428 protein-coding genes, 4 tRNA genes and 7 pseudogenes are annotated in these 461373 nt (G+C 62.5%); 233 read left to right on the top strand and 206 right to left on the bottom strand.

Going from position 1 to position 461373, the window contains the following annotated elements:
* Nucleotides 1-381: 381 nt before the first annotated feature.
* Both PU133_RS16510 and PU133_RS16505 read right to left on the bottom strand, forming a co-directional pair.
* The gene (locus tag PU133_RS16510) at nt 382-939 is read right to left on the bottom strand and encodes an SDR family NAD(P)-dependent oxidoreductase (RefSeq protein ID WP_404864571.1); all 558 of its coding nucleotides are present in this window, start codon (nt 937-939) and stop codon (nt 382-384) included.
* A complete protein-coding gene (locus PU133_RS16505; RefSeq protein WP_404862562.1) occupies nt 911-1060 on the bottom strand; it encodes a hypothetical protein in 150 nt (49 codons plus the stop codon). Before PU133_RS16505 ends, PU133_RS16510 begins: the two co-directional genes overlap by 29 nt.
* Nucleotides 1061-1279: 219 nt before the next feature.
* On the opposite strand from PU133_RS16505, the gene PU133_RS16500 reads away from it, so the two are divergent.
* Nucleotides 1280-1552, top strand: a complete 273-nt coding sequence (locus PU133_RS16500) for a hypothetical protein (RefSeq protein ID WP_404862561.1) — start codon at nt 1280-1282, stop codon at nt 1550-1552.
* Nucleotides 1553-1690: 138 nt separating this feature from the next.
* Here the strand turns inward: PU133_RS16500 and PU133_RS16495 are convergent, their stop codons facing one another.
* From PU133_RS16495 to PU133_RS16470, 6 genes are all read right to left on the bottom strand, one after another.
* Nucleotides 1691-3046 carry a four-carbon acid sugar kinase family protein gene (locus PU133_RS16495; RefSeq protein WP_404862560.1) on the bottom strand — a complete coding sequence of 452 codons (1356 nt, stop codon included), beginning with the start codon at nt 3044-3046 and terminating at the stop codon, nt 1691-1693.
* Complete coding sequence (locus PU133_RS16490; protein ID WP_404864570.1) at nt 3043-4302, bottom strand: ribulose-bisphosphate carboxylase large subunit family protein; 1260 nt, start codon at nt 4300-4302, stop codon at nt 3043-3045. Before PU133_RS16490 ends, PU133_RS16495 begins: the two co-directional genes overlap by 4 nt.
* Nucleotides 4299-5261 (bottom strand): NAD-dependent epimerase/dehydratase family protein, encoded by a 963-nt coding sequence (locus tag PU133_RS16485; protein ID WP_404862559.1) that lies wholly within the window; start codon nt 5259-5261, stop codon nt 4299-4301. The genes PU133_RS16490 and PU133_RS16485 overlap by 4 nt, the downstream gene beginning before the upstream one ends.
* Before the next feature lie 33 nt (nt 5262-5294).
* A complete protein-coding gene (locus PU133_RS16480; RefSeq protein ID WP_404862558.1) occupies nt 5295-6587 on the bottom strand; it encodes a TRAP transporter large permease in 1293 nt (430 codons plus the stop codon).
* Complete coding sequence (locus PU133_RS16475; RefSeq protein ID WP_404862557.1) at nt 6584-7099, bottom strand: TRAP transporter small permease; 516 nt, start codon at nt 7097-7099, stop codon at nt 6584-6586. Before PU133_RS16475 ends, PU133_RS16480 begins: the two co-directional genes overlap by 4 nt.
* A gap of 62 nt (nt 7100-7161) precedes the next feature.
* Complete coding sequence (locus PU133_RS16470) at nt 7162-8124, bottom strand: TRAP transporter substrate-binding protein (RefSeq protein ID WP_404862556.1); 963 nt, start codon at nt 8122-8124, stop codon at nt 7162-7164.
* A 150-nt stretch (nt 8125-8274) separates the two neighbouring features.
* Between PU133_RS16470 and PU133_RS16465 the strand changes: the two genes are divergently transcribed.
* A complete protein-coding gene (locus PU133_RS16465) occupies nt 8275-9087 on the top strand; it encodes an FCD domain-containing protein (RefSeq protein ID WP_404862555.1) in 813 nt (270 codons plus the stop codon).
* 691 nt (nt 9088-9778) lie between these two features.
* Here the strand turns inward: PU133_RS16465 and PU133_RS16460 are convergent.
* The 7 genes from PU133_RS16460 to PU133_RS16430 all read right to left on the bottom strand — a co-directional run bounded on the left by PU133_RS16460 (nt 9779) and on the right by PU133_RS16430 (nt 18301).
* The gene (locus tag PU133_RS16460; RefSeq protein WP_404862554.1) at nt 9779-10624 is read right to left on the bottom strand and encodes an alpha/beta hydrolase; all 846 of its coding nucleotides are present in this window, start codon (nt 10622-10624) and stop codon (nt 9779-9781) included.
* A 1242-nt stretch (nt 10625-11866) separates the two neighbouring features.
* The gene (locus PU133_RS16455; RefSeq protein ID WP_404862553.1) at nt 11867-13210 is read right to left on the bottom strand and encodes a sensor histidine kinase; all 1344 of its coding nucleotides are present in this window, start codon (nt 13208-13210) and stop codon (nt 11867-11869) included.
* Nucleotides 13207-13881 (bottom strand): response regulator, encoded by a 675-nt coding sequence (locus PU133_RS16450; protein WP_404862552.1) that lies wholly within the window; start codon nt 13879-13881, stop codon nt 13207-13209. The genes PU133_RS16455 and PU133_RS16450 overlap by 4 nt, the downstream gene beginning before the upstream one ends.
* Before the next feature lie 211 nt (nt 13882-14092).
* On the bottom strand, nt 14093-16321 hold the full coding sequence (locus tag PU133_RS16445) for a prolyl oligopeptidase family protein (RefSeq protein ID WP_404862551.1): 2229 nt from the start codon (nt 16319-16321) through the stop codon (nt 14093-14095).
* A 56-nt stretch (nt 16322-16377) separates the two neighbouring features.
* Complete coding sequence (locus tag PU133_RS16440) at nt 16378-16995, bottom strand: TetR/AcrR family transcriptional regulator (protein WP_404862550.1); 618 nt, start codon at nt 16993-16995, stop codon at nt 16378-16380.
* A gap of 272 nt (nt 16996-17267) precedes the next feature.
* Complete coding sequence (locus tag PU133_RS16435) at nt 17268-17555, bottom strand: Atu4866 domain-containing protein (protein WP_404864569.1); 288 nt, start codon at nt 17553-17555, stop codon at nt 17268-17270.
* Nucleotides 17556-17578: 23 nt separating this feature from the next.
* Nucleotides 17579-18301 carry an SDR family oxidoreductase gene (locus PU133_RS16430; RefSeq protein WP_126011260.1) on the bottom strand — a complete coding sequence of 241 codons (723 nt, stop codon included), beginning with the start codon at nt 18299-18301 and terminating at the stop codon, nt 17579-17581.
* 115 nt (nt 18302-18416) lie between these two features.
* Between PU133_RS16430 and PU133_RS16425 the strand changes: the two genes are divergently transcribed.
* Nucleotides 18417-19295, top strand: a complete 879-nt coding sequence (locus PU133_RS16425) for a LysR substrate-binding domain-containing protein (RefSeq protein ID WP_404862549.1) — start codon at nt 18417-18419, stop codon at nt 19293-19295.
* 157 nt (nt 19296-19452) lie between these two features.
* Here the strand turns inward: PU133_RS16425 and PU133_RS16420 are convergent, their stop codons facing one another.
* Complete coding sequence (locus PU133_RS16420; protein WP_404862548.1) at nt 19453-19872, bottom strand: DUF6220 domain-containing protein; 420 nt, start codon at nt 19870-19872, stop codon at nt 19453-19455.
* 3 nt (nt 19873-19875) lie between these two features.
* Nucleotides 19876-20460 carry an NAD(P)H-dependent oxidoreductase gene (locus PU133_RS16415; RefSeq protein WP_404862547.1) on the bottom strand — a complete coding sequence of 195 codons (585 nt, stop codon included), beginning with the start codon at nt 20458-20460 and terminating at the stop codon, nt 19876-19878.
* Nucleotides 20461-20599: 139 nt separating this feature from the next.
* Here PU133_RS16415 and PU133_RS16410 point away from each other — a divergent pair, with 139 nt between their 5' ends.
* Nucleotides 20600-21457: a LysR family transcriptional regulator gene (locus tag PU133_RS16410; RefSeq protein ID WP_404862546.1), complete on the top strand. Its 858-nt coding sequence runs from the start codon at nt 20600-20602 to the stop codon at nt 21455-21457.
* A 370-nt stretch (nt 21458-21827) separates the two neighbouring features.
* Here the strand turns inward: PU133_RS16410 and PU133_RS16405 are convergent, their stop codons facing one another.
* Complete coding sequence (locus PU133_RS16405) at nt 21828-22772, bottom strand: alpha/beta hydrolase family protein (protein WP_404862545.1); 945 nt, start codon at nt 22770-22772, stop codon at nt 21828-21830.
* A 65-nt stretch (nt 22773-22837) separates the two neighbouring features.
* Nucleotides 22838-23596: an SDR family oxidoreductase gene (locus PU133_RS16400; protein ID WP_404862544.1), complete on the bottom strand. Its 759-nt coding sequence runs from the start codon at nt 23594-23596 to the stop codon at nt 22838-22840.
* A 95-nt stretch (nt 23597-23691) separates the two neighbouring features.
* Here PU133_RS16400 and PU133_RS16395 point away from each other — a divergent pair, with 95 nt between their 5' ends.
* Nucleotides 23692-24606 carry an AraC family transcriptional regulator gene (locus tag PU133_RS16395; RefSeq protein ID WP_404862543.1) on the top strand — a complete coding sequence of 305 codons (915 nt, stop codon included), beginning with the start codon at nt 23692-23694 and terminating at the stop codon, nt 24604-24606.
* 118 nt (nt 24607-24724) lie between these two features.
* Here PU133_RS16395 and PU133_RS16390 read toward each other — a convergent pair whose 3' ends face one another.
* On the bottom strand, nt 24725-25279 hold the full coding sequence (locus PU133_RS16390) for a TetR-like C-terminal domain-containing protein (RefSeq protein ID WP_404862542.1): 555 nt from the start codon (nt 25277-25279) through the stop codon (nt 24725-24727).
* Between the two features lie 122 nt (nt 25280-25401).
* Here PU133_RS16390 and PU133_RS16385 point away from each other — a divergent pair, with 122 nt between their 5' ends.
* From PU133_RS16385 to PU133_RS16370, 4 genes and pseudogenes are all read left to right on the top strand, one after another.
* Nucleotides 25402-25845, top strand: a complete 444-nt coding sequence (locus PU133_RS16385) for a nuclear transport factor 2 family protein (RefSeq protein WP_245451341.1) — start codon at nt 25402-25404, stop codon at nt 25843-25845.
* The gene (locus tag PU133_RS16380; RefSeq protein ID WP_404862541.1) at nt 25845-26675 is read left to right on the top strand and encodes an NAD(P)H-binding protein; all 831 of its coding nucleotides are present in this window, start codon (nt 25845-25847) and stop codon (nt 26673-26675) included. Before PU133_RS16385 ends, PU133_RS16380 begins: the two co-directional genes overlap by 1 nt.
* A gap of 389 nt (nt 26676-27064) precedes the next feature.
* Nucleotides 27065-27472, top strand: coding sequence for an iron chaperone (locus PU133_RS16375; protein ID WP_404862540.1), 408 nt, complete (start codon nt 27065-27067; stop codon nt 27470-27472).
* Nucleotides 27447-27542: pseudogene (locus PU133_RS16370) on the top strand (hypothetical protein); the annotation flags it as partial. The gene PU133_RS16375 and the pseudogene PU133_RS16370, both read left to right, overlap by 26 nt.
* Nucleotides 27543-27629: 87 nt before the next feature.
* Here PU133_RS16370 and PU133_RS16365 read toward each other — a convergent pair.
* The gene (locus tag PU133_RS16365; RefSeq protein WP_404862539.1) at nt 27630-31274 is read right to left on the bottom strand and encodes a hydantoinase B/oxoprolinase family protein; all 3645 of its coding nucleotides are present in this window, start codon (nt 31272-31274) and stop codon (nt 27630-27632) included.
* Nucleotides 31275-31444: 170 nt separating this feature from the next.
* Here PU133_RS16365 and PU133_RS16360 point away from each other — a divergent pair, with 170 nt between their 5' ends.
* From PU133_RS16360 to PU133_RS16335, 6 genes and pseudogenes are all read left to right on the top strand, one after another.
* The gene (locus tag PU133_RS16360; protein WP_404862538.1) at nt 31445-32425 is read left to right on the top strand and encodes a TRAP transporter substrate-binding protein; all 981 of its coding nucleotides are present in this window, start codon (nt 31445-31447) and stop codon (nt 32423-32425) included.
* A gap of 57 nt (nt 32426-32482) precedes the next feature.
* Nucleotides 32483-33043, top strand: a complete 561-nt coding sequence (locus PU133_RS16355; RefSeq protein WP_126011236.1) for a TRAP transporter small permease — start codon at nt 32483-32485, stop codon at nt 33041-33043.
* Entirely contained in the window at nt 33043-34347 is a 1305-nt protein-coding gene (locus PU133_RS16350) for a TRAP transporter large permease (RefSeq protein WP_404862537.1), read from the top strand. The genes PU133_RS16355 and PU133_RS16350 overlap by 1 nt, the downstream gene beginning before the upstream one ends.
* Entirely contained in the window at nt 34317-34859 is a 543-nt protein-coding gene (locus PU133_RS16345) for a winged helix DNA-binding protein (RefSeq protein WP_126011232.1), read from the top strand. Before PU133_RS16350 ends, PU133_RS16345 begins: the two co-directional genes overlap by 31 nt.
* Nucleotides 34840-35790 (top strand): hypothetical protein, encoded by a 951-nt coding sequence (locus PU133_RS16340; RefSeq protein ID WP_404862536.1) that lies wholly within the window; start codon nt 34840-34842, stop codon nt 35788-35790. Before PU133_RS16345 ends, PU133_RS16340 begins: the two co-directional genes overlap by 20 nt.
* Nucleotides 35791-36066: 276 nt before the next feature.
* Nucleotides 36067-37176, top strand: a pseudogene (locus PU133_RS16335) (IS3 family transposase).
* A gap of 271 nt (nt 37177-37447) precedes the next feature.
* Here PU133_RS16335 and PU133_RS16330 read toward each other — a convergent pair.
* The 5 genes and pseudogenes from PU133_RS16330 to PU133_RS16310 form a co-directional block, all read right to left on the bottom strand.
* Nucleotides 37448-37804, bottom strand: coding sequence for an iron chaperone (locus PU133_RS16330; protein WP_126011230.1), 357 nt, complete (start codon nt 37802-37804; stop codon nt 37448-37450).
* Nucleotides 37805-37970: 166 nt separating this feature from the next.
* A pseudogene (locus PU133_RS16325) lies at nt 37971-38081 on the bottom strand (integrase); the annotation flags it as partial.
* Between the two features lie 56 nt (nt 38082-38137).
* Nucleotides 38138-38962, bottom strand: a complete 825-nt coding sequence (locus PU133_RS16320; RefSeq protein WP_404862535.1) for an alpha/beta fold hydrolase — start codon at nt 38960-38962, stop codon at nt 38138-38140.
* 440 nt (nt 38963-39402) lie between these two features.
* Nucleotides 39403-41931 (bottom strand): PAS domain S-box protein, encoded by a 2529-nt coding sequence (locus tag PU133_RS16315; RefSeq protein ID WP_404862534.1) that lies wholly within the window; start codon nt 41929-41931, stop codon nt 39403-39405.
* 568 nt (nt 41932-42499) lie between these two features.
* Nucleotides 42500-43294, bottom strand: coding sequence for a GGDEF domain-containing protein (locus PU133_RS16310; RefSeq protein WP_404862533.1), 795 nt, complete (start codon nt 43292-43294; stop codon nt 42500-42502).
* Between the two features lie 1103 nt (nt 43295-44397).
* Between PU133_RS16310 and PU133_RS16305 the strand changes: the two are divergent.
* A pseudogene (locus tag PU133_RS16305) lies at nt 44398-44694 on the top strand (alpha/beta family hydrolase); the annotation flags it as partial.
* A gap of 71 nt (nt 44695-44765) precedes the next feature.
* Here the strand turns inward: PU133_RS16305 and PU133_RS16300 are convergent.
* From PU133_RS16300 to PU133_RS16290, 3 genes are all read right to left on the bottom strand, one after another.
* Nucleotides 44766-46862 (bottom strand): ATP-dependent helicase, encoded by a 2097-nt coding sequence (locus PU133_RS16300; RefSeq protein WP_404862532.1) that lies wholly within the window; start codon nt 46860-46862, stop codon nt 44766-44768.
* A gap of 59 nt (nt 46863-46921) precedes the next feature.
* Complete coding sequence (locus tag PU133_RS16295; protein WP_404862531.1) at nt 46922-48799, bottom strand: integrase; 1878 nt, start codon at nt 48797-48799, stop codon at nt 46922-46924.
* Between the two features lie 409 nt (nt 48800-49208).
* Nucleotides 49209-49282: transfer RNA gene (locus PU133_RS16290), tRNA-Gln, on the bottom strand.
* Nucleotides 49283-49888: 606 nt separating this feature from the next.
* Here PU133_RS16290 and PU133_RS16285 point away from each other — a divergent pair.
* From PU133_RS16285 to PU133_RS16220, 14 genes are all read left to right on the top strand, one after another.
* The gene (locus PU133_RS16285) at nt 49889-51634 is read left to right on the top strand and encodes a Ppx/GppA phosphatase family protein (RefSeq protein ID WP_404862530.1); all 1746 of its coding nucleotides are present in this window, start codon (nt 49889-49891) and stop codon (nt 51632-51634) included.
* The gene (locus PU133_RS16280; protein ID WP_404862529.1) at nt 51631-52347 is read left to right on the top strand and encodes an RlmE family RNA methyltransferase; all 717 of its coding nucleotides are present in this window, start codon (nt 51631-51633) and stop codon (nt 52345-52347) included. Before PU133_RS16285 ends, PU133_RS16280 begins: the two co-directional genes overlap by 4 nt.
* A gap of 147 nt (nt 52348-52494) precedes the next feature.
* Nucleotides 52495-53502, top strand: coding sequence for an MBL fold metallo-hydrolase (locus PU133_RS16275; protein ID WP_404862528.1), 1008 nt, complete (start codon nt 52495-52497; stop codon nt 53500-53502).
* 240 nt (nt 53503-53742) lie between these two features.
* Nucleotides 53743-55248 carry an IMP dehydrogenase gene (gene guaB, locus PU133_RS16270; RefSeq protein ID WP_404862527.1) on the top strand — a complete coding sequence of 502 codons (1506 nt, stop codon included), beginning with the start codon at nt 53743-53745 and terminating at the stop codon, nt 55246-55248.
* 3 nt (nt 55249-55251) lie between these two features.
* Nucleotides 55252-55668 carry an MAPEG family protein gene (locus PU133_RS16265; protein ID WP_404862526.1) on the top strand — a complete coding sequence of 139 codons (417 nt, stop codon included), beginning with the start codon at nt 55252-55254 and terminating at the stop codon, nt 55666-55668.
* Between the two features lie 50 nt (nt 55669-55718).
* A complete protein-coding gene (locus PU133_RS16260) occupies nt 55719-57005 on the top strand; it encodes an RsmB/NOP family class I SAM-dependent RNA methyltransferase (protein ID WP_404862525.1) in 1287 nt (428 codons plus the stop codon).
* A gap of 68 nt (nt 57006-57073) precedes the next feature.
* Nucleotides 57074-57529: a TspO/MBR family protein gene (locus PU133_RS16255; RefSeq protein ID WP_404862524.1), complete on the top strand. Its 456-nt coding sequence runs from the start codon at nt 57074-57076 to the stop codon at nt 57527-57529.
* A gap of 86 nt (nt 57530-57615) precedes the next feature.
* Complete coding sequence (locus PU133_RS16250) at nt 57616-58071, top strand: PaaI family thioesterase (protein WP_404862523.1); 456 nt, start codon at nt 57616-57618, stop codon at nt 58069-58071.
* A complete protein-coding gene (locus PU133_RS16245; RefSeq protein ID WP_404862522.1) occupies nt 58068-58769 on the top strand; it encodes a 5'-methylthioadenosine/S-adenosylhomocysteine nucleosidase in 702 nt (233 codons plus the stop codon). The genes PU133_RS16250 and PU133_RS16245 overlap by 4 nt, the downstream gene beginning before the upstream one ends.
* A gap of 41 nt (nt 58770-58810) precedes the next feature.
* On the top strand, nt 58811-60379 hold the full coding sequence (gene guaA, locus PU133_RS16240) for a glutamine-hydrolyzing GMP synthase (protein WP_404862521.1): 1569 nt from the start codon (nt 58811-58813) through the stop codon (nt 60377-60379).
* Nucleotides 60380-60501: 122 nt separating this feature from the next.
* On the top strand, nt 60502-61680 hold the full coding sequence (locus PU133_RS16235; RefSeq protein WP_404862520.1) for a nitrogen regulation protein NR(II): 1179 nt from the start codon (nt 60502-60504) through the stop codon (nt 61678-61680).
* Nucleotides 61673-62284, top strand: a complete 612-nt coding sequence (locus PU133_RS16230; RefSeq protein WP_404862519.1) for a response regulator transcription factor — start codon at nt 61673-61675, stop codon at nt 62282-62284. The genes PU133_RS16235 and PU133_RS16230 overlap by 8 nt, the downstream gene beginning before the upstream one ends.
* 78 nt (nt 62285-62362) lie before the next feature.
* Nucleotides 62363-62716 (top strand): response regulator transcription factor, encoded by a 354-nt coding sequence (locus tag PU133_RS16225; RefSeq protein ID WP_164527930.1) that lies wholly within the window; start codon nt 62363-62365, stop codon nt 62714-62716.
* Between the two features lie 269 nt (nt 62717-62985).
* Complete coding sequence (locus PU133_RS16220; protein ID WP_404862518.1) at nt 62986-63579, top strand: helix-turn-helix domain-containing protein; 594 nt, start codon at nt 62986-62988, stop codon at nt 63577-63579.
* A 27-nt stretch (nt 63580-63606) separates the two neighbouring features.
* Here the strand turns inward: PU133_RS16220 and cueR are convergent, their stop codons facing one another.
* The 3 genes from cueR to PU133_RS16205 are packed head-to-tail and all read right to left on the bottom strand — an operon-like array spanning nt 63607 to nt 64713.
* Entirely contained in the window at nt 63607-64005 is a 399-nt protein-coding gene (gene cueR, locus PU133_RS16215; RefSeq protein ID WP_126011193.1) for a Cu(I)-responsive transcriptional regulator, read from the bottom strand.
* 24 nt (nt 64006-64029) lie between these two features.
* Nucleotides 64030-64506 (bottom strand): DUF305 domain-containing protein, encoded by a 477-nt coding sequence (locus tag PU133_RS16210; RefSeq protein WP_126011191.1) that lies wholly within the window; start codon nt 64504-64506, stop codon nt 64030-64032.
* A gap of 9 nt (nt 64507-64515) precedes the next feature.
* Nucleotides 64516-64713 (bottom strand): heavy-metal-associated domain-containing protein, encoded by a 198-nt coding sequence (locus PU133_RS16205; protein ID WP_404862517.1) that lies wholly within the window; start codon nt 64711-64713, stop codon nt 64516-64518.
* 174 nt (nt 64714-64887) lie between these two features.
* On the opposite strand from PU133_RS16205, the gene PU133_RS16200 reads away from it, so the two are divergent.
* Complete coding sequence (locus PU133_RS16200; protein ID WP_404864568.1) at nt 64888-67374, top strand: heavy metal translocating P-type ATPase; 2487 nt, start codon at nt 64888-64890, stop codon at nt 67372-67374.
* Between the two features lie 66 nt (nt 67375-67440).
* Here the strand turns inward: PU133_RS16200 and PU133_RS16195 are convergent, their stop codons facing one another.
* A complete protein-coding gene (locus PU133_RS16195) occupies nt 67441-68469 on the bottom strand; it encodes a TerC family protein (RefSeq protein ID WP_404862516.1) in 1029 nt (342 codons plus the stop codon).
* A 268-nt stretch (nt 68470-68737) separates the two neighbouring features.
* Here PU133_RS16195 and PU133_RS16190 point away from each other — a divergent pair, with 268 nt between their 5' ends.
* From PU133_RS16190 to PU133_RS16130, 13 genes and pseudogenes are all read left to right on the top strand, one after another.
* Nucleotides 68738-69868: a glycosyltransferase gene (locus PU133_RS16190; RefSeq protein WP_404862515.1), complete on the top strand. Its 1131-nt coding sequence runs from the start codon at nt 68738-68740 to the stop codon at nt 69866-69868.
* 1 nt (nt 69869) lies between these two features.
* Nucleotides 69870-70829, top strand: coding sequence for a UDP-glucuronic acid decarboxylase family protein (locus tag PU133_RS16185; protein ID WP_404862514.1), 960 nt, complete (start codon nt 69870-69872; stop codon nt 70827-70829).
* 12 nt (nt 70830-70841) lie between these two features.
* Nucleotides 70842-72002, top strand: coding sequence for a YbfB/YjiJ family MFS transporter (locus tag PU133_RS16180; protein WP_404862513.1), 1161 nt, complete (start codon nt 70842-70844; stop codon nt 72000-72002).
* 154 nt (nt 72003-72156) lie between these two features.
* Nucleotides 72157-73446: a peptide antibiotic transporter SbmA gene (gene sbmA / locus PU133_RS16175; protein ID WP_404862512.1), complete on the top strand. Its 1290-nt coding sequence runs from the start codon at nt 72157-72159 to the stop codon at nt 73444-73446.
* Nucleotides 73447-73467: 21 nt separating this feature from the next.
* Nucleotides 73468-74049, top strand: a complete 582-nt coding sequence (locus tag PU133_RS16170) for an NnrU family protein (protein WP_126011179.1) — start codon at nt 73468-73470, stop codon at nt 74047-74049.
* Nucleotides 74050-74239: 190 nt separating this feature from the next.
* Nucleotides 74240-74890, top strand: a pseudogene (locus PU133_RS16165) (tetratricopeptide repeat protein); the annotation flags it as partial.
* Nucleotides 74891-75227: 337 nt separating this feature from the next.
* Nucleotides 75228-76667: a ribosome biogenesis GTPase Der gene (gene der, locus PU133_RS16160; protein ID WP_404862511.1), complete on the top strand. Its 1440-nt coding sequence runs from the start codon at nt 75228-75230 to the stop codon at nt 76665-76667.
* A 323-nt stretch (nt 76668-76990) separates the two neighbouring features.
* On the top strand, nt 76991-78058 hold the full coding sequence (locus PU133_RS16155) for a cell wall hydrolase (protein ID WP_404862510.1): 1068 nt from the start codon (nt 76991-76993) through the stop codon (nt 78056-78058).
* 262 nt (nt 78059-78320) lie between these two features.
* Nucleotides 78321-78686 carry an AtpZ/AtpI family protein gene (locus tag PU133_RS16150; protein ID WP_126011176.1) on the top strand — a complete coding sequence of 122 codons (366 nt, stop codon included), beginning with the start codon at nt 78321-78323 and terminating at the stop codon, nt 78684-78686.
* Between the two features lie 68 nt (nt 78687-78754).
* Nucleotides 78755-79504 (top strand): F0F1 ATP synthase subunit A, encoded by a 750-nt coding sequence (locus PU133_RS16145; RefSeq protein ID WP_126011175.1) that lies wholly within the window; start codon nt 78755-78757, stop codon nt 79502-79504.
* 79 nt (nt 79505-79583) lie between these two features.
* A complete protein-coding gene (locus PU133_RS16140; protein WP_126013498.1) occupies nt 79584-79811 on the top strand; it encodes a F0F1 ATP synthase subunit C in 228 nt (75 codons plus the stop codon).
* A gap of 82 nt (nt 79812-79893) precedes the next feature.
* Entirely contained in the window at nt 79894-80487 is a 594-nt protein-coding gene (locus PU133_RS16135; RefSeq protein WP_404862509.1) for a F0F1 ATP synthase subunit B, read from the top strand.
* 10 nt (nt 80488-80497) lie between these two features.
* Nucleotides 80498-80977, top strand: a complete 480-nt coding sequence (locus tag PU133_RS16130; RefSeq protein ID WP_404862508.1) for a F0F1 ATP synthase subunit B — start codon at nt 80498-80500, stop codon at nt 80975-80977.
* A gap of 65 nt (nt 80978-81042) precedes the next feature.
* Here the strand turns inward: PU133_RS16130 and PU133_RS16125 are convergent, their stop codons facing one another.
* Nucleotides 81043-81708 (bottom strand): ribonuclease HII, encoded by a 666-nt coding sequence (locus PU133_RS16125; RefSeq protein WP_126011172.1) that lies wholly within the window; start codon nt 81706-81708, stop codon nt 81043-81045.
* A 267-nt stretch (nt 81709-81975) separates the two neighbouring features.
* Complete coding sequence (locus PU133_RS16120; RefSeq protein WP_404862507.1) at nt 81976-83133, bottom strand: PA0069 family radical SAM protein; 1158 nt, start codon at nt 83131-83133, stop codon at nt 81976-81978.
* Between the two features lie 129 nt (nt 83134-83262).
* Here PU133_RS16120 and PU133_RS16115 point away from each other — a divergent pair, with 129 nt between their 5' ends.
* Complete coding sequence (locus PU133_RS16115) at nt 83263-83769, top strand: glycosyl transferase (protein ID WP_404862506.1); 507 nt, start codon at nt 83263-83265, stop codon at nt 83767-83769.
* On the opposite strand, the gene moaB is transcribed toward PU133_RS16115, so the two are convergent.
* The 4 genes from moaB to PU133_RS16095 all read right to left on the bottom strand — a co-directional run bounded on the left by moaB (nt 83732) and on the right by PU133_RS16095 (nt 88329).
* On the bottom strand, nt 83732-84298 hold the full coding sequence (gene moaB / locus PU133_RS16110) for a molybdenum cofactor biosynthesis protein B (protein WP_404862505.1): 567 nt from the start codon (nt 84296-84298) through the stop codon (nt 83732-83734). The two genes, PU133_RS16115 and moaB, sit on opposite strands and share 38 nt — an antisense overlap.
* Nucleotides 84295-85194 carry a 4-(cytidine 5'-diphospho)-2-C-methyl-D-erythritol kinase gene (locus PU133_RS16105; RefSeq protein ID WP_404864567.1) on the bottom strand — a complete coding sequence of 300 codons (900 nt, stop codon included), beginning with the start codon at nt 85192-85194 and terminating at the stop codon, nt 84295-84297. Before PU133_RS16105 ends, moaB begins: the two co-directional genes overlap by 4 nt.
* Nucleotides 85195-85263: 69 nt before the next feature.
* Entirely contained in the window at nt 85264-87165 is a 1902-nt protein-coding gene (locus PU133_RS16100) for a tetratricopeptide repeat protein (protein ID WP_404862504.1), read from the bottom strand.
* A gap of 147 nt (nt 87166-87312) precedes the next feature.
* Nucleotides 87313-88329, bottom strand: a complete 1017-nt coding sequence (locus PU133_RS16095) for a polyprenyl synthetase family protein (RefSeq protein ID WP_404862503.1) — start codon at nt 88327-88329, stop codon at nt 87313-87315.
* Nucleotides 88330-88439: 110 nt separating this feature from the next.
* On the opposite strand from PU133_RS16095, the gene PU133_RS16090 reads away from it, so the two are divergent.
* From PU133_RS16090 to PU133_RS16060, 7 genes are all read left to right on the top strand, one after another.
* Nucleotides 88440-88667 carry a DUF2007 domain-containing protein gene (locus PU133_RS16090; RefSeq protein ID WP_404862502.1) on the top strand — a complete coding sequence of 76 codons (228 nt, stop codon included), beginning with the start codon at nt 88440-88442 and terminating at the stop codon, nt 88665-88667.
* Between the two features lie 7 nt (nt 88668-88674).
* Nucleotides 88675-89469, top strand: a complete 795-nt coding sequence (locus PU133_RS16085) for a tRNA1(Val) (adenine(37)-N6)-methyltransferase (RefSeq protein ID WP_404862501.1) — start codon at nt 88675-88677, stop codon at nt 89467-89469.
* 112 nt (nt 89470-89581) lie between these two features.
* A complete protein-coding gene (locus tag PU133_RS16080) occupies nt 89582-90448 on the top strand; it encodes a S49 family peptidase (RefSeq protein ID WP_404862500.1) in 867 nt (288 codons plus the stop codon).
* A gap of 23 nt (nt 90449-90471) precedes the next feature.
* Complete coding sequence (locus PU133_RS16075) at nt 90472-90669, top strand: hypothetical protein (protein WP_126011164.1); 198 nt, start codon at nt 90472-90474, stop codon at nt 90667-90669.
* Nucleotides 90670-90784: 115 nt separating this feature from the next.
* On the top strand, nt 90785-91732 hold the full coding sequence (locus PU133_RS16070; RefSeq protein WP_126011163.1) for a glycine--tRNA ligase subunit alpha: 948 nt from the start codon (nt 90785-90787) through the stop codon (nt 91730-91732).
* A 36-nt stretch (nt 91733-91768) separates the two neighbouring features.
* A complete protein-coding gene (gene glyS, locus PU133_RS16065; protein ID WP_404862499.1) occupies nt 91769-94009 on the top strand; it encodes a glycine--tRNA ligase subunit beta in 2241 nt (746 codons plus the stop codon).
* A gap of 64 nt (nt 94010-94073) precedes the next feature.
* Nucleotides 94074-94451, top strand: coding sequence for a PH domain-containing protein (locus PU133_RS16060; protein ID WP_404862498.1), 378 nt, complete (start codon nt 94074-94076; stop codon nt 94449-94451).
* Between the two features lie 19 nt (nt 94452-94470).
* Here the strand turns inward: PU133_RS16060 and PU133_RS16055 are convergent, their stop codons facing one another.
* Nucleotides 94471-94956, bottom strand: coding sequence for a hypothetical protein (locus tag PU133_RS16055; RefSeq protein ID WP_404862497.1), 486 nt, complete (start codon nt 94954-94956; stop codon nt 94471-94473).
* Between the two features lie 113 nt (nt 94957-95069).
* Complete coding sequence (gene purD, locus PU133_RS16050) at nt 95070-96338, bottom strand: phosphoribosylamine--glycine ligase (RefSeq protein WP_404862496.1); 1269 nt, start codon at nt 96336-96338, stop codon at nt 95070-95072.
* A gap of 156 nt (nt 96339-96494) precedes the next feature.
* Here purD and ubiA point away from each other — a divergent pair, with 156 nt between their 5' ends.
* Nucleotides 96495-97460 (top strand): 4-hydroxybenzoate octaprenyltransferase, encoded by a 966-nt coding sequence (ubiA, locus tag PU133_RS16045; RefSeq protein ID WP_404862495.1) that lies wholly within the window; start codon nt 96495-96497, stop codon nt 97458-97460.
* Nucleotides 97461-97528: 68 nt separating this feature from the next.
* Here ubiA and PU133_RS16040 read toward each other — a convergent pair whose 3' ends face one another.
* From PU133_RS16040 to PU133_RS16025, 4 genes are all read right to left on the bottom strand, one after another.
* Nucleotides 97529-97930, bottom strand: coding sequence for a hypothetical protein (locus tag PU133_RS16040; protein WP_404862494.1), 402 nt, complete (start codon nt 97928-97930; stop codon nt 97529-97531).
* Between the two features lie 218 nt (nt 97931-98148).
* Nucleotides 98149-98730 (bottom strand): DUF6101 family protein, encoded by a 582-nt coding sequence (locus PU133_RS16035; RefSeq protein ID WP_404862493.1) that lies wholly within the window; start codon nt 98728-98730, stop codon nt 98149-98151.
* A gap of 167 nt (nt 98731-98897) precedes the next feature.
* Nucleotides 98898-100337 (bottom strand): FAD-binding oxidoreductase, encoded by a 1440-nt coding sequence (locus PU133_RS16030; protein ID WP_404862492.1) that lies wholly within the window; start codon nt 100335-100337, stop codon nt 98898-98900.
* Nucleotides 100338-100357: 20 nt separating this feature from the next.
* Nucleotides 100358-101359: an L-threonylcarbamoyladenylate synthase gene (locus PU133_RS16025; RefSeq protein ID WP_404862491.1), complete on the bottom strand. Its 1002-nt coding sequence runs from the start codon at nt 101357-101359 to the stop codon at nt 100358-100360.
* 246 nt (nt 101360-101605) lie between these two features.
* Here PU133_RS16025 and PU133_RS16020 point away from each other — a divergent pair, with 246 nt between their 5' ends.
* Together PU133_RS16020 and PU133_RS16015 are read left to right on the top strand one after the other, a co-directional pair.
* The gene (locus PU133_RS16020; protein WP_404862490.1) at nt 101606-103381 is read left to right on the top strand and encodes an acyl-CoA dehydrogenase; all 1776 of its coding nucleotides are present in this window, start codon (nt 101606-101608) and stop codon (nt 103379-103381) included.
* 11 nt (nt 103382-103392) lie between these two features.
* Complete coding sequence (locus tag PU133_RS16015) at nt 103393-104154, top strand: crotonase/enoyl-CoA hydratase family protein (protein WP_404862489.1); 762 nt, start codon at nt 103393-103395, stop codon at nt 104152-104154.
* An 18-nt stretch (nt 104155-104172) separates the two neighbouring features.
* On the opposite strand, the gene PU133_RS16010 is transcribed toward PU133_RS16015, so the two are convergent.
* Both PU133_RS16010 and PU133_RS16005 read right to left on the bottom strand, forming a co-directional pair.
* The gene (locus tag PU133_RS16010) at nt 104173-105429 is read right to left on the bottom strand and encodes a class I SAM-dependent RNA methyltransferase (protein ID WP_404862488.1); all 1257 of its coding nucleotides are present in this window, start codon (nt 105427-105429) and stop codon (nt 104173-104175) included.
* Nucleotides 105426-106217, bottom strand: a complete 792-nt coding sequence (locus PU133_RS16005) for a TlyA family RNA methyltransferase (protein WP_404862487.1) — start codon at nt 106215-106217, stop codon at nt 105426-105428. The genes PU133_RS16010 and PU133_RS16005 overlap by 4 nt, the downstream gene beginning before the upstream one ends.
* A 279-nt stretch (nt 106218-106496) precedes the next feature.
* On the opposite strand from PU133_RS16005, the gene PU133_RS16000 reads away from it, so the two are divergent.
* Nucleotides 106497-107453 (top strand): sensor histidine kinase, encoded by a 957-nt coding sequence (locus PU133_RS16000; RefSeq protein WP_404862486.1) that lies wholly within the window; start codon nt 106497-106499, stop codon nt 107451-107453.
* 22 nt (nt 107454-107475) lie between these two features.
* On the opposite strand, the gene dxs is transcribed toward PU133_RS16000, so the two are convergent.
* On the bottom strand, nt 107476-109410 hold the full coding sequence (dxs, locus tag PU133_RS15995) for a 1-deoxy-D-xylulose-5-phosphate synthase (RefSeq protein ID WP_126011148.1): 1935 nt from the start codon (nt 109408-109410) through the stop codon (nt 107476-107478).
* A gap of 399 nt (nt 109411-109809) precedes the next feature.
* Between dxs and PU133_RS15990 the strand changes: the two genes are divergently transcribed.
* Complete coding sequence (locus PU133_RS15990; protein WP_404862485.1) at nt 109810-111327, top strand: putative bifunctional diguanylate cyclase/phosphodiesterase; 1518 nt, start codon at nt 109810-109812, stop codon at nt 111325-111327.
* Nucleotides 111328-111347: 20 nt separating this feature from the next.
* On the opposite strand, the gene PU133_RS15985 is transcribed toward PU133_RS15990, so the two are convergent.
* From PU133_RS15985 to PU133_RS15950, 8 genes are all read right to left on the bottom strand, one after another.
* Nucleotides 111348-111611, bottom strand: a complete 264-nt coding sequence (locus PU133_RS15985; protein WP_126011146.1) for an exodeoxyribonuclease VII small subunit — start codon at nt 111609-111611, stop codon at nt 111348-111350.
* Complete coding sequence (locus PU133_RS15980) at nt 111608-112537, bottom strand: histone deacetylase family protein (RefSeq protein WP_126011145.1); 930 nt, start codon at nt 112535-112537, stop codon at nt 111608-111610. Before PU133_RS15980 ends, PU133_RS15985 begins: the two co-directional genes overlap by 4 nt.
* A gap of 22 nt (nt 112538-112559) precedes the next feature.
* On the bottom strand, nt 112560-113657 hold the full coding sequence (gene ribB / locus PU133_RS15975; RefSeq protein ID WP_404862484.1) for a 3,4-dihydroxy-2-butanone-4-phosphate synthase: 1098 nt from the start codon (nt 113655-113657) through the stop codon (nt 112560-112562).
* 49 nt (nt 113658-113706) lie between these two features.
* The gene (gene aroC, locus PU133_RS15970; protein WP_126011143.1) at nt 113707-114819 is read right to left on the bottom strand and encodes a chorismate synthase; all 1113 of its coding nucleotides are present in this window, start codon (nt 114817-114819) and stop codon (nt 113707-113709) included.
* 110 nt (nt 114820-114929) lie between these two features.
* Entirely contained in the window at nt 114930-115529 is a 600-nt protein-coding gene (locus PU133_RS15965; RefSeq protein WP_126011142.1) for a histidine phosphatase family protein, read from the bottom strand.
* A 25-nt stretch (nt 115530-115554) separates the two neighbouring features.
* Complete coding sequence (gene fabI / locus PU133_RS15960) at nt 115555-116373, bottom strand: enoyl-ACP reductase FabI (RefSeq protein ID WP_404862483.1); 819 nt, start codon at nt 116371-116373, stop codon at nt 115555-115557.
* 97 nt (nt 116374-116470) lie between these two features.
* Nucleotides 116471-117538 (bottom strand): DnaJ C-terminal domain-containing protein, encoded by a 1068-nt coding sequence (locus tag PU133_RS15955; protein ID WP_404862482.1) that lies wholly within the window; start codon nt 117536-117538, stop codon nt 116471-116473.
* A gap of 70 nt (nt 117539-117608) precedes the next feature.
* Nucleotides 117609-117935: an RT0821/Lpp0805 family surface protein gene (locus tag PU133_RS15950; protein WP_404862481.1), complete on the bottom strand. Its 327-nt coding sequence runs from the start codon at nt 117933-117935 to the stop codon at nt 117609-117611.
* A 163-nt stretch (nt 117936-118098) separates the two neighbouring features.
* On the opposite strand from PU133_RS15950, the gene pdxH reads away from it, so the two are divergent.
* The gene (gene pdxH, locus PU133_RS15945) at nt 118099-118719 is read left to right on the top strand and encodes a pyridoxamine 5'-phosphate oxidase (RefSeq protein WP_404862480.1); all 621 of its coding nucleotides are present in this window, start codon (nt 118099-118101) and stop codon (nt 118717-118719) included.
* Here pdxH and PU133_RS15940 read toward each other — a convergent pair.
* The 4 genes from PU133_RS15940 to PU133_RS15925 all read right to left on the bottom strand — a co-directional run bounded on the left by PU133_RS15940 (nt 118702) and on the right by PU133_RS15925 (nt 122753).
* Nucleotides 118702-119811 carry a polysaccharide deacetylase family protein gene (locus tag PU133_RS15940; RefSeq protein WP_404862479.1) on the bottom strand — a complete coding sequence of 370 codons (1110 nt, stop codon included), beginning with the start codon at nt 119809-119811 and terminating at the stop codon, nt 118702-118704. The two genes, pdxH and PU133_RS15940, sit on opposite strands and share 18 nt — an antisense overlap.
* A gap of 27 nt (nt 119812-119838) precedes the next feature.
* Complete coding sequence (locus tag PU133_RS15935) at nt 119839-120564, bottom strand: NAD-dependent deacylase (protein ID WP_404862478.1); 726 nt, start codon at nt 120562-120564, stop codon at nt 119839-119841.
* 16 nt (nt 120565-120580) lie between these two features.
* Nucleotides 120581-121996: a metalloprotease TldD gene (tldD, locus tag PU133_RS15930; RefSeq protein WP_404862477.1), complete on the bottom strand. Its 1416-nt coding sequence runs from the start codon at nt 121994-121996 to the stop codon at nt 120581-120583.
* 127 nt (nt 121997-122123) lie between these two features.
* Nucleotides 122124-122753, bottom strand: a complete 630-nt coding sequence (locus PU133_RS15925; protein WP_404862476.1) for an invasion associated locus B family protein — start codon at nt 122751-122753, stop codon at nt 122124-122126.
* A gap of 357 nt (nt 122754-123110) precedes the next feature.
* On the opposite strand from PU133_RS15925, the gene coxB reads away from it, so the two are divergent.
* The 11 genes from coxB to rnhA all read left to right on the top strand — a co-directional run bounded on the left by coxB (nt 123111) and on the right by rnhA (nt 132160).
* Nucleotides 123111-123977, top strand: a complete 867-nt coding sequence (gene coxB, locus PU133_RS15920) for a cytochrome c oxidase subunit II (protein WP_404864566.1) — start codon at nt 123111-123113, stop codon at nt 123975-123977.
* A gap of 18 nt (nt 123978-123995) precedes the next feature.
* Entirely contained in the window at nt 123996-125654 is a 1659-nt protein-coding gene (gene ctaD / locus PU133_RS15915) for a cytochrome c oxidase subunit I (protein WP_126011132.1), read from the top strand.
* A 108-nt stretch (nt 125655-125762) separates the two neighbouring features.
* The gene (gene cyoE / locus PU133_RS15910) at nt 125763-126725 is read left to right on the top strand and encodes a heme o synthase (RefSeq protein ID WP_404862475.1); all 963 of its coding nucleotides are present in this window, start codon (nt 125763-125765) and stop codon (nt 126723-126725) included.
* 11 nt (nt 126726-126736) lie between these two features.
* Nucleotides 126737-126889 carry a hypothetical protein gene (locus PU133_RS15905; RefSeq protein ID WP_164527743.1) on the top strand — a complete coding sequence of 51 codons (153 nt, stop codon included), beginning with the start codon at nt 126737-126739 and terminating at the stop codon, nt 126887-126889.
* Between the two features lie 11 nt (nt 126890-126900).
* On the top strand, nt 126901-127515 hold the full coding sequence (locus PU133_RS15900) for a cytochrome c oxidase assembly protein (protein WP_404862474.1): 615 nt from the start codon (nt 126901-126903) through the stop codon (nt 127513-127515).
* A 59-nt stretch (nt 127516-127574) separates the two neighbouring features.
* Complete coding sequence (locus PU133_RS15895) at nt 127575-128453, top strand: cytochrome c oxidase subunit 3 (protein ID WP_126011129.1); 879 nt, start codon at nt 127575-127577, stop codon at nt 128451-128453.
* Nucleotides 128454-128556: 103 nt separating this feature from the next.
* On the top strand, nt 128557-128946 hold the full coding sequence (locus PU133_RS15890) for a DUF983 domain-containing protein (protein WP_404862473.1): 390 nt from the start codon (nt 128557-128559) through the stop codon (nt 128944-128946).
* Nucleotides 128930-129703: an SURF1 family protein gene (locus PU133_RS15885; protein ID WP_404862472.1), complete on the top strand. Its 774-nt coding sequence runs from the start codon at nt 128930-128932 to the stop codon at nt 129701-129703. The genes PU133_RS15890 and PU133_RS15885 overlap by 17 nt, the downstream gene beginning before the upstream one ends.
* Nucleotides 129703-130737 (top strand): 4-hydroxy-3-methylbut-2-enyl diphosphate reductase, encoded by a 1035-nt coding sequence (gene ispH, locus PU133_RS15880; protein ID WP_404864565.1) that lies wholly within the window; start codon nt 129703-129705, stop codon nt 130735-130737. Before PU133_RS15885 ends, ispH begins: the two co-directional genes overlap by 1 nt.
* A 2-nt stretch (nt 130738-130739) precedes the next feature.
* Nucleotides 130740-131711 carry a homoserine kinase gene (locus PU133_RS15875; RefSeq protein WP_404862471.1) on the top strand — a complete coding sequence of 324 codons (972 nt, stop codon included), beginning with the start codon at nt 130740-130742 and terminating at the stop codon, nt 131709-131711.
* Nucleotides 131708-132160: a ribonuclease HI gene (gene rnhA, locus PU133_RS15870; protein ID WP_404862470.1), complete on the top strand. Its 453-nt coding sequence runs from the start codon at nt 131708-131710 to the stop codon at nt 132158-132160. The genes PU133_RS15875 and rnhA overlap by 4 nt, the downstream gene beginning before the upstream one ends.
* A 7-nt stretch (nt 132161-132167) precedes the next feature.
* Here rnhA and PU133_RS15865 read toward each other — a convergent pair whose 3' ends face one another.
* Complete coding sequence (locus PU133_RS15865) at nt 132168-132653, bottom strand: peroxiredoxin (RefSeq protein WP_126011124.1); 486 nt, start codon at nt 132651-132653, stop codon at nt 132168-132170.
* 138 nt (nt 132654-132791) lie between these two features.
* Entirely contained in the window at nt 132792-133655 is an 864-nt protein-coding gene (locus PU133_RS15860) for a protein-disulfide reductase DsbD domain-containing protein (protein ID WP_404862469.1), read from the bottom strand.
* A 163-nt stretch (nt 133656-133818) separates the two neighbouring features.
* Here PU133_RS15860 and PU133_RS15855 point away from each other — a divergent pair, with 163 nt between their 5' ends.
* A complete protein-coding gene (locus tag PU133_RS15855; RefSeq protein ID WP_404864564.1) occupies nt 133819-134427 on the top strand; it encodes a YqgE/AlgH family protein in 609 nt (202 codons plus the stop codon).
* 8 nt (nt 134428-134435) lie between these two features.
* Here PU133_RS15855 and PU133_RS15850 read toward each other — a convergent pair whose 3' ends face one another.
* From PU133_RS15850 to thrC, 4 genes are all read right to left on the bottom strand, one after another.
* Nucleotides 134436-137288, bottom strand: a complete 2853-nt coding sequence (locus tag PU133_RS15850) for an EAL domain-containing protein (protein ID WP_245451335.1) — start codon at nt 137286-137288, stop codon at nt 134436-134438.
* A gap of 53 nt (nt 137289-137341) precedes the next feature.
* Entirely contained in the window at nt 137342-137929 is a 588-nt protein-coding gene (locus tag PU133_RS15845; protein ID WP_404864563.1) for a GNAT family N-acetyltransferase, read from the bottom strand.
* A gap of 83 nt (nt 137930-138012) precedes the next feature.
* Nucleotides 138013-139320 carry a M16 family metallopeptidase gene (locus tag PU133_RS15840; protein ID WP_404862468.1) on the bottom strand — a complete coding sequence of 436 codons (1308 nt, stop codon included), beginning with the start codon at nt 139318-139320 and terminating at the stop codon, nt 138013-138015.
* A gap of 6 nt (nt 139321-139326) precedes the next feature.
* Nucleotides 139327-140742, bottom strand: coding sequence for a threonine synthase (gene thrC / locus PU133_RS15835; protein WP_404862467.1), 1416 nt, complete (start codon nt 140740-140742; stop codon nt 139327-139329).
* Between the two features lie 205 nt (nt 140743-140947).
* Between thrC and PU133_RS15830 the strand changes: the two genes are divergently transcribed.
* Complete coding sequence (locus PU133_RS15830; RefSeq protein WP_404864562.1) at nt 140948-141502, top strand: hypothetical protein; 555 nt, start codon at nt 140948-140950, stop codon at nt 141500-141502.
* Nucleotides 141503-141526: 24 nt separating this feature from the next.
* Here PU133_RS15830 and PU133_RS15825 read toward each other — a convergent pair whose 3' ends face one another.
* Complete coding sequence (locus PU133_RS15825; RefSeq protein ID WP_404862466.1) at nt 141527-142216, bottom strand: HAD family hydrolase; 690 nt, start codon at nt 142214-142216, stop codon at nt 141527-141529.
* Nucleotides 142217-142412: 196 nt separating this feature from the next.
* Between PU133_RS15825 and PU133_RS15820 the strand changes: the two genes are divergently transcribed.
* Nucleotides 142413-143561 carry a site-specific DNA-methyltransferase gene (locus PU133_RS15820; protein WP_404862465.1) on the top strand — a complete coding sequence of 383 codons (1149 nt, stop codon included), beginning with the start codon at nt 142413-142415 and terminating at the stop codon, nt 143559-143561.
* A 73-nt stretch (nt 143562-143634) separates the two neighbouring features.
* Here the strand turns inward: PU133_RS15820 and PU133_RS15815 are convergent, their stop codons facing one another.
* Together PU133_RS15815 and mutY are read right to left on the bottom strand one after the other, a co-directional pair.
* On the bottom strand, nt 143635-144249 hold the full coding sequence (locus tag PU133_RS15815) for an HAD family hydrolase (RefSeq protein ID WP_404862464.1): 615 nt from the start codon (nt 144247-144249) through the stop codon (nt 143635-143637).
* Nucleotides 144250-144273: 24 nt separating this feature from the next.
* Nucleotides 144274-145362 (bottom strand): A/G-specific adenine glycosylase, encoded by a 1089-nt coding sequence (gene mutY, locus PU133_RS15810; RefSeq protein WP_404862463.1) that lies wholly within the window; start codon nt 145360-145362, stop codon nt 144274-144276.
* Between the two features lie 114 nt (nt 145363-145476).
* Between mutY and PU133_RS15805 the strand changes: the two genes are divergently transcribed.
* From PU133_RS15805 to ppdK, 5 genes are all read left to right on the top strand, one after another.
* Nucleotides 145477-145974, top strand: a complete 498-nt coding sequence (locus tag PU133_RS15805) for a DUF721 domain-containing protein (RefSeq protein ID WP_126011114.1) — start codon at nt 145477-145479, stop codon at nt 145972-145974.
* Between the two features lie 118 nt (nt 145975-146092).
* Nucleotides 146093-146836 carry a DsbA family protein gene (locus PU133_RS15800; protein WP_245451334.1) on the top strand — a complete coding sequence of 248 codons (744 nt, stop codon included), beginning with the start codon at nt 146093-146095 and terminating at the stop codon, nt 146834-146836.
* A 90-nt stretch (nt 146837-146926) separates the two neighbouring features.
* Nucleotides 146927-150388: a chromosome segregation protein SMC gene (gene smc / locus PU133_RS15795; protein ID WP_404862462.1), complete on the top strand. Its 3462-nt coding sequence runs from the start codon at nt 146927-146929 to the stop codon at nt 150386-150388.
* An 87-nt stretch (nt 150389-150475) separates the two neighbouring features.
* Nucleotides 150476-150787, top strand: coding sequence for a PilZ domain-containing protein (locus PU133_RS15790; protein ID WP_126011112.1), 312 nt, complete (start codon nt 150476-150478; stop codon nt 150785-150787).
* Between the two features lie 125 nt (nt 150788-150912).
* Nucleotides 150913-153585: a pyruvate, phosphate dikinase gene (ppdK, locus tag PU133_RS15785; protein WP_404862461.1), complete on the top strand. Its 2673-nt coding sequence runs from the start codon at nt 150913-150915 to the stop codon at nt 153583-153585.
* Between the two features lie 71 nt (nt 153586-153656).
* On the opposite strand, the gene PU133_RS15780 is transcribed toward ppdK, so the two are convergent.
* Nucleotides 153657-154469 carry a hypothetical protein gene (locus PU133_RS15780; protein WP_404862460.1) on the bottom strand — a complete coding sequence of 271 codons (813 nt, stop codon included), beginning with the start codon at nt 154467-154469 and terminating at the stop codon, nt 153657-153659.
* Nucleotides 154470-154666: 197 nt separating this feature from the next.
* A complete protein-coding gene (locus PU133_RS15775; protein WP_404862459.1) occupies nt 154667-155002 on the bottom strand; it encodes a hypothetical protein in 336 nt (111 codons plus the stop codon).
* Nucleotides 155003-155288: 286 nt separating this feature from the next.
* On the opposite strand from PU133_RS15775, the gene PU133_RS15770 reads away from it, so the two are divergent.
* Nucleotides 155289-156161, top strand: coding sequence for a DUF1499 domain-containing protein (locus PU133_RS15770; protein ID WP_126011108.1), 873 nt, complete (start codon nt 155289-155291; stop codon nt 156159-156161).
* A 62-nt stretch (nt 156162-156223) separates the two neighbouring features.
* A complete protein-coding gene (locus tag PU133_RS15765; protein ID WP_404862458.1) occupies nt 156224-156613 on the top strand; it encodes a GFA family protein in 390 nt (129 codons plus the stop codon).
* A gap of 159 nt (nt 156614-156772) precedes the next feature.
* On the opposite strand, the gene PU133_RS15760 is transcribed toward PU133_RS15765, so the two are convergent.
* Nucleotides 156773-157675 carry an MBL fold metallo-hydrolase gene (locus PU133_RS15760; protein WP_404862457.1) on the bottom strand — a complete coding sequence of 301 codons (903 nt, stop codon included), beginning with the start codon at nt 157673-157675 and terminating at the stop codon, nt 156773-156775.
* A 119-nt stretch (nt 157676-157794) separates the two neighbouring features.
* Here PU133_RS15760 and PU133_RS15755 point away from each other — a divergent pair, with 119 nt between their 5' ends.
* From PU133_RS15755 to PU133_RS15725, 7 genes are all read left to right on the top strand, one after another.
* Nucleotides 157795-158391 (top strand): biotin transporter BioY, encoded by a 597-nt coding sequence (locus tag PU133_RS15755; RefSeq protein ID WP_404862456.1) that lies wholly within the window; start codon nt 157795-157797, stop codon nt 158389-158391.
* Between the two features lie 216 nt (nt 158392-158607).
* On the top strand, nt 158608-159513 hold the full coding sequence (gene cysD / locus PU133_RS15750; protein ID WP_404862455.1) for a sulfate adenylyltransferase subunit CysD: 906 nt from the start codon (nt 158608-158610) through the stop codon (nt 159511-159513).
* Nucleotides 159513-161453, top strand: coding sequence for a sulfate adenylyltransferase subunit CysN (cysN, locus tag PU133_RS15745; RefSeq protein WP_126011103.1), 1941 nt, complete (start codon nt 159513-159515; stop codon nt 161451-161453). The genes cysD and cysN overlap by 1 nt, the downstream gene beginning before the upstream one ends.
* A gap of 128 nt (nt 161454-161581) precedes the next feature.
* A complete protein-coding gene (locus PU133_RS15740; RefSeq protein WP_126011102.1) occupies nt 161582-162202 on the top strand; it encodes a L,D-transpeptidase in 621 nt (206 codons plus the stop codon).
* Nucleotides 162203-162340: 138 nt separating this feature from the next.
* A tRNA-Gln gene (locus tag PU133_RS15735) sits at nt 162341-162415 on the top strand.
* A gap of 77 nt (nt 162416-162492) precedes the next feature.
* Nucleotides 162493-162951 (top strand): MaoC family dehydratase, encoded by a 459-nt coding sequence (locus PU133_RS15730; RefSeq protein WP_126011101.1) that lies wholly within the window; start codon nt 162493-162495, stop codon nt 162949-162951.
* A 93-nt stretch (nt 162952-163044) separates the two neighbouring features.
* Nucleotides 163045-163121: transfer RNA gene (locus PU133_RS15725), tRNA-Pro, on the top strand.
* A 468-nt stretch (nt 163122-163589) separates the two neighbouring features.
* On the opposite strand, the gene PU133_RS15720 is transcribed toward PU133_RS15725, so the two are convergent.
* The 3 genes from PU133_RS15720 to PU133_RS15710 form a co-directional block, all read right to left on the bottom strand.
* Nucleotides 163590-164228 carry a hypothetical protein gene (locus PU133_RS15720; protein WP_404862454.1) on the bottom strand — a complete coding sequence of 213 codons (639 nt, stop codon included), beginning with the start codon at nt 164226-164228 and terminating at the stop codon, nt 163590-163592.
* Nucleotides 164229-164304: 76 nt separating this feature from the next.
* Entirely contained in the window at nt 164305-164802 is a 498-nt protein-coding gene (locus PU133_RS15715) for a hypothetical protein (RefSeq protein ID WP_404862453.1), read from the bottom strand.
* A 165-nt stretch (nt 164803-164967) separates the two neighbouring features.
* Complete coding sequence (locus PU133_RS15710) at nt 164968-167247, bottom strand: MHYT domain-containing protein (protein WP_404862452.1); 2280 nt, start codon at nt 167245-167247, stop codon at nt 164968-164970.
* A gap of 270 nt (nt 167248-167517) precedes the next feature.
* Here PU133_RS15710 and PU133_RS15705 point away from each other — a divergent pair, with 270 nt between their 5' ends.
* The 6 genes from PU133_RS15705 (at nt 167518) to PU133_RS15680 (ending at nt 173570) form a co-directional block, all read left to right on the top strand.
* The gene (locus PU133_RS15705; RefSeq protein ID WP_404862451.1) at nt 167518-168645 is read left to right on the top strand and encodes an extracellular solute-binding protein; all 1128 of its coding nucleotides are present in this window, start codon (nt 167518-167520) and stop codon (nt 168643-168645) included.
* A 77-nt stretch (nt 168646-168722) separates the two neighbouring features.
* Nucleotides 168723-169787, top strand: a complete 1065-nt coding sequence (locus PU133_RS15700) for an ABC transporter ATP-binding protein (RefSeq protein ID WP_404862450.1) — start codon at nt 168723-168725, stop codon at nt 169785-169787.
* A complete protein-coding gene (locus PU133_RS15695; RefSeq protein WP_404862449.1) occupies nt 169780-170661 on the top strand; it encodes an ABC transporter permease in 882 nt (293 codons plus the stop codon). The genes PU133_RS15700 and PU133_RS15695 overlap by 8 nt, the downstream gene beginning before the upstream one ends.
* Nucleotides 170658-171467 (top strand): ABC transporter permease, encoded by an 810-nt coding sequence (locus PU133_RS15690; RefSeq protein ID WP_404862448.1) that lies wholly within the window; start codon nt 170658-170660, stop codon nt 171465-171467. Before PU133_RS15695 ends, PU133_RS15690 begins: the two co-directional genes overlap by 4 nt.
* 89 nt (nt 171468-171556) lie before the next feature.
* The gene (locus PU133_RS15685) at nt 171557-172693 is read left to right on the top strand and encodes an Mrp/NBP35 family ATP-binding protein (RefSeq protein ID WP_404862447.1); all 1137 of its coding nucleotides are present in this window, start codon (nt 171557-171559) and stop codon (nt 172691-172693) included.
* 121 nt (nt 172694-172814) lie between these two features.
* Nucleotides 172815-173570, top strand: coding sequence for an SDR family NAD(P)-dependent oxidoreductase (locus tag PU133_RS15680; RefSeq protein ID WP_404862446.1), 756 nt, complete (start codon nt 172815-172817; stop codon nt 173568-173570).
* Here the strand turns inward: PU133_RS15680 and PU133_RS15675 are convergent.
* On the bottom strand, nt 173567-174301 hold the full coding sequence (locus tag PU133_RS15675; protein WP_404862445.1) for a DUF3750 domain-containing protein: 735 nt from the start codon (nt 174299-174301) through the stop codon (nt 173567-173569). The two genes, PU133_RS15680 and PU133_RS15675, sit on opposite strands and share 4 nt — an antisense overlap.
* Nucleotides 174302-174408: 107 nt before the next feature.
* Between PU133_RS15675 and PU133_RS15670 the strand changes: the two genes are divergently transcribed.
* Entirely contained in the window at nt 174409-175416 is a 1008-nt protein-coding gene (locus PU133_RS15670; protein ID WP_404862444.1) for an asparaginase, read from the top strand.
* A gap of 22 nt (nt 175417-175438) precedes the next feature.
* Here PU133_RS15670 and PU133_RS15665 read toward each other — a convergent pair whose 3' ends face one another.
* A complete protein-coding gene (locus PU133_RS15665; RefSeq protein ID WP_404862443.1) occupies nt 175439-176812 on the bottom strand; it encodes a TIGR03808 family TAT-translocated repetitive protein in 1374 nt (457 codons plus the stop codon).
* A 189-nt stretch (nt 176813-177001) separates the two neighbouring features.
* On the opposite strand from PU133_RS15665, the gene PU133_RS15660 reads away from it, so the two are divergent.
* The gene (locus tag PU133_RS15660; RefSeq protein ID WP_404862442.1) at nt 177002-177505 is read left to right on the top strand and encodes a ferritin-like domain-containing protein; all 504 of its coding nucleotides are present in this window, start codon (nt 177002-177004) and stop codon (nt 177503-177505) included.
* 57 nt (nt 177506-177562) lie between these two features.
* Here the strand turns inward: PU133_RS15660 and PU133_RS15655 are convergent, their stop codons facing one another.
* The 5 genes from PU133_RS15655 to PU133_RS15635 form a co-directional block, all read right to left on the bottom strand.
* Nucleotides 177563-177952, bottom strand: a complete 390-nt coding sequence (locus PU133_RS15655; protein ID WP_404862441.1) for a type II toxin-antitoxin system death-on-curing family toxin — start codon at nt 177950-177952, stop codon at nt 177563-177565.
* Nucleotides 177949-178170: an AbrB/MazE/SpoVT family DNA-binding domain-containing protein gene (locus PU133_RS15650; protein ID WP_126011033.1), complete on the bottom strand. Its 222-nt coding sequence runs from the start codon at nt 178168-178170 to the stop codon at nt 177949-177951. The genes PU133_RS15655 and PU133_RS15650 overlap by 4 nt, the downstream gene beginning before the upstream one ends.
* A 54-nt stretch (nt 178171-178224) precedes the next feature.
* Nucleotides 178225-180372 (bottom strand): methylmalonyl-CoA mutase, encoded by a 2148-nt coding sequence (gene scpA, locus PU133_RS15645; protein ID WP_404862440.1) that lies wholly within the window; start codon nt 180370-180372, stop codon nt 178225-178227.
* On the bottom strand, nt 180369-181733 hold the full coding sequence (locus PU133_RS15640; protein ID WP_404862439.1) for a methylmalonyl-CoA mutase family protein: 1365 nt from the start codon (nt 181731-181733) through the stop codon (nt 180369-180371). The genes scpA and PU133_RS15640 overlap by 4 nt, the downstream gene beginning before the upstream one ends.
* 172 nt (nt 181734-181905) lie before the next feature.
* Complete coding sequence (locus PU133_RS15635) at nt 181906-182256, bottom strand: hypothetical protein (RefSeq protein ID WP_126011030.1); 351 nt, start codon at nt 182254-182256, stop codon at nt 181906-181908.
* Nucleotides 182257-182420: 164 nt separating this feature from the next.
* Here PU133_RS15635 and PU133_RS15630 point away from each other — a divergent pair, with 164 nt between their 5' ends.
* Nucleotides 182421-184007, top strand: coding sequence for a helicase HerA-like C-terminal domain-containing protein (locus PU133_RS15630; protein WP_404862438.1), 1587 nt, complete (start codon nt 182421-182423; stop codon nt 184005-184007).
* A gap of 61 nt (nt 184008-184068) precedes the next feature.
* On the opposite strand, the gene PU133_RS15625 is transcribed toward PU133_RS15630, so the two are convergent.
* Nucleotides 184069-184854, bottom strand: coding sequence for a L,D-transpeptidase (locus PU133_RS15625; RefSeq protein ID WP_404862437.1), 786 nt, complete (start codon nt 184852-184854; stop codon nt 184069-184071).
* Nucleotides 184855-184991: 137 nt separating this feature from the next.
* Nucleotides 184992-185642 (bottom strand): haloacid dehalogenase type II, encoded by a 651-nt coding sequence (locus PU133_RS15620; protein WP_404862436.1) that lies wholly within the window; start codon nt 185640-185642, stop codon nt 184992-184994.
* A 170-nt stretch (nt 185643-185812) separates the two neighbouring features.
* Between PU133_RS15620 and PU133_RS15615 the strand changes: the two genes are divergently transcribed.
* The 4 genes from PU133_RS15615 (at nt 185813) to PU133_RS15600 (ending at nt 189003) form a co-directional block, all read left to right on the top strand.
* Complete coding sequence (locus tag PU133_RS15615) at nt 185813-186688, top strand: branched-chain amino acid aminotransferase (protein ID WP_404862435.1); 876 nt, start codon at nt 185813-185815, stop codon at nt 186686-186688.
* A 127-nt stretch (nt 186689-186815) separates the two neighbouring features.
* A complete protein-coding gene (locus PU133_RS15610; protein ID WP_404862434.1) occupies nt 186816-187418 on the top strand; it encodes a superoxide dismutase in 603 nt (200 codons plus the stop codon).
* 150 nt (nt 187419-187568) lie between these two features.
* Entirely contained in the window at nt 187569-188024 is a 456-nt protein-coding gene (locus PU133_RS15605; protein WP_404862433.1) for a c-type cytochrome, read from the top strand.
* Nucleotides 188025-188097: 73 nt separating this feature from the next.
* Entirely contained in the window at nt 188098-189003 is a 906-nt protein-coding gene (locus tag PU133_RS15600) for a c-type cytochrome (RefSeq protein ID WP_404862432.1), read from the top strand.
* A 27-nt stretch (nt 189004-189030) separates the two neighbouring features.
* On the opposite strand, the gene PU133_RS15595 is transcribed toward PU133_RS15600, so the two are convergent.
* Together PU133_RS15595 and PU133_RS15590 are read right to left on the bottom strand one after the other, a co-directional pair.
* Nucleotides 189031-189375, bottom strand: a complete 345-nt coding sequence (locus PU133_RS15595; protein ID WP_404862431.1) for a hypothetical protein — start codon at nt 189373-189375, stop codon at nt 189031-189033.
* A gap of 101 nt (nt 189376-189476) precedes the next feature.
* Entirely contained in the window at nt 189477-191573 is a 2097-nt protein-coding gene (locus PU133_RS15590; protein ID WP_404862430.1) for a S9 family peptidase, read from the bottom strand.
* A gap of 163 nt (nt 191574-191736) precedes the next feature.
* Here PU133_RS15590 and PU133_RS15585 point away from each other — a divergent pair, with 163 nt between their 5' ends.
* Nucleotides 191737-191904, top strand: coding sequence for a hypothetical protein (locus tag PU133_RS15585; protein ID WP_404862429.1), 168 nt, complete (start codon nt 191737-191739; stop codon nt 191902-191904).
* Between the two features lie 16 nt (nt 191905-191920).
* On the opposite strand, the gene msrB is transcribed toward PU133_RS15585, so the two are convergent.
* A complete protein-coding gene (gene msrB, locus PU133_RS15580) occupies nt 191921-192334 on the bottom strand; it encodes a peptide-methionine (R)-S-oxide reductase MsrB (RefSeq protein WP_126011020.1) in 414 nt (137 codons plus the stop codon).
* Nucleotides 192335-192559: 225 nt separating this feature from the next.
* Here msrB and PU133_RS15575 point away from each other — a divergent pair, with 225 nt between their 5' ends.
* From PU133_RS15575 to PU133_RS15530, 10 genes are all read left to right on the top strand, one after another.
* Entirely contained in the window at nt 192560-194938 is a 2379-nt protein-coding gene (locus tag PU133_RS15575; protein ID WP_404862428.1) for a putative monovalent cation/H+ antiporter subunit A, read from the top strand.
* 1 nt (nt 194939) lies between these two features.
* A complete protein-coding gene (locus tag PU133_RS15570) occupies nt 194940-195359 on the top strand; it encodes a Na(+)/H(+) antiporter subunit B (RefSeq protein WP_126011019.1) in 420 nt (139 codons plus the stop codon).
* Nucleotides 195359-195736 (top strand): Na+/H+ antiporter subunit C, encoded by a 378-nt coding sequence (locus tag PU133_RS15565; protein WP_126011018.1) that lies wholly within the window; start codon nt 195359-195361, stop codon nt 195734-195736. The genes PU133_RS15570 and PU133_RS15565 overlap by 1 nt, the downstream gene beginning before the upstream one ends.
* Before the next feature lie 18 nt (nt 195737-195754).
* A complete protein-coding gene (locus PU133_RS15560; protein WP_404862427.1) occupies nt 195755-197323 on the top strand; it encodes a Na+/H+ antiporter subunit D in 1569 nt (522 codons plus the stop codon).
* Nucleotides 197320-197793 (top strand): Na+/H+ antiporter subunit E, encoded by a 474-nt coding sequence (locus PU133_RS15555; protein WP_404862426.1) that lies wholly within the window; start codon nt 197320-197322, stop codon nt 197791-197793. The genes PU133_RS15560 and PU133_RS15555 overlap by 4 nt, the downstream gene beginning before the upstream one ends.
* Nucleotides 197790-198137, top strand: a complete 348-nt coding sequence (locus tag PU133_RS15550; protein ID WP_404862425.1) for a cation:proton antiporter — start codon at nt 197790-197792, stop codon at nt 198135-198137. The genes PU133_RS15555 and PU133_RS15550 overlap by 4 nt, the downstream gene beginning before the upstream one ends.
* The gene (gene mnhG, locus PU133_RS15545) at nt 198134-198499 is read left to right on the top strand and encodes a monovalent cation/H(+) antiporter subunit G (RefSeq protein ID WP_404862424.1); all 366 of its coding nucleotides are present in this window, start codon (nt 198134-198136) and stop codon (nt 198497-198499) included. The genes PU133_RS15550 and mnhG overlap by 4 nt, the downstream gene beginning before the upstream one ends.
* Before the next feature lie 311 nt (nt 198500-198810).
* Nucleotides 198811-199239, top strand: coding sequence for a MucR family transcriptional regulator (locus PU133_RS15540; RefSeq protein ID WP_126011014.1), 429 nt, complete (start codon nt 198811-198813; stop codon nt 199237-199239).
* A gap of 208 nt (nt 199240-199447) precedes the next feature.
* Nucleotides 199448-199879: a helix-turn-helix domain-containing protein gene (locus PU133_RS15535; protein ID WP_404862423.1), complete on the top strand. Its 432-nt coding sequence runs from the start codon at nt 199448-199450 to the stop codon at nt 199877-199879.
* A 100-nt stretch (nt 199880-199979) separates the two neighbouring features.
* Nucleotides 199980-200633, top strand: coding sequence for a DUF6456 domain-containing protein (locus PU133_RS15530; RefSeq protein WP_404862422.1), 654 nt, complete (start codon nt 199980-199982; stop codon nt 200631-200633).
* A gap of 6 nt (nt 200634-200639) precedes the next feature.
* Here PU133_RS15530 and PU133_RS15525 read toward each other — a convergent pair whose 3' ends face one another.
* Nucleotides 200640-201059 carry a SufE family protein gene (locus tag PU133_RS15525; protein ID WP_126011012.1) on the bottom strand — a complete coding sequence of 140 codons (420 nt, stop codon included), beginning with the start codon at nt 201057-201059 and terminating at the stop codon, nt 200640-200642.
* Nucleotides 201060-201140: 81 nt separating this feature from the next.
* Entirely contained in the window at nt 201141-201566 is a 426-nt protein-coding gene (locus PU133_RS15520) for a DUF5330 domain-containing protein (protein ID WP_404862421.1), read from the bottom strand.
* Nucleotides 201567-202037: 471 nt separating this feature from the next.
* Here PU133_RS15520 and PU133_RS15515 point away from each other — a divergent pair, with 471 nt between their 5' ends.
* Genes PU133_RS15515 through PU133_RS15505 form a run of 3 tightly spaced genes read left to right on the top strand, consistent with a single transcriptional unit; the run spans nt 202038 to nt 205062 of the window.
* A complete protein-coding gene (locus tag PU133_RS15515) occupies nt 202038-203672 on the top strand; it encodes a sensor histidine kinase (protein WP_404862420.1) in 1635 nt (544 codons plus the stop codon).
* Nucleotides 203632-204708, top strand: a complete 1077-nt coding sequence (locus PU133_RS15510; protein WP_404862419.1) for a peptidoglycan-binding protein — start codon at nt 203632-203634, stop codon at nt 204706-204708. The genes PU133_RS15515 and PU133_RS15510 overlap by 41 nt, the downstream gene beginning before the upstream one ends.
* Nucleotides 204709-204717: 9 nt before the next feature.
* Nucleotides 204718-205062, top strand: a complete 345-nt coding sequence (locus PU133_RS15505) for a DUF1491 family protein (RefSeq protein ID WP_404864561.1) — start codon at nt 204718-204720, stop codon at nt 205060-205062.
* On the opposite strand, the gene PU133_RS15500 is transcribed toward PU133_RS15505, so the two are convergent.
* Entirely contained in the window at nt 205049-206077 is a 1029-nt protein-coding gene (locus PU133_RS15500) for a hypothetical protein (protein WP_404862418.1), read from the bottom strand. The two genes, PU133_RS15505 and PU133_RS15500, sit on opposite strands and share 14 nt — an antisense overlap.
* A 205-nt stretch (nt 206078-206282) precedes the next feature.
* Between PU133_RS15500 and PU133_RS15495 the strand changes: the two genes are divergently transcribed.
* Entirely contained in the window at nt 206283-206465 is a 183-nt protein-coding gene (locus PU133_RS15495) for a hypothetical protein (protein ID WP_404862417.1), read from the top strand.
* 3 nt (nt 206466-206468) lie between these two features.
* Here the strand turns inward: PU133_RS15495 and PU133_RS15490 are convergent, their stop codons facing one another.
* The 3 genes from PU133_RS15490 to PU133_RS15480 form a co-directional block, all read right to left on the bottom strand.
* Nucleotides 206469-207029, bottom strand: coding sequence for a DUF1254 domain-containing protein (locus PU133_RS15490; RefSeq protein ID WP_404862416.1), 561 nt, complete (start codon nt 207027-207029; stop codon nt 206469-206471).
* Nucleotides 207022-207618, bottom strand: a complete 597-nt coding sequence (locus PU133_RS15485) for a DUF1214 domain-containing protein (protein WP_126011005.1) — start codon at nt 207616-207618, stop codon at nt 207022-207024. Before PU133_RS15485 ends, PU133_RS15490 begins: the two co-directional genes overlap by 8 nt.
* Nucleotides 207619-207722: 104 nt before the next feature.
* A complete protein-coding gene (locus PU133_RS15480; RefSeq protein ID WP_404862415.1) occupies nt 207723-209879 on the bottom strand; it encodes a transglycosylase domain-containing protein in 2157 nt (718 codons plus the stop codon).
* Nucleotides 209880-210049: 170 nt separating this feature from the next.
* On the opposite strand from PU133_RS15480, the gene PU133_RS15475 reads away from it, so the two are divergent.
* From PU133_RS15475 to PU133_RS15315, 33 genes and pseudogenes are all read left to right on the top strand, one after another.
* Nucleotides 210050-210514, top strand: coding sequence for a YcgN family cysteine cluster protein (locus tag PU133_RS15475; RefSeq protein ID WP_126011003.1), 465 nt, complete (start codon nt 210050-210052; stop codon nt 210512-210514).
* A 178-nt stretch (nt 210515-210692) separates the two neighbouring features.
* On the top strand, nt 210693-210860 hold the full coding sequence (locus tag PU133_RS15470; RefSeq protein WP_164527916.1) for a hypothetical protein: 168 nt from the start codon (nt 210693-210695) through the stop codon (nt 210858-210860).
* Nucleotides 210861-211026: 166 nt separating this feature from the next.
* Nucleotides 211027-211482 (top strand): hypothetical protein, encoded by a 456-nt coding sequence (locus PU133_RS15465; protein WP_404862414.1) that lies wholly within the window; start codon nt 211027-211029, stop codon nt 211480-211482.
* The gene (locus PU133_RS15460) at nt 211469-212767 is read left to right on the top strand and encodes a DNA-packaging protein (RefSeq protein WP_404862413.1); all 1299 of its coding nucleotides are present in this window, start codon (nt 211469-211471) and stop codon (nt 212765-212767) included. Before PU133_RS15465 ends, PU133_RS15460 begins: the two co-directional genes overlap by 14 nt.
* Nucleotides 212768-212786: 19 nt before the next feature.
* The gene (locus PU133_RS15455) at nt 212787-213974 is read left to right on the top strand and encodes a phage portal protein (protein ID WP_404862412.1); all 1188 of its coding nucleotides are present in this window, start codon (nt 212787-212789) and stop codon (nt 213972-213974) included.
* A gap of 73 nt (nt 213975-214047) precedes the next feature.
* Nucleotides 214048-214353, top strand: a complete 306-nt coding sequence (locus tag PU133_RS15450) for a DUF6107 family protein (protein ID WP_404862411.1) — start codon at nt 214048-214050, stop codon at nt 214351-214353.
* Nucleotides 214354-214408: 55 nt separating this feature from the next.
* Nucleotides 214409-214978: an HK97 family phage prohead protease gene (locus tag PU133_RS15445; protein ID WP_404862410.1), complete on the top strand. Its 570-nt coding sequence runs from the start codon at nt 214409-214411 to the stop codon at nt 214976-214978.
* Entirely contained in the window at nt 214968-216215 is a 1248-nt protein-coding gene (locus PU133_RS15440) for a phage major capsid protein (RefSeq protein ID WP_404864560.1), read from the top strand. Before PU133_RS15445 ends, PU133_RS15440 begins: the two co-directional genes overlap by 11 nt.
* 71 nt (nt 216216-216286) lie before the next feature.
* Complete coding sequence (locus tag PU133_RS15435; protein WP_404862409.1) at nt 216287-216856, top strand: head-tail connector protein; 570 nt, start codon at nt 216287-216289, stop codon at nt 216854-216856.
* Nucleotides 216857-216891: 35 nt separating this feature from the next.
* Nucleotides 216892-217188 (top strand): phage head closure protein, encoded by a 297-nt coding sequence (locus PU133_RS15430; RefSeq protein ID WP_404862408.1) that lies wholly within the window; start codon nt 216892-216894, stop codon nt 217186-217188.
* A complete protein-coding gene (locus PU133_RS15425) occupies nt 217185-217589 on the top strand; it encodes a DUF3168 domain-containing protein (RefSeq protein ID WP_404862407.1) in 405 nt (134 codons plus the stop codon). Before PU133_RS15430 ends, PU133_RS15425 begins: the two co-directional genes overlap by 4 nt.
* An 85-nt stretch (nt 217590-217674) precedes the next feature.
* Entirely contained in the window at nt 217675-218085 is a 411-nt protein-coding gene (locus tag PU133_RS15420; protein WP_404862406.1) for a phage major tail protein, TP901-1 family, read from the top strand.
* The gene (locus tag PU133_RS15415; protein ID WP_404862405.1) at nt 218082-218432 is read left to right on the top strand and encodes a gene transfer agent family protein; all 351 of its coding nucleotides are present in this window, start codon (nt 218082-218084) and stop codon (nt 218430-218432) included. The genes PU133_RS15420 and PU133_RS15415 overlap by 4 nt, the downstream gene beginning before the upstream one ends.
* A gap of 59 nt (nt 218433-218491) precedes the next feature.
* Complete coding sequence (locus tag PU133_RS15410) at nt 218492-218659, top strand: rcc01693 family protein (RefSeq protein ID WP_404862404.1); 168 nt, start codon at nt 218492-218494, stop codon at nt 218657-218659.
* Nucleotides 218656-219201, top strand: coding sequence for a phage tail tape measure protein (locus PU133_RS15405; protein WP_404862403.1), 546 nt, complete (start codon nt 218656-218658; stop codon nt 219199-219201). The genes PU133_RS15410 and PU133_RS15405 overlap by 4 nt, the downstream gene beginning before the upstream one ends.
* Nucleotide 219202: 1 nt before the next feature.
* Complete coding sequence (locus PU133_RS15400) at nt 219203-219841, top strand: TIGR02217 family protein (RefSeq protein ID WP_404862402.1); 639 nt, start codon at nt 219203-219205, stop codon at nt 219839-219841.
* A pseudogene (locus PU133_RS15395) lies at nt 219838-220731 on the top strand (DUF2163 domain-containing protein). The gene PU133_RS15400 and the pseudogene PU133_RS15395 overlap by 4 nt, the downstream one beginning before the upstream one ends.
* Nucleotides 220728-221177 carry an NlpC/P60 family protein gene (locus PU133_RS15390; RefSeq protein WP_404862401.1) on the top strand — a complete coding sequence of 150 codons (450 nt, stop codon included), beginning with the start codon at nt 220728-220730 and terminating at the stop codon, nt 221175-221177. Before PU133_RS15395 ends, PU133_RS15390 begins: the two are co-directional and overlap by 4 nt.
* 65 nt (nt 221178-221242) lie before the next feature.
* A pseudogene (locus tag PU133_RS15385) lies at nt 221243-224481 on the top strand (glycoside hydrolase/phage tail family protein).
* A gap of 28 nt (nt 224482-224509) precedes the next feature.
* On the top strand, nt 224510-224716 hold the full coding sequence (locus tag PU133_RS15380) for a hypothetical protein (RefSeq protein WP_404862400.1): 207 nt from the start codon (nt 224510-224512) through the stop codon (nt 224714-224716).
* Between the two features lie 126 nt (nt 224717-224842).
* Nucleotides 224843-225100 (top strand): hypothetical protein, encoded by a 258-nt coding sequence (locus PU133_RS15375; RefSeq protein ID WP_404862399.1) that lies wholly within the window; start codon nt 224843-224845, stop codon nt 225098-225100.
* A gap of 57 nt (nt 225101-225157) precedes the next feature.
* Nucleotides 225158-225847, top strand: coding sequence for a response regulator transcription factor (locus tag PU133_RS15370; RefSeq protein WP_404862398.1), 690 nt, complete (start codon nt 225158-225160; stop codon nt 225845-225847).
* Nucleotides 225819-227258, top strand: coding sequence for an ATP-binding protein (locus PU133_RS15365; RefSeq protein WP_404862397.1), 1440 nt, complete (start codon nt 225819-225821; stop codon nt 227256-227258). The genes PU133_RS15370 and PU133_RS15365 overlap by 29 nt, the downstream gene beginning before the upstream one ends.
* Nucleotides 227259-227475: 217 nt before the next feature.
* Nucleotides 227476-227832 (top strand): RT0821/Lpp0805 family surface protein, encoded by a 357-nt coding sequence (locus PU133_RS15360; RefSeq protein WP_404862396.1) that lies wholly within the window; start codon nt 227476-227478, stop codon nt 227830-227832.
* 125 nt (nt 227833-227957) lie between these two features.
* Nucleotides 227958-229193 (top strand): c-type cytochrome biogenesis protein CcmI, encoded by a 1236-nt coding sequence (gene ccmI / locus PU133_RS15355; protein ID WP_404862395.1) that lies wholly within the window; start codon nt 227958-227960, stop codon nt 229191-229193.
* Nucleotides 229190-229639 carry a cytochrome c maturation protein CcmE gene (gene ccmE / locus PU133_RS15350; protein WP_404862394.1) on the top strand — a complete coding sequence of 150 codons (450 nt, stop codon included), beginning with the start codon at nt 229190-229192 and terminating at the stop codon, nt 229637-229639. Before ccmI ends, ccmE begins: the two co-directional genes overlap by 4 nt.
* 40 nt (nt 229640-229679) lie before the next feature.
* Nucleotides 229680-231692 (top strand): heme lyase CcmF/NrfE family subunit, encoded by a 2013-nt coding sequence (locus PU133_RS15345; protein ID WP_404862393.1) that lies wholly within the window; start codon nt 229680-229682, stop codon nt 231690-231692.
* On the top strand, nt 231689-232168 hold the full coding sequence (locus PU133_RS15340; RefSeq protein ID WP_126010990.1) for a cytochrome c-type biogenesis protein: 480 nt from the start codon (nt 231689-231691) through the stop codon (nt 232166-232168). The genes PU133_RS15345 and PU133_RS15340 overlap by 4 nt, the downstream gene beginning before the upstream one ends.
* 129 nt (nt 232169-232297) lie before the next feature.
* Nucleotides 232298-233833 carry a Do family serine endopeptidase gene (locus PU133_RS15335; RefSeq protein WP_126010989.1) on the top strand — a complete coding sequence of 512 codons (1536 nt, stop codon included), beginning with the start codon at nt 232298-232300 and terminating at the stop codon, nt 233831-233833.
* A 222-nt stretch (nt 233834-234055) separates the two neighbouring features.
* Nucleotides 234056-234736: a response regulator transcription factor gene (locus PU133_RS15330; protein WP_404862392.1), complete on the top strand. Its 681-nt coding sequence runs from the start codon at nt 234056-234058 to the stop codon at nt 234734-234736.
* A 4-nt stretch (nt 234737-234740) separates the two neighbouring features.
* Nucleotides 234741-236153 carry a sensor histidine kinase gene (locus PU133_RS15325; RefSeq protein ID WP_404862391.1) on the top strand — a complete coding sequence of 471 codons (1413 nt, stop codon included), beginning with the start codon at nt 234741-234743 and terminating at the stop codon, nt 236151-236153.
* A gap of 25 nt (nt 236154-236178) precedes the next feature.
* Nucleotides 236179-239178, top strand: coding sequence for a bifunctional [glutamine synthetase] adenylyltransferase/[glutamine synthetase]-adenylyl-L-tyrosine phosphorylase (locus PU133_RS15320; protein ID WP_404862390.1), 3000 nt, complete (start codon nt 236179-236181; stop codon nt 239176-239178).
* Nucleotides 239179-239377: 199 nt separating this feature from the next.
* Nucleotides 239378-240010 carry an EF-hand domain-containing protein gene (locus tag PU133_RS15315; protein ID WP_404862389.1) on the top strand — a complete coding sequence of 211 codons (633 nt, stop codon included), beginning with the start codon at nt 239378-239380 and terminating at the stop codon, nt 240008-240010.
* 255 nt (nt 240011-240265) lie between these two features.
* Here the strand turns inward: PU133_RS15315 and PU133_RS15310 are convergent, their stop codons facing one another.
* Both PU133_RS15310 and pepN read right to left on the bottom strand, forming a co-directional pair.
* Nucleotides 240266-242647 (bottom strand): PAS domain-containing sensor histidine kinase, encoded by a 2382-nt coding sequence (locus tag PU133_RS15310; RefSeq protein ID WP_404862388.1) that lies wholly within the window; start codon nt 242645-242647, stop codon nt 240266-240268.
* 135 nt (nt 242648-242782) lie between these two features.
* The gene (gene pepN, locus PU133_RS15305) at nt 242783-245428 is read right to left on the bottom strand and encodes an aminopeptidase N (protein WP_404862387.1); all 2646 of its coding nucleotides are present in this window, start codon (nt 245426-245428) and stop codon (nt 242783-242785) included.
* Between the two features lie 254 nt (nt 245429-245682).
* Here pepN and PU133_RS15300 point away from each other — a divergent pair, with 254 nt between their 5' ends.
* Nucleotides 245683-247989, top strand: coding sequence for a xanthine dehydrogenase family protein molybdopterin-binding subunit (locus tag PU133_RS15300; RefSeq protein ID WP_404862386.1), 2307 nt, complete (start codon nt 245683-245685; stop codon nt 247987-247989).
* Nucleotides 247990-248275: 286 nt separating this feature from the next.
* The gene (locus PU133_RS15295; RefSeq protein ID WP_404864559.1) at nt 248276-249142 is read left to right on the top strand and encodes a DMT family transporter; all 867 of its coding nucleotides are present in this window, start codon (nt 248276-248278) and stop codon (nt 249140-249142) included.
* A gap of 3 nt (nt 249143-249145) precedes the next feature.
* Here PU133_RS15295 and PU133_RS15290 read toward each other — a convergent pair whose 3' ends face one another.
* Entirely contained in the window at nt 249146-249655 is a 510-nt protein-coding gene (locus tag PU133_RS15290; RefSeq protein ID WP_404862385.1) for a cyclic nucleotide-binding/CBS domain-containing protein, read from the bottom strand.
* A gap of 260 nt (nt 249656-249915) precedes the next feature.
* On the opposite strand from PU133_RS15290, the gene PU133_RS15285 reads away from it, so the two are divergent.
* A complete protein-coding gene (locus tag PU133_RS15285) occupies nt 249916-251118 on the top strand; it encodes a sensor histidine kinase (protein ID WP_404862384.1) in 1203 nt (400 codons plus the stop codon).
* A gap of 18 nt (nt 251119-251136) precedes the next feature.
* On the opposite strand, the gene PU133_RS15280 is transcribed toward PU133_RS15285, so the two are convergent.
* Together PU133_RS15280 and PU133_RS15275 are read right to left on the bottom strand one after the other, a co-directional pair.
* A complete protein-coding gene (locus PU133_RS15280) occupies nt 251137-252408 on the bottom strand; it encodes an MFS transporter (RefSeq protein ID WP_404862383.1) in 1272 nt (423 codons plus the stop codon).
* Nucleotides 252409-252578: 170 nt separating this feature from the next.
* The gene (locus PU133_RS15275) at nt 252579-253478 is read right to left on the bottom strand and encodes a uracil-DNA glycosylase family protein (RefSeq protein WP_404864558.1); all 900 of its coding nucleotides are present in this window, start codon (nt 253476-253478) and stop codon (nt 252579-252581) included.
* 167 nt (nt 253479-253645) lie between these two features.
* Between PU133_RS15275 and PU133_RS15270 the strand changes: the two genes are divergently transcribed.
* The 4 genes from PU133_RS15270 to PU133_RS15255 all read left to right on the top strand — a co-directional run bounded on the left by PU133_RS15270 (nt 253646) and on the right by PU133_RS15255 (nt 258010).
* Nucleotides 253646-255316 (top strand): electron transfer flavoprotein-ubiquinone oxidoreductase, encoded by a 1671-nt coding sequence (locus PU133_RS15270; RefSeq protein WP_404862382.1) that lies wholly within the window; start codon nt 253646-253648, stop codon nt 255314-255316.
* A gap of 12 nt (nt 255317-255328) precedes the next feature.
* Complete coding sequence (locus PU133_RS15265; RefSeq protein WP_404862381.1) at nt 255329-256201, top strand: endonuclease/exonuclease/phosphatase family protein; 873 nt, start codon at nt 255329-255331, stop codon at nt 256199-256201.
* Between the two features lie 77 nt (nt 256202-256278).
* Nucleotides 256279-256893 (top strand): LysE family translocator, encoded by a 615-nt coding sequence (locus PU133_RS15260; RefSeq protein WP_404862380.1) that lies wholly within the window; start codon nt 256279-256281, stop codon nt 256891-256893.
* A gap of 163 nt (nt 256894-257056) precedes the next feature.
* A complete protein-coding gene (locus PU133_RS15255; protein ID WP_126010975.1) occupies nt 257057-258010 on the top strand; it encodes a diacylglycerol kinase family protein in 954 nt (317 codons plus the stop codon).
* Here the strand turns inward: PU133_RS15255 and PU133_RS15250 are convergent.
* Nucleotides 257979-259481, bottom strand: a complete 1503-nt coding sequence (locus PU133_RS15250; protein WP_404862379.1) for an AMP nucleosidase — start codon at nt 259479-259481, stop codon at nt 257979-257981. The genes PU133_RS15255 and PU133_RS15250 overlap by 32 nt on opposite strands.
* A gap of 310 nt (nt 259482-259791) precedes the next feature.
* On the opposite strand from PU133_RS15250, the gene PU133_RS15245 reads away from it, so the two are divergent.
* Nucleotides 259792-261759, top strand: coding sequence for a methyl-accepting chemotaxis protein (locus PU133_RS15245; RefSeq protein WP_404862378.1), 1968 nt, complete (start codon nt 259792-259794; stop codon nt 261757-261759).
* 158 nt (nt 261760-261917) lie between these two features.
* The gene (locus tag PU133_RS15240) at nt 261918-263921 is read left to right on the top strand and encodes an AI-2E family transporter (RefSeq protein WP_404862377.1); all 2004 of its coding nucleotides are present in this window, start codon (nt 261918-261920) and stop codon (nt 263919-263921) included.
* 15 nt (nt 263922-263936) lie between these two features.
* On the opposite strand, the gene PU133_RS15235 is transcribed toward PU133_RS15240, so the two are convergent.
* On the bottom strand, nt 263937-264104 hold the full coding sequence (locus PU133_RS15235; protein WP_164527742.1) for a hypothetical protein: 168 nt from the start codon (nt 264102-264104) through the stop codon (nt 263937-263939).
* 178 nt (nt 264105-264282) lie between these two features.
* Between PU133_RS15235 and PU133_RS15230 the strand changes: the two genes are divergently transcribed.
* The gene (locus tag PU133_RS15230; protein WP_404862376.1) at nt 264283-264978 is read left to right on the top strand and encodes a glutathione S-transferase N-terminal domain-containing protein; all 696 of its coding nucleotides are present in this window, start codon (nt 264283-264285) and stop codon (nt 264976-264978) included.
* A gap of 5 nt (nt 264979-264983) precedes the next feature.
* Here PU133_RS15230 and PU133_RS15225 read toward each other — a convergent pair whose 3' ends face one another.
* Nucleotides 264984-265334, bottom strand: coding sequence for a DMT family protein (locus PU133_RS15225; protein ID WP_126010970.1), 351 nt, complete (start codon nt 265332-265334; stop codon nt 264984-264986).
* Nucleotides 265335-265534: 200 nt separating this feature from the next.
* A complete protein-coding gene (locus PU133_RS15220) occupies nt 265535-265882 on the bottom strand; it encodes a DUF2147 domain-containing protein (RefSeq protein WP_245451326.1) in 348 nt (115 codons plus the stop codon).
* Nucleotides 265883-266388: 506 nt separating this feature from the next.
* Here PU133_RS15220 and PU133_RS15215 point away from each other — a divergent pair.
* Nucleotides 266389-266655, top strand: coding sequence for a sel1 repeat family protein (locus PU133_RS15215; protein ID WP_126010969.1), 267 nt, complete (start codon nt 266389-266391; stop codon nt 266653-266655).
* Between the two features lie 58 nt (nt 266656-266713).
* Here PU133_RS15215 and PU133_RS15210 read toward each other — a convergent pair whose 3' ends face one another.
* On the bottom strand, nt 266714-267826 hold the full coding sequence (locus tag PU133_RS15210; protein ID WP_404862375.1) for a pyridoxal phosphate-dependent aminotransferase: 1113 nt from the start codon (nt 267824-267826) through the stop codon (nt 266714-266716).
* Nucleotides 267827-267848: 22 nt separating this feature from the next.
* Nucleotides 267849-268280: a YqaA family protein gene (locus PU133_RS15205; RefSeq protein WP_404862374.1), complete on the bottom strand. Its 432-nt coding sequence runs from the start codon at nt 268278-268280 to the stop codon at nt 267849-267851.
* 222 nt (nt 268281-268502) lie between these two features.
* Here PU133_RS15205 and PU133_RS15200 point away from each other — a divergent pair, with 222 nt between their 5' ends.
* The 5 genes from PU133_RS15200 (at nt 268503) to fhuB (ending at nt 275429) form a co-directional block, all read left to right on the top strand.
* Nucleotides 268503-269465 (top strand): AEC family transporter, encoded by a 963-nt coding sequence (locus PU133_RS15200; RefSeq protein ID WP_404862373.1) that lies wholly within the window; start codon nt 268503-268505, stop codon nt 269463-269465.
* Nucleotides 269466-269635: 170 nt separating this feature from the next.
* Nucleotides 269636-271735, top strand: coding sequence for a TonB-dependent siderophore receptor (locus PU133_RS15195; protein ID WP_404862372.1), 2100 nt, complete (start codon nt 269636-269638; stop codon nt 271733-271735).
* A 7-nt stretch (nt 271736-271742) separates the two neighbouring features.
* Nucleotides 271743-272567, top strand: a complete 825-nt coding sequence (locus tag PU133_RS15190; protein ID WP_404862371.1) for an ABC transporter ATP-binding protein — start codon at nt 271743-271745, stop codon at nt 272565-272567.
* Nucleotides 272564-273451: an iron-siderophore ABC transporter substrate-binding protein gene (locus tag PU133_RS15185; RefSeq protein WP_404862370.1), complete on the top strand. Its 888-nt coding sequence runs from the start codon at nt 272564-272566 to the stop codon at nt 273449-273451. Before PU133_RS15190 ends, PU133_RS15185 begins: the two co-directional genes overlap by 4 nt.
* Entirely contained in the window at nt 273441-275429 is a 1989-nt protein-coding gene (gene fhuB, locus PU133_RS15180) for a Fe(3+)-hydroxamate ABC transporter permease FhuB (protein ID WP_404862369.1), read from the top strand. Before PU133_RS15185 ends, fhuB begins: the two co-directional genes overlap by 11 nt.
* A 30-nt stretch (nt 275430-275459) precedes the next feature.
* On the opposite strand, the gene PU133_RS15175 is transcribed toward fhuB, so the two are convergent.
* Complete coding sequence (locus PU133_RS15175; RefSeq protein ID WP_404862368.1) at nt 275460-276641, bottom strand: diguanylate cyclase; 1182 nt, start codon at nt 276639-276641, stop codon at nt 275460-275462.
* A 223-nt stretch (nt 276642-276864) separates the two neighbouring features.
* On the opposite strand from PU133_RS15175, the gene PU133_RS15170 reads away from it, so the two are divergent.
* Complete coding sequence (locus tag PU133_RS15170) at nt 276865-277116, top strand: hypothetical protein (protein ID WP_404862367.1); 252 nt, start codon at nt 276865-276867, stop codon at nt 277114-277116.
* A gap of 60 nt (nt 277117-277176) precedes the next feature.
* Here the strand turns inward: PU133_RS15170 and PU133_RS15165 are convergent, their stop codons facing one another.
* A complete protein-coding gene (locus PU133_RS15165; protein WP_404862366.1) occupies nt 277177-277965 on the bottom strand; it encodes a PRC-barrel domain-containing protein in 789 nt (262 codons plus the stop codon).
* Nucleotides 277966-278160: 195 nt separating this feature from the next.
* On the opposite strand from PU133_RS15165, the gene PU133_RS15160 reads away from it, so the two are divergent.
* A complete protein-coding gene (locus PU133_RS15160) occupies nt 278161-278838 on the top strand; it encodes an HAD-IA family hydrolase (RefSeq protein ID WP_404862365.1) in 678 nt (225 codons plus the stop codon).
* Between the two features lie 36 nt (nt 278839-278874).
* On the opposite strand, the gene PU133_RS15155 is transcribed toward PU133_RS15160, so the two are convergent.
* The 7 genes from PU133_RS15155 to PU133_RS15125 all read right to left on the bottom strand — a co-directional run bounded on the left by PU133_RS15155 (nt 278875) and on the right by PU133_RS15125 (nt 289600).
* Entirely contained in the window at nt 278875-279267 is a 393-nt protein-coding gene (locus PU133_RS15155) for a DUF983 domain-containing protein (RefSeq protein WP_404862364.1), read from the bottom strand.
* 226 nt (nt 279268-279493) lie between these two features.
* Nucleotides 279494-281728 (bottom strand): cellulose synthase, encoded by a 2235-nt coding sequence (locus PU133_RS15150; protein WP_404862363.1) that lies wholly within the window; start codon nt 281726-281728, stop codon nt 279494-279496.
* Nucleotides 281725-282714: a glycosyl hydrolase family 8 gene (locus PU133_RS15145; RefSeq protein ID WP_404864557.1), complete on the bottom strand. Its 990-nt coding sequence runs from the start codon at nt 282712-282714 to the stop codon at nt 281725-281727. The genes PU133_RS15150 and PU133_RS15145 overlap by 4 nt, the downstream gene beginning before the upstream one ends.
* Nucleotides 282715-282764: 50 nt before the next feature.
* On the bottom strand, nt 282765-285215 hold the full coding sequence (locus tag PU133_RS15140) for a cellulose biosynthesis cyclic di-GMP-binding regulatory protein BcsB (RefSeq protein WP_404862362.1): 2451 nt from the start codon (nt 285213-285215) through the stop codon (nt 282765-282767).
* Nucleotides 285212-287401 carry a UDP-forming cellulose synthase catalytic subunit gene (bcsA, locus tag PU133_RS15135; protein WP_126010954.1) on the bottom strand — a complete coding sequence of 730 codons (2190 nt, stop codon included), beginning with the start codon at nt 287399-287401 and terminating at the stop codon, nt 285212-285214. Before bcsA ends, PU133_RS15140 begins: the two co-directional genes overlap by 4 nt.
* A 181-nt stretch (nt 287402-287582) precedes the next feature.
* The gene (bcsN, locus tag PU133_RS15130; protein WP_404862361.1) at nt 287583-288536 is read right to left on the bottom strand and encodes a cellulose biosynthesis protein BcsN; all 954 of its coding nucleotides are present in this window, start codon (nt 288534-288536) and stop codon (nt 287583-287585) included.
* Between the two features lie 161 nt (nt 288537-288697).
* Nucleotides 288698-289600, bottom strand: a complete 903-nt coding sequence (locus tag PU133_RS15125) for a LysR family transcriptional regulator (RefSeq protein ID WP_404862360.1) — start codon at nt 289598-289600, stop codon at nt 288698-288700.
* 102 nt (nt 289601-289702) lie between these two features.
* Here PU133_RS15125 and PU133_RS15120 point away from each other — a divergent pair, with 102 nt between their 5' ends.
* The 3 genes from PU133_RS15120 to PU133_RS15110 all read left to right on the top strand — a co-directional run bounded on the left by PU133_RS15120 (nt 289703) and on the right by PU133_RS15110 (nt 291315).
* Entirely contained in the window at nt 289703-290032 is a 330-nt protein-coding gene (locus tag PU133_RS15120) for a nuclear transport factor 2 family protein (protein WP_404862359.1), read from the top strand.
* Nucleotides 290029-290811, top strand: coding sequence for an SDR family oxidoreductase (locus PU133_RS15115; protein WP_404862358.1), 783 nt, complete (start codon nt 290029-290031; stop codon nt 290809-290811). Before PU133_RS15120 ends, PU133_RS15115 begins: the two co-directional genes overlap by 4 nt.
* Nucleotides 290812-290997: 186 nt before the next feature.
* Entirely contained in the window at nt 290998-291315 is a 318-nt protein-coding gene (locus PU133_RS15110) for a hypothetical protein (RefSeq protein ID WP_404862357.1), read from the top strand.
* 88 nt (nt 291316-291403) lie between these two features.
* Here PU133_RS15110 and PU133_RS15105 read toward each other — a convergent pair whose 3' ends face one another.
* Complete coding sequence (locus PU133_RS15105; RefSeq protein ID WP_126010949.1) at nt 291404-291691, bottom strand: hypothetical protein; 288 nt, start codon at nt 291689-291691, stop codon at nt 291404-291406.
* A 162-nt stretch (nt 291692-291853) separates the two neighbouring features.
* On the opposite strand from PU133_RS15105, the gene PU133_RS15100 reads away from it, so the two are divergent.
* Nucleotides 291854-292537, top strand: a complete 684-nt coding sequence (locus PU133_RS15100; RefSeq protein WP_404862356.1) for a hypothetical protein — start codon at nt 291854-291856, stop codon at nt 292535-292537.
* Here the strand turns inward: PU133_RS15100 and PU133_RS15095 are convergent.
* The 4 genes from PU133_RS15095 to PU133_RS15080 form a co-directional block, all read right to left on the bottom strand.
* Nucleotides 292513-292857 (bottom strand): hypothetical protein, encoded by a 345-nt coding sequence (locus PU133_RS15095; RefSeq protein WP_404862355.1) that lies wholly within the window; start codon nt 292855-292857, stop codon nt 292513-292515. The two genes, PU133_RS15100 and PU133_RS15095, sit on opposite strands and share 25 nt — an antisense overlap.
* Nucleotides 292858-292939: 82 nt before the next feature.
* Entirely contained in the window at nt 292940-294229 is a 1290-nt protein-coding gene (locus PU133_RS15090) for an O-antigen ligase family protein (RefSeq protein ID WP_404862354.1), read from the bottom strand.
* Between the two features lie 12 nt (nt 294230-294241).
* A complete protein-coding gene (locus PU133_RS15085) occupies nt 294242-295495 on the bottom strand; it encodes a polysaccharide biosynthesis/export family protein (RefSeq protein ID WP_404862353.1) in 1254 nt (417 codons plus the stop codon).
* Between the two features lie 44 nt (nt 295496-295539).
* The gene (locus PU133_RS15080; RefSeq protein ID WP_404862352.1) at nt 295540-296220 is read right to left on the bottom strand and encodes a sugar transferase; all 681 of its coding nucleotides are present in this window, start codon (nt 296218-296220) and stop codon (nt 295540-295542) included.
* A 540-nt stretch (nt 296221-296760) separates the two neighbouring features.
* Between PU133_RS15080 and PU133_RS15075 the strand changes: the two genes are divergently transcribed.
* Both PU133_RS15075 and PU133_RS15070 read left to right on the top strand, forming a co-directional pair.
* Entirely contained in the window at nt 296761-297060 is a 300-nt protein-coding gene (locus PU133_RS15075; RefSeq protein ID WP_404862351.1) for an exopolysaccharide production repressor protein, read from the top strand.
* A gap of 107 nt (nt 297061-297167) precedes the next feature.
* Complete coding sequence (locus PU133_RS15070) at nt 297168-298190, top strand: glycosyltransferase family 2 protein (RefSeq protein ID WP_404862350.1); 1023 nt, start codon at nt 297168-297170, stop codon at nt 298188-298190.
* Between the two features lie 18 nt (nt 298191-298208).
* Here PU133_RS15070 and PU133_RS15065 read toward each other — a convergent pair whose 3' ends face one another.
* A complete protein-coding gene (locus tag PU133_RS15065; protein WP_404862349.1) occupies nt 298209-299162 on the bottom strand; it encodes a polysaccharide pyruvyl transferase family protein in 954 nt (317 codons plus the stop codon).
* Nucleotides 299159-300133: a glycosyltransferase family 2 protein gene (locus PU133_RS15060; protein WP_404862348.1), complete on the bottom strand. Its 975-nt coding sequence runs from the start codon at nt 300131-300133 to the stop codon at nt 299159-299161. Before PU133_RS15060 ends, PU133_RS15065 begins: the two co-directional genes overlap by 4 nt.
* Nucleotides 300134-300240: 107 nt before the next feature.
* Between PU133_RS15060 and PU133_RS15055 the strand changes: the two genes are divergently transcribed.
* The 8 genes from PU133_RS15055 (at nt 300241) to PU133_RS15020 (ending at nt 310083) form a co-directional block, all read left to right on the top strand.
* Nucleotides 300241-301707: a lipopolysaccharide biosynthesis protein gene (locus PU133_RS15055; RefSeq protein ID WP_404862347.1), complete on the top strand. Its 1467-nt coding sequence runs from the start codon at nt 300241-300243 to the stop codon at nt 301705-301707.
* Nucleotides 301708-301873: 166 nt separating this feature from the next.
* Entirely contained in the window at nt 301874-302674 is an 801-nt protein-coding gene (locus PU133_RS15050) for a glycoside hydrolase family 16 protein (protein WP_404862346.1), read from the top strand.
* Between the two features lie 8 nt (nt 302675-302682).
* Complete coding sequence (locus tag PU133_RS15045; RefSeq protein WP_404862345.1) at nt 302683-303840, top strand: glycosyltransferase; 1158 nt, start codon at nt 302683-302685, stop codon at nt 303838-303840.
* Nucleotides 303837-304865, top strand: a complete 1029-nt coding sequence (locus tag PU133_RS15040; protein ID WP_404862344.1) for a glycosyltransferase family 2 protein — start codon at nt 303837-303839, stop codon at nt 304863-304865. The genes PU133_RS15045 and PU133_RS15040 overlap by 4 nt, the downstream gene beginning before the upstream one ends.
* Nucleotides 304862-305779 (top strand): glycosyltransferase, encoded by a 918-nt coding sequence (locus PU133_RS15035; protein WP_404862343.1) that lies wholly within the window; start codon nt 304862-304864, stop codon nt 305777-305779. Before PU133_RS15040 ends, PU133_RS15035 begins: the two co-directional genes overlap by 4 nt.
* Nucleotides 305769-306719: a glycosyltransferase family 2 protein gene (locus tag PU133_RS15030; RefSeq protein WP_404862342.1), complete on the top strand. Its 951-nt coding sequence runs from the start codon at nt 305769-305771 to the stop codon at nt 306717-306719. The genes PU133_RS15035 and PU133_RS15030 overlap by 11 nt, the downstream gene beginning before the upstream one ends.
* Nucleotides 306720-306777: 58 nt before the next feature.
* The gene (locus tag PU133_RS15025; protein ID WP_404862341.1) at nt 306778-307683 is read left to right on the top strand and encodes a UTP--glucose-1-phosphate uridylyltransferase; all 906 of its coding nucleotides are present in this window, start codon (nt 306778-306780) and stop codon (nt 307681-307683) included.
* An 87-nt stretch (nt 307684-307770) separates the two neighbouring features.
* Complete coding sequence (locus tag PU133_RS15020) at nt 307771-310083, top strand: Wzz/FepE/Etk N-terminal domain-containing protein (RefSeq protein ID WP_404862340.1); 2313 nt, start codon at nt 307771-307773, stop codon at nt 310081-310083.
* Between the two features lie 19 nt (nt 310084-310102).
* Here PU133_RS15020 and PU133_RS15015 read toward each other — a convergent pair whose 3' ends face one another.
* Nucleotides 310103-310837 (bottom strand): metallophosphoesterase family protein, encoded by a 735-nt coding sequence (locus PU133_RS15015; protein ID WP_404862339.1) that lies wholly within the window; start codon nt 310835-310837, stop codon nt 310103-310105.
* A 150-nt stretch (nt 310838-310987) separates the two neighbouring features.
* Between PU133_RS15015 and PU133_RS15010 the strand changes: the two genes are divergently transcribed.
* Entirely contained in the window at nt 310988-312100 is a 1113-nt protein-coding gene (locus tag PU133_RS15010; RefSeq protein WP_126010932.1) for an acyltransferase, read from the top strand.
* A gap of 50 nt (nt 312101-312150) precedes the next feature.
* On the opposite strand, the gene PU133_RS15005 is transcribed toward PU133_RS15010, so the two are convergent.
* From PU133_RS15005 to PU133_RS14975, 7 genes are all read right to left on the bottom strand, one after another.
* The gene (locus tag PU133_RS15005; protein WP_404862338.1) at nt 312151-313533 is read right to left on the bottom strand and encodes an FAD/NAD(P)-binding protein; all 1383 of its coding nucleotides are present in this window, start codon (nt 313531-313533) and stop codon (nt 312151-312153) included.
* Nucleotides 313534-313543: 10 nt separating this feature from the next.
* Nucleotides 313544-313990, bottom strand: a complete 447-nt coding sequence (locus tag PU133_RS15000; RefSeq protein WP_404864556.1) for an RrF2 family transcriptional regulator — start codon at nt 313988-313990, stop codon at nt 313544-313546.
* A gap of 161 nt (nt 313991-314151) precedes the next feature.
* Nucleotides 314152-314784, bottom strand: a complete 633-nt coding sequence (locus PU133_RS14995) for an NAD(P)H-dependent oxidoreductase (protein ID WP_404862337.1) — start codon at nt 314782-314784, stop codon at nt 314152-314154.
* Complete coding sequence (locus PU133_RS14990; protein WP_404862336.1) at nt 314781-315608, bottom strand: ABC transporter permease; 828 nt, start codon at nt 315606-315608, stop codon at nt 314781-314783. The genes PU133_RS14995 and PU133_RS14990 overlap by 4 nt, the downstream gene beginning before the upstream one ends.
* Nucleotides 315601-316428, bottom strand: coding sequence for an ABC transporter ATP-binding protein (locus tag PU133_RS14985; RefSeq protein WP_404862335.1), 828 nt, complete (start codon nt 316426-316428; stop codon nt 315601-315603). Before PU133_RS14985 ends, PU133_RS14990 begins: the two co-directional genes overlap by 8 nt.
* Nucleotide 316429: 1 nt before the next feature.
* Nucleotides 316430-317449 carry an ABC transporter substrate-binding protein gene (locus tag PU133_RS14980; RefSeq protein WP_404862334.1) on the bottom strand — a complete coding sequence of 340 codons (1020 nt, stop codon included), beginning with the start codon at nt 317447-317449 and terminating at the stop codon, nt 316430-316432.
* Between the two features lie 33 nt (nt 317450-317482).
* Nucleotides 317483-318847, bottom strand: a complete 1365-nt coding sequence (locus PU133_RS14975; RefSeq protein WP_404862333.1) for an LLM class flavin-dependent oxidoreductase — start codon at nt 318845-318847, stop codon at nt 317483-317485.
* Between the two features lie 280 nt (nt 318848-319127).
* On the opposite strand from PU133_RS14975, the gene PU133_RS14970 reads away from it, so the two are divergent.
* The gene (locus PU133_RS14970; protein WP_404862332.1) at nt 319128-319715 is read left to right on the top strand and encodes an RBBP9/YdeN family alpha/beta hydrolase; all 588 of its coding nucleotides are present in this window, start codon (nt 319128-319130) and stop codon (nt 319713-319715) included.
* A gap of 6 nt (nt 319716-319721) precedes the next feature.
* Here the strand turns inward: PU133_RS14970 and PU133_RS14965 are convergent, their stop codons facing one another.
* The 11 genes from PU133_RS14965 to PU133_RS14915 form a co-directional block, all read right to left on the bottom strand.
* On the bottom strand, nt 319722-320297 hold the full coding sequence (locus PU133_RS14965; protein ID WP_404862331.1) for an NADPH-dependent FMN reductase: 576 nt from the start codon (nt 320295-320297) through the stop codon (nt 319722-319724).
* A gap of 149 nt (nt 320298-320446) precedes the next feature.
* Nucleotides 320447-321232: a MetQ/NlpA family ABC transporter substrate-binding protein gene (locus PU133_RS14960; protein ID WP_404862330.1), complete on the bottom strand. Its 786-nt coding sequence runs from the start codon at nt 321230-321232 to the stop codon at nt 320447-320449.
* Between the two features lie 40 nt (nt 321233-321272).
* Nucleotides 321273-321950, bottom strand: a complete 678-nt coding sequence (locus PU133_RS14955) for a methionine ABC transporter permease (protein WP_404862329.1) — start codon at nt 321948-321950, stop codon at nt 321273-321275.
* A complete protein-coding gene (locus PU133_RS14950; RefSeq protein WP_404864555.1) occupies nt 321940-322977 on the bottom strand; it encodes a methionine ABC transporter ATP-binding protein in 1038 nt (345 codons plus the stop codon). The genes PU133_RS14955 and PU133_RS14950 overlap by 11 nt, the downstream gene beginning before the upstream one ends.
* A 289-nt stretch (nt 322978-323266) precedes the next feature.
* The gene (locus PU133_RS14945; RefSeq protein WP_404862328.1) at nt 323267-324310 is read right to left on the bottom strand and encodes an ABC transporter substrate-binding protein; all 1044 of its coding nucleotides are present in this window, start codon (nt 324308-324310) and stop codon (nt 323267-323269) included.
* Between the two features lie 44 nt (nt 324311-324354).
* Nucleotides 324355-325077: an ABC transporter ATP-binding protein gene (locus tag PU133_RS14940; RefSeq protein WP_404862327.1), complete on the bottom strand. Its 723-nt coding sequence runs from the start codon at nt 325075-325077 to the stop codon at nt 324355-324357.
* Nucleotides 325053-325901 (bottom strand): ABC transporter permease, encoded by an 849-nt coding sequence (locus tag PU133_RS14935; protein WP_404862326.1) that lies wholly within the window; start codon nt 325899-325901, stop codon nt 325053-325055. The genes PU133_RS14940 and PU133_RS14935 overlap by 25 nt, the downstream gene beginning before the upstream one ends.
* A 43-nt stretch (nt 325902-325944) precedes the next feature.
* Entirely contained in the window at nt 325945-327288 is a 1344-nt protein-coding gene (locus tag PU133_RS14930; protein WP_404862325.1) for an LLM class flavin-dependent oxidoreductase, read from the bottom strand.
* Between the two features lie 416 nt (nt 327289-327704).
* Nucleotides 327705-327794, bottom strand: a tRNA-Ser gene (locus tag PU133_RS14925).
* 89 nt (nt 327795-327883) lie between these two features.
* The gene (locus tag PU133_RS14920) at nt 327884-329083 is read right to left on the bottom strand and encodes a polysaccharide biosynthesis/export family protein (RefSeq protein ID WP_404862324.1); all 1200 of its coding nucleotides are present in this window, start codon (nt 329081-329083) and stop codon (nt 327884-327886) included.
* Between the two features lie 263 nt (nt 329084-329346).
* Complete coding sequence (locus PU133_RS14915; protein ID WP_164527911.1) at nt 329347-330459, bottom strand: capsular biosynthesis protein; 1113 nt, start codon at nt 330457-330459, stop codon at nt 329347-329349.
* A gap of 206 nt (nt 330460-330665) precedes the next feature.
* On the opposite strand from PU133_RS14915, the gene PU133_RS14910 reads away from it, so the two are divergent.
* The 3 genes from PU133_RS14910 to PU133_RS14900 all read left to right on the top strand — a co-directional run bounded on the left by PU133_RS14910 (nt 330666) and on the right by PU133_RS14900 (nt 333625).
* On the top strand, nt 330666-331925 hold the full coding sequence (locus PU133_RS14910; RefSeq protein ID WP_404862323.1) for a capsule biosynthesis protein: 1260 nt from the start codon (nt 330666-330668) through the stop codon (nt 331923-331925).
* A gap of 79 nt (nt 331926-332004) precedes the next feature.
* The gene (locus tag PU133_RS14905; RefSeq protein ID WP_126010861.1) at nt 332005-332793 is read left to right on the top strand and encodes an SDR family oxidoreductase; all 789 of its coding nucleotides are present in this window, start codon (nt 332005-332007) and stop codon (nt 332791-332793) included.
* A gap of 76 nt (nt 332794-332869) precedes the next feature.
* A complete protein-coding gene (locus tag PU133_RS14900) occupies nt 332870-333625 on the top strand; it encodes a DUF6030 family protein (protein ID WP_404862322.1) in 756 nt (251 codons plus the stop codon).
* 1 nt (nt 333626) lies between these two features.
* Here the strand turns inward: PU133_RS14900 and PU133_RS14895 are convergent, their stop codons facing one another.
* From PU133_RS14895 to rfbA, 12 genes are all read right to left on the bottom strand, one after another.
* The gene (locus tag PU133_RS14895; protein WP_404862321.1) at nt 333627-335807 is read right to left on the bottom strand and encodes a glycosyltransferase family 2 protein; all 2181 of its coding nucleotides are present in this window, start codon (nt 335805-335807) and stop codon (nt 333627-333629) included.
* A gap of 93 nt (nt 335808-335900) precedes the next feature.
* Entirely contained in the window at nt 335901-337028 is a 1128-nt protein-coding gene (locus PU133_RS14890) for a hypothetical protein (RefSeq protein ID WP_404862320.1), read from the bottom strand.
* Nucleotides 337021-338289 (bottom strand): capsule biosynthesis protein, encoded by a 1269-nt coding sequence (locus PU133_RS14885; protein ID WP_404862319.1) that lies wholly within the window; start codon nt 338287-338289, stop codon nt 337021-337023. The genes PU133_RS14890 and PU133_RS14885 overlap by 8 nt, the downstream gene beginning before the upstream one ends.
* Nucleotides 338290-338305: 16 nt before the next feature.
* On the bottom strand, nt 338306-338968 hold the full coding sequence (locus PU133_RS14880) for an ABC transporter ATP-binding protein (protein WP_126010857.1): 663 nt from the start codon (nt 338966-338968) through the stop codon (nt 338306-338308).
* Nucleotides 338969-338978: 10 nt separating this feature from the next.
* Nucleotides 338979-340256, bottom strand: a complete 1278-nt coding sequence (locus PU133_RS14875; protein ID WP_404862318.1) for a capsule biosynthesis protein — start codon at nt 340254-340256, stop codon at nt 338979-338981.
* Nucleotides 340257-340289: 33 nt separating this feature from the next.
* Complete coding sequence (locus PU133_RS14870) at nt 340290-341345, bottom strand: hypothetical protein (protein WP_404862317.1); 1056 nt, start codon at nt 341343-341345, stop codon at nt 340290-340292.
* A 25-nt stretch (nt 341346-341370) separates the two neighbouring features.
* Nucleotides 341371-342195: a class I SAM-dependent methyltransferase gene (locus tag PU133_RS14865; protein ID WP_404862316.1), complete on the bottom strand. Its 825-nt coding sequence runs from the start codon at nt 342193-342195 to the stop codon at nt 341371-341373.
* A gap of 190 nt (nt 342196-342385) precedes the next feature.
* Complete coding sequence (locus tag PU133_RS14860; protein WP_404862315.1) at nt 342386-343285, bottom strand: sulfotransferase family protein; 900 nt, start codon at nt 343283-343285, stop codon at nt 342386-342388.
* Nucleotides 343286-343344: 59 nt separating this feature from the next.
* Nucleotides 343345-344247: a dTDP-4-dehydrorhamnose reductase gene (rfbD, locus tag PU133_RS14855; RefSeq protein WP_404862314.1), complete on the bottom strand. Its 903-nt coding sequence runs from the start codon at nt 344245-344247 to the stop codon at nt 343345-343347.
* Nucleotides 344244-345296 (bottom strand): dTDP-glucose 4,6-dehydratase, encoded by a 1053-nt coding sequence (rfbB, locus tag PU133_RS14850; RefSeq protein WP_404862313.1) that lies wholly within the window; start codon nt 345294-345296, stop codon nt 344244-344246. Before rfbB ends, rfbD begins: the two co-directional genes overlap by 4 nt.
* A gap of 61 nt (nt 345297-345357) precedes the next feature.
* Entirely contained in the window at nt 345358-345909 is a 552-nt protein-coding gene (rfbC, locus tag PU133_RS14845; RefSeq protein ID WP_126010851.1) for a dTDP-4-dehydrorhamnose 3,5-epimerase, read from the bottom strand.
* Nucleotides 345906-346784, bottom strand: a complete 879-nt coding sequence (rfbA, locus tag PU133_RS14840; RefSeq protein ID WP_404862312.1) for a glucose-1-phosphate thymidylyltransferase RfbA — start codon at nt 346782-346784, stop codon at nt 345906-345908. Before rfbA ends, rfbC begins: the two co-directional genes overlap by 4 nt.
* Nucleotides 346785-347363: 579 nt before the next feature.
* Here rfbA and PU133_RS14835 point away from each other — a divergent pair.
* Nucleotides 347364-354857 carry an SDR family NAD(P)-dependent oxidoreductase gene (locus tag PU133_RS14835; RefSeq protein ID WP_404862311.1) on the top strand — a complete coding sequence of 2498 codons (7494 nt, stop codon included), beginning with the start codon at nt 347364-347366 and terminating at the stop codon, nt 354855-354857.
* Nucleotides 354858-354859: 2 nt separating this feature from the next.
* Nucleotides 354860-356275, top strand: coding sequence for an aminotransferase class I/II-fold pyridoxal phosphate-dependent enzyme (locus PU133_RS14830; protein ID WP_404862310.1), 1416 nt, complete (start codon nt 354860-354862; stop codon nt 356273-356275).
* Nucleotides 356276-356355: 80 nt separating this feature from the next.
* On the opposite strand, the gene PU133_RS14825 is transcribed toward PU133_RS14830, so the two are convergent.
* From PU133_RS14825 to PU133_RS14770, 12 genes are all read right to left on the bottom strand, one after another.
* Nucleotides 356356-357432 carry a DUF475 domain-containing protein gene (locus tag PU133_RS14825; protein ID WP_404862309.1) on the bottom strand — a complete coding sequence of 359 codons (1077 nt, stop codon included), beginning with the start codon at nt 357430-357432 and terminating at the stop codon, nt 356356-356358.
* A gap of 96 nt (nt 357433-357528) precedes the next feature.
* On the bottom strand, nt 357529-359034 hold the full coding sequence (locus tag PU133_RS14820) for a tripartite tricarboxylate transporter permease (RefSeq protein WP_404862308.1): 1506 nt from the start codon (nt 359032-359034) through the stop codon (nt 357529-357531).
* A gap of 10 nt (nt 359035-359044) precedes the next feature.
* Nucleotides 359045-359545, bottom strand: coding sequence for a tripartite tricarboxylate transporter TctB family protein (locus tag PU133_RS14815; RefSeq protein ID WP_404862307.1), 501 nt, complete (start codon nt 359543-359545; stop codon nt 359045-359047).
* A 102-nt stretch (nt 359546-359647) separates the two neighbouring features.
* Nucleotides 359648-360631: a tripartite tricarboxylate transporter substrate-binding protein gene (locus tag PU133_RS14810; protein ID WP_404862306.1), complete on the bottom strand. Its 984-nt coding sequence runs from the start codon at nt 360629-360631 to the stop codon at nt 359648-359650.
* Nucleotides 360632-360819: 188 nt separating this feature from the next.
* Complete coding sequence (locus PU133_RS14805) at nt 360820-362157, bottom strand: sigma-54-dependent transcriptional regulator (RefSeq protein ID WP_404862305.1); 1338 nt, start codon at nt 362155-362157, stop codon at nt 360820-360822.
* Nucleotides 362154-363998, bottom strand: coding sequence for an ATP-binding protein (locus tag PU133_RS14800; protein ID WP_404862304.1), 1845 nt, complete (start codon nt 363996-363998; stop codon nt 362154-362156). Before PU133_RS14800 ends, PU133_RS14805 begins: the two co-directional genes overlap by 4 nt.
* 115 nt (nt 363999-364113) lie before the next feature.
* Nucleotides 364114-365961 (bottom strand): ABC transporter ATP-binding protein, encoded by a 1848-nt coding sequence (locus PU133_RS14795; protein ID WP_404862303.1) that lies wholly within the window; start codon nt 365959-365961, stop codon nt 364114-364116.
* A 71-nt stretch (nt 365962-366032) separates the two neighbouring features.
* Nucleotides 366033-367241 (bottom strand): TonB family protein, encoded by a 1209-nt coding sequence (locus PU133_RS14790; protein ID WP_404862302.1) that lies wholly within the window; start codon nt 367239-367241, stop codon nt 366033-366035.
* Nucleotides 367238-367633: a biopolymer transporter ExbD gene (locus PU133_RS14785; RefSeq protein WP_404862301.1), complete on the bottom strand. Its 396-nt coding sequence runs from the start codon at nt 367631-367633 to the stop codon at nt 367238-367240. The genes PU133_RS14790 and PU133_RS14785 overlap by 4 nt, the downstream gene beginning before the upstream one ends.
* A 22-nt stretch (nt 367634-367655) precedes the next feature.
* The gene (locus PU133_RS14780) at nt 367656-368039 is read right to left on the bottom strand and encodes a biopolymer transporter ExbD (RefSeq protein WP_404862300.1); all 384 of its coding nucleotides are present in this window, start codon (nt 368037-368039) and stop codon (nt 367656-367658) included.
* Nucleotides 368039-368749 carry a MotA/TolQ/ExbB proton channel family protein gene (locus tag PU133_RS14775; protein WP_404862299.1) on the bottom strand — a complete coding sequence of 237 codons (711 nt, stop codon included), beginning with the start codon at nt 368747-368749 and terminating at the stop codon, nt 368039-368041. Before PU133_RS14775 ends, PU133_RS14780 begins: the two co-directional genes overlap by 1 nt.
* 16 nt (nt 368750-368765) lie before the next feature.
* The gene (locus tag PU133_RS14770) at nt 368766-369101 is read right to left on the bottom strand and encodes a hypothetical protein (protein ID WP_404862298.1); all 336 of its coding nucleotides are present in this window, start codon (nt 369099-369101) and stop codon (nt 368766-368768) included.
* Nucleotides 369102-369390: 289 nt separating this feature from the next.
* Between PU133_RS14770 and PU133_RS14765 the strand changes: the two genes are divergently transcribed.
* Nucleotides 369391-369744 carry a PRC-barrel domain-containing protein gene (locus PU133_RS14765; RefSeq protein WP_126013397.1) on the top strand — a complete coding sequence of 118 codons (354 nt, stop codon included), beginning with the start codon at nt 369391-369393 and terminating at the stop codon, nt 369742-369744.
* Between the two features lie 109 nt (nt 369745-369853).
* Here PU133_RS14765 and PU133_RS14760 read toward each other — a convergent pair whose 3' ends face one another.
* Nucleotides 369854-371377, bottom strand: a complete 1524-nt coding sequence (locus tag PU133_RS14760) for a helicase HerA domain-containing protein (protein WP_404862297.1) — start codon at nt 371375-371377, stop codon at nt 369854-369856.
* Nucleotides 371378-371689: 312 nt separating this feature from the next.
* Here PU133_RS14760 and PU133_RS14755 point away from each other — a divergent pair, with 312 nt between their 5' ends.
* The 4 genes from PU133_RS14755 (at nt 371690) to PU133_RS14740 (ending at nt 377625) form a co-directional block, all read left to right on the top strand.
* Nucleotides 371690-372850, top strand: coding sequence for a DegT/DnrJ/EryC1/StrS family aminotransferase (locus PU133_RS14755; protein ID WP_404862296.1), 1161 nt, complete (start codon nt 371690-371692; stop codon nt 372848-372850).
* A gap of 127 nt (nt 372851-372977) precedes the next feature.
* Nucleotides 372978-374336 carry a bifunctional UDP-N-acetylglucosamine diphosphorylase/glucosamine-1-phosphate N-acetyltransferase GlmU gene (gene glmU, locus PU133_RS14750; RefSeq protein ID WP_404862295.1) on the top strand — a complete coding sequence of 453 codons (1359 nt, stop codon included), beginning with the start codon at nt 372978-372980 and terminating at the stop codon, nt 374334-374336.
* A 51-nt stretch (nt 374337-374387) separates the two neighbouring features.
* Nucleotides 374388-376214, top strand: a complete 1827-nt coding sequence (gene glmS, locus PU133_RS14745) for a glutamine--fructose-6-phosphate transaminase (isomerizing) (protein ID WP_404862294.1) — start codon at nt 374388-374390, stop codon at nt 376212-376214.
* A 358-nt stretch (nt 376215-376572) separates the two neighbouring features.
* Nucleotides 376573-377625, top strand: a complete 1053-nt coding sequence (locus tag PU133_RS14740; protein WP_126010836.1) for a porin — start codon at nt 376573-376575, stop codon at nt 377623-377625.
* 212 nt (nt 377626-377837) lie between these two features.
* Here the strand turns inward: PU133_RS14740 and PU133_RS14735 are convergent, their stop codons facing one another.
* Together PU133_RS14735 and PU133_RS14730 are read right to left on the bottom strand one after the other, a co-directional pair.
* Nucleotides 377838-378770, bottom strand: coding sequence for an alpha/beta fold hydrolase (locus PU133_RS14735; RefSeq protein ID WP_404862293.1), 933 nt, complete (start codon nt 378768-378770; stop codon nt 377838-377840).
* Nucleotides 378767-380866 carry a transglycosylase SLT domain-containing protein gene (locus PU133_RS14730; protein ID WP_404862292.1) on the bottom strand — a complete coding sequence of 700 codons (2100 nt, stop codon included), beginning with the start codon at nt 380864-380866 and terminating at the stop codon, nt 378767-378769. The genes PU133_RS14735 and PU133_RS14730 overlap by 4 nt, the downstream gene beginning before the upstream one ends.
* A 329-nt stretch (nt 380867-381195) precedes the next feature.
* Here PU133_RS14730 and dapA point away from each other — a divergent pair, with 329 nt between their 5' ends.
* Both dapA and smpB read left to right on the top strand, forming a co-directional pair.
* Nucleotides 381196-382077, top strand: a complete 882-nt coding sequence (gene dapA / locus PU133_RS14725) for a 4-hydroxy-tetrahydrodipicolinate synthase (RefSeq protein ID WP_404862291.1) — start codon at nt 381196-381198, stop codon at nt 382075-382077.
* Nucleotides 382078-382089: 12 nt separating this feature from the next.
* A complete protein-coding gene (smpB, locus tag PU133_RS14720) occupies nt 382090-382563 on the top strand; it encodes an SsrA-binding protein SmpB (protein ID WP_126010834.1) in 474 nt (157 codons plus the stop codon).
* Nucleotides 382564-382571: 8 nt separating this feature from the next.
* On the opposite strand, the gene PU133_RS14715 is transcribed toward smpB, so the two are convergent.
* The 4 genes from PU133_RS14715 to PU133_RS14700 all read right to left on the bottom strand — a co-directional run bounded on the left by PU133_RS14715 (nt 382572) and on the right by PU133_RS14700 (nt 385888).
* Complete coding sequence (locus PU133_RS14715) at nt 382572-383462, bottom strand: GNAT family N-acetyltransferase (RefSeq protein WP_404862290.1); 891 nt, start codon at nt 383460-383462, stop codon at nt 382572-382574.
* A 119-nt stretch (nt 383463-383581) separates the two neighbouring features.
* Nucleotides 383582-384430 (bottom strand): hypothetical protein, encoded by an 849-nt coding sequence (locus tag PU133_RS14710; protein WP_404862289.1) that lies wholly within the window; start codon nt 384428-384430, stop codon nt 383582-383584.
* Nucleotides 384431-384590: 160 nt separating this feature from the next.
* Nucleotides 384591-385310: a uracil-DNA glycosylase gene (locus PU133_RS14705; protein ID WP_404862288.1), complete on the bottom strand. Its 720-nt coding sequence runs from the start codon at nt 385308-385310 to the stop codon at nt 384591-384593.
* Nucleotides 385307-385888: an NYN domain-containing protein gene (locus PU133_RS14700; protein WP_404862287.1), complete on the bottom strand. Its 582-nt coding sequence runs from the start codon at nt 385886-385888 to the stop codon at nt 385307-385309. The genes PU133_RS14705 and PU133_RS14700 overlap by 4 nt, the downstream gene beginning before the upstream one ends.
* Nucleotides 385889-386073: 185 nt before the next feature.
* Here PU133_RS14700 and rpoZ point away from each other — a divergent pair, with 185 nt between their 5' ends.
* The 10 genes from rpoZ to PU133_RS14650 all read left to right on the top strand — a co-directional run bounded on the left by rpoZ (nt 386074) and on the right by PU133_RS14650 (nt 395274).
* Nucleotides 386074-386490: a DNA-directed RNA polymerase subunit omega gene (gene rpoZ, locus PU133_RS14695; RefSeq protein WP_126010830.1), complete on the top strand. Its 417-nt coding sequence runs from the start codon at nt 386074-386076 to the stop codon at nt 386488-386490.
* Nucleotides 386491-386603: 113 nt separating this feature from the next.
* Complete coding sequence (locus tag PU133_RS14690; protein WP_404862286.1) at nt 386604-388853, top strand: RelA/SpoT family protein; 2250 nt, start codon at nt 386604-386606, stop codon at nt 388851-388853.
* A gap of 96 nt (nt 388854-388949) precedes the next feature.
* The gene (locus PU133_RS14685; RefSeq protein WP_404862285.1) at nt 388950-389540 is read left to right on the top strand and encodes a DUF2062 domain-containing protein; all 591 of its coding nucleotides are present in this window, start codon (nt 388950-388952) and stop codon (nt 389538-389540) included.
* Nucleotides 389537-389941 (top strand): holo-ACP synthase, encoded by a 405-nt coding sequence (acpS, locus tag PU133_RS14680; protein ID WP_404862284.1) that lies wholly within the window; start codon nt 389537-389539, stop codon nt 389939-389941. The genes PU133_RS14685 and acpS overlap by 4 nt, the downstream gene beginning before the upstream one ends.
* Before the next feature lie 200 nt (nt 389942-390141).
* Nucleotides 390142-390897: a signal peptidase I gene (gene lepB, locus PU133_RS14675; RefSeq protein ID WP_404862283.1), complete on the top strand. Its 756-nt coding sequence runs from the start codon at nt 390142-390144 to the stop codon at nt 390895-390897.
* 16 nt (nt 390898-390913) lie between these two features.
* Nucleotides 390914-391630 (top strand): ribonuclease III, encoded by a 717-nt coding sequence (rnc, locus tag PU133_RS14670; RefSeq protein ID WP_404862282.1) that lies wholly within the window; start codon nt 390914-390916, stop codon nt 391628-391630.
* 13 nt (nt 391631-391643) lie between these two features.
* Nucleotides 391644-392585 carry a GTPase Era gene (gene era / locus PU133_RS14665; protein ID WP_126010824.1) on the top strand — a complete coding sequence of 314 codons (942 nt, stop codon included), beginning with the start codon at nt 391644-391646 and terminating at the stop codon, nt 392583-392585.
* A 67-nt stretch (nt 392586-392652) separates the two neighbouring features.
* Entirely contained in the window at nt 392653-393399 is a 747-nt protein-coding gene (gene recO / locus PU133_RS14660; protein ID WP_404862281.1) for a DNA repair protein RecO, read from the top strand.
* Between the two features lie 189 nt (nt 393400-393588).
* Nucleotides 393589-393963: a hypothetical protein gene (locus tag PU133_RS14655; RefSeq protein ID WP_404862280.1), complete on the top strand. Its 375-nt coding sequence runs from the start codon at nt 393589-393591 to the stop codon at nt 393961-393963.
* A gap of 84 nt (nt 393964-394047) precedes the next feature.
* Nucleotides 394048-395274 carry a PqqD family peptide modification chaperone gene (locus PU133_RS14650; protein ID WP_404862279.1) on the top strand — a complete coding sequence of 409 codons (1227 nt, stop codon included), beginning with the start codon at nt 394048-394050 and terminating at the stop codon, nt 395272-395274.
* 6 nt (nt 395275-395280) lie between these two features.
* Here PU133_RS14650 and PU133_RS14645 read toward each other — a convergent pair whose 3' ends face one another.
* Complete coding sequence (locus tag PU133_RS14645; protein WP_404862278.1) at nt 395281-396522, bottom strand: MFS transporter; 1242 nt, start codon at nt 396520-396522, stop codon at nt 395281-395283.
* 282 nt (nt 396523-396804) lie between these two features.
* Between PU133_RS14645 and nadA the strand changes: the two genes are divergently transcribed.
* Nucleotides 396805-397878 (top strand): quinolinate synthase NadA, encoded by a 1074-nt coding sequence (gene nadA, locus PU133_RS14640; protein WP_404862277.1) that lies wholly within the window; start codon nt 396805-396807, stop codon nt 397876-397878.
* Between the two features lie 67 nt (nt 397879-397945).
* On the opposite strand, the gene PU133_RS14635 is transcribed toward nadA, so the two are convergent.
* A complete protein-coding gene (locus PU133_RS14635) occupies nt 397946-398518 on the bottom strand; it encodes a LysM peptidoglycan-binding domain-containing protein (protein WP_404862276.1) in 573 nt (190 codons plus the stop codon).
* Nucleotides 398519-398595: 77 nt separating this feature from the next.
* Between PU133_RS14635 and PU133_RS14630 the strand changes: the two genes are divergently transcribed.
* Both PU133_RS14630 and nadC read left to right on the top strand, forming a co-directional pair.
* A complete protein-coding gene (locus PU133_RS14630; protein ID WP_404862275.1) occupies nt 398596-400146 on the top strand; it encodes an L-aspartate oxidase in 1551 nt (516 codons plus the stop codon).
* A 12-nt stretch (nt 400147-400158) separates the two neighbouring features.
* A complete protein-coding gene (nadC, locus tag PU133_RS14625) occupies nt 400159-401037 on the top strand; it encodes a carboxylating nicotinate-nucleotide diphosphorylase (RefSeq protein ID WP_404862274.1) in 879 nt (292 codons plus the stop codon).
* A 108-nt stretch (nt 401038-401145) separates the two neighbouring features.
* On the opposite strand, the gene PU133_RS14620 is transcribed toward nadC, so the two are convergent.
* Entirely contained in the window at nt 401146-401937 is a 792-nt protein-coding gene (locus PU133_RS14620; protein ID WP_126010815.1) for a DUF4394 domain-containing protein, read from the bottom strand.
* Between the two features lie 238 nt (nt 401938-402175).
* Between PU133_RS14620 and PU133_RS14615 the strand changes: the two genes are divergently transcribed.
* Together PU133_RS14615 and PU133_RS14610 are read left to right on the top strand one after the other, a co-directional pair.
* Nucleotides 402176-402718, top strand: coding sequence for a sigma-70 family RNA polymerase sigma factor (locus tag PU133_RS14615; RefSeq protein WP_245451312.1), 543 nt, complete (start codon nt 402176-402178; stop codon nt 402716-402718).
* On the top strand, nt 402715-403437 hold the full coding sequence (locus tag PU133_RS14610; protein WP_404862273.1) for an anti-sigma factor domain-containing protein: 723 nt from the start codon (nt 402715-402717) through the stop codon (nt 403435-403437). Before PU133_RS14615 ends, PU133_RS14610 begins: the two co-directional genes overlap by 4 nt.
* Before the next feature lie 19 nt (nt 403438-403456).
* Here PU133_RS14610 and PU133_RS14605 read toward each other — a convergent pair whose 3' ends face one another.
* From PU133_RS14605 to PU133_RS14575, 7 genes are all read right to left on the bottom strand, one after another.
* A complete protein-coding gene (locus PU133_RS14605) occupies nt 403457-404431 on the bottom strand; it encodes an NrtR DNA-binding winged helix domain-containing protein (RefSeq protein ID WP_404862272.1) in 975 nt (324 codons plus the stop codon).
* Entirely contained in the window at nt 404428-404961 is a 534-nt protein-coding gene (locus PU133_RS14600; RefSeq protein WP_404862271.1) for a tyrosine phosphatase family protein, read from the bottom strand. The genes PU133_RS14605 and PU133_RS14600 overlap by 4 nt, the downstream gene beginning before the upstream one ends.
* Nucleotide 404962: 1 nt before the next feature.
* Nucleotides 404963-405541 (bottom strand): YfbR-like 5'-deoxynucleotidase, encoded by a 579-nt coding sequence (locus PU133_RS14595; protein ID WP_404864554.1) that lies wholly within the window; start codon nt 405539-405541, stop codon nt 404963-404965.
* 41 nt (nt 405542-405582) lie between these two features.
* On the bottom strand, nt 405583-406434 hold the full coding sequence (locus PU133_RS14590; protein ID WP_404862270.1) for a YgfZ/GcvT domain-containing protein: 852 nt from the start codon (nt 406432-406434) through the stop codon (nt 405583-405585).
* Between the two features lie 102 nt (nt 406435-406536).
* Entirely contained in the window at nt 406537-406806 is a 270-nt protein-coding gene (locus PU133_RS14585) for a hypothetical protein (RefSeq protein WP_126010810.1), read from the bottom strand.
* A gap of 90 nt (nt 406807-406896) precedes the next feature.
* Nucleotides 406897-407430 carry a TIGR02301 family protein gene (locus PU133_RS14580; RefSeq protein ID WP_404862269.1) on the bottom strand — a complete coding sequence of 178 codons (534 nt, stop codon included), beginning with the start codon at nt 407428-407430 and terminating at the stop codon, nt 406897-406899.
* A 46-nt stretch (nt 407431-407476) separates the two neighbouring features.
* Nucleotides 407477-407935, bottom strand: coding sequence for an NUDIX hydrolase (locus tag PU133_RS14575; RefSeq protein WP_404862268.1), 459 nt, complete (start codon nt 407933-407935; stop codon nt 407477-407479).
* 64 nt (nt 407936-407999) lie between these two features.
* On the opposite strand from PU133_RS14575, the gene PU133_RS14570 reads away from it, so the two are divergent.
* From PU133_RS14570 to PU133_RS14560, 3 genes are read left to right on the top strand one after another with little or no spacing between them, the layout of a single operon-like run.
* On the top strand, nt 408000-408683 hold the full coding sequence (locus PU133_RS14570; RefSeq protein ID WP_404862267.1) for a DUF2799 domain-containing protein: 684 nt from the start codon (nt 408000-408002) through the stop codon (nt 408681-408683).
* A gap of 52 nt (nt 408684-408735) precedes the next feature.
* Nucleotides 408736-409512: an SOS response-associated peptidase gene (locus PU133_RS14565; RefSeq protein ID WP_404862266.1), complete on the top strand. Its 777-nt coding sequence runs from the start codon at nt 408736-408738 to the stop codon at nt 409510-409512.
* Between the two features lie 11 nt (nt 409513-409523).
* Entirely contained in the window at nt 409524-410138 is a 615-nt protein-coding gene (locus PU133_RS14560; protein WP_404862265.1) for a LysE/ArgO family amino acid transporter, read from the top strand.
* Between the two features lie 27 nt (nt 410139-410165).
* Here PU133_RS14560 and PU133_RS14555 read toward each other — a convergent pair whose 3' ends face one another.
* Nucleotides 410166-410351: a hypothetical protein gene (locus PU133_RS14555; protein ID WP_404862264.1), complete on the bottom strand. Its 186-nt coding sequence runs from the start codon at nt 410349-410351 to the stop codon at nt 410166-410168.
* A gap of 437 nt (nt 410352-410788) precedes the next feature.
* Here PU133_RS14555 and cysS point away from each other — a divergent pair, with 437 nt between their 5' ends.
* From cysS to rarD, 5 genes are all read left to right on the top strand, one after another.
* Complete coding sequence (gene cysS / locus PU133_RS14550; protein ID WP_404862263.1) at nt 410789-412201, top strand: cysteine--tRNA ligase; 1413 nt, start codon at nt 410789-410791, stop codon at nt 412199-412201.
* The gene (locus tag PU133_RS14545; protein WP_404862262.1) at nt 412198-412692 is read left to right on the top strand and encodes a GFA family protein; all 495 of its coding nucleotides are present in this window, start codon (nt 412198-412200) and stop codon (nt 412690-412692) included. Before cysS ends, PU133_RS14545 begins: the two co-directional genes overlap by 4 nt.
* Entirely contained in the window at nt 412689-413648 is a 960-nt protein-coding gene (gene pip, locus PU133_RS14540) for a prolyl aminopeptidase (protein ID WP_404862261.1), read from the top strand. Before PU133_RS14545 ends, pip begins: the two co-directional genes overlap by 4 nt.
* A 133-nt stretch (nt 413649-413781) precedes the next feature.
* On the top strand, nt 413782-415398 hold the full coding sequence (gene cimA / locus PU133_RS14535; RefSeq protein WP_404862260.1) for a citramalate synthase: 1617 nt from the start codon (nt 413782-413784) through the stop codon (nt 415396-415398).
* 12 nt (nt 415399-415410) lie between these two features.
* A complete protein-coding gene (rarD, locus tag PU133_RS14530) occupies nt 415411-416358 on the top strand; it encodes an EamA family transporter RarD (RefSeq protein ID WP_404862259.1) in 948 nt (315 codons plus the stop codon).
* A gap of 15 nt (nt 416359-416373) precedes the next feature.
* Here the strand turns inward: rarD and PU133_RS14525 are convergent, their stop codons facing one another.
* From PU133_RS14525 to PU133_RS14515, 3 genes are all read right to left on the bottom strand, one after another.
* Nucleotides 416374-417615 (bottom strand): glycerophosphodiester phosphodiesterase family protein, encoded by a 1242-nt coding sequence (locus PU133_RS14525; RefSeq protein WP_404862258.1) that lies wholly within the window; start codon nt 417613-417615, stop codon nt 416374-416376.
* Between the two features lie 71 nt (nt 417616-417686).
* The gene (locus PU133_RS14520; protein ID WP_404862257.1) at nt 417687-419234 is read right to left on the bottom strand and encodes a GNAT family N-acetyltransferase; all 1548 of its coding nucleotides are present in this window, start codon (nt 419232-419234) and stop codon (nt 417687-417689) included.
* Nucleotides 419235-419330: 96 nt separating this feature from the next.
* Entirely contained in the window at nt 419331-419951 is a 621-nt protein-coding gene (locus tag PU133_RS14515) for a TIGR00730 family Rossman fold protein (protein ID WP_404862256.1), read from the bottom strand.
* Between the two features lie 168 nt (nt 419952-420119).
* Here PU133_RS14515 and PU133_RS14510 point away from each other — a divergent pair, with 168 nt between their 5' ends.
* The 5 genes from PU133_RS14510 to pssA all read left to right on the top strand — a co-directional run bounded on the left by PU133_RS14510 (nt 420120) and on the right by pssA (nt 426163).
* Nucleotides 420120-422030, top strand: coding sequence for a LysM peptidoglycan-binding domain-containing protein (locus PU133_RS14510; RefSeq protein WP_404862255.1), 1911 nt, complete (start codon nt 420120-420122; stop codon nt 422028-422030).
* Between the two features lie 159 nt (nt 422031-422189).
* Nucleotides 422190-422507: an ArsR/SmtB family transcription factor gene (locus tag PU133_RS14505; protein ID WP_404862254.1), complete on the top strand. Its 318-nt coding sequence runs from the start codon at nt 422190-422192 to the stop codon at nt 422505-422507.
* A gap of 3 nt (nt 422508-422510) precedes the next feature.
* The gene (locus PU133_RS14500; protein ID WP_126010792.1) at nt 422511-424406 is read left to right on the top strand and encodes an ABC transporter ATP-binding protein/permease; all 1896 of its coding nucleotides are present in this window, start codon (nt 422511-422513) and stop codon (nt 424404-424406) included.
* Between the two features lie 130 nt (nt 424407-424536).
* Nucleotides 424537-425235, top strand: a complete 699-nt coding sequence (locus PU133_RS14495; protein WP_126010791.1) for a phosphatidylserine decarboxylase — start codon at nt 424537-424539, stop codon at nt 425233-425235.
* A gap of 43 nt (nt 425236-425278) precedes the next feature.
* The gene (pssA, locus tag PU133_RS14490; RefSeq protein WP_404862253.1) at nt 425279-426163 is read left to right on the top strand and encodes a CDP-diacylglycerol--serine O-phosphatidyltransferase; all 885 of its coding nucleotides are present in this window, start codon (nt 425279-425281) and stop codon (nt 426161-426163) included.
* 6 nt (nt 426164-426169) lie between these two features.
* Here pssA and PU133_RS14485 read toward each other — a convergent pair whose 3' ends face one another.
* The 4 genes from PU133_RS14485 to radA all read right to left on the bottom strand — a co-directional run bounded on the left by PU133_RS14485 (nt 426170) and on the right by radA (nt 430551).
* Nucleotides 426170-426907, bottom strand: coding sequence for an SDR family NAD(P)-dependent oxidoreductase (locus PU133_RS14485; protein WP_404862252.1), 738 nt, complete (start codon nt 426905-426907; stop codon nt 426170-426172).
* A 9-nt stretch (nt 426908-426916) separates the two neighbouring features.
* Complete coding sequence (gene purF / locus PU133_RS14480; protein ID WP_126010788.1) at nt 426917-428392, bottom strand: amidophosphoribosyltransferase; 1476 nt, start codon at nt 428390-428392, stop codon at nt 426917-426919.
* A 100-nt stretch (nt 428393-428492) separates the two neighbouring features.
* The gene (locus PU133_RS14475; protein WP_404862251.1) at nt 428493-429065 is read right to left on the bottom strand and encodes a CvpA family protein; all 573 of its coding nucleotides are present in this window, start codon (nt 429063-429065) and stop codon (nt 428493-428495) included.
* 76 nt (nt 429066-429141) lie between these two features.
* Complete coding sequence (gene radA, locus PU133_RS14470; protein WP_404862250.1) at nt 429142-430551, bottom strand: DNA repair protein RadA; 1410 nt, start codon at nt 430549-430551, stop codon at nt 429142-429144.
* 106 nt (nt 430552-430657) lie between these two features.
* Between radA and PU133_RS14465 the strand changes: the two genes are divergently transcribed.
* Complete coding sequence (locus PU133_RS14465; protein ID WP_404862249.1) at nt 430658-431245, top strand: intradiol ring-cleavage dioxygenase; 588 nt, start codon at nt 430658-430660, stop codon at nt 431243-431245.
* Here PU133_RS14465 and PU133_RS14460 read toward each other — a convergent pair.
* From PU133_RS14460 to rpsF, 11 genes are all read right to left on the bottom strand, one after another.
* Entirely contained in the window at nt 431242-431373 is a 132-nt protein-coding gene (locus tag PU133_RS14460; RefSeq protein ID WP_404862248.1) for a type II toxin-antitoxin system RelE/ParE family toxin, read from the bottom strand. The two genes, PU133_RS14465 and PU133_RS14460, sit on opposite strands and share 4 nt — an antisense overlap.
* Before the next feature lie 181 nt (nt 431374-431554).
* Nucleotides 431555-431821, bottom strand: coding sequence for a type II toxin-antitoxin system ParD family antitoxin (locus PU133_RS14455; RefSeq protein ID WP_404862247.1), 267 nt, complete (start codon nt 431819-431821; stop codon nt 431555-431557).
* Nucleotides 431822-431911: 90 nt separating this feature from the next.
* Nucleotides 431912-432871, bottom strand: a complete 960-nt coding sequence (locus PU133_RS14450; protein ID WP_404862246.1) for a cupin-like domain-containing protein — start codon at nt 432869-432871, stop codon at nt 431912-431914.
* Nucleotides 432871-434049, bottom strand: coding sequence for a GNAT family N-acetyltransferase (locus PU133_RS14445; protein ID WP_404862245.1), 1179 nt, complete (start codon nt 434047-434049; stop codon nt 432871-432873). Before PU133_RS14445 ends, PU133_RS14450 begins: the two co-directional genes overlap by 1 nt.
* 131 nt (nt 434050-434180) lie before the next feature.
* A complete protein-coding gene (alr, locus tag PU133_RS14440; protein ID WP_404862244.1) occupies nt 434181-435317 on the bottom strand; it encodes an alanine racemase in 1137 nt (378 codons plus the stop codon).
* Complete coding sequence (locus PU133_RS14435) at nt 435314-436846, bottom strand: replicative DNA helicase (RefSeq protein WP_126010781.1); 1533 nt, start codon at nt 436844-436846, stop codon at nt 435314-435316. Before PU133_RS14435 ends, alr begins: the two co-directional genes overlap by 4 nt.
* A gap of 208 nt (nt 436847-437054) precedes the next feature.
* Nucleotides 437055-438299, bottom strand: coding sequence for a class I SAM-dependent methyltransferase (locus tag PU133_RS14430; protein WP_404862243.1), 1245 nt, complete (start codon nt 438297-438299; stop codon nt 437055-437057).
* A gap of 131 nt (nt 438300-438430) precedes the next feature.
* Nucleotides 438431-439054 (bottom strand): 50S ribosomal protein L9, encoded by a 624-nt coding sequence (rplI, locus tag PU133_RS14425; protein ID WP_404862242.1) that lies wholly within the window; start codon nt 439052-439054, stop codon nt 438431-438433.
* A 29-nt stretch (nt 439055-439083) separates the two neighbouring features.
* Nucleotides 439084-440064 (bottom strand): DUF2232 domain-containing protein, encoded by a 981-nt coding sequence (locus PU133_RS14420; protein WP_404862241.1) that lies wholly within the window; start codon nt 440062-440064, stop codon nt 439084-439086.
* Between the two features lie 189 nt (nt 440065-440253).
* Nucleotides 440254-440502 (bottom strand): 30S ribosomal protein S18, encoded by a 249-nt coding sequence (gene rpsR, locus PU133_RS14415; RefSeq protein WP_007196805.1) that lies wholly within the window; start codon nt 440500-440502, stop codon nt 440254-440256.
* Between the two features lie 12 nt (nt 440503-440514).
* The gene (rpsF, locus tag PU133_RS14410) at nt 440515-440973 is read right to left on the bottom strand and encodes a 30S ribosomal protein S6 (protein ID WP_404864553.1); all 459 of its coding nucleotides are present in this window, start codon (nt 440971-440973) and stop codon (nt 440515-440517) included.
* 373 nt (nt 440974-441346) lie between these two features.
* On the opposite strand from rpsF, the gene fabD reads away from it, so the two are divergent.
* From fabD to gmk, 7 genes are all read left to right on the top strand, one after another.
* Entirely contained in the window at nt 441347-442336 is a 990-nt protein-coding gene (gene fabD / locus PU133_RS14405) for an ACP S-malonyltransferase (protein WP_404862240.1), read from the top strand.
* Between the two features lie 44 nt (nt 442337-442380).
* Entirely contained in the window at nt 442381-443118 is a 738-nt protein-coding gene (fabG, locus tag PU133_RS14400; RefSeq protein WP_404862239.1) for a 3-oxoacyl-[acyl-carrier-protein] reductase, read from the top strand.
* A 272-nt stretch (nt 443119-443390) separates the two neighbouring features.
* Nucleotides 443391-443627: an acyl carrier protein gene (locus tag PU133_RS14395; RefSeq protein WP_126010775.1), complete on the top strand. Its 237-nt coding sequence runs from the start codon at nt 443391-443393 to the stop codon at nt 443625-443627.
* Between the two features lie 115 nt (nt 443628-443742).
* Entirely contained in the window at nt 443743-445005 is a 1263-nt protein-coding gene (fabF, locus tag PU133_RS14390; protein WP_404862238.1) for a beta-ketoacyl-ACP synthase II, read from the top strand.
* Between the two features lie 182 nt (nt 445006-445187).
* Nucleotides 445188-446420 (top strand): endolytic transglycosylase MltG, encoded by a 1233-nt coding sequence (mltG, locus tag PU133_RS14385; protein WP_404862237.1) that lies wholly within the window; start codon nt 445188-445190, stop codon nt 446418-446420.
* A 58-nt stretch (nt 446421-446478) separates the two neighbouring features.
* Complete coding sequence (locus PU133_RS14380) at nt 446479-447363, top strand: YicC/YloC family endoribonuclease (RefSeq protein WP_404862236.1); 885 nt, start codon at nt 446479-446481, stop codon at nt 447361-447363.
* A gap of 13 nt (nt 447364-447376) precedes the next feature.
* Nucleotides 447377-448036, top strand: a complete 660-nt coding sequence (gene gmk, locus PU133_RS14375) for a guanylate kinase (RefSeq protein WP_126010771.1) — start codon at nt 447377-447379, stop codon at nt 448034-448036.
* Nucleotides 448037-448118: 82 nt separating this feature from the next.
* Here gmk and rsmA read toward each other — a convergent pair whose 3' ends face one another.
* The 6 genes from rsmA to lptF form a co-directional block, all read right to left on the bottom strand.
* Complete coding sequence (gene rsmA, locus PU133_RS14370) at nt 448119-448952, bottom strand: 16S rRNA (adenine(1518)-N(6)/adenine(1519)-N(6))-dimethyltransferase RsmA (protein WP_404862235.1); 834 nt, start codon at nt 448950-448952, stop codon at nt 448119-448121.
* On the bottom strand, nt 448949-449929 hold the full coding sequence (gene pdxA, locus PU133_RS14365; RefSeq protein WP_404864552.1) for a 4-hydroxythreonine-4-phosphate dehydrogenase PdxA: 981 nt from the start codon (nt 449927-449929) through the stop codon (nt 448949-448951). Before pdxA ends, rsmA begins: the two co-directional genes overlap by 4 nt.
* Nucleotides 449930-449975: 46 nt before the next feature.
* On the bottom strand, nt 449976-450935 hold the full coding sequence (locus PU133_RS14360) for a SurA N-terminal domain-containing protein (protein WP_404862234.1): 960 nt from the start codon (nt 450933-450935) through the stop codon (nt 449976-449978).
* 130 nt (nt 450936-451065) lie between these two features.
* Nucleotides 451066-453399: an LPS-assembly protein LptD gene (locus PU133_RS14355; protein WP_404864551.1), complete on the bottom strand. Its 2334-nt coding sequence runs from the start codon at nt 453397-453399 to the stop codon at nt 451066-451068.
* Nucleotides 453400-453422: 23 nt separating this feature from the next.
* On the bottom strand, nt 453423-454508 hold the full coding sequence (gene lptG / locus PU133_RS14350) for an LPS export ABC transporter permease LptG (protein ID WP_404862233.1): 1086 nt from the start codon (nt 454506-454508) through the stop codon (nt 453423-453425).
* A gap of 1 nt (nt 454509) precedes the next feature.
* Nucleotides 454510-455706, bottom strand: a complete 1197-nt coding sequence (gene lptF, locus PU133_RS14345) for an LPS export ABC transporter permease LptF (protein ID WP_404862232.1) — start codon at nt 455704-455706, stop codon at nt 454510-454512.
* 343 nt (nt 455707-456049) lie between these two features.
* On the opposite strand from lptF, the gene PU133_RS14340 reads away from it, so the two are divergent.
* From PU133_RS14340 to PU133_RS14325, 4 genes are all read left to right on the top strand, one after another.
* On the top strand, nt 456050-457540 hold the full coding sequence (locus tag PU133_RS14340; RefSeq protein ID WP_404862231.1) for a leucyl aminopeptidase: 1491 nt from the start codon (nt 456050-456052) through the stop codon (nt 457538-457540).
* A gap of 7 nt (nt 457541-457547) precedes the next feature.
* On the top strand, nt 457548-458000 hold the full coding sequence (locus tag PU133_RS14335; protein ID WP_404862230.1) for a DNA polymerase III subunit chi: 453 nt from the start codon (nt 457548-457550) through the stop codon (nt 457998-458000).
* A 31-nt stretch (nt 458001-458031) separates the two neighbouring features.
* Nucleotides 458032-459021, top strand: coding sequence for a magnesium transporter CorA family protein (locus PU133_RS14330; RefSeq protein ID WP_404862229.1), 990 nt, complete (start codon nt 458032-458034; stop codon nt 459019-459021).
* Nucleotides 459022-459124: 103 nt separating this feature from the next.
* Nucleotides 459125-459346, top strand: coding sequence for a hypothetical protein (locus PU133_RS14325; protein WP_404862228.1), 222 nt, complete (start codon nt 459125-459127; stop codon nt 459344-459346).
* A 46-nt stretch (nt 459347-459392) separates the two neighbouring features.
* On the opposite strand, the gene PU133_RS14320 is transcribed toward PU133_RS14325, so the two are convergent.
* The gene (locus PU133_RS14320; RefSeq protein ID WP_404864550.1) at nt 459393-461291 is read right to left on the bottom strand and encodes an ABC-F family ATP-binding cassette domain-containing protein; all 1899 of its coding nucleotides are present in this window, start codon (nt 461289-461291) and stop codon (nt 459393-459395) included.
* Between the last annotated feature and the right edge of the window lie 82 nt (nt 461292-461373).

The raw sequence follows: 461373 nt of genomic DNA, 5'->3' as shown, positions 1-461373 counted from the left end.
GCTCTCGCAGTTAAAGCGTGAACGGCGGCGAGGCATTGATCCAAATCAAATTCGCGACAGAGCGCTGTGAGATCCCTCACCGTCTCTCAGCTCTCCGCGCGCTAGATGATCTTCAGAGTATCATCGGGGAGCAGTCGTTGGAGCGAAGTCGTTAACGGCCATTGCCGCCTCGCGCTGAACGGGTCGCGAAAAGGGCCAGGGCGGCGTCTGCACCAGCTGCGGCCAATAGGCCAAGCGTCGTCTTCTGGTGGATTTGGCCTGTCGTCGTCATGCTGTATCTCCGACCGTGACCATATGTGGAGCGTTCTTCTCCTTCGTCCGGCGTCTCATGCAGGGAGTCCGCATCTGGCAAATGGCCGAAGTCGACGAGATCGGAAAGCTTCATGACGATTGCTGCTTGTCGACAAATTCCGGCGCCACCTGTTCCGCCGCTGCCGTGAAAACGGCGGTCGCACCGACGGGGAAATCGCGTTTCTGATGCTGCGCGGCGTTTATTATCGCGGCTGCCACGACTTCCGGCGCATAGTGAGGACCCGGTGCTTTGCCCATGCCGCCCATCTCGGTCTTGGCGTGATCGAAGAACCGGGTATCGATGGCGCTGGGCTTGATCAGCGTAACGGATATCGGCAGCTCTTCCTGCATCAACTCATTGCGCAGACCGTCGGTAAAACCCTTGATCGCGTGCTTGGTGGCGGAATAGGCAACCGAAAGTGGAATCGGCATGTCGGAAACGACCGAGCCGAAATTGATTAGGGCAGCGGGTTCTCGTTTGCGTCGAAAATACCTCACAGCGGCGATCGAGCCATGGACCACCCCGAAATAGTTCGTCTGGAAAATCTGCTGATGGTCCTCGGTCGACGTTTTGTCGACGGTTGCGATCAACCCGACCCCGGCATCGTTGACCCATGTGTCAAAGCCGGCTCTCGATAGCTCTGTCAGCCAAGGCTTGGACCTGCTCTTCTTCGCCGACGTCCGTCTTCATGAAGTCAACATCCCCGCCCGTCGACTTGAGGTCGTTGCAGATCCTTTCCAGCGCAAGTTCATTCCGAACAGCCAACATCACCTTGGCACCAGCGGCAGCCGCTGCCTTGGCAGTGGCAAGCCCGATCCCGAACTGGCGCCGGTGATGACGATCACCTGCCTGTCGATTGGCTTCAAGTCATAATTCAAGGCGATCACTCCATCTGACGAGATGAAAGCGAACCCACCAAGTGAAACGATGTTCCGTGATCTTCGCGACCACCGCCGTCGTCGCAGCCCCGACCATCGGCGGCAATCGATGAGCCTCGTCGTTGGCGGCAAGACCCCAATCATGGATCTGGCCGAACTAGATGCGATGGGGTTCTCGCTGGTCTTGTACGCTAATGTCGCGCTTCAGGGCGCAGTCCACGGCATGCAAGCCGCACTCGGCGCATTGAAACGCGACAACCGCCTTGATGAAAGCGGCCCCGTCGCGTCGTTCGCCGAACGGCAGCGTCTCGTCCGGAAAGATGAATTCGATGCAATGGAGCAGCGTTACGCAAGTGGTGTGGGCTCGGCTGGAAAGCGTTGATCTGATGCGGCTCAGGGGCTTGTCGCGACGCCGCTGAGCCGCATTGATGGATTAGCATCGCACAAGATAGGTCTTGCGGACATTCGGAGCTGCACTGGCTTGCGCCGGCGTCCGTGTCCATCGCCATAGTCGACGTGGCTAGCCCAAAGCATCGATGAACAAAGTTTCCTGTCCGAGCTGTCCGCCTTTCAGCACGAGCTCGAGCCCATTGAAGGCTTCTTCGTGGCTGTGCGAGGCGCATATCGGTGCACCCCGGCCCAAAGGATATTTCAATTCCAGCGCGTGGATCGGCAATGCTTCGAGGACGCGTCCCGATGTATCTCCACCAGCGACCACGAGTCGGGTCAAATTAAAACGGGACACGCAGGCGTGGGCCAGCGATCCCAAAGCGCGACCGATGCTGTCCTGAGCCTCGTCGAACGTCATCGCGCTTTGCGCAGCGCGCTCTTTGAGCCTGCTGAAGTTGGGATCATCCACCGTCCGGGCGGCGTATACGATCACGCCCCGAGATTTTGCGAACCCTTCAGCAATCGCTTCTTCGACACGGGTCAGTTCGGCGACGGCAGTTTTGCGATCGCTGGTCGCGATCACATCGAGCCGGATAGAGGCGAAGCCAGCGGCCTCGGCCGCTGCAATCTGTGCGGCAGTGACTGGTGAACAACTGCCCGAGAGGACAAGCAACCGATCGACTGGTGGAGGTGAGGCGAATTCAGGCGGCTGAGCAGCGAGCAACCCTGCTTCGCGCCAATGCGCGACCAAGGCGTATTGCAACCCGGAAGATGATGCCGAGAACAAGCTCCGCTCGCTGTTTTCCCAAACGAGGCGACCGGCGATTGCCTGTGTTTGCGCGTCGGCGACGTCGATGAACGTCACTTGGTTGGCGTCACGCGCAGCCATGACCTTTGAGGCAGCCAGGCTCGATTGCATTTCACCAATGTCGATCGAACCAACGGGTGCGTCCGTCTGCTGGGAGAGATGCAAACGCAGATCAGCTTCGTGCATCGGTGTGACCGGATGGCGCGACATGGTCGGATGACGGTCGATGCGATGGGCGGTTCCGGCGGCGACGGCAAAAAGGTTGGAAAAGATCTGCCACCTTCCGAGCTGCGGTGCCCCCACGATGCAGGGCGACCAATCTGGCTCGAGAACATCTCGGCCGATGTCGATCGCCTTGCCGATCGAGCCGATGCGCGCTGAGGAATCGAAGGTCGAGCAGACTTTGTATTGCAGGATACGCGGGTGGCGTGCCGCCAACGCGGCGAGTGCAGGGCGCAGATTGGCTTCCATCCAGGCTGGATCTTTCGAGCGAGCAACGCCGGCGATGCCAATGACGGGATAATCTGCGAATTCGGCAAGCGTACCAGCGCTCGGCGTCCCGGCGAAAAGCACCGTCTTCAGGCCTGCAAGGGCAGTCACTTCCATGGCATCCGTGGAGCCGGTGAAGTCGTCGCCGTAAAATGCCAACAAAGTCCCCTTTGGAAATGTTGGGGTCATTGGAATGTCTCCAGGGCCTGAGCAAGCGAGGGCGATGATCGCGCCGCAGTTTCTAGCGAAATTCCCGAGCGGGCCGCATCCCAAGCGAAGCGCAGCGCTTCGACGCCGGCACTTACGCCGCCTGGATGAGCAACGATGCCTCCGCCCGCACAGTGGATGAGGTCTGCCGATCCGAGAAGGCGCCACGTATCATGGGCCTGATGAACCGTTTGGCCAGAGCTGAATACGGGCATCACGGTCAGAGGCCGATCTTGGTACATGGGCGTCAAACAAGCCCGTGCAGAAGCAATGACGCTGTCGTCATCCTCCCAGAATTTGTTGCGAATGCCGTTGACGTGCATGTGATCAACGCCGGCAATCCGCCAGAACTTCTGCCAGGCGAGATAGGAGAACCCATTGTCGGATGAGCGACCGAGATAGCCCCAGCCATTTCGATGTGCGTGGATGGGCAGGCTGCAGTGCTTGCGAAATGCCGAGAAGCCGGTGAGGCCTACACTGTTCAGGCTCAGCATGACGCAGTTTCCGCCGAGAGCCTGGACCAAATCGTGCCGGCGACGCATCTCATCCAACTCACCCGTCAGATTGGCAGCATACATCACCTGCCGACCCGTGCGCTGGGCATGACGGTCGATGACCTCAAGCACCGCGCGCGCCCGTTCGTCAAATGGGCATGACGGTCCGTCGGCCTGCAATTCATCGTCTTTGATGAAATCGATGCCCCCCGCACAGAGCTCTTCTACGAGTTCAGCAGTCTCTTCGACACTTAGGCCAACCGAAGGTTTGATGATGGTGCCGATCAGTGGACCCTCGGCGACGCCGGATAGGCGGCGAGTGCCAGCCACGCCAAATCCGGGTCCCGGATAGGCGTCGGCAAACGCGCGTGGAACCGAGAAGTCGAGGAGCTTGAGGCCGGCAACCTGCCTGAGTTCGAACAGGTTTCCGGCGACGGTGGCCAGCAGATTGGGCAGCGACGCGCCGACATTGGCCAGCGGCCAGGACACAGTCAGCCGGTACGCCTTGGGGCTGCCTTCTCCTGCCGAGCCGGGCAGGGGGTGGTTCCCCTCGTCAGGAGCTTCGGCAATCTCTTCGACGCGAGCTGCGGAACGCTCGCGCAGTGCAACGCTCTCATTGGGCAGAGCGATGAACGTACCACTTGATTGCTCGCCTGCGATCGCTTCTGCGACGGCCTGAACGTTGCCCATGGTGCGCAGCCAATAGCTCGCCCTTATGCACTCCCGGCTTTGAGCGGGGATCATGCTGCCCGACCGGCTGTGGCCAGCCAAGCGTGGTAATCTTTCAGACCATCTCGAATGTCTGTAAAGCGCGGCTCGAACTGAAGCTGCTGCTTGGCTTTCGAAATATCGAGCGGTGCCCCGCGCTGGAAGAAGAGGCCGTCGCCCAGTCGCATGTCGGTCGGCCGGCCAACGATCTCGGCGACGTGCGCGACGATGTCACGATGGCTGACGGCAACCCCGGATGAAATGTTGAATGCGCCGTCCGCATCTTCAGGATTGGCATCGAGAAGCGCCACGATGCCGGCGGCCGTATCCCGCACGTGCGTCCAGTCCAGAGACTGATCCCCACCGGTCGGCACTTCGATCCCATAGAGCCCTTCCAGACCGCCGAACATCGCCTGGTAAAGCGTGTGCATACGAGAAGGGAGTTTGCCGGGGCCGTAGACGAAATAGAGCCGCGCCTGGCGCACGTCGATGCCGTAGGTCTCGCCATACTGATCTGCCAGCACTTCATTGGCGACCTTCGTGGCGCCGTAGAGATCGCTCGCCATGAACGGCAGTTGCTCAGTCTGGCCGCCAGCTTGGGTTCCGTAAACGGCCCCCGAGCTGAGATTGATGAACTTTGGAACGCCGAGGATGCGACATGCATCCAGGACATTCAGCATTCCCATGGTGTTGATCTGGATGTTGCGGAAGGGGCGAAGCTGAAACGTGGGGCCGGCGATCACCGCGACACCGAAGATGACCGCATCGATGCGGCCCTCGTAGGCCCGCATGCGTTCGAACACGGTGTGCGTATCGAGAACATCCACGTTCTCGAAGGTCAGGCGCTCGGATACCGCTTCGAGATAATCAAGCCCGAGGCCATCCAGACCCCGCGCACCCAGGTCAAAGATGACCACGTCTTCGCCGCGCTGCGCGAGGTCGTGCGCAACCCACGATCCGACATGGCCGAGACCGCCAAACACCAAAATTGCCATTGTTAAAGTCTCCGGAAGTAGGTCCTCCCGCTGCTATCGCAGCAGGAGATTGGGCAGGAACATGACCAGCCCGGGAATGAAGGTAATTGCGAGGAGCATCCCGAACAGCGGGATATAGAAGGGCATGATCTCGCGCACGAGTTCGCCATACGGGATGTTCGCCACTTTCTGCACTGTGAACAACACCGTTCCGACGGGTGGCGTGACCAATCCGATCATAAGATTGAAGATCATTGCGACACCGAAATGGACCGGATCAATGCCGTAACTGACGACCAGTGGGACCAAAATCGGCGTGAGCAGGAACAGCGCGGGGACAGAGTCGATGAAGCAACCGATGACCAGCACGAATATCATCAACAGGAAGAGCAAAAGGTACTTGCTCTCGATCGCACCGGACAGGAAGTCGATGATCTGGCTAGTCACCTGATAACGCGCCAGAACCCAGGCATAAAGCGCCGAGCCGGCGATGATGACCAGAAGGGCCGCAGTGTCGACAGCCGTATCCCGGCAGATCACCCAGAATTCCCGGAGTGAGATCGTGCGGTACACCAGGAATGCGATGATCATGCAGTAACCGACGGCGATCACCGACGCCTCTGTCGGCGTGAAAATGCCCGAGAGGATGCCCACGATGATGATCACCGGCGTCATCATCGGCAGGAAGCCCGCGCCGATCGCGGCAATGATCTCTGACAGTCTGGCTCGCTTGGACACGGGATAACCCCGACGGTGCGACATGATGAAAACGAGCGCCATCAACGACAGTCCCATCAGGATCCCTGGAATGATCGATCCAAGGAAGACGGCGGCGATCGATGTGTTGGCGAGCGCGCCATAGATGACGGCCGGTATCGACGGTGGGATGATCGGACCGATTGTTGCCGAGCTGGCAGTCACCGCAGCACTGAAGCCGCGATCGTAACCGTCTTTCTCCATGGCGCGCATCTGCACCGGGCCGAGCCCGCCAGCATCGGCAACGGCAGACCCCGACATGCCCGCAAAGATCATGCTGGAGAGAACATTTACGTGCCCAAGCCCGCCGCGCAGATGACCCACGAGTGAGCGGGCTACGTTGAAGACACGGTCGGATATGCCCGAGGCATTCATCAACCGGCCTATGAGAAGAAAGGCCGGAATAGCCAAAAGCGTGAAGCTGTTGACACCGTAAAGCGTGCGCTGCGCAAGCATCTCGTAGGGGATGTTGTCGAAGCCGCGGTTGGACAAGAGCACCGCGACTGAGGCGCCGATCATGGCGAGGCCGACGGGAACACCGACGATCATCAGCACGATCAGTGTGCCAAACAATGCGAGAAGGATGATCATGACGCGTGCGCCTCCGAAGATGTGCGAAGGAAGGTTGCTACGACGTCTTTCGCAAGCAGCAGGATATAGAGAGCCAGCCCGAGAGCCTGAACGCCGTAGAGCCAGGCCATTGTCACTGGAAGCGTGCTGGCAGCGACATTTCCGGTTTGGCTGATCATGCGCATCGCACCGAAAAGAACTGCGATGGCAATGGCGATGGTCAGCAGATAGCCGATTGCCTCAATTACGCTTCTGATGCGGGTGGACAGCATATCGAGCACCAGCGTGACGCGGATGTTCATCCCATAGCGCTCTGCTACGGCCAGACCCAGAAAGATTTGGGTGATATAGAGATAGCGTGACGCTTCGTCCGTCCACGGCACCCCAATCGCGAGAGCGTAGCGTGAGACCACTTGAATGAGCATCACGGCCAGCATGCCGATGAACGCCAAGATCATGGCCGTCTCGACGACAGTCCAGAATGCACTTTTCGGAGGCGGCGCTGGATCCAACAGCGCATCCAAGTCAGACATCGGTCCCATCCTTTGATTGAGCAAGGGAGCGCGCCGCTCAGTCAGAGCGGCGCGCACAGCCGTTAGTCGATCTGAGACAGAACGTAGTCACGCACTTCCGGTGCGAATGTATCGGCAACACGACGGATAGCCGGCTCGGCTTTCGCGCGGAAAGCATCGACATCAGGCTCGGTCAGTTCCATGCCTGCTTCGACGAGTTGGTCGTAGACCTTGGCTTCATTGCCCTGGACAAGCTCATCGCCCCAAGCAATGGCTTCATCGATGGCTGCCTGAATCAGAACCCGATCGTCTTCTGACAGTCCCTCATAGAAGCCATTGTTCATGAGCCAGTGGAAGAACGAATAGACGTGTTCCGTCTGGTTCACATGGCTCTGAACTTCAAAGAGCTTGCCGTTGTAGATGAAGTCGACGGGGTTTTCCTGCATTTCGATCACGCCCGTCTGCAAGGACGTGTAAACTTCCGGCCAGGCGATCGGGCTCGGCAGCGCGCCGATCTCGCTCCAGATTTCTACCCAAGGGGTGATCTCCGGGATGCGCAAGCGAGCACCAGAAACATCGTCCGGGCTGAGCACCGGAACCTTGGAGGTCAGGTTGCGGGGATTGCGGATCGACAAACCGACGAGGCGAAGATTGCCGTTTGTTACGAGCGATTCCTGAACGGCGTCGCCGATCTCGCCTTCGTACACGCGTCTTGCGTCCGCGCTCGAGTTGAACACGAAAGGAAGATCGGAAGCTGCGTAGGGTGCTGCGTAGAGAGACATCGGCATCGAGCCGCCAAGTGCGATTTGGTACTCGCCGATGCTCGCGCCCTCAAGATGATCGCGCTCACCACCAACTTCCGTTCCAAGAAGAGTGACCGTGAACCGACCCTCCATACGCTCTTCGATTGTTTCCTTTAGCCGCTCTCCCACTTGAAACATTTCATGCCCAGGATCGACGTGAAGCGCGATCGCGATGTCTTCCGCGAATGCAGGCGTCGTGAAAGCAGTGCCGACCAGCAGTGCGGCCATGATGTGACGGGTCATTGTTCAACTCCTCCCAAAGTTCATGCGTCGGGGACGACGCATTGCCGTGCTGTGCAAGGCTGTTGAATGCGCCTCAATCGCGGCTCCCCACCTCCCGCGAAACTGGTCTGACCATCAGACCATCTGAACGGTTGCATTTGTTCTTCGGAAATGGTGGTGTTGTCAACAGAGGTCGGTCACGCCGATCAAAAGTCTCAGGAGAATTCCGTGGCAACTGATCAGTTGGAGACGGGACGCAAAGACGTGGATCGAACGATCAAGCGCCGCCGAATGCACGAAGACCTCGTGGACATGCTTGCAGCGGATATTCAGGAAGGCGTGTATGCACCTGGCGACTCGCTGCCATCCGAGCGGGCGCTCATGGATGAGTATGGCGTATCGCGTCTCACCGTTCGCGAGGCGACTGCTGCTCTGGAGGCGATGGGACTTATCGAAACGCGTCCGGGTACCCGCGCGCGTGTCTGCGCGCCGCAGCCGGAATTCTTGCTCGGCATGCTGTCGCAGGCTGCGACGTTCTATCTCCAGCAACCCGGCGGGCTCAGATCCTTCAGCGAGGTCCGTCAAATCGTCGAAGCAGGCGTCGCACGTCTGGCTGCGCCCACAGCGACCGACGCCCAGATAAGAGCTCTCGAGGAGGCTCTATACGCCAATCGAGAGGCTATCGGAGACGCAGATTTGTTCGGACGAACCGATATCGCGTTCCATCAAAAGATCGCCGATATCGTCGATAACCCCATCATCAACGCATTTTTCACGGCGATCGACCGCTGGCTCCATGAAGTACGACACACGAGTCTGAAGATTGAGGGGCAAATGGACACCGCCTTTGCGGCCCATGAGCGCATCTTCAGGGCGATCAAGGAGCGTGACCCCGAAGCGGCCGAGCGTGAAATGTTGAACCATCTCCGCCAGCTTGCCAGCATATACCCGCCTGCGCCGGCGTCCGGGAAGAGCAGTTTGTAATCGGAAGGGTATTCCCCAACATGGCTGGTCGTTCGGTCTCGCTGCGGCCGTTCGACTTTAGGATCAAACCGGCGCCGAAGAACAATCGCTTTAGTCGGTTTTGAGACCGATACCGAGAGTAGATCTGCGGCATTCATTTCGCCCGGAAGAACTAGGATTATCAGCCCCCGGCGTCTTCTGGCCGCCTATTAACGTCAGCGGTAGCTATCGGCAATCGGCGTGAATAGCGACGTTCTCGCTTCGCTGGGACGGCGGAGCAGTGCGGCGACTGTTCAACCAATCCAAACCGAAGGCTGGAGTGCTTTGCCTTGACATCGGCTGGCCCAGTTGAGCATCCGTCCACCAGCGTCTGCTTTTGGGCTCATACTTCGAAGTGCCTCTCGACCGGGATGGGGCGCAAAGCTAACGCTTAGGCGTTGGCACCGAACAGCTTGGGAAATGATTTCCCGTCCACCCCGTCAACGTCAGCTTTGCGCCCCTTTTTGGACGCTAAAAGGAAGCTCTCCTTCACCCAAAAGCGGACCTACCATTCTGAACTCAACGAAGAGCCAGGTTCTTCAACTCGGCAGATTCGTCTGAATGCCGGATCGGCTGACCGGGAGGCGAGCCATCTCGCCGGTCTCGGCGTCAGTGTCAGACTCGCTCGAAAGTAAGCCTTGCTCAGCGTCGTTGTTAAACGCCATTCGCAGCTTTATTTACCAGCGATCGTGGCAGCGAAATGCGCAACTACATCAACAACATCGGGCGCGATGGGAAGGTCAGGGTCTGCATATGTTGCAACGTTAGCTGCGACGTCTTCGGACGCTACAGTCTTGAGCACGTGATTGACGTCCGGAAGCAGAGAGAGCTTTGCGTCAGTCGCCGCGTGCGCCAGCATCCGTGCATCCTGTAAGCTAACCTGCAGGTCGCGTGTGCCTTGCAAAACCAGTATCGGAACTTGGACTTGTGCTGCAAGTTTCAGCGGGTCGTACGAGATCGCATCGATCAGGTAGCCCTGAACCTCAAGCCGAAAAAGTGGCTGAAGTTCGGAACTGAGCGCGCTCGGATCGATCCGTCTGCCGCGTTTCAGTTCCGCGAGTGCCAATTCCGCCTCCATCAGGAAAGGTGCATTGGCGGCGTTGGCGCGCAACTGCTCAAGAAGCACCGCATCCAATGGCCTGCCGATGCTTACGATCAAAATCAGCCCACAGGCGTCTGTGAGACGTGTCATGGCAGCTAGGGCGACGAGTCCGCCTTCGCTGTGCCCAATCGGGATGACGCAGCGCGCACCAGAATTTGCGGGCAGCCGCTCTTGAATGGCTTCAATCCACGCTCGGAGGTCGTCGCCATAGGCTGCGATCGTCACATTGTTTGGGTCTTGGGCGGCACCTATGGATCCGAACATGCCACGCTTGTCGATGCGCACTGAAGCATACCCCTTAGCAGCTAGCTCCTCTGCAAGCAGTCTGTAGGGCGCCGCAGTAATACCGAGAGGCGAGTTGCCGTCACGATCGGTCGGACCCGATCCTGGCACGATCAAAAACACCGGCAGGTCCATGGAAAGCGGCACTTCGCCGGACGGGAGAGTCAAGGTCCCAGCGAGTGGCCCAGTTGGACCCGCCGCAGTCAGTTCTTCGTGTACAGACATTCTCATTCCCGCGTTCATACCGTCATTTGCTTGAGAGATGGCAAGAGCGGTCGCTGCGATGCAAACCAACAAAATGGACAACCGTGTGATCATCGTGACAGTGGATCGCTTGTGTTTATCCTCGCCATACTCTCGCCTACCGCAATATCGAAGTCGGTTCTTGCGCACCTTGAGGCTGCCAAAAACTTGCGTAGCGATGCTGCTGTCGACACCACACCGGATCTCGCTCAGCTAGCCGTTGCCGTCCTCAAGGTGGCGATCCTTGAGCACGAGTGTCAGGCCAACTGAGCAAGAGAGGTGTGTCACTTCCTAACGGGGAAGCTGGCCCGAATCTTTCCCCATCAACGGTGCGGACTGTTTAGCCGCAGAGAAAGGCGAAACAGTGCCATTGTTAGCCAATATCAGTCGACGGTCTGCCTCATGGCCGGCACTCGCGCCGATCAGGATCACGCCTGCAACGGTCCAAGCGCGCACGATCAGTCATCTCCTGAGCGTTCCTCGCAACCTCCTGCGTCAGTCGCATCCGCTCAAGCGAATCCCGCTGTGCGTTGTCCCGCCGTGCCTGTTGTTCCAGCATGCAGTTTGTATAAGCGCGAGACCCAAAGGGAGCCCCAAAGCTTTCGCAGGTGCCCGCGTCCCTGTACTGCCCTTCTTGCGCGGACACGCAGCCCGTTACAGCGAGGCCGATCAGGGCGATGGAGAAGATGGTTATCGCAGACCCACGATGTTTGGCGGAAGGGTGTCTAAGCATTCTGTTAATCTCCTTGTAAATTGAGGTTGGACGTTTTCTCGGCGGCACAAAGAGGGCGAAGCGGTGCCCCGAAAATCCGTCATCACGGCGCCAAGAAGCAGGCACACATTGCGGCAACATTGTCTGAGATCGAAAAATGCGCGCTGAACAGCCGAGTATGCTTTTTCAGCCATCACTACGCGCGCCATTCCTGCATCGCTGCGAGGCCGAGCGCCGACGCGATGACGATCATCCCGGTATGGAGGCAGTGCAGGGCGGCGCGGGGGTCAGACCGACCCTTCTTGTTGTTGGCGGAAAGAGAACACGACGAGAAGGCTGACCATGATCGAGACGGGCAGGGTCATGCGGACGTCATGCCCGTGCCCGAGTACCATCTCGCTCGAATAGACGCAGGAGTTGCATCAACAATTTCCGGGCGGCCAGTCCTTGATCGAGGGGAAATCCAACCGGACGATCGTGCCTCCGGCGGGCGCCGCTGTGATGGTGACGCGGCCGCAATGGTGGTCCAAGACCTGCTTCACCAGATTGAGCCCAAGACCAGTACCTGAGGCCCGCGGCCTTAGCCGATAGAAGGGTTCAAGCACCCGTTCGTGTTCCTCTCCAGGTATGCCGGGTCCGTTGTCCTCCACTTCCACGGAGGAACCGTCGACCCGCACGATCACCTCGTCCCCGCCATGCTCGACAGCATTCTGAATGAGATTTGCGAGCGCGCGCTCTATCGAGCTCGGATTGCCCAGTATCACCCCAGGCTGCTCTACGACCACTCCGATTGCCTTGTTCACAGCGATCAGCAAAGGTGCCTGATCCGCAGCGACGCTGCGGGCAAGCGCAACCAGGTCGATCCGGTCCCTTGGCGCGTCATTCTCCAGCCGATGAAGATCGAGCAATTGCTCCGACAGCGTTCCAAGCCGGGAGAGGTCGAGCGAGAGCGCCCGCAGACTTTTGTCGCTCGTGGCATCGATCTTCATTCTCAAAATTGCGATTGGCGTGCGCAGCTCATGTGCGGCCGACGCGATGAAGCGGTTCTGACGATCATATCCGGCATCGAGGCGATCAAAAGCTTCATTGACAGCTCGGACGAGCGGGCCAATCTCCCGTGGAACTCTGTCCTCCGAAAGGCGGATGCCGCGACGCCCGACGTCGATCCGCGCTGCTTCTTCCGCAGTCTTGGTGATGCCGGCCAAAGCTCGTCTGACGATCATTGGCGTCGCGACGATGGAGACCAGAGCCAGTGCGAGGAAAATCGCGGCTGCCACCATATTGGATGCCATTGTGATGAGCGCTGTGAAGGGGGTGACCCGACCATGCGCAATAATCTTCATGTCGCCTAAGGGACCAGCTACCTGGCGGACGACGGCGGAAAGGGTAAAGGGCTCGAACTGCCCACGTATGTCTGCCGAGGACAGTTTGTCGAGATGGGGGATAAGGGGGGCGTACTCAGCAGGTACTTGCCCGAAGGTAACCAAATTGGTGTCGCTCAGCCTGGCAGCGAACCAAAGGTCGGGCGACTCCTCTTGAAGTTTCGCCAACTCGGGTGTCACTTTCACCATCGGAGCTCCAGCCGCATCCCAAACGATCGAGTTTGCGGCGACCTTTACAACGGCCTCCTCGACATACATCCCATCGGGAGCCGAACTCACGATGAAGACAATGAAGCCGAGGGCGGCAGCCACGACCGTCAGGAACTGGAGGATCAGTTGCCTGCTGATTAGGCGAAACTTCAATGATGGCTGACGGTGCTTCAATCCATTTCTTTGAGCAGATAGCCCACTCCTCTTACTGTGTGGATCTCGACGCCGGCGCCTGAATCGCTGAGTTTTCGACGCAGGCGGGAGACGTGAGAATCGAGTATGTTCGACTGGATCGTATCGTCGAAGCCGTAGACCACTTCCTCAATGGACTCGCGGAGGACAGCACGCCCGCGGCGGCGAAGCAGTGCTGTAAGCACCCTCACTTCTCGTCTCCGCAGATTCAACCGCGTTCCGCGCACTATCGCTTCGCCATGAGCCATATCGAATACGAGGTCACCGACAACAATCTCGTCTGGTGCAAGTTCATTCGGGCGGCGCCGCACGGCCCGAATGCGAGCGAGCATTTCCTCTAGGTCGAAGGGTTTCACCAGGTAATCGTCGGCACCATCGTCTAGCCCGGCCACCCGGTCGCTCAGTTCGCCGCGCGCGCTTAACACGATGATCGGGACGCCCGGAGTGTCGATACGCAGTTGTGGAATCAGGCTCAGGCCATCGCCGTCGGGCAGCGTGCGATCGAGCAGAACGAGATCGTGGACGCCAGACCGTGATGCTTCGCTGGCGAGAGACAATCCTGCCACCCAGTCGACGACGAACTGGTCGCGTTCAAGCGCGCCGCGCAAGGCCTTGGCGAATTCGGCCTCGTCTTCAACGAGAAGTACTCTCATTTTACGTCCTAGATTGCTTACGTCCTCGCTGCACTACGCGCCTGTGTCGATGCACGTGCTCCTTTGCGGAGGTGCCTAGCTCCGTTCGTCTCGGGCGCGGACACATTATGCAGATGGAAGAGGCGAAGATCTTTCCGAGCGAGCCTCGATCAGTCCATCCCACCGATCAGGATGATGTGAAGCCTGAGACAGCCGTTGCAGGTTTGATGCCTCAGTCGCCTTCTACAATCGCGAGCCCGGTCCAGTGGGCGGCAAAGGTCCACATGTCAGCGTACTCTGCTATGACCATATCTGTCGGTTTGCCGGCACCGTGGCCTGCTCGGGTTTCTACTCGCAAAAGGTGCGGTCGTTCCCCAATGTCTGCGGCCTGCAGAGTGGCCGCGTACTTGAACGAATGAGCTGGAACCACCCTGTTATCGGTGTCTGCCGTGGTGACGAGGATTGCCGGGTAGGGCTCACTCTCGCCAATGGTGTGCAAGGGCGAATAGGAGAGCAAGGTGTGGAACTCGCGCTCCACATGGGGGCTGCCGAATTCCTCGGCCCAGGCTGCGCCACTCGTGAAGCGGTCAAAGCGCAGCATGTCGAGGACACCCACTCCGGGCAGGGCTGCCGCGAACAGATCAGGACGTTGGTTGACGACCGCTCCGATCAGCAATCCGCCATTGGATTCTCCCTGTATCGCCAGCCCGTCAGTCGGCGTGATGCCTTGATCGATCAGATGCTCACCGGCGGCAATAAAGTCGTCGAACGCGTTCGGTTTGTTCGCGCGTCGCCCGGCATGATGCCACGCCTGACCGTATTCACCACCACCACGGATGTTCGCTACGGCATAGACGCCGCCCTGCTCGACCCAAGCCAGCGCGGTGGGCGAGAAATGTGGCACCATGCTGATCCCGAAACCACCATACGCGCTGAGCATAGTCGGTGCCGGACCGTTGAGCTCTTTGCGCCTGACGACAAACAGGGGTATCCGAGTGCCGTCCCTCGAAGTGTAGAATTGTGGTTCGACGACGATATCGTCGAGATCCACCGCAATCTTGGGTTCTGACCAGACTGTGGTGCTGTTAGCTTCTACGTCAAGGCGGAGCACGGTCAGCGGCGCATCATAGCTGGTGAAGGCGAAGAATGCCTCGTTCTCGCCGGGACGACCTTGGACGATCCCGGTGCTGCCAGGACCAGGTAACGACACATTGCCATCGAATGTCCCGTCAAGCCGATAGCGCTCGACGCGGGACTGGACGTCGATCGTATACGACAGGACAATCCGGTCGCCAAGAAGCGCAGATCCGCCCTCTCGTAGAACCGCATCGGTCCGTTCTCGGATCAGTTCGGAAAACTCGGGCCGCGCCTCTGACAGGTCCATCGTCACGATACGACCACGAGGAGCATCCTCTTGGGTCGCGAAGAAGAGTTTTGTGCCGACGTTCCCCAACAGCACCCAACGATCATCGTAGCTTTTAACAATTATTCTTGGTTGCTGGGTTTCGGATGTGAGGTCCGTTACAGTCACCGCGACCCCGCCCGTAAGCGCCGACGAGTAAACGATGAGATACCGGCCATCCGGTGTGACATCGGCCGTGTGCAACAGTGAGCGCCCCGGTATTGGCGCATGTATGAGCCGATCTTCCGACTGGTCCGAACCAAGCCGATGGAAATAGACGGCGTGGCCTTCAATGCTGGTGCTGAAGGCTGCACCCTCCTCAGGCTCAGGAAACCGGGAGTAGTAGAACCCAGAACCATCCGGATGCCAGGCGATGGTGGTGAACCGCGCCCATTCGACCTTGTCGTCCAGCATCTCTCCTGTCGATGTATCCATCACGTAAATGGTCCGCCAGTCTGACCCACCATCCTGCAAGGCAAAAGCCACAAACGCGCCATCGCTGGAGGTCGCCCATTCGGCCAGTGCTAGGGTGCCGTCTCTGGACCAAATATTGGGGTCGATCAGGATGCGGTTCGCGCCGTCCGCGCCTTGCCGCATCAAGAGTTGCGGCTGGTTATCGAGGCCGCCGTTGCGGATAAGGAAATACTTTCCCGCGCGCTCGACAGGGGGAAGCAAGGTTTCATGGTCGAACATCGCCGTCAGTCGGCGCTTGAAAACCTGCTGTCCAGGCAGAGCCTCGAGATAGGGCCTCGAGAGCGCATTTTGCGCCTCAAGCCACCGTGCCACCTCTGCATCCTGACGTGGGTCATTCTCCAGCCAGCGGAATGGGTCCGCGATCGTGACGCCAAAATGCACCTCTGCCGTGTCCGCCTGGCGGGTTTCCGGATAGATCATCGGCACATTCTCCTCTGCAGCGGCTTGGACGATAGGAAAAAGCAGCGCGGTCACTGCGCCTCGGAGAGGCCTTGTCATCGAAGGCCAGCTGATCCGTTCAGGCATCTTTCGGCACGATGCGCGTGTTGGCGTGCGCCCGGCGATCCGGGTCACTCTTGCTGTCATGATGTCGTATCCTTGTCGTCGGTGGGAGCGCCGTGTGGCTCTGCCTACGCAGCCCGTCAGACGACGGGGTCGCAGATGGGTAGTATCGCGGCCGCCCGGATTGCCGAGACGATGCGGGCAGTTGCTTCTTCTGAACTCACACGAATTCCGCCGTTGATGACGGCCGAGCTGATTTCTTCGTCCACGAGACGCACGGCTGATGTGATGGCCGCCGCACAGAGTTTGACCTCGAAGTTGTCTTTGCTCAGTGACGCCCGCTCCGCGACGATACCGACAAGCTCCATCTCAGACTCGTGACATGCCATTAGCCAAGCCGAGCGGAGGGCTGGCTCACGATGCAGGATCGAGAGAATCCGGATGGCAGCGATCGCGTCCTGAACGAAGGCATCCTCGGATATGAATGCATCCATTGACCGTGCTAGAAACGTGTCAATGCTCTCAGCTTTTGGCCACTGCTTGAGCATTGCCGCAAAGCGAAGTTCGCCGACTTTCAGCACCGGCTCAACACAGGCTTCCTTAGACCGGAAGTATCGCCAAACAGTTCGCTTTGAAATGCCGGCTGCTGCAGCGATTTCATCGCCGCTCGTCGCATCAAAGCCCTTCTCCCAGAACAACCTTGCTGCATGCCGGGATACCTCAAGCCGGGCCTGTTCCAGTTTCGATCCATCCGTCAATCTAAGGCTCCATTCGCTCGTCGCTTCGCTGAACTGGACGATTCGCAGCGCTCTTCTTGGGAGAGTGCTCTTCTTACATCTTCAGAGAGCCGGGCACTTTCATGGGCAATTTTTCCGTATTTGGTTGAATGACGGCGACCGGGAAGATCGGTCGAGTCACTAAGTGACTGAGAGAATATGTCACTTAGTGACACGTTGCACAAGAGGGTAGGGACCCCCTTTAGAACGCCATCGGCCGCTGGCATGACGATCAGCGATCGCTGCAATAGTGATCACTTGCGATAGAGCACCATGCCGGCATGATGCAGCACGTCCGGCTCCACAAAGTCGCCGTCGGCAGTGAAGCCGGTGTCGTCCCAGTATTCGATATGTGTGCCTGTTACCTCGTAGCGCCCTTCGTAGGCGCGTTCCCGCTCACCGCGAGCCTCAACGTATCGGCCGTTGGGTAGCAGTTCGTGTCGGATGCGATTGTCGGCGGTGACCCAAATACCGACATAGGAATTGGAGGTATCCGCTCGTGCGAACTCAGCGCCAATTGTCAGCAGCGCAGCGCTGAGCATGGTCGATCTCGTCATTGGGGACCTCAATTCGCTGATGCGGTGGGACGGATGGTGATCTCGGTCGTGTCGACGCTCGACGGGGCTTCGATGATCTGGCGCACGGCGCGGGCGATGTCAGCCGGCTTCAACGCGATGGAGCGATAATCGTCGATGAGCGTCCGGGTCTCCTTGTGGGTGATGGTCGATGCGAGTTCGCTTTCCACGACGCCCGGGTTCACGCAGGTGACACGGATGGCGCTGCTTTCCTGGCGCAGCCCGTCCGAAATCGCGCGAACGGCGAATTTGGTGCCGCAATAAACGGCGGCTGTGGGTACGGCCTGCAGTGCGCCAATGGAGCCGATATTGATGATCTGGCCTTCGCCCTGACGCTCCATTACCGGCAGGACGGCACCGATCCCCCACAGCACACCCTTGATGTTCACGTCCACCATTCGCTCCCACTCGTCGAACTTGACGGCGGACATGGGGGACAGCGGCATGACGCCGGCATTGTTCACCAACACGTCGATGCGTCCCCATAGGTCGAGTGCTATCTGTGCAAACTCTTGCATGGAGGCAATGTCGGTGACATCGAGCGCGTATGTCGCGACTACGCCGCCCCCGCCCCTTATGTCTTCGGCGATCTGATCCAGACGCTCCTTGCGTCGTGCACCCATAAGAACCTTCGCGCCAAACGCTGCAAGCTCGCGCGCGACCCCTTCGCCGATGCCGCTCGAAGCGCCGGTGATGAGAATGACCTTGTCCATGGCTTTCTCCTGTTCAGCCTGTTTCACGAAGGAAGATGGACGCTACGCTCTGTCCACGGTATTGCGCATTTACTGGACTGAGCGGTTAACAACGCTGGACAATGGAGGCCCTTGGATGGACCTGAACCTTCTGCCGCTGCTCCTTGCCGTGGCCGAGGAACCCAACTTTCGCGCTGCCGCCGACCGGCTCGGCCTGACGCGTTCCGCCGTCAGCCAAGGCGTGCGGCGGCTGGAGGATGCTCTGGGCGTCCACCTGGTAATGCGCACGACTCGTTCGGTCCGACTGACGGAAGCCGGGGAACGGCTGGTCGAGAACCTGCGTGCGCCGATGGCCGCAGTGCAGACTGCGCTGGAGACCCGCGAGAACATCCCGCGTGGCCGGCTGCGGTTGGCCGTCACCTCGATTGCGGAAGATTTCTTGGCGGGACCGCTGCTCGCGCGCTTTGCGGAGGCGCACCCACAGGTCACACTTGACGTGACCGTGACGGACGACGAGTTCGACATCGTGGCGCGTGGCTACGACGCGGGCATTCGGCTTGGCGAAGTCATCGAACAGGACATGATCGCCGTGCCCGTCAGCAGCCCGCAACGCGAGGTAGCGGCGGCCACGCCCGCCTACCTCGCTCGGCATGGCGTCCCCTCGCATCCACGCGACCTGCTTCTTCACCGCTGCATCGGCTGGCGGCCGGCCCCCAATACCGCACCATGGCGGTGGGAGTTCGAAGAGCATGGCAAACCCTTCGATGTGATGGTGAATCCGCAGGTGACGACCAACGACCTGCGTTTGATGTTGCGCACGGCGCTGGCGGGTGGCGGCATTACCTTTGCGCCATGGGATTGTATGAGGGATCATTTCGCCAGCGGCCGGTTGGTCCCTTTGCTCGAGGACTACCTGCCGCCTTTCGCAGGCTTCTACCTCTATTTTCCGCAGCGACAGAACATGGCGCCGAAGCTCCGGGCGCTGATCGACCACGTTCGCCATTGGGATCGTTGAGGAATGAGCACCGCGGCATTCACCGGCCGGAAATGGCCGGTGAGAAAGCCCGGCACCCCCGCACTCTCGGCAAGCGAGCGGAATGTGGTGAGCGAGCTGGCGACGGTCGCGGCTGCAAGTCCGCTAGCCATGCGCAGGATCTGGCGTCTCGATAGGGTCATTTCGGGTTTCTTGGGATGTCAGCGGTGATGCGTCGGCGGCGCTCGACCTTGGCGAGCATAACGATCGCCGAGGTCAGCAGAAGCGCACCATTAAAGGGATGAAAGGCAAGTGCTCCGGTGTCTGCCATGGCAAGCCCGACCTGCGCGACGTAAAGGATCAGCGTCAGCCCGGCCCACCAGCCAAAACCTCGCAGTCGCGGCAGTGCAATCGCACCGCCGGCAAGGACAAGGACGGGCAGCCCGACAATCGCGCCGACAAGGCCGTGGAGATCCCAGGACATCTCACCGAAGAGGGCTTGTCCGGCAAGAAAAAATTGTGCGCCGAGCAATGCAGGTAAGGCACGGGCGGACCAGATGAACAGGGCGGGTGTGCCGTGCTCGAGGTCATGAAGCGTATCGTGTTTCAGCGTTTCCATTTCTTAGACAATCCCATGTGTGGGGTTCTTGGATGAAGTTGCGGCGATGAAGCCTGCAAGTGCCCGGCGATAGTCGTCGGCGGCTCTGGAAAGCGCCTCATCCGAGAGCCGGTCGGCGGTGAAGACAAGATGCGGTGGGTGCCAAGGCAGGTCGCAGCGATACGCGGTTGCCTTGAGGGGGGTGAGGATCTCGTCGATCGTGAAGTGGTTCTGTCCGCTACGTGCGTAGGCGGCCGGGATGTTCCCGGCAGTCGCTGCGATCATCATCGGCGTTCCGGCCAGCCGGTCACCCTCGGCCTCGCGCTCGAGGTAGTACATGCGGGTCAGGACCGCATCCTGCCAGGATTTTAGCAGGGACGGTGTGGAATACCACTGGATCGGGAACTGCAGCACGATCCGGTCGGCGTCGAGCAGCATCTGAGCATCCCGTGCCGCGTCGGTTTCGAGGTCAATCCGAGCTTCGGGGTATCGCGCCTGCATATCGACGATCTCGACACGCGGCAGGGTGCGGGCTGCAGCGGCGAGGGCGGAATTGGCCCTCGAAGCGGCAAGGTCGCGGTGAAAGACAAGAATGAGTGTTCCGGGCATCGCGGTCTCCTGTGCATCCGGGCTGTGGAACAAAAGCTAGAAGGTCACGGAAAATCATTCCAATCGATATGCATTCTATTCTATTATCGTCGTCATGAATTTACGGGCCGTCGATCTCAACCTTCTCGTCATTCTCGACGTGCTGCTGGACGAAGCGCATGTCAGCCGCGCGGCGCGGAGGCTGAACCTGTCGCAGCCGGCGGTTTCGTCTGCGTTGCAGCGTTGCCGGCACCTTCTGGGGGACGAGCTCCTAGACCGCGGACGCGGCACCATGCATCGCACTCCGCGTGCCGATGCCTTGCGTGGTCCACTAAAATCGCTGCTTGCGGGGGTTCAGGATCTGATCGATCCGGCGGAGGTTCCACTTGCTGAACTGCAGCGCGTCCTTAGGGTCACTGCGGCAGACCTGCCGATCGCTATGATCGCAGAACCGCTTCTGGAGAATCTTGAGCGGATGGCGCCGCACGTCTCTGTCGTTTTCCAGCCGTGGCACGGCGCGGCTGCAGCAGCTTCGGCGTTGCGAAACGGCGATACGGACATTGCGATTTCGGTTTTCGGTCGGGTCGAGGAGGAAATCGAGCGACGCACACTGCTGGAAGAAACCTATGTCGTTGCGATGCGACGAGATCATCCTGCAGCCAGAGGCTTCGACCTCGATGCTTGGCTCGCCTGGCCTCATGTGGTCGTTTCCGGCCAAGGCGAGATGCGCACACCGCTTGATGCGCAACTGGCTGCCATAGGTTGTCAACGTCAGGTCGGGTTAGTGGTGCCAGCGTTTCAACTTGTTCCCGGCTTACTTGCGCGCACCTCTCTTCTTGCGCTCCTGCCGGCGCACAGCCTCCGCTGGCATCAACACGATGCTCTTCTTGCGGTGACGCCGCCAATCCCCATTACGGGATTTCCTCTGCAGATCGCTTGGCATAGCCGGCAATCTGCCGACCGTGGATTGCGACACGTGATCTCGATGATTGAGACGTTGTTCGTGGAGATGGTTTGAGGCTGCTGTGGACAGCTAGGTTGCCGCAGCTGTAGCGCCAGACGCACAGCATACCTCGCATAACGAACGCGGTCACCACGCAAGCGTTTCTTGGTTGCCCGAGCCTCACCACCTTCATCTACGGCCGGTCACTTGAAGATCGGAGTAGGGGGGGCCATTCCCCATCGAAATCCGCTGCTGGCAATCGGGGCGGGAGGGCCAACCGTTCAATTCTGAGTGGCGAATTCAAGCCAGCGCCGATTCATCTGGCCGAATACATTCAAATGGGGGCCGTGCGCCCGTTGGAGTACTGGACAAATATCCGCGATTTCCGAGAGCCGCCGATGGATATGGATAGGTCGGCCGCAATCGTGAGAGATTGGGGCTGCGACTATCTTACTTTTTCAATAAGAGCTGCCAGTCTCGAAGCATCACCACCCAGAGCCGCTCGGCCCTTTTCCCAAAGCTCCGTGTTGATGCCCATGCGCTTGGACAACCAAGCGAATGTGAGGCGTCGCACTGTTTCGAGCGCATCGGGTACTTCAGCCTCGGTCTCCTTGGCATCAAGGCCGGCAATACCTCCGAGGCCGTGGCCCACCCCAGCGATGGTTAATAGGGCTTCCGCCCCGGGGGCGTCGGTAAAAGCGTCGGCATGCCATTCGGGACCGCGCGGCGTGAAGTGTGGGTTGTCGTCTGCCCCGCAGACCACAATGAGTGGCTTTCGAATCGTGCCTAAATCCACGTCGAAGAAGGGAAAACGAGCGGCGCTTTCGGCCGTGAGGTCGTCTCCACCCCGGCCCGGTGCGGCCAGCAGGACGCCTGCGCCGATGCGCGGGTCCGAGAAATCCTCATCCTGGAGTCGCGCGCCAAGCAAAAGAGCCGAGGTATGGCCTCCAAAAGAGTGCCCGGCCACGGCGATCCGGCTACGGTCCAAGCGTCCCGCCACGGCCGGTGCCTGTCGCTCCACCTCGTCAAGGCGGTCAAGGACCGCTTGCATTTCAGCCACCCGTTCGCGCCAGTAGAATGGTGCTTCTGGCTGCCCGGGACCGAGCCCGCCAAGCCGAGAGCTTGCATGGGTCGGCTGGATGATTGCCAGTCCTCGTTCTGCCCAGAACTGGATCAACGGTGCGTAACCGTCCTTGGAGGGGATATACTGCGACGGCCCGTATCCGTGAGAAAATAGCACGAGAGGACGGTCCCGGCCTGAAGCCGGCGCGGTCAGCCGGAGCTCTAAGGCCGGACGGTTTGGCAGGCTCAACCGGATCGGCGTGTAAGCGACGGTCAATGCTGGTTCGGGTGTCGGTAGATGCAAAGCGAGGTCGATCAATCGGTTCATTGCGTCTCCTTGAGCAGCCACGGCGGGCGACGGCTTCCGCCACGGCCACCTTTGGGCAGCAGGCGTTAAGCTGCTGCGCTACCCGCATTCTGGAACAATGCATGCGCGTCGGGCCCGGCAGGCAGCATCATCGGGGAGTCGACATCGGTAACGGCGCGCCAGACGGCATTCGACACATCAAGAGCCGTCGTCTTGTCCGTCGCATGCCGCATCACCTGAAAATAGGCTTGCACGAAGGTGCCGTAAGCCGCGGGCACATCCATACCCATCCGCGCCACGGCGTTCCGGCCGAATGAAGTCTCTGGCGCGCTGCCAGGCAGCACGAGGCGAGCGCGCACGCCGAATTCGGCGGCTTCAAGGGCGAAGCTTCTTGTGAAGGCGTTCACCGCCGCCTTGCTTGCCGAGTAGATCGACAGGGCCGGCAGCGGGCGCAACGTCACGCTGGAGCTAATGTTCACGATGACACCGCTTCGGCGCTGGCGCATTCCCGGCATGACTGCCCGTGACATCGCCATGGTGCCGAGCACGTTGATCTCGAAAAGCTCGCGTGCCCTGTCGATGTCCGCGCCTTCCAGCACGTTTAACATACCAACGCCGGCATTGTTGACCAGCGCATCGATGTGGTCCGCTTCGGCCAGCGCTGCCTCGATGCTGTGCGGCTTGGTCACGTCGAGCGGGACGATGCGGAGACGGTCAGAGAGAGGCAATCCCTCGGCTGATGGCGATCGCATCGTCGCTATGACCTCCCAGCCTTCGTCGAGGAACCGCGTGGCGATGGCCCGTCCGAAGCCTGACGAACAGCCTGTGATGAGGATTCGGGGCATTGGTCTCTCCTTGTTTGTGAAACCGCGAGATAGACCTCAATGCTTGGACTTGCCATGTTGTGCAGTCCGTTATGATTCATCGAAAGTCCGAATGCATGCCCGAAGTCGCACCAGACCCGCTGGCCAGCGTTGTTGCCCTTCTCAAACCTCGACCGGACATCTCCAAGATGGTCGTGGCCGGAGGGCGCTGGCAGGTCGAACGCACCGACATGGCGAGCCCGTTCTATGCCGCCATTGTCGATGGGTGCGCACGACTAATCGTTGAGCGGCAAAAGCCGATCCTGCTGAGGGCAGGGGACTTCGTGATTGTACCGGAGCTCAACAGCTTCACGATGACCAGCGAAGTCCCGCCGCCACCTGGCGTGGCCAGGCTTCCGCTCGAGACCGGACCGGGCATGTTCCGCCTTGGGCCGCCCGATAGCCCCGTCGAGATGCGAGCCCTTGTCGGCCATTGCCGGTTCGACGCGCCCGACAAGGCACTTCTTCTCTCCGTGCTGCCGCAGATGATCCACGTGCGTGGGCAAGACCGGTTCACGGCACTTGTGATGATGATTTACGATGAGACAAGCGCCGAACGGCCCGCCCGTGCCATGATTCTTGATCGACTGCTGGAAGTCCTGATGATCGAGGCCCTGCGGTCGAGCGCCAGTCATGATCTTCCGCCTGGTCTCGTGCGTGGCTTGTCAGACCCCAGGCTTGGCGCCGCGCTGAATCGGATCCACAACACGAGAGACAGCTCCCTGAATGTGAGGGGGCTGGCACAGGAAGCCGGAATGTCACGTTCGGCCTTCTTCGAACGATTCAAGGCCACGCTTGGCTGCACGCCCATGGAGTATGCAGTACGCTGGCGAATGGCGGTTGCGCGCGACCTCCTGCTGCGCGGTGAACTGACCAACGCTGAAATTGCGCATCGGGTCGGCTATGGATCGGCCAGCGCGTTCGGCATGGCGTTCGTTCGCCATTGGGGCATGTCGCCTAGGGCGTTCATCGAAAGTCACGCCAAGGAGTAAGGCGTTCCAACAATCTCTGCTGCCGCCCGCCGGATCGGACGGCTTCTGCAGTTCCATTGCAGCCCGTTGCTCCCTGTAGGGCGGATGCATTCGCAGCGATGACGCGCAATGAGTTTGGTCAACGCCGGCGAGCGGAACCCTTTAGTGCAGCCACAATTGCGACGGCTTCGCTGGCGAGTTGATCGCGCGTGGGGGTTACCCCCAGGACCACCATGCGCCAGTACAACGGGGCCGGAAGCAAGTCGAGCGCTAGGTCCCGATCGACGCCAGCATCCAACTCGCCCCGCTTGATCGCGCGGTCCAGAATGACCTGAGCTTGCTCTCGGCGAGCATGCGCTACCTGAGTGTTTAATTCCCGCATCGGAGCAGACCGCGCAGCTTCGGCATGAAGATCCGGCAGGATGCGCCGGATTATTGGGTGGCGAAAGACCACTCGCAGGCGGATTAGGAAAGCCAAAACGTCAGCTTCGAGACTTCCGTGGTCTTCTGGCATGGCTAGCTTCAGCCCGAGTGATGACACGGCCGCCGCTGCGAATTCGTGGTGCGACGAGAAACGGCGATAGATTGCCGCTTTGCCTGCCCCGGCTCTGGCAGCCACGCGTTCAAGACTTATGGCAGCAAAGCCACGTTGCGCCCATTCTTCGAAGAATGCGCGGTAAAGAGTATCGGTCAATGCAGCGCTCTTCACAGCCGCTCCAGACGGCCTTCTTCTGGTTTTTAGGACGGAACGGTTGCGTTCCAACGAAGCGCCTCCTATATCGTCGATACGTTACCGTTCCGTCCATATGAGGTTTCATGATGTCTGACAAGTTCGATAGCTTCTCCGACCTGCTTCGCGCAGCACTGGGTGAACGGCTCGCCCCTGCGGACAGCTTGCTCGACATGTTCACCGATGATGTTCTCTTCGAGTTTCCCTATGCGCCCGATGGGCTGCCCGGCCGACTGGAAGGGACACCGGCCCTTGCGGCTCATCTCGAGAAACTCGGTCCATTGCTCACCTTTGGGCCGATGCACCTGGGCAATGTTCATGCCGTCGGCGAAACAGTGATCTTCGAGTTTTCCTGCACCGGTCAGGGTGTGAAAACGGGCGCTCCATACGACCAAGTGTATATTTCGGTCGTCACTTTGCGCGAAGGGCGCATCGCGCGCTATCGCGACTATTGGAACCCGCTCATCGTGCTGACGGCTTTGGGGGGCACGGAAGCCGCCGCCGCGGCATATGCTGGGGCAGCCCAGTGATGGTCGAGCGGGTCCTCATTATCGGTGGCAAAGGCAAGACTGGACGTCGCGTGGCGTCTCGCTTGAGTGCCGCTGGCATCAACGTCGCAATCGGCACACGCACGCCGGACGGTCGCCAAGACAGGCGTTTCGATTGGTCAGATCCAACTTCTGCATCCGCCGTCGAGGGATGCGATGCGGTATACCTTGTAGCGCCGACCGATCGCACGGACCACTTGGCGGTCATGCAACCTTTACTGGAGGCGGCGATGGCACGCGGCGTCCGGCGCTTCGTTCTGCTCAGCTCGTCGCTTTTGGAACCCGGCGGTCCCATGATGGGTGAGGTTCATGAATGGTTGGCAAAGAGCGCGCCGGATTGGGCGGTCCTGCGCCCGTCTTGGTTCATGCAGAACTTCTCGGAAGGGCCCCACGCCGGGACGATCCGGGAAGAAGGGGCCATTTACACAGCGACCGGCGCCGGACGTGTCGGCTTCATCGACGCCGAAGACATCGCCGCCACGGCCGCCGCGTGCTTGACTGCCGCAGCGCCCCTCAACTCTGACGTTCTACTGACGGGACCGGACGCATTGAGCTACGACGATGCCGCGGCAATCATCGCTGCGGCTCTTGGTCGGCCAGTTCACCATGTATCTCTTGACCCAGCCTCTCTGACAGCGCGCCTGGTGTCGCAGGGCCTGCCGGCCAACTATGCTAAAACGCTCACGGCTTTGGACGCACACATCGCAGCAGGCGCTGAAGATTGCACCACGTCGGGCGTTGAACAGGTAACAGGGCAACGACCCACGTCATTTCGCGCCTTTGTGCAGCGCGTCCTTGATCGATGGAAGTGACGCGCGAGGCCCCGGATCAAACCTTTGAGGTGATCGGGTCTTTGCCCTCCGATGCAGGCCGCAGCAGCCCGCCTCATTCATCTGTCTGTTGCGGGTGGCACGTTGCGAGCACCAGGCAAACGAGTTTCAATGACCGAAAAAGGATCGCAAGCGGTCGTTAAGAACAGCCTCAGCTTAATGGCAGCTATTCGGCCTCGGCGCCCAAAATCAGACCGTCCGGAATCGGCCCCGAATACGTCTTAGGAAATCATTTCCCAAGCGCAGTTGCTGGACGGGACGCCAGTGACTGAGATGGGGAGGGTTGCGGACGGGCAGCTTTTGGGCGGTCGTTGCACCGAAGCCGTCATAGCTCTGCTTGCGCGAGCACATTCAATGGTCGATGATCTAGCATGACCGAGTTACTTGACCATGCTGCATACATAGCTGCGGCGCCGGAAGCGCTTCGGCCACAACTTGCCGTCGTTCGTGACCGTTTGAAGCAAGCGCCTCCCGACGCGGAAGAGGTCATGCAGTACGGCATGCCGGGTTTCACTTCCGGAGGCGTGATGATCGCGGGCTACGGAGCGTTCAGCAAACAGTGCGGTCTCTATGTTAGCAAAGGCGCGATCAAGGCGCATGCTGACGATATCGCTGCAGCCAGCTTAAAGCATCCAAGACTGGTGTCGCCTTCTCACCAACAAAACCGATACCTCACGAACTCATCACGGCGCTCGCTGTGGCGTCGCGCAAAGACGCGGCGGTCTGACCGCCAATGTCCGCTGAGGCAGCGATATGATCCGCTGGTGGCAGGATGGTGACGATGCACGCTCAACTAAAGCTGCCGAACAAACCTGCGTTTCTTGTAACTTTTCCTTCACTTTTGAGAAGAAGTGGGAGCGCGATCTGGGAAGGGTGAACTGCTGCTCCAGTCGCGCCGCCGAACGGGAAGGGCTGAACGGCGGCAGGAGGTCGAGATCAGACTTGGCCGTAGCCGCCGGGTGTCGGCGTGATCACGGTGACCGCTTCGCCAGCCTGAAGCACCGTCTGGTCGCAGCCTTTCAGAACCTCGACCGTTCCGTCGAGGCGGCGAACCTCGGTGCGGCCGAGCTCGCCTTCGCCGCCGCCTGCAATGCCCTGCGGGTGGACGTGTCGGTGCGACGACAGGATCGCGCAGTCCATGGTCTGGAGGAAGCGCAGCGTACGTGTCGTGCCGTTGCCGGCCGCGAATGCGCCAATACCGCCCGAGCCGTCTCGCAGCGTGAAGTTCTCCAGCATCACGGGGAAACGCATCTCCAGGATCTCCGGGTCCGTCAGGCGTGAGTTTGTCATGTGGACGTGCACGCCCGACGTTCCGGCAAAGCCGCGGCCGTCATTCATGCGGCCGGCCGGCGAGCCCGAGCAGATCGTCTCGTAATATTGGTACTCGTTGTTGCCGAAGGTCAGGTTGTTCATCGTGCCCTGGCTGTTGGCGATCGCCCCTAGGGCGCCGAAAATAGCGTTGGTCACATGCTGCGAAGTCTCGACGTTACCGGCGACGACGGCGCGAGGGTAGGCCGGCTTCAGCATGCAGCCCTCGGGGATGACGATGCGGATCGGCCGCAGACAGCCGGCGTTCATCGGTATCGGCGCTTCTACCATGACGCGGAAGCAGTAGAGAACGGCTGCGCGTGCGACCGGCTCCGGCGCATTGAAGTTGTTGGCGATCGCGCCCGAGGTGCCGGTGAAGTCGACCGTGACGGTGCGCGCGTCGCGATCGACCGTGATCTTCACCTTGATCATCTGGCCTGTGTCGGTCGGATACTCGTAGGAGCAATCCTCCAGGCGCCCGATAAGCCGCGCTACTTCCTCGGCCGCGTTGTCCTGTACGTGGCCCATATAGGCCTGCACGACCTCCAGCCCGAACTCCTCGACCATCTTGCGAAGCTCGGCCGCGCCGCGCTCGTTGGCGGCGATCTGCGCCTTGAGGTCGGCGATGTTCTGAACCGGGTTGCGAACCGGATAGGGGTGGTTGGTCAGGAGCTCGTGGAGCTCCTTTTCCCGAAACTGTCCTTCAGCGACCAATTGGAAATTGTCGATGAGAACGCCTTCTTCGTCGACAGTCGTCGCAAGCGGAGTCATCGAACCCGGTGCGGTGCCGCCGACATCGGCATGGTGACCGCGAGAGGCGACCCAGAACAGGATCTCCTTGCGGTCGTCGCTGAAGACCGGGCTTACCACCGTGATGTCGGGCAGGTGCGTGCCGCCATTATAAGGGGCGTTAAGCGCAAAGACGTCGCCGGGGCGGATGTTGCCCTCGTTCAGGCGGATCACGGTCTTGACCGAGCGATCCATGGAGCCTAGGTGCACCGGCATATGCGGCGCATTGGCGACCAGCGCACCGGAAGCGTCGAAGACGGCGCAGGAGAAGTCGAGCCGCTCCTTGATGTTAACTGAATGCGCCGTGTTCTGGAGCGCGACGCCCATCTGCTCGGCGATGTTCATGAAGAGGTTGTTGAACACCTCTAGCAGGATCGGATCGGCCTGCTTCGTGCCGATCGCCTGGTTGCGGGCGAGCTTCTCGTGGCGGGCCAGCACGATGTTGTCGGCAGCCGTCAGCCTGGCGGTCCAGCCCGGCTCGACAACGATCGTCTGGTTGGCCTCGATGATAAGGGCGGGACCCTTGATGCGGTCGCCTGCCTGGATGCCCTCGCGGCGGAACACGCCTGCCTGACGCCACTCGCCGCCGGAGAAGGTGCGGCCGGTGACGTCTGACGAAGCGTCGCGGCCGGTGCCGTCATCCTTCACGCCCTCGATCGTCTCGTCGCCGGCCTGCCAGCCTTCGACCTCGACGGCTTCGACCGTGATTGGCTTGTCGGGCGTGATGAAGCCGAATTGCGCCTGGTGCATCGCCTCGAAACTGCTTTGCGCCTTGGCAAGGTCGCCGTCGAAGGCAACATCGAGCGTGTTGTCGGTGCCGGCGTAGCGTAGATGTAGTTTCGTGCGCGTGGTGACCGTATCGACTGCGATGCCCTGTTCGGCAAGTTCGGTGGCGACGGCGCCGGCAAGGTCCGCCTCGAGGCCGGAGATTGCGGCGCGGCTGGCTTCGGCGAGCGGCTGCATCAGCCCCTGTTGGCGGCTCGCCGTGACGGTGGCGAGGCCCATTCCGTATGCTGAGAGCAGGCCCGACAGCGGGTGTATCAGGATCGATTCCATGCCGAGCGAATCGGCGACGAGGCAGGCGTGCTGGCCGCCGGCTCCGCCGAACGAGTTCAACGCGTAGCGCGTTACGTCGTAGCCGCGTTGGACGGAGATCTTCTTGATGGCATTCGCCATGTTTTCGACGGCGATCTTCAGGAAGCCTTCCGCAATCTCCTCCGGCGAGCGACCTTCGCCGACGCTCTCCGCGATCTCGGCGAACTTCGTCGCAACCGTGGCGCGGTCGAGCGGCTTATCTTGGTCGGGGCCGAAGATCGCTGGGAAGAAGTCCGGGTTGAGCTTGCCCAGCATGACGTTCGCATCCGTCACTGTGAGCGGCCCGCCGCGGCGGTAGCAGGCGGGGCCGGGATCGGCACCGGCCGAATCCGGGCCGACGCGGAAGCGACCGGGATCGGCATGTAGGATCGACCCGCCGCCAGCGGCAACGGTGTGGATGCGCATCATCGGCGCGCGGATGCGCACGCCGGCGACTTCCGTGTCGAAGGCACGCTCATATTCGCCTGCCGCATGTGCAACGTCCGTGGAGGTGCCGCCCATATCGAAGCCGATGACGCGGGGAAAGCCTGCCTGTTCGGCAGTCTTGACCATGCCGACGACGCCGCCTGCCGGGCCGGACAGGATCGCATCCTTGCCCCGAAAACGGTCGGCAGCGGTGAGGCCGCCGGACGACATCATGAACTGAAGCGTCGGGCCGGGCTCGCCGGGCGGCGTAGCGCCGAGGATACGAGCGACGCGCGAGACATAGCGGCCGAGGATGGGCGAGAGATAGGCGTCGACGACGGTCGTATCGCCGCGACCGACGAGCTTGATCAGCGGCGAGACTTCGTGGCTGACGGAAACCTGCTCGAAGCCCAGACCTCGGACCAGTTCGGCCAGCGCCGCCTCATGGACCGGGTTCTGCCAGGCATGCATCAGCACAATCGCAACGGCGCCGATGCCGTCGGCCTTCGCCTCCTCGAGGTCCGCACGGATCGGGTCGAGCTCGATCGCGCGCTCAACCGACCCGTCGGCCATCAAGCGTTCAGGCACCTCGATGACGCGCTCGTAGAGCTGTTCGGGGAGGATGATTTCTTTGGCGAAGATGTCCGGCCGCGCTTGGTAGGCGATGCGCAGCTGGTCGCGGAAGCCTTCGGTGATGAGGAGCAGCGTGCGTTCGCCCTTGCGTTCGAGCAGCGCGTTGGTGGCGACCGTCGTTCCCATACGGATGGTGCCGATGGCAGCGGAGGGCAGATCGGCTTGGGTGGCAGCGCCGACCAGGCGTCGGATGCCTTCGATCGCCGCGTCCTCATAGGCTTCCGGATTTTCCGACAGAAGTTTCATCGGCTGCAGCGATCCGTCGGGTGCGCGGCCGATGACGTCGGTGAACGTGCCGCCGCGATCGATCCAGAAATCCCACTGACCCGTGCCGTCGATGCGGTCCGCCATGATGCAGTCCTCCGTCAATGTTCCCGAGTTCGACCGGTCTTCCGCCGGACGCTGACAAATCGTTGACAAATTGCGAATGAGCCGTCAACCTCTCATTTCGACGCCCGATACGGCGCCGCAAGCGTCCTGCCGGAACCAGGTCGCACTGCCAAAAAAAGGGGAATACGATCATGACGCAGCATTTTCGCGCCGGTCTTCTAGCCGCAGCCTTCGCCACTCTTCTCTCCGCTCCCGCCATGGGGCAGAACGCCTGGGACATGCCGACGCCCTATGGCGATGGCATCTTTCACACGCAGAACATCATGCAGTTCGCCGACGACGTTCGGGAGGCAACGGGCGGCAGCGTCGACCTCACCGTGCATTCCGCAAACTCGCTTTTTGGCCATGCTGAGATCAAGGATGCGGTGCGTGACGGTCTCGTGCCAATTGGCGAGTTCCTGCTCTCGCGTCTTGCGAACGAAGACCCGGTCTTTGCGCTGGATTCTATCCCGTTCCTGGCTTCTTCCTATGAAGAGGGCGAGCAGCTCTGGGCTGCCTCACGAGACGCGGTCTCCGAAAAGCTCGCCGAGCAGGGCCTAACGGTGCTTTATGCGGTCGCCTGGCCGGGTCAGAGCCTCTACCTCAACCAGGAAGTCACCGATCCGGCACAGATGGAAGGGTTGAACTTCCGGGCATACAACGTCGCCACGGAGCGCCTTGCGACGCTGCTCGGCGCCACGCCGACGCAGGTCGAAGAGACCGATATTCCAACCGCGTTCTCGACCGGCCGCGTCGAGGCGATGATCACCTCGCCATCGACTGGCGCCAACGCCAAGGCTTGGGATTTCACCTCGCACTACATCGACGTACAGGCCTGGCTCCCGAAGAACATCATCGTCGTCAACACGGAAGCCTTCGAAGCGCTTTCGGAAGACGAGCGCAACGCGATCCTAGAAGCGGCTGCTGCCGCTGAAGAGCGCGGCTGGCAGATGTCGCGCGAGGAGACCGACGCCAAGATCACTGAGCTGGAGGCTGGCGGCATGACCATCATGCAGCCGTCCGAGGCGCTTTCCGCCAAGCTGCAGGAGATCGGCGCGACGATGACCGAGGAGTGGCAGGCCTCGGCCGGTGAGGCAGGCACCGCGGTCATCGAAGCCTACCGCAACCAGTAAGCCTTCAAGAACGGGCGGGTCATCGACCCGCCCGTTCCACTTACAGGGACTGCTCCCATGCGCAAGGCACTCGATGCCCTCTACGGCGCTGCTCTGTTCGGCGCTTGCTCCGCGATGGTCGTGATCGCGACCCTCGTCTTCATCCAGGTGGTGGCACGGCTGATCGACCGCTTGTCTACGCTCGCTGGCTTCGGCCGCTTCGGCTTTGCCATCCCGTCGCTGGCAGAGATCGGCGGCTTTCTCTTTATCGCCTCGGCCTTTCTCGCTCTGCCGGCGACCTTGAGGGCAGCGGGTCATGTGCGCGTGACGCTCTTCGTCGGCTGGGCCGGGCCCCGCCTGGAACGCGCCATGACCGCATTCGTCCTCATCGTCGCTCTGGCGCTTGCCGCCTATGCGAGCTGGGTGGTCGGAGGGCAGGCCTATGCGTCCTTCGAGCGCGCATCCGTATCCTACGGCCTGATCGCGATCCCGCTCTGGATCCCGCAAGCGGTCATGACAAGCGGGCTCGCCATCCTCGCCGTTGCGATCCTGGACGAACTCGCAGCCGTGCTTTCCGGTGGCGAAGCGAAGTTTCGCGAGATCGAGCGCACGCGCGGCGTCGACGAGGGAGGCCACTGATGGATATCGGCATTCTGTCCCTGATCCTGATTGCTGTCCTCTTCGGCTTCCTTTTCTCCGGCCTTTGGGTCGGCTTTGCCCTCATGGCTGTCGGCTTTGTCGCCATGGAACTGGCGTCATCGGCGCCGGCCGGACTCGTCTTCGCACGTCGGGTCTGGGGGGCAATGAACAGCTGGGACCTGACGGCGCTTCCCATGTTCATCTGGATGGGCGAGCTTCTGTTCCGCTCCCGCATTTCGTCGGACATGTTTTCGGGCCTTGCTCCCTTCACGCGAAGGCTGCCCGGGCGTCTCCTGCACGTCAACGTGTTCGGGTGCGCGCTGTTTGCAGCCGTGTCCGGTTCGTCGGCTGCAACGACTGCGACGGTCGGCAAGATGTCGCTGCCGGAACTGCAGCGGCGCGGCTACGACCCGCGCATGGCGATCGGCACGCTCGCCGGTTCGGGCACATTCGGCTTCCTTATCCCGCCCTCGATTATCATGATCGTTTATGGCGCGGCGACCGAGCAATCGATCGCGCGCCTGTTTCTCGCCGGCATCCTGCCAGGCGTCATGCTGGCGGTGATGTTTTCGTCCTACGTCATGCTCTGGGCCTGGATGAACAAGGACAGGATGCCGGAGCCCGAGCCGAAGCCCACTTGGGGCGAACGGTTCGAGGCGCTGACGCTGCTCCTGCCGACAGTTGTCCTGATCGTGACGGTCATCGGCTCGATCTATGGCGGCTTCGCATCGCCGACCGAAGCGGCCGTGGTTGGCGTCTTTGGAGCCCTTGCGATCTCCTTCTTTTCCGGTGGGCTGTCGCGGGAAAGCTTCGTAACCTCGCTCAAAGGATCGGCGATCACGAGCTGCATGATCGCGCTGATTCTGGCAGGCGCGTCGTTCCTCACCGTCGCCATGGGCTATACCGGCATCCCGCGCACGCTTGCCGCCTGGATCGGTGAGCAGGGCTTTTCGCAGTTCGCGCTGCTGGCCGTCCTCCTCGTGTTCTTTATCATTCTCGGCTGCTTCATCGACGGCATATCAATGGTCGTGCTGACAACGTCCGTCATCCTGCCGATGGTGCTTGCCGCCGGCATTGATCCGATCTGGTTCGGCGTCTTCCTCGTTCTCGTGGTCGAGATGAGCCAGATTACCCCGCCCGTTGGCTTTAACCTGTTCGTCATCCAGTCGATCACGGGACGAGGGATTTTCGAGATCGCGCTCTATGCGCTGCCCTTCTTCTTGATCCTTGTCCTAGCGACTGCACTTCTCGCCGCTTTTCCGGAGATCGCCCTATGGCTGCCGAGCACTATGATGAACAACTGAAGGATCTAGCGATCGGGCCGGTGGTTTCATCGGCGCATCTCGCCAATTCGAGCCTGCCGGCGCTCTCGGAAGTCGAGTTTGCCTTGACCATGGCAAATCATGCCTTCCAGCGGTGGATCGTGCGCTGCACGGCGGCAGCCGGTGGGCCGTCGCTCTCGCCTATGGAAGTGCTGATCGTGCACCTCGTCAACCATCGGGCAAGGCCGAAAACGCTCGCGGATATCTGTCTCGTGCTCAATGTTGAGGATACGCATCTCGTCAACTACGCGATCAAGAAGCTGGTCGAGCAAGGTTTGGTGGAGCCGGGCCGCAAGGGCAAGGAGAAGACGATTACGGTAACAGAAGCAGGACGCCAACTCTGCAAGCGTTATGGCGATGTTCGAGAGGCGCTAGTGGTGCAGTCGGTTCTACAATTCGGTCACGACCCGGCTGAGCTCTCGCGTCTCGCCAGCCTCTTACGTGCGGTCTCTGGTGCCTACGACCAGGCGGCGCGTGCTGCCGCCTCCCTTTAGGCTGGTGCCAGTCTTCGCCTTCCTCGCCCGCCATGGGCGGATGCTGCTCGTCGCGGGGCTCTTGCTCGGCGCATTCCTGCCGGAACTCGCAGTTGCGCTGAGGCCCGGCATCGCGCCGATGATCGTGGCGCTGCTGTTCCTTGCGGTTCTCCGCTTGGGACCAGATGGCATCAGAGCAGGGCTTAAGGGCGTCCACCGCGCGGCGGGACTGGCGCTCGTGCTCCAGGTTGTGCTGCCGCTCACGGCGGCGTTCGCCTTTTGGCTCACGGGCGCCCTCGGCTCTACCATCGCCATGGGCATCGTGCTGGTGCTGGCAGCAGCGCCCATCACTGGCAGCCCGAACATCACCCTCATGGCCGGCGGCGATCCAGCGCCGGCCTTACGCCAGCTCGTCATCGGAACCGCGCTCTTGCCGTTGACGGTCTTGCCGGTGTTTCTCGTCATGCCCGCCTTCGGCAGCCCGCTTGCGGTTGCGCGGGCTGCACTCGAGCTTCTGATGCTGATCACACTAGCCGGCGGCGTCGCCTACGCCTTACGGGCGCTCGACGTCGTGTCGGGCAGCGATCGGTCGGTGTTGGCCATGGATGGGCTTGCCGCACTTCTGCTCGGTCTGGTGGTCATCGGCCTTATGTCGGCCATCGGTCCGGCGGTTCTCAACGAGCGTGGTGCATTCTTCGCGGCACTGGCCGCTGTCTTCCTGCTTAACTTTCCGATTCAGCTCTGCGCCAGTGCGCTTGCCGCGCGTAAGGACCCGGCCGCGGCACCGGCGATGGGGATCACCGCCGGCAATCGCAACGCAGCTTTGTTTCTTTCGGTGTTGCCAGAGGCAACGGCCGACGAGCTTCTACTATTCATCGGCTGCTTTCAGATCCCGATGTACCTCACACCATTTCTACTGGCGCGGTGGTACCGAAAGCTCGCAAAAAGTTAGCTTTTTCGTTGTGGGTCAGATCCCGGGGATTGCAGAGCTCATCGTATAGAGTGCGATCTTCATTCTGCCTCTTTGCCTCACTACCTCGCCTCCCGATGACACTGGAACGACGTCTGAAGCGACATGCATACCTGCATGGAGCGCTGGCGACGATCTTGATAAACCGCTCAAAGCCCGGCAAACCAGAATATGGATTCTAGCCGAAATGGGTTGACCTGCTCCCCTGAGACGTTCCCGCTTTTGGGTTAGCCTGTTCTTTGATGAAGGAGACGGGCAATGAAGCGATCGCGGTTCTCGGACGAACAGATCATTGTATTCTCAATGAGCATCAGGCGGGCATGACGGCCAGCGAGCTTTGCCGCAAGCATAGCATTTCGGACGCGACCTTCTACGCTTGGCGAAAGAAGTTTGGCGGCCTGGAGGTGTCGGAGGCCAAACGGCTGAAGGCTTTGGAGAAGGAGAATGCCCGCCTGAAGAGGCTTCTGGCAGAGTCGATGATGGATGCATCGACGCTGCGCGAGATGCTGGCAAAAAACTTCTGACGCCCGGCTCAAGGAGAAATGCCGTGAGTTGGGCAGTCGAAAAGAAGAGCTACTCTCAGCCGGGGCCTGTGCCCTGGTCGGCATTGCGCCGCGTGTCTACCGATACATATCCAGCCGGTCGGACGATGCTGCTTTGCGAGCACGTTTGCGGGAACTGTCATCGCAGCGACGGCGGTTCGGCTACCGCCGCCTGCACCTGCTGTTGAAGCGGGAGGGTGTCTCGGTGAACTGGAAGAAGCTCTACCGGATTTACAAGGAAGAGCGCCTGACGGTCCGAAAACGTAGCGGGCGCAAACGGGCTCTGGGCACGAGAGCGCCGATGGCCATTCCGCAGGATCCAAACCAGAGATGGTCACTCGACTTCGTGTCGGACGCGTTGGTCGACGGCCGTCGCTTCCGCATCCTTTGCGTGATCGACGACTTCAGCCGGGAGTGCCTGGCGACGGTGGTCGACAACTCGATCTCGGGCGAACGTGTCGCTCGTGAACTGGATGCGATCGCCGAACGGCACGGCTACCTCTGCATGATTGTCAGCGACAACGGCAAGGAGCTGACGTTAAACGCCATGCTGACTTGGCAGCAGGATCGCGGCGTCGAGTGGCACTACATCGCACCCGGCAAACCCATGCAAAATGGCTTCGTGGAGTCATTCAATGGCAGGCTCAGGGAGGAATGCCTCAACGAGCACCTGTTCCGAAGCTACCCCCATGCACGAGAGATCATCGAGACATGGAGAATAGACTAAAACCTGCACCGGCCCCATACGAGCCTTGACGGGCTCACACCGAACGAGTTTGCAACCCGGTCCCAAATGGACCACAACGTGAACAGAGCTAGCCTATGAATGGGGACATTCAGGGGAGCAGGTCACCCCAAAAGCGCCGGTAGGAAATCATTTCCCGAGTGCGATAGTCGGGCTGGCGTCATGTCTACTTTGGGGTGGGAAGCCGCCTGTCAGCTTTTCTGAGGACTTCGGAGAAAGCGGACATTGTTTGTTGGGCACAGTTTGGGCCGTTTCCGGGCGATCCGGTTTTGGGCGCCGCGGGCCGAATAGCTGCCGCTAAGATTCAGCTGATCTCTACAACTGCTTGCGACCCCATCTCGCACATTGGCGGTCAGACCGCCGCATCGTTGCGCGATGCCAAGGCGAGCGCCGTGATCAGTTCGTCAGGTATCGGTTTTGTTGGTGAAAAGGTGACACCAGTCTTGGATGCTTTAAGCTCGGCTGCAGCGATATCGTCAGCATGCGCGTTGATCGCACCTTTGCTGACATAGAGGCCGCACTGTTTGCTGAACGCTCCGTAACCCGCGATCATCACGCCTCCGGAAGTGAAGCCTGGCATGCCGTACTGCATGACCTCTTCCGCATCAGGAAGAGCTTGCTTGAGGAGGTCACGAACGTTGGCAAGTTGTGGCCGAAGGGCTTCCGGCGCCGCAGCTATGTATGCATTATGGTCGAGCAATTCGGTCATGCTGGATCATCGACCATAGAATGTGCTCGCGCAAGCAGAGCTATGACTGCTTGGGTGCCACGACCGCCCAAAAGCTGCCCGTCCGCAATCCACCCCACGATGGTCGGAGCAACCTAGTGTGTCGCGTGTCAAAAGCGGCCGTCCACGTTGCATCGGCCGCTCAATGTCAGATCTCGGTTCGCTCATCCAGGAGGAGCGCGTCCTCCACGTCGACGCCAAGATAGCGCAATGTGCTCTCGATCATGGAGTGATCAAGCAAGTTTTCGATGGCGCGGACCAATGGCGGCGGGGTGCTAGTCGTCTCACGCCGACCGGCGGCATTGCGTTAAGACGTCATCGAGTCGCGGCAAGAATGACGGCAATAGTCTCCTCGGGCATGTCCCACATAGGAAAGTGGCCGCTGGACTCGAACCAATGTAGATCCGCGGAAGGAAAAGCCGCTTTTGCCCGCGCCGCCTGCCTTGGCAGACATAAGCGATCATGCCGGCCCCACCCAATCACGATGCGACCAGTGGCATCGGCGGCAGGACCGGTCTGCTCACGACCACTCGCAAGGTCATGGACCAGTGCGTCGAATGTCGATGTTGTGCTGAGACTTGCCAATTCCGTCGCAACGACCTGCGGATCGAGCGCCCAAGGATGCGCGGATAATTGTGCCAGCAGCGCAGTGCGCGACGCCGCATTCCCGCTCAGCATTGGCAGGCTGGGCCGGATTGCCCGGAGCAATCGCCCGGAAACTCCTATGGTGATCTTGAAGAAGGTTCGTTCCCAACTCCGCCAGAAACCACCCGGATCAAGCGCCACCACGTTGCCGATATTGCCGCGTCGAGCGAGTTCGAGCACGATCCGTGCCCCCATCGAGCTCCCGACAACGTCAATCCCTGCCAGTCCGTTGTCCGCTATATAGCGCTCGACGCTGCCGACAAGACCATCGAACGTCCCGCTGTCGTGTTCGGCCGGGGTGGCGCCATGCCCAGGAAGGTCAATCGCGATCACCGTTCGATTGGCGCTAAGTGCATCCAGGATAGTGCTCCATGATTGCCAGCTTCCCCCGAGCCCGTGGACTAGAAGCAGCTTCCGACCCGTGCCACGGGTAATCTGATTAATCATACTGTTTCTCTTGTTACCTTTGGTGCGCTGAACGATCGCGAACGGCATTCGAGGTCAGTGACCAGCACTTCTCCGCGCGGCGCTTTGCCGGTGTTCCGATAACTGACTTCCTGCACAAGCCGGTAAGAGCAGTAACGTTCCTGGTCTGCTTCCTAGCACGGTCGAAATAAACCTGAGCGTCTATATGCGGCGCGCTGCTACCAAAGCTCGGTGTTAGGTGAAAAGCAGTTTCACCGAGTAACCGCCCGAAACCTGCCGGTCCGCTTCCCACCCCGGTCCGGAGGGCGTCAGCGGGGTGGGACGCTGGGAAATGTTTTCCTACCGACGCCTTCGGGGTGGTTTCCGGAGGTGAAGTCTTTGGCGCCGTGGGCCAAATAGCTGCCACTAGGCTTGAGCTAGTCTGTGCGACGGCATACGGCCCCTTCAAGAGGTTCAAGCCCATCTTTCAAACCACCACCGAAAGCGGCCGTTCGGAAACCGCGTGAGCGTCAGTCGTCGAACATGCCCTGGATCCGGTTAGATAGGACGGTCATGTCGAACGGCTTCGTGACCACCTGCATGCCGGGATCGAGATGACCATGGCTTAGAACGGCGTTCTCGGCATAACCCGTCACGAACAGCACCTTTAGGTTGGCACGTAGCTCCCGAGCGGCGTCGGCCACTTGCCGCCCGTTCATGCCATTGGGCAGACCCACGTCGGTGATGAGGAGGTCGACGAATGCGTCCGAGCGCAGGACTTTCAGCGCCTGCGGGCCATCGCCCGCCTCGATCGTGCTGAATCCAAGATCTTCGACAGCGTCCACCACGAGCATTCGCACCAGTGGCTCGTCGTCCACCACGAGGACTGTCTTGCCTCTTGAGTCGACCCGCGGGAGCGTCGGAACAACCTCGGGTTCGCAAACCTCCTCCTCGTGGTGGCGGGGAAGGTAGACGCAGACCATCGTCCCGTTGCCGACCTCGGAGTAGATGCGGACTTGCCCGCCCGACTGGCGGGCGAACCCATAGATCATCGAGAGGCCGAGCCCTGTGCCGACGCCGATCGGCTTGGTGGTGAAGAAGGGATCGAAGGCGCGCTCGATGATGTCCGGGGACATGCCCGTTCCATTGTCCGACACACACATGGAAAGGTACTGGCCGGGCGGCAGGTCGCGCTCGCGCGCGGCCCGATCGTCGAGCCAGCGATTCGCGGTCTCGATTGTGATGCTGCCGCCGTTGGGCATGGCGTCCCGCGCGTTGATGCAAAGGTTCAAGAGCGCGTTCTCGAGCTGGTTGGGGTCGACCAGCGCCGACCACAAGCCCGCCTTCGCCACTGTCTCGACAGCGATCTGCGGACCGACCGTCCGCCGGATGAGGTCTTCCATTCCGGCAACGAGGCGGTTCACGTCCGTCGGCTTGGGGTCCAACGTCTGACGTCGCGAGAACGCGAGAAGGCGATGCGTTAGCGCCGAGGCGCGTTTGGCCGCGCCTTGCGCGCCAACCATGTAGCGGTCGAGGTCACCGACGCGCCCCTGCTGGAGACGGGTCTGCATCATGTCGAGCGAGCCCGAGATGCCCGCCAGGAGGTTGTTGAAGTCGTGCGCGATGCCGCCAGTGAGTTGGCCGACGGCTTCCATTTTCTGACTTTGGCGTAGCGCCTCGTGCGCCTGCTCCAGCTCCGCGGTGCGCTCGAAAACGCGTTGCTCAAGCGTCTCGTTAAGTTCGCGCAGCTGCTCTTCAGCCATTTTCAGATCGTGTATATCGGTGCAGGAGCCATACCAGCGAGCGATCTGTCCATTTTGGTCACGTACGCACTGCGCGCGGCCGATAACCCAGCGGTATTGGCCTGAACGATGCCGCAAGCGGTACTCGATATGATAAGGCTCCCCGGTCTTGAGGCAGTGCTGCCATAAGGCCCAGGATCGCTCCTGATCATCGGGGTGGAATAGGCCGTTCCACGCCTCGCCGTCCGTCGAGCCATAGGGCGCGCCGGTAAATTCGTACCAGCGGTCGTTATAGTAGTCATGAAAGCCGTCAGGACGCGTCAACCAGATCATCTGGTCGACTGAATTGGCGACGGCATGATATTTCGCCTCCGACTCTCGCAGCCGGCTTTCGGCGCTGACGCGCTCGACATGTGCCCAGCAGCGCTCGACCACCGCCTCGACCAGCGAAATCTCGTCGGCGCGCCAGTCCCGCGGGGTATCCTGGTGAACGGCCATCATCGCCGCGAGCCTGCCGCCGCTGACGAGTGGGCAACAGACGATTGCGTCGATACCGATCGATTGGAAGGTCTCGCGTCCTTCGCCGAGGGCGAGCTCGCCCGCGACGTCGCGAATAACGAGCGTCTGTCCGCCGCGCATGTCGACGGCGGCGCGCGGACCGAAGAGATCGAGACTGTAGGTCCCGGCCGAACTCGCGATCCCCGGCGCTGTATAGTCGCGGTGGATGATGAAGGCATCGCTGTCGACGTCAACGGCGGCGTAGGCGGTTCGGGAGGCGCCGAGGCGCCGCCCCAGCAACTGCGCAGCCGCGGACATCGCGGCGACCGCGTCCCCCGAACTGCGCAGCGCCTCATCGAGCTCGTTCATGAAGCGCAGGCGCGCCTCGTTCTCGCGCAGCGCCTTTTCGGCGCGGTATTGCTCAGTCACGTCGTTGGCGTTGTGGATGATCGCCTCCACCTCGCCGTTTTCGTCGAGCACCGGCGAGTTGACCGGACTCCACCACCGTTCCTCAAACGTACCGTCCGGCCGAGCGACGTCGTATTTGAGACCCGGTAGCGTGTCCGGCTGCTTGGAGGCGAGCACATGCTCGATTGACGCACGCAGGGTGCGCACGCCCGCGATGGCCGGGTCGTCGGGGTTGTCAGGATATGCCTCGAAGATGCCCAGTCCGACCACATCTTCGCGCGTCCGCATCGTGGCCGCCAGATACGCCTCGTTTACCTCGATGATGGTGAACCGCGGCGCGTCGGGTTTAAGAACAAGAAATGGCGCCGGCGAGGCCTGAAATAGACGCGCGAAACTCTGGTTTCCCATCATGGTCGTATCACTTGCTGGCACCAAAGCCTCTTGATCTCCCCGCCTTCATCGAAAATACGGAGCCGCCTGACAAGACGCACCAACCTGCCATTTTCGCGCAGAACGGACCTGTTCTTGTCGCCGATAGTCCGCCTAATCGCATGGCGAACCTGCGTCCTCTCGCCGAACCAAACTTTAATTGTGGACCCAATTCGGTTAGAATCCATTTTCTGGTTTGCCGGGCTTCTCACGATTTATCAAGATCGTCGCCAGCGCTCCATGCAGGTGTGCATGTCGCTTCAGACGTCGTTCCAGTTTCATAAGGAGGCGAGGTAGTGGGGCACAGAGGCAGAACGAAGATTGCAACCTGAGGGCTCAAATCGGCTTTCGAACTAATCGAAGACATTGTCCGCTTTCAAGCGAAAGCAGAGTTTATAGCGACGGCAGAAATGGCGGCGCGAAGCGGGAGGTCCTCTACGAAATAGCGGTTCGTTGTAACTCGCCGTACTGGTATGATTCGATCAAGTGAAAGTTTGCACAGTAAGCCAGCCAAGCGCGCCGCGACAGCAAGAGCCAGTTTTAAGAGTGTTCAGTGCAGACTTGCAGACGCCGCGGTCAAGGCAGCCTGCGATGAATTGCAGATCATTTCGATCCGGTTACGTCCGCCGTTTTTGGCGATGTACAGTTGCTCATCGGCAAGTCGGAATAGGTTGGCAAACGTCGCGCTGTGCGCGCAGGCGGCACCACCGATACTCACCGACAATTTGTATTGCTCGCCATTTACCTTGAAGTCGATGTCATTAACTGCCTTGCGTATGCGTTCGGCCACAAGCGAGGCCTCGGCCATGTTGGCGTGCTGAAGAAAAACAGCAAACTCTTCGCCCCCAAGCCTGCCCAGCTCATCGTTCTTGCGTAAGGACCCAGTGATTGCTTTTGCAAGAAGCGTGAGAGCTTCATCTCCACGATGATGTCCGAAGCGATCGTTAATCGCCTTGAAGTGGTCAGCGTCAATTACGAGCAGTGCACCGATCGGATTGTGAGTGACGCTATGGAAGTTCAGGCAGTTCTCAACTGACTTGGTGAAGGCACGTCGATTCAAACATCCCGTAAGGCTGTCTGTCGCAGCGAGATAAGCCAAGCGATGGTTGGCTATCGCCAGTTCCCTTAGTTTCAAGGACAAGAAAAAGAACAAGGACCCGGCAAGCATAATCGGCAGTAAAGTGGAGCTTATCAGTGCTTTACTTAATATTACAGCAGGATCACTTCGGAACATAACATAGTTGATGCTAATGCAGATTGTGACGCAACCCAACGTACCGAAGACAGTCCATTGAGCTAGCTTCCCCCAGTTCCGCATCGACATATCTGCGCGCGCACCTAACATGGCAGCTCCTCCACGCGAGCAAGAGTAGGCCAAAAGTGTTAAGCGTGGGTAATTAGACAAGGTTCTAGTAGGAGGAACAATTGACCGCAGGCTGGATCGTATCTAGCGCAGTTCGATAGCGAGCGCGGGGGAATCAGTCTAGCTGAACGACGCGTATATTAGGAATATTACTTCCGCTTGTCACAATATGCCTAGCGTCGGCTTTTAGTCACGGCGAACTGCGTCTCAACCACCGAATGGCGGGCGCGAAGTCGACATTCGAGTGTCGCCTTGCACGAGGCTGGGAAATGATTTCCCAACAGTTTCTGAAACGTCAGCTTTGCGCCCCATTCCAGTCGCTCACAGGATATCGGGCCAACCCAAAAGCAGTCGCTAACCGGACTGCTGCGCATCGAAATATTGCACTCGAATGTTCAAGTTGTTGTGTAGCGCCTACTTTTAGGTCCGACTGGTAAGATTATGGTGCCTGCATCGATCGCATCGGTAAAGCGTCAACGCAAAGTCGGCCACTTGCGACAATAGCGACCGCCTCAGCCTCAAATTCTGAACCGTTCCGCGCACAAACGCTAAGTCTCGTACGCATCTGAATAGGACGCTTCGGTAGCGGTCGTGCAGTCTTGCCAGCACAACCATCCTTCATCTGCCTGATCAAGCATATCAACCCAATGGCGCGGTAAAGGCGGAAATGAATGCGATGGTGCCTACGCCTATAAGCTGTGGTCGACAGAGCTAGGCACATATTCGGGCCTGGCGATCTCAATGCGCTGCTGCGCAAATATCCGGAGATCGAGAAAGCTCATCAGAAGCCCTAGAGACGGCCGGCTGGTGTCGGCGACGGATCGCCTTGTTGAAGCCCTGACCGCGGACCCTGGCCAGGGCAGGGGCACGGCAACGGCATTGACCCTTGGCGTCGGCAACGCGGGGCAGATCGACGTGACCCAACGCGTGATGAAGTGCCCGCACGTCATCTCGATTTGCGGTCATCGGATTCAGAGATAGGGGGAAGCGATCCAAGGTTCTGAGCGGGAAAGGTCTGCTTCGGTAGCTAGGTAACCATTTCCTAAAACCGAAGCCTTGCTGTTTTGAAGAGCGGGAAGAGGCAGATGTCGTTCCTGATCGACGGCCGAGAAGACGCCGTTCCGACGATCCTGTTCGTCCATGACGTGGGCGTGCCAATGAAGCCAGTGGCGATGAGCCCGGTGGCCGACGCCTTGCGAGAAGTCGGCTTCAGGGCGGCGCGGTTCGAGTTAACCGATATGGTTGCCTGCCGAGGCGGTGTCCGCACGCCAGCGCCCAAGACGAGGCGTCTGGTAGGCTACGCCGAGGCCGTGGCGGCGATTGCTTGCGATTGCCCGATGTTCAATGGCGGTAAGTCCATGGAGGGGCGCGTGGCGTCGATAGGGCGGACGAGCATGATGCAGAGATGGAGCATCGCTGGCCTGCTCTGCCTCGACTATCCTCGCCCTGAAACCTATCGCCACATGCCGCGCATCTTCGCCTTGAGGTCGACGCGGATATTGGGTTGCGGCGAGCGCCCGCTCGCACCTTGCGATGGCGGGGGCCATGCGGTATGCGCGAAGCGTTCCAGCATGGGCTCGGTGATGAAGCGGGTGCGCGAGGCGTAAACGTGGCGGTCGCCGCGCGCGGCTTGGCCGTGCACGAAGAAGCGCTGCGGCGTGATAAGGTGCAGACTGTCCTTTGCGCGCGTCATCGCGACGTAAAGCAGGCGGCGCTCCTCCTCGATCTCGTCGCGCTCTCCCACCGCAAGGTCGCTCGGGATGCAGCCGTCGACGGCGTTGAGCACGAAAACCTTCGTCCATTCCTGGCCCTTGGCGGAATGGATGGTCGAGAGGATCAGATAGTCCTCGTCGAGATGCGGCGGCCCTGCTTCATCGCTGGTGGCGTCGGGCGGATCAAGCGTGAGGTCGGTTAGAAACCGCTCGCGTGAGGAATAGCCGGCGGCGATCTGTTCGAGCTGCAGGAGATCGGCGCGCCGCGTACCGGCATCCTCGTGTATGCGCTCCAGATGTGGCTCGTACCACAGCCGCACGCGCTCGAGGTCGGCAGGCCAGGAAGACTTTGTGCGCAAGCCGGAGTAGAGCTCCACAAAGCCGGGCCAGTCAGCCTCGGCACGAGCGGGCGCCTTGAAGAACTGCAACCCCAGTGCCGGATCGAGCGCGCGTTCCATCGCTTCCAGCGCGTGACCGGCGGCCGACGGGCCGATGCCGGGGATGAGCTGCATGACGCGGAAGGCGGCAACGCGATCCTTCGGGTTCTCGGCAAAACGCAGGACTGCCAGCACATCCTTCACATGGGCGGCATCCAGGAACTTCAGTCCGCCGAACTTCACGAAGGGGATGTTGCGGCGGGTCAGCTCGATCTCCAGCGGCCCGGAGTGATGCGCGGCGCGGAAGAGGACGGCCTGCGTCTTCAGCGCGACGCCTTCCTCGCGAGCCTCCAGAACCTGATCGGCGACATAATTTGCTTGCTCAGCCTCGTCGCGCACGGTGACGAGCCGAGGCAGATCGCGCGAGCTACGCTCGGTCCACAGGTTCTTGGTGAAGCGCTCGGACGCCTCGCCAATCACCGCATTGGCGGCTGCGAGGATCACGTCGGTCGAGCGGTAGTTGCGGTCGAGCGTGACAACGCGCGCCAGCTCGGCGAAGTGGCCAGGAAAATCGAGGATGTTGCGGACCTCGGCCGCCCGGAAAGAATAGATCGACTGGGCGTCGTCGCCCACGACGGTCAGCCCGGCGCCATCCGGCTTCAGCGCCAAGAGGATCGACGCCTGAAGGCGGTTGGTGTCCTGGTATTCATCAACAAGGATATGGTCGAAGCGCCCGCCAAGATGCTCCACGATCGCTGCCTCGCCGCACATCTGCGCCCACCAGAGCAGCAGGTCGTCATAGTCGAGCACGTTCTGCGCCTGCTTGGCGTCGACGTAAGCGGCAAAGAGCTGCTTTAATTCCTCGGCCCAGCCCATGCACCAGGGAAAGCTCTTCGCCAGGATCGGCTCCAACTCATCCTGCGCATTGACGACGCGCGAGTAAATCGCAAGGCAGGTGCCCTTGGCCGGAAAGCGGCTTTCGGTCTTCGACAGGCCAAGCTCGTGCCGCACGAGGTTCATGAGGTCGGCGGAATCCTCGCGGTCGTGGATGGTGAACGCGGGGTCGAGCCCGATCTCCAGCGCATAGTCTCGCAGGAGCCGTGCGCCTACGGCATGGAACGTGCCTGCCCAGGTGAGGCCCTCCGTCAGCGCTGCGGCCTTGTCCCCCAGCACCCGCGCGGCGATCCGCTCCACCCGGCTTCTCATTTCCGACGCTGCCCGGCGCGAGAAAGTCATCAGCAGGATGCGGCGCGGATCAGCGCCCTTAACGATCAGATGCGCGACGCGATGGGCAAGCGTATTGGTCTTGCCCGACCCGGCCCCTGCGATGACCAGCAGGGGTCCAGCCACAGCGCCCTCACCATGCTCCACCGCCGCCCGCTGCTCGGCGTTCAGCGAAGAGAGATAGTCCTCGGTCTCGGCGGGCGCTGGCAGGGTCGAATCGCGAAGGGCAATGTTCATGTCGCTGACAGAACCCTGTTTCTGATTTGTTCGCAACCTGTGCGACGCGCTCGCGCCAGCTATGCCTTTTTCTTCGGGCGCCGTCCCCGCTTGTCGCCGAAGCGGTCACCGCTCTTCTTGCCAGCACATGGCGGCAGATCGTTCTGCTCGACCCAAGGAAGCAGTCTGATGGGCTGGGGTTCCAGGTGGCCGGTGATGATGGGGTATCGGGAAATGATGAGCTTCAGCAGGGAGAGGCCTGCGGGGTTTGTATAACGTGACGCTGTCTCGGAGCTGCCTAGCCGTCCGGCGACGTCCTCGATGACGCCTTCAGAAACGTTGGCCTGCTTGAGCGTGTCGGACAGACCGTGCCGCAGCGCGTGGATTGGTCTCGCCCAAAGCTCGGTCTTCATGCATCGCTTCACCACCGGGATGAAGTCTTTGTAAAAGCGATCTCCTGGATCGTTTTTCTTTAGCAGAGGAGAGAACAATTCCGGGAACAGACGTTCATGGCCGATGTCTTTTAGGCGCTCCACGTATTCAGCGAAATTCAGTCGAAGCAGTTCGTCGGGCACCGGAAGCAGGCGGTCTGACTGCGCATTCTTGATGCGTCTGACTTCATTGGCCCTGATCCGGATCGCCCAGATGCCTTCCCGCTGCTCGACGTCCTCCACCAGCAGACCCGCGAACTCGTTTCGCCGCGGACCCAGATAGGTGTAAAGCATCGGCAGGAAATAATTGGCCGAATGGAACACCAAGCTGCCTGGAAGCTCGGGTTGTTCCGCGCTCGCTTGGCCTGTGAAAAATGGCAAGTCGAAAATCGGCCGGACCTCATCAGGGCCGGGCTTTGCCTGCTGCGATCTGACCTCGCCCCTCTTTGGTTTCTTGGGCCGCAGGCCTTCGAAAGTCCATTCGGGAACCGAATAATGGTGCGAGCGAAGGTGTTTTAGGAAGTGGGTCAAATTTCCGAGATGTCTTCGGATCGTGGCGGGCTTCAAGCCCAGCCGCACGGCTTTTTCACCTTTCTCGCGGGTTGCATCGGCCCGCCTCAGGCTCTCGGCGCGCAATTCTTCCGGCGACAGAGCACGAAGCCTTGAGCTTCTGCCATAGCTGGGGAGAATGTGGTTGAAGTGCTGGCGGAGCGCGGCAATGTGCTCTTGCGTAATTTCTCCGGAGTGGGTGACCCCGTGCTCCTCAAGGATGCCACGGAAAATGCGAACCAGGACACGAACATCCGACGCGGTGTCATCTTCCCATTGATCCTGATGATTTGCGATGAGGTTGTCCGTTTCCCGGTCGAACTCTGACAGGAGCAGTTCTTTCGGCGCCTTCTTCGGGGGCTTGGTGCTGGCAGGCAGTGGCTGCTGCTCAGCGACGGTCGTCTGCTTGGCGACAATGGGCAAAGCAGGAAGGTCGGGCATAGCCGGATCCGTCGGAAGGGCACGCGGTTCATCCGCCCATTGAGTCGCTGGTTTCTGCGGCGGTGGCAATTTGGCCACGTCAATGATCGGACGGTCTTCACGAGGCTTAGCGACAAGCGTCGGCTTTCTGGGGTCAGCCGCTGATGCGAGCAGCGCATCGGCCCGTGCTCGGAAAACCTCCTCGGTAGCTGCGTCCCGGTTGAGCGGCGTGTCCTCCAGTTCAACCTGCCCCATGCGGAAGAGCACGTCGCGCAGGAATGGGCTGCGCGTCCTGCCTTCGCGGTCGGAGAGGATCGCTTTGCGCTCGGCGCGGTAGGTGGCTTTGATGAAGGGGATGTCTTCAGGCTCCGCGCCAGCCCCGTACAGCGCCTCACGGACGTCGCCCGCCTCCTCGAAAGAGAGCGTCTCGCCTGTCCCACAAGCATGGAGCAGTCGGTAGGCGAGGCCGACCTGACGATCCGCTGCCCGCTGCTCGGGCTCACGGATCGTCCCGGTACGCTTGGCGGCGCGGTCGAGCGCCTCGATCTCGGCCCGCATGGCGTCCGCCTCGAGGGCGAAGATTTACGCGAGCTGTTCTCGTGTCGCCATGCGCGTCTTCGGTACCAGTTCCATTTCAAGCAGGAGCGCGTTCAGCCACCGTGCGACGGCCGACGCCTTCTTACGGTCCGAGAGCCTAAGGCTCAATGAAGCCGGGCATTTCTTCCCGAGGCCCGAAAGCCGACGGGAATGCGTGCCCGCCAATAAAAAATCGGTCCTCTGAGAACAAGATTCTCGACCTGGTGTCTGCGCAGTCCCATCCGCCCCTGCTCCGTCGGCCCAAGGCGGCTGGACAACACCTGTGGGCATCAGTTGTGGGCACCAGTCGTGGCGGGCCATTTGGACGCACAAGCGCGTTAAGGCCGAAAGGCCGGAATCCTGCGGTTTCAAAGGGACTGGAGGGAGCAAATGGCTGGGGAACCTGGATTCGAACCAGGACTAACGGAGTCAGAGTCCGTGGGTCTACCGTTAACCTATTCCCCATAGCCGAGGGGGCGCAAGCGCCTTCGAAACGGCGGGTGCATACTTGCGAAGATCGGTCCGGTAAGGCCGTTCGCCGCTGTTTCGAGGCCGCCTTGTAGCATATTCGACCTGTCGATCAAGACCCCGTTGCACGGCTACGGGCATAAATTGGCGGGCAGCGTGGTGGAGTGGCACCGTCTTGGCCATCGACCGCGATGGCATGGCGAGACGGGAGAACTCGCGCGCACGGAAGAGGCGGGCGTGGGCGGGTCCCAAAAAGCATTTTGTCAAATGCGTTCCGGCTGATAGGCTTTGCCCAACGATGATAGACGAGCGCTTTTCGCGGTGCGCATTCTTGCTGCCGCCCGCGACGCGCCGACAGGAACTGACGTGAAGAACCCCGAAAGCGGCACTGACGTGCCGACAAGAGGGGCGCCAGATGAGGATCACGGACAACGTCATGCGCCAACCGGCCAACCCTCCAACCGCAACGGAAAGAACCGCTCAAGAAGCGCCCGTTCCGATCGCGGCAGGACAGGTGCGGCATCGGCAGGCCCGGCGTCGACAGGTGATGCTCTAGCGTCCGGCCAGGCCCCGCGCCTGGACGGCGAAGCGCGCCCGCATACGATGGTTGCCGACCCACTCGGCGACGCCGCTCGCGCCAAGGATGGGAAGAGGCGGCGCAGGCGGCGCCGCAGGGGCGGAAACACGACCGCAACGTCCCAGGCGGCGCATGTTGCAGCTGGCAGCGGCGGCGACGCCGCGTCGATTGCGGCTGAGCGGTCGAAGGGCGACGCTGGACATCGCGCGGTGGGCCGACATCCGGTCACAGATGCGCTGACCAACAACGACACCCATGGAGGCGGCGCCGGCAAAGCGGGCGCTGCATTGCGCGGCACCGAAGGTCTTGCGGACGGTGGCCGTGACCAGGGACGCCAGCATTCCGAGGACCAGAAGTCGGGAAACCTGCGTGCAGGTAACCAGCGTGCGGGCGAAGAGCGCCGGGGAGACCATCGGCCGGGAGACCATCACCCCGGTGCGACACGCTCGAAATCGCGCAAGCGCCGTCAACGCGCAAAGCGCGCCAAGACGATGCGCCCGGGAGGCATGATCGGCGGGCCTGCCGGTGCTGTTGTGGCCGAGGGCAACGCCCCGGCCGGTGCCGCCGGCAACACTGCCACGGCTTCCGCCCGCGCAGAGGCAGCCCAGCCTTCCTCTGCGTCGGCGCAGGCTGGTGGAAACGGCGCCAGCGCAGCCCCTGCGAAAGCCGATGCCGACGATCGGCGCAACAGTGCCGCCGCGCCGCTTTATGCTGCGCTCGATCTCGGCACGAACAATTGCCGGCTTCTGGTCGCTTCGCCGACCCGGCCGGGCCAGTTCCGCGTGGTTGATGCCTTCTCGCGTATCGTGCGGCTCGGCGAAGGTCTTGCCGCGTCGGGCCGCCTGTCGGACCGGGCGATGGACCGGGCGGTGGATGCCCTGAAAGTCTGCGCATCGAAACTGGCGGACAAGCCCATCCGCAAGGCGCGCCTGATCGCAACGGAAGCCTGTCGGGCTGCCGAGAACGGCGCTGAGTTTCTCGAGCGGGTCCAGCGCGAGACGGGCCTCGAACTGGAAATCGTCGACCGCGAGACCGAAGCGCGGCTTGCCGTCTCCGGCTGCTCGTCGCTGGTCGAGCAGGGGACGGACTCCGTCGTGCTGTTCGATATCGGCGGCGGCTCCTCCGAAATCGCGGTGATCGATCTGCCGCGCGAGCGCTCGGGCCGTCTCGCCAACCACATTCGTGCCTGGACGTCGCTGCCGGTCGGCGTGGTCACCTTGTCGGAACGCTTCGGCGGCCGCGACGTGACGCCGGATACGTTCCAGGCGATGGTTGCCGATGTCGAGGTGATGCTGTCGTCGTTCCTGGCCCCGGATCTGCCCGGCATGGGCGGTGACACGGGCGGAAATTTCCATCTGATCGGCACGTCAGGAACCGTAACGACGCTGGCCGGTGTCCATCTCGGCCTGCCGCGTTATGATCGGCGGCGCGTCGACGGACTTTGGCTGACCAGCGAAGAGGTCGATCGCATGCTCGACCGGATCCTCTCCTGGGATTTCGACCAGCGCTCGGCAAATCCGTGCATCGGCGCCGACCGCGCCGATCTGGTGCTGGCGGGTTGCGCGATCCTGCAGGGCATTCGCCGTCGCTGGCCGGCTGAGCGCCTGCGCGTGGCCGATCGCGGCCTGCGGGAAGGGCTTTTGACCGACATGATGGCGGCCGATGGCGTCTGGCGACGGCGCCGGTCGCGCTTTCCGGCCACCGATCGCAACCGATCGCGCTTCGATGGGCGCAACGAACAAGGCCGCAAGGGCGGGGAGGGCACGAGTTGACGGGGCCGATCAAGAGCGGGCGCAAGCTCGGTCAGAAAGTCAAGAAGGGCAAGCTCAAGGCATCGTCCAGGCGATGGATCGAGCGACACATCAACGATCCCTATGTGCAGCGGGCGCAGCTCGAAGGCTATCGCTCGCGCGCGGCCTACAAGCTTCTGGAGATCGACGAGAAGCACAAGATCCTGAAGGGCGCCCATCGCATCATCGATCTCGGGGCTGCGCCGGGTGGCTGGTCGCAGATCGCGGCCAAGGTCACCGGTTCGGCAGATGAGGCGCCCCGCGTCGCTGCCATCGACTTCCTGGAAATGGACACGATCCCCGGCGTTCACATCCTGCTGATGGATTTTCTGGATGACGACGCACCTGCCAAACTGGTCGAGGCCTGCGGCGGCCAGCCGGATGTCGTTATTTCCGACATGGCGGCGCCGACAACCGGCCACAAGCGGACGGACCATCTGCGCACCATGCATCTGAGTGAGGCTGCCGCCCATTTCGCGGTGGATGTCCTGCGCCCCGGCGGGCATTTCCTGGCCAAGACCTTCCAGGGCGGCACCGGCCACGATCTGCTGACTATGCTGAAGAAGAATTTTCGCAGCGTCATCCACATCAAGCCGCCATCGTCCAGGCAGGAATCGGTCGAGATGTTCGTGCTGGCCAAGGGCTTCAAGGGCCGCGCGGAGGAAGCGACGGACGACGCCCCGGCTGAAGGCTGATCTTCACGATCCTGTGAAACCGGGGGCTTTGCCACAGTTCATGATTGCCTTCACGGCGTTTGGTCCCACTTCAGGCGCTGTCGACACTTGCCATGAAACGTGCCGGGCGGTTGAAGTCCGGCCCACCAAAATCCCGGGAGATTTTGCATGACACTTCGCCAGAAATCGGTGATCGGTGCTTCGCGCCGCGATATGTTCAAAGCTGCAGGACTGGTTGCGGCCGGCCTCGCAGCGCCTCAGATCATGACGCGCGCGGCGTTCGCGCAAGATACATCGACACCGGAGCCACCCATGGGGCAGTTCAACCGTTTTCAACTCGGCAGCTTCGAGATCACGACGCTGAGCGATGGTGGCCGGATCACGGACGATCCGCACACGATCTTCGGCGCTAACCAGCCGCAGGAAGACGTTGCAGCACTGTTGGAGGAAAATTTCCTGCCGACCGCGCGGATGCGCAACAGCTTCACGCCCACCCTGGTCAAGGCCGGGTCCGACCTTGTGCTCTTCGATACCGGCAATGGCGAGGCCGCGCGGGAAGCCGGTGCCGGCCAGATGCTGGCCTCATTGCGCGCATCGGGCTACCAGCCGGAAGACGTGACGGTTGTCGTCCTGACCCATCTTCACGGCGATCACATCAACGGCCTGATGGAGGGCGGAGCGCCGACCTTCGCCAATGCCCGCTACGTCACGGGCCAGCAGGAATTCGATTTCTGGACGGATGATGCCCGTGTCGGAACGCCGGCCGAGGGCAATCATGGCGCCGTGATGAGCCGCGTCGCACCGCTGGCCGAACAGATGACGTTCATCGGCGATGGTGACGAGGTCGTTTCCGGCGTGACCGGCCTGGCTGCGTTCGGCCATACCCCCGGCCACATGATCTACATGGTCGAATCGGACGACCAGCGCGTCGTGCTCACCGCCGACACGGCCAATCATTTCGTCCTGTCGCTGCAGCGCCCGGATTGGGAGGTCGTCTACGACATGGATAAGGCGGCCGCCGCCGAAACGCGCAAGCGTGTGTTCGACATGCTGGCAACCGATCGCACGGCCTTCATCGGCTATCACATGCCGTTCCCGGGCGTAGGGTTCGTCGAGAAGCTCGATACCGGCTATCGCTTCGTGCCGAAGAGCTACCAGTTCGACGTCGACGCCTGATCGTCGCACAGGGGCGGTCCATGGCTTTTCATTGGCGGCGGGCCATGGTACCAGCCCTCGCCAATCATAAAGCGTTTCCCGGTGAAGTGGATGCCGGTTTGCCGTCCGGAAACGCGACACAGCAAATTTCAGGGTGATTGGGCGTTCACGCGAAAAGCGAAATCATCCTGAGGATTGAACGATCACATCCCGCTTCGCCCGGCGAAGCGGGATGGTTCATATCAGAGACGAAGGTTGGCCATGGCGAAGATCATTGATTCCTCAACCGGCGCCATGGCGCTGACATTCGACGACGTGCTGTTGCAGCCCGGACATTCGGAGGTCATGCCGGGGCAAACGATGATCGCCACGCGCATTGCCGACGGCATCGATCTCAACCTGCCGATCCTCTCCTCCGCCATGGACACGGTGACCGAATGGCGTCTAGCGATTGCGATGGCGCAGTCCGGCGGCATCGGCGTTATCCACCGCAATCTCTCGCCGATCGAGCAGGCCGAACAGGTTCGCCAGGTCAAGAAGTTCGAAAGCGGCATGGTCGTGAATCCGGTGACGATCGGGCCGGACGCAACGCTTGGTGACGCCCAGGCCCTGATGAAGGCGCACGGCATCTCAGGTATTCCGGTGGTCGAAAACGGCGGCAATGGCGGCCAGACCACGGGCAAGCTGGTGGGTATCCTCACCAACCGCGACGTGCGCTTTGCATCAGATCCGGCGCAGAAGATCCACGAGCTGATGACGAAGGACAACCTGATCACGGTTCAGGAAAGCGTCAGCCAGGACGAAGCTAAGCGGCTCTTGCATCATCACCGCATCGAGAAGCTCCTGGTGGTCGATGCCGATCGCAATTGCGTCGGCCTCATCACCGTGAAGGATATCGAGAAGTCGCAGCTCAACCCGAACGCCTCGAAGGATGCGCAAGGGCGCCTGCGCGTTGCGGCCGCGACCAGCGTCGGCGACGACGGCTTCGAGCGTGCCGAGCGCCTGATCGATGCCGGCGTCGACCTGATCGTCGTCGATACGGCACACGGTCATTCGCAGCGCGTTCTGGATGCGGTCGCGCGGGTCAAGCGCCTGTCGAACTCGGTCCGCGTCATGGCCGGCAATGTGGCGACGGGCGACGGCACCAAGGCGCTGATGGATGCGGGCGCCGATGCGATCAAAGTGGGCATCGGGCCCGGCTCGATCTGCACCACGCGCATCGTAGCCGGTGTTGGCGTGCCGCAGCTTTCGGCAATCATGAACGCCGTGGAAGTGGCGCGTGGCGCCGGCATCCCGGTCATCGCCGATGGCGGCATCAAGTTTTCCGGCGACCTCGCCAAGGCGATGGCGGCCGGTGCCGATGCGGTGATGATCGGTTCGCTGCTGGCCGGCACGGACGAGAGCCCCGGCGAAGTCTATCTGCACCAGGGCCGCTCTTTCAAAGCCTATCGTGGCATGGGCTCGGTCGGTGCCATGGCGCGCGGCTCGGCCGACCGCTATTTCCAGGCCGAAGTGCGCGATACGCTGAAGCTCGTGCCCGAAGGCATCGAGGGGCAGGTGCCGTACAAGGGACCGGTCTCCGGCGTCCTGCACCAGCTGGCTGGCGGTCTGCGCGCCGCCATGGGCTATGTCGGTGCGGCCGATCTCAAGCAGTTCCACGATCGGGCAACCTTCGTGCGCATCTCGAATGCGGGCCTGCGCGAAAGCCATGCGCATGACGTGACGATCACACGCGAGAGCCCGAATTACCCGGGCGGCGGGAACTGAGCGATGAATTCGATCTCCATCTTCTGGCCCGTCATCGTTCAGGTCGCGCTGATCTATGTGATCTACCTCATCGCATCGAACCGCCGCGTCGGCGCGGTGAAGCGTGGCGAGGTGAAATCGCGTGAATTCCTGGTTCCAATCAACGAGCCGGCACAGAGCGCAACGGCAATCCGGAGCCTGGTGAACCAGTTCGAACTGCCGATGCTGTTCATCTTCGTCTGCATCGCGTTCTACCTCATCTCGGCTGTCAACATCGTTGTGCTGGTGCTCGCATGGGCCTTCGTCATCAGCCGCATCGTGCATGCGGCCATCCACGTGACGACAAACGCCCTGATGCAGCGCCGTGCGGCGTTCATCGTCGGCTTCTTCATCAACGGTCTGCTCTGGCTCTATTTCGCCTATCGGCTGGCGATCGCCTGACGATCCGCTGAAGCTTGCTCAATTTCGTCGTTCCCGCGAAGGACCCCGCCATGAGACTTGGTGGAAGGCTCTCGGCAGCCATCGACATTCTCTCAGACATCGAAACGCGCCATCGCCCCGTCGCCGAGGCGTTGAAGGATTGGGGTCTGTCCCACCGGTTTGCGGGCTCGGGTGATCGCGCTGCCATCGGCAACATCGTCTATGACGCGCTCAGGCTGAAGCTCAGCCATCAGTGGCTGATGCAAAGCGAGGAGCCGGCGGCGCTGGGATTTGCCGTGCTTTTGCGCCAATGGGGTTACACGGTGGAAGGCCTGACGGCGGAACTCGAGGGCGACACTTTCGCACCCGCCGCACCGGGTTCCGATGTGTTCGAGACGTTCGCAGCGCGCAATCTCAGCGAGGCGCCGCCGCATGTGCAGGCCGATCTGCCGGAATGGCTGCAGAGCGAATTCGAAAAGGCCTTCGGCGCGCGCTGGATTCCCGAGGCGCAAGGGCTGAATGGCCGTCCGCCGCTTGATCTGCGCGTCAACCGGCTGAAGGCGAACCGCGAAAAGGTCCTGAAGGCGCTCGCCCGCACCGGTGCCGTACCAACCGAAGTCGCTCCGGACGGCATCCGCGTTGCACCGGTCGAGGGAGCCGGGCGCCACCCGAACGTCACGGCCGAGCTTTCCTTTGCTAAAGGCTGGTTCGAAGTGCAGGACGAAGGCAGCCAGATCGCCGCGTTGCTGACCGGAGCATCCGGTGGTCAGGTTCTCGATTATTGCGCGGGCGGAGGTGGCAAGACCTTGGCGCTCGCCGCAAGCATGGGCAACAAGGGCCAGATCCACGCTTATGACGCCGATCGCCACCGGCTTGCACCCATCGTGGAGCGCCTGAAGCGCGCGGGCACGCGCAACGTCCAGGTGCACGATCAGGCAGCCCAATTGGAGCCGTTCCAGGGGCGGTGCGACCACGTTCTTATCGATGCGCCATGCACGGGAACAGGAACATGGCGCCGCCGGCCCGATACCAAATGGCGCCTCACGCCCGAAACGCTGGCGCAGCGTATGGCTGAGCAGGAATCCGTGCTCGAAGCGGCCCATCGCTTCGTGAAACCTGGCGGCGAACTTGTCTACGTGACGTGCTCTCTGCTGCCGTCGGAGAATGCCGGACAGGTTGCCCGCTTCCGCGAGCGCCATCCGCAGTTCAAGCCGGTCGAGATTGCGGCGCGCTGGGAAAGCACCTTCGGAACAGCGCTGCCTGCCCATGCGGATCCTGATAACGGAATGGTGACACTCACCCCGGCCACCACGGCAACGGACGGCTTTTTCATCGCCGTCATGCGCCGATTGTCCTGATCGGTTCGCAACCCTGGAAAGCCTGGCGCGTTGCGTCATGTCTGATCCCATCCACGACAAGGCTTCCCATGCGCAACCTTCGCCTGCTCATTCTGTTCGTCGCGCTTTCGCTTGGGGGCGGAATTCTCATCGGCCTCTCCAACGCGCCAGGGCCGTGGTACGAAAGCCTGGCAAAGCCGCCGTTCAATCCACCGAACTGGGTCTTCGGACCGGTCTGGAGCGTGCTTTACGTCATGATCGGCATCGCCGGCGCGCGCACCTTCGCACGCGGTGCGCGGTCTGCTGCGATGATCGTCTGGTTCGTTCAAATGGCGCTCAACTTCGCCTGGACGCCGGCGTTTTTCACGGCGCAGCGGCCTGATCTTGCGCTGGTGGTGATCGTTCCCCTGCTGCTTTCGATCCTTGCGTTCATCGCGCTCACCTTCCGGCGGGATCGACTGTCGAGCCTCCTCTTCGTTCCCTACGCTGCATGGGTCGGTTTCGCGACTGCGCTGAATTTCGAGATCTGGCGGCTGAACGCCTGAGCCTGATAACCACGTTGCGGCGCGGCCTCTTGCCGCGGCCATGACCGCATGCTTATTTCGCAGATGCGAAAAGAGAGGTTTCGGCCATGAACGCCGAACAGATCAATCCTGATTTCAAAACCCGCGTGCGCGACAGCTTCGCCCGCCAGAAGGCGATGACGACGATCGGCGCCGAGCTTATCACCGTCGAGCACGGCACGATCGAGATCGAAGTGCCGTTTGACGAGAAGCTGACGCAGCAGCACGGCTTTCTGCATGCCGGCATCATATCGACAGCGCTGGATTCCGCGTGTGGCTATGCTGCCTATTCGATCATGCCGGCCGATGCCGCCGTGCTGACCATCGAGTTCAAGATCAATCTCCTGTCGCCCGGCCGTGGCGAGCGCTTCATTTTTCGTGGCGAAGTCACCAAGCCCGGTTCGACCATCATCGTGTCCGACGGTCGCGCCTACGCCATCGGTGGCGCCGAGCCGCCGAAGCTGATTGCCTCCATGACCGGCACGATGATGGTGGTGCAGGGCAGGGACGGTTTGACCGGATGAAGAGCAGCGGGCACCTGGGCAGGCATTTGCGTGATCCCGCGCCGCTGACTGACGTCGCCGGTCATTCTGTGCTGTTCGTGATGGCCGCGTCTGCGGAATATGGTCGCCATCTGCAACTGCGCTTCGAACCTCTGATGACAGGCGTCGGGCCGGTCGAAGCCGGCGTGGTGATGGGTGCCACACTCTCGATCTGCGCAGCTGCCGGAAGTCTGCCTGATCTCGTTGTTTCTTTGGGCTCCGCAGGCTCCCGCACGTTGGAGCAGACCGGCATCTACCAGGCGACAACCGTTTCCTATCGCGACATGGATGCGTCGCCGCTCGGTTTCGCCAAAGGCGTCACGCCTTTTCTCGGTGAGCCAGCGGATATCGCATTGCCGCACCTCATCCCGGGTATTCAGACTGCGCGCCTGTCCACCGGCGCGAACATCGTTTCGGGCGCGGCCTATGACGCGATCGACGCCGACATGGTGGATATGGAAAGTTATGCCATTGCGCGTGCCTGCCGTTTGTTTGCTATCCCGCTGATCGTGTTGCGCGGAATTTCCGATGGCGCGGCCGAACTGACCCATGTCGACAACTGGACCGAGTATCTGCACGTCATCGATGAAAAGATGGCTGCCTCGGTCGACATGCTCGCGGAGGCGCTCGAGGCGCAGGCGCTGACCGGCATCCGTTCAAAAGCAACGGCAAACCTCTGAACGCCGTTGCAACGCCGTCGCGTTTTGACTAGAGCCTCGCCATGACACAATCCATCGCCGCTCACCCCGATACCGTCCTCATTGTCGATTTCGGCAGTCAGGTCACGCAGCTCATCGCAAGGCGCGTCCGCGAGGCCGGGGTCTACTCGGAAATCGTGCCGTTTCAGCTCGCCGAAGATGCGTTTCACAGGCTGTCGCCGAAGGCGGTCATCCTGTCCGGCGGCCCCGCATCGACCACCGATCTCGGCAGCCCGCGCGCGCCTCAGGTGATCTTCGAAAGCGGGCTGCCCGTGCTCGGCATCTGCTACGGCGAGCAACTGATGTGCGCCCAGCTCGGCGGCGCCGTCGAAGGTGGCCATCACCGGGAATTCGGCCGGGCCTTCCTGGATATCCGCAAGGACAGCGCACTGTTCGACGGGATCTGGGAAGTCGGCAGCCGCCACCAGGTCTGGATGAGCCACGGCGACCGCGTGACGGCGCTGCCGGAAGGCTTCGAGGTGATCGGCACGTCCACCGGAGCGCCCTTTGCGGCGATTGCCGACGAGAAGCGCCGCTTCTATGCCGTGCAGTTCCACCCGGAAGTTGTGCACACGCCCGACGGCGCCAAGCTGCTTTCCAATTTCGTGCACAAAATTGCAGGTCTTTCCGGCGACTGGACCATGGCGGCCTATCGCGAGCAGGCTGTCCAGACAATTCGCGACCAGGTTGGTGACGGCAAGGTCATCTGCGCGCTTTCCGGCGGCGTCGACAGTTCCGTTGCCGCATTGCTCATCCACGAGGCGGTCGGTGACCAGCTCACCTGCATTCTCGTCGATCACGGCCTGATGCGGAAGAACGAAGCCGCGGAAGTGGTCGCAATGTTCCGCGAGCACTACAATCTGTCGCTGATGCTCGTCGACGCATCGGACCGGTTCATTGGCGCGCTGGAAGGCGAGAGCGACCCGGAGAAGAAGCGCAAGACCATCGGGCGCCTCTTCATCGAGATCTTCGAGGAAGAAGCCGGCAAGCTCGGCGGCGCCGATTTCCTCGCGCAGGGAACGCTCTATCCGGACGTCATCGAAAGCGTCTCGTTCACGGGCGGGCCGTCGGTCACCATCAAATCGCACCACAATGTGGGCGGATTGCCCGAGCGCATGAACATGAAGCTCGTCGAGCCGCTGCGCGAGCTCTTCAAGGACGAGGTCCGCGTTCTCGGCAAGGAACTGGGCCTGCCGGACAGCTTCATCGGCCGCCATCCTTTCCCGGGACCAGGCCTTGCGATCCGTTGCCCGGGTGGCATCACGCGCGAAAAGCTGGAGATCCTGCGCGAAGCCGACGCGATCTATCTCGACGAAATCCGCAAGGCCGGCCTCTACGACGCCATCTGGCAGGCCTTTGCCGTGCTCCTTCCAGTCCAGACGGTCGGCGTCATGGGCGATGGTCGCACCTACGAATTCGTCTGCGCGCTGCGCGCCGTCACCTCGGTCGACGGCATGACCGCCGATTTCTACCCCTACGACATGGACTTCCTCGGCCGCGCCGCGACTCGCATCATCAACGAGGTCAAGGGCATCAACCGCGTCGTCTACGACATCACCTCGAAGCCCCCCGGCACGATCGAGTGGGAATGATTGGTAGGTTGCGCGCCTAAGAGAGGGCGCGGGCGCTCCAGGGTTGCATTGAACGGCGTTTACGCGCTTCCTCATAACGCGCTATTGCTTCCTTTGACGACGGAGACGGAGCAAGAGAGGCGTTGAAGGAGTTTGAGCAGAAGGCCGGCCACTTGGCGCAGCCATCGCCAGGCCTCGGATCCGTATCCGAAGCGCGGCTGGCCAGCATGCTCGATACGGCTGTCGACGGCATCGTCGTCATTGACGAGCGCGGGACCATTCTTGCCTTCAACAAGGCCTGCGAAAAGCTTTTCGGCTATTCGGCTGCCGAGATGGTTGGCCGCAACGTCAAATCCCTGATGCCACGCCGCTACGCCGACGAGCATGACGGCTATCTGACCCACTACCGCGACACCGGCGAGCGGCGCATCATCGGCATCGGCCGCGAGGTCGAAGGCATGCACAGCGATGGCACCATCATGCCGGTCGAGCTGTCGGTTGGAGAAGCAAAGACCCCGGACGGGCGGCAGTTCATCGGCATCCTTCGCGATCTGCGCGCTCGGCGCGAGACGGAGGACCGCATGCGCGATCTCCAAAGCCAGTTGATCCACATGGCGCGCGCCTCCGCGATCGACGAGATGGGCTCGGCGCTTGCCCACGAACTGAACCAGCCTCTGACGGCGCTGATGCTCTATCTCGATGCTGTCCAGCGCGCCGCAGCGAAAGAATGGAAGGCTGGCGACATGCGCGCGCAGGCTCTGTCGAATGCCGTGCGCGAGGCGCAGCGTGCAGCCGGTATCGTGCAGCGCATGCGTGGCTTTCTCGACCGAGGCGATCAGCGCCGTCGCCTCGTCGACCTGCGCAAACTACTGGACGAGGCGCTGGATTTGACCCGGATGGGACGCCGGTCGGCCCGCGTCGCGATCAAACGCCATGACGATCCCGACCTGCCACAGGTCGAGGCCGATCCGATCCAGATGCAGCAGATTTTTGTCAACCTGCTGCGCAACGCGTTCGAAGCGGTCCAGGGTGTCGACAAGGCAACGATCGACATTGAAACTCGCCGTGACGGGTCCTGGGTCCAGGTGGTTATCGGCGACAATGGCAAGGGCATCCCGGCTGCCGCCATGGATGATTTGTTCAAGGTGTTCTCCTCGAGCAAGCGCAAGGGCATGGGGCTCGGCCTCGCCATCTCTCGATCGATTGCCCAGAGCCACGGCGGGGATTTGAGCGTCGACCCGGGAGGCCAGGGGCGGGGCGCGCGCTTCCAGCTGACATTGCCGCTTGGCGAAGGCATTGCGGGAGATGGCGCCGATGACTGATGGCAAGGGCGCCAAGCGCATTCACGTGGTGGATGACGACGCAGCCGTTCTCGATGCGCTCGGCGTCATTCTGCGCATGGAAGGCTACGAGGTCGAAGGGTTTGCCTCCGGCGACGCCTTCGTACGCTCGATCGCATCGCGTGCACCCGATTGCGTGATTCTTGACGTGCACATGCCCGGCCGATCGGGCCTCGATATTCTCCGCATCCTCGACAAGAGCCGCTATCCGGCACCGGTCATCGTCATCACCGGCCAGGGTGATATCCCAATGGCGGTCCAGGCGGTCAAATCGGGCGCGGTCGACTTTCTCGAGAAACCCTTCGATGTCGATGTTCTGCTGGAGCGGGTGAAGCAGGCGATGGAAACTCCGGCTCCGCCGGCGAGGGGCGGCGAGGGGTTCAATGGCCGTGACAAACTGACCGGCAGGGAAATCGAAGTTCTTGACCAGGTCGTCGCGGGCGCCCGCGACAAGGAGGCGGCGCTGGCACTGGGGATCAGCCCCCGCACGGTGGAGGCGCACCGCAAAGCGATCATGGCCAAACTTGGTGCCAGAACGCTTGCCGATCTGTTGCGGATCGTGTTGTCAGACCGCAGTGAGCGCTGATCGTTTGAGCCACCTCAATATTTGGCGCGCGGGATGTGGGACGATCAACGTCAGCATCACCGCGAAAGATCTCGCTTCATGAGCCTGCATGTCGTCGTTCGGGATACCGGGCTGGGAGATTCTCTCATGCTCGTGTTGAAGCAGCAGGGCTTTGCTGCCCGCCTTCACGTCGAAACGGCCAGTCTTTGTCGGCAGGAGGCATTGTCGCCCGAGGATACGGTCATCCTCGACCTCGATCTTCCGAACGGGCAGGCCGCGGGATTGGTCGACAGGATGGAGCGCGAGCAGACGCCCTGTCGTTTGATCGTGCTGGCTGGCGTGACGAGCCGTGCGGCACGGGCGCGGCTGGGAACCGCAGGTCCCATGGCTGTGCTGACGAAGCCCTTCGCCGCATCCGACCTTCTCGCCCTGCTCGGGACGCCGCTGCATTAGAGCGTTTCCAGGTGAAGTGGACACAGGTTTACCGTTCGGAAACGCGTTAAATCAGAAACTTATAGCCGTTGAGCGGTTCGAAGAAACGCGAAACTGCTCTAGCGCGCTTGCCTTAGGGGATTTCCCTGAGCGATGGGCCGAATTTTTCTGATGAGCAGGGTCGATTAAACTGCTTTGGATCAAAATTCCGGAGCAGGACCATGACCATTGCGGAACGCAGTTTCACCACGACCGAAAGACCGCAGGCACGGGGCAAATGACGCAGCTTCATGTCGCGCGAGATCGTCTGCCATCAGGATGATCCCGTCACCGATATCTACCGGGTCGAGACAGGCGCGGTGATGCTCTACCAGATCCTGCGCGATGGGCGCCGACAGATCGTCGACGTGCTCTATCCCGGCGACTATTTCGGCTTCGGCGACGGCACCATCCAGGATTGCTTTGCCGAAACCTTGATGGCCTGTGACGTGATCGCCTGGCGCCGCGACGATGCGTTTTCCACGGTGGAATGGTGTCATGCCTTTACCGCCGCGATGCAACGAAAGCTCGGCGCCATGCATGATCACGTGACGCTGCTTGGCAAGAAAACCGCGCTTGAACGCGTTGCGAGCTTTCTGATGCGCTTCGTGCCGGAGTGCAGCGGACGCCTTTGCAACGGGGCGCCGCCTGCGGACTATGGAAGGGTCAGGCACGACGTTTACATGTCGCGCCGGGAGATCGCCGATTACCTCGGTCTGACGCTTGAAACCGTCAGCCGAGCCATTTCGCAATTGAAGCGGGAGGGCATGATCGAGGCGCCGCGGCCAACGCAGATCGCCATCAAGGAGATCTGCCGCATGTGCAAGGTTGCCGCGCTGCACTGATCCCGCGCGGCCGCCGATCCCGCCAGTTCAATGACTGGCGGGTTTGCCGGACAAGCCGTCGATGATCGGGCATTCGGGACGGCTGTCGCCGTGGCACGTCTCCACGAGGTGGCCGAGCGTTTGCCGTAGTGCAGTCAGCTCAGCGATCTTGCGGTCGATTTCGCCGAGCTTCTCCAGCGCGATGGCCTTGACGTCGGCGCTGGCCCGCTCTCGATCGGAATAGAGCGACAGCAACTGGCGGCATTCGTCGACGGAAAAGCCGAGGCTGCGCGCGCGCTGGACGAAGCGCAGCCGGTGGATGTCATCCTCGGAATAGTCCCGGTAGCCGTTTGCGGCGCGGTCGGCCTTGAGAAGACCGATCTCTTCATAGTAGCGGATCGTCTTCGTTGGCAGTTTGGATTGCCTGGCAGCGGCACCGATGTTCATGGATGTGTCTCCCGCAGATTGCGTTCAATCGGCGTTTTCGGCCAGCCACGCGGTCATCTCGGCGATCTCGGCTTCCTGCGCGGCGATGATGGTTTCGGCAAGCGCGCGCATCTCGGCGTCTTCGCCGTTCTCGAGCAGCACCTCGGCCATGTCGATCGCGCCCTGGTGATGGGCGATCATCCCGCAGGCAAAGGCAACATCCGCGTCCTCGTTCATCATGCCCTGGTGCATGGCCGGCATCGTGATCGCCATGCGCCGCATGTTTTCCTGCACATGGTCCGGCATGCCTTCGAGTGACTGAGCATCCATGCCGCCCATGTCCATGGCGCCCATATCCATGTCATGGCCCGCGCCGTGGTTCCCGCCGTGGCCCATCTGGGAATGATCCTGCGCGGCCACGCACTGTGATGGCAGCTGGAACTCGCTGTCCTGCGCCAGCGCAGGCACGGATCCGGCAAGCGTCAGTAACAGGGTCGCGGTAAATGTGGATGTGAAGCGCATGTCTATTCCTCAGTCCAGTTGTCTAGGCGGAAAGCCAGCTGCATCGAGCTTGGCCATGATAGCTTCGGGCGAGGCGTCGGAACCGACCGTGACCTGCCGATTGGGGAGATCGACAGCGACGGCAGCTTCCGGATCGATCGATTGGATCGCCTTTGTGACGCCCCTGGCGCAACCGCCGCAATGCATGGCCTCGATTTCGAATTTCATGATCTGCCTCCGTCAGCGATCAGACGAGTTTGCACGATGCAGCTTCCAGCAGGTGGAAGGTCAAGCCCGTTCATCGGTCGAGTATTTCGGCTTGGGCTTATTGACCTTCCATCGACTGGAAACCCCACATAGGAGGCATTCGAGTTTCCGAAAGGAGCAGTCATCATGACCGCGATGCAGAACTCACGCGAAATTGGCGTCACACCTGCGGCGTTGGCGCGGAAATTGACGATCCCTGTTGTCGGCATGACCTGTGCCTCCTGTGTGGGCCGCGTTGAAAAAGCGCTGACGCGGGTCGAAGGCGTGACCGCAGCCCATGTGAACTTGGCGACGGAGCGGGCCGATATAGCGCTGCAGGGCCCGGTCGATCGCAGGGCTTTGGTCGCAGCCATCGAGGATGCAGGCTACGAGGTGCCGGCCGCACGGCACGAACTCGCAGTCGACGGCATGACCTGCGCCTCCTGCGTGGGGCGGGTCGAACGGGCTCTTGCCGCCGTGCCCGGCGTACGAACTGCGTCCGTCAACCTCGCCAGCGAACGGGCGGCGGTGACGGCCGATCCGACCATAAGCAACGCGGATTTGATCGCCGCCATTAACGGCGCCGGTTACGAGGCGCACATGCTGCAGGGCGATCGGAACGCGGAAGACCACGCGGCACGGCGCGATGCCGAGCGGCTCCTTCTGAGGCGCGACTTGATGATCGCAGGAGGGCTGACACTTCCCGTCTTCGCTCTTGAGATGGGGTCCCACACGGTGCCCGCGATCCATGATTGGGTCATGGGGACGATCGGCATGCAGACCAGCTGGCTGATCCAGCTTGTTCTGACCGCCATCGTGCTCTTCTGGCCCGGCCTGCGCTTCTATCGCATCGGCCTGCCTGCGCTTCTTAAGGGAGCGCCGGACATGAACTCGCTGGTCGCCGTCGGCACGCTTGCCGCCTTCTCCTATTCACTGGTGGCGACGCTCGCGCCGCAGCTCTTACCGGCCGGCACCGTCAACGTTTATTTCGAGGCTGCTGCCGTCATCGTCGCGCTGGTCCTTTCAGGCCGCTATCTGGAAGCGCGGGCAAAGGGCCGGACGTCGGATGCCATCAAGCGGCTCGTCGGCCTCCAGCCGAAGACAGCGCGGATCCGTCGCGACGGCAAGACGCTCGAATTAAATGCCTCCGAAATTCGCCTGGGTGACATCGTGGATGTGCGGCCCGGCGAAAGGCTCGCAGCCGATGGCGAGGTGGTCGAAGGCAGCTCCTTCGTCGACGAAGCGATGCTGACCGGCGAGCCCGTGCCGGTCGAGAAGCGACCGGGAAGCGCCGTGGTTGGCGGGACCATCAACCAGAAAGGCGCTCTCACGGTGCGCGCCACGGCGATCGGTCGCGACACGATGCTGGCGCAGATCATCCGCATGGTAGAGGAGGCGCAAGGCTCCAAGCTGCCGATCCAGGCGCTGGTCGACCGGGTCACGCTCTGGTTCGTGCCGGCGGTGATGCTGGCTGCCGCGCTGACCTTCCTTATCTGGCTGATCTTCGGGCCGCAGCCGGCCATGAGCTTCGCGCTGGTCAATGCGGTTGCGGTGCTCATCATCGCATGTCCCTGTGCCATGGGCCTGGCGACGCCGACATCGATCATGGTCGGCACGGGCAGGGGAGCGGAACTCGGTGTGCTGTTCAGGCAGGGCGAGGCACTGCAGAGCCTGAAGGATGCCCGAGTGGTCGCGCTCGACAAGACCGGCACGCTGACCGAGGGCAAGCCTGCACTCACCGATCTTCACGCTGCCGATGGCTTCGCGCGCAGCGAAATCCTGTCCCTCATCGCCGCCGTCGAGGAGCGGTCGGAGCACCCGATCGGGCGTGCCATCGTCGAGGCCGCCGAAGAAGACGGGCTCCAGCTGCCGGCGGTCACGTCATTCGAAAGCGTTACCGGTTTCGGCATTCGCGGTGTAGCAGAAGGGCGCCGAGTCGAGATCGGCGCCGATCGGTTCATGGCGAGCCTTGGGCTCGAAACGAGCCAGTATGCCGAGATCGCGATGCGGCTTGCCGGCGAAGGAAAGAGCCCTCTTTATGCCGCAGTTGATGGGCGGCTTGCGGCCATCGTGGCGGTGGCCGATCCGATCAAGCCGTCCACGCCCGGTGCGATCCACGCCATGCACGCTCTGGGGCTCAAGGTCGTCATGATCACCGGCGACAACCGCCAAACCGCCGAGGCGATCGCGCGTCAGCTTGGCATCGACGAGGTGGTTGCCGAAGTCCTGCCGGATGGCAAGGTGGAAACGATCCGCAGGCTAAAAGCCGATGGCTCAGGGGTCGCCTATGTCGGCGACGGCATCAACGACGCGCCGGCGCTTGCCGAGGCGGATGTGGGCATCGCGATCGGCACGGGCACGGACATCGCGATCGAGGCAGCTGATGTCGTTCTGGTCTCGGGGAAGCTGACCGGTGTTCCGACCGCGATCGCCCTGTCGCGGGCGACGATGCGCAACATCCGCGAGAACCTGTTCTGGGCGTTTGCCTACAATGCAGCGCTGATCCCCGTTGCCGCGGGCGTGCTCTACCCGGCCTTCGGGATATTGCTTTCGCCGATCCTGGCAGCCGGCGCCATGGCGCTTTCGAGCGTCTTCGTGCTTGCCAACGCGCTTCGGCTTCGTCGCTTCAGCATCAGCGCCTGACCGGCAACGAAAAAAAGGGCGCAGCCGCAAGGCCGCGCCCTTTCTGTTCAATGATCGCGTATCCGCTTAGCGGCCGAAATTCTCGGCCGGATTGGCTTCAGGCGAATCCGCTGCAGGTGCCGCTTCGCGCTCTTCCTTGCGGGTCACCCAGAGCGATGCGAAGATACCCGTCAGCAGGATGCCGAGCGTAATCGAGAGCGATACGGCCGGCGGGATTTTTGCAAGACCCAGCATGTCAGCCAGGAAGACCTTCGAGCCAATGAAGATCAGCACGATCGAGAGCGCATATTTCAGGTACACGAAGCGGTGGATCATCGCCGAAAGCGCAAAATAAAGCGCTCGCAGGCCAAGGATCGCGAAGATGTTTGACGTGTAAACGATATATGGGTCGGTCGTGATCGCGAAGATGGCCGGGATCGAGTCGACGGCGAAGATCACGTCGGCGATTTCGACCAGAACCAGCGCCAAAAGGAGTGGCGTGGCAAAGGTCTTCAGCTTGCCGGTCTTCGGATCTTCTTGCTTCACGACGAAGTTGTGGCCGTGCAGCTGATCCGTGACGCGGAAGCGCTTGCGCATGAACTTGAGCACGGGATTGTTCGCGACATCATAGCCGTGATCGGACGCAAAGAGCATCTTAACGCCGGTGAAGACCAGGAACGCGGCGAAGAGGTAAAGCACCCACTCGAAGTTTTCGACGATAGCGGCACCCGCAGCAATCATGATGCCGCGCAGGATGATCACGCCGAGAATACCATAGAGAAGCACCCGGTGCTGGTACTGACGGGGGATCGCGAAATAGGAGAAGATCATCGCGATGACGAAGATATTGTCCATCGCGAGGCTCTTTTCGACCACGAAGCCCGTGAGATACTCCATGCCCGACTGTGGCCCGAGCTGGTACCAGACGAAACCGCCGAAGAGCAGGCCGAGGGTGATGTAGAAGCCCGAAAGAAGCAGGCTTTCCTTCATTTCGATCTCACGCGTGTCCTTGTGGAGAACGCCGAGGTCGAAAACGAGAAGGACGATAACGAGCGCGATGAAGCCAAGCCACATCCAGAGTGGCTGGCCGAGAAAGCCGTAGAAGAGAAAGTCCATGAATATAACGCCGCCGACCCAAAGGTTGGTGTTTGCAGCCCGACATCACGAAGTGGGTCGGAAGCTTTCGCCAGAGGGGCCCGGAGCTGCGTTACGGGGCCGCAGATAAAGCCAGGCCTTCCGACGATCAAGAGGCCTTGGCCAAATTTTTCGTGAATGGTTGCGCAACCGTTGCGCGACAAGCAGTGGTGACGACGGGGAGCGATTTCACCATCGCCTTGACGCCTTCGATCCGATAGAAGAGCGCCGCTGCGATCGGAGAGGCCAGGTGCCGGAATTGGACGTCGACAAAGGGGGGGGTGCCCCTTCAAAGCGGGATATCCTCGAGATCGGCGAGACCGGCCTTTTTCATTGGGCCATGCCGGAGAGGACGGAGGCGTTTTACGCGAGCTACCGCGCCGATCTGCGCCAGGGTCGCCCTTATCTCGGACTGCGCGATGTTCTGGCGATCCGCCGGGCGATGCGGAGCAACCGGTATCGTCTGGTCGTCGTCCACCCGCCCTTTTATTCCGGCTGGCAGCCGCGATCGTTTTTGGCGGCGCTTAAATTCTCGCTGTTTCGCGGCAATATCCGCGAGACTTGGGGGGCACTGACCAGCCCGCTCTTTTTCGAACTCCTGCGCTTCGTTGCGCTGAAGCCGCTCATCGCGATCGAGCGATCCGACAGTTTCGGCATCCCGGCCCACCACTTCGCCTGGATCGACAAGGCAGATGCCTATTACAAGCGCGAACTGCCGGTGGATCATTGGCAGGTGTTCTACGGCTCCGGCCATCGGCGACTTCCCGGCGCAAGCTTTCGCCGCAAACCGCGCTGGCTGAAGCGGCTCGCAAAGCTGAAGCCGATCGGCCTCGGCCTCAACAGGCAGCAGACCCAAGCGGCGGATCGAGCGTTCGGCGCTGACAAGACGGCGGATGTGTTCTTCGCCGGCGGGATCGACGGCAACAGCCATGTCCGCTCGCGCATGCCTGCCTTGATCGCGGCGCTGCGCGCCGCCGGTGTGACGGTCGATGTTCCTGAAGGTCGCTTGCCGCTCGATGCCTTCATGGCGCGTTGCGCCAAGGCCTGGATCACGCTGTCGCCGGAAGGGCTCGGCTGGGATTGCTACCGCCACATGGAGGCGGCAATTGCAGGCTCCGTTCCGCTCGTCAACGCGCCGACCATCGATCGATACCGACCGCTGGAGGTCGATCGCCATTGTCTCGTCTATTACCCGGACGAGGAAGCGCGCGCGGTCGAGAGCGTCGTGGCTGCGCTTGCGGACAAACCGCGGCTGCGGGACATGGCGCATGCCGCCCGCGCGCATGCCTTGTCGAACCTGACGGAACGAGCGATCACCGAAGCATTGCTTGCCGAATGGGCGGGCGGGCCACCTGATGAATTGAAGAAGAAAGAGCAATGACATGCCGAGACTGATGGACAGCCGCAAGCGTATTCTCATCACCGGTGGCGCCGGCTTCCTCGGCTCGCACCTGACGGACCGGCTGCTTGCCGAGGGTCATGAAGTCCTGTGCCTGGACAATCTCTTCACCGGCTCGAAGCGCAACATAGACCATCTGCACGCCAATCCGCGGTTCGAGTTCCTGCGCCACGACGTGACGTTCCCGCTCTATGTCGAGGTCGACGAGATTTATAATCTTGCCTGTCCCGCGTCGCCGATCCACTATCAGCACGATCCCGTCCAGACGACGAAGACCTCGGTGCATGGCGCGATCAACATGCTCGGGCTCGCCAAGCGGCTGAAGTGCAAGATCCTTCAGGCATCGACCAGCGAAGTCTATGGCGATCCGAGCGTCCATCCGCAGACGGAGGATTACTGGGGCAACGTCAACCCGATCGGCCCGCGCTCCTGCTATGACGAGGGCAAGCGCTGCGCCGAAACGCTGTTTTTCGACTATCACCGCCAGATGGGCCTCGCCATCAAGGTCGCGCGCATCTTCAACACCTATGGTCCGCGCATGCATCCCGCCGACGGCCGCGTCGTGTCCAATTTCATCATCCAGGCGCTTCGGGGCAAGCCGATCACGCTCTATGGCGATGGCTCGCAGACCCGCTCGTTCTGTTATGTCGACGACCTCATCGACGGCCTCGTCCGCTTGATGAACACCGACGACACGGTGACGGGCCCGATCAATATCGGCAATCCCCGCGAGATGACGATCCGCGATCTCGCCGAGCGGGCAGTCGCCATGTCGGGCTCCTCGTCCAGCATCGTTTACAAGCCGCTTCCGACAGACGATCCGAAGCAGCGCCAGCCGGACATCACCCGCGCGCGCACGACGCTCGGCTGGGAACCGAAGGTGACGCTGGAGGAGGGCATGCAGCGCACGATCGATTATTTCCGGCAGCTGGAAGCCGCATAGACGGGTACGGTGATGACAAGCGCCACCGCAAAGCCACTCTGGACGGTTGCGCTTGCCGGCATGGTGACGATGGCCGTCGGCATGGGGATCGGCCGCTTTGCCTTCACACCGATCCTGCCGCAGATGATGGCGGAACTGGGCATCGATGCAGCCCAGGCCGGTCTCATCGCATCCGCCAATTACGCCGGCTATCTGGTCGGCGCGGTCCTCGCCGCCTTTGGCTGGGCCTCGGGGCATGAGCGGCGCATCGCAATCGGTGCGATTGCCGCAAACACGGTGCTGCTTGCTGCAATGGCCGTCGCAGACGACGTTGCCGCCTTTGCGCTGCTGCGCTTTGCCGCCGGCGTGGCCAGCGCGTTTCTGATGATCTTTTCCGCCGGCATCGTGCTTGGCTATGGCGCGCGCGCCGGCAGGCCCATCGTGCAGTCGGTGCATTTCGGCGGGGTCGGCATCGGCATGGCGCTGTCGGCGGTGCTGGTGGGAGCGCTCGGTTTCGCGGGGCAGGGCTCCGTGCAGTCCTGGCTCGCGATGGCTGCTTTGTCAGCTTGCGGCCTGCTGTTCGCCATCGCCTTCCTGCCTGCGCCTGTTCCGGCCGTGAGCGGCGCAAGCGGATGGGAACAGCCCCTGACATGGTCGCCGCGTCTTGTCGCGCTGACAGCGGGCTACGGCATCTTCGGCTTCGGCTACATCGTCACCGCGACGTTCCTGATCGCGATCATCCGTTCGGATGGCGGCAGTGTCGGCTTTGAAGCGCTCGTGTGGCTTTTGACAGGGCTTGCGGCGGCCGTGTCGGTGGCGGCCGCCCAGCCCCTGGTCAAACGGTTCGGCGTAGCGAAGGTGATGGCGGCGGGTTGCCTTGTCGAGGCACTCGGCGTGGCAGCGAGCGTCCTCTTGCCATCCCCCTTTGGACCGCTCGTTGGCGGCTTTCTTCTTGGCGCGACATTCGTGGTGATCACCGCCTACGGGCTGCAGTTTGCGCGATCGCTTGCGCCCGACAGTCAGCGGCGTAGCCTCTCCTTCATGACCGCGGCCTTCGGCATCGGGCAGATCGTCGGGCCGGTGGTCGCAGGCTATCTCGCGGAACGGTCGGGCAGTTATCTCATTGCCAGCCTTCTCGCCGCCTTCGCTCTCATCCTGTCGGCTGCCCTGGTCGTTCGCTCCGCTCGCGCTTGAGAGACACCCCGCATTTTCCTGCCATCTTCGCGGGGGAAGACAAGATTAAACCTTTGTCATGGTTGGGGTTGTCCGTTGCGGTGGGCAGGCAAGTGTCCTAGCGTCGCCACCGGCCACTGAAGCCCCCGTACAATCTGAGACAGTTCGAGGTCACGTGTTCGAATCCTTCTTCCCGAAGCCGAAACCCTTCTTCCTGTCAGCACTTCTCTGGACCGCCTGCGTCGTAGCCTTCTGGTACACGATCGGCGACAGCGTCGCTCAGGCAATCGGCTTCCAGTTCTCGCCGCCTGGCAGCGCTCCGATCATCGGGCTCGGATATTTCGTCACCCCCGAATTCATGTGGTTTTATCTGGTCTTCGCGGTGGCGACGGCCATGTTCGCCGGCTTCTGGGCATGGTACGCGCCGCATCCGTGGCAGACATGGTCGGTGCTGGGCTCCGCCCTCATCATCTTCACCACTTATTTCTCGGTGCAGATCAGCGTCGCGCTCAACAATTGGCGCCGACCGTTCTTCGACCTGTTCCAGACCGCGCTCAGCGGTGAAGGAGATGTCCAGGAGGCGGATTTCTACATCCTCATCCTGCAATTCGCGCAGATCGCCTTCCTGTCCATGGCGATCTTCGTGGCTGTCCGCTTCTTCGTTAGCCACTACATCTTCCGCTGGCGCCAGGCGATGAACGATTTCTACATGTCGTTCTGGACCCGCGTGCGCCACATCGAAGGTGCCTCGCAGCGTGTTCAGGAAGACACGATGCGCTTCGCCGCGATCATGGAGGGTCTCGGCGTCGCCCTGATCGACGCCATCATGACCCTGTTCGCGTTCTTGCCAGTGTTGTGGGTGCTTTCCGACTACATCACCGAAGTGCCGCTGCTCGGGCAGATCCCGAAGCCACTCTTCACCGCGCTTCTGTTCTGGTCGATCTTCGGGACCGTGCTCCTCGCGGCAGTCGGCATCAAGCTGCCGGGTCTCGAATTTCGCAACCAGCGCGTCGAGGCGGCTTACCGCAAGGAACTTGTCTATGGCGAAGACCACGCCGAGCGCGCGCAGCCGCCGACAGTGCGCGAACTCTTCAACAATGTGCGCCGCAACTATTTCCGGCTCTATTTCCACTACATGTATTTCAACATCGCCCGTGGATTCTACATCCAGGCGGATGCGATCTATCTGAACATCATCCTCGTCCCGACGGTCGTCGCCGGCGCCATCACGCTTGGCATCTGGCAGCAGATCCTGACGGCGTTCGGCCAGGTTTCGTCCTCGTTCCAGTTCCTGATCAACTCCTGGACGACGATCGTCGAGCTGTTGTCGATCCACAAACGTCTGGCCGCATTCGAAGCTGCTATCTTCGGTGGTAAACTGCCTTCGATCGACGAGAAATATCTCGCTGAACATGGCCCGAACCCCGCAGCGGAGCCGCCGGCTCCGCTGACACCGTCGGCTTAGATCGAAGAGGACTGATCCATCGTGTTGCTGTTGATCCTCGGAATCGTCATCTTCCTCGGCATTCACTCGACGCGCATCGTCGCGCCGGATTTCCGGCGCAATTTCATAGCGCGCCGGGGGGAGGGGGCCTGGAAAGGCCTCTACACGATTGTGGCCCTCATCGGGTTCGTGATCCTCGTCTGGGGTTACGGCCAGGCCCGGATGACCGCGCCGATCTTTTACGATCCGCCCGTCTGGACCCGGCATATCGCATTGCTCTTGATGCTGCCGGCGATGATCCTGCTTGTCGCATCTCAGGGGCCGACCGGTCGCATCAAGGCGGCGGTGAAGCATCCCATGCTGCTTGCGGTGAAGATCTGGGCGCTCGCGCATCTGCTTGCCAATGGCGATCTCGCGTCCTTCATCCTGTTCGCGAGCTTTCTGGCATGGGCCGTGGCCGATCGCATCTCGGAGAAGCGACGGCTGCGTGCCGGTGAGACCCGGCTGCCGGTTGCCGTTTCCTCGCGTGGCGACATCATCGCGCTGGTCGCGGGGATCGTGCTCTATCTCCTGTTCGTGTGGCGCTTGCACCTCTGGCTGATCGGCGTTTCACCGATAGGCTGAGAAGCCAGTCGATCTCTTCCGGCGCTAAAACAGGCACCGCCCCCTTACACGACGCGCAAAATCGTCTAGAAGGCCGGCTTGTGCGAATTTGAGTGCTTTCGAACGAAGCCTGCAAATCGGCAGGCGGCGAAAGTGAATGCCAAGGGCAGTTGCCGGTTGAGCGCTGCGCGGCTGCATGACGGGATTTGGAATGGCCGACGACAGTTTCTTCCGTGAAGTAAACGAGGATGTGCGCTCCGAGCGGCTGCGCTCCTTCTGGAGCCGTTTCGGCTGGATGATCATCACGGCCGTCATCGTCATCATCGCTGCGACCGCTGCCTGGGGTGGGTACACCTATTGGCGCGCGCAGCAGGCCTCGCAGGCCGGCGATGCTTTTCTCGAAGCGTTGACCCACGCCCGCGAAGGCCGCACCGAGGAAGCACTGGCCGCGTTGAACGCGCTGGAAGCGGACGGCTTCGGCTCCTATCCCGTGCTGGCGCGCATGCGTGCCGCGACGCTGAAGGCCGAGGCCGGCGACGTCGACGCGGCCGTAGCCGATTTCCGGGCGATCGGTGATGACACGTCGGTTCCCATCGCCATCCGCGAAGCTGCCCGCATCAGGGCCGCCTATCTCCTTGTCGACCATGGCTCCTACGATGACGTCGTGGCTGTCGTGAATGATATCGCCGAAAACGATGATCACGCCATGCGCCATTCGGCGCGCGAAGCGCTTGGTCTTGCGGCCTGGCGTGCCGAAGACATCGAAACTGCGCAAGGCTGGTTCGACCGGATCGCGTCCGATGGTCAGGCGACGCCGGCCTCGGCCGAGCGCGCGGAGATCATGCTCGAAGTGATCGCCGCCTATGATCCCGACGCTTCGACGGCGCCGCCGAGCCAGCCGCCTGCTGCCCCTCCCGCTGCGCCGCTGTCGCTCGAGGACCTGGCGCCCGGCCTCATGCCGGGCAATGCACCAGATGCCGCTTCCGATGAGCCTGCAAACGATGCTATTGCTCCGGCCGAAGGCAATGGCGAATTGAATACGGCACCGGAAACGGTTCCTCTGGAATCGTTGGAAGCCGAAGACCCGTCCTGACGCCCGCCAAGGGCAGCGATGACGGCAACACCTCTTTCTCGGGCCCGCTACGGGCCCGAAGCGCGTCTTTAACAGGTCATGGGCGCGCCCACGGCAGGATAACAACATGAGTTTCACCGTCGCCATCGTTGGACGGCCGAATGTCGGCAAATCGACGCTCTTCAATCGCCTTGTGGGTAAGAAGCTGGCGCTCGTCGACGATACGCCCGGCGTCACGCGCGACCGCCGGCCGGGCGATGCGCGGCTGATCGACCTCGAATTCACCATCATCGACACGGCTGGTCTGGAAGAAAGCGGCGCCGAAACGCTCGAAGGGCGCATGCGCGGCATGACCGAGGCCGCCATCGACGAGGCCGACCTGACGCTGTTCCTGATCGACGCCAAGGTCGGCGTCACCCCAGTCGATGCTGCCTTCGGCGAAATTCTGCGCCGCAAGGCCAAGCCTGTCGTTCTGGTGGCCAACAAGTCCGAAGCGCGTGGCTCGGACGCTGGTTTCCTCGATGCCTACAATCTCGGCCTCGGCGATCCGTGCCCCATTTCGGCGGAGCACGGCGAGGGCATGCTCGATCTGCGCGACGCGATCGTCGAGAAGATCGGCGAGGACCGCGCTTTTCCGGAGGACGTCGAGGACGAGGACGACCAGGCGATCGCCAATGTCGACGTACCGCTCGACACGGACGACGACGAGGACGCGCCCGAGCCCGCCTATGACGAGACGAAGTCGCTGCGCGTCGCCGTTGTCGGCCGTCCCAACGCCGGCAAGTCGACCATGATCAACCGCTTCGTGGGCTATGAGCGGCTGCTTACCGGCCCCGAAGCCGGCATCACGCGTGATTCGATCTCCGTCGAATGGGACTGGCGCGGCCGTCGCATCAAGATGTTCGATACGGCAGGCATGCGTCGAAAGGCCCGCGTTCAGGAAAAGCTCGAAAAGCTCTCCGTTGCGGATGCGCTGCGTGCCATCCGATTCGCCGAAGTCGTCATCGTCGTCCTCGATGCGGCCATCCCCTTCGAAAAGCAGGATCTGCAGATCGCCGATCTCGTGCTTCGTGAAGGCCGGGCGCTGGTGCTTGCCTTCAACAAGTGGGATGCCATCGAGGATCGCCAGGAAACCTTGGCGAAACTGCGCGAAATGACCGAGCGGCTCCTGCCGCAGGCCCGTGGCATCCGTGCCGTGCCCGTTGCCGGCAAGACCGGCGAAGGCCTCGACAAGCTCATGCAGGCCGTGGTTGACACCCACAAGGTGTGGAACGTCCGCATCTCGACCGCCAAGCTGAACCGCTGGCTGGAACAGGTGACGGCGCAGCATCCGCCACCGGCAGTGGCCGGCCGACGCCTCAAGCTCAAATACATGACGCAGATCAAGGCGCGTCCGCCGGGCTTCATCGTGTCCTGCACGCGGCCCGATGCGCTGCCGGCGTCCTACACGCGCTATTTGACGAACCAGTTGCGGGTCGACTTCAACCTGCCTGGCGTTCCGATTCGCTTGAGCTTCCGGAAGTCCGACAATCCGTTCGCACCGAAGAAGACGCGCAAGATCTACTAAAGCGATTGATCGTCTCGGCGAATCGCCGAGTTGCGTGTGGCGATCTGTCTTGCCGCGTTCTGAACGACGGATCGTCCCATTCTGACCTCGAATCGCCCCTAGGTGCCGCATCCGCACGCCTGTCCCGCCGCGGTTAACCTCCCATCAAGGTTAATCAATCATTCTCAGCGCATAGGGATCAGGACGAGTTCGGGTGTTGGAGTGTGCAAGTGGCGGGGCGTAATCGTGGATCGAAGCGACAGACACGCAAACTGAAGACCGGACGCGCTGCATGGGCGGCGCCGCTTCTTTTTGCCTGGGTAGGCCTCCTTGCGAGCCCATCCATGACGGCGTTTTCCGACATGGCGAGCATGGTCGGCCAGACGGACACGTCGGCCCGGTGGCGGGCTCACATGATCGCCACACCGGCGGGCTCGCTCCACACAGCCGAATTCAGGTTCGCCGACGCGATGACGACCGGCACAGTTGGTGCGGGCGTCGAGCTTCAGGACGGCGAGCGCATCGCCTTTCGCGGCGCCGACGACAAGAACGGCGTGACGGCGGACGAGGATCGCGTGAACCGCTCGTCCAAGCGCGGGCGCATCCTGTCCATCGCCCCGATCCAGCCGCCCAAGGCCTTTTCGGCCGGCTCCATTCTGGAGCGCACATCCAGTCTCTTTCGTCCCGAAGCGCTGGACGACAGCAGCCTGATGGCCTTCGTCGCCCCGGAATTCGACGGCAAGGAAATCCAGATCGCGCAGACCTTCTACCCGCATGAACAGCCATCGGTGAACGGCGTATCCTCGATGCTTGCCGATCTGGTGACGAACGACCGGCCGGATGTGCTCGCTACGGCCTATGCGCCGACCGGCCCGAATTATGCGACAGAATCACCCTTTGCGTCCGTCCTTCGGGAGAAGGAAGAAACCGGCCGTTTCATTCCGCCGGTGCTCGACAACGACCATTATTGGGCATCCACGCCGCTGCCGCCGCGCGTTTTTACCGCAGCAGAGCAGAAGTGCCTCGCGGAAGGCATCTATTTCGAAGCGCGTGGCGAAAGCGTGAAGGGGCAGGCGGCCGTCGCCCAGGTGATTCTCAACAGGGTGCGCAATCCTGCTTATCCGAACACGATCTGCGGCGTCGTCTACCAGAACAAGAATTGGCGCAATCGCTGCCAGTTCTCGTTCGCCTGCGATCGCATCCCCGATGTCGTGCGCTCGCCGCGTCACTGGGACATTGCCGAGGAGATCGCCATGGCGACGACGGCCGGCAAGATCTGGCTGTCTGAAGTCGGGTCTTCGACGCACTACCACGCCACCTACGTCAATCCGCGCTGGGCCCGTTCCATGTCCAGGATGGGCAAGATCGGTCTTCACATCTTCTACCGCACCCACGGCGGCGGCTGGAGCTGACCGCTCCGGCCTATCGAGCGTGGAGGCGCCAACGATCGGCTGATGCCGGCGTTGCGCGGACCCGGACATATTGGCGCATCCCGAGATGTAGCGCCGGAATCAAGCTAAGTCATTGATCTAAAATATCAAACGGCGAAGCTGAATAGGCATGTCGTCGCCTTGACTATAAAACACCCTAAAACTATGGTGCGCCCGACTTCAGGGCAGCCTTTCGGCCGCTCGGCAAGGCCTTACAGGTCGAACATTCTCGAAAGAGTTCGGTATGCGCGAGACATTGCCAGAAAACGGCAAGGACGACGCGAACAACCGGTCGCAGCCGTTCGACGATGCCGAGTTGGCCAGACGCCGCGATGCCTTGGCCGCATCGATCGGCAAGCAGCGTGAGAAGTCCGCGCTCCAGGCGGAGAAGGACCGGGATGGTTCGGATACGGGCTGGGGTGTCGCCGTCAAGGTGTCGAGCGAGTTCATCGCCGGTATCGCTGTCGGCGCCATCCTTGGGTACGGTTTCGACAGTTATTTCGAAACATCGCCCTGGGGATTGATCGTTTTATTGATGCTTGGCTTCGCCGCCGGCGTTTTGAATGTGCTTAGGTCCGTCGGCAAGGTTGCCGACCGGCCAAAACTATGACAATCGGTCGTCGCGTCGACGGCAAGTAGAAATTCCGCTCACAATCGAGCGATGGACGGGGCAGGAAATTGGCAGACGATCCAATCTCACAGTTTCAGATTTCACGACTGGTCCCAATCGAGATCGGGAATCTGGACTTCTCCTTCACCAACTCCTCGCTGTTCATGGTTGCGACGGTTGCCGCTGCCGGCGGGTTCCTGTTCCTGACGACGGCCAATCGTGGTCTGGTCCCGGGCCGGATGCAGTCGATCTCCGAAATGTCCTACGAGTTCATCGCGAACATGTTGCGCGAAGGGGCTGGGACGCAGGGGATGCGGTTCTTCCCGCTCGTCTTCTCGCTGTTCATGTTCGTTCTCGTGGCGAACCTGATGGGCATGGTGCCGTATTTCTTCACGGTGACCAGCCACATCATCGTGACATTCGCGCTTGCCATGCTCGTGATCGGAACCGTCATCGTTTACGGTTTCATGAAGCACGGTATCGGCTTCCTCAAATTGTTCGTGCCCCATGGGGTGCCGCCTTTGATCGTGCCGCTCGTTTCGGCCATCGAAGTCATTTCGTTCCTGTCGCGTCCGATCAGCCTTTCCGTCCGTCTTTTCGCGAACATGCTGGCCGGTCACATCACGCTCAAGGTCTTCGCCGGCTTCGTCACCTCCATGAGCGCGCTCGGTGCGCTCGGTGTCGTCGGCTCGATCCTGCCGCTCCTGATGACGATCGCGCTGACGGGTCTCGAGTTTCTTGTGTCCTTCCTGCAGGCCTACGTCTTTGCCGTTCTGACCTGCATGTACCTCAACGACGCCCTGCATCCTGGACACTAGACGCAGGGTTCGCACGACATCGCCGGCATCCGTCCGCCGGTATCCTTAAACCGCACCAATCTTGATGAAGGAGTTCACTATGGAAGCGGAAGCAGCACGTTACATCGGCGCCGGTCTGGCTTGTCTCGGCATGGCGGGCACCGCCCTCGGCCTCGGCAACATCTTCGGCAGCTACCTCTCGGGCGCTCTGCGCAACCCGTCGGCTGCAGACGGCCAGTTCGGCCGCCTCGTATTCGGCTTCGCCGTTACGGAAGCTCTCGGCATCTTCTCGCTGCTCGTCGCTCTGCTGCTCCTCTTCGCAGTCTGATACGAACGCAGTGCATGCCTTTCGGCCACGCCCTTCCGCCTGAAGCGGCAGGCGTGGCCGATCCCCATATGCGGAGAGGATAATGCTCGTTACCCCGTCATTCGCCCAGGATGCGGAACCGGTCCCGACCGAGAACCTCAACACCGAGACCGGTGTGGAAGATCATGGTGCCGAAGGGTCTGGCCTGTTCCCGCCTTTCGACTCCTCGACCTTTGCGTCGCAGCTTCTTTGGCTCGCGATCACTTTCGGGCTGTTCTATCTCTTCATGCAGCGGGTCATCGTCCCGCGCATCGGCGGCATTCTCGAAAACCGCCGCGACCGCATTGCGTCGGACTTCGATGAGGCCGAGCGGCTGAAAAGCGAAGCCGATGAGGCCATCGCTGCCTATGAGCAGGAACTTGCCGAAGCAAAGTCCAAGGCAAGCCTGATCGGTCAGCGGGCACGCGACGATGCCAAGGCCGAGGCCGACATCGAACGCACGCAGATCGAATCCGATCTCGCCGCCAAGATGGCCGATGCCGAAAAGCGCATCACCGAGATCAAGGCGCGCGCACTTGGCGAAGTCGATGTCATCGCCGAAGATGCGACCGTCGCCATCGTCGAACAATTGACCGGTTCTACGGTTACTCCGGCAACCGCAAGCGCAGCCGTCAAGGCTGCCGCCAACGAAGAATAGGGAGCGCCCGATGGACTCGACATTTTGGGCATTTGTATCCCTGATCCTCTTCCTCGGCCTGATCGCCTATCTGAAGGTTCCGGGCATGATGGCAAAGGCGCTCGACAAGCGCGCCGATGCCATCCGCAACGAACTCGACGAAGCGCGGCGCATGCGTGAAGAAGCCCAGCAGCTGCTGGCCGAGTATCAGCGCCGCCGTAAGGATGCTGAGCAGGAAGCCTCCGAGATCGTCCAGTCTGCAGAGCGCGAGGCTCAGGCCATCGTGCGTGAAGCCAAGGCGAAGACCGAGGAATATGTGACGCGTCGCACGGCCATGGCCGAAGAAAAGATCGCTCAGGCGGAAGCCGATGCGGTCAGCGAAGTGAAGGCCTCGGCCGTCAACCTCGCAATCGCCGCCGCAGAGCGCATCATTGTGGAGCGCAGCGATGCCAGCGTGCAGAAGGCGCTGTTCGACAAGTCGATCGGCGAAGTGAAGCAGCGTCTGAACTAAGCTTCGATTGATATCGGACTGAATTTGAGGCCGGGCGAAAACGTCCGGCCTTTTTCCGTTTCAGATCAACCGATCTGTCCGTCAACCTTGATCGGGCGGAAGCTCAGGCGGTGCAGCGGGCAGGGTCCGACGAGCGCCAAGGCTTTGCGGTGCATCTCTGTCGGATAGCCGGCATGGAGCTGGAAGCCGTAATCGGGATAGCTGTGATGGAGCCTGGCCATCATGCGATCGCGCACCACCTTGGCGACGATCGAGGCGGCTGCGATGGACAGCGAGCGCGCATCACCCTTGACGATGGCATCACCCCCGCAGGCAAGACCTGGCGGAACGTCGCGACCGTCGATCAGCGCATGGCAGGGCATCTCCGGGAGACCTGCAAGCGCGCGGCGCATGGCGTCAAGGCTCGCCTTGCGAATGTCGATCGCGTCGATTCGCCTCGGGCATGACGAGGCGATCGACACATCACCGCTCGCAAGGATCTGATCGAAGAGCTCTTCGCGGCGTTTCGCCGTCAGCTTCTTGGAATCATCGAGCCCTTCCGGCACGGCACCGGCGCGGAACACCACCGCTGCTGCGACGACCGGCCCAGCCAGCGGGCCGCGCCCGGCCTCGTCGAGCCCGGCGATGAGACGGAGCCCCCGGCTGATCGCCGCCAGCTCCAGCGAAAAATCGGGACCTTGCGGAAACTCGAACAGAAGCTCGGGTTCGGGCTTTTTCTTGGTGCGACTCATGCCACCGGTTTTCGCACCGTGCCGCGGCACCGGCAAGACTGGCGCGAGGCCAAAGCTGTGACTTGCGCTTGAACAAGTCATATGGAAGCGGGTGGCGTGCTCAACAAAAGCGAGGGCGGGCCGCCACATCCATCGGATGCGACGGCCCGTCCATCGGGGTCTCGAAACGGGCGACGGATGGGGCAGGGCCGGCCGTTTTGCTCGAGACCATGACAGGCGCCGCGTTTGCGGCGGACGGCGTCTGTCAAAGCGAAATGCGCGTCAAGCTCAAAGCAGCGCCAATTGAACCCCATTGCCGAGCGGCGGGACGAAGAGGTCGGTGCGCAGCTGCCTCCGGCTCGTGTTCAGGCCAACCCGCTTGGCGGCAAGCGTGAAGCGGCGCCCAAGCTGCCAGGCATAGGGACCGGCCCCACGCATCCGCTTGCCGAACTCCGCATCGTAATCCTTCCCATCCCGCATCGACCGGATGAGCGACATCACATGCCGGTAGCGGTCCGGATAGTTGCGCAGCAGCCAGTCGCGAAAGAGAGGGCTCACCTCATGCGGCAACCGCAAAAGCACGTAGCCTGCTTCCTTGGCGCCTGCCGCCGCCGCAGAGTCGAGAAGCCGCTCGATCTCGTGATCGTTGAGCCCCGGAATGATCGGCGCCGTCATTACCGAAACCGGTATGCCGGCTTCGCTCAGTGTGCGCACGGCTTCCAGGCGTTTCGCTGGTGTCGATGCACGCGGCTCCATGCTGCGGGCGAGCTTGCGGTCGAGCGTGGTGATCGACAGAGCCACCTTGGCAAGACCCTTCTCCGCCATCGGGCCGAGGATATCGATGTCGCGTGTCACCAATGCCGACTTGGTGACAATGCCGACAGGATGGTTGGCGGCAGACAGCACTTCCAGGACCTGCCGCATGATGCGCCATTCGCGCTCGATCGGCTGGTAGGGGTCGGTGTTGGTGCCGATCGCGATGGAGCGCGGCACGTAGCCCGGCTTCGCCAACTCGCGCTCCAGAAGCTTTGCCGCATCGGGTTTGGCGAAGAGCTGTGATTCGAAATCCAGACCGGCGGAGAGGCCCATATAGCTGTGGGTCGGCCGGGCGAAACAATAGATGCAACCATGCTCGCACCCACGATAGGGATTGATCGACCGATCGAAGGAAATGTCGGGTGACTGGTTGCGCGTGATGATCGTCCGCGGCTTCTCGACCTGCACCTTGGTCTGGAACGGCGGCAAGTCTTCCAGACTTTCCCAGCCATCGTCGAACACATGACGGCTCTCGGTCTCGAACCTGCCTGCAGGATTGAGACCCGCACCACGGCCGCGCCGACGCTCGTCGCTGACCCGCAGTTCCGATTGCCGGACCAGGAAGTCCGCAATATCCGGCCGATGCAGTTCCGAAAACGCTGTGTTCTTCAGGTTGGTCAGGGCCGTCATCTGCGCCTCCATCGGGAATCGCGTGTTGATGACTTTATTCCTATACGACCAAGTGAAACAAAACAAGAACATTTAGCGGCATTGGCATTGTGCGCTGCAATAGTCTAAATCGAGAGGATGATCTCCGTTTTGATAGAAGCAGGCCAGGATGACGAAGCGCTGGCGATGACGCTCGCCATGCTCGTGCCCGGTGCGGTCGAAGGCGTCATCAGCGATGTCACCATCATCGATCGTGGCATGAACGAAGCGTCCCGCACCGTCGCGGATGCCGCCGGTTGCCGGATACGCCCGTCTTCGGAGGTCCATGAGGCGCTGCTGAGGGCGCGCTCGGACTGGTTGATGATGATCGAGCCGGGGGCGCGGATGCTGCCTGGCTGGATCGACCGTCTGGCATCGCATCTTGCCTATGATGGTCGCCCGGCGCGTTTCAAGCGCGCGCAACAGGTGCGGGCGTCGGTACTGGAACGCTTCCGCCAGCAGCGCTCGGCGCTCGCTTTCGGGCTTGTCGTCAAGAAAAGCGCCATCGCGCCGAGGCTCGAAGGGACCGTTGGCCTTCGCGACGTGGCGAAGCTGGTCAAGCCGGTGACGCTGGATTGCGCTATTGTGCCGGCCGGGCGGTCGCCGCGCCGCGCTTGAGGTGCTCGTCGAGCCGCGGCATGATTTCCACGAAATTGCACGGCATGTGCCGGTAGTCGAGCTGCAGCTTCAGGATGCCGTCCCAGGCATCCTTGCAGGCTCCGGGGGAGCCGGGCAGCACGAAGACGAAGGTCGCGTTCACCACGCCGCCGGTCGCCCGCGACTGGATGGTGGAGGTGCCGATCTTGTCATAGGAAATTCGGTGGAAGACTTCGGAAAATCCGTCCATCCGCTTCTCGAAGATCGGCTCGAGAGCATCGGGCGTGACGTCGCGACCGGTAAATCCCGTCCCGCCGGTCGAGATGATCACGTCGATGTCCGCCCGCTTGCTCCATTTGAGCACCTGTTCGCGAATGGCCGGAATATCGTCGGTGACGATCGCCCGCTCTTTCAGCACATGCCCGGCCTCCTCGATGCGTGCGACCAGCGTGTCGCCGGAACGGTCCTCTGCGATCGAACGCGTGTCGGAGACCGTCAGCACCGCGATACCGACGGGAACGAAGGAACGGGTTTCGTCGATACGGCTCATCGGCTCTTCTCCGTGGCGAAGCTGCGGGTTGCTTTCACATACCAGTGCGGCGCGTGTTCTGCGATTTGGGCGGCCGCGCGTGCCGCCTGATGTGGATCGGCATAGAGGCCGAAACATGTCGCGCCCGATCCCGACATGCGAGCGAAGAGGCCGCCGCTCGCCTCCAGGGCGTCGAGCGCCTGTTCGATTTCCGGCGCTAATTCGATCGCGGCAGGCTGCAGGTCGTTGCGCGTCTCGCGCAGATAGTGGATCACGCTGCTCGGCGTCGAGAGACCTGACACAGAGGGCAGCGGCGGATTGTCCTTGCGGCTAAGCGCGGCGAACACCGCCGGCGTCGACACATGCACGCCCGGATTGACGAGCACGAGATCGAGGGCCGGAAACCCTTCGATCGCCTTCGTCTGCTCGCCGATGCCGCTGGCCAGTTGAGGCTGGCGGGACAGGCACATCGGGACATCGGCCCCGAGATCGCGCGCCAACGCTCTGAGATCGATATCTTCTGCATGCCACATCGCCTGAAGCGCGCGCAGCGCAGCCGCCGCATCTGCGGAACCTCCGCCTATGCCGGAAGCGATCGGAAGATGCTTGTCGAGATGGATCGCTACCGGCGGTGCACTCCGGCCATCTGCCGCAAGCGCCGACCGCAAGCGGTCGCGGGCGCGGCTGACGAGGTTGTCTTCATGTTGTGAGAGCTTGTCGCTGAACGGCCCCGAAAGCACCAGACTGTGCGATGCCGCTGGTTCGATCGTCAGGGTGTCGCCGGCTTCGGTGAACACGACCAGCGTTTCGAGCAGATGATACCCGTCTGAACGCCGACCGGTCACATGAAGCGCGAGATTGATCTTGGCGGCCGCATGCTGCGTGACGAGCGAGGTGACAGCACCATCCCGCGTCATCGCACGAAGGTCACCTGCAGCCGAACCGGCCGAAGGGGTGGCATCCCGATCGATTGTGGCTGCCATGGCTTAGCAGGCAACGACATCCCGTGTGAAGGTGCGGTGCAACTCAGGCAGATCGGAGCGCTCGTCGGGATCGGCGACAGCCGGGGGCGTCCGGCCCTCTTCAGGTCCACCATTGGCCGTTGCGGGCGGCGGCGTGTCGTCCAAACCGTCCTCGATCTTCGCCTGGATCAACGGGATCTGATCGTCTTCTGGCTCGAGCGTCAAAGCGCGGTTCCATTGGAACACAGCTTCGAGCCTGCGGCCCACCCGCCAATAGGCATCGCCAAGATGATCGTTGATCGTCGGATCTGCCGGGCGCAGTTCCACAGCGCGCTCCAGCTCCTGAACCGCGGCTTCGTAGTCGCCGAGGCGGTAATGGGCCCAGCCCAGCGAATCGACGATGTAACCATCGTTCGGGCGCAGCGCGACCGCCTGCTCGATCATCTCCATGCCCTCGTCGAGGTTCATGTTCATGTCGACCCAGGAATAACCGAGATAGTTCAGCACCTGCGGCTGGTTAGGGAAGAGCTCCAGCGACTTCAGGAAGTTCGGCTCGGCCTGCTCCCATTCTTTCAGGCGCTCGTAAGCGATACCGCGCTGGAAGAAGATGTTCCAATGCCGGCGCTCCGCACCGTCACCAATCACCTCGGCGGCGCGGTCGTAATTGGCGGCCATCTCGTCATATTGCTCGGCCGAGGAAAGCACGCTGCCATAGGCGAGGTAGGAGCGCATGTCGTTCGGATCGGCTTCGATCAGCGACTGCAGATAGGCCTTCGCTTCATCCGTCCGGCCAAGATCGGCGAGGTTAAGCCCAAGTTGCAGTTCTGCGATGCGGCGCATCGGCGAATCTTCCGGAATGCTCTCGTAGATCGCGATTGCCTGTTCAGACCGCTCCATGTTTTCGGCAAGCCCGCCGAGAAGAATGAGTGTCGCGGCATTTTCCGGATCCAGAACGCGCGCCAGCTGAAGATAGAGCGTCACGATCTCTTCGGCGCCTTCGCGGTTCAACGCTGCGGCCACGGTATGAAGCACCGAGGCGGCACCATCCTGCGCGGTGTCGATGTCCGAAGGCGGATTCTCGCCGCCTTCGATCGACTGGCGCAATGCGGTCAGAGGCGCGTAGTCGGGCGAGAAGGTCTCGCCCGTGGAAATCACGTCGAGGGCGGCCTGCTGGTTGCCCTCACGCGCTTCCAGCGCCGCAAGCGCCATGACGGCGCGCATATAAGTGTCAGGTGCCGCACCGCCGCCAGCCTGGTCGGTGATCGCAGCATTCAGCCGGCTGCGCGCCTCGGCGACGTTGCCGCCGGCAGCCGCGATCGATCCGCCATGGAAGTTGAGGAAGATGCCGTACCACTCCGGCCCTTGAAGCTCGTCGATCATCGTCAACGCTTCGTCGGTCTCGCCCTGGCCAAGCCGTGCCCAGGAGCGCAGCAAACCGGAAAGCAGCCGGTCGAGCTCGTTCACGCCATCATAGTCGAGCAAGGTTTCGACCGTGTTGAATTCCCGGTTGCGGAGTGCTTCGACGGCGCGGATCAGATCCGTTGCCCGCTCGATCGAGGCATCGTCCTTCAGTTCTTCGGCAAGAATCAGCCCTTCATCGAACTGACCCTCGGCGATGTGGGCAAGCATCAGCCGCTGCTTGATCTCGTTGTTGCCCGGATCGAAGGCGAGCGCACGGGCATAGAAACCGATGGCCGATGCCGTATCCCGATCCACATCCGCGGTGCGCGCTGCCAGGAATGCGCCGGCGAAGCTACCGATCGATTCGGCATCCAATGGGATGGCGGGGACGTCTTCCGCTGCTTCCGCGGAAGGCGGTGAAGCCTCCTGTGCATTTGCCGACATCGGAGCGGAAACGCCGACAAGCGCGGCAATCAAGCCGATCGCCGCCGATCCAGCCAGCCGCTCGATCCATCCCTTCAGCATTCGCAAGCCCTTCCAGTCTTAGGCACGGTAGCGCCCGTTGGGCCACCGTCTGACAGCACAGCATGGCTTTTTTTGGTGGCTTGGCAATAAGCGCCAGGTCACGCCTTTGTGTGCGCGGCAAAGCGCGCCTTGGCCGATGTTGCGCCCTCAGGTCACGCGGCTGATGCAGAAATCGATCACTTCGAGCAACGCTGCCTTGTGTTCTGATTCGGGCATCGGGGCGAGCGCGTCGCGCGCCATGTCGCCATAATGGTTGGCGCGTGCGATCGTGTCCGACAAGGCGTTGTATTTGGTCATCAGGCCGAGCGCCTTTTCTAGCGCGACATCGTCGTTTTCGCCTGTTTCGATCGCCGAGCGCCAGAAGGCGCGCTCGTCTTCCGTGCCACGACGGTAGGACAGCACGATCGGCAGCGTGACCTTGCCTTCGCGGAAATCGTCGCCGACATTCTTGCCGAGATCGGCAGCCTTGCCGCCATAGTCGAGAACGTCGTCGACGAGCTGGAAGGCGAGACCGAGATTGGTGCCGTAGGACGAAAGCGCCTTGCGGGTCGCCTTGTCGGACCCGGCGACGATCGGCCCCACTTCGGCAGCCGCGGCAAAGAGCGCGGCCGTCTTGGCGCGGATGACGGCGAGATAGTCGTCTTCCGTCGTTTCCATGTTCTTGGCGACGGACAATTGCAGCACTTCGCCTTCGGCAATTACGGCTGCCGCGCTTGACAGCACGTCGAGCGCATCCAGCGAACCGACCTCGACCATCATCTTGAACGCTTGGCCGAGCAGAAAGTCGCCGACGAGCACGCTTGCCTGGTTGCCCCAGATGATGCGCGCGGTGGAGGATCCGCGACGCATGTCGCTTTCATCCACCACGTCGTCATGCAGGAGCGTCGCCGTATGCATGAACTCGACAGAGGTCGCGAGCTTGATGTGATGATCGCCGGAATAGCCGCACATCTGCGCGGCCGCGAGCGTCAGCATGGGGCGCAGTCGCTTGCCGCCGGATGCGATCAGATGCCGCGCGATTTCCGGGATCATCTCCACATGGGAGCCGGCCTTAGCCAGGATCAGTTGATTGACGCGCTCCATGTCGGCTTTCGTCAAATCCTGCAAAGGTTTGACAGACGCTGCCTGATTCTTTTTCTCGTCCAGCGGGATGACGACGCCCACGCGCTCACACTCCTGTTCAAATTCTGGTTGAAAGCATAGAAAGGGGCGGGTTGCCCGGCAAGTGGCGAATTGGCGCGCTCACAGCGACGCGCAGGATGAAAGGAACGGCCATGGAGGAATTGATCAGGACGAACGATCCGGTGATCATCTCCTTTGCCGAAAGTCTTCTGAAGGAAGCGGAGATCGGCTATTTCATCGCCGACCAGAACATGAGCATCGCGGAGGGGTCGATCGGCGTGCTTGCCAAGCGCATTCTCGTCGATTCCGATCGGGCCATCGAGGCGCGCCGGCTGATGATCGATGCCGGTATCGGCCAGGAACTGCGCGAACAGCGGTGAGGGTTCGGTGACCGGATCTTCTGCCCGCGAAGACGATCAATTTGTCGAGACGATCGACGCCTTCCATCGCGGCGGCTTCGCGCTCGTGCAGCCCAAGGGCAGGGGCCACCGTGCCGGCATGGACGCCATGCTTCTTGCCGCGATGGTGCCCGGATCGGCCAAAGGCCATCTCGCCGATCTCGGCGCAGGTGCTGGCGCAGCCGGCTTGGCCGCTGCCTCGCGCGTTGGCACACTGAGAGTCACCCTATTCGAACGCTCGGCAATGATGGCGGACTTTGCCCGCCGATCGCTTATTCTCGAGCAGAACCGGCATTTGCAGGATCGCATCGATATCGTCGAGGCGGACGTGACGCTGACGGGGCGGGCGCGTGTCGCTGTGGGCCTCAAGGACGATGCCTTCGAGCATGTGATCATGAATCCGCCGTTCAATCCGGAAGCCGACCGCCAGACGCCGGACCGGATCAAGGCCGAAGCTCATGCCATGCCGACGGGCCTGTTCGAGAACTGGATCCGCACGGCATGCGCGATCGCAAAGCCCGGCGGGCAGTTATCCCTCATCGCGAGGCCCGTCTCGATCGGCGACATCATCGCCGCATGTGGGCGCCGCTTCGGTGGCCTTCAGATCACGCCCGTCCATCCGCGCGTGGGCGAACCGGCGATCCGTATTCTCGTCACCGCGATCAAAGGCAGCAGGGCATCCCTGATCCTGCGCTCCCCGCTGGTGATGCACGAGGGGGAAAGCCATGCTTTTTCGCCGGCCGTGGACGCCCTGAATAACGGCCTTTGCGACTATCCCCGCTGAACTTGCGCCACGTTCATGCACGATCGCTGCAACTGACTGAGCGCCATTGCGTTTGGCAGGACGGCACATACATCTCCCAAGACAAGAACCTTCAAACAGGCAAGGCGGCGCAATGGCTTTCTATGACGCACTTCTCCCCCGGCGGATGAAGAAGGACCTCACGATCATCCCAGTCGTCCGCCTGCAGGGAACGATCATGACCGGCGGAAGCCAGTTTCGTCCGGCCCTGAACCTGGCAAGCGTCGCCGGTAGCCTGGACAAGGCCTTTTCGATGAAGCGCTCGCCTGCCGTCGCGATCATCGTCAATTCGCCAGGCGGGTCACCCGTGCAGTCGCGGCTTATCTTCAAGCGCATTCGCGATCTGGCCGAGGAGAAGCAGAAGCGCGTCCACATCTTCGTGGAGGACGTCGCTGCGTCCGGCGGCTATATGATCGCGCTTGCCGGCGACGAGATCATCGCCGACCCGTCCTCCATCGTTGGATCGATCGGCGTTGTCTCGGCCTCGTTCGGTTTCCCCGAACTGCTGAAAAAGATCGGCGTGGAGCGCCGCGTCTACACCGCCGGCCAGAGCAAAGTGTCGCTCGACCCGTTCCAGCCGGAGAAGGAAACCGACGTGGAGCACCTGAAGTCGCTGCAGCGCGATGTGCATGCCACGTTCATCGATCTCGTCAAAGCGCGCCGTCAGGGCAAGCTTGCGGCGGACGATGACACGCTTTTCAACGGATTGTTCTGGTCCGGCGTAAAGGGCCGCGAGCTTGGGCTCGTCGATGAGCTCGGCGACATGCACGGTTTTCTCAAGGCCCGCTATGGCGAAAAGATGCGCACACGCCTGATCGCGCCTCGGCGCGGCCTCTTTGGCGGCCGGATCCCGGCTTCCATCGGCGGCGACGATTTCGCTCAAACTATTGCCGCAAGTGCGACGCAGGGTGTTGCGGATGCATTGAAAAACAAGGCAATCTGGGGCCGTTACGGCTTGTGAAGACTGATCTCCCGGAGACAAGAATGCCGCAGATCCTGCTTTTGGCAGCGGTGGGGGCGATTGCCTGGTATGGCTATCGCCGCCTGCTGAAGGAGGCCGAGCGCGTGAATGCCCGTGTCCGCCAGGCCGAAAAGGAAGCGGAAAACCGCTCGACCGGAACGCTGGTCAAGGATCCGGTGACGGGCGAGTACCGGCTGGAAAAACGCGACAAGACGGACTAACCGGCGTTGCTTCGGCTGCCGCCGCCGCTTGACCGGCGATAGCCTGCGTGGCACCTGTCCCGCGACCTTTGAGGCGGATGCCGCCACACCAAGCTTGACCGGACCGGGACATGTCATGACCACCGACCACATGAACCCCACGCGCTCGTTTCAGGGCCTGATCCTGACGCTTCACAATTATTGGGCAAGCTATGGCTGCGTCGTGCTGCAGCCCTACGACATGGAAGTTGGCGCCGGTACATTCCATCCGGCAACGACGCTGCGGGCGCTCGGGCCGAAGCCCTGGAACGCTGCCTATGTGCAGCCCTCGCGCCGCCCAACCGACGGTCGCTACGGCGAAAACCCGAACCGGTTGCAGCACTATTACCAGTACCAGGTCATCCTGAAGCCATCGCCGCCGAACCTGCAGGAGCTCTATCTCGGCTCGCTGAAGGCGATCGGACTCGACCCGATGCTGCATGACATCCGCTTCGTGGAAGACGATTGGGAAAGCCCGACGCTCGGTGCCTGGGGGCTCGGCTGGGAATGCTGGTGCGACGGCATGGAAGTGTCGCAGTTCACCTATTTCCAGCAGGTCTGCGGCATCGAATGCGCGCCCGTCGCCGGCGAGCTGACCTACGGCCTGGAACGCCTGGCCATGTATGTGCAGGGCGTCGACAGCGTCTACGACCTAAATTTCAACGGCCGCGAGGGCGACGAGAAGGTCACCTATGGCGACATCTTCCTGCAGGCAGAGCAGGAATATTCGAGGCACAATTTCGAATTCGCCAACACGAAGATGCTGCTCAAGCACTTCGAGGACGCCGAAGCGGAATGCCAGGCTTTGCTGCAAGCGGGCGCGCCTGGCGACAATGCCAATCAGCGCCTGCACAAATGCGTGTTGCCCGCCTACGACCAGTGCATCAAGGCAAGCCACGTCTTCAATCTGCTGGACGCGCGCGGCGTGATCTCCGTCACGGAGCGCCAGAGCTACATCCTGCGGGTCCGCAACCTGTCGAAGGCGTGCGGCGAAGCGTTCCTCCTGACCGATGCCGGCGGAGCATCGATCGCCGCCGCAGCCTGACGGCTGGCTCGCCTGCCATTCATTTCGGATACACCCATGCCCGATCTTCTGCTTGAACTTCGTTCCGAGGAAATCCCCGCTCGCATGCAGCGCAAGGCCGCAGGCGATCTGCGCAAGCTCGTGACCGATGCGCTGGTCGACGCAGGGCTCACCTATGAAGGCGCGCAGGAATACTGGACGCCGCGCCGGCTGACGCTCGACATTCGCGGCCTGACGGCGAAGTCGGCCGATCTCAAGGAAGAGCGCAAAGGCCCGCGCACCGACGCGCCGGAAAAGGCGATCGAGGGGTTTTTGCGCGGCGCAGGGCTCGCCTCCATCGACCAGGCGAAGATCGTCGCCGATCCGAAGAAGGGTGAGTTCTACGTTGCTGTGATTGAAAAGCCGGGCCGCGCTGCCGAGGCGATCATTGCCGATGTGATGCCCGGCATCATCCGCGATTTCCCGTGGCCGAAATCCATGCGCTGGGGCAAGGCATCGGCAAAGCCCGGATCGCTGCGCTGGGTGCGCCCTCTTCAGTCCATTCTCTGCACCTTCGGGCCGGAAACGGAAGAGCCAGTCGTGGTCGATTTCGAGATCGACGGCATCCGCGCCGGCAACGTCACCTACGGCCATCGCTTTCATGCGCCCGACGCGATTACCGTGCGCCGCTTTGATGACTACGCCGACAAGCTGATGAAGGCGCATGTCGTGCTCGACCCCGCGCGCCGCAAGGAAATCATTGCCACCGACGCCAAGAACCTCGCTTTTGCGTCTGGTCTCGAACTGGTCGAGGACGAGGCGCTGCTCGAAGAGGTCTCCGGTCTCGTCGAATGGCCGGTCGTTCTCATGGGCAGTTTCGACGAGGCCTTCCTGTCGATCCCGCCGGAAGTCATCCGGCTGACGATCAAGGCCAACCAGAAGTGCTTCGTGCTCCGTCCGCAGTCGGGCGAGGGGCTGTCCAACCGCTTCATCCTCGTGGCCAACATCGAGGCGAGCGATGGCGGCAAGGAAATCATTCACGGCAACGGCAAGGTCGTGCGCGCGCGCCTCTCCGACGCGCTCTATTTCTGGCAGTCCGACCAGGGCGATCTGCCCGACCTCGACACGCTGACGGCGTCTGCCGAGAAGTTCGGTCTAGACCTGAAAAAGCCGCTCGACCAGCGCATGGCGAAGCTCGACCATTTGGGCGTGACGTTCCATGCCAAGCTCGGCACGCAAGGGGAGCGCGTCGACCGGATTCGGCGCCTGGCGCGTGAAATGGCTCCGATCGTCGGCGCCGATCCCGATCTTGCCGACCGCGCCGCCGTGCTCGCCAAGGCGGATCTGACCACCGATGCCGTCGGCGAGTTCCCCGAACTGCAAGGCCTCATGGGCCGCCGCTATGCCGAGCTGCAGGGCGAAAATCCCGCCGTCGCCGCCGCCATCGAAGATCACTACAAGCCGCTCGGTCCCACGGATACGGTGCCTCGCGACCCGGTCACCATCGCCGTGGCGCTTGCCGACAAGCTCGATCTGCTCGTTGGTTTCTGGGCGATCGACGAGAAGCCAACGGGCAGCAAAGACCCATACGCGCTGCGGCGTGCAGCGCTCGGGGTTATCCGGCTGGTGCTGGAGAATGGCGTGAGGCTCCCCCTTCGTCTCGTTGAGGAGCGTATGTGGGATCAGTTCAAGCGGAATATCGACGGAATGTCTCGAGCTGAGCGTGCGCTCATGCGTGCGCAATTGGACGAGGCTGTACAAGTTAAAGCCAGCGAGATCGATGACGGTCAGTCAACGTTCGAAAACCTCCTCTCTTTCTTCCACGATCGCCTCAAGGTCTACCTGCGCGACCAGGGTGCCCGGCACGATCTGATCGACGCTGTTATCACGCCTGAGGCCGACGACCTCCTGGCCGTCTCCCAGCGTGTTCAGGCGCTTGGTCAACTGCTTGAGACGGAAGAGGGAAAGAACCTTCTCGCCGGCACCAAGCGGGCGGCGAATATTCTGGCGGCGGAGGAGAAGAAGGGCACTGCGGTTGCCGATGAAGTCGATCCCGCGCTTCTTCGCACGGAGGAAGAGAAGCATCTCTTCAACGCGGTGATTCAAACCGAGAGCGAAGCCGGCCAAGCGATTCAGAATGAAGACTATTCGGCCGCCATGCGCGCGCTTGCGGCATTGCGTGAGCCGATTGATTCATTCTTCGAACATGTCCTCGTAAACGACGAGGATGACAGCGTTCGTGCCAACCGCCTGGCGCTTTTGGCGCGTATTCGTTCCGCCACCGCGCAGGTTGCCGATTTCTCACGCATCGTGGGCTGAAACCAATAACAGTCCCTGACGTTTCTCCTGCGAAATTTCGCAGGGGCAATCTGGAGACAAGCGCATGGGACTGTTCAGCGGCCTGCTCGGCCACGCGTCCGACCTCGACATTGCAGGCGTGACGGAGGAATTGCGGCCGATCCTGGCAGATGGCGAGGAAGTCGAACTCGGTTTCCAGATCATCCGCGACCAGATGATCTTCACCGACCGTCGCATCATCCTGATCGACAAGCAGGGCATGACCGGGCGCAAGCGCGAGTATCTGTCGATCCCGTATAAGTCGATCACGATGTTCTCGGTCGAGAACAACGGTTCGTTTGACATGGACGCCGAGATGAAGGTCTGGATTTCAGGCCAAGGCGCGCCGATCGCGAAGACGCTCGACCGCAAGTCGAACGTCGCCGGTATCCAGAGCGCGCTGGCGAAGGGCGTCTGCCGTTAAACGTCGGCGGATGCTCGGATCAGTTCAGGCGAAGCTCGAAGCTGGTCGCGCTCATCGATCCGGAAAGCGATGACGTCTGCGCCTCCATGTCGATGCCCTGTGCCGGGATATCGAGCGTGGCGCTCGATGCCGGCATGGCGGGAGCGATGATCTCGACTGCTTCGTCGCCCGCCGGCTCGGTCGAAGCCGCTGCAGCCACGGGACGTTGTTTACCATAAAGCAGGTCTGCGCTCGTGATCGTGACGACGGGTGTGCCACCCAGCATGTTGTCGCTGCGCGCCACCTTTTCTACGCCATTCTCCTGGAATGTGCGTGCGCCTTGCGCTTGAAGCGCCATCAGGTCGATCTCGGCCTGGGTCTGCCGCTTCTCAGGGCAGGTGGTGCAGGTGATCACATCCACACTGGAAAAGCCCGGCTCGCGCGGCTGCCAGGTTTCGACAGACTGCGCTGCCGCCGGCAAGCTTGCCACAGAAACCAAGGAGACTGCGAAAAGAACGCGCAACATGATCGACCCTCGATAAGCCTGGCCGCCTCAAATTAGAGGCGGAGTTGACCGCGATGGTAGCTGCTTCACCTTTCGATCCGGTGTCGGAAAGTGCTTAATGATACCTTAGCGGCTCAGCGATCGAGCGCCCGCCAGCCGATGTCACGCCGACAGAACCCGTCGGGCCAGACGATGCGGTCGACGGCCTGGTAAGCGCGGTCTCGGGCGCCAGCGACATCCTTTGCCGTCGCCGACACGTTGAGCACGCGTCCGCCATTGGCCGTCAGCTGTCCGTCACTCAGCGCCGTTCCGGCATGGAACACCTTCGCGCCTTCAACCGCGTCAGCTTCGGCAATGCCCTTAATCGGCGTGCCCTTCGTGTAAGCGCCGGGATAGCCATTGGCGGCCATCACCACGGTCAGCGCCACATCGTCGTGCCAGCGCGCGCTCATGGTCGCAAGCGTTCCGTCGGCAGTTGCCTTCATCAGAAGCAGGATGTCGTCCTTCAGCCGCATCATCATCACCTGGCACTCCGGATCGCCGAACCGCACATTGTATTCGATGAGCTCGGGGCCTTTCTCGGTGATCATCAGGCCGGCATAGAGCACCCCCTTGAAGGGCATGCCGCGCGCCTTCATCCCACGCAGCGTCGGTTCGATGATCTCGCGCATGGTGCGCTCAACCAGCTCGGGCGTCATCACGGGAGCGGGCGAATAGGCGCCCATGCCGCCGGTGTTGGGGCCCGTGTCGCCATCGCCGACGCGCTTGTGGTCCTGAGCGCTGGTGAGCGGCAGAGCGGTCTCGCCGTCGCAGAGACAGAAGAAGCTCGCTTCCTCGCCATCGAGAAAGGCTTCGACCACCACTTCGGCTCCGGCATCGCCAAAGGCACCCTCGAAACAATCGTCGATGGCGGCCAGCGCCTCGTCGAGCGTCATGGCGACGGTCACGCCTTTACCGGCGGCCAGCCCATCGGCCTTGATGACGATCGGCGCGCCCTGCGCGCGGACATAGGCCTTGGCCTTGGGCGCATTGTTGAAGCGCTGATAGGCGCCGGTCGGAATGGAATAGTCCGCGCACAGATCCTTGGTGAAGCCCTTGGAGCCTTCGAGCTGCGCGGCAGCGGCCGTCGGACCGAAAGCGGCGATGCCGGCTGCATCGAGCGCATCAACGAGGCCGGCGACCAAGGGGGCTTCCGGCCCGACCACGACGAGGTCGACGCTGTTTTCGCGGCTGAACGCCACCACGGCATCGTTGTCGGCGGTGGTCAGCGCGACGATCTCGGCTTCTTCCGCGATGCCCGGATTGCCGGGCGCAGCATAAAGGCGACCGAGCAACGGGGAGGCGGCGATCTTCCAGGCAAGCGCATGTTCGCGGCCACCCGATCCGATGAGAAGAACGTTCATGAAGCTCAAGTCCCCGGCAGGTCAGTGTTGCGGGTGGGTAAAGCCTGCGAGGGCAACTGGGTCAAGAGGGTGGGCCAACAGAGCGGGTCAGGAGGACGCTCGACAGCCGGGCGCGTGAGCCTTGACCGCGCAAGGTCCCGCTGCCACTGATCCGGCATGAACGACACATCCCATATAGGCGACCGCGTCGCCGACGCACCATCCGGAAACTTCGTCTACAAGGTGCTGCCGCGCACCCTGTGGCCCTATGCGCAGCTTGCCCGCTGGGACCGGCCGATCGGCTGGCAGCTGCTCCTGTGGCCATGCCTCTGGTCGGCGGCGCTCGCCGGCAACATGCCCGGTGTGCTCGAAGCGGGGTACACGCTTGGCGATCTGGTGCGCCACTGCGTGCTCTTTACCATCGGTGCGATCGCCATGCGGGGTGCCGGGTGCACCTATAACGATCTCGTCGATCACAAGATCGATGCCAAAGTGGCGCGAACACGATCGCGTCCGCTGCCGTCCGGTCGGGTGAGCCGCGGCCAGGCGCAGATCTTCATCCTGCTGCAGTCGCTTGTCGGGCTTCTCGTCCTTCTGTCATTCAACGGCTTCGCGATCGTCCTCGGCTTCGCCTCGCTCGCCTTTGTCGCCATCTATCCATTTGCAAAGCGCTTCACCGACTGGCCGCAATTCTTTCTTGGCCTCGCCTTTTCCTGGGGCGCGCTCATGGGATGGGCGACGGCTTTCGGCACACTGTCAGTGGCGCCCGTCATCCTCTATGTAGGGGCGATCCTTTGGACGATCGGCTACGACACGATCTATGCGCATCAGGACAAGGAAGATGACGCGCTGGTTGGTGTGCGTTCCACCGCTTTGCTCTTCGGGGATCGAACGAAGGTGTGGCTCGATCGTCTCTATGGGGCTGCCGTGCTCTGCATGCTGGCGTCTTTCGTGCTGACCGGTGTGCATGTGGTGGCCTATCTCGGCCTCGCAGCAGCAGCAGCGCATTTCGTCTTCCAAACGCGAAAGCTCGACATCGACAATCCCGACGAGTGCCTGAAACTGTTCAAATCGAACACCGTCGTCGGCGCGCTGCTCTTCGCCGGCCTGCTGGCGGGCGCCATCATCCGGCTCAGCGCCTAGTCCAAAACCGAAAAAGGCCGAGCATTGCTGCTCGGCCTTCGTCGTAGAAATGCGATCAGTTCGATCGATTACTGTACAGGCTGTTCTGCAGCCGGACCGCGCGGGGTAGCGCCGGAGTCCATGTCCTCAGCGGCCTGCGATGCGTCGGGGCCAGTCGTTACGCCCGAAGCGTTTTCATCGATCAGTTCTTCTTCATCGACGACTGCTGCCGAAGGCGATTCACCATCATCGCCGTCATTGTCGGCCTGCTCTTCGTCGGGGCCCGTCGTAGTGCCCATGACTTCAGTGTCTTCTTCTTCGATGATCGGGCCATCCGGCGATTCGCCGGCGTCGGCGTTGTTGCTGGCGGCCTGTGCAAGGATGATCGGCGCTTCTGCGCGATCGGTTGCGCTGTGATCGCCGACCATCGGGGCGGCAATCGCTGCGGAAGACATCAGCGTAGCGGTAAGAAGTGCGATAACCTTGGTCAAAGTCGTTCTCCTGAGAATCTCGGTAACAGATTTATTTCTGTCTTATTGATCGTTCAGCTTCGGAATCACGACGCCTAGCCTTGTTTGAACAGTCATAAGACTATCGAAGGGCGCGTCGTGCAGTGCCGATGCTGTAAGAACGATGACTGAACTTTATCGTTCCACGAGATATCAGATATTTGTATTTAAGATATCGCTATATTAGAGAGCTTTGGATATCAGCGACGCGCTATGATCTCTTCACCGTCGATGACGAGGCAGGATATTCCGAGCGAGCCGGTCTTGCGGCGCACCAGAAAGCGCGGCCGGCGATCGGCAAAGAAAGAATGATGGCGCCGCGGGCGCGTACGACCCACGGTCAACGGACCGATGGCATTTTCGAGCGGGCGTGCCACGCCGTCTGCCTCGACCATGAGCATGGGCAGGTTGAAGACGCTGGCCCAACTGCGCCAGTCGGCTGCGATATCGCCGAGATCGTGTGAGACGAGCAGCGGAACGCACAGCTCGGGATCGGTGTGGTGCAATTCCAGCGTGACAGTGATCTGGCCATCGCCATGATCGATGGCCCGGGCAGCGACGCCTGCGAAGATGCGCGAGGGGAGTGCGACGGACAGCGGCAGGCCGCTTCCCGGCAGCTTGCGACGCATCACCGCGCCGCGTTTGTCTATCGTGATCGTGACAGCTTCGGCCTGGCTGCGCGCGCAGTAAGTGACGTGCTGCGGCAGATGGCCGGGATCCAGCCGGAGTTCGTGACCTGCCCAGACGGGCTTGCTTAGCGACTTCAGAACCGTGTTCGACATTGACCACACCCTTGTTGACACTCTCGAGAGCCGGTTTTCCGGTCTTCCCGCCGGAGCGCTTGGTCGCGCCCTCTGTTGTGTCTGACTTTAGGGTGCCGGGGTTCCGGCCCACTTAAAAATCGCAGTTAAAAAACCTTGACCTTTCCGATGGTTACCAAATCGGAAGCTCAGCTCGTCCGCAGTACCTTTCCGGGATTCATGATGCCGGCCGGATCGAAGGCCGCCTTGATGCGCTGCATGAGGTCGATCTCGATGGGCGCGCGGATGGCGGCGAGTTCGTCCCGCTTCATCTGGCCGATGCCGTGCTCGGCGGAGATCGACCCGCCGAAGGAAAGCGCCAGAGCGTGAACCTTCGCGCTGACCGCGTCCCAGTGGGCCAGAAAGGCCTCACGGTCGGCGCCGACCGGCTGGGAGATATTGTAGTGAATGTTGCCGTCGCCGAGATGGCCGAAGGCGACGATCCGCGCGCCGGGCACCACTTCCTGCACGAGCGGCTCGGCCTGCGCGAGGAACGTGGGAATGGCGGCGACAGGCACGGAGATGTCGTGCTTGATCGATCCGCCCTCGGGCTTCTGCGCCCAAGAGAGCGCTTCGCGCATGTGCCAGAAGTCGCGCGCCTGTGTCTCGTTTTGCGCCAGGACCGCGTCTTCGGCGATGCCGTCTTCAAGCGCCGCACTTAAGAGATGCTCCATCTGATCCCGCGCGGCCTCCTCGGAGAGGTTCGACGAGATCTCGATCAGCGCGTACCAGCCATGAGGCTCAGCAAAAGGATCGCGAACGCCATCGATGTGCCGGGCTGTAAATTCGACGCCGATGCGCGCCATGAGCTCGAAGGCTGTCAAAGCGCCCCCGGCAAGCGTCTCGGCCCGGCGGAAGAGCTCGAGCGTCGCTTCCGGTGATTTCAGCCCGGCGATCGCGACCTGCCGGCCGGCAGGCATGGGAAAGAGCTTCAAAACAGCCGCGGTGATCACGCCGAGCGTCCCCTCCGCGCCGATGAAGAGATCGCGCAGATCGTAGCCGGTGTTGTCCTTCTTCAGCTTGCGCAGCGCCGTCCAGACCTCGCCGGTAGGCAACACGACCTCGAGCCCCAGGCAAAGCTGGCGCGTATTGCCATAGGCAAGCACCGCCGTGCCGCCGGCATTGGTGGAGAGGTTGCCGCCGATCTGGCAGGAGCCTTCTGCTCCGAGCGAAAGCGGAAAGAGCTTGCCCACATCCGCCGCCGCTTCCTGGATCGTCTGCAAAACGACGCCCGCTTCCACCGTCATCGTGCCACCGACAGCGTCGATGTCGAGGATCCGGTTCATGCGGGTGAGCGACAGGATGATTGCCGGTGGTCCATCCGCAAGCGGCACCTGGCCGCCAGTCAACCCCGTGTTGCCGCCCTGGGGGATGATCGCGATCCCGGTTTCGGTGGCAACCTTCAGGATCTCGGCGACCTCCTGCGTCGTGCCGGGTCGCAGCACGAGCGGGGTCGAGGCGTGATAGAGCTCGCGATGCTCCTGGGTGAAGCCTTGCGTGTCCGAGGGCTCGGTCAACGCATTGCCGGGCCCGACGATGGCAGCAAAGCGCTCGATGAGGGATGCTGTGAGGGAAGGGGAGAAGCTCATTTGAGACGATCTAGGGCAAATCAACCGAATTGGGTACCGGCGTCAGGCTCGACACCACGCGGTGCGGCGGCGCGCTGCAGCCGATCATTGATGGCTTCCCCAAGACCGGTGGTCGGGATCGGCGCGAAGACGATCGCCGATCCGCCGAGCCGGTCCGCACGCTGCATAGCGTCGAATAGCTTCGCCGCCGCTTCCGTAAGGCGCCCGGACGCGCTAAGTTCGATGACAGCGCGGGCCTGTTCCTTGCCGACGATGGGCTGGTCGGCAAAATCGATCAGCACTTCCGAAGGCGCGACCGAAGTCACGTTCAATCGCACCGGTGCGTCCGGAGCGTAATGCGAGGCCATCATGCCCGGGGCCTCCAGCGCGCCCGGGGTCTCATGGCGAAGCAAGCAATGTCCGGTGACCGCCTCGATCTCGTCACGCGACAGACCGCCGGGGCGCAACAGGATCGCGCGGCCGCTTTCGACCTTCACGATTGTCGACTCCAGCCCGACGGCGCAGGGGCCCGCATCGAGCACGAGTGACACTGCCTCACCGAGATCGTGGGCGACATGCTCGGCGCGTGTCGGGCTGATGCGGCCCGAGCGGTTGGCGCTTGGCGCTGCGATCGGCCTGCCGAATCTCCGGATGATGTCGCCGGCGATCCCACGCGGGACCCGCACCGCCAATGTGTCGAGCCCTGCGGTGACCAGCGAGGCCACCGGCGATTGTTTAAGACGCGGCAGGACAAGGGTCAGCGGTCCCGGCCAGAAGGCATCGGCGAGTTTCTCCGCAAGCGGCTCGAAGCGCACATGCATCTCGGCCATGCCGCGGTCGCTCATATGGCAGATCAGCGGATTGAACCGCGGCCGACCCTTGGCGGCGTAGATGTGAGCAACCGCCTCGCCATTGGTGGCATCGGCGGCAAGCCCGTAGACGGTTTCTGTCGGCAGGCCGAGCAGATCGCCGCGCGCAAGCACCGAGCAGGCCGCGTCGATGGCGCGTTCCGGTGCATCTGCAATGGAGAGAATGTCGGCCAATTGAAGCTCCGCGCGTCCGCCGGTCCGCATGAAGGCTCGGGAAACCACCGTTTCCGAAGCTGAGATCGTTCATTCGATGGCCATACAGCATCATTGCGCAAAGACAACATCCCTTGCCGTATCTCTTACCTTTACGTAAAAAGCAGAAAGTGCGTCCCGTTTATCTGAAACTAGATTACGAGCAGGGTCGCAATCGATCGATGTTCCCGGCTATGACAGGGGCCGGCTATGACAAGGGAGAGTGTCATGTACCGCGCACCCGTTTCCGAAATCGCATTTTCGCTGAAGCATGTGGCAGGTCTGAAAGAGGCGCTGGACGGCGAACGTCTCGGCGATCTCTCTGAAGATCTCGTCGATGCGATCCTGGAAGAGGCGGGCCGCTTCGCGACCGACCAACTCGCACCGACCGCCGAAATCGGCGACAAGCACGGCACGCCCTTGAAGGACGGCGTCGTCACCATGCCGCCCGGCTGGAAAGACGTTTATCACCGCTGGATCGAGGGCGGCTGGAACGCACTCTCCGGTCCCGAAGCCTATGGCGGCCAGCAGCTGCCGACCATGCTGTCCGTCGCGGCATCCGAAATGTGGGCTGCTGCAAACATGGCCTTCGGGCTCGGCCCGCTTCTGACGGTCGGCGCGGTCGAGGCGCTGGACAAGCATGGGTCGCAGGAGCTCAAGGACCGCTATCTCGCCAAGCTCGTCTCCGGCGAGTGGATGGGCACGATGAATTTGACCGAGCCGCAGGCCGGCTCCGACCTCAATGCGCTCAAAGCACGCGCGGAACGCCGCGACGATGGCAGCTACCGCATCTACGGCCAGAAGATCTACATCACCTTCGGCGAGCACGATCTCACCGACAACATCATCCATCTGGTGCTGGCGCGCCTTCCCGATGCGCCAGCCGGTACGCGCGGCATTTCGCTCTTCCTGGTGCCGAAGTTCCTGCTGGATGAAAACGGCGCTCCCTGCGTGCGCAATGATGTGTTCTGCAACGGCATCGAGCACAAGCTTGGCATCCACGGCTCGCCCACCTGCACGATGATCTATGGCGACGGCAAGCATGGCGACGAAGCCGGTGCGATCGGCTGGCTGATCGGCGAGGAAAATCGAGGCCTTGCCTGCATGTTCACGATGATGAACAACGCTCGCCTCAATGTGGGCGTGCAGGGCGTAGCCGTGGCGGACGCCGCCTATCAGAAGGCACTGGCCTACGCGATGGACCGCCGCCAGGGCAAGGCGCCCGGGGACACGGGCGAAGGCATGAGCCCGATCATCGAGCACCCGGATGTTCAGCGCGACCTTCTGACCATGAAGGCGCTGACGCAGGCCGCCCGCGCCATCTGTCACGCCTGCGCCCATGCGATCGACCATGCGCATGCTGCGGACGGCGACGACGCGCGCCACTGGCAGGAACGCGCCAATTTGTTGACGCCCGTGGCCAAGGCCTTTTCGACCGATGTCGGCTGCCAGGTCGCTTCGATCGGCGTGCAGGTGCACGGCGGCATGGGATTCGTGGAAGAAACCGGTGCTGCCCGTTACATGCGCGATGCGCGTATTGCGCCGATCTACGAAGGCACCAACGGTATCCAGGCGATCGACCTCGTCATGCGCAAGCTGCCGCTTTCGGGTGGCCAGCAGGTCGCCGGCTACATCGCGGAACTGCGCGACATTGCGAACGCCGTGACGGCGTCCAACCGCGAGGGTTTCGGCACCACCGGCGAACGGCTGTCCCGCGCGATCGACGATCTTGAAGCCGCAACGACCTGGCTTGGCCAAGCCGTTCAGGCCGGCCGCCAGCAGGAGGCCTTGGCAAGCGCACAACCCTATCTGCGGCTCTTCGGGCTTGCCGCCGGCGGTGTCTATCTCGCCAAGGGTGCTCTGGCATCGGACGAGGATGCGCGCGTCGCGCTCTGCCGATTTGCTGCAGAAAATCTGTTGAACGAAACGGCAGCCTTGAAGATCAGCGTCATCGAAGGCGCCGGAAGCCTGATCGCGGCGCGCGGCGCCCTGACGGCGGCATGAGGACAGACAGTATGAGCGACGACACGATCCTGATCGAGCGGCCGGAGAATGCGCCCGGCGTGCAGATCATCCGCATGAACCGCCCGGAGAAGAAGAACGCGCTGACCCGCACCATGTATGCGGCCATGACCGATGCGCTGCGGCAAGGCGATGCCGATCCGGATGTGCGGGCGCATCTCTTTCTCGGCGCGCCCGGCGCCTTCTCGGCTGGCAACGACATGCAGGACTTCCTTGCCTTCGCTATGGGAGGATCGCTTGGCGCTGAAGTCATCGATTTCCTGAAGACGCTTGCGACCACCCGCAAGCCGCTGCTTGCCGGCGTCGATGGGCTGGCGATCGGTGTCGGCACGACGCTGACCTTCCACTGCGACATGACGATCGCCTCCGATCGGTCACTATTCCGCACGCCCTTCACCGATCTCGCCATCGTTCCGGAAGCAGCAAGCACGCTGCTTCTGCCCAACATCGCAGGCCATCAGCGCGCTTTCGCCATGCTCGCCGCCGGACTTCCGTTCTCGGCGGAGGAGGCGCGCGAGGCGGGTTTCGTATGGCGCGTCGTACCGCCGGACGCTCTGGAAGCCGAGGCATTGTCGCTGGCCCGCGACATCGCCGCAAAGCCTCCCCAGGCACTCGCCATCGCGCGTGATCTGATCCGTGGGTCCGAGCAGCAGGTGCTGGAGCGAATCGATGCCGAGGCCGAGCATTTCAAGGCTCAGTTGAAGTCCGCCGAAGCGCGCGCCGCTTTCGAGGCGTTCATGAGCCGAAAGAAGTAGCGCCCCAGCCCGGCCGGTTCAGCCCTTGCGCTCCAGCAGGGCGACGGCTTCCACATGGGGCGACCAGAGAAACTGGTCGATCGGCTGCACGGAGAGCAGCTTGTAACCGCCATCGATGAGGAATCGGAGATCCCGCGCCAGCGTCGTGGGATTGCAGGACACCGCTGCGATCCGACGGATCGACGAACGCGCGAGTTCGCGCGACTGAGCTTCGGCACCGGCACGCGGCGGATCGAAGACGAGGCCGTCGAAGGGCTTCAGGTCCATACCCATCAGCGGGCTGCGGAAGAGATCCTGCTTCTGGTGCGTCACGGGACGAAGCCCCTGCGTCGCACGCGCAGCCGCATCCAGTGCCGCCAAAGCGAGCTTGTCGTTCTCCACCGCGTGGACGGGCGCGGATTCTGCCAATCTGAGCGCAAACGTGCCGCTGCCGGCGAAGAGATCGGCGATCCGCTTCGAAGGCTTCAGATGCGCCGAAACGATCTGCGCCATGTGGCCTTCCGCGATCGCGCTTGCCTGCACGAACCCGCCGGGCACCGGTGTGACGGATGCCTTGCCGAATTGGATGATCGGCCGACGCGGCTCCACGAGAACCTCGCCGTCGACGGTGACCCGGGCGATTTCGCTCAGGCCCAATATCGTCTCGATGGCCAGTAGCCGGCGTCGATCCTGAAGCTTCATGGGACCGGTAATGGCGATGTCGAGCCCGGAGACGGTGGCGAGCACGCTCACCCGAAAGGCAGCGGTACCGGTTGCAACCGCCGTCGCGACACGCCGGATCGTATCCAGTCTCTGCGATATGGCGGGCACGGCAATGGGGCAGACGCGGATCGGCACGATCTGGTGGGAGCGGGCGGCCGCGAAGCCGAGGATGACTGATCGGTCAGTGCGCAGGCCCGTCAGAACAAGGCGCCTGCGCTCGCCCGGCTGCGCCGCAATCAACGGCTCGAGAGGAATGTCGATCTTCTGCTCGGCAAGCGCCTGGCGGACCAGATCGGCCTTCCAGTCGCGATAGGCGGCCATGTCGTAATGCTGCAGGGAGCACCCACCGCAGGCTCCGCCTTCACCATCCGGCCCGAAATGCGGGCAGGGCGGCTCCACCCGCAGAGGCGAGGCGCTCTTCACCGCCATCAATGTCGCCTTGGCTTTCTCGCGCGCGATCGAGACGGTCTCGCCCGGCAGGGTGAACGGCACGAAGACGGAGCCGGTTTCGGTGTACGCCACGCCATCGCCTTGAGCACCGAGTTCGCGAATATCGACGGTTTCGGCGCTCATGTCTTTTCTCCAGTCAGCAGATATTCCTGATTGCCGTCGCCGCCTGCGATCGGCGACGGCACGAAGCCGATAGCACGCCAACCCGCTTGCGTACCGAGCCACCGCTCCAGATCCCGCGCGATCTCGATCCCCTGCGCCGGATCCCTCAACAGCCCACCTTTTCCGATCGCATCGCGGCCGGCCTCGAACTGCGGTTTGACGAGAAGCACGCAAAATGAACCGGGCGAGGCGAGCGCCAGCGCCGGCGGCAGGGCGAGCTTGAGCGAGATGAAGCTCACATCGCTTACGATACAGTCGATCTTTGGATGCCCGATCTGCTCGGCCGTGAGGTTGCGCGCATTCAGGCCTTCAAAAGACGTGATGGCGGGGTGCGCTTCAAGCAAAGGGTGCAACTGGCCGCGTCCCACATCGACGGCAACGACATGGGCAGCACCGCGTTCGAGAAGCACCTGCGTGAAGCCGCCCGTCGACGCACCGATGTCGAGGGCGGTGCGACCGGTGGGATCGAGGTTGAAGGCATCGAGCCCGGCGACGAGCTTGAGTGCCGCGCGCGAGACATAGGTGCTCGCATCGTCTGCAATCGATAGCGCATCTGCGGCAGCGGTCGGGTAACCGGGCTTGCGCACGACCGCGCCATTCACCGCGACCGTGCCGCGCAAAATCGCATCGCGGGCGCGCGAGCGCGTATCATACAGCCCGCGATCGACCAGTACGCGATCCAGCCGTTCGGTGGCGAAGGCCTCGCCTGGCGTAGCACTGTCGGCATTCTGGAGGTTGTGTCGTGTCATGCGGTGGCTATGCGCGTTGGTCGTGCGCAAGACAAGCACTGTCGCTGAAATGAGAACAGGCCGTCAGCTCAGTATGTTCTTTTTTAGTGATCGAAAATATGTCTACGTCTTGTGACAGTGCCATTGCTTTTCGCGCGAATTCTGGTTTGGTGCGGCCAAAGAAGGTCGCGCCTCCGCGCGTAGTTCGGCGTGGGATTCGTGCAGCAGGCTTCTATCAGTTCCGTCCAACGCATGCTCGATCGCACCCAGACTCTTCGTGCGAGCCCGGCAAAGCGTTGGTTGTTCGCCATCGTCGCATTCGCCCTCGCATTGGCCGCACGGCTTTGGCTCGACGCGCGGCTTCCCCCGGGTTTTCCGTATCTGACGTTTTTTCCTGCGGTGATTCTCACGACGTTCTTCGTGGGGCTTGCACCCGGCATTGCTGTCGGCATCGCATCGTTTTTTGCGGCCTGGTACTTCTTCATCGCTCCTGCAGGGTCCTTCGAGCTCAACGGACCGGCGATCGTCGCACTCGCCTTCTTCGTGGCCATCGTCACCGTTGATGTGCTCTTGATCCACTGGATGCATGTGGCGCTCGATCGATTGAAGCGCGAGCAAATGGTGTCGCACCGCCATGCGGAAGAGCGCGATGTTCTATTCAAGGAAATGCAGCACCGCGTTTCCAACAACCTTGCGGTTGTCAGTGCGCTGCTGAATGCGCAGAAGCGTGGGTTGCCCGAAGGTGAAGCTGCAACCGCGCTTGCCCAGGCCGCGACGCGGGTCAATCTCGTCGCTCGCATGCAGCGCGATCTCTATGATCCCGCCCATCAGACCCTCGATTTTGCAGCCTATCTCAAGGCGCTGGGCCCGGACATCCTCGAAGCGATGGATGCACGCCATGTCACCTATCATGCCGACGTGGCTGCGATCGACGTTTCATCAGACATGGCGGTTCCGCTCGGCCTCATCGCGACGGAGCTGATCTCGAACTCCATCGAGCACGCATTCGCAGACAAGCGCCAAGGCCGCATCGACGTTGAATTGTCGGAAGTCGATGCCGCGTCGGGCTCGTACCTGCTGCGGGTCAGCGACGACGGCCCCGGCTGGCCGGAGGCGTTCAAGCCGGACAAGTCGCGCAATCTCGGCATGCGCATCGTGGTATCGCTGGCTCAGCAGATCGGCGGCCAGTTCAGCTATCACAATGATGGCGGCGCCGTTTCCAGCCTCGCCTTTCGCATCGATGGCCGCAAAGCCTGATCAGACTGATTGGTGAGGTCGTTCAGGCCTTTGCCGGAAGCTCGACGCCGTGCTGTTCGAGCGCCCGGAAGACCGTGTCCACGATGCCCTTGCGGTCGAGGCCTGCCTTGGCGACCATGATTTCGGGCTTCGCCTGGTCCATGAAGATATCGGGCATCACGAGCGAGCGCACCTTGAGCCCATTGTCGAGCAGGCCTTCGTTCGAAAGATAGTGCAGCACATGCGAGCCGAAGCCGCCGACTGCTCCCTCCTCGATCGTGATCAGCACCTCGTGCGTGGCTGCGAGCTCCGCGATCATCGCCTCGTCCAGCGGCTTGCAGAAACGGGCATCGGCAACCGTTGTCGACAAGCCTGCCGCATCGAGGTCTTCCGCCGCAAGCAGCGCATCGGCAAGCCGTGTGCCGAATGAGAGAAGCGCGACCTTCGTGCCCTGCTTGACGATGCGACCCTTGCCGATCGGCAGAATCTCGCCGCGCTCCGGCATCTCGATGCCCACACCTTCGCCGCGTGGATAGCGGAACGCGATCGGGCCATCGTCATAGGCGGCAGCAGTGCGCACCATGTGCTTGAGCTCGGCTTCATCCGCTGGCGCCATGACGACGAAGCCCGGCAGGGTGGCCAGATAGGTGGTGTCGAACGAACCCGCATGTGTTGCGCCATCGGCACCGACAAAGCCGGCGCGATCGATGGCGAAGCGGACGGGCAGGTTCTGGATCGCCACGTCGTGCACGACCTGGTCGTAGCCGCGCTGCAGGAAGGTCGAGTAAATCGCCACGAACGGCTTCAGCCCCTCGGTCGCCATACCGGCGGCGAAGGTGACGGCATGCTGCTCCGCAATCCCGACATCGAAGGTGCGTGCCGCAAATTCCTTGGCGAATTTGCCGAGCCCGGTGCCATCCGGCATGGCGGCGGTCACCGCGACGATCCGATCGTCCTGTCGCGCTTCGCCGATCAGAGCATCGGCAAAAACGTTCGTGTAGCTCGGTGCATTCGGTTTGGCTTTTGCCTGGGTGCCGGTGATCACATCGAATTTGGAAACGCCGTGATATTTGTCGGCAGCCGCTTCGGCCGGCGGGTAGCCCTTGCCCTTCTGGGTGACGACGTGAATGAGCACCGGCCCGCGCCCGTTGTCGCGCACATTGCGCAGGACAGGCAGCAGGTGGTCGAAGGAATGCCCGTCGATCGGCCCGATGTGATAAAAGCCCATCTCCTCGAACAGCGTCCCACCGGTCACGTAGCCGCGGGCGTGCTCGACGGCGCGCGTGATGGCGCGGTCGACAGATCGGCCGAGATAGGCCGTCAGCTTCTTGCCGAATTCGCGGATGCCCATATAGGTCCGACCCGACGCCAGACGCGCCAAATAGGCGCTCATGGCGCCGGTCGGCGGTGCGATCGACATGTCGTTGTCGTTGAGGATGACGATGAGCCGCGCATCGAGTGCGCCGGCATTGTTCAGCGCCTCATAGGCCATGCCGGCTGACAGCGCGCCGTCGCCGATGACAGCGATGACGTGCCGCTTCTTGCCCGTCAGGTCGCTGGCGACCGCCATGCCGAGGCCGGCGGAAATGGACGTCGAGGAGTGTGCGGCCCCAAAGGGGTCGTAGACGCTTTCGTCCCGCTTGGTGAATCCGGACAGTCCGTCTTCCTGGCGCAGCGTGCGGATGCGGTCACGCCGGCCTGTGATGATCTTGTGCGGATAGCACTGGTGGCCGACATCGAAGATCAGCCGGTCTTCCGGCGTGTCGAACACCTTGTGGATGGCAAGGGTCAGCTCCACCACGCCCAAGCCGGCACCGAGATGTCCCCCCGTGACCGAAACGGCATCGACCATTTCGGCGCGCAGCTCCTTGGCAAGCTGCGGCATCTGCCGATCGTCGATCGCCTTGAGGTCCGCTGGCCACGTCACGCGGTCAAGCAGCGGAGTTTCCGGTTTCGCGGTGTGGGGAAGTTGCGTCACGCTGGCCTCGTTCCGCACGGCTTCTTTTGGGCCGTGTCCGGTGTTGTCGTTTCGGTCCGTCTCGCCGCGACCGATCGGGTAAAGGTTGTTCCTATCCAATGTCGCCGCTGTGGCAAAGGGATGAATTCCGCCTGCGCCCTATCGATGTGTCCTTTGGACGCCCGGGGGATGTATCACCAGATATGGCGAGGCAAGGCGAAACTTGCACCCCGGCCGGCATGAAATGTGCGGGAAGCCACGTCGAAAGAGGTCGAACGGACGGGCAAGCAGCCGATCTGACAGACGCTCGCCGCCAGGCTCCATCGGTTGGCCTTTGCGAAAATACTGAATTTCAACCGCGCCTTAACATCTGGGCGATAGGCAGGAACAGGCTGAGTTAAACGGGGCCTGACCGACGCAATGGGACTGATAGCAACGATCCAACGCCAGAGCCGTCGATCCTATCTGGTGTCGCAATGTTCGCTTGTGGGGGCGCTGACGGCCACATCCGCCATCGCCCTGTCAGCGGATGCCACAGGTTCCATCGTCGCGACATCCGCAGCTGCGATGGCGGCAGTCGGGTTTTCCATGTTCACGCTCCATCATGCCAGGCGCGGTGTCTACCGAAAGCTTGAGCACGCCCACATCGCCGATGGCGAGCGGCAGCGCATGATGGAAAGCGACGTCATGACCGGTGCTTTGGCGCGCCGACATTTCATGGAATGTCTCGATCAGGCCGTTCGCAGGACCGATGTGCCCGTCACGCTGATGCTGATCGACATCGATCATTTCAAGCAACTGAACGACACGCTGGGACACCCGGCGGGCGATGCCGCACTCGTTCACCTCAGCAATTGCCTTCGCTATCAATTCAAGACGGGGCAGGTGGGGCGGCTCGGCGGCGACGAATTCGCGGTGCTTTTCACCGGCACGTCCGAGACCGAAATCGCGCGCCAGACCGCAGCGCTGCTGCGGCTGGTCGCCAAGCCCTTCCGCCACGCAGGCCATGACATCGCGCTCAGCGTCTCGATCGGCACTGCCACGTCGATCGATCGCGCTCACGACGCAAGCGGGCTGTTCCAGAATGCGGATCTGGCGCTTTACGCGAGCAAATCGGCTGGGCGTGGACGGGCAACGACGTTTGAGGAATCCATGCTGCAGGATCGGCGCCGGATCCGTTATCTCCAGCGTGAACTTCGGGCTGCGATTTATCTCGATCATCTGGAACTGCATTACCAGCCTGTGGTCGATGCGCAGACGCAGGTCAAAGGCTTTGAGGCGCTGGTGCGCTGGCGTCATCCGGTACGAGGCCTGATTCCGCCGGTCGAATTCATCCCGGTCGCGGAATCATCGACCCTTATCGATCTTCTGGGAGAGTGGGTCTTTACCCGTGCCTGCCAAGATTTCGTTCGCCTCGGCCATCTGAACGTCAGCATCAACGTGTCGGGCGAGCAACTGAAGCGCGACAATCTCGTCACGATGGCGGAACAGGTGCTGCAGCAGACGGGGTGTTCGCCCGATCGCATCGTTTTCGAGATCACCGAAACTGCGGCGACAGAGGCAAGCCCGGACGTCCTGCGCCGGCTGAACAAGTTGCGCGAAATGGGCATCCGCTTGGCGCTGGACGATTTCGGCACCGGCCATTGTGGCTTCAACTATCTAAAGACGCTGCCGATCGACGTCATCAAGATCGATCGCAGCTATATCAGCAATCTTGGGAAGGACAGGCTCGCGCAGGTGCTGGTCTCGGCACTGACGGAAGTGGGCCGCATCCAAGGCGTCTCGGTCGTGGCCGAAGGTGTCGAGACGGACGAGGACTTCCAGCTGGCCAAGGCTGCTGGCTGTGATCGCTTCCAGGGCTACGCGATCGCTCGCCCGCAGCCACTTGAACAGATTGATCTTTCAAGAATTGGCGGAATGCTGGCCGAAGCCTCCTGAAGCGCTGCTTTAGGCGAAGGTCAGGCGTCGTCCAGCGGCTCGACGCCCGTCGGCTTGCCGTTGCGGTCGAGCCTGATCTTTTCGACACGATCCTCTGCCGCTTTCAGAAGCGTTTCACAATGCTTCTTGAGCGCTTCGCCGCGCTCATAGATGGCGATCGAGCGGTCAAGCGGCACATCGCCCCGTTCCAGATCCGATACGATGCGCTCCAGTTCGGCCAGAGCCTGCTCGAAGCTCAATCCCGCGATCTCGGCGATGGCATCCGGTTGCGCGTTCATGGTCATCCTCTCATCAGTCTCTGGACATGGGTTGCGGCCGACTCGGCCAGCCCCACCAGATCATAGCCACCCTCGAGCAGGCTGACGATGCGGTGGCCGGTGTGGCGTTCGGCAATCTCCATGAGTTTTGCAGTGGCCCAGTCGAAATCGTCGGCGACCAGATTGATCTGCGCCAGCGGATCGCGGTGATGCGCGTCGAATCCGGCCGAGATGATGATCAGATCGGGCATTGCATCCTCGATCGCCGGCAGGATGCGCGACTTGAACGCCTCGCGGAAATGATCGCCACCCGTGTTGGGCGACAGTGGCGCGTTGACGATGTTGCCCTTTGTGCCCGTCTCCCCGACTGCGCCGGTGCCGGGATAAAGCGGCATCTGGTGCGTCGAGAGATAGAGCACCGACGGGTCGCTCCAGAAGATGTCCTGAGTGCCGTTGCCGTGGTGGACGTCCCAGTCGATGATCGCGACGCGGTCGCAGCCATATTTGCGCTGGGCGTGACGGGCGGCGATAGCGGCATTGTTGAACAGGCAGAAGCCCATTGCCTTGTCCGCTTCGGCGTGGTGGCCGGGCGGGCGAGACGCGACGAAGACGTTGTCGGCCTTGTTGGTGAAAACGTCGTCGACAGCGGCCATAGCGGCGCCGACTGCCGTCAGCGCGGCCTCCAGGCTGCGCGGGCTGGCATGCGTGTCGGCGTCGATCTGCGTCATGCCTTCTTCGGGGATGCTGCCGCGAACGCGGTTCAGATAGGTCTCGGGATGAGCAAGCAACACCGCTTCTTCCGGCGCCAGCGGAGCTTCGACCCGGACGAGCGCATCGAAGTTCTCATGCTCCAGAGCAGCGGCCACGGCCCGCAGGCGATCCGGGCGCTCGGGATGCCCGGCGGGCACCAGATGCTCCAGAAAGATCGGGCTCGTATAAAGCTTGGTCGTCATGACGCGCTTCCCCGGAGTGTGATCAAGAGCAGATTTCGGTTTCGGTGATGGCGATGCCAAAGCCTTCCAGCCCGACATAATGCCGTTCGCGCGAGGCGAGCAGGCGGATCGACGTGATGCCGAGGTCCTTCAGGATCTGAGCGCCAAGGCCGATTTCCAGCCATTCGTTCTCGCGGGCTTTAGCCTCGTCATGTTCTTCGGTGCCGAGCGCTGCGCGTCCCGAATTCTGGTGGCCGACGCCGACGGAGCCCTCACGAAGATAGACGATCACGCCGCGCCCGTGGGCCGCGATACGCTGCATATAGGCATCGATCGGGCGAGGCGTGCCGAACACATCCTGCACCGATCCGACCTGGAGCCGCACTGGCACGTCCTCGCCGTCACGAATGTCGCCGAATACGATGGCAAGATGATGCATCGGGTCCCAGGGGAGGGAATAGGAATGCGCGACAGCGCGCCCGTGCGGCGTCTCGATCGGGAAGGTGGCGTTCTGCTTGACCAGCGTTTCCTTGCGCTGCCGATAGGCGATCAGGTCGGCGACGGAAACCTGCTTGAGGCCGTTGGCGTCGGCAAAGGCTGCAACCTGCGGTCCGCGCATCACCGTGCCGTCGTCATTGACGAGTTCGCAGATGACGCCGACGGGCGGCAGATTGGCGAGCTTGCAGAGGTCGACCGCCGCTTCCGTGTGGCCGGAGCGCATCAGAACGCCGCCCTCGCGTGCAACGAGCGGGAAAATGTGGCCCGGCCGCACGAAATCGACCGCACCGGCATTGGGATTGGCAAGGTTGCGTGCCGTCAGCGTCCGGTCGTCAGCCGAGATCCCCGTCGTCGTGCCGTGCTTGTAGTCCACCGAGACGGTGAAGGCCGTCGTGTGCGGCGCATCGTTTTCGGCAACCATCGGGCCGAGATTGAAGCGCTTGGCGTCTTCGCGTGTCATCGGCGTGCAGACGATGCCGGACGTGTGGCGCACGATGAAAGCCATTTTCTCGGGCGTGCAATGAACGGCAGCGACGATCAGGTCGCCTTCGTTTTCGCGCCCGTCATCGTCGGTGACGACGACGATTTCACCGGCTTCGAAGGCCCGCAGAGCTTCGACAACGCGTTTCTGGTCGTATGGCATGACGTGTTCCTAGCAAGCGTATGGACGCAACTCGTGTGGCGGAGGGGCTTCAGTCGTCGTCGGCAAGTCTCGACCGGCCGGTCTGCCCTCGGTCCCTGAGATAGTGATCGGCGATCGTGCAGGCGAGCATGGCCTCTCCGATCGGAACGGCGCGGATGCCGACGCACGGGTCATGGCGACCCTTGGTGCGGATATCGACTTCATTGCCGTCGGCATCGATGCTGCGGCGCTCGTTCAAAATCGACGACGTCGGCTTCACGGCGAAGCGCGCAACGATCGGCTGGCCTGTGGAAATGCCTCCCAGAATGCCGCCGGCATGATTGGAGAGGAAGATCGGCTTGCCATCGGGGCCGATGCGCATTTCGTCGGCATTGTCTTCGCCGCGGATCGTCGCTGCCAGAAAACCGTTGCCGATTTCCACGCCCTTGACGGCGTTGATCGACATCAGCCCGGCGCAAATGTCCTGGTCGAGCTTGGCGTAGATCGGTGCCCCAAGACCTGCAGGCACGCCTTCCGCCACCACTTCGATGATGGCACCCACCGAAGAACCGGCCTTGCGCACCTCGTCGAGATAGTCTTCCCACACCGGCACGATCTCCGGATCGGGCGCGAAGAACGGGTTGGTGTCGACGCTATCCCAGTCCCAGTTGCGCCGGTTGATCGGGCGATCGCCGATCTGCACGAGCGCGCCGCGGAATTTCACACCGGGAAGCACCTTGCGGGCGATGCCGCCGGCCGCCACGCGCGCCGCGGTTTCGCGCGCCGACGAGCGCCCGCCGCCGCGATAGTCGCGCACGCCGTATTTGACGTCATAGGTGTAATCGGCATGGCCGGGCCGATACTGCCGCGAAATCTCGGAGTAGTCCTTGGACCGCTGGTCGGTGTTCTCGATGACGAGCGCGATCGGCGTGCCGGTGGTCACATAGGTGAACCCGTCTTCCTGCGGCATCACCCCGGAGAGAACCTTCACCACGTCGTCTTCACGACGCTGCGTTACGAAACGCGATTGTCCCGGCTTACGCTTGTCGAGCCAGCGTTGAAGCTCGGCCAGTGTGAAGGCGATGCCGGGCGGGCAGCCATCGACCACGCACCCAAGCGCCACGCCATGGCTTTCGCCGAAGGTCGTCACGCGGAAAAGATGGCCGAAAGTATTGTGCGACATGGGGTGCCTGGGTGCATCTCAAGTGAAAGCGGAGCCTGATCTAACGCAAGCCTTGCCCATGCGCAAACGTCGGACGCATGGCAAACGGGGGCAGGGCGGGTGCCGCAGCGTCAACCACCGGCCACGGGTAGCCAGGACGCGGAACCGTCCTTGATGAGCACGATGCGATCCTGGTGCACCGGCATGACCACGGCATCCTCGGCAGGCAACTGGCCAACCAGCTTGAACAGCGAGCGAATGACCCCGCCATGGCAGACACAGATCGTCGGCCGGTCCACGGTCTCAAGCCAGGATGCTACGCGCCAGGAGAGGATTTCATAGCTCTCGGCGTCACTTCCGGGCGGAATGAAATGCCATTTGTCGGCATCGCGCTGTGCGACGGCGTCGGCCTGATCGAGCGAGAGTTCCTCGAGCGTGCGCGTTTCCCAGTCGCCGAAACAGACCTCGATGATGCGATCGTCCGTTCGGTAGTCCGCGACCGGCAGGCCGAGTTCGGCGCGGATCAGCTCCATCGTCTCGCGGGTCCGCCCAAGCGGGCTTGCCACGAAATCGAACTCGGTGATCGTGCTTCCCAGTTCCTGGGCAAGCAGGCGGCCGTTCGCGCGGGCCTGACCGCGCCCGATATCGTTTAGCGGAATGTCGCGCGCGCCCTGGAAGCGATCTTCGGCATTCCAGTCCGTCTGGCCGTGGCGGATGGCATAAATCAGCACGTCACGGCCTCTTGGAAGGGGATGCTCAGTCCTTGACGACGGATATGTCCGGCGCATCGACCGCCTTCATGCCGACGGTGTGATAGCCCATGTCGACATGGTGGATCTCGCCCGTGACGGCCGTCGAAAGGTCCGAAAGGAGGTAAAGCGCCGAGCGCCCGACTTCTTCGATCGTGACCGTCCGCTTCAGTGGCGCATTGTACTCGTTCCACTTGAGAATGTAGCGGAAATCGCCAATGCCGGAAGCTGCGAGCGTCTTGATCGGGCCAGCCGAAATCGCGTTGACGCGGATGCCGCGATTGCCGAGATCGACGGCCAGATAGCGCACGCTCGCCTCGAGCGCGGCCTTGGCGACACCCATGACGTTGTAGTGCGGCATGACCTTCTCGGCGCCGTAATAGGTGAGTGTCACCACCGAGCCGCCGTCGTTCATGATCTTCTCGGCACGCTTGGTCACTGCAGTCAGCGAATAGACCGAGATATCCATCGTGCGCGCAAAGTTCGAACGCGACGTTTCCAGGTAGCGGCCGGTCAACTCATCCTTGTCGGAAAAAGCGATCGCGTGAACGACGAAATCGATCTTGCCCCACTGGCGCTCGACTTCGGCGAAGACGGCGTCGATCGTCTCTTCATCGGCAACATCGCAATGGCCGGCGACAATCGCGCCAAGCTCTGCCGCCAGGGGCTCGACCCGCTTGCGCAGCGCGTCGCCCTGGTAGGTGAGTGCGATTTCCGCACCGTTTTCTGCCAAGGTCTTCGCAATGCCCCAGGCAATCGAGCGGTTGTTGGCGAGGCCCATGATGATGCCGCGCTTGCCGCGCATCAGCCCCGTTGCCTGATCCATGTCTCTCTCCTCGGCTTCCAAGTGCGAGAGCCTATTGCACAGGCCTTCCGATGGTTCAAGGGAGAGCTGAACGCTATCCCGGGGCGGTTTTCATCCTTCAGACGAACCAGGCGCCCCGTTGCATGCGCAGAAGATCGGTGAGCTTTTCGTCCGTTTCGGACGGCAGCATCAGCCGCAATTCGCACACGAGATCGCCGCGCGCACCGCCGCTGGTCGGCAGCCCACGCCCGGCGACGCGAATGCTGGCGGCCGAATCCGACCAAGGATCGATCTTGATCGTCGCCGGTCCATCGAGGCTTTCGACCGTCAGCGTTGCTCCGAAGACGGCCTGATCGAGGGTGACCGGCACTGGAAGAACGAGGTCACGGCCCTCGCTGCGGAATCGCCCATCCTTGTCGTAGGCGATTGCGACGCAGAGGTCGCCGCGCCCGCCGGCGTCGGATCCATCGCCCTGGCCGGAAATGCGGACGATGTCACCTTGAAGCGCGCCGCGCGGCACCTTGACCACTACCGTCGAGCCATCGCCACGCCGCACTTCGTGCTCGCCACCATTCATGATCGTCGCGAGCGGTACCTCGATCCGCGTGTGGGTGTCGCTGGCGCCCGTTTCGTCGCGTGGCGTCATCAGGCCGAAAAGCGGCTTCAAGGCGCGATCGAAGAGCGACCAGCTGCGCTGCGGTTTGACGGGATTGGTCTTTTCAGCGCGCTGTTCGATAGGCGCACCATCCACCGGCACGTCGTCGATCCCGGGCGCATCGTTGATGGTCGCGCGCCCTGCTGCCCGTGCAGCGTCTGCGGCGGGCTTGGCCTGCTGAAAGGCCTCGCCGAAAATGCGTTCCGCAACATCCTCCGGCCGCTCCTGCGGCTCCGGACGGCGGCGGTTGATATCGGATGCGGCAAAGGGGTCGGCTGTTCGCTTCCCAGCCGCGCTGGCTGGCCGCTTGCGTCCGCGCGCATCGATGAGCCCCTCATCGAATTCGCGACGCCGATCGGGGTTGCCGAGGATCTGGTAGGCCGCGTTGATTTCCGAGAAGCGCTCTTGAGCGCCGAAATCACCGGGATTCTGGTCCGGATGAAACGCCATGGCAAGCCGCCGGAAGGCGCTCTTGATCTCGTCTTTGCCGGCATCGGGCTGAACGCCGAGTATAAAATACGGATTACGCATGACCGATTCTTCCATGGACCGAGATGCAGTCTAGGAAGAGATTGCTAATTGAGGGTTTATGCCGATTTTTTCATGTTCCAGGCGAGAGATTGATGATCTGCCAGCGTTCGCCGTCATTGCTGCAGCCGAGACCCTGGAACTGCCGGCGTCCGAACACATCGCGACGTGTCGTGGAGAACCGGCGGCAGGTGGCATCGTCTCGCTGTTCTTCAGCGACATAGCCGATGACGCCTGTCGTTCCCGTAGAAGGATTGGCCCAGGCGAAAGGTCCGTCCGGCGTGCGGGCAAGGTCGATATCGGCGACAGCCGCAATGAGGGCCGCGTCGTCGCTGCCGGGGATTGGACCGGCGGGCCTGTTGATGGAGCCGGTCACGGTGCGATCGACGCCGAGCGCCATGTCCACGTCCGTCCCGATACATCCACTGAGTGCGAGGGTCGGGATGCCGACACACATGGCTCTGCATGCAAGGGTGAAACGGTCGCGCAATGTCATGGACTTGTGCAGGATGGGCACCATATGGTCGACGCAATTGAAAACGGAAGGCGCATCTGAACCCACAATGAGCGATACATCCTTAATTCAAGGTAACTTCACCGAGGCGACAGATCCCATCGCTCTGTTCGCAGGCTGGCTGGAAGAAGCCGTGGCGAGCGAAGTCAACGATCCGACCGCGACAGCATTGGCGACGGTCGACACGGACGGCCTTCCGGACGTGCGAATGGTGCTGCTCAAGGGCTTCGATGATCGCGGCTTCGTCTTCTACACCAATTTCGAAAGCGCCAAGGGTTCCCAGATCCAGGCGACCATGAAGGCCGCCATGTGCTTCCACTGGAAGTCGTTGCGCCGGCAGGTTCGCGTTCGCGGACCGGTCGAAATCGTGACGGAGGCGGAGGCGGACGCCTATTACACATCGCGTCCGCGAGGCAGCCAGATCGGCGCCTGGGCTTCCGCGCAGTCGCGACCGCTGGACGACCGGGCAACCCTGGAAAAGGCGGTTGCCGACCTGACCGAGCGCTATGGCGACGACACGATCCCGCGCCCACCCCACTGGTCGGGCTTCCGCATCAAGCCGGTCGCGATCGAGTTCTGGAAGGACGGCGCGTTTCGCCTGCACGACCGCATCAAGTTCACGCGCCAGGACGAGGGCGCGGCCTGGGATCGCCTACGCCTCTATCCCTGAGCGGCGTTTCATAATGCGGAAAGGCAATCCGGAAGCGAGCGCACGGACATAGCGCGCTCGCTGAAAGTGGCCGTTGAGCGAAATGCGCGGCAGGCTGAACGGTGAGAGAGTCAGTCCGGCGGGGTCGATCACGCCGGGCTGGGTCGTCACCGCGAGCTTGAAGCCTGCCTCTCCGGATGCTGCGAATTCCCGTGGTCCCGCTGCGCAGACGCTGCCATAGGGGTAAGCAAACGTCGCCGGGCGCTTGCCGGTGATCTCGCCGATATAATCGGCAGAGCCGTTCAGCTCTGCGTGAAGGCGCTCCGGCGTGACATGGGCCAGGCTCGGATGGGTGAGACTGTGGGCGCCCAGCGAAACCAGCGGTTCCGAGGCGACGAGGACTGCCAGTTCGGCACTGTCCATGATCTCGCCGTCGATGAAATCGAGCGGCTCTAACGCCGCCTGCCGGGCCTCGACGTTCAACGCCTCGATGCGCTCATCCTGATGGCAGGACCGGATCGCTGCGGCGAGGCGCGCGAATGCCAGAGACTTCAATGCAATCGTGGTGGTGGGCAGCGTCTCTAACCCGCGACCGAAATCATAGGTCAGCGCATTGCGGTCTCGAAGCAGCGTCGCCGCCGTTTCCCACCACGCAGTGTGCGTCCGCTCCACGAATCCACGTGTGACGAAGATCGTGTGGGGCACGTTGTGCCGTTTGAAGACAGGGAGCGCATGATCTCGATTGTTGCGATACCCGTCGTCGAGCGTGAAGGCGAAATAACTGTCGCTCGCATTGCCGTCCCGCACGTGATCGGGAAGATCTTCCAGCCGCACCGGCTTGAAGCCGTCCGCGATCAGGGAAGACAAGGCGACGTCGAGAAATTCAGGCGTCACTTCCAGATGCGCGTTTGGCGCAAACGGTGCGCGTACAGCCGGGCGCACATGATGAAGCGTGAAAATCAGCGCACGGGGGCGCCTGGCGCGGCCGATGCCTGCGCGGGAGGCGAGGTGAAACGTCTCCAGCGCTGCGGCGACCGCAGCTTTTCCCAGGCTATGTCTGGCGAGTGTCGTCCCCACGCCGCCCTCGATCCCCCAACGCCGATCGTGCTGCATTCAGCTTCGAGTGTTAGGGGATGGACATTAATCTTTGTTGAAGATCGTTCCCGCAAGCAGACTGTCGACAAAGGCGGGCACGAGCACCGACGCCGTTCCGGTTTCGGAGCGATGAAAAAGGGAATGCCCGGCGGAGGGCTCGAGGTTGAGCTCGACGGTCAATGCGCCCGCGCTGCGAGCCTCCTCCACGAACCCGGCGGCGGGGTAGACCGTGCCGCTGGTGCCGATCGAGACGAAGAGGTCGGCTGCCTGAAGGCGGTCGGATATCCTGTCCATCTCATAAGGCATTTCGCCAAACCAGACAACGTCGGGGCGCATTCCACCACCCATGCTGCAGGAGGGGCAGGGCGTCAGCGTGTCCATCTCTTCACGCCACGGGTGGCGCTGCCCGCAGTGGACGCAGAGCGCCTTTGCGAGTTCGCCATGCATGTGGACCAGCTTGCGGCTGCCCGCGCGCTCATGCAGATCGTCGATGTTCTGGGTGACAAGCAGGAAGTCGCCCGAGAATTCCTGCTCAAGCCGCGCGAGCGCGAGATGCGCGGCATTGGGCGCGACGCTGTCCAGCCCGGCACGCCGCTCGTTGTAAAAATCGTGAACCCGATCCGGGTCGCGGGCAAAGGCCTGCGGTGTTGCCACATCCTCGATGCGTACCCTCGACCAGATGCCGCCCTTGTCGCGGAAAGTCGCCACGCCCGATTCGGCCGAAATGCCGGCGCCGGTAAGGATGACGATGGAGGAGGGGCGAAACGCCATTGCCGACGTTGTCCAGTCAGGCTTCGGTGCCGCCGACCGTGGTCTGCTCCATCTTCAGGTGTGGCTGGCCGACGCCGACGGGCACCCACTGGCCCGCCTTGCCGCAATTGCCGACACCGGTGTCGAGCTTGGGATCGTTGCCGATCATGGAAATGCGCTTCATCGCGTCGGGTCCGTTGCCGATCAGCATGGCGCCCTTGATCGGATGACCGATCTTTCCGTTCTCGATCATATAGGCTTCGGTGCAGCCGAAGACGAACTTGCCGGACGTGATGTCCACCTGACCGCCGCCGAAGGATACAGCGTAGATGCCTTTCTTGATCGAGGCGATCATTTCTTCCGGCGTGTGCTGGCCGCCGAGCATGTAGGTGTTGGTCATGCGGGGCATCGGTGCGTGGCTGTGGCTTTCGCGGCGGCCGTTGCCGGTCGGCTTCATGCCCATCAGCCGGGCGTTCTGGCGATCCTGCATGTAGCCGACGAGCTTCCCGTCCTCGATGAGGACATTGTAGGCGGACGGCGTGCCTTCGTCGTCGATGGTGATCGAGCCGCGGCGTTCGCCGATCGTCCCGTCATCCACCACCGTGACGCCTTTGGCGGCGACCCGTTCGCCGAGAAGCCCGGCAAACGCCGAGGTCTTCTTGCGGTTGAAGTCGCCTTCGAGCCCGTGGCCGACGGCTTCATGCAGCATCACGCCCGGCCAGCCATTGCCGAGCACGACGTCCATCGTCCCGGCCGGAGCAGGGCGCGCTTCGAGATTGACGAGAGCCTGGCGAAGAGCCTCGTCGGCGCCGCTGCGCCAGTTCTCGGCTACGACGAAATCGCCAAAGCCGTGCCGGCCGCCCATTCCGAAGCTGCCGCTCTCCTGGCGGTCGCCATCGCCAACGACGACTGAGACGTTCACTCGGGTCAGCGGTCGCACGTCACGCCGCCGCTCGCCATCGGCGCGGATGATTTCCACCACCTGCCAGCTCGCGCCGAGTGACACGGTTACCTGCCGAACCTTGGGATCCCTGGCGCGCACATAGGCATCGATTTCCTGCAGGAGCTTCACCTTCTGCTCGAAATCGGGCTGGCCGATCGGGTTCTCCTCGCCATAAAGGCTGCGATTGGTGCGCTGCGGAGCCGCCGCATAGCTGCCAGAATGCCCGACGGTCACGGCCGAAACCGCATCGGCTGCACGCTTGAGCGCAGCCTCGGACAATTCGCCTGCATGGGCATAACCAATGGCCTCACCCGCCACGGCCCGCAATCCGAAGCCTTGATCGGTGTTGAATGTACCGCTCTTCAACCGGCCATTGTCGAAGAGGAGCCCTTCGGACTGGCGGTATTCGAGGAAGAGTTCGCCATCGTCTGCGCCGTGCAGCGTGTCGGACACGATCCGCTCGATCGAGGCTGCGGAGATATCGAACTTGTCGAGCAATTGATCGGTCACGAAGAGGCTCCCGGACGCTTGAAGTGGTCCGGCTCATATAGGCCTTGGCCGGACGGAATCACACCCTCAGAAACGGCAAAGCCGCCCATGAGGCGGCTTTGGAAAACGTTCGGCGCTAAAGGCTGTCTCACGGCAAGGCGGCGAAGCCCGCCTCGAACCCATCGAGATCGACCGGGATGCCGATGCCTTCTTCCGGCGTCTGGAACACGATGAAGGTTGCGGTGGTGCCGTCGCCCAAAGTTTCGAGCAACTCGTCCTCCAAAATCACCTCGGCATAGCAGCCGTCGGTGAAGCAGCGCACGAAATAGGCCCGGCCGATATCTTCGCCGTCCACATTGAGGCCAAGGCCGTTGGGCAGAAGAACGCCGAGTGGCGCAAGGACGCGCAGGATGCGGGCCTGATCGTCGGCCGTCTTCAGAACGACGACCGAAAGACCGACTTCCGGGCGGTCCTCGGCAATCACGTTCTGCATGAGCGCACATTGCTCGTCGGGCGCGCCAGCCTGTTCGTCGCAGACGATCGACCAGGCACCATGTGTGGAGCGAACGGCGCCGCTCTGTGATGGCGAAGGCTGAGTCTCCGGCAATGTCTGGGCTTCCGGCGCAGGCTCGCCTTCAGCTGGCGTTTCTGCCGCCGGCGCTTCGGCCGGAGCCTCGGCATCCTGTGCCTGGGCTGAAAGAGGGAGTGCGGCCAGGGCCAGGAATGCAGCGCCGGCGGTGGCGCTCCGGATGAAGACAGACAGTGGGCTCGGCAGCATCGGCGACCTCGAAATGGCGAATCACAGGCAGGAATTTGACGGCGCGCGGCCGAAATTGAAAGCCCGACCGGCGGAGCCTTCCCGCATATCCATCAATAACGGCCAGAATCGTGCAGCTAGACGCAAATAAACAAAGAGTGGAGACCTGGGAGGCAGGCGTGGACGCCCCACCTTAAGACTATGGCGCGTCGGGTGCAAAATGCCGCATGAGAAGCGCCTTCCGCATGTTGCGATAGCCTGTAAATTATGGTTCTAAGCGGGCAAGAAAGTCCGGCTCGGTACAAGATTGTGCCTGGAATGGGCCATGCTTCAAGGAGATTGGGTGTGAGATACATCTCATTTGCAGCGACGACCGCCATGGTTTCGCTGCTTTCTGCCACCGGAGCCAACGCGGATCAGCCAGTCGACTGGCAGGTGCGTTTTCAGCCCGCAGCGACTGGAATCATGCAGGAAATCACGTGGTTCGAGATCTACACGCTGTGGTTCATCGTGCCGATCACGCTGCTCGTTCTCGGCCTTCTCGCCTATTGCGCCATCAAGTTCCGTAAATCGGCAAACCCGGTTCCGTCGCGCACCAGCCACAACACGCTGATCGAAGTTGTCTGGACTGTCGCGCCGGTCGTGATTCTCCTGGCGATCGCCGTTCCGTCCTTCCAACTGCTCTCCGCCCAGTACGATCCGCCGGAAGAAGCTGCGCTGACGATCAAGGCGACCGGCTACCAGTGGTACTGGGGCTATGAATACCAGGCTGAAGCGGAAGAGGGTGGCGAGCCGACGGAAGTCGTCTTCGATTCCTTCATGCTGCAGGACGCCGACCGCGAAGCTGCCGGCAAGACCGATGTTGCCGCTTATCCGCGTCTGCTGGCCGTCGACAACGAAGTCGTAGTACCGGTGAACCAGACCGTACGCCTGCTCATCACGGCCGGTGACGTTCTCCACTCCTTCGCCATGCCGGCTTTCGGTGTGAAGATGGACGCCGTGCCGGGCCGTTTGAACGAGACGTGGTTCAAGGCGGAGCGTGAAGGCCTCTATTACGGCCAGTGCTCAGAACTGTGCGGTAAGGATCACGCCTTCATGCCGATCGCGATCCGCGTTGTGAGCGAAGAGCAGTACAATTCCTGGGCTACGGCCGCTGCTGCCAATGTCGGCGATGCGAACCGCGCTCTCATGGCTGCGATCGAGGCTGAAAAGTCCGTCGACGTTGCCGAAAACGATGCACAGTAAGAACTAGGAGCGAGGCTCATGGCCGGTTCGACCGCTGCTCACGACGCCCATCACGATCACGTGCCGCAAGGCTTCGTGAAGCGGTGGATGTTCTCCACCAACCACAAAGACATCGGTACGCTCTACCTGATCTTCGCGATCATGGCGGGCATCATCGGTGGCGCCCTGTCCATCTTCATGCGCATGGAGCTGCAGGAGCCGGGCATCCAGATTTTCCACGGCCTCGCAGCCATGGTCTACGGCTTCGAAGGTGATGCGGCCCTCGACGGCGGCAAGCACATGTACAATGTGTTCACGACCGCTCACGGCCTCATCATGATCTTCTTCATGGTCATGCCGGCGCTCATCGGCGGCTTCGCCAACTGGATGGTGCCGATCATGATCGGTGCGCCGGACATGGCGTTCCCGCGCATGAACAACATCTCGTTCTGGCTTCTGCCGCCCGCATTCATCCTGCTGCTGCTTTCGATGTTCGTCGAAGGTCCGGCCGGTGCCTACGGTGTCGGTGGTGGTTGGACGATCTACCCGCCGTTCTCGACATCCGGCCAGCCCGGGCCAGCCATGGATCTCGCGATCCTGTCGCTGCACATTGCCGGTGCCTCGTCGATCCTTGGTGCGATCAACTTCATCACGACGATCTTCAACATGCGCGCTCCGGGCATGACGCTGCACAAGATGCCGCTCTTCGCCTGGTCGGTTCTGATCACCGCCTTCCTGCTTCTCCTGTCTCTGCCCGTCCTGGCTGGTGCCATCACCATGCTTCTGACGGACCGCAACTTCGGCACGGCGTTCTTCGATCCGTCGGGCGGTGGTGATCCGATCCTCTTCCAGCACCTGTTCTGGTTTTTCGGTCACCCGGAAGTGTACATCCTGATCCTGCCGGCCTTCGGCATCGTCAGCCACATCATCTCGACCTTCTCGCGCAAGCCCGTGTTCGGCTATCTCGGCATGGCCTATGCCATGGTCGCGATCGGCGCCGTCGGCTTCATCGTGTGGGCGCACCACATGTATACGGTCGGCCTGTCGCTCGACACGCAGCGCTACTTCGTCTTCGCCACGATGGTCATCGCGGTTCCGACGGGCGTGAAGATCTTCTCGTGGATCGCGACGATGTGGGGCGGTTCCATCTCGTTCCGCACGCCGATGCTGTGGGCGATCGGCTTCATCTTCCTCTTCACGGTTGGTGGCGTCACGGGCGTGCAGCTCGCCAATGCGGGTCTCGATCGCTCCTTCCATGACACCTATTACGTCGTTGCGCACTTCCACTACGTGCTGTCGCTCGGCGCCGTGTTCGCGATCTTCGCAGCCTGGTACTACTGGTTCCCGAAGATGACCGGCTACATGTACAATTCCATGGTCGCCAAGACCCACTTCTGGGTCACCTTCATCGGCGTGAACCTCGTGTTCTTCCCGCAGCACTTCCTGGGTCTGGCCGGCATGCCGCGCCGTTACATCGACTACCCTGATGCCTTTGCAGGCTGGAACGCGATCTCGTCCTACGGTTCGTACATCGCCGCCATCGGTGTCCTGATCTTCCTCTATGGCGTCTGGGAAGCCTTCGCCAAGAAGCGGATCGCGGGCGACAATCCTTGGGGTGAGGGTGCAACGACACTCGAATGGCAGCTGTCTTCGCCACCGCCGTTCCACCAGTGGGAGCAGCTGCCGCGCATCAAGTAAGCGGCAGCCGACCAGGGTTGATGAACAAGAGACCGCCAGCATCGTTTGGCGGTCTCCGACTTGAGAGAAGACTAAAATCTGCGCGTCCCGCGCGAAAGGTTGAGTTGAATGGCCTACACCAGCGATCATGATGTCGCCGTGCCTGAAATCGTTGGCGGATCCGATGTCCGCATGTCCGAGGCCAGCGCACGCGACTTCTTCGATCTCCTGAAGCCGCGGGTCATGTCGCTCGTGATCTTCACGGCCTTCGTCGGCCTTTATCTCGCGCCCGGCGACATCCACCCGTTCATCGCCGGCGTTGCCGTGCTCTGCATCGCCGTCGGCGCAGGCGCCTCCGGCGCGCTCAACATGTGGTACGACGCCGATATCGACGCGGTGATGACGCGAACGGCAAAGCGTCCCATTCCCGATGGCCGGGTGACCGGTAGCGAAGCGCTGGGCTTCGGCCTGATCCTTTCCGTTTTCTCGGTGATTACGCTCGGACTGCTCGTAAACTGGGCCGCTTCCGCGCTTCTGGCTTTCACCATCTTCTTCTACGCCGTCGTCTACACGATGTGGCTGAAGCGCATGACGCCGCAAAACATCGTCATCGGCGGTGCTGCCGGCGCTTTTCCGCCCATGATCGGCTGGGTCGCCGTCACCGGCTCCATCTCGATCGAAAGCGTCGTGCTTTTCCTGATCATCTTCCTGTGGACGCCGCCGCACTTCTGGGCTCTCGCGCTGTTCAAGCTGCGTGACTATGGCGATGCCGGTGTTCCGATGATGCCGAACGTCAAGGGCGAGGCGTCCACCAAGACGCAGATGTTCTGGTATGCGGTCGCAACGGCCGTTGTCGGCGTATCACCGTACTTCCTCGGCTTTGCCGGTCCGGTCTATGCCGCCGTCTCGCTGCTGCTCGGCGCCGAGTTTGTCCGCCATGCCTACAAGGTCTGGAAGATGCCGGAAGACGATCGCGTCATGGTGCCGGCCAAGAAGCTGTTCGGTTATTCGCTGATCTATCTCTTCGCGATCTTCGCATTGTTCCTGATCGACGATTGGGCGATGCGGGCCTTCACAGCGTTTGCGGCATGATGGAGGCAGCAATGGAAACTGTCGAACTGACTGAAAAGCAGAAGCGCGCACGCCGCAACCGGTCCATCGCGATCGGCATCGTTCTGGCGCTGCTTGTCATCCTGTTCTACGCGGCAACGGTCATCAAGATCGGGCCGGAGATCATGAACAAGCCGATGATCTGAGGGAGACGCACGTGGCCGATCGTAACGACACTGCAGCAGAAACGAAGAAGCCCGCCAACAACCGCGGCATCGTGATCGCGTGTCTGGTATTCGCCTCGACCATGGGCGGCATGGCTTATGCGGCGGTGCCGCTTTACGAGCTGTTCTGTCAGGTGACAGGCTATGGCGGCACGACGCAGCGCGCCGAACAGTATTCCGACACGATCCTCGACCGCACGGTCAAGGTTCGCTTCGATTCGAACGTGAACGGTCTGCCCTGGACATTCCGTCCGAAGCAGCGCGAGGTCGAAGTTCGGATCGGCGAGACGATCCAGGTCGAATACATCGCGACCAACAACAGCGAGCGCACGACGTCCGGTCAGGCGACCTACAATGTCACGCCACAGACCGCCGGCGCTTTCTTCAACAAGGTCGAGTGCTTCTGCTTCACCGAGATGAGCCTCGAACCCGGTGAATCGATCGACATGCCGGTCGTGTTCTTCGTGGATCCGGCGATCGTCGATCAGCGCGAGACGCAGAACATCGAAACGATTACGTTGTCGTACACGTTCTTCCCGCACGCCACGGAAGCTGCACCCGTTGCTGCAGCGCCGGTCGGCGACGAGAAGAATTCGGACAGTCTCTAATGGAATAAGGCGGTCCGTCGGGTTCCGCCTGCAAGGAAAGGTCAATCGGGGATCAGTTCATGGCCGATGCACATACGAAAAATCACGACTATCACATCATCGACCCGTCACCCTGGCCCCTGGTCGCTTCGATCGGCGCTCTGGTCATGGCCTTCGGTGGCGTCGGCTACATGCGCTATCTTTCCGGTGGCTCCTTCAACATGTTCGGGGTCAACTGGGCGAGCCCGTGGCTCTTCTACATCGGCCTCGCGATCGTGCTCTACACCATGTATGGCTGGTGGTCGGACACGGTAAAGGAATCGCGCGAAGGCCATCACACGCGCGTCGTGTCGCTGCACCTGCGCTACGGCATGATCATGTTCATCGCTTCCGAAGTGATGTTCTTCGTCGCTTGGTTCTGGGCCTTCTTCGACGCGAGCCTCTTCGCCGACGAATCGATCCAGGAGGCCCGTGTCGCCTTCACGGGCGGTCAGTGGCCGCCGGCCGGTATCGAAGTGCTCGATCCGCTGCACCTTCCGCTCTACAACACCGTCATCCTGCTGCTTTCCGGCACGACGGTCACCTGGGCGCACCACGCGCTGCTGCACAACGACCGCAAGGGCCTCATCTATGGCCTGACGCTCACCGTGCTGCTCGGCGCGCTGTTCTCCTACGTTCAGTTCTATGAGTACACGGTTGCCCCGTTCGACTTCGCCAATTCGATCTATGGCGCAACCTTCTTCATGGCCACGGGCTTCCATGGCTTCCATGTTCTGGTCGGCACGATCTTCCTCGTCGTCTGCCTCATCCGTGCGCTGAAGGGGCACTTCACGCCGCAGAAGCACTTCGGGTTCGAAGCGGCCGCCTGGTACTGGCACTTCGTCGACGTGGTGTGGCTCTTCCTCTTCTTCTCGATCTACGTCTGGGCATCCTGGGGCGCACCGATCGCTGCGCATTGATGTCGCATCGCTGTCCGGGCCATGGCCCGGACGGTCCGGAATGCATATATCTGGGGCGGTCCGAGACCATCGGGCCGCCCATTTTCATTGCGTGAGGCCGAACATGTACGAGGACCGCGCCCATTTCCCCGCAGTTGATCCGGTTCGTGCAGGCTTGAAGGGGGTCTGCCCGCGCTGTGGCGAGGGGCGTCTTTTCGATGGCTTCCTGAGCCTGAAGCGCGAATGCCAGGCGTGCGGGCTCGACTATGGATTTGCCGATGCCGGCGACGGGCCAGCGGTCTTCGTCATCATGATCATCGGCTTCCTGGTCGTGGGGATGGCCCTTTGGGCCGAACTGACCTTTCAGCCGCCGCTGTGGGTGCACCTGCTGCTCTGGGCGCCGGTGACGCTGGTTCTGTGCCTGGCGCTTCTGCGGGCACTCAAGGGCGTATTGATCACGCTGCAATACAAGCACAATGCACGCGAGGGAGCCATCGATGACGGCAAACGCTGATACGCCAATCGTCGTGCGCGAGCGGCGCAGGCCGGGGCCGATCTTCCTCGTGGTGATCCTCGCCGCCTTCGGCGCGTTGATCGCGCTCGGAACGTGGCAGGTGGAGCGCCTGCAATGGAAGGAAGCCCTGCTGGCAACGATCGAGCAGCGCATCGTCGCCGAGCCGATGGCGCTCCCCGAAGCGGAAGCGCTTTTCGCGGCCGAGCAGGACGTGGAGTACGTGCCGATCCGCCTGAGCGGGACGTTCGACCACGCCTCCGAGCAGCATTTTCTCGCCACGCACCAGGGCCAGTCCGGCTGGTATGTCTACACACCCCTCACGCTGGAAGACGGCCGCTCGATCATCGTCAACCGCGGCTTCGTGCCTTACGACATGAAGAACATCGCAGACCGTCCCTGGCAGGAGCCGACGGGGATCGTCGGTTTTGACGCTTTGGCCCGCAATCCGCTGTTCGAAAAGCCTGGCTTCGTCGTGCCGGACAACGCGCCGGCCGATAATCTCTGGTACTGGAAGGATTTCGAGGCCATGCGCGAAGCGATGGGCCTTCAAACGGAGAGCCTCGTGCCGTTCTTCGCAGATATCCGCACCTATGATGCGCTTGTAAACAGCTATCCCATCCCCGGCGTGACCCAGGTCGCTCTGCCAAACAACCATCTGCAATACGCCGTCACCTGGTATGGCCTTGCTGCAGCCCTTGCAGGTGTGGTCGGTTTCATGTTTCTACGCAGGCCGCAGGACAGCGACCGCGAGGCATGATGACAGAGGTGACGAACGAGGCGAGGGTTCCATTGACGATCCGGCTGTGCGGCCCGAGAGGGTTCTGCGCAGGCGTCGATCGGGCAATCCAGATCGTCGTTCTCGCGCTGAAGAAATACGGCGCACCGGTCTATGTCCGCCATGAGATCGTCCACAACCGCTATGTGGTGGAGGGCCTTGAGGCCAAGGGCGCGGTCTTCGTGGAAGAACTTCACGAGATTCCCGAGGAGCATCGTGGGCAGCCGGTGATCTTCTCGGCCCACGGCGTGCCGAAATCGGTGCCGGCCGATGCGCAAGCCCGCAATCTCTTCTATCTCGATGCGACCTGTCCGCTGGTCTCCAAGGTCCACAAGCAGGCCATGCGCCATGAGCGGCAGGGCCGGCATGTGCTCCTCATCGGCCATGCGGGCCACCCGGAAGTGATCGGCACCATGGGGCAATTGCCGGAAGGTGCCGTGTCCCTCATCGAAACGGTCGAGGATGCCCGCGCCTATGTGGCCGTCGACCCCGACAATCTCGGTTTCGTCACCCAGACGACGCTGTCGGTGGACGATACGGCCGGCGTCATCGCGGCGCTGACGGAGCGTTTCCCCAATCTGAAGGCGCCGGCGGCCGAATCGATCTGCTACGCAACGACCAACCGGCAGGATGCGGTGAAGGCGGCAGCACCCGGAACCGATCTTTTCCTCGTGGTGGGTGCACCCAACTCGTCGAATTCCAAGCGCCTGGTCGAAGTGGCCGTGCGGGCGGGCGCCCGGCACGCGCTGCTGGTCCAGCGTGCGGACGAGATCAATTGGGATCATCTCGGCCCCTTGAAGACCGTTGCCCTGTCGGCCGGCGCCTCCGCGCCGGAAACGATCGTCAGTGAAATTATCGAGGCCTTTCGGCAGCGGTTTGACGTCACAGTCGAACTGGCCGAAACCGTGCAGGAAGACGAGACATTCCTCGTCAATCGCGAATTGCGCGATACGGAACTGACGGTGGCCGACATGGCCTTCGTCAATGGCGAAGCTCTCGCCGTCGGAGCACGCTGACCTTGGCCGTCTACACCGATATCACCGAGGATGAACTTGCCGTCTTCCTGGCCGACTACGACGTCGGCACGCTGCTGAGCTACAAGGGCATCGCCGAGGGGGTCGAGAATTCGAACTTCCTGCTCCACACCACGGCCGGCGCCTTCATTCTGACGCTCTATGAGAAGCGGGTCGACCGGCGGGACCTGCCGTTTTTTCTCGGCCTGATGGAGCACCTTGCCGGGGAGGGGCTCAATTGCCCGCTGCCGATCCGCAAGCGCGATGAAGGTGTGTTGAGCGAGCTTGCCGGCCGTCCGGCCGCGATGATCTCCTTCTTGGAGGGCATGTGGCTGAGGCGTCCACGCGCCGAGCATTGCCGCGAGGTGGGGGCAGCACTTGCGCGCATGCATGTGGCGGGCGATGGCTTCGAACTCGGTCGGGCCAATGCGCTTTCGGTCTCGGGCTGGCGCCCGCTGTGGGACATGTCGCGGGACAGGGCGGAAACGGTCGAGCCGGGGCTGGTGGCCGAGATCGAGAGGGAACTGGACAGCCTGAAGGCCTCCTGGCCGTCCAATCTTCCGAGTGGGGTCATCCACGCCGATCTCTTTCCAGACAACGTCTTCTTCCTCGGAGACGAAGTTTCCGGGCTGATCGACTTCTATTTCGCCTGCAACGACCTGCTCGCCTATGACGTCTCGATCTGCCTCAACGCCTGGTGCTTCGAGAAAGATGGGTCCTTCAACATGACGAAGGGCATGGCGCTTCTGGATGGTTATGATTCCGTGCGCAAGCTGACGGATGCGGAGCGCGCCGCGTTGCCGCTTCTGGCACGAGGCTCGGCGCTTCGCTTTTTCCTGACGCGTCTCTATGACTGGCTGACGACGCCGGAAGGTGCACTTGTCGTGAAGAAAGACCCTAAGGAATATCTGAGGCGCTTGCGCTTCCACAGACAGATCAAGGACGCGGCCGAATACGGGCTTCGCGAGACAGCATGAAGACAGTTGAGATTTACACCGACGGCGCCTGCTCGGGAAATCCGGGGCCGGGCGGCTGGGGCGCGATCCTGCGTTTCAACGGCGTCGAAAAGGAACTGTCGGGCGGCGAGGCCGAGACGACGAACAATCGCATGGAACTGATGGCGGCGATCGCGTCGCTTGAGGCCTTGAAGACACCCTGCACGGTCGATCTCTATACCGACAGCGTCTATGTGCGCGACGGCCTAACCAAATGGATCCATGGCTGGAAAAAGAACGGCTGGAAAACCGCCGACAAGAAACCGGTCAAGAATGCCGAGCTGTGGCAAGCGCTGGATGCGGCGCGCAACCGCCACCAAGTTCGCCTGCACTGGGTAAAGGGCCATGCAGGCCACCCGGAGAACGAACGGGCCGACGAATTGGCACGCCTTGCCATGGCGCCGTTCAAGGCGGCAAGGCGTGCCGGCTGATTGAGGATCAGAGCTGCTCGAGAATGGCGGCGGCACCCGACTTGGTGGCCTGCCCCGGCGCGTCTTCGACGTTCAACGCTTTGACGACGCCATCTTCGACGACCATCGAATAGCGCTTGGAGCGCATGCCGAGTGTGCCGGCGGAGAGATCGGTCTCCATGCCGATGGCCTTCGTGAACGAGGCGTCCCAATCGGACAGGAAGCGGATCTTGCCTTCGCCGCCGGAGGACTTGCTCCAGGCCGACATCACGAAAGCATCGTTGACGGCAACGACGGCGATGTCGTCGACGCCCTTGCCGAGGATGGTGTCGCGGTGTTCGATATAGCCGGGCAGATGGTTCATGTCGCAGGTCGGCGTGAAGGCGCCGGGAACGGCGAACAGGACGACTTTCTTGCCAGCGAAGACGTCAGCGGTGGAGACCTCTTCCATCCCGTCAGACGTCTTCTCCTTGAATTTTGCTTCCGGCAGCTTGTCACCGACTGATACGGTCAAGGCAATTCTCCTGTGTGGCTTGATGAGTGAGCCGAATGGCGCGGATCGCACGCTAGAGAATTTAGGCGTGGCATGGAAGAAGGCGCAGCGCTTCGGATGTCGTTTCCCGCTGCGCATGGGGTCGGCCGGAAGCCTGACTTATTCGGCGTGCAGGACTTGCTGGATGCTGTGCGTGTGGGTTTTAAGCACGAAGGTCAGCGGCGCTGCATCCGCTCCATCGCCGATCGGCTGACGTTTGACCTTCACCGCGAAGCGGCTCGTCTGGCCCTGCGTCGCCATCTTTCTTGGCGTGCCGAGCCGCCACCCCGGTGGCGTGGCGATGAAGAGCTCAGCCGCCGCGGCCGCTTCGGCAGAGGGGAGGTGGACATCGACCAGGAGCCGATTGGGGTCGCCGGGCTCGAGCGCGACGGCGTCGATGCGCATTTCGGAGGTCTGATCGCCCGGCAAGGATGAAAACGCCTCATCGACCAGCGCAATTTCGATGGGAGAAGCATCTTGCGACAGAGCCACATCCAGTTGCGCATCGACGGGGATGCAGACGCTCTTGCACACGCCGATCAGGATATCCGCAGCGAGGTTCGCGGTATCGTCTGCAGTCTCCTGCTGGAGACGAAACGGCAGGCGGACGGACGAAGTGTAGCCAGCCCAGATCGCGTACCCATCGTCGACCCGCTCAGGTGCTGGAAAGAAGAGCTCGACGGCAGACAGATTGGTGCTGCCGGAGATGGTCATCTGAGGCGGCAGGCCGCTGTCGCCCGGGTCGACCCAATAGGTCTTCCAGCCCGGTGTCAGTTCGATGTCCAGCATGCCGCGAACGACTCCGTCTGCATCGGGCGTGCTGGTGACGATCCGCAGGCGGCCGCCTTCATGGTCGACCCAATCCGACGACGCAGCGAAGGCTGGCCCATGAGCCAGCGCTGCAACCAGGGCGAAAGTTGCGACAGAACGCCCAACGAGGGCGAATTGCTGGATTTTCCGGCGGCTGGCAGCATTTTGCGTCATGACATCTGGCTTAGCGGCTCAGTTTCACCGCAGCAACTCACAGCTTGAGGCGCGATGATCATAAACGAGTGAGATCGCGACGGTCTTGCCGTCGCGAAATATTGATACGTCGAATCACGCCGAAATTGCTTTCCATTTCGCCGTGGCTTGTTACCCTCTGCGCATGGTCATCGGCGCGCTCAAGCATGGCAGCAAGGAACGCAGCTACCTCGACGGGCAGCTGCTGATTGCCATGCCGCATATGCTGGATACCAATTTCGATCGTACGGTGATCTATCTCTGCGCCCATTCCAGCGACGGCGCCATGGGTTTCGTCCTCAACCGCCCGCAGCCGATCACCTTCTCGGATCTTCTGGTTCAGCTGAACGTGATCAAGAGCAACGAGGCGATCCGGTTGCCGCGCCGAGCGCAATCTATCTCGGTGCAGGCGGGTGGTCCGGTGGAAACCGGGCGCGGTTTCGTGCTCCACAGCGACGATTATATCGGCGATTCCACCATGCCCGTTTCGGACGAGATGTGCATGACCGCAACGGTCGATATCCTGCGCGCCATTTCGCAAGGCCGTGGCCCGCATCGCGCCATGATGATGCTCGGCTATGCCGGCTGGGGCCCAGGCCAGCTGGAAATGGAAATCAGCGAAAACGGCTGGCTGACCTGCCCGGCAACCGACGATGTCGTGTTCGACCGGGTGATTTCCGACAAGTACGAGCGCGTTCTGGCGTCCATGGGCATCGATCCCGCGAGACTGTCACGCGAAAGCGGTCACGCCTGAGACGCTGATCAGCTTGCCTTGGAAAGCGGGAAGCGTTCGCGCAGCAGCTGCTTGATGGCCGGCGCACGCATGGCCGGGCCGAACAGGAAGCTCTGGCCGAAATCGCAGCCCATTTCGAACAGCTCGCCCGCATCCTCGTCGTGCTCGATACCCTCAGCGACGACCTTCATGTCCAGGTCCTTGGCCATGGTGATGATTGAGCGCAGGAGGACAGCGCGCTTGTCGCTGGTGTCACGCACGAGCGACTGATCGATCTTCAGCGTGTCGAAGGGGAAGCGCGTGAGATAGGCGAGCGAGGAATGCCCGGTGCCGAAATCGTCGAGCGCCAAGCCGATGCCGATCTCTCCCATGCGGGCAAGCACAAGTGCCGCCTGCTCAGGATTCTCCATCACGACGGACTCGGTGAGTTCCAGCTTCAAATGATGCGGCTTGCAGCCGGTCTTGGTCAGCGCCGCGCGAACATCGTTGCAAAGATCGTTGCGCAGAAGCTGCGCGCTGGAGATGTTGACCGACACCGAAACCGGTACTTCTCCGACATCGCCCTGCCAGTCTTTCAAGTCCGACGCAGCCTGCTCGATGGCGAAGAGGCCGAGCGCGAAGATGAGATCTGAGCTTTCGGCGATCGGAATGAATTCCGCAGGCGGGATGGCGCCACGTCGGGGATGCTCCCAGCGCATGAGCGCCTCGAAACCGACGATCTCGCCGTCTTCCAGGCGCACTATCGGCTGATAGGCAAGCCCCATTTCCTTGCGCTCCAGCGCCCGGCGGAGATCCGATTCCAGATGCAGCTTGTCCGTGCCGACCGTTTTGAAGGCTGGGCGGAAGGGCTCGATCCGGTTCCCGCCCTGACGCTTGGCGTGGTACATCCCGAGTTCGGCATCCTTCATGAGGTCGTAAGCGGACGTGCTGTCGTCGACGAACGAGACGAGGCCGATCGAGGCCGTCAGGATGATCTCGCGCTTGGCGAAGACGATCGGCACCATGATTGCCTTGTTGATCGCCTCGGCGAGCGCCGCGACTTTCGCCGGTGCCTGCTCGGACAGCAGGATGAGCCCGAACTGATCGCCGGTGATGCGGGCAAGCGTGTCCTGCGGCTTCAAAAGGCGCTTGAGACGGCGGGTGATCGTCAGAAGGATCGTGTCGCCGGCCGACATGCCCAGATTGTCGTTGACCTGCTTGAACCGGTCGATGTCGATCATGAAAACCGTTGGCCGCATGGCTTCCTGCGAGGCCGACATGCGGGTGAGGGCGTCCAGCCGGTCGAGAAACAGTTCGCGGTTCGGCAAACCGGTCAGATTGTCGTGCACCGCATCGTGGAGCAGGCGCTCCTCGGAGCTCTTCTGCTCGGTCACGTCGATCATGGTACCGACGCAGCGGATGACTTCGCCGTTGGAGCCGACGACCGGGCGCGCCCGCAGCGACATCCAGTGATAATGCGCGTCTTCGGCCCGCAGGCGGAACTGATGGTTGAGCCGGCCCTTGCGGTGCTCGATCATCACGTCGAGCGCACTGCGGAAACGGTCACGATCGTCCGGGTGGATCTGCGGCAGCCAGTTGCGGGCAGCGCCGTTCAGGGAACCATCCGGCAGGCCGAGCTGCCCTGAAATATCGGGAATGGTGACGACACGGTCTCGGGCAACGTCCCAATCCCAGACGGTATCGCCGGCGCCGCTGAGGGCGAGCGACTGCCGTTCCAGATCGCTGAAGAGGCCCTGCTGCAGGACACCGCCGGCAAAGGCGTGCTGCATGACCGTAAAGCCGATCAGGAGCACGATGAGCACCAGGCCGCCGCCAAGCGCAGGCTGGATGATGTCGTTGTCGAGCTGGCCCGTCACCGTCATCCAGGCGCCGAAGAGCCAGACGAGGATCAGCACCCAGGTGGGCACCAGCATGATCGCCCGGTCGTAGCGGTTGAACCCGAGATAGGCGATGAGCAGCAGGCCGACGACGCCGGTGGTGGCGAAGGAAATGCGCGCGAGGCCGGCCGCGATGGCCGGATCGTAGATCGCGACGCCGAATATCAGGCCGAGCGCGATGATCCAGGCGAGCGTCGCGTAGCTGAGATTGGTGTGCCAGCGATTGAGATTGAGATAGGTGAACAGGAAGATGACGAGCCCGGTCGCCAGGAACACTTCCGTGCCCGCGCGCCAGATGCGTTCATCGGCCGGCGTGACGCTGATCAGTTTCGACAGGAAACCGAAATCGACGCAGATATAGGCGAGCACCGCCCATGCGAGAGCGGCCGTCGCCGGCAGCATCGACGTGCCCTTCACGACGAACAGAATGGTGAGAAACACCGCGAGAAGGCCCGCAATGCCGAGCACGATGCCCTGATACAGCGTGAAGGCGTTGACCGTGTCCTTGTAGGCATCCGGCTCCCACAGATAGATCTGCGGCAGCTCGGGCGACGACAATTCGGCAACGAAGGTGACGATCGATCCCGGATTGAGGGTGATCTGGAACACGTCGGCATCAGGGCTTGCCTGGCGATCGAGCGCGAAGCCTTCGCTCGGCGTGACCGAAATGATGCGCTGCGAGCCGAGATCGGGCCAGATCATGCGCGAGCCGACGAGCCGGAAATGCGGCGCGACGATCAATCGATCCAGCTGCTCGTCGGAGACGTTCGCAAGCGAAAAGACGGCCCAATCGCCGGAGTGCTGTGGCGACGAAGCGCGCACTTCGATGCGGCGCACGATGCCGTCGGTGCCGGGGGCCGTCGACACCTGAAACGCCTCGCCGCGATGGGCATAGATGTCGGTGACGGCGGTCAGATCGAGCGCGGTTTCGTCACGGGATATGGCGACGGGATCGGCCGCTCGGGCCAGCCCCGGCAGCAAGGCTGCCAATAGGCCTGCGAGCATGAGGACTATCGAAATCAGGGCGATAGCGGGCCGGCGGTTGCTGTCCGTCCTAATCATCGAGCCTCGATCTTCATCATAGTCGAACCGATATCCGCGGAGTGCGGATCGGTCTCGAAGCGGCCGGCAGCCGCATCGTTCGTCAGACGTGCGTAGAGCAGGTGGTCGCGCCATACGCCGTCGATCTTGAGGTAGCCCCGCATGTAGCCTTCCCGGCGAAATCCGGCCTTTTCAAGGAGCCTGATGCTTCGCTCATTGTCGGGGATACAGGCTGCCTCGATGCGGTGCAACTTCAGCTGCGTAAAGATGTGGGGAATGAGCGCCTGAAGCGCCCGCGACATGTGCCCCTGGCCGGCATAGCGCTCGCCCATCCAGTAGCCGACCATGCAGCTCTGGGCAGCGCCACGGCGGATGTAACCGATCGTCAGGCCGCCCATCAGTTCGTCGTTCGACTTGCGGAAGAGAAACATCGGGATCGCGTGTCCCTCGGCGAAATCGCGCTCGTATCGACCGATGCGGCCGAGAAACGAAACCCGTGACAGCTCGTCGGGTGCCCAGCTCGGCTCCCAAGGCTGAAGGAAGGCGCGGCTTTCCATCCGCAGCGCGCGCCATGCGGCAAAGTCCGAGCGGGCAGGAAAGCGCATGTAGCTGTCGGGCGTCTCGACCGGAAGCGGATCGCTGCGTCGAGACAGGAAACCGAACACGACCGGGCCTTAACCGGACGCGGTCAGGCGTTGGCGGCGCGCGCGGATGCGGCGCCTCCACCACCCGTCGATAGGCTGCTTCGGATTTCCTCGAAGGACGGCAGGCTTTCCAGCGGTCCGATCGCGGAAATGGTCGGCACGGTGTCGAAGAACAGCCGTCCGGCAAGGTCCGTCAGGCGCGCCGGGGTCAAATTGGCGAGCCGATCCATCAACTCCTCGTTGGGGATGGGGCGCCCGTAAAGCAGCATCTGACGCGCGATCTGGCTTGCACGGGCGGCGGGACTTTCCTGCGCCATCAGCAATTGCGCGCGTGTCTGCGCCCGCGCACGGTCGATCTCCTGCACGTCGACACTCTCTGCGACATGGCGAAGTTCCTCGATCAGAACCGGCACCAGTTCCGGCAGGTCATCGCCGCCGGTTGCCGCATGAATTCCGAAGACGCCGCTGTCGGAAAAGCCCCAATGGAAGGCATAGACCGAATAGCAGAGGCCGCGCTCCTCACGCACCTTCTGGAAGAGCCGCGACGACATTCCGCCGCCAAGCACATTGGCGAGCAACTGCGAGCAGTAGAAGTCCCGCACGTGATAGGCGCGGCCCTCGAAGCCGAGCAGGAATTGAGCATCCATCAGGTTGCGGGATTCGCGATAATCGCCGCCGATATACTTCGCCGGTGTGACAAAGCTGTTGTCGGTGCCGCCCGTGGGGATCGAAGCGAAACGCTGTTCGACTTGGCGCACGAAGCTGTCGTGATCGATCGCGCCGGCGGCAACGATGATCATCCGATCGCTCGTGTAATGGCGGTCGAGATAGTGACGCAGGTCCTTGGGCGCGAAGGATTTCACTGTCTCCGGCGTGCCGAGAATGGCGCGGCCGAGAGGCTGGTCGCGGAAGGCGACCTCCGAGAAACGGTCGAACACGACATCGTCCGGCGTATCGTTGGCAGCGCCGATTTCCTGAAGGATCACGTGTTGTTCGCGCTCGAGCTCTTCTTCGTCGAAGCTCGATTCGGTGAGGATATCGGCGAGAATGTCGACGGCCAGCGGCACGTCGTTCTTCAGGATACGGGCGTAATAGGCGGTCGTCTCTACCGATGTGGAGGCGTTGACCTCGCCACCGACATTCTCGATTTCTTCGGCGATCTGGCGGGCGGTGCGTCGCGCCGTGCCCTTGAAGGCCATGTGTTCGAGCAGATGGGCGATGCCGTGCTGGTTTTCAGTTTCGTTGCGTGAGCCTGCCTTGATCCAGACGCCGAGCGCGACGCTCTCCAGATGAGGCATCATCTCGGTCACGACTGTCAGGCCGCTTGCAAGCCGGGTACATTGTACGCTCATGAACTCTCAGTCTTTCTGCGCCCGGCCATCGGCGGCACGGGCGTTGGCGAGGATAAAAGCCTCGACCGCGGAAAGGTCGCCCGGCAGCGTATCGAAGCGCTCCTCCCTGTCCATGAGATCAGAGAGCCACGCCGGCAGGGCCGGGTCAATACCGCACGCAGATTTTACGGCGTCCGGGAATTTCGCCGGGTGTGCGGTGGCAAGCGTGACCATCGGTGCCTGCACCACCGATTCGCGCGCAGCGACATGCATGCCGGTCGCCGTATGCGGATCGATCACCATGCCGGTCGTCTTGAAAACGGAGCCGATCGCCGCCGCGACTTCATCCATGGAGGCGCGTCCGGCGCCAAAGCCCGCGCGGATTTCCGCAAGCGCATCGGCATCGATGTCGAAGGCGCGAGACTGCTTAAGCCGGGCCATCGCCTGTCGAACCCGCTCGGCGTCCCGGTCCAGAGCTTCGAACAGAAGCCGTTCGAAATTGGACGAGATCTGGATGTCCATGGACGGCGAGGTGGTGGGGACGACCGAGTGCATCTCGTAACGCCCGGTCTGGATGGCGCGGGCGAGAATGTCGTTTTCGTTGGTCGCGACCACCAGCCGCTCGACGGGGAGACCCATGCGCCTCGCCGCATAGCCCGCGAAGATGTCGCCGAAATTGCCGGTCGGAACGGTGAAGGAGACGGCGCGATCGGGTGCGCCGAGCGAAACGGCGGAGGAAAAGTAATAGACGATCTGGGCCATGATCCGTGCCCAGTTGATCGAATTGATGCCCGACAGCCTGACCCGGTCGCGGAACGGCGCGTCGGCGAACATCGCTTTCACGAGGTCCTGGCAGTCGTCGAAATTGCCTTCGATAGCCAGTGTGCGGACATTGGCCGCCGTGGTCGTCGTCATCTGGCGCTGCTGCACCGGTGAGACGCGGCCCTTGGGAAACAGGATGAACATGTCGGTGCGGTCGCGGCCGGCAAAGGCCCCGACAGCCGCCGCACCCGTATCGCCCGACGTCGCGCCGACGATCGTGGCGCGCTGGTCGCGCTCGATCAACACATGATCCATGAGGCGCGCGATCAACTGCATCGCCACGTCCTTGAACGCCAGCGTCGGGCCGTGGAAAAGCTCCATCAAGAACCGGTCCGCACCGGTCTGAACGAGCGGCACGATCGCTTCGTGGCGGAACGTCGCATAGGCCTCGTCGATCATCCGACGCAGGTTTTCGGATGAAATGTCATTGCCGACCAACGGATGCATCACGGTGAAGGCGATGTCCTGATAGGTCTTGCCACGCATGGCCTTGATGTCGGCTACGGAGAATTGCGGCCATTCGCGCGGTACGTAGAGGCCGCCATCGCCGGCAAGGCCGGCAAGCAGTGCATCGCTGAAGCCGAGAGCCGGAGCGTTGCCCCGCGTCGAAACATAGTCCACGAAAAAGATTCCCATGTCTGCGAAGGAAGTGGCCGCCGTAGACGGTCGCGGCGACCTATAGACCATCGCCATGGTTCAAGGAAAGGCCGATGGCTACCGTCGCCAAGCGGCGCGGATGGGCTGGGATATGGTTAGCAAGCCGTTTGATGCGGAGCGCGCCTCGTGTATATCGTCCACCAACCGGTCAGAACGGAGGCTCTTGTCTGTGTCAGTTCTCAATCTTCGTCGTGGTGCTGCGCTGATGTCGCTGGTCGCGCTTGCGGCATGTTCGCCCTCGGGTGGGGGAAGCGGTCCGTTGGCCACGGCAGTGCGCGGCGGGCCGGATACGGCTGCGGCAACGACGCCGGTGGTTCAGGGCACTTGCCCCACCGTCGGTCTGCGCGACGGCACTGCGTTCTATCGCACCTATGCCGGCAACGACCAGAGCGACCCGGCGCAGGTGCGCTACCAGGTCTCGCTTGCCGAAACGACACGGCAGTGCACGCTGAGCGGCAGCGAGATCGTCATGAACGTTACCGCTGCCGGCCGTATCGTCGTTGGTCCGGCGGGTGCGCCCGGCACGGTCCAGATGCCGATCCGCGTGGCAGCGGTGCGCGGTGAAGAGGTTCTCTATTCGCAGCTCACCAATTTCTCGGCCACGGTCGACCAGGGCAGCGGGCAGTTTTTGTTCTCGGACACCAATGTCCGTATTCCCGCCGCCAATGCGCGCGGCGTCCGCGTTTTCGTGGGATTTGACGAAGGCCCGTACGACACGCCGTAAGCGCGACTAGACGACCGTCGGGACTCAGATGAGTTCCGACCAGCCGGCAAGCGCCTTCACGGTTGCCGGCAAATCCGCCATCCGAGACACGACCGTCTGGGCACCGGCGTCCATCAGCCGCCCGGCAAGCGCCGGATAGGCGTGCGAGGCGCCGGTAAAGCCGATGACCCGCATGCCGGCGGCTTGCGCCGCAGTCACGCCGTGCACGGAATCCTCAATCACGATGACGCGGGCAGGGTCTGCCTTCATCTGCTCCGCGCCGTGCAGGAAAATGTCGGGCTTCGGCTTGGTGCGGTTTTCGCCGAGCGACTTGGCCGAATAGATGTTCGGCGCAAAACTTTCCCAAAGCTGCGTGCGCTTGAGCATGATCTCGAGCCGCTTCGTCGAAGAGTTCGAGCAGATGCACCGGGGTGCATCGAGCTGGCGCAGTGCCGATGCAACGCCCTCGATCGCTTTCACGCTCTTGGCCAGTTTCTCGTCGAGAAGCTTTTCAGACTTTTCAAGCAGTGTCGCCTGAAGCGGTATCGACGCTTCGCGCTCGACCGTCAGCAGAATGTCTTTCCAGGTCAGGCCCGCGAAGCGCTCGGCCATTTCGCCAGCCTCGATAGGATAGCCTGCCTCGGTCAGGATACGCGCCTCGACTTCAGCCGCAATGATCTCGGAATCGACGAGCACGCCGTCGCAATCGAATATGATGAGGTCCAGTCCGTCCATGGCGCGCAGGCTTTCTCACTCGACAATCTTTGGAATTTGCGGCCCGCATATCATGCGCCGTGGCCTTCGAACACCCTTAGCGCCCGCATGACTCGTTATCGATCGGCGCATAAATCGATCGGGCTTCAGGCTTTCGTAACCATATTCGTCAACCATGAGGACAAGTTGTTCCGAGTAATGCGTAACCGGGTATCCCATGGCCTCCGTGACTGCCTCCGCCGCCCGCGCCAGGGCGACAAGTGCCAAGCCGTCGAGCACGACGGGTTTTCCGATCAACACGATTCTGAAAGGCGACTGTGTCGCTGCGCTCGAGAAGCTGCCGTCGCAGTCCGTCGATCTGATCTTCGCCGATCCGCCCTACAACCTGCAGCTTGGCGGTGACTTGCATCGCCCGGACCAGTCGAAGGTCGATGCGGTGGACGATCACTGGGACCAGTTCGCGTCCTTCGAGGCCTATGATGCCTTTACCCGCGCCTGGTTGCTCGCCTGCCGCCGGGTGCTGAAGCCGACGGGGTCGATCTGGGTCATCGGCTCCTACCACAACATCTTCCGTGTCGGCGCGACGCTGCAGGATCTGAACTTCTGGATCCTGAACGACGTCGTCTGGCGCAAGACCAATCCGATGCCAAATTTCCGTGGGCGCCGGTTCCAGAATGCCCATGAAACCCTGATCTGGGCGAGCCGGGATCCCGACGCGAAAAGCTACACGTTCAACTACGATGCGATGAAGGCGGCCAATGACGATGTGCAGATGCGCTCGGACTGGCTGTTTCCCATCTGCTCGGGCGGCGAGCGGATCAAGGATGAGGACGGCCGCAAGGCACACCCGACCCAGAAACCCGAAGCACTGCTGGCCCGCATCATGATGGCTACATCCCGCCCGGGAGATCTCGTGCTTGATCCCTTCTTCGGGTCTGGGACGACCGGCGCCGTCGCCAAGCGGCTGGGTCGCAATTATGTCGGGATCGAACGTGAGCAGTCCTATATCGACGTTGCCGAGCGGCGCATTGCAGCTGTCGAACCGCTCGGAAAAGCCGAATTGACGATCGTTTCGAGCAAGCGCGCCGAGCCGCGCGTGGCCTTCAGTGCGCTGGTGGAATCCGGAATGATCCTGCCGGGCACCGTGCTGACGGACCAGCGCGGCAAGTTCAGCGCCATCGTGCGCGCCGACGGCACGGTAACGAGCGGCGGCGAAGCGGGCTCGATCCACCGGATCGGCGCCAAGGTCCAGGGTTTCGAAGCCTGCAATGGCTGGACCTTCTGGCACGTACGCCGTGAAGGACGCCTTGATCCGATCGATGCGCTGCGCCGCATCGTGCGCGATCAGATGGCGATCGCCGGCTGATCGAAAGACTTCATAGGCAGCGTCGAGATAGACGCCGCCCTCAAGAACCCCTCGACGGTGTGAGTACCTCCAGTCACGTCGAGAGGCCGAAACGCTCAAGGTCCGCCTTGAGCGTTTTGGCGTTCTGGAAGTGCACGGCCTGCCAGCCGGCATCGATCGCGCCTTGAACATTGGCCAGCGTGTCGTCGATGAAGAGCGATGCCGCCGGATCGAGGCCGAAAGTCTCGGCGTGGATGTCGTAGATCGCCCGATCCGGCTTGATGACTTTGATCTCGCCCGAAACCGTGACCCCACGCGGCCTGCTGAGGAAATCGAAGCGCTTCCTGGCCTCGGCGAACGTATCGGCGGCGAAATTCGTCAGCATCGTCACGTCATGGCCCGCATCGATCAGGCCCAGCATGATGTCGACGCTCTCTTCATAGGCGTGCGGCACCATCTCGTGCCAGTGCTGCCGGAAGGCGCGAATGTGTTCGGCGTGGTCCGGGTGCGTGGCGATCAGAAGCGTCTCGGCTTCCTCCCACGTGCGGCCGCGATCCTGCTCGATGTTCCATTCATGCGTGCAGATTTCGGCAAAGAAGCGCTGCCGCTCCGCCTCATCGGGGATCAGGCGCTTGTAGGGCAGGTCGGGATCGTAATGGATCAGCACCTTGCCGATGTCGAACACGATGTGGCGGATGGCAGTGGTCATGAACAAGTCCGAATAGTGAGAGGGTCAGAAGATATCGGGGATAGCGCAGGCAAGCGCCTTCTTCATGACAGTCGGCAAAGCTTCGCCTGAAATGTCGTTACGGGTCGACCACCAGCCGATGTTGGTCGCCGGCCTCTGGGAGAGCTCGGCCCGGTAGACATCGAGCCGCAATTCGAAATGGGTGAAGACGTGCTTGATCGTGCCGGCAAGCGTCCAGGCAGCCGGGAACGGCGCGGCATCGACCGACGTATCCCCATCGAGCCGCGCGGTGAATTCGGAGGTCGGCACCTCGCTCATGCCGGCAAGCAGGCCCGTGCCGGGGCGTTTGCGCAGCAGAACGGCGCCGCCGGGATCGACCGCAACGAAGGCGGCTGCGCGCCGGACCGGCTTTTCCTTTTTGGCCGCTTTCAGCGGAAAACGCTCCGGATCGCCGTTGCGAAGCGCCATGCAGCGGTCGCGCAGCGGGCAAAGGATGCAGGATGGCCGACGCGGCGTGCAGATCGTCGCGCCGAGATCCATGGTCGCCTGGGCAAAGTCGCCCGGCCGGGCGGCGGGCACCTCGGTCGCGACAAGCCTGCGGATCTCGGGCTTGGCGGCGGGCAGGGGCGTCTCGATGGCGAAAACGCGGGTGAAAACCCGCTCCACATTACCGTCGACGACGGGCTCGGCGCGGTTGAAGGCGATTGCAGCCACGGCGCCGGCCGTATAGTCGCCGATGCCCGGCAGCGAGCGGAGCCCTGCAGCGTCCGGTGGAAACGCGCCGCCATGATCGTTTACGACCGCTTCAGCCGCGCGCTTCAGATTGCGGGCGCGCGAGTAGTAGCCGAGCCCGGCCCAGGCCTTCAGCACGTCTTCTTCATCGGCCGCGGCGAGATCGGCGACCGTTGGCCATAGCGCCAGAAACTTCGCATAGAATGGTCCGACGGCCTGCACGGTCGTCTGCTGCAGCATGATTTCAGAGAGCCACACCCGGTAGGGATCGGCGCGCTCGCCCGCCTGCTGCCGGCCGGGTGTGACCCGCCATGGCAGCTCGCGGTGGTGCCTGTCGTACCAGGCCAGCAAGGCATCGGCGATTCTCTCGGACGGAGCAGATTGCGCGGCGGACCGGGCCATTCAGGCCAGCCTTTCGGCAGCGGTGCCGATCCTGTAAGGGTGGGGGGATTGAAGCTTCATCACCGGCTCGATACCACGGCCTTCAGCCGCTTTCCACGGGAACGACAAGCCGCGATGCGACGCAAAACGCTCTTCCAGATCGCCGAGATCGCCAATGGCCTTGTCGATCCGATCCTCGCCAAGCGGGCGGGCATCAACACGATGCTGCTCGGCTCTTGGGAAGATATTGCCGGACCGGAGTTTGCGGACTGCACGAAGCCGGAAAAGATCGTCTGGCAGCGCCGCGCCAGCGAAGGACAGGCGGATGGCGGCTTCGAGCCCGGCACGCTGGTTGTCGCCTGCGAAGGTGCGCGCGCCTTGTTTCTTAGCCATCAGTTGGGCGAATTCATCGACAGGATCAACGGCTTCTTCGGCTTTCCTGCAGTGCAGCGCATCAAGATCGTCCAAAAGCCGGTGACACCGTTGAACCGGCCGAAGCGACGGGCCCCGCCGCTGCCGCAGGACAAGGCGCAGCATTTGTCGAAAATGCTGGGTGACATCGAAGACGATCGACTGAAGGCTGCTCTGGAAAAGCTTGGTCGGGCTGTGATGACCCAGAAGAAGCACGGCTGAGGAGCCAATAGGCTCACGCCTTGTTGAAGCGCGGCGATTGAGGCTCTCTTGTTCCGCCACAATTGTCACTATATCGGTCGGTACCACCGCAGACATGTGAAAAAGGGTTGATTGCCTCATGACGAACCGCATCGCGACGCCAACCGCCAAGCGCCAGACAATCGCGCGCCTCGCCGCCGTGAGCCTGATGGCGCTCGCCGTCGCGGCCTGCGCCGATGAAGCCAACTCGCAGACGGCGACGAACGAAGCGCCGATCGAGCTCGCACAGGCCGACACCGGTTCGGCCGCTGCCGTCGAAGCGCCTGCATCGCAGGGCAGCGTCGATATGGAAGCCGTGCTCGAGGAAGGCCCGCTGCCCGAGATGTTTCTGGGCGAGGCCGATGCGCCGGTAACCATCGTCGAATACATGTCTTTGACCTGCCCGCACTGCGCGTCGTTCCATAACGAGACCTTCGATGCGCTGAAGACGAAGTATATCGACGGCGGCCAAGTGCGCTTCATCGTGCGCGACTTCCCCTTCGATCCGCGCGCTGCCGCCGGTGCGATGCTTGCTCGCTGCGCGCCAGAGGGACAGTATTTCCCGATGGTCGACATGCTTTTCGAACAACAGTCGAGCTGGGCTGCTGCACAGGATGCGCGCGGCGCCCTGCTTCAGATTTCGCGGATGGCCGGTTTTACACAAGAGTCCTTCGAGGCTTGCTTGACGAACCAGGAACTTCTGGATGATGTGAATGCCGTCAGGCAGAAAGCCGCAGAGGAATTCCAAGTTCAGTCTACGCCGACCTTCATCATCAACGGCGAGCGCTATGCCGGGAACATGTCGATTGAGCAGATGTCCGCAATCATCGACGCCAATCTCTGACCGCACAATTTCATTCCCGGAAAAGGCGGATGCGCTCGCGCGTCCGCCTTTTTCTTTGATGGCAGCGCTCGTCTTGCGGGACCGTGACGGATGAAGTTCACCAAGCTTCGCCTGATCGGCTTCAAATCCTTCGTGGAGCCTTCCGAATTCATCATCGAGCGCGGGTTGACGGGTGTCGTCGGCCCGAATGGCTGCGGAAAGTCCAATCTGGTGGAAGCGATCCGCTGGGTGATGGGCGAAAACTCCTACAAGAACATGCGCGCGTCCGGCATGGACGACGTGATCTTCTCGGGATCCGGCAATCGCCCGGCACGCAACACGGCTGAAGTTGGCCTCCACCTCGACAATTCGGACCGCACGGCACCGGCCGGTTTCAACGACCACGACGAAATCCAGGTGACGCGGCGCATCGAGCGGGAGGCGGGGTCCGTCTATCGTATCAACGGCAAGGAAGCGCGTGCCAAGGACGTGCAGCTGCTCTTCGCCGACGCCTCGACCGGCGCGCGCTCGCCTTCCATGGTGGGGCAGGGCCGCATCGGCGAGTTGATCCAGGCCAAACCGCAGGCCCGCCGCCAGCTTCTGGAAGAGGCAGCCGGCATTTCCGGCCTGCATTCGCGCCGCCACGAGGCCGAGCTGCGCTTGAGGGCAGCCGAGACGAACCTCGAACGTCTGGACGACGTGACCGGTGAATTGCGCAGCCAGATCGACAGCCTGAAACGACAGGCGCGGCAGGCAAACCGCTTCAAGCAACTGTCCGCCGACATCCGCGCCGCCGAGGCGACGCTGCTGCATATCCGGTGGGTAGGCGACAAGAAGGCCGAGGGCGAAGCCCAGTCCGTTCTTGCGCAGGCGACGAGCACGGTGGCCGAGCGGGCGCAGGCGCAGATGGAAGCGGTGAAGGCGCAGGCGATCGGCGCGCACCGGATCCCCGAATTGCGCGATGCGGCTGGAAAGGCAGGCGCTGCGCTGCAGCGGCTCGAAATTGCTAGGACGCAGCTCGACGCCGAAGTCGATCGCATCAAGCGGCGCCGCGAAGAGCTGCAGCAGCGGTTGGCACAACTCGTTCGCGACATCGCCCGTGAAGAAGCGCTCATCAGCGACAACAAGGGCGCAATCGCAAAGCTCGACGCCGAGCAGGCCGAACTGAAATCGTCGCTTGCCGCATCCTTCGATCTCGAAACACAGGCGAGAGCGGCGGTCGAACGGACTGCGACTGCCTTGACGGAAGCTGAATCGGTCGTCGCGGGAATCACCGCCGAGCGGGCAGAGGCTGCAGCGGCGCGCAACCAGCAGGAGCGCAGCCTGCGCGACCTGACCGATCGGGAAGCCCGTACGGCCGGGCAACTGCGTTCCATCGAGAAGGAACGCGACGAGATCAACGCGAAGATCGCAGGCTTGCCCGATCCGGAAGCGAAACGGCAGGCGCTGGAGGCCGTGCTGGCAGAGGCGGAGACCCTGCGGCTGCAACTGGTCGACGCGGAAACCGCGCTGGAGCAGGCACGCGAGCGCGAGCCGCAGATGCGCGGCCCTCTCGACAAGGCCCGCGCTGCGCTGAATGCCATCGAAACCGAGGCGCGCACGATCCGCAAGATGCTGGCAGGCGGAGCGGGCAGTGGCGCCTATCCAGCCGCCGTCGAAAGCATGCGGGTGGACCGGGGCTTCGAGAAAGCCCTTGGAGCGGCGCTTGGTGACGATCTCGACCAGCCGCTCGACGAGCGCGCGCCCGCCCATTGGCGTTTCACGGGCGAGGGGGAGGCTGACGGAGATCTGCCGGAAGGCGTTCGGTCACTCGCAAACCATGTCGATGCACCTCAGGCGCTGGCGCGACGGCTGCGGCAGGTGGGGCTCGTCGAAGCCTCGGACGGGCCGCGTATTCAGGCACTGTTGAAGCCCGGGCAGCGGATCGTGACCCGCAACGGCGCTCTGTGGCGGTGGGATGGTTTTGTGGCCGGCGCGGACGCGCCGACGGCCGCGGCACTCAGGCTCGAGCAAAAAAATCGGCTGGCCGAGCTTGATGCCGAGGCGGTTGCCGCCTCCGAGGAGGTCAAGAAGGCGGAGGCTGCGTTCGATGCCGCCAAGACTGCTGTCCAGCTGGCCACGGAAGCGATGAAACTCCTGCGCGGCAAGCGCGACGAGATGGCACGGCAGGTCGATCGTGCCCGCGACGCATCGCGGGACGCCGAGCGTGCCGCCGGCCAGTTCGCGAGCCGCAAGGCGGTGCTCGATGAAACCCATGCGCAGACATCCGCCACGCTCGCCGAACTGAGCGAAGCGCTGGCGGCAGCCAGGGCGCAGCTTGCCGAGGCGCCGGATCTGTCGGCCCTCGATCAACGCTTGTCCGCCGCAACGCTCGTGCTGGCACAAGGCCGTACGGCCGCGGCCGAGGCGCGGTCGCGGCACGATGCGGGGTTGCGGGAAAAAGAAGCCCGCGGACGCCGCATCGAGGCGATCGACGGCGACCGCAAGGCGTGGATGGAACGCGCGGCGGGCGCCGAAGCCCATATCGCGGAGCTCAAGAAGCGGCAGGAAGAAGCAAGCGCCGAGGCCGCGACGCTTGATGCATCACCCGACGATCTGGACGAAAAGCGGGTGGCACTTCTTGGGCAATTAAAGGAAGCCGAGAGGCTGCGGCGCGAGGCGCGCGACCGGTTGAACGAGGCCGACGCAAGGCAGAAGAAGCTCGATCAGGCTGCCAATGATGCGCTTTCCGCGCTGGCTTCCTCGCGCGAGGAGCGCGGGCGAGCGGAAGAGCGCCTGCACGCCGCGCGGGAACGACGCGAGGAGATCGAGGCGCGCATCCGCGATGCGCTCGGCTGCCATCCGCACGAGGCCATCCGGCATACCGGGCTTGGTCATGACCAGCCATTGCCCGACGCGCTGGTGACCGACCGAAGGCTGGAGCAGCTGAAGGTGGATCGCGAAAGGCTCGGCGCCGTCAATCTTCGGGCGGAGGCGGAAAGCCAGGAACTTTCTGAGCGGCTGGATCAGATCGTCGGCGAGCGGGAGGACGTGATCGAGGCGATCCGCAAGCTGCGGGGCGCCATCCAGAGCCTCAACCGCGAAGGCCGCGAGCGTTTGCTGGCCGCATTCGAGGTGGTGGACCAGCAGTTTCGCCGCTTGTTCACCCATCTCTTCGGCGGTGGGACGGCGGAGCTCCAGCTCGTCGAATCTGACGATCCGCTGGAGGCTGGGCTCGAAATTCTCGCCCGGCCGCCCGGCAAGAAACCGCAGACCATGACCCTGCTGTCCGGCGGCGAGCAAGCGCTGACGGCAATGGCGCTGATCTTTGCGGTGTTCCTGACCAACCCGGCGCCGATCTGCGTGCTCGACGAGGTCGATGCACCGCTTGACGACCACAATGTGGAGCGCTTCTGCAATCTGATGGACGAGATGGCGGCATCGACCGAGACCCGCTTCATCCTCATCACCCACAATCCGATCACCATGGCGCGCATGAACAGGCTGTTCGGCGTAACCATGGCCGAGCAGGGCGTGTCCCAGCTCGTGTCCGTAGACCTCGAAACAGCCGAGCAAATCCGCGAAGCGAGCTGATCGCTTCAATTTGAGCCTTCGCATTTCCTGAAGCGCAACACCTGCTCCGGCACGATACACCCTGGTCAGCGGTGGTTGTCGGAGAGCATGATGCTTCCAGACCAGCGGCGCGAGCCGCGACGGCGATGCGATTTTGATGTCCAAATCAGGCATGGCGAGCGCGCTCATCGCGGCCGTGCCTTCGATCTGTCGCGCACGGGAATATCCATTCGGATAAGCGCCTATGCTTCGCTCAACAAGGGCGATGAGATCGATATTCACGCGCCGGAGCTTGGCTGGCTGCAGGGCCGCATCGTCTGGCGATCGCCGCAGCGCATCGGCGTGATCTTCAAGCGGTCGACCAACACGACCGCCAAGGTCGAGTCGTTCTTCCGGTCAAGGGCGCTTGCCCGCGCCTGAGCGGCCAGTGTCATCCAGGTCTTCTCTTCAGACGATGGTGCACACCACCAAAGACACCGTTTATTCCGGCGCCGATATTCTATAAGCGCACTGCAGACGGTTCGACGTCCAACGGGAGAAGCTGGATGGCAAAGTGGGTCTATGGTTTCGGCGACGGCAAGGCTGAGGGCAGCGCGTCCGACCGCAATCTCTTGGGAGGCAAGGGCGCCAATCTCGCCGAGATGTGCGGTCTTGGCCTTCCCGTGCCCCCCGGTTTCACCATCACGACCGAGGTCTGCAAGTGGTTCTACGACCACGGCAAAGCCTATCCGGAAACACTTGAGGCCGATGTCGATGCCGCTCTGGCATCCGTTGGCCGCTCGGTTGGCCGTGAGTTCGGTGGCCTGGAAAAGCCGCTCCTCCTCTCCGTGCGGTCCGGCGCGCGCGCATCCATGCCGGGCATGATGGACACCGTCCTCAATCTTGGCCTCAACGACGAGACGGTCATCGCTCTCGCCAAGAATTCCGGTGACGAGCGGTTTGCCTATGACAGCTACCGCCGCTTCATCCAGATGTATTCGAGCGTCGTTCTCGACGTGGATCACGAGCACTTCGAGGAAATCCTTGAAGACGCCAAGGCAACGCTTGGCTACGAGCTGGACACGGATATGACCGCCGCCGACTGGCAAGGCGTGATCACCCGCTTCAAGGCACTGGTCGAGCAGGAAACGGGCGCACCGTTCCCGCAGGAACCATCCGCCCAGCTTTGGGGCGCGATCGGCGCGGTTTTTTCGAGCTGGATGAACGCGCGCGCGATCACCTATCGCCAGCTCCACAATATCCCCGCAGCCTGGGGCACGGCCGTCAACGTGCAGGCGATGGTGTTCGGCAATCTCGGCAACACTTCGGCCACGGGCGTCGCATTCACGCGCAATCCATCGACCGGCGAGAAGCGACTTTACGGCGAGTTCCTCGTCAATGCGCAGGGCGAGGACGTCGTGGCCGGCATTCGCACGCCGCAAGACCTAACCGAGCAGGCGCGCATCGAATCGGGCTCCGACAAGCCATCGCTCGAGAAGCTGATGCCCGACACGTTCCGCGAGTTCACCTCGATCTGCGATCGGCTGGAAGCGCATTACCGCGACATGCAGGATGTCGAGTTCACCGTCGAGAGCGGCAAGCTCTGGATGCTGCAGACCCGATCCGGTAAGCGCACCGCGAAAGCTGCGCTGAAAATCGCCGTCGATATGGCGGCGGAAGGCGTGATTACGCCGAACGAGGCGGTCTGCCGCGTCGATCCGGCTTCGCTCGACCAGTTGCTGCACCCGACGATCGATCCGGGCTCGACCCGCGATGTGATCGCCAAAGGCCTGCCGGCATCGCCGGGTGCGGCGACGGGCGAGATCGTGTTCACCTCCGAAGATGCCGTCGCCAAAGCCAAGGAAGGCCGTCCGGTGATCCTCGTGCGCATCGAGACGAGCCCCGAGGATATCCACGGCATGCATGCCTCGGAAGGCATTCTGACGACACGCGGCGGCATGACGAGCCACGCGGCTGTCGTTGCCCGCGGCATGGGAACGCCTTGCGTATCGGGTGCAGGCGGCATCCGCGTAGACATGAAGGCCGAAACGATCCAGACGCCATCAGGCTTGCTGAAAAAGGGCGACGTCATCACGCTCGACGGTTCGACCGGCCAGGTCATCCGCGGCAAGGTAACGATGCTGCAGCCGGAACTTTCCGGCGATTTCGGTAAGCTGATGGAATGGGCGGATGCGGCGCGGCGCATGAAAGTGCGCACCAACGCCGAAACGCCTGCAGACGCGAAAGCCGCGCGTTCATTCGGTGCCGAAGGCATCGGGCTTTGCCGCACCGAGCACATGTTCTTCGAAGGCAAGCGGATCGTCGCGATGCGCGAGATGATCCTCGCCGACAACGAAGCAGGTCGCCGCGAGGCGCTCGCCAAGCTCTTGCCGATGCAGCGTTCCGATTTCGTCGAGCTGTTCGACATCATGGCGGGCCTGCCGGTGACGATCCGGCTTCTCGATCCTCCGCTGCACGAGTTTCTGCCGAAGACGGACGAAGAAATCGCGGAAGTCTGCGAGGCGATGGGCGTTGCCGAGGACCTGTTGCGTGAACGCGTCGAGGCGCTGCACGAATTCAACCCGATGCTCGGCCATCGCGGCTGCCGCCTGGCAATCTCCTATCCCGAGATTGCCGAGATGCAGGCGCGTGCGATCTTCGAGGCGGCCGTCGAAGCTGCCGGCAAGGCGGGCGAGATGGTCGTGCCGGAAGTCATGGTGCCGCTCGTCGGCCTGAAGAGCGAACTGGACTTCGTGAAGGCGCGCATCGATGCCGTCGCCGAAGAGGTGATGGCGGAAACCGGTGCCCGCTTCGACTATCTGGTCGGCACCATGATCGAGTTGCCGCGCGCAGCGATCCGCGCCGGCTCGATTGCCGAGACCGCGGAGTTCTTCTCCTTCGGCACTAATGATCTGACGCAAACGACCTTCGGCATTTCGCGCGACGATGCCGCCACCTTCCTGCAGACCTATCAGCAGAAGGGCATCATCGAGCAGGACCCGTTCGTGTCCATCGACATCGACGGTGTTGGCGCGCTCGTTGAAATCGCCTCGAAAGCGGGACGGGACCGTCGGCCGGACATCAAGCTCGGCATCTGCGGCGAACATGGCGGCGATCCGTCGTCGATCACGTTCTGCGAGGAAACGGGGCTCGACTATGTGTCGTGTTCACCGTTCCGCGTTCCGATCGCACGGCTTGCAGCAGCGCAAGCCTCGATCCGCGGCGCACAGGCCGAATAGTCGCCACGCTTCGATCCAGCCGGGGGTGTCGCACTAGGTGCCCCGGCGACATCCTAGAACGGCAGAGCGTATCAGAGCGACCGGAAGCGGTCGCAATAGTCCTTCACCCAGGACACAGGCTTGGTGCCGAAGCGCCATTCCGTGCCCCACCGCTTTGCGCCGTCTTCGAGAAGCAGCGAGTGGTAGTCCGGGCGCCCGTGGAAGGTCAGCACGCTGAAGTTTCGCGGGCGGGCAGGGGTGGTGAAGACATAGTTCAGCGGCCAGTGCCAGGCACAATGCCGCTTGAAGCTGCCGCACCAGGAGTTCGGCCAATAGTGCCGACCCTTGGCATGCGCATCGATGAAGATCTGGTCGTTGTGATATTGTCTCATCACGCCGTCCGGATCCTGCTTGAACATCGACCAGAGATGCGTCTGCTCGCCCGCGCGAAAGCCTACCACAGATGAATTCGAGCCCCGGTTCGGCCGCCAGTTGACGGGCAGCGCACGCCAGATCGTCGGATTCCATTCGCGGATGACGTGAAGCCCACCGACAGAGGTGATGCGATCGAACATGCGCGCGAGATTGCCGGTGATCATGACATCGAGATCGAGGAAGAGGACCGGCGTTCCCTTGGCCAGGATGTCGGGAATGAACATCAAAAGCTTGGGAAACATGCCGTGCGTCCAGACTGATCGGTCGATAGGCATATCAGGGATTGGGCGCGTTTCGATCGTGTTCAAAAGGCCGCCGGTCTGGTCCGTGAAACACAGGAAGCGGAATTTTCGCCCGCCCATCTGGCTCTCAGCGGCCCGGTAGAGCGTGTTGACATAGTCGGCCCCGTATCGATCGCCCCATTTCAGCGCGAGGATCGTGGGATCGGCAGTGATGGACGTAACGTTCAATGGAGCGCACCCGAATAGAGCAGAGCGGGCCGGCCGGTCGGTGTTCGGCAAGCCACAGAGATGGGCTCAGCGGCGCTGTGGAGGCGTCGGGGAGTCAGTGATGCGGCACATAGCACCAGCGCCCCGCAAAATGAACGGAAATATGCCGTTGCGACCGCTTGGAGACCGCTATTGCCGTGTAAAAGTGTGTGTCGGGCTTAAAAATGCTGGTGAAGCGTCAAGAAAGCTTCGGCGAAGCGGGCAAGATCTGCCGTTTCCTCCGTGACCATGTCGACGCTGACCGACGAGCCGTCTTCGCTGAGAACGACGAAGACGATCGTGCCGCCCGCTCCGATCGGCATGCTGAGGGCCGCGATACGCTGCTTGCCGTCCAGAATACCGGAAGCCGGCAGATCGAACAGGTAGGTGCCGCCAAGCGCCCGCGTGACTTCGCGGACACTGTCGGCGAACCCGTTAGCACCTGGCTGTGCACTGTCGAGCGCCATTTCAAGTTCGAGAAGATCGAGGGCGTAGTCGCGCCGCGGTCGCGGCAACAAGGGTGCTGAACTAGCGGCAACGCCGGCCGCAGCCGACGGGATAACGGTCCCCATAGGTCTCTCCGTACCTAAACAAACCAGCCCGCCCCGCAAGCTTTCGCCTACGCCTTCAAACATTTCTGCAAAGCTTGGCTTAACTGTGGCAGCAAGAGCTTGCATGTGGCTGACACGATGGGCGGGAGTCGGATAAGAGCAGACAGGGGCAGGCAAGGAGAAGCAGTTGATCCGGACGGCGGTGCGATATGAACGGCCACGGTCGCGAAGCGGGGCGTGGGCTGGCCGCATGGGCGTGTTCGCGATTCTGCTCTTCGGTTTCGCCGCGACGGGCCAGCGCTTCGGCATGCTGCAGACCGACAATTTCGTCGCCATTGCCGGCTTGTCCCTGGTGTTCGCCGCGGTCGCGTTGCTGCTCGGGCTTATCGGCTTATGGCGGTTATGGTCCGTCGGCGCCAAGGGGGGCAGATCGTCCTTCTGGGGCATCATGCTGGCGCTGGCGGTGGTCATCCCATCGGCGATCGGAGCGGCCCAGTTCATCGAAAAGCCCTATCTGCACGACATTTCGACCGACAGCGTCGACGAGCCACAGTTTCTGCGCGAGCCGGTGTTCGTGCGAAGCTGGCTGTCCCGGATGGTGCCGCCTCGGCAGGAGCCGACCCTGGCGGTACGGGCCGCCGCCTATCCGGAGCTGACCGGTCGCCGCTATGAAGGCGCGATCGACCGTGTGTCGACGGCTGTTGCGACCGTGCTCGACCAGCGAGGTATCGCGATCGTCGAGACAGACGGCTTCAATCCGGTCGTTACCCCTGAATTGCTCGAACCTCTCGACGAAGAAGAGATCGAGGAGAGCGCCGTTGGCAGTGCGCCGCCGCCCGAAATCCTGAACCCGCCGCTGCCCATGCCCGCGCCGCGCGACCCCGTTTCTGCCGCGCCCTTGCTCCGTCCTTCGCGGGTGGTGATCCAGGGCGAGGCCTCCACGCCGGTGCTCGCGATCAAGTCCGACGTCGTCATCCGGTTGATCGAGGAAGCGGAAACGACGCGCGTCGACATGCGGTCCTCCACGCGCTACGCCGGGCATGATCTGGGGTTGAACGCACGCACGATCGAGCGCTTCCTGACGGCGTTGGATGCCGAACTGCTGGGCGTCGCGGTCGATTAGCATCGCGTCGCTAGGCGATGTAAAGGAATGTTGGTGATCCGATTTCATCAGGAGACGCATGCATGAATCGGTTCACAGGTGGGTGCTTGTGCGGCAATGTCCGGATCGTGGCTTCGGGAGAACCCTACCGAATTGGTCTTTGTCACTGCCGCGACTGCCGCAAGCATCATGGCGCTCTGTTCCATGCATCTGCAATTTTCCCTCAAGATGCAGTGTCTGTCGAGGGCGAAACACAAAGCTATGCTGGGCGGTTCTTCTGTCCTCGCTGCGGGTCGTCCGTTTTCGCTCGCAGCGCGGACGAGATTGAAGTGAGCCTCGGAGTTCTCGACGATACCGACCAACTGATCCCGACCTACGAACTCTGGACCATCCGTCGTGAGTCGTGGCTGCCGCCGTTTCAGCTTGCCAAACGATATGAAGGCGATCGTGATGGAACGGGTCGCGAAGAGTAGGATCGGAGTATTTCGGGGATTTCCGCAGCCCACCTCGCGTGATCGAATATCGCTCTCGAAACCGCATGTCCGGGGTCATCTCCGGTCTCGATCATCACGATCTGCATGCCGGCGATGCGCATCAGGGTTGCTTTATGCCGCGCGGTACACGGTAACGCATCAGGCCGGCAGATAGATCGCATCGATGGCCGGGGGGCCGTCGGTGGTGACGGCGCCGCGCTCCACGAGGTCTTCCAAATGGGCGAGCACGGAGAGAGCGGCCGCGCCGTGAAGCCGTTTGTCTGTGTCCCGGTAAATCACCGCCACGATATCGGCGACCGTGCGGTCGCCTTGTCGGACCCGCTCGAGGATCGCCGTTTCGCGCATCCGCCGATGGGTCTTCAGCCCTCTGAGAAACGCGCGAGGCTTGTACACCGGGCCGCCATGGCCCGGCAAATAGAGGCGGTCGTCGCGTTCCAGCATGCGATCGAGAGAGGCCATGAAATCGGACATTGCCCCGTCGGGCGGGGCGACGATGGTCGTTGCCCACGCCATCACGTGGTCGGCCGAAAACACCACGCCATCCTCCAGCGCAAAAGCGGCATGATTGGCCGTGTGGCCAGGCGTGTGGATCGTCGTCAGGCGCCATCCGTCGCCATCCATCACCGCACCATCTTCGAGCGAGAGATCGGGCATGAACTCCATGTCAGAGGCCTCTTCGAGCGGATTGATCTCGCCGAGATAGAGCGGGCGTGCGGCCCGGTGCGGTCCTTCGGCAACCACCATCGCGCCGGTGTCGCTCGCAAGGCGCCGCGACAGCGGCGAATGATCCCGGTGGGTGTGGCTGACGGCGATGTGGCTGACCGGCCGGCCGGCGATTGCGGCGATGAGGGCCTGGTAGTGCGATTCGATCTCGGGACCCGGATCGATAACGCACAGCGTCTCCGTTCCGACGATGTAGCTGTTCGTGCCGTGGAAGGTGAGGGGCCCCGAATTCGGTGCGGTGATCCTGACGACACCATCCGCCACCGGCACGGGCGTCCCATGGGCGGGCTCGAATTTGGTATCGAAGGTGAGGGCCATCAGCGTTCTTTCGGGGAGCCTTCGGGGAGGATGGTTGCCGCTCCTCGCCCTTCACAATATAGGAGGAGTCACGGTATTCGGCGATCGACGCTCAAGCCCATTTGCATGAGGAACCATTCATGGCAACCGCACTGACCTCCCGTTCTCTCGTTTCAACCGCGTTGCCGCAGTCCGGCACCGGCCGCATCGTTGCGCAGATCATGCTAGCTGTCGCCGGCACGTTGCTCCTGACGGTTTCCGCCAAGGCCAAGGTCGTGTTCGGACCGGTCGACCTGTCGCTGCAGACGCTTGCCATCTTCCTGATTGCCGCAGCCTTCGGCATGCGCCTCGCGGTTGCGACGCTCGTTCTCTATCTCGCCCAAGGCGCCATGGGCCTGCCCGTCTTCCAGAGCACGCCAGAGAAGGGCATCGGCATCGCCTACATGCTCGGCACGACCGGCGGCTACCTCGCCGGTTTCGTCGTCATGGCGGCAATCGTTGGCTGGGCAGCGGATCGCGGCTGGGACCGCAACCCCTTCAAGTTCTTCGGTGCGATCGTTGTGGCCGATGTCGTCATGCTCGCCATGGGCTTTGCCTGGCTGGCACTGCTGATCGGTGCCGAGCAGTCCTGGCAGTTCGGCGTCGTTCCGTTCATCGTGCCGGACCTGATCAAGGCTGCGCTCGCAGCGTCCATCGTGCCGGCAATCTGGGGCCTGATCGCCAAGTTCAGCCGCTGATCCAGGCCAAACGACACAGATTTGGGGGAGGCCGCGCGGTGCGTGGCCTCCTTTTTCGTGACAGGCTGCAAGAATAACTTTCCGAGCCCATCGGCAAACTCGCAATAAAATCTCTCGGATCACGCTGCGGCTTTCGATAGCGTGCAGCCAATTGGAGGAGCCGGGGCCGGTGAAAAACGGGCCCCGGTCCTTCTGCATTTCGACCGGTCAGGCCTTATGAACAAACCTCTTTCCCATCTCGAACGGCTCGAAGCGGAGTCGATCCATATCTTCCGCGAGGTCGCGGCGACCTTTCAGCGCCCGGTCATGCTCTATTCGGTGGGCAAGGACTCCTCCGTCATGCTGCACCTGGCGATGAAGGCGTTCTACCCCGCCAAGCCGCCATTTCCCTTCCTGCACGTCGACACGACCTGGAAGTTCCGGGAAATGATCGAGTTTCGCGACCGCATGGCGCGCGAGCGCGGCTTCGATCTCGATGTGCACATCAACCAGGATGGCGTGGAGCAGGGCATCAATCCGTTCGATCACGGCTCCAACACCCACACCCACATCATGAAGACCGTTGCGCTGCGCCAGGCGCTCGACGCCGGGCGCTATGACGCCGCCTTTGGCGGTGCGCGCCGCGACGAAGAAAAGAGCCGGGCGAAGGAGCGTATCTTCTCCTTCCGCAATTCCAGCCACGCCTGGGACCCGAAGGGCCAGCGGCCTGAGATGTGGAAGATCTACAACACGCGCGTCGGCCAGGGCGAATCGATCCGCGTCTTCCCGCTCTCCAATTGGACCGAGCTCGATATCTGGCAGTACATTCTCGCCGAAGCGATCCCGATCGTGCCGCTTTATTTTGCCAAGAAGCGTCCGGTCGTCGAGCGCGACGGCATGCTGATCATGGTAGACGACGATCGCATGAAGCTGCAGCCGGGCGAGAAGATCGAAGAGAAGATGGTGCGGTTCCGCACGCTCGGCTGCTATCCGCTGACCGGTGCAATCGAGTCGGAAGCCGACGACCTGCCAGGCATCGTGCGTGAAATGCTGATTGCGCGCACCTCCGAGCGGCAGGGTCGCCTGATCGACCGCGACGAATCGGGCTCCATGGAAAAGAAGAAGCGCGAGGGATATTTCTGATGCGCGCCACAGCGATTTCAGAGGCAACGACGAACGATGCGACCGGCGATGCCGCCGCAACCGTTGCCGATTACCTTGCCAAGCAGGAAAGCAAGTCCTTCCTGCGCTTCCTCACCTGCGGCTCGGTGGATGACGGAAAGTCGACGCTGATCGGGCGTCTGCTCTACGACACCAAGCTGATCTTTGAAGACCAGCTCGCCGCGCTCGAGCGCGATTCGAGGAAGCACGGCACCACGGGCGAAGACATCGACTTCGCGCTGCTCGTCGACGGCCTGGAGGCCGAGCGCGAACAGGGCATCACGATCGACGTGGCCTACCGGTTCTTTGCGACCGACAAGCGCAAATTCATCGTCGCCGACACGCCCGGTCACGAGCAATATACCCGCAACATGGCGACCGGCGCTTCCACGGCTGATCTCGCCATCGTGCTGATCGATGCGCGCCAAGGGATCCTCACCCAGACGCGGCGCCATTCCTTCATCGCGTCGCTGCTCGGCATTCGCCACATCGTGCTGGCGGTCAACAAGATCGACCTGGTCGACTTCTCGCAGGAGCGCTTCGAGGCGATCCGGCGCGATTACGAGATTTTCGCCGCGTCGCTCGGCTTCCGCTCGATCACCGCGATCCCGCTGTCGGCGCGCTACGGCGACAACGTCACCCAGCCATCGGAGAACATGCCCTGGTACGACGGTCCGTCTCTGCTCGGGCACCTCGAAACGGTGAATGTCGACGACGATCTCGCTGGCAAGCCGTTTCGTTTTCCGGTGCAGTTCGTCAGCCGGCCGCATCTGAATTTCCGTGGATTCCAGGGCCAGGTCGCGTCCGGCCGCGTTGCGGTCGGGGACACCGTCGCCGTGGCGAAATCGGGCGTGACGACCCGTATCAAGCGCATCGTCACCATGGCGCCCGACGGCACCGATCTCGATCTTGACCAAGCGCGCGATGGGCAGAGCGTGACCTTCGTGCTGGCAGACGAAGTCGACTGCTCACGCGGCGACATGCTGGTCGATCCGCAAGCGGCGCCGGTGATTGCAGACCGGTTCGATGCGCGCCTCGTCTGGTTTGCCGAGCGGGCGCTTGTTGCTGGTCGCCAGTACATTCTGCGCACCGAGACCGACCAGACAGCCGCCGCCGTGGCCGTGCTGCAGAACCGCATCGACATCTCGAAGCTCGAAGAGGTGAAGGCCGACACGCTCGCCTTGAACGACGTAGGGACCGTGACGATTGCTGCACAGCGGCCGATCGCTTTCGATCCCTACCGCGCCAACCGGGCAACCGGCGCCTTCATCCTGATCGACCGCATTTCCAATCAGACGGTTGCTGCCGGCATGATCACGGCGCAGGCGAGTGGCTCCGCTGGCCAGCACCGCCTCTTCGACGTGACGCAGAAGGACCGCGCCGCCATCAAGCACCAGAAGCCGGCGATCCTCTGGTTCACCGGACTTTCGGGAGCGGGCAAGAGCACGATCGCCAACACGCTCGAGCGGCGCCTGCATGGTCTTGGGTTGCACACCTACGTGCTGGATGGCGCCAATACGCGCCAGGGTCTCAATCGTGGGCTTGGCTTCGACGCCGCCAGCCGTCGCGAGGAGGTTCAGCGCATCGCCCATGTGGCGAAGCTGATGGCGGATGCAGGCCTGGTCGTGATGGCCTCCTTCATCTCGCCGCTGCGCGAAGAGCGCCAGATCGCCCGCGACATCGCCGGGGACAACGCGTTCCTCGAAATCTTTGTCGATGCCGATTTGCAGGATTGCATGCAGCGCGATCCGAAGGGGTTCTACAAGCTCGCACTCGAAGGTGAACTGAAGCACTTCACCGGCGTGGACGAGCCCTACGAGGCCCCGGATTCGGCCGATGTGCATCTGCGCGTCAAGGGCCGCACGCCGGAAGAACTGGCAGCCGAGATCGAAGCCGCCTTGAAGGCAAAGGGTCTGCTTTAATAAACCCGGCGGGTGGACCGGCGTGATGGAAGCGGCAACGATAAGTGACTGCTTCCATCGAAACCAAGCGTTAACCACGACCCCGTATTCAGTTAACGATTACGGGGACCAGGTTTTTCGGGGGCGTCATGTCGATCACACGCAGAGGCATTCTTTTCGGGATGCCACTCTTCTTGGGCGCCTGCACGGCGTCGTCGGAATATCAGACGGCCCGGCTGAACTATGCGGCGCTGCCGGAGGAGCGTTTCCCGTTGGACGCCGTGCCGCTGCAGGAGATCGATCCCGAACTCCGCCGCCAAGAAGTCGCGTTCGATGGCGATTATGAAGCCGGCACCGTTGTGGTGAACACGCCTGAGCGTCGGCTCTATTACGTGCTCGGCGGGGGCAGGGCGCTGCGCTACGGCATCGGCGTCGGTCGCGAAGGACTGGCACTGCGCGGCAACGCAACGGTCGGTCGCAAGGCCGAATGGCCGAATTGGACCCCGACGGCGAACATGATTCGGCGCGATCCACGCAATCTGCAATTCGCATCCGGCGTCCCCGGTGGGCCGACCAACCCGCTTGGCGCCCGCGCGCTCTATCTCTACCGCAACGGCCGCGACACCATGTTCCGCATCCACGGCACCAACCAGCCGCGCTCGATCGGGCAAGCCATGTCGAGCGGCTGCGTGCGCATGCTGAACCACGACGTGATCGATCTTTACGACCGCGTCCCGACCGGCAGCCGAGTCGTGGTGATCCAAGCCTGACCAGGCGCTTCCTGCGAGATTATCGAGGCAGCGGTTCGGCCAACGATCGATCCTGTGAAATTTGTGATCCGCTCTTGATTCCTGCCGGGATCAAGGTAAACCGGCCACGGTCGCATTGCCCGACGGGCAAGCCGCCATTGGGGCGTAGCCAAGCGGTAAGGCAGCGGTTTTTGGTACCGCCATTCCCTGGTTCGAATCCAGGCGCCCCAGCCATTTCCCTTCGTGCCATACTTTCCGGTTTCGCGCAGACGGCTTAAGGCTGTTGCCTTGATTGGACGATGGAGAGCGTGATGGCGGGTCTTTACTACGAACAATTCAGCGTCGGCCTGACGTTCGACCATGCGATCCGGCGCACGGTAACCGAGATGGACAATGTCCTGTTTTCGGCGATGACCCACAATCCGGCGGCGCTGCATCTCGACGAGCACTACTGCCAGACGCAGACGGAATTCGGCCAGCGGATCGTCAACAGCGCCTTCACGCTGGGACTGATCGTTGGCATTTCGGTGGGCGACACGACGCTCGGCACCACAGTTGCCAATCTGGGCTGGGACGAGGTGCGTTTTCCGCGTCCGCTCTTCCACGGCGACACGGTCCATGTGCGTTCGACGGTGCACGAGATGCGCGAAAGCCGCTCCCGGCCGGAATGCGGGATCGTCATCTTCCTGCATGAAGGGTTCAATCAGAAAGATGAATCGATCGCCACGTGCAAGCGCTCGGCACTCATGCTGCGCAAACCGATGGAATGAGCGGGCGGGGGCTTGGAAATTCCACCGATGATGATTTTCCGGCTTGCATCGACCAGACCAAATCGCTAGTGAAACCGGGCCTTCGGGCCATGTCGGAGTGTAGCGCAGCCTGGTAGCGCACCTCGTTCGGGACGAGGGGGTCGCAGGTTCAAATCCTGCCACTCCGACCATCGTTTTCAGGGCTTCCCGGGTCCTCTTTCCTTCACTCGCAAACAGCTGCGGTCCGATTACGGATCGTCTTCCGCACCGTCTTCGTCCTATTGGTCGCGGTGCCGACGCCTTTTAACACATAGTTCAATCGCGACATTCCCGTGGCAGCCTAGCGACCTAGGTCGCCAATTTTCCAGCTTCGAAGGTCGCCATTCTATTGATTCCTAAGTGGTCGCACGCAGCGAGACCTTGTGTGCTCCTGCCCGCGTCAGTCTGAAACTATGATTCTCCATGCAGCGGAAAGCGTCCGTCGTCGCGAATATCGGTTCGGCGAGTGACGATCATCCCTGCATTCGGTTCGATCAAGCAGACCACGCTTTTGGATTACGAGGACCAAGCAAATGGCCAACTTCAGACTGAAATTCGCACGAGCTGCGGCGCTTGCCGGCGTTGTTCTGACGGGCAGCAGCATCTCGGCTCACAGCCAGCTATTCACGACCGCGGAGTGGCGGCGAGCAGCAGATCAGGCTTGCCAGGACGCCCTCGACAGCGGCTCCCCGCAGATGCTCGAGGACTTTCTGCGCCAGTATGGAAGAGCGCGCACGCCATGCAACGTCGTCGCGTCGACCGCACGGGCGCAGAGCGCGAATGGCGGGGAAAATTCGAGCTCCGATGATAACCAGGCCGGCCCCAGTGATGGTGGCCCGAACGACGGTGGCCCAGACGATGGTGGCCCGAACGACGGTGGCCCAGACGACGGTGGCCCAGACGATGGTGGCGATGACGGCGGTAATCCCGATGACGGCGGCGGTCATCACGGCGATGACGATGGCGGTCATCACGGCGATGACGATGGCGGTCATCACGGCGGGCATGATGGCGGTCACCATGGTGGCCATGACGGCGACCACCATGGCGGTCATCATGGCGGCCACGAGGGTGGCGACGATGGCGATCATCACGGCGGCCACGACGGAGGCCATGGTGGCGAACACAATGGCGGAGCTCACGGGGATCATCACGACGGTGATGGACATGGCCACGATGGCGAACACCACGGCGGTCACGGCGATGACCATGGCAATGGCCATGACGGTGCCCATGGCGATGGCGATGGCGATGGCCATGATGGCGACGACGGGAGCTATGGCGACTGAACGAACTTTGGTTCGGCGGCGGTGATGCCCGTCGGACGCTGGGTTGCTACGCCTGGCAATCCGGCAAGAATTGCCGGGCGTAGTCGTATCCCATCGACTTGATACGCTGGGTCAGCCCGCCCTGATCTGCTATCCAGGCGCGCACCCAATCGGGATAGGCGCTGAGCATCATGTGAGCTGCTGCCTCGTTGGCTTTCCGGTCGCCTCCATACGGAAGATGGAAGCCGAACACCGCATTCTCCACGATGCAGGCGCGTGATTCGGGAACGGAAAGGTAAAGAGTGCACGCTGATTCACATCGACCGACAAATCGAACCTGGCGGTTCGAGCGGATCAGTTGATTGACCTTTATGACGTAGAGAGCGACATGTCCGCCCGGGTCGTCGCGGACATAGAAGTGGTTGGAAGATGGGCTGGCGTGTACCAACTGCACACTGCCGGTGGTGGATGCCGTTGCGACCAATAGAGCAACGAGCAGACGTTTGAGCGTGACGAGCTGAAAGATCAGTGGAGCCTCCGCAGGCAAGCGATCCCATATGCTCATTGGCTAAATCAAATCGGGGTGTTTTGGCCAGACACATAGTCTTTCGGCCTGTCTCAACGCGCATACCTGCTGCCGGCGCTGAGCAATTGTCTTCTGCGTCAGGTTCGGCATGCCGTGTCCCAGTGCAACGGGCACCGATTCCGCTGCATGATGTGCAACCTCCGCTCAGTGGATGGAGGACAGCGCCTGTGCCCCGGAACCGGGCTTTGGTGCGCTCGTGAGCGCGCTTGCCACAGCGTCTTTCAGCTGGTCGTGCGTGAACGGCTTGCCGAGCATCGGCAGTTTGAGCTGCTCGTTTTCTGGAATTTCGGCATAGCCGGTGACAACGAGGATCGGAAGTTCGGGGCGGCGCTGGCGGATCGCGCGCGCAAGTTCGGTGCCGGTCATGCCAGGCATCGCATGGTCGGTCACGAGCAGCTCGATGCCGGCATCCTTCTCCAGCATGTCCAGCGCCATGGTGCCGGAAGAGGCTTCGATCACGTCGTGGCCGAGTTCCTGCAGAAGATCGACCGTGTTCATCAAAACGAGGAAATCGTCGTCGACGGCCAAAATCTTGAGTGGCCCGGCGCTCGCCTGCTGCATCGGCAGCGCAGAGAGAGCGGCGCCAACCTCCACATCGGCAGCGGGTAGCCAGAGCGTCGCGCGCGTGCCGGAGCCAAATTCGCTTTCAAGCACCAACGCGCCGCCGGATTGTTCTGCGAAGCCGTGCACCATGGAAAGACCGAGGCCGCTGCCGCGTTCGAGGCCCTTTGTGGTGAAGAACGGATCGCGCGCCCGTGCAAGCGTCTGCGGGTCCATGCCGATACCGTCATCCGCGATGTCGACGCGGACGTAAGCGCCTGGCTTCAGGCCGTCGACGTCGCCGCTCTGCAGGTTGCCGCGCTTGGCGCAGACCCGGATCGTGCCGCCCTCCGGCATGGCGTCCTTGGCGTTGACGGCGAGATTGATGATGCTGATCTCGAGCTGATGCGCATCGACATGAGCAGTTGCTCCTTGCGGGTCGAAATCCGTATCGAGCTGGATTTGAGGACCGAGCGAGCGCTGCAGAGTGTCCTGGATGGATTGGAAAAGGTGCGGCACGGAGACCGGCTCGGCCTGCAGCATCTGCTGGCGGGCGAAGGATAGCATATGCTGGGTCAGCACCGAGCCGCGGCGCGCACCCTGCATGGCATTATCGATCAAGACGGTAGCGCGATCGTCGTGCGCGTAGCGGCGCTGGAGCAGTTCGAGATTGCCGAGAACCACCGCCAGCAGATTGTTGAAATCATGCGCGATGCCGCCGGAGAGCTTGCCGATCGCTTCCATTTTCTGTGTCTGGCGCAACGCTTCTTCGGCACGCTTGCGCGCCGTCACGTCGATCAGGCCGCCGGAGATCGACAGGGTCTCGCCATCGCATTCGAGACGCGAGGACATGAGAACGTCGATCGGCACGCCGTCTTTCGTGTGGAAACGGTATTCCACATCGTCCATGGCCTGGCCTTGCAGGAGAAGCGGCCAATCGTGATCGAGAAACTTCTGCGCGGACTCAGGCTCCATGAAGAAGGCGAGGCGTTCGCCGTGCACGTCTTCCCGGTTTCGACAAAGAAGCTGAAGCCAAGAATCGCTGGCCTCCAAAATGGTGCCCTTGCCGGAGAGCGAATGCAGCGGCAGCGGCGTATGGCGGTAGAGCGCGCGGAACTGCTCTTCGCTGCGGCGAAGACGGTGTGCTTCCATCGCCGCCATTTGAGCCAGCCGCCGATCAACGACGGCTGCAGCGAGCGCCAGCGCCAGAATGCCAAAGGTGATGACGGCAACCCCTACGGCGAGATTGGCGTGGTTGAGGCCGACGCCGGTGATGGCCTGCCTTGCCTCAAGCGACGGGACGAAATGTGCCGCATGCATGCCGGCATAGTGCATGCCTGAAACGGCAACTCCCATGGCCAGCGCAGCACCGAAACGCAAAACGGGCCGGGTCTCGACCAGCGCCAGCCAGAGCGCCGCAGTCGACGCTCCGATAGCGATCACGACCGATACGCCGACCCAGAAAGGGCTGTAATGCATCTCCATGGGCATGCGCATGGCGGCCATGCCGGTGTAATGCATCGCCAGGATACCAGCACCCATCAGAAGACCGGCAATGAGCAGCGGCCGAAGGCCACCATCCGCATCGCGCGCCACGGCGAAGCCGAGACCGGTGACGCCGATTGCCAGCACGAGCGAGAAGAGCGTGAGCGCCGCGTCGTACGTGATGGTGACGCCTGGCAGGGAAAGAGCCAGCATGGCGACGAAGTGCATGGACCAGATCCCGCCGCCCATGGCGAGTGCTGCCGTGCCGAGCCAGGCTATCGATGCCCGTTTGTCGGAGGCGGCCCTCAGCCGTCCGGCCAGATCCAGCGCCGTGTAGGAGGCCGCAATGGCGATCAGGATCGAGAGCGCGACGAGGGCGGGATCGTGATGGCCATGCATTCTTTGTATTTTCCAACGGGCGGCTTGTCCGCGCTTTAGCACCTAAAGCGACAGCTTAAGAAGTCAATTCACGAGCACAGGGCCGCTCGTGCAATAACATGGGTCAATCTGAGCAGGCTTGGATCGGCTTTTCTTTCGACTGTGTGTTCTTTAGCACTGTCTCATCGATCCGTCACAGGACACGGGGCTTGTCATCTGATTGTAACGGATCAAGAATATCGGCAACGCGCGGTCAGTCCTGCCCGCGACGATCAAAAAGGGGAGACGTCCATGAACTTCATCAAGCGCCGCACCATCCTGACCGGTGCGGCATCGGTCGCCGGCCTGTCGCTCGCTTCGCCTTTCGTTTCGCGCCGAAGCTATGCGCAAGGGTCTTCCGGCTCCGTCAATATCTTCGCCTGGGCTGGCTATCTGAACGACGAGATGCTTTCCGCCTTTACGGAAGCCACGGGCATCCAGGCCAACTACACGCCTTATGGCACCAATGACGAACTGCTGAACCAGCTGCGCGCCAATGACGGTGCTGGTTTCGACATCATCTGGCCGACCGTCGACCGCGTCCCGAACTATGTGGAATTCGGTCTCGTGCAGCCGCTGGATATCTCCAAGATCGAAGTCGATCGCTGCCTGCCGAGCGCCTGGTCAAGCTCCGAGAACCTCGGTGCCGTCATCGACGGCGAGCGCTATCAGGTTCCGACCGATTGGGGCACGGAGGGCATCGCGTTCGATCGTGACCAGATGCCGCTCGAATACGGCACGGCATCCTACGGCGACATCTGGAAGCCGGAAGCCGAAGGGCTTGCCACCGTGCGCGGCCATTCCGGTCTTGTCGGTCTCGGTTTGTGGCTCGAGGCCGAAGGCCGCCTGCCGATGCCGATGCGCGAAGCCTTCGTTTCCGAAGAGAACATGGTCGCGATCTATGACGTGATCCTGGCAGAAGCGATTGCCCGCAAGGCCAACATTGCCCAGTTCTGGACCAACGAAAACGAAGCTCAGGGCGCATTCCGCGTCAACGGCTGCGCCGTCGGCCAGACGTGGGATTCCACGGCCGCGGCACTTGCCAAGGAAGGTCTGAATGTCGGGTTCCTCGCTCCGAAGGAAGGCGCGCTGACTTGGATGGAAGGCGTTTCGATCCCGTCGGGTGCCGAGAACCTCGATCAGGCTTATGCCTTCATCAACTGGTTCCTGACGCCGGAAGCAGGCGCGATGTACACCAACGCAACGTCGATCAACTCGACCGCTGTCGGTGCTGCCGAACTGACGTCGGACGACGCCAAGGCCTTCTTCGCCAACGCCTATCCGGGCGATGCACTGGAGAAGCTGTGGTGGTGGCCGATCCAGGAAACCTGGTTCGTCGAAAAGCGCAACGAATATCAGGACCGCTTCCTGTCGGCCTGATCTGACGATCCTAAGGGGTCGGTCGACCGCCGGCCCCTCACTCTTCATCTCTGGAATTCCGCAACTTTCGAGGCTTCATGTCCCATTCGGTCGAACTGCAGGGTGTCGGCATGACATTCGGCAAAACCCGCGCCGTCGGCGATGTGAGCTTCACGGTGGAAGGTGGCGAATTCTTCTCTATTCTCGGCCCCTCGGGCTGCGGCAAGACGACGATCCTGCGCATGGTCGCAGGCTTCCTCCAGCCGACCGAAGGCAAGATCCTCATCGGCGGCAACGACATGGCGGGGCTCGGCCCCGATCAACGCCCGACCGCGATGATCTTCCAGTCCCTGGCACTGTTCCCGTTGATGCCAGTTTGGGAAAACATCGCCTTCGGGCTGGAGGCTCGTGGCGTCGCGAAGGCTGAACGTCGCCGGAAGGCGGACGAGCTGCTCAAGCTGATTGCGCTCGAAGGCTATGGCGACCGGATGCCGGGTGAGCTTTCAGGCGGCCAGCGTCAGCGTGTCGCGATTGCCCGCGCGCTCGCGGTCGAGCCGCAGGTTCTGCTGCTCGATGAACCGCTTTCCGCGCTCGACCTGAAACTGCGCCAGCACATGCGCGCCGAACTGCGGGCGCTGCAAAAGCGCACGGGCGTAACCTTCATCTACATCACCCATGACCAGTCGGAAGCGCTCGCCATGTCCGATCGCGTGGCGGTGATGAGCGCCGGCGTGCTGCAGCAGGTGGGTGCGCCGCGTGATCTCTATGACAACCCGGCGACGCCTTTCGTGGCGAAGTTCGTCGGTGAGACCAATACCTATCCAGGCATCGTCCGCGCCATCGACGGGAAGACAGCCAGTATCGAGACGGCTCATGGCACGATGCGGGGCAGGGCGGGCCCGGCACTTTCGGTGGGCAGCAAGGCCAGTCTCTATGTGCGGCCGGAAGCGCTTAAAGCCGCTTCGGTCGACAATGCGGTCGCGGCAACCGTCGATCGCTTCGATTTCGAAGGCGCCTTCGCGCTGATCCATGCGCGCCTGCCCGATGGCGCGCCGCTCGTCGCCTCCGTTGGCAGCCTGGATTTCGCCGATGCGCCGAAACCGGGCGAGACGGCCCGCTTCGGCTTTGCGCCCGACCATGCCGTGGTGCTCGCCGATGGGTGACGTCTTCAAGCGGTTCGGGGGCGGGCTCGGCACGGTCTTCACCGCGCTGGTGCTGGTCTGGCTGGCCGGAATGGTGCTGGCGCCGAACATCACCATGATCGACTATGCGCTGCGGCCGAACCTGCCGCCTTCCGCGATCGGCGGCGACCAGGACGTCTATTCGCTGAGCAACATTCTGTACCTTGCCGGCGAAGACGTGCACCGCGCGATCTTCTTCAAGACGATCTGGGCAAGCGCGCTCGTTGCGTTCATCACCTTCGTCGTCTGCTACCCCATTGCCTATTGGCTCGCGCAGAACGCGACACCGAACCAGACGGCGCTGGTACTGCTCGCGCTGACCATCCCCTTCTGGATTAACGAGGTGCTGCGAACGCTCGCGTGGTATATCCTGCTCGCGTTTCGCGGACCGCTCAACGAAGCACTGCTCGCGATCGGGATCATCGACGCGCCGGTGCGCTGGTTCGGCGATACCGGCGTGCTCGCCGGCATGGTCTACGCCTACATCCTCTTCATGCTGTTCCCGATCTACAACGCCATCGAGAGCCTCGAAAAATCGCAGGTTGAGGCGGCCAAGGATCTGGGCGCTTCGACATGGCGCATTCACGCGCGCGTAGTCATCCCGCATGCCAAGGCAGGCATCGCGACGGGTTGCGTCTTCACCTTCATGCTGGCGGCCGGCTCTTACGTCGCCCCGGCATTGCTCGGCGCGCCCGGCAGCCGCTGGTTCACGCAGATCATCTACAACTGGTTCTTCGAAGGCGGGAACTGGAACCGCGGCGCGGCCTATGCGCTGGTTCTGCTCGTGCTGTGTCTCGTCGTCGTTCTGGTGACGCTCAAGCTTGCGCGGGTCAATCTGACGGATGTCGCGAAATGAGGGCGAGCGACGTGATCCGCAACGCGCTCTTCGCGCTCTATTTCGTGGCGTTCTTCGCCTATCTGTTCCTGCCGCTCGGCATCATGGGGGCGGCGACGTTCAACGAGAGCCGGTTCCCGACCGTCACGCCGTGGCAGGGCACGACCCTGCAATGGTTCAACGAATTGTGGGCGGATGCCGCGATGTGGCAGTCGCTGTGGACCTCGGTCGTTATCGCCTTCTTCGTCGTTCTCGTATCGCTGCCGATCGGCACGGCAGCGGCGCTCGTGCTGACCAGCCTGCACCAGAAAGCCCGCGGCCCGCTCTATGCGGTGATGGTGTCGCCGCTTCTGACGCCCGGCGTCGTGATCGGCATCGCGACGCTCGTCCTGTGGCGCCAGCTCGGCGTCGGCGGCGGTGTGTTCCTGATCGTCGTTGCCCAGTCGAGCTACATCATCTGCTACGTGATGCTGATGATCGCGGCCCGCTTGCAGCGCTTCGATCGGACGCAGGAGGAGGCGGCGCTTGGCCTCGGCGCATCCAAGTTCATGGTGTTCCGTCGCGTGCTGCTGCCGTTCCTGAAGCCGGCGCTGATCGCAGCTGCGTTCCTCGCCGTTCTGCAATCGATCGAAAACTACAACACGACGCTCTTCGTGCGCGGCTTCGACACGCCGCTGACGGTCTATATCGCCACCAAGGTGCGCACGGGCCTGACGCCTGCGGTCAATGCGCTCGCGCTCATCATGATCACTGCATCGATCCTCGGCGCGATCGCCTACGAGGTGCTGCGCCGGCGTGAAGCCCGTCGCAAGGCGAATTTGGCCTGAGCTTTAAACCAAAAGAGAAGGCTTTTGCACTTGGATCGGCGGACGGAAGTCATTAGCTCTGGCCCAAACGCAATGGGAAGGCCGAAGCCATGGCAGCGCCGAGCAAAGAAGACGTCCTCGATCGATTGAAGCAGGTGCCGGGCCCCGACGGGCAGGGCAATGTCGTCGAACTCGGACTCGTGTCCGACGTCTTCATCGCCGACGGCAAGGTCTTCTTCTCGATCAGCGTGCCGGCCGCCCGTGCCAAGGAGCTGGAGCCACTCCGCGCGGCAGCTGAAGATGCCGTGAAGACGATCCCCGGCGTGTCTTCCGCCATGGTCGCGCTGACCGCGGAAAAGAAGGCGAGCGCCACCGCGCCGGCTCCGAGCGCGCCGGCCGGCTCCGGCGAGCCCCGTCGCGAGCCTGCTCCCCGTGCGAAATCCGAGGTGGAAGGCATCGGCGCGATCATTGCGGTCGCCTCCGGCAAAGGCGGCGTCGGCAAGTCGACGACCGCGGTCAATCTCGCGCTTGGCCTCAAGGGCCTCGGCCTGAAGGTGGGCGTTCTCGATGCGGACATTTACGGCCCTTCGATGCCGCGCCTGCTGCATATCGGCGGCCGCCCCAAGACGGTGAACGGCCGCACGCTCGTGCCGATGGAAGCCTATGGGCTCAAGGTCATGTCGATCGGTTTCCTCGTGGACGAAGAGACGCCGATGATCTGGCGCGGCCCGATGGTGATTTCGGCGCTGACGCAGATGCTGCGCGAGGTTGCGTGGGGCGAACTCGACGTGCTGATCGTCGACATGCCGCCCGGCACAGGCGACGCACAACTGACCATGGCGCAGCAGGTGCCGCTGGCAGGCGCGGTGATCGTCTCGACGCCGCAGGATCTGTCGCTCATCGATGCCCGCAAGGGCTGGAACATGTTCAAGAAGGTCGACGTGCCGCTGCTCGGGCTGGTCGAGAACATGAGCTATTTTGTCTGCCCCGATTGCGGCTCGACGCACGATATTTTCGGCCATGGTGGCGCGCAGAAGGAAGCCGAGAAGATCGGCATCCCCTTCCTCGGCGCCGTGCCGCTTCACATCGACATTCGCGAGATGTCGGACGCGGGAACCCCGGTCACGGTGACGGCCCCCGATGGTCCCCACGCCAAGATCTACGGCGAGATTGCCGAAAAGGTCTGGAACAATCATCTGGCGCGCAAGGAAAGCGCCAGGGGCGGCCCAGCGATCGTCTTCGAATAATACGGATCGCTTGATCCCTGTTCGTGCATTTGCAGCAGGGATCGTGCCATAGTGCCGTTCCACCTTTGGGGAGGCATCGGCATGAGCGGCGCGGTCGACGAAGAATGCGGGGTGGCAAGCGATGGCCAGTGAGCGCCACGTGGTCGTCACCGGTGGGGCATCGGGCATCGGCCTCGCCACCGTGCATGCGCTTGTCGACGACGGCTACGCCGTCACGATCATCGATGCCGGCGGATCCGCCATTTCCGCAGCCGAAGAGAGCCTCGAAGGCGAAGACGTGTTCTGCACGAGAGCGGATGTCACCGACGAGGAAGAAATCGCGGAGGCGTTTGAAGCTGCCGCCGAAGAGTTCGGGCCGATCACGGGACTGGTCAACGCCGCCAATATTCTTCGCGTGGCACCATTCGAAGCAACGAGCGCGGAGCTTTTTCGCCAGATCCTCGACGTCAATCTCGTGGGCGCGTTCATCACCTCCGCCGCGGCGCTCGATCGCATGGGGGACGCGCTCTCGATCGTGAATGTGAGCGCTGTGTCCGGCATGAGAGCCAATGCCGGCCGCGCCGCCTATGGCGCTTCGAAGGCAGGGCTGATCAGCATGAGCCAGGCTATGGCAGTGGAGCTGGCGGCAAGCGGCATCCGGGTCAACTGCGTCGCGCCGGGACCGATCAACAAGGAAACGACGATCGACACCCACTCGGCAGAAGATCGCGCACGGTGGTCGGAACGGGTGCCGCAGCACCGATATGGTCTGCCGGAGGAAGTGGCGGCCGCCATCCTGTTCCTGCTGTCGGACCAGGCGAGCTACATCAACGGCCAGGTTCTGGCTGTCGATGGGGGTTTCTCGGTTGCAGGGTTGATGCGACCCGTGGGGCGTTAATAGACCGACACGAGGCCGAAGGCCGGCACTTTGATGCCGATGCGTTTGATGTCGATACCGGCCACGAGGCCCATCAGGTGGACTTCGAAGCCGCTGTGCCAGCCGGCGGAAAAGCCCGCCAGGCCAAAGAGTGTCGCGTGCACATCGAGCCCGTCATCCGAGACGGCAAAGAAGCGCCCGCCTGAGAGGTAATCCCGACCCACCGCGTTGGGCGGGAGCACGAGGCCGAGTTCAGGCACGTCACGCAGGACATGGGCGACGAAGGAATTGGAGTTCGGACCGGGATAAATGCGGTATCCGCGATCACCGTTCGCGCCCTGATGCGGATAGGCAGCGATGGCTGCTTTCACCTTTGGGATCAGCCGTTCCGCCTCGGTACCGTGAACGCTGCCGACGATTTCCGGCAGGTTCGAATACCAGCGCGCATCGGCGGGATAGCCGTCCATGCGCACCGGGCGACCCCAGCCCACCTTGTCGTAGCGGTGATAGCGTTCGCCCGCACGCTTGGTGACGATCCAGCTGTGGGTGGCAAAGGCACCCTTCATGCCGCCGGTCCGCGCCGCCATGATGTAGATCGCAGCTTCGGAATTAGACGATGCGTCGGGCAGCATGCCGCTTGCCGACCAGTCTGCCTGGCGCCAGGAGGACGGCCGGTCGACGCTCGCCCACCAAGCGGCTGACGCGAGCGCCGGTGCGATGAAAATGGCGAAAACGGCAATGATGATGGCCATCACGGAACGCGCGCGGCTCCCGGTTCGCCGATCTCCAGGTCCATGTTGCATCGCTTCAAGCCAACCCCTATCAGTTCGCCCATCCAACAAGAGCTTGAGGCGAATTCATGTCCAATCCCGTTCTGGTCGAAGTGACGCGCGGCGCGCTGGTCGAGAGCCGACACCGGGGCGCCATCGCAGTTGTCGACGCAGACGGGAAGATGGTGCTCGGGATCGGCGATGTCGAGCGCCCGGTGTTTCCGCGATCCGCCGTCAAGACGATGCAGGCACTGCCGTTGATCGAGAGCGGTGCGGCTGATGCTTTCGGGTTTGGCAACGCCGAGCTGTCGCTCGCCTGTGCGTCCCATTCCGGCGAGGCGGAACATGTGGCGCTGGCGGCGAGCATGCTCAACCGCGCTGGCCGCGATGCCGATGTGCTCGAATGCGGCTGCCACTGGCCGTTCGATCAACATGTGCTGATCGATCTGGCAAAAAGCGGCAAGGCGCCGACGGTCCTGCACAACAACTGCTCCGGCAAGCATGCAGGCTTCGTGGCGACTTCGGTGCACGCCGGAATTCCGACCGAAGGCTACGTGACCTACGATCACCCCATTCAGCGCGAGATTCGCGGTGTGGTGGCAGCGCTGACGGGAACGGCGCTCGAAATGGACAGGTGTGGCACGGATGGCTGTGCCATTCCGACCTATGCCGTGCCGCTGGACCGGCTGGCGGACGGGTTTTCGAGAATGGTCACGGGCAGGGGGCTCGAGGCAGAGCGCGCCAAGGCGGCGCGCCGGCTGTTCGACGCCTGCATGGCCGAGCCATTCTACATGTCGGGATCGAAGCGGGCCTGTCTGAACCTGATGCAGGCGGCGCCCGGCCGGATATTTGCCAAGACCGGCGCGGAGGGCGTGTTCTGCGCGGTGCTGCCCGGGCAGGGGCTCGGCATAGCGCTGAAATGCGACGATGGCGGCACGCGGGCGTCCGAAGCCATGATCGCCGGTCTGCTCGCACGGCTGATGGGATCCGAAGATCCAGCCTACGCCGCGCTCGATGCTCTGGCCAACAAAACCCTGCGGAACTGGAACGGCACCGAGGTCGGCAAGATAAGAGTGACCGACGCTTTGACGCAGTGAAGCCAGCCGCTTTCCATGTGCGCTAGATGACGCGATTGCGTTCCACCGTCAGGTGCGCAGGCGTCTCTTCACCCGAGGCGAGGTCGGCGGTCGCCGGCTCCCCCCAGCGGAAGCCGACGACCGCGCCCTCCGGAGTTCCTTCGATTACATTGTCGGAAATGAGCGCCTGCTGCGCTTCTTCTACGACTGTGACCGCAACGCCGACCGGTACAGCACGCACAATGTTGCCGGTCACGGATACGTTGCGGAGGAAGGGCCCCCAGCCCATGAGAATGCCCCATTTCGAGACATTCTCGATCGAATTGCCGGTCACTGCCGTGTCGGCTTCGATGGCGATGCCCCAGCCGAAGCCGGGGCCGATCGGTTCGTAAGGATCGGGCGCCACGATGTTGCGCACGATGTTGTTGGCAACGGTTGCCAACCGGCCGCCTTCGTTGAAGTTGGCGACGGAGATGCCGTTGGCTCCGCCATCGATGAGGTTCGATGCAATGACTGCGCCTTCGAAGGAAAATTCCGAGTAGAGCGCCGTCTCGCCGGAGCGCAGGCACTGATTGCCGACGATCTGGACGTTCGATCCCGAGTTGGATCGGATGGCCGAGAACGCGCAATCGGACACGTGGTTGTTGGCGATCATGACATTCGCCGCGCGAAAGACGTTGATGCCATTGCCGTTTTGGCCAGTACCGCCATCGGCGGCGCCGATGCGCTCGACGCGGTTGTTCGTCACGATCGAGTTGTCCGGCCCATCCTCCCAGCGATGGATGAGGATGCCGCCATTGGCACAGTCGAAAACGTGGTTGTCGGTGACCGTCAGCCCGGTCGACTGGACAGCATAGATGCCGACGCCGGCCGCACCCGAGATGCGTGTGCGACGGATGCCGCCGCCACAGGCCTCGAGCGCGAGCGCATTGCGCTGGCTTCCGATAAATTCACACTCATCAAGATCGAGCCGCGAGACGTTGCGCGCCACGAGACTGCCGGTTGCCCAGGTGTCGAGCCAACGGTTGGCGCCATCGACAACGATGCCTTTCATTGAAACCGTCTCGGCGTTCTCGGCGGCAAGAAACGAGCCTTCGCCCGTGTAGACGAGACGTGAAGCGCCGGGCACGCCCATCAGCCGCGCGCCGGCCGGCAGGGTGATGTTGGAGACGCGGTAGACGCCGGGCGGCAGGAACACCGGTTTTCCCTCGGGCGCAGCTTCGGCGAGCAGCCGGTTCAACAGCGCCCCCTGATCCACATCGGTGCCGGCACGCAGGCCGCCAGACTGCGCGTCGATCGCCCCCCGAAGATCGACCTGCGCGAAAAGCTGGCCGGCGCGCGCCGGCACCGATACGGAAACCGTGCACGCGGCTGCCGAGGCCAAAACCGCCTGGATTGCCGCTCGCCGTCTCATCATGGTTACGCCTTTCTTGCTGCCCTCAGCACAGCAAGCGGCGTGCCAGTTGTTTCTGTGCCGTTATGGGACAGGAGGCGCGAGGAGAACGGAAAGAGATTTTCCGGGCGAGAGGAACATCGGGCGCACTTGAAGCTTGGATGGGCCTGCCGCCGATAATCGGCGACGCAACTTTTAGAAGGATCGCCCAACATGGCCAAAGAAAAGACTCTGCAGGATCTCTTCCACGATACGCTCAAGGACATCTATTACGCCGAGCGCAAAATCCTGAAGGCGCTGCCGAAGATGAAGCGTGCGGCCCAGTCGGAAGAGCTGAAGGCAGCATTCGAAAAGCATCGCGAAGAAACCGAAGGTCAGATCGAACGCCTGCAGCAGGTATTCGAGCTTCTCGGAAAGCGCCCACAGGGCAAAACTTGCGATGCGATCGAAGGGATCATCGCCGAAGGCGAAGAGATCATGGACGAATTCAAGGGCACGGCAGCGATCGATGCAGGCCTGATTTCGGCCGCACAGGCTGTCGAGCACTACGAGATCGCACGCTACGGCACGCTGAAGCGCTGGGCGGAAACGCTTGGCATGAAGGACGCTGCTAAGCTGCTTGACGAAACGCTGCAGCAGGAAGGCAAGACCGACGAAGATCTGACCACGCTGGCCGACAAGGTCGCCAATCCGGCTGCCATGGAAAAGGCTGCCTGAAGTCTGACAAGGTGATCGCGGTCCGCCATTCCACTTGAGGGTGGCGTGTTCTCGATCCTATTCGGCAATGGGGACGACGTGATCGCGGAAAAACCGCGTCGCGCCGTCCTCGTCGATTTCTCCAGCTGCGACGCCGAGAACGAAGGCGTAGAGCTTCGCATCATCCGTTTCCAGCATGAAGCCGTTGCTCATCAGGAAGACGCCGGCAGCAACGATGGCGATACGTTTGTTGCCATCAACGAAAGCATGATTTTTAGCGAGCCCGAAAAGATAGGCTGCGGCGAGCTCGCAGATGTCTTCGCATCCGTAAGCCGCTTTATTTTCGGCCCGAGCCAGCGCGGATTCAAGGGCACCCGGATCGCGTAGGCCCTCCGCACCGCCATGGCGCTTCAGCTGCTCACGATGCATGGCCTCGACAAGTTGCCGCGACAGGAAGTCCCAGCTCATTCAGCAAGCTTTTTGAGAGCGACCTTGTATCGATCCATGAACTGGTGAGCGAGCTTCATTTTCTCCGCGAAATCATCTTCGGCAGGCTTCAGGAAGATGTTGCCGTTCTCTTCGCGCAGCTCGAGCGTGTCGCCGGACTTCAAGCCATGGCGCTCAAGCACCTCCTTCGGCAGGATGATGCCTTCGGAATTCCCAATGCGACGAACCTGAACGTTCATGGCGACCTCCAATGTAATAACAGAAGTTATAACTTAAGGGGCGATCGGTCAAGATCAAGCCGCTTGCGGCCTGCTTCTTATGGCTGCGATCAGTTCGAGCGCCGCTTCGGCGATCACCGTGCCTGGCGGGAAAATCGCGTCGGCACCCGCGCGACGCAGCGCCTCGAAATCGTCTGGCGGGATGACGCCTCCAACCGCGATCAGCACGCCGTCGCCGCCGCGCCTGTCGAGCGCGGCTTTCAGTTCGGGGACCAGCGTGAGGTGACCGGCAGCCAGCGAGGAGGCGCCAACGATGTGCGCGCCTTCCGCAAGCGCGAGGTCGGCGACTTCTTCCGGCGTCTGGAACATCGCACCGACGACGACATCGAAGCCAAGATCGGCAAAAGCCGTGGCGATGACCTTCTGGCCACGATCATGCCCGTCTTGTCCCATTTTCGCGACCAGGATCCGCGGCTTCACGCCCGTTTCGCGTTGAAACGCCTCGACTGCCCGCACAGCTTCCTCGAAGGCCGGGTTCTCGCCGCCGATTTCCTTTCGGTAGACTCCCGAGATGGTGCGAACCTCGGCCACGTGGCGGCCGAATGCCTTCTCGAGCGCGAGGGAGATCTCACCCACCGTCGCCCGGGCGCGCGCTGCTTCCACGGAGAATGCCAGCAGATTGCCCTGGCCCGAGCGAGCCGCTGCGGTCAGCCGATCGAGCGCGGTCTCAACGGCGGCGACATCGCGCGTGCCCTTCAATTGCTGCAGCTTGGACAGTTGGCGGGCGCGCACTTCGGCATTGTCGACCTTAAGCACGTCGACTTCGATTTCTTCCGACGCCCGGTACGCATTGACGCCGACGACCGTCTGCTGGCCGCTGTCAATCCGGGCCTGGGTGCGGGCAGCGGCTTCCTCGATCCTGAGCTTCGGGATGCCCTGTTCGATCGCTTTGGCCATGCCGCCGAGGCTTTCCACCTCTTCGATATGCGTGAGCGCGCGGGCGGCGAGGTCGTGCGTCAGCCGCTCGACATAGAAGGAGCCGCCCCATGGATCGATCAGTTTCGTCGTGCCTGACTCCGCCTGGAGAATGAGCTGCGTGTTGCGGGCGATCCGCGCGGAATGATCGGTCGGTAGCGCCAGCGCCTCGTCAAAGGAATTGGTGTGAAGGGACTGGGTATGGCCCTGCGTCGCCGCCATGGCCTCGAGCATGGTGCGCATCACGTTGTTCATGGGATCCTGCGCAGTCAGAGACCAGCCGGAGGTCTGGCTGTGGGTGCGCAAGGCCAGCGAGCGCTGATCCTTGGGATCAAAGTTCTTCTTCATCAAAGTGGCCCATATGAGCCGGGCAGCGCGCAGTTTCGCGACTTCCATGAAGAAGTTCATGCCGATCGCCCAGAAGAAGGAGAGGCGGGGCGCAAAAGCGTCGATGTCCTGGCCGCTCGCCACGCCGGCGCGGGCATATTCGATGCCGTCCGCGATCGTGTAGGCGAGCTCCAGGTCGGCCGTCGCGCCGGCTTCCTGCATATGGTAGCCGGAGATCGAGATCGAATTGAATTTCGGCATCTTTTCCGCCGTGTAGGCAAAGATGTCCGAGACGATCCGCATCGATGGTTGTGGCGGGTAAATGTAGGTGTTGCGGACCATGAACTCCTTCAGGATGTCGTTCTGAATGGTCCCGGCAAGCTTCTCGGGCGGCACGCCCTGTTCCTCGCCGGCAACGATATAGAGCGCCATGATCGGCAGCACCGCGCCGTTCATGGTCATCGATACGGTCATCTCGTCGAGCGGGATGCCATCGAAGAGCTGCTGCATGTCGAGGATGGAATCGATGGCGACTCCGGCCATGCCGACATCGCCCGCGACACGAGGATGGTCGCTGTCATAGCCGCGGTGCGTGGCGAGATCGAAGGCGATCGACAGGCCTTTTTGGCCGGCAGCGAGGTTGCGGCGGTAGAAGGCGTTTGATTCTTCGGCGGTCGAGAACCCGGCATATTGGCGGATCGTCCAGGGCTTCTGGACATACATTGTCGGATAGGGACCGCGGATGAAGGGGGCAATGCCGGGATGGCTGTCGAGATAGGGCAGGCCATCGATATCGGCCGCACCATAGCTCTGCCGCACTGCGATCCCTTCCGGCGTCTGCCATTCGCCGCTTTTAGCGGTAGGAATCTCGATGGCGGGCGACTGCCAGCCGATCGTGGTGAAATCGGGAAGCTTGCTCATGCGGCTTCTCCCGCCTCGCGCATCTCGTCGAGCCGAACCGGTGACAGGGCACCGCGTTCCATAGTGGAAGGATCGCGCTCCATCGATACCGTCATCGGCCGATCACGCGTCGGTTGAAAGCGTGTCGTGCCGATGATCGTGCGTTGCCCGGCGGCTATTGCTTCATGACGCGCACGTCGCTTCTCCGCGATGCGTGCGGTGAAAAGCCCATGCTGGATGCTCTGCGTGAGGCCACCTTCGCCCTCGATCTGCTGGAAGACCTGCCAGCCCAATTCGGCAAGCTCTGTGGTGAGATGCTCGATGCCGCCGGAGCCAGCGCCGGGATCGAGAACATGGGCAAGGTGGCCCTCATCGATCAGGACAGCCTGGGTGTTGCGGGCGATGCGGCGGGCGAAACGGTCGGGAAGGCCGAGCGGAAGCGTGTGGGGAAGAACGGACACAGAATCCGCGCCACCGATGCCCGCGGAGAACACCGCGATGGTGTTGCGCAGGATGTTGGTTTCCGGGTCGCGCTGCGCAAGAATGCGGTAGGAGGTCTCGGCATGGAGATGTGCGCCGAAGGGTTCCTCGATGCCGAGCAGTTCCATCAAACGCGCATGGAGGATGCGAAGCGCCCGGAACTTGGCGATCGTCAGGAACTGGTCCTGGTCGGCCGAAAGCACGAATTCAGTCGCGGCGAGCGCCGAATCCACATCGATCCCGGTCCGCTCCGCCATGCGCAGTGCCTCGACGGCAGCGGCAAGCGTGAAACCGAGTTCCTGAGCCTCGCTCGCACCAGCGTTATGCGCGAGAGTCCCGTCGGCACGCATGACGGTCCCATCGAGGTCGAGATCGAAGGCCCGTGCGATCACATCTGGCCCATGCTGGACAAGCGGAGAAATGCCGAGATCCACATGGGCGGTGTCGTCTTCGGGCCGCGCTTCTAGCCCATCCAGAAGCGCGCTCAAATCCTTGGCCAGTGCATCGAAACGAATTTCCTGTACGCCACGGATCGTCGCCAGATGCTTGGGGAGATGATCGATATCGACGCCGAAACCATAGGCAGAGGCAGCGCCGGTCAGGGATATCGACAATCCCGTGGCACCACCGCCGATATCCGCTTCGATCTGCAGTTCGGCCCGCGGCAGGTCGGGGTCATCGAGCCGCTGGGAGATCGTCCAAGGCTGCGCCGGATGCGAGCGGGCTCTTAAAGAAGCGTCGGGAACGCGATCTGCGATTGGACCGAATGCGATGCCATCGTCGGTGCGGCTGACGAGTGCTTCATCAAATGTTGCACCCCTTAAAGCGCGCATGACGAGAGTACGCCAATCCTCGGCTGAGGAGGGGGCGAAGGCAGTGGTTTCGAAAAGATCGGGCGTCATCGAGCGTCTCCCACCGATTTGCGGTGCGAGGCGGACAATATGGGGCCGGCGACGGCCGTGCAACGCGACGGAAGACCAAGGCGGGCGCCTCAGGCAGCCCATCCGACAAAAAAGCAGGCTCAGATCGTGGACGATGTCCGTATCTGAGCCTGCCTTGATCGTGATGCTCAGCTCAAACGAACTGGCTGAGACCTGGGATGGACGCGACGACCTGGTCGACCGTCTCTTCGCCCACATGCTGCTTGGCGAAGGCAACCGTCTCGCGGGCGACGCCGGAGATTTCGCCCATGCCGAGGCCGGCCGACATCAGCTGCTGGCCGAGACCCATGACGCCACCGCCGGTGGCTTCGCCGCCATGTTCAGCGACGGCTTCCGGACCGCCGGGGATACCTTCGACCATCTTGGCTGCCGGTCCATCGGCGCCTTCGCGCTGCAGGAAACCGAGAATGAGGCCGACGGCCTTGCGGGCAGTTGCATCATCGATGCCGACATTGGCCGTGATGCGGGAAATCAGTTCGTCCATCTTCTGGCTCCTTCTCCCTTGGATGACGTGTACGTCAACGTCATATGGGCGTTCCCTCGCAATCGCAAGCTCTCGCGCGACGCCGTCTGAATGAGCTTTTGCAAATGGATCAGCTTTGCGCAACATACGATCACAGGCGTTCTTCGAAGGGATGACGAGGCCACATGCTGCAGGACGGAAAGCTGTATATCGGAACCAGCCGTGATCCCGGCGATGCCAACAAGAAGGGCGAATATCTCGATCTCAAATATGCCAATCGCCACGGCCTGATCACCGGCGCGACGGGAACGGGCAAGACCGTCACCTTGCAAATTTTGGCGGAAGCGTTTTCCGCAGCGGGCGTTCCCGTGTTCTGCTCCGATGTGAAAGGCGATCTGGCCGGTCTCGCCATGGCGGGGGAGAGCAAGGGGTTCCTGGAGGAGCGCGCGCAGAAGATCGGCCTCGATCCCTATGGACACCGGGCAACGCCTACCGTCTTTTGGGATCTTTTCGGAGAGAAGGGTCACCGCGTCCGCACGACCATGACCGAGATGGGCCCACTTTTGCTGGCCCGCATGATGGACGCCTCGGAAGCGCAGGAAGGCGTGTTGAACATCGCCTTCAAGATCGCGGACGAGCATGGCTTGCCGATCCTGGATCTGAAGGATCTGCGCAGCCTCCTCATCTATATGAGCGAGCAGGCGAGTGCTCTCTCGGCGATCTATGGCAACATCTCGCCGCAGTCGGTGGGCGCGATCCAGCGCAGCCTTCTGGTTCTTGAGCAGCAGGGGGCCGAGCAGTTCTTCGGCGAGCCCGCGCTTCGGATCGAAGATTTGATGCGCACGACGGTCGACGGTCGCGGCATCGTCAATGTGCTCGCCGCCGAACGGTTGATGATGAACCCGCGGCTTTACGCGACGTTCCTGCTTTGGCTGCTTTCGGAACTGTTCGAGGAACTGCCCGAAGTGGGCGATCCGGAAAAACCGAAGCTCGTCTTCTTCTTCGATGAGGCACATCTTCTGTTTTCCGAAGCGCCAAGGGTGCTTCTGGAGCGGGTGGAGCAGGTCGTTCGGCTGATCCGCTCGAAAGGGGTCGGCGTCTATTTCGTCACGCAGAACCCGCTCGATGTGCCAGAGACTGTGCTGGCGCAGCTTGGCAACCGCATCCAGCACGCCCTGCGCGCCTATACACCGCGCGAGCAGAAGGCCGTGAAGGTTGCAGCCGAAACGTTCAGGCAGAACCCCGAATTCGATTGCTTCGAGGCGATCACGCAGCTCGGCACGGGCGAGGCGCTGGTGTCCACACTGGAAGCGAAAGGCGCGCCATCCATGGTGGAACGCACGCTCATCCGTCCGCCATCGTCTCGGCTCGGACCGATCGACGATGCCGAGCGGCGCGCGATCATGGCAACGTCGCCGGTTGCGGGGCTTTATGATCGCGACGTGGACAATGAATCGGCCCACGAGATCTTGACGGCGCGCGCGGCTCAGGTGGCCGCAGCGGAAGAAGAGCGGCGGCGCAAGGAAGTCGAAGCGGAGACGGAAGTTCAGGAAACGCGGCGTTGGACCCTGCCGGGCTTCGGCGACAACGAAGCGGATGACTATGATGCCCGCGGCCGAAAGACGTCGGGACGGCGGGCCGCGACTCGCTCCGGCTATCAGCGGCAGACGGTGACGGAAACCGTCGTCAAGACCGTTGCGCGAACGGCGGCGAACCAGATCGGCCGCGCTCTGGTGCGCGGTATTCTCGGCAGCCTGAAGCGCGGGCTCTGAAACAAAAAAGGCCGGGCGGAGCTAAGCTCAACCCGGCCTCTCTATCAAAGCGCGATCAAAATCAGGCGACGGTCGGTGCCACCATGCGCGGCAGGTTGCCCGTGACGAGGATGGGCGTTCCGTTCGGTACACGGTCGTGCAGATCGATCACGTCCTGGTTCAGCATGCGCACGCAGCCGGAAGAAACCGACTTGCCGATCGTCCACCATTCCGGCGAGCCGTGAATACGGTAGATCGTGTCGACGCCGTTCTGGAAAATGTAGAGCGCACGCGCACCGAGCGGGTTGTCGAGGCCTGGATCCATGCCGCCATTGGCGATGGAGTAGGGCTCGAGCTCAGGCTGGCGGGCGACCATCTCATCCGGCGGAGTCCAGCGCGGCCAGGCGCGCTTGTACTGGACGACGGCGCGGCCCTGCCACGCGAAGCCTTCACGGCCCAAGCCGACGCCGTAGCGCATTGCCTGGCCATCTTCCCGCGTCAGGTACAGGAAGTGGTTGTTTGTATCGACCACGATCGTACCCGGGCGTTCGCCCGTCGGATCCTGAACGAGCTGGCGCAGATAGACGGGGTCCATGCGCTCGACCGGGATGGCGGGAAGCGGGAACTGCTCCTGCGGCATCGGTGCGTACATGGATGCGAACGGGCTCACGCTCGGCGGGATGCCGGCGCCACGATCAAGCGGCGACCGGTAGAGCGGATTGGTTTCGGCGTTGAACTCTGCCGTGGACATGCCGGTGGTGCAGCCCGCCAAAGCGAGGAGCGATGCTGCGCCGCCGCCGAGAAAGGCACGGCGGCCGAGTGCGGAGTGATCCCGCCGCTCCCGGACTGTGTTGGAAATACTCATCATGTGTCCCGCTGTTAGGAAACGTTATCGAAATGACGTGGGCACCGATTTGTTCCCGCATTGTGTCGGAGTGCGGGCAGTATGTTGCGCAAATGTAACACTCGTGATCGACCTTGCGTTCTTACACAGTCTGCAGCGGTTCAAAGGCCCGAAAGGCTGGGCAGGATCAGGGACGGTGCGAGATCCGGATATTCGTCTGGCATCTGGTTGCGATTGATCCACACGGGCCTAAATCCGAATTTCGCTGCACCTGCAATGTCCCAGCGATTGGACGATTGGAACGAGATCGCTTCCGGATAGGCCCGATAGCTCGTGGTTACGAGGTCGTAGACCTCCGGTGCCGTCTTGAAGACGCGCAGGGCATCGACGGAGAAGATGTCGTCGATGATCTCATTCAACGCGGCATTGCGTACGGCTGATTCCAGCATTGCGGGCGATCCGTTGGAAAGGATGGCCACTTTGGCGCCGCGTGCCTTGAGTGCTTTGAGCACACCGGGAACTTCAGGGTAGCAGTCGAGCTTGAAATAGGCATCGAGCAGGGTAGCCCGCACCGAGCGATCGACGTCCGGCATCGAGGCCAAGGCGAAATCGAGCGCTTCTTCCGTCAGCTGCCAGAAGTCGCGGTATGCGCCCATCAGGCTTCGGACCCAGGAATATTCCAGCTGTTTGGCGCGCCACAATTGCGAGAGTGCCGGCCCTTGAGGTCCGATTTCGGAGGCGTGCCGGCGGACTGCGGCGTGGACGTCGAACAGCGTGCCATAGGCATCGAAAACGTAAGCGGCATGGGTCATCGACAAGCTCCTGCGATCGCTTCTTGAAATGCGAAACGATCATCGCACCGCGGTATCACGCAGTGACGAGCGATGGAATGCAAGACCGGCAGGCGCGCCACCGGTTGCCCTCGCGTTGACCTTCGCGCCGGCCCGGCGCTAAGCAGGCAGTAAATCGAGGAGATATCGACATGACCGTAGACACAAGAGCGCAATCCGCCACCTGGACCTATGTCGACGGTGACTGGCATGAGGGCAACCCGCCTCTGATCGGTCCGCGGTCGCATGCCATGTGGCTCGGATCCACCGTGTTCGACGGGGCGCGCTGGTTCGACGGCGTGGCGCCGGATCTCGATCTGCACTGCCAGCGCGTCAACGCGTCGGCAAGCGCACTCGGCATGATCCCGACGGAAGAAGCTGGTTCGATAGAGGGTCTGGCCAAGGACGGCCTGAAGAAGTTCGACGGCAAGACGGCGGTCTATATCCGGCCGATGTATTGGGCCGAGCATGGCGGCTACATGGGTGTGCCGGCCCAAGCGGAATCGACGCGCTTCGCGCTTTGCCTCTACGAATCGCCGATGATCGCGCCGAGCGGCTTTTCTGTGGGCGTTTCGCCCTTCCGCCGCCCGACCATCGAGACGATGCCGACCAATGCGAAGGCTGGCTGCCTTTATCCAAACAATGCGCGTGCGATCCTCGATGCGCAGCGGCGCGGCTTCGACAACGCGCTCGTCCTGGACATGCTCGGCAACGTCGCTGAAACAGGGACCTCCAACATCTTCATGGCGAAAGACGGCGTCGTCTTCACGCCCGCTCCCAATGGCACCTTTCTCAGCGGCATCACGCGCGCCCGTGCGATCAAGCTGCTGCGCGACGCGGGGATGGAGGTTGTCGAAAAGAGCCTCCGCGTTGCCGATTTTCTGGATGCGGACGAGGTCTTTTCGACCGGCAACCACTCCAAGGTGGTGCCTGTGACCAGAGTCGAAGATCGCGAAATGCAGGCCGGACCGATCGCAGCTAAGCTCCGCTCGCTCTATCTCGATTGGGCCCGCGGTTTTCCGGTCTGACTCCGAGCAAGCGAGGCCCTTCGCAAGGAACAAATAGGTGAGCGGCACCGTTGCCGGTCCGAGCCCCGGCGCCTATGTAGCGCTGGGACTGAATTTTAGAAATCTCTATATTCGAAAGGAGAGCGATATGGCTTTCGAACTTCCGGACCTGCCGTATGCCTATGACGCGCTGCAGCCCTACATGTCGAAGGAGACGCTCGAGTATCACCACGACAAGCACCACAATGCTTACGTGACGACGGGCAACAAGCTTCTTGAAGGTTCGGGCCTCGAAGGTCAGAGCCTCGAAGACATTGTGAAGGGCTCCTACGGCAAGAACCAGGCGCTCTTCAACAATGCTGGCCAGCACTACAACCACAAGCACTTCTGGAACTGGATGAAGCCGAATGGCGGCGGCAAGAGCCTGCCCGGCGATCTGCAGAAGGCGATCGACAGCGACCTCGGCGGCTACGACAAGTTCCGCGAAGACTTCATCGCTGCCGGCACCGGCCAGTTCGGCTCGGGCTGGGCCTGGATTGCCGTGAAGAACGGCAAGCTCGAAATCATGAAGACGCCGAACGGCGAAAGCCCGCTTGTTCACGGTGCAACGCCGATCCTCGGCGTCGATGTCTGGGAGCATTCCTATTACATCGACTACCGTAACGCGCGGCCGAAATACCTGGAAGCATTCGTCGATAATCTCGTGAACTGGGAATATGTCGACGAGCTTTATCAGGGCGCTCGTGGCTGAGGTCACGACGTCCACACGTTTATGTGATCCAAACCCCGGTCTCACAGGCCGGGGTTTTTGTTGTGCCGTCACAGGCCGATGACCAAGATGCGGTTGTGTCGCAGACCGCGCCGCACGTGCCAGTTCCCGCAAAAGCAACGGAGATCGACGATGAAGTCCAGACTAGCCATCGCAGCAGCACTGCTTTCCATCTCGGCGGCCCTGATCCATCCCGCATCGTCACAGGACGGCGTGCCGCAGGAAGTTCGTCAGGATCTGATGGATGAAGTCGGCGATGCGACGGGCGTGATGGGCAACATGGTTCGAGGCCGGACGGATTATGACCCGGCAGCGGTTGCCGCTGCGCTGCAAACGATTTCGGAAAACACGGCGGTCTTCGCCGACTATTTCCCCGAAGGGTCCGAGACGGGCTACGAGACCGAAGCGCTTCCGGCTATCTGGGAAAACAAGGCGGATTTCGAGCGGCTCTCCCAGGAAATGTCCACCAAGGCAGCTGAACTTGCCGCCGCGGTTCCGGCTGATCTTGCCTCCTTCCAGCCGGTCTTCCAGGACTTCACGCGCGGATGCGGCGCGTGTCACGAAGATTACCGCCAATCTGACGACTAGCACCGCGCCCGTCGGCACCATCATCGTCGCGCCGGAGATCACGCCGGCTCGACGAACAGGAAAGTGGAAAAGCATGCTGATACGCATCTTGGTCGCGATGTTCATCCTGGCCGCAGCCCTCGGCACCACGCTTTGGGCAGTTGCCGCACCGGACAGGCTTCCTGAGACGGCGTTCGACGGCTTGGGCGCGCCGGACCTCGCCAATGGAGAGCTCATCTTCAACGCCGGTAACTGCGCTTCATGCCATGGTGCTTCGGAGACAAGCGACGCCTCGGATGGCGCAATCGTGCTTGCCGGCGGGCATGCCATCGACAGCGATTTCGGCACGTTCCACGTTCCGAACATCTCCAATGGGCCGGCGGGTATTGGTGACTGGAGCTTCGAGGATTTCGCAAACGCCATGCTGCGCGGCGTCGCACCGGATGGCAGCAATTACTATCCGGCGTTCCCGTATGCGTCCTATTCGATGATGGACATCAGCGACGTCAATGACCTGTGGGGCTATCTCAGGTCCCTGCCTGCCAGCGACAATGAAGCGCCGGCCCATGAGGTAAGCTTTCCGTTCAACGTCAATCGCGCGATCGGCATCTGGAAGTATCTCTACATGCCCGATGGCGCCTATGTGTCGATCGATCCGAACGACACGGTGCTGCGGCGTGGCCAGTATCTGGTGGAGGCTGTGGGTCATTGCGGGGAATGCCACACGCCACGCGACATTCTGGGCGGGCTCGAGGCCGACGAATGGCTGGCTGGCGCACCCAACCCGAGCGGGCAGGGCACAATCCCAAACATCACGCCAGCTGGAAGCGTCGCCGACTGGACCGCTGACGATCTCGCATACTTCTTCGAATCGGGCTTTACGCCCGACTTCGACAGTGTCGGCGGCTCGATGGTCGCGGTGCAGCGCGGGCTCGCCACTCTGCCGGCGTCAGACCGGGAAGCGATTGCCGCTTACCTCAAGGTCATACCGGAACACTGAAACTAGTCATGGCCGCAGGCCAGACTTTCAAGCCGCGTAAGAACGGCACCACCGGTTGAACACGATGTGCGCTGCACTCTGAGCCGCATAAAGCCAAGCCTCGCATTCGGCTTCCGTGCGGAAGCAATGGGCATCGGTGTACTGGTTGATGCCATCGTCGCCCGTGAACGCGCTTTCCTGAGCACCGCGCAGGAAGCCTTGCCAGTAGCTGCCACCCTGTTGTTGCAGGACGTTGCAATTCGCGCCGGATGGGCCGCCGAAAAGACCTTGAGCGGCGGCCTCTGGAACGGGCACAGTCAAGATACTGGCGGCCGCGACGCCAAGGCTGGCAAGAGCCACGCGTTTTGTGCCCTTCATGCTACGATCAGTCATCGGATCCATCCTCCTGGTATCGAGCACTCCACCCGTTGATATGGACACGCAGTTGTTACCGGAAACGGGTTTTCACGGCGATGTGACCGCTGAACTCTCATTCATGCGGCCTTGCCGACGACCTTCAGTGCGAACGCGTATTCATGCGCGATCTCTTCCAAGCGCTGGAAGCGACCGGATGCGCCGGCATGGCCCGCATCCATGTTCGTCTTGAAGAGAATAGGTCCGCCGCCGGTCATCGTCTCGCGGATGCGGGCGACCCATTTTGCCGGTTCCCAATAGGTGACGCGCGGGTCCGTCAGGCCGGCGATCGCAAAGATCGGCGGATAGGTCGTCGCCGTCACGTTCTCATAGGGAGCATAGGAGGCGATGAGATCATAGGCATCCTTGGATGCGATCGGGTTACCCCATTCGGGCCATTCCGGCGGGGTGAGCGGCAGGGTGTCGTCGAGCATCGTGTTCAGCACGTCGACGAACGGAACGGCCGCGATGATGCCGCCGAACTTTTCAGGCGCCATGTTGACGACGGCGCCCATCAGCATGCCGCCCGCCGATCCGCCCTGTGCGACGATTTTCGAGTGGCTGGTGAAACCTTCGGCGACGAGATGATCTGCCGAGGCGATGAAATCGGTGAAGGTGTTGAGCTTATGCTCGCGGCGGCCCTTGTCGTACCAGCCAAACCCCTTGTCCTTGCCGCCCCGGATATGGGCGATCGCGTAGACAAAGCCGCGGTCGACCAGCGACAGGCAGTTGGTGTTGAAGGACGCCGGAATGGTGATGCCGTAGGAACCATAGCCATAGAGCAGGCAGGGCGCGCTGCCATCGAGCTTGGTGTCCTTGTGATAGATCAGGCTGACCGGTACGGTTTCCCCGTCGGCTGCGGGCGCCATGACGCGGCGTGTTACATAGTCGTCCGGGTTGTGGCCCGATGGCACTTCCTGTGTCTTCAGCAGCGTCCGCTCGCGTGTGCGCATGTCGTAATCGTAAAGCTGCGATGGCGTCGTCATCGACGAGTAGCTGAAGCGGATGATGTCGGTGTCGTATTCGAGCGAGCCTTGCAGACCGAGCGAATAGGCCTCCTCGTCGAAGGCGATCGCGTGCTCTTCGCCGGTCTCACGGTCGCGCACGATGATGCGTGGCAGGGAGTTTTCCCGTTCCAGCCAGACGAGGAAGCGGGAAAACGCCATGTGCGCCAGAATGAGTCGGCCCGGCTTGTGCGCGACCACGTCGCGCCAGTTTGCGCGTTCCGGCTGATCGACCGGTGCCTCGACGATCTTGAAATCCTCAGCCCCACCGGCGTTTGTGAGGATGAAGAAGACATCGCCGCCTTCGGTCAGGTCGTATTCGATGCCGGTTTCGCGCGGCGCGACGAGCTTTGGCTCGGCAAACGGATCATTGGCCGGCAGAAGGCGGAATTCCGACGTTTCATGATCGTGGATGTCGATGAAGATGAAGTCATCAAGGCGTGAGCCGCCGACGCCCATGAAGAAGCCGGTGTCGGTTTCTTCATAGATCAGGCGATCCTCGGTGACCGATGTCCCGAGCCGATGGAAGAATATCTTCGATGGACGATGGTTCTCGTCGAGCCGCGTATAGAAGAAGCCGGAACCATCGGCGCACCAGGTGCCGCCGCCGCCCGTATTCTCGACGATGTCTTCCAGATCCTGCCCCGAAGCGAGATCGCGCACCTTGACGGTGTAGAACTCCGAGCCCTTGTCGTCGTAACCCCAGATGGTGCGGGAATGGTCGGGGCTGTGGCTTGAGCCGGCGAGACGGAAGTAATCTCTGCCTGCGGCCTCTGCATCGCCGTCCAGAATGATCTCGCGGCCGCTTCCGTCGCGGGCTTCACGAAAATAGCGGGGCTGCTCGCCGCCGGTCACAAACTCGGTGCCGTAGGCAAACGGCCCATCCGGCGAGGGGACGGAGGAATCATCCTCCTTGATCCGCGCCTTCATCTCCTTGAATAGCTGATCGCGAAGCACCGTCGTGTCGGCCAAAGCTGCGCGCTGATAGGAGTTTTCTGCCTCCAGATGCTGCCGGATCTCCGGCTCCAGCGTCTCCGGGCGCTTGAACATCTCCTGCCAGTTCGCCGTCCTCAGCCACGCATAGTCGTCGGTCCGGGTGACGCCATGGCGAGTATCCGTGGTCGGACGACGCTCCGCGCGAGGGGCATCTGGAAGATCGTTGAAGGCGGTCAATGCGCTGTCTCCAAGTGTAATAGTTCGTGTCGGTATGTGAACGGATAAGCCACATCCGTCCTTGATGAATGGCTGATGAATGGCATCATCAGCCTCGGTTCAGCGAACTGCTGCCACATTTGCGTCATGCTCGTGTGGCGGTCGCCGGGCGAAGAGGGAAAAGATGATGCGTTGGATCTTCGTTGCGGTCTGGATTGGTGGCCTTGTGTCCGCAGTGCTGGCCGTAGCTGCAGTGCCGGAGCGCAACGCCTCCGGCATCGTCAACATCCAGCAGCTGTCGCCAAACGCCGTCGACCACACCCGGCTCGAACGCGAGGCCGAGCGGTTCTGACGCCGGCCGTCGCGCATCATCGGTTGTCGGGATCAAACGCCATCGCCACGCCGTTCATGCAGTAGCGCAGGCCCGTCGGGCGGGGGCCATCCGGAAAAACGTGGCCGAGATGCGCGTCGCAATCGGCACAGCGGATCTCGGTTCGGGTCATGAACCATGACCGATCCTTGTGCTCGCTCACGGCTTCAGGCTCGACAGGCTCGTAAAAGCTCGGCCAGCCGGTGCCCGACTCGAATTTCGTCTCCGACCGAAACAGCGGCTTATCGCAGCAGATGCAACGATAGAGCCCCGGTGCCTTCTGGTCCCAATTCGGACCGGTGAATGCTCGCTCGGTTCCGTGCTTGCGGGTGACATGGAACTGCTCCGGCGTCAGCTGCTCGCGCCATTCCGCTTCGGACTTTTCGACTTTCAGTGTCTTGGTGTCGCTCATGTGATGACCATTCGCTTGCGTCGATGCTCGTGTGGTGACAGGTAGTTATTCTACACCGCAAGACAATGATGGATGTCGTCGATGGGCCGATGATTATTGTCGACTGTTGTCAATAACGTAGACGATCCACTTGCATGGGAACGCGCCTCAAATTAAGTAGGCCGGCACGTTTTCGCCGCAATCCGTGCGGCGGCAATCCTGCGATAAGAAGGTTCGGGAGAGACCATGGGTGCCGAAGCGGCAGGCACGACGCTGGCGATGATGCTGCTGCCGTTTATCGCGGCGCTGTTCGCACCTTTTCTCGTTCGTCAGTTGAAGCAGAATGCCGCCTGGGTGTTGGCGGCCGCACCTGCCGCGATCTTCATCTACATGCTGGCTCATCTCGGTGCGGTCAGCGCAGGTGAGACGATCACGGGCGGCTTCGCCTGGATACCGAGCATTGGCGTCGACTTCTCCTGGTACATCGACGGCCTGTCGCTCACCTTCGCGCTATTGATCTCCGGCATCGGCACGCTCATCGTCATCTATGCGGGCGGGTACCTCAAAGGGCATCCGCAGCTTGGGCGCTTCCTGTCCTTCATCCTGCTTTTCATGGGCGCGATGCTTGGCCTTGTGCTTGCAGACAACTTCCTCACGCTATTCGTCTATTGGGAGCTGACGTCGATCACGTCGTTCCTGCTGATCGGCTTCGATCACACCCGTGAGGCCTCACGCCGCGCGGCCCTGCAGGCGCTGATCGTGACCGGCGGGGGCGGGCTTCTGCTTTTGGCCGGCTTGCTTCTCGTCTGGAACGTCACCGGCATCGGTTCGATGTCGGAACTGCTCGCGTCCGGCGACGTGATGCGCGACAGCCCTTACTATCTGGCAGCTCTTATCCTTGTGCTTGGCGGCGCGTTCACGAAATCGGCGCAGTTTCCGCTGCACTTCTGGCTGCCGAACGCCATGGAGGCGCCGACGCCGGTCTCGGCCTACCTGCATTCGGCGACAATGGTGAAGGCCGGGGTCTACCTGCTGATGCGGCTCAATCCGGCATTCGGCGACACAGTGGCATGGGAAACGATCCTGCCTGTCTTCGGTGGCACGACGCTCATCGTCGGCACGCTGCTTGCCGTTCGCCAGACCGATCTGAAGCTGATGCTCGCCTATACGACGGTGTCTTCGTTGGGTCTGCTGGTGATGCTCACCGGCTTTGGCAGCGAGCATGCGATCGAAGCGGCCGTGCTCTATCTTGTGGCGCACTCGCTGTTCAAAGGCTGCCTCTTCATGGTGGCGGGCACGATCGACCACGAGGCGGGCACGCGCGACGTGACCAAGCTCGGCGGCCTGCGCGCCGCGATGCCCATCACCTTCGCGGCCGCGCTCGCAGCGGCGATTTCGATGGCGGGCCTGCCGCCATTCTTCGGATTTCTTGCCAAGGAAGAGATCTATTACGCACTTTGGGCGACGAGCCCCTGGGCCCTGACCTTCACCCTGGTGGCCATCGTCGGCAACGCGCTGATGCTGGTGATCGGCTTTGCCGTTGCCTTGAAGCCGTTCCTCGGTTCGCCGGTTCAGACGCCCAAGCACGCGCATGAAGGGCCTGTGATGCTGTGGCTCGGCCCCGTGGTGCTTGCCTCCGCCGGTCTTCTGGCCGCGCTCCTTTCAGGCTTCTTCCATGCCGGGATATCGACGCCGATGGCCTCCGCCGTCGCAGGAGAGGCGACCCCGGTTTCCATTTCGCTGATCCCCTCGATCGGCATGCCGCTTTTCCTCTCGATCCTCACCGTCGCCGCCGGGATCGGCGCCTATCTGGCGGTGGACCAGTTGCGGGGAACGATCGCAAACGTCCTTGCGGCGATCGGGTGGGGGCCGGACCGCGGTTTCGACCAGTTCATGCGCGGTCTCGTCCGCTTCTCGTTCCGCGTCACGGTACTTCTTCAGCCCGGGCGGCTGGACTTCTACGTGAAGGTGACATTTGCCTTCATCGCGCTCGCCCTTCTCCTGCCGATGGTGTTGTTCGACGAACTGCCACAATGGCCGGCCTGGCCGAGCGATATCCGTTTCCACGAACTCGCGATCATCGGCATCGGCATTCTTGGTCTCTTCGCGGTGATCGTCGCCAAGGACAGGGTGACGGCCATCGTGTCGCTCGGGATTCAGGGTTTCGCCGTCGCGTTGATCTTCATGCTCTTCGGCGCGCCGGATCTGTCATTTACCCAGTTCATGGTCGAGACCCTGTCGGTCGTCATCCTCGCTTTGGTGATGACGCGGCTTCGGCTGAATGCCTCCGACTACCGGCCGACGGGCGAGCGGATCGTCAGCGGCGCCATCGCGATCGCAGGTGGACTGGCCTTCACGCTCTATCTGTTGAAGGTCACGCAGGGCACGCTCGACATGCGGCTGACGGAGTTCTTCAACGAATTCTCCCGTCCGATCGCCCACGGCGCCAATATCGTGAACGTCATTCTGGTCGACTTCCGCGGCACAGATACGCTGGGCGAGATCGCGGTGGTGACGGTTGCCGGTCTGGCCATCCTGGCACTGTTGCGCGTGCGCACGCGTCATCGGTCGCGGCCGATGGTGGATGCGCCGATCGCACCGCGAACAGCCGAGGGCGAGGCGTGACATGCGCACACTGATTTTCAGAACCGTCGCACCTTATCTCTCCACCTTGATGATCGTTTTCTCGATCTTCGTTCTGCTGCGAGGCCACAACGAACCGGGCGGTGGCTTCATCGGCGGGTTGATCGCGGCGTCGGCTCTCGCGATCTACGGCATCGCCTCCGGCGTGGCACCCGTTCGCCGCGCGATCTATTTTCACCCGATGAACATTGCAGCCTTCGGCGTGGTGCTGGGTGCCGTCGCGGGTGTCGTCTCGATTTTCGTCGGCGTGCCGTTCATGACCGGCCTGTGGATTTATCCCGTGATCTTCGGGGTCGAGGTTCCGCTTTCGACCGTGTTGTTCTTCGACATCGGCGTCTATTTCGCGGTTGTCGGTACGATCGGTTCGATCGCTCTTGCGCTGGAAGAAAGGGACGAGATCTGATGGAGCCGGTTCTCGCGATTTTCGTCGGACTGCTTTTTACCACCGCCATCTATCTGATGACGTCGCGCCACACGATCCGCATCCTTATGGGTGTTGCAGTGCTTGGCAATGGCGTGAATCTCCTAATCTTCACGTCGGGCAGGCTCACGCGGGACGTGCCACCGATCATTCCGGCCGGGCTCGACGCGCCGCTGATCCCGATCGCCAATCCGCTCCCACAAGCGCTGATCCTCACGGCCATCGTCATCTCATTCTCGTTCTTCGCCTTTCTGCTGGTGCTGGGCTTTCGCGCATACCAGGAGCTGGGCACTGACGATTCCCGCGACATGCGTCTGGCCGAGCCCGCGGACGACCCATTGCCGCCGCTGGGCTACTAGCAAGGACCACTGATCAAGATGGCCGGACCTTCCGAGGCAGCAATCGATTATTCCCGCGCATTCGTGATGGAGCCGCTGGCACTGGCCGACTGGCTGGTGATTGCGCCTGTGCCGTACTGCCTGATTGCTGGCGCACTGCTGATGATGCTGCGCAAGAACGCAGAATTGCAGGCCAAGGCTGCGATCATCGGGCTGATCGGCTTGTTCGTGTTGTGTGGCGCGCTGCTGGCGCATGTGGTCGAAAATGGTCCAGTGACCATGACCATGGGGCGGTGGCTGCCGCCTTTCGGCATTTCGTTCACGGTGGATGTACTGGGAGCGATCCTTGCTGTTACGGCTTCGATCGTGGCTGTAGCCTGCGCGATCTACGCTGCCGAGGATGTCGACACGACCGGCCGCCGCTACGGCTTCTTCTCGTTCCTGTTCCTGATGATGGCAGGCGTGATCGGCGCCTTCGTCACCGGCGACATCTTCAACCTGTATGTCTGGTTCGAAGTTCTGCTGATCGCCTCTTTCGGTCTGCAGGTGCTTGGCTCTGAAGATCGCCAGATCGACGGCGCGACGAAATATGCTTTCCTGAATTTGATTGCGACGACGATGTTCCTCGTCGCGACGGGCTATCTCTATGGCGTCTTCGGCACGCTCAACATGGCCGATATTGCGGCGCAGACGCGCACCATAGACGATGCTCGGCCGCTTTATACGCTGGCGGCGCTCTATCTCTTCGCCTTCGGCATGAAGGCAGCTGCGTTTCCGGTGAGCTTCTGGCTTCCCGCCTCCTATCACACGCCGAAAGTCGTCGTATCCGCGCTCTTTGCCGGCCTGCTGACGAAGGTCGGCATTTATGCGCTGGCGCGCACGCTGCTGATGCTGTTTCCGGACCAACGCGACGCCTTTGCGGACGTGATCGCCTGGGCCGCGATGCTGACCATGCTGCTCGGCGCATTCGGGGCGCTGGCCCAGACCGACTATCGGCGCCTGCTCGGCTACCTTGTCGTCTCCGGGATCGGCATCATGCTCGCAGGGATTGCGCTTGCGACAGCTGAAGCGGTCTCAGCGGCGATCTTCTACGCAGTGCATTCGATGGTCGTGATGACGGCGCTTTACGTGGCGTCGGGCATTGCTGCCCGGATCGGCAAGTCTTTCTCTATGAATGATCTGGGCGGACTTTACCGGAGCAACGTACTCTTTGCGGCAATGTCGCTGGTGTTGTTCTTTTCGGTCTCCGGCTTGCCGCCTTTCAGCGGTTTCTGGCCGAAGGCCATGCTGGTCCGTGCATCACTGGATAACGGCGCGACCGGGCTCGCGACGATCATTCTCCTGACCGGCTTCCTGACAACCATTGCTGTTGGCCGCGTCTGGGCTCACGCCTATTGGAAGCCGGCGCCGGAGGCTATGGGCGCACCGGCAGCGGCGCAGATGAAGATGACTTCGCTGTTGCCGCTTCTCGCTCTCGTCGCCCTGACGGTCGGCTTTGGCGTGTTTCCCGAAACGTTGCTGCAATTGAGCGACAGTGCGGCAGCCGGTCTGCTCGATCCGTCAGCCTACATCCAATCGGTCTTTCCCGCGGAAGGAGCCGTCAATTGAAGCTGTTTCTGGCCAATATTCTTCTGGCATTTGCCTGGGGTGCAGTATCGGGCTCTTTCTCCGAGCTGAACATCGCTTTCGGCTTTGTACTCGGCTTTCTGGCGCTGATGCTCATCCGCGAGCAGGTCGGCTCGGCAGGCTATTTGACGCGGGTGAAACGGATCCTTGCCCTGGTCGTTCTGTTCCTGAAAGAGCTGGCCCTGTCGGCTTGGAAAGTGGCCGTGCTGGTCGCCTCGCCGAAGATGGACGTGAAGCCCGGCATTCTGGCGCTGCCGCTCGATGTGGATCGCGACGGCGAGATCACGCTGCTTGCCAACCTGATCACGTTGACGCCGGGCACGCTGTCGCTCGATGTGTCGGACGACAAGAAGACGCTCTTCATTCATGCGATCGACTGCTCCGATCCTGAGGGTATCAGGCGCGACATCAAGGGCGGGTTCGAGCGGCGCATCATGGAGGCTTTCCGGTGACAGAGCTTGGCCCCATCCTTGAAGCGTCTTTGACTTTTGCCTTCGTGATCTTGAGCCTTGCGTTGCTCCTGTGCGTTTATCGCGTCATCAAGGGACCGACGCTGCCCGACCGGGTCGTTGCACTCGACATGCTGGTTGCCGTCGCAATAGGGCTGATAGCGGCCATCGGCATCTATACGGGCTTCACGCTCTACGTCGACATCGCAATCGCTCTGGCACTTGTCGGCTTCCTGGCCACTGTCGCGTTTGCACGTTTCATCCTCGTCAACGCCGAGCGCGGTGCGTCCCAGCCAAATGGCACTGCCAGCCGCGAGCAAATCGAAGTCGAAGAGAAGGCGTCATGACCCTCGTGATCGAACTTGTCACCGCCGCGCTCGTGGTCGTGGGTGCCATCTTTTCGCTCCTGGCGGCCGTCGGCATTGTGCGCCTGCCGGACGTGTATTCTCGTATGCACGCGGCATCCAAGGCTGGAACCGTGGGCTCGGGCCTTCTGCTGATCGCGCTTGGTCTTCATGCGCTGGATGGCGGCACCTTCATGCGCGCCATCGCCGGCGTCATCTTCCTGCTTTTGACTGCACCGATCTCGGCGCATCTTCTTGCCCGTGCCGCTTATGCTGCTGGGTATACCTTGTCGCCGCTGACCGTGCTGAACGAAATGCCGGTCGAGCCGGGTTCGGCTACAGCGTCGGGATCCAGGTCAGAGTAACCGGCCAACAGGCAGTCGCCCATCCTGGGAGCATGCCTTCAGCAGCCGGCGCTATGCACCCTGCCAGACGGTCTCTGTTCTGTGTCCGTTCTCATTCTTCGATGTTAAGCGGATGTAGAGTGTTGTCAACGAATACAACTCAGACGCGCTCGGCACGTCTTTTGTAACGATTTGAATCTTGGACAATGGATAGATTATTCATTGGCATCGAAAAATATCCAATTTTCCACTTTATCTTTCTGTTATAATATGAAAAACAGCGATGAATCGCCGTGTTGAATGAGTTTTGGATAGAGGTTTCGGGGCAGTCGATGGAAGAGACGAGTGAGATGGACAATAAAGAACTGATCGTGGAACTTACGGCCGAGGTCGTAGCTGCCTATGTCAGCAACAATGTCGTGCCCGTCGGTGAATTGTCTGCTCTGATTGCTGATGTGCATCATGCCCTAGGCAACATGACAGTGCGACAGGAAGCTGTTGTTGTCGAAAAGCCGAAGCCGGCCGTGCCGATCAAGCGCTCCGTCCAGGATGACCAGATCACCTGCCTCGAATGCGGCCTCAAGTTCAAATCGCTGAAGCGCCACCTGATGACGCACCACACGCTGAGCCCGGAAGAGTATCGCGAGAAGTGGGACCTGACCGCCGACTACCCGATGGTCGCCCCGGCCTATGCGGAAGCCCGCTCGCGCCTCGCCAAGGAGATGGGCCTCGGCCAGAAGCGCAAGCGCCGCGGAAAGTAATCCCAGTCTTCCAGGCCTGTTGAGAGAGCCCAGCCGGATCGCCGGCTGGGCTTTTTCGTTTCCGGAACGGGGATAACAATCCACTTCTTATAGGAAGCGTATCAGTATCTGTTGCGGTTACGCGCCTCGCTTTCACATTTTCGTGGAGTCGCTTGTCCCCGCACCGCGTGTTGGATTAAGAATATAATCCTATATGCAGGAGACGAGCATGCCACCCCAGATTTCGACCGCACCCACAAGTGAACGCATCCGGCCAGGCGGATCGCTGCCGGACTTTGCCTCAGCTGTGAACGTGCATCTCGTGGACCAGTGCCGGGCGATCCAGGCGGTGGTCGACGAGATGGACGCGCTGGTTGCCGGCGAGCCGGTACCCAAGAGAAGCCACAGGCGAGAAGGAGCGGCATCGCGCCGCGCGATGGTTCAGCGACGGCAGATCGCGATGTATGTTTCGCATGTGGTGCTGTGCCACTCCCTCACGGATCTGGGCCTGGCATTCGGCAGAGATCGAACGACGGTGAGCCATGCGTGCCATGTCGTGGAGGACCGCCGCGATGATCCGGCATTCGATCGCTTCATCGCCTCCATCGAGCGCGTTGCGGCCGCGGTCTTCCAGCGAGATGGGGGCGTGCGTGGGTTCTAGTGTTTCCGACCAAGACAATCTCGCGCGGCAGACCTTAAAGCTCGTGCGCTTTTGCACAGCCAGTGTCGCGAAGGAAAAGACAGCGAACGCGATCGTTCTCATGGCGCACGATGGCAAGACGTTGCGGGTGGCATCATCGCTGCTTTCCGCTGCGCTGCGGGCAGGGCTGCTTGCGGAGACGAAGGATGGATTGCGCGCCACCGACGCGGGCTTGAGCTTTGCGCGACGGACCTTGGCCGGCGCCGGACTTGATGGCGGCGATGTGTGCTTTCAAAGCCAGCACGGACAGATCGAGCGGGACACGGTTTCGATCGACGGAGGGCAAGCCGTCGTTGCGCGCAACATGGCAGAATCGCCGCTGGCAGTGATCGCGCGCATGAAGGGCAGAGACGGGCAGGCGTTCTTGAGCGGGCATCAGCGCGAAGCCGGCGAGCGGCTTTCCCGCGACTTCGTGCGAGGGCACATGCAGCCGCGCATTTCCGCGAACTGGGAAGCGAGCGTTGCCAGCTCATCGGTACGCTCGGCAAACGGTACGGCTGACATATCGGATTCGGCGATGGCCGCCCGCCAGCGGATAGACCGGGCCGTGCAAGCCATCGGTCCGGAGCTTTCCGGCGTCGTGCTGGATATCTGCTGCTTCGAGAAGGGGTTAGAACTGGTGGAACGCGAGCGGCAATGGCCGGCGCGGTCAGCGAAGATCATGCTCCGTTCCGGTCTGTCGGCGCTGAGCCGTCACTATGGCTTTACCCGATGAATGATCTCAGGCGGCGGCGCGTTCGGCTTCGCCCTTGATGCGCGCGACCATCGAGCGCAAACCGTTGGCGCGCTGCTGCGACAGGTGCTCGACGAGCCCCAGCTCATCGAAAAGGTTGGAAGCGTCGAAAGCCTCGATTTCGGAAGCTTTGCGGCCGGAAAAAGCACTGAGAGCGATGGCGACGAGGCCCTTGACGATATGGGCATCGGAATCGCCGCGGAAATGCAGCACCGGATCGCCCTCGGACCCATCGCGCCGGGAGACGAGCCAGACCTGGCTGGCGCAGCCCTGAACCTTGTTCTGATCGACCCGCTCGTCATCGGTCAGCGGATCGAGTGTACGGCCGAGTTCGATCACGTAGCGATAGCGATCTTCCCAATCGTCGAGAAAGGCAAAATCGTCCTTGATCTGCTGCAGCGGCGTCATGATCGGTCCCGTCTCTCTCAAGTGTCTAGCCGCATATAGGCGACGGACACCCGAAAATCACGGGGAAAAGGGTGAGCAATTTCAATCGAGCGGCTGCGGCGCGGTGTAAGGCCTGACGGTCGGGGGCAGCATGACCGCGGCCTCTTCGGGCGTGGAGCGAGCCACCGCGGGAGCGGCTTCGGCGGTTGCACCAAGAACGGTGCCGGTCGCGAGCGGATCTGCGCTGCCGCTGCCATCGCCCAGCGCCGAGTCGAGATATTGATAGGCAATGCGCGCCCCGTCGCGGGCCCGAAGACCAAGTGCGTTCAAAGTTTCGCCGCCGGTGACGCAGACATCGGGGTGGCGCTCGCACATGGAGCGGATGTCCTCGATCGCCACGCCGAGTGCGAAGATCGTTTCCCCGACCGCTAGCGGCTGCTCGTTTTCACTGGTCTCTCTGCTTTCCAGAAGAGGAAGGCTGAGCAAGACAACCGAAAACCAGAATGCACCTTTCAGCAGAAATCCCATCGTTCAAGCCTTCCCGCAGTGTTCGATCCGGGCTTCTGAACCGTCCCGGTATCGCTTGTTGAGAAGGACCATAACGCAAAGGTTCAAATGCCCGTTTGAGCCGAGCCGCAGAATTTGATTCAAATTTTATCGATCGAAGGCAGCGCCAACTTGGTGAAACGCTTCGGGGGCAATTGTATCAAATGCCCGAATTGGCTGGCTTTCGATGCCACGAAACTAGGACCGGCAGCAGGGCTGGGTCAAAATTTCGGGGGTCAGTGCGAGACCAAGCGTTAACCATACCGACGGTTCCACCGGGCGCATCCTGCCATTTCCGCTGAATAGGCCGCGTTCGGTCAAACCACTGCCTTTCGGCTTATCCATTCCTTAAGGGCGGGGGTGCAACCTCGGCTTCAAGACGATGAGATTTTTGTAACGAGTTCGGACCCGTCGGTGACATTCTGGAACGCTATGCATAGCAGGGTCGCGACCATGATCGGTCGTGCCGCCAGCGCCTGCATCAACGAAGCCCTCAACGAGGGGCCGGAGATGGATGCGCAGGTGAGGATGATGCGCGTGCTGTTGACCAGCGCGCTTGCCGCGCCGCTCTTGCTGCTGCCACTCGTCGCATTTCTGGCCGCACCTGCTGTGGCCTTGCCAGCGGCCATCATCGCATCCGCAATTCTTCTGAGCGCTGCAGCCATGCTGGGCGTGACCGGCTCGCGGCGTCTCGGCGCAGTGACGCTCGGCGCGCTGGTTGCGGGTGCTGCGCTCGCTGGCGTTATGGTCGACACCACTGGAACGGAGCTGAGTGTCGTCGTCTGCGCGCTTTTCGGCGCGATGCTTCCCGTTCTGGTGCTCGGCTTCCGGAACATCGATGGCTCGTCGCAGGAACCCGAGATTGCGCCAGTCGACGACTTTGCGCTGGCGGCGCACATGTCCGGCTTCGTGGCGCTGCTCGACGAACAGGGCGCTCTTCTCCGCGCCGGAGGTCACGAGCTTGGCGATTTTGCGGAATGGATCGACATCAGCCGTCCGCGCGGCCTGATCGAGCGCATTCACGTTTCGGATCGGCTGCCCTTCATGCAGGCGCTGGACCGGATACGTCTCGGCGGATCGCGCGAAAAGCTCATGGTGCGGCTGCACCGGGCCGCGATGGACCGGCAGTTCGTCCATGTCTCGATCGATCTCTCGCCCCGCCTTCTGGCGACGGGCGAGGTGGGTGACATCATCGCTCACATGCGGATCGTCGACGAGGAGATCGAACTGCGTGCCGAATGCACGCGGCTCGTGGATCTTGCCGAGCAGGCCGAGGGCGAGAAGACCCGCTTCCTTGCTGCCGTCAGCCACGAGATGCGCACGCCCCTCAACGCCGTCATCGGGTTCTCCGAGATCCTGGCACGGGAATATTTCGCGCCGCTCGCCGATGAGCGGCAGCGCGAATATGTTGGCCTGATCAAGCGGTCGGGCGAGCACCTCCTGTCGCTGGTCAACACCATGCTCGACATGAGCAAGATCGAGAACGGGCGCTATCGGCTGATCCATGAGGATTTCGATGTCGCCGCTGCCGTCGACGACTGCGTGAAGATGCTCGGCCTGGAAGCGGAAGACAAAGGCCTGACGCTGACGGCGCGTGCGCGCCGCGCGGGCCTGCTGAACGCCGACCAGCGCGCTGTGCAGCAGATCCTGATCAACCTGATCGGCAATGCGATCAAGTTCACCGAGCCCGGTGGCGTCATCACCGTCGATGCGACCCGCAGCGGCGCGATGATCCGCCTGACGGTGTCCGACACCGGCATCGGCATGCCTCCAGAAATTCTGAGCCGCGTCGGCGAACCTTTCGTTCAGGGTGACGAGGGCTATGCCCGACGCCACCAGGGAACGGGGCTCGGCCTGTGCCTTGTGAAGGGGCTCGCAAGCCTCCATGGTGGGCGGGTCGTGATCGACAGCGTGATCGGCCGGGGCACGGCCGTGACCGTGGAACTTCCTGCCGAAGGGGTGGACAGCACCGAGCGACAGGCAGACAACAGCGCGCGCATGGTGGAGTTTCCACCGCGACTGAACACGAGGGAGAAGAAGACAATCAATGCCGGCAAAGTCCACGAAACGACCGCGAAAACAGCCTGAACCCCGCCGCAAGGCGCGGCGCTCTCCTGGTTTTGCGTCGCGGACTTTCGACGCAGCCGGGCGGCTCATTGCGCGCCATCCGTCGCTTGCCGCGGGCGGTGTGGTTTTTGCCGTTGTCTTCAGCTTCGTCACCGCCAATGCCATCTGGTATCAGCCGGGCGGGCATCCTTCGCCGCTCCTGTCGACGCGGACCGGCATCGCGCCCACCCCGGCGCCGCTGATGACGGCCGACGGGGTCGAGCCTCGGCAGATCGAACAGGCAGGGCGCAACACTCTTGGGTCCGACGACGGCGTGGAGACGATCGAGGACATTCTGACGCCGGTGCCTGCACGACGCGTGCAGAGCGTCGTCATCGAACGGCCGGAGGACCGGGACATGGCAACTGCCAGCATTCCGCCCGAGGCGGAGACGACGGTTGACGACATCGTGCGACCTGCCGCCTCGCAAGCGGCGACGGACCGAGCGCTTGTGAGTGAAATTCAGGCAGAACTTGCGCGGCTCGGCCACTACACCGGTGCCGTGGACGGGCTGACCGGGCCACAGACGCGCGCAGCGCTTGCAGCATTCGGAGCGGCTTCGGGCTCGGAAGGGCTTGGCCTGACCGCAAGCACGCTGCAGCGCCTGAAAGCAGCCGAGCGTGCTGCCCCGCCCGTTGCGCAGCCGCAGGCGCGCACCGAGACCCGGCCTGAAGCACGGCCCGAGCCGGCGATTGTTCAGCGGGCCAGCGTCTCGCCAAACGAAACAGCGGCGCTGACGCCGCCGGCAGCACTCGGTGCCCGCGATAGCGGTGACTATTATACCCCGCCGGCCGACATTCCGACCGCCGGTGGATCGGGCTCGATCGACGTCGAGACGGTGCGCAGAATCCAGCAGGGGCTCGTCAACATCGCCTATGCCGATGTTGCTGTAGACGGCATGCTGGGCAACCAGACGCGACAGGCCATCCGCGAGTTCCAAGGCGACTACCGTCTGCCGACTACGGGTGAGCCCGACCAGGCAGTTCTCGACAAGCTTCAGGAAATCGGGGCTTTCTGAAGCCCCATGATGCGTCTCAAGAGCGATATCTTCGTATCGGCGCTGATCCGGCGCGTGTTCGCGGATGGTGGCTTTGCCGCTGTGGAAGCGAGTGGGGCGCCGGAAGCGGGCGCGATCTTCGTGCGATGCCGCTACCGCGACGGCACGGAAAGCCTGTTTGGTCCGGCACCACAATCGATTTTCGAGGATGGAGAGGCAGCCGGTGACCGGCTTTTCGAGCTGCGGTTGGAGCGGGCAGAGCACGAGAAGGTCCAGACCCTGCTGGCCAAGGAACGCAACTTCGACAGCGATCTCTGGATCGTGGAGATCGAGGCGGACGATCCGCTGCGCTATCTTGGCGTCAGGCCCGCCTGAGCGGCACACCGCGTTGGACGGCGTTGCGCTTGGGCGATTGATCCGCCCGCACGTCGCGGCGAGCGCTGTCGGCAACGACGGGCTGATGCGTGGCGCGCCTCGAAATCCAATCGGCCCGCTGCCAGGCCATGACCTTCTCGACGCATTCGACGAATGAACAGGAGCGCAGCAGCTGGAGCGAACGGCGTTCGCCGTCCTGTCCTTCTGCAAGATGCGGGAAGAAGCGCTCAAGCGCTGCGATGATCATCGTGTAGCGCAGGCCCAATGCCACGAGCGTTTGTGCAAGCTGGGCGCCCGACACGTCCATCATGATGCGCTCGGCAAGATCGAAACGCGATGCGAGCGCATCGGCGAGCGCCGTGGCGAAATAGATCGTGTCGCCTTCCTCGACGTGACGGATGAGGCGGCTTTCCACATCCGGTGCAATGCGCGCCGGCAAGGTTGGCGGGTCTGCGTAGTCTGGCGTGTTGCGCATGACGATCGACCGAAGCTTGTTGCGGATGTCTTCTTCGCGAGCCTGCCGTTCGACGGCGGACGGCGTGCGGGAGTCAGGCTCGGCCGCTGCAGCCGATGTGCCGCGAAGCGAGAGCGTCCGCTTCACTGCCGGATGGGCAATGGCGGACAGCGCGGCAAGCAATTGGGGTGACACCGATCGCCGACGCGCGGCGGCGCGGGCATGGGCAACGCCGTGCTTTTGCACCGCTTCGATGAGCAGGGACTCGTCGATTGCGCTGGAGTGCACGATGAAGGGAGCGGCGATACCGACCGGTTGATCCAGAATGAGACGGCTGGCGGCCTCGGGCATGATCGGCGCGCGCGATAGTGCTGCTGCTGCCGTCCGCTTCGCTTCTTCCGAAGCGGCCTCAAAGAGTGGGACGAACAGGTCGGCGAATTGCTTGAGATCGCGCTTGCTGGGATCAGGCATGGCCTCGAAGCTGGCAACCGTCGCCAAGAGCACCGCATCCTTGCGGCCGGCTCGCCCTGAGAGTTCGAGATCACGAAAACGATCGGACACGTGAACCAGCACCTACGCAATACTAAAAGTGATGAACCGAGACTAAACAGAAAGGCTTAGCAAGGTGTTAACCATCTGCTGGCTGAATAGCGCAATGGACTGTGGGCGCGGGGCCTTTGACGATGATTCGCAAGCCGTTGCGGGCCGCAGATCCTGGGTGAAAACGTTCAGCGTTCATCCGTTTGGGCAACTGACGGAGAATGGCATGGCAGCGATAATTTCATTGAGAGACCTCGATCGGCGGCCGCGGAGCGCGAAGCATCCGGAGCCCTCGGAAGGTGCGACGATCCTGATGTTTACGGGCGTGCGGATCGACCGGTCCGGCAAAGGCCTGCCGGTCGTGCAGGTGCGGCGTGACGAGGCAGAACTTCCGCACGACGAGCGCTGAGGTTCAATCAGCCAGCGGCTCTTCGCGGCAGGTGGCCGACGACAGGAAGTCGTTTGCCTGAGCCTGCATCGTCTGGTCCGGCACGACGGTGCGCATCAGCACATAACCATCTGTGACATCCGTTTCGACGAGGACGCTGCCTGCAAGGTTCGGCGGCAGGCCCTCGCGCAGCCGGATCATTTGCAGAGGATTGGCGAGCGTCACGTTCATGCCGCCCCCCTCGGAGGTCCGGTCATTCATGCTGAAGAGCTCGTTGGAACGCCGGTCGAACACCGCGAGCGACCAGAAGGGCACCGCGCCTTCGGCCTGAAGATGGATCGGCGCGTCGGCAAGAACGAAGCGGCAGAGATAGGTCGTGGAATAGGGGGTGTCAGAGACAAGCTCCGTCGACGTCACCTCAGCGCTAACCGCGGAAGCCGGCAGGAAGCGATCATTCGCCGGCAGAGATGAAATGCGTGAATAGACGTCGTCACTCGCAAAGAAGGGCAGAGTGAGGATGATCACGATATGCAGCACGAGCGCGCCGACGAGACCCGCGAGAATGGCGAAGACGAGATTACGCATCGGCGCAATCCTGACGCTCGATCTCAGGCATCTCCAGATCGATCAGCCCGAAGTTGCCTGCGGCCGGGGTGTCGAAGAGGAGGAATTCGATGCCGAAAGGACCGTCTCCAGACAGAAACAGCCAGTTGCCGGAGCGGGCCTCCGCGCCGAGACGAATTTCGAACGCACCGTCAGGCGCGCGCAGCACGCTTGCGGAATGCAGGGCACGCGAAAATGGCGGTTCGGCGTGGCTGATCTCACCGGACAACCCAGTCAGGCGCATGATCCAGACGCGGCTTGCAGGAACCTGGCCCGCAACCAAATAGGCGCAGGATGCGAGAAGTGGCGCGCCGGAGGTATCGGTCGTCGCCCGAAAGACGAGGCCTTCCGCCTGCCCAAGGCCGGAGCCATCGCCGAGCGCCCGTCTTGCCTTGTCATAGGGATTGGCGCCCGCGGTCTGCGCCAAGGGGTTGGCGACCCAAGGGCCGATCTCCAAGACATCGAAGGGATCTTCGGCATCGAGTGCGATCTTGGTGGCGGCAATGCCTCCACTGAACGCGATGGCGAGAGCAAGGCCAATGAAAAAGGGAATACGCAGCGCACCGATCATGGCCGCTTTCCTGCGTAAGGAGCATGGCCGTCCGATGGCACGACAACGCCGACAGGATCACGCCCGGTGATGGGTGGTACCTCAAGGATCAAAGCAGGCATCGATCAGAGATCGCCGCCGTCGATGCGATCGCGCAGTTCGGCCAGTTCGCCTTCCGGACGCTCGGCCTCATCGATGCCGAAACTTTCGACCATCTGCCGCAGGATACGAGTGCCTTCTCGCGACAAGGCGCGCTGACGCACAGGACGCGCTTCGCCTGCCTCGGCGGTCTGCGGGCTGTTCGCGTCGACGGCGGCGGGTGCTTCAGGCTCGACGCCGGGGATGGGGCGCAGGTCGATGCCGTGATGGGCAAAATCCATCAGCCGCTTGAATGTCATCGCCGGGAGCGAGCCGCCCGTCATGTTGTTGGTCGCGGTGAAGTTGTCGTTGCCGTACCAGACTGCAGCGGTGAAGTTGCCCGTGTAGCCGATGAACCACGCATCGCGGTAGGACTGCGACGTGCCCGTCTTGCCGGCGGTGCGGATGCCGTCGAGCTTGGCGCGCCGGGCGGTACCCCATTCCGGGATCTGCGCCATCATCGTGTTCATGGAAACGGCTGCTTCTTCCGAGATCGCCCGTTCGGGCTTCGAGGCATCCCGGCCGTGGTCGAACAAGACTTCGCCGCGATAATTCAGGATTTGCGTGATGCCGTGCCGATTGGCCTGCATGCCGCCGGCCGGGAAGGTCGCATAGCCTGTGGCCATGTCCATCACGGTGATCTCCGACGTGCCGAGCGGCATGGTCTTGTCGGTGCGGACGGGTGTTTGCACGCCCATGCGCTGCGCCGTTTCCGCAATGCGGTCCGTGCCGAGATGATCGCGGGCAAGACGCACGGGTACCGTGTTCAACGATTTTGCGAGCGCGGTCGTCAGATTGACGGAACCCGAGTAGCCTCGTGTGTAATTGCGGGGCGACCAGCCGTTCCAGGTGATCGGAGCGTCGGAGATGACCGAATCGGGTGTGAACCCGTTTTCCATTGCCGTGGCGTAGACGAAGCCCTTGAAGGACGAGCCCGGCTGACGGAGTGCTTTGGTTGCTCTGTTGAACTGGCTTTCGCCATAGTCGCGGCCGCCGACCATGGCGCGTACGGCGCCCCCGTTCTCGATCAGCACGACCGCTCCCTGGGTGACGTCGAAGCTCGCGCCGCTCTGGCGCAGGTCGAACTCCAGCGCGTCTTCAGCAGCTTTCTGCAGGTCGAGGTCGATCGTCGTGCGCACGATCAGCGAGTGCTCGGGAAAGTTGCCGGCTATGCGCTGAACTTCCTCGAAAGCCCAGTCGAGGAAATAGTCGGGTGCATCCTTGGTGCCGCGATCGATGACGCTCGCGGGGTTGCGCCGGGCGCCGATGACCTGGCCTTCTGTCATCAGGCCGCCTTGGACGATGTTGGTGAGAACCTGGTTCGCGCGGGCGCGTGCGGCGGGCAGGTTGTTGTGGGGGGCATAGCGGGCCGGCGCCTTGAACAGGCCGGCGAGAAGTGCCGATTCGGCCAGCGTCACATCGGTAACGGGCTTGCCGAAATAAAACTGCGAGGCGGCAGCGATGCCGAACGTGCCGCCGCCCATATAGGCGCGGTCGAGATAAAGCCCGAGGATCTCCTTCTTGGAGAGATTGGCCTCCAGCCAGATCGCAAGGAAGGCTTCCTTGATCTTGCGCTCGATCGTGCGCTCATTGCTGAGAAAGATGTTCTTTGCGAGCTGCTGCGTGAGCGTCGATCCGCCCTGAACGACCGAGCCTGCGCGGGCGTTCTCGCCCATCGCACGGGCGAGGCCGACGAAATCGATGCCGTAATGCTCGAAGAAGCGCCTGTCCTCGGTGCCGAGAACGGCCTTAACCAGATGGTCGGGCAGGGCATCGACCGGAACGGAATCCTCATGGATGATGCCGCGATGGCCGATTTCATTGCCGTAGCGATCGAGAAACGTGACGGCGAAATCGTCCTGCGCGCGCCAGTTGCCGTAGGTCGCATCGAACGCTGGCAGCGCAAGTGCGAGGAGAAGCACGAAGCCGGCGGTGCCGAGCGTCAGGCCTTCGCCCATGATTTCCACGACGACCCGCTTGGTCCCGCGCACGCGGAAACGGCGAAAGAAGATGGTGATTTCTTCCCAGGTCTCGCCGAGGCCGGAGCCAGCGCCCCAAAGCGTGGAATCAAGCCACGAATCAAGCCGCAACAAGAGATTGCGACGCCGGCGTGGCCTGTTGCCCTGACTGAAGGGATCCTGCACGATCGATTACGCCCCGCTGTACACGAACCACCGGCGCATGGCAGCCGGCAGACCTGCGGCCGAAAATGCCGCAGCCGATGATCGCCCCTTGAGGTTTAAATTTTGTCGCAGTTTGCGGAAAAGAACAAGCAATCCGGCATTGCGCCGGGCTCAAAGAAAAGTTGCGCGGCATGAATGACACACCCTTTTGGCAAACGAAGACTCTGGAGCAGATGAATGCGGCCGAGTGGGAAAGCCTGTGCGACGGGTGCGGGCGCTGCTGCCTCAACAAGCTGGAAGACTGGGATACCGGCGAGATCATCTGGACGAGCGTGCGGTGCCGCCTGCTGGATGACGCGACGTGCCGCTGCTCCGATTACGAAAACCGGCAGGCGCAGGTACCGGACTGCATCGGACTGACACCGAAGGAGGTGCGCAGCCTGAGCTGGCTGCCGCCCACATGCGGCTATCGCCTCGTGCGCGATGGCGAAGATCTCTACTGGTGGCACCATCTGATTTCGGGCAGCCGCGACACGGTGCACGAGGCTGGCGTATCAGTGCGTGGTCGCACGGTGCCGGAGGAGGGGATGGAACTGGAAGACTACGAGGACCATCTTGTCGAATGGCCTTTCGAAGTGCCGGACACGGCGCGGTGAATACCGGCTTGCAGCCTTCACTGCAGCCGCGGGCGGCAGATGCATGTGAAGATGAATCACGGGTTACCGAAACCCATGCGCTGAACGCACGGCTCCTTCACGCAATCGGCCATTCATATTGCGGTGCAATAAACCCATATTGCTGATGCACAGTGAATGACACCTTTTGGAGAAGATAATGAGCACCCCCCGCAGCTTCCGTGACCGCGTTTCCGGCTTCGCTACCTACATGAGCGGCCTGCGTGAATGCGCCGCCGCAGTTGAAGCTGGCCGCAAGCCGAGCGCCCGTGCGCTCAACTCGATCGGTCTGGACCCGAAGTCCTTCGACGGCATCAACTGGCGCTAAGAGCGACTGCTGATCCGGTCGACAGACCGACACTCCAAAGCCACCGCCGGCCACCGCCGCGGTGGCTTTTTGCATTCAGCTGCTTGCTTGGCGATATAGGAAAAAATTCCTTGACACCGTGACGGTGGTTTGATAGGGTTCATCTACAGTCGGAAAAGTGCGGCTGGTGGGGCAGCGCGGGTGGGACGCCCTGGATTTGAAACGGATAGATCGAAGCGGAGCGCTGCTTTTGCAGCGCTTTTTTATGCGCGGTGGGTGGATGATGGCGAAGACGGCAGCGGAGCGGCGGGGCCTGAAGCTCCTGGATCGGCTGTGGCGGCGCCTGGAGAGTGAATACGGCGCGTTCGAAGTGATCAGAGCGCGATCGGAGAAAGAGCGGGCGGAGCGCAGTGACGCAGACGCACTGCGCGACATCAAGTCGATCCTCGATCTTATCGTGAGCTTCGCGAAGACCCACGAGAAACTTCTGGAACTGATCCTGGCCGATGTCTTCAGCAGGGACGCAGATGTGAAAATTGATCGAGAGCGGCTCGCGGCGCGCGTTTCGGCCCGGATCGAAGCGCTTTTTGAGGAGCGGATCAAACTGGAGAGGGAGCCGGGCGGCGCTGATGGCGACGAATGAAGCGAGACTGGCAAAGGGATTGTCGCAGGACGAGCAGACATTCATCGATACGGACTGGGCGTATCAGGGGAGGACGGCCCAGCATCCGCCGGACGGGGATTGGCGCACCTGGCTTTTGATGGGCGGGCGGGGATCTGGAAAGACCCGCGCGGGATCGGAGTGGGTGCAGGGCATGGCATCCAGCACCGGGCGCCAGGCAAACGGGACGGGCGCCACCCGCCCGGAAATGCGGATCGCGCTTGTCGGGGAGACGCTTGGCGATGCGCGAGAGGTGATGATCGACGGCGTATCGGGCATTGCGCGGATCGCGCGGCATGATCGGCCAAGGTTTGAAGCCTCGCGGCGCAGGCTGGTCTGGGCAAGCGGCGCGGTGGCGCAGATTTTCTCGTCTGAGGATCCGGAAAGCCTGCGCGGGCCGCAATTCGAGCTGGCCTGGTGCGACGAACTTGCCAAATGGCGGCACCCGGACGAAACGTTCGACATGCTGCAATTCGGACTGCGGCTCGGTCAACGGCCAAGGCAATTGGTGACGACGACGCCGCGCGCCGTGCCGCTTTTGAAGCGGATCATGGCCGACCCGATGACGGCATGCGTACGGATCGCCACACAGGACAACAGCGCCAATCTCGCGCCGGGATTTCTGGAGGCGATCGAGGGTCGCTATGGCGGAACCCGTCTTGGACGACAAGAACTGGGCGGCGAGCTGATCGAAGACAGGGAGGACGCGCTCTGGTCGCGCGCTCTCGTCGAACGGGCACGCCAGCGACTTGCGGGAAAGCTGCATCGCATCGTCGTTGCGGTCGATCCGCCGGCGGCGGCGGCCGCGCCTGGGTCCTGCTGCGGGATCGTCGTCGCGGGACTGGACGACGCGGACCACGCGGTGGTGATTGCCGACGGGTCGGTCGCTGGTGCGACGCCTGCCGGCTGGGCACAGCAGGTGGTGGCGCTTTATCGCCGCTTCGGGGCCGATCGGGTTGTCGCGGAGATCAACCAGGGCGGCGACATGGTTGCGGCCATGCTGCGTTCGGTGGATGCGAAATTGCCGATCGCGACGGTGCGGGCAACGCGCGGAAAGTGGCTGCGCGCCGAGCCGGTCGCAGCGCTTTACGAGCAGGGCCGGGTGCGCCACGCGGGCGCCTTTCCCGACCTTGAGGATCAGATGTGCGATTTCGGGCCGGACGGGCTTTCAGGCGGACGTTCGCCGGACCGCTTGGACGCGCTCGTCTGGGCCATCACGGCCCTGCTGCTCGGCCATGATGGTGCGCCGCGCGTTCGCGGAATTTAGAACCAAGCGAGGACGACAGATGAAATTCTCTTTCAGCCTGCCTTGGCGCAAAGCCGAGGCCGGGGCGCGGCCGGCTGTGGAAACCAAGGCCAGCCAGTTCGGCGCGGGCTTCGTCGCCTTGCACCAGACGGTGGGTGCGCAATGGTCGGGCCGATCCTTCGGGGCGCTTGCTCATGCAGGCTACATGCGAAACCCGATCGGGCACCGTTGCGTGCGGCTGATTGCCGAAGCGGGCGCCTCGGTGCCGCTGATCGCCTATGAGGGGGACCGGGAGCTCGATCGCCACCCGGTCCTGGAGCTGATGGCGGCGCCCAACGGCAGCCAGGCGGGCGTGGAATTTCGCGAAGCGCTGATCGGGCAACTGGTGCTTTCCGGTAATGCCTATGTGGAGGCGGTGGGGATCGGCGAGCGGCTGCGGGAGTTACATCTCCTGAGGCCTGACCTCGTGACGCCGGTGGAGGATCGGAGCGGCTGGCTCACCGGCTATGACTATAGCTGCCGTGGGCAGAAGCGACGCATCGGGCTTGGCCATGCTGGCGAAGGCGGGCTAATGCACTTGCGGCTGTTCAATCCGCTCGATGCGCATATGGGCTTTCCGCCGCTTGCCGCTGCCGCGATGGCGCTCGACCTGCACAATCAGGCCGCGATCTGGAACAAGGCCCTGCTCGACAATTCGGCACGGCCGTCCGGCGCGCTGGTCTACCAGCCGAAAGAGGGCGGCAACCTCACCGAGGAGCAATATGAGCGCCTGAAAGAAGAGCTGGAGGAGGGCTATTCCGGCGCAAGGCGCGCGGGGCGGCCGCTTCTTCTGGAAGGTGGGCTCGACTGGAAAGCGATGGCGCTGACGCCGCGCGAGATGGATTTCGTCGAGGCAAAGAACGGTGCTGCGCGCGATATCGCACTCGCACTCGGGGTGCCGCCGATGCTGCTGGGGATACCCGGTGACAACACCTATGCAAATTACCAGGAGGCGAACCGCGCGTTTTACCGGCTGACGATCCTGCCGCTGATGACGCGCATCTGTGCGCGCCTGACGCACTGGCTTTGCCCGGCGTTCGGTGACGACATCCGCATTGATTTCGACACCGACCAGATCGCGGGGCTCGCCATCGAGCGGGAAGCCGACTGGAAACGCCTGCAGGCTGCGGACTTCCTGACCGAGGACGAGAAGCGAAAAGCCGTGGGATATGAACCGCTTGAGCGGTGAATTGGATTCAGACCGGCAGCGGGTTGAATCGATCTCTCAAGGGAACGGGCAGGGGGTGAATGGAGAAGCGACGATGACGGACCTGATTCAGGACATCGGCCTTTTGCTTGCGAAGGGTCTCGGCGCTATGGCCGGTGCGATCATCTCGCTGATCTACCTCCTCCCGAAAAGCAGGCGCGAAGCGGCGGGGCGCTTCTTCATCGGGGTCGCGAGCGGGATGATCTTCGGCGGTGCGGTGGGCGTTGCGCTGTCCGACTGGCTGGCGATCGGATCGCGGCTGACACCGATCGAAATCACGCTGATGGGCTCTGCCGCAGCGAGCCTTTGCGCCTGGTGGGCGCTCGGCGTTCTGGCCCGGCTGGCCGAACGCTGGAAATAGCAAAGCCCGGCCGGGGCGGCTGAAGCGGGCGTCATTCGAGACATGAGGAACGACCATGAGTGCAGACGCGATCATCGCCTGCAGACAGAAGAAATATGCCGATCTGGCACTGGAGACAGTGACGGAGGCGGGGCGGTTCTCCGGTTATGCCAGCGTCTTCGACGCCGTCGACCTCGGTCGTGATGCGATCGCTCCCGGCGCCTTTGCGACTTCGCTGAAGGCACGCGGCTCCAGCGGCGTGAAGATGCTGTTCCAGCACGATCCCAATATTCCGATCGGCCGGTGGGTGTCGATCGTAGAGGACCGGCGCGGCCTCAAGGTGACAGGCCAATTGGCGATGGGTGTCGCGCGGGCGCGGGAGATCCATGAATTGATGCGGGCCGGCGCGATCGACGGGCTGTCGATCGGCTTCAAGACAGTTCGGGCGGAGGCCGACCGCAGGCGCAACGTGCGCCGCATTCTTCAGGCCGACCTTTGGGAAATCTCGGTGGTGACATTTCCGATGTTGCCCGAGGCGCGGGTGGCCGCGGTGAAAGCGGCCGGCCGGGAGCAATTGTCGCTGGCGTCGATCATTCGCCAAGCGACTGAGATCATGCAGCAGAAAAAAGGACGATATCACGGATGAGCAGGCAGGCGTGTGCGCACCGGAAGTGAAGGCAGCCGATGAGGATGTCGGGGCAGCTTTCGGCGCCTTCATGAACCAGTTCGAGGCGTTCAAGGATGAGAACGAGCAACGACTGGACGAACTGAAAAATCGCGGCGCGGAAGATGTGGTGACGCGCGAAAAGCTCGACCGCATCTCCAAGTCGATGGACGCCCAGCAGCGATTGATCGATGAGCTGGTGCTGAAGCGCGCCCGCCCGGCGATCGGTGGAGCGACAAGCGCGCAGATGCTGGAGCGCAAAGAGGCGTTCGAGCGCTATGTGCGCCGCGGTGACGAGAACGACCTGCGGACGATCGAAGCCAAGGCGATGTCCTATGGCTCCGATCCCGATGGCGGCTTTCTGGTGCCGGATGAAATCGACACCGAGATCGGCCGGCGTTTGAGCTCGCTGTCGCCGATCCGGTCGATCGCGACGGTCAGGCAAGTCTCCGGCGCGGTACTGAAGAAGCCGTTTGCGGTTTCGGGCATGGCTGTCGGCTGGGTCGGCGAGACGGCGGCGCGGCCGCAGACGAACACGGCGCAGCTTGCCGAGCTGTCGTTCCCGACGATGGAACTCTATGCGATGCCAGCGGCGACCGCTTCGCTTCTGGAAGATAGTGCAGTCGATATCGAGGCCTGGATCGCGTCGGAAGTCGAGATCGCCTTCGCCGAACAGGAAAGCGCCGCCTTCATTGCGGGCGACGGGGTGAACAAGCCGCGCGGTCTCCTCGACTACGACACGGTCGCGGAGACGGCCTGGACCTGGGACTCGATCGGGACGGTGGCGACCGGCAGCGCTGGCGCACTGGATGCCGACGCGCCTTCCGATGTGCTGATCGACACGATCTATGCGCTGAAGGCCGGCTATCGGCAGAACGCCTCCTTCGTGATGAACCGCAAGACGCAGGCGGCCATCCGCAAGATCAAGGACGCGGACGGCAACTATATCTGGCAGCCGCCGGCGACGGCCGGTGCGCGCGCTGCCTTGATGGGCTTCCCCGTCGTGGAGGCCGAGGACATGCCGGACATTGAAGCGGATGCGACGCCGATCGCGTTCGGTGATTTCCGGCGTGGCTACATGATCGTCGACCGCACGGGCGTGCGCATCCTGCGCGATCCCTATTCGGCGAAACCCTACGTGCTCTTTTACACGACCAAGCGCGTGGGTGGCGGCGTGCAGGATTTCGACGCGATCAAGCTGGTGAAGTTCTCCGCCTAAGCGACGCCGCGACGACGGCATGCCCCGTTCCGGAACGACCGGGACGGGGCCGATTTCAAAGGACATGGGACATGACGATTGTCGTGACGGACCCGGCCGTCGGCGAAGCGCTGACGCTTGCCGAGGCGAGGACGCATCTGCGCGTGGAGACCGATCTCGAAGACGGACTGATCGAAAGCCTGATCCGCGTGGCGCGAGAGCATCTGGAAAGCGCGACCGGCCTGGTTCTGCTGGACCAGGGCTTTCGGCTTTTCCTGGACGATTGGCCGAAGGCCCATGCGATCCTGTTGCGCCGGCATCCGGTGACAAGGCTCGATGCCGTCATTGTCTATGACGCGGACGGGCTGCCGGAGGAGGTTGATCTGGCAAGCGTTCGGCTTGATCGGACGCGACGTCCGGCCCGCCTGATCGTTGCGGCGATCAAGGCGCCGGCGCGGATCGTCAACGGCATCGAGGTGGAATTTCGAGCCGGCTTCGGTGAGAGCGGCGCCGATGTGCCCGACGTGCTGAAGCGGGCGATGTTTACTCATGTGGCCGCGATGTACGAACTGCGCTCCGGCGTTCCGATCGGCCAGCAGCCGGCGCTCGTGCCGGACGGCTATGACCGGCTGATCGCGCCGTGGCGGCGGCGGTCGTTATGAGGCCGGGTGCGGTAATTGACCCGGGGCATCTGCGCATGCGGCTTAATCTGGAAGAGCCCGCTGTTGATGACGATGGCCAAGGCGGCTCGAGCGGGGAGTGGCGGCACGTCGCCGGCCTCTGGGCGAAGCTCGAACCCGTTGGCGCTTCGCACCTGGAGCAGGCATCACAGATCCAGCAAGCGGCAAGATACAGGGTGACGCTGCGCCACCGGTCGGATGTTGTCATCGGCATGCGGTTCACCCGGTTCGAGCGGGTGTTCCACATCCAGACGGTGACCGATCCCGATGAGACCGAGCGCTATCTCGTCTGCGCGTGCGAGGAACGGTCATGAGCGCCGCGTCGAATTTACAGCAGGCGATCGTTGCAGCACTGCGAGCCGACACTGAGCTGATGTCGAGCCTGAAGGTGGCGGACATCTTCGATCGGCAGGTTCAGGGTGCCCGCCTGCCATACATCGTGCTCGACAATCTCGAGACGATGGAGTGGAGCACGGACGAGGATTGCAACGAAGAGCACCGCGTCACGCTCGCCGTCTATTCCGGCGAGAACGGCAGGCGTGAGGTGCAATCGATCATGAAGCGGCTGCGGCTGGTTCTGCACGACGCGGCGCTTTCGCCTGTCGACGCCCGGCTGGTTGGCCTCAGGGTCGTCTCGACGGAGGTGAGGCGCGTGGCAAAGAGCCGGCTACACCAGGGAACGATGGTTTTACGGGCGTTTACCGAAAGCGCCTGATTCAGATTGCGAACGTCGGTCAATCGATCGGCAGGATAATGTTCTGGCTCCCACGCGGGGGCCTTTTTCATGTTTGGAGATGGCCATGGGTGCGCAGAGGGGCAAGGACCTGCTGCTGAAGATCGACAGCGGCGGGCAGTTCGTGACCGTCGCGGGGCTGCGGGCAAAACGCCTCGCATTCAATGCGCAGACGGTGGACGCGACGGACTCAGAATCCGCCGGCCGGTGGCGCGAGCTTCTGGCGGGCGCCGGCGTGCAGCGGGCCTCGGTCTCGGGATCGGGGCTTTTCAAGAATGCAGAAAGCGATGCGCTGACGCGTACGGTCTTCTTCGCAGGCCAGATTGTGGACTGGCAGATCGTCGTTCCGGCTTTCGGCACGCTGTCTGGCCCTTTCCAGATCACGGCACTCGAATATGCCGGGCGGCACGACGGCGAGATCACCTTCGAGATCGCCATGGAATCGGCAGGCGCGCTGGTTTTCGGGAGTGAAGCATGACGTTGCGCAAGATCACCGCGAACCCGAGGCGCGGCGAGATCGCCGCATCGATCGACGGCGAACGGCGGGTGTTGTGCCTGACGCTCGGCGCCCTGGCGGAACTGGAAGCGGCGTTCGGCGCCGATGATCTCTCCAAGCTCGTCGACCGATTTGCCACGGGTGGTCTCTCCGCGCGGGACATCATGCGCGTGGTCGGAGCGGGCCTGCGTGGTGCGGGCAATCTCTTCACCGATGACGAGGTGGCGCAGATGACCATCGATGGTGGTGCGCGCGGCTTTGCCGAACTGGTCGCTCAATTGCTGGAAGCGACATTCGGCGGCGGGAGCGCTGCCACCGCAAACCCTTGAATGCCGCAGATGCAGTCGAGCGAGTAGCGGACGCCTCACCGTTCCCCTGGGATGCGGTGATGCGCATCTCGCTCCTGCATCTGCGGCTGTCGCCCGATCAGTTCTGGCGCATGACGCCCCGCGAACTGGCGATGATTTTGGCGACCAGACGAACTACGCAGGCGCCCGACCGTGCGGCGCTTGACGACCTGATGCGCAGTTTTCCAGACAGGGAACAGTTTCCATGAACGAAGACCTTTCCTATCGCGTCGAACTGGACGGTCGTCCTTTCGAGCGCGCGCTGGGGAATCTTGAATTGCGGGCCGAGCGCCTGGGAAGTGCGCTGACCGGTGCGATGCGCCGCGCCGCGGTCGAGGGCCGCGATCTCGACCAGGTGTTACGAGGACTGGCGTTGCGGATGAGCGACATCGCGCTCGATGCTGGCCTGAGGCCGCTGCAGAATGCCCTTTCGGATGCTGTCTCCAACTTTGCCGAGGGCGTGGTCGGGCGCGTCGTGCCCTTCGCCAAGGGCGGGGTCGTCTCGACGCCGAGCTATTTTCCGATGGGTGGCGAAATCGGCCTGGCCGGCGAGGCGGGCGCTGAGGCGATCCTGCCGCTCGCTCGCGGGGCCGACGGCAGGCTGGGCGTTGCCGCAGGCGCAGGCCAGGGCGCAGGTGCGCCGATCGTCTTCAACGTGACCACGCCCGATGCGCAAAGCTTCCTGAAGTCGGAAGCGCAGGTGAGCGCCATGCTGGCACGCGCTGTCGGTCGCGGCACAAGGGGGCTCTGACATGACGGATTTTCACGACGTGCGGTTCCCGCTGCGGCTGGCAATCGCGACGAGCGGCGGCCCGGCGCGGCGGACCGACATCGTGCAACTGAACAACGGTCGCGAGCAGCGTAATGCGCGCTGGGCAAACGCGAGGCGCCGTTACGACGCCGGGACCAGCGTCCGCACGCTCGACGATCTGCATACGCTGCTGGCGTTCTTCGAGGCGCGGCGCGGACAATTGCACGGCTTTCGCTTCTGCGACCCTATCGACTTCAAATCCTGCGCTCCCTCCATGGCCATTGCTGCGACGGACCAGCAGATCGGCGTCGGTGACGGAGCACGCACGCGGTTCTCGCTTGTGAAGCGCTACGGCGATGCTGCTGCATCCGTCTCCCGGTCGATCAGCAAGCCCGTGCAAGCTTCTGTGCTGTTGGCGGTCGACGGCGAAGTGGTGCCGGTCGATCGGTACATGGTCGACGCAATGACTGGCGACGTCGTTTTCTCAACCGGCTTCGAGCCGGCTGTCGGAGCCGCCGTTTCGGCCGGCTTCGAGTTCGATGTCCCGGTCCGCTTCGACATGGATCGGCTCGAGATCAGCCTGACCGCCTTTAAGGCCGGCCAAATCCCTTCGGTGCCGATGGTGGAGATCGCGCCATGAGGGTTCTGCCTGAGCCGCTGGCGACGCATCTTCGCCAGGACGCAACGACGATGTGCAATGCCTGGAGGCTGACACGGGCCGATCGTGTCGTGCTGGGCTTCACCGACCATGATGCGACGCTGAGCTTTGCCGGAACGGCATTTTCGCCCGTAAGCGGTTTCGTCGGGACCTAGGTCGAAAGTGGGCTGGGCCTTGCTGTCGATACAAGCGAGGTCGCAGGCGCGTTTTCCTCAGACGCGATCACCGAGCAGGACCTGAAAGCTGGGCGCTACGATGGCGCGCGCGTGGAGCTTTTTGCAGTCAACTGGATGGCGCCGGCGGAGGGCCATCTGCTGATGCAGGTTTTTGATCTGGGCGAGGTTTCGCGTGCTGGACAGGCCTTTCGTGCTGAGCTGCGCAGCATGGCGCAACGGCTCGACGCCGTCCGGGGGCGTGTCTATGGCCGCCGCTGCGATGCCAATCTCGGCGATCACCGATGTCGCGTAACCCTCGATGCGCCAGAGCTGACTGGAGTGGGGACCGTCACTGCTGTTGCAAACGGAGCAAAGCTGCGGGTCATCGGGATCGAGAGCTTTGACGATGGCTGGTTTCGCTACGGCCTTGCCACCTGGCAGAGCGGTGTGAACACGGGAGTGTCGGTTGCGGTGCTCAATCACACCCGTCACGACGATGGCACGGAGATCGAGCTGTGGTCGCCGATGGCCGGTGCGCCGCAGGAAGGCGACACGCTCCAGCTCACGTCGGGCTGTGACAAGACGTTCAAGACGTGCCGAGAGAAATTTGCCAACGTCCTGAATTTCAGAGGATTTCCGCATCTGCCGGGTTCCGACTTCGCCTATGGCTATGCCGGCGAAAATGGTCTGCACGACGGTGCGCCGGTGGTGCCATGACGACGCCGGTTATCACGCGACAGCGCATACTCGACGAAGCGAGGCGGTGGTTGGGCACGCCTTATCGGCATCAGGGATCGAGCCTGGGCATCGGCTGCGACTGTCTCGGCCTTGTCTGCGGTGTCTGGCGCGCCGTCTACGGCTGCGAACCGGAGGCGCCTGGTCCCTACGCTGCGGACTGGGCAGATGGCAACCAAAGCGAGAGGCTGCTGGAAGCGGCGGAACGCCATTGCGGCGCGGCCTTCGGCCTCGCCGCCGCGCAGCCGGGTGACCTGATCGTGCTGCGCTGGAGGCCTGATCAGCCGGCAAGGCACATTGGCATCTTGAGCGGCCCCGACCACTTCATCCACGCCTACGAGCAGGCGAGCGTCGTCCAATCGGCCCTGGTGCCTTCGTGGCGGCGCCGTGTCGCCGCAGCCTATTGCTTTCCAGGGATCACCGACTGATGGCAACCATTCTTCTGCAGACGGCAGGCGCTGCATTCGGCAGCCTGTTCGGTCCATTCGGCGCGATCGTCGGTCGTGCGGCAGGCGCCTTGGCCGGAGCAGCTGTCGACCGGGCGCTGATCGGCGGCGAAACGCGGCGTGGGCCGCGCCTTGAAGGCGGGCGCATTCCGTCTGCCGAGGAAGGCGCGGGGATCAATCGCCTGTATGGCACGGCGCGGATTGCAGGCACGCTGATCTGGGCGACGCGCTTCGAAGAGGCCGTGACGCGGGAGCGACAAGGTGCGAAGGGCGGCGGTCAGCGGGTCGAGACCTACAGCTATTTCGGCAATTTCGCGATCGGTCTGTGCGAGGGCGTGATTGCCGGCGTGCGGCGCGTCTGGGCCGACGGACAGGAGCTCGACTTGACCGCAATCGAGATGCGGGTCCATAGCGGCACGGAAGAACAGCTTCCCGACCCATTGATCGACGCCAAGCAGCGCGACGGCGAGGCGCCGGCCTACCGTGGGCTCGCCTATGTGGTGTTCGAGCGCCTGCCGCTCTGCCGGATCCGGAAGGCGGAGCCGAGCAGCCGGCCTATCCGTGGCGAGGTCGGATTACGAGTTACCCGGCGCCCGGCCGCACGGGCAGCGCCGATCGCACGGCGGCGGTGCGGGCTCAGGTGGAGGCCTTTTGCGGACCCGCACTGCCGACGGACTTTGCGGTCGAGGCAGGAGGCATCGCCTATTCCGGCAGCGATTCCGGTTATCGACGGTTCATCCTTCACTACGCGCATCTTGCAGCGCAGACCGGCGGCGTCGATGGGTTCATCCTGGGTTCGGAGATGCGCGGCCTGACGCGTCTGCGGGACGAGAACGACGCATTCCCATTCGTCGATGCGTTCATCCGCCTCGCCGACGACGTGCGCTCTATCACGGGTCCTGCCACTCGCCTGACCTACGCCGCCGACTGGACTGAATATTTCGGCTATCGACCGGATGACGGCAGCGGCGACGTGTTTTTCAATCTCGATCCGCTTTGGATGAGCGACGCGATCGATGCGATCGGTATCGACAACTACATGCCACTTGCCGATTGGCGGGACGGTGATGTCATCGATGGCAGTCCCGATGGGTTCGCCAACCTGACCGATCGGGAGGGGATGCGGGCACAGATAGCGGGCGGCGAAGGGTTCGACTGGTATTATGCGACGGCCAGCGACCGCGCCGAGAGGCGTCGCACGCCCATCACCGATGGTGCGCACGACAAGCCCTGGGTCTTCCGGACGAAGGATCTGGAAGGCTGGTGGAGCAATCCTCACTTCGAGCGACGTGGCGGTGTGGAACGCGCGCTGCCGACCGCCTGGCTGCCGGGCGCAAAGCCCATCTGGTTCACCGAGCTTGGCTGTCCGGCGGTCGACACGGGAGCCAACCAGCCAAACGTCTTTCCGGATCCAAAATCGTCGGAAGGGCAAATCCCGTATTTCTCGACCGGTGCGCGGTCCGATCTCATTCAACGACGCTTCATGGAGGCTCATCTCGACCATTGGTCGAGCAGTGAAGTGCCAGCTGGCATGGTCGACCTGGATCACATCTTCGGGTGGACCTGGGATGCGCGCCCCTATCCCGCTTTTCCGGCTGACAGCGCTGTCTGGTCCGATGGGGCGAACTGGCGCACGGGCCATTGGCTGAACGGCCGGCTGGGGACCGCGGCCATGGCAGACATCATCGAAGCGATCGGAATCGACCACGGCGTTTCGTCCATCCGGTGCGACGATCTGAACGTCGATCTCAGCGGCTATGTCCAGAGCGAGCCGATGACGGCACGCGCTCTGATCGAACCGCTTCTCGAACTTGCTCAGGCGGATGCCCATGAAAGTGCAGGCGTCATCCGCATCCGCTCAAGGTCCAACAGCGTTGTGGCGCCCCTGGCAGCGGATGTGCTTGTCGAGCCTGACGAGGATGCGACGATTACGTTTGTGCGATCGCAGCCCGACGAACTCGCCGTTCAATGCATCATCGACCACATCGATCCCGACAAAGATTATTCGGCGGCAATCGGCAGGTCCCGCAGGCTGGAAATGTCGGAGACGCGGCTGCAGCGGCTCTCGCTGCCTGCTGTGATGACCGAGGAAACGGCCGGGGCGCAGGCGGAAGCCTGGTTGCGCGACCATTGGACCGGAGGTGAGCGCGCGACTTTCGCTCTGCCGCCATCTCGGATCGAGGTCGAACCGGGTGACATGTTGCTTCTGGAAGGGCAGGGCACGACACGCTGGGCAGTGACCCGCATCGAAGATGGCGGCTCAAGGCGGATCGAAGCGCGCAGCATCGCCGAGGCTCAGCCGAAATTGCCGGGTACCGGTGGGACGAGGCCGCCGTCACTTCCTGACAGGCTGGCGCCCTGGCTGCCAATGATCGAGTTGATCGATCTCCCCGTGCTCGACGGCTTCGAAGAAACAGGGTGGTTCAAGGCGGCTCTCTGGAGCAGGCCGTTCAAGCGCGCTCTCCTTTCCATGTCGGAAGGGGAGGAAGGCTTTCGCGAGAGAGCGGAAATCGAACGACCCGCTCGCATGGGAGTGCTGACCGCGGCGTTGCAGCCTGGTGTCGCGAGCCGGTTCGACCGTTCTGGTATATTGTTTTGTCGGCTGGCCTTCGGCAGCCTGGAATCTGCAACCGAGCTTGCTGTGTTGAACGGCGCCGACGCGTTGGCAGTGCGCAGCAATTCCGGTGCCTGGGAGGTCGTTCAGTTCACGCACGCCGAGGAGACCGAAATCGGTCACTGGCGCCTGAGCGGCCTGCTGCGGGGGCAGGGCGGTACGGAAGACGCGATGCGTGCGGGTGCAGACATCGGCGCGCGCGTAGTTGTGCTGGATGAGGCGTTGGCGCCGATCCAGTTGCGGCCGAGCGAGGTGGGCATCCCCTTCAACTGGCGAATTACGGCGACCGGCGGAGAAGTCCAGCCACTCGAGACTGCAATGGCAGGCGGAACTCGAGCGCTGACGCCGCTTGCGCCGGTGCATCTCGAAGCCTTTCGGGATCAGGAGGGAAGCATCGACATTCGCTGGATCAGGCGCGGTCGCATCGATCCCGATAGTTGGCTCGGCAGCGACATCCCGCTTGATGCTGACAGCGAGCGATACCGCCTTCAGATCATAGACGCATCTGCGACCCAGCACGTCGCGGACGTCTTCGAGCCCCGGTTTCATCTTTCGGACGCGGAGCAACGCGCGATCTTCGGCGCGCCGCTTTCGACCATCGAGATCACGGTGCGCCAGATCGGATCGCGCATGGCTCTCGGGCTTCCGGCGCGCGCCGTGATCACCCTTTGACTTCCTTCAACCTGACAGGAGAACAAGCATGGATCCCATCAAGCCCTGGTATATGTCGCGCAGCATCTGGGGCGGCCTGGTCGCCGCTGCAGCCTCTCTCGGAAGCCTTTTCGGCTTGACGCTCGAAACGGGTGACCAGCTCATTTTGACGGAGGCATTGCTCCAGGCCATAGGTGCTTTGGGTGCGGCTGCCGCGGTCTATGGTCGGTTTGCAGCCACAAGCCGCCTGTTCTAGAGCCGAAGGACGCCGCAGCCGGGCCCGGCGGCGTCCCTCAAAGAAGATTGCTGGCATTCATTTGCCGTTCAGTGTGCCTCCGGTAAAAGTGCGCCTATGAAACGGACAGCATCAATCGGAACCGCAATGCTAGCGTCACTTCTTTTTTCGGCCGTGGCCGCGACTGCAATGCCGACCGTTCAGGTCGACCACGAGCGGCCGCTCACTCGGATGGTGCAACTTGACTGCGGCGGCGCGGCACAGCGCGTCGTGGCCGAGACCGGTGGCACCCTGCTGTCCGTATCGCCAGGTCCGAATGGAACGTGCAGCGTGACGGTGCTGATCCCCGGCAATGGCAGCGACGACAGGCCACGTCGCGAGACGCGGACCGTTCCCGCCGGTTGACGCAAGCGCCTTCAACAGGCACTGAACCATAATCTTTCCAAAGCGCGGGCCAGCTTTATGCGGATATTGGTTGTCGAGGACGATCGCGATCTCAATCGCCAACTCAGCGATGCGCTCGTCGATGCCGGCTACGTCGTCGATCAGGCCTATGACGGCGAGGAAGGCCATTTCCTCGGAGATACCGAGCCGTACGACGCAGTCGTATTGGATATCGGTCTGCCGGAAATGGATGGCATCAGCGTCCTGGAGCGGTGGCGCTCGGGCGGGCGACTGATGCCCGTGCTCATTCTCACGGCCCGCGATCGCTGGAGCGACAAGGTTGCCGGTATCGACGCCGGTGCCGATGACTACGTGGCGAAGCCCTATCATCTCGAAGAAGTGCTGGCGCGCATCCGCGCGCTCATTCGTCGGGCAGCCGGCCATGCCTCGTCTGAACTGAGATGCGGCCCAGTGCTGCTCGACACCAAGGCGTCGAAGGCCAGCGTCGACGGCCAGCCGCTCAAGCTCACGTCGCACGAATATCGGCTTCTCTCTTATCTGATGCATCACATGGGCGAGGTGGTGTCGCGCACCGAGCTCGTCGAGCACATGTACGACCAGGATTTCGACCGCGATTCCAACACGATCGAAGTGTTTGTCGGCCGCCTGCGCAAGAAGATCGGCGGAGACTACATCGAGACGGTGCGCGGTCTCGGCTACCGCATGCAGGAGCCCGGCAATGGCGGCGGCACGGCCGAAAAGGGTTAGTTCTCTCACCTTACGCGTGTTGGCTGTGTCGACGCTTTGGGCGGTGATCGCGCTCATCGCCGTCGGTCTCATCATCAACACGCTCTATCGCCAAGGCACGGAACGTGGCTTTCGCGAATTGCTGCGCGCGCATCTCTACAATGTCGTGAATTCCGTCTGGATCAACGGCGAGGGCGAGTTGCGCGGAGAACCCGAATTCGGTGATCTGCGCTACTCCCAGCCTGCAACGGGCTGGTACTGGGTCGTGGAGCCAATCGAAGGGTCGAATTCGCCGCCGAAATCCTCGATCTCGCTCGGTGGACGATCGCTCGACCGGCCCAGTCCGGACGAAATCTCCTTCAATGCCCTTTACGAGCGCGCCTATGACGTCGTCGATCCGTTCGGCAACGACGTCGTGGTCATGGAAACCGAAGTTGAACTCAACGACGAAGGGCGCGTCGCGCGCTTTCGCGTGACCGGCAATCGCGATGCGGTCGAGGCCGACGTGGCCGAATTCACAAACCAACTGACGATTGCCCTTGTCATCTTCGGTGTAGCGTCGCTTTTCGTGAATGCCGGCGCGATCCTGATCGGGCTGCGGCCACTGGACAGCGTGCGTCGCGCACTCGAAAGCATCCGAACCGGCAAGAGCTCATCGCTGAACGATGAGTTCCCCCGCGAAATCGCCCCCTTGGCCGGGGAAGTGAACGCCCTGATCGACACGAACCGAAGGGTCGTGGAACGCGCCCGCATGCAGGTGGGCAACCTCGCCCACTCGCTGAAGACGCCGCTGGCCGTGCTGCTCAACGAGTCGAAGAGCATGACCTCCGAGCATGGCGACCTCGTCCGCAATCAGGCGGAGACCATGCAGCGGCAGGTACAGACCTATCTCGATCGGGCGCGTATCGTTGCGCAATCAGGATCCATTCTCGCGCGAACCGAGGCAGAGCCAGCTTTCGAGCGTCTGATACGGGTGATGCGCAGGTTGAATCCCAAACTGGCTTTCGAGTTGAGCGTGAAACCCAAGGGCGTGTGGATCGCGCTCGAGCAGCACGATCTCGAGGAGATCGGCGGCAACCTGCTCGACAACGCCGCCAAATTCGCCCGCAGCCGGATCAAGGTGAGCCTCGCGGTCGGCGCTGTCGCTCCGGCCCGTCCCGACGATGGACCCAGCGATGGCTGGTTGACGCTGGTCGTGGAGGATGACGGGCCCGGACTGACGGCAGACCAGATGGCGGAGGCCGTCAAGCGCGGTCGCCGGCTCGACGAAAGCAAGCCCGGCACGGGGCTTGGGCTTTCCATCGTCGACGAGATCGCGCGGGAATATCAAGGCGTTCTGCGGCTGACGCAGAGCCCGCTCGGTGGACTTCGCGCGGAAGTCACGTTGCCTGCCATCAAGGAAGCGGCGCCTCGGCTGCGACTGCGCTCGTAGGTCGCGAATTCGTCATTTGTTCTGTTGCCTTATCGGCCACAATGCGGCCATAAGCATCGGGCACCCAATTTGCGTGCCGACAATGGCTCCTGCGCCGGAAATTATACTTTTAGCGATGCTTCACTCCCTGCAGCACACAACGAAATTCTTGGTTGTCATTGCGCTAGGCGCCTTGGCCGGATGCGCGTCTTCGCAAACCGGCAGCTCGACACTCGCCATGTTGCCGGCTTCGCTCGGCAGTGAGCGCGGCCAGACGGCCGATAATGCCTTCCTGACCGCGTTGAATGGCGGGATCATCGCCCCGGTTGCCGGCAACACGCTCTCGGAACGCGATCTGCGCAAGGCCTTGGAAGCGGAATACAACGCGCTCGAGGCAGCCCCCGTAGGCCAATCGGTGGCCTGGGCCAACGAACGCTCCGGTTTATCCGGCGAAGTTGCGGCAGCCCAGGCCTATCAGGTGGGTTCCCAGAATTGCCGCCAGTATACGCACACCGTGCGTGGCAATGGCCAGCCGATTGTCGCGAGAGGCACGGCATGCCGCTCGGCGGAAGGCACCTGGACGCCGCTGACGTGATTGCGCCGGCTTAGGCTGATTTTCAGTCGAAAACAGCCGTGCCAGCTTGCGACCAAACGCCCCGAGACCATGGTAACCTTTCGTTTGCTCTTGGAAGATGAGAGCCCGTCGGATATTCGATTGACATGATGTTCTGGGTACTCGCCGCCGTTCTGACTGCCCTCGTGACGATTACGTTGTTGCTGCCCCTTGCGCGCGGCAAGCGCGCCGGCAGCGACGCGGAATACGATGTCGAGGTCTATTCCGACCAGTTGGCCGAAGTCGAACGTGATCGAGCAGGCGGCCTGATCGGCACGGACGAGGCAGCACACGCCCGCGCCGAGATAGGCCGTCGTCTTTTGCGGGCCAAAAAAGCGCAGACTGCCGCAACAGACCGCCGCAGCGGAGGCCGCCTGACGACCGCTGCCCGCCTGTGCGTTCTCGTCGGCGTTCCGCTGTTGGGAATGAGCGTCTATCTCGCGACCGGCGCTCCCGGTCTCCCGGATCAGCCGCTCGCATCGCGTGCCACGACGCCTGAGCAAGCTTCGCCAATCGCGACGATGATCGCTCAGGCCGAGCAGCACCTTGAGGAAAACCCGGATGACGGGCGCGGATGGGACGTGCTGGCGCCGATCTATCTTCGGGCAGGGCAACTGCAGGAAGCGCGCACGGCCTACCTGAACGCCATCCGCCTTTTGGGCCCCACCTCGGCCCGCCAAAGCGGCTACGGCGAAGCGCTTGTCGCGCTCGCCAGCGGCGTCGTCACCGAAGAGGCCGCTGTGGCTTTTCAGTCCGCGCGTGAATTGCAGCCGGACGAGCCGAAGGCAGCGTTCTATCTGGCCTTGGCGCTGGAGCAGGAAGGGCGCGACGACCGTGCCCTTGAAGCGTTCCGCCGGCTTGCAGAACAGTCACCGCCTGACGCTCCCTGGATGACGGTGGTGAACGAGAAAATTGCGGCGCTGGGCGGGCAAGTTGCCGATATCAGTCCTTCCGGTCTGCCGCCTTTGAGCCTGTTGCCGGGTGCCGAAGCAGATTCAGATGCCGTTTCCGGCGATGTCGCGTCGGTTCAGCCGCCGCTTCAGCCCGGCCCATCGCAGGACGATCTGGCTGCGGCGCGTGACATGAGTGACGACGAGCGCCAAGCCATGATCGAAACGATGGTCGGCAACCTTGATCGTCGCCTGCGGGAAAACCCGCAGGATATCGAAGGGTGGATCCGGTTGGTGCGCTCCTATGGCGTGCTTGGTCAGCCCGAACAGGCCGGCGAGGCGTTGGCCCGGGGGCTTGCCGTGTTCCCTGAGGAGAGCGAAGATGGCCGGGCACTGCTTGCCGTCGCGCGCCAGGTTGGAGTTGACCGGCTGGAAGAGGAGGGTGCGCAATGACGCGCAAGCAGAAACGCCTGGCGGTCATCGCCGGAGGCATGGGCGTGGTCGCGGTTGCCGCAGCCCTCGTTCTGGTCGCGCTGCGTGACGAGATCGTCTTCTTCCATTCGCCGAGCGACCTTTTGACCAACGCCGTCGAGCCCGGCACGCGCATCCGGTTGGGTGGCCTGGTTGCCAACGACTCGCTCAATCGCTCGTCCGGCACGCTCGTGCGGTTTGCCATCGAGGACGGCGGCAGCGAGGTGGAAGTGGAGTATAACGGCATCCTCCCGGATCTTTTCCGCGAAGGGCAGGGCGTCATTACCGAAGGCGCGTTTCAGCCAGGAAGTCCGGTTTTTGTTGCGGACACGGTGCTTGCCAAGCACGATGAGAATTATATGCCGCGCGAAGTTGCCGACAGCCTGCGCAAGCAGGGCGTCTGGCAGGGTGAGGGGGAGGCCAATTGATCGATTGTCGATTGGCCACGGATAAGGGAGAGGTAAGCGCATGATCGTCGAACTCGGACATTATGCGTTGATCATCGCCTTTGCGACGGCGCTGGTGCAGTCGGTTCTGCCGGTCATTGGCGCACGGCGCGGCGATCAGTCCTTGATGGCGATCGGGGATACCTCTGCCATCGTTTCCTTCCTGCTCGTGCTGTTGTCCTTCTGCGCGCTGACCTACGCCTATGTGGTTTCCGATTTCTCGGTCCAGAACGTCTACGAAAACTCCCATTCCCTGAAGCCGATGATCTACAAGATCTCCGGCGTCTGGGGAAACCACGAGGGATCCATGCTCTTGTGGATCCTCATCCTCGTCTTCTTCAGTGCGTTGGTCGCCTTCTTCGGTCGAAATCTGCCGAAGTCTCTGCGCGCCAATGTGCTCGCGGTTCAGGGCTGGATCACAACGGCTTTCCTGCTCTTCGTGTTGCAGACCTCGAACCCTTTCGCGCGGATCGTGCCCACTCCGATGGAGGGCCGCGATCTCAATCCGATCCTCCAGGACATCGGGCTCGCGATCCATCCACCGCTGCTCTATCTCGGCTATGTCGGCTTTTCCATCTGCTTCTCCTTCGCCGTCGCGGCGCTGATCGAAGGTCGGATCGATGCGGCTTGGGCGCGCTGGGTGCGGCCCTGGACGCTGACGGCCTGGATATTCCTGACCGGCGGCATCGCCATGGGTTCCTACTGGGCCTATTACGAGCTTGGCTGGGGCGGCTGGTGGTTTTGGGATCCGGTCGAAAACGCGTCCTTCATGCCCTGGCTCGCTGGCACCGCGCTTCTGCATTCCGCACTTGTGATGGAAAAACGCGAGGCGCTGAAGATCTGGACGATCCTGCTCGCGATCATCACCTTTTCCCTGTCGCTGCTCGGCACGTTCCTGGTGCGATCGGGCGTGCTCACGTCGGTTCATACCTTTGCGTCCGATCCGAGCCGCGGCGTCTTCATTCTCGCCATTCTGGTAATCTTCATCGGCGGCGCTTTCGGGCTTTTCGCGCTGCGGGCAACCTCGCTGAAATCCGGTGGACTATTCCAGCCCATCTCGCGTGAAGGCGGGTTGGTGCTGAACAACCTGTTCCTGACCACCGCCACCGCGACGGTGTTGATCGGCACGCTCTATCCGCTCCTGTTGGAGACGGTGACGGGCGAAAAGATTTCCGTCGGCCCGCCCTTCTTCAATCTGACATTCGGTCCGTTGATGGTCCCGCTGCTCTTGGCGGTACCGTTCGGCCCGCTGCTGGCCTGGAAGCGCGGCGATCTGCTCGGCGCTGCTCAAAGGCTCTATGTTGCGGCCGGTCTCGCTCTGCTTGCCGGTCTCATCGTTGTCTATTTCACGACTGGGGCGCCGGTGCTGGCGGCGCTCGCTCTCGCCATCGGCTTCTTCGTCATGTTCGGCGCGGTCACCGATCTCGCGTTGCGGGCAGGCGTCGGCAAAGTGTCGGCAGGCATCGCGATACGTCGACTCGCCGGCCTCCCGCGATCGGCCTTCGGTGGCGCGATGGCGCATTTCGGTCTCGGCGTCATGGTGATCGGCATCGTCGCTGTCACAGCATTCGAAACCGAGGCGGTTGCCGAAATGGCGCCGGGCCAGACGATCGATGCCGGCGGATACACGCTTCGCTTTGATAGCATGGACCCGAACCAGGGCCCGAACTACGTCGAGGATGTCGGCCACTTCACCGTGCTGCGGAATGGCGCGGAAATCTCGCGCATGGATTCTGCAAAGCGCGTCTACACCGCGCGGCAGATGCCGACGACCGAAGCCGGCATCCTCACCCGAGGCTTCAGCCAGCTTTACGTGTCGCTCGGTGACTTTGTCACGCCGGAGGGCGCCGAGGCGCCAACCGCCATCGTCGTGCGCGTCTGGTGGAAGCCGCAAGTCACGTTGATCTGGATCGGCTCGGTCATCATGGCTTTCGGCGGATTGATATCGCTGTCGGATCGTCGCCTGCGCGTCGGCGCGCCGAAGCCGCACCGTCAGCGCACGGCTGCCGGTCCTGTGATGGAGCCGGCGGAATGATCGGGAGCGCGCGCATTCTTGCCCTCCTGATCGTCGTCATGGGGCTGGCGTCGCCCGCGTTCGCGGTGCAACCCAACGAAATTCTGGACGATCCGGCTTTGGAGCAGCGGGCACGCTCCATCTCCGCCGAACTGCGCTGCATGGTCTGTCAGAACCAGTCCATCGATGACTCCGATGCGGAACTGGCGCGGGATCTTCGCGTGCTTGTGCGGGAACGGCTGGTGTCGGGTGACACCGATGAGCAAGTCTACGACTACGTGGTTTCCCGCTACGGCGAGTTTGTGCTCCTGCGTCCTCGCCTGTCGATCCAGACGCTTGCGCTCTGGGCCGCACCCATTCTGGTCATGGGCGCTGGCATCGCCGCCATCGCAACGTTCCTGCGCAACCGTGATCCGCTTCAGGCCGGTCCGACGCTGACAGAGGGCGAGGAAAAGGCAATCGCCGATCTGCTGAAAGAGCGCTCGAAACGCAGCTGACGTCGTCAAGCTGGTCAACATTACCAAAATTTCATGTCGAGGACAGAGCGCCGTAATGTGACGTGCCCTATCTCTATGTCGACGCTGCCAAAGCAGCACGAAATCGGCAAGAACGAGGGTTAGACGTCCATGAAATCGAACCAGTCCTTCCAGACAAAGCTGAAAAGCATCCTGGCCACATCCACCATTGCTGGCGTCGCCGGTGTGATGCTCGTCACCGGCGTGCCGGCAACCATCAGCGCGATGGCCGATCCAGTCCGGATCGAGGCTCCGACAACCGCGCCAAGCTTCGCGGATGTGGTTGAGGCCGTTTCGCCGGCTGTCGTTTCCGTCCGCGTCCAGGGAGAAGCCGAAGAGGTCGCGCAAAACGAGGGCTTCGGTTTCCAGTTCGGACCTCCCGGCCTGGAAAATCTGCCTGAAGACCATCCGATGCGCCGGTTCTTCGACGAATTTGGTGGCCCGAACTTTGGCCAGCCAGGCCGACCCGACCGACCGAACCGTCCCCGCGGTCCGATGCCCGTTTCTCAGGGATCCGGCTTCTTCATCTCCGATGACGGCTATCTCGTCACCAACAACCACGTCGTCGAAGGCGGCTCGAGCTACAGCATTATCCTTGATGATGGCACCGAATTGTCGGCCGAGCTGATCGGCACTGATAGCCGGACGGACCTTGCAGTGCTTAAGGTCGATGCGGACCGAGAATTCACTTATGTCGAATTCGGTGACGATCAGGGCGCGCGGGTCGGCGATTGGGTCGTTGCAGTCGGCAACCCGTTCGGTCTGGGCGGCTCCGTCACTGCCGGCATCATCTCAGCTCGCGGTCGTGAAATCGGTGCAGGACCCTACGACGACTTCCTGCAGATCGACGCAGCCGTGAACCGCGGCAACTCGGGCGGTCCGACGTTCAACCTCTCCGGTGAAGTCATCGGCGTGAACACCGCGATCTTCTCTCCTTCCGGCGGCAATGTTGGCATCGCGTTCGCGATCCCGGCCACTCTTGCACAGGACGTCGTGCAGGATCTGATTGAGAGCGGCAGCGTCAGCCGTGGTTGGATCGGTGTGCAAATCCAGCCAGTCAGCGAGGATATCGCTGAGTCCCTCGGATTGGCCGAAGCTTCCGGTGCTCTCGTCACCGCGCCCCAGCCCGATGCGCCTGCAGCTGCCGCCGGTATCGAATCGGGTGACGTGGTGACGGCCGTGAACGGAGAAGCCGTTGAAAATCCGGGTGATCTTGCCCGCCGCATCGCTTCTATCGAGCCGGGCACCGAGGTCGAGCTTTCGGTCTGGCGCAATGGCGCTTCGGAAACGGTTGCCGTCACGCTAGGCACGTTCCCAGCAGATGAGCAGCAGGCATCCGCGACGGAAGAAGCAGTACCCGCGCCTTCGAGCGGTGGCGAACTGACCGAATTCGGCATGACCGTTGCCCCCTCGGACGATGGCAATGGCGTGGTCATCGCTGAACTCGATCCAGACGGCACGGCCGCGGAGCGTGGTTTCCAGGTCGGTGACGTGATCGTGCGCGTACAGGATCGGGATGTCGCGAGTGCCGAAGACATTACGGCAGCCGTTGCGGCCGCCGCTGAAGATGGTCGAGGCGCAGCGCTTTTCCAGCTGCGCAGCGATGAGCAGAACCGCTTCGTCGCACTGCCGATCGATCAAGGCTGAGCGGAGCGAATCGAGGCGGACCGTGACGTGGGTTTCCGGTCCGCCGTCTTCGCCCGAGGATCCGCAAACCTGCTCGCGACGCCACAAGGCGACGTTGATCCCCGGACGGAGACTTGAAGAGACGGCGAGCCGGCCCCCACGGCTCGCCGTTTCGCATTCGGGTGCGACCGATCCCATTCCCAACCCTGTCCAAGCATCGAATTTGTGCCTATGAAAGAATTCATGAAAATCCTGCTGATCGAAGACGACCGAGATGCTTCGACCTATCTGGTCAAGGCGTTTCGCGAGTCCGGTATCGCGGCCGATCATGCAGCCGATGGCGACACCGGCTTTCATATGGCCAGCGAAAACACCTATGACGTTCTGGTCATCGATCGCATGCTGCCGAAGCGCGACGGCCTGTCGATCGTCTCGGAACTGCGGCGGCTCGGCAATGAAACGCCAGTCCTCATCCTGTCGGCGCTCGGCCAGGTCGACGATCGCGTGACGGGTCTGCGCGCAGGCGGCGACGACTATCTCCCCAAGCCCTATGCGTTCTCCGAACTCCATGCCCGCGTCGAGGTTCTCGCGCGCCGCAAGGTTGGCACGCGTGAGAGCGAGACCAGCTACCGGGTCGGCGATCTCGAACTCGACCGACTATCCCACGAAGTGCGGCGGGGAGGGCGCGACATCACGCTGCAGCCGCGCGAGTTTCGGCTTCTGGAATATCTCATGCGCAATGCCGGTCAGGTGGTGACGCGGACCATGCTGCTCGAGCATGTCTGGGACTACCACTTCGATCCGCAGACCAACGTCATCGACGTCCACATTTCGCGCCTGCGATCGAAGATCGAGAAGGATTTCGACCAGCCCTTGCTGCGCACGGTGCGCGGTGCCGGCTACATGATCAAGGCGGATAGTTGAGCCGATGAAGCGGCTGCGCGCCCTTTTCGGCACAACGGCTGTCCGCCTGTCGGCCCTTTATCTGGGCCTCTTTGCGCTCTGCGCCGTGGCGCTTGTCTTCTACGTCACCGCCATCTCCGGCAATCTCCTGCGTGCACAGACCCAGGAAGCCATCGATGCGGAGATGAGGTTCCTTTCGCGGGCTTACCAGACCGGCGGCATTACCCGCCTCGTGCGCGTCGTCGAGCGTCGGTCCCGCCAGCCGGGCGCCGGGCTCTACACGATCACCGCTCCGAACGGCGAGATCGTCGCTGGCAATGTCGCCTCTCTCCAGCCGGGCACGCTGGACCGCGAAGGCTGGACGGCGCTTCCCTTCCGCTACGATCGCTATACCGAGAACGACGATACGGCGCGCCAGCACACGGCGCTCGCCCAAATCGTGTTCTTGCCGAACGGCATGCGCCTGCTGGTGGGTCGCGATCTCGGCGAGCCGGAGCTTTTCCGCAACCTGGTCCGGCGCGCGCTCGTCATCGCGCTGGCCATCATGGGGTTCGGCGCGCTGGCCATCTGGTTCTTCGTCGGTCGCCGCGCCCTTCAGCGCATCGACCGCATGGATCAGGCAAGCCGCAAGATCATCGCAGGTGATCTGGGGCAGCGCCTGCCAGTGGGCAGTTCAGGCGACGAATTCGACCGGCTCTCGGAATCGCTGAACGCGATGATCGGCCGGATCGAGAAGCTCAACGAAGGCCTGCGCCAGGTCTCCGACAACATCGCCCACGATTTGAAGACGCCGCTGACGCGGTTGCGCAACCGCGCCGAGATGGCGCTCGCCGCAAGCGATACGGTCGATGACTATCGCGGCGCCATGGAGGATGTGATCGGCGAGAGCGACCAGCTCATCCGCACCTTCAACGCGCTTTTGATGATTGCCCGTGTCGAGGCGGGATCGGCGGCCGCCGAACTCCAGGACATCGATCTTTCGGAGATCGTCACCGACACGGTGGAGCTCTACGAGCCGCTGGCCGAGGATGCAGGCGTTACCCTGACCACCGCGGTCGCGCCCGGCATCTCGGTCAAAGGCAATCGGGAACTGGTCGGGCAGGCGCTGGCCAATCTCATCGACAACGCGATCAAATATACGGCCGGCCTGCCTTCGGCGCGGATCGACGTTCGGCTGGAACGCGTGCCGGAAGGCCCGACGATCACCGTGGCCGACAACGGGCACGGTATTCCGGCCGACAAGCGCGCGGCTGCCGTTCAGCGCTTCGTGCGGCTCGATGACAGCCGCTCGCGCCCGGGCACTGGACTGGGGCTGAGCCTTGTGGAGGCGGTGATGCATCTTCATCGCGGCCGGCTTGAACTGCTGGACGGCCTCCCGCATGAAGAAGCCGATGATTTACGGCCGGGACTCGCCGTCCGCATGCTGTTCGACGGCTAAGAATTCCGGCGCCTGGGAGGGCGACGTGACGAAGACTGAATTGACCACCGCCGCCGCCCTTGCCGACCTTCTGGCTTCGCCGCTTCGGCCGCTGTCCAAGGCCGACGAGAAATCGGCACGCGCGGCACTGAAAGATTTCGCTGCGCGGGCTCCCGGATTGGGGGAAGCGTTGGCGAAGAACAGCGCGCTCGCCGATTTCCTCGCGGCGACCTTCTCCTTGTCACCCTTTCTGCGCGATACCGCTTTCGCAGATCCGGCGATGCTGGCGCGTGCGGTCACCGAACCGCTCGATCACAATCTTGACGCCCTGTGCCGGCGGGCACGCCAAGCGTGGAAGCCTGCCGAAGGCGCTGAAGGCCCCGTGACCGAGCAGGCCCTGATAGCCTCGCTGCGGCGGCTGAAGCGCGAGGCGGCGCTGACGCTCGGGCTGGCCGATCTTGCGGGCGTCGCATCTGCCGCGGAAACGACCGCTTGGCTGAGCGATGTGGCCGAAGCGAGCCTCGCCGCTGCAATCGATTTCCTGCTGCTTGGTCTGGATGATGCCGGCAAGATCACGCTGCCCGATCGCGCCAATCCCTCCCAGGGCTCGGGCCTCATCGTGCTGGGCATGGGCAAGCTCGGCGCGCGCGAACTGAACTATTCTTCCGATATCGACATCGTTCTGTTTTTCGAGCCGGATGCCCGTGTGCTGAAGGATCCGGGCGATGGGGCCGATCTCTTCTCCAAGATGGCGCGCCGGCTGATCCGCATCATGCAGGAGCGCACCGGCGACGGATATGTCTTCCGCACCGATCTCCGGCTGCGTCCGGATCCCGGCTCGACGCCGCTCGCGATCCCGGTCGAAGCCGCGCTGAATTATTACGAGGGCAGGGGCCAGAACTGGGAGCGCGCCGCCTTCATCAAGGCGAGGCCCGTTGCGGGCGATCTGGAGGCCGGCCAGCAGTTCTGCCGCGAGCTCGTGCCCTTCGTCTTCCGCAAATATCTCGATTATGCGGCGATCGCCGACATCCATTCCATCAAGCGCCAGATCCACGCCCATCGTGGTTTCGGCGATATCGCGGTCAAGGGGCACAACGTCAAGCTCGGCCGCGGCGGCATCCGCGAGATCGAGTTCTTCGTCCAGACGCAGCAGCTGATCGCCGGTGGCCGCATGCCGGCCCTGCGCGGGCGGCGCACCGACGAGATGCTCCAGGCGCTGGTGCAGGCCCGGTGGATCGATGCCGAAACCGCCGATACGCTGACCGAAGCCTACTGGTACCTGCGCGATATCGAGCACCGCATTCAGATTGTCGGCGACGAGCAGAGCCACACTTTGCCGGAGACCGAAGCGGAGCTGAAGCGCATCGCTTACCTCGCCGGGCACAAAGACACCAAGGTTTTCGCCGCCGACTTCACGCGCCGTCTGAAGACGGTCGAGCACCACTACGCCGAACTCTTCGAGCACGAGAGCCACCTGTCCGGCGAGGCCGGGAACCTCGTTTTCACCGGCGAGGACGACGACCCCGACACGATGGCGACGCTGAAGCGGCTGGGCTTCGACAAACCCTCGGAGATCGCCAAGATCATCCGCACCTGGCACTATGGCCGCTACCGTGCGACCCAGTCCGCCGAAGCGCGGGAGCGCCTGACGGAACTGACGCCGAAGCTTCTGACCGCGTTTGGCCGCACGCGGCGCGCCGACGAGGCATTGCTGCGCTTCGACAGCTTCCTCTCCGGCCTGCCATCGGGCATCCAGCTTTTCTCGCTGCTCGGCCAGAACCCGGGGCTGCTTTCGCTCATCGTCACGATCATGTCGTCGGCGCCGCGTCTGGCCGACATCATCGCGCGCAAGCCGCATGTCTTCGACGGCATGCTCGATCCGTCGCTGCTCGCCGAACTGCCGACGCGCGACTATCTCAAGCAACGTCTCGATGCGTTTCTGCTCGGCAATTTTGCCTATGAGGAGATTCTCGATCGGCTGCGCATCGTCGCTTCCGAACAGCGCTTCCTCATCGGCGTGCGCTTGCTGACCGGCGCGATCACCGGCGCGCGCGCTGGTCGGGCGCTCACCGATCTGGCCGACCTCATTCTCGAGACGACGCTGCGGGCAGTGGAAGCGGAAGTCGCCTCGGTCCACGGCAAGGTGCCCGGACAGCGCGTGGCCCTGCTTGGCATGGGCAAGCTCGGCAGCCACGAAATGACGGCCGGCTCCGATATCGATCTGCTCCTGATCTACGACCACGACGCCGACGCCGATGAATCGGACGGCAAGAAGCCCATCGACCCGCCGCGCTATTTTGCCCGGCTGACGCAGCGCCTCATCGCCGCCCTGTCGGCGCCGACATCGGAGGGTGTGCTTTATGAGGTCGATCTGCGCCTGCGCCCTTCCGGCAACAAGGGCCCGGTCGCGACCCGCATCAACGCATTCGCCAAGTATCAGCGCGAAGAAGCCTGGACCTGGGAGCACATGGCGTTGACCCGGGCGCGTACCGTCGCTGGCGACGAAAGCCTCAGAGCAGATGTCGACACGATCGTGGCCGAGATCATCGCCGGTCGACCGGATCGGGCGAAGATCGCGTCCGACGTCTTGGAGATGCGCCAGCTGATGGATCAGGAAAAACCACCGAAGAGCAACTGGGACCTGAAGCTCATTCCCGGCGGTCTGGTGGACATCGAGTTCATGGCGCAGCATCTGGCGCTCGTGGAGGCGTTTCCGGACGGCGCCGAACGGCCGACGACCACCGCCGATGTGTTGGCGGCTTTGGGGCCGAGGAAGCTTAAAGACGACGATCTGGAGACGGTGCTGGCCGCCTTGTCGCTCGAGACGGAGCTTTCGCAGATGATGCGGCTCTGCCTCGACAGCGATTTCGACCCCGCCGAGGCCCCCGCCGGCCTGATCGACCAGCTCTGCCGAACGGCCGAATTACCGGACCTGAAGACGCTCGAGGCGGACCTGAAACGGCAGGCAAAGCAGGTGCGCACGATCATGCTCGGCCTGTTGAACGCCGACATCGCACAGGCCACCGCTGTGCACAGCAAGGGTTGATCCACTCCAGCTTTAAGCGGCAAGCCTCTGCAAAGATTACTGAATTGTAATGCCATGGTCATCCGCCATTCATCGGCCGAATGGCACCTTCCTTCCCAGAGCTTCGGTTGAACGCCGCGGCTTTGCCGGACCGGATCCGGTCGATCTCAATGGCCCGAAGCCGCTTGGAAGCGGACTGCGCCCACGAAGGAGTATGAGGATGACAATCGCACGCAAGGCCACTTTGGCGACACTGATCGCGGCCCTTCTCGCCACGTCGAGCTTCGCGATCGCCCAGCAATCCGACAACGCCGACGACCAGACGGTGCCCGCGATCGAAGAGCCGATGGACGATGATGCCGGCTCGATGGAAGGCGGCGACGCGGAAATCATGGAAGAAGACGCCGATGCCGGCCCGGCCATGCGCGGTCCCGGCCGCCGTGCGGATCGCATGCTGCAGCGGCTCGATCAGGACGGTTCGGGCGATATCAGCGTCGAGGAATTCGGCCAGCGCCGTCTTGGCTGGTTGAGCGAAGCTGATGCCGATGGCGACGGTGTGGTCTCCATGGAAGAATTGACGAGCGCCATCGACCAGCGCCGTCAGGAACGCCGCGAAGCCCGCTTGCTGGACCGCTTCGACATCAATGGCGACGGTGAGATCACCATCGAGGAACTGGAGCGCCACCAGGAAAAGCGCTTTGCTCTCATGGACCGCAACGATGATGGCGTGCTGACCGCAGACGAAATGCCCAGTCGCGGCGAGGGCATGCGCGGCCCGCACGGCCGCATGGGCCACCATGGCAAGGGTCCTGGAGGTGGTCACCACGGCATGATGGAGCGCTACGGCCGATAGGCCAGCCGCAGAAGCAGGAAAACCTTATCCCCGGGCGGTGCTCGGGGATGAGACGCATCCAGGACCGACTGAGTCTCAGCTCAGCGGATCGTCGGGAAAAGCCCGACCGTGATGACCGAAAGACCGCACCATGCCGACGCTTAGGTTGCGCTACGGGCTCTGAACACCTGTCATCCTCGGCCTCGCGCCGAGGATCTACCGCACCATCCATTCGACAAATGTCAGCCGATCGACGGTATCACCAGGCCAGCCGGCTCAAGCCACCCGCGCTTCGTACCGTCCCTGCTCATTGGCGAACGCGATGACGTTCGATAGGCGGCGCTGCTCGCGGTTGGGGATGCGGATCGAGACGATGGTTCCGACGCCTTCGATCGACTTGATGCGCATCGTTCCACCGTGCAGTTCGGTCAACGACCGGGAAATCGCGAGGCCGAGCCCCGAGCCGCCATTGGTGCGCGAAAACTGGTTCTGCACTTGCTCGAAGGGCTGACCGATCTTGCCGAGCGAGGATTTCGGAATGCCGATGCCGCTGTCGGCGATTGATAGGATGACCGCACCGGACACTTTTCGCGCGGTCACGGCCACGCGTCCACCTTCGTCGGTGAATTTTACGGCGTTCGACAGAAGGTTGAGCAGGATCTGCTTCATCGCACGGCGGTCCGCCGGCAACGCCAGGCCCGGCTCGATGCGCTGCACCACGTGAAGGTGCTTCTTTTCCGCCGGGATGGCGGTCAGGCGCATGGCTTCCTCGACGAGCGGCGCAAGGTCGATCGCCTCGCGCTCCAGCTTCATCTGGCCGGCCTCGATCTTCGACATGTCAAGAATGTCGTTGATGACGTTGAGCAGATGCGTGCCGGACCCGTGGATGTCGCGGGCATATTCCACGTACTTGTCCGAGCCGAGCGGCCCGAACATGCCCGCGTGCAGGATTTCCGAGAATCCGATGATGGCATTCAGCGGTGTGCGCAACTCGTGCGACATGTTGGCGAGGAAGGCCGACTTCGCCTGGTTGGCCGCCTGGGCGCGTTCCTTCTCGGCCATGTAGTTGGCGTTGAGCTCCGAGAGCTCGACCGTCTGGCGCTGCAGCTTCATGCGCGAGTTCGACAGGTCGCCGATGGTCGCCATCAGGCGCTTCTCGGAATCGGCCAGCCGCTCCTGCTGGCGCTTCAGCTGCGTGATGTCCGTGCCGACCGAGACGAGGCCGCCGTCGCGCGTGCGGCGTTCGTTGATCTGCAGCCAGCGTCCGTCGGCAAGCTGCACTTCGCTGGTCTGCGACTGCTGGATCGTGCCGCCATCCGCCATGCGGCGCTCCACAACCGGCCGTGTCGAGGCCGCATAGACCACGGCGCGCGGCGTACCGGGGCGCAGCACCTCGTCCGGCAGGCCGTACATGGTGCGGTAGTTTGAGTTGCAGAGCACGAGCTCTTCGTTCTTGTCCCAAAGCACGAAGGCTTCGGACGTGCTTTCGATCGCCTCGAACAGGCGCTGATCGGCCTCGGCCGTCTTCTGCACGAGCTTGTGCTGCTCGGTCACATCCATGGCGATACCGATGAGATGTGTCTGGGTCGACGAGCGGTCGATCACCTGCGCACGGGCGCGCATCCACACATAATGGCCATCGGCATGGCGCATGCGGAAAATCTGGTCGACCTGCTTGGTCTCGCCGCGTGCGATGGATCGGGCAATCGAATAGAGATCGCTGTCGTCGGGATGCATGAGCCGCATCGCATCGCCGAACGACAGCACGCAGTCGCGCGGCGGCATGCCGAGCATTTCGTACATCGAGCTCGACCAGTACATACGCCCTCGCGCCATGTCCCAGTCCCACAGACCGCAGCGGCCGCGCGAGAGCGCCGTATCCACGCGCAGATGCGATTCCATGTAGATATCGTCGGCTTCCCGTGCCCGGGTGGCCTGGCTGAAATAGGCGTAGAGGATGACGAGCAGCACTGCCGACGTGGCCGTGAACAGCGTGACGTTCAGCGACACGGAACGGCGCCAGTCCTCCATGATCGGCGTCAGCGGTGCAAGCGTCAGCACCGAACCTTCGCCCGATGGCAGATGCGATACACTGACGAGATAGGACACGTCGCCATGCTCGATCTCGCCGACGCCAGCGCGCTGGCCGAACCGCCACATGGCGGAGCTTTCAGGCGCCAGCACATGGGCGGAAAGCCCGATGAGCGAAGAGCCGTTGGCCGTTGCGGCGAAGACCCGCGCCGTGGTGTCCGCTACCAGCATGATCTGGCCTTCGCTCAGCCGCTCCGTCGGCAGCAGCCGGTTGAGGCGTGCTTCGGTATCCCAGCGGGCGGTGTCGCCCGAGAGATCGGCATCTGACAGGATGGCGCTCGCAGCGGTGACGGCCATGACGACGGCGTCGCGGCCCTGATCGATGGCGGCTTCGCGCTGGCCCGTCAGGTCGACGAAGCGCGCGGCTCCCACCACCAGCAGGAAGACGACGATGAGGATCGGGATGGAGCGCTTGAGATAGGGCTCAGCCTTGACCAGCTGCGCATAAGTTGGCCGGGCGAAGAGCTTGGCGTGTCCGGCGAGGTTTCCATCCCACGCTTTCACCCCACCCTTGTCGGTGGACATGGCAAGGCCATCGGCCGCGCCCAAAGGCTGCGCTTCCGCCATTGTTCCCAACTTCCTTCTGGAGCGATTCGGCTATCCCATCTCCGAATCTGCCCTAAGGAATCATGGGCGAATCGTGTTGTCCAGAGCCGTCGGCAATCTTTCTTTAACCTTCTCGGCCCCTGCGTTAACGGCGCCTTACGCCAGCGTTCGTTTCACGATGTCGCTGACGTCGGTGGAGAGCCCCTCGACCGCGGCAATTCGCGAAAGCGCAGCACGTGCGTGTTCGCGCCGGCCGGCTTCGAGCGAGCGCCAGGAGCGCATGGAAGTCAAAAGGCGGGCGGCGAGCTGCGGGTTGCGGGCGTCGATCGCAAGCACCTGATCGGCGAGGAACCCGTATCCCGCGCCGTCTTCGCGGTTGAACCCCGTGGGGTTGCCCGATGCAAAGGCGCCGATGAGCGCCCGCACGCGGTTCGGGTTGGAGAGCGCGAAATGGCGTGTTTCCATCAGCCCCTTCACATGATCGAGCGTATCGGCGCCCGGCGCCATGGCCTGGATCGACAGCCACTTGTCGATCACCAGCGGGTCGCCGCCAAAGCGTGCCTCGAAGGCCGCGAGAGCTTGTGTGGCCTCGGCCGATCCCGGGAAGAGATGCGCCAGAACCTGAAGCGCCGATGCCATATCCGTCATGTTGTCGGCCTCGTCGAAAACGCCGAGCGCGCGTTTTGGGTCCGCATCGGCAATCGAGAGGTAGCTGAGCGCAACGGCCCGCAGCGCGCGCTTGCCCGCACTGATCGCATCCGGCGAGAAGAGCCCGGGCGTCGCCATCTCGTCGAACAGTTTTTCCGCAACCGGTTTGAGCACCTGGGCGACCGCGGCAAGCACGGCATCGCGGCCGCGCTTGATCGCATCCGGATCGATGTTGCTGCCGAGTTCGCGCGCAATGTCGGCCTCGCTCGGCAGGCTTAGCGCCTGGGCGCGGAAGGCCGGCTCCAGCGTCTCGTCGCTGGCACTGGCGATCAGCGCCGCGATTAGGTCGGGGTGGACCGACACCGCCCGACCGTCACCCGAAAGCTTCGCCGCATCCAGCAGTATCCGCAACGCAAATTCGTTCAGCGCCTGCCACCGGGCAAAGGCATCGCTTTCGTGCTTGGCGATATGGGCGAGATCGGCCGATGCCTGTTCGAAGGACAAATTGATCGGCGCAGAAAATCCGCGGTTGAGCGACAGCACCGGCCGGCTGCCCAAGCCCTTGAAGACGACACTCTGGCGGCGTTCGGTCAGATGGATCACGTCGCCATCGATGCGCGCACCCGAAACCTCCGCTGGTTCGGGTTCTCTTCCGTCTTCGAGCAGCAGCCCAAAGCGCAAGGGGATGTGCATGATCTTCTTGGAGCTTTCACCGGGCGTTGCGGCCACCGACTGTTCCAGATCGACGGTCAGGCTGTCTGAACGCTGGTCGTAGTTGACGGACACGCTGACGGTCGGCGTGCCGGCCTGATGGTACCAGATGGCGAACTGGGCAAGGTCGGTGCCGGTCGCATCCTCGAAGGATTTGACGAAATCCTCGATCGTCGCGGCTTCACCGTCATGGCGCTCGAAATAGAGATCCATGCCCTTGCGGAAGCCTTCGGCACCGAGGATCGTCGCGATCATGCGCACGACCTCCGAGCCTTTCTCGTAGACCGTCGCCGTATAGAAATTGTTGATCTCGCTGTAGGTCACCGGCCTGGGCGGGTGGGCGAGCGGGCCGGCATCTTCCGGAAACTGATGCGCCTTCAAAAGCCGCACCTCGGCAATGCGCTTGACCGGACGCGAGCGCATGTCGGCGGAGAATTCGTGGTCGCGGTAAACGGTCAGCCCTTCCTTGAGGCAGAGCTGGAACCAGTCGCGGCAAGTGATTCTGTTGCCGGTCCAATTGTGGAAGTACTCATGCGCGATGATCGCCTCGATATTGGCGTAGTCGGCATCGGTCGCAGTCTCAGGGTCAGCCAGCACATATTTGTCGTTGAAGACGTTGAGACCCTTGTTCTCCATCGCCCCCATGTTGAAATCGGACACCGCGACGATCTGGAAGATGTCGAGATCGTATTCGAGCCCGAAGACGTCTTCGTCCCATTTCATCGAGCGCTTCAGCGCGTCCATGGCATAGGCCGCGCGCGCCTCCTTGCCGTGCTCCACATAGATCTTGAGGTCGACCGATCTGCCCGACGCGGTGGTGAAGACATCGTCGACGACGCCGAGATCACCAGCGACGAGGGCAAAGAGGTAGGACGGCTTGGGGTGCGGATCGTGCCAGACCGCATAGTGCCGGTTTCCATCGAGCTCGCCGGCTTCCACGGGATTGCCATTCGAAAGCAGGAGCGGGGTCTCGCTCCGGTCGCCCTCGATCCGAACGGTGTAGACGGCGAGAACATCCGGCCGATCAAGGAAGTAGGTGATCCTCCGGAAGCCCTCAGCCTCGCACTGGGTGCAATAGACGCCATTGGAGCGATAGAGCCCCATCAGCTGCGTGTTGGCGGCCGGGTCGAGCCTTGTCGTGACCGTCACGGAAAAAGTGCCGTTCGCCGGCAGATCGTGGATCGTCAACCGATCCGGCGTGACGTCGTATCTCTGGCTCTCCGCGGTTTCGTTGTCGATGGAAAGCGAAACCAGTTCCAGGGCGTCGCCGTCGAGCACCAGTGGCGCATTGGCCGGAACGCCATCGCGGCGGCGGAGCGTCATCTGGCTCACGACTTCCGTATCCGCGCCGGCCAGGCGGAAGGTCATCGACACCGTCTCGATGGCAAAATCGGTCGGACGGTAATCGCTCAGATGAAAAACCTGGCCGGTCTCGGTACGCATGAATGGCACGCCTTGCTGACTGTGAGGGATCGTGCTGTCCTATCGGAACAGCGTTGCCATGGAAAGCGCAGGGGCAATGCTGGCGCCGATGGGCAAACGATGTTTTTGCCTATTCGGGCTCGACATTCGCGCGCTTGGATTTAACTATCGGACGGTCAGAAAGCGGCCGGTGCGATCTCAGCACCCGTTTCGCTTTCGCGTCATTCGGCTCCGTCTCCCAAGCCGCCTTCATCGACGAGATACAGGACAATTTCATGACGATCGCTACACCGAAATTCGGAGTGGGTGCTTCCGCCTTGCGCAAGGAAGACGATGCGCTGATCAAGGGCGAGGGCCGCTATACCGACGACGTCAAGCGCGAAGGCGCGCTGCATTCCTATGTGCTGCGCTCGCCCCAGGCAGCCGGCACCTTCAAGATCGGGTCGCTCGACGAAGCAAAGGCGGCGCCCGGCGTGAAGCTTATCCTCATTGCCAAGGACATCGCTCATCTCGGCCCGATCAAATGCATGGCTAAGGCCAAGCAGCCGAGCGGCGAGGAGCACCCGGTGCGCGACATTCCGCTGCTGGCTGCGGACCGGGTGAACTATGTCGGCGACGCGATCGCCTTCATCGTTGCCGACAGCCTCGATCAGGCACAGGATGCGGCCGAACTGATTGAGGTCGACTACGATGCCGAAGACGCCCAGACCGATCTTGCGACCGCGCTCGATGAGGGGGCGCCGCTCGTCTGGCCGGAACTCGGCAGCAATCAGCTCTATCTCCACGAGAACGGCAACCGCGAAGCGACGGCCAAAGCCTTCGATGCCGCCGCGCATGTCACCACGATCCAGTTCGTCAATAACCGCCTTGTGTCGAACTATCTGGAGCCGCGTGCCTGCGTCGCCGAGTGGGATGATGAAGCAGGCTTCACCATCGTGGTCGGCAGCCAGGGCGTTCACTCCATGCGCCGGGCGCTGGCGCAACACGTCTTCAAGATGGATCTCGATAAGGTCCGCGTCATCAGCCATGACGTCGGCGGCGGCTTCGGCACCAAGATGTTTGCCTATCGCGAATATCCGCTCGCCATGGAGGCTGCACGGCTCCTGAAGCGTCCCGTCAAATGGACGTCCGATCGCACCGAGCATTTTCTCACCGATGCGCATGGCCGTGACAATCTTGTCACCGCGTCGATGGCCATGGATGCGGATGGCCGCTTCACGGGCCTCCGGATCGAGACGATCGCCAATATGGGCGCCTATTGCCACACATTCGGTCCGAACATTCCGGTGATCGGCTCAACCATGTCGACTGGCGTCTACGACATTCAGAACCTCGATCTCACCATTAAAGCGGTCATGACCCACACCGCGCCGGTCGATGCGTATCGCGGCGCTGGCCGGCCCGAAGCTGCCTATCTGATCGAGCGCCTGGTCGATGCCTGCGCGCGCGAAACCGGCCGCAAGCCGGAAGAGCTTCGCCGTATCAATTTCATCCGGCCCGAGCAGTTTCCCTACAAGACGCCCACCGGCCGAAAATACGACGTGGGCGAATTCGACGGGCACATGACCCAGGCGATGGACCGTGCCGGCTGGGCTGATTTCGAAGTCCGGCGCGCGGAAGCGGCAAGTCGCGGCAAGCTGCGCGGCATCGGAATGGCGACCTACATCGAAGCCTGCGCTTTTGCCGGCTCGGAGCCTGCCCATCTCGAACTAAACGGTGACGGAACGATCACGCTCTTCATCGGAACGCAGACGAACGGGCAGGGCCATGCCACGGCCTACAGCCAGTTCATCGCGGAAAAGATCGGCATCGACTTCGACAAGATCATCGTGCGCCAGGGCGACACCAAGGAGCTCGATCGCGGCGGCGGCACTGGCGGTTCGCGGTCGATTCCGCTCGGCGGCGTCTCGGTCTCCAACGCCTCCGAGATTCTCGCCGAGAAGATCCGCAAGCTCGCCGGCAAGGAACTGGAAGCCGGGCCGGAAGATATCGAACTGGTCGACGGCCAGGCGCGCATCGTCGGCACGGACCGCGCGGTGAACTACGGCGATCTCGCAAAAGGCGCGACCGATCCGGAAGACCTGAAAGCCATCTCCGACATCAAGCAGGACGAGGCGACCTATCCGAACGGCACCCATATCGCCGAAGTCGAGATCGACCCGGACACGGGCCATGTGGATGTCGTCGCCTATACGATCGTCGACGATTTCGGCGTGACCGTGAACCCCATTCTCCTGATGGGCCAGGTCCATGGCGGGGTCGTGCAAGGCATCGGCCAGGCGCTTGGCGAACGGGCGGTCTATAGCGATGACGGCCAGCTGATCACCGCGTCCTTCATGGATTACGCGGTGCCGCGGGCAGACAACGTGCCGTTCATCCAGTTCGAGACGCGCAATGTGCCGTCTACGACCAACGCGCTCGGCATCAAGGGCGCGGGCGAGGCCGGCACGATCGGGGCGTGTCCGTCGATCATGAACGCCCTTGTTGACGCGCTCGATGGCCCGCTCGGCATCCGCCACGTAGAAATGCCCGCAACGCCGGATCGGATGTGGGCACTGATCCAAGACGCGAAGGGCCACTAAGCGCCGAAATAACCCTGGGCGAGGGACGGTCTTCCGGTTCTTGAGGCCGGTTTCGTCTCTGCGGCCGGTGTTTTTTCAGACATCGGCCGCGTTCCCGGCTAATCAGGGTTGCTTACCAAACCCCTTGAGTCGTGCCGTGACCCCTCCTTCTCCTGCCAGGCAGGCCAATTCGTCATCCCCGGAAGCCGCATCAGCCGCGCCGGGTGACGTGTCTGCTCTCGCTCCCGACCCGGAGACGATCCGCGGCATCCTGCTCAAGATTGCTTCCGTCACGGTCTTCATCGGCATGTCCACCTGCATCAAGGCGGCGGGTGAGGGGATTCCTGCAGGTCAGATCGTTTTCTATCGGTCGCTCTTTGCGATGGTGCCGATCCTTACCTACCTGGCTCTGCGCCGGCAGCTGCGCACCGCTTTCGCCACGACAGCACCCCTGTCGCACTTTCTGCGTGGCTTTGTCGGCGTCTGCTCGATGGGCCTCGGCTTTTATGGCCTCACCAAGCTTCCCCTGCCGGACACGATCGCGCTCGGTTACGCGATGCCGCTGCTGACCGTCGTTTTCGCGGCGATTTTCCTGAAGGAGCAGGTGCGCATCTACCGCTGGAGCGCGGTGCTCGTCGGTCTCGTCGGTGTCATGATCATATCCTGGCCGCGCCTCACGCTGTTCAACAGCGGTGTCGGTTCGTCCGAGGAAGCGTTCGGCGTGCTGGCCATTCTCGCCTCCGCTGCACTCGGCGCCTGCGCAATGATCCTCGTGCGGCGGCTCGTCGCCACCGAGCGGACGCCGACGATCGTGCTCTATTTCTCGCTCTCAGCGACGCTGCTTGCGCTTTTGACACTGCCATTCGGCTGGGCAGCGCTCGACGCGGAGCGGTTCGCTCTGCTCATGGCTGCCGGCTTCTTCGGTGGTGTCGGCCAGATCCTGCTGACCCAGTGCTACCGTTATGCCGATGCTTCGACGATCGCGCCGTTCGAATACACCTCCATCATCCTGGGCATCGCGATCGGCTATCTGATGTTCGGCGACGTCCCGACCTGGTCGATGCTGCTTGGCACCGCCATCGTCATCGGTGCCGGCATCTACATCATCGTACGCGAGCATCAGCTCGGCCTCGAACGGCGCGCCGCGCGCAGGCTCGTCACGCCGCAAGGCTGATCGTCAGCTCGTCAGGAAGGCGATCAGGATCACCGTGTAGATCAGGATGCCGGCCGCGATCAGCACGAATTGCAGGTTGGACGAGATCGTCGCCCGGGTGACGTCCCGCGCATGGTCGATCATGTCCGGCCAGGTGTAGGACACGAAATCGCCCTGCGTCATGATTGCCGTCACGCGACCTTGGTTGTCCACAACGGGCAAGCGCCGGAAACGCTCGTTCGACATGATCTGCAGCCATTCGACGACATTGTCGTCGGCATGGGCGACCTTGACGTTGCGGCTCATGATGTCGCCGAGCATCGTCTGGTGCGCATCCCGACCCTGGTTGATGAGCCGCTTCATCAGATCGCGCTCCGTGACGATCCCCAGAAGCTTGTTCTGCGGATCGACCACCACCACTGAGCCGTAATTCATCTCCGACATCTGCTTCACCGCTTCGCTCACCGGCGTATCGGGCGGGAATGCGAGTGGTTTAGGCTTGTTCATGAACTCCTTGCGTTCGCGTATGCGCATCGTGATGCTCCCGGATGCAAAGCCCCCATGCCGACAGGTAGAGTATCATGCGGTGAGGCATAGCGTCGCAGCAGAAATTATGGAGCGCCGTCTTCAACACGGTGGGGGCTGGCGCACTTTGCAAATGGCGGGAAGGTGAGCCAAAGCTTGGAAAGCGCAATGGCAGATCCCATCTGATGCGCCGAACGAAACAATGCTCGGACCGACCATCAACCGGGCACACGACGGGCCGCCTTGAGGGCGGGGGACACGCATCATCCATGAATGAATCGCTTCAAGGCACCCTGGCGGTCGAAACGTTGACGACCGACGAACTCACCTACCGCCTGTCCCAGCAATCGCTGCTCGCCGAATTCGCGAGCTTCGCCTTGCAGTCGCGTGATCTCGATGCGGTGCTGCAGCGAGCGACGGAACTGTGCGCCGCTGGCCTGCGCACGCCCTATGCGAAGATCCTGTGTTACCGGCCGGAGCAGAACGACCTCCTGATGGTCGCCGGCGTCGGCTGGGAAGAAGGCTCGGTGGGCAATGCGGCGCTTGGTGCCGATCTGGCCTCGCCGGCGGGCTTTGCCTACCATACGCGCCAATCGGTCCTCTCGAACCATCTGGAGCACGAGGAGCGGTTCCGCACACCCGAACTTTTGCGCAGGCACAACATCCGTCGCGCGATCAATGTGCTGATCGAGTATGGCGACGGGCCGGAACGCTTCGGCGTCATGGAGGTCGACAGCCCGGATGCAGGCATGTTCGACACCTCCGACGCGCATTTCCTGGCGGGTTTTGCGGCACTGCTCGGCATCGCCATCGAGCGCCAGCATAAGGACCGGCTTCTGGCGCAGGCGCTGGAGCACCAGTCGCTTTTGACGCGTGAAATGAGCCACCGGGTCAAGAACTCGCTCGCTGTCGTGTCCAGCCTGCTGCGCATCCAGGCCCGCGGCGGCGTATCCGACGAGGTGCGCAAGGCGCTGGACGATGCAGGATCGCGAGTCGCGACCGTTGCGCAGGTGCACGATCATCTCTGGCGCGGCGAGATGGTGGGCGAGGTCGACCTCGTCGGGTTCCTGCGCGATCTCTGTCGCAACCTCGAAGGCGCCGGCCCCGGCCATCCCATCTCATGCGAAGGCCCGTCGCCGCTCAAAATGTCGGCCGACCGCGCCATCCCGCTGGGGCTGTTTGTCAACGAGACGATCACCAACGCGATGAAATACGCTTATCCAGAAGGCCAGCACGGCCCCATCGCCGTCAAGGTCGAAGCCGATGACGAGCGCGTCACGGTCAGCGTGAGTGATCAGGGCAACGGCTTTCCGCCGGACTTCGATTTCGAAGCTGCACGGGAGAGCCTCGGCCTCAAGATCGTGAACTCTTTCGCACGCCAGTTGGAAGCGGAACTCAAGATCGAGCCCCGCGCCAATCCCGGCTGCCGCTTTACGGTCAGCTTCGCGCGCAGCGCCTCAGTCGCGCACTAGGCGGTTGAAGCTCACGCCTCAAGCCGCAGGCCGCTCCTGGATCACGTCGTCGGGGGTCACGTCGACGCGCGGATCCAGTTCCACCGTCTGCGGCGTCTGCCCCTTGCCGATCGGGATCGCCCGGAAATCGGACCGCGCCTCTTCGGCCGGCTTGGCGCGCTTGGTGGTGCGGTAGAAGGCGTAAGCCGAATAGAGCCCGAATGCCGTGGCGATTGTCGCAAAGAGCGCCCACGGCCCAAACGCATCCATGGCGGCACCCGTGACGAGCGGTCCGATCATCGTGCCGAAGCCGTAAATGATCAAAAGGCCGCTCGAGACCTCCACGAACGCGTTCGGCTCGGCATGGTCGTTCGCATGAGCGACATTCAGCGAATAGATCGGGAAGAGCACCGAGCCCAGCAGGAACATCGTCAGGAAGAACGCCCAGCGGCTGTCGACGCCGACCAGGACGGCGGCAAGCGACAGCACCAGACCGACCAGCCCTGCGAAGATCATGACATAGCGGCGGTCGGTGCGGTCCGAAAACCGGCCGAGCGGGATCTGGAACACCGCTCCGCCAATCATGGCGGCAGCGAGCATCGTCGCGCCTTCCGCGGTGGAGAGCCCGCTCTGCTGCGAATAGACGGGCCCCAGATTGCTCCACGCACTCGCGATCGCTCCGGCCAGCACGGCGCCGACGACGGAGGCTGGCGAGTTGCGGAAGAGCTTGCGGATGTCGAGCGTCACCTGGCTCAGCGGCTGCGGCGACTGCGCGCTCGATATCCCGGTCGGGATCACCGCCAAACTGTAGAGCAGCGCGCCGACGATGAAGAGCGTGGGTCCGGCCGCATCGCCAAGCGGTACGGCAAACTGGCCCATCATGAGGCCAAGCATCGAAATGGTCATGTAGACCGAGAACACGCTGCCGCGCGTCTCGTTGGTCACACGCTCGTTGAGCCAGCTTTCGATGACCATGTAGCCACCGGCGATCGAAAATCCCGCCACCGCACGAATGAGAATCCAAGCCAGCGGATGGACGATCAGCGCATGCATGAGCACCGATACCGACATCAGCGTCGCGAGCACGGCGAAGACGCGAACATGCCCGACGCGCAGCACAAGCCGCGGGGTCAGCACACACCCGGTCGTGAAGCCTATCGCATAACTCGTGGCCATCAGTGAAACCGACAGCGTCGACCAGCCCTCGGCTACGGCGCGAAGCGGCAGCAGATATCCGGCAAGACCGCCTGCCATCAGCATCAGGAACGCTGAAAAAAGCAGACTGCCGATTGGCAAAAGATTGGTGACCATGGGCAAACGCCGCCGATTTTGTTGTTGTCGTTTTGGGCAAGGATGTGAGGACGGGTCGCGAAGCAGTCTGACCGCAACGCCCGCCCTGAACCTCGAATTGCACGAAATCATGGCAGACACCGGCCCAATGACGACACGCAGGGTGTCATCCGGCGTCAAACGGCTGGGAACTACGCGTCCAGCCGTGCTTTGAGCGCCAAAAGATCGCGCCAGGCGACTTTCTTGTGGGCCGGACTTGCGAGCAGAGCCTGTGGGTCGAGCATCGGCAGTGCCGGCCAGGTGCGATCGCCGAGCCGATAGTCCGTCCAGGTGCCGCACTGCGCGGTGATGTTGCCGGTCATGTCCATGAGGCCCTTGGTCACGACATTGCCAAGGACAACCAGGATTTCCGGATCGACGAGCTCGATATGGCGCTCGGCAAAGGGCCGGCAAAGCGCCACCTCATGCGGCGTCGGCGTTCGATTGCCGGGCGGCCGCCAGAAGATCAGATTGGTGAGATAGATGGTCTCACGGTTGAGCCCGATTGCGCCCAGCATCCGGTCGAGCATCTGGCCCTCGCGGCCGACGAAGGGGAGGCCTTGCAGATCTTCCTCGCGGCCGGGTGCGCCGCCGACGATCATCACCCGCGCCTGCGGATTGCCATCGGCAAAGACTGTGGTCTTGGCGCTGAATTTGAGGCTGCAGCCGGCATAGTCGCTCACGGCCTCGCGCAGTTCGGCAAGCGTCGTGGCTTGCCGTGCCTTCTGCCGCGCATCGGCAAGCGCGACCTCGTCGGGAATGATCCCGACCGGCATACCGTTCGACTGCTGCGAGGATTGTACGACGCGACCTTCGCCGGGACCCTCGCGCGGCGTCGCCGGCAGAGGGCGGGGATCCCGCTCGCCTGGCCGAACCGACACATCGGCACGCCCGGCGATCGGACCGGATCGCTCGGAGCGTAGGGTCGCGCTTTCCGCGAAGCGATCGATCGCGGCATCCTCCAGCATGCAGTCGACACCGGCATCGGCGTAGAAGGCGAGCAGGGCAGCCAGATCGCGATCTGAGAGCTGGGCGAGATCGTTGGAATGCATGCCCCTCAATTATCGTCCTTCCGCGGCGCTGGCAAACGCGCAGGGATTTCCCGGCCGTCTCGGGAACGGGACGGGTCGACAATGTGTTGACGTTTTGCCATGGAGAGTAGGCTTTCAGCGGCGGTGCGTGCCGGCATCTCTGCTCCAGACGAATGAGGAAACACCGGATGAACGACACGACCGAGGCTGCAATCGAACGCGAAAGCATGGAATTCGACGTCGTGATCGTCGGCGCTGGCCCTGCTGGTCTGGCAGCCGCGATCCGGCTGAAGCAGCGCGATCCTGAAATCAACGTCGTCGTGCTCGAAAAGGGTGGCGAGGTCGGTGCCCACATCCTGTCCGGTGCCGTCGTCGATCCATCCGGCATCGACCAGCTCCTTCCCGATTGGCGGAGCGAAGCCGATCACCCCTTCAAAACCCCCGTCACCGAAGATCAATTCCTCGTGCTCGGCCCGGCAGGCGGCATGCGCCTTCCGAATTTCCTGATGCCGCCGCTGATGAACAATCACGGCAACTACATCGTGTCGCTCGGCAATGTCTGCCGCTGGCTTGCCGGCAAGGCGGAAGAGTTGGGCGTCGAAATCTATCCGGGCTTTGCAGCTGCCGACCTGATCTATGACGATGCCGGCGCCGTCATCGGCGTGGTGACGGGAGACATGGGCATGGAGCGCGATGGCACGCGGGGTCCGAGCTTCCAGCCAGGCATGGAACTGCTCGGCAAATACGTGCTCATCGGCGAAGGCGTGCGCGGCTCGCTCGCCAAGAAGCTGATCGCCAAATATGCGCTTGCCAAGGACAGCGAGCCGCAGAAATACGGCATTGGCCTGAAAGAGCTGTGGGAGGTGAAGCCTGAGAACCACCGCCCGGGCCTCGTGCAGCATTCCTTTGGTTGGCCTCTCGATTACAAGACCGGCGGCGGCTCGTTCCTCTACCATCTCGAAGACAATCTCGTCGCCGTCGGCTTCGTCGTCCACCTGAACTACAAGAACCCACACCTGTCGCCCTTCGACGAATTCCAGCGGTTCAAGACGCATCCGAAGATCGCTGATGTGTTCGAAGGTGCCAAGCGCGTTTCCTATGGCGCCCGGGCGATCTCCGAAGGCGGCTTCCAGTCGGTACCGAAGCTCGTCTTCCCGGGCGGGGCGCTGATCGGCTGTTCGGCCGGCTTCGTCAACGTGCCGCGCATCAAGGGTTCTCACAACGCGGTGCTGTCTGGGATGCTGGCTGCCGAACATGTGGCGGATGCGATCAAGGCGGGACGCTCGCATGATGCGGTCGAGGGATACGATCAGGCCTGGCGGACATCGCCGGTCGGCGAGGACCTGAGCCGAGTACGCAACGTCAAGCCGTTCTGGTCGCGCTTCGGCATGGCCGGCATTGCGCTCGGCGGCATCGACATGTGGCTGACGACGCTGTTTCGCGGCTGGTCGCCTTTTGGAACCCAGAAGCACGGCGTGGCAGACCATGAAGCGCTCGAGCCAGCCTCCAAGCACAAGAAGATCGATTATCCGAAGCCAGATGGCGTGCTCACCTTCGATCGGCTCTCGTCGGTCTACCTCTCCAACACCAATCACGAGGAGGACCAGCCGGTCCATCTCCAGGTGAAGGACATGGAGCTGCAGAAGAAGTCCGAATGGGGCGTCTTCGCCGGCCCATCTGCGCGCTACTGCCCGGCCGCTGTCTATGAGTGGCACACGGAAGGCGGCGGCGAGCCGACCTATGTGATCAACGCGCAGAACTGCGTGCACTGCAAGACCTGCGACATCAAGGATCCCAACCAGAACATCAACTGGGTCCCGCCGCAGGGTGGGGAAGGGCCGGTGTACCAGAACATGTGAGGCGCCGGGCGGATGCTGGTCCGCCTGTCGGCACTTCTTGCTGCAATGGCGATCATCGTCGGCTGCATGTCCTTGCCATCGAACGACCGGGTGGATGGCGCCCGCCTGCGCGTCGCCAGCCTCAACGCCCTCTATATCCGCCCGTCGGGTCCGCGTTTTGAAGCGTGGCTCGATCGGCGTGAGGCCATGGTCTCCGCCATCGCCGAGATCGACGCTGACATCTTCGCATTGCAGGAAGTCGAGACGTTCGACGGCAGGCCGCTGAACGAGGACAATCTGCAGCTAGACTTCCTGATGGAGCGCTTGCCGTCCTATGGTTTCGCGGCAATCGGGCCGCCGGAAAGAGTGCCGTCGACCCAGCCTATCCTTTACCGAAAAGACCGGTTCAGGCTGGTCGACGAGGGGTTCTATTTCTATCCTGGCCAGGGCGATCCCGTATTTCCCCGCCGCGCGGATAGGCGACAGAACCGCTATGCAAGCTGGGCGCTCCTCCAGCCGCTGGAGGGTGGTTCGCCGATCCACGTCCATAACTTCCACTTCGACCATCAAAGCGGCACCCGGCGACAGGAAGCCGCTTCCCGGATCGCCACGGAAATAGCCCCAGCCGTCGCCCGCGGCGAGCCGGTGCTCGTCATCGGGGACCTCAACGCGCTGCGCCATTCGCCCACGGCCGCAATCCTGCGCCGAGCGGGCTTGGCGTTCTCACAGATGACCGGCCCGACTTTCCACTTCGGAACCGGCATCGGCGCTTTTCCGGCGATCGATCATCTTCTTTATTCCGATCGCTTCGAGCCCGTTGGCCGCGGTGTCGTGTTCCGGCGCAATTATGATGGCCAACTGCCCTCGGACCATCATCCCGTCGTTCAGGACTTCATCTTGCACTGAGGTTGGTAGATGCGCTTTCCCGGGCGCGGCTTAAGGCGTATTGTCCACGCCTCTAATTTGATCGTGGATTGCCTTTCATGGACCTCGCTGCCCTGTCCGTTTTTGCCGGTGCGCTTTTCGTGGCCGCTGCTTCGCCGGGCCCCGGTATCGCCGCCATCGTCGCGCGGGTGCTGGGCACCGGCGCGGGCGGTGCGGTGATCTTTACGGTGGGGGTCGCCTTCGGTGACGTGCTGTGGCTTTCCGCTGCGATCGGCGGTTTGGCGCTGCTGGCCCAAAACTTCGCGCTGGTCTTCCAGGCGGTGAAATGGGCGGGCGTGCTCTATCTCGTCTATCTGGCCTACAAGATGTGGACGTCCGCGCCAAAGCCCACGAATGTGCGCGCCGCAGAGGGCGGTGAGCATCCGCTGGTGCTGTTTTCGGCGGGGCTCGCGGTGACGCTGGGCAATCCGAAGACCATGGTTTTCTACATGGCGCTCCTGCCCAATCTGATCGACCTGGAAGCGGTCACGATGCTCGGCTATGTGGAGCTGTCAGCGATCACGCTTGCCGTTCTCGCCATCGTCTTCGGCTTCTATATCGTGCTCGCGGCCCGGGCGCGGCAGCTTCTGACGAGCGCTCGCTCGATGCGAATCGTCAACCGCTTTTCCGCCACGGCCATGGTCGGCGCCGCAGCGTGGGTCGCGGCCCGCTGACACTCAATCAGAATTCGAGCAACAGGCTGTAACTTTTCGTTCGCTTGACCGTTTAGGCGGCGGCACCAATATGGTGTCGCGCCCGCCGGCCAAAGCTGGCTCCCATCTTTTTTTTCAGATGGATGAGGCAGGCGCGTCCCGACCGCTGATTGGATCCTCGACCATGAATGTGCATGCAGTCTTCAACCGCGACGGCGGAACGTTCCGCACGATGGATATGGATGCGTTCTGCCAGACCGCCACACGCATCTTCGAAGCGCATGGCCATACGCTCACGTGCGAAAACGTGACCGGCAAGCAGATCAAACGGAAGCTCGAGGCAGTCGCGGCCAAGGGTGACGTCGATGTTCTCTTGGCCGGCGGTGGTGATGGCACGATTTCCACGGCGGCCGGTATCGCCTGGAAAGCTGGCATGCCGCTTGGCGTGGTGCCGGCGGGCACCATGAACCTTGTTGCGCGAACCTTGAAGGTGCCGCTCGATCTGGAAGAGGCACTTGAATCCCTGGCGGCCGGTGAGATTATGGATGCCGACATTGCGAGCGCCAACGGCCGCGCCTTCGTGCACCAGTTCTCGATCGGCATGCAGGCCCGCATGGTCCGGCTGCGCAACAGCTACTCGTTCAAGTCCCGCTTCCAGAAGATCATCGCGACGAGCCGTGCTGCCATGGGCGTCATCCTCGATCCGCCGGTCTTCAAGGTGTCCATCGATATCGATGGCAAGTCCGAGACCCGCAAGGTGTCCGCGATCGCCGTCTCCAACAATCACTATGGCAACGATTCCCTGCTTTATGCGGACACGCTGACAGGCGGCCAGTTGGGCATTTACATCGCCAAGCCGCTATCGACGGCCGGCATGACGCGTCTTGCGGCCGACATTCTGCGCCGTCGCTTCCGCGACAATGAGAATATCGACGAGATCGGCGCCATGAAGGTGCACCTCTATTTCCCCAAGCTCTATTCCAAGGCGCGTGCTGTCATCGACGGCGAGTTGGTGGAGCTGGAGCGAGACGTGACCATCCTGCTCCACCCGGGCGAGCTGAAGATCCTCGCGCCCAGCCAGACAGCTTTGGACGCGAAGGGCGCATCTACTGGAAAGCAGTCTCGTAAAAGCTCCTGAGCTTGCGCGAATGCAGACGCTCGGGTGGCATGGCGGCAAGCTTCTCCATCGCGCGGATGCCGATTTCCAGATGCTGGCTCACCTGCGTCCGGTAGAACGCCGTTGCCATGCCGGGAAGCTTCAGCTCGCCATGAAGCGGCTTGTCCGAGACACAAAGCAGCGTTCCGTAGGGCACGCGAAAGCGGAAGCCGTTTGCCGCGATCGTCGCCGATTCCATGTCGAGCGCGATCGCGCGTGACTGGGAGAGCCGCTTCACCGGTCCGCGCTGGTCGCGCAGTTCCCAGTTACGATTGTCGATCGTGGCAACCGTGCCCGTGCGCATGATGCGCTTCAGATCGTACCCTTCCAGCCCTGTGACTTCGGCAACCGATTCCTGCAGCGCGACCTGGATTTCGGCAAGCGCCGGAATGGGCACCCACACCGGAAGATCGTCGTCGAGCACGTGGTCTTCGCGCACATAGGCGTGGGCCAGCACATAGTCGCCCAATGTCTGGCTGTTGCGCAGGCCCGCGCAGTGGCCGAGCATCAGCCACGCATGCGGCCTGAGCACCGCGATGTGATCGGTAATGGTCTTCGCGTTAGATGGCCCGACACCGATATTCACCATGGTGATCCCGCCATGGGATTTCTTCTTCAGGTGATAGGCCGGCATCTGTGGCAGCCGCACGCCGGCCACGCCTTCCGTCGGCTCGTCCGAGCCTGCGGGCGTCATCAGGTTGCCCGGTTCGACGAAGGCTTCATAGCCACCGCCGCCTTCCGCCATCAGGCGGCGGGCAAAGGCGCAGAACTCATCCACGTAGAACTGGTAGTTCGTGAACAGGACGAAATTCTGGAAATGGTCGGCATTGGTCGCTGTGTAGTGTGACAGCCGCGCTAGCGAGTAGTCGATGCGCTGCGCGGTGAAGGGCGCGAGCGGCGAGGGCTCGCCGGGTCCGGGCTCGTAGGCGCCATTGGCGATCTCGTCATCGGTATTCGTCAGGTCCGGGGTATCGAAGAGATCCCGAAGCGGCACCGTGAAGTTTTCCGCAAAGGATGCTTCCACATAGGCGCCTTCGCCGAAAGCGAAATGCAGCGGGATCGGCGTATCCGATTCCGACACGACGATCGGTACGCCATGGTTCTTCAAGAGGAGCCCGATCTGGTCCTTCAGATAGGGTGCGAACAGTTCCGGCCGCGTGATCGAGGTCGTGTAATGCCCGGGCTGGGTCACATGCCCATAGGAGAGGCGCGAATCAACATGGCCGTAGGAGGTCGTGTAGAGGCTGACCTGCGGGTAGTAGGCGCGATACCGCGTAGCGGGCGGAACGCCTTCACTCAGGCCTCTGAACGCGTCGGTCAGGAACGCGGTGTTGCGGGCATAAAGCTCCGAAATGGCTGCCAGCGCTTCATCCGGATCAGAGAATGATCGCGGTTCGTAAGCGTCAGGTGACAAAATGCGGGCGTCGGTGTGGTCGAAAGTCTTCTTGTCCATGCTCTACTATAGGCATCGCTTCGTGACAGGGAAATCGCCAACGCTAATTTTCCACGCAAGGGGCACCTACTGGAATTGATGATACGCAATTAATGCCTTCTTCATAGACGACTGCCACCAATGATATGGCTTGGAGACTGGTACTTCGCCACCAGATTGCATGATGCAGTTCTCCGGGACGCCTCCCATCGGCGGCATGGCGTTGCGACGAGATGATCTCTCGGCGCGTCACTCTCATCAACGATCGTCAAACAACCGTTTAACGGCCCGCTTTCGCGCGGGACCGACGCTATGTCCATGGGAACAACGAATGTCGAAGATAAAGATAAAGCAGCTGCTGCCGGCCCTTTTCGCGCTGATGGCGCTGATCGCGCTCGCTCAGGGCGCACTGGGCTATTCGGCGGTGGCGACACTGCGGGAGCAGGTACAGGAATTCAGTGAGCGTCGTGTCCAGATCGGTCAGCTGATCAACCAGATCGATGCTGCGACGGCCGACATTCGATTGGCGCACGCAAATCACACCATGGCCATCACCCCGGAAGAGACGGCTGAAGTCGAAGATCGGATCGTGCGCCGCATGGAGCGGCTGGATGAGCTGAATGCTCTGTACTTGACCTATCTGACGACGGATACCTCGCGCGGACTTCATGCTGAGTTCACACAGGCTTGGGGCGCCTACATGGACTCGGCGAACGAGATGCTGGAGCGTTCGCGCCTGAACCGGAAAGGCGCCGCCCAGAGCATGTTCATGGGTTCTCTGCGTGTCGCCTATAACGAGATCGACAGCCGGATCGCCGCCATGCTCGATTTCAACGACCAGATGAACGCGAACGCCGTGGCAGAGGCTGAAGCAGCCTACGAGCAGGCGCGCATCGTCACAATCGGTGCCGTCCTCCTGTCGATTTTGCTGGCGATCGGGGCGGGCGTGCTTGCACTCAACCGGATTTCCAAGCCCATCACCCGCATCACCGCGTCCATGAACGCGCTCGCTGCAGGTGACCTGCAGAGCGAAATTCCGTTCTCCGACCGCAGGGACGAGATCGGTGACATGGCGGCATCGGTGGCGATCTTCCGCGATGCCGGCCGCGACAAGATCCGTCTGGAGCAGGAGGCAGAGGACGGCCGTTCGCTGACCGAGAAGGAGCGGATCGCCCGCGAAGCCGAAAAGGCACGGGAAGCAGCACAGATCGAAATGGCGATCACAGCCATCGGCGAAGCGCTCGGCCGCTTGGCGGATGGCGACGTTGCCTATCGCATCGACACCGAATTCTCCGGCAAGCTCGATCGTTTGCGTCTCGATTTCAACGAGGCCGTGGCGAAGCTTGAGGAAGCGCTGCGGGCTGTCGGCGGCAATGCAAGCGGCATCTATGCAGGGTCGGAAGAAATTCGCGCCGCTGCCGACGATCTCTCCAAGCGCACCGAACAGCAGGCGGCCTCCGTCGAGGAAACCGCAGCAGCGCTCGAGCAGCTGACGACGACGGTGAAGGACGCCACACACCGCGCGGAAGAGGCTGGTCATCTCGTCGCCAAGACCCGCGAAGGTGCTGAGCGTTCCGGTGAGATCGTCGCCAGGGCCGTCGGCGCCATGGGCGCGATCGAAGCTTCGTCCGACAAGATCGGAAGCATCATCGGCGTTATCGACGACATCGCCTTCCAGACCAACCTTCTGGCGCTCAACGCAGGTGTCGAAGCCGCACGGGCAGGCGATGCGGGCAGGGGCTTTGCGGTCGTCGCCCAGGAGGTCCGGGAGTTGGCGCAGCGCTCCGCTCAGGCAGCCAAGGAGATCAAGACCCTGATCACCAGCTCCGGTGCACAGGTCAAGGAAGGGGCATCTCTCGTCAGCGAAACCGGCAAGGCGCTGGAAGCCATCGTGGTCGAGGTGCAGGAGATCAACCGCCACGTCGTTGCGGTCGTGGAAGCCTCGCGCGAGCAGTCGCTCGGTCTCGGCGAAATCAACACTGCAGTGAACCAGATCGACCAGAACACCCAGCAGAACGCCGCCATGGTGGAACAGTCCACGGCGGCAAGCCACAGTCTGGCGCGTGAGGCGACGGCGCTCAACGAGCTGCTCGCGCAGTTCAAGATCGGCGGCATGGATGGCCATGAGGGCCGATCGACGACGCCAAGGCAGCGGCCCGTTGTTGCGGCGGCCGAGCACAGCGCGACGAAGCGGCCCGAATCGCCGGCCCGCGCGCTTGGCCGCAGGCTTGCCGGTGCATTCTCTCCGCGCAGTGAAGGCAATGCGGCGCTGAAAGCCTCGGACTGGGAAGAGTTCTGATCGCATCGTTCGAGAGCCCCGCTTTAAAAGCGTGGATCGGGGGAGGGAAAAGGCGGCCTGATGGCCGCCTTTTCTTTTCATGAGATCGCCCTAAGGAACCAATCGAGGCAGGCCCCGTTCTGGTCCTGTCTGACCGTCGCTCGCGGTGAGGCATCGAATTGGGTGCGAGCGTGGTGGAATTCATGCCGCAGCAGGACAGCAAGCGAAGCGCAGCCATCGCCGGCGGCGCTTTAACTCCTAAAGTCACACCAGCAGGAACGGCTGTTCGCCAGGCCGCCCCCTTCGGCCCGCAGTCGCTGATCGCCGCGATCGCAGCCGTCACGGCGCTCTATTTCGGTCGGGATGTATTCGTGCCGATCGCCTTGGCCGTCCTTCTGACCTTTCTTCTTTCGCCCATCGTTTCGCTGCTGCGGCGCTGGCGGATCCCGAGATCCATTTCGGTCGTCACGGTCGTCATCATGGCGATGTTCACGATCTTCTGCTTCGGCGTCGTCGTCGCCAATCAGGTGAGCGTGCTTTCGTCGAACCTGCCTTCCTATCAGTTCAACATCCAGAACAAGATCCGCGACCTGCGCGAAACGCAGTTGGCTAGTGGCTCCTTCGACCGCGCCGCAGCCATGCTGGAAGCAATCGAGGCGGAAATCCGGGAGACTGAGCAGAACGATGCGGAGAATGCGCAAGCGTCCGGCGAACCGTCGCCGATGACGGTGCGGATCGAGGAAGCGCCTCTTACCCCGCTGGAGATGCTGCAGACATTCGTCGTCCCGCTGATCGAGCCGCTGGCCACAGGCGGCATCGTGATCGTGTTCGTGATCTTCATGCTTCTGCGACGGGAAGATTTGCGGGATAGGTTCATCCGCCTCGCGGGATCGACCGATATCCATAAGACCACCAGCGCCTTGCAGGATGCCGGGCGACGCGTCGGCCAGTACCTGTTGATGCAACTGGTCGTGAACGTCACCTACGCCATCCCGGTTGCCGCAGGTCTCTGGTTCATCGGCGTGCCGAACGCGCTCCTGTGGGGCTTGCTCGCCCTCGTGCTCCGCTTCGTTCCTTATGTCGGTCCGATCATTGCCGCGTTCTTCCCGCTGGCACTGGCGATCGCGGTCGATCCGGGCTGGACGATGCTGTTTTATACCGCGGCATTGCTCATCACGCTGGAACTGATATCCAACAACCTGATCGAGCCGTGGCTTTACGGGTCGCGCACAGGCCTCTCACCGGTCGCCATCATTCTTGCAGCGATCTTCTGGACGTGGCTCTGGGGGCCCATCGGCCTGCTTCTTTCCACACCCCTGACGGTTTGCTTCGTCGTGCTTGGGCGCCACGTTCAGCAATTCGAATTTCTCGACATTCTCCTCGGCAACGAGCCGGTCCTCGCCCCGCACGAGCGGCTCTATCAGCGCTTGCTGGCCGGCGATCCGGACGAAGCGACGGAACAGGCGGAGATTTATCTGCGCGAGCGTCCGATCCGCTCATTTTACGACGATGTTGCCATCCCGGCGCTCGTTCTGGTCGAGCATGACCGCTCGCGCGGTGTTCTGGACGATGCTCATCGCGAAATGGTCGCAACAAGCGCCGTGGAACTGGTCGACAACCTGTCGGAACATGAGGACGTGGACGCTGCCGAGAGCGCGGACGAGACATATTTGCAGCACCGCGCAGGCGCGGATTTGAAGCTGAAACCGGGACGCATCGTCTGCGCGGGTGCTCGCGGCAATCTCGACGATGCGGCAGCCTTAATGCTGCGCGATGCGCTGGAACATGCTTCGATCCACGCCCTGGACGTGCCGCACGAGATGCTCCAGCCGACCCAGCTTCGCAGTTTCGATTTCGACGATATCGGTACGATCGTGGTGGGGTATCTGAACAGCGAATCCATCGCACACGCCCGCTATCTGGTGCGTCGCCTGCGCCGCCAGAGCCCCAAACTGACAATCATCATCGCATTTTGGGGTGCGACAGGCGGCCGGGACGCGTTGGCGAAGATCGAGGACGCGATCCGTCCCGACGCTGTCTGCACGACGATCGTGGAGGTTGTGGCAGCGCTGAAACCGCTTGCCGAGGTGTCGAAGAAAGCTGAGGCGAGAGCGGCTGTCGAAGGCGCGGAAGAAGATCACGCATCTGTTGGGCTTCTGTCGGAACCGCAGCCTGCCGTTTGACGCCGATCTTGCGTGTCAGCCGGCCCGCTGCAGGCTGACATAGAGCACGAGACCGGCGCCGCTGATGTTGTTTTCAGCACCGGCATTGGCCATCGCAAAGGCGCCCATCGGCCCGACGAAGGTGGCTGTGAGGAGGCAGATGCGCAGAGCAGTCGCGATGCCTCGCTTGGACCTGGCGATCATGACTGTCTCTCCTCTCAAGCCAGCGGCCCATCCGCTGATCGTGTCGCCTTTATAAGAAAGAGCTTCTGAATGCGGTCTGAGGCTCGCGTTCATCCAGCGTTCAGACAATCGGCTTCGTCCGCTTGCATGGCCGAATACCGAACCTACCTTGATGCCAACGCAACAGGAGGCTCCCAAGATGAACGACAGGCCTATCGAACTGCATTACTGGCCGACACCAAATGGCTGGAAAGTCACGATTTTCCTTGAGGAGGTGGGTCTTCCCTACGACGTCAAATACGTCAATATCGGCAAGGGCGAGCAGTTTGAGCCCGAGTTCCTGAAGATCGCGCCGAACAACCGTATGCCCGCGATCGTCGATCCGGATGGTCCCGGTGGGCAGCCCATTTCAGTGTTCGAATCTGGCGCGATCCTTCAGTATCTGGGCCGCAAGACGGGGCAGTTCTACCCAAGAGACGAGCGCGCACGTGTCGAGGTTGACCAATGGCTGTTCTGGCAGATGGGCGGTCTGGGGCCGATGGCCGGCCAGGCCCATCATTTCCGCCAGTACGCGCCGGAGAAGGTGCCCTACGCCATCGATCGCTATACCAACGAGGTGAACCGCCTCTACGGCGTCATGAACAGGCGCCTGGCGGACCGTGAGTTTCTAGCGGGCGCGTATTCGATCGCCGACATGGCCTGCGTCGGGTGGGTCAAGCCCCACGCCAATCAGGGCCAGGATCTGAACGACTTCCCCCATCTGAAGCGCTGGTTCGAAACGCTGCTGGCCCGTCCCGCAGTTGAGCGTGGCCTCAAGGTGGGAGAGGAGCACCGCCGCAACATCGCCAATGACGATGAGGCGAAGAAGGTGCTCTTCGGCCAGCGCGCGCGCTGAGTGATCTAGCCGAGCGGCGCCTTGAACACGAAGAAGGCGCCGCCGGCGATCATCGCAAAGCCGACGAGGTGGTTGATGGTCAGCTTCTCGCCGAGGAAATAGACCGAGAAGAAGGCAAAGATCACGAGCGTGATCACTTCCTGCATCGTCTTCAGCTCGGCTGCCGAATACACCTGATGTCCGATGCGGTTTGCCGGCACGGCAAGACAGTATTCGAAGAAGGCGATCCCCCAACTGGCCAGGATCACGATCCAGAGGGCCTTGTTCTCGAATTTCAGATGTCCGTACCAGGCGAACGTCATGAAGACGTTCGACAGCGCGAGAAGCACGATCGGCATGATGGCGGCGTAGGTCATCGAGGATCCCCGGAAGGAAGGGTGGCAGCGCGAATCGCGAGGCGATCCATTCGCTCTATACTGCCTCTCAAATTCCGACCAGAGAGATCGAGCGCCCACCCTTTAGGGTCACCCATGCCGGCTTCGGTCGGCTTTTCTGCGCACGCAAAAAAGCCGCCGGAGCGGATGCCACGGCGGCTAATGTCAGAACTTGGTACGATCTACTGGCGCTGCCAGGTCTCGCCGCGGCACAGAACCGCGAGTACACAGCCTTCGAGGCGCATATTGTTGCCGTCGACAGCCGCCTTGCCCCTGTAAGTCTTGTCTTCGGCTAGATCCGTGATCGAGCCGGAATAGTTGGTGCCCGAACCGGCCATCGCACCGATCTGCTGGCCCTGGAACTCGCCGTTCTGGACGGTTCCGCAGAAGCCGTCGCTGCACGGCGCGAAAGTCACGAGCGTGCCCGTGGACGGACGCAGCCACGTGCCTTCGATCGGCTCGGCGGCATTCGCCTGAGCCGCAAGGCCAAAACTCATCACGCCTGCCAGAATGACTGCGCGCATCATCATCGATTGTCTCCTCCTCGAGAGCGATCGCCGAAGCCTCCCGGGCGACCGTGCCCTCTTATAGATGACGCGCACGTAAGCGTAAACAGAATTGGCGCTCTGCGTGCGCATCTCGCCGTGGAAATTCCTGTCCGGCAGAGCGAGTCCGCGTGCCGATAAGAATCGCCGCCGTTTTTCGTGGTTAGCAGCCGGTGAAAATCGCTCGGTAAACATCCTCTAAAATTTATCTCAAAAGCGCCGCGCCGCAGCGGGTGCGATGTTTAACAAAAACCCAAATTTACCAAGCATTTGAACTTTGTTTGTCTCCAGTTAAGCACGCCTTTTAACGGCGGTTTCAAGCCTTCCGGGCATAGTAGGTCACATCAGGGAGACGCCGCGGCAAGACGGCGCTGACACCCCGGAAAGACCGGAAAACCGGCACCGGGCAACAAAAAGAAAAGCAAAAGACGCTCTCGGAAAGAGTGCGACAGGGACAACGAAGAAAACGAATTCGAACGGGGATATGAGATATGGCTCGCTTTGACATTCTGGATCACGAAGTTTCCGCCCAGGGCGGCAAGACCAATGCAGACGTCTTCTGCGAAATGGGCCTGATGTATGCGACCGGCCGCGAATGCGGTCAGGATCTGGTCGCGGCCCACAAATGGCTGAACATCGCCGCCATCAAGGGCTCCGACCGCGCCGCCGAATTGCGCGCCGACGTTGCCGCGACGATGTCGAAGAGCGAACTTGCTGCAGCGCTGCGCGCTGCCCGCGAATGGATGACGATGCACTGATCGATCGCTGAGGGACCGGCAAGACGCTCCGCAAGAAGGGCGCGGCCGGAGATGTCCCTCAGCCGCGGGCGGCCTTCAACGCCGCTGGCAGCCGTTCTGCAAAGACATCGAGCTCGGCCTTTGGCGCCGCGCTGACGCGTATGCACCGGTTCAGCGGTGCGACGCCGGGCATGCGGACGAACACACCGCTTTCGACCAGCGCGGTCAGCACGTTCTTCGCGAACACGCCGTCCTGGCCGCAGTCGATGGTGACGAAGTTCGTCGCCGAGGGCAGTGGCGTCAAACCATTGTCGCGAGCGATCTCCGCGATCCGTTCACGCGCTTCGGCGACAGCATCGACGACGCTCTTAAGATGCGTCTGGTCGGCGAGTGCTGCCTGCGCCGCGATCTGCCCCTGGCGGTTGACGCCGAAATGATTGCGGATCTTGTCGAAGGTGCGGATCGTATCCGGCGCTCCGATCGCGTAGCCGACCCGCATTCCTGCCAGTCCATAGGCTTTCGAGAAGGTGCGCGTGCGGATCACGTTCGGCCGGTCGAGAAAGGCATCTGCCGCGGGTAGCGTACCAACAGGCGCGGTTTCGCCATAGGCTTCGTCCAGCACCACCATCGTCGTCTCCGGAACGGCATCGACGAACGCTGCCACCTGGCCGGCATCGACGAAGCTGCCCATCGGGTTGTCCGGGTTGGCGAAATAGACGAGCGGTGCGTCTTCCCTGCGGCAGGTTTCGGCGAGTGCTTGCCAGTCCTCATGATCGTCCCGATAGGGCACGGTAACGAGCCGCCCGCCAAACCCGGCAACATGGTAGTTGAAGGTTGGATAGGCGCCGAGCGACGTCACCACCGGCGTGCCGGGCTCGACGATCATCCGCACGATCAAGCCGAGCAGGCCATCGATCCCTTCGCCGACTGCGACTGCGTCATAGGGAACGCCGAGATGCGCCGACAGCGCGGTCTTCAACTGGTAGTTCTCCGCATCGCAATATTTCCAGGCTTCCTTGCCCGCTTCAGCCATGGCCTCGACGACCTTGGGAGAGGGGCCGAAGGCGCTTTCATTAGCGCCGATGCGCGCATCGAACGGCCGTCCGCGTTGACGCTCCTGGGTCTCCGGCCCGACGAAGGGGATCGTTGCCGGAAGACCGGCGACGAGTGGCGTGAACCGCGAAAATCCCATGAAGCGCTCCTTCTCCGGTGGCTCAGCGCGCAATGGCCGAGGTCGTGTAGGCGATGACGATGTAGCGTGCACCTTTGCCGATCGCCACGAGAATGATGAATGTGAGCAGCTTGGTTTTCATCACGCCGGCAAAAAGCGTCAGCGCGTCGCCGAACAGCGGCACCCATGAAAACAGGAGTGCATAGACCCCGTATCGGCTGAACCAGCGTTGCGCCTTGTCGAGCTTGTCGGGCGAAACCGGGAACCACTTCCGATCGCCAAAGCGCTCCACATAGAGACCGAGGATCCAGTTGATGATCGATCCCGCCACGTTGCCGACCGTCGCCACTGCCACGAGCACCCAGATCGCGGTCGTCCCGGTGCTGATGAGATAGATGAGCACAGCCTCGGAAGTTCCGGGCAAGATGCTTGCCGAAACCATGGCGGAAAAGAACAGGCCTATAAGTTCGGTCAAAGGAGATGGTCCTGGGATTGCTGGAGCCGAGAGGCGTCCAGGAAGGCAGCTGCGTCGGGTTAGCGTTTGCCATGCCTTCGAGGCTGCTGCAATCTTCGTCGGGGTCAGTCGCGTGATTGCCTGGCAGCAAGGGTGTACAGGCGCAAATTGCGGGCGTAAGCAAGCTTTGCCCCCTATCGCTGGCACAATCGCCTTTGCCGCCCCACCTCCCAAAAGTTTGTCATGCCGCCCTTCGTCGAGACGATCCTTTTCATCTTCGCCCTGATCGTCATCGGATATGGTGCGGCCGCCCTCGGCCTTTTGAAAGCTCAGACGGGCGAGGGGCTCAGCACCTTCGTCGTCTCCGTCGCTCTGCCGATGCTTCTCTTCAGAACGCTGCTCGCAGCCGACTTCGGTTCCGGTCTGCCCTGGGGGCTGTGGATCGCCTATTTCTCAGGAATTGCCGTCACCTGGACGCTTGGGCACATCACCATCCGTCAGGTGTTCGGGCGAGACGCACGGGCAGGCGTCGTGGCCGGCGTGACATCCGCCTTTGCCAATCTGGTCCTTCTTGGCCTCCCGCTGATCGCCGGCATCTACGGGCCCGACGGCCTCTTGTTGCTGAGCCTGATCATCTCCATCCATCTGGTGATCCTGATGGCTGTGTCGATGTTGTTGTTCGAATGGGCGCAGCACAAGGATGGAGTGTCGAAGGGCTCGATCGGGATCGTCGCTTTCGTGCGCAGCTTCGGCCTGCAACTCATCCGAAACCCGCTGATCGTCGGCATTCTCTGCGGGCTGATCGGGCGCCTGATCGGCCTCGAACTGCCTTCGCTCGGCAGCCGTCTCGTCAACAGCCTCGCCGATATCGCAGCCCCCCTGGCGCTTTTCGCCATGGGCATGAGCCTGCGCAATTTCGGACTTGCCGGACATCTGATGCCCGCCGCAGCGCTGACCTTCCTCAAGCTGATGGTCATGCCAACGGTTGTCCTCGTCATGGCGCTCATCCTGAATTTGCCACCGCTGACCGCACAGGTCGCCGTCGTTTCGGCCTCGATGCCCGCAGGCGTCAATTCCTGGCTGATCGCCAACAAGTTCAACACCGGCCAGCGCCTCGCCTCGACGGCCATGACCATGTCGACGCCGCTGGCGGTTTTGTCGACGCTCTTCTGGGTTTTCGTCGCAGCCCATGTCTTCGGCGGCTGAACCCATTCTGGAGTAGAGAGTTCAAGTTTTAAGTTGACTCTGATCATCAACTTTAATATCGCGCCCCTTGGCTAGGCCATCGGGGGCATCATTTCACATGCCCTTGGCGGTGGCGGCCAAATCGCCAGGGGAAAATGATGGCCGCAACGTCCTTCCAAACATTGCTTCGAGTGGCGCTTCTTGCCGGCGTCTGCCTCCCGGTGTCAGCGCTTGCGCAAACGCCGACTGAATTGGAATCGATCGAAGTGCAGGGCGTCTTCGACGACGGGCAGGGGCCGTTCGAAGGTTATGCCGCCGAGGCGAGCGTCAGCGCCACCAAGGGCGGTCGCCCGATCATCGAAACGCCGCAGGCCGTCAGCGTCGTGGGCGCCGACTTCATCTCCGACACGGCGGCCCGCACGGTCACCGAAGCGACGCGCTATTCACCGGGCATTCGTTCCGAAACATTCGGGAATGATGCCCGTAACGACTGGTTCCTGCTGCGCGGCTTTACCTCCCAGGTGAGCAGCTATTTCGTCGACGGCCTCGCGCTGAAATCCAGCGACAGTTTCGCCACTTGGAAGATGAACCCCTATCTGCTCGAGCGTATCGACGTGCTGCGCGGCCCGTCCTCTTCGCTCTACGGCTCGTCCAACCCTGGCGGCCTCATCAACATGGTCACCAAGCGCCCGACGGGCGAGACCGGCGGAGAGATCACGACCGGCATCAACGAGCATGGCCGCGGGATCTTCGGCATCGACGCGCAAGGCGTTGCCGGGCGCTCCGGTGACTGGGCCTGGCGCTTTGTGGCTTCGGGCAATGCCGGCGACACCGAATATGATTTCATCGACGACGATGGCTTCGCCATCATGCCGTCGCTCACCTGGACGCCGAGCGAGGATACGACGCTCGAACTCTACGCCAATGTTCAGGCCTTCAGCACCAATGGCCAGAACTTCCTGCCCTATGTCGGCACCGAGGTCGACGCGCCCTTCGGCCGGATCGACCCGGAAACCTTCACCTCGGAGCCCGGATACGATGCGTTCAAGCGGACCCAGGCCATGGCGGGGTACGAATTCGAGCATCGCTTCAACGACCGGGTGACGGTGCGTCAGAACCTGCGCTACGCGCATCTCGACATCGACTTCAACAATGTCTATGGCGTTGGTTACGCGGCCGGGTCGCCCACCGCCACGAACGCCGATCTGGCGCGCTTCAACTTCATCACGACGCCGCAACTCGGCCTGTTCTCGGTCGACAACCAGGCGGAATTCCTAGCCGACACGGGTCCGCTTTCGCACACGCTGCTGTTCGGGGTGGATTACGCCCATTTCGATCTCGACGACGAGGCCGGTTTCGACTTCGCCCCGTCGCTCGATCTCCTCAACCCGGTCTATGCGGGAATCACGGCACCGACGACACGCTACAGCGACCAGAGCACGGTCCAGCAGCAGCTCGGCCTCTACGTGCAGGATCAGATCGAATACGGAAACTGGGACCTCGTCCTGTCCGGCCGGTCCGATTTCGTCGATACCGATATCGACAACAATATCGGTGCCGACAGTTCCCAATCCTCCGAAGCGCTCTCAGGCCGTGCGGGGCTGATGTACGGCTTCGACAACGGCATCTCGCCCTATGTCAGCGTGTCGCGCTCGTTCCTGCCCGTCATCGGTACCGACAGCATCTCGGGCGACGCGTTCGATCCCGAAACCGGCATCCAGTACGAAGCCGGCGTCAAGTACCAGCCCGCCTTCCTGGGCGGCGGTTATATCGGCCTGTCCGTCTTCGACCTGACGCGCGAAAATGTCGTGACGTCGGACGGCATCAACTTCAATCGTCAGATCGGTGCCGTAAATTCTCAAGGGTTCGAGCTCGAGGCCGTTGGCCAGATCACGCCGGACCTGAAATTCGTCAGTTCCTACACCTGGTATGATCTCACGATCGAGGATGGCAATCCCGTCGAAATCGGCAATGCGCCGACAGCCGCTCCCGAGCAGTTCGCATCGCTCTGGCTGGATTATACGGTTCCGCAGGGCGCGCTCGAAGGCGTCAGTGTCGGCGGTGGCGTGCGCTATGTCGGACGCTCCTATGCCGATACGGCCAACACGCTCGAGGTCGGCGACACCGTGCTCGTCGATGCCGCTTTGCGCTACGAGAAGGATGCGTTCGCGGCAGCGCTTAACGTTTCCAACCTCTTCGATGAAACCTATGTCGCTGGCTGCAGCAGCCCAACGGCATGTTTCTACGGCGAAGGCCGCGAGGTCGGCCTGACGTTGAGCTACCGCTGGTGATCGCGCGATGACGGTCCTTTCCGCCTCGCCGTTGACAGGGGAGCCCGTAGCGCTCGACGCTGCGAGCTTCACGTTGGACAATGTCGGCCTCACGATCGACTCGGCGCGGATTCTGTCCGGCATAACGAAGCGGTTCGAAGCCAACCGCATCTATGGCCTGATTGGCCCGAACGGCGCGGGCAAGACTTCCCTCGTGCGCATTCTGGCCCGCCATCATGAGCCGAGCGAGGGCAGGGTCCACTATGAAGGGCGCCCGCTCGCCGATTGGGCGGCGCGTGCCTTCGCCTGCAGCGTCGCCCACATGCCGCAGCAGCTGCCCTCCAGCCAGCAATTGTGCGTGAAGGATCTGGTCGCGCTCGGGCGTTACCCGTGGCACGGACCCTTCCGCCGCAAATCCTCGGCAGATCAATCCGCCATCGAGGAGGCGATGCGCGTTGCCGACGTGGCGGATTTTGCCGACAGGCTCGTCGATACGCTGTCGGGCGGCGAGCGCCAGCGCGTCTGGGTGGCGATGATGGTGGCGCAGGCCGGCCGGTTCTTGCTGCTCGACGAACCGACAGCCGCGCTCGATATCGCCCATCAGGCGCACCTGCTCGAGCTTCTGCGCGGCGTTGCCCGCGCGCGCCGGTTGGGCATCGTCATGGCCTTCCACGACATCAACATCGCCGCCACCTTCTGCGACGAGGTGCTTGCCATGAAGAACGGCAAGCTCATCGCCAGCGGCACGCCGGCCGAAATCATCACACCGGAAATTCTGAGCGCTGTCTACGACATCGACATGTCGACGATGCCGCATCCGACAACCGGGCGACCCATCGGGTTCATCCGATGAGACGAGCGGCTTGGCTGCTGGCGCTTCTGCTCGCCTCGCCGATCGTGGCGGCAGCTGCCCAGACGGCCGCGCCACGTGTGATCGCAGTCGACTGGGGCCTTGCCGAAACCCTCGCCGCCATCGGCGCGCCGCCAAGCGGCCTGCCCGAAATGGCCGGCTACGATGCATGGGTGAAGACCCCACCCATGCCGCCGGAGACTGCCGAGCTCGGCCTGCGCGTCACGCCAAGCCTGGAGTTCCTGGCAGCCGCAAAGCCGGATGTCATCGCAGTCACCAGCCAGTTCGCAGCGATCAATCCTATCCTCAGCCGCATTGCGCCGACCCGCTCGCTCGATATCTACACGAGTGAGTTGACGCCGTTCGACCATGCAGTGGCGGCCGCCCGTGAGCTGGGCGAGATGACGGGCCGCGAGGAGGCCGCGGCAGAATTGATCGCCGACACCGATCGCCGGATTGCAGGGCTTGAGGAGCGCATTGCCGGTCGGGCAACGAAGTCCGTGCTGATGGTGAGCTTCATGGACGACCGCCACGTGCGCGTCTTCACCAGGGGCAGCCTTTTCGACGATGTGATGGCGCGTGCTGGGCTTTCCAACGCATGGACCGAGGCTGGCAACTTCTGGGGCTTCGCGATGGCCTCCATCGAGAACTTGGCCCGCATGGACGACACGGCGATGCTGATCGTCGAGCCGATCCCGGAATCGGTGCGGCTGAAGCTCGAAGATCCTGAAAGGCGTAGCCTGCTCGGCAAGCTCCCCGCCTTCGCTCCCGGCAATTATCGCCTGATCCCGCCCGTCTGGCAGTTCGGCGCATTGCCATCGGCAGGCCGCTTCGCCGATCTGCTTCTCAACGAAGCCGACTTCCTGGAGCGCGCCAATGCGCTCTGATCCCTTCATCTCGCGGACCGGCTTCGTCCTGCTCGGCGCAGGCACAGTGCTGGTCGCAGCCCTTGTCCTGCTCAATCTCGACCGGCTGCTGCCCACGACTGGCCTATCCGGTCTGTTTGGTGGAGAGGCGCTGCCGCCGACCGACGGCCTGATCCTCAATTACGCCTACTGGCCGCGTCTGCTGACGGCACTCCTGGCCGGTGCGGCACTGGGACTGGCCGGCGTCATCTTCCAGCAGGTCCTGCAAAATCCGCTGGCAGCTTCTGAAACATTGGGCGTCAGCGCCGGCGCGCATCTGGCGCTGACGCTCGGGCTTCTGCTCGCGCCAACGCTGCAATCGGTGCATCCGGAACTCTTCGCGGTCGCCGGTGCATTCTCGGCCTGGGGCCTGATCGCGCTGATCGCAAGACGCCATCGTGGCGATCCGCTGACGCTTATTCTCACCGGCTTCGTTGTCAGCTTCGCGCTCGGCGCGGTCTCGAGCCTCCTGATGCTTCTCAATCAGGAATATCTGACCTCGCTTTTCATCTGGGGGGCCGGATCGCTGGCGCAGGATGGCTGGAGCTCGGTCGGCTTTCTCGTGCCAAGGCTCGCCGCCTGCGTCCTGATCGTTGCGCTGCTGTCGCGCGCCTTGCTGCTGCTCGGCTTCGGCGACGATGCAGCGCGTGGCCTCGGCGTGTCGTTGAAATTCGCCCGCCCGCTGCTGCTCGGCGTGGCGGTATTTCTCTCGGCCAGCGTCGTGGCAAGCGTCGGCGTGATTGCCTTCATCAGCCTCGCAGCTCCCCATCTGGCGCGCCTTGCCGGTGCCGAACGCCTGTCGTCGCGGCTGATCGGCGCGCCGATTGCCGGCGCTCTGCTCGTGCTCGTGATCGATCAGGCTATCCAGCTTGCAACGCCCGGACAATCGGCCTTGCTGCCGACCGGCGCCGTGACGGCGTTGATCGGTGCCCCGATCATGATCTGGCTCCTGAGCCGGCTGCCGGCCATAGCGCTTGAGGGCAGCGGCCGCGTCGCCTTCGTGACCTCCGCCGTATCGGCGCGGCCCATACAGGCCCTGATGGTGGCGGCGCTGGTCCTCGTAGTGGTGCTCGGCGCTGCCTTGCTGGTTGGCCGCGGTCCGGAAGGGCTCACCTTCGGCTTCGATGTCGGGGCAGGGGCCATGGAATGGCGCCTGCCGCGCGTCGTCGCTGCGGCGGCTGCCGGTCTCGGCATCGGCGTTGCCGGAACGCTTGTGCAGCGATTGTTCGCCAACCAGATGGCGAGCCCCGAAATTCTGGGCGTTGGCGGCGGTGTAGCCGTCGGCCTCATCGTTTCGCTGCTTCTGTCGTCGACCGCCGGCGTCGGTCTGCAGCTGCTTGGAGCGATCGGTGGAGCGTTGACCGTCATGGCGCTTCTGATGGTGCTGGGAGGCCGACGCGGCTTCCAGGCAGAACGCCTGCTGCTGATCGGCATCGCGGTGACCGCTCTGCTCGACGGCGTCGTGCTCCTCTTCCTGGCGCTCGGTGACCCGCGTTCGTCACAGGTGCTGGCCTGGAGGGGTGGCTCGACCTATCGCGCGACGATGGAGCTGGCTCTCACCGTTGCCTTGATCTCGATTGCGAGCCTCGCCGCGGTGCTGCCGTTCTCGCGCTGGCTCGACATCCTGCCGCTCGGCGACGAGGCGGCGCGCGGTCTCGGTCTGCCTATCCGCGCCGTTCGCTTCACCATCCTGATTGTTGCGGCGATCGTGACGGGTGCCGCCGCGCTCGTCATCGGGCCGATGAGCTTTGTCGGCCTGCTCGCACCCCATGTCGCGAACCTCGCTGGCCTGCGGCGCGGACGCCATCAGGTAATCGCGGCAGCGCTCATCGGCTCGGCGCTTGTGGCCTTTTCGGATTGGGTCGGCCGAATCATCTTCGCGCCCACCGAGCTGCCGGCGGGCATTCTCGCGGTCTTCATCGGCGCTTCGACCGTTGCGGTCTTCCTGTTCCGGCGATAGGCCTGTCACAGGTGGCGACGCCGCCTGCGCTCAGGCGGCTGCCGACACCGAAGCTGAGTGACCACTGACTGCAGGTGCCGGCATGTCGTCGGCCACGACACGGTTTCGCCCCATGCTCTTGGCAACATACATGCGCGCATCGGCCCGGCTGATGGCAGCGTGGATGCTGCGATCGACCGCGCGGATGCTCGCGATACCGAAGCTTGCCGTGATCGGCTCCTTGATGCCGATCATCGAGAAGTCGGTTTCGCCGAAAGCTTCCCGGATGGTTTCGGCGACGCTTGTGGCTTCAAGATTGGAATGCGTCGGCAGGAAGATCACGAATTCTTCGCCGCCGAACCGTGCGGCGTGCGCTGTCGCGGGCAGGGCATGCTTCAAGAGCGCGGCGAAACCGGCGATTACGCCGTCGCCGGCAGCGTGACCGTAGAGATCGTTGATCCGCTTGAAGCGATCGATGTCGCACAAAATGACGGCACCTTCGCTCATTCTGTCGATATGGGCGAGCGTCATGTTTTCGAAGCCGCGCCGGTTGAGCAAGCCGGTGAGATAGTCGGTCTCGGCCGCGTCGCGGTAGCGGTCCAGCACGTCCAGCGCGACCGCGCCAAGCCCGACCAGCGCGAAACTGAGCCCGATCAGCGTTCCGCTCACCTGTGCCGCATAGGCATAGAAAGACGTTGCGTATGTCGCAAAGCTTGAATCGGCGGGAGCGATCGCGGCGAAGACCAGGGCGCGGCCGACGAAGTCGAGGGTCGCCATGACGGCGAGAACGACCAGAACCCTGTCCACCATCTGCCGGGGCCAGCCGCCAAGGCGTGCGATCGGGAGAAGCAACAGCAGCCCGCATGTGAAATCGACGGCGAGAAGCTCGAAACGCAGGCTTTCCGCTGCGAAGATTGCATAGACGACGAGACCGAATCCGACCAGGGAAAGCAGAATCCGACGGCCGACCTGAAGCCGCTGCGCGAAATGCGCCGATAGCCCGAGCGAAAGCGCGAGGTAAGAGAGGATGAACACCGCATCGACGAGCAGCGTGCGCATCGCGTCGCCGAGCGGCTGGAACGCAACTTCACCGGCGAACGCGACCGCATGCCCGAAGAAGCCGAGCGCCCACCAGATCGCGACGCGCGATCCATAGAACCACACGAGCAGATAGGCGCACGCAAAGATCAGCATCACCAGCGGCGGCAGGAATGTGAAATTGTCCGTATCCAACCGCTTGCCCCGTCAGCTGCGCCGATGCCCCGGCGCGAATGATAGAGCCTGTTCCCCAATGCGATCTTAACGCGGCAAAGCCATGCAGGTGCGCTTGCCGTTGCGATCGAAAAGATAGAAGATCAAAGCCGTTATCCGAACTATAAGCGCATGCATGGTGGGTTCGGCCCTAGGGGTTCGATCTGTCTCTTCACCATGTCGGCAGCCAGATGGAGTTCCGCCAATGAGCAACGTGCATACGCTTCACGGTGACAAGCGCTGGAAGGCGGTGGTGGAGTACAACTCGGCCAATGGACTGATCGAAACGACCCACTACCTGGAGGAATTGATCGAACTGCACATGCTCATGGAGCGCGGCCCCGACTGGAATACCCTAGAAAAGTGCACCCTGACGCTCAACCGCCACGACGGCGGCGAGATGCAGGAGCGGGTCTCCAAGGCCGCGCAGATTCAATTGTCCGAGGCGTCGTCGTGAGATGACGGATGGACTGAGCCGCCATCGGCGGCCCGGCATTCTGAGCGACCTAGCAGCTGATTACTGCTGAATACGTTTCAACGGGGTCGCATCTTCGAGCAAAGTAGCTTCCGGAACGAGACTTTGGAAGATCGCATCGTTCGTCGCGCGCCAGCTTTCGTCGTCCAGCCATTTGTAGTCTTGATCGGGCATGAGCGGCACCGCTTGCACTTGCTCGTTCGAGATGCGCAAGAAGAAGCTTCGCCGCTGCTGATCGATCACGAGATATCGAAGCGGCACAACCAGGCTGTCCTCGCCCGGCACGAAGAAGCCGCCAGAAGCGACCACGGCATAGTCCCAGCGATCGCGTGTCCCAATGATTACGTTGCGCACTTCACCGACGATCATGTCGTCCGACGTGCGCACTTCTGCGCCAACGATCTCGCTGGCAAGAAGCCCAGGGTCGAGATCGGCGAGGCTCACCAGTGCCCCCTCATTTGGTGCTCCCCTTGTTCCCTGAATTTGGCCCAGCCGGTGCCATTCGGGTTGACTTGCGGCCAGCTGCTGATCGGCCGCGTCCTCATCGTTGTTGCCCATGCGGCCCATGGCCGGAGCAGCGATCAGTTCGCGTATGTTGCCGACAAGTCGTTCGCAGTCTCGTTCCATGCCATACACCCAGAGCAGATATGCAGCGTCGCGTAGCGCACGCAGGTCAAGCACGAGATAGCGGTTCTCCGGATCGCGCAGTTCAGGCTTTTCGAGAATGGCCTGCTCGAGCTGGGTGTCTGAAATGTTGCATGCGGCCATGACCGGTCCGCTGCCGAGCGCGAGTGTGATCGCAGCAGCAGCGAGTGCTTTCAATTTTGTCATCGATGTTCCGACAGGAGCTTGTTTGGCCTGACCCCGTTATTTACGGGCAGGCAATTCGGCATGAAGCATCCCGTTTGGCTTCATCCATTAGCTGTAACCCAATTGTATCCATTTTGTTCCCGCGCATATCCAAGTATTCAAGCGTCGACGATTGATCAGCTTATCGTCGTCGCGACATCGATAGGACGCCGAAATATGAACTTTCACGACCATTTCCTCAGCAGAACCTTTGATGCAGTCCTCTTCGATATGGACGGCACGATCCTGACGTCGATCAAGGCCTCGGAACGTGTGTGGGGTGCCTGGGCACTGCAGTACGGTCTCGATCTCGACGCTTTCTTGCCGACGATCCATGGGGTGCGTGCCATCGACACCATTCGCAGGCTGAACCTGCCGGGCATCGACGCCGAGGTGGAAGCAGCCAAGATCATGCGCGCCGAAATCGACGATACGGAAGGCGTAGAGCCGATCGCTGGCGCGGCACATTTCCTGGCGTCCCTGCCGGCTGATCGCTGGGCTGTCGCGACATCGGCGCCCCGCGCACTGGCCGAGCGCAGGATTTCGGCAGCGGGGCTTCCGATGCCGCCACAGATGATCACCGCCGAAGATGTCACAAAGGGCAAGCCCGCTCCCGACTGCTTTCTGAAGGCGGCGCGGCGTCTCGGCGTTGACCCTGTGCGCTGCTTGGCGTTCGAGGATGCTCCAGCAGGCATCACCGCCGCGGAGACGGCCGGTTGCACGGTCGTCATCATCACGGCAACGCACGCTCATCCTCTGTCGACGCACCACGTTCAGGTTTCGAGTTACAGCGATTTCCGGGTGGCGCCGGGAAGCGCAGCCGGCATTTCCTTCGAAGGCCGATTGGCCGGCTGATCGTGCTGGATCGGTGGTGTCGAAGGTGGCGCCCGGCTAGTCGTTCCGCCGAACCAGCTTGCCCTCTTCGGCCTTGTGGTGGAACTGGCTCGCGACGAGCCAGCCCTTGAGCGGCCTAAGCGGCGGAATGCACGTCGCAAGGATCAGCGGCAGCGAAACGACGAGGTGGAACCAGAAGGGCGGCTGAAAAGACACTTCGGCCCAAACGGCGAACAGGATCGAGGGCACGCAGCCGAAGATGATCACGAAGAAAGCAGGCCCGTCGGCGGGGTCAGCAAAGGAATAATCAAGTCCGCACACCTCGCACCGCGGCGCGAGCTTCAGGAAACCATCGAACAGATGACCCTCGCCACAGCGCGGGCAACGGCCTTTGATGCCGACGCGCCACGGTTCGAGTGGCGGATACTGGTGGTCATCCTGATGGTGCATGATATCGCCTTCCGGCCGTTCGTCTTTTGAGAAGGATGAAGTCCTCCGCATCGCTGTCACCGGCGCGATGCCAGAAGCCGTCTATAGGGCAAACCAGCGCCAAGCGGTGGTGTTCCGACAGATCATGCTCTCGGTTCCTGAAGATCGCATCCAAGCTTCGCGTCGGACTGACAGACCCCGGGTAAGAGTTCGCCTGCTTTATCTGCTGCGCGTGGCATCCAAAAACCTAGCGCTGGCGGCCCGTCTGTTCGCGAACGGCGGCCAGGCCTCGAAGCCCATCCCGATTTCCGGTGCCCGCGACGGCCTGGAACACGCGCTCCGCATCGCCGTAGCGCCGGAGGTTCAGATAGGCGTAGCCGCGCAGAACCATCAGGTCGTTGCGCTCCGGCGCGATCTGCGCGCGCTGGTCGAGCGCCATCAACGCCTCGACGTAGCGGCGCTGCTCGAAGGCGCCTGAAGCACGCTCTGAAAGAATATTGGCTTGAAGTTCGCCGGCGCGCTCGGCCGTCATCGGCGCGCTCGCCGCCGCAACCGCCGCTTCGTCGACGAGACCCGCGCGCAGATAGGCAAGGCTTTGGCCATAGGCAGCATCCCTGGCCGTGTCGCCTTGGCCCCGCAGCGCGACTTCGAAAGCCTTCGCAGCTTCGAGCGGGCGGTTGATGTCCATCAGGCACCAGCCGCGCGCGAGCGCTGAGGCGGGCGAAAGAGATTCGGGATTGAGCGTTTGGGTGCAGCCGCCGGTCGCGCGCGCAGGAGCCTGCTGGATTGCCCGCGGACGGGGAGCGGCAGCCATGACGGGTGCAGCCTGCGGCGGAGCCTGCTGTACCGACTCCTCGGCCGTATAGGCGAGCGGCGTTGTCATGGGTTCGGTGGTGGCAAGGGGAGCGGCCTGTGCGGGCGCAGGGGCGGGAGCCGAAGCCGGTGAAGGCGAGACGGCAGGTGCGAGAGAGGGCGGTGCAGGGGCAGCTTCGGCCTGCGGCGTGCCGACCAGCATGATCCGCTCCGATCGCCCGGCCCACAGCCGCTTTAGTTCCGCGAGCCCAGCTGCATCAGCCAACTGAAACCGAGTGAGAGCGAGGCCGTAGGCGGAAGCCTCGTCCTCGGGGTCGAACTGCAGGGCGCTTGCAAACCATTGCCCGGCCGTCTCGTGCTGGCCATAGGCGCGCGCATACCAGCCAAGCTGCTGAGCCGCCGGGGCGTTGCGTGCTTCGGCCACTTCGCCGACGATGCGGGCCAGAACATCGCCGTTGAGCACGACGCGCGGTTCGATGGCGAGCAGATTGGCAGAGGCGGCGAGATAGACGCCGCGCCGCTCTTCGTTTTCGTCGCGGTAGGGATATACGATGTCCTCCGCATCGGCGAAGCGGTCGAGGGCGATCAGCGCCAGGGCCAGGCCCTCGGCCGCATCCCCTTCCGCCTCGCGCTCGAAGGCCATGCGGAACCATTCTTCAGCCGTTTGCGCATCGTCTTGGCCGAGATAGTACCAGCCAAGCAGACGCGCATCGCTCCCCCCGTCGCCTTGGCGTGCGAGCCGCTCGACGCGGGCAAGCGTTTCCGCATCGACCACGATCGTATCGTTCTCGCCGGCCGCAGCCAGAGCATCGCGTGCAATGGTGTCGCGCACCGGCGCGAATTCGCCGGCACCGGCATCGTCGAAACGCTCGAGCGCCAGCAATTCGTCCCGCATCTCGGCGCTCAGCAGCTGCGCGGCGTTCTGCATCGTGGCAAGCCGTTCCGCCGTGTTGTCGCAATTGGTCAACACGTAGCGATAGGCGTCGCGGGCCCGCCCCTGACGCTCCGTCATCGCAAAAGACTCGGCCACCCGCCACAGCACGTCGACTTCGCTGCAGGTCAGAAGTCCCGGATTGGATGAGCCGATGCGAATGACCGTTTCGTATTGATCGAGATTGGAGGCGTTGACGAGACGCTCGCGCGCTTCGGCCAGGGTCAAACGGTCGAGAAGATCGACCGGCGGCTCCCAGTTGGGATCGTTCATCTGGCGCGTGGCGATCGCCTGTCGTGCCTCGGCAAACCGCCCTTGCGAATACAACATCCAGATCGCTTCGAGCAGGGAGTCGACGTTCTCCGGCACCGCGAGAGGGTCGGCCGGCGGGGTCCATTGCGGATAAAGAGCCCGCAGGCGCGCGATTTCGATCTCCAGCCGTCGGGTATCGCCCTGGCTCGCGAAATAGCGAAGCGCCGTCTCGTCGATGACGGGCATCGGCTGATCCGCCGCAGGTGCCGATGCCGGTGCCGGTGCCTGAGCCGGAACTTGTGCGACAACCGGAGGCTCCTGTGTGGGAGCGGGCTGCTCCTGCGCCGCGAACGGTTGCGCCGGCGAGACCGCACCGGTCGGTTCGCCGGGACGCGCGCCTTCTAGAATTTGCCAGTTCTGTGCCAGCGCCGATGAGGCCAGCGCCAGGCTGACCGTGAAGGCGAGAGCTGCCGCGCGCGCCCTCATTCGATGCATCCCGAATGGTTCTCGCGCAGATGCGAGAGTGCCAGAAGATGAAGCGTGGAGGGATAGTAGACGGTTGGCGCAAAGGTACGCAGATCGGATGGGATCGCAACATCGTCGACGACGCAGGAGATCATCGCGGGAATGATCCGATAGCCGGCATCGCTCAGCGTTTCCGTTACGTCTCCCGTCGTCAGGTCGATCAAGTTCAATTCCCCGTCGTCACCCACCATGCCGTCGCGCAATCCGGTGAGATAAGCCGCGTCGCCCATCCCGCCTCGCATCAGGTAGAGCGGGATTCGCACGGCATTATAGCTGAATTCCGCTGGAAATCCGTCGGCTGGTCTGGGCTCGCCCGCAAGTGACAACCAGTCCGGCGGCATCTGGCGATCGGAGAAGCGCGCACGTGCCGCAAGAGCGACGCCGCTTTGCCCGATCGCATCCCAATCTGTGTCAGGCGCCAGTTCGGCAAGCACCGGAAACGCCTCGAACACCCAATAGGAGAGATTGACGACCGGCCCGTCCTCGCGCTCCTCGGCCGAGAAACCGGTAGCCCCGGCCGAAAGTAGAAGCTGCCCTTCGTGCTCGAAAGTCAGCTGCGTGGCGATCGCCTCCGCCATGCGCGTTGCGGCTTCGGTGAAGCGTGGATCCTCCCATCCCGCGCCGGCCCTTGCAAGGGCATAGGCAATCAGAATGTCGCCATCGGTGGCATTGTTGATGTCGGTGACATTGGGCGTCGCGTCGGCCTGCCATTTCCACGCCGCCAATCCGTCGTCGCGCAGCAAAAGCTCGTTGCGCGTGAACGTCCAGATACGCTCGAAATCGGCCCGAGCCCCCGCAATCTGTGCGAGCAGCAGCCCGTAACCCTGTCCCTCACTGTGGCTGATGCCGTCATTGGCATCGTCGAGCACGCGGCCTTCCTGTGTGACGAAGCGGCTGCTGTAGAGCGACCATTCCGCTTCGCTGATGGGGGGAAGGCTCTGGCTCATCGCTGGCCCGATGGAAAGTGCGAGAAATGCGGCGGCAACGGCATGGCGCTTCAACGGCGTCTCCCGAGCCGCGAAAGCAGGCCCGACGTCGCAGCCCCCACGACGATGCACACGAAAACCAGTGCAAGCGCATAGGACAGGATGTTCGACGAAAGCCAGTTCGCGGCGATAAGGCGATAATTTGCAAAGGATGGCGGCTGCGACTCGATCAGTGAAATTGTCCCGGATTCAAGCACCCGCCCCGGCAGACCGTCGGCGGAAAAGGCGGTCAGATGGCCGGCCAGCTGGCTCCAGTTTGCGTTGCGCACGAGTTCGCGTGCACCCTGTTGCATGCCCGCTTCATCCGGTGCCGTCACGACCGTCCAGGTGCCGGTCCCCGATGGATTGATGCTTTGCGCAACGACCAACGTGTCCCCTTCGGCAGGCACGAAGGGGGCGTCCTGCTCAGGCGCGAAGCGCAGCATGTCGCTCGTGATGTTGAAGGTTTCCGAAGCCCAGTTGCGCAAGGACTCCGTGGTGCGGGCGATCCAGCCTGCCTGCATCTGACCCCGCCAGGCCTCCATCGTCACCGGAACGCTTTCGCCGGCAACAGGGCTGCCGATCTGGCCCGTCGTACGCGCCGGCGCCCAATTCGTGGCAGCTTGCGCGTCGATCCCGACCTGCGTCAGAACATTACCGGCTATGCTTGCCGGCGTGCCGAAGAAGATCGCGCTCCGGTCGCGCGCGATTTCCGCCGACATGACCAGTTGTGTCGGCACGATGCGCCCACTCGCGACCGACATCCGCGCCAGGAAATTCGCAGCTGCCGAAAGGCTCGCCGTGGATCCCCGGCCGATCATCAACGGCACAGGGTCTTGGGACAGATTGTACGGGTAGCCGGTGCCGGCCACGGCGGCGAGATTGGGTATCTGGCCGATGCGTGCAAAGTCCGGAAGAACGAACTGCGACGTGTCGAAGATCGCAAAACGCGGCGTGGTGTCGGTGGTGGCGCCCGGCGCACAGACTTCGTCGGCACGGGTGATCAGGTCGACCTCGAACAGCACCGTGTTCACGCCAGGCTTGAAGTGCTCCATCGTGACCTTGATGGGAAACTGACGCAGGACCGCGCCGCGCCGCGCCGTCATGGGCACGGATGTCGCGATATTGCCGTTGACATAGACGTTGATGAGCCCGCCCGGCAGAACGGCAGCCGTGTATGCGGCGTCGAGCAGTATCCGCGCTTGTCCGTAGGAGCCGGCATAGAAGTCCGAGGGCACGGCGAATTGAAAGGCGCGGGCGTAGCGCCGTCCCGAGAACTGTTCCGAACCGATGCCGAGTTCCGCGAAGCTGAGGGAGCGCCCTTCGTAGATCATCGGCGCATTCGGAGTCCAATTCGTCTCGGTTGTCAGAAATTCTCGCGGTGCGCCGGCCGGCCGATCCACCTGCTGCGCAATCTGCGTGATGGCTGTCAGCCATTCCTGCTGGGTCTGGCCGGTCACGATCAATTTGGGCGAAGTGCCGCCTTCGCCATCGACAAGCATGAGCGTCGGGCCGTTGATCTGCGCGGGCTCGATCCCGGCGAGATCCGCGATGTCCTCCGCTGTTCCTGCAAACACGCGCAGGTCCGGGCCGTCGATCAGCCCGTCCTCGTTCGGCGCTATGGAAAACTGCGGATCCGGAAAGCTGGACGAAAGTGCGATCGCCTGGGTCAGTCGCAGCAGTTCGGCGCCGATGTCGCTGCGGGCCAGAACGGGTGCGATGATCGCGATATCCGCGCTGCCGTTCATGTCGCCGCTGAGCGCACGCAAATCCTCCACGCTTGTGAGGCCGATTGCGTCGGATGTCGGAAAGGCGAGGAACGTGCGTGCTCCGTCGAGCTCGGTCCAAAGCTCGTAGGTCGATTCGATGCTGCAATCCGTCCGGTGCCGCTGAACCGCCTGGACGGAGATCTCGTTGCGTCCCGGCTGCAGCACGCCGTCCGCCAGATCGACGGTGAGTTCGCCCGGGTTGCCCGGAGCCTGGATGCTTTCGTGAAGAACGGACACGCCATTGATGGAAACTGACAGGCGCGACGCCTCAGGCGCGACGACCACGGCGTTGCGGTAGCCGACGTTCAGCCGCACAGCTGAAGCTGCCTGTTCCTCCGTCAAATAAATCGCCCAGTTGCGCCGACTGCCTTCACCATTCAGCCTCAGCAACGGCTCCGGCAGGAGATAGCGAAGCGTGTCTGCTTCGGCGGATGTTGCGGGCTCGGACGGCTCTGGGGCAGGCGAGGCCGACGGCTCCGTATCCGCATCGGAACGACCGTCTGGATCAGAGAGCGAAGGCGGCTCGACGGGTTGGGGCGTCGCCGGCTCCGACGTTTCGCGCTCCGGTGTCGAGACTTCCGGCGATGCAGGTGCTTCGGGGGCGACATCTTCCTCGATAATCGGTCGTTCGGGCGACATGTCGAACGGCGTGCCTTGCGCATGCGCATCGGCGGCGAGGAGCAGTGCTGCAAGGGCGATTGCAGTGCGCGTCATGCGCGTGCCCTCTTCGCTTGCGCAGGGGCGCCCACGGCGGAATCTCCGGTGCGGAACAGATAGGTGATGCCGCGGATGGTCTGATAAAGCGCAAGGCGCAAAAACCATGCTGTTCCGAGCAGAACACCGGGATTGCGCCGGCGCGAGGCCTGGAAATGGGTCCACTGACTTGCGTTGGCGAAGATCAGATCGGCGACCATGCGGTGATGCACGGTCTTCATGCGCACAAAGGAACAGCCAATGGCCACCGCGTCGCCTTCACGGTCCTTGTTGCGGATCGTGACCGGCAGGATTTCCGGCTCCGTGCTCCAATGCGGCGTGAAGCGGATGCTGGCTTGGCCGGTGTCGACGGCTGCAAGCGCGCTGTGGCCACTGACGCGGAGGCGGGCGCCGTTGACGGAGACGTCTTCGATCGTGGCAGGCACCCAGATGTCGCCCACGCCGAATTCACACCGTCGGTTGATCTGGACGCGCCGGGTCGCCGCCCGCTCGCGCCGTTCGGCAACGACACCCAGCGCCGCTCCTGCCATGACCAGGTTGAGAAGGTTCCAGGCGCCCACGACCAGCGTGACATCTGCCTTGTAGGGCTCCGCATAGATGCGCCACACCGTCACGAAGACGCCGATCAGCAGCACGCCGAAGATGACGAAGAATGGCCGCGACAGCTCCGACAGGCGGCTCGTCGTGATCGTTTCATCCTTCGCGGTCACCTTGAAGGTCGGTTTGCGCGGATTGAGCGCGACCGAAATCACCGCTGGCAGAAGGTGGACCGTCTGGATGTATTCGTAGAGCTCGGAGATCCAGGGCCAACGGAACGACCCGTAGAGGTAGTTCTGCATCATCAGGTTCACGGCCATGTAGCTGAGCGTGTAGGCGAGAAACTCGCCTCCCGAAGCCGTGAAGATCTGAAGATCGAGAAAGAGGTAGAACAGCGGCGCGAAGAGGAAGATCGTGCGCGGGAACGGAAACAGCCAGAACAGCGTCGACGACATGTAGCAAAGGCGCTGCGGAAAGGAGAGCCCGCGCTTGAGCAGAGGAAACCGGAACCGCAGGATCTGCATCATGCCCTGCGCCCAGCGCGAGCGCTGCCCGATGAAGCTCGAGAAGGTCGCAGGCTGCAGGCCGGCAATCAGCGGCTTGTCCACATAGACGCTGTTCCAGCCGCGCGAGTGCAGCTCGATGGCCGTCTCACAGTCTTCGGTGATGGAAATGCCGCTGAAGCCATTGCTTTCCTGAAGCGCTTCGCGCCGCAGCACCGCCGCCGATCCGCAGAAGAACGCCGCGTTCCATTTGTCGAGACCGCGCTGGATGACGCCGTAGAACATTTCGTTCTCGGACGGCATCTTTTCGAACGTCTTCAGATTGCGCTCGAGCGGATCGGGATTGAGGAAGAAGTGGGGCGTCTGGACGAGGAACAGTCGCTTGTCCTCGTTGAAATAACCCACCGTCTCGCGCAGGAACGACCTCGCAGGTGCGTGGTCGGCATCGAACACCGCGACGAGATCACCCGTCGAATGGTCGAGCCCGTTGTTGAGGTTGCCGGCCTTGGCGTGCTCGTTGCGGGCGCGGGTCAAATAGCGAGCGCCGAGCTCTGCGCAGAGCTTCTGCAGATTGGCGCGCCGCGCTTCTGCAATCTGGCCTTCGATGACGTTGTCGGAATTGCGCTTCTGGTCCGTGCCACCGTCGTCAAGCAGCCATACGGTCAGCCGATCGGCCGGATAATCGAGCGCCATTGCAGCCGCGATCGTGTCCGCCAGAAGCACCGGGTCTTCATTGTAGGATGGGATGAAAACATCGACGCTCGGCAGGTCGTCCTCGTCGACCGGCTGAGATGGGCGCGATGGCAGGGGCCGCGCAACGATGAAGAGGCTGAGGAACAGCATGAAGACGCTGTACATTTCGGCCAGATAGAGCAGCAGGCCGGGAATGAAGCTTTCCAGCTGGTTGACCGGCGGCAGCGTGCTGGTCGTGCGCCAATAGACATAGCGCAGCACGATGGCGGTGCCGAACGCCAGCGCCACCAGCCGCCAGGTGCCTTCCGATTTGAAAAGCTTCAGAAGGATCATGATCAGGAGCACGATCGTGCCGGCAATCAAGTGCGTCTGCAGGTTGATCGGTAATGAGACGATGAAGACGATGCAGGCGGCCGCGATGAGCCAGACGAACGCAAACAGGGGCTTGGCCATCAGAAGGGTCCCGGCACGATAGTGATCATCTCATGTCGCTCCAATCTTCAAATTGGCTGACGAGTCTCGGCGGATATACGCCACGGCGCATGTGCGGGTTTCCCGAAAACCGTCGTCATGCTTAATCAATCCTCAAGCGACAGCGCAATCCAGTGGTGCATCAATAATAGATTGCGATTACTTAAGGTTGTGTTGGCCGCGGCGGCGCCTCGTTGGAAGGCGCCGGGGCGACTGTCGGAGGTGCTGGAACGACGGGGACAGCCGTCGCAGCACTCGGCGGCGGTGGCACGATCGGGCCACGCACGACGGGCGCAGTGACCGGCACCTGTGCAGGCGCGGGCGCCGCCGGGGCGGGTGCTGCAGCGCGGCGGCTGGCGGGGCGTCGAACGGGCTCGGGCTCCGGCTCGAGAACCGTTTCGAGACGCTGCGGAACTGCTGGAAACACCGGCTTGCCTGTCACGCCCAATCTTGGGTCGGGCGGCGGCGGTGGGCCAAAAGGGTTCCAGCCCGCTGCCGGGAAACCGCCGGTCACGGTATAGCCGTACATCACGGAAAGCAGGGCTTCTTCGCTTGCTCCCGTCTGACACAGGCGCAGCCGTGTCTGCATCGTTCCCCGCGGCGAGAAGGGTGCGGCTCTGGTCGGCCCGGTCACCCGCTGCCAGGCGTAAAGGCACAGATCGCGCCCGCTGCGCCCCACCGCATAGCCAAACGGCCCGAAGCTGTTTTGCGCATAAAGCGGCGAGCGCTGCATCGGAACGCCGGGAAATGCGGCACGCATCTCGCGCTGGATCGTCGTTTCGGTGATGGGCAGGTTGGACAGAGACGTCTGTCCTGCCTCCGTGCCCATCGGCCCGAAAAGCTGGACGCGCAGCAGGTTCTGTCCAGGAACGTTGGAGGCCGCCGACAGCGCAACATCCTGCTGAATCGCGTTGGAATAGCGTCGTTCCACGACATCGACGACCGAAGGGCCACCGGGCGGCGGCAAGACCAGCGCTTTGACGGCGCCGATGCGCTCATTGGTGGAGGCACGCTGCAGATCCGTCGGCGTTCCGCACCCGGCGAGAATAAAGCCAAGTAAGGCAATAGAAGTTGCGCTGACGAGGCGCGCCTTCCCATTCGCTTTTTCGTGCCGCATGTCGATCGTTTCAGGGTCGAATCAATTGAGCCTACAGTGGTCGACAGAATTCGCGAACGCAATTGCTCGATTGCTTCGGAGACGCATCCAAGGCGGCACTGATGCATTCTGGCACAGCTGTTGGATCGCATTGCGTAATGGGTTTTTATTGAGGCAATTGATTAGCTTTTGCCCACCGACCAGGTCGTACGTGCCATGTCGATGAAAGCGCGAAATGCAGCAGATGGGTTGCGGCGCCCCGGATAGTAGAGGCAGAGCGGCGCGCGCTGCGGCGTCCAGTCCTGAAGCAGGCGCACCAGGCGCCCGGCGGCGATGTCATCGCGCACATCGGCTTCCATGAAAAAGCCGATGCCGGTTCCCTTCAGCACGGCAATGCGGGCAAGGCTCGCCTCATCGAGCGTGATCGGCCCTTGAACATCGATCTGAACTGCATCCCCATCCTTCTCGAAGTGCCAGCGATAGAGCGCGCCGTTGGGCAAGCGGATGCGGATGCAGGAATGGGTGAAGAGATCCGGCGGGACCATCGGTGATCCCCGCGCCTCGAGATAGGCGGGCGCCGCAACGACGGCAAAGCTTTGAGGCTTCGCCACCGGAAGCGCGATCATGTCGGTCGGAACGAGGTCGGCGCTGCGCAGACCGAGATCGAACCCTTCGGCGACGATGTCGACGATCCGCCCCTCCGTGACGAGGTCGACGTGAACCTCGGGATAGCGTCGAATGAACGCAAGGACGAGCGGGGCGAGAATTTCCCGCGCAGCCGTCGGGAACGCATTGATGCGCAAGGTGCCGGACGGAATGTCCTGCTGCGAGCGCGCGACCGCCATGGCCTGCTGGATTTCCCGCAGCGCCGGATTGACCTGCTCGACGAATTGGCGGCCGGCGTCCGTGAGCGAAACGCTGCGCGTGGTCCGGTTGAAGAGGCGCACGCCCAGCCGCTTCTCCAGCTTGCCGATGAGGTTGCTCAGCGCGGTGGTCGACAGACCGAGATCAAGCGCCGCTGCGCGAAACGAGCCCTTGTTGGCGATCACGATGACCGCCTCGAGTTCCACCAGACCGTCCCGCATTGTCCCGCTTTTCGAAATTCCTCGTCCGCCTTTGTCCCAGTTATCGCGAGGGTCGTCCAGCCTTACCTTGATGTCAGCCGATGCCATCAAAGGAGAACAGTCATGGGTCCGCATCTGCCCAAGGTCATCGCCGATTATTTCGAAACAGACAGAACCGGAAGCGCGGAAGAAGTGGCCGCGTTCTTCACGGAAGACGCCGTCGTGCGCGATGAGAAAAGAACGCATGTCGGGCGCGATGCGATCCGAGAGTGGAAGGCGAACGCGTCGAGCGAATACAACTACACGACAGAGCCTTTTGCGATCGCGGACAGTGCTGGCCGGAAGGTCGTCACGAGCCGCCTCGTCGGTGACTTTCCGGGAAGCCCCGTCGATTTGCGCTATTTCTTCGTCCTTGATGGCGACAGGATTGCGGACCTAGAGATCGTGCCATGACGCCGTTCATCAGTCTTGCGGGTAAGCGCGCGCTCGTGACCTCCGGCACGAAGGGGGCAGGGGCCGCGACAGTGGCGCTCTTCCGCTCGCTTGGTGCCCGCGTCATGACGAGCGCACGCACCAAGCCTCAGCCTTTCGATGACGACATTGCGTTCGTCGAAGCGGACCTGACGACCGTTGAAGGTTGCGCGACGCTCGCTGCCGCTGTGCTTGACGAGATGGGCGGTGTCGACGTCGTCGTCCACATGCTGGGCGGATCATCCGCACCGGCAGGCGGGTTCGCGGCACTCGACGACGGTGAGTGGAAGAAGGAACTGGATCTCAATCTGATGCCGGCCGTCCGTCTCGATCGCGCGTTGCTGCCCGGGATGCTCGATCGCAACAGTGGCATCGTCATCCACGTCACCTCGATCCAGGCGACACTGCCATTGCCCGAAGCAACCACCGGCTACGCCGCCGCCAAGGCCGCTCTCTCGACCTATAGCAAGAGCCTGTCGAAAGAGGTTGCACCGCGCGGCGTGCGCGTCGTCCGGGTGTCACCCGGCTGGATCGAGACGGAGGCTTCCGTGAGCCTCGCCGAGCGGCTTGGCGCCGAGCACGGCGGCGGCGTGGAAGAAGGCAAGCGGCTGATCATGGCCTCGCTCGGCGGCATCCCGATCGGCCGACCATCCACTCCGGACGAGATCGCCAACCTGATTGCCTTCCTCGCATCCGACCGGGCAGCGAGCATCAACGGTGCCGAATTCATCATCGATGGCGGTACCGTGCCGACGGCATGACGGCCGAGACTGTCGGCGCATTCGGCCCGATTAAACGCGGGCCGAATGCTGATCGCCTCTTAGGACGACACAAGCTCCACGGCCGAAGGTCCGTCCGTCGACAGCAGGCATACAGCCCTTTGGTACTGCCCCGGAACATCGCGCATCCACGCCTGTTCCGTCTCTTCACGGAGAAGGAGATGTCCGATGTCCAAGATCATGACAGTCGCAGCAATGATTGCCGCACTCGCCGTTTTTAATGGAGCGGCCTACGCACAATGCGCCGACACTGAAGCAAATGCCGCAGGAGCTATATCCAAGGACGGATCGATCGCGCCTCTGGAAGGTGCGGCGGATGCGAACGCCAATGCGGAAACGGGAAGCGTCGCCAAGGATGGATCGACGATGCCGCTGGAAGCAAACGAAGACCAGGCAATGTCCTCCGATGACGTAGCGGCGCAGCAGCAGGGCGAGGAAACGTCTGCCGCAGCTGCCGACGAAGCCTGCCCGGACGATGCAGGCTGAGGATTTTTCTCAGCCGTTAGCAGCAGTCATGTCAGAGGTCATTGCGGGGTCCGTCAAGTCCCATTCAGAGTGGCCCTGATCAGCGCAGCTATCGGACGGTGGGCGTGCCGTCCGATCGCCAGATCACCGCGCCGGTTTCGGGGGCAACGACCTTTTCGATCTCGTCGGTAAAGAACATGTCGACGGTCGCGCCGCCTATGCCGGGTGAGATATTTGTCGTGACATGTTCGAAATCGTCACCGAGATCCTGGCCCCAGGCTATGTTGTAAACGCTGACAGTTCGCCCGCCCGAAAGCAGTACGTCGGTCAATTGCCCATTACGCTCGCGAAGCGCCGGAACGACGAGGCTGCAATGCTGGTGCGTTGGGCTGCTCATCGTTCCACTCTAGCAGAGCTGCAGGCCTACCACGACACCTGCGTTTCCAGGAGCCGACAGATCCATCATGCAACTGTCGCAATGAACGTCACAAAACTGTCATGAACTGCATGATGATCGTCCTCGACGTGGCGTGTAGCGTTGCGATGGAGATTGTCGGCCATGGCTGTACCTGCGGTTCGCATTGCCTCTTCGCGACTGCCGATCGCATCCGACGATATCAAGGTTGGGGTAGGCATCGTCATCGTCGCCGCTGCAATCTGCGCGCTCGTGCTGGTCGCCGACCAATGGTGGGGCGTGAACCATTATCAGCTGGTGCGCGATCCCAACGCGATCGCTAACAATCCGAACTATTTCGGCCTCGTCTCAAATCTCGGGATCGTCCTGTGGATTGCCGGAGCAGTTGGCGCGCTTCAGGCCTTCGCTGCCCTAAGACATACCCAGGAAAAGGCGTTCAGCGGTCTGCTCCTGGCCGGAGGCTGCTTTGCCGCGGTCATGGGCCTGGACGATCTTCTAATGCTGCATGAATCGATTGCAGCGACCGGTATCCCGGAAATCCTGGTGCTCGGTCCCCATGCCATTCTGCTGGCTGCGACGTGCTATCGAGCCTGGCTTCTGCAGGGAAGAACGCCATGGCTGCTGCTGGTCGCCTGCGTCGCGGCATTCGGCTGTTCGATGGTCGTCGATGTCGTGCCGGTCGAGTTCGCGGGGCAGGTGTTCATCGAAGAAAGCTTCAAGCTTCTCGGCATCATGTTCCTCACCGCCTACCTCGTGATCACGAGCCAGAAGGCGTTGCGCAGCGTGCCGCAAGACGGCTTTCGTCAAACGTCGCTCGAAGATCGGTAAGTGGCAATCCGCTGCAGAATATCCTGATAGAATTCGGCCTGAACATCGAGATCCCGCAGGCGCGCTTCACAGGACAGAACCGTGCCAGTCAGATCATCGATACGACCTTCCAGTTTGCGCTGATCGCTTTCGGCGGCCTGCGCTTCCATCGCGAAGGCGGCGTCTCCCACGGCTGCTTCGTATCGCCGACGAATGCCGTCGCTCTCGCGCCGCACTTCGTGGAACAGGGTCGTCGATAGTTCCGCAAGGCGGTCGAGGCGCCGCCTGTCGGTCTCTTTGTCCCGATCTCTGGACCGGATCCGAAAGTTCCAGGCGTTCATTTTTGTTGTCCTTCTGGTCCAGTTCGAAATTCGAGTGCAGCCGAAGCCTGTGATGCGTCGCCGCACCCATGCGGCTCTTCGGCTAGCTCAGACGGGCGGCTTCCATGCCCGGCCCGGGCGAACGTGCATCAAGGCGTGACCCTGCCGCCTTGGCGCTTTGCGGGCTTTCCTTGCGGGCCAAGCGACTGCCGGCGAAATACACCAGGAAGGAGCCGACCGAATACGGATACAGGCTATCGACCTCGGCGAAGGAGCGGATCACCATCAGCACCATCAATCCCAGAAGAATGTAGGACGAGCGGTCATGGTCGCGATTGAGCACGCGCAAGAGGTGGCCGACCACGATGGTCAGCAAGGTCGCGACAAGCAGCACGAAGCCGATTGCGCCCAGTTCCACGAGGGCCTCAATATAGGTGTTATGGAAGTGGAAGCCGCTGCGCGAACCGATGTAGAATTCGGCCCACAGGCGTTCCGCCTCCGCAAATCCCTGGACCCAATAGGCTTGATAGCCGGTGCCGAGAAGCGGCGCCTCGCGAAACGCAGCCATTCCCTCCGACCAGAGATAGGTTCGGCCCGTCAGCGTCGCATCCTTGCCGAAAAGACCGAGCACGCCGTCGATCGCGCCGGCATTCACAGCGACGACCGCGACGCCGGCACCGAGCATGAGTGCTGCAATGAAACCGGCGCGCCGCATGGCCGGACGAAACGTCAATATCAGCCTCAGCAGGACGAGCACGACCATGGTCAGTGCCACGCCGATGATGGAGGTCGCCGACTGCGAAGCGACCAGTGCATAGGCCGACAGCAGCCCGGTGGCTGCGGCAAATGCTTTCGTCATGATGCCGAATGGAAGGGCGAAGATGCAGATCCCGGCGAAGAAGACGCCGAGAGAGGCGTAGAAACCCAACTGGTTCTTGGAAGCGAAGGCGCCAACGAAGCTGTAGGTCCCGTCGATGGCGTCGTAGTGGTAACCGCCGAACGCAAACGAATAGAGCAGCACGACCAGCACGCCAACGAGTACGCCGATTGTCAAAGTCCGGTCAGAGCAGACCCGTGCCGCGATGATCGCGCAGAAAATGTGCGAGGCATATTGCACCGCCCCGCGGGCGCTGACGCTTGGCGCGAGCGACCAGAAGACAGAAAATCCGCAAAAAATGCAGAAAGCCAGGATCCACGCGTAGTTCCAGGGATTGCCGAGCGCGCGGCGATAATCCACGGCGACGAGAAGCAGCCACACGCCATAGAAGGCGAGCACCGCTATCTGGCCGAAGATCGTCGAATAGGCGAAGACCACGATCGATAGTGCCAGCGCCGCGACGCAGTAGGGACCATTCGAGCTTGGATCGAGAAAGTGCGCTTTGGCGATGCGCATCTAGCGGTCCATCTACTGGCTTGCCACGGGCTGTATATCGACCTTCACGACATCGCCAGGCAGCACCGGGGTGCTCTCGTCTGCCGGAAGCTCGGCCACTTCACCATTGGTGTCGCGCACGATGACATAGCCGATCTGGAGTTGATCACCGGAAGATGCACCGGCGGCCGCTTCCGGGGCACGTGCCAATGCTTCGAGGATCAGATTGCCCTGCGTCGTGATCTTCAGCTCCGTCGCGTTTAGCTCGGCTTCCGTCTGTTGCAGATCCTGAGAGATGCCCGTCTCGTAGTCATCGCGCAGGGCATTAGCGTCCTGGGTCGCCTCGGCGATCGACTGGCGCGCACGCAGCGCAGCCGTCTCCATATCGAGCACACGGCCCTCCAGATCGGCAATCTGACGTTCCAGCGACAGCACACGCTCATTGACGACCAGCCCCCGCGTCGCAAGATCGCCGATGCCCGTAAGCTCGTCCCGCGCAAGGTCGGTCTGGCGCTGCTGGGTTTCGATCTTTCGCTCAAGCGCGGCTATCTCGCTCTCGAGCAGAGACTTCAGATCGTCGATCTCGGCCAGTTGAACGGCAAGGCGTTGCGCGCGCGAGGTCATGAAGGCCCGCTCGCTTTCCATCAAGCGCTGGCCTTCCTCGCTCGAGCTCAGCTCGGCAGGAAACTCGATCTCGTCACGGCCCGAGCTCTCGGCGAGAAGCCGCGCGCGTTTGGCGATCAGTCTGGAACGCTCGACAGCCAGAACGTCCCGCTGGCCGCTGGCATTGATGAAATCGCGTTCCAGTCGCATGCCCGTGTCGGTCGATCGGCGGATCCCGCCGGCGATGCTCACCGCCTTGAGGACGGTCAAATTCGGATCGAACGGGTAGCGACCGGGTGTTTCGACGTCGCCGGCCATGAAGATCGGGCGGAACTCGGCAAGCTCGACCGCTGCCTCGGGACGATCCATGAGGCCAAGCGTCTGCTGAAGCGCGTCACCGATCGTTGCGGCAAGTTCCTGGGTGGTCTTGCCGGCTGCCTCGATGTCTCCGACGAACGGCACCGAAATGCGGCCGGATGGTCCCACCGTGTAGTCTCCGGACACGGACGACCAGTCGCGCACCGCGCCTTCCGTCGTCTGCCATTCGACGACGCGGACGGTGACCTTGTCCATGGTGTCGAGCATGTAGTCCTGAGCTGCTGCGGTCAGTGGCGCCGCGGAGGCGACCAGCATACCGACCAGATAGCCCAGGAAGCGTTTGTGCATGCCTGCGAAGAAATGCATCGTCTCTGTCCTTGGATTTCAGCTGCACCCGTCTCGTCGAAGCGTCAGTAGCTGCCGCGCGACGCGCAAACGGCGGGTATCGTCATCGCGATGATCTTGATGTCGGTGTAAAATGACCAGTTCTCGACATAATGCCGGTCGAACTCGATGCGCTGCTGGTAGGACACGTCATTGCGGCCCGAAACCTGCCAGAGGCCGGTAAGCCCCGGTCGCGACTGTAGATAGTGCGCTGCGGCATTGCCGTAGAGGTCGAGTTCGGATTGCACCACGGGACGCGGCCCGACAACGCTCATATCGCCGAGCAGAATATTGAAGAGCTGCGGCAGTTCGTCGAGGCTGAGCTTGCGCAATACGCGCCCAACGCGCGTAACGCGCGGATCATCCTTCAGCTTGCGGGTCTTCTGCCACTCGATACGGCTGTCCGGGCACGTAGCAAGATGCTGTGCAAGCAATTCATCGCCGTTTTCGGCCATCGTGCGGAACTTCAGGCAGCCGAATAGCAGCCCATGCCGGCCAATTCTCTTATGCGCGTAGAAGACGCTGCCGCCGTCTGAAGCTTTGACGAGCAGCGCGAGCATGCAGAGCAGCGGCGCAAGAACAATGATGGCTGACAAGGCACAGACGATGTCGAACCCGCGCTTTCCCGCGCCTCCAATCGCGGGCGGCATAGACGACAAAGTACTGAGGTGGTCCGCGCGAGCGGACCATCTGGCGACTGGCTTCATGACACTCTCCAACTTCAACACCGCGCTTCTGCTGCGGTGCATCATAAACACCCCTGAGTGTGGTGGTTAAGTCAGATGTGTGCCGTTATTCAGACCGCTGAGCTCTTATCGATCATATTTTGTGACGTTGCGATACAAAGCACGAATATCCTCCTTGATAAAAATCAAAAATAAAATTAATCGTCGCGGCTAATGAACGTGATTATAGAGATATATTGTTTCATATAATTCCATTGAGCGTGGATTAGGCAGAGTTCAGCGAGATATACAGAATTGAACCTGCGAATTGATGGTGTCCAGTTTACCAAATATTTCTGATTTTGCTTAAATGTCCTCGCCGATAATGATGCAGCGCAACCAAACAATCCATATGGAACATTGCGGTAGCGCGGCTATGTGGGATATGTTGAAGGTCGGGCTCGCAGAGCGGACGGCTTGTCATTGGAGGATGCAGCCGATCAGTCCGACTTTCTGTGAGTGGGTAGGTTCAGGGCTTGGCGGGCCGCTGCGACCATCTTTGATGTCTGGGCGAGGCGGGTAATGTCCTTTCTGCTTTTCTTTCGCGGTATGATCGCAACGCTCGTCGTTTTTGCGATTGCAACCTTTGCGTTGACGCAATCCGCCTGGACAACCGTCGTCAGCACCGCCATTTGCGCCGTGACGATCCAGGTCGGCTATTTTGCGGCAATCTTGTTCATGGTCTGGCGCGATAGCGGGAAGGAAAACGAAGCCGCGCAACGCGCCGAACGTGAAGGTCGCACCCAACACCCCAGCGCTGCAGACAATACTGACAGCTCGTCCTCTCGCCCCATCGGTACCGTGACCCGCCCCCGGCATTAGCGGCACCTGCACGGTTGCTGCACAGCACCATTTCGCCATAGTTTTCGGAAATCACGGCAGGACACCGCCGCCAATGGCGGATCGCTCCATGACGAGAGAGGCCCGAGATGGCAATTCCCGCGGGCAGCAAGCCGGAGGCCCCGGTCTGCGTCATCATCGCAGCAATGAACGCCTCGGCAACAATCGCCCGGGCTGTTCGCTCAGCACTCGACGAACCAGAAGTCGGCGAAGTGATCGTGGTCGACGACGGCTCGAGCGATGCGACAGCCGCGGTGGCCACGTCAGCTGACGATGGCAGCGGTCGCTTGAAGGTCATTTCACTGCCTGAAAATGCCGGCCCTTCCTATGCCCGTAATCGGGCGCTCGAAGCGTCAAGCGCCGCGTTCGTCGCCATTCTGGATGCTGACGATTTTATCCTGCCGGGTCGATTTCAGCGGCTCCTTCGTCAATCCGCCGACTGGGATTTCATCGCAGACAACATCCTGCTCATCGATGCCGCGCAAGCCGATGCGCCTCTCGACGTGGCCGACATCGCCGAAGATGCCTACACGCTCACGACGCTGCAATTCATAATGGGCAATATCTCGCAGCCCGGCGTCGAGCGCGCGGAGATAGGTTTTCTCAAACCGGTGATGAAGCGTGCTTTTCTCGACCGCCACGGGCTGCGCTATGACGAGACGATGCGGCTGGGGGAGGACTATGATCTCTATCTGCGTGCGCTAGCGAGCGGCGCCCGATACCGCGTGGTCCATACATGTGGCTATGGCGCGACCGTACGGGCGAATTCGCTGAGCGGTCGCCACCGCACGGTCGACCTGAAAATGCTTTACGAGGCCGATCAGCGCATTGGTGCAGAGTTCGAGCTGACTGCCGAGGAACGAGGAGCGCTTTCCCGGCACGAGGCGCAGATCCGAAGGCGCTACGACCTTCGATCGTTCCTCGACAGGAAGAAGGAGATCGGCCTCGGCGCCTCCATTGCACAGCTTCTCGGACGTCCACGCTCCCTTTGGCACGTGATGACAGACGTCCTGCGCGACAAGAGGCGGGCTCGGCTCTCCCGAAGCAACGCGAAAACGCCGGCGATCCTGCCGCGCTATCTGCTTCCCGGGCGGAACGCCGACGAAGAATAGTCGCTTCTAGTCAACGCCTTAGAAATAATCTCTGCGGATATCGTCGAGCACGGCGGAGAAGCGCGCTTTGCGCTCATTCAGGCGCGCTTCGTCGCTGAGCCGCGCGGGTGCTCGCGCTGCTCGCCAAAGTGCAAGCGTCGCCGGACCCGAAAGGATTTGCTTCGTCAACTGCCGCAAACCGGAGCTGCCGGCCTGATCGGCAGGAGCCTGCCGCTCGAGCACTGTCGTTCCGTCCGGAGAGGGGGCGGTGGCAGTCATTTTCCGGTTGGCGAAATCCACACCCCAGAAGGATGCACCCTTTGCGATAGCCTCGGCGCGCGACGAGATCGGCAGCCGCCGCGGTGCATATTCCACGCCGACCGAGCGAGCCCAATCGGTCCATTTGAAACTGTTGATGCTGTTCGAGGTCGTTACCGCGACCCACGGCACCCGGAATGCGTCGGCGAGGATGGCCGCATGCATCGATTCTGCGACGACCAGTTCCGCGCTCGCGATGGCACGGATCACCGACTTCGCTTCCCCGCAGGGATCGACATACCCCATCCCCGCCAGGCGGCAGAGTTCGGGCCAAAGGCTGCCGATCGTCGATTCCCAGTGCGGCACGAAGATCGTGCCGCCATTGCGCTCGATCGATTGGAACTCTGGCATATTGGCGACCATCACCGCGGGATCGATGATGCCGAGCGCTTCCAGCAAGCCGACTTTCTCAGCCGTCAACGGGCCACGCACGCAGCGGATGTCCCAGAGCGACGTGTCGCTCATGTCAGGCAGCGCGCCGTAGCCGAATCCGGATCCGACGACGAGCTTGCGCCCGCCGCTTTGCAAGAGATCCGCATTCAGAACCGTCCCGACGCCGACGAGCAGCACATCGGGTGCCACATCGCGAAAGCCCGGCAGCAGGAAGTCCCAGAGCCAGAGATTGAGATCGTCACCGAAATTGCCGTGGTCGGATTCCCAATAGAAAGGTGTCATGGCCGCTCCGCCTGCTTCCTGAATTTCGATAGGGCAAGGCCAAGCGCGCTCGCCATGAGCTTCGGATCGCGCCAGGCCCATCTGGCCAGCTCGCCGAGCTGAGGCGGTCGGCGGTGCTTGATGAGCTTTGCCTGCCCCCACAGCGCCTGGCGACGGGCGGTCTGCTTGTAGCCTTCAATCGAGGCAAGGTCCTTCGGCGCGTGGTCGAACTGCCGCTCCAGCCGGTCGAGCGCAGCCCAGGTGTTGAATTGTTGCTTCAGGAACTGCGGCGAGGTGTTGTCGACACCGTGGAAGATGTTGAGCCCTTCGCCACGCACCGCACCGGGCGTGTCGCTGAGGATCGACCTGCTGGCCTTGCGCACGCATTCATAGAAAAAGAGCACGTCCTCCGCGGCCAGCCTGAGGCTTGCCTCGAACCGGATGGTTCGAAAGAGCGGGGCGGCAATCACCATGCAGGACAGGTGCATGAAGCTCCAGTTTTCGAGCATCACGCCAGGAAGATCTACCGCTTCGAAGATCGGCGGGTCGTCCGAGAGCCGGGACAGCTCTGTCCGTTGGCTGAGCGCCGTCATATCGAAATGGTAATGGAAGGCATCACCGCCCCCGATCGCGGCGAAATAACACTGGGCATCAAAAAGTGACAGCGCAGAGAGCGCAATTTTCAAATGGTCGGGCGTCCATTCATCATCGGAATCGAGGAAGGCCACATAGTCGGAATCCGCTGGAACACGGTCCAATCCGGCATTTCTGGCCGCTCCCGGCCCACCATTTGGCTGTTTGACGATGATCAGCCGATCCAACTGCCCCGGATTGATCCCATCAAGCTCCATTTCGATAGGGTAAGGGGATTCGTCATCCACCACGATGACGTCAAAATTCGCGTGCGTCTGGGCAAAGACAGAGGCCAGCGCACGGCGCAGAATGCCGGGCTCGCGCTGGTAATAGGGAATGACAACGCTGCATTTCGTCATGTCTTTCAGCCTCTTGGCTCCGCGGCTTGAACCGGGAGATGGAAACGAAACGTGGCTTTCCGCCGATATCTGACCGGCGAAATCCGACAAGACGAAAGAGCCCCTCGATGCCTCCCGCCATCTCGTTGAAGACTGTCACGAACAATGTCGGTTGGAGCGTCCTGTCAAAGACGAGCACATTCGGGCTGAAATTTGTCACGGTTCCGATCCTGGCTCGGCTGCTGTCGCCCGAGGAGTTCGGCATCGTTGCCGTTGCCCAGACCATCGTCCTGTTCCTGACGATGGTCGGTGGGGCGGGGCTTGCCGCCGCGCTCATCGTCGAACGGACCGAGGACGAGGAGACCATCCATTCGGTCTTCTGGACCAATCTCGCCATCGCAATCGTCATGGCGGCGGGTCTCTATGTGTTCGCCGAGGAGCTTTCGGCGCTGATGGGTGCACCCGGCGGCGGTATGGTGCTGCAGGTTCTCGCCTTCCTCATCCCGATCCAGCTTTGCGGGGATGTCGCCTACGCGCTGCTCGCCCGGCGCATGGCCTTCGACCGGGACGCCTTCTGGAGCGTGCTCTCGGAGTCGGCCGGTGCGATCGGTGCCGTCGTGCTCGCGCTGGTCGGGTTCGGGCTCTGGGCGCTCGTCGCGCAGCTCTTCATCTCCGCGACGCTGCGTCTTCTCGGATTGTTCATGGCCACCGGCTACCGGCCGCGCTTGGCTTTCTCGTTCGCCCGCGTCCTGTCGCTCGGCCGCTTCAGCGCCGGGCTGATGGGATCGGAGGTCTTCAACTTCATCACCTTCCAATCGCCGTTGATCGTCATATCCCGGATCCTCGGCATTGCCGACGCCGGCGCCTATTCGGCCGCCAACCGGTTCTCCAGCATCCCGAACCAGGTGGTGCTCGCGGCCCTGATGGGGGTGCTGTTCCCGACCTTCAGTCATATGGCCGAAGACCGCGAGCGGCGCTGGCGGGCGCTGTTTCTATCGACGCAGGTCTGCTCGCTCATTCTGGCACCGATGATGTTCGGCCTGTGGGCCGTGGCGGAACCGGCCATGCTGGTGATCTTCGGCGAGCAATGGGCCTGGGCCTGGCCGGTGCTCGGCCTGCTTGCGCTTTCCAAAGGAATCCTCGCGCCGTGCAGCACGTTCATTCCCTATCTCAAGGGCATCGGCCGCAGTGGTGTCCTGTGGTGGGTGGCGGTTGCGCGTGCTGGCATCGTCACCGCTGCGGTTGCCTATGGCGCGATCAGCGGCGGGCTCGTCTCGGCCATGGTCTGGCTCTGCATCGCCAACGGGCTGACGCTGTTCTTCTACAGCTATGCGGTGTTCAGGGCCGATGGCCGCCCGTTCTGGCGCAGCTTCCTGGTTCTCTGCCGCCCCATGATCATTGCCTTCGCCATGGCCTCGGCGACAAAGGTGATGCTTGAAATGAGCGGCGACGCGATTGGCGCACCAATCATGCAACTCGCAGTGGCGGGGCTATTCGGCGCCGTGCTCTACGCCGTGATGATCGTGCCTCTGGAGTGGACGCTCCTCAAAGACCTTGTTCAAAGCATTCGCAGGTCTCGTCTCGCAAAAGCGTGACCCTGTCACGGCCGGACCGGATAACGCCTGCTCACAAATCGTTATCGCCAACAGACGCGTTTCGCTCGCCAAGTCACATTGTGCACCGCAAACTCGAATAAGAATTGCCGAAGGGAGGTCGTGGTGCGGTCCGGGGCGAGGCGGGCCAAAGTTGGAGTGGTGTAACATGCGTTCGTCCCTGTCGGCAGCCAATGGCTGCAAGCTCATTTTGCCTACCTTGCTGGTCTTCGCCGTGGTGCCGGCCGAGGCGCAGGAAATCCAACGCAATCAATCCTTCGTCGAGAATTTCGCCGATCGTCTTCATCCTGCCCGCTGGTACATTTCCGATGGCTGGAACAATGGTGCTCACCAGAACTGCACGTGGTCGAGGGATCAGGTCAGCGTAGCGGACGGGCGTCTGAAGCTGGCGTTCGAGCGACGCACGCTCGGCGAGCGGGACCATGTCTGTGCGGAAGCCCAGACCCATGCCCGCTTTCATCACGGCACCTACGAAGTGCGCATGAAGGCGGTGGAAGGCTCCGGCCTCAACACGGGCTTCTTCACCTATATCGGCCCGGTCCACAATCAGCCGCATGACGAGATCGACTTCGAGATCCTCGGCAAAGATCCGTCGCGCGTTCAGGTCAATCAATATGTCGATGGCCAGAATGTCGGCGCCGAGAAGCTCGTGCCGGTCGAGGGCGGCGCAGCAAGCGACTTCAACGACTATGCCTTTGTCTGGGAAGAAGACCGCATCACTTGGTATGTGAACGGCGACCTCGTGCACGAGGAAACCGATCCCGCGAAGCTGCCGAGCCATCCTGCCAAGATCTACATGAGCGTATGGGGAACCGACACGCTCACATCGTGGATGGGCCCATTCGAAGACAGCGATACACCCCGGATCGCCGAGATCGACCGCGTGTCGTTCACCGCGCTCGGCGAAGAGTGCCAGTATCCCGAATCTCTCGTCTGCATGATGGATTGAGGTGCGCCATGCCGGCCATTCTCTATCTCGTTCATGATGTGACAGACCCCGCCGTCGCCAGGCGCGTGACGATGCTGACGGCCGGTGGTGCATCGGTGCGCGTTGCGGGATTCAGGCGGGAAGGGCGGCTGGCTCCGGCAAGGCTCGGTGCCGGCACGCCGATCGACCTCGGCATGACGCGAGACGGCCGATTTGCCCAGAGGATTGCCGCGGTGGCCCGAGCCGCACTCGGCCTGCGGCAAGCCCTTGTGGGCTTGGCAGCTCCGGACATCATCATCGCGCGCAATCTCGAAATGCTGGCGCTCGCCGGCCGCGTCGCCGGCCTTTACCGGTCGACGCCGGCGATTGTCTATGAATCGCTCGACATTCACCGTCTGCTGTTCGGCAACGGCGCCGTGTCCGCAACGCTCCGCACTATCGAGCGCAGGCTTGCCGCCGATGCCGCGCTGCTGATGACGAGTTCGCCGGCATTCCTGCGGGAGTATTTCGAGCCCTACGGCCAGGTGAGCGGGCCCGTCGAACTCGTGGAGAACAAGGTGCTGGCGCTCGGGGGGGAGCATCAAGCGCCGCCGTCCCGTCCACAGGGCGGGCGTCCCTGGGTCATTGGCTGGTTCGGCGCGCTTCGGTGCCGTCGTTCGCTCGCTATCCTGAAACAGGTTGCCGAAAACATGGACGGCGCGATCGAGGTGGTCATGCGCGGCCGCCCGGCCTACCGCGAAATTCCGGATTTCGATGCGCAGGTCCGTGATGCGCCCCATCTGCGCTTCGAGGGTGCTTACGAGCCGGAAGACCTGCCGAGCCATTATGTGGCGGTTGATTTCTGCTGGGCGATCGACTTCTTCGAGGCAGGCCAGAACTCCGAATGGCTGCTGCCGAACCGGCTCTACGAAAGCGGTGCTCATGGCGTCGTGCCGATCGCGCGCGCCAACACGGAGACTGCGCGTTTCCTGCAGGCGCGAAATATCGGCATCGTGCTCGACGAAGGCTCGGCCGATGATCTCGTCGCGAGGCTTTCGGATCTGACAAAGGAAGAGCTCCAGCGTCTCAGCGCGCGCCAGCAGGCGCTCGATGCATCGACCTGGACCTATGGCGTCGAAGACTGCCGGGCGCTCGTACAGCGGCTCGCAGCGCTTGCACCAAGCCAGCCTATGGAGGCCGCCGCATGAGCGATACGATGCTTGCCATGCCAAGATGCTTCGTCGTGATCCCGACGCTGAACGAAGAGGCGCATATCGGCGCTCTCCTTGAGCGGTTGATGCCCTCGGCCGAGCGGCTGGACCTGACGGTCGTGGTCGCAGACGGCGGGAGCGACGATGCCACCTGCGAGATCGTCCGCGCTTTCGCGGCAGCCGAGCCGCGCGTCAGGCTGCTCGCCAATCCGCGCAAGCTGCAGGCTGCAGCCGTCAACCTCGCGGTCGCCGAGGTCGGCGATGCATTCGATTGCGTTATCCGCATCGATGCCCATGGCGATTATCCGCAGGACTATTGCGACCGCCTCATAGAGGACTTCGTCGCGACCGGTGCCGATGCGGTCACGGTTTCGATGATGACCAAGGGCGAGGGGCCTTTTCAGAAGGCGACCGCGATCGCTCAGAATTCGCCGCTCGGCAATGGCGGTTCCAAGCATCGCGAAGGGGTAGCCGGTCACTGGACCGACCATGGCCACCATGCGCTGATGCGGATCTCCGCCTTTCGCGCCGTCGGCGGCTATGACGAGAGCTTCAGCCACAACGAGGACGCCGAACTCGACTATCGCCTGCGGCAGGCGGGCTACCGCATCTGGATGACCGACCGGACGATCATGACCTACTATCCACGCGCCAGCGTTTTGCCGCTCTTCAGGCAGTATCTCGGTTATGGCCGCGGACGGGCAAAGAACCTCCTGAAACACCGCGCTGTGCCGAAGCTGCGCCAGATGATCCCGATGATGGTGCTGCCCGCCGTTGCCGGCACGGCTCTCGCCGTCATTCACGCGCTTGCCGTCCTGCCCGCATTGGCCTGGATCGGTGCCTGCCTCGCCTATGGGATCTTGATCGCCGTGCGCGAGCGCACGTCGCTCGGTCCCCTCGCAGCCCTCTCGGCCATGGTCATGCACCTGGCCTGGTCCATCGGCTTCTGGCTCCAACTGGCGGGGATCGGTCGCAGGCGAAAAGCCTCTATCCATCCGGCAACGGAGGGATTGGCACGATGACCAGCGTCGATATCTGCGTCTGTACCTATCGCCGGCCGCAGCTGGCCGACACGCTGTCGTCGCTCGCGGCGTTGAGCGTGCCGGCCGGCACGACACTCAGGATTATCGTTGCGGACAATGACGTAACGCCGAGCGCTGCGCCGCTGGTCAAGCGTATCGGTGAAGCTCATCCCTTCCCGATCCGCTACCTGCATTGCCCGGCATCCAATATCTCGACCGCCCGCAATGCCTGCCTCGATGCTGCGGTAGCCGACTTGATCGCCTTTATCGACGACGATTGCACGGCATCGCCGCAATGGCTGACAGCGCTCCTGCAGGAGATGCAGAACAGTGGCGCGGATGCGGTCCTCGGCCCGGTCGAGGCTATGTATGCCGACGGGGCGCCCGGTTGGATGCGGCGTGGGGATTTCCATTCCACACTGCCGGTCTTCGTGCGTGGGGAATTGCGCACCGGCTATACCTGCAACGTGCTGATGCGCCGAACGGCGCCGCCGCTTGCCGGCCGCCGCTTCGATCTCGCACTCGGGCGCACAGGCGGCGAGGACACGCAATTCTTCACCCAGATGCGGCAATCCGGCGGAACGCTTGCCTTCGCGCCTAATGCCCAAGCCAGCGAACCGGTACCGGCCGAACGGGCAAGGTTGTCCTGGCTGGCGAAGCGGAAGTTCCGCACGGGCCAGACCCATGGCCGGCTTCTCGCAACATCGCAGCAGTCGCTAAAGATCAAGCAGGTCGCGATAGCCGGCGCAAAAGTCGCGTTCTGTGTGGCTGCAGCAGCCCTGTTCGTCCTTTCGCCCGTCAGGCGAAACAGGCAGGCCCTGCGCGGAGTGATGCATGCCGGGGTCGTCAGCGGCCTCATCGGCGTTCGCGAAATCGTGCTCTACGGCGAAGGCGGGCAAAGCCATGCAGCCTGATGTCAGCATCATCATCGCCGCCTATAACGCAGAAGACACGGTCGCGCGCGCTGTTCGCACGGCGCTCAAGCAGGACGGCGTAAAGGTCGAAGTCATCGTGGTGGACGACGCCTCCGTCGATGACACGCCCGATAGCGTGTCGCGGATCGACGATGAGCGGGTGCATCTCATCCGGCTTGCCGAGAATGGCGGGCCAGGGGCAGCCAGAAATGCCGGTCTCGATGCCGCGACCGGTCGCTACGTCGCCGTACTGGATTCCGACGACACGATGCACCCCGAGCGCATGGCGCGGCTCGTTGCCCGCGCCGACCGCGAGCAGGCCGACATCGTCGTCGACAATATCGAGATTGCGGGTGATGCGGCGCCGAGGGGCACGCTGATGTTCCCGCCGGACTCGCTTGGCAAACTCGGCAAGCTTGATCTGGCGGCCTTCATTGCCGGCAACCGGATGTTCGATCGGGGCTATTCGCTGGGTTACATGAAGCCGATGCTGCGCCGTGATTTCGTTGAGACGCACGGGCTTCGCTACGACATCAGCCTGCGCATCGGCGAGGATTACATCCTGATCGCTTCCGCGCTCGCAGCAGGCGCCCTTTGCGTCGTCGAGCCGCAGCCAGGCTATGTCTACCACATCCGTGATGGCTCGATTTCGCGCGTTCTGGAACAGCGGCACGTGGCAGCCATGCTCCGCGCCGACGAGGTCTTCGTGGCAAACCACCACCTGGACGACCGGGCGAGGCAAGCCCAGGCGCGGCGCAAGCGCAGCCTTGAGGAGGCTGCATCCTTTCTGCGCCTCGTCGACGACATCAAGGCCAAGGCACCGATGCGGGCGCTGCGCACCGCGCTCCATGACCCGCGCGCCGTACTGCATCTCAAAATGCCGATCATGGCGCGTGTACGGCGCCTCCTACCAAAAGGGCGGCTTTTGGAGAGCCGCTGACAACCTGCAGATTTTGGAGGGCTGGGGGCGCTCAAGACCAAACGGAAATGGACAGCCGATGACCAAAGTCAGAAAAGCCGTAATCCCCGTCGCCGGGCTCGGAACCCGGTTCCTGCCCGCCACCAAGGCGATGCCGAAGGAAATGCTCACCGTCGTCGATCGACCGGTGGTGCAATATGCCGTCGATGAGGCGCACGCTGCGGGTATCGAGCACATCGTGTTCGTCACCGGGCGCAACAAGCACATCATCGAGGACCATTTCGATATCCAGCCGGAGCTGATCGAAACGCTCGAGCGCGCCGGCAAGACGGCGCAGCTCGAAGCCATTCGCAGCATCCAGCCCAAGGCCGGCACGGTGAGCTTCACCCGCCAGCAGGCACCGCACGGGCTCGGCCACGCTGTCTGGTGCGCCCGCGACATCATCGGCAACGAACCCTTCGCGCTGCTTCTGCCCGACATGGTGTCCTTTGGCGAGCGTGGCTGCCTGTCGGTTGCGTTGGACCTCTACGAGCAGTCGGGTGGCAATGTCGTGACCGTCGAGCAGTGCGACCCGACCCAGACCAAGAGCTACGGCATCGTCGGCAAGGGAGAGCCGGTCGGCGAAGGCTTCGCCATCACGCAGATGGTGGAGAAGCCCGAACCGAATGATGCGCCTTCCAACCACTACATCAACGGTCGCTACATCCTGCAGCCGGAAATCTTTGGCATTCTGGAAACGCAGGCGCGTGGAGCAGGCAACGAAATCCAGCTCACTGACGCCATGCTGCGCCTGTCCGAACACCAGAGCTTCTACGCCGCACCATTCGCCGGGCGCATGTTCGACACCGGGTCGAAGGAGGGCTTCATCGAGGCCAATGTCGCCTTCGCGCTGATGCGTCCAGACATCCGCGACCGCGTGCTCGGCCCGATCTCCGATCTCGTGGCGCAAGCGCGATCGAGCGGGGCGGTCAAGCTGTCTGCTTGATCGGTTCTCGGCCATCACCCTGTCCGGTCCATCGACCGAGCAGGGCCAACCCCTCCGAAGAGGTGGCGCTGCCAAGCGTCTCGACAGATGCATCAGAGAAATTTCGCACTGGACCGTCGCCTTGCCGTGACGCCCGAACAGCCCGAGGACAAGGACCAGTTCATCGATCTGGACCGGTTGCTCAACATTGCGTGGCGGCGCGCACGGATCGTGGCGGTGGCGGCTGCGATCGGCCTGGCGCTCGGCATCGCCTACCTCCTCATGACGCCTTCGACATATACGGCCGCAACGCGTATTCTGCTCGATGAAAATCTCACGCGTTATGCGCAGGAAGAGCGCAACGGGTCCGGACCGATGCAGATCGACACGATGATGTCGAGCGAAGTCGAAATTCTCCGCTCCTCCCGTCTCGCCCATTCGGTCGTTGCAGAGCTGGACCTCCATCGCAACGAACTGTTCCTCGATCCACCGATGTCTCCGGTGGCCTGGCTGCGTTCGCAGATCCGCTCGACCATCGCGTCGCTCGCATCGAGCGGTGAGAAGGGCGCAGGACTGTCGGAAGCGGCACAGATCGGTCGGGCGGCGGCAATCCTGCAGGCTAATCTCGTGGCAGAGCGTGTCGGGCGAAGCTTCGCCATCGAGGTGCGCTACAGCGCCAAGGATGCCGCGCTTGCCGGGGCGATCGCGCGCGCCTATGCCAACCAGTATCTCGCCGATCAGTTGAACGCCAATTTCGATGCGACCCAGCAGGCCACTGTCTGGCTGCAAAGTCGGCTGGAGAACCTGCGCACCGAATGGCTCGCCGCATCGTTGCGCGCAGAGCGGTTCCGGGCCGAGAACAACCTCACGGCTGTGAGCGGCGAGCTCGTCTCCGATCAGCAGCTCTCCGAAGTCAACGAGCAGCTGATCCTGGCGCAGGCCGAAACCGCCAATGCGCGAGCGCGGTATCAGCGTTTTCAGGCGATCATCGAGGAAGGTCCGGAGCAGGCGGTGCTCAGTGCCGTCATCCCCACCGATATTGCCAACAGCGCATCGCTCAACGAACTGAAGAGCCGCTACCTCAACATGGTCGAGCGCGAGAGCGAAATTTCGGAGCGCTTCGGCGAGGACCATCCGCAGGCCGTCACCCTCCGGCGGCAGTCGGCCGATCTCAGCCGGCAGATATACCAGGAGCTTCAGCAGGTTACGGCGAGCTACCGCAACGAATACGAGGTTGCGCAGGCGCGCGAACAATCGCTTCGTGACAATGTCGGCGCGCGCACGGGTGAAAACTCGGTCGCGGGGGAGGCCCTGGTCGAACTGCGTGAGTTGGAGCAGCAATCATCGGCGCTCGGCACCCTCTACCAGACTTTTCTCGCCCGCTACGAGGAAGCCTCGCAGCAGCAGACGTTCCCCATCGCCAAGGCGCGCGTCATCTCGGAAGCCTCCAACCCGACGCGGCCATCGGCTCCGAGCAAGACATTGACGCTGGGGCTGGCGCTCGTCCTCGGCATGTTCGCAGGTACGGGGATCGGCGCGGTTCAGGAATTCCGCGAGCGCTTCTTCCGCACGGGCGATGATGTTCGCCGGGCGCTGGGCATCGACTTCCTGGGCTATCTGCCCCTGGTTGCGAAGGATGGAAGCGAAGGCGATGCCGCTGCCGCGGATGAAGATCCCGGTCCGGCGCTGCTCAAGCTCGCCGTCAACGCGCCGTCGTCGCTCTTTGCCGAGACGCTGCGCAATGCGCGCCTGGTCGCCGATGTGGTGCTGCAGGAAAAACCAAGCCGCGTCATCGCCTTTGCTTCCGTACTTCCGCGCGAGGGCAAGACGACCGTCGCTGCGAACTTTGCTGCCATGCTTGCGGCATCGGGTCAGTCGACGCTGCTGATCGATGCAGACATGCGCAATCCGGGGCTGACCCGGCGTCTGGCGATCGAACCGCAAAGCTCCTTGGTCGACGTGCTCTTAAACGGGCATGACTGGCGCGAGGCGCTTCTTGTCAGCCGCCAGTCGGGGCTCGCCATCCTGCCGGCAACCACGCGCCAGAGGCTTTCGCATACGGCCGATCTCATTTCCGGCAAGGCCATGCGCGCGCTGATCGAAGATGCCCGCGGCAGCTATCGCTACATCATCGTCGATCTTCCGCCCCTTGGGCCGGTGGTCGATGCGCGTGCCTTCGCGCCGCTCGCGGACGCGTTTCTCATGGTGACCGCTTGGGGCACGACACCGCGCGCCTTGCTGCGGGCAACGCTCGAAAACGAGCCGCAGGTCTCCGGCAAGACACTCGGCGCGATCTTGAACAAGACCGACATGGCAAAGCTATCGCGATATGGCTCCTTCGGTGGCGCAGAGCGATATATGGGCGACTATGCCGACTACTATCTGGACGGAGCGGCGGGCCGTCATGCTGCTTCTGGCTGATCGAAGGGCCGGTGAGGGGCTATGTGGACAACACGCGCCCGCCGCCGCGCCAGATGCGCAGGGCCGAAAGGCGCCCGGTGAAGCAGGCGCCGGTATCGACGTTGATGCGCCGGTTTTCCATGGCAACACGCGCGACCGGTGTGTGGCCATGCACGATGTAGCGATCCGGAAGCTGCGTGGCGTCACTCGGCGCAAGGCGCAGCGACATCAGCGATCGATCGCTCTGCTCGGCAACCGTCACGTCTGGCCTGAGGCCCGCATGGACGAAAACGTGAAGGCGGGTGCTGAGCAGCACCGGCAGGTCGCGCAGGAATGCCAGATGCGCAGCAGGCACCGTCTCGCCGATCATCGCGCCGACTTCCGCGCTCGAGCTGCCCAGATGCAGAAGTCGCTCGCTGTCGATGCCGTAAGAGGCGAGGGTCGCGTCGCTGCCGAGTGCGCGCCAGCGATCGAGGCCCGCGCGTCCTTCGAGAACGTCGAGCATGAGCTGTTCGTGATTGCCGGCAAGGCAGATGCGGTCGAACCCCGCAGGCGCCTCTTCGAGCAGATGGTCGATCACACCGGCCGATTCGGGACCACGATCGACATAGTCGCCAAGCATCACGATCAGCTTGCGTCCCTCGATCGTAGCAGCATCCGCAACGATCTTGGCTTCAAGCCGCCGAAGCGCGTCGAGACAGCCATGCACGTCGCCGATCGCATAGATCGGGCGATCGTCGTCCCCAAGCGTCAGGCGCGCCCGAGGCGGTGGCATGACACTCGAACTGCCACGGCCGAATATCGACAATCCCAATTTCATCATCTGATCGAGACCCGCTTTGCGGACATCGGATCGAAGGGTTGGCGCCTCTGGCTTTGAAGCGCCAGCCCAATCAGCCGCTGACCCGATAGGAGTCGTCTCACCGTGGACAAAACCCTGCCATTCGCCATGACCTTTCCCGATACGACGCCGGTGTCTCGGTCGACGTCGTTCCGCATTTCGATTGCGCGTGTGCTCTGCATCATTCTCGTCACTTTCGTGCACGTTCAGCCAGGCATCGCGGAAAACGTTTATACCCTGCCGGTGGATGCTTTCGGGCTCGTCTATTTCCTGCTGACGAGAGTGATCGGCCTGAGCTCGGTTTCGCTCCTCGGCATCGTCTCCGGTTTCCTTATCGCAGGCAGCCTCGCCAAGGGCCACCTTTCCACAGTCACCGGCAAGGTGCGCTCATTGATCGTTCCGTTGATCGCGTGGAACGCGGTGATGTTCGTTCTTATCATCATCTACGCGCAGCTTTCCGGAAACTGGGACAAATTGCCCGAAGCAAGCCCGCTTGGCATCGCCAATGCTTTTCTCGCCTTGCAGGAATGGCCGCTCGTCGTGCCGTTGTGGTTTTTGCGCGACTTGTTCGTCTGTTGCCTGTTGTCACCACTCCTCGTCTTCGCTCTTTACCGGGCGCCGACAGCAGCTTTTGCTGTGTTGATCGGCTACATGCTTTTCGGGCAGGACACATGGCTGCTGCAGCGGCCGCAACTCCTGCTGTTCTTCGCGATCGGCCTCTGGCTGCGGATTGGCGCGTTTCAGGACGGTCAAGTCGACCGCGCGACGAAGTGTCTTGCTCTCGGCCTTGCTCCCATGGCGGCTGTCTTCTTCTTCATCCGGATTGATGGTATCCCGCTGCACAGCCTCAATCCGCAAGTTCTGGCAGGGCTCGACACGCTGTTGCGGATCACCATGGCCGCAGCAATCTGGCAAGTGACGCTTCTCATCGCCGGGTCGTCCAAATGGTCGCGGATCAAACGCTTCGAACCCTATGTCTTCGTGCTCTTCTGCAGCCACGCGATCGTGTTCGAATTCGCCGGCATCCCACTGCGGCGTGTGTTCGGAAACTATGGCGATCCATTGTTCTCGGTCTCGTTCTTTCTACAGCCGGTGATCGCCATCGCCGCCGCATGGATCGGCGTGAGGGTCCTGATGCGCCTTCCTTCCGTGATCGGCAAAGCGCTGAACGGCGGCAAGCTCGTCCTCCCGCACTGACGGGGCGAGAGGACGAGCCAGGCGTGGGTTCAGTTCAGACCGCCATTTGCTCAAGACTCTGCGGTCGTCGAGTGCTCGACCTTCGCGAAACGCGCCGAAAGCGTTGCGGCGACGGCTGCGCATTGATCGCGGATGTTCGGGATGCCCTCGATCTCAAGAAACGTTCCGCGCGTGATGGGCCCGATGGCGAAGAGCCGTTTGCTCGGCTTCCCATCAAGATCGATCGCGGCACATCTTTCCGTGACGTCGAGGCCGATCGCCAAAGGATCTCCGCGCACGGCACCGCGGGACACGAGGTTTTGCAGCAGCGCCTGTCGGCTTTGCGTCACGTCGAAATGAAGTCCGGTGCAGTCCTCGATCCGGGCAACCTTGAGAAGCGTCTCCTCGCCTGTCTTCCGGCCGCGCAGCGTCACGGCGAGCGCACCGTCTGCGTCGGCGACATCGACGATCGTTGCGGCCTGAACCGCCAGATGCCCATTTGAAACGGCCTTCGTCAGCCGTTCATGAATGGGCGGTGCCAGCCGGTGTCGATGGATCGACCACCAAGGACGCGCGTGGCGGAGAAAGCGGCGCTTCGTCTCCGGCGTCCAGCTGCGCCAGATGTCCTGGCAATGGGGACGCATGCCATCGATGACGCTGCGCCAGTCGATGCCCTGGTCGGCCAGCTCGGCGATGAGGACCCGAAGCCAGCGCATCAGGAAAGAGAGCTTCGTTCCGAAGGGAATGTCCGCTGCATCGATGGCAATCGGCGGCGCAGTGGTGTGGGCATGGGGAAGGAGACCATGCCGGGAAATCGCGATCACCGGCGGATGGTTCTTGCGCCGTGCTGCGGCCAGAAAGGTATCGACCATCGAAAGACCGGTCCCGACGATAAGGATCGGCAATTGGGCATCGCCGGCCGCGCTGGATTCAGCGCTGGTCTGTGTCGCACGCGCTTCATGTCCCGTCGCAAGAATGGCGATATGGCCGATGAGGCTCGTCCCATTGCCGAGATGCACTTCGACGCCTGTTGGCGTTTCGGTGACATCGAGAGCTTCGTCCGTCACCGTATGAAACCGCTTGCCGTCGTCGATCGCTCTGAGATGGCTGAGAAGATCCGCCAGATACAGCCCGTAGAGGCTTCGAGCGACATAGCTTGCCGGATTGATCTTGTTGTTGCTGAAGGCGCCGAGCCAGCGCTCGAAATGGGAGCGATCGTCGGCAAGCGCGCTCATCCCCTTCACGCTCACATTCAGGACATGCTCGGGGAGGTCGGTGGAATAGGCGACGCCCTCGGCGATCGCCTCGCTGCGTTCCACGAGCGTCACGCGGAAGGATGCGGACAGAGACCGCAGGAGATGTGCTGCCATGAGGACGCCGCTGGCGCCGCCGCCGATGATGATGACGGATATCTGTTGCGGCCTGGCCGACACGGCCAGTTCCGCCGCGCTCATCGAGGCAGCCTTAGACGGTGTAGCGGAGCGCCTCGGCCGGATCGTCCACATCGATGTCGCGCATGGCGGCAAGGCTCGACTTGTCGAGCACGCCGGCGATCGCCTCGCGCACTTCCAGCATGATGTGGCGCACCTGACAGGTCTCCACGTCGCAATCGTCGCAGGGCTGGTAACGCGTCCGGCTGGCGCAGGGGATAGGCGCCAGCGGCCCGTCCAGAACACGCACCACGTGGCCGACCATGATTTCTTCGGCTGGCCGTGCCAAACGATAGCCGCCGTCCTTGCCCTTGCGGCTGTGCACGAAGCCGGCGTTGCGAAGTTCGTTCAGAATCGTGTCCAGAAACTTCTTCGGGATCGCGTTGTGCTTGGCGATGTCGTTCACGATGAACTGTCGATCCGGATTGTTGGCCAGATGGATCAGCGCTTTCAGACCGTATTTTCCCTTGCGGGTGAGCATGACGAGGAGACTTCCGAAGGCGTGGCTGACTTTCATCGCACTCAACGGAGTGAGTACGCGCAGCCCAAACTGGGCTGCTTTGCGATATATAGTCTAGAGAATTGCTAAACAATAGCTCTGCCGTGTCTCTCATCGTCATTTTTACGGCTTTCTCTGCGTGGTTAAGCCTGAAAAGCTGCTGATTTCGTGAATTGATGCTCCAGAAGGGGCACGATCTGCTCGGCAGCAAGCCGGATCCGGCTGACAAGCGCGACATCGGTGATATCGGGATCGACGAGTTCACCATCGCTGGCATAAACGGCAGCGCCGGCGATCTGGGCGTTGAAGAAGCCGAACAGCGGCCGCAACTGGTGCTCGACGACGAGCGCGTGCCGGAAACCGCCGCCCGTTGCGCCGATGATGACGGGCTTGCCGTTGAGCGCTTCGGGGTTCACGCCGTCGATGACGTGCTTGAAGAGGCCCGTGTAGCTGCCCTTGTAGACGGGGGTGACGGCGATCAGCGCATCGGCCTCCTCGATCGCGCGAACGATGGCCTTCAAAGGCTCGCCGACCTTGCCGCTGTCCCAGCCGGCGAGGCTCGTGTCACCGAGTTCGCTGAGATCGATGGTCTTGATCTCGACCTCGACGCGGCGAAGCACCTCCTCGGCGATCGCACCTGCCAGAAGCCGCGATTTGGACGGGCGGCGCGTGTTGCCGCTGAAGACGACGAGCTTCGGCTTGCCGCCGCGCAGGCCGGACGGCACGGCGATCGGTTCGATGTCGTTGGCACGAATGGAATTGGTCACTGCATTCATCGTTGCATTCCCCAGCGTCTGATGGTGCGCTGTTCCAGCGTTTTGAAGATGACAAGTTCGACGACCAGGCCGATGAGAATGACCACGGCGAGACCGGCAAAGACCTTGTCGGTGTAGAGTTCGTTGCGGTTGCGGAAGATGTACCAGCCAAGCCCGCCGGATGTGGCCGTCACGCCGAAGATCAGCTCGGCGGCAATGAGCGTGCGCCACGCGAAGGCCCAGGCGATCTTGAGGCCCGAGATCAGCGAGGGCAGGGCGGACGGGATCAGGATCTGCCAGACATAGGCAAAGCCCGTGAGGCCGATATTGCGGCCGACCATGCGCTGCGTTTCCGGCACCGACTGAAAGCCCGTCAGTGCCGCGAGCGCAAAGGGCCACACGACCGAGTGCGCGATCACGAAAAGCAGGCTCGCTTCGCCGAGCCCGAACCAGAGCAGCGCGAGCGGCAGAAGCGCGATCGCCGGCAACGGGTTGAACATCGCTGTCAGCGTCTGCAGCGTCTCGCGCAGGAAGTCGTTCGTTGTGGCCAGTGCGACCAGGACGAGCGCGATGAGAACCGACAGCACGTAGCCCTTGATCAGCGTCGTCAGTGACGCGGCTATCGCACTCACCAGCCCCTCGCGAGCCAGCCCGTTGATCAGTGCTGCGAACGTGTCGGTCAGGCTCGGCAGCATGATCGGGTTGTTCTGCCAGAGCGCTGTCGCCTGCCAGACGGCACCGATGAGCAACAGGATGACGACGCGGCGGACCCAGACATTCTGCCAGAGCGATGGCCCAACGGGCGATATCGCGGCGGATTTGTCGGAAAGCTGCAGCTCAGCCATGGTCACCGCCCTCCGGCTTGGCAAAAAGCGTCCGGCGTACGTCGCCGACGAGATCGTCGAAGGCGGCGGTGCCTTCATCCGCAAGCGTCAGATGTGACGTGTGCACCGTCTTGATCGTGCGACCCGGATGCGCAGACAGGAGATGCAGATCCGTGCCGATCAGAACGGCCTCCTCAATGGAGTGCGTTACGAATAGCAGCGTCAGCCGCAGTTCTTCCACGAGTGCCAGAAGATCTTCCTGCAGCGTTCGGCGGGTCAAGGCGTCGAGTGCCGCGAAAGGCTCGTCCATCAGCAGGATGTCCGATTCCATCGCCAGCGCCCGGGCAATCGCCGCGCGTTGTTTCATGCCGCCAGACAGCGTGTGCGGGTAGACGTCGAGGGCGCGCGACAGGCCGACCTTGTCGAGCGCTGACCGCGCCCGCTCGCGCGCCGTTGCACGATCGAGCTTCTTGGCGACCCGCAGTGGAAAGGCGACGTTGTCGATCACGCTCTTCCAGGGCAGCAGCTGGTCGAATTCCTGGAAGACGACCATGCGGTCCGGGCCGGGACGCTCGATCGCCCGCCCGCGGATGGAGATCGAGCCCGAAGCCGGTGGCAGGAACCCTGCCACCGATTTCAGGAGCGAGGACTTGCCGCAGCCCGAAGGGCCGAGCAGCACGAACCGCTCGCCCTCGCGGATGGTGAAGGAGATGTCCTCCGCCGCAGTCAGCGTCCCGCGTTCCGTTGCGTAGCGCAGCGTCACGTCCTGAACGGTGACCACGTCCGGTGCCGTCTGCTGTCGCTTCTGGTGCGCTGCCGTGAACTGAACGTGAGCGTTCATGTCAGCTGCCTTCGCGCGCATGGAGGTCGTCGAAGAAGTAGTCGCGCCAGCTCTCGGCCTGGTTCGTCAGCGCGCCCACTTCATGCAGGAAATCCGCATAGACTTCCGTGCGCTGCGGCGTCGGGTCGAAGGAGATCTGCGGATCGTTGAGGATGGAGAGGATGAAGTCGCGATCTTCCTGGGAGTTGTTGACCCGCAGATAGATGTCGGCCGCTTCTTCCTTGTTGTTCTCGATGAATGTCGCAGCCTCATCCAGCGCATCCACGAACGCCTGGTAGGTGAGCGGGTTGTCCTCGCGGAACGCGGTCGTCGTGTAGATGGCGACCGATGTCGCCGGACCGCCGAGCACCTCGTAGGAGTCGAGCACCTTGTGCACGCCTTCGGTTTCGAGCGCGCGGTTCTGGAAGGGAATGCTCGAGAAGTGCGCCGTGATCGCGCCGGAATTGGAGATCAGCGCCTGTGTCGCATCCGGGTGGGGCAGGGTGACAGTCAGATTGTCGAGCCGGTCGAAATTCTCCTGTCCGAACTCCTTGGCCGCAGCGATCTGCAACGTGCGCGCCTGAACGGAAACGCCGACCGACGGCAGCGCGATCTTGTCGTTCTCGGTGAAGTCGGCCAGCGTCTTCACGTTCGGATTGTTGGTCACGAGGTAGAACGGCGCCTGGACGAGCGACGCGATCGCCTTGACGTCCGCATTGCCATGCGTGCGGTCCCAGATCGTAAGAAGCGGGCCGATGCCGGCGCTGACGATGTCGACCGAGCCGGACAGCAGCGCATCGTTTGAAGCGGCGCCACCGCCCAGCTGTGCCCATTCCGGCGTAATCTCGATGCCGGCTGCCTCGCCATGCTTTTCGAGCAGCTTCTGGTCGCGGATGACGTGCAGCGGCAGGTATGAAATGCCGTACTGCTCGGCAATGCGGATCTGGCCTTCTGCCAGCGCGGCGCCGGTCGAGAAGCCGAGGCCGAGTGTGGTGGCGATCGCCAGGGCGGCGACGGAATGGGTGAATTCTCTACGACGCATGGAATGGGTCTCCTTGTGGTTGGGCCGACGCTGTCAGGCTGTCCGGCGATGGTTTGTCGATGGTTGCGAGGCGGGGTGGGCCGGACGTGCAAGGCCGAGATTTTCGCGCAGCGTCTGGCCCTCGTAGCGCTGACGGAAGAGACCGCGGCGCTGCAGTTCGGGGATGACGAGATCGACGAAGTCGGTAAGCCCGCCTGGGAAGTAGGGTGGCATGACGTTGAAGCCGTCCGCGCCGCCGCCGGAGAAGCGTTCTTCCAGAGCGTCGGCGATGTCCGCCGGCGACCCGACGAGCTGCCAGTGCCCGCGCGCGCCGGCCACGGAATTGGCGAGCTGAAGAATCGAGAGGTTCTCGCGCTTGGCCTTGTCGATGAAGACCTGCTGCCGGCTGCGGTGGCCTTCCGTTTCGGCCAGCCCCTCGGGTAGCGGACCATCCGCCGGGAACTGCGAGAGGTCGTGGCCAAAGAGCCGGGAGAGTGCCGAGATCGAAACCTCGGGATGGATGAGGTCCTGCAATGCCGCGAACTTGTCCTCGGCTTCGCTGCGGGTTTCGGCAACGACCGGAAAAACGCCGGGCATGATGAGCAGTGCATTCGGCTGCCGACCGAAGGCGGCGAGGCGTCCCTTCAGGTCCGCGTAGAAGGATCGGGCGTCCTCCACCGTCTGCTGCGCGGTGAAGACGACTTCCGCCGTGCGGGCGGCGAGCGTCTTGCCGGCATCGGAGGATCCCGCCTGCACGAGCACCGGATAGCCCTGCGGCGGACGCGGGATGTTGAGCGGACCGCGAACCTGGAAATGCGGGCCGCGATGATCGAGGATGTGCAGCTTCTCCGGCTCGAAATAGAGGCCGCTGTCCTTGTCGCGGACGAAGGCATCGTCTTCCCAGCTGTCCCAGAGTCCTCGCACGACATCGAGGAACTCTTCGGCGCGCTTGTAGCGGTTCGGGTGCGCGATCTGCTGGTCGAAGCCGAAATTCAGAGCCTCGTGATCATCGGCCGATGTCACCGTGTTCCAGCCGGCGCGTCCGCCGCTCAAAAAGTCCAGCGAAGCGAATTTGCGCGCGACATGATAGGGCTCGTTGTAGGTCGTCGATGCGGTTGCGACGAGGCCGACATGCTTAGTGACGGCCGATAGGGCCGAGAGAAGCGTCAGCGGTTCGAACTGCGCCGTATATCGAATGGCCGTGCGCGACAGGACGTCGATATCGTCGCCACGCATGCCGACGCCGTCAGCGAGAAACAGCAGATCGAATAGTCCGCGCTCGGCCGTCTGGGCCAGCAGCTTGTAGTGCTCAATATCAATACCCGCCCGCGCATTGGCTTGCGGGTGGCGCCATGCGGCGACGTGGTGGCCGGTCGGATAGAGAAACGCTCCGAGCTTCATCTGGCGCTTCGACGTCATCGTTGGTCTCCTGCAGTTCGATCTTCCCGGAAACCTGAACGAGACCGCAGACGATGTCGCGCCAAACGCGGCTAATATCTATTGAATTTATAGAATTTACTTTCTTAGGTTTGCGGTGGGCCCGGCGTATGTTGGCGTCACTGGTGCCCTGGAGACCTTGTATGCCGGCCATCGAAGCAATTTGCTTCCCTGTCGCGCCGGTTCGGCGGGTGGATTGCCTCCCAGATCTGCCCGCCGACTTTCTCCGCGGTCACTGCCAACGAGGAAGGAGCCACCCCAGATGGCAAGCTATCTCATCGTCCCTGGCCTGAACGGTTCGGGTGAAGGCCACTGGCAGCGCCATTGGCTGTCCGACATCTCAAACTCGTATCTGGTCGAGCAAGCGATCTGGAGCCGGCCGAGCGAGCACGACTGGCTGGCGACCTTGGAAGAAGCGATCGTTGCCCATCCCGGATCGATCATCGTCGCCCACAGCCTCGGCTGCGTGTTGACGGCCGGATTGGCGAATTCGCCCGTCGCCGAACATGTTGCCGGCGCGCTTCTCGTCGCGCCCTGCGACATCGACCGTACCGAGAAGCTTCATCCCGATCGGCTGGATTTCCAGGCGATGCCGCGGGAGCGTCTGCCCTTCGCCAGCATCGTCGTGGCAAGCCAGAACGATCCGTATATGAGCTTCGCCGCAGCGCGGTCATTCGCGGAGGCCTGGGGCTCCGGCCTCGTCGATCTCGGCGATGCCGGCCACATCAACATTGCGAGCGGCTACGGCCGCTGGACCGAAGGCTACGCTCTTGCCTCCGGCCTGGAACGCCGCGGTCTCGCAGCGTCCCACACAGCCGTCTGGACCGATCGCTTCGAAGCGCGCGCCTGAGGCGACTTAGGCGACGCGAACAGGTCTCAGTTGCGTCTGCTTCGCTGCGGACGCGCTGACGGCAAGATCTGTTTGAAGCTCGTTGAAGGCCCGGAAGAACCCAGGGTCTTCCGACATCAACTGCTTGAATTGAGTGTGCGGCGCGCCGATCAACCGCACATTCGTCGCGCCGACGCTGCGGAACAGAAGCCGCAGCTCCAGCCGTGCATGACGGGTTGCCGACGACACCGGCCCGACGGCGAGAACCACGATCGGCTTGCGCCGCAGGAGCTCGAGATCGGCCATGTCGATGAGGTGTTTCAATAGGCCGGGATATCCCCGATATGCCTTGACGGATGCGGCGATTACCAGCGCGTCTGCTGCCTCGCAATCGAGCAACGCGCCGCGTGCCTGCCCCTCGAGTTCGGACCGGAACCGTGCCGAACGGAGGTCGTTCTCGATGTCCGATAGCGTGTGGACGGTGATGTCTGCAGGCTGGAAAGCGGCATCCTGAACCAGGCGTCCACTGAAGTCGGTGAGAAGATCCGTGATCTTGGACGAGCCGTCCGTTGCCGCAGAAAATCCAATCAGTCGGTATGCCATGTGGGGTATCCTCCTGCTTAATGTCTATCAACCTAGTAGACATTAACGGAGTCGTCAAACGGTCAAGATAACGTCTCCCCAGCTAGCCCTCTCCAAACGAAAGAAGGCGCGCATCGCTGCGCGCCTTCCAAAGTCGCGGTCAGGCGGTCTTACCAGCTGGCGAGAACCGAACCGTTGAAGGTTTCTTCGATGAAATCGCGGATTTCGTCCGACTGATAGGTCTCAACCAGCGTCTGGACCCAGGCCTCATCCTGATCTTCGGTCTTCACGGCGATCAGGTTCACGTAAGGACCCTTCGGGCTTTCGCGCAGGATCGGATCGTTGACCGGGTCGAGGCCGGCTTCTTCCGCGTAGTTGGTGTTGATCCCGGCGGCGTCCACGTCAGGCAGCGAACGCGGCAGCTGCGCCGCATCGATTTCCACGATGTTGAGGTTCTTCGGGTTCTCCACGATGTCGGCGATGGACGGCGTGGTGCCGACATCGTCTGCAAGGGTGAGATAGCCGTTGTCCTGCAGCAGCAGAAGCACGCGGCCGCCATTGGTCGGGTCGTTCGGAATGGCGATCGTCCCGCCGTCCGGAACCTCGTCGAAGCTGTCGACCTTTTCGGAATAGATGCCGATCGGGAAGTTCACCGTGAAGCCGACATCGACGATGTCGTAGCCGCGATCGGCGATCTGGTTGTCGAGATAGGGCTTGTGCTGGAAGGAGTTGGCGTCGAGGTCGCCGGCATTCAGCGCTTCGTTCGGAACCACATAGTCGGAAAATTCGAGGATCTCGATTTCGAGGCCTTTTGGCGCAGCGAGTTCCTTGACGGCTTCGAGGATCTGGGCGTGCGGTCCGGGCGTTACGCCGATCTTGATCGACTCGGCTGCGGCGGGAGCGACAGCCCCGATAACGGCGACGGTTGCCGCCAAGGCAAGGGTTTTGAGTTTCATGGTCTTTTTCCTTCGTTGAACAATCAGGTTGAGGGGAGGATCACGAGATGGAACGCTTGTCGAAGCGACGCGCCAGCGCATCGCCGAGGCTCTGCACGCCTTGGACGAGCAGAATGAGCACGAGAACGACGGCCAGCATGACGTCGGGCATGAAGCGCTGGTATCCAAAACGGATGCCGAGATCGCCGAGCCCCCCGCCACCGACCGCACCGACCATCGCGGAGTAGCCGATCAGGCTGACGGCCGTCAGCGTCATGGCGTGGGTGATCGCGGGCAGGGCTTCCGGCAGCAGCACCTTACGCACGATCTGGAGCGGCGTTGCTCCCATGGCGCGCGCGGCTTCGATCAACCCCTGGTCGACGCCGCGGATCGCGCCTTCGATGACGCGGGCAATAAAGGGGGCGGCGGCGATCGTCAGCGGAACGATGGCTGCCGTCGTGCCGATCGAGGTGCCTGCAATCAGGCGCGTCAAGGGGACGATGGCGACGACGAGGATGATGAAGGGTGTCGAACGCGTGGCGTTGACGATCAGCCCGAGCGTGCTGTTGAGCACCGGCGCGGCAAACAGCTCACCCTTGCGGCTGGTCGCGAGAAACACGCCGAGTGGCAATCCGATAAGGGTCGCGATCAGGCCCGAGATGGCCACCATCTGAAGCGTCTGCAGGAAGGCGTCGACGATGAGCCGCAGGATGTGCGGGGGAAGAAAATCAGCGGACATAGCCGAGAACCTCGCTTGTGAGACCAGCCTTGGCGACGCCGCGCTCCAGTGCGGCAAGGCCGTCGCCGCCCGCAACGCTGACGATCAGCTGGCCATAGGTCTGGCCGGCAACTTCGTCGATGCGACCCTGGACGATGGAGAGATCGATTGCCTCTTCCCGCGAAATGCGGCTGAGGAACGCTGCTTCGCTGCCGGTGCCGCGAAAAACGATCCGCACCAGCGCCTGGGCGCCCTGCACGGCAGCCGGCTGCAGGCGCTGTGCAATCGCCTCCGGCAGTGCCGTACCCGTCACACTCGATACGAAGGATTGCGTGGTGGCATGACGTGGAGCGGTGAAGACGTCGAAGGTTGGTCCCTGTTCCACGATCGTGCCACCGTCGATGACGGCGACGCGGTCGGTGATGGCGCTGATCACGCTCATCTCATGGGTGATCAGAAGAATCGTGATGCCGAGCTCGGCATTGACCTTTTTCAAAAGCGCCAGGATCTGCTTGGTCGTATCGGGATCGAGTGCCGATGTCGCCTCGTCCGACAACAGGACTTTCGGGTTCGTCGCCAGCGCGCGTGCGATACCGACGCGCTGCTTCTGGCCGCCGGAAAGCTCTGCCGGGTAGCGATCGGTCTTGTCGGCGAGGCCGACGAGATCGAGAAGCGGCTTGACCCGCGCTTCGATGTCGCGGCGGGCGAAGCCGGCGATTTCCAGGGGCATCGCGACATTGTCGAAGGCGGTGCGGCGGGCAAGCAGGTTGAAGTGCTGGAAGATCATGCCGATCGAGCGGCGCGCCTGGCGAAGCTCGCTCTCGCGCAATGTCGTCAGATCGGTGCCGTCGACGGTAACGGTGCCCCTGGTTGCGCGCTCCAGCCCGTTCACCAGGCGGATCAGCGTCGATTTGCCGGCGCCGGAGCGTCCGATCACACCGACGATCTCGCCGGCAGCGACTTCGAGGTCGACATCGGAAAGCGCAGTGACGGGCGCGTGGCCTGCGCGTGCCGGGTAGGTCTTCTCGACCTTCTGGATGGAAATCATCGGCCGGGCTGCCTGCGGCAGGCCTTCGATCGGTGCGCCATGGGCGGCAGTTGGGGAAAAAGGAAATGTCACGCTTGAGGCTTTGCTGTTGAGAGGACGCTGACTATCGGCTTTTGCCATCCACTAAGTCGAGTGAACCGGTGGCGTCCATATCGCGATCTGCGGCATGCTGTCCCTTAAAAGCGGATCAGACGGGAATAAGTTTGCGGTGCAGCAAAATGGGCCGGGTCTGGCGGTCAAGACCCGGGAGACAGCCGCTTGTCCCCCGGGTCGCTGCTGCACGTCGCCGTTACTGGACGAGCGCGGCAGACTTCCCGTCGCTCACTGTCGGGGACGCCTCGGTGAGACCGTCGAACCGCGTATCGAATTCGTCTGCGGCATCGAGCTCTTTTCCGGCAAATTCACCGGCCGATTGCAGGATGTCGATCGTGTCCTGCTGGGTGACCAGCAGTTCGTCCCAGCCGGGAATGCGGGTTGCGTCGCCTTCGCTGGCCGCCGCAATCTCAGCATCTTCGCGGCTCAGCCGCTGATCCTTGACAAGATACTCGGAAATCCAGAGCTCCTGGTTGTCGTTCTTCCAGAGGTGGGCACGGTACCAGTGAACAACGAGATCGCGGATCGCCGCCGCCTGAGCAGGATCGGCAAGAGCGCTCTTGCTGGCGTAGAGATATTTGAGGTTGGTGTTGCCGCCGGGTGCGTTATCGATCTCGCGTGCACCGGTGCCTTCGACCGATGCGAGATAGCGCGCCCGGTCGGGCTGCTTCAACACGGCAGCGTCGATCTGGCCGGCACGCAGCGCGTCGGCAAACTCGGACAGTCCGAGATGGATGGGCTCGATATCGTCCAGCGTAAGGCCGACGGCGCGAAGGTTGCGCAGGACCGTTGCCTGCTGGGCGGTTCCGACAGTGATGCCAACCCGCTTTCCAGCCAGGTCCTCCAGCGTCTCGATGCCGGAATCGGGTGCAGTGGCGAGCGTGTTGCCTTCACCCGAGGTGATGACGGCACCCACGATCACGACGTCAGCGTCGGAGAAATGCGCGAGAATCGGCGGCACGTCGCCGACGGCACCGACCTGCGCGGCGCCCGCGCGGATCGCTTCGAGCCGCAGCGGGCCACTGGAGAAATTGGCAAAGCTCACGTCCGCCGCAAGCTTCTGGTCCTGGCCGGACAGCTTCAAAAGGTTTGCAACGTTGTTCGCGTCGTCGGCGAGTACAATGGAAACGCCTTCGGGCACTTCGATCGCCAGCGGCTCGTCCGCTGCTGAAGCTGTGCCGAGGCCGAAGGTCGAAACGACGAGGAAGGCGAAGGCGGGCAGAATGGTTCTCGGTTTCATGGTGCTGTCTTTCTTTCGGGTTGGCCTGTTGGGTTGAAACATTTTCAGTCTGGCTGGACGCCGAGCCGCGCGAGGATCTCCTTGCGGAGTTCTTCGGTGCGGACCGGTGATTTGCGCGCATCGCTGATGTGGCGGTCGTAGACGAGGTGGCCGTCGGCGGTGATGATCACCCGGTCCGCCAGGCGCAGCGCCTCGTCGACATCGTGGGTGACGAACAGCACGGCCGGCTGATGGCGCCTGCAGAGATCGATGAGCAGGTGCTGCATTCGGATGCGGGTCAGCGCATCGAGCGCGCTGAACGGTTCGTCGGCAAGCAGCAGTTCCGGATCGCGGACGAGCGATCGGGCGAGCGCGACGCGCTGTTGCTCACCGCCGGACAGGGTCTTCGGCCAGCTTCCGGCCTTGTCGGCAAGTTCGACTTCCGCAAGCGCCGCGCGCGCCCGTTCCAAGGTGCCGGGTCCGTAAGAGCCGAGCGTGACATTGTCGATCACGCGTGCCCAGGGCAGGAGCCGCGAGTCCTGGAACAACACGGAGCGGCGTTCGGGCACGTCGATCGTCCCCTCGACATCCGTGTCCAGCCCGGCAACGGCGCGGAGAATGGTGCTCTTGCCCGACCCGCTGCGGCCGAGGAGCGCGACGAACTCGCCCTTCTCGATTGTGAGGTCGACACCATCGAGAACGACGCGTCCGTCAAAGGACCGCCTCAGGCCGGCGATGCGGACGACGGCATTGTCCTGCCACCTTACTGATCGAGCGACTGGCGCCATGCCAAGGTCCTCCGTTCGAGTGCGCGCACGAGCGCATCGGAGCTGAAGCCGAGAACGCCGTAGAGAACGAGGCCGACCAGGACGACGTCGGTCTGTCCGTAGATGCGTGCCTGAGTGATCATGAAGCCGATGCCGCTCGTCGCATTGATCGTCTCGACGACGACAAGCGCCGTCCATGAATGCGTCACCGCCATGCGCAGCCCCGTAAAGAAGCCTGGAAGCGAGGCGGGAAACACGATGTGGCGCAGGAAACGCCCGCGTGAGAGCGACACGGTCTGCCCAAGCTCCACGAAGCGACGATCGATGCCGCGCAATGCGGCGTGTGTGTTGATGTAGATCGGGATCATCGTACCGAGCGCGATGATCGTGATCTTCATCGTCTCGCCGATGCCGAGCCAGATGATGAAGAGCGGAATGAGCGCGAGGTTCGGGATCGAACGCTTCACCTGCACATTACCGTCGATCAGCGCATCGCCAACGCGGGTCAATCCCGCAACCACCGCCAGCGAGAAGCCGGCGATGATGCCGATTGCGAGGCCGGTGGCCGCGCGCTGCAGGGAGGCGGCAACGTCCGTCACCAGCGTGCCGTTGGCAATCATCGTAGCGAGCGAACTGACCACCGCTTCCGGCCCGGGCATCTTGGCAGGAGAGATCCAGCCTGCACCGGAAGCGACGTACCAGAGTGCCAGAACGAGCAAGGGTCCGAGAAGCCGCTGGAGCGGAAAGCCGGCCTTGGCCAGCAGCTTCGGCGAAGTCGGCGGCGCGCTGGAGCGGGTGGGTGCTTCGCGCAGCAGGGGCGCGCGCGAGGGGTGGACGAGCGTCATGAGGGATTTCCTGTGTCAGAAGAGCGAGAGAGAGGAAGCCTGCTCATTCGGCCGCCGCCTGGAATCCGCGCTCGCCGACGCTCGGCCGCTCGAGGCCGAGATGATGGCGCAGCGTCGTGCCTTCGTATTCCCGGCGGAAAAGTCCCTTGTCTTGCAGAATAGGCACGACCTGATCGACGAAGGTGGAGAGCGAAGTCGGCAGGGCAGGCGGGATCAGGTTGAAGCCGTCGGCCGCACCATTCTCGAACCACTCGACGATCGTTCCGGCGACCTGCTCCGGCGTGCCCGCCGTGATGCGGTGACCGCGGCCGGCGCTGAGCCGGCGCAACAGCTGGCGCAGGGTCAGGTTCTCGCTGGACGTCAGGCGATGCACCAGATCGTGGCGGCTCTTCTGATCGCCGGCCAGAGCGGCGCGCGGCGGGATCGAGACGGGCGCATCGAGATCGTGGTCATCGTAGTCGACGCCGGTGATCCGCTTCAGCTGGGCAAGTCCATAGGTTGGCAGGGTGAGGTTCTCGAACGTCTCCTGCAGGTGATGGGCTTCCTCCTCGGTGCCACCGATGAAGAAGGACAGGCCGGGCAGGATGAGCACCTTGGCGGGGTCGCGCCCACAGGCTTTCACACGGCCCTTCACGTCCGCATAGAAGGCCTGTGCGTCTTCGATGATCGGCTGCGCCGTAAAGATCGCTTCCGCGTAGCGCGCCGCGAGGTCCTTGCCGGGCTCGGAAGATCCGGCTTGGAAGATGACGGGCCGGCCTTGCGGCGAGCGGGGAATTTCAAGTGGTCCCGCCACACGGAAGTTCTCTCCCACATGGTCGATGCTGTGGATCGCGTCCGGATTGACGAAAACGCCGGCTTCCTTGTCGCCGAGGATTGCATCGTCGTCCCAGCTGTCCCAAAGGCCGAAGGTGACTTCGAGGAATTCGGCTGCGCGCTCGTAGCGCTGGTTCGGATCGGGATGGACCTCGAAACCGAAATTGGCCGCCGCCGCAGCATTCGCCGTCGTTACGACATTCCAGCCGGCGCGGCCTTTGCTCACATGGTCGAGCGTTCCGAAGCGCCGGGCGATGCCATAGGGGTCGTTGTAGGTGGTCGATGCCGTCGCGACGAGACCGATGTGGCTGGTGACCCCTGAAAGCGCGGTGACGAGCGTGAATGGATCGAGCGAATCCCACGGCCGGTCTTGCGAGCGGTCTTTCAACACCGGGTGGTCGGCGAAGAAGATGGCGTCGAGCTTGCCGCGTTCGGCCGTCCGGGCAAGATGCCGGTAATGCTCGATGTCGGTCACGCCCCCGACATTGGTCTCCGGCAGCCGCCACGCAGCCTCGTGCTGGCCGACATTCCTGAGAAAGGCATTCAGATGGATCTGCCGGCTGGGTGAGGACATGCGGTGGCTCCTTCAATCTGCGTCATGTGTGTCATTGACGATGAGACAGATCGTAAGGGCAGGCGTCGCAGGAGCGAACCAAAAATCTACTAAACTAATAGACTTTATGGAATTCTAATTCCAGAAGTTGCCAAGGCGGCGTTGGCGTTGGATTGCGGATGGTTCGGCAGTTTCAATTCGTTACCGACAAACGGTGACAATGGGGGAGCAAACTTTCCAGGCGTGACGGCCAAGTGAGGCGCAGGACCCGGTAGGGTCGTCCTGCCGCGAACGTTTGAGAGCGCCGACGTTCAGAAGATCAGGGAGCTGCACGTATCTCGCTGCGGTACGGCGCCGGCACGACCACGACCGGGCGAAGCGCCTCGCCGGAAGGAGATCGGCTTGTTAACGAAAATTGGGGGAGCGGTTGAAAGGCATGGCGGAGAGGAAGGGATTCGAACCCTCGATACCGTTCCCGGTATACTCCCTTAGCAGGGGAGCGCCTTCGACCACTCGGCCACCTCTCCGTAACGCCTGTGCGTCCTAAAGAAAACTGCCGGACTAATCAATGCGCCCGGCAGGAAATTCGCGTGCAGGCGGTTGCCTGCGCTGCAGTTTATTCGCTGAGCCTAACGACACCGCTTGCGACGCCGACGGGCTGCGACACGAGCGACAGGAAGCGCTGGATGTCCACGGTCGGATGGCGCGATGCGTAGATCACGTCGCGATTCTTGACCGGGAAGGTTTGGCCCGTGATGAAGCTGTCGGGATTGCGCATGTCGAACTGGTAGACGATCGGGAAGCGGCCGTTCTTGTCGGTCGCGTAACCCTTGTCCATCAGCGCCTTGAAGCGCGCGTCACCGATGAGAAGCTTCACGATCTCCGGCTCCTCGTAGCGGAACACGAAGTAGCCGCGCGCGTCGACCGATGAATCCTCGCCGCCGCCTGCAAGCGCAATCGCCTCCAGGAGGTTCAGGTCGTTCGAACCGAACGGAATGCGCGAATTGGACGACGTCTGGCCGAGGATGGTGAACGTGCGCGGATCATGCGTTACGAAGACCTGGTCGTTCGGCTGTACGAAGATGTTTTCGGACGGATCCTCGATGATCGACTTCAAGAGCACGGTGCCGGTGCTCTGGCCGCGGGTCAGCGTCACATAGGTCTCGTAGGGCTCCTGGCGCGGGCCACCGGCCTTGGCGATCACATCCATGATTCGGTCGCCGCTGAGTGACAGCGAGACCTGCTGGGAAGCGTTGACCGCGCCCGCCACCGTGACGGCGCGCGAATCGGTAGACGTCGTCGTGATGATGACGTCGGGCTCGACGGCCTTGTCACGCAGCGAGGATAGAATCGCCTGGCGCACCTGTTCGGCCGTCCGCCCGGCGAACTGGACCGAGCCGACGTAGGGGATCGGCACCCGGCCGTCCGGCTGGACGATGAGCTGCAGCGACGTCTGCTTCGATTCGGCGGTGGAGAACAGGCCGCTTTCGCCCGCCTCGAAGATCGTGACCTGAACCTGATCGCCGACACCGATGAGGGCCGTGTTGCCGGCGCTGCCGATACCGAAGCGACGGTTCAGCATGCGTGCCGTGTAGTCTGCGACCAGACGTGCGGAATAAGCGTCCACCTGGACGACATCGAAAACCGTAGCGGTGGGGCGGTTCTGTTCGGCGGCGGATTGACCGGCCGTGGATGCAATGGAGAGCGCGCTTGGGCCTTCGCCCGGCAGCGCCTGGCAACCGGCCAGAACGCCGAGGCTTGCGGTCGCACAGATGAGCTTGACGCGCAGGGCGGTCCCAGACTGTCGACTAATCAAAATGGTATGTCCTCACTCGCATTCGGTACTCGAGCCCCGCCCGGCCGCATCATTAGAACGTGGTGCCCAAAAGTAAACCAAAGCCGCGATTGGCGTTCGGGAGAGGCGGCCGGTGTGTCCTTTTGGCACCAAGAATGCAAGCGCGGCCACTCCGCCAGAAGAAACGATAGAGCCTGATCGGTAAACAATGTCTTGCGTGCCAAGATGACGCGGCGGGCCCGTCACGTCCCAATAGACCACTTGGCCACCGATTGAAATGCCATTCAGAAAGGCGGTGGAGCAAGGAGGCGATCGGCAACTGCGCATGCGCCGGGGATCGCGCCTTCTCCTTCGAAGGCGCCGGGAACGAGCACGGTCGTCTTCAGGAATGTCAGAAAGTCCGACACCCTCGCCGGCGACGGTGCCAGAGGCGCCTGCCAAAATCGCTCCAGCGCCTGGTCGTCGGTGAGCCCCTCGAGATCGTAGATCGCGCTTCCCAACACCTTCACCGGCCGACCGTGGGAAAGCGCCGACAATCCGACCGTCGAATTCACGGTGACGATGCCGGCCGAGCGCTGCATCAGCCGCTCGAGATCACCGCCGTCGAGAAAAACCACGCGCTCGCAGCCATGCTGCCTTTTCAAATCCTCGATGATCGCGGCCCAGGGCGTCAGCCCATTGTCGATCGGGTGGACCTTGACCACCAGCAGCGCGTCTTTCGGCGCGTGCGCCGCAAAGGAAGAGACCACATCGGCGAGAGCCGTCCGAAGCCCGTCGCGATAGCCGTGCTGGCGGATCTGGTAGTCGGTCTCCAGCTGCAACGGAAAGAGGAAGACGCGTCCGTCATGATGCTCGATCTCGGCCAGGGCCTCGTCTCGAGCTTTGCGTCGTGCCGGACGCTTCAACGCCTTGCCGATCCAGCCGCGCCATTCGTCCAGCGTGCCGTGAAGGGCGTGGTTGCGGTAATGCGGGTAGGCAAATGGCGCGCCGACGAGATTGGCGAAATGAAAGGCCACGTCGTAGGCCGCATAGAGAAGGAAGCTCGACTTGAACGACCGCGGCTCTGCAACGGGAAATTGGGACTGCCGATCAGCCTCGAACGCAGCCGGTATGCCGGAATTTCCGCCCATGCCATTCGGCTCGATCGTCAGCAGCCCGGGCCGGAGATAGCCTTGTTCGACGATGGATATGCGAACGCCGAGATCCCGGGCAACGCCGATCGCATCCCGGTGAAACGGCCGTCCGTCGCCGAGGCAGACGAGATCGGTGATCGCCCCGTCTTTCATGATCGCACGCGCGGTCTCCGGCCAGTCTTCAGGTGGCTTTCGAAATGCGATGTAGTCGCCCGCGCCCTGCAACCAGAAGAGCCGGTCGCCGGGACAGGTGCCGACCCTCAACGTCTCGGCACCTGAGCGCCTCAACTCACGCGCAACACGGGCGAAAAAGGGAGAGGAGGGGCCTTGCAGGAAAAGGAAACGGCGCACTGGCAGGCGATCTGTCATTTAGGGATGGGTAAACGCGCCAGGCGCGCACATGGCATTTAACATTGCACGCGCGGTCGGCCTGTGCAATCGACGGCGGCCGATCCACCGCAGCTTGCGCAATGTCTGACACCAAACGCCTGACGATCCTTTTTCTCCAGGGCCACCCATCGCGCTTTTGGAGCGCGCTTGGCGATGGCCTGGATGCGGCCGGCCACCGCGTGCTGAAGATCAATTTTTCGCTCGGCGATCGCGTCTTCTGGCGCCGCAAGGGTGCCGTCGACTACCGCGGGCGCATGGGCAAGTGGGCTGCCTGGCTGGCCGATTTCATCCGGACCAACGGCGTCACTGACATCTATTACTACGCCGACCGTCTGCCCTATCACGCCGAAGCGCTGGAAATTTCGCGGTCGCTTGGCGTGCGCTGCTGGGCGATCGAATTCGGTTATCTGCGTCCGGACTGGCTGACCTTCGAGCCGGAGGCGATGGGCGCGCGCTCGCTCTTTCCGAAGACGCGTGAAGGCATTGCTGCGCGTGCCGAGCGCCATGTCCTACCGGATCTGCGGCCGCGCTATCACCATACCTTCTCCGAGGAGGCCTTCGGCGAGGTCACCTTCGCGCTGCTCTCGGAAGTGGGGCGGCCGGCCTATCCCTTCTATCGCTCCGATCGCTACTACTGGCCGGGCTTCGATTATCTTGCCTGGCTCGTCGTCCTGGCCGGCGAATTGCGCGCCAAGCGTCGCGCGGGTGAAGTCGAAGCGCGGCTCATGCGCGAGAACGCGCCCTACAACATGGTCGCGATGCAATTGCAGCAGGACTACCAGATCCGCGCGTCGTCACCCTATGATCACCTGGAAGAGTTTCTCGAAGAGATCGTCTCGTCGTTTGCCAAACACGCGCCGGCGGACCGGCGGTTGCTCTTCAAGATGCACCCGCTCGACAACGGGCTCGAGAACTGGCCGCGCCGGCTGAAGCGGCTGGAAAAGCGCTATGGCATCGTCGGACGCACCGATCTCATCCGTGGCGGCGATCTCGGCAATCTCATCCGCTCGTCGCAGGGCGTCATCTATGTGAATTCGACCGTCGGCCTGCACTGCATCATGAACCGCAAGCCGTCGATCGCAATGGGCTCGGCCGTATTCGACATCGATGGGCTGACCCACCAGGGCGGCATCGATAGCTTCTGGCGCGATCCGGAGCCCGTGGATGGGCCTTTCCTCGAGCTCTTCCTGCGGGCATTGATGGATATTCAGGTGCGCGGCACATTCTATGGCGAAGAGGGCAGGGAAGCCGCCATCGCCGAGATCGTCCGGCGCATGGATGCCTTGGCGGAGAGCGGCGAAACCGGATACGGCCTGCCGCCGCTGCCGCTCGCGCACTGAGCGTTTTCAGGTGAAGTGGCCACGATTCACCGTCCGGAAACGCGACAGATAGGGAACTGAGCGTTAAACAGGAAAAGCGATGCAGCATGTCGTCATCACTGGAGGATCGAGCGGCATCGGCGAGGCCTTCGCCCGCCTGCATCTTGCCCGCGGCGACCGTGTGTCCCTGATCGCGCGGGATGCCGAACGTCTTGCCGCCTGCAAGGAAAGGCTCGCGGCGTCAGGCGGCACCCTGTCCGCCCATTCCGCCGATGTGCGTGACGCAGCGGCGCTGGAGGCAGCAATCGCCGCTGCCGAATCGGAGTTCGGCCCGACGGCGCGTCTGATCACCTCGGCCGGCGTTGCCGTCCCAGGCTATTTCGAGGCGCTGGATGCCGACAGCTTTCGCCAGCAGATGGACATCAATTTCCACGGGACGGTCCATGCCGTGCGCGCCGTCTATCGGGGCATGACGCAGAGACGCAGCGGCGAGATCCTGCTGGTCTCGTCTGCCGCAGCCTTTGTGGGTCTGTTCGGCTATACGGCCTATGGCGCATCGAAATTCGCAGTTGCTGGCTTTGCGGAATCGTTGCGGGCGGAAGCGCGCCGCCATGGCATCAAGGTCGCCGTCTGTTTTCCGCCAGACACAGAAACGCCGCAGCTGGAAGCGGAGAACCGGCTGAAGCCGCCGGAGACCGCAAAAATTACGAAGACCGGCGGCATCATGACGGCCGAGCAATTGGCGACAAGCGTCGTTCGCGAGTTCGAGCGGGGCAAATTCGCCATCTATCCCGGGTTGCGCGTGTCGCTTCTCGGCCGATTTTCCAGCCTTGCCCGTCCCGCGATCAACCACTGGCTGGATCGAACGGCCGAGCGTGCCGATCGTTAGCTTGGTTGATGTGGCCTCCATCCCTTGCATGCTAGGTTGCACGCAAAGAGGACGATGGACTGAATTGGTTTCAAAGATGAAGACAGTGCGCCCACTGCGATTGCGCAACACGGCTTTCGGTCTCGTCGCAACGCTTGCCCTCGTGGCGATCGCTATGCCGTCGCTCACATTCGCCCAAGTGTCGGAGCCAGGGGTCGAGGCGAGACAGACAGTTGAGCCGATCGACAAGGGCGGTCGCATAAAGTCGCTGCGCAAGCCCACGGATCGCCCGTCGCGCCTCCTCTCGAAGCGCGTCGAGCGCGTGACCGCGCGGCCAGAGGTTCTGTGTGGCGCTTTGTCCGTGTTCGGTTTGGTCGAGCCGGGCCTGCAATCGGTACTTTTGCGCAACGGCGCGTGGGAGTGCTCTCCGGTGCTGGCCAATGTCGAACCGGTGCCCGAGGAAGGCCCCGCCACGTCCCTGTTCACGCTGGTGCGCGGCCGCGGTAGCCTTGATCCGCCGACGATCCGCATCAAGCTGAACGAACTCGATCCCGCAACGGCCGATAGCGCCCGCAACACCGTGCTGAGCGCCCTGCGCAGTGCCGTGCGCAATTACGGCATGGAATTGCCAGCTGGACATGTCGCGGCCCTCCAAGACATGGAGCGCGTCGATCGTGTGGAGACAGGCCTCCGGCTGCGCATCACGCCCGAAATGGGCGATGCACGCCGGCTGAACATTCTTCTGGAATTCGTCGGCGAGCCCGAACCCCAGCCTGAACCTGAGGAGGCAGCCCCGGAGACGGTTTCCCCTGAACCCGCTTCGCTGGAAGAGCGCATGGGCGTTGCGGACTAGGTCAGTGCTTCGGCAGCCAGTGCCGCGCCTGCGGCAAATGGTCGAGCTTCTGCAGTTCCGGGTTTGAGCGATCGCGCGAATGCAGCGGGCTCGACGCCGGGTCGACGAAGTGCGTGGTGCGGTGCAGGCGGCGCAGATTGTCCTTTTCGCGCTCGAAGCGCACCTTGTTCTCCGGGCTTTTTTCTGAGCCGCGCGTTGCGGACTCGTGGTGGTGCAGGCAGGCAAACGGCGTCCAGATCACCCGCCAGCCGGCACGATAGGCGCGCAGGCAGTAATCGACATCATTGTAGGCGACGGGAAAATTTTCCTCGTCGAACGCGCCGATCTGGGCGTGGCAGTCGCCTGAAATCAGCATCGCTGCCCCGGTGACGCAGCTCATCGACGAACGCACATGCAGCCGGTTCATCGGACCAGGAAAATTTGCCGAGCGATTGAGATACCAGTGGCCGGCAAGCCCACCGAAACCAGCGATCACGCCGGCGTGCTGGATCTTGTCGTTGGGATAGAGAAGCTTGGCCCCGACAATGCCGGCTTTTTCATAGGCCAGACACGCAACCATTTCCTTCATCCAGCTCGGATCGATGACGGAGATGTCGTTGTTCAAAAGCAGGAAATGCTCGCCCTTGGCCTTGGCGATGCCCTGGTTGACCGCGCGAGAGAAGTTGAACTTGGCCGGCTCGATATCGACGGAAATGTTGTCGTGACGCTTCGTCATCTGGTCGTAGAGCGAAAGCACCGCAGGGTCGGTCGTACCGTTGTCGATGATGAGGACTTCGAAGTCCGGATAGTCAGTCTTCTCCATCAGGTCGGAAAGGCAGCGCTGGATGAGCGGCAGTCCATTCTTGTTGGGGATGATGACCGAGAGTTTCGGCAGAGCATCGCGCAGGCGCAGAAACTCGACCTTGTGCAGCGTGTCAGTCAGCGCCGGCACGATCTCCACGTCGTCGCCGCGCCGTCCATAGGCTTCCTTCATGGCGCGCCGCGCGCTGTCGGTCGATGGCCCCATGTTCTGGCGCGAATAGGTCCGCCCGTCCCGGCGCCACCAATAGGCGGGATAGGGCAGGTGGATCACCTGGTTGTCGGTGAGGTCCGCCAGATACCGCAAGAGCAGATCGTAATCCTGAGAGCCCTCGAAACCGGGGCGCAGTCCGCCAATGGCGCGCAGGCGCTCGGCGCGATAGACCGAGAAATGGTTGATGTAGTTGACGCCGGAGAGCAGCACCGGGTCGTATGCGGGCTTCGCCATCAGGCTGGTGGGCGTAAGGCGCCCGTCGGTCACCACCTCATCCGTATAAAGGAATTCAACGCCCGGATTGCGTTCGATCGTGGCGCGGATCAACGCCAGAGCCGACGGCGCGATCGCATCGTCATGGTCGAGCAGCGCGATCCATTCGCCGGAGGCAGCCGCGATGCCGGAATTGGTCGTCTCGGCGATGCCGCGATTGACCGGGTTGCGCACCACGATCACGTCCTCGAACGCCGCCGTCTTGTCCAGCCAGGCCTGCGTCGTGGACGAGGGAGAGGCGTCGTCGGAGAGGATCAGTTCGACCGTGCCGGCCATCTGCCGCCGGAAGGACCGCAGCAGCTCATCGAGGTAACGATCCGGCGCATTGTAGACCGGTACCACAAGGCTGAGAAACGGTGTCTGCGACGGTTCGAACGACAGCTCCGCCGTCTCGATGGCCGCCAGCTGATAGATTTCTTCCAGATGCTGGGCGAGCTTGTTGGTTTTGCCGAAGCCGAAAGGAAGCCCGGAGAAGATCAGCCGGCTCAGCCTGCCGAACTTGCTGCGAACCGCGCCGGGCGTTCCCTGGCACCAGGCCTCCGCGACGGCTTCGGCCTCGGCGCGGCTGCGGAACGCGTCGGCGTGGCAGGTGAAGTCGCCCGGCCGGTTGTTCGGATCGAGCCGGATCGAACGGACAGTGCCGATGCCACCGACATCGATCAGAATGGCATGGCGGCGCGAACTGCGCGGATTGAAGGACTGGCGTTCCTTGAAGCCCAGACCGAAGTTCACATAGAGCTGCGGCTCCATCGTGCCTTCCTCGACCGACAGCCGGAAAACGAGATAGCGCTTCTCGCGGATGAAAGGCAGCCGCACCACGAAACGGGGGTCGTCGCCAAGACTGCGCCAGACCACGGGCGGCTCGATTTCGGCGAGATCGTTGATCGGCTCAAGCATGACGGCCTGTTTTTAGAAGGATCGGAAAATCGGTGCGTGATGCGCTCCACGGCGCATAAATCGGCTGCTTTCTGGAAGACTTGCCGCTCATAGTCAACGCGGCGACGATGGCGAAAGATCGAGGTCGGGAAATCGAAGATCATCCGCCATGGCGGCCACGACATCGCGCGTCGCCTGCGCGGCCTTCTCGCGCCGCTGCGGATTGTCGGCGAGATCGAGAAGAGTTTCCACCCAGATGTCGGGATCGTTTCCGATATGGATCTCGTCCTGATGCCGCCGCGAGGAATAGGCGGGGCTGTCGGAAAAGATCGCTGCCGCCCCGAGGCGGGCGCAGTCGATGCGCTTGGTATCGGCCCGCGCGGCGTTTTCACGGTTGTCCATCAGCGGCACGGCAAAGATGTCGGCCCCCGTCTCGCGCGAATGGCGGTGGTACTCCGGCCAGCGCATCAGTGGAACGATCCGCAACTGGTGCTCCGGCAGCCCGGCGGAAAGCCAAAGCTTCCGATCGTCGCCCTGAGCGAGAATGTCGAACCGGACATTTGGGTGCCGCGCCACCACCCGCTGCGCGATCGGCACCAGAAAGCGGTGTTCCCGGCCATGCACGCCGGTTGCGTGGAACGCCACGCTCACCGGTTCTTTGGATGATCTGGCGCTGAGCGGCAGATGCTCGGCAGTATCCGGGGCAGGCGGGAGCAATGATACCGGGCGACCACCGGCTGCGAGTGCTTCCTTCAGCGCCGGCGTGGAAGCCCAGACATGCGTGAGCAACCGGTTCAGACGACGGAGCGGCAGCAGCGTCATCGACGCCAGATAAAGGCGGTAATGCCAGACCGCTTCGGTTCCCGTCAGCAAGGCGGCAATGTCGTCATCGATGAAGAGTGCGACACCGGCGAGCTCTGATCGATGCCGTTCCAGCCAGCGCAGCTGTGCCGGCTTGATATAGCGGCAGATGATGACGAAGAGCCCGGCGGGATCGATGCCCTCGGGGCTCTCGCTGTCGATGCAGCGCGACTGATAGGGAAGCGGCGCTAAGGCCTTGAGGCGAGCTTCGAAATAATAGCTGTAAGTCGGGTTGTTGCCTTTTCGAAGCACGAGAACGCTGCGCACCGGTGGTCGGCCGTTCCGTGAAGCGAGCGCGTGCGGGCGGGGAACAGCCCGGTAGGCACGATCGGACCACCGGTCGAAAAGCGACCGATGCATGCCGATGACGGCATCAGCCAAGGCGGGTTCTCACGATCGACAGAATGCCGGCCACGATGCCGAATGTCAGCAGGCTCACGACGAAGATGATCATGCTCCAGAAAGCGCGGCGCGGATATTCCGCACCGTCCGGCAGCGTTGGCGCTAGGAACGGGTCGAGATACATCAACTGCTGCTGGCTGAGATATTGCAGCTGCTCCAGCGCTGTGATGCTTGCAGTCAGCTGCTGCTCAGCAATCGTCTGCTCCAAGGTCAGCTGCGAGAATACGGTGGACGTGTCGGCGAGCGTCGTCCCGCCCCCGCTGGTGCTCGCAATCTGCGAACGCAATTGCGCGATCTGCTGGTCCTTTGCTTCGATTTCGCGCGCAAGCACCCGCATTTGCGGCGCATCGCGCGAGACATTGTCGCTCACCGCGTTCATGCGGCCTTCGAGCTCGATCTTTTCGCCCATCAGCTGTGTGAGGAGGGCGGACAGCGACGTGGATGTTTCTTCCACGGCCAGGATGCCGGACTCGTTTCGCGCCGTCTCAAAAGCCTGCCGCGCCTGGCTGAGGCTTGCCGTCGCACGTTCGACCTGAGCACGCGCGGATGCGGTCGCATCGTTCCAGATCCGGTCGTTGAGGTCGTTGATCAGCGCTTCCGAGGCTGCGACGACCTCCTGCACGATCGCCCTTGCATCCTCGGCACTGAAGGCGCGGACCTGGACGGTGATGATGCCGCTCGAAGGGCTGATGCCGACATCGACCATGGATTCCCAATATTCGAGCCGCTCCTCGATCGTCTCGCCTTCCGGCAGCCGAGCCAGCCAGTCTGCCTGGTCGGAACTGTAGCGCCCGATGAAGTCGGCCTCGCGCTCCAGCCGCTCCAGCATGGTGCGGCTGATGATGTAGTTGGCGACGATCTGCGTGTCCTGCACGATCTTGGCGGAGGGAATGCCGCTCATATCTCCGAACTGATCCGCCGCCTGCATCGGCTCCGACGTGCGCACCGTGAAGCGCGTCTCCGACATGAATTGGTCGGACGCGATCAGCCCGTAATAGAGCCCGCTCGCGATGTTGGGGATTGCAAAGAAGATGGCGAAGGCCGCGATGAACAGCGCCTTCATGAGCTTGTCGATGCCGCGCGGGCGCAAGCCGACCGAAGCATAAAGCTTGCCGCGCTGCGATGTCGTCAAACGCAATTTGCGCGCCACGACCGCCAGCGCCGTCGTCGCCTGCTTGTTGCGATCGAGCGCCGACATCGGCTGGCGATCGCCGGTGATCTCGTCGGGCCTGTTGCTCATCGGTCTGCGCCCAGCATCATCGGTTCAGCCTGTAATACGTCTCGATCGCATTTTCGACGTCGTCGAAATAGATCGGATGACCATCGACCAGCACGATCCCGCGCTGGCAATAGGATTTGACGGTGCTCATCGAATGCGACACGACGATGAGATCGGCGGTCTCCTGTCGCCGCAGAAACGCCTTTCGGCATTTGGCTTGGAAACGTGCATCGCCGACCGCCGTGATCTCGTCGATCAGATAACAGTCGAATTCTATGGCCATTGAAAGACCGAAGGCGAGGCGGGCCGACATGCCCGACGAATAGGTCTTGATCGGAGCCTTGATGTAGTCGCCGAGCTCGGCGAAATCCTCCACGAACTCCGTCACTTCGCCGACATCCGCGCCATAGGCGCGTGCGACGAATTTGAGGTTGTCGCGCCCCGACATCATCGGGTGGAAGCCGCCGGCGAAACCAAGCGGCCAGGACACCCGGACATTCCGCTTGATCTTGCCAGAATTCGGCAATTCGGAGCCGGAGATCAGCCGCAAAGTCGTCGATTTCCCCGCGCCGTTAACGCCAAGGATCGCGTATGAATAGCCTCGCTCGAACGCAAGCGAGACCTTGTCCAGGATCATCTTCTTGCGACCTTCGGTCTTGTAGTACTTGGTGACGTTGCGCAGCTCGACCGTCGTTTCCATCCGTCAGCCCTCAGGTCCGATGGTCTTCGACGGAGGCGATGATGAGGGCAACGATGCCCCAAGCGATCGCACAACCGAGCAGGATCAACAGCGGCATGATGAAGCGCTGGGGGTAGCGCGCATCTTCCGGAACACTCGGCTCGACGAAGACGGTAACGTAGACCGCCTGTCGATCGGCTTCCAACTCAGCCTGCGCGAGATTGCGCCGTGCAGCTTCGTAAAGGCCTGAGGCCAGCAGACGCTCCGTCTCATACTCCGCGAACTCACGCAGGTAGCGCGACAGGTTGCCGTCTGCAGTGTCGCCTGAGGCCAGTTGCCCACGCAGTTCGGCGATCTGCGTGTCGAGCGCTTCCTGCGTGCGCTGCAGCTGTCTCACCTGGGGAGCGTCGCTGATGGAATTCTGCGCGAGGACGAACAGCCGGCTGTCGACGGTCAACTTCTCCTGGAGAAGCCCGGTCAGAAGCTGACCGGTCTCCGTCGCCTGTGCTTCGACGCTGAGGATGCTGCGGTCGTTCTGGAATTCGTTGAGCTGCGCCAGCGCCTGCTCGTAGCGCCCGGCAGTGGACGCGACCTCCTGTTTGGCACGCCTGATATAATCGGCGCGCGCCCGCTCGGAGAGCTGGTTGACGAGGATTTCGCTCTCTTCGATGATGATCTGGGCGAGTTCACGGGCATCTTCGGGCGAATGGGCGCGCACGCGCAGCGTGATGATGCCGGATGGTCCATCGATGTAGGTCGTGACCTGGTTCGACCAATAATCCAGCAGATCTTCGCGCGTGGCATCGTCGGCAAGGCGTGAGAAGTAGTCGATCTCGTCGCGCTGAAAGTAACTGCGCAGATCGACGCGCTCTTCAATGCGACGAAGGATCTCGGTGGAATGTATGAAGCTCGTGACGACATACCCATCCTGCGCCAGCGGGCTTGTCGTCAAAAGCTGGCCGCTGGCATCGCTGCTGGAACCGGATGCAAGGGAGCGCACCGCGAAGCGCGTCTCGGCCACATACTGGTCAGTGGCGAGCGCAAAATAATAGAAGCAGGCGAGGATGAAGGGCAGGGCGACGCACACGAGCAGGCTGATCGTGCTGAGACGCCAGAAACCGCCGCCGCTCGCCGTTTGCGGAGCTGCTGCGGTTGTCTCTGCATCGATTTCCTTGACACCGACGGCTGTCCCGCTGGTCGTGCTCGGCATGGTGCCATCGCCGGTGCGCAGGCTGCGGCCGTCGAGCGCCTCCGCGTCGACCTGAAAGGTCCCGGACTTGTCCTTCTGCGCGGTTTTGGTGGCCGCCATGGGCAGTTCTCCAGCAGGGCGCTCAAGCCCTGATCAAAGGTCCGCGGTTCGCTTGTAGCTATCAAGGATCGCCTGGCGTGCGAAATGGTAGACGATTATGTCCTTTTCGAGCAATTTCTCGGCAATCGGCAGGTCACGCAGCCGATCGGCAATGGATGCGATCTGCGAAAAATTGCTCGCCTCCGGCAGGGTCGAGGGCTCGACGCCGATCAGTTCGGCAATCGGTTCGATATAGGTCTCCGGCGCCTCGCGCAATCCGACCACCGCGAAACGTGACAACATGTCGACCGCCGCCGGCACGGCATTGGGACCGAGCGACTCGTCACCGCTCGACAGCGCGATCTGTCGTGTCAGCGGCGCGTTCAAGATGCGCGACACCGGATCTGGCATGACTTTGAGCGCGTCCTTCAGCGAAGCTGACGACGAGATGTCGACTTCGGCAAAATGCTCGACCGCAGGCCCGAAGGTCATGCGGTCACGATCCCCGAAAATTCCTTGCGGCACAGACTTGAACCGCTGCAGCAGGAACAGGCGCTCCGCCATCTCCATGTAAGGGTCGTTGATGACGGCAATCGCTTGAAAGTCGCGATCGAGAAACTCGGTGAATGTCCTTATCTGCAAGCGGCCGGCGAGATAGATCGACGGAACAGCGTTCAGGTGAAACATCTGCTGCACCGTTTCGAGACCAAACCGGTCGACCCCATCTGCGCCATACTGGAAGTGCGGCTTGATCGCCTTGTCCATCGCGAGGAAGGGAATCATCTGCGTTTCGACGCGGACCAGCTTTTTCTTGACGACGCTTGCAGGAGGAGCGCGGCGATAGATCAGGACTCCCGACTTGTGGTCCCAGAGCGTTAGTTCAGGCCGCTGCTCGATGTCCGGAAGGATCGTATCGTCGATACGAAACCCTATCATGCCTGTCTCGTGCCGACCTGCGCGAAGCACAGCCTCGCGCATTTCGTTGCATTCCATCTCGAACAGCGTCTCCTGGCCATCGCGAACGATGATCCTTGGCCGGTCGGCGAAGCCGTCGGGCACGAGGTAGCCGATGATCGCGTTTCTGGTGTCGTGTTCCAGATTGAAGAGCAACGTGCCGATACCTGCTCTTGGTGCGTCAGTTGCGCTTTGCCAGAAGCGAAAAGCAGGGGCCACCGCTGTGGTTGCGGTCCTCACCCATGATTTCGATGCTGCCGTAGCCAAAGGATGTCAGCAACGAGAGGATGTCTTCTCGATGGACCCAATAATGACGGTCCTTCGGGCCCCCACAGAACGACGCGTTGGACGAAGCGTTGAAGTAGCCACGCTCATAGAGACGCACCGGTATCCCGTTCAGCTCTCGCGTCTCGGTCTTGCCCGAAAATGCCTGTCGCCACGGCTCGGTCTTTTCAGAGACATCCGGAAAATAATGCGTCCAAATGAAGACGGCGTCGCTTCTTTCCGCCATCAGCCGGAGAAGCTCGACCGGCTCGGCCATGTGGTATAGAACGCCGGATGCGACGATGAGATCGTAGCGTTCCGGCTTTTCCTTCAGCCATGCCATCGCATCGCCAAGATGGAAATGGGCGTGGTTCATGCCGAGGATTTCGCGGGTGATCAGGCAGCGCAGATAGCAGAGCCGGTTCGCTTCCACAGCATCGACCCGATCCGGCTTCTGCTGATCGATCATGTAGGTGTGCATGCCCTCGAGCGGGCCGATCTCGAGTACTTTCTTGCCCTCGAGCGAGCCCATCTGCTTGATCATCCACGCGATGCGATGATCGTTGTAGAGCGCGAGCGTGCCGGCCTTCAGTTTCAGCGCATCGGGAAAGCTGCCGGTCCAGCCGGGCAGGAGATCAATGGCGTTTTGGTAGGACGGAACTCCCGCTTCGTACTGGTCGAAGGCGACGTCCTTGTCGGTGCGGCGTGAAAATTTCAGGCCGGATTTGGTCAGGTGAACCACAGTAACTCCGAATTCTTCACCGGCGCCGTCGGTTCGTGCGCTGGGCGACTTCTCTTATCACAAAGACCTGCGTGCTCCAGAAGATGTTGGATCGCATATCCGGGTCCCACAAGATGTCACGCTGAAAAGCAGGCATTGCGGGATCAACGCTCCGTGTTGCGGCTCGCTCGGCGGAGACATCGAAACTGCTTCAGGGTGAACCGCTGGTCGAATGGCTCGTGGATAAGCCTCCTGATTCGGTGCGAAGCCGCGCGAGTTCTGCTTCCGCCTCCTGTAACCTCGCTGCGATGCGTCTGGCTTGCAGCCCAACGGCGATGGCAGCGGTGGTGATGGGTGCGAAGCAACCTTCTGAAGCGCGGAGCTTGGCTTCGATATCGGTGAGCGTCCCGAGGATGTCTGCTTTCTCGACGCCCTTCTCCAATGCCAGAAGCCCTTGATAGCTCGCGTCGACCCATTCGGGCAGCACCGATGTCGCCGCGCTCTCAGAGTGATGGCGCTGATCAGCGGATAGGAATGAGCCAATGCTGTCGGCGGTAGCAGACCCATCCATGCTGACCTCGAAACACTCGGCAATCCGATGCGCAACGCCTTCCCAAGCACCCAGCAGACTGTCGAATGTTGTCACGACCCGAGGGGAATGCCGCGTAAATCGCTCGGCATCCAATACATGGCGAAGCCAGATGATCTGCCCAAGCGCCGGATGCATCCCGTCGCGCGCTTCGAGAGAAGCGGCAACTTCGGCGGGATGCCGCAGCGGCAGGATCGGCATCGGCTGGATATCAAGCGAATCGAGCACTTGTCGCCAGAATGGATAGAGGCGGCAGATACGCGGATCCTTGAGGACGATGGTCCTGGCATCGCCGAATTCCTCGGAAAGGATCGCGCGGGCCTCGGGCTCAAAAGCGGTCAGCTCGGAAGAGGACAAGAAGCTCTCGTCTATGGCGCGCCAATCATACCACGTGCTGCCGGCGGCCTTCAGAATGCGGTCGTTGAGATCGCAGATCGGCTGCGACTCCCAATGCCCAAGCGGATTTCCCGCACCCGCACCAATCAGCGTGCGGGGAAGTTCTGCGCCAAGCAGGGCGAGCACGCGCGTGAGCGCGCTCGTGCCGGAACGGTGCATGCCGAGAACGACAAAGGCGCGACGCCTCAAGCCTCGCACCATTGATCCACCGTCCGATCCACATGGGTGGTCCAGTGCGGCATCTGCAGGCCGAAGGTGCGCTCGATCTTGCCGATGTTCAGTCGCGAATTGGCAGGACGCTTGGCCGGGGTCGGGTAATCTGCCGTGGCGATCGGCTTGATCCGGTCGGGGCTTGCCTTGAGAGGGCGGCCATTGGCGCTGGCGCGTTCGATCACGTGGCGCGCAAACCCATGCCAGCTCGTCTCCCCGGCAGCCACCAGATGGTAGATGCCTGAGATCGTGCGCAACCGTTCCTGATCGAGGCCCGTCGAACCGAGCGTGATCGCCGTCACGTCGGCAATCAGTTCGGCCGAAGTCGGCGCACCGACTTGATCGGCGACGACGGAGAGTTCATCGCGATCGGCGGCAAGCCTGAGCATCGTGGCGGCAAAGTTCTTGCCGCGCCGGGCATAGACCCATGATGTCCGGAAGATCAGGTGCGCGGCGCCTGATCGGAGGATGGCCTCCTCGCCGGCGAGCTTCGTTTTGCCGTATACACCGAGCGGGCCGGTCGGATCGTCCTCCTCGTAAAGGCCGTCCTTCGATCCGTCGAAGACATAGTCGGTCGAATAGTGAACGAGGCAGGCGCCAAGGTCGCGTGCGGTTTCCGCAAGCGCGGCGACGCTGAGATGATTGACTCGATCCGCTGAAGCCTGATCGTCCTCCGCTTTATCGACGGCGGTATAGGCAGTGGCATTGACGATCACCTTAGGGCGCGACGAAAGCTGTCCGAGCGCCGGGCGAACCGCATCGGGATCGTTCAGATCGAGCCGGCTGCGATCGAGCACGTCGGTCAGGCCGAGGGGAGCGAGCGCCCGTTTCAGTTCGTAGCCGACCTGTCCGTTTCCCCCAATCAGCACCACACTCATGCGTATTGCTTCTCCAGCCAGTTCTTGTAGGCGCCGGACGTGACGCGGTCGACCCAGCCCTGGTTTTCGAGGTACCAGTCGACGGTGCGGGCGATGCCGGTGTCGAAGGTCTCGGCGGGCTGCCAGTTCAGTTCGGTGGCGATCTTGGCGGCGTCGATGGCGTAGCGCTTGTCGTGGCCTGGCCGGTCGCGGACATGGGTGATCTGCGTGGCATAGCCCTTTCCGTCAGCGCGTGGGCGGCGCTCATCGAGAAGCGCGCAGATGGCGCGCACCACCTCGATATTGGTCTTCTCGTTGAAGCCGCCGATATTGTATTTCTCGCCGAGCCGACCGGCTTCGAGCACCCGGCGGATCGCCGAGCAGTGGTCGCCGACATAGAGCCAGTCGCGGATCTGCGTGCCGTCGCCATAGACGGGCAGGGGCTCGCCCTTGAGTGCCCGGTGGATGACGAGCGGGATCAGCTTCTCGGGGAAGTGATAGGGGCCGTAATTGTTGGAGCAGTTGGTGATGATCACCGGCAGCCCATAGGTGTGGTGATAGGCGCGGGCAAAATGATCCGCCGCCGCCTTGGAGGCCGAATAGGGGCTGTTCGGCTCGTAGGTGTTGGTCTCGGAAAACGCCGGCGCATCGGGGTCGAGCGAGCCGTAGACCTCGTCGGTCGAGACATGGATGAAGCGGCGGCCGTCTGAGGCAGCGTTCGGTCCCCAGGCATGGCGGGCGGCTTCGAGCAGGCGGAAGGTGCCGGTGACGTTGGTGTCGAGAAAGGCTTCCGGGCCATGGATCGAGCGATCCACATGGCTTTCGGCGGCAAAATGAACGACGGCGCGGATATCGTCGGCGGCGAAGACCCTCTTCAGCGCGTCGGCGTCGCAGATGTCGGCCTGGACGAAGCGGTGGGCCGGATTGCCCTTGAGCGACGCCAGATTGTCCATGTTGCCGGCATAGGTGAGCTTGTCGAGATTGATGACAGGCTCATCGTTCGCCTGGAGCCAGTCGAGGACGAAATTGCTGCCGATGAAACCGGCACCGCCGGTGACGAGAATGGTCATGGAAAAAGCTGTCCTGTCGTCTCTCGAACCCAACCAATGAAGAAGGGCCGCCTGCCGTCAATCAGTCGAAGTGCTTCGCATCCTTCAGAGGCGGAGCCTTGCCATCCTTCTCCGACACTTGGATGACATCCGCTTCGATGTGCCAGTCGATGCCAAGCTCCGGATCGTTCCAGGCAATCGCACCCTCGCATTCCGGCGCATAGGTGTCGGTCGTCTTGTAGAGAAACTCGGCATGGTCGGAAAGTGTGACGAAACCATGGGCAAAACCGGCCGGGATCCACAGCTGCCGCTTGTTCTCGGCCGACAACACCGCGCCCACATGCTGGCCGAAGGTCGGAGAGGAGCGGCGGATATCGACGGCGACGTCATAGACCTCGCCCGAGACGACGCGCACGAGCTTGCCCTGCGCATGCGGTGGCAGCTGGTAGTGCAGGCCGCGCAAGACGCCACGGGACGAACGGGAATGGTTGTCCTGGACGAAAGCGACGTCGGCACCGGTGCCCTCGCGGAACCTGGCCGCGTTGAAGCTTTCCATGAAGAAGCCGCGTTCGTCGCCGAACACCTTCGGCTCGATCAGGAAGACGCCGGAAAGCGCAAGTTCCTCGAACTTCATGCAAGCACCCGATCGCTGAGGAGCTGGATGAGGTAGCGGCCGTAATTGTTCTTGGCGAGCGGAGCGGCAAGCGCCTTCAGCTCATCCGCATCGATCCAGCCCGAGCGGAACGCGATCTCTTCGGGGCAGGCAATCTTCAAGCCCTGGCGATGCTCCAGCGTGGCGATGAAGTTGCCGGCATCGAGCAGGCTGTCATGGGTGCCGGTATCGAGCCAGGCGTAGCCGCGGCCCATGATCTCGACGTTGAGCAGCCCCTCGTCCAGATAGAGCCGGTTGAGATCGGTGATCTCCAGTTCACCACGGTGCGATGGTGTCAGTCGCTTGGCCTTTTCCACCACTGTGGAATCGTAGAAATAAAGCCCGGTGACAGCGTAATTCGACTTTGGCTGCTTCGGCTTCTCCTCCAGGCTCAGCACCTTGCCGTCCTGGTCGAACTCGACGACGCCATACCGCTCCGGATCCTGGACGTGATAGGCGAAGACGCTGGCTCCAGCCTCACGCGAGGCCGCATTGTCGAGCAGCCGGCGCAAATCTTCGCCATGGAAGATGTTGTCGCCGAGCACCAGCGCGCACGGCGAGCCATCGAGGAAGTCCGCTCCGATCAAAAACGCCTGCGCCAGCCCGTCGGGCGAAGGCTGCACCGCATAGGAAAAGCTGATCCCCCAGCGCGACCCGTCGCCCAGCATCTGCTTAAAGCGCGGCGTGTCCTCCGGCGTCGAGATGATCAGGATATCCCGGATGCCGGCATGCATCAGCGTCGAGATCGGATAATAGATCATCGGCTTGTCGTAGACCGGCAGCAGTTGCTTCGAGACCGCACTGGTCACCGGATACAGCCGCGTCCCGCTGCCGCCTGCTAAGATGATGCCTTTCATGAAGCCGTCCGATCCTTGGAGATGTGTGGCGTTCAAGGTCCTACGAAGCGCTAACGCACTCCAGTAAAGCGATCCGCTATCGGATGTCGCGAAAAAACGGCCTGGCACGGCAAAGTCAACCGGAATCGTTAGCCAATGCTGACTGTAAAAGCCTCGGCTCGGCCTCAGTGAAGCCGATCAATACATAAGAATGCATCACATGTTGCGTGATGTCGCAGCCCGTGGAACGACCGCCAAAAATTAAGAAATATGACGCTACACGCATGACGTGTACCTGACGTGTTCGCTCTGACCGTTGAGCGGCATGAGGCTCTTACCCGCCACACGCGTGCCTCCGCAGAGCATACTCAATGCAACCGGGCTGGTGAGATACCTGCGGATGACCAGAATGCTGGATTTTGTCGCATCCTTTCGCCGCAATCGCGCCATTTTCGATTTGTGCTCACATTCTCAATTGTCCCAGGCGCCTCCTGCGCCAAGCGGCCACAGTGGTGGACGGAGCCGGCTGCAAGGGTTGCATTGGCCGGGACTTCACGGCATTGACGGAGTCTTATCTTCCACAATGCTGCGTGCGGGTACATGACAGTAGAAATAATTGGCCGCGCTTGTGTCGTTCCTGGAGCGGGCAACCCGGAAGAGCTGTTCGATCTTCTGAAGAACCGGCGCTGCACGGTGACGGAGATTCCGCACGACCGTTGGGATCATGCGCGCTACTGGCATCCGCAGATCGGAACGGCTGGAAAGACCTATACTTTTGCGGCCGGCGTGATCGGCGACCTCTATGCGTTCGACGCCAACGTCTTCGGCATGTCGCAGCGCGAGGCAATGCATCTCGACCCGCAGCAGCGGCTTGTTCTGGAACTGGCATGGCGCGCTCTGGAAGATGCGAGCATCGACCACGCATCGATCCGCGGAGAGAACATCGGCGTCTATGTCGGGGCATCCAGCCTCGACCACGCCAATCTTCTGTCCGAAGATCCGGCCGCCGGCGGTCCGTATTTCATGAGCGGCAACACGCTCTCGGTCGTCTCCAACCGCGTCTCTCATATCTTCGGCCTGCGCGGGCCGAGCCTCACCGTTGATACCGCTTGCTCGTCCTCTCTGATTGCGCTCGATCAGGCGGTGAAGTCGCTGGAAGCCGGTGTGATCGATACCGCCATCGTTGGCGGCGTCAGCATTCTTGCCCATCCTTTGCCCTTCGTCGGCTTTGCCCAGGCGCGCATGCTCTCGCCCGATGGGCTGTGCCGCGCCTATGACGACCGCGGTATCGGTTATGTTCGCTCCGAGGGTGGAGCGGTCTTCGTGCTGCGTCGCACCGATCGGGCGATCAAGGAGCGTGACCGCAGCTACGCGACGATCGTTGCATCCGCTACGAATTCCGCCGGTCGCACCAACGGCATCTCTCTGCCGTCGCGTAACTCGCAGGCGGCGCTGCTGCGCTCGATCTATGGCGAGAACGGCGTCGATGTCGGCCAGCTGGCCTTCGTCGAGGGGCACGGGACCGGCACCAAGGTCGGCGATCCGGCTGAGCTGTGGTCCATCGGCACGGAAATCGGCCAGAAGCGCAGTGCTCCGCTTCCCGTCGGTTCGATCAAGTCGAATATCGGCCATACGGAGCCGGCATCGGGTGTGCTCGGCCTCATGAAGGCGGTGCTCGCGCTCGAGCACAACTACGTGCCGGCATCACTGCATTTCGAAGTGCCGAATGAAAATATCGATTTCGATGCGTTGAATGTCCGCGTCGCGTCCGAACCGATCGAGCTTTTGAAAAGCACACGCCGGCGTTATGCCGGGGTCAATTCCTTTGGCTTTGGTGGCGCCAATGCCCACATCGTCATCTCCGATCCGGCGAACGACCAGCCGCGGCCGGACGCTGTACCGGGCAGGGGCGTCTTCGTGGCATCTGCACAGACGACATCCAGCCTCGACAACCTCCTGAGCTCCTACCGGGACATGCTGTCCAAGGGCAGCAAGACACAGCGGCAGAACGTCGCCGCTGCCGCCGGCGCGAACCGCACGATGCTGAAGAGCCGTTTCGTCGTCAACACGAGCGAGCCCGACGCTATCGTCCATGCCATCGACGAATATCTGAACGATCGGCCTGGTGCCGCCGAAGTGGCGGATGCGCCGCTGGCCGAGGGCAAGGTCGCATTCGTGTTCTCCGGCAACGGCTCGCAATGGGCCGGCATGGGGATCGACGCCTTCAAGCAGAACATCCATTTCCGGCAACGCTTCACGGCAATCAGCGCGCTTTTCCAGTTGCATGCAGATGTTGTTCTCTCAGACCTGCTCTTCGCCGAAGATCTTGGCGCAAGGCTTGCTGATACCAAGATTGCACAGCCCCTGCTGTTTGCCGTTCAGGCGGCGCTTGCCGATACGCTGGTCAAGCTTGGCGTCAAGCCGTCCGCAGTTCTTGGCCACTCGGTCGGCGAAGTTGCGGCTGCCTATGCCTCCGGCGCCATTCAGCTCGTCGATGCCGTTTCGATCGTCGCCAAGCGCTCGTTTCATCAGGATCGCCTTGCCGGTTTCGGGAAGATGGCGGCCGTCATGCTGTCGGCGAATGACGCGATGGATCTTGCCAAGGCCGAAGGCCTGGATGCCCTGTGCGTCGGTGCTTTCAATGCCCAGAACTCGGTCACCATGACCGGCCCGGCAGACGAGATCGAAGCGTTCCGCGACGCTGCGCGTGCGCGCAAGATCCCGGCATCGGTTCTCGACATCAATTATCCCTTCCACCACCCAATGATCGACATGGCGCAGGAGGCGTTCCTCGCCGATCTGACGCAGATTTCGCTTCGGCCGACGGAGGTGGATTTCATCTCGACCGTCACCGGCGCCAAGCTCGATGGCAAGGCGCTCGACAGCTCCTATTGGTGGCGCAATGTGCGCGAGCCGGTGCTGTTCCAGTCGGGCGTGGAAGCCGCCATCGAGCAGGGTTGCACGGTCTTCATCGAGATCGGCCCGCGCCCGGTTCTTGCGGCCTATCTGCGCGATGCCGTCAAGGCGCGCGGCATCCCCGGTGTTGCCATCGCGACGCTCGCCAAGGAGCCGATCGGCCAGAATGGAGATCCGGTCGGACGCTCGCTGTCGCGCGCCATCGCCCATGGCGCTGCCTTCGACGCGAAATCATGTCTCAGCGAGCGCAACGCATTCGTGCGGCTGCCGTCCTTGCCGTTCGAGAAGGCGATCGTCAAACCGGCCCGGACAAGCGATGCGGTTGCCCTGTACGGCCGCGATGTCGATGAGCCCTACACGCTTGCCGGCTGGCGCGTCGATCCGCTGAGCGGGCATTGGAAGAACCATGTCGACCGGCATCTCTTCCCAGACCTCGCCGAGCACGTGGTCGACGGCAAGCCGATCCTGCCGGGCAGCGGCTTCATCGAGATCGCGCTCAGCGCGCTGCGCCAGTACCACGCGATCGATACGGTCGAGGTTACCAATCTCGAAATCATGCGCCCCCTGGAACTGCAGGCGACGACGCTGACCGAGCTTTCCACCGTGATCTCGCCGGAAACCGGTGACATCGAAATACGCTCGCGCGAACGTCTGAGCGATGACGACTGGACGCTGCATGCGGTTGCCCGCGGCCGGGCGCTGCGCGACGGTGCGATCAAGACGGCAACGCAAAGGCCGAAAGGCAGTCCGCTGCGCACCTTTACGGCGGCTGACGCCTACAAGACCGCAAAACGCTTTGGCCTCGATTACGGTCCGAGCTTCCAGCTCATGAAGCGAGCCGAGCTCTTCGAGGGCAACGTCATCGTTGCGACCCTGGTGGCTGCGGCGAAGCCTGCCCATCGCTATGTCAGCTACGGGCTTAACCCGGTTTCCGTCGATGCGGCTTTCCACGGTCTCGTGGCGCTGTTCGGCGAATATACCGGCGCTCTCGGCGGCGCACCCTACATCCCGGTCCGTTTCGGCCGTATCCGTCTGCTGAAGCCCGATGCCGAGCTAGCTGGTGCGCGCATCGACATCGACCGCGTATCGGAACACTCGATCCGCGCTTCCTTCACATTCTTCGATAAAGCCGGCAACGCCATAGCGGATGCAACCGACTGCCGGTTCCGCCGCACCTATCTGCGCCAGCACCGCACCCTTTACGACACCTCGTTCCACTACCAGGCGCTGCCCGCTGTCGCTGCGGGTACACTCGCCAACGATCGTGTCGGCAAGCTCGCACCGGCAGCCGTCACAATCGGCGAGAACGACACGACCATCATGCTGAAGGCAGCGATCTATCGTGCCTGCCATGATATTGCCGTTCGGCTTGCCGATCCGCGCCATCTGGTCATGCCGCATAGCCTGCCCGAAAACGCCGGGCTGCGCAGCCATATGGCCTATTGCCTGTTCATTCTCGAGCAGGCCGATCTCGCCCGCAATTCCGAGCGCGGCTGGGTGATCGAGCCCGATTGCGAATTGCCGCCGCTCGACCAGATCCTGGCCGATGTCGTCAGAGGCGATCCGGCCCGCGCGGTCGAAGCCGTTCTGGTCAACGACGCCTATTGCGAGACCATCCACCGGCTGGACAGCCTCGCTGCCGGCGCCGACATCGCCGAACTCAACGGCAGCTTCATCGCAGAAGCCACCCGGTCGCACTACGACATGCATGGTGCCGGCGCCCAGTTCCGCTCAGCTGCGTTGATCGACGCCCTGGCGGCATCGCTCGAAGCCGCAACGACGCGTCCCTCCGGTCAGTTGCGCGTGCTGGAACTGGAAAGTGTTTCCACCGCGCTTAGCCGCCGCATGGCCGATCTCGTTCGTCGCCATGGTGGCAGCCTGGTGGTAGCCGAAGGCCGCGATGGCGCCCGTCGCCGCCTGGAAATCGAGTTCGAGAAGGAGCCGCGCGTCGACGTGATCGAGCCGCAGGCGCTCGCGTTCGATGCCGGCTTCGACATCGTGGTCAGCGCGTCGAACGCGCTGTACGGCCTGCTGGAAAACAGCGCCGAGTACCGACAGCGGCTGAAATCCGCGCTGCGCCAAGACGCGCGTCTGCTGTTCATGAGCGACGCACCGCACGCGCTGGTCGATTTCGTCTTCGGTCTGAGCGACGATTGGTTCGCCGGCAGCCAGGACCCGCTGTTCCCGGTCGGCCGCTACGGTGGAAGCGAAGACTGGCAGCGGCTGTTCAAGCTTGCGGGCCTGCCCAGTGCGCAAGTCGAAACGCTGCAGCCTGGTTCAGGGCCCGTTCTGGCGGTTCAGGGTCAAGTCTCCGATGCCGCAGACGCCATGGCCTCGGTACCGGCTGCTGATGCAGGCGCCCCGATCATCGTGGCGGGCGCAGAAGCAAAAGAGGCAGCGCGGTCTTTCGGCTCGGGCTCGCTCCATGTGCTGACGGGCGAGCTGGACGATGACATCGCGCTGGTTGATCAAGCCGTGACCGCTGCCGTCGAACAGGGCAGGGCGCTTCTCTATCTCTGCTCGAAAGAAATCACCGAGGCGGGATCCGAGACGCTTCTTCGTCACACCACTTATCTGAGCGCTGTGGCCGAAGCTTTTGCACGGCTGGGCGGCGAGGGGATCACGCCCGCGCCGCGTCTCGCTGTCGTCATGCCGGGCGGTGCGCCCGGTGGTAAGGCTGGCCAGGACGCGTTCTCCGCATCCAACGGCGGCATCTGGACCTTCCTGCGCGTTCTGAAGAACGAATACAGCTTCATCGACGTGACCAGTTTCGATACCGATGGCGCCAAAATCGACGACGCGCTGGCAGCGTCGATCACATCGAAGCTTGATGGCAAAGGCCAGGATCGCGAGTTTGTTCTGGACGCGACTACGGGTGCCTTCAGCCGCCTGCGCGCCGTACAGGGCCCGGTGACGTCCGACGTCTCCCGCACCCGCTCTTTCGCTGGTGCAACGATCCGTCAGCTGGTTGCTTCGCAGCTCGGCAGCATCGTCTGGGAAGAGGTCGCGCACGAGAAGATCCCCGGACCGCGTGAAGTCGTCGTCGACGTCGCCGCAACCGGCCTCAATTTCCGAGACGTCATGTGGGGCATGGGTCTCTTGCCGGAAGAGGCGCTCGAAGACGGCTTTGCCGGCGCCACGATCGGCATGGAGTGCTCCGGCCGCATTGCTGCCGTAGGGGCTGAAGTTGAAGGTTTCGCGCCTGGAGATGCGGTGATGGCCATCGGCCCGGCTGCGTTCTCGACGCAGATGGTGGTCGATGCCGCCGGCGTTGCACCCCTGCCACCCGAGATCGACATCGTCTCGGGAGCGACGCTGCCGGTGGCGTTCCTGACGGCCTATTACAGCCTTGTCGAGCTTGGCCGTCTGCAGCCAGGCGAAACCGTTCTGATCCATGGCGGAGCCGGCGGCGTGGGCCTTGCTGCCCTGCAGGTCGCCAAACAGCAGGGCGCGCGCGTGTTCGCAACCGCCGGCACGGTCGAAAAGCGCCGCTATCTGGAAATGCTGGGCGTCGATGCCGTATTCGACTCCCGGTCGCTGAACTTTGTCGACGAAGTGCTTGAGGCGACCGGTGGTGAAGGCGTCGACGTCGTCCTCAACTCGCTCTTCGGCGACGCGATGGAACTCTCCATTGGCCTCGTGAAGCCGTTTGGCCGGTTCCTGGAGCTCGGCAAGCGCGACTACTACGCCGACAGCAAGATCGGCCTGCGCCCGTTCCGTCGCAATGTCAGCTATTTCGGGATCGATGCCGACCAGCTGCTGGTGGCGAAGCCCGAGCTGACGCGGCGCCTGTTCAAGGATCTTTCGGTGTTCTTCGCACGCGGCGATTTCACCGCGCTGCCCTACCGGCAGTTCGCTTTCGATGAGATCCGCGGTGCGTTCCGCCTCATGCAGGGGTCCGGCCACATCGGCAAGATCGTCATCACGCCGCCCGTATCGGGCGTCGACGAAGTGCGTCGGGCATCCGGTGCCAAGATGTCGGTCGATCCGCGCGGTATCCATCTGGTCGTCGGCGGCATCGGCGGTTTCGGACTCGCGGCAGCCTCGTGGCTCGTCGACATGGGCGCCAAAAAGATCGCGCTTTGCTCGCGTGGCGGCCGTGCGGATCAGGAAACGGAAGCGGCCATCGCCACCTGGGCCGAAAAGGGCGTCACGGCGAGCGTCCATGCATGCGACGTCACCGATGAGGCGCAGGTCGATCATCTGTTGCAGCGCCTGCGTCGCGACGCACCTTTGAAAACGGTTGTCCATGCCGCCATGGTTCTGGACGACGCGTTGATTTCGAACCTGACGCCCAGCCGCAACCGCCCGGTGATCGAGGTTAAGGCACTGGGTGCCTCCAACCTCGACCGGCTGACGCGGGTCGACGATCTCGATCATTTCATCCTCTTCTCGTCGGCAACGACGCTGATCGGCAATCCCGGCCAGGCGAACTACGTGGCAGCCAACGGCTTCCTCGAAGGGCTCGCTCGCGCCCGACGCGCGGAAAGCTTGCCGGCGCTGGCGATCGGCTTCGGCGCGATCGGCGATGTGGGCTTCCTGTCGAAGAACGAGGCGGTCGGCGAATTGCTCGCCAAGCGCATCGGTGACAGCGCGCTTGCGTCGCACGAAGCCCTGGAACTCGTTGCCAACTACGTCGCGCAGGACCCGGGGACGGTCGATGCGGCTGCCGTGATGATCTCGCAGATCGACTGGGCAACCGCGCACAACCTTGCCCTGTCGAAAACGCCGCTCTTCGAAACGGTGCTGCGTTCCGTCGATCAGTCGGCGCTGGCGGCCGATGGTGGCGAGATCGATCTCGTGGCGATGATCGCCGGCAAGTCCTCCGATGACGCCCAGCAGATCCTTTACGATCTGATCGCTGGCGAGATCGCGGGCATCCTGCGCATTCCGATCGACAGCATCTCACGCAACCGTGTCTTGAAGGAAATCGGTCTCGATAGTCTGATGGCGATCGAGGTGGGATTGGGCTTCCAGAAGCGCACGGGTTTCGAGATGCCGCTGAGCGGCGTGTCGGACACGACGACGGTCGGCGATATCGCGGTCAAACTCTATGATCGGGTGCAAAAGGCCGCTGGCGCGGATGATGCCGAGGAGCAGCCGGCACCGGAAGGTGCGGGGCTTGTCGGTTCGCTGGCCCAGAAGCACATCGAGAATCGTCAGGCAGGGACGCCCTAGGAATGAGTGAAGACTCCAAGTCGGCGAACGGCACCGGAAACTCCACCGGTCGTGCCGTTCGCTCCAGTGTGCTCGATTACATGCGCAAGAGCAGCAGTGCGGCTGCACCCGACCGCTTCGACAGATCGACGAGGCGGGCGGCCGTCAGCCGCAGCCTGCGGGCGACGCCGGCCTTCGAGGATCTTCCGGAGTACAAGCAGGTCGTCGCCCAGCGCTCGGCAGGCGAGCAGCTCGGCATGGGCAATCCGTTCTACCGGGCGCATGAAGGATCGGCCGGCGCCACGACGCGCATCGACGGCCAGAACCTGATCAACTTCGCGTCCTACGATTATCTGGGGCTCAACCGTCATCCGAAGGTCATGGAAGCTGCCAAGGCTGCCATCGATCGCTATGCGATTTCTGCTTCTGCAAGCCGTCTCGTCGGGGGCGAGCGCCCGATCCACACGCAGCTGGAGCAGCAGATCGCCGGCATTTACGACGTGGAGGCGGCCGTTACCTTCGTCAGCGGCTATCTCACGAACGTTGCCGTGATCAGCGCTCTGCTTGGTCCGAACGATCTCGTCATCCATGACGAGCTGATCCACAACAGCGCCGTCTCCGGCATCCGCCTCTCGGGCGCCACGCGGCGGTTCTTCAAGCACAACGATCTGAAAAACCTCGAAGAGCTTCTGATGGCGACCGCCGGCGAATATCGCCGCACGATGGTCATCGTCGAAGGCGTCTATTCGATGGACGGCGATATTGCCGACCTTCCGGGTCTGGTGAAGCTGAAGCACGATTACGGCTTCTGGCTGATGGTCGACGAAGCGCATTCGCTGGGCGTCCTCGGCCAGCGCGGCTTCGGCACGATGGAGCATTTCGGCATTGCGCCGGAAGACGTAGACATTCGCATGGGAACGCTGTCCAAGACGACGTCGTCCTGCGGCGGCTACGTGGCCGGAACGAGCGCCCTCATCGATGTCCTCAAGGCGTCGGCCGGCGGCTTCGTCTATAGCGTCGGCCTGGCGCCGGTGCTCGCCGCCGCAGCCAGCGCGAGCCTGGAGGCGCTTTGCGACGAGCCGGAGCGTGTCGGAAAGCTCAAGCGGAATGGACAATACTTCGTGGAACAGGCGACCCGTATAGGCCTCGATACGGGCCTGAGCGTCGGCTATTCGGTCGTGCCGATCATGGTGGGCGACAGTGTGCGCGCCGCACGGCTATCCAACGATCTGATCGCCGATGGCGTGAACGTGCTTCCGATCATTCACCCTGCCGTTCCGGAAGGGCAGGCGCGTCTACGCTTCTTCATCACCAGCGACCATACGTTCGAGCAGCTCGACCATTCGATCGCCGTGACCGAGAAGCGCCTGCGCGAGCTGGAAGCAGCCAATTTTGGCGTCTCCTCCGTCGACTTCGCCGCTCTTTCCAAGTTCATTTAAAATTTTAGCTGACGCAATGAAAAGCCCGAGGCTGCGGTTGGCAGCCTCGGGCTTTGCTGTTCAGATATTTCTTTCGAGCGTCAGTGCGCGTGCGTCGCCGGTTCGACGTCGCTGCCCTCCACGCCGTGCTTGCGATTGTAGCGGATCGACGACCAGAGTGAGAGGCCGATGAGGGCTGCGCCGCCGAGGCCGGTGATCACTTCCGGAATGTGGGTCAGCGACTGCGCATACATGATCACCGAGAGGATCAGGATCGCGTAGAAGGCACCGTGCTCGAGATACCGGTACTGGGCAAGCGTTCCCTTTTCTACCAGCATGATGGTCATCGAACGTACATACATGGCGCCGATGCCAAGGCCGATGGCGATGATGAAGAGGTTGTTTGTCAGGGCGAATGCACCGATGACGCCATCGAACGAGAAGGATGCATCGAGCACTTCGAGGTACAGAAACGCGCCGAAGCCGCCCTTTGCTGCGCCTTCCAGCGCCGCCTGCTGCTGGTCGAGCACGTTACCGAGCACGTCGACCGCGAGGAACGTGACGAGACCGTAGATCGCCGACAGAACGAACGTGGCCGAATCCGCTTCATCCAGGAACGAAGCGAAGGTCAGCATCAGGATCAGGACGAAGGCGATTTCGACGCCCTTGATCGCTGCGAACTTGGAAACCCGCGACTCGATCGCGTGCACCCAGTGAATGTCCTTGTGCTCATCGAAGAAGTAGGTGAGCGCGACCATCATGAGGAAGGTGCCGCCGAAGGCTGCGATCGAGAGATGGGCCTCGCCCATGATGCGGGAGTATTCTTCTGGCTCGGCAATCGCCAGCTGGATTGCGGCCCAGGGACCGACATTCGCCGCTATGACGACGATCAGCAGCGGGAAGACGATGCGCATGCCGAAAACGGCGATCAGGATGCCCCAGGTGAGGAAGCGCTGCTGCCAGACGGGCGTCATTTCCTTCAGCTTGTTGGCGTTGACGATCGCGTTGTCGAAGGACAGCGAGATTTCCAGAACGGCCAGAACGACGCAGATGAAGAAGATGGAGAGCGTGCCGGAGATCGTCCCGGTGAAGTTCCACCCCACCCACGCGCCAAGTGCGAGACCCACGACGGTGACGATGAATGCCCAGGTGAAGTAGCTGTAACTGGATTTTTCCATGAGGAAGCCTTGGAGGTAGGGGTTGCCGCCGGGCGGCATGGTGCCGCACCTATACGCCGACGCGCGCCTGAAACAAGCGCGCGCCGATAAAAACCGTCAATCGTCTTCGACAAACACTTCTTCGCGCTTTTTGCGGACCGACGGCAGGACCGCGACGATGACGGCGGCAACCGCGCAGGCGAGAAGGACGGCAGAAATCGGACGTTCGACGAAGATCATCGGATCGCCGCGCGAGATGATCATGGCGCGACGCAGATGCTCCTCCAGAAGCGGGCCGAGCACGAAGCCCAACAGCAGCGGCGCGGGCTCGCACCCCAGTTTGACGAGCAGGTAGCCGATGAAGCCGAAGACGACGATTGCATAGACGTCGAAGACGTTGAGGTTGATCGAGTAGCAGCCGATGCAGGCAAACGCGATGATGGCCGGGAAGAGCACCTTGTAGGGGATTGTCAGGAGCTTCACCCAAAGGCCGATCAGCGGCAGGTTCAGCAGAACCAGCATCAGATTGCCGACCCACATCGACACGATGATGCCCCAGAACAGGATCGGCTCGTCGTTGATCACGTTCGGACCGGGTGTGATGCCCTGGATGATGAACGCGCCGATCATCAGCGCCATGACCGGATGCGCCGGAATGCCGAGCGTCAGCATGGGGATGAACGAGGTCTGCGCGCCGGCATTATTGGCCGATTCCGGGCCCGCAACACCCTCGATCGCGCCTTTGCCGAAGGTTTCGGGGTGCTTGGATACGCGCTTTTCGAGCGAGTAGGAGGCAAAGGACGACAGGACGTGGCCGCCGCCCGGCAGAATGCCGAGAACCGATCCGAGCGCGGTGCCGCGCAGCACCGGCGCGATGATGCGTTTGAAATCGTCCTTGGTCAGCCAGAGGTTCTCGACCTTCTTGACCAGAACTTCGCGCGTGGTCTCGTTCTCGAGATTGCGAAGGATCTCGGCGACGCCGAACACCCCGACTGCGACCGAGACGAAGTTGATGCCCGAATAAAGCTCGAAGAAGCCGAAGGTGAAGCGCGGCGTGCCGGTGTAGATGTCCTGGCCAACCATGCCAAGCAGCAGCCCCAGCACGATCATGGCGAGCGCCTTGAGCACGGAGCCATGGGCCAGAGCGATCGAGGCGAGAAGCCCGAGCACGATCAGAGAGAAATACTCCGGCGCCCCGAAATTCAACGCCGCGCGGGCGAGGGGTGGAGCAGCAACCGCTAGGATCAGCGTGGCCACCGTGCCGGCGAAGAACGAGCCAAGCGCTGCGGTGGCAAGCGCCGGACCGGCTCGCCCTTGCTTGGCCATCTCGTAGCCGTCGATCGCGGTGACGGCGGAAGAGGATTCGCCCGGCAGGTTGATCAGGATCGCCGTGGTCGATCCGCCATACTGAGCACCGTAATAGATGCCGGCGAGCATGATGAGCGCCGTGACCGGCTCGAACGAAAAGGTGATGGGCAACAGCATGGCGATCGTCGCTGTGGGTCCGATGCCCGGCAGAACGCCGACGAGCGTACCGAGCAACACGCCGACGAAACAGTAGAGCAGGTTCGTCGGGTCGAGGGCAGCGGAAAAGCCGATACCGAGATTGGCGAGAAGTTCCATCGGCTGATCCTCAGAGTGGTAGCCACGGGCCAAAGAGCGCGATCGGCACGCTGAGCCCGTAGATGAAGATTACAACGCAGAGAGCGGTGATGCTCGTCGCGAGAACAAGCGCGCTCAAAAGCGTGTTTCGGCGGCTGGCGAGGCTCGCCATCAGGAGCGCGACGAAGAGGCTCGGGACCAGGCCAAGGCCGCGAATGGTGAAGCCGAAAAAGGCGATGGCACCAAGCAGCAGCACCATCCCGCGCCATGGCACGATGCCGAATTCGGAAGGCTGCGCGTCACGCGCCATGCCTTTGACGACGATGGCGATGCCGAGGATGCACATGAGGCCGGCGAGCACGAGCGGGAAATATCCCGGTCCCATGCGAAGCGCTGTCCCGATCTGGTAGCCGGAGGCGGCATAACCGAACGCGATGCCGATCCCGATGAAGATCAGGCCGGACGCGATGTCATTGAAGGATTTCTGGTTGCCCATGGAGAGTCGTCGCTCCCTGTGGCGCGGAACGTTCATGTCCGCAGCCTGAGCCGCGCGAAGCGGCGGTCCTCGATCAAGAAGATGTCCGGGGCGCGCTTGGCGCACCCCGGGTCAGTTGTGTCTGCCGCTTGAGGCCGATTACTGCGCCATTTCGCCGGCAGCTTCGATGATCGGAGCCCAAAGGTCGATCTGCTCTGCGAGATAAGCTTCGTGTGCTTCCGGCGTTGCCTCTTCCAGCGAGACCGGCACGGTGCCGAGCTCGGCAAAGCGCGTGATGACGTTCTCGTCCTGAAGCGCCGTCTGAAGAGCAGCAGTCAGCTTCTCGATGACTTCCGGCGGCGTACCGGCCGGAGCGTAGAGGCCATGCCAGACACCGACCTGGAACTCATCGAGGCCAGCTTCAGCTGTTGTCGGCAGGTCCGGCAGTGCATCGAGGCGATCCGGCGTCGTGACGGCATAGCCCTTGACTTCGCCGCTGGTGATCTGGCCGGTCGTGTTGGTGGTCTGGTCGCACATGAAGTCGACCTGGCCGCCGAGAAGATCGGTCATGGCAGGACCCGTGCCCTGGTAGGGAACGGTCGTGACCTGCGTGTCGATGGCGCTCATGAAGAGCAGGCCGCAGAGGTGCGACGCAGCACCGATGCCGGCATTGGCGTAGGTGACGCTATCGGCATTTTCCTGAACGTAGGTGACGAGCTCTTCGAACGTATTCGGCTCGAAATCCTTGCGGGCGATGACGGTCATCGGGACGTTCGTGACGAGGCCGATCATCTCGAAATCTTCGAGCGGGTTGTAAGCGAGATCCGGGTAGAGCGTCGGCGCGGTCGACATGCCGATGTGGTGCATCAGGATCTGATAGCCATCGGCTGGCGCATTGGCCACCTGAGTGCCGGCCAGCGTACCGCCGGCTCCGGCGACGTTCTGGACGATGACCTGCTGACCGAGTTCAGCCGACATGGGCTCGGCGATCAGACGGGTAACGGTGTCGGTGGGGCCGCCGGCCGCGAAGGGCACGACGATGGTGACCGGGCTGGTCGGATAGTCAGCCTGCGCGAAAGCGATGCCGGCACTGACAGACGTCATTGCAGCCGCCGCCAGAAGAGCGGTCGTGAGTTTTTTCATGATTTCCTCCCAAACGATAGAGCCACTGACAGACCGCCAGTGGAGATCGTGGGTCATTAAGAGCGGCTCTTAACCCCGTGGCAACATATCAATGGGGCATCCCGCATGATTGGAAGCGGCGGGCGGTCCGAATGGGTGGAAATCGTAACATAGGGGCAGTGCCATGGGTCGTCGGCGACCCATCAGGATCAGTTCTGGTTGTGATCGCGTCGATCGAGGCCGTAGCGCTGCATCTTTTCGTAAAGCGTTTTGCGGGAGATCCCGAGTTCTTCATAGACCGGTTTGAGGGTGCCGCCATGGGCAGTGAGCAGGCTGGCGATCACGCCACGCTCGAATTCCGATACGCGCTCCGACAGCCGGTTGGAAACGGCAACTGGCTCGGCTTCCGTAGCGAGGCCAAGCCCGATGACGTAGCGTTCGGCCGCATTGCGCAACTCCCGCACATTGCCGGGCCAGAGCCTGTTCGATACCTCGCTCATGACGGAGGGCGGCACATCGATGTCTTCGCGCCGATGCCGTGCCGCCGCCTCGCGAACGAGCTGGAGAAAGAGCAGGGGCACGTCCTCCCGCCGCGATTGCAGCGATGGCACCCGCAGCGTCACGACATTCAGCCGATAGAGCAGGTCGGCCCGGAAGCGTCCGGCGGCGACGTCCTCGTCGAGTTCCGTCTTGCTGGTTGCCACGAAGCGCACATCGAGCGGCAGGGTCTCGTTGGAGCCGAGACGGCTGATCACACGGTCCTGAATGACGCGCAGAAGTTTTGCCTGCAGGCCGATCGGCATGGAGCCAATCTCATCCAGCAGCACCGTACCGCCACGCGCGTGCTCGAACTTGCCGTATCGCGCCCGCATGGCACCTGGAAACGCACCGGCCTCGTGGCCGAAGAGCTCGCTTTCGATCAGCGCTTCGGGCAGCGCGGCGCAATTGATCGCGATGAAGGGCTTGCCGGCACGGGACGAGAAATCATGCAGCGCGCGAGCCACCACCTCCTTGCCGCTGCCGGTCTCGCCGATGATCAGCACGTCGGCATCGGTAGCGGCAACGGCGCGCAGCCGATAACGCAGATCGATCATCACCTGGGTTCGGCCGGGCATGCGGGCTTCCACGTCGTCGCTTTTGCCGGCGACGGCGCGCAGCAGCCGGTTCTCGAGCACCAGCCGACGCCGGTCGATCGCGCGCGCTGCCACATCGGCGAGATGCTGGGACGTGAACGGCTTCTCGATGAAGTCATAGGCGCCTTCGCGCATCGCCCGCACCGCAAGCTGCACGTCGCCATGGCCGGTTGCCAGGATGACCGGAATATCCGGATCGATCTCGTGGATGCGACCCATCAGCGTCATTCCGTCCATGGCAGGCATGCGGATGTCGGTGATGACGATGCCATTGAAGCCTTGCGTCGCGAGTTCCAGCGCCGCCTCCGCATGGCCGAGGCTGCGAACCTGGAAGCCGGCAAGATCGAGCGACTGGGCGGCGGAGCGCCGGACTTCCTCCTCGTCGTCGATGAAAAGAACGAGCGGCGCCTTCATTCGGCCGCCTCGTTCAAAGTGAGCTCGGCGGCATCGAGCGCGATGGTGAAGACCGCGCCGCCTTCCTGATGACGCTCCACACTCAAGTTCCCGCCGAAGTCCTTGACGATGTTATAGGAAATCGAGAGCCCAAGACCGAGGCCCTTGCCTACGCCCTTGGTCGAGAAGAAGGGGTCGAACACGCGCCCGACAATGCCCTCCGGTACGCCGGGACCGCGGTCGCGGACAGTGATCAGCACCCGCGAACCGGAGCTGCGAGCCGTCAGATCTATGCGACGGTCGTCCAGCCCTTCGACGGCATCGGCCGCGTTGGAGATGATGTTGACCAGCACCTGCTGCAGCCTGACCGGACCGGCGCGGACGATGGGCGGTACCGGGCCGAGGTCGATGTGGATCTCCGCGTCTGCAGCCTTCAGCCGCCATGCGATGACTTCCATCGTGTCGGCGACCACCTGCTCGAGCGGAACGGCGCGCAGTTGCCGGTTCGGCATGCGCGCGAAATTGCGTAGATGCTTGCTGATCGAAGCCATACGCTCGGTGAGCTTGGAAATCCGGGCGATGTTGTCGCTCGCCTCGACGACCCGGCCGCGCTCGATCAGCACGGCGGCGTTGTCGGCATAGTTCCTGACCGCGGCAAGTGGCTGGTTGAACTCGTGCGAAAGGGCTGCCGACATCTGGCCGAGAGCCGCAAGCTTGCCGGCCTGCACGAGATCGGTCTGCGTCTGGCGCAATTGCTGCTCCGTCGCCCGGCGCTCGCTGACTTCCGTTTCGAGCTGCCGGTTGACGGCTGCAAGATCGGCGGTGCGTTCGGCGACCCTCTGCTCCAGCTGTTCGCGTGCGGCACTCTGCAGTCTCGTGCGCTCTTCAAGCCGTGCGCTGCGCTGCAGGATGAAGGCTGCCACAAGTGTTGCGAGCCCCAGCACCATCAGCGCAGCGGCGATGAGCGTGAGGGCTTGGGTGCGCGCTGATGTCGTGTCGAGAAGAACCCGCACGGTCCAGCCGGCTTCGTCCATCGGCTCACCGAGCATGAGAAATTCTTGGGAAGCGCGTGATCCGCCGATCGCGATCAACTGGTGTTCTTCAACCGAGCGTGCGCGGCGTATCGGTAGATCGGCAAGGTCCGCATCGGCATAGCGACGCGAAATCTGGGTGCGCTCGATGCGATCCGGCGTCAGAGGCTCCAACGCGGAATAAAGCCATTCCGGGCGGCTCGTCATGAAGACGATCTCTTCGGGATCGGTGACGATGATCTCGCTGTCGCCGCCGGCCCAGGTCGCCTCGATCATGTCGACATCGACCTTGAAGACGACGACGCCGCGCACCACGGCACCGATCCGGATCGGCGCGGAAAAGTAATAGCCCCGTTTCAGCGAAGTTGTGCCGAGCGCGAAGAACCGACCCTGCCGGCCCTCGACAGCCTCGGTGAAATAGGGGCGATAGGAGAAATTCTCTCCGACGAAGGAGACGTCTCCATCGAAATTGCTTGCCGCGATCGTCTCGCCATTCGGCAGCATGACATAGATGTCTGAGGAGTTCAGCAGCGCGTTGATGCGCTTGAGATAGGCGTTGCCGCGGTCTCGAAGCGCTTGATTGTCGGCATCGATCACCATCGCCTGAATGATCGGATAGTCAGCCACGACCGAGGGCAGCGCCTCATAGCGTCTGAGATGACCGCGAAGCGCCGCAACCGCGAGCCGCAAGGTGGTCTGGGCCCGGGTCTCGGCTTCGTCCAGATAGGCGCGCTGGGCGAGAGGTGAGCCAAGCGCCACGATCAGCGCGGCGAGGATGGCAAACGACGCCCCAAGCAACAGCCAGCGCTGCAACGGTGACACGACTTTCACTGCTTGGCCCATCCTGATCGGGCCGCTGTCATGTGTCGACCCCAGCGGCACTATACCCAAGCGCGGGGCTCGCACAACAAATCCACGCGGCAGATCAGTCCCTTGGGCTGCGCCGTCAGGACCGTGCCACCTTCGATATGTCCTCGACGGTCGCGCTTTCACGCGGCGCCTCGCCGGTCTGGATGCTCCACAGCGTGCGGTAGAGGCCCGGCTGGCGGATCAGCTCGGCATGGGTGCCGGATTGGGTGAGGCGGCCCTGTTCCATCACGTGGATCGTGTCCGCATGGACGACGGTAGACAGACGATGGGCGACGAGAATGACGGTGCGCTGACCACGCATTTTAGCGAGCGAGCGCTGGATCGCGGCTTCCGTCTCGTTGTCGACGGCGCTGGTTGCCTCATCAAGGATGAGAATGCGCGGGTCGAGCAGAAGGGCGCGCGCCAGCGCGATACGCTGACGCTGGCCGCCGGAAAGCTTCTGGCCGTATTCGCCGATCGAGGTGTCGTAGCCATCGGGCAGGGCGCTGATGAAGCTGTCTGCCTCCGCAAGCCGGGCCGCCGCAATCACCTCGTCACGGCTTGCGTCAGGGCGTCCATAGGCGATGTTGTCTGCCACCGAGCCGGCAAACAGCGTCACTTCCTGCGGCACCCAAGCCATCGAGCGCCGTAGCGCCTTGATTGTCCAGCGATCGAGCGTGACGTCGTCGAGCGCGATGGAGCCCGACTGAGGATCAAGGAACCGACCGATCAGCTTGATCAGTGTGGACTTCCCGCCGCCGGTCGGACCGACGAGCGCAACCGTGTGGCCTGCTGGAATGTCGAGGTCAATCCCATTGACGCCGCCATTGCTCGTCTCATAGCGGAACGCGACGTCCTTCAGGGCGAAGCGGCCGTCGACGGCAACGTCATGGGTGCCCTCGTCCTTGGCGATCGGCTCGTTGAGCAGGCTCAGAATGCGCCGCGTCGATGCCATCGCGCGCTCGTAGAGATCGACGACTTCGGCCAGGCCGGTCATTGGCCACAGCAGCCGCTGCGTGAGGAAGACGAGAAGGCCGTAAGCGCCGACTTCCATCGTGCCGTTCAGCGTCATCCAGCCGCCGATGAGAAACGTCGCCAGGAAGCCTGACAGGATTGCCATGCGGATGATCGGGATGAAGGCGGACGAGATACGGATCGCGGCACGGTTGGCGGTCAGATAGCCGACGCTTTCCTGCGACAGCGCCTCCGTTTCGCGCTCTTCGGCACCGAAGGCGCGGATGGTGGCGAGGCCCTGTAGATTGGTCGTCAGCTTCGCGCCGAGCTGGCCGGCCCGCGCGCGCACCGTGTCGTAGCGGGTCTGGGCACGCTTCTGAAACCAGAACGCGCCGAAGATGATCGCCGGGACCGGCAGAAAGGCAACGACCGCGATGAGCGGCGAGACGATGAAGAAGACCGTGCCGACGAGGATGACGGCGGCAAAGGTCTGAATCAGCGTGTTGGCGCCACCGTCGAGAAACCGCTCGAGCTGGTTGATGTCGTCGTTGAGGATGGTGACGAGGTTGCCGGAGCGCTGCTCCTCGAAGAAGCGCGTCGGCAGATACTGTGCGTGGTTGTAGCAAAGGATGCGCAAGCGGTGCTGCACGTCCTGCGCCAGCCCGCGCCAGAGAACCTGGTAGATATATTCGAACAGCGACTCGCCGAACCAGATGAGGAACGTTGCTATGCCGAGCGCGATCAGCTGATCGGTCGGGTCGCTCAAGCCGAGTTGCGCCACGAAGGACGCCTCGCCACGCACCACGACGTCGAGCGCGATGCCGATGAGGATCTCTGGCATCACGTCGAAAATCTTGTTGATGATCGAGGAGGCGGTCGCCATGACCACGCGGCGGCGTTCGTCGCGGATCAGGCGAAAGAGCACCACAAGCGGATGGCCGCGCGTCAGATCGGCATTGTCGAGGTGGATGCGAGGCGGACGGTCGGCCATGGTCAGGGATCTTCGCCAGAATTATGTCGGATGGGGCATGCGGGAAAATGGAGCGTCGAGCTATAGGCGGCTCAGCGCGTGAATGCCAGCGGCACCGTGAAAGGCCATGAGGAGCGGCCTGCCGCCTGAGGAATCTGCGGGAAGGGCGCGGCCCGCTGCACTGTTTCGATGGCTGCCTGATCGAGCACTGGCGAGCCCGAACTGCGCACGACGGAAATGCCGCTGACACCGCCGCCTGCCGCAATGGTGAAGCTCACATGCACTTCGCCGGTGAGGCGGTCCCGCCGGGCAGCTGCCGGGTAGCGCAGCGCGCGCCTGAGCCTTGTCACCACCTGGCCTGGATAGTTGGAGACTGCAGCATTGCCGGCGGCTTGCGCCTGGGCACTGGCCTGTGACCCTTGCGTGGCCGCGCCCGATTGCGCCTGGCCATCGCTGGTGCCCTGGCGCTGCTGTGCCTGTTGCTGGCCCTGATTGCCCTGCGGTTGTGGCGCCGGGCGAGCCGGCTCCGCGACCTGGCGCGGCGGTGGCGGGGGCGTATAGGCGGGACGGGGCGTCGGGATCGGCGCATTTGCAATGGGGTCCGGCAGCGGCTCGATCGTCTCTGCACTTTCGATCGGCGCCTCTTCGGGCGCGCTTTCGGCTTCCAGCGGCTCCGGCTCCACCGGCACCGTTTCCTGCTCGACCGTTTCGGAAGGCTCGGGCTCGATCGGTGCCGGCTCTTCGGCAACGACGATGCCATCAGTCGAAGGAACAATCTCCTCGACCGGTGCTTCCGGCAGAGTCTCTGCCTCGGCCTCTGGCGTTTCCACAGGCGCTTGCTGCGGCGTGATGGGCTGTTCTGCCGTTTCCACCGGCTCGACGGGAGCGGTCTCCACAGGCTCGGGCGTAACTTCGCCCACCAATTCCGCGTCTTCGAACGCATTGCCGATCATCGAAACCGAAATGGGGCCACCCCCAGCGATCTGAATATCCGGCGTCCGGTTCATGAAGGCAACCGTTGCCCCCAGATGGATGGCGACGGAGGCGAGAAGGGCAATCGTCTGAAGCGTCAGGCCGGCGCTCTGGCGTCCTCGTGCAATGAGTGGAATGTCCGCTGGGTCGATAGCATCCGCCTCGGCGGTCGATGTCGAAGGCAGCGATCCATGGGCATCGGCAAGCCCCTCGATCAATGTCGCCCTTTCGCTGGAAGGGACAAAATCGATCGGCTCGAAGTCGCTGCCGCCGGCGGGAGGCTCGGCATCATACGCCATCAGGTCGATAAGGGGCTGGGTGCGGCTCATGGCGCGGCGCGCTCCGTCATGACGGTCACGGTTTCGACGCCGAGCGCGCGCAAGCCGCTGGCGATCTCGATCAGGTCAGATGCGGGCAACGCCCGATCGACGAGCAGCTTCGGCCTATCCGCAGCATTCTCGCCGTCGGTGTATTCGGCAGCCCAGGTCTCGAGCGTTACCGGTTGGCCGCGATACCAGAGCGATCCATCGGCGCGGATCGCGAGCGTGTCGGCCGGTGCCGTCCGTTCTGCTTCGCTCGTGCTGATCATCGAGACTTCCTGGTCGATGGGCGGCGTCAGCGATCCGGCGACCAGAAAGAAGATGAGCATGAGAAACACCACGTTGATGAGCGTGATGGTGTTCTCGGGCGCTGTCTTCTTCTTGGGGGCGGGCAGTTTCATTGCTTCGTTCCGATCGCCATCGTCATTGCGCGACGCTCAAGGGGATGGCGCTTGCGCCGCGGATCGCCTCGATGGCGCTTATCAATTCCTGCGACTGCGCCTCGCCGCGCACCAGGAGCACGGCTGATTCCGCACCGCTTTCTTCGAGCCGCGCGACCTCTGCGGCGACGCTCGCAATATCGGCATGGGCAAGGCCATTGACGCTCCACCCGTCATCCGCCAACCGCACCAGCACGTCCGGCGTGCCGGACGAGCCGGTCGTTGCCTGCGCGCCCGTCAACTCCACCTCGGCGAACCGGGTGAAGGTCGAGGACAGCATGAAGAACAACAGCAGCAGGAAGATCACGTCGATCAGCGACGTAAGCGACAGCCGTCTTGCTCTTCGGACTGAGGCCTGGACGCGCATCAGTAGGCAGCGCTCCGCGCGTCTACGGTGGCGGCGAAATCACGATGCTGCTCGCTCTCATGCCCATCGCGCAGTCCGAGCGCGCGTGACGACAGAAACGCACCGGTGAGCGTCTCGACAGCAACGCGCTCGTTTTCGACCCGGGATTCGAACCAGGTGAGAAGCAGCGAGACCGGCATTGCGACCGCAAGACCGACAGCCGTCGTCAGAAGCGCGACCCAGATGCCGCCAGCGAGAATGGACGGATCGACGGCATTGCCGGCGCCCTGCAGGCTCTGGAAAGCCTCGATCATGCCGAGAACCGTCCCAAAAAGGCCGAGCAGCGGGGCAATCTGCGCAATGGCATCCATCGCACGAAAGCCCCGCTGCAGCTTGTGCAGGCGGTCGACCGCGATGCGGCTGACTTCTTCCTCGACCGCCGCTTTGGACACCGAGCGCCGCACGGATAGCCGCATGGCGGTGACCATGGTTTCGGAGACGAGCGAACGGTCGTTTGCTACGGCAGCTTCCGCGCCGCGATAGTCTCTCTGGCTCCAAAGCTCGATCGCCTTGCGGGCCCGTCCGTGTGCCCCGACCCGCTCGCGGGCGAACTGCACGAACTTCATCAGGATCAGCGCAAGCGCAAACACCGAAAGGACGAGCAGGACGCCGACGACCCAGCCGCCGAGTTCGAGAAAATTGGCGATGATGTCGATGATCTGGTTGATCACGCTGTGCCCTCCGGCGTCAGTTGGACAATTCGATGTCGGACCGGCTCGAGGCCGCGAGTGAGACGATGCAGGCGTCTTCGCTGAGGTCATCGCTCTCGCAGGTCGCCACATCGTTCACGAGCACGCGCGACAGCGAGGAACAGGCCGCTCCTCCAATGTTGAACTGACGAACGCGCGTGCGACCTGCGGGAACGTCCTGAAAGTCGAGCACTGTCATGCGCTCCACCAGGCCTCCACCGTTGAAGAACACCATTTGATACGAAGCCTTCGAGATATCGCTGCCGAGCCCGCTTTCGACGACGAACGTCATCATGCAGCCGTTCTCCGTCTCGGCGGTGGCGTTCAATTCCATGGATAAGCCTTGGGGCTCCGGAGCCGTCTGCGCTTGCGCGGGCACGGCGAGAAGGGCGCAAAAGACGGATAGAAGGAAAGGAGCTGCGCTATTCATGAAGATCTCGAGTTCGGTGGGTCCGGAAGTTTCCGACCGCTTAGCAGCACCCAGACATAATAGTCTACTAAAAAACTCACCTTTAAGTAGGTTCACGCGAAAAGTCGGCGGCAAATGTTGCGTGAAGCCAAATTGAGGAACCTCGGATTCGCCGTCGCGTTTCCCCTGCATCCAAAAAAGGGAGTGCAGAACGATGAACGTCTCTTCTGAAAATATCCGCGCGACACGCGTTGAAGGCACCGAAGTCCGTAACAGTGCGGGCGAGCACCTTGGCAGCGTCAACGATCTCGTCATCGGAAAGCGGGACGGCAAAGTGAAGTATGCCATCATGTCGTTCGGTGGCTTCCTCGGGATCGGTGAGGAATATCACCCGCTGCCATGGGAGAAGCTCACCTATGATGAGCGCCAGGGAAGCTATGTAGTTGATCTTTCCAAGGATCAGCTTGAAGGCGCACCGCGCTACGCGCGTGAACGCGAGTTCGACTGGGGCGATACCGAAAGCACCCGCCGCATCAACGACTATTACGGCGTTCCGCCATACATCTGATCTTCGAACATAGCCGGCTCTGAGGCGACATCAGAGAGGAAACCACCTTGGCGGGCCACATCGGCCCGCCCTTTTCGTTTCTACACGCCATGTTGGTTGGAGTAAGAGCTTAGGCTGCGGATAGTGAAACCGGGTTCGCTTCCGGGCCATCGGCCGCGCCGGGACCGGTTTCGCAGCCGAGATCCGGGAAGGCCACGATCCGCTTGCCGGCGAAATCCGTCCGCACCACCGTCAGCCCGCGCTCTTCGAAATAGTCCAGCAGCCGGCGCGCTCGGCGCGTGGAATGGGTGCCGTAGGCCCGTGCCAGCGTCGCATCCGACGGGCAGGCGGCACCCGTGAGCGCTGCCTTGGCGACCAGAATGAAAACCGCCTGAACATCGTCCGGCAGGGATTCCGCGAGATTGATGACCTGCCTCCAGTCGTCGCTCGCCGCCATTTCCGCATCGATGCCGACGCGGGCGAGTGCAAAGCGCCGCCGGAAGACAGCGAGAGTGACTGCCGGCCCGGGAAGCCTTGCGATACGGGCCCGCACGAGAAAATCCTGGTACAGCTCGCCGTCGCTCCGGAAAGCGGCGTCGGGATCGGCGACGATGGCCGTCAGCAGCCCGTCGATCATCCGGTCGCGCTCGAAAGCCGCCGTTTCCGTCTCGGCTTCGCTCAGCTCCTCCTCGTCCTCCTCCTGCGCGCCGGCCGGAGCGGCCTTGGCGAGTTCGGCCAGGATATCAGTCGTGGGTCGCGGCGGCGGCGCGGTTCGGCGCGTCATCACGACCGGCTCGGCTGGACCCGGCGTAAAGATCAAATCGCGCGCTTCCTCCGGTGCTGGCGCGTCGGGCAGGGGCGTCAATTTCGGGCTGGTCGAGCGGGCCTCGGTCTCGACCCGTCCGATCGCGATCGGCAGCGGACGACGTGAAAGCGCCGGGCCAAGCGCCACGAATTTTCCGCGCTTCAGGTCTCTGAACATTTCCGCCTGGCGCCTGTCCATGCCGAGCAGGTCGGCAGCGCGTGCCATGTCGATGTCGAGAAAGGTGCGGCCCATCAGGAAGTTGGATGCTTCGGCGGCGACGTTCTTGGCAAGCTTAGCGAGACGCTGCGTCGCGATCACACCGGCAAGCCCACGCTTTCGGCCACGGCACATGAGATTAGTCATGGCGCCGAGCGAAGCGCGTCGCGCATCTTCGGCCACGTCGCCCGCTGCCGCCGGTGCAAAGAGCTGGGCCTCGTCGACCACCACGAGGACAGGGTACCAGTAGTCGCGCTCGGCATCGAACAGGCCGTTCAGGAACGTCGCAGCCGACCGCATCTGCTGGTCCGCCTCGATCCCTTCGAGATTGAGGACGCAGGAAACACGGTGCTGACGGATGCGCGCGGCGATGCGCAGCAATTCCTGTTCCGAGCGGGCCGCATCCACCACCACATGGCCGAACCGGTCGGCCAGCGTGACGAAGTCACCTTCAGGATCGATGATGCACTGCTGCACCCAAGGCGCACTCTGCTCCAAGAGCCGCCGCAGAAGGTGCGACTTGCCGGAGCCGGAATTGCCCTGAACGAGAAGACGCGTCGCGAGCAACTCTTCGAGATCGAGCAAGGCCGGCTTGTTCTCGCCTGTCTCTCCCATGTCGATGTCGACGCGCATTTGGTCTCCCGGATGTCAGCCAAGCCGTCTACCTAGCATCTCGAAGCCCGGTCATTCGCCCCTCGTGGCGCAAAACCCACAGATGTTTGGCGTCGGGTCGCGATCACGCGCCATGAACTGACCCAATCTCTCGTGCATGGCGCGCAGGTGGGGGCGGGTTGTTGCACGGGTGATTCTGTGGCAGTCATCGACCCGATCGGCTGCGTACCGCGCCGGGTTCCCCCGCACATCATCGCCTGTCCGCGATTGGACAGCATTAGCGCGTATCCGGTATTGCGATGCCGGTCGCCTCAATTGCATGAAAGGCCAGTCATGTCGGAACAACCCATTCCATTCATCGATCTCGCAGCCCAGCAGGCCGTGATTCGTCCGAAGATCGACGCTGCAATTGCGCGTGTCCTCGATCACGGCCAGTACATCATGGGCCCCGAAGTCGCCGAATTGGAAAAACAATTGGCCGAATTCTGCGGCGCGACCCATGCCATCGCCTGCTCCAACGGCACCGATGCTTTGGCTCTCGGTCTGATGGCGAAAGACGTGCGTCCCGGCGACGCGATCTTCTGCCCAAGCTTCACCTTCGCCGCCACCGGCGAAGTCGTCGCCTGGCTCGGCGCGACCCCTTATTTCGTCGATATCCTCGAAGACACCTACAACATGGATCCGGAAAGCCTGAGCCAGGCGATCCTGGACGCCAAGGCTGCCGGCCATCGCCCCGTCGGCATCATCCCGGTCGACCTGTTCGGCCAAGCTGCCGACTACGATCGGATCGAGCCGATTGCCGAGGAAAATGCCCTCTGGATCATGTGCGACACCGCTCAAGGGTTTGGTGCGACCTACAAGGGCCGCGTCACCGGTTCGATCGGCCATATCGCCACGACCAGTTTCTTTCCCGCCAAGCCGCTCGGCGGCTACGGCGATGGCGGCGCCATCTTCGTCGGCGACGACGAACTGGCCAAGATCATCCGGTCGCTGGTCAACCACGGCTATGGCAGCGAGCGCTATGACAATGTCCGCATCGGCATGAATGGCCGGCTGGATTCGATCCAGGCCGCCATCCTGATCGAGAAGCTCGCGCTATTCCCCGGCGAAATCGAGGCGCGAGACAGGGTCGCGAAGCGCTACAGCGATGGACTTTCAGACGTCGTCGTCACGCCTGTCGTCATGGAAGACACGCGGTCCACCTGGGCGCAGTACACGATCAGGGCGCCCGGTCGGGATCGCTCCAGCATTCTTGACGCGCTCAAGGCGAAAGGCATTCCCACGGCAATCTATTATCCGAAGCCGATGCACGTGCAGACTGCGTACCAGCATTACCCCAAGGCGGGTGGTGCGCTGCCGGTCTGCGACAGGCTTGCAGCCGAGGTCTTCAGCCTTCCCATGCACGCCTATCTCGACGAGGCGACGCAGGATCGCATCATCGATGCGGTGCGAACCGTAGTTCCCACAATTGTAAAGAGTGCAGCCGCCCGTTAATCGGGAATTGGTCATGCTGCGTCGAGAGAGGCCGACAGATGCCGGTGTTTGCTTTTTGGCAAGCCCGGCACGCTAGGCAGGCAGTCGATCGGCTTTTTCGAGGGGCTTTCAGGGACAAGGATCGACTATGAGCGGCAGATCATGCTTGGCGGTGGTTCTGGCAGCGGGCGAAGGCACGCGGATGCGCTCCGACCTGCCGAAGGTGCTGCACGAGGTGGCCGGTCTTCCGATGGTCGGCCATGTGGCCGAGGCCGCAAGGCAGGCCGGCGTCGATCGCCTCGCGGTGGTGGTCGGCCGGGGCGCCGAAGCGGTCTCGGCGGCACTGAGCACCCATGACGTGGCGACACATCTTCAGACGGAGCGGCTCGGAACGGGCCATGCGGTGCTTGCCGCCCGCGATACGATCGCGCTTGGCTTCGATGATGTGCTGGTGCTCTTCGGCGATACGCCGCTGCTTTCGACCGAGACGATCGAACGTGCCCGGAGTGCGTTGGCATCAGGCGCCGATATCGCGGTCGTCGGCTTCCATGCCGCGGATCCGACCGGTTATGGGCGGCTGATCGTCGAAGGCGAGACGGTGTCCGCCATCCGCGAGCACAAGGACGCAAGCCCCGAAGAGCGAAAGATCACGCTCTGCAATGGCGGCGTCATGGCGATCTCGGGCCACCGGATACTCGGATGGCTTGACCGGATCGGCAACGACAATGCCAAGCGCGAATATTATCTGACCGACATCGTTGCGATCGCCGTTGCCGATGGCGCGCGCGTGAATGTTGTCGAGGCACCCGCCGAAGACCTCATGGGTGCCAACACCCGTGTCGAACTGGCCGAGCTTGAAGCTGCCTGGCAGCGCCGCCGACGCCGCGAACTGATGCTGTCCGGCGTGACGATGCAGGCGCCCGAAACGGTGTTCCTCGCCTATGATACCGCGATCGAACCCGATGCATTCCTGGAGCCGAACGTCGTCTTCGGGCCCGGTGTCACGATCGGGGCGGGCAGCGTCATCCGCGCATTCTCCCACCTGGAAGGCGCGACGGTTGCCGCCGATTGCGAAATCGGTCCATTTGCGCGGTTGCGGCCGGGCGCGGACCTTTCCGAAAAGGCCAAGGTCGGCAATTTCTGCGAAGTGAAGAAGGCCAAGGTCGGCAAGGGCGCCAAGATCAATCACCTGACCTATATCGGCGACGCCGAGATCGGCGCGAAATCCAACATCGGCGCCGGTACGATCACCTGCAATTACGACGGCATCAACAAGCACCTGACGTCGATCGGCGCCGGTGTCTTCGTTGGTTCCAATACGTCGCTGGTTGCTCCGGTCGCGATCGGAGACGGTGCCTATATCGCATCGGGCAGCGTCATCACCGAAAACGTATCGGCCGATGCGCTGGCTCTAGGGCGCGCACGCCAGACCGAAAAGCCGGGCCGGGCAGCCGATATCCGTGCCCGCAACGAAGCAGTGAAGGCGGGACGATCCGCCGGCAAGTGAAGAGCGGCTCCGGTCGCACCTTTGAAGATTGAGATAGCGGGGACAGCCAGCATGTGCGGAATCATTGGAATCATCGGCACCGAGAGCGTGGCGCCGCGCATGGTCGATGCGCTGAAGCGGCTTGAATATCGCGGCTATGATTCCGCCGGGGTTGCGACGCTCGAAGACGGCAAGCTCGATCGCCGCCGTGCCGAAGGCAAGCTCGTCAATCTGGAAAAGGTGCTGGCCGGCAATCCGCTCGGCGGTACGATCGGCATCGGCCATACGCGCTGGGCGACCCATGGCGCGCCGACCGAAAATAACGCGCACCCGCATTTCGTGGGCGGCGTCGCCGTCGTGCACAATGGCATCATCGAGAATTTCGCAGCGCTTCGCAGCGAGTTGCGTGCCAAGGGCATCACCTTTCACTCCGAGACCGACACCGAAACGGTCGCCGCGCTTATTTCGACGCTGATCGTGGAGGGCGCTGACGCTGTCTCGGCCATGCGCGAGGCGGTGAAGCGCTTCGAAGGCGCTTATGCGATTGCCGTGATGGTCGAAGGCGAGGGCGGCATGCTGTTGGCGGCCCGCCATGGACCACCGCTCGCCATCGGTCACGGCAATGGCGAGATGTTCCTGGGCTCCGATTCCGTAGCGCTGGCGCCTTTCACCGACCGCATCACCTATCTGGAGGACGGCGACTGGGCGGTCGTGACCGCTGATACCGCCACCATCTACGATCGGAGCGGCGCGACTGTCACGCGTATGGAAACCCGGTCGCAGGTCATGGCGAGTGCGGTCGATCGCGGCAATCACCGCCACTTCATGGAAAAGGAAATCTACGAGCAGCCGGAAGCGATCAGCCGGACGATGAGCCGCTACATCGATTTTGCCGAGCTGAAGAGCAAGCCGATCGATGGCTCGATCGACTTTTCGGCCATCGATCGCCTTACCATGTCGGCCTGCGGCACCGCGTATTATGCCGGCGTAGTCGGCAAATACTGGTTTGAGCGTTATGCTCGCCTGCCGGTGGAAATCGATATTGCGTCGGAATTCCGGTACCGCGAAATGCCGCTCGGCCCGCGCGACGCGGCGATGTTCATTTCCCAGTCCGGCGAAACCGCCGACACGCTCGCCTCACTGCGCTACTGCAAGGATAATGGGCTGCCGATCGGCGCCGTGGTCAATGTGCAAGAATCCACAATCGCCCGCGAAGCCAATGCAATCTTTCCGACGCTTGCGGGCATCGAGGTCGGCGTCGCATCAACCAAGGCGTTCACGGCGCAGCTTACCGTTCTCGCCTCGCTCTCCATCATCGCCGGCCGGCAACGCGGCACGATTGATGACGCGCGCGAAGCCGAGCTCTGTCAGGCTTTGGTCGAGATTCCCGGGCTCATGACCAAAGCGTTGAATGAAATTCAGCCCCAGATCGAGAAGCTGGCGCAGGAACTGTCCCATTATAAGCATGTGCTCTATCTCGGCCGCGGCACCTCCTTTCCGCTCGCCATGGAAGGAGCCCTGAAGCTCAAGGAAATCTCCTATATTCATGCCGAGGGTTATGCAGCCGGCGAGCTGAAGCACGGACCAATCGCGCTGATCGACGAGAAGATGCCTGTTATCGTCATCGCTCCCTATGATGCCGTGTTCGCCAAGACCGTTTCCAACATGCAGGAAGTCGCGGCGCGCGGCGGGCGTATCATTCTGATCACCGACGCCGAAGGTGCGGCCGCGGCAGACATGGAGACGATGGCGACGCTTATCGTGCCGAAGGTTCCGGAGATCGCAGCTCCGATCGTCTACTCCGCACCGATCCAGCTGCTCGCCTATCACACCGCCGTATTCATGGGCACGGATGTCGACCAGCCGCGCAATTTGGCCAAGTCGGTCACCGTCGAATAATCGACTCGCATACGAATCGTGGGGCGCAACGCCCCGCGATTCTCGGCCGTTCAGGGCCCTTGTCGGCCCCTCACGCGGTTGCAGACCGTTCCAATTTCCCTTTTTTCATTAATCATCTTTTAAGGGGTCGATGGGCCCGCGGCGAAATCGTGGCTTTTGTGCAACAAGGCCATTCCATAGGGGCCACATTCATGCCCAAAAGCGGAAATGCCGATTGCTTCAAATGCGCCGCCGCGTATTTTCAATCTCGGAAGCGCGGACAGCAAGTCCAACTTCTCTTGTTGGGGATGGGGCAGGGAAAGCTGTCCTTCAGCAAAATACCCAGACCCGTTTGAAACTTTTGACTGGAGGTCAGAAAATGAACATTAAGAGCCTTCTTCTCGGCTCCGCTGCGGCTCTGTTCGCAGTTTCTGGCGCCCAGGCTGCTGACGCGATCATCGCTGCTGAGCCTGAGCCCCTGGAATACGTCCGCGTCTGCGACGCTTTCGGCACTGGTTACTTCTACATCCCCGGCACCGAGACCTGCCTTTCGGTCGGCGGTCGTATCCGCCTCGACTACGGCTTCGGCGACAACGGCCTGACGAACGCTGTCACGGACGAAGAAGGCTGGGCAAAGCGCTCGCGCGCTTACCTCTACCTCCGTTCGGCAACGGACACCGAGTGGGGCCCGCTGACGACCTACACGGAAATGCAGTTCCAGATCGACAACAGCACGTACCGTAACAACGCTGCTGCTTTCGATGGCAACCTCGGCGCAACGGCTGTTGCACGCCTTCCGTTCGCAACGATCTCGCTCGGCGGTCTGACCATGGGCAAGAGCGAATCCATGTTCACGCAGTGGACGGATTACGCTGGCTCGGTCATCAACGATGGTATCGTTGGTTTCGGCCCGTTCGACGCTCAGCTGATCAGCTACACCTATGACGCCGGCAACGGCTTCTCGGCAATGGTCTCGATCGAAGACGACATCTCCACGGGCCTGGGCTACATCCCGGACGTCGTCGCTGGTGCTAAGTACGAAGCTGGCGCATTCGCTCTGTCGGTTGTCGGCGGCTACGACGAGAACGAAGACGAAGGCGCAATCAAGGCTCGCCTCGACGGTTCGTTCGGCGGCTTCTCGGCCTTCGTAATGGGTGGCTACTCCACGAACGAAGCTGGCAACCGCTTCGCCAACTGGAACGGCGACTGGGCTGTTTGGGGCGGTCTGTCCGCTCCGGTCACCGAGCGCATCACCTTCAACACGCAGCTTTCCTACGATGAGCAGGAAACCTTCGGTGCTGTTGGTAACCTCGTATTCAACGTTGCTCGCGGCTTCGACGTCACGACCGAAGTTTACTACGCTGACGACTTCGCTGTCGTAGGCGATGCCGACGAAATCGGCGGCACGATCCGCTTCCAGCGCACGTTCTAATCGGTTCCTACCGGTTTGATGGAAAGGCCCGGCAGCAATGCCGGGCCTTTTTAATTTGATGATCTCAGGCAGTTGGGGGGAGAGCATCGTTGAGAAAGTGGTTCTGGCCAGTACTGGTCATCGCGGCACTGATCGTAACGCTCACGCTTTGGTTCAGCTGAATCGGACGTCAGGCCGCGAGGGCGCGAACGCTTGAAAGACGCTATGCGGGCTTAGAGGGAGGCGCGCGCCAGGAATTGCGCAATTGCGGCGGGAATGCCTGCACTATGGGGCAGGGGGGCATGGCCTTGCCCGGCGACGACCAGGGTTTCCATCCCCGGGTGCCGCTTCTCCATCTCCGTCACGGTCGTCTGCGACAAAAGCTGAGAGTTCTCGCCGCGGATCGTCATGACCGGCACATGCGCCAGCGCATCGAATTGCGGCCACAGCGTCGGAAGCTGCGTGTTGAAGTCGATCGCATTGAGCTGCTTGACGATCGCCTGATCGAAGTCGGAAACGATCTTGCCTTTGCGTTCGACATAGATGGCTTCGGCCATCTCCCGCCAGTCGCCTGGTCCAAGCGCCGGAAAAGCCTTTTCGTGCGCTTGCTTCAGGATATCGACCGCCTGCTCCCAATCTTTCGGTTGGGGAAGGCGGGTCAGGTAGCCGCGGATTTGCGCAAGCCCCGCGCCTTCGATCACAGGCCCGGCATCATTGAGAATGGAGGCCGCAATCATCGTGGGCCGTGTTGCGGCCAGCAGGTGGATGATCAGCGCACCGCGTGACGTGCCGAAGAAGATGGCCCGTGGGACGTCGAGTGCGGCCAGCGCGGCCTGAACGTCGTCTGTCTCGACTGTGAGCGAATAATTGTCGGCATTCCTATCGCGATCCGACTCGCCACGCCCGCGATAGTCGAGGCAGATGACGCGGCGAGGCTCGATCGCAGGCGCCATCGAGCCATTGCTGAACAACGTCGCAAATTGATGGAAATCGCGGGCGTTACGGGTGAGACCCGGAAGGCAGACGATCGGCAAGTGTCCGCTGCCGGCTGGCCCACCGTAATCGCGCGCGTGCAGGCGCAACCCATCCGCCGCGGTGATCGCGACGGACTTGAAGCCGTCTGGGACGGCAGCCGAGGTTGCGTTGCCTTTGATCGTTTGGCTCACGTGCGCCCGAAGCGCAGATCATGGACGATGTCGGTTTGTGCACCGAGCCGCGTCTTGTAGACCTGGTAGTTCTCCATGACGCGCTGCACGTAGTTGCGCGTTTCCGGGAACGGGATGCGCTCGATCCAGTCGACGACCTCTTCGATCGACTTGCCACGCGGATCGCCGTAACGCGCGATCCACTGGGGCACGCGGCTCGGACCGGCATTGTAGCCGATGAAAGTGAGGATGTAGGAGCCGCCGAAGTCGGCGATCTGTTCGCCGAGATAGTGGGCGCCGAGCGTTGCGTTGTAGCCGGCGTCTTCGGTGAGACGCGCCGGTGCGTAGGACAGGCCATGGCGGGCCGCCACGCCTTTTGCCGTTCCGGGCAGAAGCTGGAGCAATCCGCGGGCATCCGCGGGCGAGACGGCGGCCTTGTTGAACTCGCTCTCCTGGCGCGCGATCGAATAGGCGAGCGCCTTGCCTGAGCTCGAAATGTTCGCGCTCGGCGGAATCACGCCGATCGGGAAGGCGAGTGCGGCCACATCGACGCCGCGATAGAACGCGGCCTTGCCGACGCGCAGCGCGGTCGTGTGGTCGCCACGCGATTCGGCCATATGAGCGAGCAGTGCCAGTTCGCCGGGGCTGTCGATCTGGTCGGCAAGGGCTCGATAGAGAAGGTTCGCACGGCTCTCATGGCCCGCATTCTGCAAACGGCGAATGGCAGTCGCTGCCTGCCGGCTGGCGAAGCGGTCACGTTCAGCCTGGGTGGGAGAGGGGTACGCGACGCTCAGCGCGTTGCGGCCGATCTTTGCGGCGGCAAGCTGGCCATAAAACGTTGTCTGGTGTTGTGCGGCCGCGGCGTAATATTCGCGCGCGTTGCCGGGTCCGCCTGCCTCAGCCGTGCGACCAAGCCAGTAATAGGCACGCGACGTGGATAGCGGACGGTTGGAGATCTCGCGGATCCGCTGGAAGTGCGTGTGCGCGGCAGACGGGTTATTCAGCGCCCGCAGCGCGTACCAGCCCGCATGGAACTCCGCATCGACGCGGTCGACCGCGCCTTCGGCCAGATGGTTGCTGACGATGCGGTAGGCGAGGCTTGAATTGCCGGCATCCATGACGCCGCGTGCGACGATGCGCTGCTCATTCCACCAGGCATCGGGTTCGATGATTGCGGCCTTATCGCGCGGGGCGCTCAGCAGCAGTTCAGCGGCTTCTGTATATTTGTCCTGCTGGCGCAGATAGCGGATGCGCGCATGTAGATAGCTCGGATCGCGGTGCCAGGATCTGTCGACCGCGTTAAGCAATGCACCTGCGTTCGGTGCACGCTGGGCGATGGCAGCCCGTGCGCGGAAGAGCGAGTTCGCTTCGCCCTTCGACGCGAAGCGCTCGGCCTGGGAAACGCGGTCGCGATAAAGCAGCATGTCCATGCGGCGCTTGTGATCGGCGACGGTGAGGATGCTGTCGAACTCGCGCAGGAAGAGGTTTTCCTGGTTGGTGTTCATCGTGTCGTTTTGCCACGCCCGAGAAACGAGCGCTTTGGCACGGCCAAGATCACCCTTCTGCTTCAGCGCGCGGGCAAGCACGATCACGCCCTCCGGCGTCGTCGGATCGCTATTGGCAAAGGCGGCGATGACCTGGTCCGGATGCGGGTTCTCTTCGTGAAGGGCGCGCTCGGAATGGCCACGCAGCGCGTCGAGACCCGGCCAGCCCTGAAGCTCGCTGGCAGCCGCCGCGATCTCGCGCGAGGGAACGCCCTTGGCGCCGGAAAGCGCGATGGCCCAGGTGAGGATCTGCCGGTCGAGGCTGCCTGCCGGCATGCTGTCGCGCACCGAGCGGGACACCGTCACGTCGCGGCCGATCGCGTCGAGGCCGCGCTTCAAGGCTGCGCTCGCAGTGCCTGATGTTTCTGCCGGGCTCGTCGGCCGCAGGATCGCACCGGTAATATCGCCTGCCGAAGGAGCCGGAACTGCCTGATACCCGGTGGCGACGGTGGCCATGTCAGGTCGGAACACGGGCATTGGAACCGTGCTCGGCGGCACGAACTGCGCTTGCGCTGCCGTCGAGGATAGAGCCACGAGCGTTGCGACCAGGAGAATAGGCGTCTTGTTCGGCATGATCAGGTGCGTCTCTAACGATGAACTCGGAACTGATTGCCCGTCATGTGGCCACACAGGACCACATTTTTCCGGGTTTGAATGATCGTGCCATGGCATCGGTGAAGCAACGGTTAATCAATGGTTAGGTCTCACGCTTAAATTGTATCGAAAACCCTCTGAGAACAGGGCGCCTCGGAGCTGAAATCGGGCTTTGCCGTGCTTGCGGCGCATTCCGCACGCGACTATGGTGCGCCGCTTCGATCCGGCGGCACCAACCGCTTCGTGAGAATGCATAGCACAATATGGCCAAAGCATGGGATGCTTTCGGCCCGCCTCCGGGAGCCGTAATGTTCAAGGGATCCATTCCAGCGCTTGTGACGCCGTTCGACGACGATGGGGCCATCGACGAGAAGGCTTTTCGCGCTCATGTCGAATGGCAGATCGAGGAGGGCTCGACAGGCCTGGTCCCGGTCGGCACCACGGGTGAGTCGCCGACGCTGTCGCATGAGGAGCACAAGCGGGTCATCGAACTCTGCATCGAAGTGGCTGCCGGGCGCGTGCCGGTCATGGCGGGGGCAGGGTCCAACTCCACCCACGAGGCCGTCGATTTCGCCAAACACGCCGAACAGGCCGGTGCCGATGGGATCCTCGTCGTCACTCCCTATTACAATAAGCCGAACCAGCGCGGTCTTTACGAACACTATGCCGCGATCGCGCGCGCCGTGACGCTGCCGATCTTCATCTACAACATTCCGGGCCGCTCCATCATCGACATGCTGCCGGAGACGATGGCGCGGCTTCACGCGGAGTTTCCGCATATCGCCGGCGTCAAGGACGCGACGGCGAAGGTGGATCGCGTCTCCGAGCAGCGCGCCGCCTGCGGATCGGAATTCATCCAGCTGTCCGGTGAAGATGCGACGGCGCTCGGCTTCAATGCCCATGGTGGCGTCGGCTGCATTTCGGTAACGGCCAATGTCGCGCCGCGCCTTTGCGCGGATTTCCAGTCGGCAATGCTTCAGGGCGATTTCCGCAAGGCGCTTGGGTTGCAGGATCGGCTGATGCCGCTCCATCGGGCTCTGTTCATTGAACCGAACCCGGCGGGTGCCAAATATGCGTTGTCGAAGCTCGGCCGCATGAAGAATATCCAGCGCAAGCCGCTCGTGCCGGTCGAGGCCTCGACGGCGGAGCGTCTGGATGAAGCTCTGCGTCACGCCGGGCTTACAAACTGATCGGGACTGAACATGGCTAAGCCGGGTACGCCGGCGCGCAAGATCGTTGCGGAGAATCGCAAGGCGCGTTTCAACTACGAAATCGTCGATACGTTCGAAGCGGGGCTCGTGCTGACGGGCACTGAGGTGAAGTCGCTGCGCGAAGGCAAGGCGAACATCGCTGAATCCTACGCCACGGAGGAGGGCGGTGAGCTGTGGCTCATCAACTCCTACCTGCCGGAATATCTGCAGGCCAACCGCTTCAACCATGAGACCAGGCGGCGTCGAAAACTGCTACTGCACAAGAAGGAAGTCGATCGCCTGTTCGCCTCGGTGAACCGGGAAGGCATGACGCTTGTGCCGCTGAAGGTCTATTTCAATGAGCAGGGCCGCGCGAAGCTGGAACTGGCGCTCGCCCGCGGCAAGAAGCTGCACGACAAGCGAGAAACCCAGAAGCAGCGCGACTGGCAGCGCCAGAAATCCAGGCTGCTGCGCGACCACGGCTAAGCCGTAATCTAGATCCGGGCCAGTTCCGGTAGCCGGCCGATCCTGCCCTTGGGCGATGGTCGGCCGAGCGAAAACAGTATTCCGGCTGCTTCGTCCGTCTCCGACCGTTCAAGCTTTTCTGAATCCTCGATGGTCAGCCAGCCCTGCGGGTTGAAGCCGAAGCTCACCGTTTTGATCGGCCCGCTCGCCAGCATCGGAATGTGGTCCATGATGGTGATTTTGCGGGGCGTGACGATGTCGCAAATGTGCAGGTTTGCTCCTGTCTGCTGCACGATCACGATGGCTTCGGCGTCGATCAGACGTTTTGCCGTGAGCGCGCGGTGGCTGAGATGCCAAAGCAGGATCGGGTAGTAGTCGACCGCGCTGAAGTCTTCGCTGAGTTCGATCGCCTCGCGGCATGCGCTTCTGAGCAGCGCCCGGTCATCGGCCGAGCCTATGTCGAGATCGACTGCTGAGACAAGCGAGGGAAAGGCCGATACCGGCAGCTGGAACTGCCACTCGGTGATCCTCTCGAAACCAAATCTCGGGTAGATGGCGGCGGTGTCGGAGACGGCGAAGATCAGCGTCGTGCGGTTGTCGAGCGGCGGGAGCGCCAGAATATGCTCTATAAGCCGGCGCATATGACCTTGGTTGCGCCGATCCGGCCGGGTTGCGATGGCACCAAGCTGGTAACCCGCGGAAATCGCGCCATCGACCACAAAGCGCATCGACATGCGCCCGACGGTGGCGATGATCTCGTCGTTTTCCATGAGCGCGAAGGCCGTGTAGTCGTCGCCCCACCCGCCGCGATCGGCCCAGGGCCTGAACTGTTGCTCGCCGGAAACCTGCGTGATGAACGCTACGTAGCTGTCGTGCAGCCCATGGTCCCGCGGACCTATCTCCACGAGCGCAGTTTCCATGACGGGAAAATCTCGAGGGAATGTAACAAGCATATCGTTACACCATTTGCTGTGCCGTAGCTTGCGAAATCTGGGGGTGCCGCGGCTCGATCCGCGACACCCAGGCACTTATCGTGCGATCACTGCAGGCCAGCCTGTTGCACCAGGTTGCACAGCGCGTCCAGGTCCGGGGAATATGCTTCCCGCGGCGAAAGCACTTGCCGGCAGGTCAGGAGCACCTTCTGCCGGTCGCTCGCGGACATGTTGTTCCAGCGGTCGATCATGCCCTGCATTTCCGGCGTGCCCGGAACGCCAGGGCTGCCCGGCGTACCGGGTGTTCCAGGGGTGCCTGGCGTGCCAGGGGTGCCGGGTGTACCTGGCGTTCCAGGAGTTCCGGGCGCACCCGGCCCACCGATGCCGACATCCACGCCGGCGTCGATGCCGTCATTGCCGCCAATGGAAACGCCGCCGCCGGCATTGATCCCGCCGCCGCCGCCAATCGAGGCGCCCACGCCAGCGTCGACGCCGTTGCCGCCACCGATCGAGGCACCGGCGCCGGCGCCGATACCGTCGCCGCCGCCGATCGAGGCACCGGCGCCTGCGCCGATACCGTCGCCGCCGCCGATCGAGGCGCCGGCACCTGCGCCGATACCGTCACTTCCGCCAACGGAAGCTCCGGCACCTGCGCCGATCCCGTCACCGCCGCCAACCGAAGCTCCGGCGCCCGCGCCGACACCACCTTCGCCGCCAACGGATGCGCCAGCACCGGCGTCCACACCGTTGTCGTCGCCGACCGATGCACCGACGCCGGCTCCAATGCCGTTGTCGCCGCCGATGGAAGCGCCGACACCAGCGCCAATACCATTGTCACCGCCGATGGAAGCGCCGACCCCGACGCCGAGGCCCTGTGCTGAGAGAGGACCGGAAGAAGCCAGAAGAACCGCCGTCATGGCGGGAACGAAGAATGCAGTTCGTGATGGTTTGATCATCAGAATACCTCCGCTTGCCGCGTGGACATTCACGCTGCTAAGGGGACGCGATGCGGCGCGCATTAGTTGCAGAATGCATGCACGCACAGCTTGTGCTGATTAATCGCCTCTTAATCCTGCCGCCAGATTCCGTCTCATAACGAAAATCGCCCCTGGAATTTCAGGGGCAAACGGTGCAGCCGGCAATGATCGTTGAAATTGCCCTGTCTTGCTGCCGCAAGCGATCATGGGCGGAACGAAAGACGTCCTTGAACATCGACTCCGTCAAACGCCCGGTATTGGTGTTGTATCGCGAGCAGTGGTAGCTCGCGAGCAGGTCGACCTTGCCGATCTGGCTGCAAGCACCATGGCCGAAGGGATGATCGGCAACACGCGCGCCGAGGGTCCGCACAGTTGAATCATGCGCGATTTTGCCGAGCGTCACGATCACGCGTAGCGCCGGCATGTCGGCGAGGCTTGCGGCGAGGAACGGTCGGCACGTGGCGATCTCCGCGCCCACCGGCTTGTTTTCCGGCGGAACGCAGCGGACGGAGTTGGTGATCGCGGTCCGCACCAGAGTGAGCCCATCATCGGGCCGCGCCTGGAATTCTCCGGTCGAGAAGCCGAATTCATTCAGCGTCGCATAGAGAAGATCGCCGGCATAGTCGCCGGTGAAGGGGCGCCCGGTCCTGTTGGCCCCTCGAAGCCCCGGTGCAAGGCCAACGATCAGAAGCTCGACGGCGGATGGTCCCTCCGGCGGATAGAATGTCGGCACCGGTGCGTTGAACCAGTCGGAATGAACCGTTCTCTGCTCAAGAATAAAGGAGCGCAGGCGAGGGCAACGTGGGCAATCGCGCGGTGGGTCGATCGGAAAGGCGAGGCCGCCTTCGGCAGCACTCAATGGTCGTCGTCCTCGTCATGGACGGGTTCGACTAGACGGACGGGCCGCTCCGACGGCGCACGGCCAATCTCGGCTTTCAGCGAGACGAGGTCGATGAAATGATCGGCATGGCGGCGCAGATCGTCGGCGATCATCGGCGGCTGGCTTGCGAGCGTGGAAACGACCGACACCTTGCGGCCGCGCCGCTGGAGCGCATCGACCAGCGACGTGAAGTCGCCGTCGCCCGAGAAGATGACGAAATGATCGACCGTATCGGCCTGCTCCATGGCATCGATGGCAAGCTCGATGTCCATGTTGCCCTTGATCTTGCGGCGCCCGGACGCGTCGGTAAATTCCTTGGCCGGCTTGGTCACCACCTTGTAGCCATTGTAGTCGAGCCAGTCGATCAAGGGACGGATCGACGAATATTCCTGATCTTCCACCAGCGCCGTGTAGTAATAGGCGCGCAGCAGATATCCACGCTTCTGGAAAGCGACGAGAAGCTTCTTGTAGTCGATGTCGAAGCCGAGACTGCGTGACGCTGCGTAGAGATTGGCGCCGTCGATGAAGAGGGCGATCTTCTCGCGGGGGTCGAACATGGGCATGCGCTTTCGAAACGAATGAACGAATGATCAGCGCAGCGGCAAAATAAACGAGATCGGCACTGAAAACGACGCGACCGACCCCGGCGCTACGCCAGGAGCCATAACTCCCTTGAATTAATACAGCCCAGAAGGTATGGAAAGCCCAATCCCGCAAATTTCATGTTCGCAAAGGACAGGCAATGGCCCGTGTCACAGTCGAGGATTGCATCGACAAGGTCGACAATCGCTTCGAACTCGTTCTTCTCGCCAGCCATCGCGCTCGGCTGATCTCGCAAGGCGCTCCCATCACGATCGATCGTGACAACGATAAGAATCCCGTCGTTGCGCTCCGTGAAATCGCCGACGAGACCCTGTCGCCCGGGGACCTGAAGGAAGATCTCATCCACTCGCTGCAGAAGCACGTCGAAGTCGACGAGCCGGAACCCGATCATTCCGCACAGTCGACCGTCGCGCCGGAGGCCGGCCTTGGCGAGACCGTCGATGCCGCTTCCGCCGAAGACGAGGAAGACAAGATCAACTTCGACCAGATGTCGGAAGAAGAACTGCTCGCCGGCATCGAAGGCCTTGTGCCGCCGGAGAAAAACGACGACTATTGATTTGCGCGGACGGTTTGCCGTCCCCATTTCTTCATGATGGATTGGCGCCGGTGGAAGAGGGGAAATCTCTCTTTACGCCGGCGTCTATCGTTTAACCGGAGCACGCACCCAAGATGATGCGCCAGTACGAGCTCGTCGAGCGCGTGCAACGCTACAAGCCTGACGTCAACGAGGCCTTGCTCAACAAGGCTTATGTTTACGCGATGCAGAAGCATGGCAAGCAGAAGCGGGCAAGCGGCGATCCCTACATCTCCCATCCTCTCGAAGTCGCCGCGATCCTTACCGATATGCGGCTCGACGAATCGACCATCGCCGTGGCGCTGCTTCACGACACGATCGAGGATACGACTGCCACGCGTGACGAAATCGATGGCCTTTTCGGCGAGGATATCGGCGCGCTGGTCGAAGGCCTGACGAAGATCAAGAAACTCGATCTCGTCTCCAAGCGCGCCAAGCAGGCCGAAAACCTGCGCAAGCTGCTGCTGGCCATTTCCGACGACGTCCGCGTTCTTCTCGTCAAGCTGGCAGACCGCCTCCACAACATGCGCACCCTCGACCATGTGCCGCCTGAAAAGCGCGCACGCATCGCCGAGGAAACGATGGATATCTATGCGCCGCTTGCCGGCCGCATGGGTATGCAGGACATGCGCGACGAGCTGGAGGAGCTTGCGTTCCGCCACATCAATCCGGAAGCCCACGACACCGTCACCAAGCGCCTGTCGGAGCTTTCTGCGAAGAACCGCGACCTGATCCGCACCATCGAGCAGGACTTCACCGCGCTGTTCACGAACAACCAGTTGAAGGCGACGGTCACCGGCCGGCAGAAGAAGCCCTATTCGGTGTTCCGAAAGATGCAGTCGAAGTCGCTCTCTTTCGAGCAGCTGTCGGACATCTATGGCTTCCGCATCCTGGTCGACGACATTGCCTCCTGTTACCAGGCGCTCGGCGTCGTCCATACCCGCTGGTCGGTCGTGCCCGGACGGTTCAAGGATTATATCTCCACGCCGAAGCAGAACGACTATCGCTCCATTCACACGACGATCGTCGGGCCATCGCGCCAGCGCATCGAACTGCAGATCCGCACCTACCGCATGCATGAGATCGCCGAATACGGCGTTGCGGCGCACGCACTCTACAAGGACAATCTGAAGGGCGGTGGCGATCTTCTGACACGCGACAGCCGCGCCTATTCCTGGCTCCGCCACACGATCGAGCAACTGTCCGAAGGCGACAATCCGGAAGAATTCCTCGAACACACCAAGCTCGAGCTTTTCCAGGACCAGGTCTTCTGCTTCACGCCGAAGGGGCGCCTGATCGCGCTGCCGCGCGGCGCGACGCCGATCGATTTCGCCTATGCCGTCCACACCGATGTCGGCGATACCTGCGTCGGCTGCAAGATCAACGGGCGTATCATGCCGCTCGTCACCCGCCTGAACAACGGCGACGAGGTCGAGATCATCCGGTCCGGCGTTCAGGTGCCACCGCCGGCCTGGGAAGAGATCGTGGTCACGGGCAAGGCCCGCGCGGCCATCCGCCGGGCGACCCGTGCTGCCGTGCGCAAGCAATATGCCGGCCTCGGCTTCCGCATCATCGAGCGCAATTTCGCTCGGGCCAACAAGCAGTTCACCCGCGAGCTCTTCAAACCTGTGGTCCACCGCGTCGGCCACAAGGATGTCGAGGACGCGATTGCCGCCGTCGGTCGTGGAGAATTGTCGTCGCAGGACGTCCTGAAGGCCATTTATCCGGAACACATCGAAGATCGTACCGCCATCACCAAGGCGGCAGCGGATGAAGGCTGGTTCAACCTGCGCAGCGCCGCAGGCGTCATCTTCCGTGTCCCCGGTGCGCGCCGCCTCAACGGTGCCTCGGCCAACGGCCCGTCGGCATCGGGTGGGGAAGGCGAGGGGACCAACGAGCCGCTCCCGATCCGCGGCGTCGACCAGAATGCCCGCGTGGTGTTCGCACCGGCCGGGGCCGTCCCGGGCGATCGAATCGTCGGCATCATGAACGACGACAAGGAAATCACGATCTTCCCGATCCAGTCGCCCATGCTGACCCGGTTCGACGACCAGCCAGAGCGCTGGATCGATATCCGCTGGGACATCGACGAGGTGCGAAAAGTCCGGTTTCCGGTCCGCATTCTCGTCAATGCACTGAACGAGCCAGGTTCGCTGGCGGAGATGGCCGAGGTAATCGCCGGCCGCGATGCCAACATTCGGACATTGTCCACCGTCAGGGTCGCGTCCGACATCACCGAGCTTCTCATGGATATCGAGGTCTGGGATCTCAAGCAGTTGAATCAGCTTTTGATGCAGCTTAAGGACACCGCGTGCGTTTCGACTGCTGCGCGCGTGTATGAGTAGCGGTGCGCGCTTCCTTTCAGGAAGCAGCTGCCGCGAGGTCGGACAGCGGCATGGCATTGGTGCAAGAAGCCATGCATAGGGACTTCAAGACGCCACATGCTCTTTCGTAGACGCAAGAAGCTCAGCCTTTTGGAACGGTTGCGCCTGTTCGTATGGCCGCAGAAGTCCTTCGCCCGCTCCATGCGCTATCTCGGCAAGCGCGTGCTTCGGCTGAACGCGACGCCGCACGCCATTGCAGCCGGTGTCGCAGCAGGCGTTATCGCGTCCTGGACACCGCTGATCGGCTTCCACTTCGTGCTGTCCTTCGCGCTCGCCTATGTTTTCGCCGGCAACATGATCGCCGCTGGCATCGGCACGGCGTTCGGCAATCCGCTGACCTTTCCCTTCATCTGGGCGTCCACATTCAAGCTCGGTCACATCATCCTCGATCGCGGCAAGCAGGAGGTCGAGCATGTCTCGATCAATCTCGGCGATCTGCTGAGCCGTATCGACTGGACCCATCTCTGGCAGCCGATTCTTAAACCCATGCTCATCGGCAGCATCCCACCGGCTTTCGTATCGGGCGTCTTCTTCTATGGGCTGACCTTCTACAGCGTTCGCGCCTTTCAAAGGCGCCGCAAGCGCGTGCTCGCCGAAAAGGCTGAAGCGCGGGCGAGTGCGCGTTCCACGGCAGGAGCGCCCTTGTGATTGTCGGCATCGGCAGCGACCTGATCGACATCCGTCGGATCGAGAAGACGCTCGAACGCTTCGGCGACAGGTTCATCCAGCGTTGCTTCACCGAGGTGGAGCAAGCCCGTTCCGAACGCAGGAAGGAGCGTGCAGCCTCCTACGCCAAGCGCTTCGCCGCCAAAGAGGCCTGCTCGAAGGCACTTGGCACCGGGCTTTCGATGGGCGTCAACTGGCGGGAAATGGGCGTGGTGAACTTGCCGGGTGGCAAGCCGACGATAGAGTTATCGGGCGGCGCTGCCAAACGTCTTGCCGATCTTCTGCCGGAAGGTCACGAACCCGTCGTTCACCTGACCATCACCGACGACTACCCTCTCGCACAGGCCTTCGTGGTTATCGAAGCCCGCCCTTCCGGCAGTTAGGCCCGCGACATGCTGCCGCGAAGCCTGCATCGCTTTGTTGCCGGTCTCAAGCGAAGAGGTTAAAGAAGTCGCCCGGAGGCACTTGAGCAGCCGCCACGCCGCCTGTGCGCGACAAGCCATGAGCTTTACGCGGGCACTTGTCGGGAATTGAAAGATATTGACCGGTTCCACGTTGCTGGAGGTGCGGTCCAGGGGAACCGATGAGCGTGTCCGACACTGGCAAGAAACAAAAATCCGGCGCCCTTGGCGAGAACATCAAGGTCATCCTCCAAGCGCTGGCTCTGGCGCTCGTCATCCGCACGCTGCTGTTTCAGCCCTTTTCGATTCCGTCCGGTTCCATGATGCCGACGTTGCTCGTCGGCGATTATCTTTTCGTTTCCAAATACGCCTATGGCTATTCGAAATACTCGCTCCCGCTGTCCCCGGACCTCTTCGAAGGCCGCATCTGGGGTGCCGAGCCCGAGCGTGGCGATGTCGCGGTGTTCCGCTATCCGCCCAATCCCGATCTCGACTACATCAAGCGCGTGATCGGCCTGCCAGGTGACACGGTTCAGATGCGCAACGGCGTCCTCTTCATCAATGACGAGGCTGTCGAACGCGAGCAGGTGGGCACCTATCGGCCGGAAGGGCGCTATGACCGCGGCGAGGAAGTGCCGCTTTATCGCGAGACACTGCCAAACGGCGTCACCTACAACACGCTCGATCTCACGCCGAATTCGCCCGGAGACAACACGCGCGAGTTCCTCGTGCCGCCCGGCCATTACTTCATGATGGGCGACAATCGGGACAATTCCGCCGACAGCCGCTTTGAAGTCGGATTCGTGCCGTTCGAGAATTTCGTCGGCCGCGCCAACATCATCTTCTTCTCCATGGATGCCGGCACGTCGCCTCTGGAGCTCTGGAACTGGCCGAGCGATCTGAGGTTCGACCGCCTCTTCCAGTCCGCGCAGCAATGATCCTCAGGCCCGCGCCATGAAATCGAAGGCGCTGTCCAAAGGCGAGATCGAACGTCTCGAAGACCGGATCGGCTACAGGTTCGCCGAGCCCGAACGGCTGGAGCGGGCATTGACCCATTCCAGCTCAATGGCCGGAAAATCGGGCAAGCCCGCCAATTACGAGCGGCTGGAATTTCTGGGCGACCGCGTGCTCGGGCTTTGCGTGGCCGAGATGCTGTTCACGGCTTTCCGCTCGGCGGCGGAGGGCGAGCTTTCCGTGCGTCTCAATCAGCTGGTGAGCGCGCAGACCTGCGCAGCCGTCGCCGACGATCTGGAACTGCACGAGTTCATCCGTACCGGCAGCGACATCAAGTCGGTGAAGGGCAAGCGCATGGCAAGCGTGCGCGCCGACGTCATCGAGTCCCTGATTGCGGCGATCTATCTCGATGGCGGACTTGAGCCGGCGCGCGCCTTCATCGAGAGGCTGTGGGGCGAGCGTGCACGGCGCGAGAACGCCGCGCGTCGCGACGCGAAGACGGAACTGCAGGAATGGTCCCACGCGCGCTCGGGCTCGACCCCGCTCTACCGCATTTTGGATCGATCGGGGCCGGATCACGATCCGCAATTCACGGTCCGTGTCGAGATTGAGGGACTTGAGCCCGAAACGGGTGTAAGCAGATCGAAACGCACGGCTGAACAGGAAGCGGCCACGCGCATGCTGGAACGCGAAGGCGTCTGGCCACAAAAATCATAAGGAAGAACTATCCATGAGCGAAGAGATCGACGAGCGGGTTGCCGAAAGCGGGACGCCCCCGGCAGCGACGCGTTCCGGCTTCGTGGCGCTCATCGGTGCGCCCAATGCTGGCAAGTCGACTTTGCTGAATCAGCTGGTCGGCGCCAAGGTGTCGATCGTCAGCCACAAGGTCCAGACGACGCGCGCCATCGTGCGCGGCATCGTCATCGAGGGCGTCACTCAAATTGTGTTCGTGGACACGCCGGGCATCTTCAAGCCACGGCGCCGGCTCGACCGTGCCATGGTCACGACCGCATGGGGCAATGCCAAGGATGCCGACATCGTCCTGTTCATGATCGATGCCGAGAGAGGCATCGTCGGCGATGCGGCCACTATCCTCGAGGGCATGAAGGATATTCATCATCGCAAGATCCTGATCCTGAACAAGATCGATCAGGTGAAGCGCGAAAAGCTGCTGGAGCTGGCGGCTGCCGCCAACGCGGTGGTGCAGTTCGACGAGACCTTCATGATTTCCGCGCTTGGCGGTTCCGGCTGCAAGGACGTGCTGAAGTTTCTGGCAGACGCGCTGCCCGAGGGGCCCTGGTATTATCCGGAGGACCAGATTTCCGATCTCCCGATGCGCCAGCTGGCAGCCGAGATAACCCGCGAGAAGCTGTACCTGAGGCTGCACCAGGAGCTTCCCTATTCCTCCCACGTGGAGACGGAAGGCTGGGAAGAGAAACCCGATGGCAGCGTGCGCATCGAGCAGGTGATCTATGTCGAGCGCGACAGCCAGAAGAAGATCGTGCTCGGCAAGGGCGGCGAGACGGTCAAGTCGATCGGCCAGTCCGCCCGCAAGGAAATCGGCGGCATCCTCGATCAGAAGGTGCACCTGTTCCTGTTCGTGAAGGTGCGCGAAAACTGGGGCGACGATCCCGAGCGCTACCGCGAGATCGGTCTTGAATTCCCAAGCTGACCTCCCGACCTCTTCTACCATCGCCGGTGTTGCCCGGCATCTTTCCGAGTGAGGAACCGCTCACGCCATGGAGTGGCAGGATCAGGCCATCGTTCTGGGCGTGCGCCGGCACGGTGAGACGAGTGTCATTGCCGAGGTGATGACGCAGACGCGTGGCCGTCATCTCGGCATGGTGCGCGGCGGTCGGTCCAGGCGCATGCAGCCCGTGCTGCAGCCAGGCAACCGCGTCGAAGTGACCTGGCGCGCGCGCCTCGACGAGCATCTCGGCCAGTTTCAGGTAGAGCCCGTGTCGCTGAGGGCGGCGCGGCTGATGGAATCGGCGACATCCGTATACGGCGTCCAGGCGATGGCTGCGCTGTTGCGCCTACTTCCCGAGCGTGACCCGCATCTGCGGCTTTACAACGCGCTCGACATCATTCTCGACAGCCTGCATGCGCCGCACGAAGCAGGTGGGCTCTTTGCCCGGTTCGAGCTGGCCATGCTGGACGAGCTGGGCTTTGGCCTCGATCTCTCGGCTTGCGCGGTCACCGGAACGACTGCCGACCTCGCATTCGTATCGCCGAAGACCGGCCGCGCCGTGTCGCGCACGGTCGGGCAGGGCTGGGCGGACCGCCTGTTTTCCTACCCGGATTTTCTCGCACGGCAGGGCGCTGCGGCAGCCGATGAGGTCACGCTCGCCGAAGCATTTCGAATGACGGGGTATTTCCTCGATCGCGACATTTACGGGCCGCGCGGGCTGAAGCCGCCCGAGGCGCGCGAGGGGTTCGTCCAGGCCGCATTGAAGGCAGCGCGCGCGGCAAACCCGTCGGACTGAACCGAGCGTCGAAATAAATCTGAAACGAGAACAAGGGCTTATGAGAAAATCGGCGCTTTTTTGCGCTCGCCGGGAATAGCCGGCCTGATCTTCCGTTTTCCCAGTATGCCGCGGCGACGCGGGGGACAGGCTTCTCAGGGCGACCCCAACGACACCGGGCAACACTGCGAAAAACGATAGGAGATGACAATGTCGGATCAAAACACGAATGGCAAGGTTGCTGCAGCGGTCGAAGACGATCAGCCCAATGTCGGCCGCCGGAAAATGCTCGCAATGCTCGGCCTCACCGCTGCTGCCGCTTACGTCGCACCAACACTTCTGAGCATCCGTGAAGCACGCGCCTCTGGCGGTTCAGGCGGTGGCTCGGGCGGTGGTTCGGGCGGTGGCTCTGGTGGCCGCGGCGGTTCGGGGGGACGTGGCGGTTCTGGTGGTTCGCGCGGTTCCCGCGGATCGCGTGGCTCTGGCGGCCGTGGCAACTGGGGTGGCCGCAGCGGGTCGGGCCGTCGTGGTCCGCAGAATCTCGGTGGCTTCTTCCGCGGCATGCGCGACGATATGCGCTGGTAAGTTTTCCAGAATGAAGGAGGCGTCGCCTGTTCGGGCGACGCCTTTTTCGCTTATGCTAATGGACATGCAATTTTGGAGGTCGCGGTGCGCTCACTCTGTCTGAAGGGTCTGCCGGGACCGATCGAGTTCGCTTCGCCTCTTGAATTCGTCGCCGACGATGTGAAGCGCGTGCTGGTTGGGTGGCCGGAAGTCGCGTGCGATGAGCTTTCGTCGCGCGAGCCGTTGATGACTGTTTCCGGCACGCCCGACGCGGTTCGTCTCAACCATCGCTATATGGATGCACCGCGGATCGAACCGTCACCCACAAGCGCCATCTGTTCGCTGATCGTTGAATTGATGGCCGACTTTGTGGAAAGCGACGACGGGCTCGGCAATCTGCATGCGGGAGCCGTCGAGTTCGCTGGCAAGCTGGTGGTCTTCCCCGCCACGAACCGCGCGGGAAAGTCGACCCTCGTTGGGGCTCTTTCCGCTCAAGGGCATCGTGTTTTCGCCGACGATCTTCTGCCGATCGACCTCGTGCGTCTCGAAGCGATCGCATCGGGCTGCCTACCGCGCCTACGCCTGCCGCTGCCGGAAAGCGCGCCCGACACGCTGAAGAACCACGTCGCCGCCAATGCCCTGCTGAACGACGGCTACTACACCTATTTCCCGGCGGCCGATGCGCAGCTCGCGGTTGCCCATGGCGACCGCTCGAAACTCGGCGCACTCGTGCTGCTCGACCGCCGCGAAGGCGACATCACGCCATTTATCGAGGCAATCGAACCCGATGAGGCCCTGTTGCGTGTGCTGCTGCAGGACACGAAAACTGGCCTCGGCACCTGGACGCTCGATCGCTACCTCGCGCTCGTCGGCACAATCGGCATCTATCGTTTGGTCTACAGCCGTGTCGACGACGCGGTGGCCTGCCTGCAGGCAGCATTCGCCTCCTGGCCAGAAGAGCACCGCGCTTTGCCGATCGCGCGCACGGCGGAGCTGGATGGGGACGCAGACGATGACGATTTTGGTTTTGCGCCAAAGCCGGGTCAGGCGCTAATCGCGCGCGCGCCCCATGTGGTGGCACGGGTCGTGGGCCAAGCGGCTTTTTTAGTCGACCTCGACAGTAACGACATCCACCACCTCAACCAGGTCGGCTTGGCGCTCTGGAACCTCATTGCCAAACCGCTCGATGTCGAGACGATCGTCGATATCTTCCAGAAAGCGTTCCCTGATACGCCAGAGGCGCAACTGCGCGCAGATCTCGCCGCAGCCGTCGATAGGTTTCTCGAAGCCGATCTCGCCGTTCTGGAGCCGCCGCTTGCCGTCAGTGCGTGACGACGCCTATTCGGCCGGCGCGAGCACCGGCCGTGCCACAGGCTTTTCGGCAATCGGCAGATGGACCACGGCTGCGAAAAGGCCGAGCGCGACGCCGAGCCACCAAACCGGATCGTAGGTGCCGAAGCGGTCATAGAGATAACCGCCCAGCCAGACGCCGAGGAACGAGCCGATCTGGTGCGAAAAGAATACGATGCCGCCGAGCATGCCGAGATAGCGCGTGCCGAACATGATCGCGACCAGCGAATTCGTCGGGGGCACGGTGGAAAGCCACAACAGCCCCATCACGATCGAGAAGACAATCACTGAAAAGCCCGTCTGGGGCAGCAACAGGAACGCGGTGACCGCGATCGACCGGCCGATGTAGATCAGCGCCAGGAAGATCGGCTTGGAATAGCGCTGGCCGATGATGCCGGAGGCGATCGAGCCTATGATGTTGAAGAAGCCGATGAGGGCGATGGCAGTCACGGCGTAGGACGCATCGACGCCGATATCACCGATATAGGCCGGGAAATGCGCGGTGATGAACGCGACCTGAAAGCCGCACACGAAGAACCCGGCGGTGAGCAGGAGATAGCTTTGATGGCCGAATGCCTCGCGGAGCGCGGCAGCGATCGACTGATCGACATCAGTCTGCTTCTGCGAGCCGGATGACGAGTTTCCGCGCAGCGGCACCGCAAGCACGGGAATGGCGAGCATGATGATCGCCAGCACCACCAGCGCATCGGACCATCCAAGCGAATCGATCAGGCCCTGGCTGATCGGTGCGAAAACGAACATTCCGGCCGAACCGGCCGCAGTGCCGAGACCGAACGCGAAGGAGCGCTGCTGCGGTTCCACATTGCGGGCAAACGCGGCGAGGATGACGCCGAACGAGCCGGCCGCTACCGCAAGGCCGACGAGCACGCCGCCGCCGATATGCAGCCAGAGGGGCGCGTCGGCCGTCGCCATGGTGACGAGCCCCAGCGCGTAGAGAATCGCGGAAAGAAGCAGCACGCGCCACGTGCCGTATTTGTCGGCGATAGCCCCGAAGAAGGGCTGTCCCAGTCCCCAGAAAAGGTTCTGCAGCGCCATGGCGAGACCGAAAGTGGTTCGATCCCAGCCGGTATCCTGCAACATCGGCAACTGGAAGAAGCCCATGACGGAGCGGGGCCCGAACCCGATCATGGCAATCATGCAGCCGGAGGCGATGATCAGCCAAGGGAATGCGGCTGGTTTGTGCAACGCGCTCTTGGCTTGGTCGCTCATTGAAGGCTCCGCTCGTTTCGCACGGCTGGTCGTGCGGTAATGGCCACATAAGCGCCATCGCAATTGAATTCTTCTAGGCCAGTGCCCTGACCGCTGGAAGCGACTTTTTCACATGCCACCTTCAAGCGAATTGATGATTTCGCAAGGGCTCGAGGAGGGTCACCTGCTTGCATTCGGATCAGCGAGCGCCTAAATCGCATGTTGTCGGCTCTGCCGATTTTCTTTTTGTCGCCCTTATGCTCAAACTGAGCATTATGCGGCTGGGGACCGGAGGATGTGCCCATGTCACCCGCAGCACTCGCCATCAAGGCCGAAGGATTTCCAAAAACCGCAGCCGAGCGGTTCGGCGTTGCCGAGCGCCCGTCGCTCGCCTTTACGCCGGAAGTCGCGCAGGTGACGGAACATCTCTACGAACGGGTGAAGCACCACATTCCGGTGATCGAGTGGCCGATCCACGCGCCCTATATCTTCGCGATCAATCGCCTGAAGGCAGAGCGCGGCGCCGTGATTCTGGCCCATAACTATCAGACACCGGAGATCTTCCACTGCGTGGCCGATATCGTCGGCGACAGCCTGCAACTGGCCCGCGAGGCGGCGAAGGTGGATGCCGAGATCATCGTCCAGTGCGGCGTGCATTTCATGGCCGAGACGTCGAAGCTGCTGAATCCGGAAAAGACAGTGCTCATCCCGGACATGCGTGCTGGATGCTCTCTGTCGGAATCCATCACGGGCGCCGATGTGCGCCTGCTGAAGGAGCGATACCCTGGCGTGCCGGTCGTCACCTACGTAAACACTTCTGCCGACGTGAAGGCCGAAACCGATATCTGCTGCACTTCATCGAACGTCCTTGCGGTCGTGGAGAGCCTGGAATCGGATACGGTTCTCTGCATTCCCGACGAGTACCTGGCGATGAACGTCGCCAAGCAGACCAAGAAGAAGATCATCACCTGGAAGGGGCGCTGCGAGGTGCATGAGCGCTTCTCGGCGGAAGAACTGATCGCCTATCGCGAGGCCGATCCGTCGATCCAGATCATCGCGCACCCTGAATGCCATCCAGACGTCATCGCGGTCTCCGACTTCGCCGGCTCGACTTCGGGCATGATCGACTACGTCAAGACCAATCGGCCCGGCCGCGTACTGCTTGTGACCGAATGCTCGATGGCATCCAATGTCGAGGCCGAGGTGCCGGGGGTCGAATTCGTCAAGCCGTGCAATCTGTGCCCGCACATGAAGCGTATCACGCTGCCGAAGATCCTCGATTGCCTCGTCGACATGCGCGAGGAAGTGACCGTGGATCCTATCATCGCCGCTCGCGCACGCCTTGCCGTCGAGCGCATGATCGATCTCGTCAGCTGATATCAACCCGATGACATGGATAGTGCCGATGCCTGGGCTGCATCGATCGACCCGGCGCGCGGGGAGGCTAGCTGGCCGGGATAACGATTGTCTGGCCGACCGACAGCCGGTTCGGCTGAATGCCGGGATTGACCCGCACCAAGGCGCTCAACGGAACGCCTGCGGACGCGGCGATGCCGCTCAGCGTATCGCCGCGCCGGATCGCATAGCTGCCACCGGCGTTGCCCGTATCGAGACTGCTTCGGCGCATGGGCGGCTCGCCGGGCTGACGGAACGTCGGAGCCGGCTGCACGATGGGGGCCTGGCGCGTGGCGTTGACGCTGGGGCGCGGCGCGATGTCGTTGTTCAGCGAGTCCGGAACGGCGCTCGTGCGACCGCCGGGGATGCGCAGCAGACCCGGGCGATTGAGATCACGGCCCGGATTGGCGCGGCGCAGATCGCCGACCGTCGTGCCGCAGCGCTGCGCAAGCGCGACTGCGTTGGTGCCGACGCCCGTCTGGGTTCGCGCCGTGCATTGGGCGAGTGCATCGGTGCTGAAGCCTGGAAGCGGCGCGGCGCTGACAACCATCGCGGCGGCGACGAAAGCCCCGCCGATTCTCCTGTTGACCGGCCGCATCATCGGTTTGTTCAGAATGCTCATCCCATGAAGATAGGTCCTCACCTGCCCATCGTCCAATCACGGCTTGGCGATACCCTTGCTGTGCCCGGTATCACCGCATGAGCACCAACGGAGTGGAAAAGGGCGGCATCGTCATCATCGGCGGCGGCCTCGCCGGGCTTTTTTGCGCTCTGAAGCTGAGCCCGCGTCCCGTGACGGTGCTGGCAGCAGCACCGATCGGCGAGGGGGCATCGTCCGCCTGGGCGCAGGGCGGCATCGCGGCTGCGGTCAGCGACGAGGACAGCGCCGAAGAGCATCTGGCCGATACGATTGCCGCCGGTGCCGGGATCGTCGATGTCGACATGGCGCGTCTGATGGTGCAGGAGGGCCCGGAGCGCGTGCACGACCTGCTTGCCTACGGCGTGCCGTTCGATCGCGATCTCGAGGGCCGGCTCGCACTTTCCCGCGAAGCGGCCCATTCCCAGCGCAGGATCGTGCGAGTCGGCGGGGATATGGCGGGCCGCGCTATCATGGAAGCGCTCGTCGCCGCCGTCAGGCGCACGCCGTCGATCACCGTGATCGAAAACCTTCAGGCCGAGCGGCTTCTCGTGGAAGACGGCGCCGTCTGCGGGGTCGTCGCCCGGGCCGATCGCGGGCAGGGTGCGCGGCTGAGATTTCCTGCGAGAGCCGTTGCCATCTGCACCGGTGGCATCGGCCATCTCTATCGGCTCACGACCAATCCCTCCGAGGCTTCGGGAACCGGCACCGGCATGGCGGCGCGCGCCGGCGCGGTGATTGCGGATGCGGAATTCGTGCAGTTTCACCCGACCGCCCTCGATGTCGGCCGCGATCCCGCACCGCTTGCAACGGAGGCCCTGCGAGGCGACGGCGCGACGCTCATCAACCGTGACGGCGACCGGTTCATGCAGGCAATCCACCCGGATGCGGAACTCGCCCCGCGCGATATCGTCGCCCGCGGCATCTTCGCCGAGATCGAGGCGGGCAGGGGCGCCTTTCTCGATTGTCGGCAGGCCATCGGCGATCATTTTCCTCAGATGTTTCCGACGGTCTATCGGCACTGCATGGAGGCCGGCATCGATCCGGTGACGGCGCCCATTCCGGTCGCGCCCGCCGCCCACTACCACATGGGCGGCATCTGGACCGATGCGGATGGTCGGACGTCTCTGAAAGGTCTCTACGCGGCAGGCGAAGCCGCCTGCACCGGTGTGCATGGCGCAAACCGGCTGGCCTCGAACTCGCTCCTGGAAGCGGTGGTCTTTGCAGCGCGGATTGCCCAGGCCATTCCCTCGAGCAACGTGGGGAGTGCCCCGACCGAACCGATCGTGGAAGAAGGGGCGTCGGCGGACAATCACGAAGCCGACCGGCGGATCATGGCCGATCTCCGCAATATCATGAACCGCAATGTCGGCGTGCTGCGCGAGTCCGCCGGCTTGACGGAAGCGCTGAGAGCCATGTCGACGATGCGCGGCGGTGACAGCATCGAGAACAGCCTGGCCGTTGCACGTTTGGTCACGCTCGGCGCGCTGTTGCGCGAGGAAAGTCGCGGCGGACATTTTCGGAGCGACTTTCCAGCCGAGCAGCAGGCGTTCGAACGGCGAAGCGCGTTGAAGTTGGCCGACGCCGAAACAATGATCGCGGATATCATCTGAAGGACGAGAGCCATGACCGACAGACCCTACAGGCCCGATTTGCCCGGTCTCCTGATCGAGGATGCGGTTCGCGCTGCTCTTCAGGAAGACCTTGGCCGAGCCGGCGATCTGACGACGGCGGCGACCATCGCGCCTGACATGGAAGCGAAGGCTACTTTCAACGCCCGGGATGGCGGAGTGATCTGTGGCCTGCCCATGGCGAAAGCGGCATTTCGGCTGATGGACCCGGACATCTCGTTCGAGCAGCTCGCCTATGATGGTGATCGGGTCGAGCCGGGCACGGCAATCGCCCGCGTATCGGGCAAGGCGCGCGCCATTCTGTCGGCCGAACGTACGGCTCTCAACTATCTTATGCACCTCTCGGGCATCGCGACGGCGACATCGATCTATGTCGATGCTGTCGAGGGCTCTGCTGCTCGGGTCTGCTGCACGCGCAAGACCGTTCCAGGCCTCCGGGCTTTCCAGAAATACGCCGTGCGCTGCGGCGGTGGCGCCAACCACCGCTTCGGGCTCGATGATGCCGTTCTCATCAAGGACAACCACATCGCCGTCGCCGGCGGTCTGACGGCTGCGATCGTGCGTGCCCGCGCCTATGTGGGGCACCTGGTGTGCATCGAGATCGAGGTGGATACGCTCGACCAGCTGGCGGAAGCGCTGAAGGCCGGGGCGGATGTGATTCTGCTCGACAACATGGGCCCGCAAACGCTTGAAAAAGCTGTGCGGCTGAAGAACGAGATGCGTCCGTCCACCCGTCTCGAAGCTTCAGGCGGTATCAGCATCAAGACAATCGCCGCCATCGCTGCGACGGGCGTCGATCTCATCTCGACATCGAAGATCACGATGGCCGCGGCTCCGCTCGACATCGGACTCGATATCCAGATCGGCGCTTGATCCAAAAAGCAAAAAAAGCCGACGGCTATGAAGCCGCCCTATGCATGAAAAAGCCGCCGGCGGTAAAGCCGGCGGCAAGTTGACCCGTCCACGGGGAGACTTCGGGTATTACATGCCTTCCGGCAGAACCGTCAGGTCACGCAGATCGCCATCGACGCCGGTGATCGCACCGGCTTCAGTGGCGGCACCGGTTTCGAGATCGACCGTGTAGAGCGTGCCACCGGTGGCGAGCCAGGCGGTGTTCGTGCCGTCTTCGGTGGTCTGGACGTCGAAGGCGAAGGTGTCGCCTGCGCTTTCGATGCCGAGCTTGCCGATGGCTGCGAGCGTGCCGTCATTCGGCGATGTCTGCTGGATCAGCGCACCAATCGTGGCGTCGATGTCGTACATCGCGGTCGCTTCGGGCGAGCCGAACGAGTTGATATAGGCAGCAGCCACGATGTTCGGCGCTTCGCCGGCATGCATGTCGCTGTCTTCGAAGGCCAGTTCGCCGTCGACCGTCACTTCGCCCGTGTCGATGTTGACGCGGTAGTTGGTGGTACCTGTCATGTAGCGCAGACGGTCGGCCATCGGGTTGAAGTCGACGACGACCGGTGCGTCACCGATTTCGAGCGGCGTGTTCATCGTGGAAAGCTCGGTCGCTTCACCTGTTTCCAGATCGATCGTCACGACAACGCTTTCAGGCGTAACGCCGACGATCGTGCTGTTGGCCGGGCGGTAGTCGATGCCGACCAGCGAATCGACACCGGTGACGTCCATCGTCTCGGAGACTTCCAGCGTTTCGCTATCGAAGAGGACCAGAGTCTTGTCGCCGGTCAGGCCGAGCACAGGGGCTGCGAAGCCGGTTGCGCCGGTCAGAAGAAGGACTGTCGAAGCTGCAAGTGCTGTCTTGAAACCCTGCATGATCGTAAACTCCCGTTGTTGGTTGCGAAGAGGCGGGGACGCCCCGTTCATGGTCAAGACACGGGGTCGGACCGTTTGGATGCACCTTGAGACGAATTATTTTTTGCATCCGTTTGTCGCACCCACGGGTATCGGCAGGGCACACTGCTTTACGAGAGGCATTTCGATGTGGCACTTGATGGTTGCGCCGGACAGCGCGAATGGGGTCGGATTGGGAAGAGACCGTGCAGGTAGCATCGTGACATTGAACCATGCCGACGCCTTGGCAGGCTGTGCGCGCGGAGATCGCCAGGCTCTGAAGAGCCTGTTCGACACCGAAGCAGGGCGGCTTGTGGCCATCGCGCAGCGCATCGTCCGTCGACGTGATCTTGCCGAGGAGATCGTGCAGGAGGCCTTCATCCAGATCTGGCGCAAGGCGCACCAATATTCGCCCGATCGCGGCTCCGCTCGGGGTTGGATCTATGCGGTGGTGCGCAATCGCGCGCTCAATGTCCTGCGTGACGGCGGCCGGGAGGAACTGGCGGAAGAAACCGATCTGGACGCACTGCGCGAAACGGCGACCGTTCATGCGGCCGACGACGTGCTCTCGCGGCTCGACCAGGAAAGCCGCCTGCGCCAATGTCTTGAGGCACTGGATGAGCAGAAACGCCGTAGCATCCTGATGGCGTATATCTCAGGATACACCCATGGAGAGATCGCCGGCCGGCTCGGGGTCCCGCTTGGAACCGCCAAGGCGTGGGTGCGCCGTGGCCTCACCACACTGCGGGGGTGCATGGAATGACCAGCACGCCTCTCAGCCCCAGCGCAGTCGACCGGGCCGAAGACTATGTGCTCGGTCTGCTCGATGCGCGCGAAGAAGCCGCGGTCGAGGATGAGATCGAGCGCGATCCAGATTTGCGCGCCGCCGTTGCGAGGGCGCGCGACCGCTTCCACGAACTCGATCTTGCCGCTCAACCCGTCGCGGTCACACCAGGCCTGTGGCAGCGCATCGAGAGCGCGCTGCCGACAACCGGATCGAGCGCGCCGACCATCACGGCCGCCCCGGCACGGGCCGCAAACGACAATGCGGTGCGACGCTGGCGCATTGCTGCACTCTCAGGCATGGCGGCGGCCGGCATCCTTGCCGCGGCGCTTCTCGTGACACCATCGCAGCAGCCGCAGGCGCAGGTGGTCGCGGTGCTGATCGACGATGCGGGCGAACCGCTTGCAATCGTCGAGGATTACGGCGATCGCACAAGCCGGGTCACGCCGCTTGCCGAAATCGCCGTTCCGGCAGACCGTACGATGCAGGTCTGGACATTGCCGAACGAAGATCTCGGCCCTGTGTCGCTGGGCCTTATCGACCAGTCGGAAACGACTTTGCTGGATAACGGTCCGGCATTGCCGCTGCCGCAGCCGGAACAGCTCTACGAGATCACGATCGAGCAGGAGGGCGGCTCGCCGACGGGACGGCCAACCGGACCGATCGTCGGCAAAGGCTTTGCCAAGCGGCCGCTATAAAGCGTTTCCAAATGCATGATCAGCCCCGGCCGCCGAGCTTGAGGCCGGGCGCTGGCCGTTCGTCCAGGATCTTGCGGCGGAAACGGTAGAGCGCGGCTGGCCGGCCTCCGGTGCGGGCACTGGTTTCACCTGTCGGTTCCACCAGTTCCGCGCCTTCAACCAGCCGGCGGAAATTCTGCTTGTGCAGATGCCGCCCGGCAATGGCTTCCACCGTTGCCTGCAGCTCCGTCAGCGTGAATCGCTCCGGCATCAGTTCGAACACGACGGGCCGATACTTGATCTTGCTGCGCAGCCGCGACGCGGCCGTCGCCAGCACGCGGCGGTGGTCGAACCGCATCTGGACGCCGAGTGGCTGATCGAGACCCGTCGTTGCGACGCGGCCGTCCGTCACCGCTTCTTCGAGAAGGCCGGCTTCATAAAGCAGCTCGTAGCGCTCCAGCACGCGCTCCTCGTCCCAGGGAAAATCGTCGAGGCCGAAAGCGAGGCGCAGGCGGGAGTGCTTGCCCGGCAGGCGCGCCGATCGGCTCTCGGCCTGCGGAGCACCCGCCCAGGCGATAAGCCGCGGCAGGATCAGCGCGTCCAGTATCTTTGGTCGGCCCTGGCGCCAGTCCTCCAAGGGCAGGAAGCGATAGATGCCGTGCCAGCCTTCGCCGTCATCGGCCGGGTCATCCTCGGTGGAACGGGTCAGCGCCAGATAGCCAACGGAGACGATGTGCGGGCCGGTATCCGCCTCCTGCTTGTGCCGGCCACGATCGCCGAACGTGTAGAGCTGCTCGACATAGCCGAGCGACAGGCCCGTCTGCGCACTCACATAAGCACGCAACCCCATTTCCAGCGTCCGGTGCTGGCGCGGGTCGAAAGGACCAAGCGGCAGGGAGGCGAGGGCCGCTCGGTCGGAGACGGTAAGCACGCGTGGCTCGGATCCGGCGACGGTGATGATGGCCGCCGTCAATCCGATCTCAATGGCCGTCAACCCGGCATCCTCGCCGCTCATGCGGGCGCACTGCCTTCGGGTTGAAGCGGAAAGACGAAGGGAATGCCTTGCGCCGTGTCGGCGCCACGGCCGATCGACTTCACGGCCCGGATCAACGCGCCGTTGCGGCCAAGAAGTGCATCGCCGATCTCGATCAGCCGCGGGTTCGGAGTCGCGAACGGTGCCGCCCGGCGCAGCGCCTGCGCCAGTTCCGCGTCATCGAGATCCGGGTCGAGTGATAGCGCCGCAATCAGCGCGGCGGCGGGTGAACGCGACACGCCCATCCAGCAATGGATGAGAAGAGGCTGCGTTTGATCCCAAGCACGCACGAAATCGACGAGCTGGCGCACATGGCTTTCCTGCGCAAGCACCAGTCCATCGACGGCAACTGCAATGTCGTTCAGCCCAAGCTGCAGATGATTGTCCGCCGCAATCAAGCCGGGGCGGTGCAGCGCCTGATGCTCCGCAAGAAGGCTGACCAGTGCGCCGGCACGGTGCCGAACGGCCGTCTCGGCAACCCGGTTCAGCGGACAGACCACCAGAAACGGCATCTCAACCGGCCTCCGCCCGACGCGCGGCTTCAGCCGCCGCGAACCGTTCGAGAAAGAGCGTCTGCGCGTCTTCCGTCGCCAGCGGCTCGATCGACAGCATATCTGGCGAAACACCGCGCGGCGTGCCGAAATAGAGACGCGCCTCGCTTTCACTGAAGCCGGCAAGCCGCGTCGCCTCGAAATAGGCCGCAATGGTATCGGCCCGCTTGATTATGGCCTTCGTCGCCGCCGACGGAACCGACGGCAGAGAGAATCTGAGGTGAATCGCGCTCTGAAGACGCGCTTCTATCTCCTTGTAATGGCCGCCCAGAACCGCCTTGAATGGAGAGATCATGTCGCCGATCACATATTCTGGTGCATCGTGGAGAAGCACCAGCATCCGCGTGGCCGGATCGAGCGTGAGATTGATGCGTGTGGCGATCTCCTCGACCAGCACCGCGTGCTGCGCCACGGAAAACGCATGCCGCCCGATCGTCTGTCCGTTCCAGCGCGCCACGCGCGCCAATCCATGGGCGATGTCGGAGATCTCGATATCGAGCGGAGAGGGGTCGATCAGATCAAGCCGGCGGCCGGAGAGCATGCGTTGCCAGGCCCGGCCGTCGCGGCGCGCGTTCACGGGCGTTATGCCTCGCTCGCCTGCAGGTCGGTCGGAAAGCTGAGGCCGGTCCAGTCTGCCAGGCGGATGTCGACCGGCTGGTCGCCTGCGTGGATCGCCTTGCCGGCGGCGATCGCAGCCCCGGCCTTGTCGATGCGCACGATCGCAAGACCCTCGCTGCCGGAACGGCTGCCGAGCGTGCCGATCGAACGGTCGTCGACGGTGATGTCGATATCGCCTGCCGGCAGATCCTGCGACGCGAAAACCTGCACCAGCCGCCGACGTGCAGTCGCCCGGTGCTGCATGCGCGACACGACTTCCTGGCCGACAAAGCAACCCTTCTTGAACGAAACCCCGCCATTACGGTCCATCAGCACGTCGTGCGGGAAAGCATCGGAAGGCGGATAGTCGGCGCCGAGTTCCGCGACGGAATTGGCGATGCGAAGCTTCACGTAGTCTCCCGCCGATCCGGTCACCCGCTCGTGCCGTGGCGCGTAAAGGCGATAGACAGTCTCTGTGCTTCGAAAGCGTGTATCGCGCAGCGCACCTTCCGGCCGCTCTTCCTGCCAGATCGCCGTGACATGCAGGTCGTCCGCGCGCGCCATCTCGAGCTTGGCGCGCAGCCGATAAAGCGTCATGCGGCGCACGAAATCGTCGGCGTAGGCGGCATCGATATCGATCAGGAAGCCGGTATCGGAGTCGCGGGCGACCACGAAATCGAACATGATCTTGCCTTGCGGCGTCAAGAGCGCGCCCGCCACAACATCGCCGGCGGAGAGCCCATCGAGATCAGGCGTCAGGACGTCCTGAAGAAGCCGCTGGGCATCCGGTCCGGTGAAGCGAAGAACGGCGCGATCTTCCAGGGTGACGATCGGCATGAGGGCGGAGCTCCCATCAAAATCTCTTGGCGCTCGGCACAGGTAGCGTTCGGTCAGCGGCCCCGCAAGGGTGACAGAGTGGTGGTCGAAGAAGGCCGAGTCCTACTGCAGCGCGCGATCGGGGGAAAATTCGCCCGCCAGCAGTCGCTCCTTGAGGTCTGCAAGAAGTTCGTCGGCACCTTCTTCGCCATAAAGGCGGACAGTCTCGCGCATCGCGGTCGCCAAAGCCGCATCGACGAGAATTTCAGGCTCGATGCCATCGGCCACGCCATCGGCCCAGGCATCGTTCTGGTGTTCGAGCGCGACCTGCATCTTTTCGTGCACGATCATCTCGTCAATCTCGTTCAGGCGATGTTCGGTGGCGATGGCCATGGGCGAGAATCCATATTTCCGTTTCGTTAAGCTCTAGCACGCCGCTTCCCAAAACGGGACGCCTCGCTGCCAAAAGAGGTTAACAAGGCCCTAATTCCCGAACCTTGCGATGATTTCAGACGCCAGTGTTGCGCCTTCGCTACGGTATCTGGCCCGTGCTGCTTCCGCCGATGGCGTGCAGCGGGTGTAGACCGACGCGAAACTGCGGTAGCCGCGATTGAACGCTGCCGTCAGCCGCGCGCTTCTGGCTGCTTCCGGAGCCTCCGCGGCGATCAGCTGTTCCATGAGGGCGCGCCAGTCGGACCCGTCGCTCGACGAAACATCCTCCTGGCCCTCGTCGGCGTCGCTCGCCGGCTCGGGCCGGCACAGCGCCTGCAGGTAGTGCACCGACCCGACGATTTCCGAAAGCCGGATCAGGCGGTCGTCATAGGGCACTTCCGGGGGCGGTGGGGCCGTCGGTGCTGGTGCGGTCGTCTCGTCGCCGGGACTTTCCGTCGCCCCCGGAGCGGCAGGCTCCTGCGCGGCGGCGGGCTCTTGCGCTGCGCAGGGCAGAACGATCGGCAACGAAAGCAAAGCTCCGAGCAGGAGGACAGCAACAGGGGCAACGAGCGGAGAGTGCGGCAAGCGAATCGTCTTTCCTGTCCCTGTCAGCGTCATGGGTTGAGGGCTATCAGCTTTCCGTGTCGAGGCTAAGGCGGATCAGTCCAAGTTCCACGAGACATTCGCGCACGCTCGGTGGCATCGGCAATTCTTCCACGTCCTGCGCCCCGAACCAGCCCGCCTCCAGCGCGTCGTCGCTCGCGATCGGCCGCGACGGGCCCGCTGGATCGAGAGTCGCCTTGAAGACCGTGAGGCTGAACCAGCTCGTGACACGCCCATCCGCATCGACTTCCTTCAGGTCATAACTCTTGAATGGCAGAGGCGCCTTGCCGATCAGCCCGGTCTCCTCGCGCAATTCTCGAAGCGCCGCATCTTCCAGGGCCTCCCCGTCGTCGACGCGCCCGCCGGGAAATGCGTAGAGGTCCTGCGCGGGCGGATTGGCGCGCTTGACCAGAAGCACGCGAGCACCATTGACGAGGATCGTCGAGACGGCTGCACGTGGCTGTTGAAACTCAAGATCAGACGACATTTTGCCTTTTCAAAGCTCTCGGTATTCGGCGTAAGCTTCCATTAGAAAATGCTTGGGGGCATTCATGATTCTGAAGACGGCTGCAACGCTGGCAATGCTGGCTGGCCTTGGACTGGCACTGGCATCCTGCCAGACATTGAACGAGGCTGAATGTCAAACCGTGAGCTGGCAGACGCTGGGCCAGCAGGACGGCGCGCAGGGCAGGGCAACGACCTATATTGGCCGACATCAGGAGGCCTGCTCGAAACATGGGCTGCCGATCGACACGGTTGCGTGGCAATCGGGCTGGGAGCAGGGCATTCGCCAATATTGCACGCCGGACAACGCGCTGAACCGTGGCCGCAACGGCCAGTCGGGCGAGAACAATTGCCCGGCCGATCTGTCTGCCGGCTTCTCCAATGCCTATCAGGTCGGCCGGGCCGTCTATGATGCCCAGACAGAACGCGACCGCCTGACGAACGATCTGAATGCGGCGACGCAAAGCATCGTCAGTGCGGCAACGACCGAAGAACGTGCGGTGATCCAGACGCGGCTCGTGACGCTGCAGGCACAGGTCCCCGAAGCGGAACGCCGGCTGAGCCGCGCGCGCGAGCGCTACGACGACTATCGCTTCGGCGGTTATCGTGGTGGCTTTCCGGGCGCCGCGGGCTATGTCGCCCAACCGACCTATGGCGGCGCGCCGAATGCGATGCCCGTCATCCAGCCGCCCCTGATCCCGGCCTATTCACCGCGTCCCGTCGCCTACTGACCGCAGAAAAGGCCGCTTGACCGGGTGATGCCCCAGTGGCATCGCTTCTGGCATGTGTGGTCGTTTTGCACTTTCAGCGATGCCGGAAGAGGTTCGGGAATTCTTCAGCCTCATGGAGCTGGAGGACTTTCCGCCCCGCTACAACATTGCGCCGACCCAGCCGATCGTGATCGTGCGGGCGACGGAGCCGGCCAATGAAGGCTCCAACCGGCCGGACCGGCAGGCGCTTTTGGTGCGCTGGGGGCTTCTGCCGCGCTGGGTGAAGGACACCAAGGCCTTTCCGCTGCTGATCAATGCGCGCTCGGAAACGGCGGCGGAAAAAGCGGCGTTCAAGGCCGCCATGCGCCATCGCCGCGTACTCGTGCCTGCATCGGGCTTTTACGAATGGCGGCGCGGCGAAGGCCGCAAGGCGCGCTCGCAGCCCTTTTGGATCCGCCCTCGCGGCGGCGGCGTGATCGCTTTTGCCGGGTTGATGGAAACCTACGCGGATGCAGCAGGCGGCGAGATCGACACCGCCGCGATCCTGACCACCACCGCCAATTCCGCGCTGTCCTCCATCCACGATCGGATGCCGGTGGTGATCGAGCCGGGAGACTTTGCGCGCTGGCTTGATTGTCGGACCCAGGAGCCGTGCGATGTGGCGAATCTGCTGCGGCCGGTATCCGACGATTTCTTTGAAGCGATCCCCGTGTCCGAAGCGGTCAATGCCGTTGCCAACGACAACGCCGCGCTACAGGAGAGGATCGACCCGCTCGCCGAAACGCCGGCACCTGCAGCGGACGGGCCGGCGGCGGAAAAGCCGGCCGGCGCGCAACTCAGCCTCTTCTGACTGGTCTTCCCATGAACCCCATTCTTCTGCCGGCGCTGTCCGGCTTCCTGCTTGGCGGCAGCCTCATCGTCGCCATCGGCGCACAAAACGCGTTCATCCTGCGCCAGGGCCTCTTGCGCCAGCATGTCTTCATCCTCTGCCTGGTCTGCGCGCTGTCGGACGCACTGCTGATCGCGGCAGGCGTTGCAGGTCTCGGCACGCTGATCAGCAATGCGCCGAGCCTGATCTTCGCCGTCACCATCGGTGGCGCGCTGTTTCTGATCACCTACGGGTTTCTCGCGTTCCGGCGAGCCCTTCGGCCGGAGGCCATGCGCTTGAGCGCCGAGGGCGGAGCAAGCTTGAAACAGGCGCTGGCGACATGTCTCGCCTTCACCTTCCTGAACCCACACGTCTATCTGGACACGGTGCTCCTCATCGGCTCGCTTTCCGCGCGATATCAGGATGGAGCGCGGCTCGCCTTTGGCGCCGGCGCCATGATGGCATCCTTCGTGTGGTTCTTCGGGCTCGGCTATGGCGCGCGGCTTCTGGCGCCACTCTTTGCGAGACCCGCAGCCTGGCGGGTACTCGATGTCATCATAGGCTGCGTCATGTGGCTGATCGCAGCCGGACTGATCGCGCGTCTCTGACCGGTCTCGGTCGGTCGCGCGACAGGATCAATCGTGGTCGCGGACCGATTTTGACCGAAACCGATCCTGCTTGTGGCCAAGTTTGGCCGTCAGTGGAGCCGCTGCGCGAACCGCGCCGCTGCCGATCGTGCCATAGCGCTTTTCGAGCGCCACGATCTCGCGCTCCTGCTTCTCGTTGCCGTTGTCCGCTTGGCGCTTGGTCTTGCCGTCCATCAAATTTTCCTCCGTAGGCCTCTGCTTACCTCTGCCTGATCCTATTCAATCACGGCTTTTTGCGGGAAATGGGGTAACCAGAAAAAGAAAGGGCCCGGTGCGCTTTTGCAACACGCGACCGGGCCCAGTGACCGGCCCGGTGATTGGGGCACCTGGCGGACCGGAACGATGATCGGCACGACTGAATGCCGTGCCGGACCGGTCGTCCATCCCCCGAACGGGTGAGGCGGTTGCATTTTCTGGTGAGCTGCGCGGGACTTGACCGCTTGATGGCAAGGCGCGATAAGCTTTTTCCATGCAACAGCGTCATGGCGCCTTCGCCAACTGCATTTGCCGGATCATTATTCGCTAGCGACACCGCTGGCCCGGCCCGTTTTGTCCCGACAAGTCCGATGACGACAAACGCCCCGGCCAGCAGGCACGGGAGATTGTCATCCATGGGCGAGAGGCCTGAACTCAAGCTCTACAACACGCTCACGCGGACGAAGGAGGTCTTCAGCCCCATCGATCCCGACAATGTGCGCATGTATGTCTGCGGGCCGACGGTCTACGACTACGCCCATATCGGCAATGCCCGCCCCGTCATCGTCTTCGACGTGCTCTTCCGGCTTCTGCGCCATCTCTATGGCGAGGATCACGTCACCTACGTCCGCAACATCACCGACGTGGACGACAAGATCAACGCGCGGGCATTGCGCGATTACCCGAACCTGCCGCTGAACGAAGCGATCCGCGCCGTCACCGAAAAAACCGAGGCGCAGTTTCAGGCCGACGCGAAGGCGCTCGGTTGCCTGGCGCCGACGGTCCAGCCCCGCGCGACCGATTTCGTACTGCCACGACCGGACGGCAAGACGGACATGGTCAGCCTGATTCAGTCTCTGATCAGTCGTGGCCATGCCTATGACGCGGCAGGCGAAATCCTGTTCGACGTCTCGTCGATGGGCGACTACGGAAAGCTCTCCAACCGCAGGCTCGAAGACCAGCAGGCCGGCGCCCGTGTTGCGGTCGAGCGCCACAAGAAGAACCCCGGCGACTTCGTGCTGTGGAAGGAATCCTCCGCCGATGAGCCCGGCTGGGACGCGCATTTCCACATGTCCGATTCCCGCAGTCTCGCCATCCGCGGCCGCCCCGGCTGGCACATCGAATGCTCCGCTATGTCGGCCGCCTATCTTGGCCAGACCTTCGACATCCACGGCGGCGGGCTCGACCTCATCTTCCCCCACCACGAAAACGAAATCGCCCAGTCCTGCTGCGCTCACGGCACGGACAGGATGGCCAACATCTGGATGCACAACGGCTTCCTCCAGGTGGAGGGCCGCAAGATGTCGAAGAGCGAGGGCAATTTCGTCACGATCAACGAACTGCTGGAAACGGAAAAGTTCGGCGGACGAAAGTGGCCCGGCGAGGTGCTGCGCCTCGCCATGCTGATGACGCATTACCGCGAGCCGATCGATTTCAGCGTGAGGAGGTTGGAGGAGGCGGAAGCGCTGCTTGTGAAATGGCGTCGCCGCGTGGATGGTGAAATGCATGGCGATCTTCAGACATCGTTCGTCGAGGCATTGGCCGACGATCTGGATCTCTCTCACTATCTGAAGCTGTTGAATGCGCCTGGGCTTTCAGCGTCGGCACTTTTCGCGGCAGCCGCATTGATTGGCATAGATCTCTCGCCCTTACAGGCAGAAATCGACGTCGCCCAATTCGTCGAAGACCGCCTCCAGCACATCGCGAACAAGAACTGGTCCGAAGCCGACCGCATCCGTGACGATCTTCTTTCGCAGGGTATCCAGCTCAAAGACGGCAAGGATCCCGCCACCGGCGAACGCGTGACCACATGGGAGGTCAAGCGATGACCCTTTCCTCCACGCCGGAGTTTTCCGGCGGGTGCCAGTGTGGGGCGGTGCGGTTTCATGTGCGGGCGGCGCTTGGTAAGGCGTCGATCTGCCATTGCCGCATGTGCCAGAAGGCCTATGGCAACTTCTTTGCGCCGCTGGTTTCTGTCAAAGCCGAACACCTTGTCTGGAGCCGGGGCGAGCCGGCACGTTACCGTTCCTCCAACCATGTGGCGCGTGGTTTTTGCGCCAATTGCGGCACGCCGCTGACCTATGAGGCGCCGGACGGCATGGCGCTCTCCATCGCCGCTTTCGACGATCCGAGTGCGATTGCACCGGTCATCGTTTTCGGCGTGGAAGGAAAGCTGCCCTATGTGGACGCGCTCGCAGCACTCCCGGTGCGCGCAACCGCCGACGATGAGGCCGAAAACCCTTTCCTGAAATCGATCCAATCCTATCAGCATCCGGATCACGATACCGATCGCTGGCCTCTGGAAGGCGATGACCGATGAGCGCGCTGCGCGGGTTCTATCCCGAGATCGAACCTTACGAGACCGGCACGCTCGATGTGGGCGATGGCCATGTGATCTATTACGAGCGCGTCGGCACGAAAGGCGCAAAGCCTGCCGTCTTCCTGCATGGCGGACCGGGTGGCGGCATCTCGCCGAAGCAGCGCCGCGTGTTCGATCCGACGCGCTACGACGTGCTGCTGTTCGACCAACGCGGCTGCGGCCGCTCGACGCCCTTTGCGGAGCTCGAAGCCAATACGACCTGGCACCTGGTGGCCGATATCGAGCGGCTGCGCGAAATGGTTGGCGCCGACACATGGCTCGTCTTCGGCGGGTCGTGGGGATCGACGCTGGCGCTCGCCTATGCCGAGACGCACCCGAAACGCGTGTCGGAACTGGTGCTGCGCGGCATCTACACGCTGACTAAGGCGGAGATGGACTGGTACTACCGCTTCGGCGTCTCGGAGATGTTTCCCGACAAATGGGAGCGCTTTGTGGCCCCCATCCCGCAAGCCGAGCGTGGCGACATGCTCACCGCCTACCGCAAGCGCCTGACAAGCGAGGATGCCGCAACGCGCCTTGCCGCCGCCAAGGCCTGGAGCGTGTGGGAAGGCGAGACGATCACGCTTCTGCCGGAGCCCGAAACCAGCACAGTCTTCGGTCAGGATGAATTCGCGCTCGCCTTCGCGCGGATCGAAAACCATTTCTTCGTGCATGCCGGTTGGCTCGAGGATGGTCAGCTCATTCGCGATGCGCACAAGATCCGGCATATTCCGGGTGTCATCGTTCACGGCCGCTATGATATGCCATGCCCGCTGCGTTTCGCGTGGGCGCTGCACAAGGCCTGGCCGGAAGCCGAGTTCCACATCGTCGAGGGTGCAGGCCACGCCTTCACCGAGCCGGGAATCCTCGACCAGCTGATCCGCGCGACGGACAAATTTGCAGAGTGCGCATCATGACACGCGAACGCCTCTACCTTTTCGACACGACCCTGCGGGACGGGCAGCAGACGGCCGCACGCCCGCAGAAGCGAAGCGCACGAGGACGTGCAAACGCATATCGGGCGTCGGCCCGCTTGCTGGAGCGCCGGCGATGACACGCGAACGCCTCTACCTTTTCGACACGACCCTGCGGGACGGGCAGCAGACGCCCGGCATCGATTTTTCGGTCGAGGACAAGACGCTGATCGCGTCGATGCTCGATGCGTTCGGTCTGGACTACGTCGAGGGCGGCTACCCCGGCGCAAACCCGACCGACACGGCTTTTTTCGAGAAAAAGCGCACGAAGAAGGCGGCCTTCGTCGCCTTCGGCATGACGAAGCGGGCAGGGGTCTCGGCGTCCAATGATCCGGGCCTTGCGGCGCTCATCCACGCGGCCGGTGACGCGGTGTGCTTCGTGGCGAAGAGCTGGGACTACCATGTCGACGTCGCGCTCGGCATCTCCAACGACGAAAACCTCGACTGCATCAAGGCTTCGGTCGAGGCGACCATTGCCGCCGGCAAGGAAGCGTTGGTCGATTGCGAGCACTTCTTCGATGGCTACAAGGCCAATCCGGCCTACGCCACGGCATGCGCCAAGACCGCCTATGAGGCGGGCGCGCGCTGGGTGGTGCTCTGCGACACCAATGGTGGCACGCTGCCCGGCGAGGTCACGCGCATCGTCGGCGAATTGATCGAGGCGGGCATCCCGGGCCGCAATCTCGGCATCCATGCCCACAACGATACGGGCCAGGCGGTTGCCAATTCGCTGGCGGCGGTCGAAGCGGGCGTGCGACAGATCCAGGGCACGCTGAACGGCATCGGCGAGCGCTGCGGCAATGCCAATCTCGTGACGCTGATCCCGACGCTGATGCTCAAGCCGCATTATGCCGAGCGCTTCGAACTCGGCATCGACGGCGACAAGCTGACCGATCTGACGCGGCTATCGCGGACCTTCGATGAGCTTTTGAACCGCAACCCGGAGCACCAGGCGCCCTATGTGGGCCAGTCGGCCTTCGCGACCAAAGCCGGCATCCACGCATCGGCCCTGTTGAAGGACCCGAAGACTTACGAGCATGTCGACCCGGAAAGCGTCGGCAACCAGCGCCGCGTCATGGTGTCCGACCAGGGCGGCAAGTCCAACTTCCTGAACGCGCTGAAGCGGCGCGGCATCGAGGTCGCCAAGGACGATCCGAAGCTCGACAGGCTGATCTCGCTGGTCAAGGAACGGGAAGCATCCGGCTATGCCTATGAGGCAGCCGATGCGAGCTTTGAGCTTCTGGCGCGCCGCACGTTGGGCCGCGTTCCGGATTTCTTCGAGGTGCAGAGCTTCCGGGTCATGGTGGAGCGCCGTTTCGATGCGCTCGGCAATCTAAAGACCGTGTCGGAAGCCGTGGTACGGGTGATCGTCGATGGCGAGGAGATCCTGTCGGTGGCCGAGGGGCAGGGCCCGGTCAACGCGCTCGACATCGCCCTCAGGAAGGATCTCGGCAAGTTCCAGGCCGACATCGCCGATCTGGAACTGGTGGACTACAAGGTCCGCATCCTCAATGGCGGCACCGAGGCCATCACCCGCGTTCTGATCGAATCCAGTGACGCGACGACGGATCGTTGGTGGACCGTGGGCGTATCCGACAACATCATCGATGCCTCCTTCCAGGCGCTGATGGACAGTGTCATCTACAAGCTTCTCAAGAATCGCGAACAGGCCGGCCGCGTCGCCGCCGAGTAGGCAGTACGAACCATGAAACGCTCTGAAGATTGCGGCGCGCCGGGCCCGGCAGCAGCCGGCGCAAACACGCCGGTCGCAACCGGAGACACCGCGCAGGGCTTCATCACGGCCGGCGCCGCCTATCTCTTGTGGGGCCTCGTCCTGCCGTTTTTCATGAAGGCGCTCGACCACATCAACCCGGTCGAGATCGTCGCCCACCGCATTCTCTGGGCAGTGCCGGCAGGCGCCGTGATCCTCATTTGGCTCGGCCGCACCGCCGACCTGATGACGGCATTCAAATCGCCGAAGGTCGTCGCCATGGCAGCGGTGACCGCCACGATCATCTCGATCAACTGGGGCGTCTATGTCTATGCGATCGCCTCGAACCAGGCGCTTGAAGCCTCGCTCGGCTATTACATCAACCCGCTGATCAGCGTGTTGATGGGCGTCTTCCTGCTCGGAGAAAAGCCAAGCCGGCTGCAGTGGGTGGCGATCGCGCTCGCCGGTCTCGCCGTCATCATCCTCACGGTCTTCGCCGGAAAGCTGCCCTGGATTTCGCTGGTGCTGGCTTTCTCATTCGCGACCTACGGCTATCTGCGCAAGACGCTGCCGATCGGCCCGAGCCAAGGCTTTCTGCTGGAAGTGATCATCCTGACGCCGATCGCACTCGTCCTGATCGGCTGGTTCATCGCGCAGGGCGAGAGCCATTTCTTCGCAGGCAGCACCTTCGACACATGGATGCTGATTGCGGCAGGGCCCGTCACGGCGATCCCGCTCGTCCTGTTCGCCTACGGCGCCAAGGGGCTCCGCCTCGCGACCATCGGCCTGATGCAGTACAGCGTGCCGACGCTCGTGCTGCTAATCGCGGTGTTCTTCTTCGGTGAGCCGTTCGCCGGACCGCAGATCGCGGCTTTCGCCCTGATCTGGGTCGCGCTGGCAATCTATACATCGACGCTTCTGAGGCGGCCGAAAGCGGCTTGAGCACCGGAAAGGTGCTCAGTCGAGGCCCATGCAGTTGGCGTAGAAGGTCGTCGTCGCCGGCCAGTCGGAAAAGACGCCCATGACGCCGACGTCTTTGGCGAGCACATCGAGGACCGTCAGAACGTCGCCATCGCGTTCGATTGCATCCGAGACCGACTGGAAGTAATAGCCGCCACCGCCGGCGAGCGGGCCGGAGCGTTCCAGCGACCAGGTGATGATCTCGAGGCCCGCGTCCTTGGCTGCGGTCGCATAGGCCGACGGCACGATGGTGCCATTCTCGTCGGTCGTCACCAGCATCCAGATCGGCGGCGCGATGATCTTCAAACCGCGCTCGGCAAGCTCTTCCATCGACGGATCGAGCGTCGCAAGATCCATCGGGTCGAAGCTATCCTCGCTGTCGCGGCCATCGAGATAGACGACCCGATCGGCAAACTCCGGTTGTGTTTCGATCCAGTACCAGACATCGTTCAGATCGAAGGACTGAGGGTAGACGTTCACGGGATCGATACCGGCCCCCCGATATTCCTCGAGCATCTGCGCGGCGTAGTCTTCCTGCGTGTAGCTGCCCTCATAGGGCATCGCCACCTCCGGCGATTTGAGTTCCGGCGTCATCTTCACACCGAGCTCGGCAAAAAGCGCGATGGATTCGGCATGCGTCATCAGCGTGCCGTTCTGCGCGTAGAGATCCGTCCGCCACGCTGCCGTGCCGCCCAGATAGGCGTCGACGCTGGTGGCATTTGGATCGGAACTGTCCATCTTGCCGCGAAGCGACCGGAACTCAGCAAGTGTGACATCCGACGTGCAGCACTGCGCCGAAGCTTGGCGGCCGGTCTGCGCGTCGGCCGGCGTGAAGGGCACGCTGCACTGGCTGGCGAGGTCGGTCGCCAGAATGTTCGTCGTGGTGTGCAGATCGCACTGGCTGTGCCGGCAGACGAGTTCGCGATCCTTGGTGAAGGCCACGTCGCACTCCAGAACGCCCGCGCCCATGCGAGCAGCGGCGACATAGGATTCGCGCGTGTGCTCCGGAAACTGCAGCGGAGCGCCGCGGTGCCCTATTGAAAATTCGCTGCGGTAGAACGGACCCGCCTCGCAAGCCTTGAGCGTCGCTTTGAGCTCACCGTCTTTCAGATCGTCGATGAGATAGAAGGGGCGTGGACCAAGATCGGCCGGAACCTGCTCCTGGGCAAATCCGGCGGTGGCCGCAAAAGCGATCGGCACCTGCCAAACAACGGTCAGAAGAAGAATTCGAATCGACATCGACAAGGTCTCACGCTGCGTTGAACGTGGGACCAAATCAGGTTCCGCTGACAGTCATGTGACGGTCTTGATCAGCCGCCGTCACTCCAGCGCACGCGATAGAGATCGAAGCGGCGATCACGCAGATTGCGCACTGCTCCTTGGGCGCGCGCCCACTGGATGGTGCCGATATTGAGGTCGGCCACCGTGACCATTTCGACATTGACGCTCGCTTCCGCCGCAATGCCGTCGCGGGCGAACGGCATGTCGCAGGGCGTCAGGATCGCCGACTGCGCGTAGTTGATGTCGAGATTGTCGACATTGGAGAGATTGCCCGTGATGCCCGAGGTCACGACATAGCACTGGTTTTCGATCGCACGCGCGGCCGCACAATAGCGCACGCGCAAATGGCCGTGCCGCGTATCGGTGCAGTAGGGCACGAACAGGATGCGCGCGCCCTGGTCTGCGAGGCGCCGCGCGACTTCCGGGAATTCCGAATCGTAGCAGATCATCACGCCGATCGGTCCGCAGTCGGTGTCGATCACGTCGGTCACGTCACCGCCGACGATTCCCCAGTATTCGCGCTCGTCCGGGGTCGGATGAAGCTTCTCCTGCGCATGGATCGTGCCGTCGCGCAGGAACACGTAGGACACGTTCTGGATATCGCCGTCCTCGGCGATCGTCGGGTGCGATCCGCCGATGATGTTGATGTTGCAGCCGAGCGCCATCGCCTGCATGCGTTCGACGAACTCCGGCGTGTAGGCGCTGAGCCGCTTGATCGCCTCCGATGGTGGTCGCTCGGGCTCGCTGGAGAGAAGGATCAGCGTGAAGAGCTCCGGAAAGACGACGAAATCCGAGCCGTAATCGGCCGCGACTTCGACGAAATAGCGCACATGATCGAAGAACTCGTCATGCGTCGTGACCTTGCGCGCCGTGATCTGCACCGTCGTGACGCGCACCGTGTCGCGGCCCCGATGCGAAAGCGGCTGCGTTGCGGCGTTCGGATCGAAATAGGGGTTGTTCCAGACCATCAGCGCCGCGTGGCCGCCCGCCGGCTTGTCTTCCGGATGATAGCGGCGCAGGACACGGGCCGGCTCGAAACCGAGCCGCATCTGGAACGAGATCACCGGATCTTCGACGTCGCGTGCTTTCACCGCTTCGAGATAATCGTCTGGTTTCGGATAGGCCTTCTTAGACCGCTTGTAGCCGGCGAGCCTTCCGCCGAAGGCGATGCCCTTGAGTTCCAGCTGTTCACAGAGCCGCTGGCGGACCTCGTAGAGCCGCTTGCCGATCTTGGCCCGGCGCCGGCCGGGGTCGACGCAGATTTCCACGCCGTAGAGCCAGTCGCCCTTGCCATTGTGCCGGCTGGCATAGCCGCCGCCGGTGATGTCGTCCCAGGTGTGCTGGCGGAAGATCTGGCGCTCCGCCAGCTGCAGCGTGGCGGCATATCCGACGATCTCGCCATCGAAGACGGCGACGAACTGGCCTTCCGGAAACGCATTGATCTGTCCCCGGATGATGCCCGGCTGATAGGGCGTTTCTTCCGGATAGACGCGCGAGGTCAGTGCGATGATCGCCTTGACGTCGCCCGCAACGGCGTTGCGAACTTCAAGACGTGGCTTATCGGACAATGTGGCCATGGATGGGGGGATACTCTCAGCGGGAGGACGATGGTGCGGCAACCCACAACATAGTCACTCGCGCCAAGACGAAAAGCTTTTGATGTCGAGCCGGCTCTACATCCGGTCGATAATGTCGGCTTCACCCGATTTGCCGTTGGGCTGGCTGCCGGCCGCGATGATGGCTGGAACGATGTCCTCGATTTTGTCGATGACGAGGGGCTGCACGAGATGCGCAGTATGCAGAAAACCTTCGGCGGCCATGTGGTCCATCAGGGCGATCAGCGGGTCCCAGAACCCGTCGATATTGGCAAGCACCATCGGCTTCTTGTGCCGGCCGAGCTGCGCCCAGGTCATGATCTCGATGATTTCCTCGAGCGTGCCGATCCCGCCGGGCAGGGTGACGAATGCGTCGGCCCGTTCGAACATGGTGTGCTTGCGCTTGTGCATGTCCTCGGTGACGATCAATTCGTCCAGTTGGCCGAGCGCCTGTTTCGTGGCCTCTTTTTCCATGAGGAATTCGGGGATGATGCCCGTCACCGCGCCGCCGCCATTGATGACGCCATCGGCGACCGCGCCCATGACGCCGCGTGTTCCACCGCCATAGACGAGGCGAAGTCCGTGCGCGGCGATCGAGCGGCCAAGCGCGCGTCCGGTTTCGGTGTAGACGCCGTTACGACCGGGCTGGGAACCGCAGTAAACGCAGATGGCACGAATCTCTTTAATCGATTGGGTCATGCTGGGAGGAAGCCTTCCTTAGCTGCGTGCGTCAAGCACCGTCGGGCCCGACGATCAGTTGAATTCGACGCGCATTTGAAGCAATTGGCACGATACTTGTTACGTGTCTCCAAAATCGCTAGCGTGTATTAAAATTGAACGGGTTCGGGCCCCGTTTGGAGAAATTCGATGAATCAGGGGAATGGCGGGCTTCTGGCGCTGTGTGGATTGCTGGGGGTGATCGCTTTAGGCGTGCTCTTCGTGGCTCCGCGCTTCTTGGAGCCGGCGACAGACCAAGCGGCAGTAGAAGAAACGGCAGTCGAAGAAGCGGCTGGGCTGCCTGCAACGGCACCCGCCGTGACCGCATCCGAGCCGAGCGGCGGTGATCAGACGGCCGAGGGTCGGCAGGATCGCACAGCTGCAGATGAGGACGCTGCATCGCAAGCGCCAGCCGTCGCCGACCAGCAAACTCCGCCGACCGATGAGGCCGCTGGCACCCCAGCAGCCATCGATGAGATGACGCAAGCACCAACTCCAGCAGAGCCTGCCGTCGAAGCTGATGCTCAGGCTTCGGATGAGGCATCGGAAACGGCAGCCGATGTGAGCACCGACCCTTCGGAGCCGGGCTTCGACCTGCTGCGCGTCGAGCCGGACGGCTCGACGGTGATCGCCGGCCGCGCCGAGCCGGGGACGCACGTGGACGTCATGAATGGCGAGGATGTCGTCGCTTCCGCCGATGTTGGCCCGAGCGGCGACTTCGCGGCGGTGTTCGACGAGCCACTGGAACCGGGCGATTACCAGTTGACGCTGCGCGTGACCGGCGACGACCAGCCAGAGGTGTTTTCCGAAGAGGTCGCGACGATAAGCATTCCTCGCGATGGCGGAATCGAGCTGCTCGCCATGGTCACGCGGCCCGGTGAGGCCAGCCGTATCGTCAACGCGCCCAACTCAGGCGGCGAGGCGATGCCGCAGGCGTCGAACGATGTTTCCCTGGCTCCGGCCGCAGAGACGAATGCTGCGGAAAGTCAGGAAACGGCGACACCGACAGCCGATGCCGCGGGCGAAATGGCGCAGCAGGAAGAGGATGCAGCTTCCGCGGCGGAGGTGCCGGCCGATAGCGCTGAATCTGCTCCCGCTGCGTCCGATGCGCAGGCGGATGTGGCGGCACTTGCCCCCGAGCCGGAGCAGGAAGCAGCGCAAGCGCCCGCGGCCACGACCGCACAGGTGCGCATCGATGCCGTCGAAGTCGAAGACGAGCGGCTTTTCGTGGCCGGTTCGTCACCGCGCGGCACCGAAGTGCGTGTCTATGCCGATGATCAGTTGATTGGAGACGACAGGGCAAACAGCGAGGGCCGCTTCCTCGTCGAAGGCCGGATGGCGTTGAGCGTTGGCGAGCACACCATTCGCGCCGATCTCGTCGATCCTTCGGGAACGGTAGTTGCCCGCGCGCTCGTCCCGTTCGATCGGCCGGAAGGCGGCATGGCCGCAGCAATTGCCGCAGCGGAGGCCCCCTCGGTCAACGATGACATCGCGGTCGTCACCGATCCGTCGCCGCCTGCCGTCGAAACCTCCGAAGACCGGCTGGCGGCAGCCGCGCCCGATGAGGCTGCGACCGGCGGTGAGACGACGGCGCCTGGACGGACCGATCGTGTTCCCGCGACCGGACCCGCTGCGTCGGCGCCCGGCACGTCCGCGCCCCAGGCAGCGGTCGAGGCACCCTCGAGCGAGGATCCAGCTATATCTGGCGACACGTCACCAGCCTTCAGCCCGGCGGGTGAAGCCGATACCGCATCGAGCGAAGCGCCGGTACCGGCTGAAACCGAGACGGCCGCTGCCCAACCGGCAGACGAGCCCGTGACGGTGACGCAGGAGGCGCTGACGCCATCTCCCGCTTCGGTCATCATCCGTCGCGGCGATACGTTGTGGCAGATCTCTCGTCGGGTCTACGGCCAAGGCGTGCGGTACACGACGATCTATCTTGCCAACCAGCAGCAGATCGCCAATCCGGACCGCATCCTGCCCGGACAAATCTTCAGTGTTCCCGACGAAGCGCTGGAGAACGCCGAACAGCTTCATCGCGATCGGCTTCGGGCAGACTGAAGCTGGCCAGCATGCCGGAATGAAGCGTCTTCCGACTGTCCGGGGGACGTCGATAGGCTTGCCCGCGGTCTAGACATGGAACAGTTCATCGTATATCGCCGATGAACGATGCATAGCTGCTACCCCTCATCCTCGGACGCCGCGAAACGCGATGCCGTGATGGCCGAGCGCCTGCAGGCGTTGGCCCATCCCGCTCGGCTGAAGATCTTGCGCCTGCTGGCTCACCGTGACGCGTGTTGCTGCAAGGATGTGGTCTTGGAAATTGGTCTCGCCCAATCGACGGTGTCCCAGCATCTGCGCACGCTCGTGCAGGCGGGGCTCGTCCACTACCGGCCAGACCGCCAGGCCTCGCGTTACAGTCTCGACGAGGAGGCGGTGTCGCAATTGGCCAAGGACCTTGGCGGATTGCTTGAAAGTTGCTGCAGCGTGCCGACGGCGGCGCGATGCGATGAGCTGGTCGGTGCCGGCGGAAGGTAAAGATTGATGGCTTCGAAGACTGTGTCGGCGGATTCCGGCAATCCGCTGCAAACGTTGCGCAACCTCTGGCCCTACATGTGGCCGTCCGCTCGCCCGGACCTGAAGCGTCGTGTCGTCTGGGCGACGCTGTTCCTCGTCCTGTCGAAGATCGTGCTGATCGTCGTGCCCTATTTCTTCAAATGGGCGACGGATTCGTTGAATGGCGAGTTGGCGATGCCGGATTTCGTGCCGCAGCTGTTGCTCGGCGGCGTCATGCTGGTCATCGCCTATAATGTCGCGCGCATCGTTCAGTGGGGCTTGAACCAGCTGCGGGACGCGCTTTTTGCCAGTGTTGGGCAGTATGCGGTGCGGCGTCTCGCCTACCAGACCTTCGTGCATATGCACCAATTGTCGTTGCGCTTCCACCTGGAGCGGCGCACCGGCGGCCTGTCGCGCATCATCGAGCGTGGCACCAAAGGCATCGAGACGATCGTCCGCTTCACGATACTGAACACCGTGCCGACGCTCCTGGAATTCGCGATGGTCGCGGCGATCTTCGCCTTCGCCTTCGGGTTTTCCTATTTCGCGATCACGGCGCTGACGGTGTTCTTCTACAGCTGGTTCACGATCCGCGCCTCCGATTGGCGCATCGGCATTCGCCGCGCGATGAACAATTCCGATACCGAAGCCAATACCAAGGCGATCGACTCGCTCCTCAATTTCGAGACGGTCAAATATTTCGGCAACGAGACGATGGAAGCGAAGCGCTTCGATCAGTCCATGGAGCGATACGAGAAGTCGGCGACCCAGGTTTGGACCTCGCTCGGCTGGCTCAATATGGGGCAGGGCGTCATCTTCGGTATCGGAATGACACTGATGATGGTGCTTTCGGCCATGGCGGTGCAGCGCGGCGAGCAGACGATCGGCGATTTCGTCTTCGTCAACGCGATGCTGATGCAGCTTTCGGTGCCGCTGAACTTCATCGGCTTCGTCTACCGCGAAATCCGGCAGGGCCTGACCGACATCGAGCAGATGTTTGATCTCTTGGAGGTCGATCCCGAAATCACGGACAGGCCGGGCGCCGCTGCTCTTATGGTGAGCACCGGCGCGATCCGTTTCGATAATGTCCATTTTGCCTACGACCCGGCGCGGCCCATCCTGAAAGGCATCTCCTTCGAGGTACCGGCCGGACACACCGTCGCGATCGTCGGGCCGTCGGGCGCAGGCAAGTCGACCATCTCGCGGCTGCTCTATCGGTTCTATGATGTGCAGCAGGGCAGCGTGACGATAGACGGCCAGGATGTGCGCGATGTAACCCAGAAATCCCTGCGCGCCGTCATCGGCATGGTGCCGCAGGATACGGTGCTCTTCAACGACACGCTGGAATACAATATCCGCTACGGCCGCGTAGATGCGAGTGAAGCCGAGGTTCGCCAAGCGGCCGATCTAGCGCAGGTCGGGCGCTTCATCTCGTCCCTTCCCGAAGGGTATAAAACGATGGTCGGCGAACGCGGTCTCAAGCTTTCCGGCGGCGAAAAGCAGCGTGTCGCCATCGCGCGCACGATCCTGAAAGCCCCTCCGATCCTGATCCTGGACGAGGCGACATCGGCGCTCGATACCGCCACCGAGCAGGAAATCCAGACGTCCCTCGATTTCGTCTCGAAGGGCCGTACCACGCTCGTGATCGCCCACCGCCTGTCGACCGTCATCGGCGCCGACGAGATCATCGTGCTGCAGGATGGGAAGATCGCCGAGCGCGGCCCGCATGCGCGCCTGATCGCCGAGGGCGGGCTCTACACCGCCATGTGGGACCGCCAGCGCGAGGCGATCGAGGCGGAAGAGAAGCTCAAGAAGGTGCAGGAGGAAGACGAGTTGGGCGTAGTCGTTCGTCGCAGAACCCCCGAGCGCGGCCCTGCCTGACCCCCTCGAGGCGCATAGGAGGAACCCCAATTGCCGCCCGACCGTTGCCGCTGAGATGCTGACGCGCTAGAGCCGTCCCATCGCAATCGGGGCCGGCGCCTCGAAGCAATCGATAGCGGAGTGAGAAGACATGGACGTCTGGCACAGCATCAAAAACGTGCTCGTCCCCGTGCGGCGAGAGGGCTATCCCTTCATCGCGGTATTTCTGTTGGCAGCGATCCTGCTTGGCTTCGTCGCCGATTGGCTGTTCTGGATCGGGCTGATCCTGACGGTCTGGTGCGTCTATTTCTTCCGCGATCCGGAGCGCGTGACGCCGATCGACGAGGATTTGGTGATCAGCCCGGCCGATGGCAGGGTTTCGGCGGTCACCCGCGTCGTCCCGCCGGCGGAACTTGACCTTGGCGCCGCACCGATGCTGCGGATCTCCGTGTTCATGAACGTTTTCGACTGCCACGTGAACCGCGCGCCGCTCGCCGGTTCGATCGACCGGATCGTCTATTCCAAAGGATCGTTTCTGAACGCCGAACTGGACAAGGCGAGCACGGAGAACGAGCGCAACGGCATGGTGATCACGACAAGCCGGGGCGAGATCGGCGTTGTGCAGATCGCGGGCCTGGTTGCCCGCCGCATCCTTTGCTTCGTCGAGGAAGGCGATCGCCTGGAGACAGGCGGGCGATTCGGCCTGATCCGTTTCGGCTCGCGGCTCGATGTCTTCCTGCCGGAAGGCGCGCGCCCGCGCGTGGCTGTAGGGCAGACGGCGATTGCAGGGGAAACGGTGATCGCGGAATTCAATTCGCCCAAGGGCCCTGTGGTCACCCGCCGCGATTGATCTGCGCCATCAATGAAAGCTTGAGCAACATCGAGGACGACGGATGACAGAGCGACCCCGCGACGACGCCGAAACCGACGATTTTCTCGATCAGCCGTTCAGCTCGTTCGATCCTGACCACGACGAGGGCGATACTGACAATGCGATGGGGCCGCGCCTGCGCGAGATCTCCTTCCGCATGATGATCCCGACGATCATCACGGTGCTTGCGATCTGCGCCGGTTTGACCGGCATCCGGCTCGCTTTCGAAGGCCGGGTCGAGTTGGCGGTCATCATGGTGCTCGTCGCTGCGTTTCTGGATGGCGTCGATGGCCGCGTCGCGCGGCTGATGAAGTCATCGTCACGCTTTGGCGCGCAGATGGATTCGCTGGCCGACATCGTCAATTTCGGCGTCGCCCCGGCACTGGTCCTCTACGCCTATATCTTGAACCAGGCGGAGTCGCTCGGCTGGATCGCGGCCCTCATCTATGTGCTCGCCGCGGCGCTGCGGCTGGCTCGTTTCAACGTCATGGACGAGCGCCCGAAGGCGAAATGGCAGTCGAACTACTTCGTCGGCGTGCCTGCGCCCTTTGGCGCAATGCTGGTGCTGCTGCCGGTCTATCTCGGGCATCTGGGCTTCGAGCCCGGACGGGTCTTTGCCGGCGCCGCGATCCTTTACACGATCCTCATCGCGTTTCTTCTGGTCAGCCGTCTGCCGGTCTATTCCGGAAAGGCCGTCGGCCGCATCCGTCGCGATCTGGTTCTACCGGTGCTGATCGCCATCGCGATCTATGTTGCGCTCTTGATGAGCTATATCTGGGCGACGCTGGCGGTCACGGCCCTGATCTATCTGGCGACGCTGCCGATGGGCTACCGCGCCTGGCGGCGCACCTATGGCCGTCCGAAGGTCGTGCCGACCGTATCCGCGGAAGAACAGGGTCGCTTGTGATCCGGACTATTCCGGATCGCGATAGGCGAGGAAGCGGTCCTGCCGCACGTCGAAAAGCATGCCGTTTTCCGTCAGTGCCGGATCGGCGAGCTTGACGATCTTGGCGGCGACGTCGCGTGGATCGGGCAAGGTCGACGGGTTCTCACCCGGAACCGCCTGCGCCCGCATGGCGGTGCGGGTGGCGCCCGGGTTCACATTGTTGATCCGCACGCCGAAATTGACCAGCTCGTTCGCCCAGACCCGCGCCATGGCTTCGATCGCAGCCTTGGAAGCGGCATAGGCGCCCCAAAAGGGCTTGCACGAATGGGCAACGCCCGATGACAGGAAGATGCCGCGCCCGGCGTCCGACGCCTTGATCAGCGGCTCGACAGTGCGCATCAACCGCCACGTAGCGTTGACGTTGATGGTCATCACCTTCTCGAAGTCCTTCGCCTTGGTGTGCCCGAGCGGCGCGATCGTGCCGAGCATGCCGGCATTGGCAACGAGAACGTCAAGCTTGCCCCAGCGCTCGTGGATCGAGCCGCCGAGCGCATCGATGGCCTTCATGTCCGCAAGGTCGAGCGGCACCAGCGTCGCTGTTCCACCGACGGCCTGGATCTCGTCGTCGAGCTCTTCCAGGCCACCGACTGTTCGGGCAACGGCAATCACATGCGCGCCGGATTTCGCCAGCTCGAGCGCGGTGAAATAGCCGATACCGCGCGACGCGCCGGTGACGAGCGCGATGCGCCCCTTAAGGTCGAGCATGAGGGTCACTTATCCGTTGTTTGCAAGAAGCGAGAGCGTGCGCACATTATCGACGCCCTCGTGATCGGTGAGCTGCGTCGGGTAATCGCCGGTGAAGCAGGCATCGCAGAACTGCGGCTGCTCGTTGTTGCGCGATGGTTCGTTGACGGCCCGGTAGAGCCCGTCGATCGAGAGGAAGGCCAGGCTATCGACGCGAATGAAATCGGCCATCTCCTCGATCGACATGCGTGAGGCGAGAAGCTTCGCCTTTTCCGGCGTATCGACACCGTAGAAGCAGGAGGACATGGTCGGCGGCGAGGCGATGCGCATATGCACCTCGCGCGCGCCCGCTTCGCGCACCATCTGCACGATCTTCTGCGAGGTGGTGCCGCGCACGATCGAATCGTCGACCAGCACCACGCGCTTGCCTTCCAGCATGCGCTTGTTGGCATTGTGCTTGAGCTTTACGCCCATATGCCGGATGGCCGCTGTCGGCTGAATGAAGGTGCGCCCAACATAGTGATTGCGGATGATGCCGAGCTCGAACGGAATGCCAGACCCTTGCGCGAAGCCGATCGCCGCGGGCACGCCCGAATCCGGCACCGGCACGACGAGATCGGCCTCGACCGGGCTCTCGACGGCCAGCTCGGTGCCGATCTTCTTGCGCGCTTCATAGACGTTGCGGCCTTCGATGATGGAATCGGGCCGTGCGAAATAGACATATTCGAAGATGCAGAAGCGCGGCTTGGTCTTCTCGAACGGGAACCGGCTCTCGACACCCTTGTCGGTGACGATCACCATTTCGCCCGGCTTGATGTCACGCACAAAGCGCGCGCCGATGATGTCGAGCGCACAGGTCTCGGAAGCGAGGATATAGGCGCCGTCGAGATCGCCCAGAACCAGCGGGCGGATGCCGAGCGGATCGCGCGCGCCGATCATCTTCTTTTCCGAAAGGCCCACCAGCGAGAACGCGCCTTCGAGCTGCGTGATCGCGTCGATGAATTTGTCGACCAGTTGCGTGCCGCTCGAGACGGCGATCAGATGCAGGATCGTCTCGGTGTCGGAGGTCGACGAGAAGATCGCGCCCCGCTTCTGAAGCTGCTTTTGCAGCGTCATCGCATTGGTGATGTTGCCGTTATGGGCAACGGCGAACCCGCCGCCGGCGAACTCCGCGAAGAAGGGCTGCACGTTGCGCAGGCCCTCCCCACCGGTCGTGGAATAGCGCGTATGGCCGATCGCGCGGCTTCCCTGCAGCCGGTCGATAACCGATTGCTTGGTGAACGTATCGCCGATCAGGCCGATGTGCCGTTCCACGAAAAACTGCTTGCCGTCGTAGGAGACGATGCCGGCCGCTTCCTGGCCGCGATGCTGCAAGGCATGAAGCCCGAGCGTGACGACGGCTGCAGCATCCTGCCTGCCATAGATCCCGAAAACCCCGCACTCGTCACGGAAGGCATCGCCTTCGTCTTCGAGCGTGTTTGTGGTCTCACTCGTTTGAAGCGTCATGGTTCGGACCTTTGCTCCTGGCCGATCGGCCGACGATCGGCGGGGATGCCAAAATCAGCCGTCATGCAGGCATCGCTGCCTGCTTCAGATAAGCACTTTGTCAGTTCGCGCCAGTGTCGGGTGCAGGTGGTGCCGCACCCGTTGCGTCGACTTCCACCTCGCCGCCGCGCAGACGATCCAGAATCGTCGCATCGGCATCTTCCGGCAGAATGTTGACGAGACGCTCGCCCAACTGATCGAGAAGCGGCTTGGATTTCGCCTCCGTGACCCATGGCGGCTGGCGCGGCTCGTCGATCAGCCAGTTGAGGAACAGCATGCCAACGACGACCAGCAGCACACCACGCGCAGCGCCGAAGACAAAGCCGAGCGTGCGATCGAGCGCGCCGATGCGGCTGTCGATGATGAAATCCGCGATCCGCATGGTGATGAAGGACACGATGATCAGCGCGATCAGAAAGATGATCGCGGCCGAACCGATCGTCGCGACCGTATTGCTTGTCGTGTAGTCGGCCGCATAGGGTAGAAGCAGCGGGTAGAAGTAGAAGGCTGCGAATGCAGCCGCGATCCAGGATGCGACGGACAGCACCTCGCGCGAGAAGCCACGTACCATGGCAAGCACCGCCGAGAAGAGCGTGATCCCGATCAGGATACCGTCCAGGATTGTGATGGGCATTGTCGGTCTTAAACTCCAGGAAGCGCGCCACGGGCCTCGTGACGATCGCCGCTATTTGGTCCCTTGAGAGATACGCTCAGAGCGTTGCGTCTCCGCTATCGTCGTTTGGCCGCTTCTTCGAGCCGGCAATTTTGACCACCAGATCCGCAAGCGCCTCGATCTCGGTCAATCCGGCCTGGCGAGAGGCGGGTATTTCGGCCGATGCGCTGGGCAGTACCGCCCGTTGGAATCCCAGTTTTTCGGCCTCCTTGAGGCGTTGCGCCGTATGCGCCACAGGCCTCACGGCTCCCGACAGGCTGATCTCGCCGAAATAGACGCAATCGGCCGGGAGAGCAAGGCCGGCAAGTGAGGAAACGAGCGCCGCGGCGACCGCCATATCGGCCGCCGGCTCGCTGACCCGGTAGCCGCCGGCGACGTTCAGATAGACGTCATGCTGGGCCAGCCGAACGCCGCAATGGGCTTCCAGAACCGCGAGGATCATGGACAATCGCGCCGAATCCCAGCCGACGACGGCGCGCCGCGGCGTGCCGAGCGGCGAGGGCGCGACAAGCGCCTGGATCTCGACGAGGATGGGCCGCGTGCCCTCCATCCCGGCGAAGACGGCAGCACCCGGCGCCTTGGCGTTGCGCTCCCCCAGAAAGAGCTCGGAGGGGTTGGAGACTTCGCGCAGCCCCTTGTCCGACATTTCGAAGACGCCGATCTCGTCGGTCGGCCCGAACCGGTTCTTCACCGTGCGCAGGATGCGATAGTGATGGCCGCGATCGCCTTCGAAATAGAGCACGGCATCGACCATGTGCTCGACGACGCGCGGACCGGCGATCTGGCCGTCCTTGGTCACGTGGCCGACGAGCACCACGGTCGCGCCGGTCTGCTTGGCAAAGCGGATCATGGCTTGGACACCGACTCGCACCTGCGTCACCGTACCGGGTGCGCTTTCGGCGAGATCGCTCCACAGCGTCTGGATGGAATCGATGATGACGAGATCGGGCCGCTTGCCTTCAGACAGCGTCGCGAGAATGTCCTCGACGTTCGTTTCCGCGGCCAGCAGCACGTTCGTGTCGGCCGCGTGCAGGCGCTGTGCGCGCAGGCGAACCTGCGCAACCGCTTCTTCGCCGGACACATAGATGACACGGCTGCCCAGCCGCGACAGGGCGGCCGCCGCCTGCATGAGCAGGGTGGATTTGCCGATGCCGGGATCACCGCCGATCAAAAGGGCCGATCCGCGTACGAACCCGCCGCCCGTGGCGCGGTCGAGCTCGGCAATGCCGGTTGGGATGCGCGGTGCTTCCTCGATTTCGCCGGAGAGCGCCGTCAGCGCGACTGGTCGGCCTTTCTTGGGCGTGCGCCCCGGCCCGCCGCCGATGCCCGCGGTCGGGTCGTCCTCGACGATCGTGTTCCACTCGCCGCAGCCTTCGCATTTGCCGACCCAGCGCGCGTGCACGGTGGCACAGTTCTGGCAGACGAATTGCGTGCGGGCTTTGGCCATGCGGACGTCGACACTTTCGGCTGGTGCGCGGAACGGCCCGATGCACTAGCATGGACGGGGGAAGGCGCGAACCCCGCGCGACCCTTTGAAGCGCAGGAGGCCCGCCTTGGTCACAGCATTTTCTCGTCGCGCATTTTTGAACGCCTGGGCCGCCGCGCCGATGTCGCTGGCGCTTGTCGGTCCTGCGTCGGCGCAGGGAGCGCAGCTACCGCTGACACCGGCCTGCGGCCCCGAGGATAGGATAACGCAAGCACAAACCGAAGGCCCGTTCTACACGCCGCAGACGCCCGAAAAGCGAGATTTTCGTAGCGACGGGGCAGGGACGCCGGTCACCGTCTTCGGCTTCGTCGTCGACCCGGCATGCCGTCCACGCGCGAACATGATCGTCGATCTCTGGCATGCCGATGATGCGGGCAGCTACGACAACTCGGGCTATGCCTTTCGCGGCTATCAGGTGACCGACGCCAATGGCCGCTTCATCTTCGACACCATCATGCCCGGCCGCTATCCCGGCCGCACGCGACATTATCACGTGAAGATCGCGTCTGGGGCCGGCGTGGACCTGACAACGCAGCTCTATTTCCCCGGCGAGCCCGACAATGACCGCGATGGCATCTATGATCCAAGACTGCTGATGGAGATGAGCGAAGCAAGCGACGGCTTGCTCGGCAGATTCGACTTCGTACTTGCCTAGGTATCGGACGCGGTGAAGTCGTCGGGGCCGATGTCGCGGGCGCTATGGATAATCCGTACTATGATGACTTCATCATCTTGTGTGATGCGAAAGTATATTCCGTAATTGCCGAACGGCAGGGCCTTCAACCAGCGCTGAAGTTGTCACGAGGTACATCCGGAAATCGGGTCTGCGCCAGCCATTCGATCTTCGTTGCGATTAAGCGGAGAAACTTGTCGGCTGCCCCGAGATCGCTGCTCGATATGAACGCGTGAATATCCGATAAGTCCCCACGCGCCGTCTGCGCAAGACTAAAGCGTCGGGGTCGTCTCACAAGGGCGCCTTGGCGCTTTCGCGGATATCACGAACAAGATCATCCGCACTTTCATAGGTGAAATACCGACCAGCCGCGATATCCGCGTCCCCTTCGGCTATCAGAGCCCTCAGCTCCGCAAGCTTCGCTTCCTCTGTCTCCAGCAAGCGGAGCGCCGCGCGCACGACTTCGCTTGCATTGTTGAACCGCCCGGATGCGATCTGGGATTCGATGAAGCCATCGAAATACTCGCCGATGACGATGGAGCGCTTGTGGGTCGACATGCGTGAACTCCCCTGTGAAGTGGTTGAGCCTATCACAGGGGAGGAATAGTTGCTACTCGCTGCACCAGCGAGACGCCGGCGGACGATATCTCAGGAGGCTTCCGCCTTCGCAGTCCCAGCCGCCTTACCGTTGCGGTAATAATAATTCGCGCGCTTGCCGAGCACGAGGGCGCGGATCGACTTGCGCAACCATTCGGATTTGCGGAGCGGCTCGACGGCGAGCGCGCCCATTTGAACGGCGAGGATCTTCGTCTCGTCCCAAACGCGATGCATACCCGGCGCCGCCTGCGGGAAACCACGTCGGCGCAGCAGGGAGTTGGCGAGGTAGAGGCTGTTGCGGCGCTTCACAGCGCGGCTTTTCCAGGTGATCGCCAGCGAGATCGAATAGCTCTCCTTGGTCTGCACATAGTGCGGCCAGAGATAGGGCACGAAGAGGCCTTCGCCAGGCTTGAGCGAATTGTGCATGCCGCGGTTTTCGAAGGCGGGATCGAAGGTCATGTTGCGGTGACGCGTCAGCGAATGTTCGATCAGATCTTCCGACAGGATGGCGCGGTCTTCGTTGTCATAGACGTTGAACTGCTTGTCTCCATGAATCTGCACGAAGAAATTGTCTTCGCCGTCCAAGTGAAACGGCGTCGTCGAATTGGGCGAGGAAACGAAGAGAAAGCCCTGGATGTCGGAGAAGCCGGCATCGGAAACGCTTTTGTGGCCGCGGGCCTTGGCGACCGACGTCAACGCGTCTTCGAGCAGGTCCCGGTAGGCAGGCTCGACTTCGATCCGCTTCAGCACCATCCAGGCCCCGGCCGTCTCGATGCGGGCGATGACTTCGTCAGGTGTCAGGTCGACCAGCGGGGTGGTCGAGGGATCCTGCGAGATGCCGACCTTGCCGGAATTGTACTCGATCCGGTCACCCGGGAGCTTGCCGACGAGTTCCAGAATGGCGGGAAGCGTCAGGCGCGGATCGCCGGCGAGATCGTGCGAAATGCGGAAGGGCCGCAGCGGGAAATGGCTCTGGAATTCCTGATTCTGAACGTGAAGAAGGGAAGACATCAGTTTGGTTTCCTTCTGGTCCGCATGGTGGTGATGAGGGATTTGGCGAGCGTGCGGGCTCGGTAGCGCGCATCGAAGGCAGCGATGCAGAGATTGACGGCCGGTCCCTTGCGGGTCGGGATAAAGAAGTCGCACACGGCAATCCGCTCGCGCCAGACATGGTCGATCATCGGATGATCGGCGATGGCCACTGAGTCTGCACGATCGATGGCCGGGTCGTCGAAGAGGTGCCGCGTCAGGTCGACGGTCAGTTGAACGCCTGGCGAGTAACGTTCGAACGTTTCGTCATAGGCGGTCTTGAAGAAGAATGCGGAGCGACCGCTGCGCAGCACGAGGCCCGAAGCGATGACGGCATCATTGACAAGCAATTCGCAGATTTCGATCTGGCCGCGGCTGGCCAGTGCCCGGCTTGCACCGCTGATATAGGCAGCGTCATTCGCGTCGTTGGCAAATGCCGTTCCGCGCCGTCCTTTCCAGCCGCTGGCTTCCAGAGCCAGGAACCGGGTGATCGCAGCCTGGACTGCATCGGACGAACGGGCAATGCGGAATTCAACCGGCCCCATGTCTTCCAGGCGATGCCGCAGACGGCGCAGTTCCTTGAGCTTCTTGGCGCCCATACCGCCGCGCAGATAGGTTTCTGCGTCACCTTCGGCGGATAGTCCGGCACGCTCATGAGCATTCCGGATGAACGGCTTCAATCCGCGTTCGGAGAGCGCGGCGGTGAAAGCCTGCGCGACAAGGCCATCCTGCGTCATGGCGCCAAGACCGATCAGAGCCGCACCCGTTTCGTTGGCGGCATCGATGAGGTTTCCGGCTGCGCGCACGGGATCACTTGTTCCGAGCAGCGGCGTGCCGAGCGGAAGATAGGGTTGTGCAAGCACCAGCGCCGGGACCGGCAGGCGGAGCACATGCCAGGCGTGGGTGAGTGGCAGCAATCCATTAATGCCCAGAGGCCCGCGCGAGACCAGCATCCGGCTCAGGCGTGCCTGTCGTGTGTTGAGCGTCAAGGACAGAAAATGGCCGGGCGAGAGGAAGCCATTGGCTTCCAGCGCCGTCTCGGCCAGCGCCTGCCAGCTTTCAGGATCGACCTCCGCCGGCCGCATGGTCGTCCCGCGCGCGCGGCTTTTGCCATCAAGCTTCAGATCGGCGATCGGTTCGAAGTCGACCACGGAATGCATGAATGCCAACTTCCCATTCCAAGCATCCGCTCATCGAATGCATGCGATGGAAATAGACCGGCAGGATCAATCCAACAAACGGAAAGACAATAAATGGTAAATGCGACAAACTGACTAAAATTGTACGTAATTTATAGTGAGGAAGATTGATAGTGCCGGGCGTAACGAGACCCCAGCGACGTCAGGATTTCATATCCGATCGTACCCGCTGAACGGGCCAGATCGTCGAGCCGGTGGGACTTCCCGAAGAGTTCTACGAAGTCGCCGCACCGCACCTCCTGTCCCACGACATCCGTGACATCGAACATCGTCAGATCCATGGTCACCCGTCCCAGAACGGGAATCGCTTGGCCGTGCAGTGATGCGACGGGCGCCGGAGCATCGGTGTCGCGCAGCGGAACGCCGGAACCGGAGATGCTGCGCAGATAGCCGTCCGCATAGCCGACGGCGCAGACCGCAATCGTAGTGTCGCGGGGCAGCCGAACGGTCGCGCCATAGCTGACCGTGCTTCCGGCCGGAGCGCGTCGAATCTGCAGAATGCGCGCCTTGGCCGTCGCGACAACCTGCATCGGGTTTTCAGCCCGGTTCACGGCCTCGCCGCCATAAAGGGCGATCCCAGGCCGGGTCAGGTCGCAGAGATAGGCGCCGCCCAGAAAGATCCCCGCGGAATTGCTGAGACTGGATTCGATGCCTTGGAAGGCACGTCTAACCGCCTGAAAGGATTCCAGTTGTCGCGCGTTTTCCGGACGATCCGGATCGTCCGCACAGGCGAGGTGGCTCATGATCAGCGTGGGCCGGTCATCGGCTTCCCGTTCGGCAAGGGCGAGGGCTTCCGGCATCGTCACGCCGAGCCGGTTCATGCCCGTGTCCACATGCAGCGCATGGGGGAGCCGGCCATCGCGCGTGCATGCCTTGTTCCACAACTGGACCTGCTCCATCGAGCACAGGATCGGTGTGAGGCGATACTTGCGGAAACACTGTTCGGCGCCGGGATATATTCCGTTCAGCACGAGGATACGGGCATGCGGTGCAAGGCGCCGGGCGGTGATGGCCTCGTCGATCGTCGCCGTGAAGAAATCACGACAGCCGGCTTCGCTCAGCGTGCGGACAACCGGTTCGATGCCAAGGCCGTAGCCGTTCGCCTTGACGACCGCGCTGGTGCGCGCGGGCCCCGAACGCGCCTCCATGGCGCGCCAGTTGACCGCCAGCGCGGCCAGATCGATGTCGAGCGTGAGCGCCGGCGGCAGCGTGTCGTCTTGAGCCGTCACTCGTGGCTATCGTGCGAATACTGCAGATAGGATGTGTCGGCGAGGTCGGAGAAGCGCGTGAATTCCGCCTGGAATGCCAGCGTCACCGTGCCCGTGGGGCCGTGACGCTGCTTGGCGATGATCACGTCGGCCATACCGCGGGCCCGGTTCATCTTCTCTTCCCAGGCGAGATAGGCTTCGTCCTTGTAGTCGCTTGCGATCTGGTCGGGCGAGCGGCGTGGCTCGGAGTTCTGCACGTAGTACTCGTCGCGATAAACGAAGATCACCACGTCGGCGTCCTGCTCGATCGAACCGGATTCACGAAGGTCGGAGAGCTGCGGGCGCTTGTCTTCGCGGTTTTCCACCTGACGAGAGAGCTGCGACAGCGCGATGATCGGAACCTGCAGCTCCTTAGCCAGGGCCTTGAGGCCCGTCGTGATCTCGGTGATTTCCTGAACGCGGTTTTCGCCCGCTTTCTTGGAGCCGGTCATCAGCTGCACGTAGTCGACGACGAGCACATCGAGACCGCGCTGACGCTTCAGGCGCCTCGCACGCGCCGACATCTGGGCGATGGAGATACCGCCGGTCTGGTCGATATAGAGCGGTATCTTCTGCATCATCTGCGAGCAGGCGACGAGCTTCTCGAAATCGGCCTCAGTGATCGAACCGCGGCGGATCTTGGAGGACGAGATCTCCGTCTGCTCCGAAATGATACGCGTGGCGAGCTGCTCGCCGGACATTTCGAGCGAATAGAAGCCGACGACACCGCCATTGGCCGTTTTCTGCGAGCCGTCCGGCATCACTTCGCCCGGCTGGTAAGCCTGTGCGATGTTGAAGGCGATGTTGGTGGCAAGCGACGTCTTGCCCATGCCCGGACGTCCGGCGAGGATGATCAAGTCCGAATGCTGCAGGCCACCCATCTTCTGGTCGAGCGTCTGGATGCCGGTAGAAATGCCGGAAAGCCCGCCATCGCGCTGGTAGGCAGCACCCGCCATGTCGATCGCGGCCGCGACAGCGTCGTTGAAAGACTGGAAACCACCATCGTAGCGGCCGGTTTCAGCCAGTTCGAACAGACGGCGTTCGGCGTCTTCGATCTGGCCCTGCGGCGGCATGTCGACCGGCGCATCATAGGCGATGTTGACCATGTCCTCGCCGATCGTGATCAGCGCGCGGCGCAGCGCCAGATCGTAGATCGCGCGGCCATAATCCTCGGCATTGATGATCGTGACGGCTTCCGCGGCGAGGCGCGCCAGATACTGCGCCATCGTCATGTCGCCGATCTTCTCATCAGACGGCAGGAAGGTCTTGATGGTGACGGGGTTTGCCGTCTTGCCCATGCGGATGATGTCGCCCGCGACCTCGTAGATCTTGCGGTGCAGGGGCTCGTGCAGGTGGACGGGCTTCAGGAAGTCCGAAACGCGATAGAAGGCGTCGTTGTTGACGAGAATCGCGCCCAGCAGAGCCTGCTCGGCTTCGATGTTGCTCGGCGCTTCGCGATAATGCTGGTTGGCTGCTCCGACCTCTGCGAGCTTGCGCACGGCTTCATTCATGATTTTTCCCGACGATCCCTGTCCTTAATTCCCGCACGGACTGACTAGACCTAAGGGGCCACCGGGGCGAGGGGCATGTTCCAGCAATCCGTGCCCAGCCTGGAACTGTGAGTCATTTCCACACTCGTCCACAGCCCGCCCACGTCAATCTGTTAGCCGCAAGCGGGAAACATTTGACCGTGGGAAACCTAGCACGATTCGGCTGTTTTCACCCCGTGCGTCTCGGCTGGATGTGCGCTGTGAGCTGGCGTTCCGCGTCGGCGATGTAGTCGCGTGTCAGCGGCACCGCCCCGATGTCATGGGCGAGCTGGATCTGGAAAACCATGAGGTTCTGCCAGCGGAAAGCCGATTCGGATGCCGCGAGATAGAATTCCCACATCCGGCAGAACGCCTCGTCGTAGAGCGCCTTTGCCTCGTCGCGGCGTGCCATGAAGCGCTGGCGCCAGTCCCGCAGCGTGTCCGCATAGTGCAGGCGGAGAATTTCGACATCCGTGATCTTGAGGCCGGAACGCTCGATCGGCGGAACGACTTCCGACAGCGAGGGGATGTAGCCGCCGGGAAAGATGTACTTGGTGATGAACGGATTGGTCCAGGAAGGGACATCCAGGCGCCCGATCGCGTGGAGCACCATGACGCCGTCTCTCTTCAGCAGTTTGGCGCACTGAGCGAAATAGGTGTCGAAGGCAGCCTTGCCCACATGCTCGAACATCCCGACCGAGACGATGCGATCGAACCGGTCATCGAGCTTGCGGAAGTCCTTGAGGAGAAAACGAACGCGATGCTCCTCGCGTGGCAGGATCCGCCGGTTGGCGTAGGCCAGTTGCTCGTCGGAGAGCGTGATGCCGGTGACATCGGCATCGAACCTGCGCGAGAGGTAAAGGCCGAGCCCGCCCCATCCCGATCCGATATCCAGAACCGAGAGGCTTGGCCGATCGAGAAGCAGCTTGGCCGCGATATGCTCCTTCTTGGCACGCTGCGCTGCCTCCAGGCTCATGCCGGGTTCGCGGTAATAGGCGCAGGAATACTGCCGGTCTTCGTCGAGAAACAGGTCGTAGAGCTTGCCCGATAGATCGTAGTGGTGCTGCACATTGCGCCGCGCACGACCGATGCCGATGCGCAGGCTGCGTTGGCTCAGGGCCAGCCGAACCCGGTTCAGTGCCCGCATCCAAGGTGCCGTCGCCGTGGCGTAGGGTCCGGAGTTTGTGAAAAGCAATTCGAGCAGCGCGAAGACATCGCCCTCGACCATGTCAATCTCGCCCTGCATGTAGCATTCACCGAGCTTCAGCGCCGGGTCGAGCGCGACGGCCCGTTCCGCACGGGCGGTGTTGAAGCGCAGATGGACAGGATTGCCAGAGCCGTCGCCGTAATGGCGAACCTGTCCGGCATGGTCGGTCACAGCCAGATGTCCCCGGGAGACGATCCGGCCGGCAAGAGAGTTGATCAAGGGGTTCATCCGTCCCTCCTCAACGCACCGTTGTGGAGAGAATGATCGTAGATTGTCGCCTTTTGATCAATGAAAAACGGCGCCACGTCGAACGCGGCGCCGTTGGTCTCTTTATCTCATAGCTCCAAGGAGATTGGAGATCAGTCCTTGGCTTCTTCTTCGTCGTCTTCGGCATCTGCCGGTGCGCGACGATCGTCGTCTTCATCGCTGAACTCTGCGTCCGGATCGAAGAAGCCGTCTGCCGGCAGCGAGTCGTCCACACCGTAGATGGCGTCTGCCGAGGTGAGGGTTTCGCCGGCTGCCTGGCGCTCAGCTTCTTCGGCCGAACGGGCAACGTTCAGCTCGATTTCGGCATCGACTTCGCCGTGAAGGACGAGCGTGACCTTGTGCAGGCCGATGGTCTTGATCGGCAGGTTGAGATCGACCTGGTTGCGACCGACCGAGAAGCCTTCCTCGTTGAGGAGAGCGGAGATGTCGCGGGCGGCGACCGAACCATAGAGCTGGCCGGTCTCGCCAGCCGAGCGCACGACGATGAACGTCTTGCCGTGGAGCTGGTCGGCGATCTTCTGGGCTTCGGACTTGCGCTCTTCGTTGCGCGCGACCAGCGTGGAACGCTCAGCTTCGAAGCGCTTCTTGTTGGCTTCGTTGGCGCGCAGCGCCTTGCCCTGAGGCAGGAGGAAGTTGCGGGCATAACCGTCCTTGACCTTGACGGTGTCGCCCATCTGGCCGAGGCGGCCGATGCGTTCGAGCAGAATGACGTCCATTTTGAAGTTCCTTCTATCGGAATGTGTGTTCAGTCGTTGTCATTGGCATTGTCCGGACCGTTTGGCGGTCCGGTCCGGCTGACCGGCACCGCGCGCGCGGTTTCGATCATGCCGGTAAGCAGGAAGAAGACGAGCGGCAGCGTGAAGAGCACGACCGCGAGATAGGCGCCCCAGAGCACGAAGGGCCGGAAGGTCTTGCCGCGCGTGCGATGATGCATCACGGCAAAGCCGGCAAGCGTGAAGCCGGCGGCGAACGCTCCTGCGATGACCGCGCCGATCAGCGCGATCCCGCCGCCGAAAAAGCTCATTATGAGCCCGACGGCGAAGAGGTAGAGGCTCGTGCGGGACATGCGCAGACTTGCCGGCACGTCGTCCTTGGGGCGGCGCTGGCGGCCGGACATGCGCACGATCGCATGGGCGAGGTAGAATGATCCGAAAAGGATCATGACCCAAAGCGCACCCTGAACGATCGGCAGCGCGGTCAAGAAGAACGATGCGTAGGCCTGGCGCTCGGCAGCGTCCGGCTGAAAGTCCGGGCTCTGCTGGGCCATGATGTCGAGAAACTGGTTGACGATCTCGCCGATCATCGCCGGCCCGTAGCCCATCGAATAGCCGACCACGACGAGACCCGCGATGACGAGCAGGCAAAGCTGGAGCAGGATATCGGAGAGCGGATACCAGGCGAGCGCATTCTTAGGGCCGCCGATTTCCTCGGCCGGGCGGGACAGATTGGCCAGATGCCCGATCCAGGCGGCAGGCGCGAGCGTCGTTGCGGTGAAGACGAGGCCGGCAGACGGCGACAGCATGACGGATACGATGCCGCCGGCGACGGCGGCGGCGACGAATCCTGCAGTGTTCGTCCAGCCGAGGCTTGCGATCAGGATGGGAAGCGTGGCGGCAGCGAAAAGCACGATGGACAGCGCCGTAGGCTCGCCCGCGCTGATCGACAGCAGGGCGGCGGCGGCACCGGCGAGGACGCCGATCATCAGGGATGATGATGTGAAGTTCATCAGGTCTCGCTGTCCTGCTTCGTGGAGCAGTTAGGGAAGGTCGCCAACAGAGCAGGCACTCGTTCCCAACTTGGGTTTTTAGAAGCGTTTCAAAGTCCGGAAACGCGATAAGGCGACTATCGCTTCCCCGCGCCCATCGCGGCGAAGCAGCCGGACGACGACGGGCGCCGTCCGGCCAGATGTCAGGTCCTACTTGAGGACGTAGGGCAGCAGGCCCAGGAAACGGGCGCGCTTGATGGCCTTGGCGAGCTCACGCTGCTTCTTCTGCGAAACGGCGGTGATGCGCGAAGGAACGATCTTGCCGCGCTCGGAAATGTAGCGCTGCAGCAGGCGGACGTCCTTGTAGTCGATCTTCGGCGCATTGGCGCCCGAGAACGGGCAGGTCTTGCGGCGGCGATGGAACGGGCGGCGCGTCGGGATCTGGTTGATATCGACCATTGTTATGTCTCCTTATCGGTCGTCGCGACGCGGACGGTCGTCGCGGTCGTCACGGCGCGGGCGGTCATCGTCGCGGCGCGGGCCACGGTCGCCATCACGGCGCGGGCCGCGGTCACGGTCGCCATCGCGGCGCGGACGGTCGTCGCGGTCGCGCTTCTGCATCATGGCCGACGGGCCTTCTTCATGCGCTTCGACGCGAACGGTCATGTAACGAAGGATGTCTTCGCTGATGCGCATCTGGCGTTCCATCTCGTTGATGGCCGCTGCCGGAGCTTCGATGTCCATCAGCGCGTAGTGCGCCTTGCGGTTCTTGTTGATGCGGTAGGTGAGGGACTTCAGGCCCCAGTTTTCGACACGGCCAACCTTGCCGCCGTGTTCCTCGATGATCCCCTTGTACTGTTCAACGAGACCTTCGACCTGCTGGGCCGACACATCCTGTCGGGCCAGAAATACATGTTCGTAGAGCGCCATGAGTGGCTTGCCTTTCTTCATTGTCATGGCCCGGTATCGGCGGCTAAGCCTCAACGACTTTGTCTGGATCGGCAGGCGATCCGGGAAAGGCGTCAGAACGGTCGAGAGCGGAGACACGGGAGGCGGGAAGTGTTTTACCTTCCAGACAGTCCTCGCTTTTCAGGGCGTGGCCTGTCCCTCCGTTCAGCCACCAGCCAAATGACCGGGCATGTGGAACGTCGCGCTTATACGGATTTCCAGCGCCAAAGCAAGCGCAAGGCCGTGCAAAATCGCCGTTTCAAAGGATCGCGCGCTTGACACTGGGGCGCCTGGAGGATGACTAAGGCCCCGAAAAGCCTGCACGGCGACAAAAAAATACAAGGATGGAAGCGCCATGAGCACAGCCTTCACATTTCCCGGCCAGGGCAGCCAGGTCGTCGGCATGGGCAAGGAACTGGCCGATGCCTATCCCGAAGCACGCGCCGTCTTCGAGGAAGTCGATCAGGCTCTCGGACAGAAACTTTCTGCCGTGATGTTCAATGGCCCGGAAGATGAACTGACCCTCACATCCAATGCCCAGCCGGCTCTGATGGCGGTGTCCATGGCCGTCATCCGCGTTCTGGATAAGAGCGGGTTCTCGATCCACGACCGCATTGCCTATGTGGCAGGCCATTCGCTTGGCGAATATTCGGCTCTTTGCGCTGCCGGTACGTTTTCGCTCGGCGACACGGCGCGGCTTCTGCGTATCCGCGGCGATGCCATGCAGGCCGCCGTGCCGGTCGGCGAGGGCGCCATGGCCGCCATCATCGGTCTCGAGCATGACGACGTGGAAAATGCCTGCCGTGACGCGTCAGTCGACGGCGTCTGCCAGATCGCCAACGACAATGGCGGCGGCCAGATCGTCATCTCGGGCGCGGCCGCGGCCGTGCGGACTGCGATGAAGTTTGCAACCGATCGCGGTGCGAAGCGCGCGTTGCCTCTGCCGGTCTCCGCACCTTTCCATTCGGCGCTGATGGAGCCGGCCGCCGAGCGGATGCGTGAAGCGCTGTCAAAGGTCGAGATGAAGGAACCCGTGGTGCCGTTGATCGCGAATGTGCGCGCAGCGCCCGTGAGCGACCCGACCATCATCGCCGATCTCCTGGTCGAGCAGGTCACCGGACAGGTGCGCTGGCGCGAAACGGTTCAATGGTTCGCCAAGAACAATGTCACGACGCTTTACGAGATCGGCGCCGGTAAGGTGCTGTCGGGTCTCGCGCGCCGGATCGACAAGAGCGTGGAGACGCGCACCCTCGGCACGCCGGCAGAGATCGACGCGTTCCTGGCCGATCCACCAGCTTTGCCGACGGCACCGAGCTCGGCGCCGCCGCTTGAGCCGCTCGACTGACGCGGCCTCCCAATTTGACCATTTGAGAATCGAAGGACCTGAAGATGTTCGACCTTACGGGAAGAAAAGCTCTTGTGACCGGCGCGTCCGGTGGGATCGGTGAGGCGATCGCCCGCATTCTCCATGCGCAGGGCGCGACCGTCGGCCTGCATGGGACCCGCCAGGAGAAGCTTGAGACGCTCGCGAACGAGCTTGGCGAACGCACGATGATCTTTCCGGCCAATCTGTCCGACCGTGACGCCGTGAAGGCGCTTGGCGAAAAGGCGGAAAAGGATCTCGAAGGCGTCGACATCCTCGTCAACAATGCAGGCATCACCAAGGATGGCCTGTTCGTGCGCATGTCGGACGCCGACTGGGACAGCGTACTCGAGGTGAACCTGACCTCCGTTTTCCGCCTGACGCGTGAACTGACGCACCCGATGATGCGCCGCCGCTATGGCCGCATCATCAACATCACCTCTGTGGTCGGCGTGACCGGCAATCCGGGGCAGGCGAACTACTGCGCCTCCAAGGCCGGCATGATCGGCTTTTCCAAGTCGCTGGCCCAGGAAATCGCGACGCGCAACGTGACGGTAAACTGCGTGGCGCCCGGCTTCATCGAATCGGCGATGACCGACAAGCTCAACGACAAGCAGAAGGACGCCATCCTGTCGGCGATCCCATCGCGCCGCATGGGCACCGGCGCCGAAGTGGCCTCTGCCGTGGCCTATCTCGCATCGAGCGAGGCAGCCTACGTCACCGGGCAGACGGTCCACGTCAATGGCGGCATGGCCATGATCTGAAAAAGCCTTGCATCCACCGGAACCAACGCCTTCCACAGGCGCTATGGGTCTTCCGAGTGGATGGAAAGCGTGTTAAGGGCCGCATCCAACTGGGGACGTGAAAGGCACCTTGGCCAGCGCGGCCCGAAGTGACCGGCGGTAGCCGTTCATGCCGATCGAATGTGGTTCACCAGGCGCATCCGTGGCAATTCATTGCCAAGTACAACTTGATTAGCACTGTTGCTGGCTTTAACGAGGCAGCACCGAACATAAAGAAGGTCGAGGAAACCGACATGAGTGATATCGCAGATCGCGTGAAGAAGATTGTTGTCGAGCATCTTGGTGTTGAAGCCGATAAGGTCACCGAAGGTGCCAGCTTCATCGACGATCTTGGCGCAGACAGCCTCGACACCGTCGAACTCGTCATGGCGTTCGAAGAAGAATTCAGCGTCGAAATCCCGGACGATGCAGCCGACACGATCCTGACGGTTGGCGACGCCATCAAGTACATCGAGAAGCAGCAGGCCTGATCCTGGCTCTCGCGGACTCCGTCGCGCGCATGTCGCGGCGGATCCGGACATCACGGCGGCGCGTTCTTGCCGTCGTGCCCAACGATAAACGCTGGACATGACGGATCGACAGGCGATGAGACGCGTGGTTGTCACTGGAACCGGTATTGTGTCGCCCCACGGCGCGGATACCGAGACCACCTGGAAGCGTATTCTGGACGGCAAGAGTGCCGCTCGTCGCATCGAGGAATTCGAGGTCGATGACCTCGCAGCAAAGATCGCCTGCCGCATTCCGCTGGGCGACGGTTCGAACGGGACGTTCAATCCGGATGACTGGATGGACCCCAAGGAACAGCGCAAGGTCGATCCCTTCATCATCTATGCCGTTGCAGCAGCCGAACAGGCGCTGAACGATGCCAATTGGCATCCTGAATCAGATGAAGATCAGATTGCCACCGGCGTTTTGATCGGCTCGGGAATCGGCGGCATCGAAGGCATCGTGGAGGCCGGCTACACGCTGCGCGATCGCGGTCCCCGTCGTATTTCCCCATTCTTCATTCCCGGCCGCCTGATCAACCTCGCCTCCGGCCAGGTTTCGATCCGCCACAAGCTGCGCGGTCCGAATCACTCCGTCGTCACTGCCTGCTCGACCGGCGCCCACGCCATCGGCGACGCGGCGCGCCTCATCGCGCTCGGCGATGCGGATGTCATGGTGGCAGGTGGCGCGGAATCGCCCGTCAGCCGCATCTCGATCGCGGGCTTTGCCGCCTGCAAGGCGCTGTCCACACAGTTCAACGATGAGCCTGAACGCGCATCGCGCCCCTACGACAAGGACCGCGACGGTTTCGTCATGGGCGAAGGTGCCGGCATCGTGGTGCTGGAAGAGCTTGAGCACGCCAAGGCGCGCGGCGCCAACATCCTTGCCGAAGTGGTCGGCTACGGCCTTTCGGGCGACGCCTATCACATCACGGCTCCCGCCGAGAACGGTGATGGCGCCTATCGCTGCATGATGGCTGCGCTGAAGCGCGCCGGTCTCGATGCATCCGACATCGAATACATCAACGCCCACGGCACCTCCACCATGGCCGACACGATCGAGCTCGGCGCTGTCGAGCGCCTGCTCGGCGATGCGGCCGGCAAGGTCGCCATGTCGTCGACCAAGTCGGCGATCGGCCATCTGTTGGGTGCAGCCGGCGCGGTGGAAGCCATCTTCTGTGTGCTCGCCATCCGCGACAACATGGTGCCGCCGACGCTCAATCTCGACAATCCGAGTCGCGAGAGCGCGATTGATCTCGTGCCGCACAAGGCCAAGGCCAAGCAGGTGGATGTCGCGCTCTCCAATTCGTTCGGCTTCGGCGGAACGAATGCATCGCTGGTGATGCGCCGCTATCAGGCCTGATCCGGCACCGCGGTTCCCTGTCGATATCCCGCTTTTGACACAATGCTTTCGTTTAGAGCAGGCGTGGAATCGGCTAGAAGTGGCACCCTCAGGGCCATGGGAAGCCATCGCCATTCTTTGAGATCGAAGCTTCTGCTGGTGTCGCCGCCTTTCTCCTCCAGAAGGGAGATCAGCGACCGGGCATGAACACAAGCGACCAGGACCACGACGTCATGACAAGCCAAGACGCGACGCCGGGCGAGAAGGGGCCGATCATCCCCAAATCGGCCAATGAGGCACTGAAGCCGGAGAAGGCCGCGCCTCCGCCGCCGAAGCGCTCACGCCGCGCCCGCAGCCAGCCTGTCATCTTCATGAACTTCGTGCTGTCGCTCATCGTCGTCATGGTGCTCGGTGCCGGCGCCGTTCTCTATTTCGGCAAGGTCGAGTTCGAATCGCCTGGCCCTCTCGCCCAAGCGACCACATTCGAGGTGCGCGAAGGCGCCGGCATCATCGAAATCGCCAACGGGCTGGAGCGCCGCAACATCATTTCCGACGCGCGCGTCTTCCGCTACGGCACCGAAGCGACAATCGGCAACGACACGCTGAAACACGGCGAATACGAAATCGAAGCCAATGCTTCCATGCGGGAGATCATGGAACTGCTGCGCTCGGGCGAAGGCATCCAGTATGCCGTCGCCGTCCCCGAAGGCCTGACCGTCTACCAGGTATTCCAGCGCCTTGCCGCTCATGAGATGCTCGAAGGCGACCTGCCAGAAGCGTTGCCGGCGGAAGGTTCGCTGATGCCGGACACATACAATTTCCGTCGCGGTACCACCCGCCAGAGCATCATCGATCAGATGACGGCTGCGCAAACGGCGCTGGTCGACCAGATCTGGGAGCGGCGCGATCCGGATCTTCCGATCGAGACCAAGGAAGAGTTCGTCACGCTGGCATCGATCGTGGAGAAGGAAACCGGCCGGGCCGACGAGCGGTCGCGCGTTGCGGGCGTCTTCATCAACCGCCTGCGCGAAGGCATGCGCCTGCAGTCGGATCCGACGATCCTCTACGGCATTTTCGGTGGCGAGGGCCGTCCGGCCGACCGGCCGATCTACCGGTCCGACATCGATACGCCGACACCCTACAACACCTACACGATCAACGGTCTGCCGCCTGGGCCGATCGCCAATCCGGGCCGCGCGTCGCTGGAGGCTGTGGCCAACCCGTCGACCACCGAAGATCTCTACTTCGTCGCCGATGGGACAGGCGGACACGCTTTCGCGCGCACGCTCGACGAGCACAATCAGAATGTCGCCCGCTGGCGCCGCATCCGTGCCGAGCAGGAGGCTGCTGCAGCCGCCAACCCGGAGGACCCGGCCGACGAGATTGCGCCGATGGATGACGGCCAGGGCGATTACGAAGGCGAAATCATCGAGTGAGGGCTAAGATCAGGCCGTCCGCTACTCTCCCAGATCATGACGAACGGGACTCCAGGCGATGTCACTTCAATCGATGACCGGCTTCGCGCGCAGCGAGGCCGTTTCGGGTCGCCTGCGCTTTGTCTGGGAAATGCGCTCGGTCAATGGCAAGGGCCTGGATCTGCGGCTGCGTCTGCCGCCGGGCTTTGATCGCGTAGAGACCGAGGTTCGCGCGCGGCTGGCGGCGCGCTTCAATCGCGGCAATATCCAGGTGAGCTTGAATGTCAGCGGCGAACGGGCCGCAGCAGTACCGGTCGTCAACGCGGAAGCGCTGGCGATCGTTCTGAGTTTCGCCGAAGTGCTCAAGACGAAGATCGATGCGACACCGCCCTCGATCGACGGGCTTCTCGCCATTAAGGGCGTGGTGGACCTCAAGGAACCCGAGGACAGCGAGGAAGATCAGGCCGCCTTCGCGCACGCCGCGCTGGACGCGCTCGATCGCGGCGTTGCCGATCTTGTCGAGGCACGGGCATCCGAAGGCGCAGCTCTCCGCAGCGTTCTGGAAGGTCATCTCACGACGATCGAGACGCTTGCCAGCAGGATCGATGTCGATCCCTCCCGTAGCCCTACCAACATTCGCCAAAGGCTGGAAGCCCAGGTCGCGCAGCTGACATCAGCCGGCAGCCTCGATCCGGAGCGCCTGCACATGGAAGCGGTGCTTCTCGCCGCCAAGGCGGATCTGCGCGAAGAACTCGACCGGTTGCAGGCGCATGTGGCCGCGGGACGGGAGCTGTTGTCGAAAGGCGGGCCGATCGGCCGCCGGCTCGATTTTCTTGCGCAAGAATTTAACCGCGAAGCGAATACGATCTGCTCCAAGTCCAATGCCGCCTCCGTGACGGCCAATGGCATGGAATTGAAAGTGGTGATCGACCAGCTGCGCGAGCAGGTTCAAAATATTGAATAGAACGGGGCAGGGCATGGCGGAGTATCAGCTACCATCGGCGGCGATCACGAGACGAGGGCTCATGCTTGTGCTCTCATCGCCCTCTGGCGCCGGCAAATCGACGATCGCGCGCAACCTGCTCGAAACGGATCCCGGGCTCTCCATCTCCGTCAGCGTGACGACGCGAAAGCGGCGCGGTAACGAGATCGAAGGCGTGCACTACCACTTCATCTCCCAGCGTGAATTCGAGCGGCTGCGTGATTCCGGCGCGCTGCTCGAGTGGGCGCAGGTGCATGGCAATTTCTACGGCACGCCGCGCGAGCCCGTCGAAGAGGCGATGGCCGAAGGCCGCGACATGCTGTTCGACATCGACTGGCAGGGCGCGCAGCAATTGCAGGAAAACATGCGCGCCGACGTCGTGTCGGTCTTCATCCTCCCGCCCACCATGGCAGAACTCCGTTCCCGGCTGCATCGCCGGGCAGAGGACGCCGAGGATGTGATCGCGACGCGCCTGACCAATGCGCGCGACGAGATCGGCCATTGGCGTGAATATGACTACGTCGTCATCAATGACGATCTGGACCGCGCTTTCCCGGCCGTGCAGGCGATCGTGAAGGCGGAACGCCTGCGCCGCGACCGGCGCCCGGGCCTCTTCGATTTCGTGCAGGAGCTGCTGGGCCAGGACGCCCAGTAGAGCGTTTCCAGGTGCAGTGGACACCGGTTCACCGTCCGCAAACGCGACAAATCAAAAACTGCTCTAGACGCCGTTTTTCGTGTCAGAGCAATCGGGCGAGCCGGCAGAATTCCTCGACACTCAGCGTCTCAGCGCGGCGTGTGGGTTCGATCTCCGCCTTGGCGAGCAGCGCTTCTCCACCAAGCGGCTTCAGGCTCTGACGCAGCATCTTGCGGCGCTGGCCGAAGGCTGCCTGGGTAACGCCTGCCAAAGCGTCGCCGTCGCATGGGATCGGCTGAGGGCGCGGCACGAGATGAACGACCGATGAGGTGACCTTTGGCGGCGGCGTGAAGGCCTGCGGCGGGATGTCGAAGGCGATGCGCGCATCTGTTCGCCAGCCAGCCAGCACACCAAGGCGTCCATAAGCATCGCCATCCGGTTCCGCGACGATCCGGAGCGCCACTTCCCGCTGGAACATCAGCGTCAGCGATTCGTAGAAGGGTGGCCAAATAGGGCCGGTCAGCCAGTTGACGAGCAATTGCGTGCCGACATTATAGGGCAGGTTCGCCACGATGCGCAGCGGACCGGCGCCGGCGGCCTGAACCGAATGATAATCGAAGGCAAGCGCGTCTCCTTCGATGACTGCGAGCTTGCCCGGATAGTGATCGGCGATTTCGGCAAGCGCCGGCAGACAGCGCGGATCGCGCTCGATCGCAACGACCTTTGAAGCGCCAAGCGCCAGGAGCGCGCGTGTCAGGCCGCCGGGGCCAGGGCCGATCTCGATCACCGTCACGCCTTCGAGCGGACCGGAAGCGCGCGCGACCTTCTGGGTCAGGTTCAGGTCGAGCAGGAAGTTCTGGCCGAGCGCCTTCTTTGCCGCAAGCTCGTGGCGGGCGATGACGTCGCGAAGCGGCGGCAGGCCATCGAGCGAGCTCACGCGTGCCTCGACGACATGTCATCCGCCATACGGATCGCCGCAATCAAGCTATCGGCACGGGCGACACCCTTGCCAGCAATATCGAACGCCGTGCCGTGGTCGGGCGAGGTACGCACGAAGGGCAGGCCAAGCGTGACATTGACGGTATCGTCGAAGCCGAGCGCCTTCGCGGGGATCAGCGCCTGATCATGATACATGCACACGGCGACGTCATAACGCGCGCGCGCGGCATCGTGGAACATGGTGTCGGCGGGCAGGGGGCCCACTGCATCGATGCCAAGCGCTTGAAGATCGACAATAGCCGGGCCGATGATCTCGATTTCCTCGCGACCCATTGTTCCGCTCTCGCCCGCATGCGGGTTCAAGCCCGAGATCGCAATGCGCGGCTCGGTTAGTCCGAAGCGCGTCTTCATGTCGTCGGCGGTGATCTTCACGGTCTCGACGATCAATGCCCGCGTCAAAGTCTTCGGAATATGGAGGAGCGCGATGTGGATGGTGACCGGAACGGCCTTGAGCTTCGGTCCCGCCAGCATCATCACCGGCGTGATCGGACGGCCGCTCATGTCGGAGGCGCGAGCTGCAAGGAATTCCGTGTGCCCCGGAAAGGCGAAGCCTTCGCCATAGAGCACCGACTTGGCGATCGGGTTGGTCACCATGGCGCGCGCGACGCCACAAAACGTCATGCAGGCCGCGCGGTCGATCGCTTCCACGATCGCAGCAGCGGCCAGTGCGTTGGGCTCACCCGCTGAAGCAGGAGCTGAATTGCGGAGAGGGATGACGGGGAGAGCTTCGTCGAAAACGCTGGCGACGTCCTCGTTGCCGATCTCCTTGATCGGAACATCCAGGCCAAGCAGGGTCGCCCGATCGCGCAGGACCTGAGGGTCGGCGAGGACAGCAAATTTCGGCAGCGCGAGTTCGCGCCGCTTCAGATAAGCGTCCAGCGTGATGTCCGGTCCGATGCCTGAAGGATCGCCCATCGTCAGGACGATGGGATGCGCGGAATTGCTCACAAGGGATCGTCTTCTAGCGATAGCTGACGGCAGCTTTCGCCTTCAGCTCCTCAAGGAACCGCTGCGAATTTTCCTGGCTGGCCTGGTTTTCCTGGTCTTCGGCGCGGAAGACCATTTCGGCTGCACGGTCGTCCGATACCTGGCGAGCCTGGCACACAGCGATGAATTCGACGCCGCGCTCCGTCGACCGCACCGCCGTGGTGCCGCCTTCGGAGGTGCTTTCGATCTGCGATTTCCAGTCTGCCGGCAGCTCCGGCTGCATGAACCGGCCGAGTTCGCGAATGGAAACGTCACGCAGCGAAGCTGCGAATTGCGTGCTGGCGGCGCAACCGGGGAAGCGTGCGCGTGCCTGCTCGGCCTCGCGCTGGCGCTGGCTCAAGATCGCGTTGCGCTGCGCGGCAGGCACGACGAAGATCACCTGCTGAAGGATGTATTCGGTGGTGGTCGGCTTGTTGTCGCCGCGCTCCAGCATGCGCGCCACGAGATCCTGCTGGCTCATCCGGCCACCACTGCCGCCCTGTCCGGCGTAGCGTGCATTGACGACGCGCGGCCAGGTCATCTGCGCGCGCACGAAGCCGCGGAAATGATCCATGCCGACGCCGGCCTGGTTCAGCACCTGCGTCAATTGCTCGATGCTCAGATTGTTGCCGCTGGCAAAGCTATTGACCGACTGTGTGACCTGGTCGTCGCTCACCACACCGCCGATCCTCGCTGCTTCCTGCATCTGGATCGCTTCGTTGACGAGCTGCTCGCGGGCTTTTTCATTCAGATTGCCGGTGTCACGCTGCAGCCTGAGAAGTCCGACCCGGCGCTCGACGTCGCCCGTGGTGATCGCCTGGTTGTTCACGACGACCGCGATCGAACTCGCTGCCACCGCAGGGGCATGCGGAAGAACCGTCGCGGTTGCAGTCAGAAGCGCCAGGGCAGCCGCCGCCAAGGACGTGCGCGCAAACCGCTTGTGCCTGTCGATCATGGGTCGTGCTCCAGAAATCATGAAATGTCGCTGCATTCGATCTTTGTACTATGACGCCGCGCGGTCCGAGATGGAAGGCGCAGGCGGTGTCTTGGTCGACCGATGGGGCGATTTCAAGGCTTTAAAGCACTCAGAATGCGCCAAACCGATCCAAAGCGCCGCCCGAACTGATGTCGCCGAGCGTCCGGAAGGTCAATTGCGCACCGACGCTCCAATCCGAACCGGAAAGCTCGCGCTCATCGCGTTCTTCGATATAGGCGATGCGGAACGTGAAGCACTCGTCGTCATAGCCGAAGCCGATCGCCGAAGTGGTGAGGACGCCCTCGCGCGCATCGTAGGATGCCGCACCGAAAACGCTCCAGTTCTCGGCAAAGCGCAGCGCGCCGCTGCCGCGCACTTCATAACGGTCGACGTCGAAATTGTATTCGGGCTGTTCGCGCTGGTACGTCACGCCACCTTCGAGCGACACCGTCTCGTTGGCGTAGGTGGCGCCGGCATCGAACCGGTTGATGTCCATCGTCTCCTTGCTGAAACGGGATCCCGCGCGGAAGCCGAGATCGGCCGGCGTCATCAGCGCCACTTCGCCGACAAAATCGGAGACATCCGTTTCTAGGCCGGAATTGGCCCCTGCATTGACGAAGTCGTCGCTTGCGAAGGAGTTGACGCCGCCGAGATGGTAGGACTGGCCGACGACGGCATTGAGCGAGTAGCCGTTAGCAAAGCTGCCCGTGTAGCGCAGGCCGAGATTGGCGCGCGTGCCGCCTTCGATCCGGTCGTAGCCCGAAAACTTGTCGCGTTCGAAAAGCGTGGTTGCGTCGAACACGAAACTCTGGGCGTCTTCGTTGGGAAGCCTGCCTGCCATCTGTTCGTTCGGACGCACGAAGAGCTGACCGATCGGCTCGATGATGTGGGATGAGCCGGAACCGGGTGAGGTCAGCAGCACCGGATAGCGCGCTTCCAAGCCGGCCGTCGTCATCGAGCGTGCGTCGAAATCGTTGACCGCCGGAGTGAAGGCGGAGATCGCGCTCGTCTCGTCGAGCTCGCTTGAGTGAAGATCACCGCGAAGCGCAAGGATCGGTGTGATCACGAGACCGGAACCGGTCACGACGCTGCGCTTCCACTCGGTCTCACCCGTCAGCCGCGACGTCGTGCCGTCGATGCCGCGGATACGGTCACGGCCAGTCCCTGGAAAATTCTCGAAATCCGCTCGGGTGCGGGTCAGGCTCGCCAGGTTCACGTCTGCCGTCAGTTCACCGCCGAAGACAGGGTCGCCAGCCGTATAGTTGTAGTCGAGCGACGGGTGCACGAAGGGCTGTTGCGCATCCTCGATATCCGTCAGGCGCGGCGACTGCACGTCGAAATACATGCCGCGCACGTCGAAGTAATTCCGGTCGCGAAGGCCGGTCAGATAGACCTCCGACGTTTCGCGTTCATTGTTGAAATAGTCGATGCCGTAGGTCTGGCCGAAATTGCTGTCGGATTGGACCGTCAGGTCCCAGCCATAGGACCAGCTTTCGTTGATGTTGAACTGGCCGGTCGTGTTGAAGAGGCCGCGTGCATCCTCCAGACGGTCGACAGTGCGCGCGTCGAAATCTTCCGGGCTCAGCTGATAGATACCGGCTGCGCGGACCGTGACGTCGCCTGTTGCGAACCGGCGGCGAAACTCGGCTTCGGTGAGGAACCCCTGCGAACTGTAGCCGGTCACGGCAACGGTCGCATCCATATGCGGTGTCAGGGCGAAGTAGTAGGGCACCGTCACACCGAGATCGAGCGTGCTCGAAAACGAGACCGACGGTGACAGGAAGCCGGAGACGCGGCGATTCTGATAATCCGGCACGACCAGATAGGGCAGGTAGGCGATCGGGCGACCGAACAGCTCGAAGCTCGCCTGCTCCAGACGAATCGTCTGGTTTTCGCCGTTCTGGATGACGCGCCGCGCCTTTATCTGCCAGAGCGGTGCCTTGCTCGGGTCTTCTTCGCAGATGTTGCAGGCCGTGTAGGTGCCGTTGTTCAGCGTCGTCTGCGTGCCGCCGGTGCGCTCCGCACTTTCGGCAACGAGACGGGTGTTGTCCGGCGTCTCGATGCGCAGCGCGTTGACGAAGCCATCGGCAAAGTCGTCCGTCAGGTCAAGCTCATCGGCATAGATGCGGTTGCCGCCCGGCTCCACCAGTTCGATGCCGCCGACCGCCATCAGGCGGCCCGTGCGCTGGTCGTATTCCACGCGGTCTGCCACCATCTGGTAGCCGTCATAATCGATCTGCACCGCGCCCTGGGCAATCACGCGCTCGGAGTCGAGGTTGTAGAGCAGTTCGTCGGAGCTGAGGAGAAACCGGGCATCCGGATCGGCGCTGGCGAGCACCGACTGTTCCTGGGCATGCAGCACATGGGTCAGTGTCAGCGAGGAAACGCCAAGCAGCAACGCAGCCGCGCCGGCCTTCAAGCCGAAACGCACTGACACATCAATTCTGCCGAACGCGACGCGAACCACTAACCGTCCTCCTTGTGCAGGAGCACGGTCACTCCGAGGGCAAGCGCCACGAAGACCGGCAGCCATGCTGCAACAAACGCTGGAATTGCCCCTGACTCCCCGAAGGTCCTGACCAAAACAGAGACGACATAAAGCACGAAGCCTGCAACGATACCACCCAAAATGACGCTGCGTGCCTGCCCGAACCGTGCGAAAGTCAGCGAGACTGTCGCGGCGATCACAGCCATTGCCGCGATCAGAAAGGGTCTTGCCAGAAGTATCTGAAATTGTGTGGAAAACTGCGCGGCCGAAAAGCCGAGCGAACGGGCCACCTCGATCTTTTGCGGCAACGCCCAGACCGAAACCGATTCCGGGTCTGTCAGCCGCTCCTGCACATAGGCAGGCCGCAGGCTCGTGGGGACGTCGATCATGCCGATCTCTTCCGGCTCCGCCCCCGCCCGGAAGCGCCGTGCGCCGTCCACGGCCCAATAGCCATCTTCGAGCGCAGCGCTTTCCGCCTCGATGCGCGAATCGACGGCGCCATCCTGGTCGAAGAACACCATGGTGACGCCGAACATCACCAGCCCGCCATCGATCGCGCCGCGGGCGCCGATGATCATCTCCTGATCGCCGCTCTTCTGGCGCAGCCAGGGAACGATGTTGTCGGAGGAGGGCGCCTGATTGCGGTTGAAGATCACGCTTTCGAGGAATTGTGCCTGCGTGAAGCCGGCCGACGCCAGCGGATTGAAGACAGCGACGGCGAACACGCCTGCTGTCAGCGCCGCGGCACAGATCGGCAGCATGAATTGCCAGACCGAAACGCCGACCGAACGGGCGATCACCAGTTCATAGCGCCGGTTCAGCTGAACCAGCACCGTGATCGCGGCAAACAGTGCCGCGAAGGGCAGTGCCTGCTCGGCAAAGCCCGGTGCGCGATAGACCGACAGAAGCGCGACGTCGAAAACGGAAATGCCTTCGACATCCGGTACCCGCTCGAGCAGCACCGTCAGGTCGATGATCAGGATCAGCGAGAAGATGCCGAACATGATCGCCGTCAGGGTGACGAGGTACCGAACGTAGAAATAGAGATTGAGCGTGCGTCCCATGTCAGTTCTGCGCTCCGCTCTTCACGGAAGCGGCGGTGGCACGCCGGCTGATGGCAACGACTCGGTCGCTGACCTGCTCGACCAGGCGCGCAACCGGCCGCGGCAATGCAGGTCTGATGTCTTTGGCAAGCAGGGAGAGCAACAGCCCGCCCACGGTCAGCGGCAGAATGTAAAGCAGCGCGATGCCGAATGCCGATTGGGCGGCGATGTCTTCGAGCAGATAGGACGCCAGGAAATAGGTGACGCCGAGGGTAAGCGCGGTGGCGGTCATCGTGCCGTTCACTTCGCGCGACGTGCGCGCTTCTCCGGCGACCAGCACCCCGATGAGGCCCATGATGACGGGAAGCGTCCAGTTCGTCATGCGCTTGTGCAACTCGGCGGAGAACTCGCGCGGATTTTCCTGGAACCGCGGGTTTTCCGGGTCGGGATTGAAGAGATACGGCGTCGTCTGGTCCTTGGGAAAAACGATGTAGGCGCCCGCGGCCGGCGCGAAGGCAGACAGGTCGAATGCGTAGGACGCGAAGCGCACGATGGAGACGGCGTCGCTGTCCGTGTCGCGCTGGTGCAACTCGCCATCGCGCATCAGCAGCAGTTGGCGGCCTTCATTGTCTTCAGCGATTGCCGCCTCGCGGGCGAAATAGGTGAGCTCCTGGTCCGGATCACGCCGATCGGCGATGAACAGGCCCCCGAAGCCGCCGTTGGGCACGCGTTCGGCGATATGCACCGTCAGCCCGTTGTCGATCGTCTGGAACGTGCCTTCCTGCAAGAGCGACGTCAGAAGGTTCGCACGCACTTCCTCGATGAAGGTGCGGAACTCCTGTCGCGAATAGGGCGTGACGCCGTTTTCGAGAATGAAGGATGCGGCGCCTGCAAGCATGCCAAGGATGAGGACCGGCACCACGATCAGGCGCTTGGGCCCACCGGACGCCTTGATGACCGCCATCTCCGAATCGGCGTTCATCGCCTTGAAGATCTGCACCGTCGCGAGCAGCAGCGCGAACGGCATGATGAGCGGGATGACCGAGGGAATCAGCAGCGTCGCGACATAAAGGAAGCTGACGATCGTGGAGCCGCTATCCGTCGCAACGTTCAGCCTGTTGAGGCCCTGGACGATCCAGACAATGGCGGTAATCGCTGTCAGAGTTCCGAGGAACGTGGTGGCGATCCGCCGGAAGATGTACCACTCGATCAGCTTCATCGGGCCTGTTTTTCATCACTCTGGTCGTGATGCAAGCCAGCCGATCGGAAGGCATGAGCATCCGTCAGGCTGTAACTCTGCATCGTGCCCCGCCAAGCGCTGCCGATAGTCGCGCCGAATGGCTAAAACTTGGCGAAGAAACACGGTAAACGAAGCGTAATCGTCGATCCGTGGCACGCATGCACCATGGGCGGCATTGCTTTTCACGTTTCGTTGAACGGCGTTTCGTCCATGCCATCGGGGAGGTCTCGGCGCGCAGTTGCAGGTGCTGCGCCCTTGCCTTCGAGCCTGAAAAATCCGACACCTCGCTTCACAGTCTCATTGAAGGGAATACCGTCGCGCCATGACCAGGAAACTCAGCATCGCCTTCGCTAAATCCGCAAAGTCCAACGAGGGCGTCGCGGTTTTTCTCGCTGCAGCGAAGGATCGGCTTCCGGCATCTCTGGCTGCGGTAGATCCGGGCGGCGTCGTGGCCAAGGCTGCCGAGATCGCCGAGTTCAGCGGAAAATCGCTGAGCGCGGTGGACGTGCTAGCGCCTGCCGGTGCCACGACAAACCGCATCATGGTGCTCGGAACGGGCGAAACCCCGACCCACAACGACTGGACCGATCTCGGCGGTGCGCTCGTCGGTCGCCTGAAATCGATCCGCAACGTTACCGTCTATCTCGATGTGGATGGCGTGGAGACCGGTGCGTCTGCCGCCGCCAATTTCGCATTGGGCATGATGCTGCGCAATTACAGCTTCGACGGTTACAAGACGAAGAAGAAGGACGACGACAACGGCAAGTCGGAAGAAGGCGATGTGTCGGTCACGATCGTGACGCCGGATGCGTCCGCCGCCAAGAAGGCCTATGCCGAGTTCTCCGGCACGGGCGAGGGCGTGCTTCTTGCACGAGATCTCGTCAACGAACCGGCAAACGTGCTCGGACCCGTCGAATTCGCTAAGCGCGCATCGGAGCTGGAAGCACTCGGCGTCGACATCGAAATCCTCACCGAGAAAGAGATGAAGAAGCTCGGGATGGGTGCTTTTCTCGGCGTCAGCCAGGGATCGTCGCGCCCGCCGCGCATCGTCATCATGCGCTGGAACGGCGGTGAGAAGAACGCCGCACCGATCGCCTTTATCGGCAAGGGTGTCGTGTTCGACACGGGCGGCATCTCGATCAAACCCGCAGCCGGCATGGAAGACATGAAGGGCGACATGGGCGGCGCTGCGGCCGTCACCGGCCTGATGCATGCCCTGGCATCGCGCAAGGCCAAGGCGAATGTCGTCGGCATGATCGGGCTTGTCGAGAACATGCCGGATGCCAACGCCCAGCGCCCCGGCGATATCGTCAAGTCCATGTCAGGCCAGACGATCGAGGTGATCAACACCGATGCCGAAGGCCGGCTCATCCTGTGCGACATGCTCTGGTACTGCAACGATCGCTTCAAGCCGGGCTTCATGATCAACCTCGCGACGCTGACCGGCGCAATCCTGGTGGCGCTCGGCAATCATCACGCCGGCCTGTTCTCCAATGACGACGTCCTGGCGGAACGCCTCTCGGAAGCCGGCGAAACGACGCGCGAGAAGGTCTGGCGCATGCCGCTTGGCAAGGACTACGACAAGATGATCGACTCGCGCTTTGCCGATATGAAGAACACCGGCGGCCGCTATGCGGGCTCCATCACGGCCGCGCAGTTCCTGCAGCGTTTCGTCGGTAAGACGCCTTGGGCGCATCTCGACATCGCAGGCACGGCGATGAGTTCGCCGCAGACGGAGATCAACCGGTCCTGGGGGTCAGGCTACGGCGTCCGCCTGCTCAACGAACTGGTGCGCGCCCACTACGAAAACTGATTGGGCGATGACTGAAATCCTGTTCTACCACCTGACGGAATCCCGCCTCGAGCAGGCTTTGCCGCCGCTGCTGGAAAAGAGCCTCGAGCGGGGTTGGAGGGTGGTGGTGCAGGCCCTGGACGATGCCCGTCGCGATGCGCTGGACACCGTCTTGTGGACCTACAGCGACGACAGCTTCCTGCCGCATGGGCTCGATACCGAAGCCCATGCGGACAGGCAGCCGATCTTGCTGACGGCAGGGCAGGCGGAGGCTGTGAATGACGCCACCGTCCGCTTCATGGTCGATGGCGCGGCGCCACCGGACTTGTCGGGTTATGAACGTGTGGTCTTCATGTTCGACGGACACGATGATCGTCAGTTGGCGACGGCTCGCGATCAGTGGCGACGCCTGAAGTCCGAGGGCCATGCCCTGACCTATTGGCAACAGGGCCCAGGTGGCCGCTGGCAGAAGAAAGCCTGAGCGACGGCGCCAGGATGGGTTGGAAGTCGACATGATCACCACGTATCGGCTCGTCGAAGGCAAGCTCGAAGCCACGCCGCACGAAGCCGGCGCAAACATCTCCAGGGAAACTTTCGAGGCGGCCGTCTGGATCGATTGCCAGTCTCCGACGCTTGCCGAAGACATGATCCTGCGCGACGCGACCGGGATCGATATTCCGACCCGCGCTGAAATGGATGAAATCGAGACGTCGAGCCGGCTCTATAGCGATGGCAACGCCGCCTATATGACGGCGATGTTGCCCTCCGCGACCGATACGCAAAATCCGGTCACCCTGCCTGTCACCTTCATCCTCGCGCCCCGGCTCCTTGTCACCGTACGCCATCACGAGCCGCGCGCATTCTTGAACTTCGCATTACGCGCTCAGAAACTGCCGATGGACGGACGCGATGCCATCGCCGTTCTGGCGGGCCTTCTCGATGCCGTGATCGATCGGATCGCCGATATTCTCGAGGTCGTGGGCAAGGACATCGATGCGATCTCGAAGGACATTTTTGCCAACGCCTCGACCGGCCCCACCAAAGGCAGGGACTTCCAGTCCATCCTGAAGGCCATCGGCCGGCAGGGCGATCTGCTTTCGATGTTGCGCGACAGCCTTGCGACGCATGACCGGCTGTTTTCCTTCTTTGCCAATGTCGCCAACCAGCGTCACTGCGATCGCGACACCAAGGCTGCGATCAAGACGCTTTCTCGCGACGCAACGTCCCTGTCGGACCACGCATCCTATCTGTCGCAAAAGATCGTCTTCCTGCTCGACGCGACGCTGGGTCTGATCTCGATCGAGCAGAATGCCATCATCAAGATATTCTCGGTCGCAGCCGTGATATTTCTGCCGCCGACGCTGGTCGCCTCTGTCTATGGGATGAACTTCGAGTTCATGCCCGAATTGAACTGGGCCTATGGCTACCCTTATGCCTTGGGGCTGATGGTGTTTTCGGCTGTCGTACCCTATCTCTTCTTCAAGCGGCGGGGCTGGCTCTGAGCTTTTACGCTCTGTTATGTATGTCTTTTCACATATGCAGAACGTGATTTGCGCGGTCGGTGCCATCACAGGCACTATGCATCTTTCCCCGAGGAGATGCGCCATGATTGCTGTGAAGCTTGAGCCGGATCCCGTCATGGAATTGATCGCGGATTACTGCGCAGGAAATCATGCCGGTGGTTGGCCTGTGTCCCTGTCGGAGGGCGTGGCGACCGTTCGCCGGTGGCGGCCGAACCTTGCAATGACCGATCAGGAGATCAGGACGCGCGTGGCGAAATTCGCCGTCGGCCGCGGCCTGAACGTGCATTTCGACCAGCCGGTCTGAAGTCCAAATTCGATAAAGAATGCGAGCGGGCCGGAAGCGGTCGTCGTCAGTCGATGGCGACCGCTTCTTCATATTCCGCTGACAGCGTCAGCCACTGCTCTTCGGCGTCGACAAGCCGTCTTTCGCAGTCGGTCCGTTCCTTGCCAAGCGCGACGATCCTGGCCTTGTTGTCGTAGACTGCCGGATCGGCAAGTTCGGTATCGATGGCCAGTATCCGCTTCTGCAGCTTGGCGGTCGCCGCTTCCAGTTCACCGATCTTCTTCTTCAGTGGCGCCATTTCCTTGCGGCGATCGGCGGCAGCCTTGCGCTGGTCGGACTTCGAGCGCTGTACTTCGGCAGCGGCCTCTTCGGCAAGACGACGCTTGTCGGAATTCTTGGGCGAGCCGCCGACGATCAGGTTGCGGTAGTCTTCCAGATCGCCATCATAGGCCTTGACCGAGCCGCCGCCGACGATCCACAGCCGTTCGACCGTCGCTTCGATGAGATGGCGATCGTGTGCGATCAGAAGCACGGCGCCGTCGAAATCGTTGAGCGCCTCGACAAGCGCCTGGCGGCTGTCGATGTCGAGGTGGTTCGTCGGTTCGTCGAGGATAAGCAGGTTGGGCCCCTCGAAGGTCGCAAGCCCCATCAGGAGCCGCGCCTTCTCGCCGCCCGAGAGATCCTTGGCCGGCGTATCCATCTTCTCGGTCACGAGCCCCATCTGTGCGACGCGCGCACGCACCTTGGCTTCCGGCGCGTCCGGCATCAGGCGGCGGATATGCGCGACTGCGGAATCGCCAGGGATGAGGTCATCCAGCTGGTGCTGAGCAAAGAAACCGATCTTCAGCCCCGGTGCGACGGTCATTTGACCATCGGCGAGGTCAAGTCGGCTGGAAATCAGCTTTGCGAAGGTGGATTTGCCGTTGCCGTTCGAGCCGAGCAGCGCGATACGGTCGTCGGCATCAATGCGCAGATTGAGGTGCCGCAGGATCGGCTGCCCGGGCGTATATCCAACCGATCCGCTCTCGATCGCGATGATGGGCGATGCCACCACCTTCTCCGGCGCCGGGAAGGTGAAACCGGCGACATGTTCCTGTGATACGGCCGCGATCTCGCCCATGCGCTCCAGCGCCTTGAGGCGCGACTGTGCCTGGCGCGCCTTGGACGCCTTGGCCCGGAAGCGCTCGACGAAGGATTCCATGTGCTTGCGCTTGGCCATCTGCTTCGTGCGCGCTTTGGTCTGAAGTTCCTCCGCTTCCGCTTTCTGGCGGGCGAACTGGTCGTAGCCGCCGCGATAGAAGGTGAGCTTCTTGTGCTCCAGATGCACGATCGAATTGACTGCCTTGTTCAGGAGGTCGCGGTCGTGGCTGATGATGATGACCGTATGCGGGTAGCGCCGCACATACTCCTCGAGCCACAACGTGCCTTCGAGGTCGAGATAGTTCGTCGGCTCGTCGAGGAGCAGCAGGTCGGGCTCGGCGAAAAGCACGGAAGCGAGCGCAACGCGCATGCGCCAGCCTCCGGAAAAGCTCGATGCGGGTCGCTTCTGCGCAGCCTCGTCGAAACCGAGACCGGAGAGAATGCTGGCCGCCCGCGCTTCGGCCGAATGCGCGTCGATATCGACGAGACGCGTCTGGATGTCGGCAATGCGGTTGGGATCCGTCGCCGTCTCTGCTTCCGCCATCAGCGCGGCGCGCTCCTTGTCGGCCGAAAGCACGATGTCGAGCAGCGCGTCCTCGGTCGCGGGTGCTTCCTGCGCAACGCCGCCGATGCGTGCACCTTTCGGCACATGCACGAAGCCGCTTTCAGAGGCCAGGTCGCCGGTGATCGCTCGGAAAAGGGTTGATTTGCCGGTTCCGTTACGCCCGACGAGGCCCGCCTTCGTGCCCGAAGGCAGTGTGACCGAGGCATGGTCGATGAGAAGGCGCCCGGCGATGCGGAGCGAGAGGTCGCTGATCTGAAGCATGGCGGCTTCTTGGCTGATGGAGGCGTTCTTGGCAAGGAGCGTTCCGGCAAACGCCGGGCGTTCGGCAGGAAGAGGGGGCATG

It is taken from the genome of Georhizobium sp. MAB10 (genome assembly GCF_045012825.1).
Lineage (GTDB): Bacteria > Pseudomonadota > Alphaproteobacteria > Rhizobiales > Rhizobiaceae > Georhizobium > Georhizobium profundi.
The sequence above is the reverse complement of the archived record's forward strand: the minus strand, read 5'-3'. Positions and strand labels throughout refer to the sequence as shown.

Excerpts from the sequence above, each read along its gene's own strand:
- PU133_RS15855 (WP_404864564.1), top strand. The coding sequence starts at position 133,819 with ATGGTCATCGGCGCGCTCAAGCATGGCAGCAAGGAACGCAGCTACCTC.
- PU133_RS14620 (WP_126010815.1), bottom strand. The coding sequence starts at position 401,937 with ATGCAGGGTTTCAAGACAGCACTTGCAGCTTCGACAGTCCTTCTTCTG.
- PU133_RS15985 (WP_126011146.1), bottom strand. The coding sequence starts at position 111,611 with ATGACCATGAACGCGCAACCGGATGCCATCGCCGAGATCGCGGGATTG.
- PU133_RS14980 (WP_404862334.1), bottom strand. The coding sequence starts at position 317,449 with ATGCGTCGTAGAGAATTCACCCATTCCGTCGCCGCCCTGGCGATCGCC.
- PU133_RS16380 (WP_404862541.1), top strand. The coding sequence starts at position 25,845 with ATGGTCGAGCGGGTCCTCATTATCGGTGGCAAAGGCAAGACTGGACGT.
- PU133_RS16450 (WP_404862552.1), bottom strand. The coding sequence starts at position 13,881 with ATGAGAGTACTTCTCGTTGAAGACGAGGCCGAATTCGCCAAGGCCTTG.
- PU133_RS14765 (WP_126013397.1), top strand. The coding sequence starts at position 369,391 with ATGAACGTCTCTTCTGAAAATATCCGCGCGACACGCGTTGAAGGCACC.
- PU133_RS15315 (WP_404862389.1), top strand. The coding sequence starts at position 239,378 with ATGACAATCGCACGCAAGGCCACTTTGGCGACACTGATCGCGGCCCTT.
- PU133_RS16220 (WP_404862518.1), top strand. The coding sequence starts at position 62,986 with ATGTCGCGCGAGATCGTCTGCCATCAGGATGATCCCGTCACCGATATC.
- PU133_RS16250 (WP_404862523.1), top strand. The coding sequence starts at position 57,616 with ATGAACGCCGAACAGATCAATCCTGATTTCAAAACCCGCGTGCGCGAC.
- PU133_RS15610 (WP_404862434.1), top strand. The coding sequence starts at position 186,816 with ATGGCTTTCGAACTTCCGGACCTGCCGTATGCCTATGACGCGCTGCAG.
- mutY (WP_404862463.1), bottom strand. The coding sequence starts at position 145,362 with ATGGCCCGGTCCGCCGCGCAATCTGCTCCGTCCGAGAGAATCGCCGAT.
- PU133_RS15260 (WP_404862380.1), top strand. The coding sequence starts at position 256,279 with ATGGACCTCGCTGCCCTGTCCGTTTTTGCCGGTGCGCTTTTCGTGGCC.
- purF (WP_126010788.1), bottom strand. The coding sequence starts at position 428,392 with ATGACGCTTCAAACGAGTGAGACCACAAACACGCTCGAAGACGAAGGC.
- PU133_RS15045 (WP_404862345.1), top strand. The coding sequence starts at position 302,683 with ATGCCGGCCATTCTCTATCTCGTTCATGATGTGACAGACCCCGCCGTC.
- PU133_RS15390 (WP_404862401.1), top strand. The coding sequence starts at position 220,728 with ATGACGACGCCGGTTATCACGCGACAGCGCATACTCGACGAAGCGAGG.
- PU133_RS16055 (WP_404862497.1), bottom strand. The coding sequence starts at position 94,956 with ATGTTGCGCGTTCTTTTCGCAGTCTCCTTGGTTTCTGTGGCAAGCTTG.
- PU133_RS15365 (WP_404862397.1), top strand. The coding sequence starts at position 225,819 with ATGGCGGCGGCACGGCCGAAAAGGGTTAGTTCTCTCACCTTACGCGTG.
- lptF (WP_404862232.1), bottom strand. The coding sequence starts at position 455,706 with ATGAAGCTGATCGAGTGGTACATCTTCCGGCGGATCGCCACCACGTTC.
- PU133_RS16035 (WP_404862493.1), bottom strand. The coding sequence starts at position 98,730 with ATGTCGAACACGGTTCTGAAGTCGCTAAGCAAGCCCGTCTGGGCAGGT.
- PU133_RS15980 (WP_126011145.1), bottom strand. The coding sequence starts at position 112,537 with ATGACGACCAAGCTTTATACGAGCCCGATCTTTCTGGAGCATCTGGTG.
- PU133_RS14340 (WP_404862231.1), top strand. The coding sequence starts at position 456,050 with ATGACCAGGAAACTCAGCATCGCCTTCGCTAAATCCGCAAAGTCCAAC.
- PU133_RS14520 (WP_404862257.1), bottom strand. The coding sequence starts at position 419,234 with ATGGCCACATTGTCCGATAAGCCACGTCTTGAAGTTCGCAACGCCGTT.
- PU133_RS16155 (WP_404862510.1), top strand. The coding sequence starts at position 76,991 with ATGACGGCGTTTTCCGACATGGCGAGCATGGTCGGCCAGACGGACACG.
- PU133_RS15420 (WP_404862406.1), top strand. The coding sequence starts at position 217,675 with ATGGGTGCGCAGAGGGGCAAGGACCTGCTGCTGAAGATCGACAGCGGC.
- PU133_RS15720 (WP_404862454.1), bottom strand. The coding sequence starts at position 164,228 with ATGGCCATCGCCATCGCCATCGCCATGGGCACCGTCATGGCCATTGCC.
- PU133_RS16475 (WP_404862557.1), bottom strand. The coding sequence starts at position 7,099 with ATGTCTGACTTGGATGCGCTGTTGGATCCAGCGCCGCCTCCGAAAAGT.
- PU133_RS16205 (WP_404862517.1), bottom strand. The coding sequence starts at position 64,713 with ATGAAATTCGAAATCGAGGCCATGCATTGCGGCGGTTGCGCCAGGGGC.
- PU133_RS14475 (WP_404862251.1), bottom strand. The coding sequence starts at position 429,065 with ATGCCCATCACAATCCTGGACGGTATCCTGATCGGGATCACGCTCTTC.
- PU133_RS15380 (WP_404862400.1), top strand. The coding sequence starts at position 224,510 with ATGGATCCCATCAAGCCCTGGTATATGTCGCGCAGCATCTGGGGCGGC.
- cyoE (WP_404862475.1), top strand. The coding sequence starts at position 125,763 with ATGGCCTACACCAGCGATCATGATGTCGCCGTGCCTGAAATCGTTGGC.
- PU133_RS15905 (WP_164527743.1), top strand. The coding sequence starts at position 126,737 with ATGGAAACTGTCGAACTGACTGAAAAGCAGAAGCGCGCACGCCGCAAC.
- PU133_RS15755 (WP_404862456.1), top strand. The coding sequence starts at position 157,795 with ATGGCAACCGCACTGACCTCCCGTTCTCTCGTTTCAACCGCGTTGCCG.
- PU133_RS14430 (WP_404862243.1), bottom strand. The coding sequence starts at position 438,299 with ATGAACCCCTTGATCAACTCTCTTGCCGGCCGGATCGTCTCCCGGGGA.
- PU133_RS14330 (WP_404862229.1), top strand. The coding sequence starts at position 458,032 with ATGATCACCACGTATCGGCTCGTCGAAGGCAAGCTCGAAGCCACGCCG.
- PU133_RS15790 (WP_126011112.1), top strand. The coding sequence starts at position 150,476 with ATGATGCTTCCAGACCAGCGGCGCGAGCCGCGACGGCGATGCGATTTT.
- PU133_RS15145 (WP_404864557.1), bottom strand. The coding sequence starts at position 282,714 with ATGAGCCAGAGCCTTCCCCCCATCAGCGAAGCGGAATGGTCGCTCTAC.
- PU133_RS15570 (WP_126011019.1), top strand. The coding sequence starts at position 194,940 with ATGCGCACACTGATTTTCAGAACCGTCGCACCTTATCTCTCCACCTTG.
- PU133_RS14740 (WP_126010836.1), top strand. The coding sequence starts at position 376,573 with ATGAACATTAAGAGCCTTCTTCTCGGCTCCGCTGCGGCTCTGTTCGCA.
- PU133_RS14610 (WP_404862273.1), top strand. The coding sequence starts at position 402,715 with ATGACCAGCACGCCTCTCAGCCCCAGCGCAGTCGACCGGGCCGAAGAC.
- PU133_RS16275 (WP_404862528.1), top strand. The coding sequence starts at position 52,495 with ATGACACTTCGCCAGAAATCGGTGATCGGTGCTTCGCGCCGCGATATG.
- PU133_RS15425 (WP_404862407.1), top strand. The coding sequence starts at position 217,185 with ATGAGCGCCGCGTCGAATTTACAGCAGGCGATCGTTGCAGCACTGCGA.
- PU133_RS14715 (WP_404862290.1), bottom strand. The coding sequence starts at position 383,462 with ATGGAAACTGCGCTCGTGGAGATAGGTCCGCGGGACCATGGGCTGCAC.
- PU133_RS14780 (WP_404862300.1), bottom strand. The coding sequence starts at position 368,039 with ATGCGCGTCCAGGCCTCAGTCCGAAGAGCAAGACGGCTGTCGCTTACG.
- pdxH (WP_404862480.1), top strand. The coding sequence starts at position 118,099 with ATGAGCGATACATCCTTAATTCAAGGTAACTTCACCGAGGCGACAGAT.
- PU133_RS14945 (WP_404862328.1), bottom strand. The coding sequence starts at position 324,310 with ATGAAACCGAGAACCATTCTGCCCGCCTTCGCCTTCCTCGTCGTTTCG.
- PU133_RS14985 (WP_404862335.1), bottom strand. The coding sequence starts at position 316,428 with ATGAACGCTCACGTTCAGTTCACGGCAGCGCACCAGAAGCGACAGCAG.
- PU133_RS16320 (WP_404862535.1), bottom strand. The coding sequence starts at position 38,962 with ATGCCGTTCGCGATCGTTCAGCGCACCAAAGGTAACAAGAGAAACAGT.
- PU133_RS15185 (WP_404862370.1), top strand. The coding sequence starts at position 272,564 with ATGAGACGAGCGGCTTGGCTGCTGGCGCTTCTGCTCGCCTCGCCGATC.
- PU133_RS15685 (WP_404862447.1), top strand. The coding sequence starts at position 171,557 with ATGGCAGCGCCGAGCAAAGAAGACGTCCTCGATCGATTGAAGCAGGTG.
- PU133_RS14445 (WP_404862245.1), bottom strand. The coding sequence starts at position 434,049 with ATGCATTCCGTGGTCGACTTCGAACCGATCGCCGATCTGAAGCTTGAT.
- PU133_RS15070 (WP_404862350.1), top strand. The coding sequence starts at position 297,168 with ATGGCAATTCCCGCGGGCAGCAAGCCGGAGGCCCCGGTCTGCGTCATC.
- rplI (WP_404862242.1), bottom strand. The coding sequence starts at position 439,054 with ATGGACGTCATTCTGCTCGAACGCATCGGCCGCCTCGGCCAGATGGGC.
- PU133_RS14965 (WP_404862331.1), bottom strand. The coding sequence starts at position 320,297 with ATGGCATACCGACTGATTGGATTTTCTGCGGCAACGGACGGCTCGTCC.
- PU133_RS15280 (WP_404862383.1), bottom strand. The coding sequence starts at position 252,408 with ATGGTCACCAATCTTTTGCCAATCGGCAGTCTGCTTTTTTCAGCGTTC.
- PU133_RS16200 (WP_404864568.1), top strand. The coding sequence starts at position 64,888 with ATGCAGAACTCACGCGAAATTGGCGTCACACCTGCGGCGTTGGCGCGG.
- PU133_RS15690 (WP_404862448.1), top strand. The coding sequence starts at position 170,658 with ATGAGGGCGAGCGACGTGATCCGCAACGCGCTCTTCGCGCTCTATTTC.
- PU133_RS15575 (WP_404862428.1), top strand. The coding sequence starts at position 192,560 with ATGGGTGCCGAAGCGGCAGGCACGACGCTGGCGATGATGCTGCTGCCG.
- PU133_RS15085 (WP_404862353.1), bottom strand. The coding sequence starts at position 295,495 with ATGCATTTCTTCGCAGGCATGCACAAACGCTTCCTGGGCTATCTGGTC.
- PU133_RS15335 (WP_126010989.1), top strand. The coding sequence starts at position 232,298 with ATGAAATCGAACCAGTCCTTCCAGACAAAGCTGAAAAGCATCCTGGCC.
- PU133_RS15220 (WP_245451326.1), bottom strand. The coding sequence starts at position 265,882 with ATGATGATGCGCGCAGTCATTCTGGCAGGCGTGATGAGTTTTGGCCTT.
- PU133_RS14495 (WP_126010791.1), top strand. The coding sequence starts at position 424,537 with ATGGACGTCTGGCACAGCATCAAAAACGTGCTCGTCCCCGTGCGGCGA.
- PU133_RS16090 (WP_404862502.1), top strand. The coding sequence starts at position 88,440 with ATGGAGGAATTGATCAGGACGAACGATCCGGTGATCATCTCCTTTGCC.
- PU133_RS15300 (WP_404862386.1), top strand. The coding sequence starts at position 245,683 with ATGACGATCGCTACACCGAAATTCGGAGTGGGTGCTTCCGCCTTGCGC.
- PU133_RS15075 (WP_404862351.1), top strand. The coding sequence starts at position 296,761 with ATGTCCTTTCTGCTTTTCTTTCGCGGTATGATCGCAACGCTCGTCGTT.
- dapA (WP_404862291.1), top strand. The coding sequence starts at position 381,196 with ATGTTCAAGGGATCCATTCCAGCGCTTGTGACGCCGTTCGACGACGAT.
- PU133_RS15210 (WP_404862375.1), bottom strand. The coding sequence starts at position 267,826 with ATGGGATTTTCGCGGTTCACGCCACTCGTCGCCGGTCTTCCGGCAACG.
- radA (WP_404862250.1), bottom strand. The coding sequence starts at position 430,551 with ATGGCCAAAGCCCGCACGCAATTCGTCTGCCAGAACTGTGCCACCGTG.
- bcsN (WP_404862361.1), bottom strand. The coding sequence starts at position 288,536 with ATGCGGCACGAAAAAGCGAATGGGAAGGCGCGCCTCGTCAGCGCAACT.
- scpA (WP_404862440.1), bottom strand. The coding sequence starts at position 180,372 with ATGAGCAAGCTTCCCGATTTCACCACGATCGGCTGGCAGTCGCCCGCC.
- PU133_RS14635 (WP_404862276.1), bottom strand. The coding sequence starts at position 398,518 with ATGAGCATTCTGAACAAACCGATGATGCGGCCGGTCAACAGGAGAATC.
- PU133_RS15170 (WP_404862367.1), top strand. The coding sequence starts at position 276,865 with ATGAGCAACGTGCATACGCTTCACGGTGACAAGCGCTGGAAGGCGGTG.
- PU133_RS16490 (WP_404864570.1), bottom strand. The coding sequence starts at position 4,302 with ATGATCCCCGCTCAAAGCCGGGAGTGCATAAGGGCGAGCTATTGGCTG.
- guaB (WP_404862527.1), top strand. The coding sequence starts at position 53,743 with ATGGCGAAGATCATTGATTCCTCAACCGGCGCCATGGCGCTGACATTC.
- msrB (WP_126011020.1), bottom strand. The coding sequence starts at position 192,334 with ATGAGCGACACCAAGACACTGAAAGTCGAAAAGTCCGAAGCGGAATGG.
- PU133_RS14570 (WP_404862267.1), top strand. The coding sequence starts at position 408,000 with ATGATTCTGAAGACGGCTGCAACGCTGGCAATGCTGGCTGGCCTTGGA.
- ctaD (WP_126011132.1), top strand. The coding sequence starts at position 123,996 with ATGGCCGGTTCGACCGCTGCTCACGACGCCCATCACGATCACGTGCCG.
- PU133_RS15035 (WP_404862343.1), top strand. The coding sequence starts at position 304,862 with ATGACCAGCGTCGATATCTGCGTCTGTACCTATCGCCGGCCGCAGCTG.
- PU133_RS15030 (WP_404862342.1), top strand. The coding sequence starts at position 305,769 with ATGCAGCCTGATGTCAGCATCATCATCGCCGCCTATAACGCAGAAGAC.
- PU133_RS16080 (WP_404862500.1), top strand. The coding sequence starts at position 89,582 with ATGGCTTTCTATGACGCACTTCTCCCCCGGCGGATGAAGAAGGACCTC.
- PU133_RS16010 (WP_404862488.1), bottom strand. The coding sequence starts at position 105,429 with ATGAGCGCCGAAACCGTCGATATTCGCGAACTCGGTGCTCAAGGCGAT.
- PU133_RS15275 (WP_404864558.1), bottom strand. The coding sequence starts at position 253,478 with ATGCATTCCAACGATCTCGCCCAGCTCTCAGATCGCGATCTGGCTGCC.
- PU133_RS16435 (WP_404864569.1), bottom strand. The coding sequence starts at position 17,555 with ATGCTCAGCGCTGCGCTGCTGACAATTGGCGCTGAGTTCGCACGAGCG.
- PU133_RS14900 (WP_404862322.1), top strand. The coding sequence starts at position 332,870 with ATGAAGACAGTGCGCCCACTGCGATTGCGCAACACGGCTTTCGGTCTC.
- PU133_RS16375 (WP_404862540.1), top strand. The coding sequence starts at position 27,065 with ATGACCGAGTTACTTGACCATGCTGCATACATAGCTGCGGCGCCGGAA.
- PU133_RS14360 (WP_404862234.1), bottom strand. The coding sequence starts at position 450,935 with ATGATCGACAGGCACAAGCGGTTTGCGCGCACGTCCTTGGCGGCGGCT.
- PU133_RS16255 (WP_404862524.1), top strand. The coding sequence starts at position 57,074 with ATGCGCAACCTTCGCCTGCTCATTCTGTTCGTCGCGCTTTCGCTTGGG.
- PU133_RS16495 (WP_404862560.1), bottom strand. The coding sequence starts at position 3,046 with ATGACCCCAACATTTCCAAAGGGGACTTTGTTGGCATTTTACGGCGAC.
- PU133_RS15025 (WP_404862341.1), top strand. The coding sequence starts at position 306,778 with ATGACCAAAGTCAGAAAAGCCGTAATCCCCGTCGCCGGGCTCGGAACC.
- PU133_RS14895 (WP_404862321.1), bottom strand. The coding sequence starts at position 335,807 with ATGCTTGAGCCGATCAACGATCTCGCCGAAATCGAGCCGCCCGTGGTC.
- PU133_RS15095 (WP_404862355.1), bottom strand. The coding sequence starts at position 292,857 with ATGAACGCCTGGAACTTTCGGATCCGGTCCAGAGATCGGGACAAAGAG.
- PU133_RS16075 (WP_126011164.1), top strand. The coding sequence starts at position 90,472 with ATGCCGCAGATCCTGCTTTTGGCAGCGGTGGGGGCGATTGCCTGGTAT.
- PU133_RS15310 (WP_404862388.1), bottom strand. The coding sequence starts at position 242,647 with ATGGCGGAAGCGCAGCCTTTGGGCGCGGCCGATGGCCTTGCCATGTCC.
- PU133_RS14995 (WP_404862337.1), bottom strand. The coding sequence starts at position 314,784 with ATGAATGCAGTGACCAATTCCATTCGTGCCAACGACATCGAACCGATC.
- PU133_RS15860 (WP_404862469.1), bottom strand. The coding sequence starts at position 133,655 with ATGACGCAAAATGCTGCCAGCCGCCGGAAAATCCAGCAATTCGCCCTC.
- PU133_RS16330 (WP_126011230.1), bottom strand. The coding sequence starts at position 37,804 with ATGACCGAATTGCTCGACCATAATGCATACATAGCTGCGGCGCCGGAA.
- era (WP_126010824.1), top strand. The coding sequence starts at position 391,644 with ATGAGCGAAGAGATCGACGAGCGGGTTGCCGAAAGCGGGACGCCCCCG.
- PU133_RS15705 (WP_404862451.1), top strand. The coding sequence starts at position 167,518 with ATGAACTTCATCAAGCGCCGCACCATCCTGACCGGTGCGGCATCGGTC.
- PU133_RS16360 (WP_404862538.1), top strand. The coding sequence starts at position 31,445 with ATGACGCAGCATTTTCGCGCCGGTCTTCTAGCCGCAGCCTTCGCCACT.
- PU133_RS15760 (WP_404862457.1), bottom strand. The coding sequence starts at position 157,675 with ATGGCCCTCACCTTCGATACCAAATTCGAGCCCGCCCATGGGACGCCC.
- cimA (WP_404862260.1), top strand. The coding sequence starts at position 413,782 with ATGACACGCGAACGCCTCTACCTTTTCGACACGACCCTGCGGGACGGG.
- PU133_RS16100 (WP_404862504.1), bottom strand. The coding sequence starts at position 87,165 with ATGCTGAAGGGATGGATCGAGCGGCTGGCTGGATCGGCGGCGATCGGC.
- glyS (WP_404862499.1), top strand. The coding sequence starts at position 91,769 with ATGCCCGATCTTCTGCTTGAACTTCGTTCCGAGGAAATCCCCGCTCGC.
- PU133_RS15485 (WP_126011005.1), bottom strand. The coding sequence starts at position 207,618 with ATGATCGGTGCGCTGCGTATTCCCTTTTTCATTGGCCTTGCTCTCGCC.
- PU133_RS15560 (WP_404862427.1), top strand. The coding sequence starts at position 195,755 with ATGGCCGGACCTTCCGAGGCAGCAATCGATTATTCCCGCGCATTCGTG.
- PU133_RS15895 (WP_126011129.1), top strand. The coding sequence starts at position 127,575 with ATGGCCGATGCACATACGAAAAATCACGACTATCACATCATCGACCCG.
- rnc (WP_404862282.1), top strand. The coding sequence starts at position 390,914 with ATGAAATCGAAGGCGCTGTCCAAAGGCGAGATCGAACGTCTCGAAGAC.
- lptG (WP_404862233.1), bottom strand. The coding sequence starts at position 454,508 with ATGGGACGCACGCTCAATCTCTATTTCTACGTTCGGTACCTCGTCACC.
- PU133_RS16180 (WP_404862513.1), top strand. The coding sequence starts at position 70,842 with ATGACAAGCGCCACCGCAAAGCCACTCTGGACGGTTGCGCTTGCCGGC.
- PU133_RS16125 (WP_126011172.1), bottom strand. The coding sequence starts at position 81,708 with ATGAGTCGCACCAAGAAAAAGCCCGAACCCGAGCTTCTGTTCGAGTTT.
- PU133_RS16300 (WP_404862532.1), bottom strand. The coding sequence starts at position 46,862 with ATGAACATTGCCCTTCGCGATTCGACCCTGCCAGCGCCCGCCGAGACC.
- PU133_RS15605 (WP_404862433.1), top strand. The coding sequence starts at position 187,569 with ATGAAGTCCAGACTAGCCATCGCAGCAGCACTGCTTTCCATCTCGGCG.
- PU133_RS16385 (WP_245451341.1), top strand. The coding sequence starts at position 25,402 with ATGATGTCTGACAAGTTCGATAGCTTCTCCGACCTGCTTCGCGCAGCA.
- pip (WP_404862261.1), top strand. The coding sequence starts at position 412,689 with ATGAGCGCGCTGCGCGGGTTCTATCCCGAGATCGAACCTTACGAGACC.
- PU133_RS14940 (WP_404862327.1), bottom strand. The coding sequence starts at position 325,077 with ATGGCGCCAGTCGCTCGATCAGTAAGGTGGCAGGACAATGCCGTCGTC.
- PU133_RS14930 (WP_404862325.1), bottom strand. The coding sequence starts at position 327,288 with ATGTCCTCACCCAGCCGGCAGATCCATCTGAATGCCTTTCTCAGGAAT.
- pdxA (WP_404864552.1), bottom strand. The coding sequence starts at position 449,929 with ATGGGCGATCCTTCAGGCATCGGACCGGACATCACGCTGGACGCTTAT.
- PU133_RS14655 (WP_404862280.1), top strand. The coding sequence starts at position 393,589 with ATGTCGGATCAAAACACGAATGGCAAGGTTGCTGCAGCGGTCGAAGAC.
- PU133_RS15540 (WP_126011014.1), top strand. The coding sequence starts at position 198,811 with ATGGAAGAGACGAGTGAGATGGACAATAAAGAACTGATCGTGGAACTT.
- PU133_RS14515 (WP_404862256.1), bottom strand. The coding sequence starts at position 419,951 with ATGACCCAATCGATTAAAGAGATTCGTGCCATCTGCGTTTACTGCGGT.
- PU133_RS14905 (WP_126010861.1), top strand. The coding sequence starts at position 332,005 with ATGCAGCATGTCGTCATCACTGGAGGATCGAGCGGCATCGGCGAGGCC.
- PU133_RS15000 (WP_404864556.1), bottom strand. The coding sequence starts at position 313,990 with ATGCTCACCCGCAAGGGAAAATACGGTCTGAAAGCGCTGATCCATCTG.
- PU133_RS16210 (WP_126011191.1), bottom strand. The coding sequence starts at position 64,506 with ATGCGCTTCACATCCACATTTACCGCGACCCTGTTACTGACGCTTGCC.
- PU133_RS15285 (WP_404862384.1), top strand. The coding sequence starts at position 249,916 with ATGAATGAATCGCTTCAAGGCACCCTGGCGGTCGAAACGTTGACGACC.
- PU133_RS14325 (WP_404862228.1), top strand. The coding sequence starts at position 459,125 with ATGATTGCTGTGAAGCTTGAGCCGGATCCCGTCATGGAATTGATCGCG.
- PU133_RS15495 (WP_404862417.1), top strand. The coding sequence starts at position 206,283 with ATGGCAGCGATAATTTCATTGAGAGACCTCGATCGGCGGCCGCGGAGC.
- PU133_RS16425 (WP_404862549.1), top strand. The coding sequence starts at position 18,417 with ATGGACCTGAACCTTCTGCCGCTGCTCCTTGCCGTGGCCGAGGAACCC.
- PU133_RS16230 (WP_404862519.1), top strand. The coding sequence starts at position 61,673 with ATGACTGATGGCAAGGGCGCCAAGCGCATTCACGTGGTGGATGACGAC.
- fhuB (WP_404862369.1), top strand. The coding sequence starts at position 273,441 with ATGCGCTCTGATCCCTTCATCTCGCGGACCGGCTTCGTCCTGCTCGGC.
- PU133_RS15695 (WP_404862449.1), top strand. The coding sequence starts at position 169,780 with ATGGGTGACGTCTTCAAGCGGTTCGGGGGCGGGCTCGGCACGGTCTTC.
- PU133_RS15640 (WP_404862439.1), bottom strand. The coding sequence starts at position 181,733 with ATGACGCCCGATCTTTTCGAAACCACTGCCTTCGCCCCCTCCTCAGCC.
- PU133_RS15455 (WP_404862412.1), top strand. The coding sequence starts at position 212,787 with ATGAAATTCTCTTTCAGCCTGCCTTGGCGCAAAGCCGAGGCCGGGGCG.
- PU133_RS15410 (WP_404862404.1), top strand. The coding sequence starts at position 218,492 with ATGCGCATCTCGCTCCTGCATCTGCGGCTGTCGCCCGATCAGTTCTGG.
- PU133_RS15230 (WP_404862376.1), top strand. The coding sequence starts at position 264,283 with ATGAACGACAGGCCTATCGAACTGCATTACTGGCCGACACCAAATGGC.
- PU133_RS15520 (WP_404862421.1), bottom strand. The coding sequence starts at position 201,566 with ATGGGATTTCTGCTGAAAGGTGCATTCTGGTTTTCGGTTGTCTTGCTC.
- PU133_RS15935 (WP_404862478.1), bottom strand. The coding sequence starts at position 120,564 with ATGGCGTTTCGCCCCTCCTCCATCGTCATCCTTACCGGCGCCGGCATT.
- PU133_RS14820 (WP_404862308.1), bottom strand. The coding sequence starts at position 359,034 with ATGGAACTTCTCGCCAATCTCGGTATCGGCTTTTCCGCTGCCCTCGAC.
- cysD (WP_404862455.1), top strand. The coding sequence starts at position 158,608 with ATGAACAAACCTCTTTCCCATCTCGAACGGCTCGAAGCGGAGTCGATC.
- PU133_RS14595 (WP_404864554.1), bottom strand. The coding sequence starts at position 405,541 with ATGCTCTCCGGCCGCCGGCTTGATCTGATCGACCCCTCTCCGCTCGAT.
- PU133_RS16415 (WP_404862547.1), bottom strand. The coding sequence starts at position 20,460 with ATGCCCGGAACACTCATTCTTGTCTTTCACCGCGACCTTGCCGCTTCG.
- PU133_RS15505 (WP_404864561.1), top strand. The coding sequence starts at position 204,718 with ATGCGTCTCAAGAGCGATATCTTCGTATCGGCGCTGATCCGGCGCGTG.
- PU133_RS15845 (WP_404864563.1), bottom strand. The coding sequence starts at position 137,929 with ATGCGCTTTCCTGCCCGCTCGGACTTTGCCGCATGGCGCGCGCTGCGG.
- PU133_RS15340 (WP_126010990.1), top strand. The coding sequence starts at position 231,689 with ATGATCGGGAGCGCGCGCATTCTTGCCCTCCTGATCGTCGTCATGGGG.
- ppdK (WP_404862461.1), top strand. The coding sequence starts at position 150,913 with ATGGCAAAGTGGGTCTATGGTTTCGGCGACGGCAAGGCTGAGGGCAGC.
- PU133_RS15825 (WP_404862466.1), bottom strand. The coding sequence starts at position 142,216 with ATGGACGGACTGGACCTCATCATATTCGATTGCGACGGCGTGCTCGTC.
- PU133_RS14955 (WP_404862329.1), bottom strand. The coding sequence starts at position 321,950 with ATGTCCGCTGATTTTCTTCCCCCGCACATCCTGCGGCTCATCGTCGAC.
- PU133_RS15615 (WP_404862435.1), top strand. The coding sequence starts at position 185,813 with ATGACCGTAGACACAAGAGCGCAATCCGCCACCTGGACCTATGTCGAC.
- PU133_RS15820 (WP_404862465.1), top strand. The coding sequence starts at position 142,413 with ATGGCCTCCGTGACTGCCTCCGCCGCCCGCGCCAGGGCGACAAGTGCC.
- PU133_RS15730 (WP_126011101.1), top strand. The coding sequence starts at position 162,493 with ATGGCGGGTCTTTACTACGAACAATTCAGCGTCGGCCTGACGTTCGAC.
- PU133_RS15405 (WP_404862403.1), top strand. The coding sequence starts at position 218,656 with ATGAACGAAGACCTTTCCTATCGCGTCGAACTGGACGGTCGTCCTTTC.
- nadA (WP_404862277.1), top strand. The coding sequence starts at position 396,805 with ATGTCACCCGCAGCACTCGCCATCAAGGCCGAAGGATTTCCAAAAACC.
- PU133_RS15740 (WP_126011102.1), top strand. The coding sequence starts at position 161,582 with ATGTCGATCACACGCAGAGGCATTCTTTTCGGGATGCCACTCTTCTTG.
- PU133_RS16140 (WP_126013498.1), top strand. The coding sequence starts at position 79,584 with ATGGAAGCGGAAGCAGCACGTTACATCGGCGCCGGTCTGGCTTGTCTC.
- gmk (WP_126010771.1), top strand. The coding sequence starts at position 447,377 with ATGGCGGAGTATCAGCTACCATCGGCGGCGATCACGAGACGAGGGCTC.
- PU133_RS16070 (WP_126011163.1), top strand. The coding sequence starts at position 90,785 with ATGACCACCGACCACATGAACCCCACGCGCTCGTTTCAGGGCCTGATC.
- PU133_RS15620 (WP_404862436.1), bottom strand. The coding sequence starts at position 185,642 with ATGACCCATGCCGCTTACGTTTTCGATGCCTATGGCACGCTGTTCGAC.
- PU133_RS15950 (WP_404862481.1), bottom strand. The coding sequence starts at position 117,935 with ATGGCGCTCGGCGTCGATCGCACCGTGACCGGCTCCATCAACAGGCCC.
- PU133_RS16345 (WP_126011232.1), top strand. The coding sequence starts at position 34,317 with ATGGCTGCCGAGCACTATGATGAACAACTGAAGGATCTAGCGATCGGG.
- smpB (WP_126010834.1), top strand. The coding sequence starts at position 382,090 with ATGGCTAAGCCGGGTACGCCGGCGCGCAAGATCGTTGCGGAGAATCGC.
- PU133_RS15670 (WP_404862444.1), top strand. The coding sequence starts at position 174,409 with ATGTCCAATCCCGTTCTGGTCGAAGTGACGCGCGGCGCGCTGGTCGAG.
- PU133_RS16060 (WP_404862498.1), top strand. The coding sequence starts at position 94,074 with ATGGGACTGTTCAGCGGCCTGCTCGGCCACGCGTCCGACCTCGACATT.
- PU133_RS14320 (WP_404864550.1), bottom strand. The coding sequence starts at position 461,291 with ATGCTTCAGATCAGCGACCTCTCGCTCCGCATCGCCGGGCGCCTTCTC.
- PU133_RS14805 (WP_404862305.1), bottom strand. The coding sequence starts at position 362,157 with ATGAAGGCGCCGCTCGTTCTTTTCATCGACGACGAGGAGGAAGTCCGG.
- PU133_RS15660 (WP_404862442.1), top strand. The coding sequence starts at position 177,002 with ATGGCCAAAGAAAAGACTCTGCAGGATCTCTTCCACGATACGCTCAAG.
- rpsF (WP_404864553.1), bottom strand. The coding sequence starts at position 440,973 with ATGGCGCTCTACGAACATGTATTTCTGGCCCGACAGGATGTGTCGGCC.
- PU133_RS15005 (WP_404862338.1), bottom strand. The coding sequence starts at position 313,533 with ATGAGCGCGGCGGAACTGGCCGTGTCGGCCAGGCCGCAACAGATATCC.
- PU133_RS14395 (WP_126010775.1), top strand. The coding sequence starts at position 443,391 with ATGAGTGATATCGCAGATCGCGTGAAGAAGATTGTTGTCGAGCATCTT.
- PU133_RS15770 (WP_126011108.1), top strand. The coding sequence starts at position 155,289 with ATGGGCGTGTTCGCGATTCTGCTCTTCGGTTTCGCCGCGACGGGCCAG.
- rfbC (WP_126010851.1), bottom strand. The coding sequence starts at position 345,909 with ATGAAGTTCGAGGAACTTGCGCTTTCCGGCGTCTTCCTGATCGAGCCG.
- PU133_RS14645 (WP_404862278.1), bottom strand. The coding sequence starts at position 396,522 with ATGAGCGACCAAGCCAAGAGCGCGTTGCACAAACCAGCCGCATTCCCT.
- PU133_RS14935 (WP_404862326.1), bottom strand. The coding sequence starts at position 325,901 with ATGACGCTCGTCCACCCCTCGCGCGCGCCCCTGCTGCGCGAAGCACCC.
- PU133_RS16470 (WP_404862556.1), bottom strand. The coding sequence starts at position 8,124 with ATGACCCGTCACATCATGGCCGCACTGCTGGTCGGCACTGCTTTCACG.
- PU133_RS16500 (WP_404862561.1), top strand. The coding sequence starts at position 1,280 with ATGAGCCTCGTCGTTGGCGGCAAGACCCCAATCATGGATCTGGCCGAA.
- PU133_RS15250 (WP_404862379.1), bottom strand. The coding sequence starts at position 259,481 with ATGGACAAGAAGACTTTCGACCACACCGACGCCCGCATTTTGTCACCT.
- PU133_RS15525 (WP_126011012.1), bottom strand. The coding sequence starts at position 201,059 with ATGACGCCGCTGCAGCAGATCAAGGACGATTTTGCCTTTCTCGACGAT.
- PU133_RS14990 (WP_404862336.1), bottom strand. The coding sequence starts at position 315,608 with ATGGCTGAGCTGCAGCTTTCCGACAAATCCGCCGCGATATCGCCCGTT.
- PU133_RS16310 (WP_404862533.1), bottom strand. The coding sequence starts at position 43,294 with ATGTTAGGTGCGCGCGCAGATATGTCGATGCGGAACTGGGGGAAGCTA.
- PU133_RS15370 (WP_404862398.1), top strand. The coding sequence starts at position 225,158 with ATGCGGATATTGGTTGTCGAGGACGATCGCGATCTCAATCGCCAACTC.
- PU133_RS15490 (WP_404862416.1), bottom strand. The coding sequence starts at position 207,029 with ATGCGTAATCTCGTCTTCGCCATTCTCGCGGGTCTCGTCGGCGCGCTC.
- PU133_RS15375 (WP_404862399.1), top strand. The coding sequence starts at position 224,843 with ATGCTAGCGTCACTTCTTTTTTCGGCCGTGGCCGCGACTGCAATGCCG.
- PU133_RS16265 (WP_404862526.1), top strand. The coding sequence starts at position 55,252 with ATGAATTCGATCTCCATCTTCTGGCCCGTCATCGTTCAGGTCGCGCTG.
- PU133_RS16120 (WP_404862507.1), bottom strand. The coding sequence starts at position 83,133 with ATGACGGCCCTGACCAACCTGAAGAACACAGCGTTTTCGGAACTGCAT.
- PU133_RS15330 (WP_404862392.1), top strand. The coding sequence starts at position 234,056 with ATGAAAATCCTGCTGATCGAAGACGACCGAGATGCTTCGACCTATCTG.
- PU133_RS14810 (WP_404862306.1), bottom strand. The coding sequence starts at position 360,631 with ATGAAAAAACTCACGACCGCTCTTCTGGCGGCGGCTGCAATGACGTCT.
- PU133_RS16150 (WP_126011176.1), top strand. The coding sequence starts at position 78,321 with ATGCGCGAGACATTGCCAGAAAACGGCAAGGACGACGCGAACAACCGG.
- PU133_RS14545 (WP_404862262.1), top strand. The coding sequence starts at position 412,198 with ATGACCCTTTCCTCCACGCCGGAGTTTTCCGGCGGGTGCCAGTGTGGG.
- fabD (WP_404862240.1), top strand. The coding sequence starts at position 441,347 with ATGAGCACAGCCTTCACATTTCCCGGCCAGGGCAGCCAGGTCGTCGGC.
- ispH (WP_404864565.1), top strand. The coding sequence starts at position 129,703 with ATGACAGAGGTGACGAACGAGGCGAGGGTTCCATTGACGATCCGGCTG.
- rfbA (WP_404862312.1), bottom strand. The coding sequence starts at position 346,784 with ATGAAAGGCATCATCTTAGCAGGCGGCAGCGGGACGCGGCTGTATCCG.
- PU133_RS14525 (WP_404862258.1), bottom strand. The coding sequence starts at position 417,615 with ATGTCGATTCGAATTCTTCTTCTGACCGTTGTTTGGCAGGTGCCGATC.
- PU133_RS15225 (WP_126010970.1), bottom strand. The coding sequence starts at position 265,334 with ATGACCTACGCCGCCATCATGCCGATCGTGCTTCTCGCGCTGTCGAAC.
- PU133_RS14690 (WP_404862286.1), top strand. The coding sequence starts at position 386,604 with ATGATGCGCCAGTACGAGCTCGTCGAGCGCGTGCAACGCTACAAGCCT.
- PU133_RS15160 (WP_404862365.1), top strand. The coding sequence starts at position 278,161 with ATGAACTTTCACGACCATTTCCTCAGCAGAACCTTTGATGCAGTCCTC.
- PU133_RS15155 (WP_404862364.1), bottom strand. The coding sequence starts at position 279,267 with ATGCACCATCAGGATGACCACCAGTATCCGCCACTCGAACCGTGGCGC.
- PU133_RS15105 (WP_126010949.1), bottom strand. The coding sequence starts at position 291,691 with ATGAGCAGCCCAACGCACCAGCATTGCAGCCTCGTCGTTCCGGCGCTT.
- PU133_RS14685 (WP_404862285.1), top strand. The coding sequence starts at position 388,950 with ATGCTCTTTCGTAGACGCAAGAAGCTCAGCCTTTTGGAACGGTTGCGC.
- coxB (WP_404864566.1), top strand. The coding sequence starts at position 123,111 with ATGGTTTCGCTGCTTTCTGCCACCGGAGCCAACGCGGATCAGCCAGTC.
- PU133_RS16505 (WP_404862562.1), bottom strand. The coding sequence starts at position 1,060 with ATGTTGGCTGTTCGGAATGAACTTGCGCTGGAAAGGATCTGCAACGAC.
- bcsA (WP_126010954.1), bottom strand. The coding sequence starts at position 287,401 with ATGGCCAAGCCCCTGTTTGCGTTCGTCTGGCTCATCGCGGCCGCCTGC.
- PU133_RS15115 (WP_404862358.1), top strand. The coding sequence starts at position 290,029 with ATGACGCCGTTCATCAGTCTTGCGGGTAAGCGCGCGCTCGTGACCTCC.
- PU133_RS14435 (WP_126010781.1), bottom strand. The coding sequence starts at position 436,846 with ATGAATGAAGCCGTGCGCAAGCTCGCAGAGGTCGGAGCAGCCAACCAG.
- rfbB (WP_404862313.1), bottom strand. The coding sequence starts at position 345,296 with ATGACCATTCTCGTCACCGGCGGTGCCGGTTTCATCGGCAGCAATTTC.
- PU133_RS15325 (WP_404862391.1), top strand. The coding sequence starts at position 234,741 with ATGAAGCGGCTGCGCGCCCTTTTCGGCACAACGGCTGTCCGCCTGTCG.
- PU133_RS15100 (WP_404862356.1), top strand. The coding sequence starts at position 291,854 with ATGGCTGTACCTGCGGTTCGCATTGCCTCTTCGCGACTGCCGATCGCA.
- PU133_RS15710 (WP_404862452.1), bottom strand. The coding sequence starts at position 167,247 with ATGCATGGCCATCACGATCCCGCCCTCGTCGCGCTCTCGATCCTGATC.
- PU133_RS16465 (WP_404862555.1), top strand. The coding sequence starts at position 8,275 with ATGGTGGTGTTGTCAACAGAGGTCGGTCACGCCGATCAAAAGTCTCAG.
- PU133_RS16420 (WP_404862548.1), bottom strand. The coding sequence starts at position 19,872 with ATGGAAACGCTGAAACACGATACGCTTCATGACCTCGAGCACGGCACA.
- moaB (WP_404862505.1), bottom strand. The coding sequence starts at position 84,298 with ATGAGCCGTATCGACGAAACCCGTTCCTTCGTTCCCGTCGGTATCGCG.
- PU133_RS16260 (WP_404862525.1), top strand. The coding sequence starts at position 55,719 with ATGAGACTTGGTGGAAGGCTCTCGGCAGCCATCGACATTCTCTCAGAC.
- PU133_RS14700 (WP_404862287.1), bottom strand. The coding sequence starts at position 385,888 with ATGTTCGACCCCCGCGAGAAGATCGCCCTCTTCATCGACGGCGCCAAT.
- PU133_RS14760 (WP_404862297.1), bottom strand. The coding sequence starts at position 371,377 with ATGCGCGTCGACATCGACATGGGAGAGACAGGCGAGAACAAGCCGGCC.
- PU133_RS14455 (WP_404862247.1), bottom strand. The coding sequence starts at position 431,821 with ATGTCGACCCACAAGCGCTCCATCGTCATCGGCGAGTATTTCGATGGC.
- PU133_RS15415 (WP_404862405.1), top strand. The coding sequence starts at position 218,082 with ATGACGTTGCGCAAGATCACCGCGAACCCGAGGCGCGGCGAGATCGCC.
- PU133_RS16400 (WP_404862544.1), bottom strand. The coding sequence starts at position 23,596 with ATGCCCCGAATCCTCATCACAGGCTGTTCGTCAGGCTTCGGACGGGCC.
- PU133_RS15655 (WP_404862441.1), bottom strand. The coding sequence starts at position 177,952 with ATGAGCTGGGACTTCCTGTCGCGGCAACTTGTCGAGGCCATGCATCGT.
- PU133_RS15850 (WP_245451335.1), bottom strand. The coding sequence starts at position 137,288 with ATGCTCGCAGGCCTATTGGCAGCCTTGCTGCCGGGGCTGGCCCGAGCG.
- PU133_RS15360 (WP_404862396.1), top strand. The coding sequence starts at position 227,476 with ATGTTGCCGGCTTCGCTCGGCAGTGAGCGCGGCCAGACGGCCGATAAT.
- PU133_RS14585 (WP_126010810.1), bottom strand. The coding sequence starts at position 406,806 with ATGGCCATCGCCACCGAACATCGCCTGAACGAGATTGACGAGATGATC.
- PU133_RS15295 (WP_404864559.1), top strand. The coding sequence starts at position 248,276 with ATGTCCACCTGCATCAAGGCGGCGGGTGAGGGGATTCCTGCAGGTCAG.
- PU133_RS15150 (WP_404862363.1), bottom strand. The coding sequence starts at position 281,728 with ATGAGGGCGCGCGCGGCAGCTCTCGCCTTCACGGTCAGCCTGGCGCTG.
- PU133_RS15700 (WP_404862450.1), top strand. The coding sequence starts at position 168,723 with ATGTCCCATTCGGTCGAACTGCAGGGTGTCGGCATGACATTCGGCAAA.
- PU133_RS15650 (WP_126011033.1), bottom strand. The coding sequence starts at position 178,170 with ATGAACGTTCAGGTTCGTCGCATTGGGAATTCCGAAGGCATCATCCTG.
- PU133_RS14730 (WP_404862292.1), bottom strand. The coding sequence starts at position 380,866 with ATGCCGAACAAGACGCCTATTCTCCTGGTCGCAACGCTCGTGGCTCTA.
- PU133_RS15675 (WP_404862445.1), bottom strand. The coding sequence starts at position 174,301 with ATGGCCATCATCATTGCCGTTTTCGCCATTTTCATCGCACCGGCGCTC.
- PU133_RS15840 (WP_404862468.1), bottom strand. The coding sequence starts at position 139,320 with ATGAGCGTACAATGTACCCGGCTTGCAAGCGGCCTGACAGTCGTGACC.
- PU133_RS16285 (WP_404862530.1), top strand. The coding sequence starts at position 49,889 with ATGGTTGCCGACCCACTCGGCGACGCCGCTCGCGCCAAGGATGGGAAG.
- PU133_RS16355 (WP_126011236.1), top strand. The coding sequence starts at position 32,483 with ATGCGCAAGGCACTCGATGCCCTCTACGGCGCTGCTCTGTTCGGCGCT.
- PU133_RS14590 (WP_404862270.1), bottom strand. The coding sequence starts at position 406,434 with ATGCCGATCGTCACCCTGGAAGATCGCGCCGTTCTTCGCTTCACCGGA.
- PU133_RS15940 (WP_404862479.1), bottom strand. The coding sequence starts at position 119,811 with ATGCAGCACGATCGGCGTTGGGGGATCGAGGGCGGCGTGGGGACGACA.
- PU133_RS15140 (WP_404862362.1), bottom strand. The coding sequence starts at position 285,215 with ATGACGCGCACTGCAATCGCCCTTGCAGCACTGCTCCTCGCCGCCGAT.
- PU133_RS15890 (WP_404862473.1), top strand. The coding sequence starts at position 128,557 with ATGTACGAGGACCGCGCCCATTTCCCCGCAGTTGATCCGGTTCGTGCA.
- ribB (WP_404862484.1), bottom strand. The coding sequence starts at position 113,657 with ATGCCATACGACCAGAAACGCGTTGTCGAAGCTCTGCGGGCCTTCGAA.
- mltG (WP_404862237.1), top strand. The coding sequence starts at position 445,188 with ATGAACACAAGCGACCAGGACCACGACGTCATGACAAGCCAAGACGCG.
- PU133_RS15290 (WP_404862385.1), bottom strand. The coding sequence starts at position 249,655 with ATGCGCATACGCGAACGCAAGGAGTTCATGAACAAGCCTAAACCACTC.
- PU133_RS16185 (WP_404862514.1), top strand. The coding sequence starts at position 69,870 with ATGCCGAGACTGATGGACAGCCGCAAGCGTATTCTCATCACCGGTGGC.
- PU133_RS15110 (WP_404862357.1), top strand. The coding sequence starts at position 290,998 with ATGTCCAAGATCATGACAGTCGCAGCAATGATTGCCGCACTCGCCGTT.
- PU133_RS15585 (WP_404862429.1), top strand. The coding sequence starts at position 191,737 with ATGATGCGTTGGATCTTCGTTGCGGTCTGGATTGGTGGCCTTGTGTCC.
- PU133_RS15595 (WP_404862431.1), bottom strand. The coding sequence starts at position 189,375 with ATGACTGATCGTAGCATGAAGGGCACAAAACGCGTGGCTCTTGCCAGC.
- PU133_RS15435 (WP_404862409.1), top strand. The coding sequence starts at position 216,287 with ATGACGATTGTCGTGACGGACCCGGCCGTCGGCGAAGCGCTGACGCTT.
- smc (WP_404862462.1), top strand. The coding sequence starts at position 146,927 with ATGAAGTTCACCAAGCTTCGCCTGATCGGCTTCAAATCCTTCGTGGAG.
- PU133_RS15055 (WP_404862347.1), top strand. The coding sequence starts at position 300,241 with ATGCCTCCCGCCATCTCGTTGAAGACTGTCACGAACAATGTCGGTTGG.
- PU133_RS15190 (WP_404862371.1), top strand. The coding sequence starts at position 271,743 with ATGACGGTCCTTTCCGCCTCGCCGTTGACAGGGGAGCCCGTAGCGCTC.
- PU133_RS15765 (WP_404862458.1), top strand. The coding sequence starts at position 156,224 with ATGAATCGGTTCACAGGTGGGTGCTTGTGCGGCAATGTCCGGATCGTG.
- PU133_RS15065 (WP_404862349.1), bottom strand. The coding sequence starts at position 299,162 with ATGACACCTTTCTATTGGGAATCCGACCACGGCAATTTCGGTGACGAT.
- PU133_RS15955 (WP_404862482.1), bottom strand. The coding sequence starts at position 117,538 with ATGCGTAATCCGTATTTTATACTCGGCGTTCAGCCCGATGCCGGCAAA.
- PU133_RS14910 (WP_404862323.1), top strand. The coding sequence starts at position 330,666 with ATGTCTGACACCAAACGCCTGACGATCCTTTTTCTCCAGGGCCACCCA.
- PU133_RS15450 (WP_404862411.1), top strand. The coding sequence starts at position 214,048 with ATGACGGACCTGATTCAGGACATCGGCCTTTTGCTTGCGAAGGGTCTC.
- PU133_RS14770 (WP_404862298.1), bottom strand. The coding sequence starts at position 369,101 with ATGGAATTGAACGCCACCGCCGAGACGGAGAACGGCTGCATGATGACG.
- PU133_RS14420 (WP_404862241.1), bottom strand. The coding sequence starts at position 440,064 with ATGAACTTCACATCATCATCCCTGATGATCGGCGTCCTCGCCGGTGCC.
- PU133_RS15270 (WP_404862382.1), top strand. The coding sequence starts at position 253,646 with ATGAACGACACGACCGAGGCTGCAATCGAACGCGAAAGCATGGAATTC.
- PU133_RS14885 (WP_404862319.1), bottom strand. The coding sequence starts at position 338,289 with ATGAGCAACAGGCCCGACGAGATCACCGGCGATCGCCAGCCGATGTCG.
- PU133_RS16485 (WP_404862559.1), bottom strand. The coding sequence starts at position 5,261 with ATGGCAATTTTGGTGTTTGGCGGTCTCGGCCATGTCGGATCGTGGGTT.
- PU133_RS14795 (WP_404862303.1), bottom strand. The coding sequence starts at position 365,961 with ATGGCCGACCGTCCGCCTCGCATCCACCTCGACAATGCCGATCTGACG.
- PU133_RS15515 (WP_404862420.1), top strand. The coding sequence starts at position 202,038 with ATGATCGGTCGTGCCGCCAGCGCCTGCATCAACGAAGCCCTCAACGAG.
- PU133_RS16015 (WP_404862489.1), top strand. The coding sequence starts at position 103,393 with ATGAGCGACGACACGATCCTGATCGAGCGGCCGGAGAATGCGCCCGGC.
- PU133_RS16350 (WP_404862537.1), top strand. The coding sequence starts at position 33,043 with ATGGATATCGGCATTCTGTCCCTGATCCTGATTGCTGTCCTCTTCGGC.
- PU133_RS14630 (WP_404862275.1), top strand. The coding sequence starts at position 398,596 with ATGAGCACCAACGGAGTGGAAAAGGGCGGCATCGTCATCATCGGCGGC.
- PU133_RS14575 (WP_404862268.1), bottom strand. The coding sequence starts at position 407,935 with ATGTCGTCTGATCTTGAGTTTCAACAGCCACGTGCAGCCGTCTCGACG.
- PU133_RS15400 (WP_404862402.1), top strand. The coding sequence starts at position 219,203 with ATGACGGATTTTCACGACGTGCGGTTCCCGCTGCGGCTGGCAATCGCG.
- PU133_RS14960 (WP_404862330.1), bottom strand. The coding sequence starts at position 321,232 with ATGAAACTCAAAACCCTTGCCTTGGCGGCAACCGTCGCCGTTATCGGG.
- PU133_RS15015 (WP_404862339.1), bottom strand. The coding sequence starts at position 310,837 with ATGCCACCGCCTCGGGCGCGCCTGACGCTTGGGGACGACGATCGCCCG.
- PU133_RS15060 (WP_404862348.1), bottom strand. The coding sequence starts at position 300,133 with ATGACGAAATGCAGCGTTGTCATTCCCTATTACCAGCGCGAGCCCGGC.
- PU133_RS15125 (WP_404862360.1), bottom strand. The coding sequence starts at position 289,600 with ATGCGGGACGGTCTGGTGGAACTCGAGGCGGTCATCGTGATCGCCAAC.
- ccmI (WP_404862395.1), top strand. The coding sequence starts at position 227,958 with ATGATGTTCTGGGTACTCGCCGCCGTTCTGACTGCCCTCGTGACGATT.
- PU133_RS14710 (WP_404862289.1), bottom strand. The coding sequence starts at position 384,430 with ATGATCAAACCATCACGAACTGCATTCTTCGTTCCCGCCATGACGGCG.
- PU133_RS15800 (WP_245451334.1), top strand. The coding sequence starts at position 146,093 with ATGACGAACCGCATCGCGACGCCAACCGCCAAGCGCCAGACAATCGCG.
- PU133_RS14785 (WP_404862301.1), bottom strand. The coding sequence starts at position 367,633 with ATGAAACTGCCCGCCCCCAAGAAGAAGACAGCGCCCGAGAACACCATC.
- PU133_RS14600 (WP_404862271.1), bottom strand. The coding sequence starts at position 404,961 with ATGCCGTTTCTGGTGGTCTGTCCGCTGAACCGGGTTGCCGAGACGGCC.
- cueR (WP_126011193.1), bottom strand. The coding sequence starts at position 64,005 with ATGAACATCGGTGCCGCTGCCAGGCAATCCAAACTGCCAACGAAGACG.
- PU133_RS14975 (WP_404862333.1), bottom strand. The coding sequence starts at position 318,847 with ATGACGTCGAAGCGCCAGATGAAGCTCGGAGCGTTTCTCTATCCGACC.
- glmS (WP_404862294.1), top strand. The coding sequence starts at position 374,388 with ATGTGCGGAATCATTGGAATCATCGGCACCGAGAGCGTGGCGCCGCGC.
- PU133_RS14755 (WP_404862296.1), top strand. The coding sequence starts at position 371,690 with ATGTCGGAACAACCCATTCCATTCATCGATCTCGCAGCCCAGCAGGCC.
- PU133_RS14875 (WP_404862318.1), bottom strand. The coding sequence starts at position 340,256 with ATGGCGGCCACCAAAACCGCGCAGAAGGACAAGTCCGGGACCTTTCAG.
- PU133_RS15565 (WP_126011018.1), top strand. The coding sequence starts at position 195,359 with ATGGAGCCGGTTCTCGCGATTTTCGTCGGACTGCTTTTTACCACCGCC.
- PU133_RS16130 (WP_404862508.1), top strand. The coding sequence starts at position 80,498 with ATGGACTCGACATTTTGGGCATTTGTATCCCTGATCCTCTTCCTCGGC.
- lepB (WP_404862283.1), top strand. The coding sequence starts at position 390,142 with ATGAGCGTGTCCGACACTGGCAAGAAACAAAAATCCGGCGCCCTTGGC.
- rfbD (WP_404862314.1), bottom strand. The coding sequence starts at position 344,247 with ATGAGTGTGGTGCTGATTGGGGGAAACGGACAGGTCGGCTACGAACTG.
- PU133_RS15430 (WP_404862408.1), top strand. The coding sequence starts at position 216,892 with ATGCGGCTTAATCTGGAAGAGCCCGCTGTTGATGACGATGGCCAAGGC.
- PU133_RS14510 (WP_404862255.1), top strand. The coding sequence starts at position 420,120 with ATGAATCAGGGGAATGGCGGGCTTCTGGCGCTGTGTGGATTGCTGGGG.
- rpoZ (WP_126010830.1), top strand. The coding sequence starts at position 386,074 with ATGGCCCGTGTCACAGTCGAGGATTGCATCGACAAGGTCGACAATCGC.
- PU133_RS14970 (WP_404862332.1), top strand. The coding sequence starts at position 319,128 with ATGGCAAGCTATCTCATCGTCCCTGGCCTGAACGGTTCGGGTGAAGGC.
- PU133_RS14815 (WP_404862307.1), bottom strand. The coding sequence starts at position 359,545 with ATGAACGTTCCGCGCCACAGGGAGCGACGACTCTCCATGGGCAACCAG.
- PU133_RS16105 (WP_404864567.1), bottom strand. The coding sequence starts at position 85,194 with ATGACGCGGGATGGTGCTGTCACCTCGCTCGTCACGCAGCATGCGGCC.
- PU133_RS14950 (WP_404864555.1), bottom strand. The coding sequence starts at position 322,977 with ATGATTTCCATCCAGAAGGTCGAGAAGACCTACCCGGCACGCGCAGGC.
- PU133_RS15460 (WP_404862413.1), top strand. The coding sequence starts at position 211,469 with ATGGCGACGAATGAAGCGAGACTGGCAAAGGGATTGTCGCAGGACGAG.
- PU133_RS15200 (WP_404862373.1), top strand. The coding sequence starts at position 268,503 with ATGCCGCCCTTCGTCGAGACGATCCTTTTCATCTTCGCCCTGATCGTC.
- PU133_RS16460 (WP_404862554.1), bottom strand. The coding sequence starts at position 10,624 with ATGGACCTGCCGGTGTTTTTGATCGTGCCAGGATCGGGTCCGACCGAT.
- PU133_RS14835 (WP_404862311.1), top strand. The coding sequence starts at position 347,364 with ATGACAGTAGAAATAATTGGCCGCGCTTGTGTCGTTCCTGGAGCGGGC.
- cysS (WP_404862263.1), top strand. The coding sequence starts at position 410,789 with ATGGGCGAGAGGCCTGAACTCAAGCTCTACAACACGCTCACGCGGACG.
- PU133_RS14830 (WP_404862310.1), top strand. The coding sequence starts at position 354,860 with ATGAGTGAAGACTCCAAGTCGGCGAACGGCACCGGAAACTCCACCGGT.
- PU133_RS15630 (WP_404862438.1), top strand. The coding sequence starts at position 182,421 with ATGCTGCAGGACGGAAAGCTGTATATCGGAACCAGCCGTGATCCCGGC.
- PU133_RS15090 (WP_404862354.1), bottom strand. The coding sequence starts at position 294,229 with ATGCGCATCGCCAAAGCGCACTTTCTCGATCCAAGCTCGAATGGTCCC.
- PU133_RS15625 (WP_404862437.1), bottom strand. The coding sequence starts at position 184,854 with ATGATGAGTATTTCCAACACAGTCCGGGAGCGGCGGGATCACTCCGCA.
- PU133_RS16405 (WP_404862545.1), bottom strand. The coding sequence starts at position 22,772 with ATGAACCGATTGATCGACCTCGCTTTGCATCTACCGACACCCGAACCA.
- PU133_RS15255 (WP_126010975.1), top strand. The coding sequence starts at position 257,057 with ATGAATGTGCATGCAGTCTTCAACCGCGACGGCGGAACGTTCCGCACG.
- PU133_RS15245 (WP_404862378.1), top strand. The coding sequence starts at position 259,792 with ATGTCGAAGATAAAGATAAAGCAGCTGCTGCCGGCCCTTTTCGCGCTG.
- PU133_RS14485 (WP_404862252.1), bottom strand. The coding sequence starts at position 426,907 with ATGCTCGACCTTAAGGGGCGCATCGCGCTCGTCACCGGCGCGTCGCGC.
- PU133_RS15235 (WP_164527742.1), bottom strand. The coding sequence starts at position 264,104 with ATGATCGCCAGGTCCAAGCGAGGCATCGCGACTGCTCTGCGCATCTGC.
- PU133_RS14380 (WP_404862236.1), top strand. The coding sequence starts at position 446,479 with ATGTCACTTCAATCGATGACCGGCTTCGCGCGCAGCGAGGCCGTTTCG.
- glmU (WP_404862295.1), top strand. The coding sequence starts at position 372,978 with ATGAGCGGCAGATCATGCTTGGCGGTGGTTCTGGCAGCGGGCGAAGGC.
- PU133_RS15530 (WP_404862422.1), top strand. The coding sequence starts at position 199,980 with ATGGCGCACGATGGCAAGACGTTGCGGGTGGCATCATCGCTGCTTTCC.
- PU133_RS15445 (WP_404862410.1), top strand. The coding sequence starts at position 214,409 with ATGAGTGCAGACGCGATCATCGCCTGCAGACAGAAGAAATATGCCGAT.
- pssA (WP_404862253.1), top strand. The coding sequence starts at position 425,279 with ATGACAGAGCGACCCCGCGACGACGCCGAAACCGACGATTTTCTCGAT.
- rarD (WP_404862259.1), top strand. The coding sequence starts at position 415,411 with ATGAAACGCTCTGAAGATTGCGGCGCGCCGGGCCCGGCAGCAGCCGGC.
- PU133_RS15535 (WP_404862423.1), top strand. The coding sequence starts at position 199,448 with ATGCCACCCCAGATTTCGACCGCACCCACAAGTGAACGCATCCGGCCA.
- PU133_RS16030 (WP_404862492.1), bottom strand. The coding sequence starts at position 100,337 with ATGAGCTTCTCCCCTTCCCTCACAGCATCCCTCATCGAGCGCTTTGCT.
- PU133_RS15345 (WP_404862393.1), top strand. The coding sequence starts at position 229,680 with ATGATCGTCGAACTCGGACATTATGCGTTGATCATCGCCTTTGCGACG.
- PU133_RS15925 (WP_404862476.1), bottom strand. The coding sequence starts at position 122,753 with ATGCTGCCGAGCCCACTGTCTGTCTTCATCCGGAGCGCCACCGCCGGC.
- PU133_RS15050 (WP_404862346.1), top strand. The coding sequence starts at position 301,874 with ATGCGTTCGTCCCTGTCGGCAGCCAATGGCTGCAAGCTCATTTTGCCT.
- PU133_RS15635 (WP_126011030.1), bottom strand. The coding sequence starts at position 182,256 with ATGGACGAACTGATTTCCCGCATCACGGCCAATGTCGGCATCGATGAT.
- PU133_RS16480 (WP_404862558.1), bottom strand. The coding sequence starts at position 6,587 with ATGATCATCCTTCTCGCATTGTTTGGCACACTGATCGTGCTGATGATC.
- ubiA (WP_404862495.1), top strand. The coding sequence starts at position 96,495 with ATGAACGACACATCCCATATAGGCGACCGCGTCGCCGACGCACCATCC.
- PU133_RS15600 (WP_404862432.1), top strand. The coding sequence starts at position 188,098 with ATGCTGATACGCATCTTGGTCGCGATGTTCATCCTGGCCGCAGCCCTC.
- PU133_RS15990 (WP_404862485.1), top strand. The coding sequence starts at position 109,810 with ATGGGACTGATAGCAACGATCCAACGCCAGAGCCGTCGATCCTATCTG.
- PU133_RS15715 (WP_404862453.1), bottom strand. The coding sequence starts at position 164,802 with ATGAGCATATGGGATCGCTTGCCTGCGGAGGCTCCACTGATCTTTCAG.
- rpsR (WP_007196805.1), bottom strand. The coding sequence starts at position 440,502 with ATGGTCGATATCAACCAGATCCCGACGCGCCGCCCGTTCCATCGCCGC.
- PU133_RS16005 (WP_404862487.1), bottom strand. The coding sequence starts at position 106,217 with ATGACACGACACAACCTCCAGAATGCCGACAGTGCTACGCCAGGCGAG.
- PU133_RS14565 (WP_404862266.1), top strand. The coding sequence starts at position 408,736 with ATGTGTGGTCGTTTTGCACTTTCAGCGATGCCGGAAGAGGTTCGGGAA.
- fabF (WP_404862238.1), top strand. The coding sequence starts at position 443,743 with ATGAGACGCGTGGTTGTCACTGGAACCGGTATTGTGTCGCCCCACGGC.
- PU133_RS15470 (WP_164527916.1), top strand. The coding sequence starts at position 210,693 with ATGAGCACCCCCCGCAGCTTCCGTGACCGCGTTTCCGGCTTCGCTACC.
- PU133_RS15815 (WP_404862464.1), bottom strand. The coding sequence starts at position 144,249 with ATGACCACTGCCATCCGCCACATCGTGTTCGACATCGGCAAGGTGCTG.
- PU133_RS16135 (WP_404862509.1), top strand. The coding sequence starts at position 79,894 with ATGCTCGTTACCCCGTCATTCGCCCAGGATGCGGAACCGGTCCCGACC.
- PU133_RS14555 (WP_404862264.1), bottom strand. The coding sequence starts at position 410,351 with ATGGACGGCAAGACCAAGCGCCAAGCGGACAACGGCAACGAGAAGCAG.
- PU133_RS14450 (WP_404862246.1), bottom strand. The coding sequence starts at position 432,871 with ATGTCTTCCCTTCTTCACGTTCAGAATCAGGAATTCCAGAGCCATTTC.
- fabI (WP_404862483.1), bottom strand. The coding sequence starts at position 116,373 with ATGGATCAGGCAACGGGGCTGATGCGCGGCAAGCGCGGCATCATCATG.
- nadC (WP_404862274.1), top strand. The coding sequence starts at position 400,159 with ATGACCGACAGACCCTACAGGCCCGATTTGCCCGGTCTCCTGATCGAG.
- guaA (WP_404862521.1), top strand. The coding sequence starts at position 58,811 with ATGACACAATCCATCGCCGCTCACCCCGATACCGTCCTCATTGTCGAT.
- PU133_RS15805 (WP_126011114.1), top strand. The coding sequence starts at position 145,477 with ATGCGACGCAAAACGCTCTTCCAGATCGCCGAGATCGCCAATGGCCTT.
- PU133_RS15475 (WP_126011003.1), top strand. The coding sequence starts at position 210,050 with ATGAATGACACACCCTTTTGGCAAACGAAGACTCTGGAGCAGATGAAT.
- PU133_RS16430 (WP_126011260.1), bottom strand. The coding sequence starts at position 18,301 with ATGGACAAGGTCATTCTCATCACCGGCGCTTCGAGCGGCATCGGCGAA.
- ccmE (WP_404862394.1), top strand. The coding sequence starts at position 229,190 with ATGACGCGCAAGCAGAAACGCCTGGCGGTCATCGCCGGAGGCATGGGC.
- PU133_RS16365 (WP_404862539.1), bottom strand. The coding sequence starts at position 31,274 with ATGGCGGACCGCATCGACGGCACGGGTCAGTGGGATTTCTGGATCGAT.
- PU133_RS15265 (WP_404862381.1), top strand. The coding sequence starts at position 255,329 with ATGCTGGTCCGCCTGTCGGCACTTCTTGCTGCAATGGCGATCATCGTC.
- PU133_RS14560 (WP_404862265.1), top strand. The coding sequence starts at position 409,524 with ATGAACCCCATTCTTCTGCCGGCGCTGTCCGGCTTCCTGCTTGGCGGC.
- PU133_RS15120 (WP_404862359.1), top strand. The coding sequence starts at position 289,703 with ATGGGTCCGCATCTGCCCAAGGTCATCGCCGATTATTTCGAAACAGAC.
- PU133_RS15020 (WP_404862340.1), top strand. The coding sequence starts at position 307,771 with ATGCATCAGAGAAATTTCGCACTGGACCGTCGCCTTGCCGTGACGCCC.
- PU133_RS14605 (WP_404862272.1), bottom strand. The coding sequence starts at position 404,431 with ATGAGCGGCGAGGATGCCGGGTTGACGGCCATTGAGATCGGATTGACG.
- PU133_RS15215 (WP_126010969.1), top strand. The coding sequence starts at position 266,389 with ATGGCTCGCTTTGACATTCTGGATCACGAAGTTTCCGCCCAGGGCGGC.
- PU133_RS14790 (WP_404862302.1), bottom strand. The coding sequence starts at position 367,241 with ATGAGCCGCACCCAGCCCCTTATCGACCTGATGGCGTATGATGCCGAG.
- PU133_RS15165 (WP_404862366.1), bottom strand. The coding sequence starts at position 277,965 with ATGACAAAATTGAAAGCACTCGCTGCTGCTGCGATCACACTCGCGCTC.
- PU133_RS16245 (WP_404862522.1), top strand. The coding sequence starts at position 58,068 with ATGAAGAGCAGCGGGCACCTGGGCAGGCATTTGCGTGATCCCGCGCCG.
- PU133_RS16020 (WP_404862490.1), top strand. The coding sequence starts at position 101,606 with ATGTACCGCGCACCCGTTTCCGAAATCGCATTTTCGCTGAAGCATGTG.
- PU133_RS16295 (WP_404862531.1), bottom strand. The coding sequence starts at position 48,799 with ATGCGGGCCGAGATCGAGGCGCTCGACCGCGCCGCCAAGCGTACCGGG.
- purD (WP_404862496.1), bottom strand. The coding sequence starts at position 96,338 with ATGAACGTTCTTCTCATCGGATCGGGTGGCCGCGAACATGCGCTTGCC.
- cysN (WP_126011103.1), top strand. The coding sequence starts at position 159,513 with ATGCGCGCCACAGCGATTTCAGAGGCAACGACGAACGATGCGACCGGC.
- aroC (WP_126011143.1), bottom strand. The coding sequence starts at position 114,819 with ATGTCGCACAATACTTTCGGCCATCTTTTCCGCGTGACGACCTTCGGC.
- PU133_RS16195 (WP_404862516.1), bottom strand. The coding sequence starts at position 68,469 with ATGGACTTTCTCTTCTACGGCTTTCTCGGCCAGCCACTCTGGATGTGG.
- PU133_RS15080 (WP_404862352.1), bottom strand. The coding sequence starts at position 296,220 with ATGAAGCCAGTCGCCAGATGGTCCGCTCGCGCGGACCACCTCAGTACT.
- PU133_RS14505 (WP_404862254.1), top strand. The coding sequence starts at position 422,190 with ATGGCCGAGCGCCTGCAGGCGTTGGCCCATCCCGCTCGGCTGAAGATC.
- rnhA (WP_404862470.1), top strand. The coding sequence starts at position 131,708 with ATGAAGACAGTTGAGATTTACACCGACGGCGCCTGCTCGGGAAATCCG.
- PU133_RS15885 (WP_404862472.1), top strand. The coding sequence starts at position 128,930 with ATGACGGCAAACGCTGATACGCCAATCGTCGTGCGCGAGCGGCGCAGG.
- pepN (WP_404862387.1), bottom strand. The coding sequence starts at position 245,428 with ATGCGTACCGAGACCGGCCAGGTTTTTCATCTGAGCGATTACCGTCCG.
- PU133_RS16445 (WP_404862551.1), bottom strand. The coding sequence starts at position 16,321 with ATGACAGCAAGAGTGACCCGGATCGCCGGGCGCACGCCAACACGCGCA.
- PU133_RS16315 (WP_404862534.1), bottom strand. The coding sequence starts at position 41,931 with ATGATGGGAAACCAGAGTTTCGCGCGTCTATTTCAGGCCTCGCCGGCG.
- recO (WP_404862281.1), top strand. The coding sequence starts at position 392,653 with ATGGAGTGGCAGGATCAGGCCATCGTTCTGGGCGTGCGCCGGCACGGT.
- PU133_RS15040 (WP_404862344.1), top strand. The coding sequence starts at position 303,837 with ATGAGCGATACGATGCTTGCCATGCCAAGATGCTTCGTCGTGATCCCG.
- PU133_RS16395 (WP_404862543.1), top strand. The coding sequence starts at position 23,692 with ATGCCCGAAGTCGCACCAGACCCGCTGGCCAGCGTTGTTGCCCTTCTC.
- PU133_RS15665 (WP_404862443.1), bottom strand. The coding sequence starts at position 176,812 with ATGATGAGACGGCGAGCGGCAATCCAGGCGGTTTTGGCCTCGGCAGCC.
- der (WP_404862511.1), top strand. The coding sequence starts at position 75,228 with ATGAGTTTCACCGTCGCCATCGTTGGACGGCCGAATGTCGGCAAATCG.
- PU133_RS15680 (WP_404862446.1), top strand. The coding sequence starts at position 172,815 with ATGGCCAGTGAGCGCCACGTGGTCGTCACCGGTGGGGCATCGGGCATC.
- PU133_RS16225 (WP_164527930.1), top strand. The coding sequence starts at position 62,363 with ATGAGCCTGCATGTCGTCGTTCGGGATACCGGGCTGGGAGATTCTCTC.
- fabG (WP_404862239.1), top strand. The coding sequence starts at position 442,381 with ATGTTCGACCTTACGGGAAGAAAAGCTCTTGTGACCGGCGCGTCCGGT.
- PU133_RS14825 (WP_404862309.1), bottom strand. The coding sequence starts at position 357,432 with ATGGAAAAATCCAGTTACAGCTACTTCACCTGGGCATTCATCGTCACC.
- mnhG (WP_404862424.1), top strand. The coding sequence starts at position 198,134 with ATGACCCTCGTGATCGAACTTGTCACCGCCGCGCTCGTGGTCGTGGGT.
- PU133_RS14880 (WP_126010857.1), bottom strand. The coding sequence starts at position 338,968 with ATGGAAACGACGGTCGAGCTGCGCAACGTCACCAAGTACTACAAGACC.
- PU133_RS14335 (WP_404862230.1), top strand. The coding sequence starts at position 457,548 with ATGACTGAAATCCTGTTCTACCACCTGACGGAATCCCGCCTCGAGCAG.
- PU133_RS15510 (WP_404862419.1), top strand. The coding sequence starts at position 203,632 with ATGCCGGCAAAGTCCACGAAACGACCGCGAAAACAGCCTGAACCCCGC.